We start from the raw sequence: 461,373 nt of genomic DNA on the forward strand, positions 1-461,373 counted from the left end.
ACAAGCCATTGTATCGAAGTCCCGACTAAGGCGACGACTCCCAAAAGGACAGCTAATGCAGAGCTTCTCGCAAACGCACTGGGACCAAATCCGACTACCTGCTCATAAATCAACGTACTTAATACCGTAATATTAGCCGGAATTCCCAAAAAAGCAGGAATACCAAAGTTGTCAAGACTGGCCAGAAAAGCGAGCAAACCGCCGCTTGCAATACCCGGAATCGCCAGCGGCAGCGTGATGGTGCGAAATGTCGTCCATCTGCCCGCTCCACCTGAGCGACTTGCCCATTCCAGCTCTCGCGGAATTCGCCTGAGCACACCAACCGTTAGCAAATACACAAGCGGATAATGATGAATACCCATGACGAATATAATCCCCCCGTAGCTGTACATACTCCACGGCTTCATATCCTCGGAAAACAGATGCAGAAATTCAGCTATTGGCCCTTGTACACCTGTGAAAGAAGTCCAGGCCAATGTGACAACGTAAGAAGGAATGATAAATGAAAGCATGACAATCATATGAAGCCATGCCTTATGTGACAAGTTACTGTAGGCTATTAACCATGCCATGCCTACTCCTAAAATTAAAGCAACCAGGGTCGAACCGCTAATGATGATCAAGGTTGATTCCATCGTTTTCCATGTTCTTGCTTCACTCAACAGATCGATATAAACGCCAAGCCCTGTCCCTGTTTTGTGTACAAAGCTCAGCGCCATCAGCTTCATGATAGGGAAAACAAACATCAGAATGACAGAAACGAAACCTAATCCAAGAGCGATCCGTTGCAGCCAGACACGGGAAGCCAATCGGTTCGGAGCTTTATCGGCTCCTGACCCGTTCTTTCGAAGACCTGTCTGCTCAAGATTCGTATTCATATTTGTGTACTCGCGTCCTTCGTTAGCTTTATTGTCCGAATATGTCCGTGAATGCTTTTTTATCCTGATCGCGCGCTTCTACCAATTTAGCCAGATCACCGGATAATACCTTCATCTCGGAGAACGACTTTAAGCCGTCCGGCGCTTTGATACCTTCACGCAGCGGTGTGTACCCGATTTCTGCGGATATCTTCTGACCTTCTTCAGACAGTACAAAATCAACCAGTGCCTGTGCTGCTTTTTCATTAGCCGTGTTGTTCAGAATACCAATCGGCTCCGTAATAACCGGCACTCCCTCCGTTGGATAAATAAGCTCAACAGGGGAGCCCTTCTTTTTCTCACGCGGCACTAAATAATCAACCACCATAGCATAGGACTTGGCGCCTGTCGCTACTTCCTTGAGAACAGCACCATTCCCCTTGACTACAGAGATTTCGCTTGCTTTAAGCTGCTTGAAAAAGTCCCAGCCAAATTCATTCGTCCTTGTCATCACGCCTACATTGTAAGCAGCCGCTCCGGAATACAAGGGACTTGGCATAATAGCTGCACCTTTGTTTGCCGCTTCCGTCAACGTTTTCCATGAAGTAGGTAATGTTTTTACTTTTTGTGTATTAACAGCAAGTACCGTCGCTAAAATTTTCGTACCTTGATACATCCCATCCGGATCGGCAAATCCTTTTGGGATTTTGGCCAGCTCAGGCGATTTATACGATTTTAACAGCTTCTGCTGTTTAAGTGCCTCGAAGGTTACGGAATCTGCAACCAGTAACACATCCGCCTGGACTTTACCTGCCTGATTCTCAGCCTGCAGCTTGGCGATAACCTCTTCAGTCCCGGAACGGTACGTTTCCACCTTCACCTCAGGAAATTTCTTATTGAAAGCAGTGACCAGCTTCGTCACATCTTCTTCTGGCTGGGAGGTGTAAAAATTCAGCTTGCCGGCTACAGCTGCTTTCGTCTCCGCTACTCCGGAAGACGCTGCCTGAGAGGCGGACTTGTCTATATTGGTGGGCGATGTGCCGCAGCCACTGATGGTCCAAACCATGATGCAGGCGAGACTCATTGTGATCCATTTACTTTTATGCATTATCGGTATCTCTCCTCTTTTGTGCTATATTTCACCTTATTGTACAGCTCCACTATTAACGCAAGATCATACAAGCTTGATAGTTTTGTAAATTCTTAAGAAAATCTTCAGAATTCCCCCTACTTTATCTGAAGAACTTTTAGTTATGCTATAAGTAGTTCTTTTACAGGAGGGAATTCGTATGTTAGTAGAAACCAAGTCACAGGTACATGAAAAGCTATTGTTCTTATATAAATTTGTATGCTCACCCGGACAAATCGGAAGTGTAACGCCAAGCTCCCGTTATTTGGCCAATAAAATGGTCAGCTCCGTTCCGTGGGATCAGATAAGCAGCATCGCTGAGCTTGGTGCGGGTACAGGGGCCATTACGAAGCACATTCAGGCTGTCAGACAAGCAAATACAAAGGTACTGCTATTCGAAAAAGATCCGTATCTGCAGCAAGCACTGGAACGCCATTATCCGCAATTTGCTTGTTATTCCGATGGCCGTGACTTGTCGTTTGCGATGCGTCAGGAGTCCATCGAGCAGCTGGATGCAATCATATCCGGCCTGCCTTTTTTCAACTTTCCTCAAGCTATCAGGGATCAGCTGATGAACCAGATTGTCGCGTCACTGAAGACAGGGGGACTGTTTATCGCTTTTCAATACTCCTTGCAGATGAAATCACAGCTAAGTGAGTATTTTGATATCGAAGCTGTCCATTGGGTTCCCTTGAACCTGCCTCCGGCCTTCGTTTATGTGTGCCGCAAAAAAGGAGCTCGACAGTCATGAACTATGACACACTCGTATCCATGATTGAACATTATGGTTATGCAGCCTTGTTTTTTTCTTTATGGCTCGGGATTGTCGGTATGCCGATTCCTGACGAGGTGGTTGTGATGACTGGCGGGGCGGTTACGGGAAGTGGAATTCTGCAAGTGATTCCCGCTTTTGTGCTTACGTATTTAGGCGTCATATCCGGGTTATCCTTAGGTTATATACTGGGTCGATATGTGGGCACACCGGTTCTGGATAAACTGCGGCGCAAACCAAGGATGAATAAATGGATCGGCTTTTCGGAGCGATTAATCGTCAAGTATGGAAACTTCGCACTATGTATCAGCTATTTGCTTCCCGTAGTCCGGCACATCATGCCGTATCTGGTCGGGATCAATAAAATGAGTTTTAGACGTTATGCGCTGCTGTCCTATTCGTCCGGTCTTGTATGGACATTGATTTTTTTTACCGTGGGGCGCTTTGTTGGAAATCATGTGCAGGATGTCGGGGTTCTGGTTTATAATTACGGTATCCGGCTGTTAGGACTGCTGGGGTTGTGTATCGTTATTATCATTATCATACGGTTAGTTCGAAGGAGAGATCCGGCTCGATGAGTGTCACTATATTAGTTGCTGATGATGATCGGGATATTCGCGATGTCATCCACATTTATCTGCGCAATGAGGGGTACCAGGTTCTGGAAGCGGAGAATGGGAGTCAAGCTTTGACGATGGTTCAGCAGCATAAGATCGATTTGATCATATTGGATGTCATGATGCCGCTTCTCGATGGAATTACAGCTTGTCTCAAAATCCGTGAGGTATCCCATGTTCCCATTATTATGCTTTCCGCCAAGGAGGAGTATCTGGATAAAATCACCGGTCTCTCTACCGGGGCCGATGATTATGTGACCAAACCGTTCAACTCTCTGGAATTAATCGCAAGGGTGAAAGCCCAGCTGAGAAGACAGAACTTCACCGTTCATCCACAGGCCCAGAGCAGCTCCGAAATTGTTATTGATGAATTGGTCATAAGCAAAGATCATCACAGGACAACCGTACGTGGTCAAGTTATCTCATTAACACCCATTGAATTTTCCATCCTTGAGCTGCTTGCCACTCACCAAGGCCAAGTGTTCAGTATCGATAAAATTTATCAGAGCGTGTGGAAGGAACAAAATGAATTTTATTCGGAAAATACAGTTATGGTCCATATCCGAAATATTCGCGAGAAAATAGAAATCAATGCAAGAGAACCGCAATATATTAAAACCGTTTGGGGAGTGGGATATAAAATTGACAAATAAGCTATGGTCTCTCTTAAGCGGTAAAAAAAACATTCGAGGCCATATCCTTTGGGTGGTCATCCTGAGCTGGATTCTCGCAATGTTCATGACGATAGTATCTGATAATTTAGCCCTCCTCCTGCCTCCCTGGGCTGAATCCCTATCAAAACTTTTTAACTTGATCATGCTGATAGCCTGCTTTATTGTGTTCTTTTTTGTATTTACCCACCCTATCGTGCGTTACTTCAAAGCATTGACCGATGGATTACAATCGATCGCAAGCGGAGACTTAAGTTATCGGCTCCCCTTGTCCCGGCATGATGAGCTGGGGATTGTGGCTCACAATATTAATCAGATGGCAGAACGCTTGCAGATCCAGCAGGAACGGGAACGACAACTCGAGAAGTCGAAAATGGAGCTGATAACGTATGTATCCCACGATTTACGCACTCCGCTTACCAGTATCATTGGCTATCTCGATTTGCTAAAAACGCACACCTATCAGAGTGTGGCCGAACAGGAGCGTTATATTGACAACGCATTTAATAAAACCCAGCAGCTCAAAAAACTGATTGATGATCTGTTTGAGTATACGAGACTTACCGACGGTCATATTCAATTAGCGATTCAGCAGGTTGATATGAACAGTTTACTGGATCAAATGATCACTGAATTTGAGCCCGTTGCCAAGGAGCATGGAATTACTGTACGTACAAATTTGTTGTCGGCGCCCGTGATGCTGGATCTGGATATTGAAAAGATCGTCAGAGCTATTGATAATTTACTCATGAATGCCATGAAATTCTCGGACAGACCCGGTACCATCCAGGTATCACTTGATGCGGGAGCAGCTTCTGTTACCCTGAGCATTGAGAATAATGGAATCCCTATCTCTCCCGAGCAGGAAGAACAGCTATTTGAACGATTTTACAAAATAGAGCCGTCCCGAAATGATAACCAAATGCCCTCCGGGTCCGGCCTCGGGTTGTCCATTGCCAAACATATTGTTGAGCTGCATGGGGGACGCATCGGGCTTGAGCACAGAAACGGTCACTATCGATTTTTTATGGACCTGATGATTTCTGCTGCGGATCGGATTCCTTCGCATTCCGACAGAAGCGATCTGCAATAGCAAGGAAAATGATCACAGGAACCATCAGTATGGCATCCACAACCACGAAGCTCCAGTTCTTGCTTGCGATCATTTCATACCCTTTACTGTGAGGCATGTACAGGATCACAAGCAGAAACCAAATAGCTGATAGGATGTACGCGTAAATATAGGGTTTCATCAGTCAGATGTTGTTGTATCCACAACCTCGTCCTCATTGACGAGATGAGCCGGAATCGGAATCATATCCAGTCCGTAAGCCGTACTGAACAGCTGCCCGCCGGCTGCATCCGTTAAATCACCGCCAATGTATACGCCGCTATCATCGTCTTCATCCCCTTCTTCCGCTGTAATACCTTCGTCTGCCAACAGCAATTCCCCGCCATGAGCTTGCGCAATTTCCAATGCAGAAGTCAGCTCACTGTGATCCACGAACACTTGAACGATCCATTGACCTTCTTGTACATCCTGATGAGCATGATAGCCGATTTCCAATAACGTATCATAAGACAAGGCAGCCGCCCCGTCGTCTTGGAATCGAAATACAATAGGTACAGAACTCATTGACAAGCCTCCCTCTTTTTTCTCAAAATCCCTATATACCAAAGTTAGCTTTTCCCAAAATCAGCCTGTTATTCGGGTCTGCTATTTTCATTGGGTTTGGCAGCAGAGAAGTAAGTCGTCACAATCTGGATCCGGTCCTGGAGCTGGATGATTTCATTGATGAGTGAGCATACTTATAATCAATGGAAAGGAAGGTCCGATATGGAACGCCGAGTTATGATTACCAATCATCAAATGCTGGCATTAGTTGTGATCTCAACCATTGGAGCCTCAAGCTTATACGCTCAAGCGGCACTTGCCCATTATGCGGAACGCGACTCTTGGTATTTAGTATTGGTGGGTGGCGCCATTGGATTGTTCAACATGTTTGTATTTGTATGGCTGGACCGATTATTTCCCGGCAAAAATATGATTACAATCAGTATTTCCCTGTTAGGACGTTGGATCGGCAGTTTGGTCGCTGCTCTTATCATTTTTTATTTTATAGACGTATCCACATGGATACTTCGTGAGTTTTCTCAATTTTTTATTATTGCCCTTGATCCTACAACCCCACAAGTATGGTACATGATTGCCTGTGCAATTATGTGCTCTTATGCGGTTTATCATGGTCTTGAGGTGTTTGCCCGTGTATCTGAAATTATTTTCATTGTGATTATTTTCACATTTTTAGGTGTTTACCTGTTATTGGTCAATCAGTATCATCCCGAATACCTGCTTCCCATCTTGGAGAACGGATTCATTCAGCCTTTGAAGGGTCTGATGGTTGCTGTCTCCTGGTATGGTGATTTGATGTTTATTTCCATGATTCTCAAGCATGTTCGCAAGACTGGGCAAACCTCTTATTACGCAGTAGGTGCGGTTGGACTCATTGCCTGTTTACTGCTGTTATCGGTCTTGGCCTGCACGTTGATATTTGGTTGGAAAACGACATCAACTTTTACATACCCCAGCATCAGTCTCATACAAAACATACGAATCTTTACCAATATTGAACGATTCGATGCTGTGCTTATTGCGGTATGGGTGATGAGCTGCTTCATTAAGATTACGGTTTATTTCTGGTCAACCCTGCAGGGGATCACTGATTTGCTGCGAATTCAACACCCTCGAATGTTCATCGTACCTCTGGCTATCGGATTTGTCATATGCTCCAAATACAAAGTGTGGGGCCTTATCGAGTTAGCGGCCATCTATGATAAACAGGCCTGGTATTTTGTATCCTTTCAATTATTCATTCCTACCCTGCTGTTAGCAGTAGCCCTGTTGAAACTAAAAGTCTTTAAAAGTGGGTGAGCCTCATACAAACGAACAAAACCGCATTGACGGACAATATGTTGGATAATAAGCAATTGCTGTTGAATCAGCTTCAGCATACTGATGATCTGATTATGGCTGACTTATCCATGGATGCCGGGCAAGCCATAACAGTGTGTTATCTGGAAGGAATGACGGACTCCAAAAAGCTGGAGAAGATGTTGACGCTGTTTAAAGAAAATAAGGAAATGCTGTCCGCATTTCAAAAAGAGACCAAGGTATACACCATTGAGGATACTGCCGAACAACTCGTATCGGGGTTAACAGTACTACTTATTCCAGCTGAGGCATATGGAATCGCTATAGCTACATTTGGTGTTCAGCTGCGAAATGTGGATGAACCCGATAGTGAATCAACGGTGAAAGGACCACGAAGCGGGTTTACAGAATCGTTGCATAATAATATTGCATTGGTTAGATTTCATTTTCCATCAACGAATCTGAAGGTCGAATACCGGAAAGTCGGTTATTTAAGTAAAATGACTCTGGCTATCCTCTCAGTCAGTCAAATCACAAATCCCGACATTCTGAATGAGCTGCACCTCAGAATTGGTGAAATCCCGATAGATGCTATTTTGGGCAGCAATTATGTCGAGGAGTGGATCATTGATAACCCGTATACCTTATTTCCTTTAGTGGAGTCAACAGAAAGACCGGATCGGGTCATTGGCGCTTTGCTCGATGGAAGGATCGCCGTTGTGGCTCAAGGGACGCCTTTTGTCATTCTGCTGCCGTTTGTATTCCTGCAGGCGTTTCAAGTAAGCGAAGACTATAACTGGAATTTTTATATCGGCTCCTGTGTTCGCTTGCTTCGCTTATTTTGCGGCTTTCTCGGCTTGATCCTTCCCGCTTTTTATGTGGCCACGGTTACCTATCACCACGAACTCGTGCCAACTCCCTTATTGCAAAGCATAGCAGCGGCAAAAGAACCTGTTCCTTTTCCCGCGGTGCTAGAAAGCTTCATGATGATGTTTGCTTTTGAGATTATGCGTGAAGCCGGAGTTCGGATGCCCAAGCAGGTCGGTCAGGCTGTCAGTATTGTCGGTGCCCTTATCCTGGGGCAGGCCGCTGTTCAGGCCGGTATTGTCTCTCCGATCATGGTGATAATCGCTGCATTAACAGGGATTTGCACCTTTACACTTCCGCCTACGGCTATGAACTACACGATTCGTATTCTTCAGTTTGCCATGACGCTGCTTGCTTCCCTGTTAGGTTACGTTGGGATTATGGTGGGGATTATTATGCTGTTAACCTACTTGGCTTCACTTCGTTCCTTTGGCATTCCTTATTTGGGACCTGCTGCGCCGTTTGATATGGATCAATTGACCGATGTCATTATTCGGAGACCACATCCCGTCAACTATAAACGTCCGAGTATGTTCAGGCCCCTTAGCAGAACCCGCTTCAATGGTAAAAAAAGATGAAGCAGCGGACATGGAGCTTAGTGGTCATACTGGGCATATGCCTGATCAGTTCGGGCTGCAGAGGCAATATGGAGCTGAACGATTTGCACCTTGTCCATTCGATTGCCATTGACGAAGGAAGCAAGGGATTAATTAAACTTACAGCGGAAATAGCTGAGCTAACGCCAACTGGACAACAGCCAAAAGGGATGCATAACGGTACTTTTTTTCTTTCTGTTGAAGGGAATAGCTTGTTCGAGGCGGCCCGACTGATGAGGGCCAAATCGGATCGAACGCTGCTATGGGGACATACAACGGTTATCCTGTTCAGCAAAGCAGCCGCGAAAAATGGAATTAACAAACATATAGAAGCCTTACGCCGTTTAAAGCAGTTCCGTAATTCCACGCTGCTCTATGTCACGGATGGACATGCTTTTGAAGTCCTGCGGGTGTCCAAGCCGAACGGTCCGATTTTTTCACAAGTTCTGAGAGGTTTGTCACAGGGTGAGAAGAGCACCGCGTTCACGCAGCAAACGAGTTTGATTGATGTTTATAAAGAGCTTGTCAACCGTACCCATGATTTGACTATACCTGCACTCCAGGTTGTGAAGAACCCCATTCAAAGCAAGAAACAGCAGCTGCAAGCTATGGGTCTATATGCGTTTCAGGGCGAGCGGCTCATCGGTCTCATGAGTACAACGGAAACCAAGGGCTATTTGCGTGCACTTAACAAGATGGAGAGCTCCGTAGAAACCCTTACCTGTGGACCCAATCAAACCATCACATTTGAAAACATCAACAACAAAAGCCTTATAAAGCCAATTGTCGATGCCAACCTGAAACCAAAAACTCACATTGATATTTATGCGACCTTGAATATTACCGGGTATGAGTGTAAAGGTGCCCAAATCAATCCCGAGATCATCCTTGAATTGGAAAAAAAGCTAAATAAGGCAATCGCCAGTGACGTACAGCAATATATCCGCTATTCCCAAAAGCATAAGGTCGATTTGCTCGGTATCGGGGAAAAGATTCATCGCAGCTATCCTAAATATTGGAAAAAAATGCAAGCTTCATGGGACGATATCTACGCTGCGTCCCAATTCACAGTCACGGCCCATTGCCGAATTGACCACACCAATTTTATTTTCGAGATTGAGCCAAGTGTGGGTTAAGCTCGCACATCACTGCCTGGCTTCTTTAAGCGGGCCAAGCTTGTTTTAAACGTGTAAATCAGCTCGTAAATAATTGGTACGATGACAAGGGTCAAAATTGTGGAGGTTGTAAGACCTCCAATGACCACGACTGCCAATCCTTTAGAGATCAAGGTTCCTTTGGACAGACCTAACGCCAAAGGCATCAAAGCCAGTATGGTCGCACCTGCCGTCATGATTATCGGTCTTAATCGGGTCAATCCCGCTTCCACAAGCGATTCGCGCACAGAATGTCCTTCCTTGCTCAGCTGCTGAACCCGGTCAACCAGCACGATCGCATTCGTTACGACGATACCGATAAGCATCAGGAATCCGATCATCGAGGTCACATTGAGCGATTCTCCCGTGACCAGGAGACCCAGCAAGCCCCCAATAGCCGCCAGCGGCAGGGAAAATAGTATAGCGATTGGCGCACTGAGATTGCCGAAGGCAAGCACCATGACCAGAAATACGATAAAGATCGACACGGCCATTGCTGCGTACATTTGCAGGAAGCTATTGTCGATTTCCTGGGCTACACCCTTCACCTCACGGGTAACACCCGCCGGCAGCTCCAGCTTGCTCAGCTCTGTAGAAACCAGATTGCTAACGCCGCCTTTATCCTTGCTATCGATTTTGGCTGTTAGCTTCAGCACCTGCTTTTGCCCTTCGCGACTGATAACAATCGGTGCGTCGACAAGACGTATCCTGGCGATTTCATTCAGTTGGACCTTCAGACCGGTCTGTGTTTTCATGAGCAAGGTTCCCAGCTTGTCAATCGAGTTTTTGAATTGGGGGTCCAGCATAACCTTTGTCGTAAAGATGACATTATCAAAATTCAGGTCTCCCAGCTTCTCCTCTGAAATCCACTTATGCACATGATCCAGCACCTCTGCGGCAGTCAATCCATATACTCTTGCCTTGTTTTCATCAACGGTTACTTCAATCTCGCTTTTGGATTCGCTTAGACTGTCCTTAATATCAGAAAGCTCGGGAAAGGTGGACATCCTCTCTTTGACCAGAATCGCTGCCTGCTCCAGATTTCGCTGATCGCTTCCCAGCAAGGAATAAGAGAAATCGATGGCTCCACTGCTGTTTCCACCGCTTAACAGTACACCTCTAACAGTAGCGCCTTTGGGTAGCAAATTAAGAATTTCACTTTCATACTTTTTCACGATTTCATTGGCTGCTTTCTTGTTAAACACTTCCGTAAACATTGAGGTTATATAGGCAGTTCGCTCTCTGCCGAAGCTGTAGCCGACAAGTGATTCGTTGTACATAAAGATCGGCTTGCCGTCGGTATCCACAGCCTCTCTGAGCATGGCTTCTATTTCTCTGGATTTGGCATTCATCGATTCCAGCGACGTTTCCCGCGGCAGCTTGATTTGATAAAGCATTTGTCCATCCGACTCCTCCTCCGGCATAAAGCTTATCGCCAGCTGTGGAACAATCAGCCCTATTGATAAAATAAACAAGAGTGCAGCCATGATCAGCGTCTTGATCCGATGATGGAGCGACCATAACAGCGCCCTTTTATAGCGTTCTGTTGTCCAGGTAACTCGGTTCTCATCATGCCGGGGAATGCTGCTGTTCATGACCATAAGCTTGGCCAGCATCGGAATCACGGTCAATGCGACCAATAGTGAGGACAGCAGCGCACAAGCCAATGTTAATGCAAATGGACGGAATACCTCGCCGATTTCCCCACTCACGAAAGCAATCGGAGCGAATACGCCAACTGTTGTAATGGTTGAGGACGTAATAGCTGATGACACCTGCCGGGTCGCCAGCTTGATCACCGATTCGTTGCGCCTTTGTGCTTTTTGCAATTGGCTGTAGATGTTTTCTATAACGACAATACTATCATCGACAACACGGCCAACGGCTATGGCCAAACCGCCTAGAGTCATGATGTTCAGGGAAATGCCAAGTGGGTTCATGAACAGGAGAGTGATCAAAATAGACAATGGAATGGAAACCAGTACAATGAAGGTCATACGTACATTTCTTAGAAACAATAAAATCATCATCGATGCCAATAGTGCTCCGAGTGACCCCTCCTGCACCATTCCATGAACAGATTGATTAATCGTAACCGCTGTATTCAACACAATATGAAATTTCACGCCGGGCAAGGTTCGCTCCCACTCGGCCATCATCTGCTCCGCCGTACTGGCGATTTGCACTTCATTGGCCCCTTTGGCTTTATACAGCTGCACGCCAATTGCCGGCTTATCATCCAACCTGGCTATGAACGCAGACTCGTTGATCGCTTCGATTGTGGCAAGCTGATTAAGTAGCAACGTATCGCCGCGAGGCGTAGTTATGGGAAGATGATTCAGGCTGTACAAGGAGTTGAGCTGCCCCTTGACACGAACCATATGCGTATTTCCGCTTAAATCAAGCAATCCCGCCGGACTGGAAACCAGCGAAGCCTGCAGCAGATCGCTAACCTGAGAAGGCGTAAGCCCGTAATTATTGATCGCTGCTGCATCGAGCCTGATCGTTAACACACTTTCCTGGTTACCGACGGAATCAACGTGGTCGACCCCCCGAATCGATTCAAAGCCTGGAAGAATGGTATCCTTATACACTTTGTCCAGCTCGTTTTGGTTCATACCCTCATTTCCGTATACAGCCATGTAATAAATAACGCTTGAGGTGAAGCCTTCGGTAAGCACCTGAGGTTTTTCAGCGCCTTGCGGAATGCGGACGTTAACGACTGCGCTTTCTACCTCCTTCCTTAGATCGTCCAGCTTCTTGCCCTGCTCAAATTCCAAAACGATTTGAGCGTAATTATCCTGTGAAGTGGACATCAGGCTCTTCAAGCCTGCTATGCCAGAGACGGCTTTTTCAATAGGCTTGGTGACCTTTTCCATAATATCCTGAGGTGGGGCCGTATACTGGACCGTGACGTAAACGACAGACGATGAAATATCCGGCATCAGCTCTACCCTCAAGGTTGTTGCTGAATAACTGCCTCCCAGCAGGAGCAGCAGCATAATTATGACAACAGCCGCTATATTTTTCATAGAAAAATGGGTTAACTTATACATCCTCTCGACTCCTCCGCTACCAGCAATTCGCAACTGAACCGTAATGTTCATTAGCTTAGCTTATAAATCTGCGGATAAAGTTGGGAAATTTCTTAATTTATTCTGAATTATAGCGGTCCCAATCAAAAACCGACCCTACCCAGCTTACAGGAGGATCGGCTTTTGATATGCTTCATTAGACTCGAACAGTTTTGACAGCTTCAAGGGCTTTCAGTGTTTCCCTTATAAATGCAGACTCATCCTTAGGTGTACGCGACGTTATAAAATTGCGATCAACTACAACCTCGGCATCCTTAAAGCTCGCTCCTGCGTTGGTCAGATCATCCTGTAGAGGCGGGTAGCTCGTCATCGTACGTCCTTGGGTCAGCTTGGCACTGATCAGAATTTGCGGTCCATGACATATGGCGGATATCGGCTTGCCCTGTTTATCGATCTCTCGAACGAATGACTGGATGTCGGGATCGAGCCTGAGCTGCTCTGGGGAAGAGCCTCCGGGAATCACAACAGCGTCAAAACTTGCAGGATCCGCATCCTTGGCAGCCTTCTCGCTCACATAGGTGGCCTTCTTCTGCTTGCCCTCCAATTTCTCACCCGCTTTTAATCCGATAATAACCGTGTCATGTCCAGCTTTGCGCACAGCCTCATATGGCTCCTGCATCTCACTATCCTCAAATTGGGGTCCCAACAAAAATGCTACTCTTGCCATAATCAACGTCTCCTTTCAGTGATGGGATTGTTGTTAAAGCCTATGTCATTTTACCCCATTCCTCCAGCTATTAATCAACGGTTGATTCGCCTTAGGGGTGTTATGGTATACTGTAGGCAGTTCCTGGTAAATCGTTTTGAAGATCATTACTTCGACAATTTAAAGGAGGTCAACTTATGACTATTGCATCTATTGTTATTATTGTGCTTCTCGTTATTGTCGTCGTCGTCATTAGCAATGCCACTATACGCAAATCCAATCAAGACAATTTCTCCAGTCGTAATCGTCACAAACGTCATAAGCCCACGGCGCCAAGAAGAAAGGTTCAGCCACCGCAAGCCTTGTATGCGGATACTCCGATACCTTCCCTGCTTGGTATCCAGCCAACACTGCCCATCAAGCAAGCCGTGCTTCGTCTGGAACAAGCATTAGCCGGAGAATTTACAGCCAAGCTCAAAACCCGCATGCTGAACAAGCAGCCGCAAATGTCGCCAGCAGAATTTGAATGGAAATTTCTTGAGCTGAAACGTTATTTTTTGATGACTGCGGTGTTGAAGGATGTTCCGATGTTCAGCGATGCTGTTGACGAGATCTGGCATGAAATGCTGATGTTTACACGTGAGTACGGCCAGCTGGGAGAAGCTTTTCTCGGTTCCCCCATCCATCACGCCCCACATACAGATGGAGTACCGGACCCTGATGGCCGGGCTTGGTTCGATTGGGTATACGCCCACATGTTCATCGATACGGCTTATTCCAACCGGATCTGGGGGCCCTTTTTCCGGTTTCCGTTAAATTCCGAAAGGCTTGAGGAGCTTAAGCAGGCTGATGAGACGGCAATACGGGCCCGCAGATTCAATCAACGCGCCGCGGAACGTTATTCCGAGATCAATGAAACGATCAACGAGCTCATACGTCAGGCCAAAGAACAAGTAACCAAGGCCATTCCCGGCACCACCTACTACACAGAGCGTCCCGATTCCCAATCTGCGGGCTATATGCCTTATTTGGCTGGAGCCTTATTATTCTACTCCGCCACCCAGTTCGGCAGCTTCGATTCCTTCATGGGACAGCATTACACCGAGGAGGACGCCTTGAAGCGCGAACAAGACGCTGCAGCCTCGGGCGGCGGATCATCTTGCGGCAGTGATTCAAGTTCATTATTCCACGGCAATGGAAATGAAAGCAATTGCAGCAATGATAGCGGGGGCGATAGCGGCGGTTCCTCTTCCAACTGCTCATCGTCAAGCTGCTCCTCTTCCTCAAGTTGTGGAGGTGGGGGAGGCGGCGATTAACACATCAGTTGAGAATTACCATTACTCATTCCACCAAAGCCAGGAGGATCACATTGTCACTCATCGGTGAAGAACGCAAACGCACCATTATTGAGCTTCTGGACAATAACGGCGAGGTCACCACAGCTGAGCTCGTCAGCTTATTACAGGTATCCAAGGAAACGATACGCAGATATCTGGACGATCTTGAAGCTCAAGGGAAGCTAAGAAAAATTTACGGTGGAGCTGTTAAACGGAGCTATGCTCAGGAGGAGCCCCCTTACCTGGATCGAGTCACCCTGTATCAGAAGCAAAAAACACAAATAGGCCGCCTATCGGCTGGCCTTGTGAAGGACGGAGATGTCCTTTTTTTGGACGAAGGCACGACTTCAATTTCCATCGTTCCTTATTTGAACCAACATGATCTTACGATCATAACACATTCATTTCCCATATCGACCCTATTGATCGAAAGAAGCAATCGTCATACATTTAAAGGACGCGTGCTGTTTCTTGGTGGCGAAATCAGTGTCAAGCAGGCACGCTGTTCCGGGTCCATCACGGAAACCATGCTGAGCCACTACTACGTGGATAAAGCATTCATTTCTGTTGATGGTCTTCATCCTGAAGCAGGCATTACAAGTATGGACGAAGGCAAAGCCCTCATTTCCCGAAAAGCTATCGAGCAGACGAATGACGTAATCGTTATCACCGATTCCTCCAAGCTGGGTCAACGCTTTCCTTATAAAATTAGCGATTCAGAGCATATATCACGAATAGTGTGTGATCTGGAGCCTCCCGAAGAATGGAAGACGGCATTGAAGGAGCATACTATCGAATGGCTGACGGCAGCTGAGCTTTAAACAAAGCCGTTTAATCGGCTGCCGATGGTGCTGTATGCTTTTCATTGGCAAATAATCCAATTGGCAGCTTGGCATCCCAAGCAGCAGGCGCTTGAAGCCCGAGAGCATGTGCAACGACAGCGGCCGTATCCGTGATTGTAAGTCCTGAAAGCGCTGCCTCTGTCTGGATGCCGGGACCGATACATCCCCAAAAAATCGTTGTGTCGAGTGGATGATCACTGCCATGGTCCTGTGGTTGAATCCCTCCGCCTCCGTGATCGGTTACGATGATGATCAGGCTGTCATCCCAGATTCCCGCTGCCTCAATCGCATCGAGAATGATCCCCGTGTGGGCATCCGTCATCTCAATTCCGTGAATCTGTTCCGGCGTATTGAAGCCATGTCGGTGCCCCATTGCGTCTGGCCAATCCAAATCAATATACATCAACAGCAAATCCGGATTGTCGCGAATATAGCTCGCAGCCGCAAGAGCCAGCTCACCATCCACAGCAATATTTACTTTATGTACCTCAAGTGAACGTTCAATAATGCCGTCATTAATCGGCTGCCAGGCGCTGAAGGAGGCCAGCTTTTTATGTGGATAGGCTTCCCTTGCCAATCTAAAGATCGATGGGAACTCGGAATCCTCGGGAAAGCTTGCCGTAGCTGCCAAGTCATTGGTAAGTCCATGCTTCTCCGGGACAACTCCATGCAACAGAGCCCCCCAGCATTGGGCACTGATCGAGGGTACTACCGTCTGAGCCTCCAAGGTAAAAGCTCCTGTCTGAATGAATCGATCCAAATGGGGAGTATGTGCCCCTTGCACAAAAGTTCCCGCCCCGTCCCATCCAATAATAATGACACGATTAATGTTCTTCAATACCCATCACGCTCCTGGAATATGATTATGGGCTTCCCCAAATACCAACCGAAATGACCCCTGCCGTTATCACACCCGATAAAATGATGCGGCGCAGTCCATCCGATTCTTTTAATAAAATGATGCCAAATAAGGCACCGAAAACGGTTCCAATCTCGCGCATAGGCGCTAAATACGATAAAGGCGCAAGCTGCATAGCAAATAAAAACAGCAGGTACGAGCCTGGTGAGCATACCGTTCCCAGTAGAATCGTCTTGAAGTTCAGCTTCCATTCCTGTTTGATCAAGCCGGAACGAAGCGCAATCGGACTAAGCACAAGCAGGTACGCGATATTCGCAAGCTCGATTAAAGCTACTGGCGAGAGCGTCTGTAGTACTATTTTGTCAGTCATGACATAACCGGTGATGCATAACCCTACCGCAAACACAGGTAACATATTGCGAATGGCAGGCGCTTCCTTTTCTTGTTTTCGGGTAAATCCACCGAGTGCGAACAGACCGAGAACGATACCGCACACGCCTGCCCATCCCACAGGTGTCATCGTTTCACCCATGAACAGCACACTTAAAATCGGCACAAGCAGCGCACCCGTTCCACGCATAATGGGATACGTTTGTGACATATCTCCAAGCCGATATACAATCGGAAGCAAAAAGCAGTATGCCATTTGAAATGCCATGGACAGCAGCATAAGCGCCAACACGGCCGGGGTAAGCTGCGCCTGCCACAATTCACTAACAAATTGGGGCAATAATAACACAAACGATGTAATGTGGATCGACCATAGGAATACAATTTTATTAGTGCTGGTTTTGGTAAATAAGTTCCAGACTGCGTGCATCAGCCCAGAGCCAATCACGAGTATAAAAGCGATAACGATGACCACTTCTCCTCCTTTCTCAAAGATGAATGCTTATGGCTTCATCATACTCCGCCGCTTTAAAACTGTCAATTAAAAACAATTAAAAGCAACTAATAAAAACTAAAAGCAAGTACCTGTTTTAACACTATCCCGAGACATGAACATGGCAAAGCCCGCCGGTCATTCACTAGGCCAGCGGGCTTGATATCCGATCATTGACATATCCACTTACACAATCCAATCATGATGCTGCTGAATAGAGATTTCCATACGAGCGGCAGCCTTCCTATTCATCCTCATGTGCCCACTCATTGGAGCTGACCTCGTAAAAATGATTATAAACTTCGTTAAGCAGTAGGATGAGCGTTCTGCTTTGCTCCTCTCCCAATTTCTCGATGAGACCGGAGAAAAGAAACTGGTATCTTTCTGTAGCTTTCTGAACGACAACTTCTCCTTTGCTTGTCAACCGAAGTAAAGTAATCCGTTTATCGGTAGAATCATTAAAACGCTCTACCAGACCAGCAGCTATTACATTTTTGATCATTTGTGTGACAGTTGGCGAGGTCACCGATAACCGTTTGCTGATGTCAGAAATATTGACTCCATGATCGCTTTCATTCGTAAGCTGATTTAAACATAGCAGTACCCGGATTTCGCTCGACTTAATACCGTAGACGGTTTGCTTTCGCCATGCGGCTTTACCAAACCGTTCGAACGTCTCTGACATTTCCTTCATAATAGAAGACATTGCCTCATCCACGGCAACTATCACCTCCGTTTGATATTTTCATTTATAGTACTACTCCTGCTCAAGAATCGATGCTTCACGATCACGAATGATTCGTCTGAGCTCGTTGGCAATGTCACGAGTAATCATACCACGCTCGTACAAGGCCTGTACCTCATCTCGTTCCGCTTGGATCGCTACCCAATGCAAATCTCTTTTGACTTCATCATCACCTTCTTTATTTCCTTGCAGTGAAAGATATGACTCTGACAGTTTATCTTTAATGAAATGGTAATGGTTAATAACCTCCATAACCTCTTTCTCTTTGGAACCGGAATGGAGCCTTCCCATAGTTTCGATAACGACACTGCTGGTTCGAAGCTTAATTTGTCTCATAGCCTCCCGATCCGTTCTGGATTGAGCGTCTGAAAGCCTCGATACATCCTTGAAAAAGACTCCCTTAAACCTTTTAGCTAAAGACTTCAGGATAATAAGCAAGAGATGCGTCCGACTTGATAAAATCAATTCAAGCTGTTCCAAGCTGTCAAGAAATAAAACAGCGTGCTCCTTGCTTATTTCCTTGTTTGCCAACAAACGGCGCGTTTCTTCACGTTCTATTTCAACAGCTTCGATTCGAAATTTAGGTTCATCTTTACTCATGCGCAGGCTGCCGTATCTGTTTTCATTCGGCTGAATGTGCTTCATCCAACGATTATAATCGGCTAGGACAGCCGCGGATTCAACCTCGTTGTCTTCATTCGTAGCATGATGAACTGCCTCAATCGCAGCGCTCATCATCTTGATCTGACCCAGTCGCTCTTTTTCCAGCCGCTCCTCTTCATTCTTCTTTCCATCGTTGCTGGCTAACAAGGGAAGTAGAATGCTCGCAGTAAGCAGAGACAGCAGGATGACAACCGTTGCCAGAAAAATAACCAGGGTGCGTTCTGGAAATGGGTCTCCATTCTCGATAATCAGCGGAATGGAGAAGGCGCCCGCAAGCGTCACAGCACCGCGAACACCCGATAAAGAAGTCATCGCAAGAATTTTAAACGATATTTTCTCATTGCTTTTACTACGACCAAATACAGTGCCCACCCGCGAAAAAGCGAAGGTCCATAAAAAGCGGAGCACGATCAGCATAACGAAAATGGCCAGCGCATAACCCAGGACTTCCCCATTATTGAAATCAGGACTCCCCAATACCGTACTGAAAACACTCGGAATTTGTAAGCCCAGAATAACAAATACGAGCCCGTTTAACAGGTAAAGAATCACGGACCAGGTATTATCTGAAACCTCATTCGTTCGTGGTTTTGCCTTTTGCGACTTATCTCGTTCGACAGCGTGCATAACACCACCGGCCACCGCGGCTAATATGCCGGATAAGCCTAATTCCTCTGCTGCCAAAAAAAGTGCAAACGGAGTCAGAATATGTATGAGCATATGCATGGTCTCGTCTTCGAGCCCGGATCTGCGCAGTAATATACGTAAACCGGTAATGAGCGATGCCAACACCGCACCAACGACAAGGCCGCCAATGGCAATAATCAAGAAGCTGGCACCAGCCTTCGGTAAAGAAAATACGCCCGTTACAGCAGCAGCTACCGCGAATTTGAAAGCGACAAGCCCTGAGGCATCGTTCATCAACGCCTCGCCTTCGAGCAGATGCATCAAGCTTTTGGGCAGGCGGATTCTCCCTGCTAATGCACCGACAGCGACGGCGTCTGTCGGCGACAGTATGGCAGCAAGACCGAACGCCACAGGCAGCGGGATCGATGGAATCATCCAATGAATGGCATAACCGATCAGAAAAACGGTTGCGAACACAAGTCCGACGGCTAGTACCAAAATAGGTGCGCGAAGTCGCCACAGCTCACCGCGGGGGGTGTGTTTGCCATCGTTATAGAGCAGAGGAGCGATAAATAAGAGAAAAAAAAGCTCAGGCTCCAGGTGCATATGAATGCTGAGTGGAATAAAAGTCACAACAACGCCCAGAGCAATTTGAATGAGGGGAACGGGAACGAATGGGATCTCCCGATTTATAACATTAGACACCCCAATAAGCGCAAGCAAAACCAAAATCGTAATAAACAATTCCATACCTAGCTTCTCCTCTTCAGCAGTTTTAAATTGTTCTGGACTTGCATATATTAAATCACACAATTAGATAGGTTTGCAACCTATCTAATTACAGACGACCTATTTTAAATCCGCTGAAATTAATGTCTCCCTTCGCACACAATTTGATACCTTTTATTTACAAACCGAATGTACGTTTATACAACAAAAAACCCGCTCTAGGCGGGTTTCTATCCATCCAATACGATCTAAGCCTACAGCCCAGAGCCATAACACACTATCGCTGTGCTGCTAGTAGTTTGCCAGCAGTTCTTCCCTTACCCTTTCAAGCCCGTAGTAGCGAGTCCCTGCACCAGATATTTTTGAAAAAATAAAAATACGAGCATCTGCGGAACAATCGACAACACGGACATCGCGAATAATGGACCCCATTGTGACATCGAGGACGGATCTGCAAACATCCGCAGGCCGAGCGACACGGTGAACAGCTTCGTTTGATTCAAGTAGATAAGCGGCCCGAGGAAATCATCCCACGACCAATAGAACGAAAAGATAGCGACTGTCGCCAACGCCGGAGCCATCAGCGGAAGCATCATATGCCAAAACACGCCAAAGGTAGAACAGCCGTCGATAACCGCTGACTCATCCAGCTCCTTGGGAATTCCTCTGATGAATTGAATCAGCAGGAAAATGAAAAACGGGGTTCCGCCTACGAATGCGGGAACGATCAATGGCAGAAAGGTATTCACCCAATCCAGCTTGTGAAACAAAATATATTGAGGAATCAATGTGACCTGCGCCGGCAGCATGATCGCCATTAGCAGCAAAGCAAACAATAGCTTACGCAGCTTAAACTGCAAACGTGCAAAACCAAATGCTACCAGACTGGACGAAATCAGCGTACCCATCACAATCGCTGTCGTAATGATTAAGGAATTTTGAAAAAACAGCCCAAAATGAAAATTACCGAACCCTGCCCAGCCCTTCACATAATTATCCCATCGCAGGCTTGAAGGTATTAAGGAAGACGCATTTTGAAAAATCTCCGCTTCCGGCTTCACCGAGCTCGAAATGGCCCATAGGATCGGATATACCATGAACAAGCCCAGCAGCACCACACCTGTATGAAATAAAATCGTGCGTATCGAACTGCTCATCCTATTTCCCTCCTTCGGTTTCATAATGAACCCATGAGGACGAAGATTTGAAAATCAATGCTGTGAACAGACCCACGATCAGCAGCAGCACCCAGGCCATCGCCGATGCATAGCCCATATGGAAATGCGTAAATGCCGTTTCATACAAATACACCGCATAAAATAAGGTGGAATCCATGGGGCCACCACTTGTAATCAGGAAGCTTTGCGTGAAGGTCATAAAGCCTCCTATCGTCTGCATCACCAGATTGAAAAATATGATAGGTGTCAGCATGGGCAGCGTAACACGGAAAAATCGCATGACGGCACCTGCTCCATCCATTTTGGCAGCCTCGTACAATTCAGTTGGAATTTGCTTGAGCCCCGCCAGAAAAATAAGCATTGGTGAGCCAAACTGCCAAACCACGAGCAGAATCAATGTCCATAAGGCAAAATCAGGACTTGCAATCCAGCTCATGCCTTTAATTCCAATCAAGCCCAGAAGTGAATTGACAGCTCCCTTGGAGCCGAATAATTGCTTCCACATCACAGCAACCGCGACACTTCCACCAAGAATGGACGGAATGTAATATAGGGTACGGTAAACGGTAACCCCTTTTCGATCCACATTGAAAATCATCGCAACCAGCAAGGCAAACATCAATTTAAGCGGAACCGAAACGAGCACGAACAGCAGAGTTACCTTAAGTGCAGTGAGAAAACGTTTATCGCTGGTGAACATCTCGATATAATTATCGAGTCCAATCCATTTGGGGTTGGACAGCATGTCATATTGCGTAAAGGAAAAATACAAAGAGGCCAGCATCGGGCCAATAATGAATACGACAAAACCTATAAGCCACGGTGATATAAAAGCATACGCAATGATCGTTTTTTTCCATTCCCGTAATGCAGCAAGCTTATTCACCCCGATAGATTGGCGGTCTGTTGCTACTGTCTGGCGCATCGTGAATCGCCCCCTATATGAAGATAAGCCGTCCGATGCCGAACGGCTGTTTACTTAATTTGTAGAACTCTTAGTTAACGTGTTAATAAACTTACTTTGCGCTTTTGGCTAAAATTTGCTCAGCATCCTTACGGAATTGCTTGGCACCTTCCTCCGGCGTCAGCTTGCCAAAATTGATCTGCTCCTGCAGCTTGCCGAGCAGCGTTCTGATTTCATTATCCCCTGGAGGGGATGGTGCTTCACTCTCGCGAGCATACTTTTGGGCAACTTCGACATAGGAGAACATCTGCTTGGACGTGTCTGGAAGCTTTGCCGAAACCGATTTACGGATTTCAGAGGAGATCGGAATTCCCCGCTCTGCCGCCAAGATATCATTACCTTCAGCATCATTGGTGAAGAAATCGATCAGCTTGGCTGCTGCTTCCGGATTTTTCGAGTGGCTGGTAACAGCGAATGACATCGCCGCTTTCAGGAAATGCCCTTCCTTTCCGCCGGGCAGCGTCGGGTAAACCGTCATTTTCAACGGACGTTTGGAAGCCGCTACCAAGGCGACAATCTGATTGCTTTGAACCGGCTGAATCGCTGCTTTGCCATGAACCAGCAGTGAATTTTCCAACTGTTTAAATTCAGATTGAACCTCGGGTCCTGGTGCCAAACCTTCCTTCATCAGCTTCTGCCAGTAGGTATAATAGTCAACGAACACCTTATCATCCGGATAAGCGAGCTTTTTCCCATCTGCCGAATAAAACATCGTACCGTTCTGTCTGACAAAATGCTTGAATCCGTCATAACCGTTATCCAGTGTAATCCCGTAGAAATCTTTACCCAGCTTGGCTTTCATAGTACGCAACGTATTGGCCATATCCTCATACGTATAACCCGGCTTTAATTCTTCAACGCCCGCTTTCTGGAATAGAGCCGGATCGTAGATCATCGTCATCGTGTTGGTACCCAGATTGACACCCCACAACTTGCCGTCCACTTTATCCGGTAAATAGTTGGCATCGACATTTTTAAGATTAATCGTTCCCTTATCTACATAAGGGTTCAAATCGACGAGCAATTTCCGTGAGACGTACTCATTGATGACGCCTTCATGAATTTGCATCAGATCCGGCAGGTTTCCTCCGGCAGCCTGGGTGTTCACTTTATTCCAGTAATCGTCAAACCCGATAAATTCGGATTGCACCTCAATGTTCGGATTTTTTTTCATGAACAAATCGATGGCTTTCAGCGTTTTATCATTCCGGTCCTGAGAGCCCCACCAGGCTACACGAATTTTCACCTTCGCTGCCGGATCCGTCTTGGCCGTATCTGCCTTGGGTGCCTCCTGCTTGGGAGTATCGGTTTTGGGAGCCATTGTACTGTTACCGTTATTGGCTCCCGTCGAACAGCCTGCCACTCCCCCTGCCAATATCACCATGGACATCATTGCTACCAAACTTCGCTTCATATTGAACCCTCCCTTTTCCTATGTACATAATGAAGTGAAACAACCGAGCTCAACCTTACGAGTTAAATCATGACCCTTGCGTGTGTAATTGCCGCTTGCCTAGAACAGGACATGACGCGAATGGCTTGTGCTCCGCATGGACCGTCGATCTCAAAAGGACGATCTTCACGCAGCGCATTTACGAAGGATTGATGAACATTGGGCAATGCCCCGCCACCAGATAGTGTATGCGGAAATGCAGCCTCCATCATGGTGCCGCCCTCGTAAGCCAGCTGTTCATCAATAAAGCTGTCCTTGAGTTGTATCGTCAATTCCCCACGATCCAGCACATATCTAGCCCAGCCTGACGTTCCGTTAACCTCCAGCACATACAAGGGGGTATCGGCTTGAACGAACGAGCTGTACGTTGTTTCGAGGACCGCTGTTACGCCTCTCGCCAAACCGTATATGGCCGTTGTCACATCATCGCCCTTCATCGGAGCATACAGCGTATTGGAATAGGCCTGCACCCATTCAATATCGCTATGCAGCCAGGCAAACAAATCGATCATATGAACACCAAGCAAATCCAGAGCACCCGAGGCCTCCTCCATTCGCCATTGCCCCTCCTGTATACGGAAGCCGTTGGAAGAAATCATCCTGCCCCGCAGCGAAATGATCTCACCAAAATGGTCTTGCCGGATCAACCGTCTGAGCAACTGAAGTGCCGGGTCCCCTCGAAAGCACATATAGACGCCAAGCTGACGTTCACAACGAACGGCTGCATCCACCATCCGATTAGCAGCATCGAAGGTGCCTGCCAATGGCTTTTGACATAAAGCATGCTTGCCGGATTCGAGACAGGCTATGGTTACGGACTCGTGGAAACGATTAGGCACAGCTATATCCACCCAATCGACTTCCTGATCTGACCATATCGCGTTGGAATCATTCGTCCAGTGAGGAATACCAAATTGCTCAGCGGCGGCTTTTGCCTTATTGATATCAGGATCACACAGCCATTTGAGTCTGGAGCCATTCAACGCTTGGTGTGCGGGAAGGTGAAGCGCCTGGGCAATGCCTCCGATTCCGATTAATGCGGCCGTCAATATTGTCATTCTGCTAAGCTCCTTTATTCGCCCTTAATCCAGGGACGCTGTCAATGAGTTCTCTGGCATCCTCATGTACGCGCTTGCATACTTGCCGGGAATGACTGTCTATATCTACAGCTGCTCCAGAATCCCTGCTGATCGCGTCGGCAATTATAGTGATTCTCAGCTTTGACCCCCCTTTAGCCATACCGACTCTTCCTAAAAAGCTTATCATAAAAAAACACGTTAAACTTTCATTAATAACGGTTATAATGTAGTTAAAGTACGGTGTTAGGAGGTACTGTATGGCCGTTATTGAGCATTTGGATTTGACGGATAACCATTTTGTTCTGAAGTATCAGGCAGACCAAAAAATGGTTAACCATTTTCATGCCCATAAAGGGATGGAGTTTATGTATATTTACGAGGGGAAAGGTCATTTGATGCTGGATAGCCGAATGTATGAGTTCAAAAGCGGACAATTGATTGTGTTCCAGCCCTTCCAACTGCACCGTATCCAACAGGATAACACCTTGGATTATATACGCTCCTATGTCGTATTCGAGCCGTCACTGTTTGATACTTATTTGGCACCATTTCCGGTATTGCGCAGCTTTTTCCAGCATCTATGGAAGGATCAGTTGAGCAAGCAAATATTCGAGCTAAGTGAGGAGCACCCGCTGGTCCTGCTCTACAAGGAACTCCATGAACGATGTGCCAAAGTTCCCTCCAACACGCTGGCTGAGGAATATGGTTTGTTCTTCGTCCGTTTTCTATGCCTGCTTCGCACGATATGGACGGAATATGATAGCACGGATGGCGCTTCAATCCGATCGCTCAACCACGCCGAACGGATTATGGATTGGATCGAGGCGCATTATCAGGAGCCTTTCTCCATTCACGAGTTGGCCAAGGAGGTTCATCTGTCCCACAAGCATATCTCTGCGCTATTCAAGCAAAAAACCGGGGGAACCATCACCGACTACCTGATGGCCAAACGTCTGAATCAGGCGTGTTTATTATTAAAAACCTCCTCCAAAACCATCAGCGAGATTTGTTTGGAAAGCGGTTTCGCGAATCTGTCTTACTTTTGCCAGTTTTTCAAAAAAAGGATGAGCATCACGCCCTATCAATACCGAAAGCAGTATTTGGACTTATAGCTCTCTTCTAATGTTCAACTGGTTGCGCTGATCTCTGGGTGAAATTCCTCTGTACTGCTTGAATTGCTTGTTAAAATAACTTAAGGAATGGAAGCCGCACTCAAAAGCGATATCGGTGATCGATTTGGCTGTGTGGTCCAGCAGGTAGACTGCAGATTGCAATCGTAAGCGGCTAATAAATTCATTGGGGGACAGACTCGTAGTGCCTTTGAATTTTTTGAAAAACAGTGTTTTCCGCAGATTCGACATGACGATCATTTCGTTGATATCGATATCCTCAGAGAAATGGGAAAGCATATACTGAATGACATTAATAATCCCCTGATCTGCTTTTGAATTGGAAGGATCATCCAGCTGTACAGCCTCATAGTAGCGGAATATCATCACCAGAATATCGATAAAATACAGATATTGCTTGGCCCTCCATCCGGGAAGCTGCTGTTCCCCTTCGGCTATCGCCAGCTTGGAAGCGTATTGTATCGCTTGAGCGTACGTCGTATGTGCAGGAATTAATGGCGAGAACTTGTCGGCCGCATAGAACGGCGTTAGCAGCTTATGTCCTTCCGGGATTGACCTCGCAATCGAAGGGGCAAACAACACCATCGTCCACTCTACCGGCTTATCACTTTCCTCAGCCAGATTCCAATGAGGCTCAAAAGGACGAAACACATAAACATCACCAGGCTTGCCATGATAATCACGGTCGCACAGGTGGTATTTGACATTATTTTTTAACACAATGCTAATTTCCAGCGCATCATGAACATGCATCTCATGCTCGGTTAAAGTACCTACTTTTTTCACAAAATTAAGTTCATCATCCAAACGAATATCATCGTAAAACATAGCTGCTTCCTCCGTCATTTCAGGTTGAATCTGGAATACTTGTCAGCCTTTAAGTATAGCAGACATCCTTTTATTATGAAAGCGGATCCAACCATGTGCAAGTACTAGGCAAAAAAACCGAAAGCGCTTGGCTTCCGGTTCTTGTTGCTTATCTTAATAAACCCGCTTGGCTCCCAAATATCTCGGTGTCCAGTAGCTGTTGTTGTCTAAAGTCTGTACAGCAATGCCTGCCGAGCGGGTCGCTGAAATAAACTGACCCCCGCCTACATAGATGCCGACATGGTCAACGACGCCTGGTGTATTGATACTGAAGAAAACAAGATCACCCGGTTGCAGCTTGCTTCGACTTACCGTTGTGCCCATTTGAAACAATTCGGCGGAAGACGTCCGATTCATGGAAACACCATGTGTCGAAAACATATAATAAATGAAGCCGGAGCAATCAAAGCCAATGCCCGGATTCGTGCCACCCCATACGTAGGGGGTTTTTAGGTAATTGTAGCTATCAGCGACGATTTTCTTTTTGATCAACGCATTTGTAATGGCTGTCTGGGTCTTCAGGTCGGCGATTCCAGTTGTCGGCAAACTGTATGCTTGTTGAAAGTCCACGATAGCCTGTGAAGTCATGCTTCCATAGTAACCTGTTGCGATATCGTATTTAAAATACCCAAGTACTTTCAAATTGGTTTGCAGCAAGGATACCTGGGTGCCTGTAGATCCCTGTGACAGAACTGTTGAGGAGGTCGACTCCGCAGAAGCGGAACAAGTAAGATAAGGGAGAGTGGAGGCGGATAACAATAGTGCAGAGCATAGTAGAAATTTGGATAATGTCTGTTTCATCTTGTCAATTTCCTTCCCACAATGAAGTTTCTCCCATCTTACCCTCTTCCTTGCTATTCTCTCAACACATAAATTTTGGTATAGAATATTAATTTTGTTAATAGATACATATAAAACACGAAGGATACCAGTTGCCCGGCACCCTTCGTACATCCAAAACGGATATGATTTAGCAATTATTACTTAACTTGGTCCAACAGCTTGCCAATCAGAGTCACTGCTTCTGCACGGGTTGCACTCGCATGAGGAGCGAACAAATTATTATCTCTTCCGTTAATAATTCCTTGCTTAGCCGCAGCAGCAACGTACGCACGTGCCCAAGATGGAACTTGCTCGGCATCTGCAAACGAAAGTGTTTCCTTTTCATCAGACGGAAGCTTCAACGCCCTCCCGATCATAACCGCGATTTCCGATCTGGAAATTTTGCGGTCTGCGCGGAAAGTTTGATCCTCATAGCTCGTTATAATACCTGCACCTACCGTCTGAGCCAAATGTGGTTTCACCCAAGCTGGTATGCTGGAGAGGTCAGCAAAAGTTAATTCTGTTGCTTTGCCCTCTAATTTGAGTGCTCGACTGATCATTACCGTAAATTCGGCACGATTGATTTCACCGTCAGGTCGGAATGAACCGTCCTCATACCCAGTAACGATGCCAAGTGCCAATGCACGCCCAATTGCGGCTTTACTCCAATGGTTCTGAATATCGCTTAATGCAATCTGTCCTGCTGTTGGATTAACCGTTGGTTGACCACTCTCGGTGATTGATGTCAGTGTTGCATTTTGATCAATAGCCGTCATGCTGGACTTATCATAAGCAATTTCAACATCGAAGGACTGGACATCATTGACGGCTGTCTGAGCCAATTTGACCGTGCCTTTTGATCTCGCTGATAAATCCTTTACTTCATATTCGATCTCACGAGTATTTTTCAATTCATCCTTGCTAAGGACGCTAACCTCGGACAAGCTTCCATTTTGCTCCATCTTCATTTCTGTTATTTTTTTACTTTGTTTAATAATAAAGGAAACGTATTGTTTTCCTCCAATTACTCTTACGATACCTGGGCTTTGCACATAATCCTGAATGATCGATTTCTCATCCGTTCCGCTTTTAAAAATCGTGAGGTTCATGCTGTACTTACCATCAACCAAAGTGGATGGTACCGTTCCTGATCCGCCTCCAGAGCCGCCGCCACCTGAACTCCCAGATCCGCTTGTACCAGTGCCTGGTGTTGTTGGAGTGGTTGGTGTTGTCGAATCGTCGGGTACATTAACTGCGATGACCTTGTCAAATTCTAATTTAAAGGTATGTTCCTCCCCTCCTGAACCCTTTAATTGAATTGCGTAGGTAGCTGTCAAATCCTCAGTTTCAAACTCCACCTGCCTGGAGCTTTCCTCAGCAGCCAATATTCTTACGACCCCTGATTGTTTAAGTGAATATTGCGGTAATAACTCGGACTTTGTACCGTCAGTTTTAATAAGCTGAATTTTCGAAACCGTTACTCCACTTTTCAATTTTATTGCTGCCATTTTCTTACCGTTAACTACCTTCAGAGTGCCTCCATTGTCCACATAGTTACTGATAGGAGTTCCGGAGCCATCCTCCGATGCTGCTGCTTTGAAGGTAACACTGTATTCACCGTTTTTAACAGGCTGAGTTAAATCAATAGTCTTGTCAACTACGACTACTTTGAACGCATTTAGCGCTGTTTGCAGAGATGATAGCGCTCCATCCACCTGCTGCTGGGTAGCGGATGTGTTGCCAGCCGTCGTCTTGGCTTCATTAATAGCCACTAGCAATGTGCTTTTCGCACCTGTTGGATATTGACCATGGTTTGTTCCTTCTACAGCTGCATCATGAATGGCTTGAGCTTCAGCTATAAGTGCTTGCAAGGAATTGGTATTCACGATAATGAATTTCAAACGAATCGAATGATCCATTTCATAAGGCGATCCATTGGGCAGTGAGGTAGATACATGCACCACAGCGTTCAGCAATGCCGTCATGTCGCTCACTTCAAACTCAACTACTCTTGTATTCGCTGCTGTATCTGTGCTGACTGTAGTTGCTTCCATCATTGTACCGTTCTGCTCAACCTTGAAGCTCGGTACCACCGTGCTGTTATTGATAGTGAACGATACCTTGTTCTTACCGTCTTGTATCTTCCATTTTGCTGGCTTGTTAAAGTAACTATCCATGGATGAAGCTTGATCCCTGGTAGCATGCAGCGCTGTAAAGTTTATTTCTCGTTCCGTGGTTACATTGGAAAAACCAAGCTCTACATCGTACTCATTGTCGTACAAGAAGGTAGGCGTTACCTGCCAGTAAATTTTCACCCATCCGTTCAATCGTGCATTCAAATCATTGACTTCGAATTTAATAATTCGGGTGTTGTTAGTGGCATCTTTACTTACGATAGCCGTTTCTGTCAAAATTCCAGCTTGCTCAGTCTTGAACGAAGTGATTTCTGCACTTTGCAGCAATTTGAACGAGATATACTTTTTACCGCCGGCAACCGTTAATTTACCGCTGTTCTTATCTACGTAATCGTACATCACTGAATTTTCATTCGTACCTTTTTTGTAAATGTTGAAGCTGACTGCATACTCGCCGTCCGCTAATCCTCCCGTTCCTGTCCCAGGATTAGTGACAACAACAACCGCTGCTTTGAACACAGTCAGCGCCGCTTGCAGAGCTGCTTGTGCTTCATCCACCTGCTGCTGGGTAGCGGATGTACTGTCAGATGTCGTCTTGGCTTGATTAATAGCCACAAGCAATGTGCTTTTCGCACCTGCCGGATATTGACCATTTGCGCTTCCTTCCACAGCTGCATCATGGAATGCTTGTGCGTCGGTTATCAACGTTTTCAAGGAGGTCTTATTGGAGATTTCGAATCTCAAGCGAATCGAATGATCCATTTCATAGGGCGATCCATTTGGCAGTGAGGTAGATACGTGCACCACAGCGTTCAGCAATGTCGTCATGTCGCTCACTTCAAACTCAACCACTCTTGTATTTGCTGCTGTATCTGTGCTGACTGTAGTTGCTTCCACCATTGTACCGTTCTGATCAACCTTGAAGCTCGGTACCACCGTGCTGTTATTGATTGTGAACGAAACTTTGTTCTTACCGTCTTGTACTTTCCATTTTGCTGGCTTGTTAAAGTAACTATCCATGGAGGAAGCTTGATCCTTGGTAGCATGCAACGCTGTAAAGTTTACGTTCTGCTCGGATATAACATTTGAAAAACCAAATTCAATGGAGTACTCGTTATCATAAAGGAAAGTAGGCGTCAACCACCAGTAAATTTTCACCCAGCCTTCCAATCTCTTGGACAAATCTTCTACTTCAAATTCAACCACTCTCGTGTTCGCAGCAAGATCTTTGCTTATTACTTTGGTATCAACCAAAGCACCATTCTGCGTGGTCTTTAATGACAGAATCTCGGCATTCTGCTTCAAGGTAAACGAGACATACTTTTTACCTCCTGCAACCGTTAATTTGCCGCTGTCCTTGTCTACGTAAGTATACATAACGGATTGTTGATTGGTCTTATTACTATAGATCATAAAGTCCAGCTTGTATTCGCCATCTTGCAGTGCAGGTACAGGATTATTCGTAATCAAATGAGCTTGCAGCTCTTGATAAGCTGCTTGCAGCTGTGCAACCTGCTGGTCTATCCTCTCTTGTGAATATTGGTTGCCATTGCTGATGGTTTTGGACGCATTAAGAATCGTAGTAAACGATGTCATTGAACCCACCGTGTATTGACCGTTGTAGATTCCCTCACGGGCTGAATCAACCTGGGCAATTAGAGCATTTAACTGATCTTTACTGCCGGTCGGGTTCACAGTAAAGGTGAACGAGCAATCATCGACTTTTAATTTGCTGCCATCCTTGTTGATAATGGAAATATCGGATGCTTGTATCGTTACGTTACTAATTTGCGAGGTTGCTTTAGTCTGCACGGATAAGGATAGCAATTGAAAAGAAGTCTCAGATGTAATACTGACAGGATTGCTTCTGTCCTTGATATCAAAAGTAACGAGATACTTTCCAGGAGCTACTTCCGTTTTTACCGGTGTATTAAATTGATTTTGGGCAGTAGCGCCCGATAATTCCATCTCATTCGGATTGAAGGATATCGTCGCTTCATATCCATACACTTGCTGGTACACACTATTGGTCACATTACCGACAGATTGCCAAATGCTAGAGAGCTTGTTTCCACCATACACCGAGGTTGTGGCAGATTTTAATTGTACGGTAGGATCATTGCTCGCCGCCGTTGCATCCGGAAGCGGGATGCCTGCAAGCAGGACAAACAGGATGAGTAAGCTTGACAAGACTTTCTTAAATTGCGCGTTCACAGTATCTCTCCTTTACGAATAAGCAGCCTGGATATAGCACCGATAATGATCAGTAGGGCTATCCAATCTTTCAAATAATAACGATAATCATTCTCAATGATAAAGCAAAAAAAATATTGTTACGTCTTCTTATTCACTTAGTATTTGCTAATCAATCTTCTTTCCTGCTTATACCGGGATAAATGAATTGCCGTATGCATACAATTTCGATAGTATATGAGTGAGTAAATAATTGTCAACCCCCAAATTGACATAACTTTTCTTGATATGGGTTATTAAAATTTGTTATTAAATTCATAATTGACAATGAGAATCATTTTCAATATTATTTAACTTAATGTGTAATTACTCCATATCTCTGAAAAAACATAAAGCTACCCACGTTATACAACCATGAGCAGCTTTATATAAATACATCACAACACAATTACTTCTTGTAAGGCGACAAATCTTCGCGGTCTGTCAGCAGCTTGCCCGTCTCAGCATATCGGCAGACGGCTGATGCCACTTGGAAGGCATACGCTCTTCTTGGCAGATCGGTATGGTTCGTTTTACTATGATGCAACGTTTCGCGATGGAAAATTACAGCATCCCCGGGAGCCATCGGCTTGCAAGGTGCCCCATTATCCGGATCAGCAGCACGGCGATGTGTTTCTCCAGCCTCATTCAGATCCTTTTGACGACCCATACGATGGGATCTTGGCGCCAACCACAAGCCGGCGTTCTCTTGAGTAATGTGATCCAATGCGACGAAACCATTAAGCATATGCCCAAGAATATGCGTGTACATATTATCCTGATGCCAGGCCAAGCCTTCGCCACGTGGAGGAACAACAGCATACATCCCCATCCACAGCTTGACATCGTCTCCCAAAATGCGTTCAAAGGATTCAATAATCCGCGTATTGCTCAGGAAATTGACTGTTTCCGGAAACTGTGCCTGACTTTTGGCCAAGCTTACAGTAGGATTGGACTTCCACTTGCCATCATTGGATTGCTGGGTGGCAAATTCTGTATTCTCCTTATTAATTTTATCAACGGCTTCCTGGGTCAAAAAGCCAGGTGCGTAGAAGAAGCCCTCGCGGTAAAATTCTTCAATCATATCCTCGGTCAATACAAAATTCGATGCGTTGGTCATTAGCATGGGGTGAACCCTCCTTGTTTGGTATGCTATAAATATATCGAAAAAATATGTTCTTCACTGCTTCAATTCAATCAATTAGTTGTACTTTTGTTCAGCCCTTCGCAGGAGTTCGAAGAATTGGGCATAAGTGCTCTTGATTACAGGTTAGTCTGCATTCGGATATACTCGTAAGGCTTCCAACGTGACTGCTCAGAGACAGGCGCCTGCCCTTCCCTCGGCTGTAAAGCTGCCCAATGCTCGGTACCTGATTCAGCTGAGCTTACAATCTGTGACCACAATCCCTCAACTACCCCATAGGAAAGGGGGAGCCGATTCGTCGCAGGTTCGGATTGTAGTCCAAGTTCAGTCACAATACGGCTTAAAGCAAGCTCACAAGCATCGCAAATCAGTTCACCGTACGCACGAGTCGCCTCATCGGCATCCAATGCAGCCGCCAACCGTCCGCCAGCCCCATCCAGCTCCTCCAAAGCTTTCTTGGAAGGATCTATCAGATCAGGCCGAATGTGCATCAGCATCGAAATCTCGTATTTTCCGGCATGATCACCCGTATACGTGCCCTCAACCAGATCAAAATCCGTTCCATACCAAATGTTCATTCCTGTCTGCTCCTGAAACATCCGGGAAATTTTACGCAGATCATGCACATGAGCCCCACCGTGCCCGGACAATATGACCGCCGACTGAAAGCCTGCATTATAGAAGGAACGCAGCTGATACAGGAAAAAATGGTAAAATACGTATGGAGGAACGGATGACATATAAGGATTATGTTCCCCCACATTTGCCTCCAGAAATTTGGCTGAAGGCCCTGACTCGTGCACATGATAGTTCATGCTGGGAGCGACAATACCACCCACCTGCCGGGCTACACGTGTGCATAAATATTCCGCTTTGAAGGTGTCCAGACCAAAAGCACTGATCTGACCATGCGGCTCACACAAACCAAGCGGCATATACACGATAGGACATTGCTGCTGGCGCTTAATCAATTCAGCCGGGAACAGCTCGGCCCATAGCACCTTGGATACGGTTTCAGAGTCATTGCTCATAAATGTCTCCTAGCATGATAGAAGTGTCTGATCCAACGCTCACGTATTTTAATAAGCTCAAACAACTCATCGGGCAATGCTTCCTTGTCACAAGCTGCGATATTTTCCGCTGCATATTCGAGTACCTGCATCGAAGAAATCGCAACGGTCACACCCGGGTCCTTCAGCACGAATTTGATGGCCAGCTCCGTTAATGAGCTTGCATACTGAGGCACATATTGGCGTAGGCGATCCACCTTGTCCAGATAAACACTTCGTGGCTGACAGTCAAAATAATTGTAGCGATAATCCGAATCGGGGATAACGGTATCCTCCTTCAAGAATCCAGTCAGCCCTCCTTCGTCCAGAATTACCCTTGCTATGACAGCCACTTTATTCTCCTGGCAGATTGGAACCAGACAATCGAGCGCGACCGAGTCAAAGATGTTGACGATCGTTTGCACCGAATCAATAACACCCGCTCTAACTAATGAAATCGCATGATCATGCCGGTGGTCCGGCAAAGAGACGCCCAAATATCGAACCTTGCCTTCCTCTTTCAGCCTGAGCAGCTCTTCCATCCAATAATCTACACCATCCCATTGCGGCCAATAGACATGAAGCTGGAGCAGATCCAGTGTCTCTATATCCATAGCCTGCAGCGATTGCTCCACGCTCGTCCGTATGGATCCGGGCGGGTAGGTGGATTGTACATCCAGCGGGAAATGAAAGCCTGCGCCGGGTAAGGAATGGGGCGGTGCCGAGGCGGCAGCTTTTGTTGCTATGAACGGTCTTTCCCCGTTCCACTCCTTTAAAGCCTTGCCTATAAGCTCCTCCGATCTTCCGTACACTCTTGCCGTATCAATAAAATTAACTCCGTTCTCCAGCGCATACACAATGGAACGGATCATCGCAGCATCGTCTTGTTGGCCAAAGATACCATTTAAACCCATACCACCAAAGCCAAGCCTGCTGATGGTTTCACCCGAACGAGCGAACACGGACGTTTGCATATAAGTCTCCCTTCTTAAGCGAATACAGTCCTACTTTAGTTGTATCATGGAAAACTGTTCAAAACTTCCCCAAACCTGACGTAAAAGTTGTACTTTTGTTCAGTCAACGTAAAGAAGACTGCCTCACAGGTCTCTTCGGACCTTGCGGGACAGCCCCATCTTCACTTCATACATTCTTTCTACTACCTCGTCAAGCCGTTTATTTTTTCTTCGTATACCATTCATTCATGGCATCGATCGCCGCCTTGCCGCCTTTTGCATTAAACTCCTGCACGAACTTATCGAATTCATCCAGGCTTCGTTTACCCATGATGAATTTCAAAGCATTCTCCTCTGCGTAATTTCGCAGCTCATTAAACTTCGTATCATACGCTTCCACGGAAGGAGCATACGCAGTCTCATCACGGTTGCGCTTAAAAGGAATCAAAGGCTCATAGTAAGGCAAAAATCCTTTGGCTCCCAGCCGTGCAAAGAAGCTCGGGTCCGAATCGCCTAAGAAATACAGCGTACGCCACGGAATTGCGTTGCTTTGCTCAGCTGTTTGAACGACTTTATCGCCCTCTATCTTGTAATCCTCCCCTTCAATTCCGTAGGTCAGCAGCTTATCCGCTTCCGCACCAAATATAAAATTCATATATTCAGCAGCACCCTGCTTATTCTTCGCTTGCTTCGGAATAACCCAATAAGTGCCTATCGGACGTTCCTCTGGAAAACCCGATTGACCACCCTTACCCACAACAGGAGCGATGAATTTAAGCGTACCTCCATTGTTTTTATCCTTCATAGATCGATCAATGGTTTGTGCATCAGACCACGCCGTTGTAGTGAATACAGCCGTTCCGTTAATCAATTTGTCCTTCACGTCTTTGTTGATCGAAAACTCCTGATCAATCAAGCCTTCCCCATACCATTTCTTCATCGTCGTTAAAAATTCTTTATACTCCGGCTGCAGCCAGCTGAATTCCAGCTTGTTATTTTTGGTTACCGCCGTCATTCCTACCCCAAACGCTTGTGCAAATGGCGTGAAGGAATTCGTAAATGCGCCCGGATTGGAGGCCATTGCAGTCAGTGGTGCAATATTTTTCTTTTCCTTGATCGTTTTGAGCGTCGCATAAAAGTCATCCAGAGTTTCCGGATCCTTCAGATTCAGCTCTTTCATCACATCCGAACGTTCCAGCAGACCGTTGCCGACCTTTTGCGCGACGCGGTGTGGAATACCGTACACCTTGCCTTCGAAGCGGGTAGCGTCCAATATTTCCGGTGTAATCATAGCAGACAGTGTCGGAATACTACTCTTGATCAGGTCATTCAATGGCTCAAACGCTCCCTGCTGGGCCAGCTTGAAATAATCCGATTTGTTATTGATGCGAATCAGATCGGGCACATCACCGGATGCCAAAATGATCGAAACCTTTTGCGAGGGATTATCCTTGGGCAGTGCTTCGAATTTAAGATCAAAGCCTGATTTCTCTTTGAGCTGCTTGACCAATTTATTACTGTTCATATTGTCAGACCCTTGAAACTGCTCCAACGATGGGTGATAGGACATCATGATCTTTAATTCTTTGTTTTTGGTTGCAGGTTTGCTGGAACTGCTGCCCGGAGTTGTGCTAGTGCCTGAATCGTTACCACAGCCCGCGATAAAGCTGGTTAGCAGAATCGCTGACATCCCTATACATGCCGATTTCTTGTAGTTCATTGAAACCCCTCCTGTTTGTTTAATCATATCATGAAAAGCTGTTTGTATAATGAACGGAACGGCACTTATCCTTTTACCGCACCGAGCATAATTCCTTTGACAAAATATTTTTGAATAAATGGATACACACATATGATCGGAATAACCACACATAAAATGGCTGCCGCACGAATCGTCTCGGGGGTGACCTCCTTGAATACATCGGTGATGACCGTATCTGATGTTTTCTCATCCGTCACAAGCTGGAGCAGGAACATTTGCAGCGGCATCAAGCGTCTCTCTGTAATGTACATCATCGCCTGAAAGAAGCTGTTCCAATAGCCAACCGCGTAAAACATCGAAATCGTCGCCAGCGCTGGCTTGGATAAGGGCAAGTAAATGGACCCAAGAATACGCCAGTTATTGGCACCATCCATGCGAGCTGATTCCTCCAGAGATTCCGGTACTCCCATGAAAAAATTGCGTATGAGAATCAGATTAAAAGGAGCCAGCGCAACCGGTAAAATGAGGCCCCATAACGAATTCATCAGCCCCACCTGCTTAACGACCAGATAAGTCGGAATCAGACCCCCGCTAAAAAACATCGTGATCACAAACAGCATCATCAGAAATCTGCCGTAGGGCAATGTTTTTTTGGATAAAGCATACGCTGCCAGGACCGTTAGAGCCATACTAATCAAGGTTCCTGCCACCGTAATGAATATCGAATTGCCAAACGAGTAAAAAAATTGCTTGTTGGAAAGCACATATTGATATGACATCAGATTAAAGCCTTGGGGCCACAAGGTGATGTCCTTGGCTAATACATGTGCTTCACTGCTTAACGATTTGGCAGCAATATGAATGAACGGCAATATCATCGATAAGGAAACGAGCGACAAGAGCAGCACATTCACATAGCTGAATACAGATTCACCTTTTGTTTGTATCATGGAGACCACCGTCCTTCTATCATTAAAATACGCCCTCTTCACCCATTTTTCTTGCCAAATAATTAGCCAGCAGCAGCAGCACACACCCGATAACGGATTTAAAAAGTCCGGCAGCTGTCGTCAAGCCAAACTGCATCGTACCTAATCCAACGCGAAATACATAGGTATCAATAATATCCGCGACGTCATATACGACCGGATTGTACATGACCAGAACCTGCTCGAACCCGGCATCCAGCACATGACCAAGCCTCAATAACAGCAGCACGATGATCGTCGATCGAATCCCCGGCAAGGAAACATGCCAAATCTGTCTTAATCTTCCGGCTCCATCGACCGTTGCCGCCTGAAACAGCTCCTCATTAATTCCGATCAAGGCAGCCAAATAAATAATCGCGCCCCAGCCCGCTTCCTTCCACACATCGGAATAGACGAGAATCCAACGGAACAGCCGTTCATCAGATAAGAAAAAAACAGGCTGCAGGCCAAGCACTTCCAACGCCTTGTTGACGATACCACTGTTGGGCGACAGCAAATCTACGGCAATCCCTCCAATAACGACCCACGAAATGAAGTGAGGCAGGTAGGTAACCGTTTGCACAGCACGCTTGAACCGAACCAGCCTAAGCTCATTTAAGAGCAATGCCAACAGAATTGGGGCCGGGAATCCTACGATCAGCTTCATCAGGCTGATGTATAACGTGTTGCGCACCACTCTTGGAAATTCATCAAACAAAAACAGCTCGCGAAAATATTGCAGTCCAACCCATTTGCTGTTCATGACTCCCTGAATGAGGTTGTAGTCTTTAAATGCAATCACAACGCCGTACATCGGGACATATTTGAAAATAATCAAAAAAAGTAAACCAGGTAGTACCATCAGATAAAGATCCACGTATTTGAACAGGAATCTTTTCGAAACTGCTTTCATCGCTTTCTCCCCTCGCTGTCTGATCTTGTTTATTTTTCTACTATAACGTGGATGACCTATCTTTCGTACCCCAGTTCTAAACCTTTACATGCAACTTTTTTGCGAACTAGATGACTAACGCACAAAAAAGCCGGATCGCTTTCCGACTTTCCTGTTTGAACACGTTCATTTATAAATTTCACTGGGCTTGACTCCCCAATATTTCTGAAAGCTTTTGGAAAAATAATTCACATGCTTATATCCCACCTGCTCAGCCGTGTCGTACACCTTAATACCCTTGGTCAGCAATTCCTTGGCTCTTTCCATACGCAGTCGAAGTACATAATCGGAAAAGGATTCCCCTGTCACTTCCTTGAACGTCCGGCTTAAATAGGAATAGCTGATAAACATTTTTTCGGCAACCAGATACAGATTCAATTCCTCTTCATGCAGCCTTTCCTGAATAAACCCGATTACCTGACTCATTGCAAGCTGCGTGCCGGTTTGCCGCCGTTCGGTTATCGTTTGGCTAATACGTGAAGTCATCCGGCGCAGCCATTCACCAACCTGCTCTTTCGATAATAGCTGGTTGAAGTTTTCAAAATCCGCATAATCCTGCTGCAGCGCTTCACGCAGTGTCCATCCGTGGATATGTATAATCCTTGCCAGCAGACACGTAATTCGCCACAGCATCTCCTTCGCCTCCGTTACAGGCGTATGAGCAGAGAAACCAAGCTCCATCATCTGTTGAATAAAGGCTTCGCACTTCGTACGGTCTCCTGTTTCAATAGCAACCTCATATTCCTTCTCCAAATGGCTCATCATCATCCACGAGTCCTGAATCGAAACCACATCCCTATACGGAATAGCGATTTCATTGCCCAGAATAATCCGCTCCTGCAGAGCCATTCGGCTCTGTTTATAGGCATTGGCAAGCAGCTGTTTATCGGCCACCAGAGGCCCTATACCTGCACTCGCCGTCAGCTTGAGACAGTCCTTAACCGTCCCGAGCAGCCCGCTGATGAGCGGATTCACCCGCCCGTACAACGTTTCATCCCGCTCTTCATCCGGCCATATGAAGACCACAGCCGTCATGCCGTCATCATCCTGCAATACCACACATTCCTGATCGGCCAGCACATCGCTCGCAATTGTAGCAAGCAAAAATTGTACCAGTGATCGATCCTGTACCTGAAAGCGACCGTTGTCCTCCGAGATGGGGTCCATGTCGAATATGATGGGCAAATATTTGCGGGCATCCAGGGCTAACAGAAGATCCCGGCCTCTTTTCTCGATCTCCCATATGGAATAGCGCCCATTCAACCAATTTTTATAAAACATCTTTTGCAAATCCGGCAGCTGCTCATTCCACTTGGCTTCAAGCGTGGCTATGTTGTGCTTCTCGTTAATTTCCCGCTCCCTGACTGCCTTGGCATCCAGTACTGTCCGCATAATGAGCTCGTTCTCCGCCGGCTTGACCAAATACTGGAACACGCCATATTCGATGCTTTCCCGCGCGTATTCAAAATCGTCATAACCGGTTAAAATAATGACCTTAATAAGCGGGAATTTCTGTTTAAGCCATTTGGCCAGCTCAAGTCCGCTCATCAAGGGCATCTGAATATCCGTGAGCACGATATCAATATGATCCTTTTGCAGAATGGTTAAAGCTTCCCTGCTGCTGCCGACGGCCGCTACCAGCTCCACTTGATTGTCTGCCCATTCGATCCCTTCCGCAATCCGCTCCCTGACATGATGCTCATCCTCAACGATTAACAGTTTCATGTGTGTCCTTCCTTTCCCATTGGCAAAATCAATGTTACTTTCGTACCTTTGCCTTCTTGGCTGTCGATTAACAAATCAGCGTCACCGCCATAATACAGCTTGACCCGTGATTTCACATTTTTCAATCCATAATAGAGACTTGTTGGTTTATCTGGAGAGCTCATATACGATTTGCTCGTGATTTTGTCCATTTCCATGATAATTTCCTGCAGCCTGTCTTCGGGGATTCCGACTCCTGTATCCTCCACCTCGACATATAACCTGTCTTCTACAATTCGCGAGCGAATGCATAAGTAACCCTCATTGGGGCTTTGTTCCAGCCCATGGATGATCGAGTTCTCCACAATAGGCTGTAGAAGCAATTTCAGGATCTGCAGCTCCTTCGTTGCCTCATCCAGCTCGATTTCCTCGGTGAAATGATCCTTGCGGATTTGCTGTACACGCATATAATACATCAGATGCTGAACCGTCTCCGCCAATGTGAAGGAGTCTCTGCCTTTTCCCAGACTTACACGAAAAAAACGGGCCAGATTAATGACCATTTCGCTTATTTCCGGAATACGATTGCTTGAAGCAACCGAATAGATCGAATCCAGTGTATTATACAGAAAATGCGGATTAATCTGCGACTGCAGCAAGCTGAATTCGGCCTTGGCCAGCCGCAGCTCCTTTTCATAATCATCCTCAATCATTTTACGCTGTGCAGCCGCCATTCGATTGAAGCCATTCATCACAAAGCCGAACTCATCCTTCCTCTGATGTACGACCTCGAAGGCCAGATTCCCGCTGCTGAATTGTTTAAAGGCACCCGATAGCTGCTGCAGAGGTTTGGAAATGCTGCTGTACACGAGCCATGCAATCCATATCGCCAGCATAATACTGATAGCAGTAATCAAATAAGTAAATTGCTGAAGAATATGAGATAACTTGAATACCTCCTCCCTCGGCTGCTCCAGACGCATCGACCATTCACCCTTTTTTACGGTAATCGAAAAAGGCTCTTCCTTATGCAAATTTTCCGAATTTGGATTGGTCTCGAGTACAAATCCGTCGTTGTAGAGCAGCGTAATGTTCATATTGATGGAGGTTTGCAGATTTTGGATGATTTTTTGAAAGGATCGCTTGTCGACAGCCAGCACCATCACATTCGGTTCTCGCGTACTGCTGAGCACATCCAGCAGACGCATATAATAAATCATATCCTCACTCATATACAGCGACGGATTGCGACTCTCCCTGGTCGGAACGTACACTACCAGCCCACCGCTCCCTTTAATCGTTTGCTGAAACCAATAGTCCTTCTTCACATCAGGCCATTTGATCCCCCCCTTCAGTGTGGAGACTCCGTTACCGCTTTCACCATGAATGATAAAAGCATCCTTGACCGCTCCATTCACATTCGTCAGTGCAGTCAGCTGCTGCTGAACGGTATGGATGCCATACAAATGGTCCGGGCTTAAAGGGTTCTCGATTCCTTTCCAGATATCGACGATGTTGGGATTGGACGCAATCAGCAGTGTTTGCTGATCCATATTTTGGGTTAGCTGATCGATATACTCCAATGTAGTTAGCAAAGCCCCTTTGGTTCGGTCACTAATTTGCTCATTCATAATGCTTTGCGAATAATAATTGGCAAATATGCTGACGCTCACGAGCGGCAGCAGGATCAACAGGAACGTCAGCGTCAGCTTCGTCTGCATCGAATTCAATCTCGAAAAGCTTCTCATGCCCGCTCCTCTCTCCGCTGTCCGATCGCTTGATGCCCGGTATGATTGGAGGGCGGATGTCCGGTGATTTTCTTATACATCCGGTTAAAATAGGATTGGTCGCAATAGCCGAGCTGATCAGCGACCTGCCCAATCGTCATCGGCGAATTCAGCAGCAAATCTCGCGCGGCATACACACGCACCTGGTGCAAATAATCGATTGGGGTCTGTCCTGTCACCTCGCGGAATATTCGTGTCACATAATTAGGAGTCCGGTCAACGAGCTGTGACAGCTCTTCAAGACGAATTTGTCCGCGGTAGCTGTCGAGGATATACTGCTGAATCGTCGCCACCATGGACAGCTTTTTCAACGGTAAGTCTGCATGATCCGCTTCCCTTGCTGCGATGCCGAGCAGTTCCAGCACGATGCCCGTACAGATCAGCTCGTAATGCGGTAGCTTGCCAAGCCACTGCTGCAGCAGCAGTGAGAAGCGCTGCTTCATATATTCATGATTCCGGGTATGCAGCAGCAGATACGGCTTGTGTGCAAGCAGCGGAATGGAGGTGTGATCTGCTGCACCAGAGGACTGGAACAGAAAAGCGAACTTTTGATGCATTTGGGTACCGTCCCCGATACCTGCACGAAGTGTGCCCTTGGGAATAAACAGAACATCCCCTTTTGTAAGCGGTATATCCTGGTGGTTCAGGCGATAGGTCAATTGACCACTGACCACATAGATGAAAATATGGGCTTCCGTGATCTCCTCTGCCTTTCTCCATTCAGGACCAACCTCCTCCAGAAGAACGGATTTTAATTCAATCATCGCGGCTTCACCTCATTTACATATCGTTTTGCTCATTCGTCCCCCCCATTATAGTCAGTAATCATCGAATTGTCCAAATAATAATTGTTTTGTTTATCGCAAGCAGAAGCTTATTTTTTTATACTGAACTTGAAATCAATCAACCATTGTGAAAGGAATGACGATATGAAGCTTCCAGCCCAAATCATTGATTGCGACGTTCATCATGCACTGAAGAGCCATATGGATCTCGTGCCTTACTTGAAAGAGCCTTGGAAAAGCAGAGTTATCAAATTCGGTATACAGGGCGGCGGCGGCACGTATACTTCGCCTATTGGTGTACAGCGTAAGGATGCCTATGCGGCCGACGGCCGGGACGCAGCAGCCTATCCCGAGCTCGTTATGGAGCATCTGGTCGATGCTTATCATATGGATTATGCAATACTTACCGGCAGTACCTATGCCATGTCCATTCATCCCGATGCCGATTACGCCACGGCTATTGTGGCAGCCTATAATGACTACTTGATTGATCAATGGCTCCCGAATCATCCAAAGCTTAAAGGTTCCATGACCGTAGCCACCCAAGACCCTCTGCAGGCTGCCCGGGAAATCGATCGGATTGGACCACATCCCGATATCGTACAGGTCATCCTAATAAGCGCTACACACATTCCTTATGGGAACCGTTACTATCATCCAATTTATGAAGCGGCAGAGAGGCATGGGCTGCCTGTTGCTATCCACCCGGGAGCCGAAGGAAGCGGTATTTCCAATCCGCCTACTGCGGCGGGTTATGTGAGCAACTATTTCCAATGGCACACTTGCTTATCACAAAATTTCATGGCTCAGCTCGTTAGCATTGTGCTGGAAGGTGTGTTTGAGAAATTCCCACGCTTGAAATTTGTACTCGTAGAAGGCGGAGTAGCCTGGCTTCCCCATTTGATGTGGCGAATGGATAAAAATTTTAAAGCGCTGCGCGCAACCACTCCATGGTTGAAGAAGATGCCCAGCCAATACATCCGTGATCATTGTTATTTGACCACACAGCCGATTGAAGAGCCCGATAATCCCAAGCATTTGCAGCAAATATTTGAAATGATGGACGCGGAAAATATTCTATTATTTTCCAGCGATTTCCCACATTGGGATTTTGATGACCCTTTTATGATCATGAGAGGTCTGTCCGCTGAAGCGAAGCACAAGATTTTTTACGAAAATGCCCGTCAGCTGTACCAGCTTAAATAGGAGCAGGAGGAGGAAGTTCCCACATGGCCGTTTATTATATTGCTGAAGCCGTTGACATTCCGCCAGGGAGTCACAAGGTGGTGGAGGTATCCGGTCGATCGATCGGTGTTTACAATATTAAAGGGGAGTTTTACGCCATTCACAATTATTGTCCGCATGAGGGTGCACCTTTGTGCAGGGGTGACGTTTGTGGAACAACACTGGATTCCGGCGTATATGAATTTATATATGGAAGAGATCAGGAGATCGTCCGCTGTCCGTGGCACGGCTGGGAATTTGATATCAAGACCGGAAAGTCGCTATTTAATGACAAAACGCGTACCCGAAGCTATACAACACAAGTAGACGAAGGCAAGGTCGGAGTTGTTATTGGCTAAGCTCCAGTGTATACCGGTTGCCTGTCTACGACAGACAATAGACCGCTTTGCGAATGTCCTCATATAAAAGCCGCCGGAGTTAATGCTCAGGCGGCTACTGCTCGTAGATGATAATGCTGTGAATCTCTATGCTTGCTCAGGTTTACTTCGGCCAATGCCACTCCACAAGATCATCACTCCACGCGATTCCGATACAAGAGTGGGTATCGAAGATAACCTGCTCATCCTCCGGGCCACTCCCATGAAAGAACATCAGGAATTTACCGATGCCTGCAACGTTTCGGCAATCCAGGACGAACCCCGCAGTAATTCTGCCCTTCGCCCATTCCCATTCCTGCTGTCCCAAGGTCAGTACTGGCTGTTGATGCGTCCAGCTTTTCAAATCCAATGACCGCATGATCCCGATACCATTCTCCGGAGAGTGAAACATCACATATTCATTGCGTTCATTCAAAATACAGACGTTTTCCCCCGCGCGCTCATGTCCATAATAAGTCCATTTCTCTAAATCGTAGGAGTACGAGAGACTAACGCCATTTTGCTTGTAAAAGCACCACCATTTGCCGGATTCATCCTTGTCTTCAATTAAATAAGGATCGATCATCCGGCCCATTTGCTCGATAGGAACCTCTGAGCCTTTCAAGAGCAGAAGTTCAGGAACTGTCCATTGCACGAGGTCCCGACTTTCTATTTTCCATATTCTAGATGTGTGATTGCCGTATTTCTCACCATTTGGCCTTGGATAGGTTTGCAGACACATCACCCAACGATCCTGATAGCGAATCACATTGCCAGGACTGGAATAATTCAAGCTGCGGTCTCTCGGTGTCAATTTTCTCGGCTCGCTCCAAGATAACAAATCGCGGCTTTCACTCGTCGCTGTATACATGTATATACGTCCATCCGCCTCTGTTTCCGTCAGCGTAAAAAACAACCGGAATACACCCTCATGATACAAAGCAGCCGGGTCGCGATAAGCGATCCGGCTATTGCCTTGCAGTAATACAGGTGATGGAATATCGTCCAATCTCAAGACAGTCAATTTCATCCCTCCGTAAAAACAGCTAACTACTTAATCGTTTTGATCATTGGGCAGCTAGTTCAAGCTTGTCACAGCTCCGAACGGGATTCCTTCATAGGGCGGATTTGTCCGTTCTGATCAAATTCAATTCGAAGCGCGCCCGGCCTTTCCTTGAACGGAGCACTGTCATTATTGCCAAAAAATGTGCTCCACCACTGGCCCAATTTATCCTGAAAAATCATATTATGCCCGCCATGCGGAATAGCTACATATCGGTCGCCATAAGGACCATACAGCTTATCGGAGCTTGCTGCAAAGCAGTGATAATCACCATCCACAAAATCCGCTCCAACCAGATGGTAACGTCCCTCAGCTTTGAACAGAAACGTCCCTTCGAAACCGACATGCTCGGCATTGGCAGGACTTAGAAGCCGCAGCTCCTCTGCCAATGCCGTCATATCTTCATTCATTCTCGCCATTTTACCGTTATCACATAAGAAGTATACCTGTCCGTCATCATCCTGAAAGAGTGAGGCATCAATATGCGGACTGAGCGGTGCATCCACCTTGATGTTATCCACATAAGGCCCTTCCGCCTTGCCGCTAATGCTTCGCAGCAGTCCATTGCCAAGTCTCGGAATGCTGTAGGTAAGCCAGTAGGTGTCTTTGAGAAAGTGAATCTCGGGTGCCCAGAGCGGGCGGAACGGCGCACCGTCCCGTTGCTGGATCTCCTTTTGCCAGGTGCCGTCCCGATCCACGTTCCAAACTGACGTCCGTTTACGCGGTTTGGTAATGAGCGGCTCCCAATGCTCCAAATCTGATGATTTCCACAGCTGGATGTCTCCCGTGACCGCCCACCAATCGGGTGCACCTGTCGTTCCGGTCAGGTAATACACACCGTCGCCTCCGAGACAAATGGACGTATCGCGAAGCGGGTAGTCAAACAAGGGTGTCAGATGCTGCGGCAGCTCGGAATATTGGATCATGTTTTCAGCTCCTTATTTGCCGTTTTTGTTATAATCGGCTGTGAACTCTTCCATGATCTTGTCGCCACCGCCTTTAACCCATTTGTCTACGGCATCGCTCCAGCCTTTGTCATCGAGCTCGCCTAGCGCAAACTTGGTTTGTGCATCCGTAATCGCCTTTTTCAAGTCCACGCCTTTTTCTGTGTTGGTATCGGATAATAATGCAGCGCTTAGATCATTAACCGCGATACCTTTATTGTCAGCGAACATTTTGTCAATTTTGGTTTCAATCGCATTTTTAGTAATCTTGATGCCACCGTATTGATCTCCCCATCTTAGGTTAACAAACTCTCCAGATAGCTGCGAGCCATCGACTCTTTTCGTTGCTCCATTTTCAACCTTGTAGTCAGTCCCTTCAATCCCGTTATTGAGCAGTGTCAGCATCTCTTCATCACCCAACTTGTCCAGGAACGCCAGCACCTGCTTCATCTTGGCTTCAGTCGTAACACTCGATTTTGGAATGACGATCAGAGAATCATAACCTACAGTGCCTCTTACCTTTTGTCCTTGCGGGCCATCGAAATTCTCAGCGACATCAACGACCACTTTCGGATTCGCTTTAATCATATCCAAATGACGGGTAGCACCATCATCGATAACGGAGAAATACATGCCCGCTTTGCCCTGGTTAAAGTAATCGTATTTCTTGGCAATCGGGAAATCCGGGCTGATCAGCTTTTCGCTAACCATCTTTTTGTAGAGGTCCAAAGATTTCTTGAACTCTGGATATAGGAAGTCTGGTGTAATCTTGCCGTCCTTCAGTCCCCATCCATTCGGACCTCCATTGTAAATGGTCAGCTGCTTCAGCAATTCCATCGTAGCATCTTCCTGGATACCGGTCGTATTGTTCTTCCCATCCTTATCCGGGTCATTTAACGTGAAGGCTTTCGCCACATTGTAAATATCATCAGCTGTTTTAGGAGTTTGCAATCCCAAATTATCCAACCAATCCTTGCGGAATATCATACCGTAACGAGCCAATACGCGCTCCCGCGGGATCCCATACAGCTTGCCACTGACGCTCGCATTTTTCACTGCGACCGGATTCATCTTGCTAAGGTTTTTCGTGTCTTTAATAAATGGAGTCAAATCCCAGTACATGCCCGACATTTGCGCGTTCAGCATGGCGGATTCCTTCGTTTTACGGATCAGCATCACATCAGGCAGCTTACCGGAAGCATTTGTTGCACTAACCTTGTCATCATAGGCTGTACCCGCTCCAGGTACCCAGATAATATCAAGCTTCGTATTGGTGTACTCTTCGATCTTTTTCTGAATGGGGCTGTCCTTCTTTGGCGGCTCAGCACCTTGTTGAATCATCATAATCTGAAGCTCTAACGGCTTGGCCGGTGTGCCTGCTGCCGGTTGTCCGGCCGGTGTTTCGGTTTTGCCTGTGCAGGCTGCCAGCAGTGACACCGACATGCAGGTCAAACAAACAACGCTAATCATTTTCGCAAATTTACGAGTTTCATTCGTTTTCATAGTTAAATCTCCTCTTCATCTCTAGTTTAGTTTAACCCTTTACTGACCCCAATAACGCGCCTTTGGCAAAATGCTTTTGCAGAAATGGATATACAATCAGAATTGGCAGCGTCGAAAGCACAATAACTGCCATCTTGACCGTTTCCGCTGGTGGAGCAACAAAATCCTCACCGAAATTCGTAGAATCTCCAATCCCTCCCTGCGATAGAATAACGATTTGTCTGAGCCATACCTGAATCGGCCATAGCGTGCTGTCGTTAATATATAGAACGGCATTGAAGTAAGCATTCCAATGCCCTACCGCATAAAATAAAGCGAGTGAAGCCAATACGGGTGCCGACAATGGCAGCACAATCCGGAACAAAATCCCCACATCGCTGCTGCCGTCAATCCTAGCTGCTTCCTCCAGACCATCAGGCAGGTTTTGAAAAAAGCTGCGCATAATAATCAGGTTAAAGGCGCTGATCAAGCCCGGAATGATAAGAGAGCCGACATTATCGAGCAGCCCCGTCTCCTTCACGACCAGATACGTAGGAATCATCCCGCCGCTGAACAGCATCGAGAACACGACCAGCTTCATGAACAACTTGACACCCATCAAATCTCTTTGCGCCAGCGGATACGCCATTAAGGCGGTGAACAACAGATTCGCCAGCGTTCCAACTACCGTGATAAATATCGAAACGCCAAGGCTGGATAAAATAATGTCCGTGGATAAAATATACTTGTAACCAACCAAAGAAAATTTGGTAGGGAATAAGATAAATCCTTTCCTCAGCAGTTCCTCAGGAGCTGTCAGTGACGAAGCGATGATGAAGATAAAAGGCAGGATACAAGCGGCGGCAATAAGGAGCAGAAGCAAGTAATTGATGCCCTCAAGCAATCTGCTGGATAGTTGTTTTTCTACCATATGGGTTTGATCCTCCTTCGAGTTTGACTGAACCTTGAGTGCAATGACCAAACGTCACTTATTAATAAATACCCTCTTCACCGAACTTTTTGGCTAAGCGATTCGCCCCGGTTACCAACAACAGCCCGATGATCGATTTAAACACACCCACCGCTGTACTGTAACTGAACTTCCCTTGCGAAATCCCCGTCGTGTATACATACGTATCGAACACTTCTCCAACCTCGCGGTTCAATGGATTAACCATCAGAAAAATTTGCTCGAAGCCGGAATCAAGGAACGTGCCGATCCGCAGAATAAGTAAAATAATGATCGTACTGCGAATCGCAGGAAGCGTAATATGCCACATTTGTCTCCAACGGTTAGCCCCGTCGATGCGGGCTGCTTCATACAATCCAGGATCGACACCAGCCAGCGCAGCCAAAAAAATAATCGTGCCCCATCCCGTTTCTTTCCATATCACTTGTGAAGTAATGATCGTTCGGAACCAATCCTTGCTTAGCAGAAACTTGACCGGTTCAGCTCCCATACTGTTCAGCATCGTATTGACAATTCCGCCCTCTGTCGAAAAGAACAGGAAGCTGATTCCGACCACTACTACCCACGATACAAAATGCGGTACATAGATGAGTGTTTGAATCCATCGTTTAAATATATCTCGGCGAACCTCATTAAGCATCAGCGAAATGACAATCGGTAATGGAAAGAAAAACACGATGTTATACACAGCCAGAATGAATGTATTCTTGAACAGCTGCCAGAACATCTCATTGCCAAAAAACGTTTCGAAATGCTTGAACCCAACCCATTTACTCCCAAAAAAACCCAGGAATGGCTGGTAATCCTGAAACGCAATGAGTATACCCCACATCGGCATATACTTATAAATTAGGAAGTACAGCAGTCCCGGAAGCAGCATAATAAAAAACCATTTTTGCCGTTTGAGTCTTCGTTTAAAAGCATTCATTTTGGAATCTGAAATGGATGATCTCGTTTCAGATACAGCCTGCATCTTGGTTCACTCCCCATTCACCCGTTGTATGGTTGTTTGTCTGTAGCTCATACTTTATAGGCTTTGCCAGTTACCGTCTACAATCACGGCAGCAGATCATGGGGTTGTGAGAGCCTCAGAGGCCGGTTTACGTGCCAAATTGATCATTTATAATCATTAAGGCAGATCGGATAATCTCTTAAAAAGCCAAAAAACCTCCTTGTTGGGAGGTTTCGCTGATAGCCCTATATAGTCTCATCGTAAAAAAAATTCGGTTTTACAATTGCATCCTCATATTGCCGATGGAAAATATGTGTCGTCGCGGGCGATAAGGGAGGAATCAACCAGGACCAATTCCCGGTCACCTGACGATCCTTCTTTTGCTCGTTGGCCTCGAATCTCATAAATTGCTGGGCGGCTGTATGATGGTCGACGATGGCTACACCATGCTGCCTGAAAGAATCCAATACAGCTATATTCAATTCGACCAGCGCCCGATCCTTCCATAAGGTTGAATCCCTGCTCGTATCGAGTCCCATCATATCGGCTACCTTGGGCAGCATATTATAACGCCCCGTATCCGCAAGATTCCGTGCTCCAATCTCAGTCCCCATATACCAGCCGTTGAAGGGAGCTGCTGTATAATGAATGCCTCCAATCTCCAGCCGCATGTTGGAGACCATTGGCACGGCGTACCATTGCAGCCCCAAATCGGCAAAGCCAGGGAGCTCCGGATGGCTCAAAGGCACCTCCATGATGAGCGATGACGGAATCTCAAATAGCCGCGGTACTCGATCACCTATTTTTACCAAGAGCGGTAGCACGTCAAAGGAGCCCCCGGCTCCCCTCCAGCCCAGCTCCTGGCAAAGATTCGTGATGGCAACTGAATCCGGATCTCCAACCACACCACCATCGATTTCATAACCCGCGTAACGAATGAGTTGGTGATTCATAATGCGAATCTGCTGCTCCGGCTGAATAGCAGGCTTGAAAATAGTGATTGCCGGACGAATCCGACCACCATTCGTAGCGTATTCGATATGACGGTACAGCGCCTGCACGATCTCCTCCTCCGTTTCCAAAGTGCGCGCATCGATAACATGCAGGGTCTCCCAGAACAACCTGCCGATGCATTTATTGCTGTTGCGCCATGCGAGCTTTGCTCCATATTGCAGTTCCTCCAGCGTATGCTCATAAAAGCCCTGTTCGGCTATCGCTTGCCGGATCTCTATAATTCGTTGTTCCTTTTCACCCATAGTTTTGCCTGTTTCGCTGTAGCATGTATGAATAAAATGCTCGGCTTCTCCAACCTCATGATAAACATTCATATTAAATTCGTACTCCTATCCTTATCCTGCTCTCTATTATAGTAAAAACAGGCTTCGATTCCAAATAGGAGCTCACCGTTCACGATTTAAATTGGTCCTGGAATTGGCTCGGAGTGATATTCACATACTTTTTGAAAATGCTGATAAAATATTTGTAATCCTTGAAACCAACATCGGAGGCGATGGTATACACCTTGCCTTCACCGGTCTTCAGCTGATCCATCGCCTTTTGAATCCGGTATCGATTCAGGAATTCATTGAACGTATAGGTCGTTTCTGTTTTAAACTTCTGATTTAAGTAGGTAGAGCTGATCCCGAGCTGTTTGACCAGATCTTGAATGCTGATCCGCTCTGCGTAATTCAACTGAATATAAGCAATCATCTGGGCTACATATTTGGAAGCCTTCGTTGGCGCATCGTTCATCAGGGCAGCACTAAGAACCTCGTCCAATTGCTTGGGGTTGTTCTTAATGAGCTGGTATTTCTTCTTAAGCTCAATCTGTGTTTTGGCCCGTGCTAGGGCTTCAATTAATTGATGCTGCTCCAACGGCTTCAGCAAATATTCGCTAACACCCAGATGCACGGCTTTTTGGGCCAGATGGAATTCATCGTATCCGGAAACAATAATGAAGCTGCAGGTTGCCGCATCCATACTGCGCTCTATCATCGTGATCCCGTCCATTAAGGGCATATTCACATCCGCTATGACGATATCCGGCTGCAGTTCAATAATCTTCGATAGTCCCTCAGCGCCATTAACGGCCTCATCGATGACAATACAATCCGAACCAAGCCAGTCGAATGTATAACGCAAGCCTTTACGTATCATTTCCTCATCTTCCACAAGCAGTACCTTAAACACCTTCATCACCTTTTTCGTAGGGAATTAAGATTGTGACACTCGTTCCTGAGTCAGGGGAGCTCTGAAGCTGAATGCCGTATTGCTCACCATACAAAAGCACCAGACGACGATGAAGATTATTGAGTCCGATATGCTTGCTCTGATTATCCGGGCTGCTCAGAATATCCCTGATTTCCGCGAGCCTCCGATCGTCCATGCCATCTCCATTATCCACGACTTCCAGTACCAGATCCTGACCTACCACATACCCTCGAATCGAAATGAACAAAGCCTCCTGATGCTGATACCCGTATTTAATTGAGTTCTCGATAATTGCCTGCAGGAGAAGCTTCGGAACCAAGGCGTTCTGTCCCTCGGTGGATACGTCGATCGTGTAGGTTAATCGGTCCTTAAAGCGTATTTGCTGGAGCTTCAAGTAATCGATCACATGGTTCAGATCACCCTTCATTAATACCGTTTGTCCATCATTGCTGATACTATAACGAAGCAGTCTGGAGAGGATCATGACAATCTCCTGCGCCTGTTGGCTGTCTACGACAATGGCATAGCGCAGAATTTCCAGCACATTAAAAATAAAATGCGGATGAAACTGTGATTGCAGCTGCTTAACTTCTATCAGACGTCTAAGGTTCGATAGCTCCTCGTTCTTGTGCAATAATTCATTCAGACGGTTAAGCATAATATTAAATTGATTGGCTAGTGTCTCGAATTCATCCCCGGTTTTGATTTCAACGTAAGCATCCAGATGACCCTCCTGCAGCTTGTTCACGGCATACAGCAGCTTGTCTATGGATGCGGTATTGCGCGATGACATTTTTTGTGACAAAAAATGAACCATCACCCATAACAAAATACTAGTTACGATAATAAACACCGTTAACGAGATATAAGCATATTTCTCGATCCGCAGGGAATTCAGTGTATATACCTTCATTTGAGCGGTTGGAATATTAGATTGGCTCACATAATATCTGCCATTATTTAATTGAATGTAGCCCTGGGCATCGTATATTGGATTAAATTTGTTCATTAACCCTTTGGCAATATTGTTCGTCGTGGCTATAATCGTGTTGTGCTGGTCGGTGATGACCGATATTTCATTGTTTTGCACAAATATAAGCTTCTGTACATCTTCTTCATATAATTGATACACCAAATAACCGACCACCGTATTATTGTGCAGGATCGCTTTCCCGAAGGTATATAAGGTGAAACGATCGTGAGAGTAGGCAATGTGATTCGTTTCTGTCAGAGTTGCTGTGGCTATAGGTGGAATCCGAGGTACAATATCCTTGAATACCATATCCTCGATCAAGCCGTTGGAAGGTGCGGAGGATGCAACGAATATGCCCTTCACATCGATGATATGAAATACGCTTTTCACCTTTTGATGGTTATTAAATTCATAAAATTGTTCATACACGTCCTGGCTGTTCGCACGCGTAACGGCATAATCAATAACAAGCGGCAGTGCGGCCATCCGGTTGATTTCCTTATAATATTGATTGTATATTTTGGACATCGACTGATTGATCGTTTCGTTGGCTTCCATAGTTTCATTCGCCAATATGATTTTATTATTGATAAGAGTAAAGATCAGAAACAAGATAAACAACACGATAATCGGCATAAAGGTATACAGTAAAAACAAACGACGAGTGGACTCCTTAAAGTTGTTCTTATTCGCCTCCATACCACCACATCCCGCACTATATAGTTGATTACCAGAGCTCTCATCATACCTTACTTGGTTAAGCATAAACAAGTACAACAAAGGCTGGCCCCGCTTGATGCAGGAACCAACCGTAAGACCAAGAGTTTACAAGAACAGCCCACACTTACATGGTGATGTCCTTTTTGCCCGACAATTTGAAAAACAAGAGCAGTGACAGGACCGTAATGATAGTAAGCATCGTCGATAAGGCTGCTGCTACACCGTAGTTGCCGCGAATAACCTCCGTATAAATGGCCACTGTCATCGTTTTTGTGGAGCCTGTGTACAAAATGATGGAGGTGCTTAATTCCGTAATAATGCTGATCCAGCTTAAAATCGCACCTGCTATGACCCCGGAAATCATCATGGGCAGCGTTATTTTGAAAAACGTCTTCATGGTCGAGGCACCCAGGCTGATCGCCGCTTCCTCTATACTATCGTTTACCTGATGCAGTACAGCCGCACTGGATCGAATCGTATAAGGCAGACGCCTGATGACGAAGGCTGCAATCAGTATAATCGCCGTGCCGCTCAGTACAAGCGGCTTGTGATTGAAGGTAACGAGCAGGGCAATACCGAGAATCGAGCCCGGAACAATGTAGGGGAACATCGTGAACACATCCAGGATATTGGAGGTCACACCTCTTCTTTTGACCGTTACATAAGCGATAAGTATCGCCAACAGAACAATGATAGAGATTGAAATAGCCGCCAATATAAAGGTATTCGCAATAGAATCTCCAATCTTCGTAAAAGCAGCGCGATAGCTGTTCAATGAGTACCCGGATACAAATATGCGTCCCGACGTGTTGAGAAAGGAGGTATACATGACATACACCTGCGGCAGCAAGGCGATTGCGGTATACACATAGACGACACCATGAACGATAATATTACCCAAGCCCTTCTTCTCTTTGGGCTGTATTGGATTCAGCGCGCTCATCGTGAACGATTTGCGGTTGGATATATATTTTTGCAATAGAAATATCGATGTAGCAAATATAACTACGAGCACACTAATAGCGGCTGCAAAACCATCATCCCCGCCAACCTCACTAATAAATTCGGTAAAAATAAGTACAGGGATCGTTTTATATCCTTCACCGATCAGCATCGGTGTCCCGAAATCAGCCAATGCACGCATAAACACGAGCATTCCGCCTGCAAGCAATGTTGGTGTAATGAGCGGAATCAGCACCTTCCACATTTTGCGGATTCCGGTGCAGTTCATGCTCTCGGCTGCCTCCATCAAAGAATTATCCACATTCTTTAGCGCCCCGGACACATACATGAAGACGAGCGGGGACAGCTGAAGCGTCAGCACGAGCACGATTCCGGTAAAGCCATACACGTCCGGCATCGGAATTCCCAATACACCTTTAACAAAGTTGGTGATAACTCCGTTTCTGCCAAGCAGCAGAATCCATGAGTAAGCACCAATGAACGGAGCAGACATCGAGGAAATGAGGATCAGAATTTGAATGGTGCCGCTGCCCTTGATCTTGATCGTCGACATGATATAGGCCAGTGGTGCTGCAATCACAACAGATAAAATCGTCACACAGGCCGTTACCTTCATGCTGTTAAACAAGGCATTCATATAATACTGCTTGCTAAAAAATTTCACGAAATAAGCAAGGGAAAAGGCGCCGGTCGTACCGTCAAAAAAGCTTTTGGTCAATAATGTAAACAAGGGAAAAGCTAGGAACACAAGATAGATCACAAAGATCAATATCGTAATGGGCATCCAGATATCAAGCCGCTGACTTCGTTGATTCATAGGCCAATGGCCCCCGTATAATTCATCTCACCCTGCTCATCATACACATTCACTTTGTCCATATTGGCTTTCAGATAAATCACCGAGCCCGGCTTTAATAGATTACCAGTTGTCGACTCTATGGTGATTTCAACTCGCAAGCCCGTTTCCAGGTCTGCGAAGTAATGGGTATTCTGCCCGAGAAAAATACTGCTTACTATCGTTGTCTTAATTCCAGTGCCATCCTCGGAAATGATAAATTCTTCCGGCCTAACAGATAGTTTGACGGGCTGCACTTCAGCGGACGTAGGCACCTTGATATTGTTCACCCGCTCTTCATAGCCGGGACTGAAACGAACACGGTACTCATTGTTCACTTTGGTCAAAGTCCCCTCCAAAATATTGGTATGTCCTATGAAGGTTGCAACAAATATGTTAGCAGGCCGTTGATAAATCTCCTGAGGCGTTCCTACATGTTGGATAATACCCGATTTCATGACAGCAATCCGATCGGATACCGCCATGGCTTCCTCTTGGTCATGTGTGACATACACCGTTGTAATGCCAACGCTATTCTGAATTTCTTTGATTGCATTGCGCATTTCAATACGAAGCTTCGCATCCAGATTGGACAAGGGCTCATCCATCAGCAGCACATCAGGACGTATCACGATAGCTCTCGCTAACGCTACACGCTGCTGCTGTCCGCCAGATAAATTTTGCGGCAGTCTGTCCTTGTACTGATCAATTTGCACGACCTTCAGTACCTCGGCCACTTTCTTTTCAATATCCGCCTTTGATACTTTACGATTCTCCAAACCAAAAGCAACATTGCCCTTAACGGTTAAGTGAGGAAAAATCGCATAGTTCTGGAACACCATGCCTATATTCCTTTTGCCCGGCGCTACCTGGTTAATAACACGATCATTAAAGCGAATCTCCCCGCCTTCTACGGAGTTAAAGCCGGCAACCATACGCAGGAGCGTCGTTTTTCCGCATCCCGAGGGACCAAGCAGGGTGAAGAACTCACCCTGTTTGATATTAAGCGTCAGCTCAGGAATCACTTTGGTATCGCCATATTTCTTCACAACATCCTGGAAGGATATGGTTACGCTCATCGTTTCCACCCGATTTCTTTATGTTTATTTTTGCAATTTGGTAAAGGTATCCGTATAACGGCTAACGATTTCTTTCTTATGCTCACGTACGTATTTGTCATCTTCCTTGATCACTTTAATTTCACTCATCGGTTTCATATGGCTTCCAAGCTTGGCATTCGTGCGCAATGGACGGTTAGTCAGTTGAGTTCCGAATGCATCCTGTGCAGGCTGGGATATAATGAAATCGATAAATTTCTTGGCATTGTCTTCATTTTTTGTACCTTTTACAATCCCTGCAACCGCATCAAGAAATACAGCACCTTCAGTTGGATATACGATTTTGACAGGTCCGCCGCTTTTCACGTAGCTAGCCGATGGATCTTCATAGGTCAAGGCCACAATATATTCGCCGTCCGCTACGCTCTTATGTGCAGCGCCGGAGCCACTGGAGATTTTACCGTCCAGATTCTTAATTAAGCTACCCACGAAATTCCAGCCTTTATCGGACGTGTAATCTCCGCCCTTGGCCAACAATATATTCGTTAATTGAGCAAACGCCGAACTGGAGCTTGCCGGATCCGCCGTAGCGATTTTCCCCTTTAATTTGGGATTTAACAAATCCTCATAACTCTCGATTTTGATATCTCCAACCAGGTTCTTGTTGACCAGCAGGACACTAGCATCCGAAACATAAGATGTCATGTAGCCTGTTTCATTGCGATGTCCCTCCATTAAATCCTTATCATTGGGAGAAACATAATTGGCGAACAAATCGCCATTGCCCATAAACAATGCATGAGAGCCTCCAAACATGACGTCAGCGTATGGATTCGCTTTTTCGGATTGCAATCGCTTGATCAGCTCCCCAGTACCAGCCGACACCAGTTCAACCGTTATTCCGGTTTGCTTCTCGAACATCGGGATCAACGTATTAATAATATCTTCACTGTTAGGCGTATAGACAACCAGCTTGGTCGAACCCTTGGGAGCACTCGCTGCACCCTTGTCTTTAGAACTCGCTTGCCCACATGCAGCCAACAGGCTTATCGTTAATACCAGCGCCACTATTAAACTTATACCTTTTCTCAATATGTTCGCCCCCTATTTGAATATAAGATAATTCTATCAGAAGCCCTCAACATTTAAATCCTAAAATACATAAACATCATCTAAAATTGACAACTAATCTAACATATAAATCCCATTATTCACCTAATCTTATCGTTCTAATTATGCCTTCACCCCATAGATAATAATAAACAAATTTGAAAGCGTTACATATTTAACATCGTTAAATAAATAAAAAACCAACGTCAGTTAAACTGACATTGGTCTAGTGATCCAAATATTTTTTTCGATAATCGCCTGGAGTCATATCCTCCATCTTGCGGAAATACCGAATGAAGTTTTGCGAATTCTGATATCTGAGTCTCTCCGCAATTTGGGATACCTTCATATCGGTTTCCAGCAGCCATTTTTTCGCTTGATTGAGTCGATATTGCGAAACGTAATCACTGAAGTTCACACCGGTTTCCTTACGGAACACTGTTTTTAGATAATTCGGATGATAATTAAGCCGCGTTGCACATAAATCCAGGGTCAGGTCGGACTCAAACTCTTCATGGATAATTTCGATCATATGCTCGGAAATATTTTTATTCTGGCTTTCCCACTTTTTGTTCAATAATGTGACCATCGGCTCCAGCACTGTTTTCATAAACCAGCTCTCGGTTTCTGCAATCGTTTTGAGATTAAAAAGCTGCTCAAACAGCTGCCGGTCCTCCTGGGAGGAGGCTTGAAGATTCTCGCCTGCATTCTGAATCTCGCGAATCAGATCAGCCAGCAGCCGGAACAAAATCATCTGGTATTCCTGATGCCGAATAGGGTCGCGCAGCATCACAGTAAGAAACTCGTGCAGCAGCTGCTGGGCCTTGTCCAAATCGGGAATCTTGAGCGCATCGATAAGCTGCTTTTCGATCCATTCGGGGAAAATCGTCTGAATCCGATGGTCAGGCAGCACATCCTCAACATGCAGAATAGCCTCTTCACCAAAGCGAATTCTATACTTTAATGCCTCCAGACTTTCCCTGTAAGCCTGCGCCCCTCTATTCAAATTCGTATAGAAGCCACTGATGCCTATGCTGATCTGCAGCCCCAGTATTTCTTTGACCGTTGTCTGAATCAGCTCTGAGAGGGCATACACATCGTTCTTGCCTTGCTCGGACGAAGAAGTCCTGTTCCTCAGCAGTGTCACCTGATTGCCGCCTATAACGACAGGTTCAAGACGGGATTCCGGAAGTGTCAGCTCCGAGACGATATTGTTAACCGCAAACATCAGCAGGTCATGATCATTTTCCTGAAAACGCGTTCCCGCTAAAGTGTCAATTTGTACTGTCAGCACACAATAGGAGTCACCGCCCCATTCATACTGAAATTGCTCTGACTTTTCTTTAATCTCTTGACCATTCAGCTCACCTAACAGCAATTTTCTCACAAAAAATTCCTTCAGCTGCTTCGTATGTCCCTGTATTTGATCCAGCAGTCTCGATTGTGAGGTTCGCAGCGAAACGATATGTTTGCCAATGAATTGCAGCTCATCCTCATTTCTGTTCTCGATAGCTTTATCTCCAGCCGCGGACTCGAATACAAGACGAATGGGTGTGTAGATTCGATTGGACCCGATTAGCGATAGCACCAGCAAAATGAGAAATACTCCTGTGCACACATAAAACGTGTACCAACCGATCGCCCCTGACTCCTTCGTAATCTGTTCAATTGAAACAAGCGAAACATAGACCCAGCCGTTAAAAGCAGATTTTTTGTAAGTGATACCGATGGACCCATCCTGCAGACGAATTTCATTGCTGCCTTTATCCACTGTGGATGCTTTTAAATGTTGAACCACCTGATCAATCTTTTCCTGCGAAAAATCCGGATTGGATACCCTTGTCAATAAGCGGTAATCCGCATCAAAGACAATCGTATCCGACTCGCCGTTATATTCGGGAATCAGCTTTTGCAGCCTATAGTTAGGAACGTTCGCAACAATCACACCGGATGTGCCCTTATAGATATTGATCGGCAGTTTTTTGACCAGCAAAATATGGGAGGCACCTTCGTTGGTAACCCACTTGGATGATTCTGCAAACTGCGTTCGTTCTGTCAGCGTTTTCAATTCGATGTCCGTCATAGATTGCATGAACCCGCTGTTGTCGAGTGTCCATCTATGCGCAAAGCTCGCAAGCTGTACATTGGAAATACCTAGATCATAGGATTGCAGCTTGTAAAGGCCATTCGCCAAATCGGTCACTAACATAAAATCCCTGGCCTCAAAGCCCCGGGTTATCGATTCGCTGACAAGTTTACTGTTACTGAATTGGACAATTGCGTTATCAATCGTTTGCAAAATCTGCTCAACCTTCAACTCCGTCTGCGTTAGCACTTGCATGTTACCCTCATTAACCTTTTCCTGAACAATACCCTTGGCTTTAAAAAAAGATAAAATACCTAAGGATACGACGGGGATCGTAACCAGGATCATACTAAAGAGAATGATTCTCCGTAAATATTTGGATTTATACATGGCATTCCCTCACGATTCAGGCTTATAGTCATCGCACTTGATGAAATGGTAAATATATACATTTTAATCATTTCAGCACAGCTGTTTTTCACAATGGTATCCGGTTTCTACATTATATAGAATACAAAATAGGGTTACAAATCAGCCCCTATGCTCTCTAAGTTATCTGTTGGTGTCATAATTGTATATAATCATTAGGGCAGATTGTCGGTAATCAGCACTCTGAGGCATGCCAAATAACTGCGACATCCCTAAAGATGCCGCAGTTCAATTTACTTCTATGCTCCATTTCCTATCAGGCAGCTATTCATCTTTACCTTCAATGCCGCTGATGACCAAGCTGCGGACTGAATCCCGCAAACTATCGCGCATATCGGCAGGTGTTCCTTCGTCTGTTACAAGTGTATGAATACGGTTCAGTCCCATGCCAAACAGAAAGCCGCTGCGATTGACCTTCGACGAATCCGCCATCAGAATCAGATGATTGCTCTGTTCGACCAGCATCTGGGCAATTTGCAGCGGTTCCCACTTGGAATAATAAATGCCCTCTGGCCCAAAGCCCATGCAGGAAAACAGCGCCTTATCGAATCGGTACTGACGCAGCTCACAGTGCAGCTTGTAGCCGAACGTCTTGCCGTCCTCATCGACCTCTCCGCCAACCAGATAAACCTTCAGCTTCCCCTTCTTCTGAATCAGATTCAGGGTAACCATAGCCGAATTCGTAACAATCGTAAGGTTCTTGTCATCAGGGACGTAACGGGAAAGCACCAGACCGGAGGTATTTCCGTCAATAAAAACGCTATCGCCATCCTCCAGCAGCTTCACAGCTTCACGGGCAATCGCCTCTTTGCGTTCCAGATTGAGCTGCATTCTTTCGTAATAAGGCATATCCCAGGTGGTCTGCTCCCGCTTCACCGCTCCGCCATACGTTCTGCGCAAAAATCCCTTCTCGTCCAAAATACGAAGGTCCCGGCGGATTGTTTCCACCGAGACTTGATACGTATCGACCAGCTCTTCAACTGAGACGCTGCCAACACGCCGTACTGCGATCATAATTTCATTTCTCCGTTGAACTGAGCTCAATGCTGTTACCCCCTGAGAGCCTGAGTAAATAACTTGCTTTTCTCAGGCTCCGGTTTAACTTTTTCAAATATTATTTGAATTCTTTTAAAGTCTTGGTAACGTCAGCCTGCGCTTTCTTCATCGCATCAGCTGGAGTCAGCTTACCCGCATTCATTGCCTGCAGCGCTTCGCCCAGAACCGTATCCATCTTGTTGCGCGCAGCGGATGATACATCGATACGTGCATAAGGGAACACTTCATCAAAAGCCTGTTTCTTTTGCGGATTATCCGCATAGTTTTTCTTCAGTAAATCCGTATCCTGTGCAGATTTGGTAGCCGGGAAATATCCGGTTTTCGCTGCATAGATCGCCTGTGCCTTGGATTCTGCAAAGTATTTCAGGAACAGCCATCCCGCCAGCTGCTTCTCGGGGGTCGTCTTGAACAACACCTGATTGCCACCATACAGCTCAGTCACCTTGCTGTCGCTCTTGCCCTGTGGAATCAGGGTGATTCCCCATTTGAACTTGTCCTTGATCAGATCCAGCTTTGAGCTTGTGCGGGCAGTCGTTCCGATTTCCATGGCTGCTCTGCCATTCGTGAATTCCTGCTCCGTATTTTCTGCCAGCATGATCGCTTTTTTATCCAGCAAATTTTTCATCATAGCTGCCAGCTCTACCGCCTGCGGATTATCATAATTGACGCCGCTTTGATCCAGCTTGATCGGATCAATGCCGTAGGTGCGCAGCCAGGTACGGAACGTACCTCCGTTGTTGGCGTTGCCCATCACCAATGCCGGCTCACCACTTTTTTGTGTAATATCGAGCGCCATTTTCTCAAAGTCCTGCCACGTAGCCGGCGGTTTCTCATAACCTGCTTTTTTGAGTACATCGATGTTGTAGTATACGCCCATGGAGGAATTACCGTGCGGCCAGCTCATCGTTTTGCCGTTGTACTCCGGAATACGCTGACGCGCCAGCACCCCTGGCATGATATCGTCCAACGCCTGCTTGTTCAGCCCGTTCACCGGGTCATTAATGTAATCGTCCAACGGTACAATTTTATCAGCCTTCATATATTCGAGCGTATCGCTCTCGTAGGACATCGCAACAGCCGGAAGGCCTCCGCCCTGCAGCGCAGCACGAACCTTTTTGTTCAGGTCATCATAGGAACCCTGGAATACTTCCTTGACGATGATCTTCCCTTCGTACTCCTTGTTGAAGGCAGCTACCATTTCTTTAATCGCATCGCCATAAATCGTCGCCTGAATGTGCCAGAAGTCAATGGTAATCGGTCCATTTTTACCGAGCTCAATGCCTTTGGCTGCTGTGCTTTCCGTTTTCTTATCCGTCCCACTGCCTGTTGTTGCTGCGGGAGTTGTCACCCCACAGCCTACCGTTGTGATTAATAACAAAGACGCCAGTGATGCTTTCCAATGAGCAAACGATTTACGTGAATACACGACTATCACTCCTTCGATTGTTGGGAATTGTTTATTGGGTGAATGGCAAGTCATATCGAACGTTGAATGCAGGTCCTACACGGTTGTTTTATTACCCACAAGCTCGGACACCTTGAAGCTTTCTCCTGGAGCTGGATAATATTTGCGGACGCCACCGCTGTTGAACAAGGTCGGATGGTTGCTGTGCAGTGGAATCACGAGTCCCGGCGCAATGGCAGTCGTCAATTCTGTAATTTCTTGCGGAGCTGCGTGACCTCCAGTTGCACAATAACGGTATTGAACACCAAATTCGTTCAACCACTTTAACAGCGTTTCGTCAGCCGAAGTCAGTGGATTGCCATCAGCATGAACGTATATGGACGCTGCAGCTTGCGAGCCTTTGGTCTCAAGCTCTGCAATTAATGCAGTGAGTGGATAGATCAGGTAAACCGCATACTGTGATTTATTCGCTGTAATCTCATTCACTGTAATAGGCGCATAAGGAAGCTTAACATTCTTCGCAGGGCGTGGTCCTTGTGACCAAACAGGTGTGCGAAGCAGTCTGATTACATGGCGTCCAGCCTCCAGCGCGGGATGTCCGGACAGCACCTGCAGCTTGTCTGAAGCCTCAAACCAGAGCACAGCCGTACTTTCGTCCATCACCAGCTCACGACCCGCTTCCTGCGTCTTCATAATCAGATCGGCTACTCGCTCCACATTACGGGCAAGAATGTTCACATACACTAATCCGTCCGTTTGCTCCATCGCCAGGCGGCACTCAACAGCTACCTGCACCTCAAGCCGATCCTTCGGCTTACGGAATAAAGTATCTGGGCGCATCCTTGTGCCTTCTGTAATCAGCACATCCACACCAACCGTCTGACAGCGTTCGATAAAACGGTCCAGGCGATGATGATTTCGTCCATGTCGACGCCAGTCAGCGGTAAAAGCTATCCGATGCTCCGGTCCATGAATGATGAATCCTGTCACACCGGGGCTATCATGATCGACCTCAATAAATTCGATGCGGAAGGGACCATAATCGACGATCTGCCCGTCCTCAATGATGCGAATATCAGCACGTGTGTCTTCGTACTCACCTGCTGCCACAATCGCTTCGTACACTGCATAGGCATCGCGATGCATCCATACCGGGAGATTAGGCCGAAGTGAGGGCAACAGTGCCATATGATCCTGATGAATGTGGCTGACAAAGCCATGCAGATTGGTTACCTGCTCCAGCTGCTCCCTGCCCCATACCTGCTTCAGCTCTGCTTCGCCCAGATCACCCAGCAGTTCGGGGTCGTACAGATCAAGCACGGGCGGAGCCATGCGTGTCAGTAAAAAACTGCGAATCCCATAATCTGACCGAACCCGGGTATCTCCGTTGAAAAAACCGCGTGCCATACCCAGATCGAATACGATACCCGTATCCCCGCAGCTGTACATAATATGTACACCGCCAATCGTAGTCAGTCCGCCGTAGAAGGTAAGCTTTTCCTCATACCGATCACTCATGTTTGTTTCCTCCTTTGAATGCTTCATGTGTTGACCTCAGCCTGCTGTTCCAGCTTCTGCTCCTGTGCTTGCTGCAGCATCACCAACAGGTCTGCCAGCTCATCAAGAGTGGACAGCTGCACATCCCATTGCACCATTTCCGAAGACGGATACGGAGACAGCCAAACGGTTTGGCCACCAAGCTTGCGTACTGGGTACAGATCGTTCCAGGCGTGATCGCCAATCGATAAGATTTGATCTGGACGCAGACCCTCCTGCTCGATCAGCTCAGACATATATCGTTCAAGACCACTTGGCTTTCCAGCCCCATACACGATTTCGTCGAACAGATCCGTGCAGGCAAGTGCCGAAATAAATTCGCGGCCTGTATTTTCCGGCGAGTTGGTGAGCAGTATCCGTTTACGTACTCCGGTCAGCCCTCCAATCGCCTCGTATAGATCCAGATGGCGTTCAAAGCTTGAAGCGCCCTGCAGCATTTCCTTTCGTACCTGCTGGAAGGCCAGTTGTCGTTGCCCTTCCTCAACACCGTATTTGGCTGCAAAGATGCTGACCAGACTCCATGCATCCCCTGCATATATAGAAGCCATTTCTGCCGTATCCGGTACAGCCTCTACTTGCTGACCCTGCCAATCCCGGTGCACGGTCAGATCTCCACCGCGTGTCCATGTATCCGAACCCGGATGGTACCAATCCCCAATGCTGCTCGGATGACTTCCTTCCAATAAGGAAGCCATTTCGACAAGAAACTCTTCCAACCTTGCAGCATGCTCCCCTTTGTCAAACAAGAGCTCCAGGTAACGTTTATAAAAGGTTCCATCCTGATAAAGCGTACCGTCCAGATCAAATAGTACGATCTCCACATTGTGCAGCCAATTCATCTGTAATCCTCCTCTGTCAAGTAACTGCTATGTTTGTATGCACACTTGCTTATCCTTTAAGCCCTGTTGCTGTGATACCTTGATGAAACCAGCGCTGAGCGAACACATACAGCAGCACAATCGGTGCGATTGTGAAGGTAGCCGCCGCCATCAGAAGATGGTAATTCGGACCTTCCTCGCTGACAAAATAGAGCAGTCCAACCTGCAGCGGTCTGAGTGATTCACTGGACGTGATCAGTAGTGGCCACAGCACCCCGTTCCATTTACCGATAAATGCCAGCAATGCTGTCGTTATCAACGAAGGCAGCACGAGTGGAAGCAGCACCGTCCACAGATAGCGACCATTTGACATTCCATCGACCTGAGCCGCCTCCCAGTATTCCTTCTGTACGGAAAGAAACGCCTGTCTCAGCAAAAATATCGTGAACGCCTCAGCCAGAAATGGCAGCATCATTCCCATGTAGCTATCATAAAACCCTTGACCTCCATCACCTAGCCAATCATTGCCACCAGCGAAAGGGATATGACGCATCGTTACAAAATTCGGAACCAACGTAACATCGTAAGGAATCAGCATCGTGATGACCACCAGCATAAAAATCAGGTTGCGTCCGCGAAATGAAAAATGCGTGATGGCAAAAGCTATCGGTACACAAACCAGCAGCTGCAGAGCCGTTCCAATCCCGGCGATAATGACTGTATTAATAAAATACTGTTCAAATGTCGACTCCGGCTTTAGCCAGGCTGCCGCATAGTTTTGAAACTGCCACAGCTCAGGCAGCACGGTTGGCGGCATCCGGTTGATTTCCACAGCGCTTTTTAGCGAGGTCATGATCATCCAAAAGAAAGGAAACACGACACAACAAGCCAACAACGCCACACTGATCAACACAACTGTCCATAAGATTTTGGAGGAGCGACGCGCCCCAACCATTTGGTACATGCTACATTCCTCCTCAAAGCTTTCCTCCGATTAATGCATATAATGAACCTTTTTCTCACCGTAGCGCAGCTGCAGCCAGGTCAATCCCAGCAACAGAACGAACAATACCATCGATACTGCAGAAGCATAGCCGATCTGACCATACACATAAAAACTGCGGAAAATATACAATGGCAACGACATTGTCGAGCCAAGTGGACCTCCCTCACCACCGGAAAATACATAGAAGGCATTAAACGATTCAAAAGCCCCGATGACCGATACAATGGTAAGCAGAAACCAGGTCGGAGACAGCAGCGGAAGGGTCACATGACGGATCACATTCCAGGTCCGCGCTCCATCCATACGGGCGGCCTCCGTCAGATCATGCGGAATTTGTGTCATTCCGGACAGGAACACGATAATCTGAAAGCCAAGGCTGCTCCATATGGAGAATAATATGATGACAGCCAGTGCCCAGGTCGGCCCTGCGAACACAGTCGGAATGGCAGCAGGCCACTGACCTCCAAGCGTCGTGATCAGCTTGATCAGAATGGGATCAGGATCGGTAAGCCACTGCTGCGGAGTTCCTCCCATGGAGCGTACCCCCCAATTGGCAAGACCTACACTCGGATGGAAAATCCATTTGAACACGATCGCTGCTGCTACATGAGAGGTAATATAAGGAAGAAAAAACAGAACCCGCAGCAGCGTCTTGCCTTTCGTTATATGGAACAACACATAAGCTACAAAAAACGCAAGCAGCAGCGTCAAGGGAATAGTTCCTATCGCATAAAAGATTGTCACCATGAAAGCCTGCGCGACAGCACCCAGCTGCAAGCCGGCAGCAGGATCACTTACAATTAGATCCTCAGTAAATATACGGACGTAATTATCCAAGCCAATAAAACGCTCCGGTACGTACCCCCACTTCCATAAACTGATCCACATCCCGAACACAAGTGGCCAGTACCGAAACAGCAATAATAGTGCCAATGCAGGCAGGGCGTACATAAACCCAGTCCATGCTTCTCTTGTTTTTCGTTTGGAACGCGGCTCGACTTGCTTGCGTTCACGAAGGGTTGCGGCAGGTTTAACAGTAGGTTTGCTTCCCAATGCTACAGCCTCTTTAGATATCACTCCGAATGCTCCTTCCTGATAGCTTCCTTGTTTGGCTTACATACTGATTCTACCTATGCAATGTTTTGCAAGGATTAGAGACAAGTAAAGATATTGTTGAAATGCTTACCGTTGTTTACACTTATCGGCACCCTACTGTGCTCAAACGGTCACAATCGCAACAATAACGGTCATTTCAGACGCTTCAGTCTTTCATGAAATCAACAAAAAACCTGGCCAAAGGCCAGGTCATTGTTAGATTCGTATGTGTTTTTGTGGTGGGTATGGGGTTTCAGACGATATTAAATATTGCTTAGGCCAAAGAGTTAAGTTCAAACGCTTTTTTAAGCTCTTCAAAATCCAATTCCAATAGATCGCAGCAGTTCTCCACTTTTGCAAAAAAGTTGTCTTCCTCGCTCGGTTGATCCCGTTCAACATAATACATGTTAATGAGTTCAAACAACTCTGAAAATGCTTTTACCTTTTCAACTTTATTCATAAAAATCATTCCTTCCATAAATGTGGTATCGACGAATGGATAAACCAACTGTGTCGCTTGCCATTAGTTTACCTTAAAATCATCATCAACACTATGACAATCTAGCGACTTTTGTTAAAAATTGTCGTTTATAGTCGAAAATGCTGTAAAGCCAGTTGTAAATCCTCAGAAAGTTTGGCAAGTGATTCAGCTGCACTTCTGATTTCTTCCATGCTGGAGAACTGTTCCTGACTTGAAGCTGAACTTTGCCGACTCACTACCTTGCCCTCTTTGGCAACGTGATCGACGACATCCATAACGGTCACGATTCTTCGACTGCCTAATATCAAATGGTCAACCGTTTCTTTGACACTGCTGACTCCTGCGTATACATGGTCAACCGCCTCGTCTATATGCTGAAAGACGACTTGGGCTTGCTGTGTTTTTTCAATCCCTAATTCCACTTCATATAAACCGCTCCGCATGGTACTGCCAATCCGTTTCATCTCCGATTGAATCAAACCGATCAGCCTCTCAATTTGTTGGGAGGAAACTGCGGATTCGTCAGCAAGCTTTTTGACCTCTTCAGCGACAACAGCGAAGCCTTTTCCCGCTTCTCCCGCACGTGCCGATTCAATTGCCGCATTCAAGGAAAGCAGGTTCGTCTGAGCTGAAATCTCATGGATGACGGCAACGAATTTGCCAATATCACGAATATGCGTAGTCAACAGCTCAATAGTAGCATCCAGATCTTTCACTGACGAATGGATCGATACCATTTGTTCCGATACCGATGTTACGGTCAAGGCCCCTTCTTTGGAAGAGGTAGCGGCCTGGCCAGCAGATACATACACATTTTCGCTGTTACTTTGGATCGCTGTAATCTTGTCCGCCATTTGATCAATAGCATTCGTCGCATCCTCTAAACTGATCACTTGCTTATCCAGCTCCTGCTCCAAATATTCGCTTGATGAAGCGATTTGCTCGGAGGCCAGCGCACTTTGCTCTGTACTTGCCAGCAGCTGTTGAGAGCTTGAGGAAATGATCAGAGCGTTGTCCGACACCTGAATGACCAAAGCACGTAAGCCTTCCAGCATTTTATTAAACGAGCCCGTAAGACTGCCCACCTCATCCTGATAAGGATAATCTCCATTTACCGAAAGATCACCAGCGCCAGCCCGATTCATTAACTCTTGCAGGGAGCGCAGTGGTGTTGTGATAACATGATTGATCATAACCCCTACCAGGATAGAGACCGCTACAGCGAGCAAGGTTGAAATGAAAGTAATGACCTGCGCTGTGGTCGCGTCCCGCTCCGTTTGTACATACAATTGTTCAGCGATTTGTTCATTGTAATCAGACAAGTCAATTAAGGTTTGGTTAATTTGTTTGCCTAAGATGCTGGTCTCTGTCACAAATGCATCGTATGCTTTTGCTTCATTATTAGCCATAGCAAGCTCGATTACCTTGTCGACAGCTGTACGGTAGGTAGGAAGCAGCTTCTTATATTGCTCGAGCAGCTCCATTTCGGTCGGAGTATTGGCAATCTTGCTGTATGCTTCAATCGTAGTATCGATAAATTGATCCTGCTTGCTGATCTTAATTTTTAACAGTTCATCCTTAGTTAACAGAAACTCAAGCATACTGGCTTCGTTCGTGCGTGTGCTGGTTTGAATATTATTGATCCATTTGACCGGCATCAATCGGCTCATGTACATTTCCTTGGAATTCGCAGCCATACTCGTCATATAATGATAGCCTACAAACGCAATAAGAATGATGGAGATAAGAGCTGTCACATTTAAAATGATCATTTTAGATCTGAATTTCAGATTGCGAAGTATGACTATACTCAAATTAAACCTCCCTTAATCAGCAGCATAAATACTATTTACCATAACTTTCCCTATTAAATCATTAATATTCCGGATTTGATAAAGTACCATGTAGTCCTTGATTTCCTGCAAGATATCGATCATTGCCGTTGGTTGGATAAAGCTGGCCGTTCCTACTTGTATCGCAGTAGCTCCAGCCAAAATCATTTCAATGGCATCCTCGCCACTAGAAACCCCGCCACAGCCGATAATCGGTAAAGAAGTGACCTGACGCACCTGATAAATCATACGGACAATAATCGGTTTGACCGCCGGACCGGATAATCCGCCCATATTATTGCCTATTTTGGGCTTGCGTGTATGGATATCAATAGCCATGGCAAGTATTGTATTGGCTACATTCAACCCATCCGCTCCACCTTGCTCAGCTGCGAGGGCAATTTCCTGAATGCTGGTCACGTTGGGCGAGAGCTTCGCGATAATCGGCTTGTCGGTAACTTCCTTCACCTTACGGACTAATGCGCGTGTGCTTTCCGGGTCCATACCGAAGGCAAGTCCATTTCCTTTCAGATTGGGACATGAGATATTCAGCTCCAAGGCTCCGACTCTATCGAGCTTCCCGATAATCTCCGCCATCTCCGCAAACTCATCGATCGAATCTGCCGAAATACTGGAGATGAGCGGTACATCATACCTATCATAATTAGGAATCGTTTCTTTCAAGTAATACGCAATCCCTTTGCTCTGAATGCCAATGGAATTGATCATTCCTGCTGGAACCTCGCAAACTCTTGGCGTTAAATTCCCCTTACGAGGATGCTTGGTAATACTTTTCGGAACGATAGCCCCGATTTCATTAAAATCGATCACCTGTTCCATCTCTTCGCCGAAGGCTCCCGAGGCTGGCATGATCGGATTTTGCAAAGTGAGACTTCCGATTTGGACTTGAAGATTTAAAGCGAAATCCTGCTTTCGTGTTTCTTGGTCCGCTTTCATCATGATAGCACCACCTGTTCCAGGGCAAATACCGGGCCCTCTTTACAAACCCTCACACTTCGGGTAGCTCCATCCTGGTCCTGAATATCACAGACACAAGCAAAACAGACACCCATCGCACAGCCCATATTTTCTTCCAATGCGATTTCGGCGAAAATATCCTGACCGGCGGCAATCTCCTGCAGCAGCATAGACAATCGTTTCGAACCGCAGGTGTAGGCTGCTTGGATGGAATGCTCTTGCATAATACGCTCAATCAACAGCCGCACCTGCTCGACATCGCTGCTGCCGTCTTCGTCCGTCACCTTGTATACTTCCGCACCGAACCCTTGCAAAGCATCGGCTGCAAGTAAATCATTGGCTGTTCTCGCGCTAAGGATAGCCACACTGCGGACCCCCTGCTGAGCAGCTTCTTGCGCCAGCGCTGCCAGTGTGGCGATGCCAACGCCACGAGCGAGCATCAGAATCGTCCCGCCTTCTTCTCGCAGGGTAAAGCCATTGCCAAGCGGACCAAAAATATCGACAGTATCTCCTGCCTGAATAGTTGCCAGCTGCTTGGTGCCGATCCCTTTTACCAAATAAAGAAATTCGAGCGTATTGCTGTCTTTATTGATTCTGTATATGCTAAAAGGCCGACGCAGCAGTGGATAATAGGACTCCCCGCAGAGAACATTAAAGAACTGGCCGGGCTTTGCTGTGATCTGTAGATCTGACGCATCAACAATCATATGCCAATAACGTTCGCTAACTTGTTGATTAGATAGCACTTTTCTTTTTTCCGCTTTCATCTTGTATGCTCCTGTCCATGTTATTCAATATCCCGGTTGAACCATTCCGAATCTCTTCTGCACACCGGAGAACAACTTCTTCCAACAAGGCAGCGCCTTTTGCTATTTGGGAGATGGAGCTGTATTCATCTTTATGATGGCTGATACCGTTTCTGGATGGAATGAAAATCATACCGGTTTTACAAATACTTGCCATATTCATCGCATCATGCCCGGCACCGCTCATCATATTCGTATAAGTGACACCTTGAGCCTCACATTCAGAGGACAATAAACGTATCGTTTCTTTGTCCAAGGAAACCGGCTTTTCTTCACTTAAGATTCGCGCTGCAATCTGCAGTCCCCGTTTTTTTTCCAATTCATGGAACAAGCTGTATAGCTGTTCGATAATCATTTGTCTGGAAGTCGCATCTGTGCCGCGAATATCAATCTTCAGGCTCACCCAATCCGGTACTACATTCATCGCTCCCGGAAGAACCTCGCACACACCTGCGGTAGCGACCGTATCGTGCTCAGTTTGCTCTAACGCCGCCTTCTCCAGAGCTGTGATGATCTCGGCAGCTCCGATCAGCGCATCCTTACGCATGTTCATAGGTGTCGTCCCCGAATGGGATGCTTGACCCTGGATCGTTACTTCCAAGCGGACGGGAGCAGCTATACCTGTGACAATGCCGATCTCCACTCCGCGTTTTTCAAGCAGCGGACCTTGCTCGATATGAAGCTCAAAAAAAGCTTTCAGTGCATTGTTCTTTCTCCGTGCATCTGCGATTTGTGCAAAGTCCAATCCAACTGCAGCCAGTGCTTGCGGAAAGGATATACCTTCATTATCCAGCAGATGCGCAAGCGAATCGGGGTTTAACTTTCCTGCCATCGCTTTACTTCCAATCGTCGAGACACCAAACCTCGCCGATTCTTCACAAGCGAATGAAATAAGCTCAATCGGATAACGGGTGACAACGCCTCTATCATTTAAGCTGCGTATCATTTCCAACCCGGCTATAACGCCAAGTGTTCCATCGTAACCACCACCGTGCTGCACCGTATCCAGATGAGATCCGCAAGCTACAGCGGGTAGCTGTGGGTCGCTGCCTTCCCTCCGTGCAATCACATTGCCGCAGGCATCGATGCTTACAGACATCCCTGCTTCCTCGCACTTTTGAATAAAGTAAGCATTCGCAGCCCAATGCTCGCGTGAGTAGGCAAGTCTGGTGATTCCCTGCCCTTTGACGGCACCTATCTCATTGACTTCTATTAACGCAGTCTCCAATCGAGTGATATTCACGATTCTTCACCTCTTACTCTAAAAAAAACGCCCCTTCGTTAAGGTCTGTCAGACAGATTACAAAACGTTGGGGTCGGCTGAAACGGAAAGCTTTGCTTACATAATAACTTCTTGAGATTCATGCCAACGGAGCAGCCTTTTCTCCAATACATTAGACAAAAGGTATAAAACCAGACCGATTACGCTTAATAACAATACAGCTGTTAGTATAAGGTTAATATCATAGGTTTCACTGCCCAGAATAACGAGATACCCGAGACCTGCCTTAGCACCGATCATTTCTCCAATAACGGCACCTGTAATCGCATAGGTCGTAGACACTTTGACACCTGACATGATCGAAGGCAATGAATAAGGGATCTCCACTGTCCAGAAACGCTGCCACCGATTAGCCTTGAGAATATGCAGCAAGTCCTGCATATTGCTCTCCACTGAACGAATGCCGACAATCGTATTGACCATGATAGGAAAAAAGACAACCAGCATCACCAAAGCAATCTTCGAGGTAGCGCCCAGCCCGAACCATAATAGAAACAGCGGAGCGATCGATATTTTGGGTGCAATTTGAACCAAAACGATATACGGTGTGAACATGCGCTCCAGCAGTACACTCTTGGCAAGCAAATATCCAAAGAGCAAGCCAAGCACACAACCAATCAAAAATCCGACAAAAATCTCATACAACGTTAACCCAATATGCGTGCTCATATCACCCATGGCCATAATATTCAAAAACTTGGACAAGAACAATAATGGACCCGGAAGAATTTGTACCGGTATATGAAATACAGATACGTAGGCTTGCCATAGCCCTATAAACACAATCAGCGTAGCAAGAACGAGCAAGCTTTTACGTCCGTAATACTTCATTTACGATCACCTGCGTTACTTTAGATTGGTTACAACTAAATCTTCTGCTTTAAAGCTGGTCTTGATCGTATCAAACGTTTTTTGAGTATCGATGGATGCTTGCCATCTCGCCATATCCGCAGCTCCATAGCCATCTTTCTTCGTCAGATCACTTTGCCACAGGTAAGGAATGAACACATCATTAAATATTTTTTCTGTAATTTCCTGTTTACCTTCAGACGATGTCGCATACTTCTTGATGGACATGTCGATAGCTGCTTTGACATTGCCTTTAATAATATAATCCAACGATTGGTTCAATGCTTTATTGAACGCAATAACCGTGTTCTTATTGCTGGACAAATACTTATCTGATGCGATTACAACATTACCGAATGAAGGCAAGAAATCGTCAGAACGAATTTCATCCACATCCACACCACTGTTTTTGAGCTCAACTGTTCTCAACATCGAGAAAGTGATAGCATCCACTTCATCAGACACCAGCGCATTGACAATAGCACCCGTACCTACGATTTTCGTATTAACATCCTTGATATTCATGCCGTTCTTTTCTAGCATAACTTGAAGCTGGATATAGTTCGGGCTTCCGAAGCTGGTTACAGCAACTGTCTTGCCTTTCAAATCTTTAGGACTTGTGATCCCTTTATTTTTCTTGAAAATAGTCGCTCCCAAACCGCGCTGATAAGTGGTGTGCACAACTTTTACAGGAATGCCCTGTGATTTAGCTGTAATAACTGCATCCGCATTAGGAAATCCGAATTGTACGTTATCCGCAGCAACATTCTTCACGATACTTGCAGCATCTGCATAGACAAAATCAACATCCAAACCTTGCTCCTTGAAGAAGCCTTGTTCTTTGGCCACATACATCGGTGCATAGTAAGGAACAGCAGCTCCGTCCATTTGAACGGTAACCTTTTGGAGCTCTTTAGGCTTATCGGTTGCGGCTGGCGCTGGTGCAGCAGGTGTAGCTTCATTCCCCGTCTTAGCGCCACAAGCGGCCAAAATCGAGGCAACAAACAACATACAAATTAAAAGGCTAATTGATTTTTTCTTCATCACGAAACAACACCCCTACTTATCAATTTGTCTACAGCTAGCAAAGCGGCCCTACATAGTTTCATTTGACTTTCCTCATAATCAACCAGCCATTGATTCGTGATTCGATTAGCATGCACAACAAGCAAGGTGCCTGCGTAAGCGCCCATAACCGAAGCAATCGTTAGCAGCGTCTCTGATTCCATCTCCAGATTCAGCACGCCAAGCGATTTCATCTCATTAATGATGTCAGTTGAATAATTGTAAGGGGCTACGTCTCTCCCCTGACCATGATAAAAGGAAGAGGTCGTTGCGCCAATTCCAATATGGTAGCGGTAACCTAATTCCTCACAGGCTTCAATTAACGCCTGAGTCACATAATGATTGGCTAGCGCCGGAAATTCAGGACGTGCATAGTGGCCAGTTGTACCGCCTAACCGGACACTTCCCGTATTGATGATCATATCCCCGCAATCAATGCCTTCTTGAATCGCGCCCGTCCCGCCAATGCGAAGTAAACACTTAGCCTTTAAGCGAAGCAGCTCCAGAACAGCAATTTCTGTGGAAGGACCGCCTATACCGGTTGAACACACAGAGATCGGATTCCCCTTGTACTCGCCTGTGCCGACTTTAAATTCACGATTCGAGCTGATGATGTCATAACTGTCGAACAGTTCACGGATCAGCTCGACTCGCGCCGGGTCGCCTGGCAGCAGTACGTAAGGTGCTGTTTCCCCTTCGGAGATGCGTAAATGAGGTACTTTCGTTCCTTCATATAGAGGAAAATCTGCTTGAATGAATCTGCTGTTCATCTTCTCTTTTCACCTCCCCTAACATTATTTCACTTGCTTGGAATCGTGCCAGAACAGAAAACGGTTTTCCAAAAAACTAATAAGTGCATAGAAAATAATCCCAACAACAATCGTATATATAATACTGGCAAACAGCATAGGGGAATTGTACGTCGTGCTGTTAAACACCAGTAAATAACCAAGCCCGCTCTCTCCTGATATCCATTCCGCAACGATAGCAGCAATAACCGCCTGAACCATGCCGACCTTCAAGCCCGCAAAAATTTGCGGCAAGGAATACGGAAGCTCAACTTGAATGATTTTTTGCCACCAGTTTAATCCCGTTATTTGCATCAAGCATTTGAGATTATACGTGACACTTTTCAAGCCAAATATGGCACCCAGCATAACTGGAAAAAACACCATAGATACAATTAACATCAGCTTGGAGGTGAAACCCAGACCAAACCAAATGACAAATAAAGGAGCAAGGGCAATCTTCGGCGCCGTTTGGGCAAGAAGAATATAAGGCATCAATGCTTCTTCAAGAAATTTAAAACGGCCGATCAGATAGCCGACCAAATAACCAAAAACGATCCCCAATACAAAACCTGCGAGCACTTCACCCGAGGTGACGAAAAAATGGTGCAGCAAATCCTGTGCGGAAAACATTTCGATAAGTGCTACTCCTACATCCGAAGGAAGCGGCACTATAAACGCAGGTACATCGAAAGCGACGACATACACATACCAGATGACTACAAGAATAAGGATGGCAACGAAATACTCTCCAACTTGCCTTAATCTCAGCATTAGCCCAGCACTTCCCTTAGCTTTTTAACGTAGTTCACGAACTCGATCGTTTCCTTCACTTCTACGGTCCGTGGATGTGGCAATTGAATGTCGATAATTTCATCAATTTTCCCTGGGCGGGGTGACATCACAATAACACGATCCGATAGAAATGCAGCTTCCGAAATACTGTGAGTCACGAACAGGATGGTTTTTTGGGTTTCGGTCCAGATTCGAAGCAATTCCAGCCCCATTTTGTCGCGGGTCAGTGCATCCAAAGCGCCAAACGGTTCATCCATGAGCAAAACATCCGGATTATACGATAATGCTCTGACTATCGCTACCCGCTGTCTCATCCCGCCGGATAATTCACGGGGATATGCTTTTTCAAACCCTTTCAAACCTGCAAGCTCCAATAGCTTGTCCAAATTTTCCAGATTGGCCGGGGTATCGAGCTTTTTGACCTCAAGCGGGAATTTGGCATTCTGGTATACGGTCTTCCAAGGAAGCAAGGTAGCATCCTGAAATACAAAACCGATATTGTCTGCCGAGTTCTCCCATGTAATCTTACCCGTGGAAGGCGTATCCAAATTCGCGAGTATGCGCAATAATGTTGATTTTCCACACCCGGATGGACCAATGATGGAAATAAACTCACTTTTTTTTACATCCAAATTAATATGTGTTAATGCCTGTACCTCTCGCCCATCGCTTGCCTTGTAGATTTTGTTAACATCCTCGATGTGAATTGCAGTAGTAGACACGTGTAACACCCCTTAACCTTCGCGATTTTACGGACACCATTGTATAAATAGCTGTTCCTTTTGTATAAACTTATTTTACATTTTATAAATGTAAAGTAATATATCCAAACCAACAAATTAAAGTTATCATTTTTGTCCATACAGACAATGTACATATTTACCATTCTTGTGATTAGAAATATATGGAATTAGTTCGTCTAGCAAGTTTTTCCTTGTTCTTATTCATGCCCACTGTTCTTTCTGACTATGCAGTTTTTCCCTTAGATATCAGAAAGAAAGCTTTGTCCATGTGCCGGGGGCTTGGAGCTGAAATTATCGGCAATCGTCGCTCCAACATCAGCAAAGGTCGTACGAATTCCCAGATTCAAGCCTTGATCCAGGCTCCGATGTGAAACGAGCAGCGGCACGTATTCCCTGGTGTGGTCCGTGCCCGGATGTGTCGGATCATTACCATGGTCAGCCGTAATGATGAGCAGATCATCGGGCCTTAAAGCTCCGGTTATTTCCGGTAATCGAGCATCGAATTCCCGTAACGCGGACGCATAGCCTGCCGGGTCTCGACGATGGCCATAAATAGCATCAAAATCAACAAGATTCAAAAAGCAGAGACCTGTAAAATCCTGTTTCATGACGCTCAGCAGCCAGTCCACTCCATCCCTGTTGGATTTGGTTTTCAAGCTTTCCGTAACACCCACACCTGCAAATATATCAGAAATTTTACCGATACCTATGCTAGCAAGCCCTTGCTCAACCAAGCGGTCCATGACCGTAGCCGTGGGCGGAGTCACAGCGTAATCCCGTCGATTCGGCGTTCTTACGAACAGGTCGGGTCCTCCAGTGAAAGGACGAGCGATGACCCTGCCCACGACGATACCGTTCGCATTCAAGGTCATTTCCCTTGCTTTCTGGCAAATTGCGTATAATTCTTCAAGAGGGACAATATCTTCGTGCGCCGCAATCTGCAGTACACTATCAGCCGAGGTGTATACAATCAGATGTCCACTCTGCATATGCTGAGCACCCAGCTCAACAAGAATATCGGTACCCGAAGCAACCTTATTGCCGATTATACGGCGGCCTGCTGCCTTCTCCAGAGCTTGAATGAACGCTTCAGGAAAGCCTTCAGGAAAAGTTTGGAATGGCGCCTCATTACATACGCCCATGATCTCCCAGTGGCCTGTCAGCGTGTCTTTGCCCGCTGAAATCTCAGCCATTTTCCCATAATGAGCCTTGGCATTTGCTACAGCCTGCAGCCCTTGAATGGCTTCTATACAGCCAAGCCCCATTTGCTCCAAATGCGGCAGCCGTAGTTGTCCTGTAGTCTCCGCAATATGTCCCAGTGTATGTGAACCTGAATCACCATATTGAGATGCATCTGGAAGCGCACCGATGCCTACACTATCAAGAACAATCAGAAAAACTCTTGGAAATCGAATCGTCATCTGGTTATCCCCATTTCGTCATATACGACCTTACCATTGACCATCGTTAGAACGGCTTTCCCTTTAAGTTTCATACCAATAAAAGGACTGTTTCTGGATTTAGATTGAAATGCTTCTGCATCGACCGTCCATTCTTTCTGCGGATCAAGTAATGTAATATCAGCATCACAGCCCTCAGCCAGCCTTCCTGAAGAAAGACCCATAATTCGGGAAGGGATAATCGTCAGCTTGGCAATCGCCTCTGTCAAAGTCAGCTTCTCTGGATGAACCAGGTAGGTAAACGTTAAGCCCACAGCCGTTTCCAGCCCCACCATCCCAAAGGGTGCATCCGCTAATGGGCGCCCCTTCTCGTCAAGCGTGTGCGGAGCATGATCGGTTGCAATCGCATCCAGTGTTCCGTCGACCAAACCCGCAATGACGGCTTCCACATCCTCCCGGGTGCGAAGCGGAGGATTCACCTTGGCCATGGTGCCGCTTACCAATGCCTGTTCATCCGTTAAGGAAAAATGATGCGGCGCACCTTCACCCGTAACCCGTACCCCTCTAGCCTTCGATTCGCGTATAAGCTGAACGCCTCTGGAGGTGGAGACATGCTGAATGTGAAGCCTTGCACCAGTATCTTCTGCGAACAGGATATCACGGGCAATAATCAATTCTTCACCAAGCCGATGGATTCCCGGATCTCCAAGCTGCTCGCTTACCTTACCCTGATTAAGGGAACCGCTCTGAACCAGCTGATGATCCTCACAATGCGAGCTGATCGGCACGTCCAATTCTGCAGCTTTGCGGAAAGCCTCATGCACGAGTCGTGGGTCCATAACGGATTTGCCATCGTCGGTAAACGTAACAGCTCCTGCCCGATAAAGGGCTTCCATCTCCGTCAGCACCTTGCCTTCAATACCGTAAGTCAGAGCTGCCGAGGAATAGACCTTGACGCCCGCTTGCTCCTGTCCGGTGCGAAGCACATATTCAAGCGTCTGTACCGTATCAATACTTGGCTTCGTATTGGGCATGCAGACCACCGAGGTAAATCCCCCTGCAGCAGCAGAAGCAGCACCTGATGAAATCGTTTCCTTTTGTGGGAAGCCGGGATCACGAAAATGAACATGAATATCGACAAGACCCGGAACCACTAGTAAGCCCTTTGCGTCAATCACATGATCTATAGCTTCAACTTGCTTATTTCCAATAGCAATCACCTTGCCATCTTCGATGACGACGTCAGCGATTTCGTTAAAATCGTTTTCCGGATTGATAACCGTTCCATTTTTTATAAGTATCTTCATGTCCTGTCAATCCTTTCAATTCAAGTAATAGAAAGAGATAGTAGAAATCGTACCAAGAAAATCGCGGTGCGAATATGTGGAATTGGACAAAAAAATAAACCGAGTGTCGTCGGTTTAGCCAAATCCTAAATATTGCCGGACTGTAAAAGCTGGTCTATTTTGAGTCCCATATGCAGCAGCAGTCGTTTCTCCGCATCATGAACGTTACATCCTGTAAGCTGCTCTATTTTTTGCAGCCGGTATTTCATTGTATTCACGTGAACGAACAGCTTTTCTGCCGATTCCGACAAAGAGCAATTGCTGGCAAAGTACTCCCTCAGCGTATCTGCAAGGGTGGCATTGTTACTCCAGTCGTATTCTACCAGCTTGCCGATGGTTTCCGAATACAGCTCCTCCATCTCTTTCCAATCACTTACCTGGCCCAATACGCGATAGATACCCAGATCCTCATAATGGACGCAACCTGTGGCTCCACTGATCGGTTTTCCCAATTGAATCGCTTTGACAGCCTCCTTATACCCTTCGTGAATGCCTTCCAGTCCTTGATAAAACCGCCCGATACCGAGGGTAAACTGCAATTCCTCAAATTCTTGCGAAAGCTGTCGGTACGCGGATTCGGCCAAATCCATGGTGGAGCTTTTGTGGGGCCTTTGTTGCTGGGCATATTCTGGCGCACCTGTCCCATCGCAGTGATAGAGCACAATAATATGCTCCTTACGTATCGTAAGTATGGCATTAAATCGGAAAATATCGTTCACTTTGCGCAGCATCTTTCGTTTACGCTCCTGAAACCACAGTGCTTCATTCTCGATCAGTGTCGTATGTGAAGAAGAGCTGGTAAAAGTGATAGCAAACACCTGATAATCCTTCGCTAAATCCCAGTTGAACATTCTCCCTTTATTAATAACCTCGGTTTTATCCGTAATATTCCCCAAAAGCACTTCAGTTAACAGGTCATCCTTAAAATTTTGCTCTACATCAGCCTTCGTAATCACCTTCAAAAACTCAAGAGCCATCAACAGTATGGTTCGATCCAGTACAAGAAAATCCCGTTCGACAAATTCTCTTTTGGTTTGCCAACACGTCACATCCCCATACAGCTCATCGTTCAGCAGCAAAGGTGTAACTATGCAGGGGGTTTTTAGATGATTAAGCATTCTCTCCATCCTGATCGAACGCTTTGCTATTTTCAACTCGTTTTTTTGTGATCGTGTGAGGGGAGCGACATGACTGCCCGACGAAATACCTTCGAGGTTAGGCATCTCCGATCCCACGGTAATGATATTCTCCGTCATTTGCTGGACAGCTTCCACCAAGGCCGGTATGCCCTTGCCTCCCATGGCCAGTTCCGTGATCCACTGGAACGACTTTTCCAGCTGCTCCTTCCCCAGATCCGGCTGATTTAAGCTCCGTTCCATCAGTGGGGTCATTATATCCAGATAGGAAACCTCGTCATCGATTTCAATAATTGGAAAATCAAGCCGGTTCCCCGCCTCAATGATGGCAGCAGGGATTTGTTTCACGTACCGCTCGGTTTTAATCGCCAAGGCTGAGCTCCCCACAGCATGCAATTGTTGAACCAGCTGTCCAATCGCTTCCTCATCGTCCTTGATCGGATACAGACTCGTCAACAATAGGTCATTTCCCTTCAGCCAACGGATCACATCCGGCACTTCCATAACAGTGATATAATCAATGGTCTTATGCAGCCCCTTTTCCCCGGCTACCACCTTACACTTGACCAATCCGCCGATCTGCATCGCATCCTTTACGCTGACTCCCATCCAACTCCCCCTCTTTTAGTATGAAGATAACAGAAAAACGGAGATAATACTACATTCGCGATCCTTCGTCAGTCATCAAGGGAAATTTATAGGATTGTATATTTATTCGTTTTAATGTATATTTAATCACAATTATAAAACTTTAATTTAATATCCCACCTTTTTCATATAATTATTTTTAGGAGTGAAGCAGGATGAAAGCCAGATTGTTGTTAGAGGATGGAACCCTCTTTGAGGGCCAGGCTTTTGGCAGTGAGAGAGAATCCGCAGGAGAGGTCGTCTTCCAAACCGGTATGACAGGTTATCAGGAGGTACTGTCTGATCCTTCTTATTGCGGACAGCTCGTTACGATGACGTATCCGTTGATCGGAAATTATGGTATCAACCGGGACGATTTTGAAGCTATCCGCCCGTGGATTCACGGTTTTATTGTTAGGAAACACGAGCTTGCACCGAGCAATTGGAGATCATCCATGAGTCTCGATGCCTTGCTGAAGCAGCATGAAATTCCGGGGATCAGTGGCATTGACACACGAATGCTGACACGCATTTTGCGACAGCACGGTACGATGAAGGGTCTGCTGACGACCAGCAGCCAATCGCTGGCCTCGCTGCAGGAACAGCTGCATGCCATATCTCCCCTGAGCAATCCCGCAGCACTTGTTTCCACCCCGCAGCCATACCGGAGCCCAGGAGCCAAAGAGCGTATTGTGGTTGTGGATTTCGGCTGTAAATCAGGTATTATCCGAGAGCTAATCACCCGGGGATGCGATGTTACCGTCGTTCCTCATGATACGACAGCCGATCAAATTCGCCGCTTTAACCCGGATGGCATTCTTCTCTCCAATGGTCCGGGCGATCCGAAGGATGTCGCTTATGTGTTACCCGTGATCCGGGAGCTTCTCGGCGAGATTCCGATGTTTGGTATTTGTCTGGGACATCAGCTGTTTGCACTGGCCTGTGGTGCGGATTGCAGCAAGCTGACCTTCGGGCACCGCGGCTCCAACCATCCGGTAAAGCACTTGGAAACCGGCCGCTGTCTCATTACCTCACAAAATCATAGTTATGCGGTGGTTGATGCTTCCGTTGCTGCCACCGATCTGACGATCACCCATATCAATAATAACGATGGCACCATAGAAGGACTCCAGCACAACTATTACCCTGCCTTTTCTGTACAGTTCCACCCCGAAGCATCTCCGGGACCTTATGACAGCAATGCGCTGTTCGATCAATTTTTGGACGTTATCCATCGTTTTCAGCAAACTCACACTTTAAATAATTCTCAGGACAAAGGAGTAGAACGGTTGTATGCCGAAAAATAAAGCCTATCAAAAAGTTCTCATCATCGGATCAGGCCCCATCGTGATTGGGCAGGCCGCCGAGTTTGACTATGCGGGTACACAAGCTTGCCAAGCGCTTAAGGAGGAAGGCGTAGAGGTAGTGCTTATTAACAGCAATCCGGCTACGATTATGACCGATCATACATTTGCCGACAAGGTTTATCTGGAGCCGATCACGCTGGAATTCGTCAAACAGATCATTATGCAGGAGCGCCCTGACGGATTACTTGCCACGCTTGGTGGACAAACGGGGCTCAACATGGCGCTTGAGCTTGCTCAAGACGGCATTCTGGAGCGTGAACAGGTGAAGCTTCTCGGTACACAGCTGGATGCCATCCGCAAGGCGGAGGATCGTGAGCTGTTCCGCGAGCTGATGAAAGATCTTCAGCAGCCAGTGCCACAAAGCGTCATCGTTACTGAGCCCAACGAGGCTATACGGTTTGCCGAGCAAATCGGGTATCCGGTCATCGTTCGCCCGGCTTATACGCTGGGTGGAAGCGGTGGCGGTATTGCTCACCAGGCCGATGAGCTCATGGATATCGTCCGCTCTGGTCTGTATTGCAGTCCCATCGGTCAATGTCTGGTGGAAAAAAGTATCGCTGGTATGAAGGAAATCGAGTATGAGGTTATGCGTGATGCCCACGATAATTGCATTGTCATCTGCAATATGGAAAATTTCGATCCTGTTGGCGTACATACAGGGGATAGTATTGTCGTAGCTCCAAGTCAAACGTTATCCGATCGCGAATATCAAATGCTGCGCACGGCCTCTATTCAAATCGTTAGCTCGCTAGGTATAGAAGGTGCATGCAATGTCCAGTTCGCGCTGGACCCGGACAGCTACCAGTATTACGTCATCGAAGTCAATCCGAGGGTCAGCCGTTCGTCTGCTCTGGCTTCCAAGGCCACAGGCTATCCGATAGCCAAAATTGCTGCCAAAATAGCAATGGGCTTTACCCTCGATGAGATCGTTAATCCGGTAACAGGCCAAACCTATGCCTTCTTCGAGCCTGCACTCGATTATATCGTAACGAAAATTCCACGTTGGCCGTTTGATCAATTTCCTTCAGCCAACCGTACGCTGGGAACACAAATGAAGGCCACAGGGGAAGTCATGGCGATTGGCCGAACCTTTGGCGAGTCCCTGCAGAAAGCCGTTCGTTCCCTTGAAATTGGGGCTGTAGGACTCTATCTTCCCGGCACGGCGCAGCTCCAACAAGACGATTTGCATAAACGGCTGCAAAAAGCGGATGATGAACGGCTATTTCTGATTGCCGAATCATTTCGTCGCGGATATGCCGTATCCGACGTTCATCGTCTGACACAGATCGATCCGTGGTTCTTGCACAATATCGAGCAGCTGGTTCGATTCGAATATGAGCTTCAACAAGAGGTGCTAACGGAGTCACTGCTTCTGGAAGCCAAGCAGCACGGCTTCAGCGATCAGGCTATTGCTGGCATTCGCCGCTCAGTGAATCCCTCCTATTCCTTGACAACCGCATTGGCCATTGAACAATATCGTTATGCTCTTGGCATGATTCCGGTATACAAGATGGTGGACACCTGCTCGGCGGAGTTTGAAGCGACCTCGTCCTATTATTATTCAACCTATGAAATCGAAAATGAAACCCCGGCACCAACGAAGCCGAGGATCGTGGTATTGGGCTCTGGTCCCATACGTATCGGACAAGGAATCGAATTTGATTACTCCACCGTTCATGCTGTTAAAGCCATACAGGAAATGGGTTATGAAGCAGTTATTATTAATAATAATCCAGAGACGGTTTCTACCGACTTCGACATTTCCGACCGATTATACTTTGAGCCTCTTCATCTTGAGGATGTCCTGCATGTGATTAAACATGAGCAGCCTGAAGGGGTTATCGTGCAATTCGGTGGTCAGACAGCTATTGGCTTAGCGTCGGCTTTAGTGGAGCGCGGCATTCGTATTTATGGTACCAGCTTTGCCGGAATCGATACGGCCGAGGACCGCAAAAAATTCGAGGCGCTCCTTAGCAAGCTGCATATTGCTCAACCGCAAGGAGCCACAGCACGTTCGATTGTCGAGGCTGCGGATACCGCACAACGTATCGGCTACCCTGTATTAGTACGTCCTTCCTACGTTCTTGGGGGACGCGCCATGGAAATTGTTCATTCCGAGGCTGAGTTGATGATTTATATGGTACGTGCAGCCCAGGTCAGCCCTGAGCATCCCGTCTTAATCGACCATTATATGCACGGAATCGAGGTCGAAATTGATGCCATTTATGATGGCCAAACCATCTTGATTCCTGGCATTATGGAACAAATCGAACGAACCGGTGTCCATTCTGGAGACTCCATTGCCGTATATCCACCACAAAGCTTATCGTCCGGTGTCCAAGCTCAAATTGTAGCCATCACCTTACAATTGTCTGAACACCTCGGCATAGTGGGGCTCGTTAACATTCAGTTTTTAGTCGAAAACGAGCTGGTATATGTTATCGAAGTCAATCCGCGTGCATCAAGAACCGTACCATTTATGAGTAAAGTCACGAGTGTACCCATGGCTAATATTGCTGCGAAAGTATCGTTAGGTCAAAGCCTCTCCTCTTTCGGATTCCCGGAGGGCTTACTTAAGGAAACGGACGAAGTATCCGTCAAAGTCCCCGTGTTTTCTATGCATAAATTAAGCGGAGTGGAGATCGTACTCGGTCCGGTTATGAAATCTACTGGTGAGGTGATAGGCAGAGACCTCGTGTTTGCCAAAGCGATGCACAAGGGCATGCTCGCCGCAAGCATGAAGCTTCCAGCTCAAGGTACTGTTATTGTTTCTGTTGACGACAGGCATAAGCAGGAGGCGGTGGAGCCATTAAGGATGCTTTTCCAACTGGGATACAGGGTTATCGCTACACCCGGGACTGCGCAGGTGCTGCAAGCAGCCGGTATTCCAGCTGCAAGCCTTCCCATAGAGGAAATGGTCCATTCGCTGCGAAGCCTCAAAGCGGACCTGTTCATCAACACCGTGACGACAGGAAAAATGGCTGACAGCAGCGGCTTCCAACTGCGTCGTGAAGCCATAGAAAGCGGTGTTGTTTGCCTGACCTCTATGGATACCGTACGCACTTATACAAATACGCTTGAATCCATATACTTTACACCTTTCGCTTTGGATTCATTAGTGTGACATTAACCTATTCTCCATTAGACTAAAAGGTAAAGAGTCCCTATCCATTGCGATACTTCGCATGACGGCTCCAAATAAACAGCGCCCTGACCCGAGTGAAATATCGGGTTCAGGGCGCTGTTTGCTATGCAATTATCGCAAATCCTGTTCTCTATGCTCAGGTTGGTTGTTTAACCAATCCGCCAAGGTGCATACCCGTTCAGGATACTTATGGCTTCTTGCAAGAAAACCGGCTCCATGCTGTGGCATTGGATCCTGATCTGTAGGCTGGTAACGCAGATCCACACTCCAGCGAACACTTTTCGACAAGTTTGGAGTGGACATGTGCAGGCAGCGATCGTTAAACAATATCGCACTCCCTGCTTTTACGGGCAAGATTACGGTTGGTGTAGTTCCTAATTGCTTCTCGCTTAAAGCGGTGTAGCCGGTTCCTGTAGCACTCTCCCGATGCCATTTCAACACCCGCTTTTTATGCGTTCGCGGCTTGATATGCAGACAGCCATTTTCTTCCGTTGCATCAACCAATGAGATCCATACTGTAATGACAGGATTTGCATTCGCATCCGGCCAATACGATTTGTCCTGATGCCACGGTACTGCACCTGCCGCAACAAGAGGAACCTTGGGACGAACATTATAAACCGGGTTAGAAAATATTTCACCGCCAATCAGCGATTCTACTGCATTCAATATTTTGGGATTACTCATTAGGGTAAAGTAGCCTGGAAGGCGGTCTCTCCAGCTGCGCCCGTATTTCAGAAATTCCTCTGCGGATAAGTCCTTAAACAAATCCGCCAGTCGATTCGGAAAAGGAGTATCCGCTAAAGTATCCGTAATTAACCCTGCGGCTAACAGCTCATCGGCTATCTGTGTCACCTTTTGTGACATCGCCTGCTTCACCGCTTGCAAATCTTCTTCTGTTAATAATTCGGGAAGAACCAAATAACCTTCTTCGTTATAAAAATCCAATTGCTCTTTCGTTAAACTGCCACTTACATACACGTCCATCACTCAAACACCTCCAGATAAAGTTTGGATTGATCTGCAGGATTATTATAGCAATGGACGGTTCATAAGTATTTTAATAAATCATCACTGATTTGTACGATATTCCGGTGATTTGAATTCGCCCAAATATGTTAAACTAAGGAGGTCAGCTCGTATTCCAATGGTCAGGAGATGAATCAGCTCCGTGAAAAACATTCAAGATATAGTTCCAATCCTAAGAATTGCCCACCATTACAAGTTTTATGAAAGCTCCAATGAAGGAAATCGTTATGGGTATTGTTATGCTTTTCATCTATTTGATGGTGGACAAGGCACGGTGACAGTCGGCTCCAAGCGTTATCCTGTACGTAGAGGATCTTTGTTCTATATTCCACCGACACTCATACATGGTTTTCAGAGCAGTCATGAAGATCCTTTGTCCAGCTATAATATTTATTGCGAGCTTTGGACAAATCATCCCATGGAGACAAAGCAGCATGTAGCCTACAACACCGCACAAATCGACTCTCAATACCTCACTACCATAATGCCCTGTGAAGAACTGGAGCACTTTCCTTCGGTGGTACAAATCCAACAGCATCCTCGTCTTGTCGATTTGTTTATTCATATAACTCGTGTGTACAGTGAAAACAGCCTGTTTAAGAACGAAATTTCAGCAAGTCTGCTTTATGGTTGGATTTTGGAATTTCATCAAATTTGCCGTTCAGCACAACCCTTCGATCCACGGATTCAACGCATTATCGAAAAGATGGAGAGCCATTCCTGGAGCCATGACGATGAGATTGATTGGCAAATCCAAAGCGGGCTGCAGAAGACCCACTTCTATAATTTATTTAAACAGATGACGGGACTGTCGCCTAAAGCCTATCTTTTGAAAATAAAAATGCGTAGAGCTGCAGCCACCCTGCTTGAAAGCAACCGATCCATAACCGATATTTCATTGTATCTGGGCTATGCTTCCATTCATTATTTCACCAAGCAGTTTACAGCCTATTTCGGCGTTTCACCGACTCAATTTCGGAACAGACATTAACATAAGCATTCAGATCAGCACATATACCTGATCACCCTCTGTCTCCACCTCATATCCCCGCAGTCGGACGTTAGGATCTGCCAAATGCTGGCCATTGGTCAGATCGAATTCCCAGCCATGCCAGGGACAGCGAACAATTTCCTGCTCCCTGCCATATTGATACTCGTAAACCATCGAAGGCAATCGGGTCCCGCATACAACCCCTACACACACCGGAGCCGCAGCGTGCGGGCACACATTTCGCCATGCATGCAGGTTTCCTTTTACAAGAAAGATTCCGATCTCCATGCCTTTAACCACTGCTATGACCCGCCCTTTTTCCTGCAATTCCATGAGTGACGCAGCCTCGTAACGTACTTTGACTTTATTCATTATGGTGTTCCTCCTTCGAATTTATAGAACCAACGGACCTTACCCGTTTAAGCCTTGTTGTAAGGCTCTGAGGAAGTTACGTTCGAAGGAGCCTCAGTCGATTGTGCGATGTTTGCAGCTGGTTTGTCATACAGTCCATACAGATTCATAGCATTTTCGACCAGAATCTTACGTCGTAAATCTTTGCGAATCGGCTGCAGCACCATCTGTGGATTATCAAAGTCCCAATGCGGATAATCGGATGAGAACATGACCATATGGTCGCCGCCAATCATATCAAAAACCTGGTTAAGATGATCAGGGTTTGTCGGCTCTTCAATCGGCTGTGTCGTTAGCAAAATATGCTCTCGAATATACTCGGAAGGCATCCGCTTCAACCAAGGGACTAAATCCCTCAGCGCTTTGTAATTCTTGTCCATCCGCCACATCAGATGCGGCAGCCATGCAATTCCACCTTCAATGGCAACAAACTTCAGCTTTGGAAACTTTTCAAATACCCCTTCACAGACCAGACTGTTCACATGGGCCATATAGTTCGTCGGCAAAATATTGTGCCATTCCAGATAGGATGTCGGGTAACCGGATGGTGTCGGTGCTCCCGATATGCCCCTGCCTTCCGTTCCGGGATGAACAGCCACCGGCAGTCCGTTACGCTCCGCCGCCTCGTAGATCGGATGATAATAACGCTGACCATACAGCATTCTCGAACCACTGCACATAATCACCTGTACCATATCCGGGTGCTTCGCCATCCGATCGATTTCCTTGGCCGCTGTCTGCGGGTCCGAATGATTGATAAGAATAGACCCTTTAAATACCGGGCTGGCCTTCAGCCAGGTTTCAACGAGCCAATCATTGTAAGCACTGGCGACGACATTACCATAATCGGGATTCGGATTCAGAGAAATGCCGAGCACCCCGGACCCTGTCAAAATCCCGTAGTCAATTCCGTATTTTTCAAAATGGTGCTTCAGCATGAAGGCAGGGTCGCTGCCTGGAGTTTCTCCACCTTCAGGAACGGAATCCTTACGCATCACGCCTATTGGTGAATACCAGCCTCCACCGTAGCCTGGACCGCTTGCCAGCCAGTTCTCGTGCCATACTCTCGGCAAAAATGGAAGCAGATCCTTGGGCTTGGCAATCGCATTATGCACATCAGCATCAATGATATTAGGTTTATTGTTCATCTTATTCGCTCCTTTAACCGTGGAATCTAATTGCTTATAGGTTCTACTATAAAGGCACATCGGAGGTTCGTACATGAACAAAAGTTTCGGAAAATCTGGAGAAAAGTGTGCAACAAGTGAGGTGAACGTTAGGAGCTGCGCGGTCGAAGTGTTCTTACGATCGCTGTTGTTTGCGGATTTTCCTCATTTGATCAGACATTTATCGGTGAAAATCCGCAAACAAAGGCGAGCGCTCCGCTTCTCCAGAACACCACGACCGCTTCGCTCATCGTTCACCTCACTTGGCAGGAGGTAGAGAGCAAGAGCAAGAGCAAGAGCAAGCAAGAGCAAGGGCAAGGGCAAGGGCAAGAGCAAAAAACAAGAGCAAAGGAGAAACCTAAGGGCAAGGGCAAGAGCAGACATTTTCAAAAAAATTTGGCAATACACTTAAAATTTGTATTCTACCTGCCGATATAGAAAAAGTAATTGAAAGATTGCGGATACCGCAACAAAATGAAATCGAGGTGGATTGGAAATGGAATGGTTTTTAAAAGCGTTTAAGAATTACGCTGGGTTTCAAGGGAGAGCAAGACGCAAGGAATACTGGATGTTTTTTCTGTTCAGTACCATCTTTTCTATTGTGGCGGCCATATTGGATTCAATCGTAAATCTGAATTCCGTATTAGCAGGACTGTATTCATTAGCTATTTTGTTACCGTCTTTAGCTGTTGGAGCTCGCAGACTACACGATACGGGAAGAAGCGGATGGTGGCTCTTAATTAGTTTGATTCCGCTGATTGGAAGCATTATCCTCATTGTATTTTTGTGTCAGGATAGTGAAGAGTATGATAATAAATATGGCGCGAATCCTAAAATGTAGTTATAAGAATTTACGCCTGTTGATTAACCAGATAGTGGATTTTGACGACTCACCACTTTTTCATGGAGTCACCGTCTTTCGGTTAGTTTGTAGAGGTACAACTAACCGAAAGGTGGCGACTCTTTTTCTGCCATTTTGTAGTAAATCGAAGCTTGTTCGCTATTTTCCTTCTTAACCAAATCACCAATATTCGGACGCATTTTTTCGATACATAAAAACTGTCGATTTCGTATCCAGAATCTTCCCCAAATACCGAACCTACAGGATCTCGAAGCGCAAGCCTGTCGTGGATTCAAGAAATAGACCTACCCGAGTCCTCATCTGGCCATTAGGTAGGTGCGGACTATTTTACGCTTACGTTTTCAAGTATTTGATAGATTCTTGCATTAGATATACCGGTTTGTTCTGTTATTCGGTTAATGGTGTACTTTTTTACTATTGTACTACTGTTTAAATGTAGCCATCAGCCTTTTGGCAACACCAGCGGATGTTGTGATGTTCTCATAAATTCGAAGTGTCAACGGATAATCCAATTGTTCAGATTTAATATCAGTGAAAGTAACCGTTTGTGCTCCATTGATCAATTTCCCTTTTCCTTGAAGCGTTTGATTGTTGCTTCCTAATATCCGATCTCTGCCGTCAACCAGCTCGAATTCCATTGTTGCAATAGTATTATCCACAATAACCTCCGCAACCTTTTGAATATCGAGGCTCAGCTTTAACTTATATGAATAAGCATTGGAGCTATACACGGAGGACAATTCCCAATTTTCAATATTCACTGTGTAAGGATAGAAGGAGAGCACCTTACTGATCGCATTCGGATCATCCTCACCTGTTTGGTTCATTGTCACTTTGTAATCTGCAATGGGTAGCTTCACCTGCGTAAAGTTGGACGTATCCAATATACTCAATTTAAAAGCTCCAGTTGCTGTAGGAGGCAGCATGTAGGAGTAGCTATACACATAGGCCGCATTCGGAATTAACTGCGTTAAGGAAGTCGTCTCACGTGTACCCGGGAAGGAGGTTCCCGATGCATCTGTCAAAGTTGTATCAAACGTTGGCAATGCAAGAGTTTCATTGCTTTTGTTCAAAAACTTGAACTTGGCGATGACCGATTGATAGCCATTGTCCGCGTTAGTATACCCGTTCAGTTCTACTACAGACATCTCTAGTTCAGGATCAATTAATTTACTACCTGAGTCGAAGGTGAACGCTTGGCCGAGTGTGTACGATGCAATCGAGTCTAAATTAGTAGCAGTGGTAATGCCATCTTGAAGACTGACTAAGGCGATAGGAACCGTGCTTGTAATATTTGCCGTCGACACTGATAACGAGTTGTCTTTTGTAGCTGATGTCACCGCTGCTCCAGTAGTTTTACCGCTAGCCGTGTTTGATGTTCCTGTTACAAATTTGAGCTGTTCAGCGGCGATTCCCTCAGGTAACAGCACGAAAAATTTGTAAATACCAGATTTCCCTTGAGCAATATAAGCATCCGGCGATATGATCGTATCCGTTGCTATGGAAAGCGCGGCTTGATCGGAAATCATCGTGCCTGTTAAAGTTGGCGTTTGCAAAGCGCTTTTGCTTCCATTATGCAAAACAGTCGTAATGAGTACACCTTTCTTGTTGGAAATAAGCTGTTCTTCAGCCTTTTGCAGCTCCAAATTTAACCCTTCACGACCTTGAATAAGGTATGGGATTTTCTCTCCCATTTTAGCGACTTGAGACAACGATATTAAGGATAGCTTACCGAAGGATATCGTACCAAGATTATTGTTGGCTAGCTCCAAAACCATCTTATCCACGTTAGGAATCGTATCTAACTCAACCGTAAGTAATACATGCTTGGTCTGGCCTGCATTGATTGAATTTCCATTAATCGCATTAGCAGTAAAAACCAGGATTTTATCTTGTTCGTCATGAAGTAAATATTTTAATCCTGTAGGTAATGTGATGCTCTCTGAACCTGTTGGCGTCAATAATGCATCCACCAAAAGTGTCCATTTACCATCCTGCGGGACAGTGATAGCTTTAAGGACTTGAACAGTGACATATGAGCTGGTAGTTAAGGATGTATCAACATCAGCTAGATTCAAGAGCAGTTGCCCAGGTTGTTCACCAAACGACTGCGCACTTGCTACTGAAAGCGACCCTACATCCAATAATTTTCCGCCGCTACGCTCGAACACAGTAACCTGCAGTTGGCTGGTTTCAACGGCTATCGGAATCGTTGTTACATAATTGTAGCTTGTTGTAGAATGTACAGCTACAAGCCCATCAGTCGTTTTGGTCATTCGCGCGTAATAGCTGCCACCAGCTTGGGAGGCTACTTTAATCCCGTAATGATTATAGTCAACAACCGAATCGCTATCATTGTTTAATTGGATGTTAAAACTCATTATCTGCGTATCCAAGCCTTTGGAAATGGCAACATCCTCAAGCGTAAAATAAACAGAATTGCTTATAAGTACCCCTTCCTTACCCGCATAAACAATAAGGTTAGTCCAAGCGAATAAAGCCATGCCTATTATGACAGCAGCTATAAGCGCGAGCCGGGCTATATATGTGATTTTCGTATCGCGTAACCAATCCCTATACATGAATGTTCCTCCTTTAAGTTTTCGCAGAAAGTTTGTTTCTTTAAGCAACCGTTGAGGTTCCGTAACGAAGACGCTTCGTCAGTATTATTATACTTAATCAGTGCGCAAAGCATCGATTGGGCGCAGCTTGGAAGCTTTATTGGCCGGATATAAGCCGAAAACAATCCCTACAAATACCGAGAACAAAAAGGCATACAGACTTATATCGAATGAAACAACGGTTAATTGTTTAGGGTTGAAATAAGGCCACACCTTCGCAAATGTAACGCCCAGCGCTAATCCGATTAATCCACCAAGGCCACTTATAACCACGGCCTCGAACAGAAATTGCAAACGAATATTTCCCCGCGTGGCACCAATCGATTTACGAATCCCGATCTCTCGCGTTCGTTCACTAACGGTAACTAGCATTATATTCATTATTCCGATACCACCAACCAGCAAGGAAATACAAGCAACGCTAACCAGTTGGCTTGTTAAGGTGTTCGAGGCTTCGGTACTTGCAGTTAGTAACTGATCCTGATTGGTGAACCGAAACCCCGTGGCGCTTTTAAATTTAGATGTCAAATAGGATGTCAATGTACTTTGTGCAACCGTTATATCGTCTTTGGTCGTAGCTTCAAAATAGGCAGTACGAATCGCGCCGAAATTTAATTGCCGCTGTGCAGTTGTTAATGGCACTATAACGGAAGTATCAACCGAAGGTCCTCCAATACTGGAGCCTTTGGTATTAAATAAGCCAACTACGGTAAACTGAAAACCATTAATATTAATCAACTTGTCTATTGGATCCACGGTTCCGAATAGCTCCTTGGCAACTGTCGTTCCCAATACAGCGACATTCGTGCGCAGATCCAGATCGGATTCTGTAATAAATCGCCCGTCCCTTAAAGAAACTTTCAAGATGTTCAAATATCTTTCGTTGGTACCATTAACGTCATAAGCATCTTGACTTGTATTGTATTTCACATTGATTTTGGAAGTAACAGCAGGAGCTATCGCATTAAACTCGGGAAATCCCTCGAAACTCATAAGATCCTGATAGTTAAGTTGCGTAGCACGCCTTGGACCAAGTAAATTGAGCACCAGCAGATTGGTTCCCATGTTTTCGTATTGCTTGGCAATTTGCGACGAGGTTCCTTGGCCAATAGCCACCAAAGTAACAACCGAACTAACCCCAATAATAACACCCAGCATTGTGAGAAGTGTCCGCATCCAGCTTGCACTTATTGTTTGGAGTGCCATCTGCAACAATTCCATGATTCTCATACGTTAGCCTCCACCGCCTCTACTTGCCTCCGCTGGGGCTTATTGTCTACATCACTGACAATCGATCCGTCCCTTATCGTAACTATTCTTTTGGCGTGCTCGGCAATATGTAAATCATGGGTGATTAGAACAATCGTATTGCCCATTTCATTCAAATGCAGCATCAGCTCCAGCACTTCCTGTCCTGTCCTGGAATCCAATGCACCCGTCGGCTCATCGGCCAGCAGCAATGAGGGGCCAATGGCCAAGGCGCGGGCAACAGCTACACGCTGCTGCTGGCCGCCTGACAACTCACTGGGACGGTGATGGGAACGTTGCCCCATCCCCAGAAGCTCCAGTGTTTGCTGCGCCTTTGTTCTTCGTTCTTTTTTGCCAAAGCCTGCATAAATCATCGGCAGCTCCACATTCTCAATTGCGGAAAGTCGCGGCAGCAAATTAAATTGCTGAAATATAAAACCAATTTTTCGATTTCGAAGACCCGCCAGCTCATCACCCTTCATCTTCTCCGTGGCGATCCCATTGAGACTATAAGAGCCTGATGTGGGTATATCCAGCAATCCGATCATATTCATAAGGGTAGACTTCCCTGAACCGCTTGGTCCTACAATGGCTACAAATTCGCCTGCACCTACAGCTAGTGAAACATCCTTCAAAATATGAAGATTTTCGTTACCTCGAAAATATGTTTTTTTTACTTGCTTTAACTCGATCATTTTCATAGGTTTACATACCCTTCTTATTGGAATTTTTTTAGAATCCCCCTGGAGGCGGACCTGGAGGAGGCGGCGGATTTCCACCGTCATCGCCTGTTGGAGCCTCGTTGCGAGCTCTCTGCTGGAATTGATTTCTCAAGGCATCCGTCTCCGCTTGAGTCAGTTTTTTTGTCGTAGCATAGGTTTCTGTAACTAGAATATCGCCTTCTGCCAGCCCATCGGTAATTTCTATCAGGGTCGAATTATTGGCACCTATCTTCACCTCATGCTCAGAGTCTATCGTGCCATCTTCTTTTTTTACAGTGACCACCTTCTTGCCGTTACTGGTTTTCACATGAGCCACCGGTACAACGAGCACATCTTTTTTGTCCTCAATCAGAATATCAGCAGTAGCTGTCATCGTATATTTGAGCTCGGAAGCATTGGTTAACGTTACAACAGCAGTATAAAAGGAAACGCCGTTCGTCACCGTTCCTACCGTAGAAACCTGTGTCACTTCTCCCATAAACACTTTGCCTGAAATAGCATCTACCCTTACCTCTGTTTTCTGGCCAATTTTGATTTTGGGGAGGTCAAGCTCATCCACCTTAACAGGCAACTGGAGGGTGTTCAAATTGGCTACAGCTCCTAGTTGTACGTCGCTAAGTATGGTAGTCCCGACCGGATATGAAGCCAGTACATTCTTCTTCTGATCGACAAAATCAGTAGAAAATATGCCATCAAAAGGAGCATAGACCTTCAGCTTCTCCAGTTGATCCTCCATATTCTTAATGCTTTTTAGGGCTTGGTCGATTTGATTTTGTTTACTTGTTATCTCTTTGGGCAAGGATTCACTTACTATCGTAGCGATCAGATCGCCTTTGTGGACCATTTGATTTTCTTTGAACGCCATCTGGCCTACCGTTCCCGAAGCGCCTGCCAATACGTTAGCTGTGGTTTTGTACTGTAGGGCTGCTTGCGCTTTAGATTCTATTTTCAAGCCTCCAATAGTGAGTGTGCCCTTGGTATTTTGTCCGGCATCCATGGTTCCATCATTATCTACCTGCAGCGTCACATCGAGGAGATGGTTCCCTCTGGTATCTGATTTGACATCATGCGATATAGCCGTGACCGTTCCCGATTTGGTTAACAGATATCCGTCAATAGTTAATTTAACCAGATCACCTGCTTGAATCTGCAAAGCCTCCTCCTGGAGGAAAGGCAGGGCAACCATTAAATTGTCTATACTTGCAATTGTGGCTATCTTGGAATTTATGGAGATTCCCGCGCCTTCGCTAATATTCGTTGTCAGCTTGCCGCTTGTTGGCGCTACTGCCTTGAGAGCATCTGCTTGTTTTTGCAAATCCTGCATATCCGTTAGATAACTGCTAAGCATTTGTCTTGCGGATTCGAGCTTCTCATCTAAGCTCGAATCCGATACTTCTAGGAGGAGATCGCCTTTCTTGACCGTTTGGTTCCTTGTTAGGTTCAAGGATTTGATCATGCCCTCCTTAGGTGGAACAATCGTTTGTAGATCCTGGGGCTCCAGCTGTGCCGTGCCTGAGATAGCTGTACGCACATTCCCCTTTTTTACGGTATAGGTGGTTTGTTGAACAACGGCCTGTGTCGTTCCGAACAATGTGTCTTTTTTCATGTAAACATATGTACCGCAGCCGCATACAAGCAGTGCAGTTAATGTTACAATAATTAATTTTTTCATCTTCATAGAATCGTCCTCCCCAACTGCTGCTAGTAATAGTCCGCTTTGATTTCGTTCAGGCGGTTTAGGATGCGCATTTGCCTCTAGATCATCAATCTTTTACATGTTGACTACCCTGGCTTATGGCAATCTCGGATAAGGACTGTCCCGACTCAAGCTCCTGTCGCAGCTGGCCTGGGGTCAGATTCATTACTTCCAAGAGCGCATCACGGTCAAGATCGGCCAGACCTGGGCCGAGCGCGAGCGGTATCGGAGCAAAAGTGTCATAAATAGCCATCCCAACGGAGGAAGCGGCCATAGCAACAGGCATTACTGCAGAGCCCCCACTTAACATAAAGGCAAATGTTAAGGTACCCACCAGCATCTTGATCTTTTTTATGCTGGAGACGTTTGTTTTTTTCATCATGGTTCAAGCATCCTTTCGAGGAACATGTTCGTTGTTGAGTTCCACTTTAGGCACAATGAGTGAAAAAAGAGGTAAAACATAACCATGTTGTTTTCACTCTTTTTTCGCTATTTGTTGATATCCTGTATCCTGATATACTTAATTAAAAAAGATAAGAACGGGAGCGAACAGACTGATGAAAATATTGCTGGCGGAGGATGAACAGCGGTTGGGGAAGCTGACCGCCCATATGCTCAAAATAAAGGGCGGACATACCGTGGATTGGGTCATCAGTGGGGAAACGGCTTATGATTATGCCAGCGTTTCCAGCTATGATGTACTGGTGCTCGATTGGATGCTGCCGGACCTGGACGGATGGTCTGTCTGCCAGCAATTGCGTCTGAACGGCTACACTGGTGCTATAATGATGCTGACCGCTCGGGATTCTGTGCAGGATCGAATCAAGGGACTGGACGCTGGAGCCGATGATTATCTGATCAAACCTTTTGAAATCGAAGAATTGTTGGCAAGGATCAGAGCGTTGGGACGGCGAAGCTTTACGCCTCTGCTAGAAGAGGTATATCGTTGGGGCGAATTGGAGTTGAACCGCACGAGCCATATCATAGCTAAAGGGAATAATAGGGTGCAGTTGTCGCACCGGGAGTTTCAATTGATGGATTTGCTAGTGCAGAACAAAGGCCAAGTGCTATCTCGAGAGCTTATTTTGGATCGAATCTGGAGCTTGGAAACGGAAGTTACACTTAAAACCATTGATGCAACAGTTAAGCTTCTCCGTAGAAGGCTTTTGCAAATTGACCCGGGTTCGGACTGGATTAAGAATGTGTGGGGGGTCGGCTACAAAATTGAAGCTTAAACTGCATCATTGGCGAAAGCGTTTATTCGGAGACGAGCTATTCAGCCGAACACAGTCTATGCTTACGCTGCAATACAGTGTACTGCTTAGTTTGTTTTTGCTGTTGTTTATTATAATCGTTTACTCGCTACTGTATTTTCTTATCTGGAGCAATCAGGAAGAAAAGCTCAATAAGCTATTGGACGCAGAAATCGGAGCACTTCAGGGGCCTCTGTATGTGGATATACTCAATGGGAAATTCGATAAGCCCGGCCAGCGCCCATTTGAACTGAGCACCGATCAGGCGTTTTATTATGTAATAGACATAGTTGGCGACAGGGTAATCGGTGCCGAGTTACAGAAGGAGCTGAGTACACAGGTCCTTGGTTTGATTCAGCAAGGAGCGCTTCGTAGGCCAACTCTTCAAAAAGTGGAATTGCAAGCCTACAAAGAATCATTAATTCATTTACGTCAGCCCAATGATGTCCAACAGAGCCTGCCTTATTTGGTTGGAAGCCGTCCGCTCTACCGAGACAGCAAGCTTGTCGGAACCCTGTATGTAGGCAAAGACATATCCTTCCAAAAGCAGCTGTTTTACTGGCTGCTGGCCACCCTTTTGGGTATTGCTTTCCTTTTTCTGGCGTTGGTCATTGTTTTTAGCCGGTGGATGTCACGACAGGCAATGATTCCTATTCGCAAGGCTTATGAACGTCAACAGCAATTCGTAGCTGATGCTTCTCATGAGCTGCGTACGCCGATTAGTGTGCTTCTGGCCTCTATTGAGACGCTGGACATGGAGGATGGTTCCAGTGACAGTTCCTTTAGAGATTGGGTATTCGAAGGTATTAAAGAAGAGGTTCATCGCATGAATCGGTTGGCAAGTGATCTACTGCTGCTGGCTCGCAGCGATACAGGGGAGGTGTTGATACATAACGCATGGTTCGATTTGGCAGACACAGCAGCGCAAACGGTTGGTCGGCTCAACCTTCTGGCAGAGGTCCAGCAGGTTGAGTTGAAGCTGAATGCCCCATCGGTGTTAAGGATTTGTCTGGATCAGGAGAAAATAATTCAATTAATTGTTATTTTTCTGGAAAATGCGATCAAGTACACCCTACCTGGAGGAATTGTAACCCTGACGATCACGTACAAGACCGGGTCTTTAAAAGACACACTCCTGATAGAGGTTTACGATACAGGAGTCGGGATCCCGGAAGAGGAGCTCCCACGCATCTTCGAACGCTTTTACCGACCTGACAAATCGCGCTCGCGACAGGTGGGTGGACATGGACTTGGACTTGCCATCGCGAAGCAGATTGTGGAAGCATATGCAGGAACGATAAACGTGGAAAGCAAGCCCGGAGTGGGCAGTTTGTTCAAGGCGGAACTGCCCATTGTACCACTCCCTATGTAAATTTTCGTGAACAGCCACCTTTGGGTGGCGATGGATCGTTGGTAAATGTGTAAGGATTTGTTCTCATTTTGGAGTCCCATCACTTTTGATTGGGTTACCAAGGCTAAACGTAATACGACTTCGGATTATCTATACTGTGTAAAAACCGTACAAGAAAGAGCTGACCAAAATTAAATCGACAGACGAATTGTACCATTTTGCCGCAGCAGAAGCTGAAAGCATGCTCCTTGGCAAGGCACGGAAGAGACCATAATTTTCTACACTTGTAGAGAATTATGGTCTTTATCGTGGATTCAATGGAAGCTATTCAAAGTCATATATTATTTAGCTTGTTTAGGTGGGAGCGCGGGGTGGGGCGGTTTTGGATGCTTATGCTGAATGGCATCGGCTGCCCGGACGGAAATTTCCTGCTTGCGAGTTTCATATTCGTCCTTCCATATCATCTTCTCACTCAGCTCTTGATCCAGTCGGCTGGTCAATCCCTGAGCTGCCAGATCAATCAGCTTCTGCACATCGATACCCTGCGCCGCTGCTATATCAGACAAGGATTGACCGCTTCTCAATGAGCTCGTCAGCTTGTCGGAGGAAATACTAAGGAGCGACAGCAGTGCTTCTTGATTTAACTGCTCCAAGCCAGGCCCCAGAGTTGGGCCCAATCCCAATTCGGGTGCAAGAGTACCCAGAGCAGGTGGAGCAGGCGGTTTTGGATGTGTGCGTGACAATGCGTATGCGGCACGATCAGCCACTTCATTTAAGCGAACATTAAACTGGTCTTGTATAATATGACCGTCGTTCAGCTCCCGTTCAAGTGTTGCTTTCAGGGCATCTGCCACCAGATCAGCAACCTTTTGCATGTTGGTCCCCTGGCTTGCACCAATCTCGGACAAGGACTGTCCTGATTCCAGCGCCTGCCGAAGCTGATCTGCTGTCAAATTCATGACTGTCAGGAGAGCATCAGATTGAAGCTCCCCCAGACCTGGTCCAAGCGGTAGCGGAGGCTTTCCTGCGGGTGGAGCCGGGTGGCCGAGATACGGTTGTGGCGGTACAGGAGCAGATGTGTCATATACAGCGGTCCCAACTGATTGCGAGATTAACGAGGTCACCACGGAAGAAGCGGCTACGGCGGATCCCCCGCTTAACAAGAAGGCGAAGGTTAAGGTACCTGCAAGCATCTTTGTCTTGTTTAAGCTGGAAAAGTTTGTTTTTTTCATGTTGATTCAATCATCCTTTCGCGGAATGTGTTTGTTGCTGATTACAACTATAGACTGAATGAGTGAAAAAAGAGGTAAAACAAGATCGAGCTATTTTCACTCTTTTTCCTCTATTTATTGATATCCTGGGAAACCCGACAGTGTATCCAGCTATGATGTGTTAGCAATTGATCACAAGAAACCGTTCAGGAACTCTCTCATTTGAGGTTTCTTCTATTGGCTGCAGTTAAGAGTTCCGATAGTCGCGAGGAGACATACCGGTTTCTTTGACAAACAAACGTGAGAAATAAAAAGAATCGGGAAATCCGCTCTCTTCAGCGATTTTTTTGATTGGGAGCATTGAACTTTTAAGCAGATGCTTGGCGGAATCCATACGTATTTGGGTTAAATATTGGATAGGACTCATGCCTGTATGCTTTTTAAAGGAAACGGAAAAATAACCATGTGATAAGGACACATGCTCGGCCAGCCTATCTCTCGTTAACGGCTCCTGATAGGCAGATTTCATATATTGAATGGCCTTCTGAATCGCTGCCAAGGTCGAGGAATCCTCCTGCTGCATCGTGGATAGTTGATTCATAAGCTGGAGTGTATTCAGGAATTCAAGTTTGACCAGCCATACGTAGCCGCTGTTCTTGTCCCTCCACAGTTGAAAGACTTTACGGAATGCGGCTGTCAGAGCAGGCTGCTCCTGAACATATTGTACGATTGGAAAAGGCAGCTCTTCAACCCCTTCCATGATTTTCATGTTAATACCCTCCCAACTGGTCAGACGATATTGAAAATGAAAGGAAAAGAAGCATACCGGAGAATCCGGTTGAGTCGTAATCCGCATATGTCGGTTCGGGCGAATTTGAAACAGACTGCCAGGTACGAGCAAATGTCTTTCCCCATCAAGCTCAAGCAGGCCTTTACCCGCGTACACATAACAGAGCACATGAAGTCTTGTTCTCTCACGCAGCAGGTTATAATTAAAACGTTCCCAGAACCCTGCCTCCCGCTCCACCACATCGACCATTCGCGGCGTAAAGCCTGTCAAAAACTCATAATCCATACGCTTCAGCCCTATCATTAGAAAATAACAACATCCCTGATTACCATAGAACCGGCAACCAGGGACAATCAACTCATTATTTATTTTTATTTTTGTAAGCTTCGTTGGTTTCTTGAATAATTTTTACGAACTGCGGATCAGTTTTCAGCTTAGCCACATAATCATCCCAAGCAGACATGGGCTCTTTACCGAGAATGACTTTGATTTTCATGTCCTGAATCTTTTTGTACAGATCGGGTCCTAAGGTCAACGCCGTTTGCGAGATTAACCCCGTACTGATGTCCGGCTTGCTGAAGCTCGAACGATCATCGACGATTTTTTTGTTGCGCTCGTAGAATTCTTTGGGAATACCATTGTAATAGGCCCGTTGGTATTTATCGTATCGCTGAAAAATTTGCAGCAGGTTATTCGTTACATCCGGAATATTATCAATCTTGGCTTGCTCTGTCGCAACCTTGAAGCCGTCTTTGATTGTATAATGCTTATCGGCCAAGCCAAATTGGGTCATCGTTGAAATTTCCTCACTATTCCCTTGATCCACAAAAGTCAAAATTTTCTTCAGCTTCGCTTCCGACACCGTCTTGGGAATGACGAACATCCCGAATACACCCGAATCCTTACCCGCGAACTTGCCTTCCGGTCCAGTCACGTATGTTAACGGATAGGAGTCGGCTTGCGGATCGATTTTACGAAGCGCATCCGTATACAACCATTGAGGATTAAGCGCAGAGCCAAATATTCCCGCTTTGTTCGCCATATACTGCTCCCTGGCTTGTGTAGATTTCATAACGGCAAAATCGGGAACAAGCACTTTTTCATCATAGGCTTTTTTCAACCATTCCAAGGCCTGCTTTTGTCCCGGCTCATAAATAACAGGAACCAACTGTCCATCCTTCAATTTCCATTTGCCTGACGCCCCGACAAATACATTTTCAACCCAGCCATAAGCACCCATCCCATCGGCATCCACATTTCCGGTAAGTCCAAACGTATCCGCTTTTCCATTGCCATCAGGGTCTTTTTCGGTGAATGCCTTGGCTGCTGCATAAATATCGTCCATCGTTTCAGGAACCTTCAGCCCCAGCTTATCCAGCCAATCTTTACGGACATGTACACCCCAACCACCCTCAAGCGGACGAGGCCGGGGTACGCCAAAGTTTTTGCCATCGATCTTGGCATTATCCCATATTTCCTTGGGCAGCGCGTTCAGGTTCGGATAATCCTTGATATAAGGAGTCAAATCCCAAAAAGCTCCCGAAGTCGCCATCTGGACGACCTGCGAATCGTAAACATTATCAACAAAGGTCAGGTCAGATAAGTCTCCAGATGCCAGTGCTACCTTTGTTTTTTCTTTGATCGAGTTAAAAGGCACCCAGGTAATACTCAATTTCGTATTTGTTTTTTTCTCGATTTCCTTGAGCAGCTCATTAGAAGAATCTACGGCTTGCGCCCCCTGTTGGTTGGCAAAGATCGATATTTCCGTAGGTTTCCCTGTATCCGCATTCGTCGCTCCTCCGGCTTTGGTATCTCCGCCCGTACTTCCGGCGCCACCTGAGCAAGCCGTAAGCAAAGCAGGCAGAACGAGTGCCGCAGCACATGTGAATGCGATTTTTTGGTGCATGTTGGAATGATAACGTTTCATCCTTGTAACCTCCCTGAGTATGTTATTAAGCTTACCCTAATATCAGCTTTTTCAGCTGCATTCTGCATTCATCAACCCACCACAGACAAACGGGCTATTCCAAACCTACTCACCCCTTTATCGAGCCAACCATAACCCCTTTGGCAAAATGCTTTTGCAAAAACGGGTATACCAGCAAAATCGGAACGGTCGAGATGACTACAGCAGCCATTTTTAGCGTATCAGTTGGTATCGATATTTCGCTCGACATCTGATTCGCGATTTCTCCCGAAGACGAGCTGGAGGAATCAATCAGCAGCATTTGAAGTACAACCTGCAGAGGCCTTAAATCTGCCTTATTGATATACAAAATCGCCGAGAAGAAGGTATTCCAGTAAGCCACTGCATAAAACAAACCAAAAGCAGCCAGAGAAGGAAGCGACAGCGGTAAAATGATCCGCAGGAAAATCCCAATATCAGATGCACCATCAATTTTCCCTGCCTCTTCAAGTTCCTCTGGAATACTTTCAAAAAAGCCTTTCATTAATATCACATACCAGCCGCTCGTTAGCACAGGTACGATTAATGACCAAATACTGTTGATTAAACCCAATTCCCTAACCACCAGATACGGCGGGATAATGCCCGGATTAAACAGGGTCGTCATCAGAATCAGGATCAGCAGCACCCTTCTCCCCTGCAGTCGTTTTCTGGACAACGTATAGGCTCCCGCTGCTGTAACAACCAAGCTTAGTGCTGTTCCGACTGTCGCGAGAAAGGTGCTCACCGCCGTTGCATTCACAAATACATTATTCGCCAGTAAATATTTGTACGAGGTCAGGGTCCATTCAGTTGGAAACAACACCAGACCTTTGCGCAAGTATTCAACGGGTGAGGTGAAGGAAACGACGAATACATAATAAAAAGGAAAAAACATCGTTAAAGCAATAACCAATAAAATTAATAAAACTGCCGAGCTGAACAACTTGTCCGAAATACTCCGATCTACCATCGGTTAACCTCCTTGTTAGGCTGATATCAAGCAGCTCATTGAGCTTGTTCCCAAGATCAGGCCGCATCTTTTCTGCTTCCCCTCGGTACCTGCTTTAGTAAATGCCCTCTTCTCCGAATTTTTTGGCTAATCGGTTCGTGACCACAACCAGAATGACACCCACGATCGATTTGAACAAACCTACGGCAGTGCTGTAGCTGAACTGAGCCTGCTGAATCCCGCTGCGGTACACATACGTATCGAATACATCGGCCACATCGGCCACGGCTCCATTCATCATCAGATACACCTGCTCAAAGCCGACATCCATCATATGGCCAATCCGCAGAATGAGTAAAATAATGATCACATTACGAATCGCCGGAAGGGTCACATGCCAGATTTGCCGCAAGCGTCCGGCACCATCAATTTTGGCAGCCTCATACTGTCCCGGATCAATCGAAGCAATCGCAGCGAGGAAAATTACCGTCCCCCACCCAGCTTCCTTCCACATCGACTGAAACGTGAGCAGCAGCCAGAAGAAGTTGGAATCCGTCAAGAAATCATGCTTTTGAAAGCCAAGTGCAAACAGCATCTTGTTAATGACACCATCTGACGTGGATAACATCAGAAAAGTAATCCCTGCAATCACGACCCACGATAAAAAATGCGGTAAATAAATCACCGATTGTATCGTTCTCTTGATCCATTCTCTACGGACCTCGTTAAGCATCACAGAGATCAGGATCGGCAGCGGAAAAAACAAGACCAAGTTCAGCACATTGATCGCCAGCGTGTTGCGAAGCAAGATCGCAAAGTCCGTATTGGAGAAAAACCGTTCGAAATGCTCCAACCCTACCCATGGGCTGTTCATAAACCCTACATAAGGCGTGTAGTTTTTAAAAGCAATGAGTATTCCCCACATCGGTACATATTTGAATATGAGGAAATATGCAAGCATGGGCAAGGCGAGCACATACAAATACTTGTCCCTGATTAACCCTCGCCAGACTGCTCGTCGTTTGGTCGCTTTCTTGTTATGCGTTGTCGTCTTCCATGCGGCAGCATTCATGGAATCCATCTTTGGGCCGCTCATCCCATTCACCATCCTCTTGTTGTTCTTGGACTCAATATATAATGCCGCTTTATTTCCGGCAATTGCATATTCATTCCTATTCCATTTCCTGTAAATGCACTTTCATTCCACTCGATTTCCTGCCATTGGACTTTCATTCCAAGGGCCAAAAACGCTTGGCTTACAGCCCACCTATGTATTAAGATATAACGTATAACTGGGGGGTGAGCGCATGTGGAAGCACAAACATTATAGAAATACGTTTCTCATCGCAGCCATCAGCGCCTGTTTACCCGCTGCCATAATCGGACTGTTTGTATATTTCATTGGAACTGCCAATATCGAAGCAGAAGCCAAACGAACCCATCAAAATCAGGTTTCGTTCGCGACTGAACGAATTGACAGTAATCTCGCGCATCTGGAAACCGTCATTGCGCAATGGTCATTTAATTTGAACCTCAGCAATACGTATGGCAATCTGGATGTCGAGCGTGACTTCTATAATATCCAGCAGGTGATCTATCGATCACTAACGTGGATCAAGGCATCAGATCCGCTGATCGATGAGGTCAGCCTTTATCTGGATAAGCAGGAAGTCCTGATCAAGGAAAATAAAGGCATTCAGAAGTTTACCTCCAAGGATTCCTTGCAGGACTATCGAGCCTTGGTTTCCTACCAACGGGACATATATTGGACAGATACGATTACGCGTAATCCCAATGCCGCTCCGTATATGCTGGTCGTCCGGCTTCCTGGTGGATTAGCCACTACAGAGGCTGCATTAATAATCGAAATTAACGCCAAGCAGTTAAACCGGCTGATCGGGGAGCTTGAACCCGGAGGCGAAGGCTCCACAATGCTGATGCAGCAGGATGGCAGAACCATATCCCTGGGCTTGAACCCCATTAACCAGCCTACGGAGCTGGATTTATTAGTGGCAAGGGTCATCGGAGAAAATGAGCAGGGCTCCTACGTGGAAACCTTGAAAGGTCAATCGTATTCCATTTCATATGCCACGATGAAACGGATCGGCCATATATGGAAAGTCGCCACAGCTGCGCCGCTTGCGCAGTTAACCCAGCCAGTCGAGCTGCTGTCCCGGTTGGTTATCTACTCAGGCTGCTTTGGATTGCTGTTGGCCCTGTTCCTCTCCTGGTTCGCTTCCAGGCAATCGTATCGTCCGATTCGCAAGCTTGCTCTGCTCTTTCGTTCTGGCAAGCAGAGCTCCGAAGGAACGGATGAGCTCGATTTTATAGCCAGCGAATGGAAGCATATCTCACGAGAAAGCCAGATGATGCAAGAACGTCTGGACACCCAGCTGCCTACGCTTAAGGAAAGCTTTTTGCTGCAGCTTGTACAAGGTCATTTGTATTTTCTGAATGAAAAGGAAATCGTCGATCGCATGGAGCAATACGGCTGGGATGTTCAGAATACCATCCATTCGGTAATGATGATTCAAATGCATGGCTTGTCTCATCACGAAGGTAAATTTTCGCCTGGTGACGAGCAGTTGGTAACATTTGCAGCATCCAATATAGTTGGGGAAGCTACAAACGGTAGAGCGATGGCCTGCAGTGTCATTAACTTTCAGGATTTGACGGTCGGACTGCTCATCCGATTTGCTGTGGATATGTCGGAGGCAGATATCAAGGCCACCCTGTATCATCTCGCTGACGAGCTCGCTTCCATGCTGTACAATTTGCTCAAGGTGCATATTACCATTTGTGTAGGCAAAAGCACACGTTCGCTCAGCAGTCTCGCGGATCTATTCGATGATACCCGTAAAGCGCTGAAATATAAGAAGCTCGATGAACAGCAGCAAATTTTGTATATGGATGAAATGATGCCGGAAGGGTCTCATGCCATTAATTACCCATTCGAAACCGAGAAGGAAATTATACAAGCTCTACGCATGGGTAGTGATACGGAGCTGTACCAGGGTCTGGATCATTTTCTGGCAGCTCTACAACAGCAGAGTGATAAGGAAATTCAGGTGCGTCAGGGTCTGCTTCAACTGTTCGGCAATATTCAAAACACGATCATGCTTTCCGGTTTCAACCCGTTACATTTGGATGAAGGTGAGACACTGTGGGAAAAGCTGTTTCATATGGACCCTAAGACCACGATCCAAACGATCAAGGACAAATTAATAGCACCTTATTTGCAGGAAATGCATCAAACGCAGGATATTCAGCTCAAACAGCTCGTCGAAAAGGTGCTTCATACGATTCAAGAAACTTATATGAAGGATATCTCCCTGGAATATTGCGCGGATTTGCACGGCACATACCCCAAGAAGCTGAGTGTCGGCTTTAAGCAGGTTACAGGCACAACGTTTATTGATTATTTAACCCAATTCCGTATGGACAAGGCCAAACGGCTGTTGATAGAAACGGATGAGAAAATCAACGATATTGCCTCGCAGGTAGGCTATCAGGCCGCTTATTTTAATCGAACCTTTAAGAAGCATGAGGGTATCACACCGGGGCAGTACAGAGAGCGGCAGTCGAAATAACCCTTAATCAGGGCATGTACATGAAGAAAAACCTTCCATTTGCTTCAGAGCAGCATGGAAGGTCTATTGGGAATCGTAAGGATAGTCTGAACCATTCGAAGTGATTATAACCGTTCCAGAAAGCTGACAGCCATCGACGCAATCCGTTCATAGCCTTGTTCGTTCGGATGTAACCGATCCTTACTCAAATAAGACAGCGTATACCGATTGAAGCCACTTTCTGCATACAAATTCAGTACCGGAAGTGCATAACGGTTGCCGATCTCCTGAATGACCTCGACGTAATCGATAAGCCGATGACCGGACTGATTGATAGTATCGATGTCGAAGCCGTCTTTATCACGCTGGAGAGGCGTCCATAAATTGAGCCTACACGCTGGGTTCTTGTTCAATAAATCCTCGATCAATGTGAGATAAGCACCATAAAAGGTATGGATATTCCGATCATTCTTGTGCCCTATCGGCTTGTCCAGACGATAATCATTGGTACCCGCGAAGATCGTAACGCAATCGTACATCGGCTCGATGCTGCGACCGATATGCACGGTGGCCCCATAATCCCGGTCACCGCCAGCAGTGAGTGGACAACCACTTTTCCCTTCATTACGGATCACGGAAAACCCGAGTGCAGCACCAACCAAGGGCTGGTAGCCATTGGCTTCGGTAATGCTGTCACCCAGGGTGCACCAGCTTTTCCCTTGCCATTTGCGTTCAAATCGATTATCCATGTGTATTCCCTCCGAGAACAAGATAACTCCAAGACAAACAAAGCGGCAACCTCACACCCCAACAACAGTGCGAGAATTGCCGCGAATTCAATCTACCTTATTTCTTCGCAGTCGCGTACCAATCGTTCACTTCCTTGTAGCTTGCATCTCCACCGGAGGTTTTGAACTTTTGAATAAAATTGTCTATCCCCGTCATCGGTTCTGCACCATAGATCAGCTTGTTGGTGTAATCGCCCACTAATGTATTCAACTGCTGGAAGCTTTTGGAGAACTCAGGCAAGTATGGAGCAAATCCCAGCGGATCCGCAACCCTTGTGTTGTCCGGCTGGATTTTATTCATATAATTCCATGCGTCAAACAAACGTGGATCCTTGCGAACACGAGCCTGCCAATAGGTCGGATAGTTTTTATCGTCCGTACCCGTCAAGAAGTTGTTAGCCTGATTCCGTTCATCGGTAAAGATCGGTAAAATAGGCGTATACGCACCGTCCTTGAATGTATAATGCTTATTCTCCTCACCGATCGCCATCGTTTTGAAGGTATCTTTTTCAAGCTTCGCATTCATCCATTTGATCGCATCCTCTGCATGCTTGGAGGATTTAGGAATATACGTGATACGGTCGAAACCTGCGGTAGCATTAAGTCCGATTTTTCCATCCTTTCCTTTTATCGTAGGAATAAAGGCAGCTTTGGCCGTAGGCACACTTTTGGTTAAGGCATCCGCAATTGTTGGTACATCGGACCAATTCAACATCATCATGCCCGCTCTGCCGCTGGTGAATTTTTCCTTGGCAGTCGCATCCTTGTTCGCACCGAATTCTTTATCCAGCAGGCCCTGTTTGAACAGATCTGCCATAAACGTTACATACTCCTTGTAAGCAGGATCCATGGCGCGAGGCGTCAGCTTGCCATTCACGTTGTTCCAGAAGCCAGGCATTCCGAATGCACCGACAATATTGTCAATAAAGGAAGCATCCCCTCTTATGGTCAAAGGAATATTTTTATCACCGTTGCCGCCTGGATCCTTGTCTTTAAACGCTTTCAGGACTGCCACGAGCTCATCTAACGTAGTAGGCGCTTTCATTCCGACTTTATCTAACCAATCCTCACGAATGTATAGGCTGGATGCAGCGAAGGGAATCGTTCTGGTAGGAATCGCATACAGCTTGCCATCCACTTTAGCCGCTTCCAGGGCAGCCGGATCAATCGCTGCTTTAATGTTAGGTCCAAACTTGTCGATCAGAGGGCCTAAGTCCGTTAAAGCCCCTTTTTTGGCGTAATCGGCATACAAAGCTTTGAAATCCGTACCGCCCGTAGTTGTAATCGCGTCGTAAGGCTCACCGGAGGCAATCAGAATGTTCAGCTTGTCCTGTGGTTTATCCTGCGGCAGCATATCATATTGGACCTTATAGCCTGTAGCTTGCTCCAAATATTTGGCTACCGGATACGTATTGTAGTCATCCTTTTGCCAGATTTGAAGTGATTTTAACTCCGGCTTGGGTGCTGGTGCTGCTGGCGCTGAAGCTGCCGGGGCTGGATTTGGCGCGCTGCCACCGCTGGTGTTGGTTGGGCTGGCGCAGGCCGCAAGCGACGTCACTGACAAGGTGGCTGCCACCGTAAGCAGCATGGTTTTTCTGTTTATCAACATGTGTAAACCTCCCGATTCGATTATGTTTACTATATCATTAAACCCAGGATGCAAGCACCCCGAGCATTAATGCAAATTTATCCTTTGACAGAGCCGATCAATACACCCTTGACAAAATGCTTTTGCAAATAAGGATACACGAGCAGCATCGGGATAATTGAAGCTATAACGGTTGCGGCACGCACACCTTCCGGAGATACGTTCATCATATCGTCAACGCTTTTGTTGATGGCGCTGGAGCTGTCCGCATCCATGACGATATCTCGCAAATATAATTGCAACGGCTTCAAGCTGGCGTCGTTGATATAAAGCATGGGGTGGAAATAGTCGTTCCAGAAATAAACAGCATAGAAGAGCGCAATGGTCGCAATAACAGGAACGCTTAACGGTATAATAATTCGGAATAAAATCGTGAAGTTGCGTGCACCATCCATTCTGGCCGACTCCTCCAGCGCTTCCGGTAACGATTCATAGTAGCTTTTGATCACAAGCATATTGAACACACTAATCAAGGCTGGCAGCATAAGCGACCATAGACTGTTAATCAGGTGAAGCTGCTTCATCAACAGGTAGTTCGGAATGATGCCGCCATTAAACAGCATGGTGAAAATAAACAGCAGCATGATAAAGGAAATGCCGGGCAGGTGCCTTTTGGATAAGGGATAGGCTGTTATCGCTGTCAAAAGAATCGAAAGTACGGTACCAACCACTGTGATCAGCAGGGAAACACCTATCGAATGAAGGAATTGTGCTGAAGATACAACATGCTTCATCGTGTCGAGCTGAAAGCCTACGGGGAAAATACCGACTCTCCCGGATACCACGGCGGATTCATCGCTGATCGCTTTGGAAAGCACGTTAGCCAGTGGCAGTAAGGTAGCCAAGCCCGACAGCAGCAATACCAGATAAACGGAGATGTCGAGGGACCAATCGCCAATTGTTTTTTTATGCATAATTCTCGCCTCCTACCAGATGCTGCGTTTGATCAGTTTTTTGCTAAGCTCGTTGCCTGCGACAATCAGGATGAAGCCGACTACCGAATTGAATATGCCAACCGCCGTGCTGAAGCTGTAATCCTGCTGCCCAAGCCCTTGACGGTATACGAAGGTTCCAATAACATCGCCGGATTGATAGACAACTGAATTGTACATGGTCAAAATTTGTTCGGTTCCCGCTTCCAGTAAATAGCCCAGGCGCAGTATAAAAATCAAAATGATCGTCGGCACGATACCGGGCAGTGTAATGTGCAGCATTTGTTTAATCCGCCCTGCTCCATCAATGGCAGCCGCTTCATACTGCTCCTGCTCGATACCTGCGATAGCGGCGATGAAGATGATCGCATTCCAGCCCGATTCTTTCCAGCCAGCCGTAAATACGATCACACTGCGGAAGAAGCTATTGTCCAGAAAGAAGGATATCGGTGTGCCGCCAAAGGCTTGAATGACATTATTGACCAGTCCGCCGCTTGGTGACAGGATGTTAATGAACAAGCCCGAAATAATAACCCAGGACAAGAAGTGCGGCAGGAAGATGATCGTTTGTACGGTTTTTTTGAACCAGGCCTTGCGCACCTCATTCAGAAAAAGTGCAATCAGGATTGGGATCGGGAACAGCAGCACGATTTTGTACAACGAAATCAATAACGTGTTGATGAATACCTGATAAAATTCTTCCGAGCGAACAAGCTTTTCGAATTGGGCCAGTCCGACCCATTTACTGCCGGCAAACCCATCAAAAATGTTAAAGTCCTGAAAAGCGATAATAATGCCATACATGGGCGCATACTTAAAAAGCAATAGAAACAGCAAGCCAGGGACTAACAATATATAGAGGTCGAGATTGCCTCGAAACAATCTCCAGCGGCCGCTGCTTACTCTTCTCGCTTTGTTTTGGACGATTTGGGATTCTGGTTCTACTAGGGTACGACTCATGTGGTCAGCTCACCTCCGTGTTGGTATATTTGTATTATATAGAGAGAGCTGATCAGACTGTAGATGGCAATATTTGTGTTTCTGGTACTATCTTAAGGTATTTATACAAAAAACCGCCCCTCTTCTATTTTCAAAGAGTGCGGTTTATGATTTGGACTATAGGATGATGCATTAAGTCTCATTGTGTTGATCTGACTGCAAACAGATGAAACGAACAACAACCGTCGTACCTTCGCCAAGCCTCGATTCGATGGTCAGCCCGTATTGCTCTCCAGCAAACAATTTAATACGCTCGTTCACATTATATAACCCATAGGAGCTCCCTGATCCATCGGATCGCATGGCAGGCTGTGGCTCAGTCAGCAGAGTGCCCACCAGCTCCTGCTGCATGCCGATTCCGTCATCCGTAACCGACAATACCAGCTCGTCACCTTCCATAGCTGCTCGAATCCATATCGTGCCTGCCTTACCCTTTGATTTGCGAATCCCATGCAGCAGTGCATTTTCGACAATCGGCTGGAGGGTCAGCTTAGGCATTTCATACACATCCAGGCCCGCTTCCGCTTCAATATGAAATTCAAAGCTTTTCGGAAACCGGGTTTGCTGAATGTCCAGATATACTTTGGCCAAATTCAGTTCATCGCTGACACTGACCCTATCCTTGCCTTTGTTGAGGCTAAGCCGAAAATATTTGGCTAACCCGTCAATCATTTGGCTAATATCGTGAGCTCCCCGTCCGATCGCAATCCAGTTAATCGTATCCAAGGTATTGTACAGAAAATGCGGATTAATCTGTGCCTGGAGTGCCCTCAGCTGCGCTTCCCGCTCCTGAACCCTGGAGCGATACGTCTCTTCCATCAAATCATGAACCTTGTGAATCAAATGATCGACGCTATTTTCCAAAAGATTGGAATCACCTTCAGACATACCCGAACGTTCATCCAGGCTTTCGATCCCTTCTCGTTTGATCATCATGATCACGGATTGCATCCTGCGGTTCATGCCTCGTACAATCACGGCTAATAAAATAAATACAAGAAGCAGGAACAGAATCGTGACACTCGATAACGTTGCAATTCCGGAAAACTGATTCAGTGCCGTCGCTCGCGACGTAATTTCCGCCTTCGGAATTTCCGCAACCAGCTTCCAGCCCGTTGATCGAAGCGTCGTATAAACGACATAACGAGAGCTGTCGTCCTTCATTACGGGGATAATGCCTTCCTCGCTTTGTCCGAATGCGGTCAGCACCTCAGAAAATTCCATTTTACTGCCCAGCAGCGTCTTATCTTTGTTCGATATCATGGTCCCATCCGGTGCTGCAAGGTAGATCGTGCCCTCTTGGGTCAGCTTGATTTTGGCCAAAATATCCTGGATCGTCCTCTCGGCCACATCGATCAAGAGTACGCCTGAAATCTGATCATATACTTCAGGATCTCTCAGCATACGGGCACCGGAGAACACATAGACAGGACCGGGTTCCAGATACGATTCCTGATAAGCGCCCGTCCACACAATGGTACCGCCTGCATCCATCACCTGCTGGAGCCAAGGTCTGCCCTTCAAGCTATCCAATGTGAAAAAGTTAACCCGTTCCCCGGAAAACATCCGATTGCTGTTCACAAACAAACGAACCCGCATCACATTCGGATTCGTCCCGGCGTTATCGACCAGATACCTCAGCTCCTTGAGCGAGTCGAGCTGCTGTCCAATAGAAGCCGTGCTGCTTAAATATTGGTGAAGCTTCGGATTCATAAAAATAATATTCGACGTATCACGTACCGAATCGAACTGGTAGTCGAGGTTGATGCTTGCTTGTTTAATCGTCTGCAGCATCGTACGGGTCACCTCCTCTTCAATGATCTGAGAGGACTTTTGCGTATACGAATAGAGCAGCAGCGCAGCAGGAATCAGAATGAGAATGACATAAGCCAACAGCCAGCGTCTGGCCGCCATGGCTCCTTTCAAGAGCAGCAAGCAATAATTCCAGCTTCTTTTCAAGAGTCTTCTCATGTTTCTTATCCCCCTTTAAGGCAATTGGTCGCGAAATGCGCTTGGTGTCAGACCCGTATACTTTTTGAACAGCTTGCTAAAATAGCTCGGGTCCGAATAGCCGACGGTGTAACACACCTCATAAAACTTATTGCGCGGATCGCTTAGCAGTTCTTTGGCCTTTTCGATTCTTACCTTGGTCAAATATTCATTGATCGTTTCTCCCGTTTCCTGTTTGAACAGCAGACACAAGTAGGTCGGCGACAAAAACACTTCCCGCGCGATATCGCCAACCTGAAGGTTTTCGGCAAACCGTTCATCGATCAGGGTATGTACCCGTTCAATCGCATTTTTGGGCTTGCTGCTCCGTTTTTCACGGATCCGTTCGCACACATCCAGCAGATGAGTCTCTACCCTGTGACGCAGATCGAGAATCGTTTCCTGCTTGAATACCTGCTCCCACAGTGCGGCTTCCTTGTCGGCCATCTCCGGCCCCATCATATTAAGCTCCAGCAGCAGCCGGCTTGCCATCAGAATCAACTGCAGACTGACGTTGCGGCAGTTGGTCAAGCCTTCCTTGCGACTTCGCGACAGGGGCTCAAAAATTCCATCCAGCTCGGCGATCAGCTTTTCCTGATCCGTTGCCTTTAGAACCGACATGATGCGTTCACCCTGAGCCGTGTCGAATCGGTAAAGGCTGTCCGTATTTTGCTGTAAATTATCGATCGAGATAATATGATTTTTCCCCAGATACCATCTTTGATCGGCAGCCTCGCGTGCTTGATTATACGATTCAGGCATCGATTGCAATCCCGAAATTCGCTCGCCTACACCGATGGTAACACTAATTTTCAACCAACGCCTCAGGTTGTCACGAATTTGCTCGGTTAAGCTGAACAGCCGTTCCTCCTGACTATCTTCCTCCCCCATTCTCAGAATGACGACGAATTCGCCATTGCGGGTTTCAAAGGCATACCCCTGCATCATCTGCTCCGTCAATTCCTGAACGATGTTGAGAACCGAATAGGAGAGCAGCTGCTGATCCCGCTCCGTTCGGGTCGCCACCACCTCTGCGCTATCGTCGATTTTCAATACGAGTGTCCAATAGTCGGCTTCGGCAGGCAAATCGAGTCCGAGAAAATCCAGCCGGTCTTTGATCCGTGCCGGATTCGTCACGCCATCCCAAATCAATGACATCAGAAACTTCTCCCGCAGTAAAGGCATGCTCTGCGTCAGCTTCACCTGCATGTCTACAATATAGGTGCGCTCCTGCTCCGCATCCTGCAGCTCCTTGACCACCCGCTCCACCACAGCTGCCAGCTCCTGCATATTCACTGGCTTGAATATATAATCGACAGCATTGACCTTAAGCGCAGACTTCAAATAATCCGCATCATCATGCCCGCTGACAAAAACAATTTTGATCCCGGGAAAGCGCAGCTTGATTTCACTGGACAGCTGTATGCCATCCATCTGAGGCATGCGGACATCGGTCAGCACCATATCAGGTTTGATCCGTTCAATGAGTTCGAGAGCGACATCCCCATCGTCCGCTTCACCGACTACCTCAATTCCATACCGACTCCAGTCAAAATAAGTACTCAGCCCGTGCCGCACTGTAGGCTCGTCGTCCACGATAACCAATCGATACATGTGCTGCCTACCTCCCATCTATTATGTAGTATAACTTGAATGACGCACAGACACACGCAAAAAGACAAAAGATCGCCGCTCCCGTCGCAATCATACAGGAGGCCGATCTTTGATCTGGTTCATTTACTTTGGGTCAAGCTTCATCGTCGAATTCAACCTTACCCGAAGCACCTACAGCCACAGCATCCGCATGGCCTGGTCGTTCACCCAGCCAAGCGCCTTGCTCAACAAGCTTCCGCTGGAGCTCAGGTATCGATACCTCACGAAACCCGCCACCAGTTACACTCGCCATGGCCGCTGCTGTTCCTGCCGCCTGCCCCATAGCAAAGCAGTTCGGCATCACGCGGAGCGAGCCCTGCACGGGACGATCGGAGGAAACGGAACGTCCGGCAACGATCAGATTGGACTTGCCCTGCGGCAGCATGCAGCGATAAGGCACTCCATGCGATTGTCCTTTCGGCAGATGCTTGATGACCATCGTACTGTTCGCATTGGCTAGATGAATATCGATAAAATAAGCATTACGGGCTATATCATCCTCGAATGTTCGCATCGAGATAAAATCATCGACAACCAACGTATAATCACCGGCAATTCGCCGTGTTTCCCGAATCCCGATCTGATCGCCGGAATGTACCAAATGAATGTTCTCAAATCCTGGTACATATTTACGCAAAAACTGGATTTGCACATCGATCAGCACACGCCCTTCAATCGCGGCACGGGTCAGATCCTCCGCCTTCGTTCCGTCGATACCGAAGATATGACCAAAGTTAAAGCCGACCACCGAATCTGTGATCCAGGCCATACCTGAAATGCGTTTACGACCTTCCGGAAGATCACCGTTAAGCTGGGCTTCTACGACGGTTTTTTCGAGGCTTTTGCCTTGCCCGGACTGCTCGATAAACTGCTCGAAGCGCGCTTTATCCACTCCAGATACCAAATAACACATCGTACCCGGCTGCAGCTCGCCCTGCTCTCCACCCGTTTGAAACGGAACACCGGCTAGCGCCGCTAAATCGGCGTCACCCGACGCATCGATATACAGCTTCGCTTGAACTACAGAACGTCCAGACTTGTTGCTAATGACGATTCCGCTGATCCGATCGCCATCGAGCAGCACTTGGTCTGCGACCGTATGAAACAAAAGTTGGGCGCCGCTGTCCAGCACCTCCTTGTCATATACCCGCTTTAGCGTTTCCACGTCAATCGGTACCCAATCCAGCAAATCCTTGTAGCTGTTAAGAAATTTGTCACCAGCCGCCTGCTTCATCTTCTCCAGCAGATCCAGTCCGATACCGCGAATAATCGGCTTTTCTCCATCCGTATAGGGGCAAAAAGCAGGCACCAAAGCTGCCGTACCCATACCACCGAGGTATCCGCGCTGCTCAATCAACAATGTATTCGCGCCATTCCGTGCCGCTGCTATGGCAGCAGCAATCCCTGTCGCACCGCCTCCGATAACGACAACATCCGGTGTATGGGACACCTGCAGCTCAGAAGTTATTGTAATCGTTGTTAACGCTTGCTTATTCATATTGTCAGCCTCCTTAAGTAAGATATCTTCATTATAAGCTGCCGCTCCAAGAGAACTAGTTTCATTTTAGTTTCATCTAAAATCAAAGCATGGTAGGATAGAACATAAGCACAGTGATACCGAAGCCGAAGCATAGCCAATAAAGTCCTAATCTAATTCAAAGGGAGCCCAAGTATGCCCATACGCAAGCAGGTAACGCTGAAAAGTATCGCTCAGCAGCTTGGCGTTACGATACAGACCGTTAACAAGGCCTTAAAGGGAAAGCCCGGGATGTCAGAGGCCACAAGGCAGCTTATCGTGGAAACGGCGGAAAAACTCGGGTATTTTACGAAGGAGCAAATTCGCAGCTTAAGAGCGGAACGGATTATTTCTTATCCCATAGAACGCAAAAGATTCCTGCTTGTGCAAACCGAGCAATCCGTCGGCTATAATCGTCTGCTGCTGGAGGGGCTGCATGATCGCTTTGCCTCCTTCGGCCACCATATTGAAATCTGCTTACTGCCTGCCTTAACTCGGGAAGCTGCTATGGCAGAGTGGCTGGAAGAACAAGCAGTCACATTCACTGACGGCTTGTTCATTGCGCCCAGCATCTTGCCCAAAACCTGGGAGTCTGTGCTGCTGCAAATACCGATGCCAAAGATTCTGCTCAGCTATCCCCCGCTCGGTACCAAGGCGGACAGTGTGATCTGGGATATATACGAAGCCACTTATCAGGCTGTTGCTTATTTAAGGTCCATTGGCCATCATAACATCATGTACATTGGCGACACTCATTCGCAAAGAGGATTTATTGTGCGCTGGCAGGCTTTTATCCATGCGATGAATGAATTCAATGCTGAGGTAGACGCTACAGCGCATTCGATCGGTCAGCGCAGCCTTCAACCTGAATGGCTGAAGGATTTGCGAGACAAGCTTGTTTTACACGCCCCAACTGCCGTAATTTGTGGTGTCCATGGTGAGGTCGCCCCTTTTTATCAGCTATGTCAGGAGCTTAACCTTCATATACCCGGGGATATATCTGTAATCGGCTTTTTAAATGAGCAGCCGAATTCGCTGCCGCTCTTCACCAGACCCCTGCTCTCGATCCGCGAAACCGGATATCGGGCTGCCGATCGTATGCTTTGGCGAATTGCCAATCCAACGCTTCCCTACGAGCACATTCGGATTCAGGGAGATTTATGTATCGCTGGAACTACGGCAGTACGCGTAGACAAACAAGAGAAACACTAACTACTTAACCGGCTTCAGTGGGGATTTTCGTGATTCTTTAATGAGTTTGCAGCTTGTCTGTATTGACATCGTTTTATTTTCCAAGTAAAATTCAATCTATGAATGTGGTAGCGGTACCACATATTTTTTACGGATATATGGTACCGCTACCACAAACCTGCACCAACTCTCATGAAGGAAGTGAACAGCAGTGGCTACGATCCGCGATGTTGCACAATTATCAGGTGTGTCTGTTTCCACTGTGTCTCGTGTTTTGAACAAGAGCGGTTACGTCAATCAGGAAACCGAGCACAAGGTGAATCTGGCCATCCAGACGCTGCAGTATGAACCCAGTGCAGTCGCAAGAGGGCTGGCAAGCAAGCGGAGCCGAACGATCGCTTTGATTCTTTCCAATATGATGAATCCTTTTTTTCCAGAGCTGGCAAGAGCCGTCGAGGAAGTCGCACGTACATTTGGTTATACCGTGTTTTTTGGCAGCTCCGATGATCAAGCCGATAAGGAGCAGGCTTACATCGAGATTTTCAGACAAAGATATGTAGACGGAATTATTTTCTCCTCGCACACGCTGGGTATGGAAGAGGCTCTTCGCCTGAACAGCAGCCATATCCCCTATATCGTGCTGGATCGAGCACCCTCTGATGAGGTTTGCAGCGTTGTCCGCTCGAATAATCGTGCTGGTGCAAGACTCGCTGTTCAGCATTTGCTGGATAGAGGCTGCAGCAAAATCGCTCACATTTATGGGCCACAGGGGATTCGGACCGCCCAGGAACGACTTCGAGGATACGAGGATATCGTGAAGCATTTGCCGTGGTACAGTCCGAGTCTGCTCATACCCGGAAATTTCCTTTTGGATGGCGGGATAACGGCTGCTGAACAAATGATGGAGCGCCACCCCGATGTAGACGGTGTCTTTGTTGGAAATGATCTGATGGCTGTCGGGGTATTGAAATCCTTGCTCCGTATGGGAATCCAGGTTCCTGAGCAAGTGGCGATATGCGGATTTGATGGCATACAGCTTACAGAGGCCACAGAACCTGAAATTACAACGGTAGCCCAGCCGATTTATGAGCTTGGGGCTTTAGCGACAAGACTGTTGATTCAAAAGATTAACGGAGAAGCTGTTGCAAACAGCCTGCACGAATTAGATGTTACCCTTATACCACGAGCCTCCACAAGAAAGGATTGAAAACTATGAAACCAGCTATCGTAGTTGTAGGAAGTTTGAATATGGATATTGTCATTAATGTCGATCACATGCCTAAGGAGGGTCAGACGCTCATTGGTACCGGATTAACGGAAATCCCGGGAGGAAAAGGAGCCAATCAGGCAGTAGCGATCGGCAAGCTGCAAGCACCGGTTAGCATGATCGGGAAAGTCGGAGCGGATCCGTATGGTACCTCCCTCTTGAATTCTCTAACAGCCTCCAACGTCAATACAGAGCATATCGTTACCTCTGCCGAGAAATCCGGTGTTGCTGTAGTTACCGTAGATCAGAGTGGCAGCAACCATATCATTGTTATTCCAGGTGCTAACTTTGATATCACAGAGCAGGATATTGAGCTGCAAAGGCAAGCCATTGAGCAATGTGAGATTGTGGTGCTTCAGCTTGAGGTTCCAATGGAGGTTGTCAAATACACCCTTCAATTAGCCAAGCAGCTTGGTAAAACAACGATATTGAATCCAGCTCCTGCCAAACCTCTCGATGATGAGCTCTTGTCCTACGTCGATATTTTGATCCCCAATGAGCATGAGCTGGCGGATATTTGCGGAATTGAGCTGGTCGATGACCAGAGCCTTCAAGCTGCGACTCAGGCGCTGCTGGCCAAAGGCGTCCAATCACTCATTGTAACACTTGGCGAGAAAGGCTGCTGTTATGCAGATCATCAAACGTTCAAAATGTTCCCGGCCCATAAGGTCAAAGCCCTGGATACCACCGCTGCCGGAGACAGCTTTATAGGTGGCTTTGCAGCCAGCTATGTGTCCAATCCGAATATGGATGAAGCGATCCGGCAAGCCCAGATTGTAGCCGCCATCACGGTGACCCGCGCCGGAGCCCAAAGCTCACTGCCTACTCTGGCAGAGGTGCAGCAGTTTGCCCGCGAATGAATTAGATAAGGGGAGAGATATTTTTGCAAGAGAGAATTGGAAGTTTAAGAATATGGAAAAAAAGCGCAATACTCAGCACGGCCGTATTTCTTTCAAGTATCACTTGGGCGGTTCATGCGAACGCGGAGGGCAATACGTCGCCTTTGGTTTCGGGTCATAATCCTGAAGAAATCATGTCTAAATGGGAACAATACCGTCCTAAATTCAACGGAAATCCGTTTATCGAGCAGCCGCTGCTGGTACCGCCTTACACTACGGGCAGGCTGAATGCCGAATTTATTCAAGACGGCGTCAACATGGCCAATTATGCTCGTTATTTGGCAGGCTTGCCGGACAATCTGACGGCCGATCCAGCGCTCAACGATCAGGCACAGCACGGTGCCGTCCTGCTGTCGGTGAGGGACAAGGGCTTGTCCCATACGCCGGACAAGCCCTCAACGATGGATGACAGCTTTTATAAGATTGGCTACAAATCAACCAGCAGCAGCAATCTGTACAGTGGGGCTACCCAATTGTACTCAACCGTTATCGGTTATATGAGTGATAGCGATATGAGCAATATCGACCGTCTTGGACATCGACGCTGGATTCTGAATCCACCGCTCCGATATACAGGGTTTGGCTTAGCCAGCGGCAACACAACCTTTTCACCGATGCAGGTGTTTGATAAAAGCGGTACAGCAGCATTTTCCATGCCCTACATCGCTTGGCCTAGTCCAGGAGCGTTCCCTACCAACGCTTTTAAACGTGGAGATGCCTGGTCCATCACGCTGAATCCGGCACAATATAAAACACCGTCCGCCGATCAGGTAAAAGTCGTGCTTAAGCGTAAAGGGGACGGTAAAGTATGGACCTTTGACCAAAAAGATCGGGGTATTCCCTCAGACCCCAAATCATTTGCCAACCGCAATTATTTTAATGTAGAAACATCAAACTTCGGGATTGCCAACTGTATCATTTTCCGTCCTGCATTAGTAGGCACTATCGAGAATAACGACGAGTATGAAGCCCAAATTACGGGTATTCAAGCTATTAATGGCGCACCCGCCACAATTACATATACGGTACGTTTTTTTGATATTCCAGACAAAGCGGATCAAGCCGCCTTCTTAAGCGAATGGTCCAAACCAAGTGATCAGAAGGCCAATTTAAACCCGGTCGCTTTTCAAAGCGCCGATTTTGAGAAAATGATCCGCACCATACTGGAGAAACCCCAGGAACCGGTAACGGATTGGGATTTATCGAGAATTACAGCGTTGGATATCGATTACAGCACCGGAGATATAGCCAAAGACGCAGGTTTGCTGAGAAAATTCACGAGCATGGAAAGACTTCAGATGTTCCATATGAAGGATGCCGATATTTCGTTTTTGTCCGAGTTGAGGTCGCTTCGCGATTTGACGGTACGAAACCAGAATTTGACTATCAACGGTATTGATGCTCTGAAGCAGCTGCCAAATTTAAAAATTTTGTACCTCCAGGGAGATGTAGCTACAAGCCAGCTAACCGCTCTGCTCGACCCTATGAAATCACTGCAAAAGCTCGACATTTGGAACGATTCGGTTACCGATTTGAATTTCGTTCCCCATATGGCCAACCTGCAGCGTCTGTCTGTCGGCGGCAAAGCATTACGTGATATTTCGCGTTTGGACAAAGCTCCACTGCTGCGAGAGCTCGGTCTGCACAGTAAAGCCATTACCGATTATTCGAGTGTCAACCGCCTCGGCCAATTGGAAACGCTGGAGTTAAATTCATCAGGCCTATCCGAATTAACCTGGGTGTCCACACTTACCCATCTCAAATCGATGGATATTACGGACAATGCTGTAAGCAATTTATTGCCACTGTCCTCTCTGACCAGCCTGGAGACACTGTATGCCAGTAACAATCGGATTCAGAACGTAGCACCACTTGCCAGTCTGCCGAACTTATCGACCCTTTATTTATCATCGAATGGGATCAAGGATATATCTCCGTTTATGACAGCGAACATGAAATGGAAGTACCTGAATTTGAACTACAATTTCCTAGATGTCGCACCAGGCAGTCCACCACACAAATGGCTGGAAGCCCAGTCAAAAAAAATAGTTTCTTATGACAAGCAGCAGCAGTTGAAACTAAAAAGCCTCCGTCTTGCGGATAAGCCCAATGCCTCTGTCTCCAATTCGTACATGCTTGTAAATGAAGCCATTGCAAAAAAAGTGATTGCCGTATACAACGATTATAGTGAAAAGACACTGAGCGAGGGCGTGAATTGGGAATCCTCCAGGCCGGATACGATAGACGTGGAGGGCGACACACTTGTGGCCAAAAAGAAGGGTTATGCTCAGATCAAAATCAAAGCAGACGGCTTTGACCAGTCGATCAGCGTCACGGTGCTGGACAAGCATAACATCGATAGCTATAAGGCCAATGTCCTTTCTGACGCATCCCTGATCAAGATGAACACAATGATCCTCCTCGCTGTCAACAGCTCAAGCGCATACGTTCAAGGGGAGAAAAAAACACTGCAAGCCAAGCCGCTAATCGACAATGACAGTACCCTGCTGCCCGTTCGGTTCGTCTCGGAAAATCTGGGCGTGCAGGTAACCTGGGATGCAGATACGCAAACAGCCACCTTGACCGGTTCAGGTGGCAGCAAGATAACGATTACCGTTGACTCTATGCAAATGAAGATGAATGAAGCCATTGTCGACTTGCCCGTTTCGGCAAAAATTATCAATGGCAGTACCTATTTGCCGCTGCGCGTACTTTGCGAAGCACTTGGCAAAAAAGTCTCCTTTTCGGATGGAGTCATCATCATAGGTGAACGCGATTACGAGCAGGATCATGCGCTGTATGACGAGCTTATTGCGTTATACGGTACAGAGCTCAGGTAAAACCAGATCAAACAAATCAGAGGCTATCCTTCGAGTAGATTTCTCTACTAAGGGATAGCCTCTCTGTATGAGATCCAGCTCATACAACTACCAATCGGTATAGGTATCGGGCACCTGCCTACTCCCAGTTAACGGTCTCCCATGTTCCCGACCGCGCACTCCGTACAATGGCATCATTAATTACCATGATCTCGTAGCCCTCTTTAAACGTCGCCACGGAACCAGATATCGGCACTTGATTCACGATGGCCTGATAATAGTTATGCATCATATTCTTCAAGCTATCGGTCCAGCCTTCCTCATGTCCGCTTGGATAATGCATGAAGGGGAGCGCTTCCTTCTTGAGCTGACTCGGGTCTCTCAGAACGGTTTCTCCCGGTTTGTCGCGATAGCCCATCATTAATCGAAAAGGCTCTTCCTGTTTCCATGAGCCGGAAGCCTGCGAACCGTCCAGATTAATTTCAAGGGCATTCTTTTTGCCGGCCGATACTTGAGATACGGTAAACACGCCGCGAGCACCATTATCAAACTTCACAAGTACAGAACAGTAATCCTCAGTCTTAATATCTACCAGTTGTCGATCATGAGTCGAGCTCGGTTGAAAGGATTCTCCTTGCGCAGCGTTCATATACCGTTTCGGAATCACAACCGCCAGATCGGCGAATACCTCAACGATTCTTAAATCCGTTACATACTGAATAAGGTCAAACAAATGCGACCCGATGTCACTGATGGCTCTCGTCTGTCCCCCATACTCAGGCTCCATTCGCCAATTATAATCCGTATCATACAGCAGCCAGTCCTGCAAATAGCTGCCTCTAATAATATTAATCTCCCCTAAATCCTTGTCCTTGACCATCGACTTCAGATGTTGAACCATCGGAAACTGCCGATAATTAAAATTGATACCGGTCACCAGCGACGTTTGACTGGCCAGCTCGTGTAGCTCCTTTGCTTCTTCACGGGTTAACGTCAACGGCTTTTCCGATAGTAGATGCTTGCCATGGAGAAGCACCTGCTTGTTAATTTCAAAATGAAGATGGTTAGGTGTACAGTTATGAATCACTTCAATTTCAGGATCATTCAATAAATCCATATAATTGCCATAAGCTTTAGGGATCTTGAGCGCTTCCGCATAAGCATCCGCCTTGTCCTGCCCATTCTGACCTATCGCCACAATATCCACGTATCCCAACCTTCGAACTGCCTCCAGATGGGCTTTTCCGATAAACCCCGCCCCGATGATAGCCGCTTTGATCCTGCGCATGAACATCCACTCCCTTAGTTTTGACTATAGCAGATATACTTTTAACTTTCAATATTAAAAGTATATTTTATAAAGATAAAAGATCATATACGCACAGATCATCCGCCAGCACTTTTGGCAAACAACAAAAAACTGAACAGGTTATTACCCCATTCAGCCATTTCAACTTATTTGTATGTCCCCAGGCTTGGCATCACATTCAGAAAATGCTCTGGATCATCATTCGTTGCCTGAAGGATCAATTGATCTATCGTCATATAAGCGCCACCGATCAGTCCAGCCTTGCTGCCTAATAACGATTTATTCATCATCAATTTACGGGTAGCCAGCGGCATCGATCTTTGATATACACTTTGGCGAATCGCTGCGAGGAATATATCGCCAAATTCGGACAGCTTGCCGCCAATTGAAATTAATGACGGATTCGAGAAATTTACGATAGAAGCAATCACTTTGCCAATCGCAGCTCCGCTCTCGCGGATTAACTCCACAGAGGCCGGGTCCAGCTTAAGCAAGCCTTCCCCCAAGTCATCGAGTGTCAGCCTTCCGTTACGCTCCAGCAGCTGTAACAAATACTCACTTTTACCGGATAAAGCGAGCTGCTTCGCCTTTTCGACGATTGCCTTGCCTCCTGCGTTCGCTTCTAGGCATCCACGATTCCCGCACCAGCACATCACATCATTGCCAATATCAAAATGCCCGATATCACCGGCACTTCCCGTGGAGCCGCGATACAGCTTGCCATCATAAATCACACCGGAACCGATACCCGTACCGACCTTGATGTGAATTAAATTATCGACTTCAAAATTCAAGCCCTTGGCATATTCGCCAAGCACCATATTGTTAACATCATTATCTACATAACAGGGACACGCATAATGCTGGAACCAGAATTCACGGATTGGATACTGATCCCAGCCTGGCATGATAGGGGGTGCGATAGGGGTTCCCAAGGAAAAATCGACAGGGCCCGGCACTCCGATTCCGATCCCTTTAATCAGGCTCTTATCGAGATTATATTCCTGAAGCAAATGGTCCACCAACTGCTGGACCTCAGGTAGAACGGCATCAGGACCTTGATTAATATCACTTGGCGAGTTCGTCGCCGCTATAATCTCACAGTCAAAGTCCGCAATCGCAACCTGAACGTAGGAAATACCCAACTCAATGGAAACGATGATACCGTGATTTTTATGAATCGCGTATTGCTTAGGCTTTCTACCACCGCTGGAAGCACCTACATGGGAAACCATGATCAGCTTTTCCTGCATTAATCGATCGACATGAACAGAAACTGCCGATAAAGAAATCCCAGTCTCATTGGCAATTTCCGCCTTGGACAGTGGCTGCCTTGCTCTCCTTATCAGTTGGAGAACGCGTGCTGTTAGGAGTAGCACCGTAATTTCACCACTTTCGAACTTGATCAGTTTTCACCTTGTTGACACAGGAGCTTAGCGCCTCCTATGAGCACTCAGTCATAATCCTTATGTACCCATTCATCCTCGGGAATCGGCAGAGGCTCACCTGAAAAGCGTTGCTCCTCAAAAGCATCCGCCGTATTGTGGAAGCCATTACGCTCCCAGAAGCCTTCCTTGTCTTCCTTCATAAACTCAATACCCTGAACCCACTTGGCGCTTTTCCAAAAATAAAGATGCGGTACCAGTAATCGCAGCGGCCAGCCGTGCTTTTTCGTTAGCGGTTTGCCATCGTATTTGATCGCAAGCAGGATTTGATCACCCATTAAATCCTCCAGCGGAACATTCGTTTCGTAGTCATTATCCGCATGAAGCATTACATATTTCCCTTGTGGCTCTATGTTCAGCAAGCTCAGAAAATCACGGAAGCGTACGCCCTCCCATACCGTGTCCAGCTTGGTCCAGCGGGTAACGCAATGAATATCACAGACAACCTCGGTTTGTGGCAGTGCTAACAGATCCTCGTAGCTGAACTCCCGTTCCTCTGCAACCTCACCAAATACACGTAAGGTCCACTTGGACATATCGTATTCAGGTACTTCACCCTCGTGTAAAATAGGGAAGCGCTCCGTCACCACTTGTCCAGCCGGAACTCTGCCTGCAAGCTGTGAGTCCACTTGTGGAACCTGCATCCGTTTAATACGATCAGCCTTCGTAACTTTATTCATCTATACAATCTCCTATCGGGTAATAAATTCAGCTCTTGCCTTGTATCCTTACCCATCATATCATAGATCGTCCTACAATCGGAACCCGCGCGGATCTATTCAAAGGTCTGAAATGTCCTTGCTTTTCTTGAACGACACTTCTTCTAGCTGACTTTATTTGTACGGGCACAGCAACCTTTTCAGTAAATGGACCGTCTAAGGATTAACTGCAGGAGAGTGAGTAACTATAATTAAGAAAGGTGGAACATCATGATGAAAAAGATAACAGCGATTGTTTCAACAGCCCTTTTGTTATGCACAATGTCGGCTGGCTCCGTATTTGCCTTTACGGATTTGGATACAGCAGAGAAAGAGCCTATTATGATGCTTAAAGATAAAGGGATCGTAACCGGCGTGGATAGCGAGCATTTTGCCCCACGCAGTCCGATCAGCTATGCTCAAAGTGTGAGCTTGCTCGTCAAAGGCCTGAACCTGAATCTCGATACGATACGTTTTTTTAAAAAACCGGAGGCTTCTGATTACTTCACCAAGGTACCTAATGATGCCTGGTATGCGGAAGCGTTTATTATCGCCCAGTTGAACGGACTTAACATTCCCAAGGATGTAGACCCAGGCGCTACGATTACTCGTGAACACTATGCCGATCTGCTCATTCATGCGCTGGACAAAAAAGGGACATTTCCTGTGATTCTGATGTATATCGGCTTTGCTGATGAAGACCAGATCGACAAAGCGTATACGAATAGCATGCAGCTTCTATATCTGCACAAGCTGGCCAAGACAGAGGAGAACCATATGGCCTACCCTAAACGGGAAATGACCCGTGGGGAAGCCGCTGTCTGGGTTAGCAATACGATCCGGTTTCTCGAAGCCCACTCCGTTAAACTGACGAATCCGCAGCAGGATGAAGTAACCGTAGCGGTTGAGCCAGTGAACGCAGATTTGAACCGAATTACGCTGTCACGGGGCATCACACCCAATCCAGGCTACGGCATCAAGATTGAGGGCATTCGTTTTCTTACTGATGGAACTGCACAGATCCAGTACAGCCTGACCGAGCCTCAGCCGGATATAATGAATCCGCAGGTCATTGTAGAATCTAAAGCAGACACCTACCTGTCCTCGAAGTATAAGCCCATTGCCGTCGAATTGCAGCCAGCCAAATAAAAAACAAAGAAGCCAGCTCAGATATAACAAGTTGGCTTCTTTATTGTAGACATAACCTATCTACAGCCTTACGACAATATTCTAATCGGCGAGCCCGACAAAAACGCTACTATATTTTCCACAGTATCGCTGTAAAAAGTTTGATAATTCCCTTGGGACACGTACCCGAGATGCGGTGTGGTTAATACATTGGGGAGACGACGAAACACATCATCCTTTGGCAAAGGCTCCACCTCGAATACATCCAGCCCCGCCCCTGCTATCCGCTGGTTCTGGAGAGCTTCGACAAGAGCTGCCTGATCCACAATCGGTGCGCGCGAGGTGTTGATCAGATACGCCGTCGGGCGCATTAGCTTGAGCTCCTTCTCGCCAAGCAGCCCTCTCGTCCGTTCGCTGAGAACGAGATGGATCGAGACAATATCACTGCTTTCGAGCAGTTCCTCTTTGGAGGCTGCATAACTCACCCCTACTTCTTCGGCACGCGCTTTGGTTAAATTCTGGCTCCATGCCGTCACGTCCATCCCAAAGGCTTGGCCAATCCGTGCCACCCGGCTGCCGAGCTTGCCAAGCCCCAGCAAGCCGAGCTTTTTTCCTTGAAGATCCATGCCAATCGTGCTCTGCCAAGGACCATTCGACTGAATCGCATTATGTTCCGGTACAATATGGCGGGCAAGTCCGAGAATCAATGCCCAAGTAAGCTCTGTAGTAGGATCACCGCTGCCCGAAGTGCCGCTAACGACAACACCGTGAGATGCAGCTGCTGCCAGATCTATGGAAGCATTACGCATGCCCGTCGTGATGAGCAGCTTCAAGCGCGGCAGCCGCGCAAATAATGGCGCCTTAAAAGGAGTGCGTTCACGCATAGCTACAATGATGTCATAATCCTGGATCGCGCTGACCAGCTCATCCTCCTGATCAAAGTGCTGCTGAAAAACCTGGACCTCTACCTGCTCCGAAATAGTCGACCAATCCGCACTATGCAAGGCAGCATTCTGATAATCATCGAGAATCGCACATCGTAGTTTCATTGTTACCTCCCAAGAGTTGATGAAGAAAACGGCTTACAGCTAATTATAAGCTAATCATCCGCCCTCAGCCAGCCTCAGAATATCCTTAGGCTCCAAAATGGATCGCTCATCGTCCGTATTCACGGTATGAATCATGGCCATCCCCAGTTCCCTCAGTGTTATCAAATGATTGGGGAAAAGGCGTTTAAGTGGAGGATACAACCAGGACAGCAGGGAATACAACCGATGAGCATTCTGGAGCCCCTTGGTTGGATGTATATAGCCGGGTCTGAACATAAATGCTCTCTTGAACGGAAGCTGCAGCAGATGATTTTCCGTTTTCCCCTTCACTCTGGCCCACATGCTTCTTCCCTGCTCAGAGCTGTCAGTCCCCGTTCCGGTTACATAACAAAAGGTCATATCGGGATTGAGTCGGGATAACAGTTCAGCCACATGCATCGTAAGTTGATACGTCACTCTCTCGTAATCCGCTTCTTTCATCCCGGCAGAGGAAACGCCCAGACAAAAAAAGCAGGCGTTGTAAGGCGCTAATTGAGCGGTGATAGGCGTCAGGTCATAAAAATCATGATGCAGGATTTCAATAAGCTTCGGGTGTGTTACACCACACGGCTTCCGATTAATTACTAATACCTGCTCGACATCCGGATGCATAAGGCATTCGTGGAGTACACCTTCCCCTACCATCCCGGTAACCCCCGTAATAATCGCCCGTATTTTCTGATGCGGTGTATTTGCGGTCCTTGTGTTATTAAGTGACGAGTTAACGTTGGATGACATATGGCTTTCCTGCTTTCTGCTGGCTTTGTTTTAAATCAGATCTTTGAGTGCTACATTCAATGAAGAATCGGAATAATCCGTGGAAATACTCAGCTTTTCCCACCGTTCCGTTTCGGCGAGCTTGCCTTGATCGATCAGCTTGGCCATATATACAGCGTCGCTACCGAGCAGAAGTCTAAGTGGCGGATTCTCCTCATTGACAACTGTAATGATCGCTTGTGCCCCTTTGGCCGGATCACCCGGCTCTGTACCTGTTTTCTCACGAATGTATTCCTGTAATTTGCCTACTGTACCTTGATAATCCTCTCCAGGTTCAACGTGACTCATAGAGGAGCCTGCCCAGTCTGTGCGGAAGCCGCCTGGTTCAATGATCGTGACTTTTAAACCAAGTGGAGTCACTTCCTTGGACAAAACCTCGGAAAAGCCCTCGACTGCCCACTTGGCTGTCTGATAAGCACCCAGTCCCGGTGCGCCACTGCGGCCGCCTATAGAGGAAATCTGCACGATATGACCTGATTTTTGCTTGCGCAGAACAGGCAATGCCGCTTTTGTTACGTTAATAACGCCCCACAGGTTCGTGTCGATTTGAGCATGGAAGTCCTCGAATGATGTTTCTTCGATTGAAGACATATTCCCATATCCGGCATTGTTGACTACAACATCAAGCCGTCCAAATGCTTCGACAGCGGCTTGTACAGCGGCTTCGGCTTGCTCGGGGCTTGTAACGTCCAGCGTTACAGCGCGCACCTGATCTCCATATTGTGCTACAAGATCGGCTAGTTGTTCGGTCTTACGGGCCGTTGCTATCAATTGATCTCCATGCGCCAAAACAGCTTCAGCAATACTGCGTCCAAGTCCTCGCGAGCTTCCTGTTATCAACCATACTTTAGACATATGAATAATTCCTGCTTTCATTATAGGATTTTGTTTTAAATGATTTTAAATTAAACGATCATTCGTTCTTTATTATATAAAAAAAAGAAATAACTACGCTTGGATGGCATCCCAACTCATTTGAGTTATTTCCTTGAGTTTTTCCTGATTGAACACTACAGCCCCTTTAAAATGCTCCTTGGCCATTTGTGTGACGGGGTAGTAACAATACATGAGCAGCAGATTGGCATCCACTTGTTTTAATAGTTGCTGTTGCTGTCCTTTTTGAACGAATTCATGAAGCGTTCTAAAAAACCCGATACTCTCATCCAGACACATTCTTGCAATCAGCGGCGAGTTTGTGAACTGTTCCAGAAACAGAAAATAATCCTTATTATCAAGAACGAAGTCCTTCAGATTGCTCATAATCAATTCAAAGCCTGCTTGAATCGGGGTCGTTTCGTTAATTCCATGAAGCATTTTCAAGCTCATTTTTTCTTTAACATTCAAATAGAGCTTTTTCAGCATGTCCTCCTTATTTTCAAAATATACATAAATCGTTGATGGAGATACATTTGCCCGTTTGGCAATCTTGGACATCGAAATGTCTGAAAAACCAATTTCGTTCAAAAGCTGGATCGTCGCCTGGAAGATCGCTTCGCTTTTATTATCATCTTTATGTCTCATATTTGTATAATAAACGATCATTCGGTTATTGTCAAACCTTAAAAAGCCCGATCATCGGAATGAAACCCCGAATCCCGCGGCTGATAGCTAATTACATCTGATCATTATGACTTCCCAATAATCAACGAAAGAATACCTGCTGCAATAAGTGGTCCCACAGGAACCCCCTTCAGAAAAGCTACTCCAATAATGGTGCCTATGATTAAAGCAGTCACTATCGAGGGCTGTGCCGACATCAACTGAACGCCGCGGCCTCCCAGGTAGGCAACACCAACACCTACAAGTATGGCTGCGATCGACTTCCAGTTCAGAAAAGACTTGTACAAAGACTCCAGACTCATACTTCCACTCGCTAGCGGTGCCAGGATCCCGATCATCAGAATGATGATGCCTATGGACAATCCATGCTTTTCGATCCATGGAAAGGCTTGCTGCAGATTCAGAACTCGGAGCAGCAGCAGGAAAACAGCAGCGATGGTAATGGAGCTGTTGCTGCTCATTATGCCGAGAAAAGCTAACAGGACAAGCAATATAGAAGGCATATCCACCTGTGACATCATGTGCAATCCCTCCCCTAGTACCAGCTCGTAAACACAGAAGATGATCCATAGGCTAGCGGTACAGCAGCTCCGAGCATCAGCAGGGGTCCCCACCAGGTAAACATGGAAATACCTGCACATAAGCTGATAAGCAGCAGAGCTGGCATCACCAGAATGGGAGTTACGGCTTGAAGCGCTTGATGCTTGGCTGCATCCTGAATGTCAAACAGCTTCAAAAACGAAGCGTTCATCTCTTCTTTACAGAACCGTTTTCTCCAATAGGCCAACATACACGCAGCCACGACCCAGATCACGATCTTGAGTGTTCCCGGTAAAAAAAACAAGGCCGCTCCCATCACCACCGCAAACTGTACAGTAAATCTCCATTGCGTCCCGCTGCGAAAATACGATTTGGCCAAAAAATCAGACAGTCCGCTGGCCGCGCCTGCACCACGGAACAATCGCTGCGATCTTCCAAACAGTAATGGATACTTGCGTGTCGGTCTGATCCTCCGTTTAACGACCCGAATCAGCATCAGTGATACAATCCTCATCCGGGAATCGCTCTCTCTGGCAATATCGGCAAAAAAGGCACCCTTCTGGGCCAGTCGTACTCGGCTAAGAACAACAAACAGCACTAATAGCACCAGCATCCCGCACCAGCTGAACACAGGCTGCTCAATAATGTGAGCAACGATATCCTCATATAAGAAGAAAGCGCCCGTAAATAATATAATCCGCAATAACCAAAGAACGATTCCGTACAGATGGAGAGCAAGCAGCTGACGGGCTAATCCCAAAGTTACTTTTAACAAATAGGTCAGAACAAACAAGTTCGCAACCGCAGCAGCTGTAAAGGAGAAGTTCTGGTATAACAAAGGCAGCAGCAAAGCTACCAGCAGTAAGGTTGTGACGCCCTGCAGAACCAGAGAATATCTATAGCCGAGAACCATCAAATGGCGGAACCAGCTTTGATTTTGCCTGAGAAAGAGCTGATCCCCCTCCTCAACAAAATAACGTATCGTCCCCATCCAGGTAAATACATACAATACCGCTGCAACCATCGGTAACGTAAACAAATGAAACCACGCAGGAGGCGTGTGGAGCCATGTTATATAGTGATAACCTGCCACAAGCATCAAGGGAATGACAACATACAAAGCTACAATCCAGTCCACGGCAAGCCGCAGCGCTTTATATTGATAGCTCCAATCCGAACCTACTCTTCGAACAAATAATCGCCAGCTGCTCGTCAATGTGCCCCGTCCCCCCATCATAGCAAGGAGTGAAAGCAATCGAATAAGGGAGCATCAGGTAAGCCGGACTGCTGTTGAATATCATGCAGTGTTCCGTTTGCTACCAGTCTGCCACCCGATAAAAGCACAAAAGAGGTACAAATCCGTTCAGCCGTATCCAGCACATGCGTGCTCATCAGGATACCCGCTCCCCGCTGCCGTTCATCATCAAGCATACCGAGAAAATCCTTGATCGCCTTGGGATCCAATCCAATAAAAGGCTCGTCCACAATGTAGACATCCGGCTTATTCAGGAATCCCAGGATGAGCATGATTTTTTGCTGCATGCCCTTGGAGAATTTGCCTGGCAGATGATGCTTTTCATCCAGCAGCCTGAAGCGGCGCAGCAAATCATCCGCTCTTTCCAGAAATACGTCCCGATCCAGTTCATACACAGCAGCTGCAAACTCCATATGCTCCCAAAGTGTCAGCTCGTCATAAAGAATCGGATGCTCGGGGATATACGCATAGCTTTTCTTCTCACCCATAAAGGTGATCTCTCCTTTAAAATCCTTGAGCAAGCCCAGAATACTCTTGATCGTAGTACTTTTTCCTGCTCCGTTCGGGCCCAGCAAACCGACGAGTTCACCTTGCCGTACATCAAATTGAATTTGCTTGATCACGTCGGATTGACCTTCGTAGCCCGCTTGCTCAATATGCACTTTCAACACTGCCAATCGTTCTTTGACCACTTGCTTTCACTGTCCCTTCCTGCATCTTCTCAAAGTATAATGCACAATTCCAAATAAATCATCTTTTGCGTTATGAGTTCAAATTTATATTGTGCACAATTAAATTGACAACAATTATAATTCGTTTTATAATCGGGTTATAGCATTTCCAGCCTGATGATGTGCAACTATAACCTGAGAGAGGGATGAGCGAGATGTCGATTTATGATTATACCGTGAAAACAACCAAAGGCGAGATGAAATCCATTGGAGATTATAAAGGAAAGGTTATGCTGATTGTGAACACGGCAAGCAAATGCGGCTTCACTCCACAGTACAAGGAGCTTCAAGCGTTATATCTGCAATATAAGGATAGCGGACTGGAAATTCTCGGATTCCCCTGCAACCAATTTGGCAGAGGCGAGCAAGGCTCCAATGAGGATATCCAGAGCTTTTGCGAAATTAATTTTGGTGTTACTTTTCCCTTATTTGATAAAATAGATGTGAATGGAGCTAACGCGGCCCCACTGTACAAGTATCTCAAGAAAGAAGCCACAGGTATTCTCGGCTCAGAATCGATCAAGTGGAATTTCACCAAGTTTCTCGTAGACAGTGAAGGCCATGTATTGAAAAGATACGGATCTGCTGATAAACCTTCAGCTGTAGAGAAGGATCTGGAGGGTCTACTAACGGGATTGATATAATTCCTCCCCAGCAAGCAAAGAAAGTTGAATATTTGGGACTCGTAGAGTTGAGTTAAAGGTATCTTCGAAAAATGGAAATACGAGCGTGGGAGTTAAAGGCGGATAGCATTTGTTTGGAGCACAAAGCGTTGTTTGATTCCAGAAAGTTTCGGAACGAACCGATTTACACAATTCTCATGGTCCAAGTGTCTGGAGCCCACAAGGACCTGTGGGCTCTTTGGCAAGTAATAGCTTCTACATTTTCATCCAATCGATCAATCTTCCTATCCATTCATTCGGATTGAGTTTTTGTTGAAGAAAAATACCCATCCAAACTATAAAACTAAGCAACGAAAGAGCTGCAAAAAGGCTCAATTCCTTAACCGATTTTCTCTTTCGTAACATCATGATAAAACTCCCAACAAACCCGACCATAAAACATACAATAAACCAGATCACAATAAGCCTTCCTTACTTTTGCTGCGACTTTTCCGGAACCAGGTCATCAAGAGGAGCAAAACAGGGATTCCAATTCCATAAAAACAGGAATATAGAAAAATGTATCGTTTATCCCACTCTATATTTTCCACTACGTTATCGTTAAATGAAATCGCGAGCCCGGAGACAAGCAGGATAAGGGGCACTGCGATCCATGTCCTGTCGTTGACTCGAAATAATTGACAGATGCCCAGCACAGCACAGTAGTAGGCCGTACAGAGCTTGAGGAAAATCCAGATTAGCCAGACAATCACAATTGTCGATTCCACATGGTCGATGAATTCGGCAATTTTGAGCTCCTGAACAATGATATACAGTGGGTACGTAGAATGAGATGCACGAGTCACTCCAAGAACACCTATGGTCACAAAAACAATCCCGCTTAACAGAATCGTCCCCATAGCTATACCATATAACAAACCTGACTTGACCCCATTTTTCACATAAGGAGCCAGCATCATAAGACAAACAGATTCCATGTAAGGAAATCCGATAACAGTGGTTGAATTGATTATCATCTGCCAGGCATCCGTCTGAAACATGGGCCACAAGCGATCCGTCCGCCATTCGGATAAGGTTAATAAATAGATAATCACTACAACAATTAAGACAAATGGGGTCAAGAATTCACTAACTCTTGCTATAGTCTCAATTCCTTTGATAGCGGCATAACAAACGATTAATAGTAGCATGAGATGAAATACAGAGATTGGCGTACGCGGCATAACAAGAGTCTTCATGAAATCACCAAGATTTCGAGTGACCCAGCCAGCCGTCTGCACAAAATACCAGATATAAAGCAGCGCAAAGAATCCTCCCACTGGTTTCCCGAGCACCTTTATGCAAATTTGCACGATACTTAACCCAAGATTGGCTTTTGCCAGTGTCAACCACAAACAGACGATCAATAAAGCAATGGTTCCCGCTAATAACGGAATGATCCAGCCATCTTGCTTGGTTGAGGCAATAATACCTCCTGGTCTAATAAAGAAAGAGGTGCCAATTGTATAATTCAATGTCAATAGAAAAAACTGCCACCTGCTGATGCGTGCTTCCTCCATCGTCATCACCTTTTCTTTTTAAACGGATCTATAGTATCACCGACAGTTTGTATGATGCAATTTACGGTAATTTCAAGACGTGTTTCGTCCAATATATTTTTATCTTTTGAGGTGACTTCTCCGATTTTTACTTGATTTCGTTTGATTTGTTCCTCGACATCAAGAATGTCCCAACCGTTTTGTTTAGTTTTCTCATAAAAACGGTGAGCTTCCTCTGAGACTTGTTCGTTGAACTTTTTTTTGATTTCATCCAGATTTTGAACAGTCAACTTCGTAGTTTGAGAATTTTCTAGAATATCAAGTTTCGCCTTGATATCGATCTTCAAAACCGGTTGGCCGGCTTGTATTAATATTTTCTTGCGTACCTTAATAGCCATAGCCCGGACATTGACATGCCCCCCATCTAAGCTTAATAATTGGTGAAAAGTCGTAATTTGCCCATTCAACAAATTGACCAAGGGCATCTCCGACGTTTTTAATTTCCCAATCATCTGGCCCGCTTTGAATACGGCGCCTCCGTCCAGTGCAATGTTTCCCTTATTTGCATCAATTTGTTCATAACGATTAGTGGTGGGTTTGGGCTGTGAGCTCGATAGTGTAATAAGGGGAAGTATGGTAAGTGAAGAACCTTCCATATTCTCAACCAGATCTTTGACTCGCGATTGCTTGCTTGCCCGACCTGATTGCTTGAACTGATTTTCAACGATAGTATGTATAACCCTGCCTGGCATCCTCTCCAGGGTCGTATATGTATCCATAATGTCAGAGAGTCGAGAAGTGGTTACGAACAAGTGGATAGTGGATCGGTTGTCCGAATGCTTGACCAAATAATTAATAAGCTCCTCTACTCCTTCTTTAGCAGTCCTTTCGGTCACAACCAATGACTGATAATGGTCGAAAAAAGGCCGCCTTGGAATCTTGTCGAGCATTTTATCATAAATCTCTCCAATGGTCTTTGATTCGATACGATACGAATATATAGGAGAATTGATCCCCGACGTTTTTTGTGTAGCTATCCCTGAAGGATTAATAATATGATAATAAACGGTATACAATCCGGTATCTGGATTTTTGTCCAATCCGATAAAGTTTACAATAGCAAGCTGATTCACTTCCACCATATCCCAGCAACCTGTCAAACAAAGGCAAGAAATGATCATCAAGTAACCTTTACAATACCTGAGAAAACGTTTGAAGTTCATGAGTTTCACCTTTTTTTGCGTTTTGTATGATTCATGCGAGGATAGGTTTTCATCCGTGATCTTGGCACGCGAATTAGCGTGTCCTTCCAATCCGAAAGAAACGTTGGTGCTACAGGAGCCATAAATGGAACACCGAACGATTTCAGTGAAACGAGGTGCACAATAGTAAAAAGGACACCGCATAAGATCCCGTATAATCCCATAAATCCGGCCAATATCATGTAAGCATACATGAGAAATCGCTGCGACAAGCCAAAGTTATAATATGGGGCTACAAAGCTCGTGATAGCGGTAACAGCTACAACAATAACCATCGCGGCCGATACAAAACCAGCCTGTACCGCGGCTTCCCCTAATACAAGTGCTCCCACAATCGAGATCGCTTGACCCGCAATTCGTGGCATTCGCAAACCGGCTTCACGCAGTACCTCAAATATACCCGTCATCAAAAAGGCTTCCACATATGAAGGAAACGGAACTCCTTCCCTCTGTGCAGATAGGCTTACAAGAAGCATAGGTGGAATCAATGCTTGTTGGTATAAGGTAACAGCAATATAAAGTGCTGGGACGAATATGGCCATCAAGTAAGCCAAAAACCTGATCCAGAGCATAAAAGTGGCGACATCCGCTCTTTGGAAATAATCTTCAGGCGACTTAAAATATTGAAAAAAAGTAACAGGTCCGATCAGCGCTATTGGACTCCCATCGACCAAAATAGCTACCCTGCCTTCCAATATATGTGAAACCGTGACATCGGGCCGTTCCGTTTTCATGATCAAAGGAAAGGGAATGAATGTTTTGTCAGCAATCCATTCCACAATATAGGTACTGTCCAGAATACTATCTGTTTCAATAGCCCGAATGCGGTTACGACATTCATTTACTACTTCGGTCGGTGCGAGATCCTGCATGTAACTCAGCAAAACTCTCGATTCAGTGGACGTGCCCAGCTTCATTTGTTCGACTCGAAAATTTGAGGATTGAATTCTTTTTCGCAGCAAGCCCAGATTGGTCGTCAGGTGCTCATTAAAAGCCTCATTTGGTCCCTGAACAGTCGTCTCTGTTTTAGCTTCCGCTACGGCACGATGAGGAAAATGAGCAACATCGAATAATAGCACTTCGTCTGCCCCAGGGATAGAAAACAAACATTTTCCTTCCAAAAGGCCTTGTACGCAAGAGTCCAAATCATAAGTTGTCGTCGTTGCAACAATAGGAATGGTGTTCTTTAAGTTTTCCACGAGATTCAAGCCGTTCTCCAAACCATCAAACATTTGAGCCTCCGAAAAAAACCGCAGAACATTGTTATCAATTTTATTCTTGTCCACCAAGGTTTCGATAAATAAATAGCACCCCTGAACGTCCGCGCTTAGTGCAAAAGTTTGATATATTAAGTCCGGTGGATTTCCTATGACATTAATCAGTTGATCAAAAAAAGCATCGGACTCATTTTTATCATACATAGTTGTCATATTGGAAATGGTTAACGCCAACCCTCCGAATTTTTTTGTATTCGCTTTTAATATCTCCCTCTCTTTGTGAAAATAAACGTAAACCGTCGGTTGATATATGGATAAATAGTATGTAAAGACAATAAAAAACCGGAAATTTTTTGTGAAAAACCAAAAAACTCCGGTTATATTCAAGTATCCCCTGTATTTATGTCAATCGACACGTGTGGCTTCACGGACATCGGCTAATAGCTCTTTCAACTGTCCAAGCATTTCAACATAATTAGCTTCGGTTTTGCAAATATCAGCAAATATGGTTTCCGGCGCACGCTGCAGCTGCGGTTTCAACGATTCACCCTTGGCGGTTAAGCTGACTTCGACTTTACGCTCATCCTCCAGGGAACGCTTACGAAGCACTAAATCAGCTTCCTGCATACGCTTCAGAAGCGGCGTTAATGTCCCTGAATCGAGCAGCAGCTTTTCTCCAAGCTCCGTTACGGTACAATGACCAACCTCCCACAGAACGACCAAAACCAGATACTGTGGATAAGTAAGGCCAAATTTGTCCAGAACCGGCCTATACAAGCGAGTGATTTCACGTGAGGATGCATAAATCGTAAAACAAAGTAAATTTTCCAGCTTGATCATTTCTTCATTCTCTGACATTATGAATCACTCCTTCTCGCAGATCACAGCTATTATTTATCGTTATTATACTCCATAGTATAGCTCAATTTAACAATCTTTCAAAATTTAATTGCACACAACTTAATTAAGGATTGGAAATTGCTGTTATCCGCTATTTCACCCTTGGGAAGACACAGCCATCAGGAGCTTAAATTCCTCAATCGTACGTGGAGGGGTAACATCCTTACGGATGGATTCGGGCAAAGCCTGCCACAGCTCCAGCAGCAGCGGCAGTTCGAGACTGAGTGACTGAATCCGCTCTTCATGCTGAAATAGCTCATGCGGTGTGCCTTGCATTACACATTGTCCATGATCCATAACCAGAATCCAATCCGCCCATGAATAAGCCAGATTCATATCATGTGTGGCCATCACGATCGTAATGCCGTTCTCATGAATCCGATCCAATTCCTCGACCAGCTGCTGCTCGGACAAACGATCCAGATACGCTGTAGGTTCATCCAACATCAGCAGCTCAGGCTCAAGCACAAGTACTCCGGCAAGCGCTACCCGTTTCTTCTGGCCCAAGCTCAAATGGTGAATCGGCTTGTCCGCCAGATGCTCCAGACCCATAGCCGTCAGCATACGACGGGTTCGCAGCGCGATTTCCTGTTCAGCCATCCCGGCGTTGCGCAAACCATAGGATATATCTTCAAACGGCGTGCTCAGAATCAACTGCTGCTCGGGGTCCTGAAACACAAGACCGATCTGCTGGCGAAGTTTTTTGAGAGCCTCCGGACGATACGATAGCGGAGTATCATGCCACCGCATTTCTCCGACCACAGGACGGTGTATACCAATCGCCTGAAGGAAAAAAGTTGATTTACCGGAGCCATTATGGCCGCAAATGGCAGTTTTCTTATGCTTGGGTATACTCATCTTCAGTCCCTGAAGAGCTTCCGTATCCGTACCGGGATACCTGTAATGTACATCTCTTGCTTCTAAGATCGATTTCATTACTGTTACCTCCATCGAATCCAACACTCCAGCCCTAATAAGAGGCTTACTCCGATCCAGCTTTCCAACCAGTAACGAGGCGCAACGGGCTTAGCCATATAAGGAGCCATCCGAATCTCATCCGTAAAACCCCGGGCTATCAGGCCATGGGACAGTGCTCTATACCTCTGCATAGTCTTGCCAAACAAGCGAACGATTAAAATCGCCGTGTCGTTCAGCCTGCCGCGGAACCCGGACTGACCGCCTCTCGCTTTTTGGGCTGTATACATGTGCTGCGCCGTTTCTGACAGCAGGAAAAGAAAACGGTACATAATCAGCATAATTTCCAATACCAATGTGGGCATTCTCAGCTTGTTCATCACCTGAAACAACTCGGACATCGGCGTTGTCAGCATCACAAAGGTAAGACAGGAAAGACAAGCAACGACTCTTGCAAATAAATAGCCCGCTTGATGCAAGCCTGCTTCCGTCATATAACATGTCCAATTCATAAATGTAAAAAGCACTTGATTCGTGCTTACTGCCGCTATCGAATCTCTGGACTGCGTTCCGATCTCGATCACAATGGCAGGCAGGCTGGTCACATAAAATAAACAAGGAAGCCCTATCAGCAGGATATAGGATTTAAAAGGGATTCGGGCATAAAAAACAGTCCATACGAGCATCCAGCCTGCAAGGCAGAGCTGTACAACGGGATGCGACAAATATGCGCCTACGAACAGAACGGCCGCAAAACCGCATTTCCACGCAGGAGACACGGACCGCAGCCGATTCTTATAGGATAGTGTATCAATCAGCTTGATCATTGTTTATTCGGCTTAACCGATTTACCCTTGAACCAGCCGATCGCATAGCCGATGAAGCCTGCACCAATTGCCGCCTGAAGTGCGAAGAGCATGCTTTCCGTTTCGGGAGGAGGTTCGACAAGCGATGAGAACCACGGCTTATAGCCAGGATGAAGCTCTGCGATGATCTGTTCGGCAGCATCGTCCGCTCCGCCAAATTCACCATTGACCAGAATCAGCGGAAGAACCGCCAACAGCACTACAGCTGTCAGCATAAGTATATTTTTAGTACGACTTGTCATGGCTGCTTAACTCCTTTCATTTTGCGTTGAAGAATGGACAGCTCCTCAGAGCTGTAGGCCTGCAGCCAGTTCCAAATCAATACCGTGAGCAGACCTTCACTGATAGCCAGAGGAATTTGGGTGATCGCAAACACACCGCCGAACTTGATGAACGAAGCCAGGAAGCCGCCATTTTCCGCAGGAAAAGCCAACGCCAATTGAATCGAGGTTACCACATAAGTGGACAGATCGGCACATGCAGCTGCCGAGAATATGGCCAGCTTTTGCTTGCCTGTTGTGTTCATCAGCCATTTATAAATGACATAACCTACCATTGGTCCTGCAACCGCCATGGAGAAGGCATTTGCTCCAAGTGTTGTCAAACCGCCGTGTGCCAGCAGCAGCGCTTGAAACAACAGTACGATAGATCCGAGCACGCTCATTGGCAGAGGTCCGAACATCACGGCACCCAAGCCTGTCCCCGTTGGATGCGAGCTGCTTCCCGTTACCGAAGGGATCTTAAGAGCTGACAGCACGAAAGTAAAAGCACCCGCCAGACCCAGCATAATTTTCAACTCCGGTGTTTCCTTGTTGATTTTGACCAAGGCGCGTAATCCGAGTATGAAAAAGGGAATAAACACAACCCACCAGAACACAGCCCAGCCCAGTGGCAGGAACCCCTCCATAATGTGCATCGCATAGGCAGATTGAGGCTCGTTAACAACAAAATACAAGGTAAAGGCCACAACCACTAATAAGGCTCGAAACATCTTTTTTGCTTTCATTCTCTAAATCCTCTCTTTCCCATAATAGGCGAAACAAAAAAACCAATCCTTTAGAATTGGTCATGGGTACATCACAATATAAAACAGGATCCTGCGGGATCGCCGTTTCATCGTTTGTACACCACTCCTTTCCGCGAAGGCTGTCGGGTGATTAAATTAGGTAGGTCTCCTGGCTTTCGGATCTTCGTTTTCTTCCGTCTTCCCCGATACATTACCGAGTGACCTGCATGAAAAAAAACTCCCCGAATACAGTGGCGGGACCGCTCGGGAGTTGCACCCGATTCCCTGTTACCCCTTATTGTCTAATGGGCACCTAATTCATGTATGCTTTTGATTTGCTGTTGAGTACCTTATATTCGATATCGACAACGATTTTCCTGTTCCGTAGCATAAATTTATAAAAACATGACACAATCAGACCGTACAAAAGCATCTGTAGTCGTGTCATTAAATGATTGACATCGAGTGTAACCATTTGTAAAATTAAAAATGCCAAGTCAAGAGATCGGTTTAATCCGTTTCATGAGAAAGGAAGTTAGCAATTCATGTTTTTTTTGCGTTCGCTTATCATTTGCTGCTATCTTATGACCGCTTATTGGGCATCTATCCATTTTCCTTCATTAAAGATGGTATTTTATCCAACGCTCGGCGCATTCAGCTTCTTGTTCATACACCGAATAGGCCAGCTCAAAGATGTTGTACGCATCATTATCGGAGCTATCATTGCAGTATCGCTCGGAAGCTTCTTTTATACAATTAATACCGGGGCCGTCTCATTTTTTGCAACTGCAATTGTAACGATATCGTTGATCCAAGTGTTCAAATGGAATGCCGCTCCCATATTAGCGGTTTCGTTCATTCCTTACTTCGCCCATCCTGACAGTCTATGGGCACTGCCCATAGCTGTGTTGGCTTCGCTGGCAGGTCTGCTCATCCCGCTCTGGCTGATTAGCAGATTGGAGCAGTTCACATGGCTTATCCGCTTTAATGAGGCTGCAGAGCAGCTGCGTCTTAAAGCTTTAACTGTAACCCGAATCCTTAAGGAACCACCTGCCACGGAGATCATCCAGAAATCGAGAAACTAAAGCAGTACCATTTTCCAACAAATACCTACATCCTGTCCTGCTCAGATAAGCCAGATGGGATGTTTGTGATTTCACTGCCCAACTGAGTCCTGAGCATCCCATCCAAGGCTGTGATGGAAGTACAAAAAGACCGACGGGGTTTACCCGCCGATCCCAATTCTTCTATTTTATTATTGCTCGCCCGCTGCAATTGCAGCAAGTCGCTCCTGAATCCGTTCTGTGCAAACACCACCATGATACGTAATGACGGTCTCAATATCATAATCGAGCAGCTTGGCGACCGAGCTGAGTGCCTGCTCCATATCGGGTGTAAATGCTTTGTTAGGCGGCATCAGCACACCATCCTGTGAGGTCAAGGCGTCGCCGGATATCAAGGTTTTACTTGGCTTGTGATAAAGGCTGATATGATCCGGTGTATGACCCGGGGTGAAAATCACTTGAATCCCCCCGCAATAAGGAAGCTCATCACCATCCTGAAGCGCCACATCAACCTTGGAAGGCGGCACAAGAACACCTCTTTTTATGATGGGTACTTCCCCTAATAGGTAAGGCTTGGTCAATTCATGTGCGAAAACCTCAATCTGTCCCTCTGAAGCCGAGAGCAGCTCAGGCAGACTGCCGATATGATCCAAATCCTGATGAGTAATAATGATTTTTGTAAGCTTGTCAAAGGGAACCGCTTCCTGAGCAAGTGAAGCCCGAATCACCTCCAGCTGACCGGGAATTCCTGTATCCACAAGAATGCCATCGTTCTCATCCCATAGTAATGCAGCATGAACGGCAAACGTATGTTCACCTGCTTGCATCGACCACTGTACAGCTTTAATTCCTGAGCCTGCTGCCATGTCCTGCACCTCCATCATCGTATTGATTTGAACAGCTTCTCCAATGGAGCACCATCGACTGTCTACCTTGTTCCCATGGCTTCCGCGTGAGTACTGATTATTTAATGTTAACCTAGAGCGGATGCGGAGGCAAATGTGTATCATTCTCCTGATCGCCCTACAGGGTCGGAAAAGGAAAGGCATCCTCCGTATGGGCCGCCCACTGCAGTAAACGCTGATGCAGCGGCTCCCTTATGTGATGATAACGACGAATATGCGCCAAATTAACCTGCTCATAAGGGTCATCGTTCAAGTTAAACAGCAGCCATGGCTGCTGCTCCAGCACTACATATTTCCATCTGTCACGTGTTACAATCCCCCGGAAGGGCCGATCCATGCCATCGCGCACATTGGATGGAACGACCAGACTCAAATAGGCGCTGTCAGGAGCCTCCTGCTGCTTTCTATGGACACGTCCCGTTACGATTCCCGAATAATCGTAGCCTTCCATCCCTCCAGGTGTCGGTATCCCGCACAAGCCAAGCGTCGTCGGAGCGATATCGACATGGTTGATGAGTGCATCTGTCACTGCAGAAACACCTGGCAGTCTATCTGGTCCTCCTATAATAAAAGGGATACGAATCGCTTCCTCCCAAGGACAGCTTTTGCGGAATTGTCCATGCGAACCGTGCATGTCCCCGTGATCACTGAAAAACACAATGTAGGTATGCTCCTTAATTCCCAAACGATCCAGCGCTTCGCGGATTCTACCCAGGTTCCAATCCAGTCTCTCGACAGCCGCATAGTAGCCGGACAGCTCCCGTCCCGCCTGCTCACGCACCCATCCGACGTCCGGAACATTTGGACGAAACAGGATACTGTTAGCTGGATGCCTTCGCAAGTCTTCTGCTGGAGCCTCGTAAGGAGAATGCGGGGGCTGGACGGATAATGCCGCGAAGAAAGGCTTTTCATCGTCTGTGCGTGTACGTTTCTCGATCCAGTTGATCAATAAATCCGTTAGTCCATCCGTTTCGTAGCCTGGTACCCGGAACGATTCCGTGGTACTGTCCTCACGGTCCGTATGCACCCAGCAATCAAAAGGCTTGTTGTTATTTTCATAGGCAAACCAATCCTCAAAGCCGCCTCGGCGGTGATTAGGAATGATTCTAAGTGAATCTTTGGACGGTTCCTCCACGGATTCCGCGTTCCCTTGATTTCGTCCAGCTAAATGCCATTTGCCAATCCAGCAGGTGCGATACCCGTTCGCCTTAAGCGAGTGTGCAATCGTAGGGATACTTTCCGGCAGCCCATCATGATTTCCCCTGATGCCGGATCTGTGGGGATAAATGCCGGTCAGCAGCGCACCACGAAAAGGTGTACACCAAGGTGTTCCCGCAACAGCACTGTTGAAATGAACACCCTCCTGTGCAAGCCTATCGATCTCTGGTGTACGTACATTCGGATCTTTGTTCAAGCCCAATGCCTGAGCCCTTAGCTGATCGCCAAATATCCACAATACGTTCGGTTTCTTCAAGTAAACTTCCCCACCTCTACAGCGGATTCGCTTCGTTTATTTATGACACATGTGCGTTTTTATTTGCACGCCTGCTTGAGCTTCTTTAACCATTTGGAGGCAACCCCGGGAAGCTCGGAAGCAAGATTCCGCCGTTCGCCCGGATCGGCTTCCAGATCATACAGCTCCTGCAGATCGTTATAATTTTCAATATATTTATATTTCTTGTCGCCAATCATACGACCGTTCAGCAGCTCACTGATTTGGTAGGACTTGTGTTCGTCCGTCTTCCCGTTCAGCAAAGGAAGCAGTGATTTGCCATCAAGGGCGTTCCTGCTGTAATCCAACTCGGCCCAATCGAGAAAGGTCGGATGCAGATCCGTTAATTCGACCAGAGCGTCGCTTACCTCACCCTGACGTGAGGACCGTGGGTCTGCGATAATAAGCGGTACCCGCAGCGCACCTTCATAGAACACCGTCTTGAGGAACATGCCATGATCGCCCAGCATTTCTCCGTGATCCGCGCAAAACACGACGATTGTATTGTCCGTGAATCCACGCTGGTCAATCCGCTCCAGCAGCTCCCCGACGCAATCGTCGATAAGCTGGATGGCACCTGCATAGTGCTGCTTGACCTTTTGCAGCGCGTGCTCTGTCATATTACCTGATTGGCGCTGCACGCGTTCGGCAATCCATGATGGCTTGCCCTCAGCTTGGCCTTCACTGTCAGACGAATACACATTGTCTGCGTATCGATCCACATAAGCAGCAGGCGCATCCCATGGATTGTGCGGACCGACGAAGCTGACGAACAGATGCCATGGCGCATCATCAGGCACTTGCTCCACAAATTTGCAGGCCTGACACCCGATATAGCTGTCATGGAAATGCTCTGGGGGCAGGCGGGTAGCTTCTGTATGCCATACCGGTTGACCCGCACGTGACCTGCGCTCTTCCAAAAACGTTACCAGCAGACCCTGCTGCTGCAAATACGACTGGTATGGACCGGCTATTCGAAATTCTCGCAGCTTGCCCTTATCAGCTGCATTCGGCTTGGAGGCACTGGCAGCAGCGGATCTGGAAGCATCTGCTTCGCCAGACTTGGAAGCATTTCCTTTGCCCTCCGTTTCGTGCGGGTCCGTAAAACCAAAGTGATACAGCAATGGCAGATCTCCGTCCAGGCCGTAGTAATGATCCGCCTTATGTAGATCGGTTTTACCGACTACACCTACGCGGTAGCCTTCTTTACGAAGCACCTGATAATACGTGGGAGCGCCTGCGGGGTAATTGTGCTTGTTATGCAGCACCCCGGTCCGGTGCGGATATTGCCCGGAAGCTATGGAAGCCCGACTCGGTGCACATACCGGACTGTTGCAGGCTGCACGGGTGAAGCGAATTCCCCGGGCGGCCAGAGCATCGATGTTCGGCGTGTGCACACCAGCCTGACCGGCGCAGCCAAGCCAATCTGCCCGATGCTGATCAGTCATAATGAGCAGCAAATTAGGACGCTTCGATGCGCTTGACAAGGTCATTTCTTGTTCACCTTTTCATAAGCTGACGTAAATTCTGCTGCCACTTTATCACCGCCGTTTTTACGCCATTGCTCCAGTGCTTGCTTCCAGCCTTCCTCGTCGATTTTTCCCATCACAAATTTGGTTTTGGCATCCTCAATCAGCTTATCCAGCTGTCCACCTTTTTCCGAATACGTATCGGAGATAAGTGCTTCCGCTGCGTTGGGAACAGCGTATTTCTCATTATCCTTGTTGAGCTGCTCACCCTTGACGACCAGAGCTGGATCATTGCCCTGGAGCGCTTTGCCCGCTTCTACTGCCATCAGCTTCTGATAAGGCAATACCTCTTTATTATAAATTTTCGCATCGATGTATACCGGCTTGCCATTAACCTGCTTGTAATGCTTACCCTCTAAGCCCCATTTGAACAAGGTCGCCATTTCCGGCTCCGCCAGCTTATCAAAAAACGTCAATATTCGCTTTAGCTCTGCTTCCGATTTCACGCTCGATTTAGGAAACGAGAAAATACCGTTGGAACCGTTCTCCGCCTTGGTCGGTCCTCCCTTAAGGTCCGGCAGCCTATTGAACATCCCGAGCTCGACCTGCGGATTGGATTTTTTCATTTGCTCCTCCAGCTTGAACGCTGTGTCTGTAATATTGGACAGCATCCCCCCCTTTCCTTCGGCAAAGGCAGACTCCCAGGCGGACTTCTCCATAACTGCAAAATCCCGATTTATGAGCTTCTCATCATACAGCTTTTTGACAAACTGCAGCGATTGCAAATAAGCATCGGTCGAAGGCGCATAAACGAGCTTGCCGTTCTGTACCCCCCATTCGTTAGGCGCGCCGAGCCAAATGGCTGCACGGTCTACGATACCAAGACTTTTGTATTCAATAAATCCATACGTATTATCCTTGCCATCACCATCCGGGTCCTTCGTTGCGATTGCCTTCAGAACGTCATAAAATTCATCGAGAGTTTTGGGCTCCTTAAGCCCCAGCTTCTTGAACCAATCCGCACGATAGGTTATAGCAGCCCGGCTTACCGGACGAACAGCGGGCAGACCGTAAACCTGACCATCTAACGAAGTATTTTGATAAATCAACGGATTAATTTGCGATAGGTTCGGATAGCTTTTGATATAGGTGGTTAGATTCCAGAATGTGTCACCACGCAGCGCGGACACCATGTACGGCAGCTTCATCTGACTGTTCGTTACGGAAACGACCTTAGGCAAGCTTCCCGAAGCAACCATCACCGGCAGCTTTTCTTTAATATCAGTCAGCCACTGCACTTCGATTTCACTGTTCGTATACTTCTCAATCGCTTTAACCACTTCATTGCCAGGCTGTGGAGCTTCCCCGATAAAATTAACAAGCACTGATAGCTTAAGCGGCTCTGTCGTTGCAGGTGCAGTTCCCGCTTTGGCTGCATCCGTGTTCTTATTGTCGGCCGTAGGACTGCAAGCGGTCAAAGCTCCTGCCAGGCACAAAGTGGAAAGCACCGCTGCGGTTGTTTTCTGTACGCCTGTTTTCTGTATACTCATTTTCTGGAAGCCGGTTTTCGTGATATTGCTCATTTCCTCCTTTACAGTCGCATGTTCTCTGGTTGTATGCTTCTCACTCATCTGTAATTCCTCCTTCTTCATGTTCAATGTCTCCCCCGGTTGTTCCAGCTCGTTGTCGCATGTGCCTTGTCCAGTTGCCAATCATAAGGAATGGGCAGCAATTGACCGTTCCTGGCATGTGGGTCCCCGTGCTTCTCCAGCCAGTCGGCCAGGCGGCTTCGGCTTAATTCCAGCATGGAACGATAAGCCGGGTCATCGCTAAGATCGTGGCATTCGGACGGATCACCCTGCACATCAAACAGCAATTCGAGATCTTCGTCGCTAAACCAGATATATTTGGTTTGACCGTCAGTGAGCCCGAATACCGTTCCGCAGTTACCGCACGTATACTCGCGAAGCCGCCCTGGATCACCCAGCAGTTGCGGTACGAGGCTTCGTCCCTCCACCTGCTCAGGAACAGGTATCCCGCAGGCCTCCAGAATAGTCGGCATCACATCCATCAAGGCGACTGGAGTTCCCTTATCGTTCTTTCCACGGGTGACACTCAGACCGGCTTCGTTATCCCAATGTTTGGGGGGCCGGATAATGTACGGAATGTTTGTCGAGCCGCGGAAGAAATCGCCTTTGGCAAATGCGCCATGATCGAACAAATTATCTCCGTGATCGCTCGTGAATACGATCAATGTCTTATCGAGCAGCTTATGCTCACGCAGGGTGCCGAGCAGCACTCCAATACTGCTGTCGATATGCGTGACAGACGCCGCGTAGCCCTTCAAGGTTTGCTGCACCATAAGGGGATGCTGCCGCCACTGATCGTAGTTGTGACGCAGCTGTAAATAACGTACTCGGTTCGGCAGCTTGTTATCGACCCAATCTCCCCGCACCGGCTCCGGCATGACCGCATCGCGATACAGCTCGTAATAGCTTTGCAAAGGGGAGATGGGAGGATGCGGCTTATCGAATGACACATGTAGAAAAAATGGGCGGGTCGGATCACGCCGCTCGATGAATTCCATTGCTTTCTGGGCTGTCCAATGCGTCGAGGTAAACCGTTCGGGAAGCGGCTCCATCCGGATGCCGTATTCATTATTGCCAAGCCCATGCGTGTAGCGCATATGCCCCCAACCGTTATCGTCCAGAAACTGCTCATAATCGTCCTTCCAGGTGACATGATCCCGGCGGCCCTCCTCATTCAGCTGAACATCCTCAAATCCGATCCGATTGCGCTTCGGGGACGTATGGAGCTTTCCCGCTGCAAATGTCTGATATCCGCTGCGCGTCATCAGCTCAGCCAGCTTCGGTCCCTCTGTAAAGGGCTGGGTCTCACGATTTTTGTTCATTTGGATTCCATAGGAGTTCAGACCCGTCATCATAATCCTTCGTGCAGGCACGCAGGTTGGGCACTCGCTAAAAGCAGCCTGAAAGTTGATTCCTTCATAAGCCAGCTCATCGATCTGTGGCGTCATCACGACAGGGTGCCCGTTCACACCAAGCCAATCGGCACGCAACTGGTCACAGCTGATCCAGACGACATGTGGTCTTTCGATTGCTGATAACTCGTATTTCATTGACTTCTTCTCCTTTTATAAGCATTTCTTGTTAATTGAGGCTGAACACGCACATAGGGGATTATCAGCCTTTCACCGAGCCCAGCAGCATTCCTTTGGCAAAATGCTTTTGTAAAAAAGGGTATACCAGCATGATCGGAATGGTCGACACCACAATAACAGCCATCCGGATCGACTGAGGCGGAATCAGCTCCTGGGCAAAATCAGATGAATCGCCAATACTGCTACCTGCAATAATGATCATCTTCCGCAGCAGCACCTGCACAGGCCATTTTTCCATGCTGTTGATATACAGAATCGCATCCACATACTCATTCCAATAATGAACGGCATAAAATAGGGCAAACGTCGCCAGAGACGGTGCCGAGAGCGGCAGCGCCACGCTCATAAATGAGCGAAAATCGTTACAGCCGTCGATCTTCGCTGACTCCTCCAGCCCTTCAGGCAGCTGCTGGAAAAAGTTTTTCATGACAATCAGGTGAAACGCATTAACCGCAGCAGGCAATATCAGGGCTGAATAGCTGTCGATCATCCCAAGGCCCTTCACAACAAAGTAGGTGGGAATCATCCCCCCGCTGAACAGGATTGTGAATAATGCCGCAAACAGCATGCCGCGTCTGCCATCCAGGTTTTTTTTCGACAGTGGATAAGCCGTTAAGGAGGTGAGCGCCAAGCTGAAAGCCGTGCCACAGACGGTTACACCAATGGAAACGAGCAGGCTGCGAACCAGTGTAGGCGTCGAAAATAAATAGCGGTATGCCTCCAACGAGAAGCTTGAGGGAACGAGACTGCCTTGTAGGGAAAATGAATGGACCAGGACAAACAGGAATGGAAATACCGATACACAGGCAGCAGCTATCAAAAATACGAGATTGGCGCTATCAAACAGCAGGCTCGGCCAGCTGCGTTCCTTCAACATGGTCAATACACCCCCTCTTCACCGAATTTTTTGGCCAGATAGTTGGCAGCAGCCACAAGAATAAGACCGACTCCATTCTTAAACAGATTGACTGCCGTTGTGTAGCTGAACTGGCCTCGCTGCAAACCTACCGTATACACGTAGGTATCGTAGACCTCTCCGACTTCGCGGTTCAGCGCGTTGAGCATGAGAAAAATTTGCGAGAAATGAGAGTCAAGAAAATGACCAAGCCTGAGGATAAGTAAAATAACGATGGTGCTCCGTATGGCTGGAAGCGTAATATGCCAGGCTTGCCGCAGCCGGTTCGCACCATCCATCCGTGACGCTTCATACAGCGCCGGATCAACGCCCGAGAGTGCAGCGAGAAAAATGATCGTGCCCCAACCTGTCTCTTTCCAGATGACCTGCGAAGTCACAAGTCCTCTGAACCAGCCCGGCTCCATAAGAAACTGGATTTCCTGGCCTCCCAACTTCTGAATCAGTACATGGATCAGGCCGCCTTCGGTGGTAAACAACACATAATAGATTCCGACAACCACAACCCAGGAAACAAAATGGGGCACGTAGAGCAGCGTCTGAACGAGCCGCTTGAGCGCAGCCTTACGAACCTCATTCAACAGCAGCGCGAACAGGATCGGCAGCGGAAAGAAGAACACGATATTGTATACGCCCAGCACGACCGTATTGGTAAAAAGCTGCCAAAATTCCGGTTCTCCAAAAAAACGATAAAAATGCTTGAGTCCAACCCATGGACTTCTCCAGAAGCCAAGGTGAGGCTTATAGTCCTGAAAAGCCATCAGTACGCCCCACATGGGCGCATACTTGAACACCGCAAAATAAATAAATCCCGGCAGCAGCATTGCGTACAATATTTTATTTTTACTAAATCGCCTGAGAGCTTTCATCCCTATCCTCCGCTTATCCATCTCGTTGTTTGCTTTGTCAGGTCTGATTATAGGCAGCATGCTGTTACGCCGTAAACATCCACGATATAACCACTTTTCCGAGTGGAATCAGTGGGTTAATCTAAGGTAGACAGCCGAGTATCCATTTCACACATCGTCGGAAATCTCGTCTGGCTGGAACGCAAACAAGCGGCTTCCTGCCGGAAGCCACTATATGACAGCAGTAGCCTAAGCCGGACTGCCGTCCGATGCACCACCACTATCCGCTATGAATTAATAGGGACTGACGCAGCTCCCTCATCCTTGGGCTTTACCGCTGTCCTCGCATACATTTTACGATAGTCACCCGGAGTCATCCCCTCCATATTGCGGAAGTAGCGGATGAATGATGCCGGACTGTTGTAATGCAGACGACTTGCGATATCACTGATTTTCATATCCGCTTCCTTGAGCCATTGCTTGGATAAATTTAACCGGTATTGCGCCATATAATCACTGAAGGAGAGACCGCATTCCTTCTTGAATACCCTGCTGACATAATTCGGATGAAAATGAAGCCGGGCTGAACAGGCTTCCAGCGTCAGATCGGTCCCCTCATGCTCGTGGATCATATGGATGATGGCCTTGACCAGACTCTGCTGTGTCTCCTCCATCCGTTTAGCGAGCAGCTGAATGACTGGAAGCAGTACCTCAGCGCGAAACCATCTTTCCTTTTCTTCCATGGGACCGTCCTCACTAAGCTTTTCTATTGCACGCTTATCACTGAACAGCAGCTGCAGGAATTCGGCCTCCTCTTCTACAAGCGATATCATATTGAACATAAGCCTGAGCACCATATGCCGGTATTGTCCGGAGCTGATGTTGTGATCCGCAAAGTAACGAAAGAACGATCGCAGCCAATCCACTGCCCATTCCGTTTGGGATAACCGCACCGCTTCCAGCAGCTGGCGTTCCAGATCATGTGGATATTCGGCCACACGCTGTACACGATCCACCTGCGCTTCCTCGTAATGATGAATGCCACCCGGACCGAGCGGCATTCGGTATCTCAGCACGTCCATCGTTTCCGCATAAGCTCTGCTCGTTTCATCCAACAAATTGAATCGTCTGCTGACACCCAGGCTGACGCTTACATTCAGCCTTTGAATCGTGGTCTGCTGGATGATTCTGCCCCATCTGTTCAGCTCTTCTTTCCATTCCTGCTCACCATACGAAGGATTCATCAGCAGAATACCCAGAGATTGCCCCAACGGTACCGTGCTGATGAACAACTGCTCGGGTAATAACCCTGACACCAATAGGCTGATCGAGAGTATAATCAGATCATGATCCCGAATTTCGGAGTCACGTGACTCCGCTGCGTCCAACTGCAGGACGATAACCGTCAGGCCTTCCCATTGCGAGGAAATATCAAGCAATCTTCTTTTCTCCTCGGTTTCCATCGGACGCAGCTGCCCTGTGAATAACTTTAAGGCAAAAAGCTCCTTGGCCTGCGGGAGAACTGCAGCCATATCTGTACGTATTTGGGATTCTGCGCTCAGCAGCCGCGCAATTCTGCGTTCCATAAGCAGGAATTCATCCTGTACACGCCGACCCTCCGGCTCCGCTATAGCTTGATCCGTTTGCTCCAGCGTTTCGAATAGCTTTTTGACCGGATTGTACATTTTTTTCGAACCAAACCAGACTATAAGAGCCGTTGCACTCAAAAGGATCAGGCATACCAGCAGTGTCATCCATCCGATGGTACCAGCTTCGCTCGGCTTTTCGCGGGTGAAAACCGACCATACGTAATACCAGCCTGTGTAGGGCGAACGCATATAAGTGACTTCCTGTGTGGACACGCCACTCGTGCGGAAGACTCCCTGCATCTCGCTTCGTATCGCCAGCTCGTTCCTCAGCTGCTGGGGAGCCGATATAGGCTCTATAGCCTCACCTGCTGCTGTCGACTGCAGCGTGCCCGTGCCGGATGACTTCCAAAGCTGCTTCATATTGGCATCAAAAATTTGGCTGGCGTGAAAGGCATCATTACCGCTTAGTTGTCGAATGATTCCGTTCAGGTCGATTTCCGCAACCAATAGACCGCCAGGACGCATAGACGTGAGAGGCAGCTTTCGGATGAATAGCAGTGTAGAAGTCGATTCACCCGACTTTTCCGGGACAGTCAGCCAGGTTGAGGAATTTGGAAGCGTCGCATAGTCCAGAAACCGTTCCTTATCCGCTATTTGGCTAAAGCGCTCCAGACGATTCTGGTCAATCATCCAATCATAATCCAAATTAACCAAATACAATGCACGAACAGCTGAATTCGTCGAGCCCAGCTTGCTTAACATACTGGACAAGTTCTGATAGGCTTTATAATCCTCCTCCGTTAACGGCTGCCGCATCCGCTCGGTCACATCAGGCGATTCTGCAAATTGGATCATGCCAAAATCCAGCTTGGCCAGCATATTATCCATCTCGCTTTTCGTCTGTTCCAGCCTTTGTGTATGTACCTGCTTAGCCTTGCTTTCCAGCTCATCCGCAGATAGTCGATACGATAAATAGCCTAAAATCAGCAGTGGAACCGCAGCAAGACAAAATGTAAAACCGATTAAACGGATCATATATTTAGATATACGCATACGAACACCTCCCCTCACTACCTTGTTCAAACCTGAGACAATCAACACTTTTCTTATACCAAGTATTATACTTTGAATAGTATGATTTTCAAATACTTTTCTTCAAATTGTATATTTCCATTAATCAGAGCTGTCTATCAATCACAGCCAACCTGCTATTTCATAGCATTCATAGGTTTTGCAACCATAATATATATGTCAGTAGATTGGCCGTTACATATTCTATTTAACTTTCATCTACTGTTAATAGAACTGAAGATTTCTTTCGGTTTCAATGCAGAGTAAAGGAGGTGAGAATATGGCAATTATTAAACCCGTCTATACGGCAACCTCCACGGCTCCGATATCGAGCGGTGGCGCCATCGATACAACTGTCAATCCCGTTGTCTCCCGTTTCTTTGCGGCAATTGATGCCGGAATGATAGGTGCTACAGATATTACAATTCCCGCAGCCAGCTTTGTTGACGATGCTGATGGTCCGGTTGTGGCTTTACCAGCTGTCACTGTAAATGATTACTATAATGTTTATATTAATGGTGTTCTTCAGCAGAGCGCATTGTCTACGCTGACAACAGCTAGCCTTGTACTGGCAACAATCGATATCTCAGTAGGGGTACCTATCCTATTGGAGATAGCAAACTTCGGCACCGTAACTTCTACAATTGCTACTCAACCAACCATTTCAGCTCCCACTATCACAATCATCACGTAATTGGAATTACAGCCTATAACCTGGCCGCTGGCCAGGTTTTTTTGAGTTCACACCGACTCTTCCATAATAAGGTTCATCTTAAATGTGCGATAAATTCACCCTTTCTTCGCACGATTGCCGAATATAGTGTAATATGTAAGAAGATCATCAGATCTGAAATTGGATAGTCTAGGGGATGCAGATATGGCTAAGGATGAAATATTTTTAACACCAGAGGGACTTCGTAATTTGGAGCTTGAGCTGGAGGATTTAAAAACGGTTAAGCGCAAGGAATTAGCCGAGCGTATTAAATTAGCAATCAGCTATGGCGATCTCAAGGAAAACAGTGAATATCATTCTGCGAAAAACGACCAGTCGTTCATGGAAACCAGAATAATAACCATTGAAAGAATGCTAAAAAAAGCCAAAGTAGCTACCAATGTGGACATATCAACCGTTCATGTAGGTTCCATCGTTATCCTGAATGACGTTGAGTTTTCGGAAAAAGTTGAGTATAAAATCGTAGGTCCTTCAGAGGCTGATGTAGCCGAGAATAAAATATCTTACGAAAGTCCTCTCGGTGGTTCTCTCATGGGTAAATCGGTTGGCGATATCGTTAGTGTCAATGCACCTGTAGGCGTCATTAAATACGAACTGCTTGAAATCAAAGCTAATTAATTCCCTTCTATTATCTATACAATTAAATAGCAATAACTAAAAGGGCAGCGATTCATTAGCTGTCTGTTTGGTTTTTATTCCCCATTATTGTATAGCAAAGGAGCGACCAATGAAGCTGTTTCAAATGAAATCAAACCCTCATGGAATGGATCGAATGGCACTTTTTCTTAAAGACCATTTTGTATGTATAGGCTGGCCGGGCATCGGGGATTTGGACAACATCAGCACATCCGAGCTGGAGCGACGGCTTGTCCTGGCTTATGATATGACGGATACAGATATAACCGATCCATTAGACGAAATCAACTGCTTTGTGCACATGATGCAGGATGGTGATTATGTGCTTGTGGCCCATGAACAAGTGGTGTATCTCGGGGATATAGGCGATTATTATTATGTTGAGCAGCATGATAATATCGATGAGGGATTGTGCCATAGAAGAGGCGTTACCTGGTTGAACCGGATACCCCAAAGCGAGTTGAATAAACAAGTTCAAAGCTTATTAGAGCATAGGGAAGCAATCACACCTTTTGAGCAAGATTTGAGAACAGCCGGATTGGATAGGTGGCTGCCGAATCATTTGAGAGTCGTTGAACATACAGAAGCTGAGTCAAATATCCTTGTACAAAGTGTACCCAAGGTCATCATAGACAATGACACCCTTGAGCAAGCTATGAGTGTGTTGAAGGAAGCGCTCAACAGCGACGATCCCGTACGCAGGGAAAGAGCTGCTATAGCCATTTTGCAATACGCAGCACAAACCGGGAGCGGACTGTAAACCAACTGTATCGGTCGGTTTTCCGGTATTTCTCATCTTAACGCATCCAGCCAGAGGTGCTATACTCTTACAAGAGAAGAACCTACTGTGCACTGCCTACAATATATAAACAGATAAGGCAGACGCGGAATAATTTACGGATAGGAAGAGATACACATCATGAGTTCAGCAATAAACCAAGCCCCATCGTCACACAAGAAGGGACGATTTCCTTTACCCCTTTTATGTCTGACTGCGGGTGCTTTTGCCATCGGTATGACCGAATTTATCATTATGGGTCTGCTCCCTAATGTCGCCAATGATCTGGGAGTCACGATCCCGCAGGCAGGCCAGCTCATTACGAGCTATGCTCTCGGAGTCGCTTTTGGCGCACCTTTGCTCACTATATTTACCCATAAGGTTCCCCAAAAGAAATTGCTCATTCTGCTCATGTGCATTTTTATAGTGGGTAACGCCTTGTCTGTAGTGGCCCCTTCATACTATCTGCTGATTGCCGCACGGGTGATGACGGCCTTCGCTCACGGTACATTTCTTGGTGTCGGATCCATTATCGCTGCTCGACTTGTTGCGCCAGAAAAGCGGGCCGGAGCGGTATCCATGGTGCTGGCCGGATTAACCATTGCCAATATTATTGGTGTGCCGTTCGGAACCTTCATTGGTCAGCAATTGGGCTGGAGAGCTTCATTCGGTGCCATTACCATCATGGGAATTATCTCCCTGATCGGCATTATCAAATTTATTCCTGTTATTCGCCAGGAACATGTACCGAGTCTTGCCAAGGAATTCCGCAGTCTGATTAATCCCCAGGTACTGCTGGTGCTGGTGACGGGCGCATTCGGATGCGCGAGCCTGTTCTCCGTATTCACCTATATTACACCTATGCTGGAATCGATCAGCGGCTTTGCCGAGCATAGTGTAACCTGGATTTTGGTTTTATTCGGATTTGGAGTCACCATTGGCAATATGCTTGGCGGTCGACTTGCCGACTGGAAGCTAAAGCCGGCTTTAATAATCAACTTTGCTGTGCTGGCCGTCATTCTATCGCTGTTGACCGTTACACTATCGAATCCGGTGCTGGCTGTCATTACTATCTTCCTCTGGGGAATCGCAGCTTTCGGTATTATGCCCGGTATCCAGATCCGTATTATGAATTTGGCTCATGAAGCCCCTCTGCTTGCAACAACCTCAAGCCATTCAGCATTGAATTTAGGTAATGCGAGCGGAGCCTACCTGGGCGGCGTGACTATAACCTATATGGGACTGTCCTCTGTTCCCTGGTTGGCAGCCTGCCTTGCCGTTCTCGCTCTGGGCGGCGTTATTCTAAGCTTTGGTCTGGAAAAGCGGCGTAGCCAGTTAGTCGCAGTTCAATCATAACTCTGCTCATCTCATTACGAAGACCCTACGATGCATGCATCGTAGGGTCCTTATATAACGTGGGAAGCGATTGCGTCCGATAACGTCCGTTCAATTAGTACATCAAGACATTATAAATTTTCAGTTAGCCGCAGAATATTGAAGTTTCCAGCTGCTAGGGAATTTGACCTGAAAACAATCGAAACCATCTCGATCGTTTCATCCTTTTTAGAGAGCTCATGGTAAATCAACTACCTTTCGGATTGACATAGGTTCATGCTTCTTCCGTACGACGTTTGATTCATTATTACCACTTCCCACTACTTTTCATTACCCTGTTCAGTAAGAAGTGAAACATAGCAAATCCATTTCACTTATACTTATGCCTTTTCCTCATAACCAGCTTGATTAACGATTTGAGTTACCTGTTCTGTTGTCGATTTTATGAGAGCGGTCGCTTCGTCAGAGGTGATCTTGCCACTATTTAAACTATTGTTAATTGGTGCTTCCACGAGACTTAACAGTTGACTTGTAAAGCTCGCGGATTCGTTCATTTGCTGTGTTGCCAAGTCCGCTAGCGACCGCCCATCATGAAGATCCTCTTGCAAATCACTATAGTCGACATCCAATATAGAAGATGCCAATATAAGGATTTGATTGAGCTTTAAGTCAGCCCGGGTTGCAGCGGGAATCGACATATCGATCGGTGAAGAGATGGATGAATCCTCGCTGTCATCATCTGCAAACACTTGCTGTGTGAATGAACCTCCAAATCCTCCGACCAATAATGCCGCTGCTACCGTTCCTGCCATCATACTTTGCTTCCATTTACTCATGGCTCTCTCCACCTTGTCTATATAGTGTCAACCGAGAAAGGAATTGCTTATTCCTTATGTACTAAGAATAAAATTCCAACCTGAAGCGTAAATGAAATTCAGCTGATTTCCTGCTATATTTTTCCTTAAATTAACATGAAAATTCATTCTGTAAAGGGACAACCGTCTAACTTTTATCAATTCCGCTCGATGGTTTCAATGCAAACCGCAAGGCGCGGCTGATCAATGATTTCCGGTAAATCAAAAAAATGACAGGCGGGAACATGAATCATGTTCTCAACTGTCATTATGTAAAGGTGTATAAAGGTTTCGGGACGCTCGGCTTTACTATTTGTTTAGTTCCTGCTCAACCTCAAGCGTATCTCCAGGAGCCATAACCTTCCCCTTCAGTCCGCGTGTTTCCAGCAACGATACGAACGCATCGGCATCCTGCCTGATAGCGGGGAATGAATTGTAATGAACAGGAACAACCAGCTTCGCCTTGTACCATTCTGCAGCCTGCAATGCATCCTCAGGCCCCATCGTATAATGGTCACCAATAGGAACCAAAGCGACATCAATACGATTGCGGTCGCCGATCAACTTCATATCGCCGAACAATGCGGTATCTCCGGTATGTAATATCGTTAAACCTTCCGCATAGATCAAATATCCGCCAGGTGTACCCCCATACAGAATCTGCTTGTTTTCTTCATCGACGATACCCGACGTATGAAACGCCTGGATCATTTTCGCCTTGGCAAAGCCCAGGTCGACGGTCCCGCCCATGTTCATGCCTATCGTTTTTACACCCTTCCAGGACATATAGGCTGCAAGCTCCACATTCGCCACAACCGAACAATCATTGGCTTTGGCTATCGGCTCCGCATCCAATATATGGTCTATGTGGGAGTGTGTCAGAAGAACGGCATCCACCTTGATATCCTCAGGCTTGGCAGTAGCGAGTGGATTGCCGCTGAGAAAAGGATCGATAATTAACGACTTTCCGTTGGTAATGATCTGGATGGCAGAATGACCATGGTAAATGATTTGCATCGAACTTCGACTCCTCATGATTTCGATTTGACTGGGAGAATGCTTCCAACAATCCATCTTAATTGTGACACAAAAAAGCAGCCATTTGCAAGATTGCTGCTTTTTTTGTATGTATCCGTTTGGAAATCCCTCTTATTCCTTACTGCTTACTGCTGATCTGATATTGTGCCTTGTCCAGCCATTCCTGGCTGAAGGTAACGCCCCATCCCGGTCCGTCAGGAATGGCGACCTTACCGTCCCTGGCCACCGGGAACGTTTCATAAAAGCCTTGTGCCCAGCCCGGTTCCTCAATACTGAATTCCAGATACGGTCCAGCGTTGGGCAGGGCCCCCATCAGATGCAGCGTGAAAATCGTTACCATCGACAAATTGGCGGCATGAGGCGTGCAGGGAATTCCGGCTGCCTCGGCCATTTTGGCTACCTGAAGCGTTCGGCTGATGCCCCCTGCATAGCAAATATCCGGCTGTACAATATCAACAGCTTTCATCGCGATCATCCGTCTGAATTGTGCCAGATCGGTGTCCTGTTCTCCGCCGGACACAGGGATCGTTAAAGCGTCGGCAACCTCCGCGGTCCATTCCAATTCCGGATATGGGCACGGCTCTTCGAAGTGCCCGTAGTTATATTGCTCCAGCAAACGGCCGATCTCGATTGCCCGTTTTGGCGTGAACCCGCTGTTGGCGTCGGCGTGGATGATCGTTTGGTCACCCAAAGCTTTCCGAATGGTCGGGATGATGGCTTCGGTGCGTCCTGGCCAATGGTCAACATCGTTGCCGAAGTTTTCCCCGATCCGGATTTTGAATGCTTCGTATCCATGCTTATCCTGAAGCCTCAGAAGCCGCTCCGCCTCCGCCTCAGGCGTTATATTACGCTTCATGCTGGATCCGTATACAGGCAGCAGCCGCGGCTTGCCTCCCAACAGCTCGCAGACGCTTTTCCCTTCCCGTTTGCCGCGCAGATCCCATAACGCCGTATCCAGGCCTCCGACTGCCCGGCAAATATAAGAACCCGGGAATTTGTGCTCGCCTGTCACAACGCGGTCGACGAGTCCATCGATATCGTCAGCATCGGCTCCCAGCGCATAAGGAGCGACCTGCCGATGCAGCACCATAGCCGAGATATCGGCTTGATATGGAGCAACTTGTCCGTAACCTTCCAATCCGTCCTCAGTCCGTACACGGACAATCCCGATATGCTGTGTGCAAAAGCTCTCTATACTTTTGATTTTCAAAGTGTTTACCTCCTAATTGGGGATAGCTTACGTACTTATAATTTCAATCGCTATGGGCTCGATATATTCCTGAAACCGCTCCTTCACATGACCGCTATTCACATCGCCCTCATGCACGTAAATCCGCTGCCGTATGTTCAAACTATCGCCACCCTGCAGTGTCTTTCCTCCCGAGAAATGAAAGTTCGCCGATGTAAAGGCTCCGGCATCCCGCACAAACCATTGCGACGCGTACGTTTCATTGTCCGGGTGTACAAACATCGCGATACCTGCATCGATGTGCGTCTTGTGGGGAATGCCGTTATCCCAATCCACATTAACCAGCTTGCCGCTGTAATCGACCCATTCAGTTACCGTTCCAAAAATTCCCTTTTCCTTGGTATTTCCGCTGGCAGCCGTCAGCAATCCGGTATGGAAACCGTTAATTTGCTCATTGACCCGAATGAACGGGAAACCGCCTTCTTTGGTGCTGCCAAAAACTACATCGCCATTTACCGCATGAAGCGATGTGTGAAGATCCAGGTATCTGGTCTCTCTCGGCATATTATAAATACGAACACTGCGCGTCTCCTGCAAAAGGAGGCCACCATCCTCATCCAGCCAATCCACAAGCGATGTAATTTGCCCAAAAACAGGTCCTCCAAACAGCGCCAGGAACTTGCGGTGGGTCTGCCGCCCTTCTCGACGAAATTCATGGTATGCCTTATGCCCATTGACGTCATCATGTCCCCACCACAAGCCGTGGTGATGCAAATGATCATCCGGTGCATCCTGAATCAGCGTATGCCCCTTCGGTCCAATCAATGGGTAATAATAAGGCTTGGGTACAAACGGAGAGTACATATAACGTGTAGTCAAACTGCCTTCTATGCTCACGATAACTCTTGCATTCTCTTCTTGATGATCGAGGAACACCCCATAAGTGTTCCGCCATGGATTATATTTTCGATCCTCAGGCACAGAAACTTGTTTGGCTTTCTGCATAAAGATCAAGCTTAATTCGGTAACACTGCTGTCGGCAGGCCATTCCTTGATCAACACATACAGCGCGTGCTCCGTATTCGTACCCTCCGGTGTTGCGGACATCGACTGACTATTTAATTGACATGCGAATTCCAGACCAGAGGCTTCGTCCTGCAACCAAATATCCATATCACTGGACTCTTGTACAAGCTGTTGATACGTTGATGTGTCCAGCTCCAACCGGGTTACTATGGGGAGCAGCATACTGGCACTCGGGATCAGCCTTACCTTGAAATCAATCGCCATTGTGATCATCCACCTCCGCTTACTTGTATAGGCCTTGCTGTGGACAGCCCAGCCATTCGCTGATTATGTGTCTCAGTTAACCGCCGTTACTTGATTCCCGCCAACAAATACAATATCTGCAGCGACCTGCGGACGAAACAGCTCCCAGCTGAACAAAGTTTCTCCCAAATGCATCAAAGGCTGCTTCTTATAACGGGATTTCGTCACATCGATCAGATCCTCCCAATGCTTCGCTGCGTAGGGCGCCTCCAGCCAATGCTGTGCATTTCTGCGATCATCCTCTTCACCAGTCTTCTCATACAGCGCATAGCAGACTCCGGCCCGGAGCTTGGCAGCCAAATAAAGGCTCAGATACGCCCATGCCTCAACATCTGCTGTCTCAGAGCTGAGTGCAGGCGTGGAATCGACTATGGTGGACAGTGCCTTAAGCCCCTCATGGGCATCCGCCTCCAACGTATCCGCTAATTGCAGCGGTGTAATGAAGCCGTCCATCGATTCGCCGTTTACCCAACGGTCTGCATAATCACGAAGCGATAAATACGCAGGATCAAAGGTTTTGCTTTCCAGCAGGTCCTTCAAGGAAATAAATGCCTCTCCCGAATTGTACTCAGTCCGATTGGTCGCGATAAAACCTTCGGCATATAATGTGAAATCCCACGTAAATGAGAAAAAGGAACCGAGTGCCATTGGCATTTTACAAACGGATGAAAAGGCTCGAAGCAAATGCTTACCTGCCGATTCCCCATAACGTTGACTGATTTCATTTTGAAATACCGTGTCAGGTGTCGAAGGATCGTATAATAATCGGCCCCACAGCATGTAATACAGCCAGTGCTTCTCAAATGCGTAGGTCCAGCTCATTTGCGGGCTGTCCTCTACATGGGAATAATCCTTTGCGGGTATGAAACACTCGGAACCCACGTAATAACCACCTACATAGTCATGAATATTTTCTGCCAGATGCTCTCTGATAAAGTCAGGTTGTGCCCAGCGAAGCGTGAAAAAGTCTTCATTGCGGATCATCCACGTAATTTTGTAGTTGGTCGGAGGCGGGTTCCAGTAGCCCTCCATGCCTTTGGAGCCCCCATGCGTCAGCAGCAGCTTCGAAGACGAATAGGAGTGGGACCAGTTGAATTTGACCTCAACCCAGACCGGCTCAGGCATAAAGCCGTTTTTTTCGATAGAGGTTCTTGTAATAAGCGGGTCTACGGAAAACGGCGCACGATGAATAAATTTGACAGGTCTGCCGGCGTTCTTCATGCCTTCATAATAAACCTCCTCGATCCACGTTTGCCTCGCCTCGGGAGCCATATCGTCCATTCGTTCTCCGAGAGAAATGCCAAGTCCGGCCAAATCGGGATACTCATCAATCATCTGGGTAACGCTTTCGCGAGTATACTGTTTAATCTGTTCGGTTGAATAAGCATCGCCGTAATAAAATTGCAGATCATCCACGGCCTGCGCATCATAATGCTCTTTAAACGCCTCCGATACGAAAATATTCCAGTTGATCACATACGTTTCGATACCACGATCTTTGGCCATCCGAAACAGCGAGGTCCAATATTGCTTCCACTCCGTCAATTCCTCATCGGAAAAAGGAGTTGCTTTGGGGAAATGAACCGATCTGACCATATAAGGAAAAGGGTGAAGATTCCAAAGCGTCAGCACATTGTAGCGGTTGACCGCCATCATATCGAGAAAGCTTTGCCAAAAGCTGAGATCACGAACGGTTTCATGCTGCAAATCAAAGCATGCATTCATCCGATAGCTGGACCAGGGCAGATTAAACTTGAGTGCCCGAAACGCCAATCTGGCATTAGTGATACATTCAGGGATAAAGGACAGCTCCAGGTGATCACGGAGCTGCTCGGCAAGCCCCAATACGCCATACATCGCTCCCGACTCATCACGAGCGAGAATTGCAAGAGCCTGCTGGCCTTGATGCACAAATCGGCGTATTTCGAAGCCTTCGGCAAGCACAGAGGTATCCACTGCCAAACCGAGCATAGCAGCTTCTTCCTCCGAGCTGGTGATGGCGATATGTACATGTCCCGGACGATTCAGCTCTCCGGTTTCATAGGTCTCCCCTACTGCCAGAATCGCTTCCTTTAACTTATCGACAGCAAAGCATACTTGAGGCGAGGCTGTCCGAAACGCTACGGCGATAGCCATTTGATGATAACTCCCTTCAATCCTGTTGTGGTTATACAGCTTAAGTTTCAAAGATTTCACAAGTATATTCGGTGGCATATGACTGATCAGGCTGCAGTTCGCGATAAGTACCGTGCTCCAGGGAATGATCAAAATTGGCAAATGCATCATTGCTCGGCTCAATGCCGATCGTATACATATCCTCGACATTGTTGCTCCAGTAGCGGATAAATGGAAAAGCATCCAGCTCCCAACGGAGTTGAACGCCTACTTTCTTATCCCGGTTGATCAGCTTCACCCAAGGCTCCTGGATATGCGTCAGCACCGTAAATATTTGCTCATTGGCTAACCTCGGCAGCACTTCCTGAAGATTTCTGATGGTACCGTCGGGTAACGTGATCCGGTTAATCGGTTCCTCAAAACGGCTCAAGTCTTTTGCAAATGCACTTTCATATTGCCTTGCATGAAAAGCGATACAATCTGGATATTCGATGTACACGCGTTCATTTAGGAACTGACCACCAAACGCCGCATGCTGCGTCCATGTAAATTGTACGGCTGCCGTTCCCTTATTACGAATTCGCTGCTCCACATACAGACGCGAATCCCCCTGCTTAATCTTAAATGTTTTTTCGATGAACAGCGGAACATCCGGCAATTGGACGAAGCAGCGGATGCTTGCACATTCAGCCGTATTTTGTTCAACTTCATACGCCCAAGGAACTGTTGCTGCGATGCCGCCGGTGTCCTGCGTAATATCCAAATCCAAATATCTGGCTCGATGGGGAAGGCAATCCTGCCAACCGCCCGTGAACAGCTCCGAATAATTGTTCAATCTGTGCTCAGCCAGATTTCTATGCTCAAACCGATCAAGCCCGTTGTTCGTTTTCAGAAGAATGTCCATATCTAATGGCTTGTATATGAACTCAAATATATCAGCCCCCTTACTGACTAGAATACGGACCCGCAGCAGTTCGTTTTCCAAGGTGACTGTCTTTATTGTAGATATAACCGATTCACGAATTGTGCACCGGGAGCTAATGGACATGTTCAAGCCCCTCCTCAATAACATACCACATTTTGGGTGCAATGGGTCACGTTTGTTTAAACATCGACAGCTCCCGAGACGCCGGAAAAATCTCGTCGAGCCGTTTCATCGTCGTGACGTCCAGTTCGATTTCGACAGAACGCAGCGTTTCCTCAAGCTCCTGTACGCTGCTTGGACCGATCACAGGAGCGGTTACAGCCGGGTTGGCCAACAACCACGCCAAGGAAATATTGGCTTCCTGCTCTCCGAGCTCCCTGCACAGTGCTGAGAATTGCTCCATCTGCGAACGATGATTTTCCAGCAGCATCTGGGCATCGACAGTGAGCGGTCGGATTGATGGCTTACTGACATCCACAGCCAGCAGCCCTCTGGCCAGTGGGCTCCATATCGTAATGCCAATGCCAAGCTCCCTCGCAGTTGGCAGTGTATCTGTTTCTGGAAATCGGTTCAGCAGGTTGTACCCGTGCTGCTCGGAAACAAGGCCCATATAATGCCGCTCCTGCGCGGCGGATTGGGCACGCGTCAAGTCTCTTCCGGCAAAATTGGAAGAGCCAATATAGTCCACCTTGCCTGACCGGACAAGGCCTTCGAAAGCCTCCCACAATTCTTCCCACTGCACATGCCTGTCAACATGATGCATTTGGTACAGCTCAATATGATCGGTTTGCAATCTTTTCAGCGATGCTTCGATATGACGGCGAATTTTGTACAAGGACAAGCCCTGTTCCTTATTCGGGCCGTCAAGCTCATCCTGCTCGAATACACGACCAACCTTCGTGCCAAGCACAACCCGTTCACGGCGATTGCCGCCCTGCGCGAACCAGCGGCCAATGATTTCCTCGGCTCTGCCGCGGTGGCCGATTCCGCCATATACGTTGGCAGTATCAAAAAAATTAATGCCTGCATCCAGAGCTGCATCCATAATTTTAAACGCTTCCTGCTCTGGAATGCTCCCATATTCCCCTTCTTTTGTTGGCAAGGAACCAAAGGCTGCTGTACCGAGGCACAGCCGGCTTACCCTTAACCCCGACTTTCCCAAGTAACCGTATTTCATTGCTCATACCTCCCCGCCTTTAAGTTTGTTTAAACATGGACAGCTCACTCGTGGCCGGAAAAATTTCGTCCAGCCGTTTCATCGTTGACGCATCCAGTTCGATTTCGACAGAGCGCAGTAAATCCTCGAGCTCCTCCACCGTACTTGGACCGATTACCGGGGCGGCTACAGCCGGATTGGCCAGCAGCCACGCCAGGGAAACGTTGGCTTCCTTCTCACCCAGCTCTCTGCACAGGTCAGAGAACTGCTCCATTTGCGAACGATGGGTTTCCAGCAGCATCAGCGCATCATCTGTCAGTGTCCGGGTGATCGGCTTGCTCACATCCGTGGCCAGCAGCCCCCTTGCTAGCGGACTCCATATCGTAATGCCGATACCAAGCTCCTTAGCGGTCGGCAGCGTATCCGTTTCCGGAAATCGGTTCAGCAGGTTGTACCCGTGCTGTTCGGAAATAAGGCCCATAAAATGCCGCTCCTTGGCGACCGATTGAGCACGTGCCAAATCTCTTCCGGCAAAATTGGAGGAGCCGATATAATCGACCTTTCCTGACCGTACAAGGCCTTCGAACGCCTCCCACAGCTCCTCCCATTGCACATTCCGATCCACGTGATGCATTTGATACAGCTCGATGTGATCGGTTTGCAGCCTTTTTAGTGATGCTTCAAAATGTCGGCGAATTTTGTACAACGACAAGCCCTGCGCCTTGTTCGGGCCGTCAAGCTCATCCTCCTCGAACACCCGGCCCACCTTCGTCCCGAGTACTACCCGTTCCCGACGGTTGCCTCCCTGGGCAAACCAGCGTCCGATAATCTCTTCGGTAATTCCGCGATGACCGATGGTTTCCCCACGAAGTCTTACTCCGCCATAGACGTTGGCCGTATCAAAGAAATTAATCCCCGCATCCAAAGCTGCATCCATAATTCGAAACGCTTCCTGTTCACTGATACTCCCATACTCTCCTTCTTTCCCTACCTTGCCGCCAAAGGCTGCCGTACCCAGACATAACCGGCTTACCCTTAATCCCGACTTACCCAAGTAACCGTATTTCACCGCAATCCCTCCACGAATAGAATACATTTCATTTTATGATATGTGCTACAACTGTACTTTAGCTTCAATCGTACTTTCATCCAGCTCAATGCCCAGCCCCGCTTGCTCAGGAAGAGCAAGAAATCCGTTCACCGGGATCAGCTTGTTGAGGTGAAAATGGTTTTGCTGCTGCTGGTAGAGTACCAAATATTCAAGATAAGGACACACCGAAGGGGCAAGCGATGCGATCACATGCAGATTAGGCAGCACTGTGCAGCCATGAGGGATGAATTTCACATCAAAAGCTTCAGCAAGGATCGCGATTTTACGCAGCTCTGTAATGCCTCCGGTCCAATCGGGATCAGGCTGGGCATAAGCTAACAGCCCCTCGTCAAAAAACGGTTTAAAATCTTTACGGGTATACAAATGCTCACCGGCTGCCAGCAGCAGTGATCCCCGTTCTTTTAACAGCCTGTAGCCGTCAATCTGATTGGGAAGCAGTGGTTCCTCCAGCCATAATGGCCGTAATTCGCGCAGCCGATCCATCATATCGATCGCGTAAGGAACGTCCCAGCCCATCCAGCAATCGAGCATGAAATCAGACTCGCTGCCAATGGCTTCCCGTACCTCCTGCGCCATACGAAGATTGCTTGCCCTCCCTTCCCCGCCAGCAGAGGGGCCATAGCGAAAAAACCATTTTTGCGCCTTAAAACCGGCGTCCACGAAGGCTTTTGCTTGCTCGCCTGCCTTGCCTGCATCAATCGGATAGCCCAGTGTGCTGGCATATACGGGAATTTGCGAACGCGTGGGTCCGCCAAGCAGCCGATAAACGGGTGTATGATAAAATTTACCGCGTAAATCCCATAGCGCACAATCGATTGCACTGGCAGCCATCATATAATAACCGCTGCGGCCGTGCCGGTCGAATCTCATTTGATCCCATAAACGTTCGATATCCAGCGGGTTCTGATCTAGCAGTAGCGGCCTCAGCTTCTTGATTATTATATCCGCCTGCTCTTCATACACCATCGGCCCGTATAACCCGTCAAGGCCCTCGTCGGTAACAATGCTCACATAGTAACGAACCAACGGTAAGGCCTCTGTCGTGCTATCAATGGACGGTGATGGGTCACGGAGCGCATATTCGGGATAGATGTCCAAGGGAGCAGCCGAGCGTGCACGGTGCTCCCACGCCTTGTTCATCATTCCGCTCAATTTAAAAACCTGTACATCAATAATTTTCATTATACCGCTCCGCGAACCTGAAGCTTGAGGCTGTACAAGGAAGAGCTCGCTGTTATGAACAGTGTGTTACCGAGCGCCGATTCCGGCGGTGAACCGAAGCATAGGTTGGCAGCAACCTCCGGGAATTCCAGTCTGCCCAACCGCTCCCCTGAAGGGGCAAATATCCACACACCGCCCGGTCCGGTCACATACACATTGCCATGCTCGTCTACTTTCATCCCATCTGCGGCACCAGGGCCTGCCTCCGTGTCCAGCTCCGCAAAGACCCGTCCATTGCTGATGCTTCCATCCGGGTTTACCTCGAACACTCTGACATGCTGTTCAGTCGTATCGTCAATGTATAAAAGTGATTCATCCGGAGAAAAGGCAAGTCCGTTAGGTCTGGGGAAATCTTCTACAAGCAAATCCAAAGCTCCTGATTGCGGATCATACCGGAATACCCCGTTAACGTCCAAATCCTTCGTATCTCCCAATGCTGTACTGTAAGGGTCGGAGAAATAAATCGCTCCATCCTTTTTGACAATGACATCGTTGGTGTTATTGATTCTGCTTCCTTGATAATGGGTGACGAGCGCTGTAATGGAGCCATCCAGCTCCGTTCGGGAAATTCTGCGGGTTAGCGTTTCGCACGATAACAGCCGCCCCTTCGCGTCCAAGGTAAGACCAACCGCTCTGTCGCTTTGATCACTATAAAGCTGCAAGCCGTTCGTCTCGTTCCAGGTATAAATACGATGATTCGGGAAATCCGTAAAATACAATTGGTTTGTGCGAGGGCACCAGACAGGACCTTCCGAAAAGGAGAAGCCGGAGGCCAATTTCTGCGCAGTCTGCTCGGGAGAAATAATATGATCCAGCTTTTCTGAATAACGGATGATATTCACCGGGTAAAGCCTCCTTCAGTTGTAAATGGAGAGTAATAAGCTTTTGCTGTAATCGTTCCCTTCGTGTGCCTGCCCAATATGTTGACCTGCTTGACCTCTCCCGGCAGCAGATCAAAGTAGTTATCCTCAAACAGCCAGCCGAACTCATCACCCTCATCATTGCCGGAGAGCTCAATGCATCGTGCAAACTGATCCGTTGACAGCGTGAGTTGACCACCGTTGATTTCCATCGAGATTCTGGCCTCGGGGAATCGCATATGCCTTTCGATATCTACGAAATCATGCGTTCTCGCGATTAGCTCACCCTGAGCATCCACCAAATAGGCATATAAGATATAGGTTCTGGAAAATTGCTTGAACTCGTTGAGATTCGTAATAAGGTTCGACTCACCTGAACGAACCTGCACGCTTTTCTCGAACTCTTGTACAAAAGCATTGGATAAAGGATCGAACAGCTTCACATATAAGGTGCCTTCAACATCGTTGGCACTGTCATTCACAGCCCACAAATAAATAAAGTTTTGCACATCAAACGACAGCAGCACAGGCTGGTAAGCTCGCTTGACCGCATAATAAGGCATATACGGCTCCATATAATAATCGATCATGCTCCCATAAATAACAGGCCATGAATCGTTCCATCTGCACACGAAATGCCCTTTGCATATTCGTTCGCCATCCGGGCTTTCAGACGGCTTGCCTCTGCGGTTATTTTCCAGCACCTTCCGCAAATAATGCCCATGGGCAGCACCAAATTTGTATACGGCCGATGGAAGATCGTCTGCGTCATAAAACAGCTCAATTGGCGGTATCTTCCTCCAGCCGAAGGCTGACGTCCGCTCGGTCCAGGTATCAGGCCAAGGGTATTTCGAGCTTTTGGTTATTTGACCTGAATAATCCGCTGGCCATGCCCGCTCCTCGCCCATATATCTCACAAAGCTTTTCAACGATGGCGGGGACGTTCTGATTTCCTCGGCAATCATGATCGGATAATCAGCTCCCGGAACATACCACGTATTCGTATAGCTGTGGGTATCCCCTGCCAACGGATCATTGCAATAAGCACCTCCGTATGGCGAGTTGATGTGGTAGTATCGGTCAGGGTCCAGCGTCTCACATACGTTCTTGTAATCCTCCAGAAAGATTTCGCCGCCTATGTAGGGCTCTCCGGGCAGCTCAAACTCAGCTCCCATGAAACATTCATTGCCACCACACCAAAACAGCAGCGAAGGGTGATGCTTAAGCCGCTTCACCTGATATTCTGCTTCCTTCCTGCACAATTCACGATAGGGCAGCGTATCGGGATACATCCCATAATCATGGAAAAACTCCTGCCAGATCAGAATGCCCCGTTGGTCAGCCTCATCATAAAATGCATCATCGTATCGATCGGCACCGCCCCATACCCGCTGCGAGTTCATATTCGCGTTCTCCAGCAGGTCCAGCAACTGGTTGGATTTTTCGTTATTCCAGCAGTGGGTAATTCCCTGAAGCTGCGCCGATTGAGCCCCCCATAATTTAATCTGCTTTTGATTAATGACAAAATCAAGCGGCTGCACCATCTTAACATCGCGAAAGCCGATGCGTTTCACGTTCTGGTCTTTGGCTTCGCCGTTAACAAGCACAGACACGGAAACCTCATATAACGGCTGCTCGCCGTAGCCCCGTGGCCACCACAGCAGCGGATCAGGAACTGCCAGTTCGCAGGTATAAGTCCAACTTTCTGCGTCTTCACTGGAGATTGGGGTGCTATGCTGAGCAACGACCTGCTGATCCGGGCTTTTGATAGTCAATTGTAAAGTGCTGCCTGCTGCGAACCCGGCTCCACTCACTTTCGCTGTAACTAACCCTTGCTCATACCCTTCCAGCAGTCGGAATGAAAGATCGTTGTCCACAATCTCCAGCTCATCTACAACCTCTAGAGAAACCGTGTCGTAAATGCCCATCCGGGTCAGGTAAGGCTTGGCACCTAAATAATCATTAAAATCCTGATCACTTTTTCTGATTAAACGACTCGGTCGTATTTTGCCAGTCCAATCCTTCGGATAATCGGCCTGCTGCATGTAGGCATAGGGCGAATGGATATGTACCACGAGTATATTTTCTTCCTGCAACAGCCCTGATACTTCCAGTCTGGCTGGCACATACATATTATTGTGGTAGGCCACATGCTTGCCATTGAGGTAGATATCGACCAGCGTATCCAGTCCCTTGAAATGAAGGTATGCCTTCTGATCCTGCAGCTCAGGAGCGCTAAAGGTTCGTTTATAGATCCAGTCGTGCTCGGCGACCCACAAGCATTCCTTTCCTTTGCCAAGCAGAGACGGGTCCTCGATTAGCCCTTCCCTGAGTAAAATTTCATGAACCTGAGCGGGAACGCTTGTCGGTATCCATCCATTTTCCCCTTCAGACCCTTCCGCATCCGTATTTAACGTATCCGCATGAACCTGATCAAATGGAGCGAATTTTTTGATTTCCCACGAATCGTTTAACTGAATAATGAGCTTCATGTTAACTCTCCCTTTGTATCTTAATGATGTAGGGCATGCATGTCATTCGACCTTTAGCCTTTGATGCTTCCTCCCACAAGTCCACGAATCAGATGCTTCGAGCCGAAGCCGAACAAAATCAGGATCGGAATCGTTGACAGGGCAAGCGCCAATATTCTGGCGGCATAATCCGTACGGTATTCACTGCTCAACAAGGAGACTGCAAGCGGTATCGTATACAAGCTTTCCTTATTAATCAATACCAGAGGTGTCAAATAGTTGTTCCAGGACCATAGGAAAAACAGCAGGGACAAGGTGATCAGAGCCGGGCGAATAACAGGCAGCACGATTCTCGCAAATATACCGAATTCGCTGCATCCGTCCAGCCTGCCGCTTTCTATAATTTCACCAGGGACCGCACTGCTGATATACTGCGTCATCCAGAACACACCGAATGCATTGGCTATACCACCTATAATCAACGGAACCAATGTGTTAACGAGTCCCAGATAACGCATTTCCACAACAAATCCAACCAAACCTAGCTGTGGAGGGATCATCAACGTGCCAATAATAAAGAAATAGAGCAGCTTTTTACCTTTAAACTGGTATTTGGCGAAGGCAAAGCCTGTCAGCGCACTGACCAGTACCGCTGCCGTCGTATTAATCACAGCAACCATCAGACTGTTCAAATAAAATCGGAAAAAGTTTTGCGCCAGTACCGATTTCAGATTTTCCAGCAAATAAGTGCCCGGAAGCAGCTTGAGTCCTGTATACAAATCCTCACTGACATAGGTACCCATAATAATCATCGTATAAAACGGAACTAACGCAAACAGGGATACAATCGTAACCAGGATATATACCGGTAATTTTCCTATATGTCTCAAAGCTGCGATTCCTCCTTGCGGTTCATAATTTTCATGGAGAAGATGGAGAAAATCGAAATTACAATAAACAGACTGTAAGCAATAGCAGAGCCATAGCCGAATTCAAAATTGTGAAAGGCCACGTCATAATATCTCATGACTACGGTCAAGACAGCATGGTCAGGACCACCAATCGGCTGTGATGCGGATTGAAACAGCAGCTGCGGTTCATCAAACAAGCGAAAGCCGTTAATTATGCTGGTAATCACGACGAACAGCATGATCGGTCTTAACATAGGAATCGTTATATGAACAAAGCTGTCCCACCACCGGGCGCCATCGATTTTGGCTGATTCATACAGCTCTTCGGGAATTGTGGATAACCCTGACAAAAACAGCACCATTTTATACCCGTAAGCAGTCCAGCTCATCATAATGATCACAACAAGCCGGGCTGCCCATGGAACACCCAACCAATAAACAGTGTCAATGCCCATCATGCCAAGTACTGCATTCACCGAACCATTCTTCCAGTCAAACAAAATTTGAAAGATGATTCCGATTGCAACCGGCGTTGTAATATACGGTAAAAAGTTAATCAGCTGAAGCGCATTTCTTGATTTTCGAAAGAAATCCTTCAGAAATACCGCCAGCAGAAGCCCTAATATGATTTCTACCGGTATGGTGATCACAATGATCAGAATCGTGTTGTACAGGGATTCATAGAACAGGCTGTCATTCGTAAATATTCGGATATAGTTAGCTAAACCAACAAATACCATATCGGTGATTCCATCCCATTTGGTAAAGCTGATCACCAGTGAGAACAGGATCGGAAATAAACCGAATGCGATATACATAACAAAATACGGGGCTACCATCAAATAAGGTGTTGCCTTTTTCCCAACCCTTAGCAAGCATCTCACCTTCTACCTTATCATTATGAATCAAAAGGGAGCTTGCGCCTGAACCCAAACCCCCTTTTGGCCTTCTTGCTATTTAACAAGCTTGATCTTGCTTATTGAACCTTGAGATCTGGCTGCTTGCTCTTCAAGTCATCTTCCATCTTCTTGATCAGCTGATCCACAGCCACGTTGCCATCCTTGGACGCATTGATCGTTTTCATCGCTACGTTAACGGAATCATCAATATCCTGATCATATTTGCTTGGCAGGCGTACCGATTTAATTTTGGGGAATACATCCTGGGCAATAGCCTTCTGAACGTCCTGCCCGGCAAAATGCTCTTCCTTCTTCGAGTAGAAGTCGGCTTTCTGGTAAATCGGTTTGAATGGCGAGAAATTGCCCTTATAATCGCGTGCTACCTCAGAGCCTTTTTCGGTCAGGAACAGCCATTTCACAAACTCGGCTCCCCCTACTTTGTTCTTGGCTTTTTGTGGAACTCCTTGCAGTGTTCCGCCAAGCGGGAAAGGCCCTCCCGGTGGAATCATGAAGCCCCAACGGCCTACGCCATTTTTATCGTTAGCTTTGATTGTGAACTCAACCGACCAGTTGGCACATGGGTAAAAAATGTGTAAATCATCGGTATAGGACGCATTAGCAGCAGGGGAGTTCGTATCCAATACATCGATAATGCCTGCTTTTTTCATTTGCACCAGCTTGTCAAGCAAAGGCCCAACACCCTGCTTCAAGTTCAGTGTAGTCCCTTGAATAAACGGTGTGTTCGTTTGCCCTTTGAGGAATGCATAAGCATCGCCAAGGCTTGCAAACATAAACACCTTGCCATTGGACTTCTCCTTGACCTCGATGCCCTTCTGAATAAAGGTATCCCAATCGGTAAAGATTTTTTCCAATTCCGCACGATCCTCTGTACCAAAGTACTGTTTGGCTAAAGCGCGTTTATAGGCCATACCCGCGACAGAAGGGGCTTCAGGACCGACGTAAACTCCGCTCTCGGTAGTTTCCAGAGGAACCAAATAGTCGAGCACCTGGGATTTGTCAAGATTGTAAGGGGCTTTAGACAGATCCTCCCAGATATTCAGGGATAGCAGCTTGCCACGATAGGTCTGTTCCAGCCATGCCACATCAGGTAGATCCGCCCCGGAGGCCAGCGCCGTTTGCAGCTTTTGAGCCATATCCTTACTCTCAACCGCTGTCATGACAATGTTATACTGGGGATACAGCTTGGTGAACTCCTCATACATCTTGGCCCGGGAATCCGTCTTGTCCCACAACCAAATATTAATGTCCGTCTTCGCTGTACTGCCTGCCGCTTCCGGCTTTTTGTCTGTACCAGCAGCATTTTGTTGACCCCCGCCACTGCATCCTGCCAATCCGAGCATTGCTGTGAGAAGAACCACGGGTAACGCTTTCATCCATCTCTTGCGCATACATCATCCTCCTGATTCAATATGATCTTGCTTACATCGATTAATATAACAGCAGCACCCAGAGCTGAATACATGTCAAAATTATTATATGTTACACATTTTTATGATCTGCGGCATATGGAAGCCAGTCAGGTATGGAAAAACGGATTTGCGTACCCTCGTTCTCTACACTTTCGATTTGTAAAATCGCCGTTTCACTATACAATAATTGAAGTCGGTTATTCACGTTCAGCATGCCAATGTGGTCCAGATCCTCCTGCAAAAAAGGCGAGCCCATCAACGAACGAAGACGTTCCAGCTTCTCAAGGCTCATCCCAACTCCGTTATCCTCCACACTTACCACAAGGTTGCCGCTCTCAGCCATTACACGGATTCGAATCCAGCCTTTGCGTTGAGAAGGGAGAATACCGTGAAAGATGCTGTTTTCCACTAACGGATATAAAATCATTTTGGGTATTTTTTTCTCCCTGCAAGCTTCTTCAACATCCCATAACAGTTCCATTCTATCGATATACCTGTATTGCAGAATCATTATATAATCCTCCATGTAGATCATCTCTTCTTGAATGGAGGCGAGCATCTCGGGTTTATTCTTGATCGTTCGCTGCAGGAATGAAATAAATGCCTTCGTAAGAGCCGCCACATCCGGGGCATTCGCCTTTCTCGCCAAATAAATCACGGAATTTAAAGTGTTGTAAATAAAATGCGGATTGATTTGGTACATGAACATTTTCAGCTCAAGCTCTCGCTTCTGTTTCTCCATCAGAACCGATTCTTCCACCAGATTTTTAATATCCTTGACCATTTTATTAAATACCTTGGCAACCTCTTCGATTTCATCGCCACTTGTCACCGATATGTGGGTATGCAGCTCGCCCTTGGAAACCTGGCGCATGCCTCTGATCAGCTTCATGAGCGGCTTGGTCACATTGGCAACCACCGGATAGATCGACAATGACATGATCAACAAACAGATCAGCATAATGGATACCAACACATAATTGGTATATGTCATGTTGGCGTTGATTTTATTTTCCGAAATCACCCCGATTAATTCCCACTGCGAGGAGGGTATCGATTCATGAATGTAATAATTCCCGTTTTTCAACACGGTCTCTTTCGGATAATCGGAATCGCCAAACACTTCCTGCGGAGCCGATAAAGCAGCAGCGTTCGGAGCATACACCGTTTCCTTATCCTTGTTCAAGGTCCATATGTGAATCCCGAGCGAAGGGTCGGTCAGCATCGGTTTTACCAATACCTCATAATTCATGTGAATGAGAAGCTTGCCCAAATATACATAAGGATTTTGCTTGTCATAAATATTCATCACATAGGTGACAACCTTTATCTCCGTAGGTCGGTTCAAATTATTCGTAACAATATGCGGCTTCGACGTTCCGTTATACTGATTGTTGGATCTAAAGTCATCGTACCAATCCTCCGTTATGGAGCTCGAGTATACATCTTTCATTTCCAATACCTTGTTATCGCGATCCACGATAAACATATCGACAATGATATGGTCCCTGAGCAAGCTGTACTCCTTTAATACCGTTTCCAATTGCAGATTGCTCACAAAATAGTCGTAGTCCTGCGTGGTAGACATTTTTTTTAACAGCAGCTGCAGCTGATCGTTAACGACAATCCCTTTGGCATAATTCACAATATCCTCGGAAAGATAAGAAACCTGCTGGGCTATTTTTTCAACGATCGTTTGGTTATCTCTAACGATCTGCCTGCTCAAAATCGGATTGACGTACAAATAAATCGAAAAGCTGCTCAGGCCGACTGAAAGTAAAATAGAAATAAATGCGACGGCAGTAATTTTTACCTTAATATTCATTGATTTTAGAAAATGAGGCATTCATCGACCCTCCTTCATGATGAAAATACAATCCAAATTCGAATTGGGAATCGTCCGTGAATCCTTTTACAAATCACCGGGGCTGAGTCCGGTTACTTTCTTAAATGTTTTGGAAAAATATTGTACCGTTTGATATCCGACCATCGAGCTCACCTCGTAAACTTTATAATGGCCGGAAGCCAGGAGCTCCCTTGCCTTTTCAATCCGGTATTGGGTCAGATACGTGATGAAGGAAACGCCCACCTCCTTCTTAAACAATTGGCTCGTATAAATCAAACTGAACCCCATCCGGTCCGCAATTTCATTTAACGTAATATCCTTAGCGTAATTGGCATGAATATATTGCAGCAGCTCCCTGATTTTTTTGCTGTATTTGGAATTCGATTCTTCTTCCAGCTTCATGACCCTATGTTGGAACCATTCTGCAATCTGGTACACACTGCCCAGCTGCTGTATTTCAGACAGAGCATCAAAGGGCTCGATCATTGGCGTTCCGTGCTTGGGAATTGCTTTCAGATTGATCAAACGGATCAGCTCCAGGATTCCGCTTTTAAGTGCAGCTATATCCTCCAAGGCTACAAGCAGCCGGGTAAACAGCTCATCAATACCTTCATTAGCCAATCCATACTGCTCATGCTTCAAATGCTCCTGAATTTCCTTAAGCTTGTGATCTATCGAAGATAACAGTGACTGCTTGTCGAGCTGCTTGTGAGTCTGCACTAATAGGGAGCTGCCCTTTCTAAATATTCTTAAGGCATACAACTCCCTTGTTTTTTTAAGGCTCTCTCGGATATCTCGCTGGTTTTCAAAAACAGGTCCGATGGCTACGGAAATCTTCCTGGAAAACGCTTTGTTTATAAGGGATTGCAGATGATTAGCCAAATGGCTGCTGTATTCAAAAATGCTGAGTTCACTACTGCGTTCCGGAATTCGATAAAAAATAATATATTCATTATCGTACATATCAACGACTTCCGATTCGACTTCATCCGATGAACGCGCGTACATAAAATCGATAAATGTTTTCCTATCTACTGCGGCAGGTCTGTTCTCTGTATATTCCTGATCTGGATGAAGAAAATCAAAGCCCATAATTAGAATTCCTGTTCTGCCCTTCCAACGGAACAAATCGTCGGTGACGATCATGCCAGCATCATCGATCATCGACTCCATACGCTTGAGGTACATACGAAGCTGCTCTCTGCGGGCCAAATAACCAACACTTTCTTCCTCCTGCATCTGCTGCTTTAATTTGTTCAGCTCCTGAATTAATAACGAACCATCCAGTTCATGCTTCAGCACATAGGAATGGATACCCAATTGAATAGCCTGCCGCGCAAAATCAAAGTCACCATAGGACGTTAGCAGAATGATTTTTTTGCTTTTGCGAATTTGTAGAATGGTATCAATCATTTCCAATCCACCCATGACAGGCATCTTGATATCCGTAATAATCACATCCGGATTTTGTTCCATACAAATTCGCAAGCCCTCTCCGCCATTCCTTGCTTCGGCGATGATCTCAAAACCATGCTGCTCCCAATCGATTAAATGTTTGATGTCCTCTCTCACAATATCCTCATCCTCGACAATCATGACCTTCAGCAATTTCCATCCCCCCTACTTGAATCCGCTTACACTCATTGTGAATTAAAGTGAAAATATAATCAATATTACCATATCCGAATTAAATTATGTTTATTAATGTTAGTAAGTGTGATTTCAATCGTATTCATATTGATTTATCCTGAATATTGTCAGAGTTTCTTTTGATACAATATCTTAAATAAAGCAATCCCGATCCCGATGCCCAGAAAAGCAAATAACATCGGCATCCATACAGGACCTAATAAAATGCCGAAAATGGTCAGGTGAGCTGAATACATCAACCCTACTGTACCGAGAAATGCGCCGCTAACATAAGGCAGATAAGCGTAATCTGCTGTTTCACCGCTATCTTTATAAGCGTCCCACATTCCAAACATATAGACGCAAGGATAAAACATTAGCCAATGATAATCGGTACTTTCAATCGAGTTCTTGATTTCGCCATTAAAGCTGAGAATTATGATTTGATTCAAATGTGCATTCGAGTTTATAACAAACTCCAGAACAATCAAAGTGAAACCTTTTATATATTTTTTATTTAGTATTTGTCCAAAGCCGGGAAACGCAATGCTCCACAATAGTCTTTCGATTTTATTGGAACGGTTCATCGGCATCCAGGGATAGTGAATTATTCAGAAAGAATGGAGTATCCAACTCTAAGCAGCTACCTATTTTTAATAATGGATACAATAACCTGTCACACAACACTATTGGCGCCAATTCAATTCCTCCCCGTGTTATTTCGTTCTTGTAGTATGGGAACTATTTAACAATTTTATGTGACATGCCCGCATAAAATAATCGCACTCCATCAGACCCGAGGTCTGAAGAGTGCGATTATCATAACTTGATCATTATTTAAAAAGGGCATCCAATGAATAGGCGCCAGCTCCGGTTAAAGCGATTCCGACTGCAACGGCAATAAGAACTAATGGATACTCATAGCCATTGGCTGCAGCCCAAATACCGTTCTTCGCGTGAACCTTGAAGGCTCCAAGCATTGTCGCAGCAATCAGAATAGCGGCAACAGGGGTCAGCCAGCCTATAGCGAACAGTAATCCTCCCAGCAGTTCCATCAACCCGGCGATAACTGCCATAGCAACTCCCGGCTTAATACCAACCGACTCCATCCAGCCACCTGTTCCTTTGGGGCCATAGCCACCAAACCATCCAAACAATTTTTGAGCTCCATGACCGACAAACAACAAACCAACAACCAAACGAATTAATAATAATCCCCATGCTACCATAACAACCAGCCTCCAATTAGTTTTAATTTAATATTCTTAATTTTAAGATATATGACAGAGAAATAACAAATATGCTTGCTAACTGATAACAGAAGCACCTTTTCTGTATGCTAAGAGATCGGTTTTGATCTCCTGCTTGAATGTCGCGTTCTCCGCCGTTTTCCAATGCATGATCATTGAGCTTAACCTCCTTTTATCTCACTATTAAGTATCTTTAATTAAAGATATATGATTTGTGGATGTTTGTCAACAACAATTTAAATCTTACATGGCTTGATCTATTAGGCGCAGCGCTTAGCTTGCTGAGATGCCTTCAGCTCTGCTCCTTGCAGATCAAGCCCATCTGGTTCCTACTTAAGCATACTTAAGCTTATCCATATTTATTTCTGAATCCCGTAGTTATTATCGGCGCTCCACTTGTTCTCCTCCTTCTTTTGCTTCACTCCGTCCAGCATTACCTTTTTCAGATCATTCAAATATTTGTCCAAGGGTAATGAGCCTTCGAGATACAGCTGGCCCAGCTTCTGATTGTTCTCCGTAACATTTTTGTCGACCTCGCCGCCATAAATGTTCAGCTTCATCGGATCACCTACAAAGGCAAATCCTTTCAGGTTATCCGGAAGATCCGCAGTCGAGGTGGCTGGAGTCCGGTATAGCTTCTGTGCATGCAGGCCCTGAATCTGGGCTGAGGTTACAAAAGCCATAAAATCAATGGCTGCATCGAGCTTCTCCGGCTTGATCGATTTGGGAATGGCCATATTGCCCGCGGGCACACCACCGATTTCCATTAGCTTGCCTATGGCATCAGGATGGTTTTCTTTGGTCAAATACGGCAGCGGAAAGGCAGCCATCTCAAACTTGCGCGCGCTGGATTCATACAGCACCTTGCTCTGTCCGGAGGTTCTCATAATCATCGCAACTTCCCCACGCAAAAACATGTCCGTCGACGTATTAAAATCGATGCCATTATAGCCCTTCGACCAATATTGACTCCAATTTTTAATAATAGGGAACACATCCTTGTAAGGAGAGCGGGTTATATCGACAATTCCTTGATCCACAGCTCGGGTATACTCATTCACTTCGATAAAGCCGTTATGCCTGACATCCATCTGTTCATATTGTCCTGCAATCAGCTCCTCTGTCAGGATGCGAGTGGTCCAGCTGTAGTTGTAATCCCCAGGCTTTGTGTTTGGAAAACCAAATGGTGTTACCCCTGATTTTTTCAATTTATCCTGAATGTCCAGAAACTCGTTCCAGGTTGCAGGTACGTTCTGGATACCGGCTTTGGCAAACAGCTCCTTATTGTAAAGAATACGTACAGAATCGATGCTGGCCGGCACGCTTGCATAGGTTTTATTATCTCCGATCAAACGCTGCAATACAGATTTGGGAAATACTTCATCCCAGGACTTGCCACCAAGATAATCATTCTTTTTACTGTAAAAAGGCGTCAGATCCATAAGAAGACCTTTCTTCAGATCTTCCTGATCCCATATATATCGGGTTGTGAACAAATCCGGTGCGGTACCGCCGATCAGCTGTGTTGTCACCCATGCCCGATGCTGCTCCACACCTCCAAAATTTTGCAGCTGTAAGTTGATTTTCACGTTCGGGTTTTTCTGCGCGTACATCTTCACCGTTTCTTCCCAAATTTGCTGCTCGGTCTGATCTCCGTTCGCCTCGGTCGTAAACATGACGTTAAGCTCGGTCTTGGCACCTGTACCCGTTGTAGAGCCCCCCGCTGGATTACTGGAGCCAGCATCACCCGACGGAGTCCCGGTACACCCGGCAGCCATAAACGTAAATGCTAATCCAAACGTTAGAAGCTTGTAAGACGTTCGCTCCTTGCGTAATATTGCAAACATGGTTCAACACCCTTCCTTTGTCTACATCGTAAGCCTACCTACATTCGTTTCTTCGCACCATCACTTCTTTTTAGTTCCCGTACGTACTACCCCTTCATCGCACCAGACGTGATCCCGCTGATGAAGGATCGAGTGGCGAACACAAACAAGACCAGCATAGGCACCGAGGCGATAACGTATCCTGCAAATTGCATTCCCTGCACCTGATCGAGCGGTCCTTTGATATTGCTCAGCGCCAAAATGATTGGGCGAGCCCGATCCCCCGAGGTCACGACCAGAGGCCAAATGTAGTTGTTCCAGCCGGTTAGTGCATTCATGATAGCCACCGTCGCAATGATGGGCTGAGACAGCGGCAGCACCATTTGCCAGAGTATTCTCAGATCACCTGCACCCTCCAGCTCGGCGGCTTCCAATAGGCTTCTGGATATCCCCTCAAAAAAAGTCCTCATCAGCATCGTTGCCAAAGCGGAAGCCCCAGCCATCGGTCCAAAAATTTGAGCCCAGTGCGTGTTAAGCAAGCCAAGATTTTTGAACAAAATAAATTGAGGAATCAGCAGCAAAAACCCGGGCACCATCAATAGCATGAGGATAAGCGCATACAATATTTTTTTGCCTGGGAAGCTGAATCTCGCAAATGCATAACCCGCAAGTGTCGAATTGATGAGCACGCAGACGATAATGCCCGATGTAATCAGAATCGAATTCATAATAAACGGCCATGTTTGTTTGAACGCACCACTATAATTATCAACGTGCAGCGGGAATGCCGGAGTCCAAAAGCTGTGAATAATCTGATCCTGAAACTTCACAGAGCTCATCAGCAGCATATAAAAAGGAAACAAGGTTAATGCGACCAGCAGCCATAAAATCAGCTGGTTGGCAGCAGCTCCATAAGTTAATTTACGCATGCTCATTTCCCCTTAATCCAGCTTTTCCGTTTGTTTCATTGCTTTGTTCGCGACAAAGGTAAATAGAATAAGAATGAGGAAAATCATCACGCCGATAGCAGACGCGTACCCCAGCTCGTTATACTCAAAGCCCTTTTTATATAAATACAGGGCAGGGGTCAGCGTCGTAAACCCTGGACCTCCGTTGGTCAGGACCAGCACATTTTCGAAGCTTTGATATTGATGAATGAAGGCCAGAATGACAACAAGCCTGATTTGATTACGGAGTAAAGGCAGCTCGATATACCAAAAGCGCTGCCAGCCGTTCATACCGTCCAGCTTCCCCACCTCATACAGCTCGGGAGAAATGGTAAGGAGTCCCGCCAAATAGATGAGAAAGTAAATACCACCTATCCAGGGAAAATTAACGAATACAATGGACGCCAGAGCTGTCGTACTATCACCCAACCATGCGTGGGTCCAGGAGTCCAGACCTAGCTGTCTTAGCAGTGTATTCAGAACGCCATTACTTAAATAGATCCATCGCCACAACAAAAAGATAATGATGTAAGGAACAACCATCGGAACGAGGAATAAGAAGCGATACGCATGCTGAAGCTTTTTATGGGAATGAAAGACGCCAACAGCGGCATACAACGGTAAAGTCAGCTGAATGATGACAAAGCTGATCGTTAGCAATGTGACATTTTTAAGAGAAGCATAGAAGGTCGGATCGCGAACGAGCTTGACGAAGTTATCCAAGCCAACAAACGTATTCAAATTTGCCCCGTTCCATTGATAAAGCGATTTGATTATAGCCGTAAAAAATGGATAATACTTGAACAAACCCATCGAAACAAAAATTGGCACCAGGAAGGAGTAGGCGATGATGTATCTTGTCAGCTTCCTCCTCTGTTTCAATGCCAAATCTGTCGCAGGTCGGTTGATAGCTGTACCCGAATGGGGTTCTGTCATTGTGCCTTCTCCTTTCTCAGGTACACCTGAATTGAAATGAATGACTAACCGCTCCCATACGTGAGCAGCTACAGCTTCTTATTGTCCAGCAGTTGATTCCGCATCCATTCACTCTGCACCAAGCCATCGCCTTCCGCGCATAGCCGCTCATATAAGAGGCTTCTGAAGGTCTGGATCAGCTTCTTGCAGCCAGGGTCATAAATACGATTGATCAATTCGTCAGGGTCGTGCGCCAAATCATATAATTCATCGATATCCGTTGTGTTCCAGATATATTTCCAGTTCGCAGTGCGAAGCATTCTTTGCGTATACAATCCAAACTGCTGCCCGTTGTAGGTGGAAACGATCTCCTTTCTCCAGTCGGGAACAGACTCATCATTCAATAATGGAATAAGCGATCTGCCATGGAACCATGAGGGTACAGGCAATTCCAGCCCTTCCAGCAATGTTGGTGGCAAATCGAGCATATTATAGACAAACTGGTCGCATACACGTCCCTGCGCCGCTATCCCGGGGTATTTGATAAGCAGCGGAACCTTGACCACATCGTCATAGAGCACGTAATGCTTGTCGATCATCCGGTGCGAGCCGCACATATCGCCATGATCGGAGGTAAAAATGACAAGGGTATCGTCGTAGGTATTCGTTTGCTTCAGCTCTTGAAGCACTTTGCCTATCGCATCATCCGCCTGACTGATGACACCATAATAGCGGGCCACGATAGGTGCCCATTCCTCCCATGTAAAGTCTTCAATCCGCCAGCTGTGAAGCTGCTGCTTCTGAATATATGGCTTATTGGCAAAGGTTTCGTTAAAGCTGCTCCAAATCGGAATATCCTCAGGTCGGTACATATCTGCGAAGCTGCCTGACGGTCTGCACGGGAGATGAGGCTCGGTAAAATTCAGCTGAATGTACCAGGGATGATCCCCTGATGTCAGCTCACGGATCGATTCGCATGCTCGATCCGCCAGCCAGTGCGTCTTGGAGCACTCTACAGGAACGGGATCACGTTCTCCAAAAAATCCAGCTTCATAGCGGATATCAGGGTATGCTTGCGCCAGCATTTCCTTGTACCCCTCAAATCCGATATAGGTGTCATAACCGTACTCCAAGGGAGACAGATCGGGATGAACATCCCATTTACCAAGAAATACATTGGTATAGTCGCACGTGTGGAGCTCTCTGGGCCAAGCATATTCCGTTGACTCAAGCGCCGGGATGCGGAGTCCGTTTTTGAAATTCCACAGTGCTCCGAAGGTTTCGGGCCTTCGACCATTAATCAAGGCTTGCCTGGATGGGCAGCAAATGGGTATAGGTGTAAAAGCGTTCGAGAACCAAACCCCTTCCGCGGCCAATCGGTCGATATTCGGGGTATGAACCGGATAAGCTCCGCTATAACCGATGCAATCGTAACGCAGCTGATCGAGCATAATAAACAAAATGTTTGGGGATTTCATAGCGTCTCCGCTCCTTCCTTTCCAAAGGGTCCCTTTATGGGCTGCTCGGCACCTCGATCACATGGCCGCCGGATTGTTGGGATAGGATTGCGGCTTCGATGACCTCCTGGGCTGCCAATGCTTCCAAGCCTGAGCCCTCAATCTGTTCAGGAGCAGCTTTCTGTTTAATTTGCTCGATAAATCGTTCGATCCGGTTGCGGAACGTATCGTTGAAGCCCTGCATGCCTCTCATAATCGAATTGTGCACCACAATGGTTTCACTGCTCTGACGTGGATACAGGGTAATGTTTTCGTATACATTTTCGATGACAAACCGTCCTTCTGTTCCAGCCACCTCGCACCATTCGATGGGGTGGAGCATGGACATGTCATAGCTGCCAGTCAAATGACCGATAGCCCCACTGACAAACTCCAGATTGATACTTGCGTTGGACCAGGTGGTTCGGCCCGGAGCTTTATTCATAAATGCCTGCACTCGCTTGATGTCACCGAAAAAATAACGCATAACATCTATAGAATGAGGATGAAGCGCTCGCATATGAAACCATTCCGTAAAATCGGCCTTGTTATCAATCGACAGTCTCATATTGATAAATAGCGGGGCACCCAGCAGATTTTGTTTCATCCAAGCCTTGCCCTTCTCGGCAGCCGGAGTAAAGCGGTGGTTCAAATTACAGCCAAAACGTACGCCCTTGGCTGCGGCTGCTTTCACCATGGCCCGGGCTTCTTCAATCCGGTTGGAGATCGGCTTCTCGACCAGCACATCCTTCCCGGCCTCGATAGCCAGCATCACGGGTTCATAATGATGGCTGCCCTTTTCCTCACCGCCTGTCGCTACGCAAACCATGTCAATCTCCTCGGTGTCCAGCAATCTTCTGAGGTCTGTATAAGCTTTGACTCCAAAGGCTGTAGAAGCCGCTTTGGCTCGATCCTCCATTAAGTCACAGACAGCAACAAGCTCCGTATCCGGATGCTGTGCATAGTAACGGCAGTGTATATTCCCGATGTTATTGACGCCAACCACAGCTACACGAATCATATAGATGAACCCTCCCTGAACATGCGTGAATGTGAAAATATACAGCTGTCATCTCTTTAGCCGACTGCTTACCGTACTGCTATAAATTGATCACTGCTGCTCATAAACAATAGCCGCACCGCAATATTGCGGGCGGCATGGTCCACTCGTTATTTGCTCTTATTAAGCTCTTTGGCCTGAAGAGCTCGGGCATTGCGGGAATCACCGATATATAAAGTATCATACGCCTGCTGCGAGGATGTAAAAGGAGCGTCACCCTTGCCATGCCAGCCAAGATTTGTATACATCGGATTGGTTCTCCCTGTCTGCTCCTCTCGCTTGCTGATATAGGCTTCCATTCTTGCCGTGAGCAGCTCCACAATTTCCGGTTCCTGCTCGGCCACATTGTTATTTTCTTGCGGGTCCTCAATCAGATTGTACAGCTCAACCTCCGGTTTAAAATGGAAATCGGGCTCCAGCGCACGAATCAGCTTCCAATGCGGCGTTCGCCATCCGTGCTTGCGCATCCAGGTGCACTCCGTAATATACAATTCACTAACTCTGCGTCCCGGATCATCATGTATGAAAGGTACAAGGCTTTGACCGTCCGGCTCCAGCTGCTCATCAATTCCCATCAATTCCAGAATCGTTGGCATAATATCACTGATAACCGTGACATCTGTCACTCTTTTACCTGAGGGTACTTTACCCGGATATTTGATAATTAGTGGTACAACCAGAGTGCAGTCATACAAGCCATGATGATCGAAAAAACAATCGTGCTCATACAGCGTTTCGCCATGGTCGGACGTCACCACGATCAGCGTATCCTCGGTAAGTCCCAAAGCGTCTACGGTTTGGAGCAAATTTTGAATGCAGGCATCCATATAGGCAACTGCTCCATCGTATTGGGCATTCACATACGCTTCATCGGTCACGCCTTCCGGAATCCATGATTTGAGAAAATCGGCGAATGGCTTGAAGCTGTAGACCGGCTCCATGGAAGGGTTGGATGGGTCCATCTCATCGCCCCCATAAAAAATACGCTCATAGGGCTTCGGTGGCAAATAGGGAGAATGCGGGTCCATATGGCGAAGAAACAGGAAAAATGGTTTGTCATCCTCAGCCAAGCGATTCAGCTCGGGAATGGCCACCTCGTTCAGGTTTTCAGCCTTCGGACACCTTCCTGATTCGCCTGGCAGCCAGGCTTCGTAATCCAGATAAGTATCAAAGCCTCGCGACGATGGATTCCCTGTAAAACCGACGCAGGTCGTGTTATAGCCGAGTTCGCCAAGCACCTCCGGCAGCGTCTTTGCCCCTACTGCTCCTTTGTGCCGCAGTGCGACTACATCGGTACCAAAGCAATCCTTGCCAGTCAGCATACTGGCATAAGCAGGGGTGGTGGGGATACTGGGGCTAAAATGCTGTTCAAACAGCACCCCTTCGCCAGCCAGCTTATCCAGATGCGGAGTTGTCAGCTTGCCATAGCCATAAGAGCTCATTCGATCACGACGCAGGCTGTCAATTCCGAACAGAATCAGATTAGGCTTTTTTGTAGAACCGGACATTCCGTTCACTCTCCTATATTTATGATAAATTTATTAAATATGATGATCATTCGGATCTAATTAACGTGCGCCAAGCTGTCGGAGGCAAGCGTTCAAATACCCGTAGGTTTCTGCAGCGACTATGGACACTTGGGCAAGTGAATGCTCCGGCTTGGCACCGATAACCTCAAGTACAACAGGTCCGTTATAGCTGCTGTCTGCCATCGCTTTGCAGTAAGCAAACAGATTGATGTCGCCGCGCCCGCAAGCCTGCAGCTCAATCGGTCCCGGGCCCTGCTCACGGCCTTTGCAATCACGGATATGAACATGCTTGACTCTGCTGATAACAGCAGGCAGCGCTTCCTCTGGATTTTCGTTGGCTCGGAAAATATGACTGGGGTCCATATCGATGCCAAATGCGGCAGACGATACCTCGGACATCGCCCTGAGCGTTGTCGGCGTGTCATGGATGGCATTGCCAATATGCGCCTTCACACATAAAGTCACTCCAAAGGAGGCCGCCTGTTCCGACATCCGCTGCAGCATATCGATCGAGCGCTGCACATCCTCTTCTACACCGGATTTACCACCCGGTCCGATATTAATGATCGGAATCCCAATTTCTGCTGCTGCCTCAAAAGCGCTCAACAGTCTCTGTTCATCTTTGACGCTTCCAAACTCCATCGAAAGAAAACTTAAACCGTTCTCTTGAACAATCGATCTCAGCTCAGCTGCTTGCTCCTTCCAGCGCGTAAGCTCCAAATGCTCGCACATGCCTTCGATGGCCGAAATCTCCACCCCATCGTAGCCACTAAGCGCAATGTGACGCACAGCCGTCGCAAAATCAAATTCCTTAAACAATACCGAATTGACACCAAGCTTTATCATATTCCTACACTCTCCCTTTTTCGGCTTTTACTGCCGTGTTTAATCAAGCACTGCTTTTGAAGTGAAGCCCTTAATATCTCTAATCACTCAATCATTTAAAAGTTCGGCGAACCCTGAGCGGAGCGACCGTGGTGTTCTGGAGATAGCGAAGCGGTGCCTTTGTTTCCGGATTTTCACCAATAAATGTCTTATGTAATAAGAAAAATCCGGAAACAACAGCAATCGTAAGAATACTTCGGTCGCGCAGCAGAACTGATTCACCGTACTTTTATTTCTCCACTACATCACCAATGGATCACCATGAAACGCCGGCAGCGGGTGAGGCCTAACCACGGCACCGCCCTGTTCATACGATTCAATCACGGCAAAGGTGTATTCCAGCACAGCCAGTGCGTCTCTGCCGGAAGCGCGAATGTGCTCTCTTGGCACGCCATTGCTAATATCCTCAAGAAACGCATGCAGCCTGTTGTTAAAGGTCGTATTAAATTCCGTAACACCTGATTCCGTTACCTCAGGCTCTGGATGCGCACCAATGACAGGAACACCCGGCTGAGCCCTCCAATAGGACACTTTTTCCACACAATTTTCAATGCAGAAGGTTCCCTTCGTTCCACCGACCTCCATGCTCCACCAGCCGCCCAAGCCATAGGTCGCATCACCACGTTGGCTCAATAGATAACCCGCAGCTCCGCTTGCAAATTTCACATGGATGCTGTTAATGGAGACCATAATATCGCTGGCGCTTTTGCGAAAGCCGGCCTGATTGGAAAACGTCTGGATGTGTGTAATATCACCGCAAAAATAGCGCATAACGCTGAATGGATGGGTTAGAAAAGCCTTCATATGAAAATAAGGCTGCCCTTTATCCTTTGGAGATTTGGGTGGATTGTACATTGCCTCCCCACCATTGAAGCCCATTTTGTGCAGGCAGTATACGGTTTCCCCGATATCTCCCGAATCGATGTATTGCCGCGCTTTCTCCGCCGGAGCTGTAAAATAGTGGTTCAGATTGCTTCCCAAATATACATTTTTCTCGGCTGCGAACCGAACCAGCTCTCTGCCTTCATGGATATCGTTCGCCAATGGCTTTTCAATCAATACATGCTTGCCTGCTGCAATTGCCTGCATAGCGGGCTCAAAATGCCAACTCCCATTATCGATGCCGCCCGTCGTGATATCGACAATTTGCAAATCAGGCTCCTGCTGCAGCATGTCCTGCAAACTGTAATAAGCGGTGACACCGTATTTGTCTGCTGCTTTATCAGCTCGTTCCTTAACGACGTCACAAACAGCGATTACATTCGCTAGGGGGTCACTTGAATAACATTCGGCATGACGCATGCCAATCCCGTTCATACCTACGATTCCAATTTTCAAAGCCATTTTACGCATCCCGTCACCTGCCCCAAGCTGCTCGTAATGAGGGCAAGCAGGGACTGCACCACCTTTCATAGTGAATTTCATTTTAGAATTTTAATCTTTCAGGGCATAGGCTTTCTCCAATTCGTCATAGCGCTCTTGCTGCGGGTTCGCGATCCACGACTCCCATGTTAATCCGACCGCTCCCAGGATCGTCTCGATCCGCCGCCGAAATGGAAGTTGAGCCTCTTCGATTTGCCGCATCATCGGATCGGGCTTACCCTGCAGCTTTAGGGCTACAAAATCATCAAGCTGCTGCTCCAGGGCCGCTGCCAGTTCAGGATGCTTATCAACCACATTACATTGTTCCTCTGGGTCCTCCTTAAGATCATACAGCTCTCTTGGAGGTCGCTGAAAAGGGCCTGAATCATAATAACGGATGAACTTATAACGCTCGGTTCGGACAGCCCGCGCTGCCTGCCAGGCACATTCGCTCAAATACACCTCACGCATCGTCCCCTCAGCCTCGCTGTGAATGGATGTCCATAGACTGTGCCCATCCAATCCATCAGGCGGATGCAGCACGGATAAATCAATACCCGTCGGAGCTGCCCGCGCTGCGGCTTCCAATATCGTAGGCAGCAAATCGGCATGCTGAACGAAGCCCTTCACCCGCATTGCTTCCGGAATATGTCCTGGCCATCTCAGTATCAGAGGCACATGCACCGTTTGCTCATACAATCCGCAATGATCCCAGTAGATGTCATGCTCCGTAAGACTCTCTCCATGGTCACCAAAAAGGATCAACAGTGTATCCTCACGGATGCCCAGATTCAGCAAATGTTCGTCCAGCTCACCCAGCAAATCATCCAAATAACGAATTTCTGCGTCATAGAGAGCGTTTACATATTCAGCATCCGTTACAGGGCCAAGCTTAGTGTAATGGTGATGCTTAAAAAAAGGATAAGCAGCGTGCGCATACGCCTGGTTCATACTCGTGTTGTCCTTCTGATAGGGGTCTCTTTCTTTCCCATAAAAGTCTTGAAGGTAGTCATCCGGCGGCAGGTAGGGGGTATGCGCATCCCAGTAATGCAGGAATAAGAAAAAATGCTCCTCCTTATGCTCCTCAATCCAGGGCAGCGCCAAATCATTAATCGCTCTGCCGTCAATCCACCGTTTCTTACCCGAGCTGTTGATATAGTACCGATAGCCGCGTGCGAACCATTCCTTCATGTTGTACAGATTATCAACGGCGCCAGTTACAAAACCCGAGGCTTTCAGCATCGAAGGCAGCCACTCTACTGTCTTGGGCAGGTAAGCCAGATCGGAGCCGTGGGAAATGATTCCTGACGTCAGACCGATTTTCCCTGTAAATATGGCGGAATGTGCAACCTCGGTAGGAATATCGGCCGCATAGGCACGCTCCATGAGTACGCCTTCCGAAGCGATTCGGTCGATATGCGGACTTGTCGGTTTACCATACCCGTAGCAGCCCAGCCTGTCAGCGCGAAGCGTATCCAGCGAGATCATGATGATCTTCATCCGTGATCCCCTTCCGATTTATGATGAGTTGCCTCCAAGCCTGGCTGCTCGCCTATCTCTTGACCAGTTGCAACACAGCTGAGACTCTGCATCGATTCTGTTTCCCATACGTGACCATCCAGCCATTCGATAATTTGAATCACATTGGAAGCTAACGAATGCTGCTGCGTGTCAATAATAAGGTCCGCCTGTTCCGGCTCCTCGTAGCTGTCAGAAATCCCTGTAAACATGGCGATTTCCTGACGTCTTGCTTTGGCGTATAGCCCTTTGACATCTCTTTGCTCACAGATCTCAAGGGAGCATTTTACATAAATTTCCACATATCCTGCAACATGAGCTCTAAGGTACTCCCTCATTTCACGATAGGGTGTAATGGCGGAAACGAGCACCGTAATACCATGTCGAGCCAACAGATCAGCCACATAGGCGATCCGGCGAATATTTTCCAAGCGGTCCTCCCTGCTGAATCCAAGACCTTTGCAAATCATCGAACGAATCATATCCCCATCCAGCAGCTCAACCTTTCTCCCCGCTGCAATGAGTCGCTCATAAACATGCTGTGCGGTTGTTGTCTTACCGGAACCTGACAGGCCCGTGAACCAAAGCACAGGACCGCAAGAGCTGTCCATCTACGCTCCCCCTTTTCCATTCCTTTTATTATCTCTATTGTAAAGGGGTTCCGCCGTCATATCATTGTCCATTCAGCCATTCGAGTGGTCGAATCGGTCATTATCCTTTCACCGAGCCTGCGGTCATACCCGCGACAATCTGCTTGTTAAAGAAAAGAAACATAATGAGCGGGGGAAGCGAGATCAGCACGACATCCGCAAACAGCAAGTTCCATGAGGTCAGGTACATGCTCATAAAATTGTAAAGCGTCAGCTGCACGGTTGCATTCTCTGACCCGGGCAAGAAATACAACGGATTTACAAAATCATTGAACACACTGACCGCCTGAATGATAACAATAGTTGAAGAAACAGGCTTCAGCAAAGGGAAAATAATATGCGTGAACAGCTTGAAGCCGCCACATCCATCAATGAACGCACTTTCGTCCAGATCACGCGGGATCGTTGCGGTAAAGGCTTTATACAAAATCGCACAGAACGGAAAATGCAACGCAATTTCTACTAGCGTAAGCCCTGGCAAGGTTTTGAATAAGCCAATGGAATTCAACACCCAAATCGTCGGTACCACCGCAGGTGGAATCATCAACCCCGCCAGCACCAGGAAATTGAAGGTCGAGGCCGCTTTTCCTTTCTCCCTTCGCTGCAGCACAAAGCCTGCCAATGAACTGACGCAGACCAAGCCTGTAACCGACAACAGCGTAAGCAGCGTACTGTTACCGAAAGCACGAACCAGCATATGATCGGTAGCTGTCAATACGGCTGTATAATTGTCAATAATATGAAAGCTTGTGGGCCAGGACATATTCATATCAGCCGCTGCTGTAGGAGATTTAAACGAATTGATAATGACAAAATAAAAGGGAATCCAGAATATCACCGTTGAAAGCAGCAGCATCACGATACTGATCGTCGTTTTTTGTGCTATCCTGTTCATAAATCTACCTCTCTTCTATTCAGAAACATATACAATGGGAAAGCCAAGAGCATGATAGCGATGAACAGAATGACATTCCCTGCTGTAGCAAGACCGTAAAATCCAGCCTGATACTGTTTATAAATAATAGAAGCGATTAAATCCGTGGAAAATCCGGGGCCGCCTTTGGTCATCGCCCAAATCAGGTCAAAGGTACGCAAACCCCCGATGAAGGCCAAAATAATGACAGAATTCATGGCCGGCCTGCTGAGAGGCAATGTGATATGCCAAAACCCCCTGATCGCGTTGCCCCCATCCATTTTCAAGGCTTCATAATAGTGCTGGGGAATCGACATGATGCCAGCAATATAAATAACCGTGGCGATGCCGACGCCTTTCCATACATCCACAAAAGCAACCGATAACAGGGCAAGCTTCGTATTCCCAAGCCAATCAGGACCGTTGATCCCTATCGCTGCGAGACCTGCATTGATGACACCCTGCGTAGGATGCATCATCGTACTGAAGGCGATCCCCACCGCAATCGTACTGAGCAGCGTCGGGAAAAACACCATCGAGCGAAAATAATCCTTGAACCAGATCTTCGAGGTCAGCAGTGTGGCAAGCAAGAGAGCAAGTACTACTTTTAATCCACAAGTTACAACGGCAAAGATCAGTGTATTTTTAAACCCGATTTTCAAAGAAGATTCCTCAAAGAACATCACATAGTTATCAAATCCGATAAATTGCCATTTGGTCAGTGTCCATCTCGTCAAGCTGAAAAAAAATGACATGATCGTTGGCAGCAAATAAAATACAAAATAAATAATGCCTGCAGGCAATAAAAATAAATACGAATACATCCGGTTCTGCACCACTTTCATTATGATCGCTCCCTTACACAATCGGCCCTGCAAAGTTCTTGCAGGGCCGGTCCATTTAATCAAATCATATACAATAGGGGCTTAACTGGCTTACACTTACCAGCCTGGAAGATTAAGCTGCTGGGCTTGCTTCTTGACGTCCTTGTCATAATCGGCAGCACCATCCGCAGGAGACTTTTGGCCTGTACCGACCTCAATCAGGATGCTTTCCAGATTCGGCCCTTTGACGGGGGATACAAACTCCAATGCCGGTGCGGTTTTGCCGTTATCAAAATAAGGCTGCATGTCTTTGATGCCGTCAAAGGCATCGTCAGGAACCTTGCTTCCTTTGATAACATAGGGACCATTCGCTTTGCTCTTGGTCATATAAGCCTTCTGTCCATCCGCCGACATGATGAAATCCAAAAACTTCTTGGCCGCCTCCACATTTTTGCTCTTCTTATTGATGTAGTAGGAGCTCGGCATCCAAACCGTAAAGCCGTTGATGCTGGCATTATCGCTTGGTGTTGGAAATACGCCTATATCCTTTACCTTATCTGGATAATTTTGAGCCAATGCATCGATCGCACTAGTCAGCATCGGATACTGTACGCCTGTACCCTCAGCAAGCATTTTCAGTCCATTATCGTAGGTTGTCGCGAGAAAATCCTTGTTCATGTATCCCTTACTGAACACTTCACTTGTCATTTCAAAGCCGCGAAGCGCTGTGGGTGTAGTTGCATATTTCATTTTATTGGCTGTGTAATCCGCCACAAAATTAGGTGCTTGAGCCTGAATATTATATTGATTGCCAAGCACGAAGAGCTGTGAAGTCCAGGTCGTTTTGTAAGAACCGATGACTGCCGTTTTGCCGGCAGCTTTGATTTTATCGCTATTTGCGATGAATTCCGCCCATGATTTCGGTACGGTGAGGCCAAGCTCGCTGTACACTTTTTTATTGTACAGAATACCGCCGACATTCGATGAGCCGCCTGGGACGCCAAAAACCTTGCCATTGGAGGAAACGGTTTCTTTATAGGAATCGAGTAGGTTAGCCATAAATGGCTCCTTCGTCAGGTCCACGAAGTTTTCTTCAGGATTCAACGCCTTCAGCAGGGAACCCGAATTATAGTAAAGAATATCCGCCATATCCCCTGTAGCCAGACGTGTCTTGACCAGATTGTCGCCTTCCGTACCGTCCGGCTTAATGTCAAATTTGATCTTGATGTTCAGCTTCTTCTCCGCTTCTGCTGCTACGGCCTGCGTAGCTGGGTACGGTGTTCCGGTCGATCCGATTAACAGGGTAAGGGTAACCGGTTCAGCAGGTTTGGCTGCGGCCGGAGCGGGTGCAGCCGGTTGAGTACCTGTGGCCGGGGCCGGGGCTGAACCGCCAGCCGGTTGTGCTTGGGGTTGTGTACTGCAGCCTGCAATTACGGTTGTTATCAGTGCTGCGTAAGAACAGACGGTTAAGAACCTGACTCGACTCATTTTTTTGACCTCCCTAGAGTTTTGGTACAAAACTTACTTCGTAAGCATCTACCAAGTTTTCGAAGAAAACTGACTTCGTAAGCGTTACCAGTTTCGGATGACAAACTTCGTAATCGAAGCGTCTCCCTTGGCCTTGATTTCATTGTACGTTCGATGCCTTTTGCAGCATACCTACGATTTGCACTCTTTTATGGGGGGGATTTTTCCTTTTTTTATTTCTTGCCTGCATGTCGCTTCGCATAGGTAATCGGAGTTTCACCTACTTTTTTTTTGAACAGCGCGCTAAAATGCCTAGGATCCTCGTAACCGACCAGACTGCTGATTTCCTGCAGCCGCTCGACTCCGCTTGTCAGCAACTCCTTGGCTTTGCCTATCCGATAATTCGTTATGTATTCCGAGAACGTATGCCCGGTCTGGCTTTTAAAAATTCGTGATAAATAACCCAGACTGACATGATGCTCGGCTGCAAACTGCTGTAAGGAAATGCTTCCCTGAAAATGGTTGTGGATGAGCTGAAGCAGGACAGGTACAAGCCCCTTCGGATTGAAGTCCTTGATTTCCTGTTCACAATAAATACTGACAATACTTTCATTTAACCAATTGAAGAGCTCTGTGTAGCTTGCCAATTGATTCAGCAGCCGAACGTCCTCTTGCAGATCATGAACACTCACCATCCCCACTTTGGAGGCAAGCACATTATATTTCAGAGAATACAGAAGATCATGAATAAACAATTGAAGCTGACGTCGGGTCACCTGCTTCAAGCGCAGTTCCTCCATAATAAGCTGTAAAACTGCACTTCCTTTTAACATATCGCCCTTTTTATAATGAAGCTCCATGACTCTAACCTTTTCCCATACCGTACCGAGCTCGGCATCCTGCCTTTTCAATTCCGGCGGCAGCCATGTGGACATGCCAAAGGTCATCTGCTTATCCAGCCGCTGCTGCAGCTCCAAGCATACCTGATAAAGGCTGCTTCTCTCCGATTTAACAGAAAACCCCATATGGACTGGAGATGGAAGCGTACGTAATTGTTCATATAAAAAGGATAACTTCTCTTGGATATCGCTCATTTGCCTGACATGAGGTAACGGGATTAGAACGATCCTATGTCGGCAATCCAGATCAACACAGTAATATTCACTCTCAGGGGTATATTTACCGACGAGCTGCTGTCTCAGCTCATTCCAGCTTATAGCCGTATCCTTCCAGCTTTTTACCACCGAACCCTTATCCAATACGAGCAGCACCATGCAATAGGCACGACCATTCATCGACTGCAAAATATCATACTCGGGAATTTCCTCGGCAAGCAGCATTTGCGTAATGGATCCGTTTAACCATTCCTCTCTCCGCTTGATCTCCTTCTCGATATGTACAATCGCTTGATCCACAGCCTTATACAGGATATCCCTTTTTACCGGCTTCAGGAGATAATCAATAACACCGAACCTCATCCCGACACGAGCATATTCGAATTCGTCGTGGACGCTGACTATCATACTCATGATGCTCGGGTCCAATTGATTCAGCTTCTCAATCAGCTCCAAACCGTCAATACCCGGCATATTAATATCTGTCAGCACCAAATGCGGCCGAACGGTGTCCAGAGCTGTCAGCACATCATCGCCATTTTCAAAAGCATAAATATGATGATCAGGCTCGTAGCTTTTGAACAGCTCTACCATCTCAGCCAATGCCCAATGCTCGTCCTCTACTACAAAAATATTCATTGCGCGATTTCTCCCTTCACAGGTTGGACCCGACTGAACGGAATTATCAGGGTTACTGTAGTGCCAACACCCGACTTGCTGCTTACCTGCAATCCATACGGTTTTCCGTAAAAAAGCTGAACCCGTTGGTGAATATTCAAGAGTCCGATCCCATGGTGGATATCCTGAAATTGATGGAGTGAGCTTGAGCTATCCAGGGTGTTGTCTATCTGAATCCTCTGTGCTTCGTTCATTCCAGCTCCGTTATCGGTCACCTTTATCGTCAGAACGGACTCATGGCAGACTGCCTGTATACGAATAGATCCACCCGTCTTTACCTTACGAAGACCATGATTTACAGCATTCTCGATAAGCGGTTGAATCGTCAGCTTAAGAATAGAAGCCTGGAGTACAGCTCCCGAAATATCACATTGCAGCTCCAGACGGCTGCCAAATCGATGCTGCTGAATTTTGATATAATTGTTGATGTGCTCGATTTCTTCAGCCAGTGCCACGGGTCGATGGAGATTTTTCATACTGTACTGAAATAACCCGGCTAGTGATTCCGAGATCTCCGCTACCTCCTCAATTCCCCGCAAACGGCTGATCGACTTCATAATATTGAGGGTGTTGTATAAAAAATGTGGATTAATTTGAGCGTGCAGCGCCGATAGTTGAGCATTTTTCTCTGCCAGCTTTAATTCGTACACTTCACGGATCAAGCGGGAGATACTGTCAAGCATATGATTGTACATCCGGCTTAGCTTTCCGATTTCATTGGCTCCCACATAATCCATTCTCTGACTCAAATCGCCGATTTCGACCCGGGACATTTTGCGCGCCATGTTGCTGAGCGGTAGGGTAATTTGATGGGACAAAATATAGGAGACGGTAGCGATCAGCAGCATACTGATGAGTCCGATAATGATAACGATATCCTGAATGCGCTTTTGCTTTAAGATAATAACGTCCTTGGGGATGAGAATGATGGTCGACCATCCCGTATAACTCGATTTTTCAAAAGTATACAGATAAATCTTGTCATTCCAGCGTAATTCGCCTTCAGGGAGGGGCTTACTGAATATCGTGGTGTCAAAGCGTGCCTGGGAATTTCCCATGAGACGACTTCCATTTTCAAAAACAACTTCACCTTCGTCATTGACGATCAATACGTGCATCGTGCTGTCATTTTCTTTCTCTTCGGTGTTGGTCAGCACCATCTTGAATGCGTTCAGATTGATTTTGATATCCACGAATCCCATGATCGTTTGGGTAGGGATTTTCGTGATTTTGCGAATAAAGGAAACGACGGTTTCCGGATTATCTCCACGCTTTTGCTCCTCAGGAGCCGGCACCAAAATAAACGGCTTGCTGCCCAGCACCTCCGCATAATTGTGCAATTGTTCGCTCGATAAGGTAACTACCGGTTCCGGTTTCACATACTTCGTGTAGTGATACAAATGTCCGTCCAAGGTGTAAATGGAGATGCTCTGTACGTAGGATTTGGGATAGGAGAAATTAAATAATATCGGGTTCAATCTGTAGCCTATCGTTTCCTTTTCAATAGGATTGGATGCTTTATAAAAATCAAACAGATTGCTTTGAATAGCAGGATCGATTGAAATGGAAAGGGTTAGCTCTTCAATATTTTGCATATATAAATCCAGCATTTCAGAAAATTGCTTCGCTATGATCTTGGACAAGGAAAAGGTTTGGCTCTTGATATCGCTCGTATTTTTGTAATAAAAAATACCGCAGGTAATGCCGACGATGACCAAGGCAACAATTGAAAAGGAAATAAACATCTTGGTTTTGAGCATCCGGTCATTCCATCGCCACACAGGAAACCCTCCTTTCCATTCACAGGTTTCAGGAGGATTCCCGATATTTGCCTGGGGAGCAGCCAACCCGACGATGAAACAGCCTGCTAAAAAAAGCCGGGTCCTCATAGCCGACTCTTCCCGCCACGGTAATGACCTTCTCGTCCGTTTCCTTCAGCAGATGTTTGGCTCGCTCAATACGAATTTGATGAAGCATATCCACGACGGTCATGCCCATCGATTGTTTAAAAATCCGGTTCAATTGTCTGGAGCTGATCGTAAACAGCTCGCACAAAACGGGTATCGATACTTTTTTATCATAATTCCGCTCCAAATAACCATATATTCGGCGGATCAGCATATGCTTGGATTGGTTGCGTACCGGTTCTTTGCCGCATTGCCCTTGTGCCTGCTGGTAAGAGCGTGAAAGCATAATAAGCAGCTCCACCATTTGCAGTCGAATTAAGGTTTCAGAGCCGGATTGCCGGTTGTCAAATTCGCCTATCATCGTTTCCAGCAGACTTAAGGCGCGAGCCCCATCCGGTCCCGACATGTTCAGGCAGCGGTGAAAACGTTCTCTTTTGTCCATAAAAGGATGCACATAAAAATAATCCATGGACTGCGAAATCCCGAGATCGAGCAGCCAATTGCCCTGAATCAGATCGGACAGAAACAGGCAATTGATAATTTCAAGCTCCTTGCCCGGCTGAATGCTGTACGTATGGACCTCACCCGGATTAATAATAAATACGTCGCCAGTGCGAATTTCATAATAATGGCCCTCGAACACATGCTGGCCTTCGCCGCGGATCACGTATACGAGTTCAACAAAATCGTGACCGTGCAATAACGGAACATGCTCGTGATCGTGATAAAACCTTTTGATCCAAAAGGGAAAAGATTGCTCTTTAATAAACTGGCTGCTGTGCAGCTGTCTCTCCATTCAAATAACCTCCCTGAGCAAATCATAGATAACTCCTTCTGTAAGGTGGCTTTCAATATCGGTTGCGGAGGGCTGGACGTTTGATTCATCTTATGCTTGCATTTACCTTTATAATACGGCAGGAATAAACTTCCATCATGGTCAATATAGACATTATTATAGCGTATTTGTACATTTTGCTGAACTCAAATAAGAAAAGCTTCTGATCGAAGCTCTGCTGATAACTTATACATTCTGATATTATAAATAAGCCTATGGATTCCCATAAGCTTATTCGGTATACAGTTAATTTGGGGGTCAATCGCTTGCTTGTACCGTACACGATTACTTTTTCATCTCCTGGAACGCCTTCTTCTGCTCCTCCAGCACTTCATTGCCGCCGGTTTTCATGTATTCCGCGACCATATCATCGTAGAGCTTGTCAAAATCGGCTGGCTTGGCGGTAACGGTTTTCACATAAATTTCGATCGCTTTATCGCCCAGTGTCTGATTGTATTTGATTTGCGCCTCAATAGGTCGGTTAAACCGCGCAGGCAGCTGACCATCCTGCTCGCCTACCTTGATGCTGCTCATCGTAAAATCCTTATACTTCGGATCTGCAGCATTAGCCTTTAAGGTTTTCTCGGGGTCTCCCATATCCTTGCCGTTGATCAGCATACTATAATCGAGATAATTGTAAAGCACCTTCTTGGCTTCATCCGAGTCAATTATTACTGGAATCCCATCGTCGCCCTTCTTATAGGTGACACCCTCCGTGCCATTTTGCAGATCAAAGATTACTTTATAATCGGACATCCAGTTTAAGAACTTGATAACCTCAACAGCTCTTTTGCTAGACTTGGGAATCGCGATATGGGCGGACAATGGATGATAGATCGATTTGACATGCTTGCCCTCAAAGTTGGTAAACGGATCCACCGCCATCAGGGTCGCTGTTGGCACATTCTTTTGCAGTGTGGAGTAGTAGGCAAAATAAACCGGTTCATTCGTATTCGTAATCGAAAAGCCGATAAGACCATTAACCAGATCCGCTTGGAACTTCTTTCCATCCTTATCCAGAGCAAAGTCCGGGCTGATTAATCCTTCATTGTACAGCTTGTTCAGGAATTTGTACCCGTCCTTATTACCCGGCTTAACCAGATCAGGCAGGGAACTGTACTCCTCCTCGGTCATCTTCTTCCAGAATGATCTCACCAATGGATCAATATTGTTGTTATACTTAATTCCGTAAGGAATCACCTTGCCTCCCGTGCCGCCGGGATCTTTTTCTTTAAACGCTTTCAAAACTGCATAGAACTCATCCGTTGTCTTAGGCGGCTGCATGCCAAGCTTATCAAGCCAATCCTTTCTGATATTCGGCGTCTGGGATGCCAAAATAATTCTTTTTGCCGGAATCGTATACTGCTTGCCACTAAAATTCCCGTAGCTGAGCAATTGATCTCCGAGATATTTTTTCAAAGTAGGTCCGTATTGATTCAGCAATTCCCCAAGCTCGGTTAACCCACCCTGCTTCACCCAGTTCTGAACGGCAGGGTCGCTGTAGGTAAATATCATATCGGGCGCTTCATTGGCCGACATTAACACGTTAAGCTTCGGTACTTCCTCTGTCCGTGGAACCGTTACGAACTCCAGCTTGATATTGTTGGGATCGCCAAACTTTTCCTGCATATATTTGACAAAGTAGCTTTCTGTGAGCGGTGGAGCACCTGGAGGCGTATTGCCGCGGTCGAACAGCTCAATTTTTAATGTAACAGGAGCACCCTTCTTGCCATTGTCCGTCGCTCCGCCACTTGCGCTTTCCCCGCCCGAGCAGGCAGCAAGCGTCCCACCCAGCAGCGTGATTGCGAGCGTACTACCCAGTACCCGATATGCGGATTTCTTTTTCAGTTTCATCGCAGTCCACTCTCCATTCGGATTATTTACCCTCAACCTTTTACCGCACCAATCATCATTCCGGAAATAAAATAGCGCTGCAGCCACGGATAAACCAACAAGATAGGAACGGTTGCAAACATAATACTCGCCGCCTTTAGGCTTTCGGGAATAGGAGCCGTTGCGCTCATCCCCTCTGTGGCCATCGAGTCGCTCATCTGATTGCTGATCACGAGTTGATAAAGTTTAAGCTGGATCGGATACAGATCCTGATTCGTAATATAGAACAGCGCATCCATAAATGCGTTCCATCTGCCTACGGCATAAAATAAGCTGAGCGTCGCAAGAACAGGCATCGACAGTGGAAGCACGACCCGAATCAGAGTTCCAAAATGAGAGCTTCCATCCATGCGGGCCGACTCTTCAAGCTCCTCGGGAATAGAGGAAAAAAAGGACTTCAAAATAATTAAATAAAAAGCGTTGACCATCCCAGGGAGCACCAACGCCCAGATCGTATTGGTCAGCTTTAGCGATTTAACAAGCAAATACTCGGGAATCAGCCCTCCGCTAAAAAACATCGTAAACAAAATCATCAACAGAAAAAAATCTCTGCCCTTCAGCCTTTTCTTCGTAAGTGGATATGCGGCGCAAATCGTCATTACCATACAAATCGAAGTAAACAGGACGACCAGCAGGATCGTAAACAACAGTGATTTAAACATCTTCACGTCCTTGAGCACGGTCTGATAGGCCAAAGTGCTCCATTCTACCGGAAACAACGTGACTTGATTCGATAATATAGCCGCATTGGAGCTAAGCGAAATGGAAACCAAATGCAGAATCGGCACAAGGCACAGGAAAGATGCAAAGGTTACTACGGTAATGATGCACGCATTAATAATTTTATCATTCACGCTGGTTGTCACTCAGCTTCCCCCTTTACCATATGCCTTGGTCGGTCACTTTTTTGGAAATATAGTTGGATGAGAGCAGGAAAATTAAACCGACCACAGCCTGAAACAAACCGATAGCCGTTGCGATGGAGAAGCGGGCAGATTGAACACCTACCTTGTACACATAGGTACTGATAACATCGGATACATCATTAACTAAGGGATTTGCCAGCACATATGGCCGCTCAAATCCGATACTCGCCATATGGCCAATGTTAATGATAAGCAGAATCATAATCGTTGGCTTGATGCCAGGCAGCGTAATATTCCATATTTTCCGCAGTCGTCCAGCCCCGTCCACTTCTGCCGCTTCATACAACTCCTTGTTAATACCGGTCAGTGCGGCCAAATAAATGATCGTGCCCCATCCCGCATTTTGCCAAACCCCTGAGCCTACATAAGTAATGATCCAGTATATCGGGTCTGTCAGGAACGGAATAACACCGAGTCCCGACGCTTTCAATAAATGATTGACCAATCCTGTATTGGTAGATAACAGCTGGTAAACCATCCCGCCTATAATGACCCAGGAAATGAAATGCGGCAAATACAAAATCGTTTGCGAGCCTTTTTTAAACCATTTGATTTGAATTTCATTTAACAATAACGCCAATACAATGGGAGCTGGGAATGAAACAATCAGATCCAGCAGGTTGAGCAGAAGCGTGTTGCGCAGCACCTTATAGAAATCCCTCATCAGAAAAATTTCACGAAAGGTATCCAACCCCGCCCACGGGCTGCTCCAGACGCCCTGAAACATATTAAATTCCTTAAATGCAATTGTTACGCCGTACATCGGTATATATTTGAATACCAAAAAATACAGCATTGGCACGAACAGCAAGGCATACAGCTGCCAATCCTGGCCAATGGAAAACCTTCTCTTCAGCTTTACTGATGCTTGCGGTAAAGATTCCGAGCTAACGACGGTACCTCCTGCTGCAGATTTCTTGCCCGGCATAGGCTACCTCCTTTTCTGTGTAATGTAAGGTAAACTTTAAAGCAGCAGCGGGAGAGGATCAATTTACATGAATCGCCGCTTAACGATTTGTTAGAAAACGCTTCCAATTACTCACTTAACCTTTTGTGTTCACTTAACAATTCCGAACAATATTAGCCTTCGCCCCAGACAGGAATGGAGTTTATCGCCCCTCGGCACGTTTCCGATAATCCCCCGGAGGTAATCCGAACATATTCTTGAAGGCTCTGTGAAACGAAATTACATGGACGTAACCAACCTGCTCTGCGATATCCTGTACGGGCAGTGACGTATTCAACAGGAGCTGTTGAGCTACCTCCAACCGTTTTCTAAGCATATAATCAATAAATTTTTCACCGAATTCTTCCTTGAACAGCTTACTCAAGTAACGTGGATTCATCCCGAAACGATCACTAATCTGGTTCAAGGACAAATTCGGATCGGCATAATGAAGCTCAATATACTCTTTCACCCGCCCAATGAGCACATAATTATTTTTGACCGACCGCAGAGAGCATATTTTATTTTCCAACACGGAGAGCAGCGTTCCCAACCGGTCTCGCCATTCATCCAGGGTTTCCGACCCATTGGCTATCGCTTCAAATTCCGAATCATATTCATTGTGAAGCAGATGGTTCACTTCATCCGCCATCTCCAGCAATTCTTTATGCAAATGATACATCATATAATTCGTAATGGTTTCCATGTCTGTTTGTGAAAATCGCCCTTTTTTCAACTCCTGATACAATTGGGCTAAATGGAACTGCCATTGTCCGTCACTCATCCGAAAAGACTTCGCTATGGTCCGGGCTAATTGCAAATGCGGGATAATACGGCCTTCTGCCTTGGATTGCAGGTCCCAGCTCCCTATCATCGCACCTAAGCCAAATACCGGCTTATACGATACGTGTTCCTTAGCCACCGAATAAGACTCGGTGATCTCACCCGGATACTGAATCTCAGAGCCGATCCCTACAGAAACCGTAAAGCCCAGGTTGCTTAAGGTCCACGCCTGCACTTTTTTCATCACTTCACATACCGCACCCTGATTCTGCTCCTGATCACTGTTGAGGTACAGGACAACCGCCATCTGTTGTGGTTCAAACCATTCATTCCAAACAAATAATTGATCATTGTGGGCAATTTCCTGAAGTACATTGCTAAGCACAAATTTAAGCAAATATTGGTCTCTGGTATTATAGGTCTTGGTAAACTGTGAAAACCGGTCAATCTCCACAATGACAGCTGTGAGTCGATGGAACTGGGTAGGCAGCTGGAGATTCTCCATCTCCTGCTTCCACGACTTGTCAGACCATACCTTGTGGCCCTCCAGCCAATCAAAGAGTACCTGTCTTTTGCGAATGAGCAGATCATCCTTATGCAGCTGCTCGTATTGACCAGCCCTTTCCAATAAATCGTCAATAGCGTACTCGATATATTTTAATTCATCCTTCTCTAAGCGCTTGACCAGCTCTCCGCTTTTACGTTTGGAATAGTTCTGGATGCGACCTGCAATGGCTTGAATCGGTTTATAATTGCGGTGTGTAATATAGGTTAGCCCTACAAGTCCCGATAGGATTGCTATGAACCCGACAACGATCCAAAAATCATTTAGCAAGGATAACAGTGAAAAACGTTTGTCACTTTGTGCCGATACGTACCCCCAACCCGTGTACTCCGATTTTGTAAACAGCTGGTTGGTTCCTTCATGAGCGGCATTTGGGTCCTGAAGAGTTCGTTTGAGGTTAAACGGCTCCAGCTTCGAGGTCAACAGCTCGATCGGGCCGGTATCTGATCGGACCAAATCTTTAATGAATCCGTTCAAAGCCTGTACATGGATATTAACGACAATAGCACCCTGCTTTTCACCAATATAGGGATAATATTTGATCAGTGATACGACGCGTTCTTCACCTATGGATTCATGAACAAACTCATTATACATTCGGGGATCACTCCAGGTATTGGGATTCACAGCCGAATTATAGGCCGAAAGCAGAAAATCCCGGTCACCAAACTGATCCAGGTTTGATAGCCCACTTCTTGATAAAACCTTGCCGGAATTGGCATTGTACACATAAATGGAATTGGAAAAGGGGAGGATGGACGAGAGTTCGTCCATTTTTTGTGAGATGCGAAAATAGTCATACAGCACTTTAGATTCCGAGGTTGAAAAAAAATCTTTCATCGTCTGGTTGGCGACGATTTCTTTGATCACCGTGCGTTCCGCCGATTTGAGATTCGCGTCGATAGCCTGAACAACCTTCGTTGTTATCGCTTCGTTCGTCATCACGATCTGCTTCTGGACCGAATTGTTCAATACAGCGAAGAAAGAAAAAATCAGGATCGAAATGACCACAAAGAAAATAGGCGTGTAAGACAGCAGCATACGATAATACAAATTCATCTTCATCACATTCAGCCCCCTGTACTTATTTGAACATTGAGACACATGCACGTAAATATTCCCCTATTTTACCATCTCCACTTAATTCCTACAATTAATCCTTCATGTTTGTAAGGCTATGGATCAAAAAATAACCTGCTCATCCCTGAGCAGGTTATTGGCCGTTCACCAATTATTTATCAGCAGGATAGGTTAAATTCCACTGTTTTCTGATCGTATCTATAGTAGTCATGATAGCGAGTGTCTCATCCAGAGGCATAATCTTGCTTTCGGTCCGCCCTTCGCGCAGGCAGGCCATGGCCTCCTCTGCCTCAAATACAAATCCGTGTGCCTTGCGATCATCCTCGTAGGTTACCGGTTCTTCACCCGTCACCTTCAGCGTGGCTGAGCGGGCCGCTAGAAATAATGGGACATGAATATGGCCTTTAGTCCCGAATATGTAAGCATCATTGACCATAGCCAGCTGAACGGATCCATTCAGTGATGCCGTTCGCTTTCCCTCATATTCGAATAACAGTGAAAACTGCTCGTCTACCCCGGTTTCTCCCATTCTCGCACTGCTCATGATGTTAACAGGCTGAGAACCATACACCATCGATATAAAGGAAATAGGATAAATACCGGCATCCAGCAGCGTTCCACCACCTAATGCGTGATTCAGTAAACGGCTTTCCGGCTTCCAGCCGATATTAAAACCAAAATCTGCTTTAACCAGTCTAACCTCACCGATTTTCCCTTCTTCCAACCATTGTCTTACCTTGTGAATCGCAGGCAAATGGCGTGTCCACATAGCTTCCATCAGGAAAACACGATTTTCCTTGGCATAAGTGATCATTTCCTCGGCTTCCGCCGCATTCATAGTAAAAGGCTTTTCGCACAGTACCGCTTTTCCGGCTCGTAGAAATGTAAGTGTATTGTCCTTATGTGCGGGATGCAGCGTACCCACGTAGACGATATCCACCTGCGAGTCCTCAGCCAGCTGCTCCAGACTTCCATAAGCTTGCGGGATATTGAATTCCTTGGCAAAGCTCTCTGCCTTCTCCAGACTCCTTCCCGCAACGGCAACCACCTCTGCCCCTTTAGCAAAAGCCAAATCCTTAACAAATTGTCTGGATATATTGCCCGGACCGGCAATGCCCCATTTAATCGTTGGCGTTGACATCAGTACGTTCACTCCTTACGTTCTCAAATTTATTCATTTCAATCTTCTCATAAAAAAACGTATTCATCAAATAAATAGGAAAACAAACAGCCCTGCACCCGTTAGAAAACCGGGTAGGGCTGCCGAGTACCGCTAGTATGTTCTCTCTCATAAGGGGTTGCCGACCTAAATTCAGCAGACCGTCTGCTTGCTTATGTCTTCACTCACAAGCCGCTAATAATGTACAAATTGTAACCGACAGCGTACAGCTTCTGGCAAGCTTTGTAGTAAGGATGATTATAGCGAGCTATCGCCTCTGGTGTATCCTCGGCGTTCCGGTCAGCCCAGATGCTGATCGTACCGTCAGCACTGAACGCAAGGATCTGCTCGCCCGGCATATCCAGAAATTTGGTCGCCATGGCAACTGTGCCGCCAACGCTGCCGAGGGAGACACCATGACGGTCGATGACCTCCCCGTCTCCACCCGGCATCCCACGAACAAGCTCGTGAAAGCCATCGCCATTCAAGTCCACCGGCATCGTACGGTACACACTGAACGGCAGCTCGTAGGGCTTGCCGGTCCCCGCATCATAGGTGAATTCATCCATATCTTGATGGAATCGTCCGTCCGGTCCGCACGTTTTGGCACCAATCCGAATCGCCATCGTCACATGACTGCGATCATCCTTCAATCTAGCCGCCCAGCCAATGTCCATATGCCCCTGTTCGACATCCCCCCACTTGCGATTTCCCTGATCATCAAACATGACAACTCGTGGTGTTGCTGCGGGATCGGATTCGCGAACGGTGAACAACGACCAGGTTTGGCTGCTGCTGTCCAATATAGGCTGAACGACATCTGAATGCCCCTCATAGACGTCACGATCTGCGCAGAACAGCTCCTTGCCCGTATTAAGCTCAATGCAGCGCTCTCCCCACATCAGCTCATCAATTCCATCTCCATTGAGATCAATCACAGGGGTGACATGGCTGCCGCGAGCACCTGGGTCCTCCCTCTTGATAAGGGTTTCCCAACGATTCGTCATATCAGCCTTCCAGCCCTGCAGCCGCATATCCATATACGTTCCCTGAGCCGTTACAAGAACGGGCTCCCCATGGACGTAACCGCCGACAATAAAATTACGGAATGTGCAGCTCAGCGGTTCTACCTTACCGCCTTCATGAGGCCATGGCCAATGGCCTACCGTCTCCCCGGTCGCCGCATCCAGCTGCTCCAACTGGTAAAATGGCAGTGAAAACGGATGCTGTTCATTTGTATTGTTAACAAACCAGATTTCATCCGCACCGTCTCCGTTCAAATCGAACGCATATACCGGACAAAACCAGATGCCAGGAACCAACCCTCTGCCAAATTCACGCTTCCAGAGGACTTCTCCTGATTCGGTAAACAGCGTCATCTTGAGGTTATCCGTCGGATAGAAAAACATGTTCACGGACGGGTCTACATCAAAGTCCGCTGCATAAATCGCCAGAAATGCCTTTTGTCCGCCACCCAGCTGTACAGGTATAGCGCGAAGCTGCCCCAAATTTTGCCCGAGCGATAGCTCCAGTATCTTTTCCAATTTAACCTGAACTGTAGAATTTGCCATGTTTTGTTGCCTCCTAAAAGTTTTTTGAAAAAAAACTGACTTCGTAAGCATTTACTTTAAAGTTTTTTTGAAAAAACTGACTTCGTAAGCATTCATGCTAATCAGGGTTTGACCACATTTTTACCTTCGGTGTTGTACCAGTTCGTCCAAAATTCGATAGCCTTGTCCCCGCCTGCGGATTTATAACGGCTGACATAATCATCCCACGTTTTATCCACATCAGCATTGCCGAGAATCGCTTTGGTCGTATATTCACTGCTGATTTTAGCCAGATTAAAGCCGGTCAGCTCGGGGTAAAAAGGAAGCGCAGCGCGCAGCACATCTGCTTTACCTATCTTCGTTGCCATCTCCAGATTATCTACCGCTTCCTTCGGATACACGACACCGATGTATTTCTTCACATCCTCCGTCAGCTGTCCGGTACGGACCAGCGAGAATGCCCAATGGATCGGGGCTAATTGATTGGCAGTCAGCTCGATCTTGCCGCCAGCTTCCTTGTAGTTGAAATCGGGAACACCGATGAACGAATATTTCATACCTTCCGGTGATACCGCCCAATCCATAAATTTCATCAATTGATCGATATTTTTGGTCGTTTTGGGAATCGCCACATAATGCCGGTTCAAGCTCGGATATACGAAGCTCGAGGCTTTACCGTCAAGCTGCAGCGGTGCGGGAACCGCAATATATTTGCTCATGACCTCCTTCGGAATTTCCAGACCGGACGGATAGTGCCAGAAACCAGAGATGATGCCATACTTGAGCGTTTTAAACTTTTGCTGGAAAATGGGTGTCGTGATGGTCGGAAATTCCGGGTCAAGAATTTTTTCATTGACCAGCTTGTTCATAAATCTTAAAAATTCTTTGTACTCCGGCGTGATTTCCGATGGCGTTACTTTCCCATCACGAATGGAGTAAGCCTCCGCATTAAAGGCAGCTTTGAACGCACGGGCTCCGTTATCGACAGTATTATTCGTTAATAAGCCGAACGTATCGTTCTTCCCGTTACCGTCAGGATCACCGGTTGTAAACGCCTTCATCACGTTGTAAAAATCATCAATGGTTTTGGGTATCGGAAGCTTCAGCTTATCCAGCCATTCTTTATTGATATACACAACCTGACTCAAGCCGTCGGGCCTGCTATAAGGAATGGCGAACACTTTGCCCTTTTCGGTAACCGGCAGCCATGCATCAGGGGGCATAACCTTCTTCAGATTCGGGTACTTGGCCGTATCATTAATATAAGGAGACAGATCAGCCAACAAATCGTCTTTGGCATATTTCATCACCAGATCGCGATCGCCTACAGCAAACGCATCCGGGTAGCTGCCCGATGCCATAAGTACATTCAGCTTATCTACGTAGCCGGCCGTACCTGGTGAATCCAGCACTACCTCCACCCCTGTCTTCTCCTTCAGAAACTTGATGTACTCGTTATCCGAGAGCGACATTCCTTTGGGATCGACGTTGTAGTCAAACATCACTTTAAATTTATACGGTCCCGCATCCTTTGGTGCCGCTGCCGTATTTCCCCCTGACCCTGTGCTGCTGCAGCCGACCATAGCTGCTAACGCTGCAGCCAATAATGCTGGTAAAGCTGTTCTGTTCCAGGCAACCCTTCTCATCCGGACTTCCTCCTTTTATAGATAGATATCGTCTCCGCCGACTGAAGCTGCTCCCCCTTTTAAATGGCAATCGGTGATATCGGTCGGTAATTCCATTGTTAAATCATTGAACCTCGCTTGGCAATTTACATTATTTCAACTTGTGTAAAATAGTTGCAAAACGAGATGTTTATTTTTTTATACATTCCTTTTGGATAGCGATTTATTGCGGTATTCACTTGGGGTGAGCAGATGTACCTTCTTGAAATTGCGGATAAAGGAGTGTACCGTTTCATAACCGCAAATTTCCGAAATGTGCTTGATCGTCAGATTCGGGTCCTGCAGCAGATTCTGCGCTTTATTGATTCGCAGCTGATTCATATAATCGACGAACCCTTGACCCACCTCCTGCTTGATTAGCGTGCTGATGTAGGACGAATTAATTCCGAGGGAGTCGGAAATGGTCGTCAGCGAAATCGATTGATCGTAATGATCGTGAATATAATCAAGGATGAGCTGAACCGTTTTATTATTTGAATTTTTACGCGCCTGAATGGCTGCCGATACTGTACGGGCTACATGAATCACATATTCGGTTTTATCCTGGAGAAATTCATAGCTGTATATTTTCATAAAAATATCCTCTTTCACGATGTCTGCAAAATCAAACCGCTGTTCGAGCGTCAACTTCACAATCCCATACAGGACATTGGAAAATAATGCATTCAAGCGGTCGAGCGAAAATTTCTCTTCATTCAGCATTCCATTTTGCATCCGCCGGAACAAGCTTTCGAACTCATCAAGCCGGTCTTCTTTAATCAGATTGCACATTTTGTTAATATCGGTAACGAGATACACATGCTCATCGGAATGTTTGGCTGAAATGTCCTGGTATCGTATAATGCTGTGCTTACCATAGATGGTCTTGAAGCCAACAGCCTGCAGGGCCTGATAATAACCGGTATGCGCATCCTTCAAGCTTTCCTGCAAACGGCTAATACCTGCGCAAATCGTCAGATTGCAGTTATCCCTGATCTCATTTTGCAAATAACGGATGGTGCCTTCCACCTTGTGCAGCATGCCGGCTTCATCCATATCGCTGGGAATCGAGAGCAGAATCGCGATTTTCTCCAGCTCCGCCTTCACCGCATAAGAGGCGTAAGCGGTCATGAAGGTCCACTTGATCGCATTGTATATCGTTTTATCCATAAAAAAACGGTCATCCTGCTTCATATTTAATAGATAATCATAAAAATCATCGATCTGAAACACAATGACCATGATCCGGTCGGAAGGGAACTGTACGCCCATTTCCGTCATTTTCTCGCGAATATCCGCTTCCTTGAGCTTGCCCGTCAGTACATTCAGCACCAAATTATGCTTCAAGTCATCGAGATTCCTACTATAATTATGCTCAAGCCGCTCTATCGGCTGAAAATACGACTTCTTGGCATATCTATAGATAAGAGCTGCGAGCACAATGAGAAACAGACTTAACACCACGATCATGATCTTACGATACTGCCATGCAGGCGAGGACTCGATAGGTGTAGCGATGGAAATCATCTCCCACTCCCCACTCGCATGACCGGTCTGAAATACCTTGTACCCTTCAAGTGAAAATGGCTGATCCAGTAAAGTCGGCTTTTGGGGCAATCGTTCTACAGGCAGCTCCGGGATCTTGACTTCCTTGCCATCTTGAAACGTAAGGATGTTCCGTTCCTTACCAACGAGCAGGGTCCCGTACAAATCTGCAGATTGACTCAGAAGCTTACGTTCGTCGATATTGATCGCCACGAGTCCATTGTTACCGATTGCACCTATAAAGGAAATAATGCTTTTGGCATTGCCATAACCGGCCTTTTCCAACCGTTTGCCAACCCAATGACCGTTTTTCTCATTGAATTCTGTAAAAATTTCCTTATCGGGAAATTGGTCGAGCTTGGTGAACTCATGGTTGGTCGATAAAACCGTATCCGTTGTTTTTCCATAAATATATACAGAGACGACAAGCGGATTGCTGCTGATAATCTTCAAGGAATTGTCCTGAAGAAGACCCAGTAAATACATATTGGATATGGTAGGCTCCCGCTGCTGCATCCACTCTCCCAGTGTTTGGTCGAGAGTGAGCCGATAATAAATTGAGCTGATCTGGTCTTCCAGTAAAAAGGCCAGCGATGCCTGACTTTCATGCGTGGATCGAAAGGATTCAATGGAACGCTCAGACGCCTCAACCTGTGCTTTAATCAAATAAAACTCATAAGCAAAAGTCTGAATCAATACAAGAATCATGAGCAGAAGAAGCCATTTTTTCATGTTTATTAATTTTTTCAGCATACTTCATCCCCCCGCCAAAGCTTCATCCAAATCATTGAAAGCGTCATCATTAAGTATATCACCAACCTTTTTTAGGGATAAGGTCTATTTCTTTGGAAGGAAAAATAGCAAGCCAAAAGTCAAAAATATGTACATGATCCGGCATAATAACAATATCAGCGCTGGAATAACCCCCCTATAATAAAGACCATATCGAACAGGAAGGGGAATTTACATGGCGACACCATTAGAAATGCAGGCAGTCGTTAGCCGATCATTGAAACGAAGTCGAGCTGCAGCTATCCGACTGGCCATAAGCAAATATAAATATTTGTATTTGCTCATGCTCCCGGGAGTGATCTGGTATTTTATTTATCGTTACTTACCGATGTACGGGGTGATTATTGCCTTCAAGGACTATAATTTCTCCAAAGGCATTATCGGCAGCCCTTGGGTCGGCTTGAAGCACTTTGAGTTTCTGCTGCACAATCAGGATTTCTTCATGATCGTCCGCAATACGTTATTGATCAATTTGTACGAGCTGATATTTGCTTTTCCGGTTCCGATTATATTGGCTTTGCTGTTGAACGAAATGAAAAGCGTATTGTTCAAAAGAACGATCCAAACCGTCGTTTATTTCCCGCATTTTATGTCTTGGGTCGTATTTGGCGGTATTGTGATCCAGCTATTGGCTCCCAATGAAGGGCTGGTCAACAGCATACTGCGTTATTTGGGTATGGAGCCGGTTTTTTTTATGAGTAAATCCGAATACTTCCGTCCTGTTGTCATCGCTTCCTCGATACTGAAGGAATCGGGTTGGGGCGCGATCATTTATTTGGCAGCACTCAGCTCCATTGACACCGAGCAGTATGAAGCGGCGACGATTGACGGGGCGAATCGTTGGCACAAGCTGATTTCCATTACGCTGCCAGGTATCCGCAACACGATTATTATTATGATGATTTTGAAAATCGGTTATTTGCTTGAGGTTGGCTTTGAACAAATCTATATTCTCTACAATCCTTCCGTGTACGATGTCGGAGATGTGCTCAGCACGTATATTTACAGGGTTGGGCTGCAGAGCGCCCAGTTCAGTACGACAGCGGCTATAGGCTTATTCCAGTCGGCTATCGGTTTCTTCCTGATCTGGGGCACGAACCGGCTAGCCCGCAAATTCAGCGATGTTTCGTTATGGTAAAAGAAAGGGGCGTTATGCATGTCTTATAAATGGTCTGCTTCCACAGCGATAGGTGCCGTTCTGGTGCTGTTCGCGATCATGACTTTTTTTCCTTTTTATTATGTGATTCTGGCCTCGGTCAGCAATTCGGATTTGATAACGGAGGGCGAGCTGCTGCTGATTCCAAGAGGCTTTAATCTGGAAGCCTACTCGTTAATCCTCTCCAACAATCAATTTATACAATCTTTTCTGGTGACGATCACCCGAACTGTGCTTGGACTGGCCGTCAATCTGTGCCTGCAGCTAACCATTGCGTACGCGCTTTCCAAAACGTACCTGCCGGGCAGAAAGTGGTTTATGATCTATATTATCATTACGATGATGTTTAACGGCGGCATCGTGCCCAGCTTCCTGATCGTGAAGGCGACTGGTCTGATGGATACGATATGGGCGCTTGTGATCCCGACTGCAATCAGCACGTGGAACGTGATTTTACTGCGCACCTTTTTCGAGAATGTCCCGGACAGTCTGGAGGAATCGGCCAAAATTGACGGAGCTAACGATTTCACGATTTTCCTGAAAATCTATTTGCCCTTATCGCTCCCTTCTATTATGACTATCGGACTGTTTATTGCCGTCCATCACTGGAATTCCTTTATGGATGCGGTCATTTATACAAGCTCCAGCGACTTGAAGGTCATGCAGCTGTTTTTAAGAGATATGGTTATTCAAAACGAAATGGCCGCTCTATTAGGAGATATGTCTGCAATGAGCCACGTTTCCTCCCTATCACTGCGGACAGCCGCTATCTTTTTATCCGCGCTGCCGATTCTGATTGTGTATCCGTTTATTCAGCGATTTTTTGTTAAAGGGGTCATGGTTGGGGCGGTTAAAGGCTGAGGCAGGTTATACCAATTCATCATATTATAGGAGGTTAGAAGTATGAATATGGAAGCGAAGGATCGTAAGGACATTGAATTGAAGCAGGTTTTGGAGCTGTCACTCAGCTCCCCCATCGGCATGCTGCGGGCATTTCCCGTGCGGATCAAAGAAGGCAAAAAGGCGATCGCCGTCGTGTACAGCGCGGATTTTGATATTGATCCTTATGCGGAGATGTTCTTTTTTCCAACGGACAATTTGAAATTGGTGCTATTCACACCAGAGGGTGAGATCTTATGGAAACGCGACTTTGGTTCTTCCGTTATTCCGGGAATCTGGTTTTGCCCGGTTTTCCCTTTTGATCTGGATGGGGATGGTACGGATGAAATCTGGTTCGTCAACAATCTGAATATGCAGCATCAGCTTAGTCTGCAAAGCAGCTGCCTGGAACGTATTGACGGCAGCACAGGAGAAACCATCGGGCAGTATCCGTGGGTGTACAGAGACACGCAGCAGCCTATGTCCACACAGTACCGTAATTTCATAGCCGGAGGTATGGTTAATGGCGAGCCAGTATTGGTTACGGCACAAGGTACCTATGGCAACATGTATTTGCAAGGATGGAATTCGGATATGAATCCGCGTTGGGAATTTCAGGTAGGCAAGGATGACCTGGGTGCCAGAGGCAGCCATTTATGTCCTGTCGTTGATTTCAATCAGGATGGTGTCGATGAAATTTTTTGGGGGGAGCGATGCATTGAGCTGGATACCGGAACCGAATTGTTTTGTGCCGATCGCGAAAGCTATAAGGGACATTCCGATATCGTACAACCGGTATGGGATACCCAAGCAAAAACGTGGGGCTTGTATACGATACGCGAGACCGACCCTTCAGCTTCGCCGCGCGTCATTGTATACGATACGGAGGGACGTCGTGTGTGGGGAGAAGTCGACCATGGCCATATGGATATGGGCTGGACCGCACGCCTGAAGGATGAGGGCGAGCATGTGGCGATGGCGATCCGCATCGGAACCAAAACATGCGGTCCCGATGGCCGCTTCCATCAGGACCGCGATGAATTTACCTTCGACGCGTCGAGCGGGCAGCCGTATGAGCTGCCGTTCAGCGTCTACCGGATGGTGCCCGTCGACCTGAACGGCGACGGGTACCACGAGCTCGTCCGCGGCATTCCCGGCGGGGACGGGGAAGTACTTGACCGCAGCGGGCGCTCGTACGGCAAGGTTGGCGGGTCGGTTGCGATGGCCTCGCATTTTCTCGATATGCCGGGCGAGCAGCTGCTCTGCTTTTATCCGGACGGCATGATCCGGATTTGGGCGGACGCTAACGCCAAGGACAGCGAGCAGGCGCTCGCGCGCTACAGCCATCCGTATTATATCAGCAGCCAAAGATTGACCGCTGTCGGCTATAACCTGTGTCTGATGAGCGGAATATAGCACGCGAATCGACAACTAATCGACTATGACTGATAGCAGTATCACCCTTTAACCGCACCTGCGGTAACACCCTTCGTAATTTGCTCATTAAACAACGCATAAATAATTATAGCAGGAATCGAGGTCAGTACCATCACGGCGAACTGTGAGCCGTAATCGGAGGAATACTGGCCTGCAAAATTCATCACGGAAAAAGGCAGCGTCTTTAAAGAATCCTTGCTCAGAAAGGTTGCAGCCATAATAAACTCGTTCCAGCAGGTTAAAAATGTAGTTACGGCTATCGTTACCAACGCTGGCATCGTGAGCGGCATAATGATTTGAAAAACAATCCGATAAATGCTGCAGCCATCCATAACAGCCGATTCTTCGATGGCTGAGGGGATACTACGCAGGAAACCGGATAGAATGAAGGTTCCGAGTGGAACCGAAACGGCTGTGTAAGGAATGATTAAACCAAGATACGAATTGGTCAAGCCAATAGCTTTGAAAATAGCAAAGTTCGGAAGCAGCGTGGCGTGAATCGGTATCATGATGCCTAACAATATCACGGTAAAAAAGAATGAACGCATTTTCCACTGCATCCGTGTAAAGGCATATGCAAGCGATAAGGACAAAAATACGGTTAAAAGTATCGTTACCGTTGATACCAATACACTGTTGAACAAATATTTTGGGAACTTGCCGTCCACCCATGCGTTCACATAGTTTTGCCATTCCGGCTGGCTTGGCCACTTCAAAATACTGGAGGAGAAAAAGTCGCTGCTGCTCAGCAGCGAATAATTGAACAGCCAAATTAACGGGAATAATTGCCCGAAGGCTACCAGTATAAACAGGATCCAAAGTATCGTTTTATGTTTGTTTTTCATATCTGCCACCGCCTAATATTCAGCTATGTCGCTGCGAATCATTTTGTTGCTTATATAGGTCGCGATTAAACAAACGAGAATAAACAGGATCGATATCGCGTTGGCATAGCCATACTGGCTCGCCGAGAAAGCTTTGTTATACAAGTAAACAGCCAGAAATTGTGTGGAATCACCGGGACCGCCATTCGTTGTCAGAAACACGGTTTCCATTTGCTTGAGTGCTGTAACTATCGCGAGGGTTACCTGAACGGCAATTACCGGCGAAAGCAGCGGAAGTGTAATTTTCAAATGCAGCTTCAGTCCTGAAGCCCCATCCAGATGAGCGGCTTCGTACAATTCCTCGGGAATCCCTTTAATTCCGGCATAATAAAACAGGAGCCCCCAGCCAAACCCTGCCCAAATTAAAATAAACAGCAAAGAACCAAGTGCGGTACTCGTATCGCCTAACCAGGCATGCTGCAAAAAACCAAGCCCGATCGTATCCAGAATTTTATTGAGAATCCCGAAATCAGGGTCCAGGATACTCAACCACATTCTGGAGATGACCACCACAGAAATGACACAAGGAATGAAAAAGATCGTGCGAAACACCTTCTCGGCTTTGCCGCCGATTCGATCCAGCAAAATAGCGAAGGCTATACAGATCGGATGCTGCAGGACAATACAGCCAATACCAAGCAGGAGCGCATTCATTAATGATCTCCAGAACCGCGAATCCTCAAACAGCAATTCCTGATAGTTTTGCAGTCCGACCATTTTAACGTCCGTACCTGGGCCAAGCGTGTCGGTGAACGAATAATACCCACTAAGCACAATCGGTGCCAGAAACGTAACCATAAATAACAAAATACCTGGAAATACAAACAGGAAAATAGCCATCTTGTTGCCAAGCACCTTTTGCATGGTACCTCACTCCTTCCACTTGGATATCCGTCAAGGACAGGCAGTGCAGCCCTGCCCTCGACCCATCCCTATATCTCTCATTGCCTTGCTTATTTCTTTTGTTTTTCCGCTGATGCCTGCAATTCAGCAGTCAGTTGTTCCGGTGTAAATGTGCCTGCAAAAAACTTGCCGAATGCATTTTGAACATCATCTTTAAATGCCGGTGAACCGTAATCGATAAATGAAGCTCCAGCAGTCGAAGAGGCCTTAACCAGGATATCAGTGAGCTGCTTTTGAACCTCACTTTCTTTTCCGGTTAAATTGTATTTTTGTGCAGGTACAGCGGCGCCGGTTTCCCAAGCATATTTGGCCCATTGATTCGCACTCATTAAATAATCAAAAAACTTTTTGGCTTCATCCGGATTTTTGGAGGAAGTTGTAACTGAATACCCGCCGCCGTTCCAGGCCAGCAAATCGGATTCTTTACCCTTGCCGCCTTCGACTACAGGGAACTTGGCAACCCCAAGATTACTGCGGAACGCTTCCGGCAATTTATCATTGGTAGCCATCCCTGCTTCCCATGAGCCCATAAACCACATAGCTGCTTTGCCTTGTGTAAACAGATTTTGTGAAGCGCCGTAATCAGCAGTCATGAACGAATCCTGGAACATCTTGACGTCCCGCAGCTGACTCATGAGCTGGGCTGTCTTTAGAAAGCTGGCATCCTGTGCAAAAGTTTTCTTTTGATCGACAGCGTCCAGGATCAGGCTTTGATCACCGCTCACACGCTGCAGTATATTTTGGTACAGCAAACCGAAGCTCCATAAATCTTTACCATTGATCGACATCGGAGTAATGCCTTTGGCCCTGAACGCTTTGGCCACGTCCAACAGCTCATTGTAGGTTGCTGGAACCTTAATTCCGTTATCAGCGAACATTTTTTTGTTATAATAAATCACTTCGTAATCGCTGTTTCTCGGAAGTCCGTAAATTTTCCCGTCAAATTCAAACGATTTGTAGACGCCGGGAAAAAAGTTGTATTTGTCACCTTCATACTCCTTGGCATTCAGCTCTTTCACATATTTGGCTTTAACGAGCGTACTGAGCTCAGCACCGCCATGAACCATGGTGACATCAATCGGTTCGTTGGATGCCATGTAGGCCTTCAGCTTGTTTTTGAATGGCTCCTCGGCTAGTGCTTCCACATCAATCTTGATATTGGGATTGTCTTTGATATAGCTGTCAATAGCCATCTGCTCGGCAAGTCCTTGTCCGGATTTGCGATCCGGCAGGTTGGAAAATAAACGTAGTGTGATTTCTTTTTTTGCACCGGCAGCTGCCGGGCTTGGTGTACTTGAAGCTGGACTTGGCGTTTTCGTATCAGTGCTGGCTCCGCAAGCTGCTAATGTCCCCACCATAGCCACAGCCGTTGTGAGCAAAGCAGCCTTAACCATTGGATTCGTTTTCTTCATAAGTGAGCTCCCCCTGAATAATAAATTTGAATGTTTCGCATGTAAGGTTCGTTTGTTACTTGGATCATAGCAAAGTGTTCGCTAAGAAACAGTAGAGAAAAAACGGGTAAAGTTTAATTTTATCGAATGTTGGAGTGCATACGTTGTGAAAACTGCTTCGGGGATATACAATACAACCAGAATCAGTATCATACATGGAGATGATCAATATAGGAAAGCTTTATTTAAACCTGAGCATTAAATATAAAATCTTCATTCTCTTTTACTTGCTAATTGTAGTCCTTTGTCTAACACTGGGCTATTATTCCTATCAAACCTCCAGTAAAGAAATTATTAATAAGGTCAGTACCACCAATCTCGGGATTATTAAAGAAGTGGACAACAATATTGTCATGCTGCAAAAAAACATTGCGGATTGGGTAACGGTATTCAGTCTCGCATCCGAGGTACAAAGCCAGCTTCAGAGCAATCTCGGTACGTCCAACGAGCTTGAAACCACCCTGTACTCGGGCTCGTCCGCGTCAATGATGAACCAAATGCTGCTCACTCGGAACTTTGATTATTTGGCTCTGTACGGAAAGGGCCCTACCCCTCTGTTTCAGGTATCTACCGATGATAGCAGCGGTGCCAACCAGTTTATTCACATTCAGGAAAGTCCGATATACCGTAAAACCGAGGAGCTGAACGGTGCCTCATACTGGTTTCCGCTAACGGACGATAACAACGTGTTCATTCAGAATAACCGGAATGAGAAAATCGGAATGAGCCGGATTGTCCGCAATGTTAGCGATGGCAGCACGATCGGGTTCATTTTTGTGGGGATTAACCAAAATACGATCCGTAACCTGTATTTAAAAAATTTACATGACCAAGACCATGGCATTGTCATTCTCGATCAAACCGGCTACCCGTTGTTAAAAGCGGGCAAAGATTTTTTTAGCAGCAACAACCCGGATTTGTCTTTTACAGCGACAAGACAGCAAAGTGAGTCCGGCTCCATGATCATCAACAGCAATGGGGAGAAGCTGCTACTCTCTTACAGCGGTATCAATGAAAACGGTTGGAGCATTCTGTATGCTGTCCCTCTGGCCTCACTGACCCAGGAGTTAAGCTCGATCAAGGTGTTTGTTATTGTATTAATATTGGCATGTTTGCTTCTCAGTATTCCTTTTATGTTTATCCTGACTTCGATTTTGACTGCACCCCTGCGTCAATTGCTGCTGTCGATGAAACGATTTCAGAATGGCCATTTTGACGAACGGGTAGATATTAAATATAGAGATGAGATCGGGGAATTAAGCCGCGGGTACAACAGCATGGTGGCTAACATTAAAGCCTTGATCGACGATGCCTATGTGCTTCAGCTCAAAGAAAAAGAAGCCGAGCTCAAGGCGCTTCAATCACAAATCAATCCTCACTTTTTGTATAACATGCTGGATACGATATTTTGGGAAGCTGAAGCAGCAGGTCAAAGCCGGATCAGTGAGATGATTGTTAACCTGTCCCGATTGTTCCGTTTAAGCCTGAATCGCGGCAAAAGCTTTACCAATGTCAAAAAGGAAAAAGAATTGATTGAATTGTATTTATCTCTGCAGCAAATGCGATTCAAGGATCTTTTGGAATATCGGGTTGATATCGCGGATGAAATCGAGCCTTATGTTATTTTAAAGCTCATTCTTCAGCCTTTTATCGAAAATGCGTTAATTCACGGCATTGAGCGTAAGCGCGGCGGCGGAATTGTATCGGTTAGCGGCTCTCTTCAGGGCGATACCTTGCGATTTGTCATTGAAGATAACGGACCTGGCATGGATGCGGCGACGATTCAACGGATACTGGCAGAGCCTGCCGACAGTGACGTGTACACGGGACAAGAAACCAGTGGCTATGCGATCCAGAATGTGAATGCCAGACTGAGGCATTATTACAAGGAAGGTTATCAACTGAATTATGAAAGTAAACTGGGTCAAGGAACCCGAGTAGAAATTATAGTCCCTGCCATACCCGATACCCAGGAGGAACCACACGTATGATCCATTTAATGATTGTCGATGATGAGGAAAGAGCCCGCACAGGCATACGTTCCCTGATTGATTGGACGAAGCACGATATTACGATCGTTTGTGAAGCCAGGGACGGGGCTGAAGCCCTCGAGCTGTTGAACAATGTTCATGTGGATATCCTGCTCACTGATATACGTATGCCGGAGATGGACGGGCTTTCCCTGATTGAACATGTAACGAATGATTATCCCCATATCAAATGTGTGATTATGAGCGGATACGATGAATTCGCCTATGCACAGAAAGCGCTGACGATCGGCGCCAGTGACTATTTGCTTAAGCCAAGCCGAACACAGGAAATATTGGATACGGTTCTTAAGCTTAAAGCGATCATTGAGGAGGCACGCCACCAGGAGAATACGTTGGAAAAGCTTAAAGTCGGCTTTCGCGAAAGCTTTCCGCTTTTAAAGGAGAAGACTTTAAGTCGACTGGTGATGACAGATAATCCACCGTTCGAGCGTCTGCTGGCCAATCTGCATATCAATGGAGAGGCGTTTCCCCACCTGTTTTTTGGAATCATTGTCTTACAAATTGATAATCTGCATATGCTGCAGCGAAAGTATGATCAAGAGGATATCGAACTGTTCAAATATGGTGTCAAGAATATAGCTGAGGAAACGTTCTCTGCTTTATTTCGATGTGCTGCATTTGAACATCAGGATGATATCATCGTTATTTTAAATACAGAGGATTGGACAGGCATCGATGAATTGAACCAACATGCAGCAGAGGTGCAGCAGCATATTCGTCAATATTTGAAATTCACGGTTTCAATCGGTATAGGCAGTTTTGATCCGGGTATTAACCATCTGAGAATTTCGTATCAGGAATCGATCCGGGCGTTGGATATGAAATATTTTATCGGTACCGAAAAGATTGTTGATTACAAGGAAACTGTCGATGATGATCCCGTTCACACCTCCTACCCTTTATCCCAGGAGAAAGCGATAATTCAGGCCGTAGCCACAGGTGATCAGAATGCCATTGCGGAAAGGCTGAACGCATTTAACGAAGCGCTTAAGCCAGCCAGCACCTCGAAAGAGCATATTCAAAAGTCCATGCTTGCGCTTGTGTTTGCCTTGTACCGTTATTGTATCGAAAAAAATATTAATACGAATGACGTATTCGGTGAAAGCCTTACAGAGCTTACCCATATTATCGAGCATTCCAGTATGGATTACATCGTACAGACATTAACAGACGTATTATTAAAAGCCAGTGAGCAATTACATGTGAAAAAAAACAGCAACAAAATGTTCCAATCCGTACTTGATTATATGGAGCATAACTATCACAAGGACATCAATCGGGAAACCGTAGCCCGTGAAGTTTTCATTACTCCAGGTTATTTAAGCTTTCTGTTCAAGCAAGAGCTCAAAACCAATTTTCTCGACCATCTACACAAAATTCGTATCGATCACGCCTGCAGACTGCTCCACGATCGAAGTATGAAGCTAAGTGATATTGCCCATGCCGCTGGCTATAACGATGAAAAATACTTTTTTCAAATCTTCAAAAAGTATATCGGCATGACACCTACCCAATACAGAAACAATTTGGGCGCAGACTCCTTGTAACATAGAGTCACTAAGCAGACAAATAAGGGATAACCAATGGTTACCCCTTATTCCATACGTCTATTCATCTGCAGCTGCTTATTATATACGAAACAGTATGCTATTGCAGCAGCTCAATGTCACTCCAGGTTTTTGACCGATTCTGTGTCCAATTCGTCACCGTATTGCTGTACAATTGAATGGTGTAGATATCACCTTCGCTGTCTCGGTAAAAGGAAAGTCCATCGTCAGGGGCCTTCGACAATTTCCGCAGCTCCAGTGTAGGCAATACCTCGTACAAGCCGTCTTTCTGAGGGTCAATGAGTTCACTGGTGAGAGGGTTTAACCCTGTAGAAGGGTCGATTCCCAGCTCGTTTGTGTAAGACTTGCCGTACAGCCTTACAATCAACCTTCCATCGGGTTCAACTGGATTTCTTGTAGGACTGTTAAATCCGAGCGGGCTGATATCCTGCTCATTCCAGACTTCGTTGGCAAGGCGTATATTACCATTTATGTCCATAAGCGCCAGCAAACCGGAGCCGCGGAAATAAAAATCCCTGAAAGGCATGCGATCTCGTGCTATCCAAACCGAGCCGTCGGTATTTTTGACAACATGCTGTGGCTTGTAAGGATAATTGGTGACTGGACGCAATTGTCCATCTATAATCGCGAACAACTGATAGCGGCTGCTTGGCGGTGGACCTATTACGGCTATCGGGAAATAGGTGTACACGGCAAGCAGCTTTCGCTTGCTATCGATCTCATACAACGTACCTTCAATCTGCAGCTTGGTATCGCCGAGAATCCCTTGTTCCTCTTTACGCAGCTCTCCAAGCTGGAAGCCTTCATAGGTGAGGCTGTTGCCCACACGTTCAATTGCAACCTTCTTCCCCTCATAGGCTCCAGCCTGTGCATCCTGGGCGGCCTTGTCACGAATATTTTGTGCCTGCTCCTTCTCGATCCATTCCGGTTTCGTTTGCAGCTTTTTATCGATTTTCATCATGGCGTAGGTTTTATAGTCTTTACCCAAGGCATCGACATACAAGGCTTCGGCATCATCATATACAATTTGCTGGAGCACTTGGTCCTGACCGCTCCATATCGAAAGTCCTTCTTCAAGGCTAAATTGCAAATCCATCATAAGTCGTGTATGAGCAAACGTCCATGTCAGCGGCATGTAGGTGACATCCCTGAACTCCAGGAACGGATATTCTTCCTTATCGTTAACAATTTGTGCGCCCCATAATTGAATGGGAGCAGTGGCAACCTTGGCCGAATAAGTGCGAGTCAACAAGTTTGCTGCCTTGCCACTCTGTACGTATTTTGTTTTCTCAAGAGCTGGGTACATCCAGTAAGGACTCGTGCAGCAGCTTCTGTAAATCTTCAATCCTTCGGCTGCGGTCCAATCGATATTCAGCTCAAGCTCTTGCATCAAATCCCAGTTTAACGGTATATAGGTCACGTCCTTGTACACCACGAATGGATAATCCAACTGCTTGTTGTTCATCATTTGACCGTTAACCTTCACGGGGAATTTCACTATGCTAACTTGAACAGAGCTCGATTCCGCCATAGCTATACCTGACCACAGGCACCACACTAGCAGCGCTCCGAGCCAGGTCAGCATCGTTTTCTTTAACATGTGCGCTCGCCTCATTTATACATATATTTTTCCAGCTATGCGTTAGACGCAAGATGTGTCAGAAAAGTTCTTGAGGACGAGTTAAGAAGCCTCCAGTTCACACTTGTCAGCGTGGAAACTGGAGGCTTCAGAATGGGTACATTCAATTCGCTGAGAGTAAATCTCTCATGCCTTCGCTTGCAGCGGCACGGTATAATGAGCTGAATCGATCCAGCTGCGGTCCGAAAATTCGCGCCCACGGACCACAACCTTATCCTCATAGATCTGCACATACATGCCCTGAGCAACATTATCATTCCCGGAGCTGCGTGTTTTGCCAACTGAGGCATTATTGAACCAATGAAACGAGTTGTCCTGGTTATAATGATTCTCCGTGGCAAAATTACGGTGCGTATGACCAGACAAAACAAATACGTTACGGTACGGCTTAAGAATCTCACGGAATTCCTTGGCCCGGACCAGCTGATGCGAGCCTCCATCCATACCCGGTGCCGGCAGCGGCTGATGAATGAACACAAAAGCGGGTTTCCCGTCCTCATGCTGCTTCATCTGGTTGCTCAGCCAAGCCAGCTGTGCATCCGAATACCAGGCCCCTTCGCCATATTCCGGTTTATCGCCAACATAAGCTTCCTGAGAAACCAATATGAAATGAAAGCCACCCATCCAGAAATCGGTATATGGTTGATCCTTATATCCAAAAAATTTCATAAATCGCTCTTTGGCCATAGCATCGCTTTTGCCGTTGGGCATGGTTTCCTTGGCAAACTCGCCTTTCTTATCTAACCATATATCATAGTAGTCATGATTTCCCATATTGGCATAGATCGGAGGCAGCTTGTAACCGTTTAATATTTTGCGCAGCAGCTTATAGTCCGTCTCACGCCCCATATCCGTCAGATCTCCACCTAACACAATACATTCCACCGGAGATTCAAAGCTGCTGACGTCTTTCAATGCGGCATGCAGTTTATCTGTCATTATCGAGATCCCATCGGAAATATGCAGATCACTTAACAGGAAGAAGGACAGCAGCAGCTTATTCGACGTCGGATTGGCTGTTTGCTCGGTAGGTATAGGTGTAGTTGCAGCTGTGGAATCAGATTCGGCATGCAGCGGTTTTTCATGATCGAGTACATACTTCCATATCGTACCGCCTCCCGCGAAAACCGCCAGGATGGCTAGCATTCTTTTGACAAATTGCCTTCGGGACATCATATGCATCCACCACCTGTTCTATCTATAAATCAGACGATAGCAGAATTATAGCATACAAAGATTAATCATTTCTCAATAAATCTAAGATTTCCTGAATTTAAACATTCCTTCCCTTAATGAGCTATGGGAAGACTGACCTCAACCGTTGTCCCCTCGTTTTCTATGCTGAATACCTCTATCGCTCCTTGATGATTTTCAATAATCTTTTTACTCACCATAAAGCCTAGTCCGGTGCCTTTTTCTTTGGTTGTGTAAAAAGGTTCCCCGAGTCTGGACAGAATATGTTCAGGAATACCAAACCCTTGATCAATGAACCGGAGCAGCAGGTTTTCTTTATCTTTACTTTTCAATTGAATCACGATCGTGCCGCCTTTGGGCATAGCTTCAATAGCATTTTTGATGAAGTTGATACAGACTTGCTTCAATTGATTTTCATCGCATAAAATATGAGTCGTCTCCAGCTCGAACTCGGTAACAATTTGCACATTGTTCATGATCGCTTGTGTCCCCAATAAGGTGGTCACTTGACCGATGAGCATACGAATATCCTTACGCTCATACTGGACCGATTGCGGCTTGGCCAGAATTAACAGTTCACTCAAAATCATTTCGATCCTTTCGATTTCAGACGAGATGATATCAAAATAGATTTGCTTCTGAAGCGAGCCCGATTGCATAAACTGTACAAAGCCTTTGATAGCCGTAATCGGATTACGGATCTCGTGTGCAATTCCTGCTGCCAATTGACCGGCTATTGATAATTTTTTGGAATTGATCACGAGTTCTTCCGCCTGCTTTTGCTCAGTGATGTCTCTCAGGATAACAGCCCAGCCATGAATATGATCGCGCTCATCTCGCATACCAAAGCTCGACAGCATGATAGGAATGACCGTGCCATCCTTTCTGCATCTGACGGTTTCATACCCCGTTAGCGGCTCATTCGATTTGAACACCTTCTGCCTCATATCCATCGACGGCGACAAATCAGGGAGCATAATCGGCAGCTTCTGAATGGAGAGGCCTATAATTTCTTCGGCTGACCATCCAAAAACCTTTTCAAATGCATGATTGACTCTGGACACCTTTTCTTCAAGGTTTACAATGAGAATCGGGTCAACATTATGATCAATAAAAGATTCCAGCTGGTCCTTAGCTGCATTCAGCTCCTGAACCACTCTTTTTCTTTCACTGATATCGCGGTACATCCCCATGATCCCAACAATTACGCCTTGTTCATCACGTACAGGAGATAAGGTTCCGCTTACTTCGATGAGACTTCCATCTTTACGCAGTCGGATCGTTTCGAAGCCTATAACCGAATTACCGGATTTCACTTGATTCAAGTTGAGTTTTACAGATTCCTTGAGATGATCGGGCACGATCAAGAATACCGAGTCAGCACAAATAATTTCATCCAGACTCCATTGAAACATGCTCTCAAAGGCGGCATTGGCTTCTATTACCCGATCCTCAAGGTCAACCACCCATATCGCATCGGCATTATTTTGAATCAACGATTCCAGTCTGTCCTTGGTTTTCCTCAGCTCATCCTCAGCTTGCTTGCGCTCTGAAATATCCCTTCCAACGCTAAATAATTTGGTGATTTTCCCATCACGATTTCTGATTAACTTCAAGGTGGTCTCAATCCAAATATAGTGTCCATTTTTATGGCGGGCTCTGCAGGTAAAGATATCGACCTCCGAAATGGGAAACAGTCCGTTATAGATCAAGAATGCTCGATCTTCAGGATGCCAATAATCGGTCGTAACGGTGCCAATCACTTCCTCAGGTTCATAGCCCAGTATAGTTTTGATAGCGGGTGACACATAACGGGTAATACCATCCGGCGTGCTGTATGAAATGATTTCCTGAGCATTATCTGAAATAATCTGGTACAACTCCTGACTTTCCTTCAGCTGTAACCATAATTCTTTTTGTTGGGTAATATCCTTGGCAATACCGTAAACCCCCATCACCTGATGGTTCACGATGATAGGAATATGTGTCACATCGAAGCTGATACAATTCCCGTTCTTATCTAACGCCTCAGTCTCATACCGTTGAGTAAGTCCCTTTGCTGCCAGTGCAAAATGGTATTCTACCTTCTTGTTGTCTTTAGGATGCATAAATGTGCGATAGTTGACCGAATTGTGCTGAATCTGCTGATCTGTATATCCGATAAGTCTCTCCACCGAATGGTTGATTGAAGTAAACGTACCCTCCAAATCCATCGAGAAGATCAGATCCGGATGATGCTCGAATAACGATCTGTACCGTTGTTCACTGTATAATAATTGGCGTTCTTTCTCCCGCAATCCTTCTTCAGCCAACTTATGAGTGGATACATTAATAAACTGGGATATAAAAAATAAGGGTTTGCCTTCCTCATCCCTAACTAAGGAAACTGTTAATTGAAGCCATGTAATAGAACCTTGCTTATGAAAAAATCGTTTTTCCGTCTGGTACGATTCCCGCTTGTCTTCGATTAATTGGTTCATAAGCTCATGATTAAGCACTACATCATCTGGATGTGCAATTTCTTGAAAAGCGATTCGGGTTAGTTCGTCTTCCGAATATCCTAACATGGAGCATGCGGAAGCATTCGCCTTAAGAACCGCTCCATTTGTTGCTAAGAGAACCATCCCAATCGGTGCGTGCTGAAATGCCTGAATGAATAATTCATCCGCAAAACGATAGTCGTTAATCATAGGTCCCTCCCCGTGTCACAAATCGAAATAAGCTTTTAGATAGCTTTCTAGCAGGGTTACCTTCTTTCCTGCATCGACGATATTTATTTGTGAATTTGTATTTGGAGGCAAGATGCTTGAAGTTTGCCTACACGAGCAACTACAAATAAACCCTTCATAAATGAAAGGGTTATTTGCACCTTTTAAATTCCAAATTATGTAAATCGTCGTCGTAATTTGTAATCGGTTATACTTTGCTCAACCTATTTGAGCCATCTCGGTGACCACCAGTTCCAACTGCCGAACAATTTCATTAAGGAGGGAACGACAAGCATTCTAATTATGGTCGCATCAATCAGAATAGCTGCTGCAATACCGATCCCAAGCTGTTTAACCCCGACAACGTCGGCAAATGCAAATGGTCCTGTCACCACAATCATAATTGCGGCTGCTGAGGTTATGGTTCTGCTCGTTGACGACAACCCGATGAGAACGGCGCGATCATTGTCTTGTGTATTTCGGTATACTTCAAAGATTCGCGATACCAGGAACACCCCATAATCCATACTGATACCGAAGGTCAGTCCAAATATAAATACGGGAATCATGATGGCGATACTGCCCGGTTCCATTCCCATATTCCCCTCTTCAAAGATCCATACCAGAACGCCGTATGCGGCTCCCAGACTCAGGAGATTCATCACAATGGCTTTAAGCGGAATAAGCAGGGATCGGAAAGCAAAGAATAATACCAAATAATTGGAAATCACAATAAATAAGAGCACGTAACCAAGATTCTGAAATATAGCATCAAAGACTTCCTGCTGGTACTTGGCCTCTCCACCCAGCACATACGGTAAATTTGCAGATGCTCCGGTCTGCTCCCGTTGTCTGAGCCAGTCCATTACTTGTTCCGAAGACGGGCTTCCCCTTAATGTCACATGGATCAGCATTTGGTTTTTATTCACAAATCTCTGCAGCAGCACCGATCCATATGGTTCCTGTGGCAGCGGCTGCTGCTGAAACGATGCATCCAGTTTTTCAGGAAGCATGCCCAAGGTGGAAAAAACAGAATCAACACGTACAACACCGGGATCCTTTTCCAACATTTGAACAAAGGCATAGGCCTCCATCCAATCTTGTTTGTTCAGGTTATCGGCTTTCCCTTGCATGACCATAACTATAGAAGAGGTCGAAGGAGTAACGAAATGGGCTTGATAAACCTCGGCAGCCTGACGAGAACTATAGACAGCAGGTAAAGATGACGCGTCCGGTATGGCAAGCTTCATCCTGCTTACAGGCAGCAAACAGCCGATTAGCAATAATGAAGCCAATACAAGCATACGGACCGGTTTGTCCATTACAAAAAGCGATAGGGAATACCAGATATTCTTTCTTCTGTTTGCTGATTTATTGGACAGCGGCTTGCTTTCCGCTTGAATGGCAGGCCATAAGAATGATAGCATCGCGGGCAATAAGGTAAAAGTCAAACAAACCGAAACGACTAGTACGGTCATCGCACCTACAGCAACCGAAGTGAAAATAGGAAGTGGAATGAACAGGGTTCCCATTAAACCTAATAAAACACTGAACGCCGAGAATAAGACAGCCCTTCCAGCTGTCTTCATGGCTGTGACCATCGCCGGCTCTGCTGCTTGTCTCTCTAATTCTTCTCGAAATCGGCTGACCAGAATTAAGGAGAAATCAATACTCAGAGCCAGTCCGACCATAGGGATGACATTAAGCACAAAGTTGGAAAGCTCAAGCTGGGTACCTATTCCATACATCATCCCCATAGTGCTGGCTACCCCAATCATGCCTATAACAACAGGAATCATCGCAGAAACGATTCCTCGAAAAGCAAACCACAGGATAATAAAGGCGACCGGTATGCCGATCAGCTCAGCTTTGCGCAAATCACGTTCGCTTGCCCGGTTCACATCGTCCTGAACGACAGATTTCCCTGTCATGGTTACCATCATATCCTGCTGATTCAGCAAACGGCTATGCAACTTTGCCAGTACGGGCTTCAGCTGATAAGGCTTATAGGAAAAGGAAAGAAGTGCATAAGCGTAATTACCTTCAAGCATCCCCTGCGTCTGGAGTGGTGATATCACTTCAGTTAGACCGTCAATTCCACTCAATTGATCTAAGGATTGTTCGATATAATGATGAAACCTCTCCAGCGATACGAATTCTTTTTTTTCAAAAACAAGCATGATCGGGTCCTCGGGTATATGAAAATCAGCAGACAATAGCTGCTGAACCTGGACGTAGGCTCCATTCGGGAGCAAACCGTGATCCTTGAGGACCGTAGGCAGCTTGCTTGCGTAACTACCAAAAAAGAGCAAAAACAAGGCCCAGAACGATATAACAACTTTGGGATAGCGGTAAGAGATCAGCGCAAGCCTGTGAACTCCCATGTTTACTCTGTTCCTTGTAAACGGGTTGCCCGAACCAATTCAATAGCTAGTCCTGGTGCCAAATTCGCTAATCCAGGCAAAAGTCGGGGCACAAGCGGTAAGCCAAACAACCATTGCAGAAAGCGCCCCCATCGCATAGGACGCTTGAATTCTCGATGTATAGACTGCGTATATTCATGCCGCCAGTTTCCAAGCGTTAGATCCCCGCGTAAATAGCGGTCGGCTAATGCGCCACACAATCGCGCCGAACGCAAAGCTATCGACATGCCGTCTCCACACAATGGCGGTATCATAAGCGCAGCATCCCCCACATGTGGAATCACATCCCATGCCAAGGGCCTACGCTTTAAATCAATCGGGGAAACTGCCGACTGCGTACCTGGCACCGGAGTCGCTTGAGCCAGTTTTCGATATAGCTTCGGGCTTCTACGAGCTGCAGCATCGATCATGCCAAGGATCGTTTTTTCTGTTTTTCCAAAAGCGCTCTGTGTCAAAAGCGCCGCAACGTTCACAAGTCCACCTTCAATCGGCGAAATGCCCAGATAACCACCAGGGAACACATACAGCTCAACAACAGGCTCCATCTCTATTCCGGAGTAATGGGATTTCACCCCGATGTGCATAGACTGAACGGAACCCTTAGGAGTAGAACGCGGAAGTACTGAACGACGATGAGTTCCCCAAGCAGCGATTACCGTACGTGCCTGAATCTGTTTGTTCAACCCATCCCGCTTCGTCTCAATCGTATAACCATCCTCATTGGGATACACGGATGTGACCGATGTTGCCGTCTGCAGCTGTGCACCCGACCTTAGTACCTCGTTATGGAAGGTGGAATCCAGTAAATAACGACTCACACCGAGAGCATGTCCAGGCAAAGGAATCTCCAAAGCAGCACCGTGACTGAAGATCAGCCTTATCCGGGTAATCATGCTTGGTTGCAGCGACTCCACAGCCTTCATTAAACCTAATGCTTTCAGTGTATGTTGGGATTCCGGGGAAAGGAATTCTCCGCAAACTTTGTGCCGGGGGAACAACTGACGATCGATCAGAACGGTATCCCAGCCCTGATCCGCAAGCTTTTTGGCCAGACTGCTGCCTGCAATGCCGGCACCAAGAATGGCTGCATCGTAAGTAGGATTCATCCCTGCTCAACTCCGTTGTTGGAATTAGATCTGGTCTTGTTTAAGACGACGACATAGCGGAATAACGGTCTCCATGCATAAAACATCTCCGGGGTATCCAACGTTTTCCCCAGATGCTGCCAATCCGCCGATCGAAAGCCTTTGGCTACGGACAATGGCCCGTCGTGTAAAATGTAACGATTAGTAGAAAGCATTCGCGTTACAAGCCACACCGCAGCCCAAGGAATCCAATGCCGATGAATATCATTGATCACAACGCCTAATCGCGAAGCCTTCAGCATCTTATCTACGACTCCGGGAAGCTCGTCCGCTGCAAAATGATGTACAAATTGCGTTCCCGTAATGATATCTGCACAAGCTTCCGGCAGTGAAAACAAATCATCTTTCCTCACCTGTACACGCGGTTCATTCTGAAAGTACAGCCTTGCCTCTTCACAAGCTTCTTCCGTAATATCAATCAAAACAAGTTGGAGCTCGATGCGATTCCTGTCCGCCCATCTCAGGAGATGCGCATTCACATCCCCCGATCCACACCCAATATCCAGAATAGTTAACTTTCTCGGCTTGCCGGCATCCAGCCACAATCGTTTGACTCCATAAAGTGTTGGCGCAGAGGCACCGAAAATCCGATTCAGCAGCCGGAGGTGATGCAAGGCTTCTCGGAGCGCAGCTCCCCCTATAGTAAAGTCGTCCATCAATTCGGGCTCTTCGGCCCTCCGCTGTATGCTTCTAAGCACGGACATGGCCTATGAGCTGTTCTTGACTAATGACCGCAGGAAGATATGTTATTGGGATCAATTCTGCGGTCAGACCTGGGCCGAATGCCAAGGCAATCCCAGTAGCTGGTCCGGAGCCCTTGCTTTTCAGCTCCTGTTTCATCTCGTTCAGGACAAATAACAGGGTTGCTGAGGATACATTACCATAATCACGAAGTACGGTTCGGCTGGGACGGGTCTGCTCATCTGTAAGCTTGAATAGGCTCTGTATGGAATCAACAATCCCTCGACCTCCGGGATGTATGGCCCATAGCTCTGGATTCGACTTACCGTCTAACAAATGTTCAACCTCGGCAGGTATCAAGCTTGCGATCAGCTTAGGAATACTCGGAGATAGATAAAGATCAAAGCCGTAGTTGCCAACTTCCCATACCATCTCATCGGCACAATCAGGCAGCAGAACAGAACGCCCATCGTCGAGCTGAAACACATCCTTATGGTCAGGGCCAGGTGCCCCTATGATACAAGCCGATGCCCCGTCACCAAAAAAAGAAGCTGCAAATAAGGCTTCACGCTGACTCGAAGGCTGAATATGCAGTGTGCATAGCTCAACGCATACAATTAACACCTTGGCAGACTGATTACCCAAGAGCACTTGCCGTGACAAAGAAATAGCCTTCAATCCGGCAGCGCAGCCCAAAAAGTTAAGCGGCGTTCGATTGACATCGGCGGCTAGTCCCAATTTGTTAGCCAGGACCGTATCCAAGCCAGGCAGAAATTGCCCTGTGCAGCTGACCGTGAACAGATGGGTAATATCCGAGGTCTTGATGTTCCCATCCAGTAAAGCTTTATGAGCAGCATCCAGACTTAAGGGAACCGACTCCTTTTTGTAGGTTTGCATCCTGTCTCTGGTTGAAGGGGCATCCTGTGTTGTGCTTCTTGGAAAATAACGGCAGCTTTCAGCGGATTCGAGCAGATTCGGTTCGCAGGTGTAGCGAGTTTCTACCCCACACTGCTTAAATATTCGTTTTGCCCAACGTGCGGAATCGGGACTGTCTCTTAACGCTTCAGCTAATCTGTGTGCTGTATCCGCTTGATCGATCCGAAATTCCGGAACAGCCGTACCTATGCCCAGGATCGCAATGATTGGATCTGCGTGTTCCATTGTTACATCCATCCCCTCGCGCAATCTTCAAACATTTATCTTCATGTTGGACATGTATCTGACTTTAACCACATGTATATGCCAATCGGCCCCGTAATATGACATGGCGCTCACCCTACCGATGGAGGTATCCAGATGACAGGTTGCCTTTTAATTGCAAACGTTTCCGGTAACGTTTGTATTTTAACAACGGCTTTTTTGTTCAAAAATACAGGTAATTTTAAAATTATTATTAAGATTTGATCGAAAAAACGGCTCTTTTCTTGAGATTATGTAAATTTGGGCAAAACGGATTGAAAGTGAAAACATCGTATTGTAACATAGGGAACGTTTCCGGAAACGTTTGTGAATGAGGTGTGCATGTGGCAAATATTAAAGACGTGGCTAAACATTTAGGTATTTCAGTATCTACAGTTTCAAGAGCAATGAATAATCATCCCGATGTGCGCGAAGAGACAAAGCTGCAAGTAATGGAGGCGATCCGAGCTCTAAATTACAGGCCCAATGCGATAGCGAGAGGATTAATTAACAAAAAAACGTATACGATCGGTTTAATGATCCCGGAAATATCGGATCCGTTTTTTGCTGGTCTAGCCAATGCAGTTGAGGATACTTTATCCAAAAAAGGGTATCAGGTTGTGTACGGAAATACGAACCGCGACCCTGATAAGGAAAAACAGTTTCTTTCCAATGCCATTGAGCGACAGTTTGACGGGCTTATTATTACTCCCGATTTCTTGGATGAGTCCTTCAAGGAACTCATTTCCAGTCTGGATATGCCTGTCGTATTTTTACGAAGAAGAACGCCCCCGGGATTATCGGCCCCCTATGTTGATGTTGATCATTATGAGGCAGCAACAGAGGCGGTCAATTATTTAATCGGTATGGGCCACAGGCAGATCGGATTTATCGGGATGCCGGAAAGCTCATTTACCGGGATTCAAAGATTGCTTGGCTATAAAGATACCATGTGGAAGCACGGTCTTCTCTCTGATGACAGCAACATCGTTATGAGTGGTGGAAGAAACATAGACAGCGGCCGAAAGGCCATGAGAATGCTGTATGAGAAAAATCCGAACATAACTGCTGTATTCGCCGGGAACGATTTGCTTGGTATCGGGGCTCTCGAATGGCTGGCTCAGCACAAAATTGCGGTACCGGATCAGATTTCCGTCATAGGCTTCGATAATTTGGAATACACAGAGCTGCACTGGATCCAATTAACTACAATGGAGCAGCCCCGTACGGAAATGGGTGCCAAAGCGGCCGAGCTGCTGCTGCAAATGGTTTCTGATAAAGAAATGACCCCTAAATCCGAATTGATCAAGGCCAAGTTGATCGTAAGGCAAACCTGTAAGGCGCTGCAAATATAACAATCAATCTAAGATCATGCTATCCTGCTTCTTCAACCCCATGCCCATTGGGCAACAAAACAAGGAGGAACAAACGTGTTGAAAAAATGGATTGGTGTATTAACTGCCTTTACGCTCGTCAGTGTTGTAACGTTAACCGGATGCGGAACCAACAGTGCAGGTCCAACAACGGCTTCTGCTCCGAAACCGGCTGAAACCAAAGAAGCACCCAAAGACACCCCTGCAGCATCCAAAAAACTGACCGTGTATGCCGCCCTCAATGAAGATGATATTGTGCAAATTCAAAAAAAGTTTAAAGAAGATACGGGTATAGAAATCGAATATTTGCGTTTAAGCGGAGCTGGAGAGGCAAGCACACGAATTCAGGCTGAAAAAGCTTCCCCCAAAGCAGATATATTTGTCGGCGGCTCTGTTGAATTTTACGAGCCCCTCGCATCCCAAGGATTACTTGAGAAATATTCTTCCCCTAACGCCAAGGAGCTCGATGCCCAGTTCAATGATCCTAAAGGCTTCTGGCAAGGATGGTACATGGGCGTACTTGGCATCGTGCTGAATAAGGACAGATTCAAAAAAGAGCTTGAACCCAAAGGCATTAAAGAACCGAAAACGTGGGATGATCTGCTTGATCCTGCCTACAAAGGCTTATTCATAACATCCAACCCGGCAACAGCTGGCGGAGGATACATTTTTGTAGCAGACCAGCTGTTCAGATTGGGCGAAGACAAAGGCTGGGACTATTTGAAAAAGCTCAATGACAACGTTCATCACTACACCCCTGCTGCTGGTGACGGCATTAATCTTACGGCTACAGGTGAATTTGTCGCTGGGATGTCCTGGGCCCATGATATCGTTAAATCGGCCAAGCAAGGCTATCCAATTCAGGTTATCGTTCCAGAGCAAACTGCGTTTGAAATCGGCGGCGTCGGTGTTGTGAAAGGCGGAGCCAACACGGACAATGCGAAGAAGTTCGTTGACTGGCTGTTAACCAAGCCGGTTGGAGAAATGAATACGAAATTATCGAACCGTTATTCAGTGAGAAAAGACGTGGCTCCACCGGAAGGTATGATTAAAATCGAGGATGTTAAGCTTGTGAAATATGACCGTGAGAAAGCTTCCCAGATGAAGGCTGATGTTGTGAAGAAGTTCACTGAAGTGACCGGAAAGAAATAACAATCGCAACCGCCATATAAAGCAAACCGCTGACTTGCCTGTGCGGGAAATGTTTCTCTCTTACCACATAGGCAAGTTTAGCAATCGAAAGGTGTGACCTGCCTTGACCTCACGTGCTGTTAAAGACGCATGGGCCGATTTGAAACGATTGAAGCAAGAGCCGATTCTAGCTGCGCTTATAGTCATGATCATATTGATCACTGTTTATTTTGTATGCTGGCCGATCCTAAAAGTCATTAGCTTTCCTCAATTAAGCGATTATCTACAACTGTTCAGCAATTCACGTTGGTTTCAGGCAGCGTTAAACAGCTTGTTCATGACGGTTATTTCAACGATTTCCTGCACCGTCGTCGCTTTTATTTTTGCTTATTCCATTACAAGGCTGAATATTCCCCTCAAAGGGCTTTTCCGTTTTATTACCCTTTTACCGATTGTCTCCCCTCCTTTTATCGTCGCGCTGTCGTACATTTTACTGTTTGGCAGACAGGGGATCATTTCCAAGCATGTGCTGCACCTTAACTTTGATATTTACGGCTGGCATGGGTTATGGCTGGTTCAGACGATTACATTTTTCCCATATGCCTATGCTGTTATTAACGGGGTCCTCAAGGCCGGTCCGACGAACCTGGAATATGCTGCGTATAACCTGGGAGCAACTCGCTGGCAAGTATTTAAGGATGTATTGTTCCCGCTATGCAGACCCGGGGTTGCGGGAGGCGCACTCATCGCCGCCATGAATGTGCTGGCTGATTTCGGCAATCCGATGATTATCGGAGGCAACTATACGCTTCTTCCAACTGAGGCTTATATGCAGATGGCCGGATTGTTCGACCTGCCTTCGGCAGCCATGCTGTCTACGGCTTTGCTCATTCCAGCGCTCGGATTGTTTGTACTGAACAGGAATTGGGTCGGACAACGCTCCTATGTAACCGTCACTGGCAAAGAAACCTCCTTGGCGCCGTATCCTGTCCCTTTTTATGTAAAATGGGGTTTGTTCTCCTTCTGTTTGTTCGTTACGGCAGTTATATTAGCGGTCTATGGAGTGTTGTTCTACGGAGCGTTCACGAAGACATGGGGATATGACTGGTCCTTTACTCTGAATAATATGAGCTATGTGTTTGCCAAAGGTAAAGAAATGTTCAACAGCATCAAGTTTGCACTCATTTCCTCGATTGCAGCAGCATTATTTTCACTGCCGCTTGCTTATATCGTACAAAGAAAGCAGATTGGGATCAACCGTTTTCTGGATTTTCTGGCCATTTTACCTGGAGCTGTTCCAGGGGTATTTCTCGGACTCGGGTTTGCCATTGCTTTTAACGAAGGGCCGCTTGTACTGACGGGAACCTCGGCTATTATGATTATCGCATTGATGTTCTGGAATTTACCCACCTGTTACAGCGCCAGTCTTGCAGGCCTGCAGCAGATTGGAACCTCTCTGGAGGAAGCGTCGCTCAATATGGGCGCTGGCAATTTCAGAACGTTCAAGAACATCCTGCTCCCCCTGCTCAGAGGGCCTTTTCTATCGGGACTTGTACTTTCCTTCCTACGTTCAGTGACCTGCCTAAGCGTAATCATATTTATTTATTCGGCAGGAACGTCGGTCGGTACGATTTCAATTCTGGGCCTTGTACAGAACGGTGCCTGGGGCAGCGCATCAGCATTTACGGTCGTGCTTATTTCCATCGCCTTCGCCGTACTCGGCATAGCTCGACTTTTGATGAAAGAACAGGGTAAATCCATTGGGTTATAACGGAGGCATATGATGAGTGCAGAGAACTCGATTATCAAAATTGAAAATGTGACGAAGCAGTTCGGAGCTTTCAAGGCCATCAATAATGTATCACTGGACATACAAAGAGGCAGCTTTACCACGCTTCTCGGGCCAAGCGGCTGTGGAAAAACGACGCTGATGAGGTTGATCGCCGGTTTTCATGAGCCCGACTCCGGAACTATTTATATAGAAGGAAAGAAAGTAAACGGCACGCCGGTGTACAAAAGAAACACCCCGCTCGTTTTTCAAGAATATGCGCTATTCCCCCATATGACTGTTTTTGAGAATATTGCCTACGGCTTAAAGCTGAAAAAGGTGCCCACCAATGTGCTAAAGGAAAAAGTCGAAGCGATGCTCGATATGTTCGGACTACAGGGGTTGGAGCACAGGTATCCGAAGCAGATGAGCGGAGGCCAGCAGCAGAGAGTCGCATTCGCGAGGGCATTGATCATAGGACAAAACATTTTGCTGATGGATGAGCCTTTAAGCAATCTGGATGCCAAAATGCGTGTGGAAGTGAGAAACGATATAAGAGATATGCAGCAGCGCGCCGGAATCACGGCAATCTTCGTAACCCATGACCAGGACGAAGCACTTTCATTGTCAGACCGGATTGCCGTGTTCAACAAAGGGACCATCTATCAGGTCGGTACACCCTGGGAAGTTTATTTTAAACCGAACAACAGGTTTGTAGCCGACTTTGTAGGTGTTGCCAACTTCCTGAACGGTGAAGTGGTTGGCGTGGAAGCTGAGGATTATATCGTCAAATGTGCGGATATGGCGATCAGGGTCGATAAAACCGGTTATACTGCAAAACTGGGAGACAAGGTGACACTGGTTATAAGACCGGAATGCATTTCCGTTATCCCTTATGAAACTAGCCATGGAAATTACGATAATGTGTGGAGCGGGGTCATTACAAGAAGCAGCTTTCTGGGTCGAATGATCAGATATTGGGCAGAAGCCGGTTCTATGCAGTGGATCGTTGATGATACCAGTCCAAGTGTTCGTGGATATTTGGAAGGTAACATCCGTATTGCCTTGGACAAAAAGAAGATCCATCTATTAATTGGAGATGAAGCATGAGACCCATTGTATATGCATTGAATGTGGGTCGGGGTGACGCTTTTTTTCTGGAAATCCCCACGGAAAGCGAAGTCTTTGTCGTGCTTATCGACGGAGGGGATCAATTCTTTCATGAGTCCGTTATTCCGTTTCGTTTCATACAGGAACGAGGCTGGAAACAGATCGACCTGATGATTCTAACCCATCTTCATCCGGATCATCTGACAGGCTTGCTTGAAGTAGCGGAGCATATTCCTGTCATCGAGGCGGTTCTGCCTTACCCTCGGTTCTCGCCGGCTTTAAGTGATATTCGCCACCCAAAAGCGATACAAACAGCCCGGATGTTCCATGATTACAATCAATTATGGGAGCTGCTGCTCCAGCAAAATGCAACCATATCCTTGCGTCCACCTTTCATTGAAGATGCTGCCTCTGCATCATGGAGTTTCGGACATTTTGTATTGCGGCATCTGGACCCATTAAATGTCAATGATTTTCCGGCTTACGAGAACATTGTGCAGCTGTGTTCTTCACCTCTCGAACCGGCCATACAAGAGAAGCTTCTGATTAATTTCGATTCCTTATCCAATCAGGACAGCAGCGTCTGGCTATTCGAGCAGGCGGATGGTCTTCAGCTATTACTATTCGGTGGTGATGCGCTGCTCTCGAACTGGGATCGAATTATGCAGCATGAGAAGCTGCAGCCATGCGGCTTTAAGGTTGGCCATCACGGTATGGCTGATGGATGGAACGAACAGCTGCTCAGAAAGTTGTCTCCAGACTGGATATTAATTACGAACAATGACACCGAATATGAACAATTTCAGGATGAATGGGAACGGTTAGCGCAAACGTCTGGAGCTGAGTTATATGTTACAGGCTCGCAGTCGGGAACCCTTTACCTTTCATCTATGCTACCGCTTGCTCCAGAAAGGATTGTGTACAAATAATGCCGTCAGTGCATCGCTACCGCATGATCGTCACCGATATTGATGGGACACTGGTGGATCTGCAGCAAATGATCAGTAAGCGCAACAAGGAAATGATTTCTGCTTTTCAACAGCAGGGCGGAATCGTTACACTCGCCACTGGGCGGGTCGAAGAAGCCGCGCTGCCATACGCACAGGAGTTACATATCCGTCATCCGGTTATCTTATACAACGGGGGTAAAATTGTCGATTTCAACACGGATCACTGTTATTTTGAAGCAAGGCTTACGCTGAATGTCATTGAAAGATGCCTTCAATTACTGCAAGACCAACCACTGGATATGATTTTTTATGCCGACAAGCAAATATGGGTCAAAGAAATTACGCAGCCTATCGAGGCATATATGAAAAAGGATAGGGTGCAGTGTCACAGCTGGGATACTCCGGATTTTTTGAAGCAAAGCAATGTCAACAAAATACTAATCATTAAAGAAGATCAGGATTTTTCCGGAGTATCGGAAGCACTGGAATCTATGGTGGGGGTTAACTGTGAATTGGTGCGGTCGGAGCCTACGTACCTGGAAGTGCTGCCTCGGTCGGTGTCCAAAGGGCAGGCTTTAATAACGCTTGCGAAACATCTTGGAATCAAGCTGCAGGAAGTGATAGCGATCGGTGACAATTTAAACGATTTGGAAATGATACAGACGGCCGGATTGGGAGTTGCTGTCGGGAATGCACATCCAGAGCTCAAAGCGCATGCGCAGTATGTTGCGAAATCTCATCTCGAGCATGCCGTCGCGGAAGTCATTCACAAATATGGTCTGCATCGCATATCACATTCATCATGAATCGAATTATTATTGCCAAAATAAAATGATTATTTTCATACAACGGCAGAAATGCCGTTTTTATTTGGTCATGTGCATGTCCAAAAATTAATCCGACTTCTTCTTGCGCACCGGGTACAGCATGGTGAAATCGAATGTCTTGATGGATTCATAAGGAATGGTTAAAGCATTCAACGGTTCGAGTGGTACCGTCTCCATCCCCAACACACCTTGTCGCTTATCCAGCTCATAATCTGGTGACTGCTCCAGCCAAGCAAACATGGCTTCATACACACGCCACATGTGTGCTTCATCTCCGTGCACGCGCGCGCTCGCACACAGCCCTCCGATCACTTCCAATGCTTCTATGCCATCGGGTACATTACCGAATTCGGCAACCGCCAGTCCAACCCAGAGCGTATCGACCTTCCCGCCCCACTGCTCCTGTGGAATGAACACATACGCGGACGGTCCAAGCGTCAGTCGTGTATCGTCCAACGGAACCTGCGCTGTTAGCTTGCTCCAAGCCACCCGTGTACCACTCTTGTCCGGCAGCATTGCCGTCCGTACCGCAAGTGCTTTGAAAGGCGCTACTTCTACACATTCAACCGCTATCGTCTCCTGCATCATTCAACCTCTCCTTTTTACCTAAATTTCCACATTTTTATTAAACGTTCGTAATTTTGTTCTTATTCGCTATTCCCTCTTGTAATCCTCCTAAACTTCTCTGAATTACCATAATTTATTCATATTCATGTACTTCGACAATAAAAGCTAGGGGTTGACAGTAGCTTTCGAGTACATTTTTATCGACTATTTGGTAAGCTTTGAAAAAAGATTCATAGGAGGAATACGATGATTCAAGAGATGACCGTTTATGCTATCGTGTTTTTTGTTACAATCGGTATCATGCTTATTCTATGTATAGATGTAATCTCAAGGAGTCGCCCCGTGAAGCTATCAACCAAAAAAGAGATGGAAATACAAATGGATGGGGCTCAGACTTCCACAGATCATTATGAAAAAAATCTTGCTTTCCCCTTCTATGTCGACTGTACTCAAAGCTCCGATCAAGAACGTATAGAACATTAGCCCATAATGCGGAACAGATAACAAGGATAGTCCCGCTGCTTCTCCAGCAGCAGAGCTATCCTTGTTTTCATGTGTACACATCTTATATTCAAAAGTCTTCCTGATCTTCCGTAATGTCACCTATGACTCCGTTTTCCATTAAATATTCTCGAATCGCCTTGGTGCTGTTCGGTCTGGGCCATCCATCCTCCAGCAGTCGTTTTTCCGCCCAGAATAATACAATCCCTCTGATTTCCCGTTTGAGTGCATCATCAGATACATGAATAATACTATCCTTCAATATGGTTTTCATATTTACCTTCATGTCGGTTTGCAATCTGATCTTCATGCCATCACACCCTGTTTGTATGCCTATACTACAGGATATGTCCTTGCACCCGAATAGGTTTCACATTTTTAACAGATGTAAACAGGTATCATTTGAAATACAAGTCGTTCGGATCGGTCTTCGATCTTAAATTCGTGACATACCGACAATAATGCTGGTAATGTGCTTTATACAACTGACCGTTTTTGGCAGGGGAATAAGTCAGATACAGCTGGCGGCGGCTGACGTTGGCTGTATTCGGACCGCTTTGATGCGGCGTGAACGAATGAAAAATAATAATGTCTCCAGGTTCTGTCTCTACGATTTGTCCCTTGGCCGAATCGATTTCAGCGATTTCCTCCGCATTCATATTACGCAGCTCACCCAGCGTTGAGCGGAATTTAGAGTGATAGCCCGGAAATAGCTCCAAGCCCCCGTTTATCTTCGAGGCGCCATCAATAGCGACCATGACCGAAATCAATCCTTCTATCGGAAAGCCCTGCCACCATGCGGCATCCTGATGCATCGTATACCCTGTCACACCAGGAAGCTTATAAATAAGCTTGTCTTTGAACAACGTCGGTTCATCCTGATAAATATCACGAAGCGGTGATAAAATGCGTTCATCGTTTACCAGACCGTGGAATACGGCCGAAAGATCCTGCACAGGGTCGATCTTCTCGATAATGGAACGCTCTTCGATCTTACGGTAACCAACACGCAGGTTGTTCGGATCGAGATATTCGTTCAAGCTGAGCAGTCTTTCGCTATCTTGACGCCATACGGCAGCCTCTTGTTCGGAGAATACTTTTCGCAGCACGAGATACCCATTGTCGTTGTAACTCTTCAATTGATCGTTCGTTAAATAAGCAACCTTCTTCATGCCAACACATCCTTTTCTTTTTGACTATATAGTTTTTGCTCAATTCCTGATATCATCTTACTACGTACAAACCGAGACTTACATGCAGGAACTTCTTAACATCCATATCTTTTTTTGTGCGTAACCGAGAGGAGGACAAACGATGTTGGACACAACCTTCCAAGCATCTCTGGTGCTTTGGTACAATACTTCGATTAAAAGGTCATTTAAACTGGCAGAGGATACCTACGAGAATTGGGTGCTATTGGCGGCTGATGAAGGCAGCTTTTTGTATCGGATGGGTGATGAGGAAGGACGTACCAAATTTGGTGAGCTCCTACTGTGTCCTCCCGGTGTGACACTGTACCGCCAGGCGCTGGAGCCTATCTCTTTCCTATTCATCGAATTCAGGTGGACAGATGCGGAAGGTTGTCCTATTGTGCCTGGACCCGACGTCTCTTCAGGCAAAGTTTCCTTCCATAGAATCGATCACTACTCAGCGACGTTTTCGCGCATTCGCGAGTTTGCTGATTCGAACATTCAAGGGCAGTTCGCTTATAAACAGCATTTGTTGACCGATTTATTGTACTTATGTGCCGCAGAGCAGATGGACAAGACGACTCAAATCACTGCCGCGGATCCGGTCATCCGTACCGCGGTTCGACATATCCACAATCACGCATACGAGCCGCTTTCCTTGAAGCTTTTGTCTGATCAAGCGTCCTTGAGTCAGTCGCAATTTTCCAGACGATTCCAGACCGCTATGGGCGTCTCACCTATCGTGTATTTGACAGCTATCCGAATGCGCAAGGCACAGAACCTGCTGTTGAATACCGAGCTTACTTTGGAAGCGGTTGCCCAGCAATGCGGCTATCAGAACGGATTTTATTTGAGCCGTGTATTTTCCAATACCTATAATATGAGTCCATCTGCCTTTCGCAAAGCTTACCGGATTTAAGAAAGTCAGCTAAACAAAATAATAAATAACCAAACTTATTTCTATTACAATACTTTTGTTTGTGTTTGAATTTGATATATTCAAACACAAACAAATATGATAAGATGAAAACAAAATTAAATAAACATTCATACGGAGGTATAAGCATGGTACAAAGTTTGTGGGAAGCGTCTAAAGCATCAGAGCAAGTCAGCGGTCTGGATCAACTCGTTTATCGTTCCAATCTGATAGGCACGGATCGTCGCGTATGCAATTATGGTGGAGGAAATACATCCAGCAAAACCATCGTCAAGGATTTCCGTGGTCGTGACGTAGAGGTCATGTATGTCAAAGGCAGCGGTTCTGACCTGGCTTCCATGAAAGCTTCTAATTTTACTGGCCTGCGTATGGAGGATATTCGTCCTTTATTTGAGAAATCGGAAATGCCGGATGAAGAAATGGTCGCTTATTTGGCAAATTGCATGATTGACGCCAAACATCCACGCGCATCGATCGAAACGCTGCTGCACGCTTTTCTTCCATTTAAACACGTTGACCATACCCATCCCGATTCCATCATCAGTCTCTGCTGCGCCGATAATGGCAAGGAGCTGGCAAGTGAAATTTTCGGAGACCGTTTCGTGTGGGTCCCTTATATTCGTCCCGGCTTCACGCTCTCCAAAATGATCGCAGAAGGCGTGCTGAACAACCCTAAGGCTGAGCTTGTCCTTATGGAAAAACACGGCCTGGTCACTTGGGGCGAAACGTCTGAAGCGGCTTACGCCCAAACGATCAAAATCATTACCGAAGCGGAAAACTTCATCGAAGCACGCATTAAAAAAGAGCAGGTTTTTGGTGGTGTGAAGCATGCAGCACTTGCTGCAGATCTACGCAGAACCGTGGCTGCACAAGTGATGCCGACGATTCGTGGAGCGGTGAGCGATGCCAAGAAGATGATTCTATCGTTCGACGATGCCGACGATGTTTTGCAATTTGTAGGTGGACTCAACTCCGCAGCATTGTCCCAGGTTGGCGCGGCTTGCCCGGATCATCTCGTCCATACGAAGGTTGTGCCTTTGTTCATAGACTGGACACCCAACGCAGACGATATCGAAGGTTTGAAAGCGAAGCTAAAAGAAGGCGTCGCTGCATATAAAGAAATGTACAAAGCTTACTTCGACCGCAACAAAAATGAAGGCGATGTGATGTTTGAAGCTGCGCCGCGTGTCATTCTGATTCCGGGTGTAGGTATGATCAACACGGGCAAAAGCTGGGCGATGTCACAGGTTAGCGGCGCTTTGTATCACCGTGCAATAGCTGTCATGAGAGGCGCTACCGCTCTGGGTCAATTCGTATCGCTAAGTGAAAACGAATCCTACAATGTGGAATATTGGCCATTAGAGCTTTACAAATTGTCACTCGCTCCTGCAGAAGCGGAATTTTCTCGCAAAATTGCTTTTATTACCGGCGGAGCTGGCGGGATTGGCAGTGAAACGGCTCGTCGTCTTGTATCTGAAGGTGCGCATGTTGTACTGGCCGACCTTAACCTGGAGGGTGCCGAGAAGGTTGCGGCAGAAATCAATGCCAAGTATGGAGAGAACCGCGCGATTGCCGTCAAGATGGATGTAACGAGCGAAGAAATGATTCAAGCTGCTTATGCTGAGACTTCCATCACCTATGGTGGTGTGGACATTATCGTCAACAATGCCGGTCTTGCTACCTCCAGCCCCTTTGATCAGACATCGTTGAAGGAATGGAACCTGAACATGAACGTGCTCGGAACGGGATATTTCCTTGTGGCCCGTGAAGCCTTCATCCTGATGAAGGAACAAGCTATCGGCGGTAACATGGTATTCATTGGCTCCAAAAATTCCATATATGCTGGAAAAAGCGCGTCCGCATACAGCTCTGTCAAAGCGCTGGAAGCTCATCTCGCACGTTGTATCGCTACAGAGGGCGGAGAATTTGGTATTCGCGTCAATACGATCCTGCCGGATGCGATCCTGCAAGGCTCTGCGATCTGGAACGGAAGCTGGCGCAATGAACGTGCCGCTGCCTACGGCATTGAACCCGATCAACTGGAAGAACATTATCGTAAACGTACCACCCTGCTCGTTAATATTTATCCGCGTGATATTGCCGAAGGAATTGCCTTCTTTGCATCTTCCAAATCCGATAAAACAACCGGCTGCATGCTAACAATTGACGGCGGCGTTCCTGCTGCATTCACTCGTTAATCATTGCCTGTGCAAGTATGTTCTTAAGTGTACTCCGATGTATACAAACCAATACAATGAATGCATGTTTACCCCTTTGTATACATCGGATAACTCATAGATTTACTATTAAAAGGAGGCCGTGACATGCCGTCTGCCACAGGGGAAAAGCTTTGGATTATTCCTGACGGTTACATTCCGGAGATCAGTTCAGGAACGTTAACCAGCCACGAATCGATCTGTGTATTGAACACATCTTCAGAGGATGCACACATTACCATTACGATTTTTTTCGAGGATCGTCCTCCGCTTGAGGACATTCAGGAAATGGTTGCCGGCCGCCGGACCAAGCATATCCGCACGAGCTCCTTGGCTACCAAGGAAGGAACGTCTATTCCACTTGGTGTTCCCTATGCGATTGAAGTACAAAGCCATATTCCGATTATCGTACAATACAGCCGTCTGGATACGACTCAGGCCGAGAATGCTCTGATGTCGGTCATCGCTTATCCCATCAAATCCTAAGGTAGAGGAGCTTAACAAATGGACAAAAATGTTCAAGCCAATTATGAATTAGCGAAAGAACTGTACGCGTCTCACGGCATCAACGTCGATCAAGTGCTCGAGCAGCTGGAAAAAGTCAAAATTTCAATGCATTGCTGGCAAGGCGATGACGTAAAAGGATTCCTTAATCGTGATCAGGATTTGACTGGCGGTATTTCCGTAACCGGTAATTATCCTGGAGCGGCACAATCCCCTGCACAGCTTCGAGCGGATCTGGAGAAAGCGTTCTCTTTAATTCCCGGCAAGCACAAGGTAAATCTCCATGCGATCTATGCGGATACAGATGAAAAGGTCGAGCTGAATGAGCTGGAGCCGAAGCATTTTCAAAAATGGGTTGATTGGTGCAAGGAGCAAGGCTTGGGTCTGGACTTCAATCCGACTTGTTTTTCCCATGAAAAATCCAAGGATGGATTTACATTAAGCCACTCCGACCCGGAAATTCGTCATTTCTGGATCGATCACTGCAAAGCCTCAAGAAAAATCGGCGCCTTTTTCGGCGAGCAATTGGGCCAAACGTGCGTCACCAACGTATGGGTTCCAGATGGCTACAAGGATGTTCCGGCAGACCGTATGGCACCAAGACAGCGCCTGAAATCAGCATTGGACGAAGTATTCGCTGAAGAGCTCAATCCAGCCTATAACCTGGACGCTGTTGAAAGCAAGCTGTTCGGACTCGGCTCAGAAGCGTACGTGGTCGGCTCCCATGAGTTCTATATGGGCTATGGCATCCAGAATAACAAGCTAATCTGCCTGGATGCAGGTCACTTCCACCCGACAGAGGTTATCTCCAACAAGCTGTCATCTCTTGCCCTCTTCACCGATGGTATTCTGCTGCACGTCAGCCGCCCAATGAGATGGGATAGCGATCACGTAGTAACGCTGGACGATGAGCTGATCGAAATCGGTAGAGAATTAGTGCGCGGCAATCTGCTTGAAAAAACACATATTGGACTCGATTTCTTCGACGGTAGCATTAACCGTGTAGCTGCTTGGGTAATCGGCACACGCAACACGATCAAAGCACTGATGCGTGCGATGCTTGATCCTGTGGAAGCCTTGAAGAAAGCGGAGCTTGAAGGCGACTACACTACACGTCTGGCATTGACGGAAGAGTTCAAATCCTATCCTTTCGGCGCCATCTGGGATTACTATTGCGCGTCCAAAGGCGTGCCGGTGCGTGAAGAGTGGCTGGCAGAAGTAAAAACCTATGAGCAGGAAGTATTGCTTAAACGCGGAAACTAATTAACGAATAAGGGTGATATCCTTTGGGGAACATTGTCGCTTTTGATCTGGGGGCGAGCAGCGGCAGAGCGCTGCTTGGCCGCCTGACGGATGGCAGGATCGAAATCACGGAGCTTCATCGGTTTTCCAATGATCCAGTGCAGGTGGGCGACCGCTTGCACTGGGATATTTTACGGCTGTATCATGAAATCAAGCAAGGACTGCTAATCGCCAAAAACCAGGGAATTGAAGTAAACAGCATCGGCATTGATTCCTGGGCCGTTGATTTTGGCTTTATCGGTAAAAATGGTGAGCTGGTTGGGAACCCTTATCATTACAGGGATCGACATACGGAAGATATTATGGAGACCTTGTTTGCACAGATCCCGGCGTCGGTTATTTTTGGGAGAACAGGCATTCAGTTTTTGCAGTTTAATACAATATTTCAGTTGTTTGCGCTCAAACAGGCTAACTCCCCTTGGTTGCAGGCAGATAATCGGTTTTTGATGATTCCGGATTTGCTGAGGTATTTCTTGACGGGCGAGATGCACAATGAGTTTTCGAATGCTACAACAACCCAACTGTTCAATCCCGTTAAAGGTGATTGGGATGCTGAGCTTCTCCGGCTGCTGGATTTCCCTGCATCGTGGTTTGGCGATGTGCTGCAGCCTGGAAGTCAAGCTGGTATGCTGCAAGCATCCGTCTGTGAAGAGCTGGGCATACCTTCGATTCCCGTTTATGCAGTTGCCGAACACGATACAGGATCAGCCGTCGCAGCGGTTCCGGCTACGGATCGATCCTTCGCTTACTTGAGCTGTGGCACCTGGTCGCTGATGGGAACCGAGGTACACAAGCCGGTCATTAATGAAATGGCGCAGAAGCTCAATTTTACCAATGAAGGTGGCGTCGAGGGTACTTATCGCCTGCTCAAAAATATTATGGGCCTGTGGATTTTGCAGGAAAGCCGCCGCGTGTGGGAGAAAGCAGGAAAATCGTATGCTTTTCCCGAATTAGTACAATTGGCTGGGGCTGCTCAGCCATTCAAGGCGTTCATAGATCCTGATGATGCCCTGTTTCTGGCTCCTGGAGATATGCCTTCAAGAATAACCCAATATTGCCATCAAACTGGACAGCAAGCCCCTGAAACGGTCGGTGAAATCGTTCGCTGCATTCTCGAAAGCCTTGCTCTCAAATACCGCTACGTGTTTGAAATGACGGAACGCTTGTCCGGTCAGCGGTTCAACGGTTTGCATATGGTCGGCGGAGGCATTCAAAATACGCTGCTCTGCCAATGGTCAGCTAATGCGATTGGCAAGCCGGTATGGGCGGGTCCATCAGAAGGCAGCGCTATCGGCAATATGGCCGTTCAATGGATTGCCCAAGGGGAATTCCAGGATATATGGGAAGCGCGTCAGGTGATCCGGGATTCCTTTAGTATTATCACTTATGAGCCTGAAGCACAAGATCTGTGGGCCGATGCCTACGATCAATTTCTGAAGCTGACAGGAATGACTGAATAACATTGTTTGTGAAAAGAGGGTAAGCATGCTGGTTGCGGAGCGTTATGAAAAGATTGTAGGTTTGGTCAACGAAAGAGGCGGTATCCGAGTTTCTGAGCTGAGCGAGCTATGTCAGGTTACGGAGGAGACGATTCGCCGTGATCTGGACCGCTTGGAGCAAGCTGGACGACTGCGCCGCTCGCATGGCGGAGCGGTCAGTGTCAAGGACAATCAGCAGCCGGAAATTCCATATGCTGAACGGGAAATCACCTATGCCGATGAGAAGAAACGTATAGCTCAGGAAGCGATCAAGCGGATCGACCTGAAGGATCGTATCTTGCTGGATGCCAGTTCGACGGCTTGGTATATGGCTGCCGATCTGCCTGATCTGCCTCTCACCGTATTGACCAATGCAATCAAGGTCGCAACGGAGCTGAGCAGTAAGGAAAAGATCGAAGTCATTTCAACAGGCGGCATATTAGCGCAGCGTTCCTTGTCCTTCGTAGGGCCACTGGCCGAGCGTTCTCTGGATGCTTACCATGTCAATAAAGTGTTCCTATCGTGCAAGGGCGTTCATCTTGACCGTGGCATCAGCGAATCCAACGAGCTGCAGGCCCGTATTAAGCAAAAGATGATCGGCATGGCGGACGAGGTGATTCTATTGGCCGATTCCAGTAAATTCGGTGTGCAGGCGTTCACGCATGTTGCCGATTTGTCCGAGGTCGATGTCATTATTACGGACCGCCGCATAGATAAGGAAATGCTAGAGCGGCTGCAGGAGCTCGGGATTAGCGTGATTACGGTGTGAGAATAGGGTTGTTCCAAAAAATCCATAGTATCCAGCCTGTTCCGAAATGTGAAAGAAGAAGCCTACGTTTTTCCACAGTAAATGTGTGAAAAACGTAGGCTTCTTTTTCTTGGATATAAACCTGTTGTTTTTTAGTTCATGTATTCATTCATTGGTTGTGATGTAGGTATCGAATTGGCTTACAGAATTTTGCTAAAAATCTGTACTTCCTGACGATGGAAAATATAGGGCAAAAATCGTTTGTTGACAAAGCGTTGGAACTGTTGATGATAGGCATTCACATCAAAGCAACCGTAAGGTATTCCCAACGCGACCTGACGTCTGATCATCCTTTGTATGAAAGGAATACCAACATGCTTGCGGTAAGCATCCTCTCTGATGAACATTGAGCTCCAGTACAAAAACTGCTCATTGGAACGCTTTGCCACGATCCATCCGACAATATCATCACCTTGACGAAGCCACAAGCTGGCTTGCTGATCAATATCACCAAAGCTATAGCTTTCGAATGGAGAAAGGGCGTATGGATACCAGTCTGCCTGTTTCAGTTCATCCCATTGACTATCAGTAATATCCTGCCAGTCGTGTACCGAATAGCTCTTGGGCAGTGGTATTTCCCGGCTCCATATGGAATGGCTATTAATCAGCAGGCAATCAAACTGATAGTGAGTAACACTGTCCAGCGACTTTTTCCAGTTGCAGGCAGTCAAGGAGTCAGCAAGGCTCGGGGAATGTCCCTGTTGCAGAGTAATCTGCAGGCTGCTGACACCCTGATCTATCAGCTGCATTTCAGTAAATCGGAGCAGCTCCTGCTCCCAAGCTTCATTCTGATACTGAGGCGTGATTCCAAAAGAATGCAAGATCCCCAAATCGCCGATTTTCCTGATCTCAGCTAAAACTAGAGCTGCCGGATCCCCATTAAAGCTTGCTCCTACCCTGATCCGGGTAGGTAGATCATCATTCTGTGTGAAATAATGAATATAATCCGGTAATGCCAAATGTTCGTAGGGCTGAATCTCCAGAGGCTGTAGGACGTATATGTCGGTCAATAGATTCACCACTTTCATCGGTATCTGTGTCTTAGATATTAAATTGAAAAGTGACGTTGTAGAATAAATTTCCCTTAAACAATTGCATGTTATTGATTATTGGTTCCTGTGAAGCCATTTACTGTTTTTTCTCTGCCGTTATCTTTATCACGCTGTGTTACTGTAAGGGTGATAGGGCCATTTGCTATTGTGCCTAGATTCGCAAAAAAATTGACAGTGAAATTGTCATCTGTTCCAACTATTACTTCAGCATTATTTTCTACAGAATGAGTTCCATCAGAAATTTTCACTTTAATTTTAAAATCAGGTTCTCCGGTTCCAGTTACTATTTTATTGTTACTATTAAGATTGACTGGAGTGTTAATCGTTGGTGATTTTAAAACCGTTTTAAACGTATTCGATTCCGCGGCAGGGTTCTCCCAATTGTATACGCTATATGTCACGGTTTGTTCCGTATACAGCTTTTGAACAGCTGGTACGGTATAGGTAACCGAATTATTCACAGAATCCAGCACAGAAGCTGTTGGAGTTACATTAGTAGGTGTCATTTCGTCAATCGACTGTTTGAACTTAAGATTTTGGTAAATAGCTTCACTTACTGTTTCGACTGTTGTAAATTTGACGGTCACGCTACCGTTAACCGCACTTACAATAATCTTGGCTACGTTAAAGCTCACCGTATTGTAGGCAGTTTGATTCTGATAGGACAAGCTGTACGCCACACTTTGATCTGCATCTGTAAATTGCACTTCGGCCACCTTGAAGGTAACGGTACTACCGGATGCTTGAACCAAGGAAGGTACCTCAGTTGTGCCTGTTCCACTATTTATGGACCGGCTAATCTTCATGCCATTGGTTGCTTCGACATCAGATACAGCCTTATCGAAATTTACCGTAATGGTGCCATTCACCGCACTAGCGGAAGTTATCTTTGCAGGAATCTTGGCTACGGTAAATTTCACCGTATTGATGGCAGTACCATTCAAATAGGACAAGCTGTACACTACGTTTTGATCTGCCGCTGCCGACTGTACTTCGGTCACCTTGAAGGTAACGGTATTACCGGACGCTTGAACCAGGGAAGGTTCCTCAGTTGTGCCTGCTCCACCATTTATGGACCGACTAATCTTCATGTCATAGGTAGCTTCGACAACAGATACAGCCTTATCGAAGTTTACCGTGATGGTTCCGTTCACCGCGCTAGCGGAAACTATCGTTGCAGGAATCTTAGCTACGGTAAATTTCACCGTATTGATTGCAGTTCCATTCAAATAGGACAAGCTGTACACTACGTTTTGATCTGCCGCTGCCGACTGCACTTCGGCCACCTTAAACGTAACGGTATTACCAGATACTTGAACCAGGGAAGGTACTTCAGTTGAGCCTGCTCCACCATCTATGGACCGACTAATTTTCATGCCATAGGTTGCTTCAGCGACAGATACAGGTTTATTGAAGTTCACCGTGATGGTTCCGTTCACCGTGCTTACGGTACTTATCGCTGCCTGCCCTACGGGCTCTCCCGTCGTTGGGTTAGCGGCAAGCGTGAAGCCTGCTGATACCGTACTGGAGAGCTTGTAAGCTACAGTATAGACAATGTTCTGTGCAATGTCCGTCGCAGCTATTGTGGGTACACTCAGCAATACCACGGTACCGTCTGAATTCAGCTGGAGACCCGAAGGAACGATAACCTGAGGATTACTGCCTCCATACACCGATTGTGTAACAACGAAGTCTTTAATAGTAGGTGTGACCGAAGGCGCACTACTAAAGCTTACGGTAATGAGTCCATTCTGCACACTTATTCCAGGCAGCGGTGAGTCAGGATCGCGTTGTTCGGTTCCGTCAGGACGTACGATAACGGCGTCAGCCGGAATGACTGCAGGATGCGCAGCAGCGAATGTTTTAAAAGCAGACAGATTAAGCTTACCGGGATTTGCAGCCATGAATTGGGCATAATTGAGTCGGCCCTCAGGTAAATCCGCAATAAAACTGGAAAGCCCCTTCGTATTCAAGTTATTGTTCAATTGTACGAGCAGGCTTGGGTTTGCTGCTATATCGCTAAGCAGATATTTTTGATTGCCTACATAGTAGCCCGGATTGGATGGAGCTGCGAAGATAGGTGCGGAAGTTGCTGCCATTAGAAATACAGAGGCAGATGCAGTAATAAGCAGCTTCTTGGTTGCCTTGGACATGGGTTCTCACCTTTCATTATGCAATTTAATAAATAATCGAGCTACAAGATATGGATTTACTGAACAGTCACATAAAAGGATTTGAGCAATATCGAACCATTGTAGGCATTCAACGTCAACGTATCCCCGATTTGTGCTCCAATTAAATTGACCGATATACTTCCATTGACAGGAATAGCATCGTTCAATTTCACAGTATTCTTCATAATTTCAACTTTGGTTACTTGAGTATTGACAGCAGCTTCGATCTTTGTAAGTAACAGCCCATCAAATATAGCTGATGTATTCGATATCCATAAAACATTGTTAGACGAGCTTTGGCTTGAGCTTGAACCAGATCCTGATCCGCCGCCTCCAGCAGCGATTGTAAAGGCTGGAGCTGCTGCAGCTGACAATCCTTGATAGGATACACTAAATACGACAGAGCCTTGACTCACTGTAGGGACAACCAGCTTAACGGTTTTGGCAGATGCATCTACAGACAAGCTGGTTGGAGTCACAATTGTTTCTGTCTCGCCATTTACAGATTGTGTGACTTTGAAATCGGCTAGGGTTGGTTCCGTAGTCCATGCCTGGTTAAATATGACGGTAACCAAACCGTTAGCACCATTTACATTTGAAATGTTAAACTTCCCATCCGTTGGAGCACTTACAGACAGCTGATTCAATTCCCAAGAACGTTGAAATGCAGTTGCTGCTTCAGCGCGCGAAATGGGAGCAAACGGTTTAAAAGAACCATCCTCGTAGCCATTGAATATTTGCTTGCTCAGAAGTGCTGAGACGCTAGCTTTAGCCCAGCTATCAATTACTTCTGCATCTTTGACTGTAAGGGTGCTTGAAGTGCTTGTATCCAGTTTTAGAAGCCTCGCCAAAACAGCTGCTGCCTCTTCTCTTGAAATCGATTGATTCGGTTTGAAGGTTCCGTCAGGATAACCTTGGATATAACCAGCAGATTGTGCAGCTGATACCTGTGGATAGAACCAATCTGCAGACTTTACATCATTAAAGTTAGTGTTTGCAGCTGTTCCCGATAAACCGAAGGTTTGGTTGGCCATATTGACGAACTCTGCTCGACTGACCTGACGATCCGGTTTAAAGGTCCCATCGGGATAACCGGTAATTCGTTTGGAAGCAGCCATCTGTTCGATACTGCTGTTGGCCCAATGATTCCCTGTATCCGAGAAGCTGGCGGCCAGTGCCGTACTTCCATTAGCAAGCATCATCAAAGCAAGGACATAAGTAGTAAATTGTTTTAGCTTCATGCTGTCGGTAATCCTTCTTTCTATGCAGAATATAGTTCGACATAACTCTACAAAACCTTAATAAAAATCACATCTAACTAAAGTTATAGAAAGAAGAATATCAATTCATAATAGGACAATCTGTTCACGCTTTGTTCAATTTATGAGATCTATCATGTTTTTATGGAAAATAAAGGGATTATCAATATTTAAATTTTTATTAAAACATGCTCCCAAATTATTTATCTTTTAAAAATTAGTATCTATTAAATCAAGTACCTATTAGGAAAAGTATCAACAGCAGTAAAGCCAGATCAGACAAAGGTGATTATTCAGCCTGTGAATAACTTTTCAGACAAGCTATCCACTTATGTGCATAAATTCAGACTCGATGATAATTGAGTTATAGATTCAGAGATTTGCAATTTATCCCCCTGTTAATAACTAATTCCTCTAAGAAGGCTGCATACTTATCCCCTGTCTCCCAACAATCCACAAAAGCTGTCTAATTAATTAACTATAGGTACAGCATTATTTCTAATAAACTAACCATGACGTTTACCTATTGTCTGAATTCATAACTTTAAGTTAACAACAAAGGGCAACCAGCCGCTGATACAGCGAATCCTGTTGCCCTTTGTTGTCCAAATATGTGAGAATCCTCGATGGTTCTGTGTGGATTCTGCTTTTGGGAAAGATCGTCATTTGATTTTGGGTAAGACAAACAGCCCCCTGAAATTACAGGAAGCTACGCAATCACTTTTCCATTCATAGATGATTCAAGCTCAAGCAGGAAATCCTCCAGGTAAAAAACCTCATGATGAAGAGCACTACCTCTGAACCTGTGCTCGTCCGCGGAAGAGATAGGTGTCTTCATCGGTTTGCTATACCGCTCTCCAAGTTCAGCGACTGCCCTGCTGCAGACCTTGGCAAATTCGCGAAGCGAGAACTTGTCCTTAATCGCGCGGAAGAACTGGAGCGGCCTTGCTTCCGCATACACGCCCTCATTTTCGGAGGCCTCTATATACCGATAAGCTCCGGTTTCCTTCATAACCTCCATATAGGCAGCGAAGGAACGGTCCTCTAGCTCAACAGTAAGCATACTGACCAAGTCCATTCCATGAAAACCGTAGCGCATTACGATGTCCCGAATCCGGGCTGCTGCATAACGGAGTATGGTCATACTGGCATGGTGTAATAGTTGAGCCAAACCGAGGAACACATTGCCATTGCCAAGCTGCTCTACCTCAGAAATCCGATAGAAGCTGAACAGCTGACGCAAACGAGAGACCGTTTGCGAGTAGGGGATTTTTGCCTTCGGAACCATACGGTAATGCGCACCAGGCACATGCTGAACAACGAAGGTCGGGTTGAGCACCCAATGAACAGCCCAACGGCCCAGCGAATCCTTTTCCACCGAGCATTCCAGAAATAGCCGCTGCCCATTGATCTCCAACTCAGAAAGTGAATGTAATAATTCCCGAATTTGCGCGGGGCGTGATTTATGAGTGAGAGTATACAACCACGAATGGCGTCCGAGCAGCTCTTTATCTTTATGCTTCAGCTTTTCACCATTTTTGTTCACAATATACAAATACAGCTTTTGAGCGGCAATCGGCAAATCTGTAAACGCGGCGGTGAACACCAGAGGGTGAAACAATACAAAACGGCCTGTCTCCCGTTTAAAGGACTCCAGCTTCCATTCATTAATAATCCCGCTGCGTGAAACGGACAGGATGCCAAGGGCAATAAGCTTGTGAGCCTCCGCGTAAAATTGCTCCTTCGTGCAGCTTTCCTCATACTCCTCGGCCATCAATTGATACAGACGGTGCAGCGGACAGCCTGCCAGTGTCCCCTCTGTATTAAAACGGCGCGAGATCGTCATCATGAAACGGATAGTCGTTCCTGTGACGTGAAATTTACGCAGTGGATGGCTGTTCTTACGGAACATGACCACTGAATCGCTGGCATAGGATTTCTCCAGATTGAATAGATCGGTGAGGAAGGTATGATCTACCGAGACGGGATAAGTGCTGCCCAGATTCTTATTGTCCAGCAGCAAATAGCTCGCGCTGCGGTTTACGTCTGACTTTCGCTTGGCTTCTCCCATGGGTCGATCATACCTCCTTCCGAAGACTAACTGGTTAATTTGAAAAAAAACTTTACAGGACAAGTTCAATTCATTACAATATACGGACAATCCCTTAAAAGACAAAATTTAAGCAGACCTTCAATCGCGCCGTTTTTTTGCGGATTAAGGTTGGGTGAGGTTGCTGACTGCTGGTAACAGCTGCAACCGGTATGGATTTATCGACAATATGAGTATCCAGTGCAATCTGGTGCTCGGAGAGTAAGGTTTGGCGACCTTATTTCCCAGAGAAGCCTCCGCTGACAGCGGAGGTTTTTTGTGTGATCCCCAACACTCAGGATCGTTAAACAGGATTCCGGTATTTTCGACAATACCATTTAAGATTAAGATTGGTCAATCATAGTACAGAGGTGGTTTACTTCGTAGTGCAGAGGTGTTATTTTTCGTAGTAGAGAGGTGGTTCGTAGTGCAGAGGTGGTTACTTCGTAGTACAGAGTGGTTTGTTTTCGTAGTAGAGAGGTGGTTCGTAGTACAGAGTGGTTTCATTTCGTAGTGGAGAGGTGTTTGTTTTGTAGTAGAGAGGTCTTTCGTAGTACAGAGGTGTTTACTTCGTAGTACAGAGGTGGGAAAAAGATCGAGAAAAATATACTTTTTTTCATTTTTTCGTAGTGCAGAGGTGTTTGATTTCGTAGTAGAGAGGTGTTTGACTTGGACATATTAAAAAGCCCCTTCGGATGAAGAGGCCCCTCGTATTAAATAAGCAATCGTTCCTCGATCGTGTCAGTCGCTTTTTGCAGCCATTCGCTCGGTTCAAATATAACCTTAACCGGTACCCGGCCTTTCTTGACGATTTCATAATTACGGATAACATCAAAATTTTGCAGTTCATCAAATGAGTTTTTCAGCATCACATAGGCTTTGTAATTATCATTCGTGTTCAGACCCAAATGATTAATCAAGGCTTCGACCTCAAGAACAAATTCGCGATCCTTTGTTTTGTTAACGACAATCAAATACAGATTCTTTGAGGTTGGGGTGGCAAGGTCATTAAACAACGAGATACTGATCGACACCACGTTGCCAGCCAGAAGATTTTTATATAAATCATCGCTTAGCCTCATAAAGACTGTATTCGTGTCACGATCAATATCGACATCCTGAAAAGGATTATGAATTTTCGTTCTTCTGCGTTTCTTGGCTTCGGCATCATAAAATTCTTCCATCACAATCGACGTTTTGCCGAGGTTGTCCAAGCTCGTATGCAGGGTATCGTATTCGCCGCCGTTAATATCAGCATTCACATTATGCAGCAGCTCTTTAAAAGCGAATTCAAACTCCTTGGCCTTCCCCTTTTGCTCCCACATCTTAAAAACACCGAATAAATTACGCGCATCATAAGGCAGCAGCAAAGTTCCATTGCTATTTTGATAAAAAAGGTTTCTGAACCCGGATTTGTTCAATTCGAGAATTCCCTTTTGATTACGTCTCAGCTTTAGTGTCGACTCATTGGGAGTCGTTGAAGAAATAAAAGGATGGTCAATAAAGTTCCGCTCTACGCTATGGCTAAATTGTCGGTTCTGTTCCTGTTTTCTCTGAATGGCTTTCTCCAGAATCAAAATCTGCATTTCCAAATATTCCTGCTGCTCAAAAAGCTCTTCATTGGGTGTACTGTGATTTTCAAGATTCATTAGAATTTTTTGAGAAATATCATTGCGGGTTTCGACTATTTTTCCTGAGATCCGCTTGAGTTCATATATCTTCTTATTAATAAGGGATGAGCTGTATCCGTTAATTTCTTCATCAAGCTGACCCATGATCATTTTTTCGTCAGATGATACCGACTTAAGCTGTTTTTTCAGGTCAATCAGCTTTGGAGCATATTTCTCAAGCACGTTAATTATCGCTTTACTCAATTCAAATTCACCAACCTTTTATATTGCTCATCTTATTGTAGTACGAGTTCGGTAATTTAACAATAAAAAAGCTGCTGCTCCCGACCTGACCGAAGCTTCCCGTAGCTTATGCATCCATGTCTAAAGCTTGGTTTTCCTGCAATATCGCACTATTCAGCAACATGGAAAAGTAAAAAGGTTCCAGCCAACTTATTGCGTCAGCGGAACCCGTCATTAACATTCGTATTTCTTGATAAGTCCCTTCAAGTGATAACGCATCAACAGAGTCTGTTCGACCGGATTCATGCCAGCTGCCTCTTCCTCGGGTCCATTCCAAAATTCCATCGCAATAATGCCCTGCCATCGAAGCCCTCTCAGCCTTTTAATAATGGCATCAAAATCAATTTCCCCATGCTCGAATGGACACTTCGGCCAACCGACTGCTGCTTGTCTTGCATGCATGTGCCCCGTATAATTCAAGAGCTCCATCGTTTCCTTCTGATCATAACCGTTCACCTGAAAATGCAGAAAGTCCAGTGTGTATTTTAAGCCTTCTACGGTTTGCGCCATTAGCATAGCTTGGGAGGGTACGTTCAGCAGCGAGGCTCGGCTGGGCTCGACGTGAAAGGAAATGCTATGCTCGGCTGCTATGGCCACCATTTGGCGGAGTGTATTAGCCGCGTTGTCGAATGATCGCTCATAACCCACTTCCTTGTGTAACGCTCCGGCTGACCCCATGATGCTTCGAAAACCGGCCATTTGGGCATAAGCGCAGATCCGGGCAAAGTTATCCAGCATTTTACCCCTGAGCACAGTGTCCGGTTGACTGTTATTCACACTAATTCCATCAACAGCGACAGTTCCCAGAAAATATTCGGCCAGCTTGAGATCGTATTTGGCGGTAAGCTCTTGGACAAGCTGCGCTTGTTTCTTCGGATTCTCGATAACATCGCCCTGTCTGATCGTACCGACCGAATCAACATCAATATATTCATAGCCGAGCCTCTTAATAAATGAAAAAATTTCATCCGGTGTACCGGGACCGTAATTTCGTGAGTGGCAGCTGAGCCCTATCATCCTAATTCCCTCCGAAACCGGAGTTTGCATCCAGCCTGATCTGCAGCCCGTTATTGCGCATCGACAATTGCAGTGCGTCCAATATCTCCATCACTCTTACGCTTCTCTCTCCGCTGCTGATAGGAGATTGTTTCCCTTGACGTATGCAATCCCAAAAATGCGCGTACATCGCAGCATGGGTTCTTCCGCAGGAGATCAGCGGTTTGGATTCCATAAGCTGCCCATCCTTGTGCTGGGTATAAATACGTATACAGTCATCGGATTTCTCTTTATAGCACCTGTTGACATCATAGCGGATCAAGCCTGTGTCTCCTTGAATGTTCACCTCATATTCGGCGGGAGCTACGGCCGATCTCATTGCCTTATACATAAAGCTGCTTCCATTATCAAAATGAACTAGCGCCAGGGAGCAATCATCCACTTCGCCAGCTTCTCTCAGCTCAAGAGGTATCGACAGATTATCATATTTGTAATAGCCGAGACCTGTTACGGATATCGGTTTTGGATCATTCAAGAAATAGAGCGCCCACTCCACATTGTGGGACGCACTCTCCATACTGATGCCATCGCCACCGATTGTTTTGCGTTTATGGCTGCCGCTGCTTCTAGAGGATGCACGTGTAATGCTAACATTGAAAACCTCGCCCAGTTCCTTATTGTCGATCATCTGTTTAAACATGAACATCTGATTTTGCAGCATGCCATTGGAGCCAACGATAAACACCTTACCGCTTTGCTTGGCAGCATCCAGCACCTGACGCATTTCCTGTTCATTCAAGGTTGCCGGCTTTTCGAGATACACATGTTTCCCGGCCCTTAAGGCATCAATGGCAATTGCTGCGTGAGTGAACGTAGGTGTACAGATGGAAACGGCATTGATCTCTTTCATCGCAAGCAGCTCTTTATAATCCTCAAAGCTATGCGGAATATTGAATTGGCTCGCAGCTTTGTCAGCCAGTCCCGGCATGGCGTCTGCAGCGGCATAGATCTGTACATCTGGATCATTCAAGGAGTGGATGGATGGAATATGCCTCTCTACGGAAACCTTGCCCATTCCGATCATTCCGAGACGGATGTGCTGTTCTTTATGCATGGTATACCCTCCTTGACATTATATGGGTGAAGCAATGTGGACTTCCTTCAGAATGGTTACACTGCAGACAAATGCCGTTGAAGCCAGTCATAAGCTATGGCACCCGATACCTCGTGTTTTCCCGGATGGATGTCTTCCTCCAGCTGATCTTCTGCATGGAGTACGCGATAAATCGATTTTAAATGGTGAAGCGCTTTAATTGCGCCTGCAATCGGGAATCCAAGATCGGCTTGACCGGATTCAATAAGCAAAGGCCGCGGAGCGATAAGACCCCATATATCGGGCATTTCAGCAATATTCAGCAGATCCGGTATGTAATTATCCGAGCAGTGGGGCTTGGCCAATATACTATCCCTGTAGGTATTGGTAAACCCGCTAATGACGGCAGCGCGAATTCGTTTATCAATAGCCGCTGTTAATGCCATAACGTTCCCGCCCCCGGAGAAGCCCATACACCCGATCCTCTCAGGAGCTACCTCACGAAGGGATAATAAATAATCGACACAGCACATCATCTCATGAACACGGTAACCGGCTAACGTTTTACCAGCCATAAGCAAATTCGTGGACAATCTGAAACAGGAGTTGGCATTCGGCTCCTTGTCCTGATCCTGCATCAATCTTCGATCACCCAAGCCCAATAATTCAGGCACGATGACGATAAACCCACGCTTTACCAGCTCAATGGGATAATCCTTGTAAATACCAGGCTCGTCCTCCCTCACGCTTCCGTCTGGCATCAGCCCTATAAGCTGTTTATACCCATACCCATGACCTGGGCAAGCGACGATCGCGGGAGTAGTCCCCTCCGAACCCTCTCCAGCTTGAGGTGTTACCTGTTTAGGCAGGAGTACATAACAGGGCATTTTCAAAAAATGATCCGTCGTAAGCTCGATATGCTCGCGAATATAATCGCCGCAGTCCACTCGCTCCAGGCACACTGGGTTCAGCGGAACCACGTCTCTTTGTGGCAACACCAGCGCTTGGATCAGCCTTTCTTGTAATGCTGTTCTCCATTCACTCCACTCGGCCTCGGTGTTCGCTTTAAAGGTGTGAACATACGTCTGACGGTCGTACAGCTGTTCAAGAAATTCATCGGGATTCCACATCATAATCAGCCTCCATTTTCACTTAGCGATACTTCCCGGTACTGTCCGGGTGTCATGCCAGTCGTTTTCTTGAAATAACGGATAAAATTTTGTGGATTGTTATACTGCAGCTTGCGAGCCATATCGGTGATTTTCATCTCCGTTTCGGTCAGCCATTTCTTGGCAATATCCATCCGGTAAGCAAGCAGGTAATCACTAAAATTGATATTCATGCTTTTCTTGAGTGCACGCCGAATATAGCTGGAATGGTAATTGAGCCGCGAAGCGCATTCCTCCAGCGTCAGCTCACGGTCATACTCGCTCTGGATGATTCTTACCACTTCATTGGATATTTTGTGGTAAGGTGCTTCTTTACTTTGATCCATCGTTTGAATAATCGGTTCAATAATTTGCTGCATCAGCCACTGCTCGATTTCCTGAACAGTATTCAGGCGTTTTAGCTGCAGGTATAACGGAATTGCATTCGTATCCAGGGAAGAAATAGCTGCATCCTGCTGCTCTGGAATATACAGCAGATCCATCAGCAGCTTCATGAGCCAGTTCTGCATCTGATTATGGGTAAGCTCACGGTTGGACAAAATTTGCAGAAACTCCATCAACAGCACATGTGCGCGTTTATCATCGGCGAATTTGACCGCTTCGACCAGCTGCTTCTCCAGATGCTCCGGGAAAAACACCATTTGGGTTTCCGGTTCCTCATTTTCGATAAACAGAATCGTTTCGGTATCCTTCGTAATCCGGTATTTTAATGCATCAAGACCCTCCGCATATGCTTTGGACGTCAGGTCGTAAGTGATATAAGGCCGACTGATTCCCGCACTGACTGGTAGATCGAGAAATTTCAATACATTTTCCTGGACCTGCTTAATCGTTGCATACATAAAATCCTTGAAAGCATCCGGTGAATCGTGGTTGCTGCTAATGACAGTCACCTGTGATTGATCGATGACGACAGGATTCAGACGATGCTCCGCTGCAACCGTTTCCTCCACAATATTGCTGATCGCAAATAATAGCAGATCACGGTCGTGCTCACTATAGCGCGTTGTCTCCAGTGTATCGATTTGTATGGCTACGACTGCCAACCAGCGAAATTGCTGCGAGTAGCCGAATAGCTGCAGCTGCTCCTCAATTTCTTTACCTGTTAGCTGACCTTGAACCAGCTTGTAGATCATAAATGGCTTTAGTTGATGTCTCAGCATTTGAACATGGCTGGTCATATGCATATTATTCTGTGACATGGTCTCCATTCGGCGTTCGATCACCTTGAATTCGTCCTGCGGCACCTGAGTATCCCCGGGCTCTCCAGCGACAGCCGTCTTCTGATACAGACTGCGCAGTGGGGAATACATCTTATTGGCTCCCTGCAGGGAAAGTATAATAATCAGGATCAGAATGATCAGGCAAGCCCATATCGTTGCCCATCCGATCGCTTGTGATTCCCGTGTGATACTGTCAAGCGATACAATAGATAAATAGGTCCAGCCATTATACGACGATTTGCGGAAGGTGAAGCCATACTCCTCCTTGCCGATTTGTCCGATCCGGTAGCCGTTCAGTTCGGGGGTCTGCAGTATATTTTGCAGCAGCAGCGAATCACGAAGACCTTTATCCACTTCGGGTAACAGATCGGTCGCGAGTATATTCCCCTGTTCATCGACAACCATCAATGAACCAAGCTCACTGCTTTTGGGCAGTACCTTGAACAGCTCCTGATTGGACATTTGGGTCACCAACAGGGCGGTAGGCTTGGCCGAATAGCTCGGAAAGCGTTTCACCAAATAAATATTCGTTTGCGCCTGAGCTTCGTCCTTGCTTGCTGTGGTTTCAGTCATCCATTTGAAAGGCCGATCGATACCCGTGAATAAGGCAAGCCTGCCGGTGTCCGTAAATTCATCCAGCTTGGCGTAGCCCTTATTGCTGATGATCCAGTTCTGATCGATGCTGATGAGTTGAATATCGCGGATACCGAGTTCATAGATCTGAATACGCTGCAAGGTTTCCAGAACCTTATCGACAAGCGGAAAATCTCTGGCCTGAATGGGCATCTGGAGTACATCACTGACCGGCTGTGCATTGACCAGTTGAAAGATCGAGAAGTCAATAATTTTCAACGTGTTTTCCAGCTGAATTTGGGTTTGATGCAACAATTGGTCATTGCCCTGCAGAACCTTGTTTTCAATAATGTTGGAGGATTTCATATACGAAAAAATACCTAATACCATAACGGGAATGGCACCAAGCAGCAAGCATAACATAAATAACTTTACGTGATAGCGGGATAACTTCAGCTTCATGACGATCTCACTTTCCTAAGTCAATTCAAACGTTCAATCTGCATCCATTATCGCATTATCCTTGATGAAATCCTATAATCATTAGCGCTACAATTGATGGAAAGAAGAGGAACCTGTCGGCTCCTCCCCGGAAAATCATTTATTTTTTGAGTGATTTGTCATATTCTACCTTGTATTCAGCCATAACCTGGTCGCCGCCAATTTTTTGCCAGTTGGCAATGGCTTGCTCAAAGCCCTTTTCATCGAGCTCGCCAATAATGAATTTGGTTCTTGCGTCGGACATCACCTGATCCAGCTGCTTGCCTTTTTCCATATAGGTTTTGGAAAGAAGTGGCAATGCAGGATTCGGAACCGCAAATTTCTCATTGTCGGCAATAAGCTTGTTAAACTTGGTAACGGCCGGATCGACATTGCCCGGAAGTGCCTTGCTGCCATCAAATACCATTAATTGGAACAGCGTATTATATACTTCATCCGTATACACCTTCTCGTCGATACGAATGGCTTTACCGTTATCTACCTTGTAATGCTTGCCTTCGATCCCCCAGTTCATCAAGGTTTGAACCTTCTCGTCACCTAATTTGTCAATAAACGCCAGAACCTGCTTCAGCTCTGCTTCTGTTTTTACACTTGTTTTCGGGATCATAAATACGCTGTTATAGCCGCTTCCTGCCTGCACCTTGACACCGCCCGGACCGGTTACATTAGCAACTGTATCCAGCTTGGCGTTCGGATTGGCTTTGAACAAATCGGTAAACCGGGCATTCAAATCATCATAGGCTCCGATGTAGACGCCTGCTTTTCCTTGATTCACCAGCACAGTGCGGTCCTTCACAACAGGAAAATCACTGTTCATCACTTTGTCCTTGAACATTTGCTGAATCATTTTCAGACCATCCATATACGGCTTCGTCATAAAATCAGGTGTCATCTTACCATCCTGATAGGCCCACAAATTCGGTGTTCCCATAGCTGCCAGCAGATGAAGAATTAATGAGCTGTTGGAGTCAAAAGAGATCCCGAACGTGTCATTCTTGCCATTCTTATCGGGGTCATTATACGTGAACGCTTTGAACACATTGAGCAGCTCATCGATCGTTTTGGGCTCCTGCAGTCCCAGATTGTCCAGCCAGTCCTTGCGGATAATAATCCCGTTTCGCGCAATAGCCCGCCAGCGATAAATACCGTACACTTTGCCTTCTATAGAAATATTGGATAAGCGGGCCTCATCCAGCGTTTTCAGATTGGCATAATCCTTCAGATAAGGACCCACCTCCCAGAACAGACCTGCCTTGGCCGCTTCAATAATTGCCGGATTGCGGTCGTCCTTCACAAGCAGCAGCTTCGGTAAATCACCAGCCACAGCAATGGAGGCGGTTACCTTCTCACTATAGCTGGCACTCGGGACCCAGGTCACGTTCAGCTTGGTGTTGGTATATTCCTGAAGCAGCTTCATCGGCTCGCTGTCCATTTTGGGCGGCTCTGCTGTTAAATACTGGTTCATCATCGTAATTTCAACCGGACCGGTCGCTGCCGCTCCTCCTGACTTGGACTCTCCGCCATTTGCACATGCAGAAGTAATAGCTAAGGATAAAGCTCCAGCAGCCATCAGACCTTGTTTGATGATACGTTTGGTTTGCATGAATAAATTCGCCTCCTGAAATGGTCAAGCTCATAGTAGAGTTTCATTAAATAATTAACGGAAAACGTCAAGCGTCGACTCCATAAGCTCCTCGTCCAGCTCAATGCCGAGGCCTGGTCCTTGCGGCACAAGTATATAACCATCCTGTACCTCGAAAGGCTGCTTCAAGTAGCGCTCTCGTGTGCTGTTCGTTTCTATGTTGTATTCATAATAGCTGCTGCATTCCGGTGAGCTGGCAGCCAAATGGATCGCTGCAGCAAAACCGATGCCCTTGGTTGTATTATGCGGCACATAATGAATGCCGAATGCACGGCACAAGGCGGCAGCGCGTTTTGCACTGGACAGCCCTCCGCATTTGACCGGATCGGCAGCGTACAAGTGGCAGGCTCCCTTGCTTATAAAATCACGGAACGTAAAGATGCTCCAATCCTGCTCCCCGACATGAATCGGTACGGGCAGCGTGTTAGCCAGTTTGATATAGGTGTCCACATCATAATAAGGACAAGGCTCCTCAAAATGATAAATGTTATATTGCTTAATTCTGTCAAACAGCTGAACCGCCTGAATATACGTATACGAGCTGTTGCCATCGATCATCAGCTTGCAATCCGGGCCTATCGCTTCCCGTGCGGCCTTAACCTTGCGTACATCATCGTCCAGATCGACGGGCAGTCCTGTACCGTAACGCGGCCCCACCTTGATTTTGACGGCTTTTACCTGAAGACGGTCTATCGCATCACGAATCTTGACGGCTTCTTCCTCATGCGTCAGGTCGCGGCTCATACTGGACGCATAGAGAGGGATACGTTCACGATATAGACCCCCAAGCAAATTATACACGGGTTGCTTCAAATAGCGACCTTTCAGATCCCATAACGCAATTTCCAGACCACTATAAGCGGCTGCCAGCAGCTGGCCGGATATTTTGTAATTTCTCCTAAGCACAATCTCCTCAATCAGTTCTCCCTGAAAGGGGTCCATTCCAATCACATAGGGCTTGATGACGGTGTTCATAATTTGCAGCAGCACATCAGGCCGCATCGGACTGGACTCACCGAAACCGTAGACGCCTTCATCGGTATCCACTTTAACATAGAACAATCCCATCGGTTTTGTATAGCAGGTAATATTGGTGATTTTCATGATGCCCTCCCGTTGTATTGGATGATTCCCTAGCCTTTAACAGAGCCGAGCAGGACCCCTTTGGCAAAATGCTTTTGCAGAAAAGGGTACACAATCAAAATCGGAACCGTTGAGACGACGATAACCGCCATCTTGATGACCTCACCAGGGGGTGCTACGTAATCACTGCCCATCTCTTGTGAATCCCCGATCCCGCCCTGTGACAAAATAACGATTTGGCGGAGCCATACTTGAATGGGCCATTTGGAACTGTCATTGATATACAAAATCGCACTGAAAAATGTATTCCAATGGCCAACCGCATAAAATAACGAGAAGGTAGCCATAGCGGGAAGTGAAAGTGGCAGCACGATGCGCACCAATATTTGAAAATCGTTGCAGCCATCAATCTTGGCGGCCTCTTCCAGCCCATCCGGCAGTTGCTGAAAAAAGTTTCTTAATATAATCAGGTTGAAGGCACTGATCGCCCCGGGAATTAACAAGGACCAGTAGCTGTTCAGCAGACCAAACGATTTGACGACCAGAAAGGTTGGAATCATGCCCCCGCTGAACAGCATTGTGAACAGCACGAGCAGCATAATCGGACCGCGACCCATAAATTCGTTTCTCGCCAACGGATAAGCCGTTAATGTCGTGAACAGCAAATTGATCAATGTGCCTGCGACCGTTATAAAAACCGTTACGCCAAGGCTCCACATGATGGTATTCGTTGAAAAAATATAGCGATAGCCATCCAGCGAGAACTTCGTTGGAAATAACACAATCCCGCGCTGCATCAGCTCCTCTGAAGCTGTTAATGAACCTGACAATACAAACAGGAAGGGCACGATGGCAAACAATGCGAAACCAATCAGAATCACGGAATTGACAATATCAAATACGCGTGAGCTCATTGAAGGATGAATCATGACAGCAGCCTCCTTTCCGAGTTAATATACACCTTGCTCGCCTATTTTCTTGGCTGCTTTATTAGCGGCAAGCACGAGGCACAAGCCGACAAGTGATTTAAACAGACCGACAGCGGTGCTGAAGCTGAACTGCCCTTGCTGAACACCATTGACGTACACATAAGTATCGAACACTTCGCCAACTTCACGGTTCGTCGAATTGAGCATCAGGAAAACCTGCTCGAACCCTGTATCCAGAAAGCTGCCGAGCCGCAAAATGAACAAGATCACAATGGTGCTGCGAATCGCTGGAAGCGTAATGTGCCACAGCTGTCTCATTCGGCCCGCGCCATCCATTTTGGCGGCTTCATAGAGCGTAGGATCGACCCCTGACAACGCAGCTAGAAAAATAATCGTTCCCCATCCAGATTCCTTCCAGATGACCTCCAGAATGATCATCGGTCTGAACCAGTCGTTGGACATCAAAAAATTAATTTTGCCGAAGCCCGCATTGACGAGCATATTCGTAAATATCCCGCCCTCGGATGAGAAAAAGGTGTACACCATGCCGACAACGACGACCCACGATACAAAATGGGGAATATAGACGGCGGTCTGAATGTATCGCTTGAACCATTCCACACGCAGCTCGTTCAGCATCAATGCGATTAATATTGGGATTGGAAAGAAAAAGACAATATTATAAATCGCAAGCACAAACGTATTTTTTAGCAGCAGCCAAAATACCGGATCATGGAAGAAACGATCAAAATGCTTAAAGCCGACCCAAGGACTGTTCCAAAACCCCCGATAAGGCAAATAATCCTTAAAGGAAATCATAACCCCCCACATCGGTAAATATTTAAATATGGCAAAATACAGCAGGCCCGGTGTGACCATCATGTATAAATAACGACCTTTGATAAGCCGACTCCAGAACAAGCTTGCCTTATGGCTCAAGCTGTTTGCTGTACCGTTCGCCACTTGTGTTTTCAAATCCAACGCCTCCTTTCTGATACGTACAATTTAAGTTGAGGCCAATACATCCTCGATCCGAATGGGACGATTCTCCTTAACGGATCTCCATACCGCTTCTCCCGTTCCAACCGAATAGGCGCCATCTATCGAGCCTGACAAAATATCATAGGGACGCTTCGGATCGGGACCGAGAAAGATGTCCTCCAGGAGCGTCGGGTCCCCGCCTCCATGCCCACCCTGTCTGTGAACGACATGAATGGTTTCCTTGGAGCCAAACAATGGAAAGTAATCGATTGTTTGCACAGGGACTGGGAATGGTACTCTGCCGGAGGAATGGTATTCCATCGATTCAATACGGCCTTTAGTTCCGTTAATCGCCAGCCGGTAGCCTTCATAAGGCAGTGAAAAGTTGACTGAATAGGTGAGCAGCGCTCCGCCATTATATTTGACGTTAACCGAATAGGTATCCTCGATATCAATTTGTGAATCGTAGATACAGGCATCAGAGCGGTATTCGCTGTAAGGAGCTTGAGCATCTACGGTGCCGACAGCACCGATATGATCGTCTGCTACATGAACCTCCTTGCCCCTTGACGACCAGCGCATATAATAATTGCAATCGGGCTTGACCTCACAGGTGGCGCAATGGCGTCCATCTTCTTTTTTCGGATTAAGCTCACCATCAGGGCCGTAATAATTAAGAGCGCCGAAGGCAAATACTTCTACCGGCTGCTGCCCTGTCCACCAATTGACCAAATCGAAGTGATGCGAGCTTTTGTGAATCGATAATCCTCCCGAATGCTCCCTGACCCGATTCCACCGTTTGAAATAGCTGGCTCCATGGTACGTATCGATGTACCAATTCAGATCGACGGATGTTACCCGCCCTACCTTGCCCTCCAGCACCAGTTCCTTGATCCGGCTGTGAATAGGAGCATACCGGTAATTGAAAGCAACAGTTACCTTCCCCTTGCTCTTGGACTCTGCATCCATAATACGCCTACAATCAGCCCCAGTGGTTGCCATCGGCTTCTCGGAAAGCACATCCAGATCGTGCTGCAGCGCCTTCAAAATATAAGTGACATGCGTATCGTCACGCCCCGTTACAATAATGACATCCGGCTTCGTTTGTGCGACCATTTTATCGAAAGCATCGGCTCCGTATTCCGGCACACCGGCAAGCTCCGGGTATTTGCTCTTACATACTTCAAACCTTCTGGAATCAATATCGAGCAGCCCGACGATCTCTGCTTGATTGGAAAATGTTGAAAGCATCGGTCCGATGAACATTTTCAGGCTTCGATTGCTTACGCCGCAAATTGCATACTTTTTTTTCATTCAGCACCTCATTCTTGATATTGGGTTGGATGATACCGACGCCCTGTCGGTGAAGCTAACTTCTGAATTCATTATTTCGAATAACCGGATAAATAGATACAATCCCGACAGCGACAATTGTGGTGAATCCTTGTAAACCGTATGGTTGTTGGTTATTTGAGCGCTTATAATCTTTAATGCCCACTTTTATAATCTTTATAGAACACGACAAAAAGAGCAGCCTTCAACGGCTGCTCCAGCTATATCTATGGATTCATGTACCCTATTACAACGGCTCGAATATCTGTTTTTTTCTCAGTATTTACAATAATAAGCATAGACTGCGTGTGCTGCCGAAGAGTGGAATCGAACTAACGCTGGTCGTGACGGTATATTGACGTTAAATTTCTCGTCAGGCCTTCATGTCGTTTTTAAACATTTTGTCTGCTTCAATAGGACTTTCTTTTGCTGTCATATGGTGCGGAATTACTCGGCAAACCTGAATCGGCCCGCCGAATACGGCCGACCTATACTTTTCCACATGCTGCTTGGGCAAAGGGCGGTTATAATAGCCGGGAACATATTTATTGATCATTTCCTGAAGTACATGGGTGGCCTCATCCAAATCTGTGATCGGCTCTGCTTGTCCAAATATCATTACGCTCATATAAGCCGTATCCGTTTTGGCAGGTACCGGATCCGTAATGGTTCCGTATTCCTCACATACCGTAAAGCATACCTCTGGATTTTCACCCATGACCTGATTGCGTCTTCCATCTCCAGCTCCATGAAAATAGAGCTTTCCTTCAGTCCATACATAATTAAGCGGTACCACATAGGGCAGGTTACCATCAACCAACCCAAGATATCCAATTCTCGCTTGGTGAAGGAAGCTTTCAATTTTCTCTTGATCCTGACATTCCCTGATCTTGTAACGAACCGATTCCATTTCAAAATCACTCCATTCACTCATAATTTATTCATCCACTCCAATTGTCTTAACTCCGTTACTCTTCTAGAGTGCCGCACGACCAGATTGCAAATACCAGCGTTATTACGGTAGTATATCAGTAGTTGGATTGTGTATACACATCCAAACATCGCAGTTATGAACAATCCATAATTCATATTATAGGGTTGGAGCTTCTATTTGGAGGTGTGCGCAATGATGAAAGTAAGTCGTAATCGCTCACCTGATAGGTGTCTCTCGCTCAACGATGCAGATCGTCTATGAGGAATTGCTAAGTCGAGGCTATACGGTTACATCTCGTCGAGGAGGAACGCGAGTTAGTGAATGGAATCAAGTCACAGGCTCAACGAAGGAACTACTAAAATATGGCCCCATCCCCCCCTCGCTTCCCTTGTTGAACACGGCGGTTGATCAATTACATGTCTGGTTCAGAGGCAAGGAATATCGAGAAGTGGATATTGAGCACTGGCGACAATCGTTTCTCCACGCATCCACTGCTATGGACTTATCAAGCTGGGCTTACGGTAATCCCTATGGTTTTACACCTTTACGTGAGGAGATTCAGCGTTATTTATCACTTGAACGAGGTATCCATATCCAAACAAATCAGATACTGTTGACCTCATGAGCTCAGCACAGCATTGACTTAATCGCACAATCGCTTTTGTCAGACGGGGACACTGTTTCTGTAGAAGATCCTGGTTTTGTTTCTTGCACTAGTGGAGTGTGCTCACACAAAGTTCCTTAACGCCCCCTACTGGCATTCTCGTGAAACTCATTCATAACATTCCTTTGTGCTAGAGTTGGCTCAGCTAAATACTGTAATCAATCACTTCGGCACAACAAAGGAAACGGTCGTACCTTGATCCGGATAACTATGAATTTTCAATCCATTCCCGTACATTTGTTTCAGCCGCCGATCGACATTTAACAGACCGACTCCCTGCCTGCCATCCGAACGTCTGCGTAATAATCGCTGCATCTTTGCTTCGTCCATTCCCACACCGTTATCGGAAATAACTGCTTCTATGCGGTCTTCATATTCGGTAATTTGAATAAGGATTCTTCCTCCCGACGATCGCCCCGTTATTCCGTGCCGCACGGCGTTTTCCACGAGCGGCTGAATGGAAAGCGGGGGAATCTTCAGCATTATGCTCGCCTCTACTTCCCAAACAATTTCAAGATTTCCATCGAAGCGTTCTTTCTCGATATACAAATAGGAACGGACGAGAGCCAGTTCCTGCTCAAGCGGAACAAGCCGTTCGGAATTTTTAAAATTAAAGCTCGCCCGCAAATAATTGCCGAATTCATCGAGCAAAAGGCGCATTCTGTTCAGATTGATGTCACTGAGCGCCGCGATCGCATTGAGCGTGTTGAATAAAAAGTGCGGCTGTATTTGCGCCTGCAGCCAGGCCGCTTCCATACGCAGCCGTTCGCGCATCGAACGGCGCACATCGGTTAGTGCCCGCACTCGAGCTATCAATTCCATCGTATCTGCAGGCTTTACTACGTAATCGTTGGCGCCCGCCAAAAATCCTGCGGCAATATCTTCAGACTTGTTGCGCGCGGTCAGAAGAAGAATGGGCAGCTCCGAGCTCGAGTAGCGCTTGCGGATGGCGCGCGTTAACTCGTATCCAGACATATGAGGCATCATGACGTCGGCAATGACCAGATCCCACTCTCTTGTTTTCAGTTGGGACAATGCTTCCTTGCCACTCGTAACCGCAACGATATCGAAGCTTTGCGCAGCTAAAATGTCCTCCATTACTTTCAGGTTAAGCGGATCGTCGTCCACAGCCAATACGATCGGTCTATCCGTAGAGTCGGAACTTGGCGTATTCGTATCTTCGCCGTATTGAACGTTCGAGCCGGAAGCGCCTGTTTCCATATAAGCGGGCAATAGAGCCGACTCAGCTTTCATTTCCGGTTGAACGGACAACGAATCGGACAACGCCAAAGCAAATGTGAATACCGCGCCTTCTCCGGGGGTAGAGCTGACCTCCAGCGCTTCGCCGTGCAGCTCCACGAGCTGCTTGCAAATGCTGAGCCCGAGGCCGAGGCCGCCGCTGGGATCCGCCGTCATGCCGGAGTCGCCTTGCTCGTAGGACTTAAAGATTCTTTGCAGCGTTTCCGCGTCCATGCCAACGCCCGTATCCGCAACGCTAACGTACGCTTTCCCGCCCTTAACGTCCGCCCGGATGGTGATTGTCCCTTCGCTAGTAAATTTGATCGCATTGTGAACCAGATTGAACAAAATTTGAACGAGCCGGTTTTCGTCGGCCATCACAGGAGGAAATTCATTCGGAATCTCGCTGACCAGCCGGACCGGTTTGCCGTCGGCCATGAAGCGAAGCATGTCGAATACGCCGGAAGCGACCGCTTGCACCTGAACGCTTTGCATCTGCAGGCGGACGACGCCCTCCTTGAGACGCGTCAAATCGAGCAGGTCATTTAACATAAACGACATGCGCCGGCCGACGGTGATCATCAACTCCAAATTTTTGGCGCTCTTATCGCTCAGCGCATGTTTTTCGATGTCAAGAACCGTTTGCGCCATATTCAGCATCCCGTGCAGCGGATTGCGCAATTCATGGGATGTGTTCGCCAGGAAATCGTCCTTCAGCTTGTCTGTCATTCTTAACTGCTCGTTCAGCTTGGCATTTTCTTCGGAATTGCGAAAGTACTGCTTAAACCAGTAAGCGGAAAAACTGATGATAGCCGCCAGCACGTCAAACGGGTAGTAGACGCCCGTTATTACCGAGCGAGGATTAAGCAATCCCCATGCGGAGCTGGATAACATACTCGTGGCGGCAAGCAACAGAAAGGTGGCGCCAGGCTGATTTCTGGCTATCATTTTGCCGATCAGATAGATACCCCAGGCCATTGGGAACCAATAAAGAAGTCTGAATACGTTAGCTTCGATAGTATAGTAAATGAGCGGCGGCGGCATGACCGCCACAAACCCCGAATAGAACACGAAAACGACCGCGTACGTACGAAACCAAACCGTGTTGGTTCGGAGCTTGGCAAATATTGCAACCATCAGCAGGAAAAAAAAGGGGATCGACGTGTACGAGAGCAACTTGATTTTCATCGCCCATGCATAGCTGATGAATGGCATGCATACCAGCAGGAGGCTGTCGTTATCGGACACAATCGAAAGACCGGAGACCAGAAGCAGCATGAAGAAGACAAGAAACGATTTTTGCCGATTGAACACGTATAACATCAAGGCATACAAGCCATACAACATCAGTATCATGAATGTCACTACCTGAAAGCCAATGGAGCTCCAGCGTTCGGTTTCGATGGCCGCATCCGACCCGAAGCGGATGTCCCTGACAATGCCACCGTTAAACGGATTTTCGAAATTGGCAACGCGTACAAGCAGCTCGATCTCACTCACTCCGTTTGCCTTATAGAGCGGGGTATAAGAAATCCGGCGGGGCGTATACGTTTTCGCCTGCTCAGTCGGTTGGCCGACTCCTGCTATCTGACCATTGAATTCAACAACTGAAGAGGCTTGAATTTCCTGAATCCAGAATTCTAAAGTCTGTTGCGGCAAAGGATCGACAAGAATGTGCAGTCCGTACGTCCCGTATCCGAACGACGACATTGACCCTGCCGGCAAAGCGCTTCGCCAATCCCCAGGAACCTGAATATAACGCTTGTCAAGGGATTGAGAACGCTTGTCTTCATGCGAGATGAAGGCCTCTGGATAAAATTCCCACTCCCCTTTCAACGTAATGGAACGGGAGTTTGCGAAGTCCCAGCCACGCAGATCGAGCACGCCTTGAACCGCTTTAGGATGCTCAGGCGCAGGAAAAATCCCGGACCAAAGCCACCTGATTCCGAGAAGAATAGAGAGAAACAGGATGAACGTCGCAGCATATTTCAGGGCAGTTTTGTTTTTTAACCGTATCAAATAGAGCTCACTCCCAACGTTTCACCGAGCAACTCCACCATCTGCTTGCAAATGCTGGAGTTCATAATTTTCGACAAGAACAGCGTGAATTCCTTCTGTCGCAATGGAATGTAAAGAAAGCCCACCAATATTCGAAACATTGGCGGGCTTTCTTGTTTTGTTACTGAATCAATGGCGTTTTGTTACGGTACCCAAATTTCCATACCGTTTGATTTTTCGTATTGATGGGCATTGGTTGCTTCCATGATGTCATAGTATGCCCAATAGCCATTTGAAACGTCTTTGAAAACTTTGATGCTGGTAGACGCCTCGATGGCTTTTCTGTCAGCCTGACGATTAAGCATTCTGTTTACAATCGTAGCAGACTCTGCACGAGTGATGGTTTTATCCGATCCAAAGGTGCCGTCCGGATAGCCATTTACCCATCCATATTCCGCTGAAGTTGCTATGCTGGAGTAGGCCCAATGGGTTTTCAATACATCCGTAAAGGTCTTATTGCCTACAGCTTTATTCGAAAAGCTTACTGCTATAATTGTAAACTCCGCACGAGTGATGGCCTTATTAGGTGCGAAGGAGCCATCTTCATAGCCGTTAATAATACCGAGGCTAGCTAAGGTGTTCACAGCTTTTGCATACCACGCATTTTCAGGTACATCAGCAAAGTGCACTCCTGAAGTATTTACATCCTGATTTTTTAGAAGATTATAGAACATTTGAGCTACTTCAGCACGGGTTACTGAGGCATCCGATCTAAAGGTTCCATCCTCATAACCATTTAAATATACTAAATGTTCCATCGTATTTAGCAAATTGAATACTCCCGTATCAGTAGACGACGCTGGCGTAGCCTTGAACGTAGCATTAATCTTAACTGTGCCGTTCGGTTGGATATACGTATAAGTACCGTTGCCAAGGCTTGTATAGTTGATTACATTACCTTTATCATCTGTAATTGATAACTTGTCCAGTGTATATCCGGCATCAGGTGTAACAGTAAGGGTCACGGTTGTTCCGACTGCAGCGTTAGGATTGTCTACAGTAACTTTTCCGCCTGTCACATTATCAATCGTGACAGTGGAACTAACGGTGCTACCTCCACCACCACCTCCGCCACTGTGATTACTATTGCTTGATGGCAGAAAAGGTCCTGTGCCCGGCAAGTTATCCGCAAATATCATTTGGTTTGAGTAAATCAAAGCATAAGTCGAAAACTTGTTTGAGGAGAACGTTACCGTTGTTCCATTGACAGAGGCTGGAATGAATTCCGTACGGCCATTATGAACTCTGACAATAGCGAAATACTTATAACCCAGCAGGGTTCGTGGAATGGTCAATGTAATGCTAATCGGTACCGGTACGACAGGCACAAGCTGAGAAGCACCTGCATTAATCACTGCACCGCTGCTGTCTAGTACATCTACTTTTTTGGTAATGCTAATATCATACATAAAGCCAATGTTAGCCGCACTTGGGGCAATGAGGGTATTAATTAAGCTTTTGTCCTCTGATACTGCTTGGGTTGTGCTATTAGACACATCCGTTGCATTCAGATTAAGACTGGCATTCAAAGATTGGCCATTCAATACCTGGGCAATTTCTGCAGGCGTAAGCAGCATAACCTTTTGATTATCCAATTGATTTCTTGTGGTAGAAGGATCTGCAACACCACTTACGTCACTGCTAATCCTTAACGAAGCCTGGAGCAGATTCAATATCGCATTGGATAAATTCTCTACCGTTGTCCTGCTTATTTGCAATTGTTCTTCCGGTGTGAGAGCAGTAAATTCATCATGTGCTGCTTTTAGAGCCTCTAAAGTATTCGTTTTGACAGCAGTTACCATATCACTGGATACCTTTGAAACAGCGGTCGAAGGATGCACAATAATGGTTCCCTTATCATCGCTTGTAACGCTCATTCCCGCTGGTGTTCCGGCATTTGGCGTAAAGGGTCCAAATGTGACGTTGCCTTTGTCATCTACGGTAGCAATAGCCGTAAATGTTGCGTTAAGTGCTGCATTGTCAGGGTTCGTAATCGTAATACTTGCTGGATACACCCCTACAGGCACACCTTTTACAGCGTATTTGCCGGTATATTGACTTACATTGCCTGTAACGCCAGCCACCGTGATTGTTGCTTGTGTAGGATAGGTTGTATCTTCATACATCATTCCGCCAGTAACAGCAATCTCTGGAACTAAAGCGGCTCTTGCCTTTTCCAGCGCGGACTTGGCCGCATCGACCTCGGCTTGGGTCACATCAGGTCTGGCCAGTACAGCTTGTGCCTCGGTTATCGCTTGTTGCAACGCTTGCCAGCTATTTGGCGAATAGGTTGCCGGATTCAAATTTTCCGCGACAATCTCTGCTTGTTTAGCACGCAGCTTGCTCAAGTCGACCAAAGTGCCACGCGCCAATTCCAGAGCGGATAGTGCTTGTCCGAGCTCAACTGGAGTAGCTTGCGGCGAGCGGTTAAGCAAAGCTTTCGCTTCGTCCCGCGCCTTGGTCAAATCTGCCCAGCTGCTAATCGTATAATCGCCCGGTATCAAGGTGCCAATTGTAATCTCGTTTTGGATTTTGTCCGTAGTGGCTTTCAGCTTGTCAGCATCGCTGATCAAGTTGGCCCGAGCGGCTTCCAAGGCGGCCAAGGCGGCATCGACTTGTACCTGCGTGGAACCCGGATTGTTCAACACCTCTTTGGCGTCAGCCAGCGCGATTTGCAGCGTTGCCCAACTTTCCGGCGTGTAGTTGGCCTCCGTCAAGCTTTTGATTCCGGTCACTTTGGTCTGAAGAACGGTTTTGTACACTTTCGCAAAGGTGAACAGGGAGCCGTTGCCGAGCCTGCTGCTGTCGAAAGTAGCTTGACCCGCCGCATTCAGCGTAATACCCGAATTCACCCCATCGATAATGAGATAGTACAGCACGGAAGGATTTTCGGCCGTCATATCCAGCTTCAAAGTGATGTTCCGGTCCTGCCAATTCGACTTTTCCACCTTAAACACACGGTTCAACTGCTTCAACGTATGTCCCGGAGCTTCCGGCACATTGGTTTCATAGTTGGCGGTTGCGCCGTTGTCGCTGAATGTAAGGAACGAGGAATCAGCGTTAATCGTATTCGTATTGGCAGCATTGGACGCTTGAACTGCATCACCTAATGCGATCGTCACCAGCGCGCCCTGGTCCTGCGATTTGGACTGCTTTTGCAGCAAGTCGCTGCCGTCGTCCCGACCGATGCCGGTAATCCGGTTGCCGTAGCCTTGATTGTTGGCTGCCGTCCACATCTTGCCTAAGCCATTGCTGGCTGTATAATCCGTTTTGCCGCCATTTAGCGTCAAGCCGTATTTCAAAGCCAAATAGCTGTTTACTTTTAGCTTCTCAGGGTCGCTCAGCTTGCGATTGTATACAAAAATTTCGGAAATATCACCCTGGAATATGCTGTAATGGCCAGCTCCGATGTAATAGAAATTCGGAACAGGGGGGGCGAAGTTAACGCTGTTGGACGTTGCTTGGAGCAACGGATTGCCATCGACTGAAAGTGCCCAATCCTGATTTGTTGCGGACGCTTCAAGCAAACGAGGTTTCTTCAGATCGATGCCGCCGACTCCAACAGATCGGATAACCTCGGACCCGAAGCGCGTTAAGATGTTGCCGTCCTTGTTGCCGTAAGTTGAATTCTGTAAAGCAATGTTACCTCCGAAATCCCACGGGAATCTATTGGCTGTGTCGGTTATTTTGCTGGTCTGCACGGAAAACACTTCCCGTTGCGTATCAGCAGTCCCAAACGAAGCCCCCTTATAATAACCGTTAACCCCAGTAGCTTGAATACCGGCATTAAAATTGATCGCCGCCGGAGCATACGGCATAGTCCCTGCCGCCTGATGAGACCAAGTCCTGCTGGAATCTGCCAAATCCTTCAGGCTGCCGACGGCCGTTTGGTTATCGGCGCTCTTCTCCACGTTAACCCACGAGACCAGACCGCCGCTTACGCCGCCCGGAGCTGCGATCTTAGGTGCGACAATTGTCTTCGTTGTGCTTATTTGAGTACTGGTGTCATCATTCGGCATTCCGCCGAATTCGAGGACGTAGCCTTGAACGTTGTTACTAAAGGGGTAATCGTTCCATTTGCCCGAATTACTCCCTGGTCCAAAAATATGGGCTACTTGCTCGGAGCCACTATAGTTATTTGGCTCTCCTGATACCCAGTTCGCATACTCACCTACTGTACTTCCCGGATTGTAACCGTTCCAGAACGGCCTGCCCTTCCCGCTGTTCTCCAAGCCTTCAGGGCCTGTCACCCAACGCCAGTCTCCGGCGGCCGGATTGTTGGTTGCAGATTCTCCGTTTTTCCGACCGATATCTACTGCGCCAATCCAACCAACACCCTGCGTTTTTTGCGCGATGAAATCATTTTCGCCTTGACTTGTTATGGTTGCAAGATAACCTTTCCGCCCGAGGAAGGATTGGCTACTGGCCCCTGACACTGCTTGATTCCACGTAAGTGCAGACGGCAGGGAGATATAATAGTAGAAATGACCGTTCCCGCTGTAAGACAGATAGGGCCCCATTGAGAACCCGATGGTTCTGTCACTTTTATCAGTAGATGTGGTTGAATACTTCACGGTTCTTAATAAATTTTGATATTTTGCTGCTGAAACATTGTTTTTTAGTATTAAAACCCCATTAGCAGCATTGCTTTTGTCTACCGTAATACCGTCGCTTCCAGCCACAGTTTCATCGACGGACAAGGAATCTCCGCTTTTAAAATTGTCTATGACAACCGTAGCGCCTGGCACTATACCGCCATTGTCGGTATATTTGATAGTTAAATTCCCATCAACCGTAACAGGGGTACTGCCTTGGGATGAAGTAGTTCCTGCGGATGCGAATATTCCAGACGGTATTGTATCGGCACTTAACAGTTTTTTAATTTTAGTGCCATCCGCCACATACACATTGCCGCTGTTGTCTACGGCTATGCCTTTTGGGGAGTCAAAGCTTCCCGAACCGGTGATGTCCGTCCAACTTCCGTTCGACAGTTTTTTTATTTTCTTATCGCCAATATCCGTCACATACACATTGCCGCTGCTGTCTACGGCTACGGCTTGTAAATTGTTAAAGCTTTCCGAACCGGTGATGTCCGTCCAACTATTACTTCCGTTCGGCAGTTTTTTTACCTTGTGATTTCCGGCAGACACCACATACACATTGCCGCTACTATCTACTGCCACGCCACCGGGATAGTTAAAGCCTCCCGAATAGGTAATGTCTATCCAAGTTCCGTTCGACAGTTTTTTAATTGTGTGAGCTTGATTGTCCGTCACATACACAGTGCCGCTATTGTCTACTGCTATGCCAAAGGGAAGAGTAAAGCTTCCCGAACCGGTGATGTCCGTCCAACTATTACTTCCGTTCGATAGTTTTTTTACTTTGCTATTGTCACTATCCGTCGCATATACAGTGCCGCTATTGTCTACTGCTATGCCAAAGGGACGAGTAAAGCTTTCCGAATAGGTGATGTCCGTCACATTGCCGTTCGACAGTTTTTTTATTTTCTTATCGATAACATCTGTCACATACACATTGTCACTGACTACTGCTACACCATAGGGAGAGCTAAAGCTTCCCGAACCGGTGATGTCCGTCCACGTTCCAGTTGCCGCATGGGCTGAACTCCCGCCTACAGCCATCTGAAGCACAGGAAGGAACAACAACAAGAAACACATCAGCACATAAGGTATTCTTTTCTTCATTTGCTTCTCTTTCAATTTGTACTCATCCTCTCTTTGATCGTTCAACATTTCATCGAACCCTAATACTAACAAAAAAATTCTGAAAAGCTGCTGTTCTATCTCCAGCCCCGTAAAATAACTGCCGTTCTTATTCTATTCCGCTCTCATACTCGTTCCACTCCTGTCCAATAGGGAGCCAAAGCACCTTAATCCCTATATCTCGATAAAATCTATGTTATTTCAACAAATGTGATCTTAGCATAAGGATCTATACAAATTCTCTACAAGCCCCGGATGCTTGAACGTGAAAGTAACCCGCACCGTCATATATATTTCGAAAAACTGTGCTATTTTTCTGCGGAAGCGCGGCTTATTCGGACAAGCTTTAATCATCCAATGCCAAAATGCCGATAGTATGAGATAGCGGGTCTAATCGCTCAGAAAAAATACATAGCTTTTTATGGAGAGTGAAATACATGAAGATCATGTTGATCGATGACGAAGCGCTGGCGCTAAACCAAATTCAGCGAATGCTATCGGGATACTCCAAGCTTTCGGTGGTCGGTTCGTTCCGGAATGCGCGAGAGGCTATTGCGCGAATGCCGGAGCTTCAGCCGGACGTCATATTTTTCGATATTCACATGCCGGGACTATCAGGAATCGATGCGGTTGAGCTGGCACGGGAGGCTTGTCCGGGAGTCGATATTGTATTTATAACGGCATATCAGGAATATGCTATCCAAGGTTTCGATTTAAATGCGGTCGATTATTTACTTAAACCGTTGCTTCAAGCTCGTTTGGATCAAACGATAAAGCGGCTGATGCAAAGAAGATTGTATGAACCAGAGGCTATCCAGTCAACAGCACCTTCTCGTATTCTTTGTTTTCGGTCTCTCCGTTTTCAGCGCAGCGGCGGGTCACCGGAAATTCCGAAATGGCGAACAGTAAAAACGCAGGCTCTGTTTGCTTATCTGCTGCACCATCGTGGCAATATCGTCCGCAAGGAAACGATTCTCGAGCAGCTGTGGCCGGATCTTGACGTTAAACAGGCGGCGGGTCATTTGTACACATTGATTTATCACATCAGACAGTGCTTGAAGCAAATGGGCATCAATGCCCCCATCCGCAATATGACCATTCAAGAAGGCTACATGCTCGACACAAGCTCCACTCGGATAGACGTGGATGAATGGGAAAACGGTTTGCGGCAGGCGAGCAAAGGAGATTGGGTCCACAGTCACTCCGAACTGCGTCGGTTGCTTGAACTTTATGAAGGGGACTATTTTCAGGAGCACGGTTACTGGTGGGCGGAGGACGAACGTGAAAGACTAAGGAAGCTATGGTACCAGCACGCCCGTTCGTTAGCCCGATTCTATGAGAAAGCAGGGATGCAGGAGGAGGCGATCACGATTTACAAACGGATTCAGGATGCAGATCCGTTTAACGAAGACGACGGACTTGCGCTGATGAAGCTTTATATGTCAATCGGACGGAGCGAAGAAACGGAGAGGCACTACCACAAGATGAGTCAGATGTTTTCAAATGAGCTTCAGATCGGCTTGCCTGCCAAACTGGTAAACTGGTTCGAACAAGCGACAATGAAGTTGTCCCCTAACGAATGAGGATGACGATGGAGGACATCGACAAGGTCAGGAATTTTTCCAATTGTGAAATTAACACAGAGACCAGTGGAATTAAAAAGTTTAGAACCAGTAGAAAAGTCCAACCTACGAGATAGCAGGACTCCATCTACTGACCAATACCGATAAGATATATATCCAACTATCTAACTATGCAATTGCCTACTTAACTGATCAAAGCAGCGATAATAAGGGAACAGCCCACACTGAGACGTGACCCGAGAATCGCGACGGATACGTTACCCATTTGTATTTCCTTGGCGACCTTAAAAGGGGTAATCCATCCAAACAAGTAATAAGTCACAATCTGGGCAACAATAGCGACCAATCCCCAGAGGATCAGCTCCATAAGATTAGCAGAATGATAAATAGCTGAGGCCAGCACGACGCACAGTCCGATCATTTTCCCACCGAGATCGTGAGCGGATGCTTGCGCTGCATTCACCTTTGTTATATCTGTACTGGTCCCTTCCTTGATCAGCTTCATTTCCTTGTATGGAGTAATAATTAGAAAAATACCCAGTCCTGCGCCAATAAGTCCCAAGGTCGTTACCAAATATAATAAAAAATTAGATACTTGCTCCCACGTGATAATCAAACTCAGATCCATATCCATGTTCCTTTCCTGTTTCAGCATCATAGCCGTTAATCCTTGAGGCCGACTGGCAAATAAAACGACTCATTCCCCGTTATTTTATTTCCTAATCGTAATAGTACAGCGGAAGGAGTCCCTCCGATAACAAAAGAACGCCATAGCGCACTTCCTGTGTAAGGACCGTTTAACGTTTGAACTGTGATTTGGGGAAGCTCTACCCGCTTCTGATAAACCATCGGCTGATCAGAGTATTCATCACTGTCGTTGTGTTCTGCAATGGTTCCGTCTGCGTCATAGAGCGTAACCGACCCGCCTTCCCTGCCGTAGATCGGCTTTTCTACATAAGCATGCTCACCGATAAAGCGATTCTCAAAATACGTTGGCAGCATATAGCGGGCAACCCATTCATGCTCTTCCTCGCTAAAAAACACACCGGTTTCGTGAAGACTCCAGATGAGCGCCAGGAGAGCCTTCGTCTGACACAAAAATGCGCTCGGCGGGTTAATAATACCGACCTTCCCTCGTGCAATCAAATCGAGGGTATGCGCTCCCGTCGGATAACCGTCCTCATCGGTCTCAATAGCCAGCTTTTCCAAAGCATGATGGCGCAGCATCATAGGTACAGGTGTTAAATAATCGCCATCTACAAAATACAGATTATCCTCATACACCCTGAGATCGGAGAGCGGAACGAATCGGCCGTTCAGTCCCGATTGCTGTAATAAGTAGCGGGTCGTAGCCGCATCCTCCTCATGCCAGTCGAGCGAGCAAAATACGATAGGTTCCGTGCTGTAAGCCAACTCACCGTAGCCCTCCAGCATACGTTGAAATGCTAGTGGGAAATGCTGCTCACAGCCTTCATTCGGATTTCTCACGCCGTGGTGGCGGCATACGTGCCCATTGACATAATAGGCTTCTACAATTAAAGACGGTGTGTCGGCATTAAACTCGATCAGCTTGATGCCGTCCGTTGTCCATGCCAGATCCAAAGCTCCGTAAACCGTTGCAAAAGCAGCTGGAAGCTTGATACGAACCGTCTGCAAAGCCTCAGCGGGAATTCCCATGGCCAGCAAAAAGTCATCCTCTGCCTCCTGCAGCACGGGATAACATTTGTGAAAAATACGCGCAAGGCGATCTGTCGCCTCCTGAAGCTGTTCATGTTCAACCGAGGTGATAAGATGAATGTCAGCCAGCGCGTATTCCGATTCATACATAAAGTCCCACGTAAATATACCCTCTTTACGCAGCGGATTATAAATCGAATTTCTGAGTTCTTCGTAATTCATGCAGGCTACGCCCCACCCTTCATCTAGCTCTTAGCTGCTTGACCCTTTGGATCCTGAACTGCTGGAGGAGCTGCCAATTCCACCCTTGGCGCTGGAGGATCCGCTGGATATCCCGTTGGATGAACCGGATGACGCTTTGGGTGCTGATACTGACTTGCTTCCCGATGAAGAGCTGGAAGAAGGAGCAGTAGACGCAGAAGAGGTGAACGAACCTGAACGTTGGGTTGTTGTTGGCGCTGGCTTGCTGGTCGATGCTGGTGCAGGCGTTGACTTGCTGGCTGCTGCTGGCGTCGTGCTCTTGGCATTGCTGCTGGCTGCCGGCTTATTGTTGGTGGGCGGAGCTGCCTTGTTGGATTGCAAAGCTTTCCCGGCTTTAGCGGCTCCGATTGCTGCAGCTGCGGCACCTACGGCAAGCCCCGCCAAGGCTCCGGTAATTAATCCTGAGGATACGGACGATTCCCGGCCATAATAAGTACTTCCATTGTAATTGTACACATAGTTTCTATCCACGCTCGCTCCTGAGTCATCGCATTGGTTATCGCCATTATCGTCCTGGCAATAATCCTCTGCGGTGCCGCCATATGGAATATCATCTGTGCTTGCCAGCTCCGGTATCTCTTGTATCTCTTCCTCACCGGATACCACGGCCTCCTGGGCGGTCTTGTTGGCCAATGCAGCGGTGTTGGCGTTTGGGGGAGTCTGTCCACACCCCACCAAGGCCGTAACCATGAATACGGAAACCATTAGCGCCGTTTTATTCATGGGAGGAGTCTTTTCTGTGTGTGTTATCGTTTCTTTTTTTGGCAGCATCGTTGGTCACCTCAATCGTTGGTTCTCGCATAATAAACGAACATTTTTCGATCCTCATCAAGCTCGAAGGATGTTTTATTCCACTTGCGTCCATTCAGCTTGATCGTTTCCGTTTGCAGCAGCAGTAGAACCTCAAGCAAGCTGCTGCAATGCTTTACATGCAGGAGCGGATAATCAGCAGCTTCATCTGCAAATTGTCGGATTTCTACAACGAATTCTTCTTCCTGCATGATTTCCGGTTCGGACTGCTCTACCGCTGTATCCGTTGGAATCACATAAATCAGATGAACACCGTCTTCCTCTTCCGTACGATGCCGTTCATATATCGTTCCACCGCGAATAAACCAATCGGAATCGTTGCGTACTAACAATTCATCGATTGAAATAGGATCATAATGACATATCATTTCTGCAGGATTATGTAGTAAACGATATTCCAGTCGGGCCATGCCCCGTTCCCCCTCTAATATCCTTTTCTGTAAAAAAATTAACTCGGATTTATTCTACTATAAATATCCAAAATAATCTTGAAATTATTTTAAAATGACAAGCATGAACTCACTTTTTGTCGATAGCTCATTATACGATGAAGACACCTTTCAGTTTCCAAAAAAAAGACTGTCCCAAAGTCATCATTCTGACCTTGGAAACAGCCTGTCCTTACCTAATCGATTATTTAAATACGTCGCTGACATCTACGGTATAAATATGACGATTCCCTTCATGCGTGGAGTCAAACGATAGCGCGGTTCCGGCCCTGTTCCACCTTGGATGCAAATCGCAGCGGAAATCTCCGTTAATATGAGGGTAGGAATAGAACGAACCGAGCGTCACACCCTTCCTGTTGACCAAATCATATACATACAAATGACGATAGCTGTCCTCATCGGGGTAGCTATCATACAGCATAATAGTCCTGTCCGGCGAATAGGTGCAGTGGCCATCCCTCAAAAAGTACTGCTGATCCAGCAGCGTAACCTCGTGTGTTTGATCCTTCAATTCATACAATTGAACACCTGCTGTCGAGCCTTCCAAGCCACTCGAATAAATCACGAGATGCTGTGGATCACGCCAATGATAATGGGATGCGTAGGCATAATCGGACAACAGGAATAGATCAGAGCCATCATGCTTGGCTGTCAATATCGCCGTTTTCCAACTTTTACCATTTATAGGAAAGTTCCTTACCAAACAAACGAATCGGGTTCCATCTGTATTCATATTGATGTGATTAATCATAATCTTCTGATCTTCGCCTGCAAAATAGCTCTTGGTAAAGTCCCAAATTTCCTGTAAGGACAGCACCAGCTTGCTAATGCCTGTATCCAACTCAATCCGGAATATTCCGTCCTCCTCTGGATGAGGCATATCTACGAACGGATCGGGAGTCCCCTCATAGCCATAGCCCGGGCGAAAATCATACATCCGGAAGAAATTAACGCTCAACGCATATTTCCCTGTCGGATCGACATTCACTACAGGCCGCTCCAAAAATCTTGACTCCCTGGTGTGGACATTCATCACCACGCCTTTAATGCCATCATCCGTCTGCTGATTGAAAATAATTTCATCATTTGGGGCCAGCGGATGCCACTGCAGCATCGTTCCCTGTTGAAAATTCCAGGCTGTCGTTTCCGCAAGCGGGATTTCCTGACCAGTCTCCACGTCAATCATGCCTAGTTCGGCAATATCCTCGCTTGTCTGCAGGCGATCCCAAAATTTCACTTTTGTATACAAGTGATAACGGTCATTCCCGCTCCACGACGGATTATCATAATAACCGTAAAAGTAATGCCCTTCACTATTCGTTAATCTGTGTACATCCACCGACAAATTTTTGATTTTCTCTATCTCCATTTGTAAAGCCTCCGTCTCCTCATGGTTCAGCATGAAACGCTGTCTATTCTTTCAAAGCTCCAATCAATACACCTTTTACAAAAAAGCGCTGCACGAACGGAAATACAAGCAATAACGGCGCTATAGCAGCCACCATAACGGCGAATTTCAGCGTTAGCGCCACCAGCACACGGCCGTCACTGACGTCCCCCATCATATCCGTGTTCTGATCGAGAATAAGAATTTCTCTTAAATACACCTGAAGCGGGAACAAATCACGCTGACGCAAATAAATAAGTGCGTTAAAATAGGCGTTCCAGTGCCCTGAGCCATAAAATAAAGCGATAACGGCAATAATCGGCTTCGATAGGGGCAAAGCAACCTTTTGGAAAAAAGTGAATTCGGTTGCGCCATCTACCTCGGCAGCATCGCGCAGCTCCTGGGGAATGTTCATTTCAAAAAAGGTTTTGGTAATCAGCAAATTCCAGGTCGTCACAGCACCCGTGACAATCAGCGCGAGTCGCGTATCAAGCAGTCCCAGTGACTTGACGATCAAATAAGTCGGAATCATGCCGCCGTTGAAAAATAAAGTAATCACAATAAAAAACATGATCACCTTTCTTCCCGTCAACTCCTGGCGCGATAAGGCATAAGCAGCCAGCAGGGTTACCGTTACGTTCAAAGCCGTACCGCAGACGGTATAAATGATGCTGTTGTAATAGCCCAGCCAGATCGTACCCGTGGACAGCAGCAGCTTGTAGGCACCCAGCGTAAAACCGACTGGAACGATCAGCATCGGATTCGCTATAACCTGAGCCGGATCACTGAAGGAGGCTGAAATAATATACAGAAACGGATATATGAACAAGACTGCGGTTAGTACCAGCAGCACATAAATGGCCACATCCGTCCCGTTTGTTTTTTTTGATATACGACTCATCTTACATCCACCCGCTTTCAAGAGATTCGGTTACCATAGAGAATAGCCGCTGAGTCGCCGGGCCAACCGATTGCACACAATAATAAAGACGAACGTCAGAAACGAATTGAACAAACCTACGGAGGAAGCAAAGCTGTACTGCTGCTGCTCCAGACCGGCTCTATATACATAGGTGCTCAGCACATCTGCCGTTTCATAGGTAGCAGAGCTGTAGAGCAGGTACACCTTCTCGAAGCCTACATCCATCACGCGCCCAAGATCGAGCAGCAGGATCGTAATAATCGTCGGCTTGATGCCTGGAAGCGAGATATGCCAAATTTTATCCCACCTACTTGCTCCATCCATTTCTGCGGCTTCATACAGGCTCGGACTGATCCCGGTCAACGAGGCAAAATAAATGATCGAGCTCCAGCCAACCGTCTGCCATACGCCTGAAGATACATAAATCGTCCGAAACCAGCCTGGATCACGTAAAAAGTCAATTCGCGTGCCGCCCAACAGCTCAATAATTCCGTTAACAAATCCTGTCGAAGGCGACAAAAAGTTGACAATCAAGCCCGCTACAACGACCGTCGAAATAAAATGTGGCAAATAGCTGACGGATTGGATCACATTGCGAAATTTCGAATTTTTCACCTCATGCAGCAGGATCGCAAACACAATGGGAATCGTAAACCCGAACACAATCGTGTATAGACCGATAAGCAGTGTATTTCGAACCAAACGGAAAAAGTAGATGGAATCGAAAAAGGCTTGAAAATGCTTGAAACCAACCCATGGACTGCTCGTCATTCCTTTAAAAGGATTATAGTCCTGAAAAGCAATCAGCGTGCCGTACATCGGCGCGTAATGAAATAATAAATAATAGATAGCAGCTGGAGCGATAAACAGATACAAGACCAGGTTCCGCTTCATTTTATTTCGCATCCACATACCGGATTTGCGCTGCACTGCGGTATTTCCCAAGATTGATGCACCTCCCAGGCTCACAGGACCTGCAGGAAGGAACGATCCTTCCTGCACTTGGCCTGAATTCACCCTATTTACGTTCGTATGGTTGCTGCATTACTTAAGCACAGCGATGAATCGGGCATAAGCCTTGCCATACAACTCAGCCAGCTTATCCGAGCCGATCTTTTTAAGTCCCGCCTGGAAGGCGTCATATTCACTGAATGGTTTCTTCCCGCGAATAAAAGCATTCATATTTTCATCGATATACGTGTTAATATCTCTTTGAAGCGTTTGCACCTCGTTCAGCTCCTCCTGGGTAAAGTGAAGCGCAGGAACCTTCTTCTTGCCTGCGTACTGTACGGCCAGTGCGTTGCCTTTCTTTCCTTCGTCGCTGAGCGTAGCCAAATAATGCTCAGGAATTTGTGCGGAAGGCCAGCCGCTGACATAGCCGACATACGTATTCAGATATCCGAGAATATCAAGCTTCGGATCGTTCGCCACCTTATCTGTATAGGTGGGTACACCGTCCTTCATCGTGTACGTATCACCTTCCGTACCGAAGTACAGCAGCATAGCTCCTTCCTTGGAATAGAAGTAATCCATCAGCTTCGTTAGCTCTACCGCATTTTTGGTTGTGCTGGAAATGGACACGCCACGGCCCGGATCGATTTCATTATGTCTACCGAGAATATTGCGTTCCCCTGTTGGTCCTTTGGGAGCGGCTAGTGCATTAAAGCCCGGAGTTTTGCCCGCACCCTGCAGCATTTTGTTATATTTGGTCAGGTAACCGGCATTCGAGCCGTAGATGAAGCCGGACTGCTCATTCATAATTCTGCCGTCACGCACATCACCTTTCATTTTTTCGTATTCAGGGTCCAGCAATCCCTCACTGAACAGCTTGTTCAAATATTGCAGGGCATCCTTGTAACGCGGATCGGTCGGACCGTATTTGATTTTGCTGTCCTCGATGAAGAAATCGTCGGTGCTGTTCGGACCACGGCTGCCTACGCCAAACGCCCAGATAATCGGGTTCGGATTGTCGGTGAACGGAATCTCATCCGCCTTGCCATTTCCGTTCGGATCCTTTTCTTTAAACGCTTTCAAAACCTGATACAATTCATCCGTCGTATCCGGCGCCTTCATCCCAACCTTTTGCAGCCAATCCCCGCGGATCATATATCCTGCAAACGCTTGCGTACGAGGGTCCAGCAGCAGCCTCGGGAAGAAATAAATATGCCCATCAGGTGAGGTGATTTGACCTTTTACCGCTGGGGTGCTATCCAGAATCTTTTGGAGATTAGGCGCATTTTTCTTAATTAAATCCTCCAACGGCTGTAGTGCGCCTTGACGGCCGTACTGATCAGCCAGCAGTGGATCGATATGTCCGATAATATCTGGAATTTTACCTGAAGCCATGATCAGGCCCAACTGCTGCTTAAATTCATCTGCTGCCGGGGCGGCTGTCGTTTCCCACTTCACGGAAATGTTCGTTTTCTTCGCAATTTCCTTCCACAGGATCTGATCGCTATAGCTGCTGACCCCCGTTGAGCCCGGTGCAGGTATAAAATCAGTCCAGCCTGTAACCGTTAACGGTTTATCGGTAATCATCGTACCTGTGCCTGCTTGAGGTGCAGCAGTGTCCCCAGGCTTCGCAGCAGGCGGATTGCTGCTTGTGCATCCAGCTAATACAGTTGTAGTTGAAAATAGTAGCGTCACGACTAACAGAGCAAACTTTTTAGTAGACATGTTCATCCTCCTCATAATGATTAAGCAACTCCCCATTGACCCCTGATTGTGGTTTGATCAAGATAGCGTTTACATGAAAGACTCTGTATCACTTCCCTTTGCACATTTAGACGCGTTTGAAAAAAGGTTGTATAATCACGCTGTTTCACATTGGATGTGGCGTGTCTTGATAGTTAGATTATATATGGTTTCAATCAAACCCACTATTGACAATCAGATCAATTATTTGTATATTTCGCTCATATCGTTTTTTAGCGGGAGGTTGCTTGGAGATATGGAAAATAATGAGAGCTTTATGGTGTATAACGTTGCTGAGCCTTATCAGGAGGTGAATTTTTACAACCGCGCCCAGAATTGGTTTATGCCTGAGCACCATCACACCTACTACCAGTTTATTTGGGTGATTGACGGGACTTTATTGTTTACGATAGGCGGAGAGGAATATTCCTTAACACGTGGGAAGATTTGTATTACACCTCCGCTGCAGCCGCATTCATTAAGATCGACCACCGGTTATTGTCAGTTCGGTATCAATTTGCAAACACCCAAGGATGCCAAGGGTATGATTGGCCTGCTTGATGCCTACATTCCGGAATTTATCATTATCGATTACTCGCATAATCTCGATCTTCTGCCTGTACTTGAGAAGGAATCCAGAGGGTTTACGAAGCTGTCGAAAATCAAAATTGCCAATATTTTGGACGGCATTATTGTTTCCTGCGTGGAAATGATCATGAATGGCAACGAAGTTAATTTCAAAAATCATTTGTTAACGTTTTTGAATAAAAATTTGAATCAGAAAATTACATTGAGCGATGTGTCCAAGGAGCTTGCGATTAGCCAGTCCCATTTGGAGCGGCTTGTGCGGAAGGAATTTGGCTGCGGCGTGATCGATCTCTATAATCAGCTTCGAATTAATAAGGCTTGCTCTTATCTGAGTGCTTCCTACTATACGATCGAAAATATATCCGAGCTGCTCGGCTTTTATGACACCTCCCACTTTTCCCATTTTTTCAAGCAAAAAATAAAAATGACGCCAACCGAATATCGCAAGTATAAAAACTGGACCAAATAGCTACAGGGCGTTTTTAATCGAAAAAAGAGCCGATGCCATGAACGATGCATCAGCTTGTGCAGGTATAGATTCAACTAATTTAAAATCGTTTGTGTCACATATTGATTGAACTTTCGATACTGCTCCACTTCACGCTCATGTGTAACTTTAAAATCTGAAGCTTTTTTCGTGCGAGCCTTCAAGGTAATATCAAGTCCCTCCAGCTGTAAATAATAGCGGGTTGCAATATGATAATGTCTGCCCTCAAACAAGCACGAGGCACCCAGATAGTTTTGGATCAATTCAGCCTTTTCAGGCTCCTTGTCCCAATTGTCCGTCAACCATGAATACAGATTAGGCTGGAACGTCGCCAGCATACCGCTGTATCCCGCACCACCTGCTTGCATCGTTTCAAGCACATGCGGATTATTGGCGACAAACACTTTAAGAGGCGTGCCCTCTGCGGCTTTGATCTTAGCTTTGATCTGTTCAATATTGTTGCTGCATTCCTTCATGAAGCCGAACCGGCCCGTTTCACCGCACCATTTCATTAATTCCGGAGACATCAGCCTATGGTAGGGATTAGGACATTCATATAAACCAAAATCCACATCTGGGAATTGCGCCAATATTTTCTCGGCATTCGCCTTCCATACTTCGTCGTCCTCATGCTCTTGAGCGAGGCGGTTCGTTACCAGCACAAAAGCGTCCACACCCGTTGCCGATATTTGTTTAATTTCCTCCAGCTGCTGCTGAAACGATTCGGATACGTGCCCGGATGCCACAACAGGTACTCTTCCAGCCGCCTTCTCTTTGACAAAACGTGCAACCTCTATCCGCTCTGCCAATGAAAGCTGAACCATGTCACTCGATTGGCAAACGGCAAACAATCCATGGACGCCATTTTTAATATACCAATCTATTAATTGCTCAAGTGCGTTATAATCAACCTCATTGTCTTTCGTATACGGCGTTAGCATAACCGGCCAAACGCCATTAGGTACTTCCTTCGCTTTTACACTCACTTTAACTCCGCCTCTCATATCAATTTTAATTAACCTTTAATTCCTGTTGTTGAAATACCCTCCACAAAATATTTTTGCAGCGAGAAGAAAATAATCAGGCTGGGCACAAGCGCTAGCACCGACATCGCAAACAGAGGTCCCCATGCCGATTCTCCTGATGAATCCATGAATAGTCTTAAACCGAGTGGAACCGTGAACAGCTTGGCCGAGTTCAGATACAGCAGCTGCGTGAAAAAGTCGTCCCACGTCCAGACAAAGGTGAACAGGGCGGTCGTAATCAGCGCTGGCGTGCATAGCGGCATAATAATGCGCCAATAAATCTGGAACGGCCCGCAGCCATCGATTCTTGCCGATTCATCCAGCTCCTTGGGAAGTCCGCGTATGAACTGGATCATCAAAAAGATGAAAAACGCTTCGGTTCCGAGCCACTTGGGAACAAACAACGGGAAATACGTATCGATCCAATCCAGATTGCGGAACAGCACATACTGTGGAATGATCGTCACATGGTGCGGCAGCATAATCGTCATCAACATCAGACCGAACCAAAACTTTTTCAGGATGAAGCCCATTCTGCCAAAAGCAAACGCCGTCAGGGATGTGGACACCAGATTGCCGATTACACACAAGGCACATACGATAAAAGAGTTAATAAAAAAGGTGCTGAATTTGTTTTTGGCGAATCCCGCCCAACCGGTCGTGTAATTGGTTAATGTAAACTCGGTTGGCCACAGACCCGGATCAGAGAAAATCAGATTACTGGGCTTAAATGAGCTGGCAATCAGCCAGGCGATCGGATACAGCATGATGACACCGAGCGAAACAATTGCAAAATGAAGCAGCCAAGCCCGATTTCCGAGACGATCAGTCATTGTCAATTACCTCCATCCCCGTAATTTACCCAGTATTTGGATGAGAGGAAAATCAGTGCGGTGAAGATCGAAATGATAACCAGCAGCACCCACGCCATTGCAGAAGCATATCCCATTTGAAAAGAAGTAAATCCCTTCATATACAAATACAGGGTATAAAATAACGTCGAATCGATCGGTCCGCCCGTGCCTCCGCTAATGATGAACGCCTGCGTAAATGATTGAAATGCTCCGATGATCTGGATCACAATATTAAACAGCAATACTGGTGTAAGCAGCGGGATCGTAATATTGAAGAACTGGCGAATTTTCCCTGCTCCATCCACTTTGGATGCCTCGTAATACTCATAGGGAATTTGCTTCAGCCCGGCCAGAAAAATAATCATTGAAGAACCAAACTGCCAGGCAGCCAGCATCGAAACCGAATACAGCGCATATTTGGGATTAGCTACCCAATCCGGCCCCTGATAACCGAACAGACTGAGCATAACCTGGTTGACGGCACCGTCTGCGCTGAACATTTTGCGCCACAGCACGGAAATTGCTACGCTCCCCCCAAGCAGGGTCGGGATATAATAAAGCGTACGGTATATCCCGAGTCCTCTTAGACCCATATTGAGCAGCATGGCAATCGCCAGCGCAAAAGCAAGCTTGAGTGGTACGGATGTAAATACAAAGGTGAACGTTACCTTCAAAGCATTCATATAATGGACATCATTTGTGAACATAGTCCTGTAATTGTCCATTCCGATCCATTCCGAGGGCTTCAGCATGTCATATTTGGTAAAGGATAAATACAGCGAGCTGAGCATCGGCCCGAGCGTGAGCAGGAAGATTCCAATCAACCATGGCAGGAGAAAAAGGTAAGCAGCACTATTTTCCTTCCAAAGCCTCCGCAGTTTGTGCCCTCGCCCCTTATCCGTAGCAACAATCGAATTCAACACGGTTCCTCCTCATACAGATTTGATCATCACGCTATCGCTTATTTCTTGACCGATTTTTCAAAGGCATCTACAACTTCCTGTGCAGCCTGATCAATGGTCGCTTTTTTGAAGTAAACCTTTTGCGAGGAGCTGACAACGGCATTGCCAAACTCGGTACCGTTAGGGAGATCCTGATCCTTAGGTCCAGCTTTGGAAATATAATTTTCAAAATACGCGTAGAATTTTTTCTCTGTCGGATTCAGTGTCTGCTTCATCATGTCACGTACGGCTGATGAGTTGGGAATACCACGTTCACTGCCCAGAACCTTGGTTGCTTCCTCATCATTAATGAAGAAATTAATGAACATGGCGGCTTCCTTCGGATGCTTGGATGTTTTATTAATCGTCCAGAATTGGCTGGGGTGAACCCACAATCCATTTTTGGCTCCTGGTCCGCCGGACGGCAGTGTTGTAATCTGCAGCTCATCCTTCATCCCGTTTTGAAATGCCGTTAATTGATTCAGCCAACTCATCAGAAATACGGTTTTGCCTTTTGGGAATATGGAGGTGTCTACGGACAGATCGGTAAAAGTCGCCGATTCTTCCGGCGTTGGAAGCAATCCTTCACTGCGCATCCGGTCCCACATCGTGTACCATCTGACCACATCCGCTTTATCGAAGCCTGCCTTGCCGTCCTTGTAAATGGTTTTGCCGGTTTGGCGCAGGAAATAATTCATATAAAGCGAATATCTTGATTGATCGGCAAATGCATAATAGCCGGGTCCCAGTGCTTTAACTACTTCCTTCCCATAAGCTTCATACTCTTCCCATGACAATGTATCCTTAGGAGGCTCCATGCCTGCTTTCTTAATCAGATCCGCATTGTAAAACAATCCGATTCCATTTGTACCCAAACTGATGCCATAGAACTTTCCATTGTCTTTGCCCGGCTCCAATAAAGCAGGATCAAATTTATCGAGATTGATTTCTTTGCTGGTCACATAGGGTGTAATATCCAAGGCTGCGCCACGGGCCACCAAATCGGTAATGCCCCCGACATTAATTAAATCAGGAGCGTTCCCTCCGGCAATCTGGGTATTCAGCTTGTCGGAAAACCCGTCAGTGCCTGAGTATTCCGCATTAATTTTAATGTTCGGATATTTTTTCTCGAACAGCTCAATGACTTTCAATGTGCGCTCGTGGCGTCCTGCTGTTCCTGACCACGTTGCGCGCAGCTCCACCTTTTCATTTTTATTATCCTTGACAGGGGCAGTACCTTGACCCTCCGTCTGTGGATTCGAGCAAGCGGATAACGCGACCAACACTATGGACAACAATCCAAATACAAGCTTTTTCCCATTCTTCACAGCTAATCCCCCTTGTCATATCGTTATTATCGATCTACGGACTTTTGTATTTCCTTTGTAATCGTCTCACCGCCCAGCTGGTTCCACTGCTGAACGAAGCTATCGAAGCTATCTAGTGGCGCACTGCCGATTATAATTTGGAGAAAGGTTTCCTTTTCCAGCTTTTCGAGCGCAGCCCACCTCGTTTCCATCGTTGTCGTCAAGCCGTAAAATTCGCTGTACACTTTATCCATCGGGGTGTCCACGATAACCTTGGCACCGTATGCCCTCGCATGGGCGCTGACCCAGGCATCGAGGTTTTTCTTCGGGTGCTCGCGGTCAATGATCATGTTTTTGTAGCTGCTCTGATATTGAGGCGCAAGCTTATCCAACTGATTCCTGCCCTCCATAACCTCCAGCACAGCCTTGTAGGAACGCTGCACGGAATCGGTATAATCCAGCAGCAAATCAAAGGGATAATAATGCCTGGGCTGTACATGGTTAGCTTCCTTGTAGGTTTTCAAGGCTTGCAGAGCCGGATCCATATCACTGCCATAATTGGCTATATAGCTGTCTACCCGCTCGTATTGCGTGAATTGATTCAGTAAGCGTACGACGGCTTCCGGATTCGGATACCCCTTCCTGACCACAAGATAACGGTCCGTAATCGGAGCCATATGGGTGACGAATTTTCCACTATTATCAAGCGGAGCGGCAAAAGCTTTCCATTCTGCTGCCATATCCTTTTTCACGGATTCCCGTAGAGGGCCGCTCGGCGCATACCAGGGGCCAAAGAAAATACCGGCCTTATTATCGGCAATCGGTTCGTTAGGGTCCTGACGCAGAGCAAATTCAGGATCAATAATGCCAGCCTTATACCACCCTGCCAGCATTCCCAGTGCCTGCTTCGTTTCCGGGGCGACCGAGCCGTAATAGATGTTCCCTTTACGATCCTTTAACCAGTTTTTTGGAAATGATCGGTAGGCGCCAAATACGGAATCCAGGCCATTCATATTCGGTCTTGCACCCCATACGATCACTTTATCTACCGGAATCCCTACCGTATCCGATTTGCCATTGCCATCCGGGTCTTGTTCTATAAAAGCCTTCGCGATGGCGGCAATATCGTTTAACGTTGTGGGAGCGGGCAGCTTCAGCTTATCCAGCCAATCCTGACGTACCCAGACGAGTGACGGGCTATCCGCTTCAACCGCAATGTTGGGTAGAGCCATCAGCCTTCCACCGAATGTAGCATCTCTTGTCGCACGTCCTTGGGATGAATCATACATTGCTTTTACAAGCGGTGATGCGTATTTGGGAAACACCTCCGTCATATCAGCCAACATATCGCGATCAACCAGAGCACGCAGCTGTTGACGATCCACGACCATCGCATCCGGCAGATCGTTCTCGGTAATCGATACGTCCAGCTTGTACCTGTAAGCATCGCCTTCATTCCTGACCTGCCAGCTGTGCACAACCTGTATACCAGTCTTGCTCTGGAAGTAACGGGACCAGGGATTGTCATCATAGTTATCGCCCTGAGCCAGCCTTCCAGCTTCATTAGGAATCGAAAAACCGATCCTCAGTGTGATGGGTACCTTGTATTTGCCAAAGGCCAGGTCTTCTCCTTTCATTTCACCGTCTTGGCTTACCTTGTCGCTCAGTTCCGCACGGTTTGGTGTATGATCGGGGCTGCATGCCGACAAAGCCAGCATCGTCGCTAATATTAAGGAAAACGGCTTCACTTTCATATAGGTCCCCTATCTACTGTGCTGATCCTTGCTTGCTTTATCATCATACTAGATCCAACCCTAGCAGCGGGATAGAAAGCGGTATCATAACATGGATTTCTCGTCCACACTTTGTGAACGAAATTCAACCCTCATCGAACCATTTTCCCTTTCGGGCCATTCGATACTCGGTTGGCAGCAGACCTGTTTTGTCACGAAACACCCGGCTAAAATATTTATCGTCGCTAAAGCCAACAGCTGCTGCGATTTCGTAAACGGCCTTGTCACTGGATTCCAGCAGCCTTTTGGCCTGGTCTACCCGCAGGGCTCGTAAATAGTCGCCAAACGATTCTCCTACCAGCTTCTTGAAGCATTGGCTGAAATAGCTGCGGCTCATATTCACTTCCTTGGCAACCGCCTCCTGAGTCAGATCGCTTCCCAGATTATCGCGCATCAATTGAATAGAACGGATCAGGCTTGTCATCACTTCCGCCGTTACAGACAGCTCGTAGGTTTTCAGCTGTGCATAAGCAGACAGCTCTGCCGTCCAGCTTCTCCACTCATACCAGTACTGATTTTTCTTTATCGCCGCGATGAGCTGTGGAGCGTTCTTGTGCCAGTGAAAAAGCGGTTCCCAATCGGTTAATAACCGCTGCATGGACAGACGCAGCTGATTGAAGTCAGGGTGGACAGCTTCAGTTTCCTCCAGCAGCCGCTCCCATTCGGATTTATTCAAAGCCCATCTCAGATGTACCCAGTTCGTTAAGCAGGACTCTACAGCGTGAGTCCGATTGCTTCCATACCGCCGCTCCAGATCGGCCAAGGTTGTTCGCATCAAGCCGGTTCCGGGTCTTACCGTATAGAAGACTCTGTTATGCAATGCCTGCGCGAGTAATCCGGACACGTTCTCAATCGATCGTCCTTCCAGGCCTGTTATGTACATCCCCTGCCATCGACGCAGCGCCATGCCTTCCACCGTTTTCACTAACTCATCATAGGAATACGACTGGCGAAGCGGCAGCGACCACAAATCCGGTGCAATCTCGATAATCCGGTTCTTACGGATAAAGGGCTGCTGAAGCAGCTCGGAACCAGGGGGTACCTCATCCAATGAGCAAAATACAATGGCGGCATGCTCAGTATAAATTTGAGGATGAACCTCTGCCTGCCGATCCATATGGTATTTCTCCTCGGTATGAATCCGCTCTACGATCCGGTCGATGGTTTGCTCCAAATTTTCCATGTCCAGCAACGTTTTGACCAAATAATCAATAGCTCCAAGCCGCAGCGCATCCTGAATGAAATTAAATTCGTGGTGGCACGTAAGGACGACCGTCCATATTCGGCGGGGCAGCAGATTCACCTGCTGAATCAGCTCGAAGCCCGACATCCCTGGCATCGTAATATCGGTAATCAGCAAATCGATATCCTGAGTTTTCAGCATGTCCAGAGCCGTCTTGCCGTCCGCCGCTTCCCCTATAATGTCAATCCCGCGGGATGACCAATCCAGCATCGAAATAAAGCCTTTGCGCACCAGTCTCTCATCATCTACGACTATCGCTTTAATCATCAAAATCCTCCTTAGACTTAATCGGAATGTCGATACGGATAACCGTGCCTCTATCGACTACACTGTCGATCGACATCCTGCTCGCATCGCCGTAATATCGTTTAATGAGACGGCTCACATACTGCAAACCGATCCCCAAACCTCTTTTTAAATTTTCATTGCTTTCAGCCAGCAGCTTGCTGAGCGTCGCATCGTCCATACCCTGACCGTTATCTGTTACTTTCAATATGAGCCCGTCCGTATCATTCTTATGAATCGAAACTTCAATATAATTATTTCTTTCACCATTGCCATGATAGATAGCATTTTCCACCAACGGCTGGAGCAGGAACCTTGGCATCGCTACATGGCTGACATCTGAATCCACCTGCAGCCGCAAATCAAATTCATAATCATAACGAATACGCTGCAGCTCTATATAGTTGTTCAGCGCATCGACCTCCTCCTGCACCGTGACAATCATGCTTTGCTTACCGAGATTGTAATGCAGCACCTTGACCAAGAGCGTGACCAATCGATCAATCTCTTTTTGACCGTTCATTCTGGCCAGCCATTGGACCGTGTTCAGTGTATTATGCAAAAAATGCGGGTTGATCTGGGTTAACAGCTTCTCGACCTCCAGGCGGCTTTTTTCCCTGCCACTCTCCTCAATTTCGGCGATCAGCACATTGATCTTCTGCTTCATTTCCTGAAAATTAATTAAGAGGTGGTCGAATTCCTCGACCCGTGTGAATTGAACGGGAGCATTGCGGTTCTCTGCCATATAAATAATTTCTTTATTCAGCTTTTTCATCGGCTTATACACCGTTCTCCAAATAATGAGCGCAAGCAGCAGCGCAAACAGGGTCGTCGCTACGACAAGCAGCGCAATCTTGGTCAGCCACGCATAAATCTCATTATTGAAGGCCGTTTTCTTGACGGCAATAACGAGCTGCCAGCCCTGCTCACTCATCGTATGAAACAAAATATAGCCTTTGTATTCGCTCTCGTTATCTATCGCCTGTAGAATAGGCACACTGTCCGCTTCCGTGAACCCTTTTTCATTTTCCATGTAGGTAACCTCCCCCCGCGCATTGATCAAAAGGTGGGAAACCTCGATACCATAAGTTTCATTATTTAAAATTTTGCGAAATAAATTATAATTAGTTTCCAGATACACATATAATTCGAGGTTCTCCTTCGTTTCCAGCCTGCGGAGCGAGGAAAAAACAATATTATCGCTGCTCTTGTACATTGTTTTGTGCGGACCGTAATATACGGCACCCTGATATTCGGTAAAATGCGGCAGCGTTGTGATGGATCGGCTCGAATCCACCTGTAAATTCTCAAATTTGTACGGCTGATCGGAACGAGGATCATAATAGAACATCATTCCCAGATTCAGATTCGTATAGCTGATCATATTGATCTTGTCTTTAATGCTTGCCCCCATGTTTGCTTTGTCATAAAAATCGCCTTGAGTAGAATACAGTTGTACATCATTTACTATTTTCCCATCTATTGCAAGTTGTTTGGAGGCAAAGTCCAGATTATTCAGGACATTCTCGAGACCGATTCGTTCCTGCTTGAGGGTGGAATAAATCCCATTTTTGATTTTATTTTCAAGAATCGAATAAATACTTCCATAGGTAATAACCGTCAGCAGCAGCATAGGCATCAGGCAGGCTATAAGCAAATAAATGACCAGGCTTCGCTTGAGTGATTTTGAGGTTAAACGTGCCAGTACATGTCCTGCCTTTATCATCATATCCTTCCCTCCTATCATCTTTAATCTTGTTGGACAAAAGTCCCCTTTCTATAATGGTTATCGTAGTGGTAGTTTTTTTAAATGTCAACGATAAAACCATTTCATCCTGAAACCCGTGTACATAAACAAAAAACAGCTATCATCGGATAAGAATCCGTTATGACAGCTGTCTACAATTGGTGAATCGGGTAACCGATGCGATGATCTACAATAATCCATATATCAATGGTGCCAATGCTGGCCGAGCAGCTTAACCGCACCCAGAAGCGATGCTGTATACGGATGTTGGCTGGAATTCAGCAAAGCTGATTGTATAAGCTCCACCATCCGCCCATCCTTCATGACCAACACATCCTCACACAAGCTTGGAACCAGAGAAAGATCATGGGTAATAAATAGAAGTGATAATTGCTGCTCCGCTTGCAAGGACTGCAATAATTCAATGATGGTATGCTGATGAATCACATCCAGATTGGATACGATTTCATCACACACAAGCAGCTTTGGCCTCACGATTAATGCTTTGGCGATACAAGCCCGTTGATATTGTCCACCGCTTAAATGACTCGGAACCGAGCTTAACAAAGGTTGCGGTAGCCCGACCTTGGCTGCGTATTCGTGCACAAGCACCTTTCTATCGTTTTTCCTGAGCTTGGTCAAATGGCACAAAGGCTCCTCTATGCTTTGGAAAATGGTCATCCGTGGGTCAAGTGAGGCCGCTGTGTTTTGGAATACAAACTGGATTTGCTGATACCAGCTCTTAAATTCAGCTGTCTTTCTCTCCGGTGCTGGCACCCCATTGAAAAGAATCCGGCCGGATGTCGGACGCTCCAATCCCATAATGATTCGGGCCAGTGTGGACTTTCCGCTCCCGCTCTCGCCGACAACCGCCAGAGAACGACCTGTTTGCAAGGTGAAATGAATATCTTCAAGAATCGACTTAAACGCGATCCGCTTGCTTATATGCTGGATGTCTAGCATGACTTATAAGACCTTCTCCTTTGGTTCCTCTTATACAGCCTTAGGTTATCATGAATTTCGAACGGTACTCCCACAGGATTCGGGTGTATTCTTGCCGGGGGTGCTTTATGACATCCTGTGCGTTTCCTTGTTCGATAATAGTCCCTTGAACCATCACGGCAATGGTATCTGCGATGTAGTTGGCGATTAGCAGATCATGGGTAACGAGAAGCAGGCTCATCTCACTCTCGGCAGTCAGCCCTCGCAGCAGAGTAAGAATGTCAGCTTGTGTGGTCACATCAAGAGCACTTGTCGGTTCATCAGCGATCAACAGCTCCGGTCCAAGCAGCAGGGCCATCGCAATCATCACCCGTTGATTCATGCCTCCGCTTAATTGATGAGGATAACGCTTCATCAGTATATCCGCTGGCTTTAAACCAACCTTGTCCAGCATCCGGCAGGCTTGTCGTTCGGCCTCAAGCTTCGTAATCGAAATATGGCTTCTCAGCAGATCAACCAGCTGCCTGCCGATAGGAATAGCGGGATGCAGCGCTTGTTCCGGGTGTTGAAAGATGATCCCGATTTGCTTGCCTCGAATCCGCTGCCACTCCCTGCGGGTAAAGGGAACGGTATTCGTACCGTTAAATAATAGCTCTCCCGTGAGATGAAGCTGATTCGGGAGCATGCCCAGCATCGCTTTGAGCGTTAATGTTTTCCCGCTGCCGCTTTCGCCAATCAGACAAAACGTCTTGCCTGTATGTAAAGAAAAGCTAATGTCCGACACCAGCGTTTGAAGATCCTGACTAGTAATGGACAGCTTTTTCACTTCAGCTATAACCGCCACCTGCACCCTCCTTTGACGTCTACTTCAGTTTGAACCGCCTCCGCAGCATTTCACCGCATAGTTGGAAGGCACAGGCTGTCAGAAAAATAACGAAGCCTGGGAAAAATCCCATCCACGGTGCAATTTGCAAATAATTTTTCCCATCCAGCAGCATAGCTCCCCACTCAGGTGAAGGAGGCTGAGCTCCGATACCGAGAAAGGACAGACCGGATAAGGTCAGAATGACCCGGCTTACATCCAGAATTAACATCGTCAGCACTTGCGGACCGATATTGGGCAGGACATGGCGGATGATGGTCACAAGACCAAAGGAGCCGCTTACCCGGCTGGACAGGATGTAGGCTTCTTTTTTCACATCGTGAACCAAACCACGGATCAACCGTACATATTTCGCCCACCAGGACAAAATAATAGCCAAATATACGTTCTCGATGCCAAAACCCAAAAAGCCGACAATTACAATCGTGAGCAGCAGATTCGGTAAAGCGACAAAAATGTCCGTAATACTCATCAGCAGCATATCCAGCCGGTTTCCGAAATAGCCGCTTAGCGTCCCCATCAATAAGCTGATCACGATAACGATGCCTAATATGACAAACACCGGAAACACAGATTGACTAATACCCGCAAGCAATCGGCTGTATATATCCCGTCCCAAATAATCGGTTCCAAAAAAGTGCTCAAGGCTCGGTGCTTGCAGCTTGGCGCTATAATTAGTTGCATAGGGATCATACGGGTACAGCCACGGTGCCCATGTGCCAACGGCTATTAACAGAAAGATAAATAGGATAGCTGCTGAACCTATTTTATGATGCGTGATAAATAAGCTCAGTTTTCCCACCTCTGCTTTTCTAATTGAATTCGCGGGTCAGCCCAATAATAGCAAAGGTCGGTAAAAAAATTCAAAATAAAGATGGCAGTCGCCAGCAACAGGGTACAGCCTTGAATGGCCGGGAAATCTCGACGGTATATCATATCCAGCATATAGGTGCCGATTCCCGGAAAGCTGAACATATTTTCTATGATGATCGCCGCACCAAAAAAGCTGGGAAAGCTGCTCCCGATTATTGTAATAATCGGAACCAGCATCGAGCGAAATAAATAGGATGGATACAAAATCCGCCTTTTCAAGCCACGGGAAGCAGCAGCTTCTATATAAAAAGCCCGTTTATATTCCAATGTCAGGGACCGAATCATGCGGATAAAATAGACGCTTTCGATGATGCTGATTGCTGTCACAGGAAGCACATAATGGCGTAATGACCCGCTGCCCACAATGGGAAACAGCTTCCACATGACACCAAAACCAAACATTAGCAGTATGGCCAGCCAGTATAACGGAATCGACAATCCCAGAACGGTGCCTGCATAAGTTACCCGATCCAGCAGCGAGTGTTCGCGCAGTCCGATATGAATGCCGAGTGGAACCGAAATGAACAGGGTAACAACGAAGGAGCTGAGCATTAGACGAATTGTCGGTTCCAGACGCGTAACGATCTCCTCTGTAACCGGAATACTTGATATATAGGAATTGCCAAGGTTGCCCTGTATCAGCTCATACAGCCATCTGAAATATTGAACGGCAAAGGATTGGTCCAACCCCCACTTTTGTTGTAAGGCTGCAATTAATGCCCTGTCAGGGGCAGCCCCAAGGTCCTGCAGGAACAGTGCGGCCGGATCTCCTGGAGCCATATGCATGAGTGTAAATACAAACAGGGTAAACAAAAGCAGAGTGAGAATCAGCACAACGAACCGATTCAACAGATAGCGGGTCATTTATTTTCCCTCAATTTGCAGCTTATGCCATTGGACAGGATCATCTTCAATCGTACCAAAGGAGAAACCAGTGATTTTGCTGCTATGTATAAAGGTCTGCTTCATGTAAAATATCGGGACGGTCATCGCTTCGTCGTGAATACGGGCAAAGATTTGATCAAACACAGGCTGCTGCTTCGCTTTTACATGGGTTTTGGCTATGCTGTCCAGATAACCGTTTAAGAGATCATCCTGATAAGCAACGGCTGGCACCTTGTCTGTGTTATAAAATAGCGATGACAGGAATCGATAAGGTAATTGGGCATCCGTATAAGTTCGATAAATCATCAGATCGTATTCCTTGGTCTTCCAGAGCGTGTTATAGTAAGCAGCTCTCTCCTGGTTAAGAATATCTACCTGTATGCCGATTTGTTTCATATTGTCCTGAAAAATCTCGGCCATCTCTTTCCATTCCGGGTATTCGGTCGTTTGAATGACCAGCTTAAGCTGAATCGGCTTGCCATTCTTTTCATACAGCTTCTTGCTGGCGTTCCATTGGTAGCCCGATGCTTCGAGCAGCTGCTTGGCTTTATCTGGATGGTATCCGTATGCGGGCTGATTGCTGTCCGTGACAAAGGCGACATTTTTCTGAAATAAGCCTCTGACCTCAGCGCCCTTTCCATTCATCATTTTGCTTGTATCGGTTCCATAATTGATCGCTTGGCGAATGTTTTTATCTGCGAGAAACTCATTTTTTTGATTGATGACAAGAAAATAAGACATTGTACTGCTGTTGGTTTCGATTTTGAAGTTCTTGTTGTTCTCGAACAACGGGATGTTTTCAAGCGGCAGGTTGCCCATCTCACCACCAGCCAGATCAACTTCACCATTTTGCAGCGCCAGCACCCGAGCCTGCGGGTCTGTAATGACCTTCAGAACTAGCGAGTATGACGACGGCTTATCCTTCCAGTAATGCGGGTTGGCAACCAGGACAGTTTCGGTTCCTTTTTTGTAGCTGCCTACTTGCCATGGACCTGTGCCAATGGCCTTCTTGAACTCACCCTCTACAGACCCACGTGGACTAACAGCATCCGGACTCATGATCCGGAAGGGACGGGCTTGGCTCAGCTCCAGCAAGGTTTGAGGAGCGGTCTCCTTAAAGGTAAGTATGGCCGTGTACTTGTCCGGTGTTTCGATCTTGGCCAGTTTCTGTGAAATTTCTAATGGCGCATTCGCCTCCTGCTTGACGGCACGCTCTAATGAGAATTTGACTGCTTCGGAAGTCAATTCATTACCATCCGAAAATTTCACATTTTTCCTCAAATGAAAGCTGTACGTCAAACCATCCTCAGCTATATCCCAGGATTCCGCAAGACTTGGCGATAGCTCACCCTTCCCCTGATAATCCAGTAGTGCATCATATACAGAGGCATGTGCATGTCTGGTGCCATTATAGGTGGCCGCATCCAGCTTGTCTCCCATGGAATCCTGCGTAGTGGCGATAGTGATCGTTGTGGGGCTTTCAGCTTGTACGCCTGCTGACTTGGGATCAGCTATCCGGGAATTCGAGTTATCCGAGCAGCCTGATAACGCCATAAAAACCATAATTGTGAATAGCAAGATGTTAAATCGTGTATACATGTGTACGCCTCCTATTATTTCTTGCCTTTATTATTAATCGTAAATAATACAATTAGCAAGTTATTTTTTTAGAGAGCGATTACATGCCATGATTCGTTATGAGCCAAATCGAAGGTGACTGCCATTCCTAATATTAACGTTTGACAGTAATTATTACAATTAGTATAATGATCACCATTCGCAAGCATTTATGAACAAAGCTCATTCAATCATCGCAAAGGAGGCGAATATGTATGACTACAGCCAGTGAACAGCAGTTAGCCAAAGAACACCGTGCCTATTGGGATAAGGGGGCGGATATTTATGACGGTATTATACATAACGAGTTTACGAACGGGGCGTACGAAAAGTGGGAGCTCATCATTAGCCGACTGCTTAAGGATAAAAAGGGGCTGAAGGTGCTTGATGTTGGTACCGGACCGTGCTTTTTCGGTATACTCTTATCGCGATTGGGACATAACGTAACAGCCATCGATTCTTCACCGGAAATGATTGCAAAAGCAAAGAAAAACGCGGCACACTTTGGATGTCCTATCCAGATTATTGAAACGGATATTTTTGAATTTAATCCTGTTGAGCAGTTCGATCTGATTATTTCCCGTAATGTGACATGGTTTTTGACGAATCCAGTTAGAGCTTATCGGAATTGGCATTCCTGGCTGAATGAAGGTGGAGATGTGATCATTTTTGACGGGAATTGGAATCTGTTTTTGACCGATCCCAAAGAAGCTTACCTACAAAAACTGGCTCAGCAGGAGGCTGTTGAACAAGGTTATATTCCTTATCGTACGGAGGATGAAATCGCCGAAGGTCATGATTTTGCCTTGTCTCTGCCGCTCAGCTATGTAAAAAGGCCAGTGTGGGATGTGGATATGCTGAAGCATATCGGCTTTAAGCAGGTTCAGGTTTGGCAGGGCTTCGATGCAGACATTCAGAGTCATGCCGAGCAGGTGCTGAATCAGCATAAGCCTATGTTTGCTATCACCGCAACCAAGTAATACAGATTTCCAAGATGACAAAAAGATCGCCAGCCTTCTATAAGGAGATGGCGATCTATGGAGTTAGGCCGCGGAAGGGAAATCGAGCGTGAACACGGCCCCGCCCTCTTTACGATTACGAGCCTTGATAAGACCGCCGCAGCGCTCAACGATGGCGCGGGAGATTGCCAAGCCTAGTCCATTCTCCCCTCCCTTGCCTTTCACAAAGCGATGAAACAGATACGGAAGCAGGTCCTCCGGTATTCCTGATCCATCATCGATAATGGAAATTTCAACTCTGTCCTGATAGATCCCGGCATGAATGCAGATATGTTTGCTTGCATACCTCGTCGCGTTCGCAACCACATTCAACAAAGCCTGCAGCAGCTTATCCCGATCAGCCGCAATCGCCATTGTATCCTGCTTACCTTCACCGTACACGATTTCCAAACTTAATCCCTTTTGGACCAGCAGCGGCGTGATCCGTTCAATCGTTTCCGTCAGCATGTCCTGCACGTTAACCATTGACGTCTGGAAAATATTTTCCTCGCTATCCAGCTTCGCCAGAAGCGTCATTTCGGTGATAATGTTTTTTAGCCTGCCGCTCTCACTGAGGATAATGTCCAGTCCTTTTTGAACGCTTTCCCCTTCAAATATACCGTCACGTATACCTTCCGCATATCCAGATATGGACATTAGTGGAGTTTTGAGCTCATGTGATGCATTCTGGAAAAATTGCTTTTGTACCCGGTTGTATCTATCCAGTTCTTCAGCCAGATCATATACAGTATGGGCAACGACACCGATCTCCCCACCGGCATGGATCAACTGAACCTCAGAAAATCGGCGTTCCTTCACTTTTTTTAATTCCTCTCTTAATCTCATCAACGGTTTAATCAGCTTCTTGGTAATAAATAAGCTAAGCAGGAACATCAATATGCCTCCAACCCCTAATACGATGAGCAGCCTTCCAAACAGCGCCTGTTCAATAGCTGTAATTTTACTAACCGGTGTAATGAGAGTCAATGTACCTTGGGGAATAGAGTTGACTGTGGCTATGAAACGTGTGTCTCTCCCTTCCCATATATTTTGCAGGCTTGAGACGTTCGCAGTTTCCTGCAGAGTAGTATCAACTGTAGTGGCAGCTCTCGTTAAGCTCAACGGGCTAACCGCAGTGACTGCATTAACTGCTTTGAACCCTGTAATCGAGGTAGACGAAGCAGCTGGGAGTGTGCCGGACACTATATTTCCCATATTATCTGTGATGATAGCATCAACGCCTACTATAGGGACAGCGGCTATGGCAGTAGTACTACTCGATAATAGCCTTGGAGTCACGACGTTAACTTCTGACACACCTTCAGTCAACTGGTATGCTTCTTGTTCCAGTGTCTCTTGCATTTTCCAACCCACTGCATGCATATCATCTTTTTGTGCGCCTATAAAATGGTCCAGCAGTACAAAATGAATACTGATCGCAGTGACAGTTAGCACAAGAACAAGCAATATCCCGAAAGCGAGATTAATTTGATGAACCAGCTTCATATTTCAACTCTCCTCCATCCGTTCTCAGGCGATAGCCATGTCCCCATACCGACTCGACTGGCAATTGACCGATTTTTTTGCGTAGTCGTTTGATCAAATGATCTACAGCTCGCTCGCTTCCAAAATAATCGTCTCCCCACACCATGGTCAGCAGCTCGTCTCGTGTAAAAGCGCGATTCGGATGCTCGACTAATGCTTTAAGCAGCTCAAATTCCTTCAGCGTCATTTCCACTTCTTCCCCCTGCCAAAACGCGCGTCTTTCTTCCAGCATCAGCTGCAGCTGGCCGACTATGATCTGTGGCAGCTCTGCGGCATTTTTATTTGTTTCATTCGTGTTTTTCTGTTTATGTCCTCTTTGAAGCTGCCTTTTGACGCGGGCTACCAGTTCACGTGGACTAAAGGGCTTGACCAAATAATCATCGCTTCCCAGCTCCAAACCGAGAATGATGTCGACTTCAGTGTCACGAGCGGAAATCATAATGATTGGCACCTCGGCTTCATTACGAATCTTTCTGCAAAATTCGTAGCCGTTCATCCCGGGAAGCATAATATCCAGCACCCACATATCCGGAGGGTTTGTTCTCCATAGCTCCCACGCCGCCTCCGCCGTTTCCAATCCAATGGTTTGGTAGTTTTCCTTTTGCAAATAGGCTTCCACAAGATTACGTATATGATGATCATCGTCTACAACGGCAATCAGATAGTTGTTCAATGATATAACCTCCTATCAAGTCTTCTACTATTATAACCAAGACATCGATGGATAGGGGAGAATGCCATTGTTTTTCCACAATTTAACCAATCTTCTGCCACACCTGAACACTAGAATAGAACTTGTAAGACAAAACAAACCAAGGAGTGTTGAATCTTGAATCACAAACTGATCGTTAAAAAAATTGCCCTGTCCACCCTGCTGCTGTCCGTTGCTGCCAGTTCTGCCTATGCGAGTGAATCCAGTCAGACCACGACAAGCCCATCCCAAACATTGACATCATCAACCCAATTTCAGGCTGTTGCTGCTACTACTGCCGTTAAGCGTACTGATCCTGTGGAGCTGGCTGCAACTTATGCGCCGGATACGGTGAATGATTGGAAAAACACTTTAACTCAATACCATGAAGCTATTCAGAAAAAATTCGGAGCCGTACTCATACAGGCTACCCCTCTGGATAGCACAGGGACAAACTTAAATATCAGTTCTGTTCGAGTAATTGACCTGACCGATACGAAGGAGATCGCAGATGGCCAGTTCACGAAAGTTCTGACTCAAGGCGAGCTTACGAATCCAACAGACAGCACTGATATCAAGGCCGGGGTAGCCTTAGCTGTTGCTGCTATTCCAGCTCTTCCAGCAATTCCAGCTGATGCAGAGACATCAACTTTCTCTTCTACCGAAGCCAAGAACACTGTAAGTGTCGCTGCTTTTTCTTTAGATAACCCTTTGTCTAAAGGTGAGATGGAACTGCAAAAGGCTGCTGAATCCAAGGATGCCCAAGTGATCACAAAATCCCTGGCCAAGCTATTGGTTCTTTACAAGGAACAAATTGCGGAATGGGGAGCTAAACAATAATTATTAAATAGAGGATTTGCACGTAATCAAGAAATGATACACATGTTATGAAATACAAAGAACCATCATCTCTACTTCTGAAGTAGGGATGATGGTTCTTTGACATGTAGATTAGAAAGGACTTCTCATAAAATTAATAGTATCTATTTCCCAGCTCAGTCGCCTTTTGCAAATAACGATAGAACGCTACAGCAGCTTGGGCGCGAGTAACTTCCTGTTTTGGGTTGAAGCTTCCATCCGAAAGCGTCATAATCCCGAGTCCAATCACAATAGCTGCTTCACCACGGTTCTTGAGCAAGCCCGCATCACTGAATTTGTCGCTGAAAATATTGTCATAGTCCGTCAGTTTTTTATAACCAAGCGCACCTACGATCAATTCAGCCATATCTTCCCTATTCATAATCTCCTGCGGGTTGAAGTCCTTGCCGCGCTGTATGATTCCGCGGTCAACAGCGTTCTCCACGTAGGCAAAGAGGGGTGATTCATTTTTCACATCTTTGAAGGATGCTGCGCGCTCCGCACCATAATAAATACCGGAGCGTCCCCCGTTCATTGCGATAACGAGCATTTTGACCAATTCACCGCGCGTTATGGAAGCGTTCGGACTTACTTTTCCGTCTACGACATCCAGCGCCTGGTAATCCAGCATGATTTGCAGCTCTGTTTGTGCATAATGACCTTCAATATCCGTGACATGTACCTTTTCCAAGCTCATGGCTTCACCGTTTGAGCTATTTCTCCATTGACCGGTTACGGCATCGAGAAAATAACTTTCGCCACTATATTTAGATTGCAGTACATAAACGAGCTTGGCCTCTTTATCGGTTGTATCAGAGCCTTGCGGCAGTTCTCCAGCAGCCATCATAACACGAATTTTCTCGATAGGCATAATCCCAAACCCTTGATTCGATAGCACATAATTAAGCTTGATCGTATAGGGAGACAGCAGCAGCTCCTTAGCCTTGCTCAGATCAATAACACTTGGCTTCTGCTTCGGATAAGCAACGTTAGAGAAATTGAACTGATAATTCGTGATGTCTCCCGTCACTTTATCCACAGCCAGATGCACGTTTTCATAATTCACATACACACCGTCTATCATTCTCTTGAAAGGTATGTCCCAGGCGGTCATCATTTTTCTTTGCTCAGCTGGCATATTCACCAAATTGGCCATTGCTGCTGTGTCCAGCACTAACTGGTCAGTGTGCGCGGGCAGCTGCTTTTTAACGAATTCGATAGCCTTCGCCTTCGCCTCGTCCACGGTTACCTTCGGTTCAACCGGCTTTTGATCTCCATAAGGTGTATAAGTATTACGGCTAAAGTTGGTAATTTCTCCGGTTTTGCTGTTGACTGTAGCCCAAACATTGATTCCCGCTCTAATGGTGGAGTCTGCACTCTTCTCCTCATTCCAGCGAAGGTTCCAAATGGACTGCACCTCACCCGTTACCGGATTGGTCGATTCGTTATAAGAAGCGTCCTCGAGCTTGACGCCATCCGGCAGCTTAAACGTGGAGGTGACTTTTTCCAACGCCTGTTCCTTGGTCAGGTTGAGATTGCTCGCAGGCGGCGCACTTAAAGGTGCATCCGTCAAAGGCTTTTCAGACTCTTGGCTGACGCTGGCAGCGGGTCCTTGCTTCCATACTTCTCCTGTAGCTGCATTCAGAATTGGGAGCTCCATCGTATACGCAACGACTGGCTTTCTCTCGCCCTTCGCTTCGTTCAGCATCAGATAATTCAGCTTGGGAACGAGCTTGTCTCTGAAGGCTTTGGCGGCTGCTTCTTCACTGATCGGCGTTGCCTTCTCGAAGGTCGAGCTCTCATCCCAATTAAAGCTGTATTGGGTGACGACGCCGTCCCCATTCACCTGAATATTAATACCGTTCTGCGGGAAGGGAACACCATTATGCGTGCGGTCATATCGGATTGAATATTGGTAAGAGCCATTCAGTGGCGCCTTAAGCGACTGCTCCAGGATGTCGTTATACAGCAGCTGCTCACGCTCATCCGGGTTCAGCTTGGCAATCCACTCCGCGGCAATGCCCTTCGCTTTCTGAAGGTCTACTTTAGGAGGATAACTCGGTTTATAATCGGGATCATTGCTGTACGAATAATATTCCATCAGCTTGCCGTTCAATCCGTTAATGGTAATGTTCATATTGCCGATATTTTTGTTATCAACAAGCTTGCGAAAGCTTATGTTCCAGTTAACTGTTCGATTCCCGTTGAAGCTGTTGGAATTTAGATTTACCGATTCGACCGTATAGCCTTCTGGTATCGTTACATACGATTTAGCCAACTCGATCGCCCGTTCCTTGGAGATTTTTGCATCTCCTGGACTAGCCTCGGAGCCTCCTGGTGGGACTGAAATTGGTTTGGAGCTCATGGCTGCAGGCACCGCTTCATCTGCCAGTGCCAGTGGGACATTGGAAAGTAATAACATCGATACAAGTGCTGCCGTGCTTGCGTTTTTGCGTATCCTCATCATTCATTCCTCCTCAAAGTGCATTACCAATAAATGCTTAATTTTTAAGACGGATCATGGACGTAAAAGGTTGCTGCAAAAACAAGGAATTTTTTACTACTGAAATAAAAAAAGCTCTTTCGCAAATGCTGCGAGCAGAGCCGGTTGTTTACGCGAGTTCCAAGGAAGCCCAATCGACCATCGCGGCTGGCTTCCGTCGAATACATGCTTGCAGGATTAACGCTGTCTTTTCGTGAAAATTTGAAAGGTGACACCGAACTTGTCCGTAACCATCCCGTAAGCAGGACTAAAATAGGTCTCTTGTAGTGGCATAATGACTTGACCATCCTGCAGCAAGGCATCATAGATTGGTTTGGATTGCTCCCTCTCGTTAGCCGTAATGCAAATCGTAACCTGATTACCCGACTGACAGGATTGACCTCGATCAAGATCAGCCACATACATTTCTGTTGTGCCGACTTGTAAGACGGAGTGTGCCACACGTTGCTTTTCTTCGATGGTCAGTGGGAATTCGGGGTTATCCGGACCTTCTCCGATTGTTTGTTTAAAAAGGACTTTGGCATCCAATGCTTTTACATAGAATTCAATAGCCTCGCTTGCTTGTCCATCCAACATAATATAAGGAATTAATTGCAGCGTCATCATGAAACAGCTCCTTCGTTTCTCATTTTTTTCAGCCCCGCCTGTTCAACTGGGCTTGATTTCAATGATAAACGATAATAGTGACAACCCTTGTCATAATTAAGTAAATAATGGAGCTTGCGTAACATAGAGACGGCTTGTTTCTTCCCATATTTGGCCCGGTACCAATCCATAGAGGCCGATATCATGCTCTGGCAGCTTGACGTTTGGTGCATTGACGAGGTTAATCTGCGGCTCTGGGCAAAAGAAGCCTTCCTTGGCAAAGTTATTCCACACCATCCATTGCTTGTAGGAGGTTCCGACATCATAAATCAACTTAATGCCCTGCTTGGCATCCGTCAGTTCCATCCGATTGCGTCCGTCCTGAGCTTCCGCTGTGTAATGATTATCCATGACCTCATTGAATGGGTAAACACCATCATCACGCATGTGCTCTTCTTCCTGGCTGAGTGATTGGAAACGCCCTGTCGGAAGCATACGATCGTTTAGCTCCCACCGACGGCCAATCGTAAGTTTGACACGACAATCCGTGGAGGCTCCTTCCGATGTGAAAGGCGCGTTGATCGTGGTATGAAACGCAAGCAGGCAAGGCATCGCTCTATGACCATCGTTACGTATGATAACGTGTTGGAGAAGACCGTGCATGCTTAATACATAACGAAGTGTGAAAGTGAAGGTATAAGGAAAATGAGAATAGGCGGGATGGGTCTCATCCACACGAACCGAGACGACCACGTAGCTTTCATTGGCTGTACACCCATAATCGTCAACGGTCCAAGGTGTATCATACAGAAACCCATGGAGATGATTATTTCTGGATTGCTCGTTGATCGGCAGCTGAAGTGTCGAGCCTTCCCATGGAAATCGGCCATTTTCATAGCGGTTAGGCGGAAATAACACGGGGACACCGTGATTAAGCGGACGCGCTTTAAACGCAGGCATCTCCTCCTCGGAGGGCTCACGCAAAAAACGGAAGTCCCTTTTCGTATCGCGAAAAGCAACCAGATTGCCGCCTATGTTCGGCAGCATAATCGCTGCATATATGCCGAATTTCAGCCATATGGCGGGTTCTCCATGAAAAGTGCCTTCCCAAGCAGCGCTATCAGACATGATTATCCTCCTTTTGCTGTAAGCAAGCTGTGACAAAAATGCCACTGGTTCCGTAATCATACTATTAAGAGCTCTGCTTTCTTTCAATAGACAGAGCTTTTACGGTAGTCGCGGGGTGAAACCGCAAATTTTTGCTTGAAGGCCCGCTCAAAGTAAGGCAGCGTATTAAAGCCGGAGGCAAAACAAATATCGGTAATCGGAAGAGTTGTCGTACCAAGCAGCGATTTGGCAAATTGAAGCCGTGCTTCCTTAACATAGACTTGAAAGGGCATCCCTATCATCCTGCTGAAGCACTCACTGAAATAGTTGGTCGATAGGCCGCAATAAGAAGCGACTTCCTCCAGGGAAAGGGTTGTACGAAAATGATGCTGTATATAAATTAACGATTTGCGGACTCCCTCATGCACCGCCGTATTGCCCGCCCATTGTGGCGTATCGATAGCCTGTCGGCATTTGCGTGAGAGATCGATCAGCAAGCGCTCTATACTGCCTTGCACAATGAACTCACTATCTGATCGCCAATTGTGGGCTTCTTCCCAAATTCGTTTGTAGGCCTGCTCAATAAATTCACACTCTTCAGCTTGAAATAGACAGGAATGAACAGAAATTCCCTCGAAAATGTGGGGCATCAGCTCATCTCGAATAAACCTGTTCGTAAAAATCAAATTATAAATTTGCAGCGGTTGACTTGAGTCCGGTACGATTTCGTGAAAATCCGCCGGGGTTAACAAAAAGGAATGGCCTCTTGAAATCGGAATCGGATTCCCGTTAAGTATATGTGTTCCTGCTCCGGAACGTACAAATGCCATTTCAAAAAATTCGTGCCAATGCGTCCTCACTCTATGCTCAATCAACGTTTGATAAATACGAAAGGGGGACGGCAGAATCATAAATTTTTCATTCGTCAATCGCTCTGGTCCAATGAAATCCTCATCCATCCCTATATCCCCCATTTCCCATAATTATGCTTGCTGCTTATACTGCTGCTCGAAGTAAGCACGTATCCATTCATTCACGTTCCATAACTCGATGATCGGCTGTCTTGTGTAAGGTAGTGTTGGCATGTAGCCGGGAGGGCCGAATTCGGGTGTAAATGTCATATACGAATTGCCCTCGGCCAGTCGTTGTCGGCAAATCTCCAGCCACCACCCCATGTGCGCATTAAGCTCGGCGGCATATTCGGGAGCTGCAGGGTCCGATACCTGTGGTCCTTGACGATGGCCAACCCGGCCATGAATATGGATGGCTCTGGACATCGCCAACTCCAGATTGTCCAACTGATCACCCAACAGGCTTTCACAGGTACAGCACCAATGGCTGAAATCAGCATTGATTTTTAAATCAGGGAAAGCCTGAAGCAGCTCGGCCGTCGTCCAGGGTGTAAACATCGCCCGACCTCGATGGGTTTCATGCGCGAAGGAAATGCCAGCTTGCTTCTCGATGGCAAGCGCCTGCTCGAAGAAGCGGACATTTTCTGCAAATTTCAAGCCATGTACGGAGCTGTGGCAATTTATGAGAATCGGCTTAAACTCGATCGCTCTTGCCGACAGCTCGGCAAACTCGTGATAATGGTCTCCACTATAAGTGGCAACCTGCGCAATATATTCGAAGTTGTACTGCTCCAGCAGCTCGCGGAATTCCGTTTCATGGTCACGGTCAGGCGGCGGACACTCGATGCCGGCATAGCCGGCATCAGCTGATTTTGCGAATAAACTGGCTAGAGGTTCCTTATTTCCCCAAGTCGCTTTGAACATTTTAAGCAGCATGGCAATCTCCACTTCCTTTAGGCATTCTCGTAACGGTTGCCGGCCAGGTCTATTCCGCGTGCCAGCCAAATTTTGAAATCAGGTGAGTTCTTCTCTTCAATATATTTAGCATCTGTGGCAAAATAACGCATCGTGTAACCGCAGCGACGGTAAGGACTCGTGTTGGGCTTGGCGCCGTGCATAATCCGAGAATCGTGAAGCGAGCATTCACCGGCCTCCAGCTCGAAGTATACGGTTTTCGAGTCATCGACTTTTTTGATCTCTGTAGCAAAGATGTTCTCGTCCTTATCCACAGCTTCATATTCCGAAAAACCATTGTTGTGTGTGCCCGGAATAACCCTCATGCAACCATTCTCTTCCGAGCTGCGATCAATCGCCAGCCATACGGTCACCAGTTTGTCGAATCGGCTTAACCGGCCGTTCCAATAGGCGGAATCTTCATGCCATGGCGTCTGTTTGCCGATGAAAGGCTCTTTGCAAATAAAATGGCTGGACCATAGCGCGATATTGGGCCCAAGAAGCGGCTCAACCAAATCCAGCACCTCATCGCTCAGCAAAAATTTAAGCAGCCTTTCATCCCGAAAATGAGGTGTATCCAGCTCGCTGTTCAATTTGCGGCCAACCAGCTCCCATTGCTCTTCAAAGATTTGTTTCAGTTCTTGCTGCTTTTCCTGACTGAACAATGGCTTCTTGTATAAATAATAGCCATTTTCTTCGTAAAAAGTAACCTCTTCTTTGGAAAGCAATGGATTCGTTTGTGCTGACATGGTTGTGATCCTCCCTAAATGTGTTGTAGTTAAGCATGACAGACCGTGAATTTCACTAGTCAGCAGTGCTTGTAGATACAACTTTAGTATAGGTGATTGGGGGCCACAGCTTCTATTCTTATCTACGGAAAAACTATGCTTAATTTCGGCATCTGCATCAGCCCTTACTTGACGCTGCCGCCTGTGAGGCCCTGCAGGAAATATTTTTGTACAAACATAAAGATGATCAGCAGCGGAACACTCGCCATCAGCGATAATGCCATCAATTGATTCCATTGTGTCGTAAACTCGCCGATCAGCATACCGATCCCCAATGTTAAAGGCCGGGAAGAAATATTTTGGGTCAGAACTACAGCGAATAAATACTCATTCCAGGCCAAAATAAACGTATACACACCCGTAGCGATCAAGCCCGGCAGGCAGGGCGGTAATATAATCTGAAAAAAAGTTCGGTAAGCACCGCAGCCATCCATCGTTGCAGCTTCATCCAGTTCACGCGGAATGCTGTTCACAAAGTCTCTCATCATCAACATCGAGAAAGGCAGTGCAAAGGAAGTATAAGCAAGAATCAACGCTGTATACGTATTGTATAGGCCCATCCGAGAAATAATAAGGAAATAAGGAATACATAACAAAACCATAGGGAACATCTGGGTCAACAAAACATATAAAATAATAAAACGTTTCCCTTTATATTGGTAGCGTGACAAACCGTATCCCGATAAAGCAGACAGGAATATGCACAGCAGCGTAACGGCAAACGCAACAATATAGCTGTTCAGAAACAAACGGATCATGTCCGGTTTGGCAAATATTTGCTTGTAAGCATCCAGGTCGGGTGATGGCGGCAGCAAATTGAGCGGAATCGAGAACACCTGCACATTCGTTCGCAGAGAAACCGAGAGCATCCAGAGCAGCGGTACCATCACGAGGAAAGTCAGTAATGAAATTAGTGCATACAAACCAACCCTGCGCATATTCATCTTATTTGCCCTCCTTGGTTAACGAGGCTCTCAAGTAGAGACTGGAGATAGCTATCATCGCAATAAGCATGAAGATGGCAGTTGCAGAGGCATGCCCAAAATCCAGGGAACGGAAAGCGTCGGTATATACATACGTCGATAATACTTCAGTTGCATTCACCGGACCTCCGCCCGTCATCAGGAACACAAGATCAAAGGACCGGAAATGCCAAATAATTTCGAGCGTAATGATCGTAAACAGCAGATCCTTGATTTGGGGAATGACAATAAATACAAAACGTCTGAACCGATTTGCACCGTCCACTTGTGCCGCTTCTATAATATCATCAGGAACGGTTTGAAAAGCCGCCAATATCATCAGCATGGCGAAAGGGAAGCTTTTCCATGTATTAGCCAGTATTAATCCAATCATCGCGAATCTTTCGTCGCTTAACCACGCCAGACTTTCGTTAATGAGCCCTACTTTCAATAGAAACCAGTTCAGTAAACCAAATGGTGATAAGAGCAGCATCCATACCGAACCGACGACAGCGCTGGATAACAGCCATGGGAACATCAGAACCGAGCGAAAAGCGCCCCGTATCTTGACATTAATTTTCTGATTGAGTAATGCAGCGAATATTAATCCGGATAACATAACCAATACTACGGTTCCAAAGGTATACACCAATGTATTTTTTAAAGAATGCCAGAATAGAGGGTCCATCAGCACATACTTGTAATTGGACATGCCTGCGTACACCGGCAGTGCCGGATTCCGATAATCAAACAAGCTCATGGTAACAACATCATATAAGGGGTATCCCGTAAGCAGAATTAAAAGGATCATCGCCGGAAAAATAAACGAGAGCCTTCGTACATAACGAATGACCGGTTGTTCTCTCATAAGGGAAACTCCTTTGTGAAAAGATAAGGGGCCATCAGGCCCCATTTATTTATACTTGTCAAATACTGCATTCCAACCCGTCGCTGCATCGTCCAACGCTTGCTGGGCTGTCTTTTTATCAGTCAGATAGTTTTGAATCTCATTGATCATGATTTTTCTCATTACCGTACTTTCCGGCAGTTGAAGATCGGGATTAATCGGCTTGAGACTCTCATTCTGATCCGCAAACACTTTAAGCAGCGGATTTTTTTGAATATAATCGTCCTTCAGGGCAGTTTTATTATGCGGGAAGTTGTTGGTAGCTTTCGCCCACGCGATTTGTGTAGACGGTTCCATCATGTAGGTCAGTACTTTCCAGGCGGCGTCCTTGTTCTTGCTCTTGGACATCATGCCGATGGCGCCTCCACCAGCAATCGTGGCGCCAACCGCGCCTTTAGGCATCGGTACAATGCCAAAATCCAGATTTGGATTAGCGGTTTTCTGAATCGCAATTCCCCACGGCCCATCAAACATAAAGGCTGTATTCTCGGCGCTGAAATTCGATCTCTTCTCTTTTTCTCCGGCCGACAGCTCACCTGGGGTAGCCACCTTGTCCGTCTTGATCAGCCCTTTGTAAAATTCCAGCGCTTTGACGCCTTCGGGAGAATTAAATACCGCTTTATTGTTCTCCGTCAGCTTGCCGCCAGCTTGCAGGATGTACGGCCACAGCTCGGTGTTAATCGTGGATGGCGGCTCGGATGCCATGTTGCCTGTAAAGGCAAATTTGTTTTTGCTGGCATCAGCTAGTTTGATGCTGGCACTGCGGTATTCGTCCCAGGTCGTAGGAGGCGTCAGATTGGCCTCCGCAAGCTTCTTTTTGTTGTAGAAAAGTGCCGTATTTCCTGTGATAAAACCCATACCATAATGCTTGCCCTTCCACGGACTCCAGTAAGGACCTTCATTGCTTGTCTGAAATTCCTTGGGCATCGCATTGTAGTAAGTATCGAGAGGCTCGGTAATGCCAGATGCGGCAAATTCAGCTACCCATGGGGAGGTTAGCAGAATGAGATCGGGGACATTGCCTGCGGTATGCAGCGTTACGAGTTTGTCATGCATTTGGGAGAAGGGCATGTCCTGAATATCCAATTCAATATCCGGATTCTTGGCTTCAAACCCTGCTTTTAAATCATTGAGCGGCTTTTCACCAACCTCGCTTTTCCAATACTGCAGCCAGGTAACCTTTGTTTTGGCTTTGCTGACACCAGCTGCTCCGGTGGATGGGGCTGGATTATTGTTGTTAACAACCCCGCTTGGGGCTGAACAAGCAGAAAGAATAAAAGTAGTGCAGGCAAGCATGGCAATAAGACGGCGTTGATTCTTTATAAATGTCATAGATAAAAGCTCCTCTCGTTTCTAAAGTTCCCCTTGTCATAAAACCTCATGCCATAAGTCTGAACGCGCTGCCAAACCGAGCCGCTCACCCCCCTTCAAAATTAACGTGAGCCTAACCCGCTCCACATTGACCCTCAATTCAAGCTGAATACCAGCCCCGGCTCCTCCTGATCAATCAGTGGCAGCAGGTAATCGACAAAAGCAGGTGTCGGCATATGTCTGCTAGCATCCCAGTATGACGTTGGGAACGTTTTCTCTTTGCCTGCGAAATCGTCCAGTTGTGCCCATTGAACTCGGCTTACGTAAGGGGAGCTTGATTGCCGCTCCAGGGTGACCATCCCGCCGGAATAACCGGCCAGTGCATAATCAATAGCCTTGTCGCCAAGCAGCAGCGATTCTTGGTAATCGACTCTGGAGACAAAACCCGAAGCGATTCGAAATAATGAATTCGGTACGGTGACTCTTGTCGGAATTTTCAGCTGACGATTGATGTACTGCGACAGCCTGAAGCCGATACCTGCATTATGTCCGCGAATGGGGTCCTCCGTGGCATACGGGTCTTTGGCCAGATGGTTCACCTTCATGTGATCCGGCACAATGACAATAATGCTCCGTCCTTTACTGCTGAAGGTGTTGTCCACGTCGGCTAGAAAGGCATCAGCATCAATCGGATGGTCAGGCAAATAGACCAGATCCGGGTAGTCGGTTTCCTGCTTCTTGAACAATGCACTAGCTGCAGGCAGCCATCCCCGATTCCCGCCCATGACCTCGATAATTTCTACCTTGGATACCGTCTGCAGGGACAACATATCGGCCGCAAACAGCTGCACCGTATGGGATAGGAATTTGGATGCGCTTCCATAACCGGGGCAATGATCCGTTCCGTCCAGATCATTATCGATAGTTTTTGGAACATGAACAAATCGGATATCCTTGCCCATAGCGCTCGCATACCGATGCAGCGCCAATACCGTTCTGGAGGACCCATTGCCGCCAATATAGCAGAAAATCTTGGCATTCACTCGCTCCAGCTCATCAATGATTTTGGCGTATTCTTCTTCAGCCAGCGGATGCCTTGAAGTGCCCAATATGGCCCCCGGCTGCTCCGATGCCTTACAAATCTCAGGCAATTTCTCATTTAAGCGGATCAGTTTATGATTCAGAATCCCTTGCAATCCGTTAGGCGTTCCATAAACAGAGCCCACCTGATCATGCTTTAATGCCTTCTCCACTGCTCCTCGCAGCGATGCGTTGATAACAGGTGTAGGTCCCCCTGATTGACCGATAACCACATTCATTTTATTCATCTGCAGATTCCCTTTCCCGAGCTGCAATTAATAACTGGCACTGCTTTTCCAGTTGTTCTTTCGAACTAGGCTGAATACCATCATCGACAATAATAAAGTGCTCCTTGATAAATGGTGATATATGAATCGTACTAATTGAATTGACCTTGGTAGAATCTACCAGCCAATAAATCTGCTTACCGGAATTCAACAGCTGCCTCTTGACCTCTGATTCCAGAAAATCGTTTCCGGAAAAGCCTTTGGTTAGTGAAACCGCTGTTACCCCGATGAAAACCTTGTCAGCATGAATCTGCATCAGCATCCGGTCCATAATCGGATTGACGAGCGTAGTGGTTTTAGAACGAAAAATGCCGCCCGACAAAATGGTCGTAACACCTTCCCTTCCCTCCAACTCCTCTGCAATGTTAACGGTTGTCACGATTGCCGTGACTCCTCTTTTTCCATGCAGGTGCTTGGCGAGCGACAGGGTTGTCGATCCGGCGTCAATCAATATCGTTTCGTCATCCTTAACAAGCGAAGCAGCCAGCTTGCCGATGGCTCTTTTCTCCTGCTTTTGAATGGCTGCCTGATTATAAAACCTCCGGTTCAGAAAATTCGTATCCTTCTCAACCTTCTCGTTCTCCAATAATTTGGCGCCCCCGCGAATGCGGATGATTTGGTTGTTATTGTCCAGAAGCTCCAAATCTCTTCTCACCGTTATTTCTGATACCTGAAGCTCAGCAGCAAAATCAGTAATACTGATCGTATTCTTTTGTTTTAGCAGCTCCAGAATTTCCTGATGCCTTTCGTTTGGAAGCATATCGATTTCACCCTCGCTCTTCAACTAATAAATGAAACAATATTGATCATTAATTTTCATGATAATAATGATAATTTATGATATCAATATTTCATGAACATTTGTGATACGGATGATAATTTTGTAACATTTGTCTTTAAAATCGATTATATAGCCATTTCCCTCAATTGTAAACGCTTTTTTAATAATTAATCTTCTTCATTTCCTTTTTCATATGGTTCAATTCAATGAATTAATGATATTATATGATAATTAATTTCGTATAAGTGACTATACTTATCACGATATTATCACAACAAGAGCGATTAGATTGTAAGGCTGTACAACAACAAAACCTCCAGATTTCACTTTCAAAGTGGGTCTGGAGGTTCGCGGTCAAGAGTAGATAAATATTTTTGTCGGGCACCTCTCACTATTGGACAAACCTTACATGAATCGCTGCAGTCACGCCCTTTCGGCGACGAGTATGCGACATAGCTTACCCAAATCCTCTTTCATTTGAGGTGAAATTCCCTGATCCGTTATCAGTGTATGGTTAGGCAAAATTTTGGATATATGAAAGGAGGCAATAAATCCGAGCTTGGAGGAATCTACAAGCCAATAGATTTCTCTCCCTGAGTTGACCAATATTTTTTTGACATCGGTTTCCAGAAGATCATTGTCCGTAAAGCCGTGAGACAACGAAACTCCGGCCACTCCGATAAACACTTTGTCAGCATATATACTTGTCAGACTTTGCTCAATGAAAGGGCTGATTAATGTCGTTGTGCTTGACCGGAACACCCCCCCGGTGATAACCGTCACTACACCTTCCTTCCCCTCCAGTTCCTCGGCAACGTTGATAGCCGTCACTACTGCTGTGATCCGTTTTCTTCCATCAATATGCTTGGCCAGTTGAATCGCTGATGAACCGGCATCAATAATGATCGTTTCATCCTCCTTGATCAGCGACGCGGCCAATTTGCCAATCGCTATTTTTTCCTGCTGATTTTTGGCAAATCGGTCGGAGTAGCGATCATTCAGATAGGCTGTATTCGGCTCAGGCTGTTCTTCAACCCACTGAGCGCCACCGCGGATTCTTACTAGCAGGTTCGTATTGTTATCGAGAAATTCCAGATCCCGGCGAGCCGTAATTTCCGATATTTGCAGTTTCTCGGCGATCTCGGCAATACTCAAGGTTTTGTGTATTTTCATCATTTCAAGTATTTGATTATGTCTTTTCTTAATAATCATTGCCATTCAACCTCTTCTTTGCCATTGTATTGGTATTTCTTTATTGGACATGATCACTTCACTTATCATTGTTCAATTGTAAACGATACAAACATGATATGTAAATGCTCTTATTTTGATAATTTTTGATATTTTAAACGCTATTTTTTCATTATTTTGTTGCTAAATTTGAACATTTGAATTATTATTGAGTTGAAATTGCATATTTAATCAAAATTTCGATCAGGATGTGATATTTTTTGGTAGACAAATGATCATCATATTACCATTTTATCAAAGCAACTGTTTTTCGAACATAAGTTATATCGAGCTGATATTAAATCAACGGAGGAATCATCCTATGACTAATCTTGTACCTATGACTCACTTCTTACCGAAAGCTAAAGGACAAAAGTTTGCCGTCGGGCAGTTTAACCTGATTACCTTGGAATTCGCGCATACGATAGCGGAAGTAGCCGAAGAAGAACAATCACCGGTTATATTTGGTGTGGGTGAACTGGGTATTCGCTATATGGGTCTTGAAAATGTAGTATCTATTGCGCAAAATGCAGCCCGTCAGGTAAGTGTTCCCGTGGCTCTGCATCTGGATCACGGCAGCAGCTTTGAAGTCGCGATGAAATGCATCCATGCTGGTTTTAGCTCTGTGATGTTTGATGGGTCCAAATACGATTTGGAGGAAAACATCCGCATGACCCAAAAGGTCGTAGAGGCGGCACATGCGGTTGGCGTATCTGTCGAAGCTGAATTGGGCTCTATCGGTGGTACGGAAGACGATCATACGGTATCTGAGGAGGATGCCCTGCTGGCCAAGCCCGATGAAGCGATCTATTTCTGGAAAGAAACCCGAGTCGATGCCATGGCAATGGCCGTAGGCTCTGCACATGGGATGTATAAAAAAGAGCCAAGGATTCGCTGTGATAATATTCGCACCGTTGCGGAAGCTATTGATGTATCGGTTGTGCTTCACGGGGGATCAGGTATTCCAGATCAACAGATTGTTGATGCTATTCGTTCCGGTATTGGTAAAATCAATGTTAATACGGAAAATCTGGTTGCCTACACCGCGGCAGTACGTGAATTTCTTCAATCGGACAGCGAAATCACGGATCCAAGAAAATATCAGGGGTCGGCGCGTGATGCAATGAAAAATATCATCAGAAATAAAATCAGGCTTTTTGGCAGCAACGGTAAAGCTTAGGACGCTCCAATATTTTCACAATTTATTATGAACCGATTATGACATTTGCCCATACAATAGGGACAAATGACTATATTATCATAAGCGGAGGTTAACATTATGGATGATCGTGCTTTTGGATTGGGAGGTTTCGGTGGATTGGAAAGTCTTGGTGGTTTTCGAGGAGGGTTTGTTGGGCAGCCATCCTATAACCGACCAGATCCTCGTGTTCGATTGTTCCCTTTTTTCTCTCTTTCATCTTTTTCCTTTCCCTTTTTCAGAGGAGAAGATGACCGGGACGGCAACTATTATGCTCAGCATCTTAGCCAAGAAGGAGAAAGCATGGAGCAAATTGCGCAGATGTATAATGTCCCTCAGCCCATTCTTGAAGCCATGAACCCACATATTCAAAATCCTAATGATATTGCTCCGGGAAGCACTTCCTATATCCCTCGTCTGGATAAAATGCATTGCACAACCATGTATGTGCAGGAAGTAGTGCCTGTGAATGCGGCACAACCAGCCTCATTCCGGGAACCAGAGCAGCAAACCATGCCCTATCCGGGAATTCCCCATATGTACGCACAGGGACAATATCCGAATTTGAATTATCCCCCTGCCTTCTCGCAGCAGTTCTACGGGGTACACCCTCAAGCTGGAGGCTATTATGGCCCGCATGGCGTGGGTTTTCAAGCGGGTGGTCATTTGGGCGGTCATGGCGTCGGTGTTCATGCCGGTAGTAATTTTGGCAGTCATGGCCTTGGTGTGCATGCTGGTGGGCATCTCGCTGGCTATGGTACGGGTGTTCATGCTGGCACTCATTTTGGCAGCCAAGGTGTTGGCGTTCAAGCAGGTGGTCACCTGGGTAACCTTGGTGCCGGTGTTCATGCTGGCACTCATTTGGGTCATGGTACTAACGGTCATGGAGTAGGTGTGCATGCCGGTGGTCATCTGGGCGGTCATGGTGCTGGTATCCATGCTGGCAGTCATTTTGGTGGTCATGGAGTGGGTGTCCATGCTGGCGGTCATTGGGGAAACCATGAGGCAGGCGTTCATGCAGACAGCCAATTTGGCAGTCATGGCGTAGGCGGTCATGTGGGAGGCCATATGGGTGAGCACTCCAGCGGTCATCATCATGGCCATGAAGGCGGTAATCAATAATCATATACATGAAAGGCGCAGGGCAGACCGAATAGCTATTATTCGTCTGCTCTTTCGTCGATGCCTACTAATAGTTGAAAAGTCGCAGATATCCACTACTGAATCTACTCGTTATCAAAATCACCGTTAACCATTTTTTCTTTTATTAATTCTAGCGTTCTCAAGCTGCCTAACAGGTAATGCTGCTTTTCCTTCGTTTCGAGCAGGCTAACCGGTGTATCGTTAATGCGTTGGATTTTTTCCTCAAGCCAAGCTACAAATGTTTCCTTGTTCATGCTGTGTGCCTCCAGATTTGATGGGATTTATTTTATAATAATATATCACGACTGTTTTCAAATGAATAGAAAAGTCAAAAACTGCCCTCTGCGGTTGCAGGCAGGACAGTTGGTTAAGGCTTGCATGGACGCTCTTATCCTTGAGCGATTGCGTTGGCATCCATATGAAAAACTTCCCACAGATGACCGTCGATATCCTGGAAGCTCCATCCATACATAAAGCCTTGGTCCATCGGTTCCTTGGAAGGTTGTCCTCCAGAATTTAGAGCTCTGTTGACAATTTCATCCACTTGCTCCTTACTGTCAACAGATAACGCTACAATAACCTCTGTGCTTTTTGCTGCATCGGAAATTTCTTTATTCGTAAAGGTTTTAAAAAAATCTTCAACCAACAGCATGACGAATATGTGCTCATTGACGACCATACACGTTGCATTTTCATCGGTAAATTGGGCGTCGAATTCAAATCCCACTTTAGTAAAAAAATCGACGGATTTATTCAGATCTTTAACAGGTAAATTAACAAAAATTTTATCTGCCTTAACTCCCATAATCGCTCACCCCAAAGTTAAATTTTTCTGCATGTGTAAAGCCCAAGCCCGAGCATGCAGGTTATACTCGCATTCACATTATAGCATTGTAAACGGGATCTTATTTCTTATGGATTGCTATTTTGGGGTTTGCTAGAACACTGACATACTGTCCCCCTATGGACCGTACTTCTGCTGAAGACGTCGAATTTCATCAATTAATTCCCGTCCTATTACAGCTTCATATTGTGAATAGATCGGTTCCCAGGCGCGTCTCCATTCAGCCCGTTCCGCCGGACTCAGTGTATAAATCTGGATATTCGATTCTTTCCTTATATCCTCAAGCTGCTTTTCATTGAGTTGATAAGCCATTTTATTTCCCCATACTGTCGCTTCCGACATGGCCTCGCGAAGCGCTGCTTGCAAATCGGGCGATAGCTTGTGCCAGAAGGTTTTATTCATCAAAACAGCGTAGCCAAGGTAACCATGATCACTGATCGTCATGTACTGCTGAACCTGGAAAAATCGCTTGGAATATATATTTGAGATTGAGTTTTCGCCCCCGTCTACAGTTCCATTTTCCATCGCTTTGTAGACGTCGTTAAACGGCATTTGGGTGGTTTTGACATCAAACAGACGAAATTCGGCATCAAGCAATTTGCTTCGCATCGTCCGGAAATGCAGTCCTTTAAAATCGGATGGATGCACAAGAGGCCGCTGATTGCTCGTCATCTGCTTAAAACCATTACCCCAATAGGCCATGCCAACCATATTAACCTGCTCCAGCTGGTTGAATAACACATGTCCAATTTTACCGTTAAAAGCTTCTTGCACGGCTTCATGAGTCAAAAAAGCGTAGGGCAAATCAAGCGCCATCCATCCGGGCTGAAGCACGGATAAATTCGGGAAGGACGGCGCGATCATTTGGACATGCCCCTCCTGCAAAGCCTTAATCTCATCAATTTCCGTATATAAGACGCTATTCGGGTATACTTCGATCTTGACCCGATTATGCGTCTTTTTTTTGACCAGCCGGGCAAACTCCTGTGCAGCCAGACCTTTAGGCGTATTCTCCGCTACGACATGACTGAATTTAATCACGATCTGCCGGTCAAATCCGACCTGCTCGTCATCATAGACAGAAGGCCCCGCAAATAAGGTCGGGTAAAAACCGATCAACCATGCAGCCGTCAGGCCCAATACAACAATAACTATGATTCCTGTAACCGATCTCATCCCTGTACCTGCTTTCCGGGCTGCTTGTCTTCCTCTCTATTGTATTCATTGGTATACAAAAATCAAATCATTCGTTATGTACAAGAGATCATCCAGCATTATTCTTGCTATAGCCCTTAAAAACATTTATTGTATGGGGGTAGTTGATACGAAATTGTAGGGGTGCCGGACGATGCTGCAGCGTTTGAAAATTAACTGGAAAATCGCCTTTCTATCGTTCGGCATCGTGGTCTTCTCCCTGCTGATCGGCGGGACCATTCTCGTTGGCTCGATCATCAGTCTTAAAGAAGACGAGCTCGGACGGCGTCTGCTCGTCACAGCCCGTACCGTCGCGCAAATGCCCGAGGTAGCGAGCCGTCTATCGAGTCCCCAACAGAATGATACATCGATGCAGGCAGCGGCCGAGCGGATACGGATTATTAACGATGTGACCTACATTGTGGTGATGGATATGAACCGACTGCGGCTGACGCATCCGGTTGAAAGCAATATCGGAACCTATTCCAAAGGGAGCGATGAAGGACCTGCCTTTGCCGAGCATACGTACATAGCGAGAGCCAAAGGAGAGCTGGGCACCGCGCTGAGGGCATTCGTGCCGGTTATGAATACCGATGAGCATACACAGGTCGGCGTTGTGCTCGTCGGACAGCTGCTGCCGAGTGTGGGTCAGGTGCTGCTGGAACTGAGCGGTCAGGCTTATCTGATTCTGCTCATCTCTCTGGTGTTTGGTATTTGGGGCTCCTGGCTGCTGGCGCAGCATATCAAAAAGCAAATGTTCGAGCTGGAGCCTCATGAAATCGCTCAGCTTTTAACCGAACGAACCGCAACCTTTCACGCCATGCATGAAGGGGTTATTGCTATCGATAAACATGAACGCATTACCATTTGTAATGATCCGGCCAAACAAATGCTGAACATTCAAGGCGAAGTTATCGGACGGATGATCCGCGAGGTCGTCCCCGACACAAGGCTTCCGGAAATTCTGGTACTGAACCAGCCTATATATAATAAAGAGCTTCAGATCGGTCACGCAGTCATTATGAGCAACCGTGTCCCCATTACCGTCAAAGGACAAACCGTTGGGGCAGTTGCCATATTCCGAGATCGGACCGAGGTTGCGCAGATGGCGGAGGAGTTGACAGGCGTCCGGACTTTTGTCGATGCGCTGCGTGTCCAAAATCACGAATACATGAATAAGCTGCACACCATAGGTGGTTTAATCCAGCTTGGCAGTACGGATAGAGCCTTGGATTATATTTTCGAGATTACAGAGCAGCAGGTCGAACTGACTCAATATTTGACTCAGCGGATCAAGAACGATAGTTTGACAGGCTTGCTGCTAGGCAAAATCAGCCGCGGTAAAGAGCTGGGCATTACGCTTGAAATAGATCGGCAGAGCCATCTGGAGCATTTGCCAGAACGAATCGATGATCATGATTTCGTGATCCTGATCGGCAATTTGGTAGAAAACGCCTTTGATGCGCTGGGAGGCATCCGAGCGGACAAACGGATTTTCCTCAGCATTGAGCAGGATGAAGAGGTGCTGTCGATTTTAGTTGAGGATAACGGCTGCGGCATCGATAGCGCTATTCAGGAGAAAATTTTTGAACAGGGCTTTACGACCAAAGGGTCGGGCGGCAGAGGAATCGGCCTTTATTTAATTGCAAGCATCGTTCGTAAAGGGGACGGCAGTATCGTAGTCGACTCAAAACCGGCTGAGGGCACCTCGATCTTTATCTCTTTTCCTATGCGATTGTCTCAGGAAACCAACGTGCCAGGCGTTGGCTAGGAAGTGCTTACAAGCTAAATAAGTAAAGGAGGCGTCATACGCGATGAGTCAAAGGATCATGAAGGTGCTGCTTATTGAGGACGACCTGATGGTGCAGGAGGTCAATCGGCAGTTTGTGGAACGAGTCGATGGTTTCCGGGTTACCGGTGTTGCAGGCTCAGGATTGGAAGGGATTGAACAGCTTCGTGCGCTGCAGCCGGACCTTGTGATCCTTGATATTTTCATGCCCCTGCAGGATGGCATCGAGACACTGGCGCAAATTCGCAAGGAGCAGCTGTCCGTAGACGTCATTGTCATCAGCGCGGCCAACGATCAGCGGACGATTCAACGCATGCTGCAAAATGGAGCTGTGGACTACATCATCAAACCGTTTAAATTTGATAGGGTCAAGCAAGCGTTGGAGCATTACCGCGTGATGAAGGAACAATTCGAGGCCGAAACGACCGTATCTCAGAGTGAGCTCGATCGGCTGCTGTTCGGAACCTATGGACGAGGTAGTACGGCCAGTGATCCTGTACAGCACCAAGACGCCACCTCCGCTCTGCTTCCGAAGGGACTGCAAGCTGTTACGCTGCGCCAGATTGTTCTATTTTTGAATGAACGGTCTCGGCCCTTGTCCGCTGAAGAAGTCGCTGAAGGTGTAGGAATCGCCCGGGTTACTGCTCGACGATATCTCGAATACTTGGAAAAGAGCGGCAAGGTTCATCTTGATCTTCAGTATGGACTAGGCCGCCCGGTCAACAAATACATTTTATCCGGATTGAAACGTTAAGTCCTCCGACAAACATACCAGTCAGACGCAGAGCAGCAGGATGCCCATGGGGTTGTCCGCTGCTCTTTTTGGTGACCAAAAAGACCAAAACCACCAATATGGTCAAATGATTCACAAATCTTTTTGTAAGCGATATCATAAAGCCACAACAACAACAGAGGATGTGACTGGAACTAATGTCTATACCTTCAGGGGCAACCACAAGCATTATTTTACGGCTGGAGATGAATAAGGAAACCGCGTCTTTCGGTCAGATTGCAACCGCCATCAGCGACGCCGGAGGCGACATTATCGCCATCGACGTCAATCGCTCGGATAAAACAACGACCATCCGTGATATTACAGTCAATGTGTCCGATCACAAACATACAGAGCTCATCGTGCAGGCGGTTGGCGCCGTTACAGGCGTTAAAGTTGTCCATGTGTCCGATCAAACCTTTTTGCTGCACATCGGTGGCAAGATCGAAATGACTCCCAAGACACCGATTAAAAACCGTGATGATTTGTCCCGGGTATACACGCCGGGTGTAGCCAAAATCTGTATGGCCATACACGAGAAAAAATCCCGCGCCCACTCTCTGACGATCAAGCGCAATACGATCGCGGTCGTATCTGACGGGTCTGCAGTGCTCGGCTTGGGCAACATCGGACCAGAAGCAGCGATGCCGGTTATGGAAGGTAAAGCAGTGCTGTTCAAACAATTTGCCGGCGTCGACGCTTTCCCTATCTGTCTGGATACTCAAGACACGGAAGAAATTATCCAGATCGTGAAAGCGATTGCACCATCGTTTGGTGGCATTAATCTGGAGGATATCTCATCCCCGCGCTGTTTTGAAATCGAGCGTCGACTTATTGAAGAACTCGACATTCCCGTATTTCACGACGATCAGCATGGCACCGCAGTCGTTCTGCTGGCAGGACTGCTCAATGCCGTCAAGCTGATAGGCAAACGGCTGGAGGATTGCAAGGTTGTCATCTGCGGTATCGGAGCTGCCGGAACCGCCTGCTCCAAAATGCTGCTGGCCGCCGGTGTTCGCAATCTTATCGGTGTTGATCGTGCCGGTGCTATCGTTAAGGGCGAGGTTTACGAGAATGAAGCCTGGCAGTGGTATGCCGAGCATACGAACCCCGAACGGCTTAGCGGTTCACTATCAGAAGTAATCCGCGGTGCGGATGTATTCATTGGCGTATCGGGGCCTGGGGTTCTCAAGGTCGAGGATATACAGCGCATGGCAGCTGACCCCATCATCTTCGCGATGGCGAATCCAACACCGGAAATTTTACCGGAGGAGGCAGAGCCTTACGTCAGAATTATGGCTACCGGTCGCTCCGACTATCCGAACCAAATCAATAACGTGCTGTGCTTTCCCGGTATATTCCGTGGTGTGCTGGACTGTCGGGCTTCCCGGGTTACGGAGGAAATGAAGCTTGCTGCTGCGAAAGCGATTGCCTCGGTCGTCACGGATGAGGAATTGAACGAATATTACATCATTCCAAGTGTGTTCAATCAAACCGTCGTCGAGCGCGTTCGTGATGCCGTCATTCAAGCCGCATATGAAAGCGGTGTAGCCCGCAAAACGGTCCGTCCTGATTCTTCAACAACAACGGCGAAACCTTACCAATTAACCCCTTAAGAGAAAAGAGGCGTAATTCCATGAGAATTAATTTTAAAAACCTTACGGTCCAGGTTTTATGTGCCATCGTAATTGGTATACTAATAGGGCAATTTTTCCCCGCCACAGGCGTCGAATTGAAGGTACTCGGAGATATTTTTGTCAAAATGATTAAAATGGTCATTGCCCCTATCGTATTTTTCACGATTGTCATCGGCTTCGCCAATATGGGCGATATGAAAAAAATAGGCCGGATTGGAGGCAAGGCATTACTTTACTTTGAGATTATTACAACCTTCGCAATGGCTATCGGCATCGCAGTGATGTATTTGGTCAGCCCAGGATCTGGTATGGATATTAGTAAAGTCGGAAAAAGCGCTGCAGAAGTCGCTAAGTTTACGAAACAAGCTGCAGAAACTCCGCACGGATTTATGGATTTTCTCGTTAGTGTCATTCCAGACAGTGCAGTCGGTGCATTAGCTAAAGGTGAGATGCTTCCTGTCTTGTTCTTCGCGGTTCTGTTCGGGTTGTCCATGGCCGGATTAGGCGAGAAAGCAAAGCCGGTAACTGTGTTTTTTGAAAAAATGAATGAAATCTTTTTCCGTCTAGTCAGTTTGATCATGCGCTTCTCCCCTATTGCTGCTGGTGGCGCTATGGCTTATACAATCGGTAAATTCGGTCTCGGTTCCTTGTTCTCGTTAGGCAAAATGATGGGTTCGGTTTACATCACTATGTTTCTGTTTATCGTAGTTGTTCTAGGAACGATTGCCCGAATTTATGGCTTTAGCTTATTCAATTTATTGAAATTTATTAAAGAGGAAATTTTGCTCGTACTTGGTACTTCCTCTTCCGAATCGGCACTCCCGCGTTTGATGCAGCGTCTGGAGCAATATGGCTGCTCCAAATCGGTAGTAGGTCTTGTTGTTCCTACCGGCTACTCTTTCAATTTGGATGGAACATCGATTTATCTGTCTATGGCTGCATTGTTTATCGCTCAGGCTTATGGAATCGAATTAACCTGGATTCAAATTTTAACCGTGCTTGGCGTCCTGATGCTGACCTCCAAAGGCGCAGCAGGTGTTACCGGATCAGGCTTCATTACTTTGGCCGCTACTTTGGCCGCTGTACCGGGTAATGTGATTCCAATCGAAGGTATGGCTCTGCTGCTCGGCGTTGACCGCTTCATGTCTGAGGCCCGTGCAATCACGAATCTGATCGGCAACAGTGTAGCAACGGTCGTTATTGCCAAAAGCGAGAATCAGTTTACAAGTCCGCAAGCAGCAGCCCCTTCTCTATCCACAGATCAAAGTACTTCAATGGGAATAAAAGCGGAACCTCTTTCTCATATTAATTGAGTGTTTTAAACTAAATGAGCACAAATCAATATCGGGAGGACATAAACTTGCCTAATGAAGATAAAATTGATTTGTCAACTAAAGCAGCAAGCCAACCAGCGGAAGGTGCATTGAATTCTAACGTAAATGCTTTAGAGCAGCATGGAGCAAACGCAGTATCTGAAGTGAAAACGGCTTTAACTCAAGCACTTGATTCGATCAATCAAACTGAATTGTCGACTAACTCGCAAGCTTTGGAAGAAATTAGACAACAAATGTCTCAAGCCGAAGAGTTTCTAGATCAAGCACAGACTTCAGCAAATGCGTTGAATCTTCCAGATCAAAAATAAAGCACAAAGATTATACATCTCAAGCATAACCGGTAACCGGGGGCTCAGCCTCCGGCTTTTCTTATTTCTGCATAAACCGAAAGTGTTGGGAAATGCTATTGTTGAAAAAAAATAGGAGGTGATGATTTCTCCATGCATAATCAAACACTAGCACCGCATGAATCCATGGAGCTTCACGAAGCGCTTAACTTCAAAACGCTCTGCCTCGCCAAGTCTAAACTGATGCAAGGTCTCGTGTTCGACCAAGAACTCAAAGCTTTAATGCAAAAAGATGTACAGCAATCCACCCAAGCGATTGCCGATCTTCAAGCTGTCTATGCAAGAGTTCCTTTCCAAGCGCCCATCCCACAAAGTCGACCCACTCCCATACTGAACTGAAGGTGTGAACTCAATGAATAACGATTATCAAGATCCTATTAACGCGTTAAATATGCCGGAAATGGCGGATATGACCTTTGCCACGGACTTCCTCATGCGTGCCAAGGAGGGCGTAAGGAATACAGCGATTGCCCTGACGGAAACGGTTACTCCAGATGTTAGAGTATTACTGCGCAGCCAACTAAAGCAAGGTATCGCCTTGCATCAGGAAATTACCGAACTCATGATCCGCAAGAAATGGTTTCATCCCTACGAGTTGAATGAACAGTATCAGTTAGACCAGCTTTCGGCGAATAATACTGTCATGATTGGGCAAATGAAATTATTTCAAGGTGATACGTCGCGCAAAGGGATGTTCGACCGGACGCCAGATGAACACATTGGGGGAAATCATGCATGAAAGCTGTAACTTATCAAGGTATCAAAAATGTAATTGTGAAAGAGGTTCCCGATCCTAAGATCGAGAAACCTGATGATATGATCATTAGAACGACCAGTACAGCGATTTGCGGGTCTGATCTCCACCTTATCCACGGGATGATTCCCAACCTGCAGGAGAATTATGTCATCGGGCATGAGCCTATGGGGATCGTCGAAGAGGTTGGTCCTGCTGTCACAAAGCTAAAAAAGGGCGACCGGGTTATCATACCATTCAACATCGCTTGTGGTGAATGCTTTTATTGCAAAAATCAGTTGGAAAGCCAATGTGACAATTCAAATGAGAATGGCGATATGGGTGCTTATTTTGGTTATTCTGGAACAACTGGCGGATATCCAGGCGGACAAGCCGAATATTTACGCGTACCCTTCGCTAATTTCACCCACTTTAAGATTCCAAAAAGCTGTGAGGAACCGGATGAAAAGCTTTGTTTGATCGCTGATGCGATGACAACGGCATTCTGGAGCGTCGATAACGCCGGGGTAAAACAGGGCGATACGGTGATCGTACTTGGCTGTGGTCCAGTAGGGCTTCTAGCTCAAAAGTTTTGCTGGTTGAAAGGCGCAAAGCGAGTGATTGCGGTCGATTACGTGGATTACCGCCTGCAGCATGCTAAGAAAACGAACCATGTAGAGATTGTTAATTTCGAGCAAGAGCCGAATATCGGCAGCTATCTCAAGGAAATGACCAAAGGCGGAGCCGATGTAGTCATTGACGCTGTAGGGATGGACGGAAAAATGAGCGATCTTGAGTTTCTCGCCAGTGGACTGAAGCTGCAGGGTGGAACCATGAGTGCGATCATCATTGCTTCTCAAGCTGTTCGTAAATGTGGAACGATCCAGATCACAGGCGTGTACGGTGGACGTTATAACGGATTCCCGCTCGGTGATATTATGCAGCGTAACGTCAACATACGCTCTGGACAAGCCCCGGTCGTTCACTACATGCCGTATATGTACGAATTGATTACGTCAGGTAAAGTCAATCCCGGCGATATCGTGACGCATGTTATTCCACTAAGTGAAGCCAAGCACGGATATGAAGTGTTTGACACGAAGACGGATAATTGCATTAAAGTCATTCTCAAGCCGTGAACACTCATTTGATAAGGGAGGCAGCAGCCATATGAACTCGACCTATGCTTTACACGAGACAATGGAGGTTCATGAATTGACCGCATTCAAAACGGTCTGCATGACCAAGTCCAAAACGATGCAAGCTCTGGTATCAGACCCGGAGCTGAAACAAATATTACAACAAGACGTGCAGGTATCGACTAAGCAGCTTCAGGAACTCGGCGGTCTGCTGTCTAAAGTGATAGGATAGGAGATGAAATTATGAACCCAATCATAGAATATATTACGGGAACGAACACTCTAACGGATGAAGTTATTGCAATGGATTTCCTAAATAACGCCAAGAGTGGCGTAAGAAATTACGCCATGGCCGTCACGGAATGCGTTACACCTGAAATCAAGACTGTGTTGTCTAGACAGCTGGAAGAAGCCATTGACTCCCATGAGCAGATCATGAACTACATGATGAAACGCGGTTTATACCACCCTTATCAAGTTAATGAGCAAATTCAGTTGGATTTGCAAAACATCCAGACGGCGATGAATATTCCGTCCTGATACCTGTAAGTAGAGAGCTTCCATGTGGAAGGCTCTTTTTTATTTCTCTGTGATATTTATCATACCTGCTTACATGTCATCATGTTAAAATATACAAATCAACTACATAAGGAGTGATTTCGATGATCTATTCAAAAATTGTTGTTGCCTATGACGGCTCTGAAATTTCCGAAAAAGCACTGGATTCCGCGATAAAGCTGGCCAAGCTTAATCATTTTTCCCACCTGGAAATCATACACGTCATCAATATTCCTAAATACGTTGTAGGTGAAGCGGTTTACATTCCACCCGTGGAAATCAATAGCGATTATTCTGAACAAATCGTTGCCCAAATTCAAAAATCGCTGCTTAACCCCGATAATACGCATATTGAAATTCGGCAAGGCAGCCCCGCCCAAACTATTCTTGAATATGCCGATGAGGTTCATGCTGATCTGATTGTTATCGGCAGCAGAGGCCTGAATGCAATTAGTGAGTTTATTCTGGGCAGCGTGAGTCACAATGTCGTGCAGCATGCCAAAATTCCAGTGTTGGTTGTTAAATAAGCATTTACCGAATCTGTTTCAATAAATCTTCTATTTCTTTTCGTGACATCGTCTGCGCACCAGCCATTGTAACCACCGCATCCAACAGTAATTCGGACCTGCGAGGATCAATTTCCTGATCATAATAGCCAAAATAATTGCTCGGATCCTTTTCGATAAATTGGACATAATCATAGATCGATGGCTTCATATGGCTAGGCGAAAGCGGCAGCTCTTTAAGTGTAGAGAGTTGGCCGCTGGCCTCGACGAACTTCTTCCTTTCCTCAATACTCACCATATAGGAGAGTACCTCAAAGGCAGCTTGTTGATTACTGTTTTTGGAAATCGCCCAGCCGGAGGATCCGCCATAATAAACAGTACGATCACCTTTACCGTGAACCGTCGGAAAGCGAAAATAACCGATATCAGGGTTGCTCAGCATCTCTTCGGCAGCCCAATCACCTTGCAAATACATCGCCGTTTCGCCGTTCAAAAGCATGTTCTCCGCCGTCTGCCTATCCACCCCCAGAAAACCCGGTTCAAACATTTTTTTCTTCACCAATTCTCGAAATAGCAGGGCTGCTTCAATAAAGCTGGGGTCGGTAAAATCTCCCGTACCCTTAATCGTGTGCTGATAGGAAGTAGTTCCTCCCAGCCTGTTGGACAGATAAGCGTACCAATTAAGCAGGGGCCACCTTTCCTTACCGGAGACGCTAAATGGCGAAATCCCTTTACTTAACAGATTCTCGGCAGCGAGTATCAGCTCATCCCACGTATCCGGAGGCGTGATCCCGAATTGGGCAAACAGGCGCTTGTTATACCAAAACATCACGTGACTGGTAGTGTGAGGAAGCCCGTAAAGCCTTTCATAATAACTGGAATTCTGCAGCGCTTCCGGATAAAATTGCTTCTTATACGCGGGCTTCTCCTGCATCAAGTCAGTTAAATCGGCGACAATCTGGGAGTCGACCATATACTTAAAGGATTCCCCTGTCCAATAATAAAACAAATCCGGCATTTTCCCTGAAATGGCTGCCACTCTAAGCTTGGCTTTATAGGTTTCCCCCTCGTAAAAATAAGGTACGATCTGAATATGAGGATGTGTCTGATTAAAGCTCTGAATGCTTTCCTTGACAACTTCCTGCCTGCGGTCATTGGTTTCCTGGTTCCAAAACGTAATTTTAACGGGTACTGTATGATCGGGAAGCTCAGCTTGAGGTGTCTGGGACGCAGACGAAAGACAGCCTTTGCTCATGATGGTCAGCAGCAAGGAGACCAGTAGTACGGCTAGTACCAATAACTTAGGCTTACGCGTTCTCATCACGGTCGCTCCCGCTCTTCTCTTGAAATTTTTTCCTGTCGTTGCGATATTCCTTTGGAGTCAAGGCCTCCGCTTCACGGAATACTTTCACAAAGTATTTGGACGAACTGAATCCCGTACGCTCGGCAATTTCGTATATTCTCATATCCGTCCCAAGCAGAAGCTCTTTAGCCTTCGACAGCCGCTGACGGGTGAGGAAGTCGCTGAAGGTTTGTCCGGTTTCTTCTTTGAAAAGTACGGATACATAACTCGAATTCAAATGAATATGCTCGGCAACGTCCCGGATACCGAGAGAAGGATTCGACAGCTCGGAAGAAATAAAGATTAACGCTTTGCGGATTGAATCATTGTGCACCTGCGGCATGGCAAGAGCAGAATCCGTATGCGATTGTTTCCACAGCTTTCTGGTTTCAAATGCTTCTTCCACCGCTGCAATCAGGCTTTGGTATTCAACGGGCTTCAGGATGTAGTTTACGGCTCCCAGTGCCATTGCTTTGCGGGCATACTCAAACTCCGCATAACCGGTTAGTAGTATGGACGTTGTCTCCAGTCCCTCCTTTTTGAGTCTTTCGAGCAGTTGAATACCATTAAGACCCGGCATCCGTATATCCGTAATCAGTAGATCCACGGGATGAATTCTTCGGTATTGAAAAGCCTCCAGACCGTTTTCCACTGTGTGTAAATTCACTTTTCCTTGTGACCAGGTTTGTAATGCTTTTAATACACCATTTCGGGTAGGCAGCTCGTCCTCAGCAATGAGAATGCAAGGATATTCAGACATTGCGCTCAACTCCATAGGGAAGATAAAGATCTAAGATTGTACCTCGATCGGGACTGCTTTGAAATTGAATTCCGTATTCTTGACCATAATACAGCTTGATTCGTCGTTGTACGTTTAACAAGCCCATACCTGAGGAAGAGGACGATGAGTGGGGGTCTGGCTGATGATGGACCTCCAACTTTTGGGTCAAGGCTGCAAGCGTTTCTGTGTCCATGCCAACTCCATCATCCTTTACCTGAATGCCTAACAAAGACTTACCGTCCCTTTCCACATTTCGGATTGATACCAGCAGGGAGGATGCGCCAACCTTTGGTTCAATACCATGCTGGATAGCGTTTTCAACGAGTGGTTGTATCAACAGCTTGGGCAGCTTGATATCGTAGGGAAGCGGATCGATATGGAATTGCCAATGCAGGCGGTGACCTATCCGGTATTTCATAATTTCCATGTAGCGTTGGCAATGTTCGATTTCGGCATTGAGGCTAACCCAATCATCATTGCTTCCTGCATTAATGGTATATCGGAACAGCTTGGATAAGGCAATAACGGTTTGAGCCCCTTCTTCCTCCTGCTTCTCTATCAACGTCCAGTATAACGATTCCAGCGTATTAAACAAAAAATGCGGATGAATTTGCGCCTGCAGCATTTTGATTTCTGCCTGATTGTTCAGACGTTCCTTTTCGTAAACCGTTTGCACAAGCTGATGCAGTTCTCTGACCAGATTGTTGTACGAGATGTTCAGCTCATTCATTTCAAAATTAAAATAGACCTCGTCATTTTGCTGCGGCAGAGCAAATACAGGGATACGCATTTTATTTCTGAGCCTGCGGATCGGCTTCGTTATGATGCTGGACAGAATCCACAGAAGCAGGAGACACAGTACCGCACCGATAACAAGCGCCCACAGTAAAGCCTGCTTTAAAACCAAAAGGCCTTCGGTTATCGTATCCAGGGGTACGAGCATCAGAATAGACCAGTTGGTCTCTGTGGATTGGCGAACGATTTTCAAATAGTCTGTACCTTGTATTTGAATAATCGAATGCGCTCCTTGCGCAGCCGTACTTGTCAGAATCGCCGGATCGACCGAATCCAGCAGTGAAGGGGAGCTTGAGGCCACAAGCTGTGCATGCCGATCGAACAAATGCATCGTGCTTCCCTTGACCGTAGGAAATTCCGTATTGAAAAAGTCAAGCAGCGAATCCGTAACCCGGAATACTGCGTAACCTCCCCTTCCCAAGTAATCATCCTCCAGGCGGATCTGTCTCACGGCAAAAAGATGCCCGCTTTCCTTGCGCTGCATTTCCGCCCATATCAATTGGCCTTCTTTGATATTTGCGAATGTAGCCGTTTCCAATCCGATCCGTTCCGAAATATTTTGGTTTTCCAGCGGATATAAGGGTTCATCCCCTGCATACAGCTCAATGCCTTGAATCAGCCACGATAAAGCCATCAAATTATTCAAAATCGGGCGGACCGACAACTTCTGATCGATCGTGAGCACCTCTCCTGTCTTCGCTTTATATAATAGCTGCTGGATTCGGGCATCCGTCACCAGCTGCAGGCTGAGCGAATCGACCTGAGCCAGAACGGCATCAAGCCGTGCACTCGCTTGCTTCGCCGTTTCCCCCACATAGGATTCGGCATTACGGATCAGCAGATCCGATATTGAACGATATACAAGCCCCCCTGCAACGGAAAGCACTACGACCATAACCAGCAGGAAGCCAAGTAAAATTTGCACTCGGGTCCTGTTCAATTGGAGATTTGCTATCATCCTGTACATGTCCAACACATCCTTTAAACACAAAGAACCATTTCCTATATTACACTATAGGGATGGTCCATATGCAACATATTGAATTTAACAGGTTGTTCAAAAAGCCGTCTTTTTGAACTCGCACTTTAACAGGTTTGTTTCTCGCAGGATCAGCCCTTTACAGCGCCGGCGGATAACCCTTTGACTACCTTTTCCTGAGCAACAAAATAAGCGATCAGCAGCGGCAAGGAGCCGAGTGTGAGTGCAGCCATAATTCCCGGAATATTGACCGAAAATTCACCGTAAAAGGCGCGTAGTCCAAGCGGCAGCGTCATCTTGGCCGGTGTTGTTATAAGAATCAGACCGAATACGAACTCATTCCATATATGAATAAAATTATAAATTCCTATCGTTGCCAGAGCCGGAGACAGCAACGGGAGAATGATTTTCCAAAATAATTGGGGCTGGGTCGTTCCATCCATAATGGCCGCTTCATCGAGCTCTCGGGGAATCTCCCGAATAAACTGTGCCAAGATGATAATGGAGATCGGCAGACTAAAGGAGATGTAAGGACCTGCCAGCGCCCATAACGAATCGTACAAGCCGATTTCTTTGGTAAGGATATACACCGGAATGAGCGTAGTATGCACCGGAATCATCATACCGGCAAGAAACAAATAATAAATCGGACGGTTGAGCTTGAATCTCATACGAGAGAGTGGAAAGCTGACCATCGCTGACAACAGAATAACGGCGGCTACACAAAAAATCGAAATCATCAGGCTGTTCACAAAATAACGGTCGATCCCCAGTTTAAAAACAAGTCCATAGTTTTCAAGCACAAAGTTGGTCCATAAGGACGCGGGATTCTGAAAAAAATAAGTTTGTGTTTTCAATGAGGTCGCTATCATGTATACAAACGGATATCCGGTAAAGACCAGTAATACCAGTGCAATAAGATAAAGCCCTGCACGCTTTATCATGGAAAGCATTGTGATCATCCCCTTCTTTATGCTGTATTGTCCCCGATTATCAGGCTGTCTTATCGCGGGATCTGTCGGCCGCCAGGATGATGAGTGCAACCACAAATGCGATGGCGAACATCGTAAACGAAATGGAACTGGCATAACCCATGTTAAATTTGGAAAAGGCCTGCTTGTACATATAAGTTGCCATGAGCTCCGTACTACTGGACGGGCCGCCCGCGGTCATAACAAAAATCAGGTCGAAATATTTTAACGAGCCAATTACAGATAACACCGAGGATGTGATAATAGTCGGTTTAATCAAGGGAAGCGTAATGCTCCAAAACTTTTTCCAACCGCTGCATCCATCGATTTCAGCTGCTTCGTAAATTTCATCGGGAATTCCCGAAATCGCTGCACGAAATAAGATCATATAAAACGGCGTATATTGCCAGCAGATCGTCACGATTACCGCAATAAAAGCAGTCTTCGGGTCGCCCAGCCAGCCATTTTGCCACGAGCTAAGCCCGATAACCTCAAGCAGCTTGTTGACAATACCGAACATCGGATCATAAATGAATGTCCACAGAATTCCGACTGCCACGGTAGACATGAGCAGCGGCAGGAAATATACAGTACGAAATATACGCATGCCTCGAAGTGGGGCAAATAAAATGAGTGCCATGACAAGCCCAAGTGGAATCTGCGTTACCACAGAAGCGATAACCAGTAGCATATTATTAGAAATCGTCATCCAAAATACTTTATCCGATAACAATGTACTGTAATTATTTAGAGCTATAAACGTTTTTTCAGCCTGAATGCCGTTCCACTTAAATAGACTGTAATAAAACGTAGCAAAGATAGGATAGATTACATAGACGAGGTAAATAAGCAGTGTCGGGCCGATAAACCTTAGTAAAAACAGGTTGGTTCGAAGCTTGTTCTGTCTGCGGATCTGCTCGGTCGAAGTCGTGCCGCTCCCTGTCGGAGCAGAAGTCGCTGTAGGATTACTGCTGTTCATGGGAAGCTCCTTTCTCTTCTGGTGTGTTACCGGTAAGGGGAGGCATCCCTCCCCCTGATCAGTAATCAATTACCCGATTTATTTTTTCAGGACTTCTTTGGCTTTCGCTTCCATTTCTTTGGCTGCTGCAGCCGGGGTCATCGAATTACCAAATAAATTCTGGGTTGTATCTTTATGCAGCTCGGCAAGCTCAGCAGGCAAGGTTTGGTCGTAGAAGGTCTGCATGGAGGTTGCTTTGCTCAGCATATCATTGAGTTCTTTGGCAAAAGGATCGGAATAAGTAACTCCTTTAACTGCCGAGATTGTGCTCGCCTGATCCGCCATTTGCTGTGCAAGCTCCTTGGATGTCAAAGCTTTAACCAGCTCAATCGCTTCGGCAGGATATTTGGTCTTGGCAGCTACCGAGAATACAGGAGATACGCCCCCTACCAGATCGGTAACTTTACCTTTGCCGCCAGGTATTGCAGGGAATGGGAACATGCCTACTTTTTTCTCGAAATCAGGTGATTCCGCACGAATGTTATTAATGTAGGAAGACGTTTGCATTTCCATAGCCGCTTTACCTGTGTACATCAGCTGACGGGAATTTCCGGTGTCATACTGAATACCGTTAAAGCCGGGATTAAAAGCGCCGCGTTTAACCAAATCCTGAATCATCTCTCCGGCCTTCACATAAGTTTCGTCATCAAAGGTACGTCCCTTTCTTTCAAAGGCTTCGTTGAAGATTTCCGAGCCACCCAAACGGTTTGCAAAATACATCAGGTAGAATGCCGCAGGCCATTTGGTTTGGTTCGCTAGGGCGATAGGAATGATGTTCTCTTTCTTCAGCTTATCGATGATCGTAAGCAGTTCATCATAGGTTTGTGGTGGTTGTATATTGTATTTGGCGAAAATCTCTTTATTGTAATAAAAAGGAACGACGGACATGGCAAGTGGTGCACCATACACCTTTTTATCAAAGGTAGCTACATCCAGGCCAGCAGTCAAAAACGCATCGCTGCTGATTTTGCCAGTCAGGTCCAGCACTTGGTTAGCGCTTACAAATTGCTTCAACCAGCCGCCGCCCCAGGAGTGAAATACATCCGGTGGATTTCCGCCGCCCATTGCTACGGACAGCTTCGTCTTGTAAGGGTCATTAGGAATTTGAACCGCTTCGACGTCTACGTCAGGATGATCCTTCATAAATTTTTGGACGGCCGCTTCAATAAGCTCCTTCCGTTTGCCAGTGTCAATATACCAGAACGATAGCTTCTTTTTCTCACCAGCTTTAGCTGCAGGAGCTGGCTGGGTCGGTTTGGCATCTGGTGCTGCCGGTGCCGCAGGTGTTGTCCCACTCCCACTGCAGGCCGAGATGACAAACAATACACACACGCAAAGCATCGCAATCCACTTTTTCATTTGTATACCCCTTTCAATCTTGTAATTTGTTTACGCTTTCATAATATCATCGATCCTGATCATTAAATAAGGCACTCTGATATGCTAAAATGCCAATTTGATTGGAAATGTAAGCGTTATTAATTAAAAAGCAAAAAATCCCCTTCGTCGACAACTACCTTCGTTATCAATCGTAAGGGAATCCTATTTACTTGAGTGCCATCCGCTTGCTGTACTCGAGATTGATTTCATCGGTAATCCGGGTATAGGTCGGATCTTTCCTAAGCGTATCTACAAAGGTATCCCATTCCTGCATGGAAATTTTCCCGATGATAGCTTGTACCTTCGTATCGGCAATTTTCTTGTTGTAGTCGGCTCCTACTTTAAGCTCAGTTTGGGACACCAGACCAATCGCAGGGTCACCCGTAGATAACTTTGCTTTTTGTTCAGCAATTTTCATGTTGCGCTGGTATATTTCCTTGGGCATTCCTGCCGCGAACTGCCACAAATCCAGCACGGGCGTACTGAACATTTTACCCCATGTAGCCGTTCCTATGCTGTCTGCAAATGCTCTATCGTTAGCGATTTTCAGACCGTCAACCACCGTGTAATGCACACCCTTGATCCCGTAAAGCGTTAAATCCAATCCTTCACCACCGGAGCCATAATCAATAAATTTGAGGATGGCTTTCATCTTTTCCTCAGGTACGGTCTTGGGAATAGCCAATACACCGTTAAAGCCGGTAGTCTGCGTTACGAATGCTTTACCTCCTGCTTTGGGTGCCAAGGAAAGCATCGGGGTCCACTCGACCGACGGGTCTTTCTTCCATTGCTCCATCGTATATCTGAACAACGCTTCCGGTGTTTCCGAGGTCAATCCGGCTCTACCGCTTGTAGCGAGCTCCCAGAACTGATTTTCCTTCAGCACAGGGAAATCGTATGGGATCAGACCCTCGATATACAACTTGTTCAGGTAAACGAGTGTCTCTCTCATTTCCGGCTCCAATATCATATTGATCAGCTTGCCGTCCTGTTCCTTCCATTTACCAACGGTTCCCGTAAATACTTCTTCAACAACACGCCAATCCCGCATCGTATAACCAACCGTATTTTCTTTGCCGTCCGGCGCCAGGTCTTTAAAAGCCTTGAGCACGGTGTACAGCTCATCCATATGAGTTGGCATCTTGAGACCTAATTTATCCAGCCAATCCTTACGGATCGAGGCAAAACCACCCCCATTCAAGGGACGTCCTGCCGGAACTGCAAAGGATTTTCCATCAATCTGCGTATGGTTCCAAATCTTCGGGTCTAGTGTCATCAGGTTCGGATAATTTGTGATATAAGGTGTCAAGTCCCAGAACTCACCCTGCTTCACCAATTGAAGAAACAGGGGTGTCGTGATATTCGGGATTTTGATCAAATCGGCAATATCACCGGTAGCCAAAGCCACATTGACCCGATCCGCGTAATCGCCGCCAGGCACCCAGATTACTGTAAGCTTCGTATGGGTTCTTTTCTCAAATTCCTTCAGTACCGGATTATCCGGAGATGGAGGCTGAGCTATCGTGTAGTCCGCCATGATTTTGATATCGGACGGATTGCCAGAGGCTTGGGACTCTTCACTGACATGGACTGCAGGAGCTTCTGATGACGGAATGGAGCAAGCAGCAAAGAAAGACAAGGCAACCCATGTGGATACTAGGTACAGGGGCCGTTTATGGAGTATCGTCGTTTCACTGAATTTCATTGTGAATTCCTCCCATAAGATGAACGCAGAACTTATAAACGGGTGACCTGCTGCCAAATGGAAGGCTCCACCGGGATTCCATGCTCCAAATTATACTGCCGTCTGACAAGTGTATCCTCACCGGGGTATCGAACCGTACTGTCCTCTTCAAGTGGCGCAGCTCCTTGTAAATCAAGAATCGCCTCATGAATCCGTTCGTTAATGTAGTCAAGGTTAGGAAATGCACCGATATCAAAAGCCATAAATACTTGCGATACGCTATGCTCAACGGGCAGCTTGCCAATCTCATGAGTGGATTGACCATCCGCAAGCATTGCAGCCATCAGATCGAGCACAAGCGCTAAGCCCGAGCCTTTCCAAAAGCCGATAGGCAGCGGTCTTCCCGACTTCAGGATAGCGGATGGATCTTTGGTCAGGTTACCAGCCGTATCATACCCGCCATCAACAGGAAGCTGCGATCCAAGCAGCTTCTTCGTATTCAGCTGTCCATAGGAGAATTGGGAAATCGCCATGTCCAATACGATAGCTCCTTCTGCCCGTGGCACTGCAAATACAATCGGATTGTTGCCAAGCTTTCTTTCGGTGGAGCCCCACGGGGGCAGATTGGGCATCGTGTTGGTCCAGCAAATCCCTGCACAGCCTGCTTCTACAGCCTGCCAGCCATAGCTTCCGCCACGCATCCAATGATTCGTATTCCTGAGAGCCACACAACCAATGCCATGCTGCTTGGCCAGAGCAATCGCCCTGTCCATGCACAATCTGGCATTGAGATTGCCCGGTCCGAGATGTCCATCCCACCTCTCCATAGCCCCGAAGCTATGGATGCATTCCGGTACAGCATCGATATCGATATAACCCTTGTCCATATATTCGATGAAAGATGGAAATCGATTCAGCCCATGTGAGTACACCCCATCGAGACTGGCCTCGGCAAACAGCGCTGCACACTGCTGTGCCCGTTCTTCAGTGAAGCCCTTGCCAAGCAGCACGCGTACAAATTGATCCATCATCTCGGAAAAAGGAACTCTCAGCATGATCCAAAAACCACCTTTTCATCTGTATATATGTTTCCGCTTATTTGCCTTCATTAATTTGTTTTATAAGTTCCAATGCTACCTTCGGTTTACGATCATAGGTCAGCAATCCGTTAATTTCCTGCTCGACATCGGTCAGCTGCGTATAACAAAAGCCTTGTACGACCGGCGATTGCAGCAAGGGCTCCGTAACCGATTTATAGCGTTCGATAAAATCCTCATCGCTTTGAGCTGCTGAATAGCCCCAGCCTTCCCAATCACTTTTCTTGAATGATATGCCGCCATATTCCGACACATGAATCGGAGCGCCCTCATAAGGATAGTCAGGCACATGAATCCAACGGTTGGCTGGCTTTGCCTGAACTGCATTTTCGACGGTACGGTATCTTTCTACGAGCACTTCCCGGCTGCTTTCGTAATCATGTATCGTACAAATATCGGATTTAATATGCTCCCAGCCATCGTTAGAAATAACAAGTCGGGTGTCATCCAAGGACTTGGTTAAATGATACAGACCCAGCGCGTGCTGCTGCTGGAACTTGTCCACCAAAATATTCGGTACGCCCCAGCTTTCATTCAATGGCACCCAAGCCACAATGCAGGGATGATTGTAATCACGTTCGATAGCCTCTTGCCATTCCGAGGTGATGCGACGCACATAATTTTCCGAATATGCCGCGGCATTCGCCATCTCTCCCCATACGAGCAGTCCCAAACGGTCACACCAATACAAGTAACGTGGGTCCTCGATCTTCTGATGCTTGCGTGCTCCGTTGAAGCCCATTGCTTTGGTCAATTCAACATCCTGTTTGATCGCGTCATCCGTTGGTGGCGTCATAATACCGTCCGGGAAATAACCTTGATCGAGCACAAGCTTCATATAATAAAAACGGTTATTCAGGCATACCTTGCCGTCCTCGATAGCTATTTTGCGCATTCCAAAGTAGCTGTTTACGTGATCAATAACTTGATCGCCATCAAGCAAGAGGAATTGGATATCATATAAATTCGGTTTCTCTGGCGACCACCAGCGACCTCTTCCATGATCGTTAAAATCGTGCAATCCAACACGTCGCATCAGCTCCGACTCTGTGACTTTAACGATCTCTTCGGCTACCGGAGCTCCCTTAAAGGATATAATTGTCTTCAACCAAAGATTATCGCTTAGTCGTCCTTCAATAAATGCCCTGATTTTAATCTCGTTCGAATCGATGTAAGGGGTAAGCTTTACCTTGCTCAGATACGTCTCGGCTACAGGCTCTAACCAAACAGTTTGCCAAATGCCTGTAGTCCGGGTATACCAAATACTTGCCGATTCCTCCTCCCAATATTGTTTGCCTTTGGGAAGAGTCTGATCCTGGCTGTAGTCTTGAGCCTTCACGACGATTGTGTTCTCATTACCCTGCAGATGTTCGGTAATATCTACTGAAAAAGGGGTATGCCCACCTTCATGAACCTTCACCAACTGGCCGTTTACCCAGATCCACGACATATAATCAACAGCACCAAAATGCAATACGATCCTTTTGCCGACAAAGGCGGCGGGTACAGTGAAGGCTTTACGATACCAGACCGTATCATGAAAACCCGTATCTCCGATGCCGCTCAAGCTGCTTTGAAAGCAAAAAGGAACTTGAATCCTTTGACTAAAATCGTGCGATACATTCCATTTTTCAAGGTTCCCTACCTGATGGTCATCAAATTCAAATTCCCATTCCCCATTTAAATTAAGCCACTCAGACCGCTCAAATTGTGGACGTGGATAGTCTTGTCTATACGGCTGCACCGTCATATTTATCACCCTTATTCTATATTGTTAATACACAATGTACATTGCAATACTACAATATAAGTGTGGAAATGTAAACCATTGGACAACATCCTTTTTTTCAACCTTTCCTCTTCATAGCTGAACAGGTCTCACGGCTACCCCTGCGCATGCTTTTCCCGATATTGTCTTGGTGTCAAACCTTCGCTTTTTTTGAACATACGAATGAGGTAAGAGGGCTGATAATGCAGCAGCTCTGCGATTTCATTGATTTTCATATCGGTCTTGCACAGCAGCTCCTTACACTTTTCAATACGCAAACGAATAATCGTGTCGATAAAGTTCGTGCCGTGGATTTGTCTGAAGGCTTTACTCAGCTTGGAGGAGCTCATCTGCAATTGGTCTGCATACATCTCCAGAGAGACATCCATCAGGATTTCCTCTTTAATCTGCACGAGCAGCTTATCGATCACCTCCCGCAAATTACCGTCATAGGTCATAGACAATGTTTTGATAAAAGGGTGGATCAGCTTGTACTGGAACCAGTCTACGATCTGATCCGGCTCGGATAACAGCATCAGCTGCTCATACAGATGAACCCCCTCATACAAAGCATACATATTCACATCATGCTTGATAATCGTGTCATGCAGGGTGCCCAGCAGCTTCATCATCCCTTGATGGACCATCAATTCGGTACTGTTATCCCCTTGCAGCTCCTGTATAAACAGTCGAATTAAACGTACTGCTTCCTCCTCCAGACCAAGGCTGACGGCATGTACGATTTCTCTTTCCAGCTCGGAGGGGAAATGCTTCGCACTGTTAGGCTCTATCATAAATTGATTCATATCAAGCATTTGATTGGACGTATGAAGATCCCGGAAGCGCAGCGCTTTACGCGTCTGCTCCAGTACATTCGGCATATCCACCAGCGAATCGGATATTTTACTCGTGACAATCGTCACCTTCATTCGCAGCACATTATTAACCGCCGCGATATAATCATGGGCAAGCTTGTTGAGTACAGCCTTGATTTCCTCATTCGTAATGCTGCGATTCAGAACAAAAAACACACCGACAGATAAATCCTGAAAATTAATTACATGTACCATGTTCAGCTTCTCAGAGCACAGCTCCAATATAATGTTGGAGGCGGCGAACGTAATCAGCTGCGAATCCCGTTCAGAAAATTTACCACCCAGTTCGGATATCCCATGCAGCTGCGCCACCATAACCGCAAATCTTTTATCCTCTGCATCCCAATCCAGCTGCTTCATCTTGTCAATGAGCTCCGATTCTGTATGCGTATACAAATTACCCTGCAAAAATTGCAGCAGGAAGCTCTCTCTTAAGGTTGGTATGGATTCCTTGATCTGCATCGCAAGGGTCTGCTGCTCCACCAGCTGCTGATTCCATTGATTCTCAATGTAGGTGACCTCATCCTTTTCATCCGATCTGGTAGGCTTGGACGATTCGAACAAGCTTTTCAAGCGATAAATCGGATCGTAAATTTTGTTGGAGGCGAACCACGATAGCAGCAAGCCGACCGTCAGGCCGAATAGGCTAATCCAAAGAATTAATCTCGACAGCGAAGTGACCGGAGCAATGATTTGCGACATCGGGGTTGCCGAGACAAACGTCCATTTGCCGCCAAGCTTGGATATTTCCCCGTAGGATACGGTGTAGCTTTGACCTTGCCAGTCAAATTTAAAGGTATGATCGCGAAGATCCTCCTGGGCGATCCGGCTTCTTACCGCATCCTCAAGCGTGAGTTCTTCCTTGGAAAGTTCATTAGTGTGGGGAGTAGTTAAATAATCACCGTTCTCATTAATTAGGAAAGCAACGCCTTCTCCGGAAGCCAATTTTTGCACCATCGTATTTAATTTAGCCTGATCCAAATAAAGGATGAATGCCCCGTAGGAATCATACATTTGACCACCAGGAAGCTTGACCACAATAGCCTTGTACAGGGTGTCGGAATAACCCGGTTTTCTTAACGAATAGTTCCAATAGATGGTACGCTCTTTTTCCAATAAGGATCTTAATAGCTTCCTGTCATCCTCCGACTGAACGGATTGAAATCCAAATTCATCTCCAATAAGCTTATTGGCATCGCGTAAATATAAGCTCACTCCACCAATCAAGGAATTCGATTCCCTCATCAATGTAAACGATCTCATTAATTCATTCGTCTTTTGAAATTCCATAATAAAATCCATCTGCTTAAGCGACTCATCCATACTTCGATCAAAAGCAAGTCGCACCACCGTATGCTCCAAATTGGATAAATAATCCTCCATGTGCTGAATCGACTGGCTCAGCTGATTCTGATGGGCCTTATTCACTTCCATTCCAATACGATCCGTTCCGATATAGTAAAGAATAACACTGATTAATGCAATGGGGATGCATGTGATCAGCAGGACAATACTTAAATTTTTCCAATAGATTGACCCTTTATGTTTGCCCTTTGGCCTGCTCATCGGGACATTTCACATCCTTTAGTTGATGGGGCCCAATCGCCGCGCACCGATCACTGCTTTTGCAATTAATTGCGTATGTATAATATACATTGTATATTTTGTATATGAAATAATCAACAAAAGGTTATACGAATTCAAGAGCGCTGACAACGCAAAAAAGCTGCTGCATCCGATCAGATACAGCAGCTTCCATTAAGCGTCCCCATCCATCCCAATTGCACAATGACCACTCACCGTTGCTGCTACCAACTAAGAGGCAAGGGGTCGCCCTTACCTCTGCACAAATGAACTCGTACTCAGCTTATTTTTGAGCCAACCGATTTTTGTACTCTGCATTGATTTCTTCCGTAATTTTGGTGTAGTTGGGATCTTTCTTAAGGCTGTCTACGTATTTATCCCAGTCATCCAATGAAATTTTGCCAATAATCGTTTGTGTCTTCATATCAGCAATTTTTTTCGTATAGTCTGCCCCCATTTTAAGCTCTGTGTCGGAAACTAAACCAATAGCCGGGTCAGGCGTGGAAATTTTCGCTTTTTCTTCAGCCAGCTTCATGTTGCGTTGATATACCTCTTTGGGCATTCCGGCTGCATACTGCCACAGATCAAGTACAGGTGTACTGAACATTTTACCCCATGAAGCGGTTCCCACACTGTCGGCTACAGCCTTATCATTCGCAATCTTTTGGCCGTCAACAATGGAGTAGTGAACATCCTTGATGCCATAAAGGGTCAAATCCAGGCCCTCGCCGCCCGAGCCATAATCCACGAATTTCAAAATCGCCTTCATTTTTTCTTCAGGTACGGTTTTGGGAATCGCCAACACGCCATTAAAGCCTGTTGCTTGCGGTACATAAGCTTTGCCTCCGGCTTTTGGAGCCAGTGAAAGCATCGGTGTCCATTCGACCTTCGGGTCCTTCTTCCATTGATCCATTGTGTATCTGAATAAGGCCTCCGGCGTTTCCGATGTCAGCCCCGCTCTGCCGCTTGTAGCCAGCTCCCAATACTGATTTTCCTTCAGCACAGGGAAGTCCTGCGGAATTAAACCTTCCTTGTACAATTTACTCACATAAATCAGAGCTTCCTTCATCTCCGGCTCCAGTGTCATATTGACGAGCTTGCCATCCTTTTCCTTCCATTTGCCAACAGTTCCTGTGAATACCTCTTCAAATACACCGGAGCCGCCGCGCATAGTAAATCCGGTCGTGTCCTTTTTACCGTCAGGTGCGTTGTCCTTAAAGGCCTTCAAAACGGTATACAGCTCATCCAGATTTGTCGGCATTTTCAAGCCCAATTTGTCCAGCCAATCCTTACGAATCGAGAAGAAGCCACCGCCGTTCAATGGACGTCCCGCAGGAACTGCAAACGATTTTCCATCGATCTTGGTGTTATTCCATATTTTCGGATCTATGGCCATCAGGTTTGGATAGTTTTTGATATAAGGTGTCAAATCCCAGAATGCTCCTTGTTTGACCATTTGTCGGAACAACGGGGTTGTAATGTTCGGAATTTTAATCAGATCGGCAATATCGCCAGCAGCCAGCGCCACGTTCACGCGATCCGCATAATCACCACCCGGTACCCAGGTAACCGTCAGCTTCGTATTCGTTCTTTTTTCAAATTCCTTCTGCACCTGATTGTCTGGCGATGGAGGCTGCGCTATCGTGTAATCCGCCATCACTTTGATTTCCGTAGGCTTGGCCGGAGCTTTGGGCTCCTCCTTACCGGCAGCTGCCGGCGCAGACGCAGGCGCAGTTGAAGGTGCTGGTGACGAGCAAGCTGCGGCAAATGAAGAACATACGACCATCATGGATACAAATAACAGAGTCCGTTTTTTAAGTAACTTGGTTGTTGTTAATTTCACTGCAAATCATCCCCTTAAAATAGTTTGGCTTCCTGGTTTTATCTGATGTGGATAACTCACTTGCTCCAATTCGGGAGCTTGAGTTTACACTGCCCAACCGCCGTCACGTAGCTTGCTTTCATAAAGGTCAGTATCGATGTGCAAGCCGAAGCCCGGTGTAGAAGGTACAGAGATTTTACCGTCTTGAATAGTGTAGCCAGATGTATCGATACCCGGAATTTGCGCTTCATCCCATTCCACGAACATAAAACCCTCGATGGCTGGATATACCTGTGCCGAAGCAAAGTTTCCATAGAAGCCGCCATAGTTATGCGGGGCTGCTTTCACGCCGCTTGCAGCCAGTCGCTTCGCCAGCTTCAACCAATTGATTATGCCGTAATCCTTCAAATCGTATTGGATGGCATCGATCAAGCCTTGCTCCGCCCATTCCACAATCGGTCCCGCCGCCAAACCTTCACCGTCGGTGATCATGACGTTGATCTCCTCCTTAGCCAACCATGCCTTCAAATCACGGTACAGCCGATCATCCTCGTGGAACGCTTCCTCCATCCACAGCAGGTTGGCATGCGCCGTTTCTTTCAGAACATGCTTCGTCAAATTCAGGTTATAGCCGTTATTCGCATCGATTGAAATGTTGCATGCCGGGCCGACAACCTCGCGGATGCCGTTTACAATCGCGATATCCCGCTTCGTGCCTTCCATCAAGTCCATGTGCATCGCACCACGGCCGACCTTGATTTTAAAGCCGCGAAATCCTTCGTTATAGCCCTGCATCGCTTCCTCCTGCAGCAGCTTCACCGCATCTGCCTCAGAGCTTAGATGCAGATCATCAAAATACAAGGACGTATCATAGCAAGCAACGCTCAAGGGTGTCGATTGGCCACTCAGCAGCTGATACACCGGAATGCCTCTTACGTTCGCTAACCAGTCAAACAGCGGGAATTGGATGCTTTGAAAACGGTCCTTGATCCATTGATCCTCACAAAAGATTTCGCCTATCGGTGTCCCGATAAACGCTGCTGCTGCCTCACGGGAAACACGGGACCAGCTATACCCCGCGATGCCGCCAATCGTGATACGTACCAAGGGAAAGCTGACCTCTTTACCATGTACCCCCAGTCTTGCATTGCAACCCGCCGTTCTGCGGCGTTCACCTTTCATGAGTACCTGCTCGATTGACTCAATACGCCATGTGCTGTCCAAATCGGAAAAATTTTTCATTTTCATTTGCTCCTCTGCCATTTGTATTTATATGATTTTTGGTGTGCCGGATCGAGGTGAGCCCTGCTGCCGATGCGGGATTAAGCAACGACGAGCCAGCTGCACTTAACCTTTGACAGAACCTAACATAACACCCTTCGTAAAATGCTTTTGCAAAAACGGATATACCATCAGAATCGGCAAGGTTGAGATGACGACAGCAGCCATTTTGATCGTTTGCGTAGGCAGCTGCTTGTCTGATGACATTTCCACGGCTGACGCCCCACCCATCGCGGTATCGGAATCGATCAGCATGTTGCGCAGTACAATTTGCAGCGGTACCTTCGTAAAATCATTAATGTACAACACCGCACTGAAGAAGGTGTTCCAATAAGCAACTGCGTAAAATAAACCAAATGCGGCAAGCGATGCAGCAGAAAGCGGCAAAATGATCTTGAAAAAAATGCTCAGGTCGTTACAGCCGTCAATCATGGCGGCTTCCTCCAGCTCTACTGGAATACTGTCGAAGAAGCTCTTCATCAAGATGACATACCAGCCGCTGGTCAATACCGGAATAATGAGCGCCCATACACTGTTGATCAGACCCAAATCACGCACTAGCAAATACAGTGGGATAATCCCGGGATTAAACAGGATCGTGAACATGACCATGAACATCATCAGCTTTCGGCCTCTCAGCCTCTTGCGGGAAAGGCCGAATGAAAAGGCCGAGGTCACCATCAGGCTGAGCAGCGTACCCACCGTTGCCAGAAAAGCGCTGACACCCGTTGCCCGAATAAAAGCAGATGTGGACATTAAGTATTCATAGGAGCCCAGGCTCCACTTGCTCGGAAATAACACAAAACCGTATTTATCGATATACTCCCGTGGCTCTGTGAAGGAAACCACGAAAACGTAATACAAGGGGAACAACGTAATGATGCCGATGATGACCAGCAGCACAAGGTTTGCCATACTGAACAGGCGGTCGCCTAAGCTTTCTCTCATGAGGGGTGGCTCCTTTTTAAAATAAGATGGGTCGGGATGCGGGACAAAGAACAAAGGGATAAAATGCGGTGAATCGGTTGTCGCTGCGCGTCCGAAGTGTTCCTCCGAGCGGATGCTTACGAAGCAAGTTTGCCGAGGCAAACTCTCAGCTGTTGTTCCCGGATTTTATTATTGTATAAGGGATCTATCGGTGAAAATCCGGGAACAAAGGCACCGCTCCGCTATCTCCAGAACACCACGGACGCTCCGCTGCGTATTCACCGCATTTTGCGGCCCTCTAGGCCGCAGGGCGCAAGGCGCAGCTTATTTTATAAATATCGCTGAAGTTAAAGGGCATTTATTCAATGGATTAGCATTGAATATTGATTAGAGCAACGCCATTATGCGTTATTTGCATCATATCCGCATTAAGAGAGTACTCTTCTGCTGCATTTTCTAAGCGCGCGCGCTCTTGTAACGATGAAGAACATCGTTACAAGTTCAAGAAATGCCACTTAGTCTTGCGGTACGATGAAAAACACCGTAACAGGGCAATATAAAGGTCTAAATCCGCTGAATGTCCGTTGTAGCGATGAAAAACATCGTTACAAGCGCTCCTTGCGGTTTGTACTCCTTATAACGATGTTTTTCATCGTTATGGAACCGATCTGAGGTAGCAAGGGAAGCCGAATGTGATATTGAGCGATATAGGGGGCAGAAAAGGTGTACATCATCATCATTTTTTTGCAAATGACAGCTTCACTACCAGCAAAGCTGTTAAACGCTGATTATGATTCAGCGCATTCATCCCTTAGCAAGATACATTACGCTGGGCGAATGTATCTCTCCCTCTACTCCCTCCTTGTTTGGAGCGTGTTCAAAATGAACAGCGGAGGAGAAGGGGTGTGCTGTAGGAGCGTAGCGTTCGCCTTTGAAATCGTGAATATACCGCTGAATATAATAACCATTCACGATTTCAACAGCGACCGGAGGCATACCCCTTCTCCATAGCGATCAACATTTTGAATATACTCTTTTTTGAACACACTCTTTTTGAACACGCTCCAACGCTTTAATATACTCCTTCTTCACCAAACCGCTTGGCCAGCCAGTTGGCACAAACAACAAGCGTCAAGCCAATTACCGATTTGAATAGTCCAACAGCAGTGGTATAGCTGAATTGACCTTGCTGGATACCGTTACGGTACACATAGGTTTCAAAAACATCAGCAACATTTGCTACCGCTCCATTCGCCATCAGGAACACCTGCTCAAAGCCAACATCCATAATATGACCCAAGCGGAGAATCAACAAAATTATAATGACGTTGCGAATGCCCGGCAGGGTCACATGCCACATTTGCCGAATCCGGTTGGCCCCGTCGATCTTGGCTGCTTCATACAGCTGCGAATCGATACCTGTGATCGCTGCGAGGAAAATGATCGTCCCCCAGCCGGTATCCTTCCATATATTTTGTCCGGTCAATAGTCCCCAGAACAAGTTCTCACTGGTCAAGAAAGCAATTTTCGAAAGCCCCATGTATTCCAGCATCAGATTGATAATGCCGTTCGTCTGCGATAAGAGCAGGAACGTAATCCCCGCAATGATGACCCACGAGAGAAAGTGCGGCAGGTACACCACAGACTGAATCAACCGCTTAAAATATTTGTTGCTCACTTCATTCATGCAAAGGGATAACACAATGGGCAAGGGAAAGAAGAAGACTAGACTCAGGAGACTTATCATCATCGTGTTGCGAAAGAGCAAGTAGAAGCTTGGGTTCGTGAAAAAGCGGATGAAATGCTCGACACCGACCCAAGCGCTTTTGAATATTCCCATATAAGGGGAATAATCCTGAAAGGCGATGATGATGCCCCACATGGGGTAGTATTTGAAAACAAGAAAATACAGTACGCCTGGCAAAACCAGAAGATATAAATACTTATCTCTTTTCAGTTCGGCCCATAGCGAGGCTTTGCTTTTACTTTTGGAAAGCGATTGTGAGATTGACTTTGTCGCTTGCATATCCATGAAGCCTTCCTCCTTAAAGTGTTCTTTGGTGTGAATCGATTAGCTTATGCCCTTACTTTAGGATAGAGCTTGCCGAACGTGCAATAATAACAAATTATTACTATGCCTCTGAAAAATTTCCGGCTATAGTCTTTTTTTGAAATCACGCAGAGACTGGAGTTAAAGCTGTTAAATTGGGCACTCTGAGCAATTATCTTTTTTACAAATATCAATTACAGACACAAAATATTAGTTGCAAGCATTTTGTTTTATCCCCCTGTACCTTACACTTGGAGTATAACAAAACAGATATCGCAGCCCTTTCAGGAGAGGCGATTCGGTTTTGAACTTCAAAGGAGGGCATTACTTATGACTGTTCAAGTTCAATTCGAAAGGACCACTCCCCTTACCGAAGAGCAAATTGCACAATACAAGGAGGATGGATTTATTATCATCAAAGGGGGCTGCTCTGACGATTTGATCCACACCTTCAATGCTCATATTCATGCTATCCGCTCATCGGATGAGATGCCGGACTGGGCCAAGCCCAAAAAGGGCAAAGAGTTCATCGATGATAATGACCGCTTCTCCGTTCGGTTATTTAACCCACACCTCCATGATGGATTTTCACTTCAGATGATGAAGCTGCCCATCGTTCGCGGGTCACTGGCGCAGCTGCTCGGAGACGAGGCCACAGGCGTTCAAAGTATGTATTTTTATAAGGAACCGAATTCCCCCGGGCAAGCGGCACATCAGGATTATTATTATATTCGCAATGAGCCGAATAGTTTGACAGCAACGTGGATCGCGATGGAACAGGTCAATGAAGAAAATGGATGTCTATGGGTCATACCGGGATCACATAAGCTGGGGGTTCTCTCCCATGGAGCCGTCAAAAATTTGCAGGAGCACGAGGCGTGGACTGACGAGGTTGAGGACGTTGATTTAAGTAAAGAAATTCCGGTCATCATGGACCAGGGGGATATCCTTATTTTTGACAGTTTGCTTATCCACTCCTCTACCCGCAATCGCTCGAATCGTTGGAGGCGTTCTTACGTGTGCCACTATATCCGGCATGATTCCAAGATTGAAAGAGAGGATTTAAAACGTAAAATATCTCTTGTATAATAGGAGGTAAATACGCTTTTACGAGGGCAGGGATCGGGATGATCGAACAATCAGGGACGGAAGCGACTCCGTCCTTTACTGTTATTAAAACTTATGGTGGCAGTGTAGTTTATGGTCCCGGCGGGGCGTATGGTCCACGTATTCAGCAGGATTTGCAGCTCGTACTGCTGCATTCAGGCGCCATGACCGTGGAAATCGACAAAGTCAAACATCAGGTCCCCCCTGGACATGTGGTGCTTCTTAAACCCGGACATATGGAGAACTTCGTGTTCGCGGATAAACGGGAAACCTGGCATCGCTGGATCGCTGTTTCAGTTGAGCCTCTGGACGGGATGGTGATCAACTTCCTGGATTCCCTCCCTCTCTTCATTCCTTTATCCGAAAAGATGAATCAGCTAACAGACATTATACGATCCCTGCAAAGCGATGGTGTGCAGCAAGACGAGGAAATAATCCGAACATTGGGACGAGCAGCGATATTATTATATTTGGCAGAATGCAGCCAAGGGAATATCAATGACAGAAAGCATCCTTCCGTACTGATTGCCAAGGAGGAAATTCATAAGCGATATGCTGAGGATTTGACACTAAGCAGCCTATCGAAGGTTACTAAACATACACCAGAGCATCTGATTCGTTTATTCCGACGTGATGAAGATATGACGCCCATCCAATATTTATGGAACTACCGTGTCAAGCAGGGAATTGACTTGCTGCGCAGCACAGGCCTGCAGATTGGAGCCGTTGCTGAACAGGTAGGCTTCAAAACCTCCTACCATTTTGCCCGAACGATCAAACGACACTCTGGAAAAACACCAAGTGAAATTCGAAGAGAAAGCTATAATCATGTGATCCCACCTGGTTAACCTTTTATAGCCCCGGCAGCAAGCCCACTGACAAAATATTTTCGACCAACGACACTTAACAGAATGATTGTTATTTGTGTAGAGTATTTGATTGGGAAGCTGACCGAAGAGTATCATACCCAGATGAAGCAAGCGGAGACCCATCTTAGGGATTATAGTTCAAGAAAGCAACCGGTGTACCCCCGGGTCAATACCGAAAGCTGTACCTCTAAAGATTGGACGGCCTTCCCTCCATGTAACAGAATCAAGGCCGTTCACAGTCACAATGGACTGGAGAACGGCCTTGGTTCGTTTGTTAGTTCTTATCGATTTCCTTAAACTCGATCGTTGCCCCTAATTTGGCTACGGAATCAAAGTAAGCGTAACGCTCCTTACCTTTTTCCTGCTTATGGAAGGCAGGCATTCCCTTGCTCTCCATTAGCTCAATATGCTCCTCAAAGCCATCAATATGAAATGTCATAAAATGGATGCCAGGACCGTGCTTTTCTCTAAATTCCGTCCATGGACTAAGCTCATCATAAGGCTCAATCAATTCCAGATAAATCGGTTCCAATGGAATAATAGCCGTCCGGCACCGTGCATTCCGATATTCCCCCCTGTACCATACAAAAGGGGTATTGCCGCCCTCTGGTGTAGCAGCAGTTACTGGTGCCTGAGATAACTCTGAATCGGTTGGTCTTGGCCTGGGTGCTCTCATCTTGGTCGGGTCAAGCTTGAACAATTCCACATAATACTGGAACGCTTCCTCCAGATTGTCCACGACGACACCCAGCTTGATGATTCGGTTGTTCGATATTTGTTCCAAGTCAGACACTCCCTTTATTTAGGATTTGGCTTGCGGTGATTCAGGATCAAGCTGCATAAACTCAATACGGTTTCCATCCGGGTCTCTAACCCAGCACTGCCAGTTCAAATCCGCCGCCATCTTGGGCTCCACATCCAAAGTCACTCCTTTGCTCTTCAAATGGTTGGCGATTTCTTGAATGTCGTTGACCTCCAGGCACAGATGGTTATAGCCTTTCGTAACTTTGGTGTCGTTGTCGACTCCCTGCTTGCCGTTATAAAAAAGCTCGATGAATTGTAAATTAAAGACCTTTAGATAAACGATCCACGGCTCGTTTTTATCGTTTTTTAATTCGAAGCATTTTTTAAACCCAAGCACGTCGCAATAAAATTGCAATGATTTGTCCATATCGATTACGTTGTAGGCTGTATGGCCGATTCCTTTATACATGTGAATAACCTCCGCTTTTTTGAGTTCGATTGTTTGATTACAGGTTAAAGCTATGGATGGTGCTCTGTTATTAAGTGACAAGGTATTCCTTTGGACGACTTATACGGCGCTCACCTCCAGCAATAATAAACAGATGACTCAGCCTTTTACCGAGCCGTCGGAAAGTCCTTGTACAAAGTACTTGCTGCACAACAGGAAAATGATCAGCACAGGTACAGAAACCAACACGGAGGCGCCCATCATAGCCCCCCAATCCACTACGAATTCTCCGCTAAAATGAGTAATGCCTATAGGCAGGGTTCGCACAGTATCGGAATTCGTTAAATTTAATGCGAACAGGAACTCCTCCCATATATGCAAGAAAGCATACACGCTTACAGCGATAAGTCCGGGTGATGAAACAGGCAGAATGATCCGAAATAAGGCACCAATCGTGGTTGTGCCATCGATTTTAGCTGCTTCCTCAAGCTCCCTCGGTACGGTCTTGAAAAACGAAGTGAGCATGATCACCGACATCGGGATCGTCAAGGCAACATTGGCAATGATCAGGCCGAAAAAGGAGTCAATTATTCCGATTTTCGAGAAAGTCATATAGATCGGCATAATAATGACAACACCTGGCATCATTTGACCATACAGCAATCCGGAAGAAAGTTTCTTCGATCCTCTGAACTTGAATCTGCTGAATCCGTAGCCCGCCAGAATGGCAATCACTAACGTGATTAAGGTTGCGCTGCAGGTTACCACGATGCTGTTCAGGAATGCCCTGGGAATTCCGCTTTCAAACAACACCTTGTGATAGTTCGTTAAAGTAGGCTGCTGTACCGTAATCCGTGGTGGAATCGTGAAATTTTCGTTCATCGGCTTGATCGATGTGATAAACATCCATATGGCCGGGAACAATCCGAACAGCATAAGCCCAATCAGGAACAGGTAACTTAGGATGGATCTACCCAAAGGACGGTGTTCACGCTTCATGATCAGCCATCCTCCCCCTTCATAAATAGCCTCATATACACAAAGCTTAAAACGGCTGTAATGATAAATAAAATTGTACTGGCTGCAGCAGCAACACCAAAATTGTAATTTTGAAAGCCTGCTTTATAAATAAACAGGGAAAGAATTTCTGTTTGATGAGCCGGGCCACCCTCTGTCAGCACGTATACGAAGGTAAACGCATTCATCGTCCAGATGGTGAGCAGCAGGATGACGGACATACATGTGGAGGAAATATGCGGGATAGTCACCGTTGTGAATTCCCTCCATCCGGTTGCCCCATCGACTCTGGCCGCATCCTTCAATTCCTTTGGAACCGATTGCAAAGCGGCCTCAACCATAATCATGACCAGCGGATACATCTTCCACACATTGACCAGAATTGCGGAAAACAATGCGGTATGCTCATCGGATACCCAGTTGATGCTGGTAGACAGGATACCAAGCGATTTCAATATATAATTGATAATGCCAAAATCCGCATGGTACAACCATTTCCAAACATTCACGCTAATAATGCTAGGGATCACCCATGGGACCATCAGCACGATGCGAATCAACGTTTTCCATCTGATAAAATCCTGATTAATCACAACGGCTGCAGCAAACCCAATTAAAAACTGAAAGACTACACTGCCAATCGTCCATAAAAACGTAACATAGAGCGATAGAAGAAACTCCGGATTTTTAAACAGCTCTACATACTGCGCAATACCGACGAATTTCCAGCTGTCCGAGTAGATATCACTTTTATTAAAGCTTAATACGATCGTATAAAGCAGAGGAAAGATCATGATAAGAGCAATAATCAGTATGGCAGGAAAAACGAACATCGGACCCGGACTACGAATATTTTTCAAAGCTTGCACTTGGTTTACCTCCTTACATCCATCACTCTGGATGAATCGACCGTAGCGGAACAGTTACAATTCGATAACTATTATTTTTTTGCCAGCAGATCATCGATTTCCTTGGATGCATTTTTCATCGCTTCCTCGGGTGTGATTTTACCGGAAAGGGAGCTCTGGATTTGATTAAATACACTTTGTTTAATTTGGGTCAACTCTGGAATTTGCGGCAGAGGCTGTGCAAAGGCAAGTGCGTCAACAAAAGCTTTGGTTTGCGGGTCCTGATACTTCGGATCTTTGGCAGCCGATTTTCTTGCTGAGAAGGTAATGCTGTACTTGGTAGATATTTCAGGCGTTGAAAGAAAATTAATGAATTTCCACGCAGCCTCGGGATTTTTGCTCGAATTGGTAATGGACGTACCCCAACCGCTAAGAATCGTTTTACGGGTTTGATTGGCAGGAACCATCCCGATTCCCAAGTCAATATTCGCATTGGCTTGTTTAATCGGCGCTACATCATAAGCTCCCGACATATACATCCCGATTTTGCCGCTGGAGAACAAGTTGCGGTTCGCAATATTATCGTTTTGCAAAATGCTGTTCGGTGTTACCTTATGTTTGGTGGACAGCTCCACATAAAGCTTGGCCATCTCAACGGCTGCAGGCTCATTCAGCATCGATTTGGTATTGTCAGCATTAAGAATACTGCCACCATTGGATTGGATCATGTTAAATAATTGAGTTGTTAAATTTCCGAAATTAGTCCCGACCAGGCCAATGCCGAATACGTCTCCTTTCGTTATTTTCTGTGCATCCTCAAGCACCTGCTTCCAGTTTTCCGGTGCCTTGGCAGCATCTATGCCTGCATCTGCAAATAATTTTTTGTTATACAAAAGACCATGTGTTTCGGCACGATAGGGAAGCGTATAAATTTTATCCTTCACTTTGGCCGATTGGATCGAGCCGTCAAAAAAGTCGGTTAAATCCACTTTATCGGTTTGAATATAACTATCCAACGCTTGAAGTCCGCCTATCGTTGCAAACGGAGTCACCCAATCCAGGTTGATATTAATGATATCCGGTCCGTTTTTCTGTTTGAGAGCAATCAAATATTTATCAGACATGCCGTTATCAGGGTTATACTGAGCATTGATTTTGATGTTCGGATTTTTGCTTTCAAATTCTTTGATGACGCCGGGGGTAATGGCTTCATTCCAGGCTGCATCCCAGAAAGTCAATTCTACCTTCTTGTCAGCGCTTACACCATTGGCAGCATTATTATCCCCGCATCCGGCCAGAAGCGATCCTAACATACCGATGGCAGCCCCCGTCACACTTAGCTTCTTCAGATTCAACATTGTGGTTTCCCCCTTAGTTTGGTACATAAGTTTTCAAGCAGTACCTGTGGTACTCTTCAAAAATAGACTCCTATTTGATGCCAACCCTTATGCAAATCACTCCTTCCCATGCTTGCCACCTAATTAAAGCGGCATTGGTTTGCCCAGGTGATTAATGAAAGCTATTTTACTTGTAACCGTAATCTTTTTTTCGATGATATTATAAATTCCTTCGGCTGCAGCTGCCGGCTCGCTTGGTGCCTCTTCTCCACCCATATCCGTCTTCATCCAACCCGGATGCACGGCATACACGGTTATTCCTTGATCCTGAACGTAATGCCGCAGCCTCTCCGAGAACATGTTCAATGCAGTCTTGGACATACTGTAAGGATAGTTCGTACTGAATGCATTAATAATGGTGCCTGCTTCCGAGGAAATATTCATTATTACCGGTTCGGTGCCTGCACTGATGAGTGGCAGCATATGTTTGACCACCCGCATCGGCCCAAACGTGTTGATTTCAAAGCTGTGGCGAAGGAGATCAAAATCGAGCTCTTCGATAGTTTTTTCTCTTTCCAGCATAACGGCCGCATTATTAATAATGGCATCCAGAGAGTTTGTCGTTTTGTGGATCTCGCTGCATGCCTTCCTCACCGAATCTTCATCAGCGACATCGATTTCAATCAAATGGACCCGATTCGGATATTGATCATGCAACGAACCCAGCATCGCAAAGGAATCCGCTGATCTTACACCTGCGTAAATAGCATATCCTCTCTGCAGCCCCTCCACCGCCAAGCAATACCCTAATCCCCGATTGGCTCCTGTAATAAAAATAGTTTTCATGGCTAGCTCCCATCTCTTATTTTTTTGGACGCGCGTTTATTTGTGATTAAAAAAAACGACTAATATTGGTGCTATTCCTTGTCTCTATGATGCGAAAATGTTCTTGTAAACGGATATTCTCGGGATTTATCCCTCTCATTACCCATGCCTTGTGAAAGCGCGTTTATATATGAATGTAAAAGAATGAAGCTGTTCCTTACTCTTCAACTCTTTTACAGGATTCTCTTTCGACCAATTCCAAATCCAGGGTTACTTTTATCGACTCGTTGGCAACACCATTTTCTACAGCCTCAATCACACTTGTAGTAATCCCGGATATAAACTCCTTAAAGTTAGAACGAAACGTGGTTAACGCAGGTTTGTAATAAGCGCTCAGCTTCTGATCATTGATTCCAATAATGGAAATATCGTCGGGAACCTTTAATTGATGATCATTAGCGGCACGAATCGCACCAAAGGCAATACTGTCATTTGCTGCAAATATCGCTGTCGGTAAATCGGTTGAATTTCTAATCAAATTGTCCATCGCCTCATAGCCGCCGGATTCGTATTGACCGTGCATGATCCAATGCTTCTTAACCTCCAGGCCGTGATGCTGCATGCGATTCATAAAGCCTTTGAACTTGAAGCTGGCGGAGGCTCTGCTCATTGTACTATTGATAATCCCGATTTTGGTATGATTTAAACGGACCAAATAATCCACAGCTTGCATAGCGGCCCCTTCATTATCCAGGTTATATACAATTCGGTTAGGCTCACTGCGTCCTGGTAGAACCTGATCTAATATTCCTACGATAAACCCTCCGGCGATCAGCTCCTCAACGATAGGCTCATGATTTTCCGCTCCTATAAATATTCCACCGGCAATACGCTCCTGATAAAATACTTCTTTGACATTTTTCATGTTATCTGCTGTACTCAAGTCCCGAATTATATAGGCAAGTACATTATATCCAAGAATGGAAGCGTTCTCGATTATGCCTGTAATCAACAAATTGGCGGAAGAATCTTCGCTAAAGTGAGATTGATCGATAAAGAATAAACCTAATGTTTTGGTCTTTTTGCCAGCCAGAATTTGCGCCGATATATTGGGAAAATAATTATATTGCTCGATGACCCTCATGACCTTTTCCCTTGTTTTGGCCGGGACATTAGGGTAATTATTGATAACTCTGCTTACTGTACTTCTGGACACACCTGCAATTTCAGCGATTTCCTTGCTTTTAATATCCAAGTTTCTCAAAATGCCATCAGCCATTCCTGTTTTTTGTGGACGCGCGTTTATTCTTGGATTCAACTTATCATATCGATTCATCTCTGTCAATGGGGAACCGCTTTCGTATTTGCGGATTTGGGTGCAGCCCATTTACAGCAAAAAGGGCAGACGAATAATCGTATTCGACCTGCCCTCGTATTCAATTGATGAGACGGCGTGCGCCCCAATAGTGCTCATCATAATAAGGTGTACCAAATAAAGTGCTGATTTTCACTTCACGGGTGCCCATAGTTCCCGCCTGAAGAACCTGATTATTGCCAAGATAAATTGCAACGTGGGAAACGCCGCTCGTATAGGTGCCCTGTAAAAATACAAGATCGCCTTTACGAAGATCACCTTTATCTACAGGTGTTCCCATTTGACTCTGCAATGAAGAAGAATGAAGAAGGTCAAAACCGTTTTCATTAAACGCATATTGAACAAAACCGGAGCAATCAAATGCCACATACGGGGTATCGCCGCCAAACACATAGGGGGTTCCAAGCTGCTTCATCCCTGTCGCAATGATAGCATCCGCTTGGGCTTCCCAGCCTTTTGCTTGCGATCCTGGTAGATTTATAGAAACACCGGCATGCACATTTTGTGGATCGATCTGCGGATTAGCAGCGATAAGGTCGGAAACATTAACATTTAACTTTTGTGATATGCTCCAGAACGTGTCGGAATCTGTAGCAAGGTACGGATTTGTTGATGCCGCGGAAGCTGAAGCTATACCGCCAAATAAAAGACTCCCGGCCAGTACAGTTGAAATGACAAACCTTTTCATGCAATTCCTCCTAAAATTTATTCCTGTCACATACAAAGTCTATCAAACTATAGTAATAGAAAGTATGTGTAAATTATGGAAACCAAACAACGCACAACAAAAAACCGCCAGCACACCACGACTGCTGCTCCCCTATTGTGTTTAAAAATGGTATTTATTGACGATATTATTAATTATTCTCGATGAACATACAACTCTAAGGACTGCTTGTCCGTCTATATTAAATAATGTCTACAAATCGAGTCTGAGAGCCTTTACATATGAACATAGTTTGGTATGATCGGATAAAGGGAGTGTCTATTTACTATGAAGCTTATGAATAACAAAATCGCTTTTCTGCTGGTGCTAGTAAACATGGTATGGTTGGGGGGGTGTTTCTACCATTCGTCAGAACCCTCCATCGCGTCCCTTCCTTCCATACCTTCCCTCCCAACCCAATCTTCCGAGGTGGCCGCGCCTATCACTGCTTCTGCTGTCTTGAGCACACCTGCAGTTGAAACGACTTTACCCGTACCTGAAGAAGCCCCGGCTCGACCCGAGCCTGAACCTCCAGAGTACATGCTTGAAATTAAAGGGAAGTCCAACCAGCTAACTCCCAAAGCTTTAAAAAGCATGACAGAGTGGCGTGAGAACATCATTACTTTTGCCCGGAAACATCGTGACAGCGTCTACATCAATGGGCCTGACCGGAATAGGGTCGCTCTGACCTTTGATGATGGTCCTGATAACGTCAATACGCCTGTTATTATCGATTCATTGAAGAAATATGGGGTTAAAGGAAGCTTCTTTTTTGTAGGCGAAATGGCCAAAATCTACCCGGGGGTTGTGCGCCATGCATTCGATAATGGAAACCTGGTGTTAAACCACAGCTACAAGCATGACAATTTAACCCAAAAAACCAATCATCAAATTCAAGCGGATCTCAATCAAACTGACAAAATCATTGAGGATATAATCGGCAAGAAGCCTGCTCTGATGCGCTCACCGTATGGGGATACCGATGAGAAAGTAGTCGCCGCTGCAACCGAAACAGGTCATAAGATCGTTCTATGGTCGATAGATACATTGGATTGGTCTCAGCGAGAAAGTGATAATATTGTTCATAATGTCATCGATAATATTCGAAATGGCGACATTATTCTCATGCATTCCACTTCAAGAACAAACGAAACCGCCAAGGCCGTGCCGATTATGATTGAAGAGCTGCAAAAACGAAATTACGATATCGTTGATCTCGAAACCTTGCTAAATGTGCAAGCATACCAATAATCATCTGGTTATGCATACAGATATACAATAAAAACGAGCCTGCTGAAAGACTGCGAGGCTCGTTTCGTATGCAATGGATTCAGCCGCTCCGGTTTCACCCGTATTTATAGGTAATGCCATAGCCGCCTTTTGGATATACCCAAGCGATATTATCGGATGGACAAGCAATCCGACAGGTGCCGCATTCAATACAGTTCTCAAAGGCTACTGTCGTAATCTTCAGCTTTTTCTCCCACTCATAGACGTCAGACGGACAAAAATAATTACAGTCCTTGGTCTTGCAGCTCAAACAGGTTTCCGTTTCTTTAATGACCAAATGGGACTCCGTATCGCATTTATAACGGATCGTAAATAGCTTTTCAGAAACATTACAGCTCATCCGTTCATCGCCCTCCACCCTTTATAGCCTAATTTCATCAGATTCATGGTACCGCCGGCTGCATCTTTAATTAAATTAACAGCCATTTTCTGTTTATCTGCTTTAGGGATGCCGTCAACTAAAAACATATTATACGCCGCTTCATTTAATGCCCGGGGCAGCTTATCGAATAACAGCTCGGGATTTTGTTCTTTGAGAAATTGGTGCATGCCTTTGTACTTTTTCAAATCCTTGTGTACAAAAGAGCTGCGGATTTTCTGGTCATAAGCGTTCAACGAAGCGGCCGAGAAATCACCTCTGCCTTTAGCTTCAATAATAGCCTCGCCTGCTAGGCGGCCTGAAGTCATCGCCAGATTCGTGCCTTCCCGATTCACAAAGTTGACAAGCTGAGCCGCGTCTCCACATACGCACCAGCCATTTCCAGACAGTGGAGGTATCGAATGAAAGCCTCCTTCGGGGATCAGGTGACCCGAATATTCCTTGGTTTCCCCGCCCTGAATTAATTTACGGATCATCGGATGCTGCTTCACGGCATCCAGGATCGCATAAGGCTTAACCTTTTTGTCCCGCAGATGATTCACCATGACCCCAACGCCTAACGAAATGGTTTCCTTGTTCGTGTACAAGAATCCCATCCCCGCCATGCCAAGCGAGGTTTCACCCATAAATTCAATGGTGACGCCTTCGTCTCCTTCAAGACCGAAGCGATCCTCGATCTTTTCCTTGGGCAAGGAGATGATTTCTTTAACCGCCAGAGAAACCTCATCGGGCTTCCATTCCTTGTGAATGCCCATCGCCTTACCGAGCAGCGAATTTACACCATCCGCTATGACTACGACATCCGCATACAAATTGCCATCATCCCGATCGGTCTTGACGCCCACTACCCGGTCGCCCTCGCGAATGACATCCAGTGCAACTGTTTCATAGACGGGCAGAGCCCCCGCAGCAACCGCTTTGTCCGCAAACCACTGGTCGAATTTGACTCGCAAGCCGGTAAAACAATTATAGGGCTCCGAATATTTTTCATTCCGATGTCCAAAGGTCACCATCGATTCCTTGCCCATCATCCAGATTCGCTGTTCTACAATATACCGCTCCATCGGGAAATTACGTTCCTTCCAAAACTCCGGTACGAGTTCCTCGATTTGCTTACGATATAATACACCACCAAACAGATTTTTGGCACCGGGAAATTCACCACGCTCAAGCAATACAACAGACAAGCCGGCCCGGGACATCGTTAATGCGGCGGCGGCACCGGCTGGTCCACCCCCAACAATGATAGCATCAAATTTTTCGTTCAAAGCAATCCGCTCCTCACAATAATAGTTCCACTCCTGCATGACGACGAAAAATGATGGCTTCTATACAGATTGTTCCAAATTCTGCTGACGCGAAGGCTCTTGTGATGCTGCCTCTGTATTCGGTAGTTGAATGCCGAACAGGCTTTTACGTTTTTTGACTTCTTCCGTTATCGCTGGCACGATTTTGAACAAATCCCCCACAATCCCATAATGAGCAAACTGAAAAATCGTGGCTTTCTCATCCCTGTTGATTGCGATAACGATGTCCGAATTGCCCATACCTACCGTATGCTGAACAGCGCCCGAGATCCCGATGGCAAAATACAGCTTCGGCCGGACGGTTGAGCCTGTCTGTCCGACCTGGTGCTCATGCTTGATCCACCCGGCATCTACAGCTGCACGAGAAGCGCCGACAACCCCGCCCAATGCATCGGCCAATTCCTTGAGCATCGCAAAAGGCTCAGGCCCTCCCAAACCGCGACCGCCGGATACGATGATATCGGCTTCCTCCAGATTCAGATTACCTGTATCCCGTATAAAGTCGATTACTTGCGCAGCAATTTCCTCTTCAGGCATCAAGCTCTCGATCCTGATGATCTCAGCTTCGCGTGTCTCATCCCGTGGCAATGCCTGGAATACGCCGGCACGCGCAGTCGCCATCTGCGGACGATACTGCTTGCATAGAATCGTTGCCATCATCTTCTCGGAAAAGGCCGGTCGGCTGGCCAGCAGCAGCCGCGAGGGGTGCGGCTCCACGTCCAGCTCCGTTGTATCCGCGGTAAGCCCTGTCGGCAGGTGTGTCGCGATCGCTCCAGCCAAGTCCCGTCCTGTTCCCGTCGCGCCGAACAGCACAATCTCAGGCTTCACCTCATCGATCAGCTTCAGGCAGATACGGCTGTAAGGCCGTGTCCGATATACACCAAGCTCAGGCGCTTCACACAAATAAACCTTGTCAGCACCATAATAAGCAGCCTCCTTCGCAAGAGGCTCAACTCCATTGCCGATGACCAGAGCCAGTAAGGGAACCTCCAGCTTGGCTGCAAGCTTCTTACCTTCACCCAGCAGCTGCCAGGACACCTTCTTGGCTTCCCCATCCCTTTGCTCAATGACAATTAAAACCCCACGATACGCCGACCAATCCGGCATAGCCCCCGCATCCTGTGTTTCCTTTTTTGGTTCATTGGACATGTTGTCGCCTCCTAAGTCCAGCCTAATCGGCTTGGTAAGTCCCGCTCCCACAGCTGGTCAAGCAGCTGTACGGCAGTTGCCTCCGGTGAATCGCCTGTGATCATTTTCGAGTTGACGGCTTTGACCTCGGGTACCCAGGTTTTGGACACGATCGTTGGCGAGCCTTTCAATCCAATCATCGATCGTTCCAAATCCGGAAAATCGGCCGTCGTCCATACCACCGGCTTGTACCTGGCGGCCCGAATCATCCCTGGCATAGCGGCTCTGCGTACCTTATTCAATTCCTTCAAGGCCGTAATCAGCACCGGCATGCTGGTCTGTACCACTTCAATGCCATCCTCAAGTAAGCGGTGCGCTGTCAGTCTGCGCTTTTCCGTATCGACCTCCACCACCTTACTGACATAGGTCAGCTGCTCCAAGTCAAGTCTGCAGGCTACGCCCGGCCCGACCTGTCCGGTATCCCCATCCAGTGTCTGTTTTCCACAAAATACCAAATCTATGGCACCCCATGTTTCCGCTACCTTTTGAAGTGTCTTGGCTATCACGTAAGAGGTAGCGAGTGTATCCGCACCTGCGAATCCTCGATCCGTTACCAACACGGCCTCATCCGCACCCAACGAGATGCACTGCTTCAAGCTTTTTTCCGCAGGGGGAGGCCCCATCGTGACAACAGTTACCCTTGCACCCAACTCGTCCTTAATCCGCAGTGCTTCCTCCAAGCCATGCAAATCATAAAAATTAACAATACTCGGTACCCCTTGGCGTATTAAAGTATTGTTCTTCGGGTCAATTCGAATCTCTCGGCTGTCGGGAACCTGCTTGATACAGACAACAATATGCAGCATACGGCGATCCTCCTAACATGGGTCGGCTTCTAGGCCAATGAGTCGTCAAACCTTTCTCCATTTGTGAAACATCTCACTTACTCAACCGAATGAAACCGATTGCAATAACTAGTACTCTTTTACAGTTTATGCAGACATGGCGTATGAATGATACTAAATTTAACCCCACTCTTTTAAAATTATCTGAATATTATGATAATTAATAATAACGAAAAGGCCCGCGATATACGCGGACCTGCATTTCATAAAGCTATTGTCTATTTAATAAGTCTCTTCTTACACAAACTTCGGCAGCCAATCGCCATGAGCTTCAATAAGATCATCGCACATAGCTACGATATCATCGATAGAAAGCTCGGCTGCCGTATGAGGGTCAAGCATCGCTGCGTGATAAATATGCTCTTTTTTCCCGGTGGCAGCTGCTTCCAGGGTTAATAACTGCGTATTGATATTCGTGCGATTCAATGCAGCCAGCTGCGGAGGCAGATCCCCTACATACGTTGGCGTCACACCGCTTGCATCAACCAGGCATGGCACTTCGACTATGGTTTCCTTAGGCAGATTCGTAATTAATCCGGTATTCATCACATTACCGCCGATTTTGAACGGATTGTTGGTCTCCATCGCCTCAAACATAAAGGATGCATATTCATGAGAACGGGTATGTCCGAGATTTTTGTTATTGACCAGTTCATCGCGCATGGTTGCCCATCTCTTGATTTGACGTTCACAACGGCGTGGATACTCATCCAATGGAATATTGAAACGCTCAATCAATTCAGGATAATTTTTCTTAATAAAATAAGGGTGGTACTCGGCGTTATGCTCGGAGGATTCGGTAACGTAATAGCCAAAGCGGAACATCATTTCATAACGGACCATGTCCTCGTGCTGTTCTTTTTGTTTCTCATGGGCACGACGCTTGATTTCCGGATACAAATCCACTCCGTCTTTGGTGACTTCAAGCAACCAGGCCATATGATTAATACCGGCTATCTTAGTATGAACGCCTTCGGTATCGATGTCCAAGTCCTTGAATAAGTAAGGTATGCATCTTTGAACACTGTGGCACAAGCCGACTGTCTGTACTCCACCATATGTGATCATTGCATTCGTCAGTACAGCCATCGGGTTCGTATAGTTCAGGAACAGTGCATTCGGGCACACTTCATTCATATCCTTGGCAAAATCGAGCATGACCGGAATCGTGCGGAGGTTACGAAAGATACCTCCAATTCCCAAGGTGTCACCAATCGTCTGACGCAAGCCATATTTCTTCGGTATTTCAAAATCTGTAATCGTACACGGATCATAACCGCCAACCTGTATCGCATTAACTACATATTTGGCCCCACGAAGCGCATCTTTGCGGTTGGTGTACGCTCGTACCGTGCAGGTGCTTCCAAGTGTCAGCTTTAAATTATTTAACATATTTTCAGAATCCTTGAGACGTTCTTCATTGATATCGAACAATGCTAGTTCAAAGCCTTGCAGAGCTGGGGTCATCATGCAGTCACCCAACACATTTTTGGCAAATACTGAGCTGCCAGCACCTAGAAAAGTAATCTTTGACATAAACCTTGCCTCCCAATTGTATGGTTTTATTATGGTTGGTACATCACATCCTAGAATCCTGCTAATCTTACAGCGAGCTTCATGGCCTGCTCTGTAGCGCCAGGGTCAGAGATCCCTTGCCCTGCAATATCAAATGCCGTACCGTGCGCAGGCGTGGTGATGACAACGGGAAGTCCCCCGCTGACCGTAATGCCTTTATTAAAGCCCAGCAGCTTCATACCGGTCTGTGCCTGATCATGATACATACTAACCAGACAATCGAAAGGCTTTGTTTTTAACCGTAAAAAGATAGTATCCGCCGGATAAGGGCCTTCTACGTTAATCCCCTGCTCCTGAGCGCTCACAATGGCAGGCCGAATTTCGTCGATTTCTTCAGTGCCTAACAGACCTCCATCGCCGGCATGCGGATTAAGGGCGGCTACGACAATTTTGGGATTATCGAAGCCTACGCTGGTTAAAGTATCCTGAGCAAAACGGATAATACGGGCAACGCGTTCTTTGGTTACGAGGCTGCTGACTTGTTTTAACGGCACATGAGAAGTTATTCGCGTAAACCAAAGATCACCCATCACGTTAATTTCACTAAAACCTTCCTTGCAATTCAGAAGTGATGCAAAAAAATGCAGCTCATCCTGAAAATGAAATCCACCTCGATGCAAAGCTTCTTTATTGATCGGCGCATAAACAACACCATCCAGCTTTTTTTGCTGTGCAAGCTTCAGTACGTACGTTAACGTCTCACCGGTTGCTTGGCCGGAATCTTCAGATAATTGGCCCAGAGAATAAGTATCCGGAGACAGATTGTGTAAATCAATCAAATAAACCTTGTCCTCGCTATCGATTTCTTCGATGTTAGCGATTTTTTGATAGGGGACTGATAATCCTGCTACGGATTGGCCTTGCTGAAAAACACGTTCATCACCTACTACAACCCATGTCGCCAATTGACGAATTTCTGCAGATTGGAGCGTTTTTGCTACCAACTCCGATCCGATGCCTGTTGCATCTCCCAAGGTTAAGCCCATTACCGGTTTCTTCTTCATGCTGCCATTCCTCTTCTCTATGAATGTTGTATCCTCTAATTCTATGTTTATTATCCTTTGATAGCCCCCGAGGTCATGCCTGAGATGAAATATCTCTGCAAAAACAGGTAGACTGAAATGCTGGGAATTGCAGCTAATAAGGAACCAGCAGCTACCCAACCGATGTTGGAATTGTTCTCACCGAAAAATGTCGATAAAGCCACAGTGATCGTTCTGTATTCTAATTTCTGCAGGAAAAATACAGAGAATTGATAGTCATTCCAGATCGAAACGCCATTCATGATGATAACAGTCGCCGTAATCGGCATAAGTACCGGCAATATAATCCGGAAAAACAGTCCAATCCTGGAAGCTCCATCAATCATAGCAGCTTCGTCCAACTCTCTTGGAATCGTACTAATGAAGCCTGTGAACAAAAAGATAGCCATCGATAGATGAAAGGTAACATGGAGAATCACGATCCCTATATACGTATTCATGGCCCCGATTTCAACAAACATTTTATACAAAGGAACGAGGATCGTAAGCGGTGGCACGATAAGCGCACTCACAAAAAATCCGTACATCCATTTATTGAGCTTGCTTTGATTACGGGCAAGTGGAAATGCCGCTGACGAACCGAGAATCAAGATCAGTGCAATGGATAATAACGTAATGATCGCTGTGTTGACAAATGCTCTGTCCAGACCTGCGATCTGCCACGCATGAATAAAATTATCCCAATATGCATAACCCGGCATGATCCATTTGGAGCTGGTGTCCAAGGTATCTTTAAATGAGGTAGTGATGAGCACATAAAAAGGAACGATATGCATGAGACCTATTAACGCACCTATGAGGGTATACAGAACGCCTGCACGCTTCATGAGGAAACCTCCTTTTTACGTAATAAATACAAAGAGGTCAAACCTATAACAGATATAAGCAAAAACATAAAATTACCTAATGCGGCTGCGTAGCCAGCGTCCTGATGAGCAAAATATAATTGATAAATCATCGTGGATAACGAAGCGGATGCATAGCCGGGTCCCCCATTGGTTAAAGCGGTTATTACATCAAACAGCTTCAAGCCACCGATCAAGTTAAGTACAATATTAATCGTAATGGCAGGCGCAAGAAGTGGGAGCGTAATATTGCGGAATTTAGATAACCCCGAAGCACCATCCATCTCCGCCGCCTCATAATAATCCTTGGAAATGGACTGAAGGCCGGCCAGGAAAATAATCATCGCAACACCCAGGAATTGATAGGTGTTCACCAGTGTAATGATCCATACGTTAAGCTGAGTGTCAGCGAGTAAATTGATCGGCTTATCGCGAAACAATAAAATGATATCGTTAAGTGCCCCGCCGTTAAACTGAAAGAAGAAATACCATATATAACCCATAACCAGAGGACTGACGATAACGGGAAGATAGACGATCGTACGAATAAGGGTCTTTCCACGGATATGGTAGTTGAGCAAGAGTGCATAGGCTAACCCGATGGCATTTTGTAAAACCGTACTGCCAATTCCATAAATCAGCGTATTGACAATCACCGTACCGATTCGATGATCCGAAAGCATTCTTTTATAGTTATCCAAACCGATATACTTGTACAACTGCGAGTAACCGTCCCAATTCGTGAAAGAGATCATAATCCCTTGAAAAAATGGATAATAAATGAATAATATAAATAGCAGAAGCGCAGGTAAGTACATCAGGTTTATTGAGGATGGGGAATTTATCCAACGACGTAAACGACCTTTAGTAGTTCCTCTCTCACCTGTTTTACGATACACGGTCTCCACGTTTAATCTCTCCTTCATTTAAATAAGACACGAATGTGAAATAGCTTTAACATTCTCGAACCACGCCCGTTGATCCTTCTACTGGACCGCAATCGCCCATGCAGAGGATATGGAGTCAAAAGGCGTGATACGAGCTGATCATGGTTAGTTTTTGCGTAAACGTTCGACTTCCTGCTTCATATTCGCTGTATATTCTTTCGGTGTAATTCGTCCCGCAAGCAGCTCAGTACCTGATTTGGACATAACGCTCCACATTCCATTAGGCAAGTAAACGCGGTCAAAATAAGGGAATACTCGAATATCGGCATATTTTTCATAATACTCGGTCAGGTCATGCTTCGACTCAATGCCCTTCAAGCCGGGCTGCAGCTTCGTTACATTGGCAATCTTGGTCATATTGGCTGGTTTAGCAAAAAACTGTAGCAGCTTCTTGGATTCAGCCATATTCTTGGAGTCTTTCCATATCCCCATTGTTGCCCGTTCTCCGCCAGAAAAATTCGGTTTGTCATTCGTTGACATCGACGGAATCGGCATCAATCCGACTTTCATGTCCGGCTTTATTTTATTAACCGCATCGACGAAGGATGGAGCCAGCAATACAAAGGCTACTTTCTCTGCAGCAAATGCAGCCGGAATCTCGCTCCGTTTCGCTGTCAAGAAATCTTCGTTAATCAGTCCACGATTTTTAATATCCAGCAATTTTTCCGGAAGCACGTTCCACTTGTTCCAATCGAAGGTGTTTTTCAACAAGTCTGCTGCCGAATTGCTCTCTGGACTGATCAATAAGGAGTTGGCAAAATAGTCAAAGTAGGTGCCAATGGTACTTTCATCGATACCTGATAAGAAAAACGGTGTCGTCTTTCCGCCACTCTCTTTTTTAATTTTCTCAGCTGCAGCTATTAATTCATCAAGGGTTTTAGGCGGCTCCAAATTATATTTTTTGAGCATTTCGACGTTATACATAATGCCGTCCTTGGCTTCACTAAGAGGTAGGACGTATACCTTGCCAGCTTTGTCGGTTACGACATTTTTGATCGTATCGGTCAATTGCTTGGCCCACGGCTCATCTTTCAGATCGGCCAGGTATTCTCCGTAGCGGACTTGCGCCCAGCCATGCGTATCAAATACATCTGGAAGATCATTGGCCGCCATCTTTACCTTCATGTTATTTTCATAAGCCGAGCCCGGGAACTGAATATTTACGGCGATATCCGGGTTCTCCTTGGAGAAATCATTAAGAATTTGGCGATACACCTCTTGTACCGGCTGATCAGCAACATTGCTCATCATAGATAATGTTTTTTTGGCCATACTATTGCTATTACTGCTTTCCTTTCCACTCGTAGGTGCTGGTGCTGGAGAAGCAGATTCAGGACGCTGGGAACAACCGCTTATAGCTACTGCGGATACCAGGGTTAACGCCAAAGATAATTTCCATTTTTTCAACATGTGCCCACCTCTTTAAATTTATTATTTCCTTCACACAAAAATCCTATCACAGTTGTAAGGGTTTACATATACGCTAAATCTACGATTTCAGGCGCTCATAATTAATCTTGCAACCCTATTCATTTTCAAGTATAATCGACCTCAAATTAATGCAGGGGGAGTCTCTCTTGAATAAGCCAAAAATCTCGATTCGAGTGAAACTGATTCTGCTCTACTCGTTAACGATACTGATTCCTGTTATTATAATTGCTTTTGTGATGCCTGCCTATTATGTGAAAATTATCACGAAAGAAACGGAAAAGCTTACCGACGCTACCTTGATCGGCTTGACCGAAAACATTCAAACGTATCTGGACGATTTGGAACGAGTCACAATCTCTCCTTACACGAATAATGATGTGATGAATTCTCTCAAGCAAAAAGCCCGGGGCGTCAATAGTCCTCTTGATCCGTATTCCAAGTTTAAAGCCGACTATACCTTGTACCATACACTTCCGAGCTTGCTAGTGAATTTACGTAAGGATATATTAGGCACACTGCTTGTGGCTATTGATGGTTCTGTCTACTATAATGATAGCAGCTCGCAGCTGACTGAAACTCGTAACGCTTATCCTTATACAGAGCAGAACTGGTATCGTGAAGCCGTTGCAGCTAACGGAAGAGTAGCCTTTGTGAATGTCCATCCCCAGGATTATTTAAAGCTGACTGCTGTCCCGGAGGTATTCTCGGTAGCACGATTAATTAAGGATCCTGACTCCAAACAACCGCTTGCTGTCATTATGGCTGATGCCGATACGATCATTTTGGATCGAATCGTAAGACAAATTTCCGTTAACGCAGATTCTTTTGTTACGATTACGGACAAGGATCAAAGGTTGATTTATTCGAATACGAACTTATCTCATGAGGCTTTGAACCAATTTCTGAAAAACCCGACCAATAACGATTTTAATCAGCATTCCTATGTAGCTGTATCCAGGGAAATTTCGACCAGCTCCTGGAAAATTACCGTTTGGTTATCCAAAGCAGAGCTTGCCTCTAAAACCCATTGGATGCGCTTAACGGGAGCGATATTTGCAGCAGCTGGCGTGGTGCTTACCTTCTTCTTGTTTTTGGCCTATTCCAGAACCTTACTGACACCATTCAAAGAAATGATCGGCGTCATGCGCCAGGTTCAGCTTGGCAATATGAACAAACGCTTTTCCGTTCGAGGACAGGATGAGATCGCTCAATTGGGAACCGTTTTGAACAAAATGATCAGTCAGTTGGATGAATTAATTACGAATGAGTATCTGAACAAGCTGAAGCTAAGAAATGCCGAATTTCGCGCACTGCAGTCACAAATTCACCCTCATTTTCTGTATAATACATTAAATGCATTCGTGAGTCTAAACCGAAAAGGAGAACATGCGCTGCTGGAGCGTGCTATATTATCGTTAAGCGGAATGCTCCGTTACTTCTTAACCTCTCATGATTCCTGCAGTCTGGAGGAGGAATTCTCCAGTATTCACAAATACGGCGAGCTGATGAGCATACGTTTTAGTGATCGCTTACAAATAAACATCACATTGGCACCCGAGTTGGCACCTATTTATATTCCCAAGCTGCTGATTCAGCCGTTAGTCGAAAACGCTATCATTCACGGCGTCGAGCCTTGTGAGCATCCTTGCATGGTTGAAGTAAGCGCTCAAATGGCTCCAGATAGCGATAACGGAGAAAGCTTTGTCATTCGCATTTCAGATAACGGATTAGGATTTGATACTTCCGTACACATAGATGATCAGCATATCGGTTTAAGCAATGTTAAGGAGCGATTAGCGCTCGCTTTTCCGGATAAACACGAATTTGTACTGGTTAGCAGCCCAGGACAGGGAACTACCATAACGATCACTATATCTCTTAACAAAGAGGAGCTGGCACCATGAATATTGTGATTACAGATGATGAACAATTGGCAAGGGAAGCGTTATCGATTATGCTGTTGGAAATTTGCCCGGATTTGCATATTTATGAAGCACGCAACGGTAAAGAGCTGATTCAATTAGCTGAACGTATCAAGCCTGAGGCAGCTTTTGTAGACATTAGAATGCCCGGCAAATCAGGTCTCGAAGCGATTCAAGAAGCAGCCCCGTTATCACCGGATACCCAATGGATTATAGTAACCGGTTTCGCTGATTTTGAATATGCCAAGGAGGCTCTCCGACTGAGAGCGATGGAGTATTTGCTGAAGCCGGTCGATATTCAGGATATACGTGTACTACTGGCCAAAATACAGCAAACGGCATTTCTGCAAATCAGTGAGAAGAACAAGCTCTTTGAGTCGGACATGTTATCTTTATTTCACGGTCTCATTCGCGACTGGGAAGAAATTGAACCGGCACCTAAGCCTTACAGCGGGATTCGATGTCAGATTATTTATATGGATAGCTGCTACTCGGAAACGGAAAAATCTGCAGCCATCAAGCTGTTGATCAGTGCCATTCGCTCAGCAATGTCGCGGTATTCCCACAAGGATTTGGAGTTGGCTACTTTAATTCTGCCCAGTGGGGATTGGGCTGTAGTCGGGAAGTACCAGACATCACAGGGCGCAGAGCAATTGGAGCAGCTATTCTCTGCTCACGCCGAGCTGGTACAGCAGGCTGAGGAGCCGGGTCAGGCATTTACACTGGTACAATCTGGTGAATGCGATTCTTATATATCCCTGCTAGCTGAGGTAAATATGCTTCATAAGCTTTCTTATCTCCGCTGCTCATTGGGAATCTCACACAGTTGGACTCAAGCAGATTTACTTGCAGTTGAATCACAGCCAATGATTTCTCAGCTATGCCACCTCTTAAATAAAGCAGTAGATGAATACCACAGAGCACAATATGTAGGCTATATGGATACGATTGAGCAATTTGTTAAATACTATTCAGAGCAGTGCAATTCGGTATCTCTAGAAACTTCATTGGCTTTTTCACGGTTTCTCAACTGCTCCATCCAAGCGCCCGTGCTCATTCCAACTGGGGAAGCGGAATGGCTGCAGTCACTCAAAGGTCTTGGCGTACATCTTCTGGATAAAAAGATTCGACAAGTCGATACTAAGCCTGATTTGGTAGGCAAGACCATTGCTTATATAGAAAAGCACTATGCAGGAGATTTAACATTAGGTCGTACTGCAGAAGAGTTCAGTGTGACTCCCAATCACTTAAGCAGTCAGTTCCATAAGCGAACAGGAACGACCTTTATGCAGTATGTGACCAAACTCAGGATGTTGAAAGCGCAGGAGCTGCTGTCTGATCCAATGGTACAGGTACAGCAAGCCGCCGAGCAGGTTGGCTATTTCAGTACAAGACATTTTACAAAGCTATTTAAAGAATTTGTTGGGTGTTATCCGTCTGAATACAAGAAAAATTACAAGAAGGTGGAGTCGGAGAGCTCATCGAAATTGTAATAGAGGTGAACAATAGTCGCGAGTGATTATTGTGAATATAAGCCTGATAGGCTCTCCTTATGACCTAATGGAGATAAAAAAGATGGTTCCGCTACAAGGAAACCATCTTTTTATATTGGTGACGTCTAAGCGTGCCAAATGCGCGGCATCGGCAGCGGTTCTTTTCCAAGCTCCGCCCATACATATTTCAACAGCAGCTCTGTCTTCAATGCTGCACTCTTGCTGTCATCCCACAGGTTATTCAGCTCACCCGGGTCTTCCTGCAGGTCGAAGATTTCGCCATAGGTCTGATTGTAGTAGACTGTTATTTTATATCGTTGATCTACATACGTTTTTTGGTGAATTGTAGTCGGCTCGTGGCGGAATTCACAGATGGCATGGTTCCGCGCCTGATCGGACTTTCCATACCATACCTCGCTCTGATCGACACCCGTCATGCTGTGAGGGACTGCGATTCCGGCCATACTCAAAAAGGTCGGCGCGAGATCAACGAGCGATTGAATAGCCGGAGATTGCACATCTGCTGGCACATGGTCCGGATAACGGACGATAAAAGGAATTTTGATCAGATCTTCATAGTGAAAGCCCCCCTTATATTGCAAACCATGCTGACCGAAGAAGTGACCATGGTCTGTTGTAAACACGACAATGGTGTTATCCGTTAACCCCAGTTCATCGAGCTTATCCAAAATCCGGCCGATGTACTTGTCCATACAGCTGATCATCCCGTAATAAGTCGCAACAAGCTGTTTGCGTTCACTCTCCGAGTGCCGATTATGGGAATGGTAGCCATGGATACCAAAGCCGCTTTCCAGTAAATGCGAGAAATCCGGATTCGGCTCCTGAGTCATTCCAAAATGCGGCGGATTTTGATCATGCTCACCAGGTGTCACGGTTGGAATGGTTAGCTGCTCCGGGTCGTACATCGTATCCCAAGGCTCCGGTACGAGATAATCAGGGTGTGGATCAAAAAAGCTTGCCCATAGAAAAAAACTGTCCCCATTCTGACTATAATCTTCAAGTAGATGATTGGTTCGTTCGGCTATCCAGGTGTTGTAATGAAATTGCTCAGGAATAGGCCATTTATGCAGCACGGACGGATCCATCGTTCCGGTCGGTGGGAGGAAATAATCACGCCAGTTGGTGCAGCCCTTTTGCTCCATCCAGATTGCATAATGTTGTCCCACATGGGCTTCATTCGTATGATTGCGTGCGAGCTCCACATGATCAAACCCGTAAAAGGGCCCGTTGAAGCTTTTCCAATATTCCAGATCCTGCATGATAGGGTACGACTCCACGGAAGGATATGTCTCCGTACTCTTTAGCGGTTGAAAATGCGCCTTCCCGATCAGTCCTGTTCGGTAACCAGCCTGTTTAAAATCTTCACCAACGGTATGTCGGTCCTCCAAAAGCTTCGTGCCCAAGGTCCAGGCTCCGTGTTGGCTCGGATACATGCCGGTAACAATAGAAGCTCTCGTAGGTGTACAAGTCGGATTCGGACAATAAGCCCTCGTATAGGTTGTTCCCTGCTTTACCAATCTGTCCAGATTAGGAGTGGAAATCTCACCGTTAAAAGCGCCAAGGGTATTCCAATGCTGTTGGTCACTTGTAATTAGCAATATGTTGGGCTTACTCATTATGCAATCCTCCTGTTAGGAATCGATTTCTTTATCTTTATAGTATAAATCGGTTTCCTTTCCGTGAAAATGCAAATATGTTGTACTTGTCATTATGTTGTCTATTGATTTATCCTGAAGGTAGGACAGGTTATCAGGGAGTTGACGATGGATATGCAGGAATACGCCCATGAATTTGCTGAGCATTGGTACTCACTTCCCACACCTATGCAAGCAGCAGGCGGCAGTTGGATCGTCCGGGCTGGGCATAATAAAGCGAAACCACATTATGTTGTCGGACCGAAAAGCATTCAGCAATATGGATTTCATTTGATTCAATCAGGGAAAGTTCAGGTGACAAGCGGAGGCGTAACGGTAGAGCTGGTGGAGAGCGATGCCTTCTGTCTATTTCCTGGGAAATCGTATATGTATCAAGCGATACCGGATTGTTCTGAGGAACTACACATGGTATGGCTAGCGCTTGATGGCCCACAGGTCACTTTCTTACTGTTAGAGGTGGGTTTGACGGATGCATCGTTTCATCTACGACAGGCGCTGGACCATCGCGTATGGGCGACAATCAGACAATTCATTCAATATTTTCAAAAAGGCAAACTTGATTCAATGCGCGAGCAAAGTCTGCTATTTGAGCTGCTGTGGCGAATCAAACAAAACACCGACATTCAACAAGCCATGCCACAGCGCCATTGGGTTGCCGAGGTCAAACCCTATATGGAGCTGCATTGTACCGAAAATATCAAAATAGACGATATTGCGCGGTATATGGGTGTGCACCGATCCCATCTGTATACTGCTTTTATGAAAGAGTTTGACTGCTCCCCGATGCAGTATTTACAAAGGCTTCGTTTGGAAAAGGGCAGCCAGCTGCTCAAGAAAACCGATCTTTCAGTAACTGAAATCGCGCTTTCTCTCGGGTATCCGGATTTGTTTTCTTTCACTCGTGCTTTTACGAAGCTGTACGGAATATCTCCCAAGGGATATCGGGGGTAAGCAAAGCAGAGATCGAATAATCGATACACAAAAAAACGGCTCCCTCCCGAAAAATATTCGAGTGAAGAGCCGGTTTGAATTCAATTATGACAATGCTATTCCCAAGCCTGATCTACCTTATCAAGCAATACCTTTAATGCGCGGATTGCCGTAACAACACGCTCCGAATCGCTTGCTTCAGGCAAATAATGCTTTAAATGAGGCTCTACCGATAGAAAACCGTCATACTGCCGTTCCTTTAATGTAACGAGCAATTCCTCAATGTGACCCTCACCTACACCAGCTGGTACGAATTGACGGGGCACCTGTGTAGCATCCTTGATATGGACATAGTCGATGTAGGGAGCGATCTTGGGATAAGCGTCGTGCATGGGTTGAACGTTATTCATTACATAATTTCCAGGGTCAAACGCTGCACGCATATGCTTCGAATCGCAATGGGCAAAAATGTCCAGGCAGCAGTCGTCAGTTGCACCGTACAAATTACTGTCATTTTCCAGGATCAAAATGATTCCATGGCGGCTGGCAGTCTCTGTTTGCTGCTTCAGTCTGGACAGCACCTCTGCACGATGGGCTTCAACGGGTTCACCTTCAGGCAGCCGATAAGAAAAAATGCGAATAAACGGAGTTTCAAACAAATGCGCCGCGTGTATCGCCTTATCAAGCGCCTCAAGTTGTGGTTCAAAGGGGTCCGTTATTAAGTACTTGCCGATCGGTGAAGCAATAGATGAAATACGAAAACCTCGTTGTTGTAATGCTGCTTGTATTTGATTCAGCTCTTCTTCATTCAGATCAAGCACATTTTTGCCCCATACTCCACGTAACTCCAAATATTTAATACCTTCCTGCTCAAGAACATCCAGCTGTTCATTTAAATCGGAAGCTATTTCATCGGCAAAACAAGTAAGCTTAACATGACTCACAGCGAGGTCCCCTCTCCATTCATTACTTGCCAAAAGATTTGGACATATCTTCTTGCGACAAGCTTGCTGACGCTTTCTTAACGAATTTTGAACCGGCAATCAGTTCCTTCAGCTTGGCTTCAAAAGCATCAGCATCAATCGGAACGGTTACCGTCTGTTTTTGGAACGAGGACAGCATAATACCGTTTGCCAAAGTCAGTGCGCCTACACCTTCAACGCCGTGAGCGATAAGCTCTCCGGTACCGTTCAGCAGCCGTTCAACAAATTTGGTAGTCACCACTTGATGTCCGGAAGGCTCATTAATATCGACTTCAATCTCGATCTTTTCGAATTCCATTTTGCTGAACTTTTGTTCGGTTTCATTGGAGTATTTCAGCATGGACATCGGATTTTTATAAAGAACCAGCTTGCCTTCCTCCAGCACAAGCTTGCCGTGTTCACCGATAATTTCCATTCGATTCGTTCCCGGAGACTCAGCTGTCGTCACCATCAAATGCCCGATCATGCCGTTAGCATGTTCAAAGTATGCGGTTACCTCGTCCTCGACTTCGATATTGTGATATTTGCCGATATGTGCATGTCCGGTAATGCTGGCAGGTACACCGAACAACCATTGATACATGTCAAGTGTGTGTGGACACTGATTTGTCAAAATACCGCCGCCCTCGCCTGCCCAGGTTGCACGCCAGTCTCCACTGTCATAATAAGCCTGGGAACGGAACCATGCCGTATTGATCCAGGTAGCACGCGTTAGCTTACCGAGCTGGCCGCTGTCTACAACACTTTTCACTTTACGGTAAAAAGGTAGGGTGCGCTCTTGGAACATGATGGCGAATTCCAAATTCGGGTGCTGCTTTTTAGCTTCCTCGTAAGCATCGATCATACGCTTGGCATCGTTAAGATGAACAGCAATCGGCTTTTCGCACATAACATGAATTCCACGTGCAAAGGCTTCCACAGCAACGGTAGGGTGATCATAATGCGGCACGGCAATAATAACTGCATCCAGCCCGGATTGCTCCAGCAAATCTTTGTAATTGGTATAAGCTTGCGTATTCAGGTCCTTGGCATAGGAATCCGCTTTTTCCTGAACAACATCACATACACCTGCTATGTGAACATTGCTCATTTCCTTCAATATTTTGGCATGTGTGGAACCGATGTTCCCGAGTCCTACTAGTCCTATACTTATTTTCCGTTCACTCATATCATCCATCTCCCTCAATTATTTGTGATATTAGGTTCTTCCTTATTCTAAAGGGTACCAAATGCAACTTCCTTGTAATTTTTGATGAAAAAGTAGGAATTATTGACTAATCACATGATTCATTTACGTTGTCCACAGTTAAACTTCCGATAATTTTCCTTCATAATTATAATTTCTGAATAAAGGATTGATACCATGAAGCATCATCCCCTGTCCCCAATTTACATGTTTATCATTCGTCGGCAAATCCTCGGGATCACGAACCTGTACAAGTATATTCCTACGAGTTCTGTCGCTGCGGTTAATCGGCGATCCATGAATCGTTAAATAGTTAAAAAATAATACGTCACCCGCTTCAGCTATGCAGGGAGTTCCACTTTCAATAGGATATTCTTTATGGTTCAAATAGTAGCTTCCTACGTGGGGCAATGGTCCTTGTTTATGGGAGCCAGGTATGACATGCAAACATCCGTTCTCCTCATTCGTTCGGTCTAAATGGATGCTTGCTAGCATCATACTATGCTTGGTGTGCGGAAAATACGGATAATCCTGATGCATCGGGAAGGCAGCGCCCTTTTCCGGAGGTTTGACCATCATTTTGGTATGATGCAGTTGGACATTGTCACCGATCAGCTTGGCGAATATACCGACCAGCTTCAATTGTGTGATCATTTGAGTAAATTGGGCGTCATGGTACTGTACGTCATGAAAGCCTTTCAGCACAAGCTTCTTCAATTGTTCCGGAGGTAAATAATCTCCCTGCCAAGCGTGACTCCGGTCAAATTTAGAGGCGGCTGCACGCTTCAGGAAGGTTTCCACTGATTCCTGGAACCTCCTAACTTCTTCAGTGTTATATACACCCTTTACCAGTAAGTAGCCGTTATCATGATAAAATTGTACTTGGTCCTCAGTTATCAAGGTTAACTCCCCTTTTCCATAATCAATTGTGTATCCATCCCGTGCCATAGTCCTTACCCTCATCATGGGCTGATACTTATCCCTTCACTGCTCCTATCATAACCCCTTTAGTAAAGTATTTTTGCATAAAAGGATAAACGGCAATGATCGGTAAAGTGGCTATAATGATAGTGCAATATTTAACAATCTCGCTGACTGCCTCTTTGTCATTTCCGTTGGAGCCTGTGATCATACTGTCGGTACTGCTGTTTATTAAAATCTCACGTAAAAACAGCTGCAAAGGATACGCATCTCTATTGCGCAAATAAATCATTGCACTAAACCACGAATTCCAATGCGCCACAGCATAAAACAAAATCATAACCGATATTACGGCTTGCGATAACGGCAGAACGATTTTAAACAAGATCGTGATATCGTTGGCTCCATCAATTCTCGCGGATTCCTCCAGACTATCCGGGATTGCTGCGAAAGAGGTTCTCATAATAATCAAATTATAGGTACTGATCGCTCCCGGCAGAATGAGTGCCCACATGGTGTCAAACATGCCAAGGCTTCTCACTAATAAATAGTTGGGAATCAGACCTCCGCTAAAAAATAAGGTGAACACAATGATCATCATCATCGGATCTCGAAGCATGACACCTTTTCTGGATAATACATAGGCTCCGAGAGCGGTCATAAAAACATTGATGATAGTTCCCACGACCACATAAATGATTGTATTCGTATAACCCGTTATAATATTGGGATTTTTAAAAACATTGATATAACCGTCAACATTGAATCCCAACGGCCAGAGCAGCAGACCGGAATGACTGGCCAACGAAGATGGATTACTTAATGATGCAAAAGCAACATACAGAAATGGATACAACGTGATTAATGTAAGGAACAATAAAAAGCTGATATTAAAGAATCCGAATATGATTTCTGCTTTACTTCTCTTTACATTCATTTTGTCCACTCCCTACCAAAGACTGGTCTCGTTCACTTTTTTACTGATTTTGTTGGTAACTACCAGAAGCACGAAATTGATAACTGAGTTAAATAAACCTACTGCCGCACTGAAGCTGTAGTTCGCTTCCAGAATCCCTTTTCTGTATACATAGGTTGAAATAACATCCGACGTCTCATAGGTAATCGGATTGTATAAGAGAAATATTTTATCAAACCCAACATTCATCATACTTCCCATTCTCAAAATAAAAAGAATAATAATCGTCGGCATAATTCCAGGCAGCGTAACATGGAGCATTTGCTTAAATCTTCCCGCCCCGTCAATCGTTGCTGCTTCATACAGATCCTGATCAATTCCGGCTAACGCAGCCAAATATATGATAGATCCCCATCCTACCTCCTGCCAAATATTGGAGCTCACATAAATCGTTCTAAATAATTCAGGTTTAAGCAGCATGGTTATTCTTTCCATACCCATGAAAGCCAGCAAATCATTAACGATACCGTTTCTTGCAGTAAAGTCGACAATCAGACCGCATAAAACCAGGACAGAAATAAAATGCGGCAAATACGTAACTGATTGTACAAACCTCTTAAGCACATTTTTTCTCACTTCATTCAATAGGAGCGCTAAAATGATGGGTGCCGGGAATCCAAATATAATGTTATATAAGCTGATTAAGAGAGTATTGCTTAGTATTCTTCCAAAGTATACATCCTTAAAAAAATCGTTAAAATGCTGCATGCCCACCCAAGAGCTTCCCAAGATTCCCTTCATTGGGGAGAAATCTTTAAAAGCGATGGAAGCACCGTACATAGGGACATATTGGAAAATAATATAATAAGCCATAACCGGCAATGCCATCCAATAAATCATTCGGTTTTTATATAAATCTCTTTTAAGTCTATGCACAAAACCGGTTTGTTTCTTCGTCTGATAAACATTTCCAGAAAGTGCCGCGTCACCAACCTTAATCTGATCCATAGTTCCCTCCCATTGGTAACAGTCCTTCTACAGATATACTAGCTTATTTTCTTGCCATATATCTGTCGTATGCAGCTTGCTGAATTTTGATGGCATCTTCGATTCCCATACCCTTCAATGTCTTCATATAATTATCAAAATCACTAATAGAAGACTGTCCCATAACGATCTTCAGGAATTGCTCATCCTTATAAGTGTTAACCGCAGACATAACAGATGCCATTTTGGTCGATTCCTCAATGGTTGGCGTTACTGGCGGCATGATTCTATCGTATGAGCCTGCTTTCCATAAGCCGATAATTTGCTGTTGTTCGGGTAATGACATGCGTTGGTGCCATATCTCAGGTGTCATTACATAAGCTAAGCCGCCAGATCCTCTGGAATATTTGGATAATGCCTCATCAATAGACAAACCCTTTGGATTATTGGTGATCTCAGGGAGTAATTGAGGAGAACCATTCACCATCTTGTAGCTTTCGCCTTCTATACCAAACGTATTGAGCAATGCTCCTTCTGGGCTATAGCCATAGTCCAACCACATCGCAGCCTCCTTGGCATACTTACTTTTGGCGGATATGGCTACACCAATGCCATTAGCAACCTTGATTTCATCTGCATTAAAATTGTATGATTTTGTCCCTTTAACGTATGGCGGAACCGTTCCCAATAATTTTACGGTTGGATCCTTTGCTTTCATCAATTGAACAAATCTTCCGAAGGTTCCTGATGTAGATCCCGTCCAGGCGCCTGCACGGTTACCTACTACCTTGGTATCGAATTGTTTGGCATCCGTTAATCCAAAATCAGGGTCTATCAATCCTTCTTTATACCACTTGGCTAACGTCGTAAGCGCTTCCTTATATTCAGATGTATAAGGTCCAAATTTCACGGTATCCCCATCATGATAAAAACCGTAATTGATCCCCCAAGCCCTTACCCAGTTCTGTAAATCCCCTGCTCCTTTAGGCGCCAGAGGGATCTCATCATTTTTTCCGCTGCCGCTAGGATTTTTTGTTTTAAAAGCGGTTAACACTTCATACCAATCATCAATCGTTTCAGGTGACTTTAAATTCAGTTTTTCCAGCCAATCCTGACGTATTTGCCAGCCAAATGTCTGAAAAGCGGGATTGGGATTCGGGTTTACCTTGGCGTACTGATCCGGTGATTGTGCCTCAGGGAATACATAAAGCGTACCATCATCTGTGCGGATTTGTTTATTTGCTTTTGGGTCAGAATTCATAAATTTTTTGAGATTGGGAGAATATTTATCTACCAAATCATTGAGTGGAAGGATGATACCATCCTTGATAGCCTTATTAGGTCCACCGTTAAAATCATTAATCCAGTTATAATATATCAGATCAGGTAAGTCGCCTGACGCTATCATAAGATTGAACTGTTCTTTGATTGCCGCCGCATCCATGGATGCAGGATGAATGAAATCGATATGTATACCGGTTCTTTTTTCCAATTCTTTGAATTGTGCTATTTCATTATAATTTTTCATTGTTGCCGCAACCTTGGGGTCCATGGACACAAACATTTTCAATGTAATAGGTTTACTTACGATGGGCAGTTGGATTGACGATATAGCTTCCTCGGTCTTTTGCGGTGAATTTGTTGGCTGCGTTGCATTGGAAGTACAGCCTGATAATAGGCCTGTGATTAAAGTAAAAGACATGACATAAGCTGAAGTCTTGCCGAGTTTACGATTCATTGATTAAGTCCCCCTGACATTTTTTTGTTTAGAGTTTTGATAAGTTCTTCAATCTTCTTTGCGTAAACAAACGAAAGCGCATACAAAAAAAGGTGTTATTAGATATAAAAGGATAAACAATCATACTCTGCTATTCTAAAATATTCCAAAGGATATATCATAGTTTTTTGTGATTAAAATATTGTTTTTTGTGCACTTTGAGGCCGCATTAAAAAATGCAGCAGTCTCCTTATGAGACTTACTGCATCTTGTTGGTTAGCTTCATTATGGATTCCACAGCAAGCTGCTTATCCCAAATAATTCTTTTGATAATCCCGAGGCAATATCCCTACTTTTTTCTTGAACATACGCAAAAAACTGGTGTAATCGTTAAATCCGCTGATCATACAAGCCTCAGTCACACTGCTGCCCTCTGCGAGTAATTTTTTAGCCAGAGAGATACGTTTATAGATAATGTATTCATGAATTGTATTTCCGGTATACTTTTTAAAAAGCTTGATTAGGTAATATTTATTTATAAAAAACTGTTTTTCCAATTGGTCAAGACTCAGATCCTCTCCCAAATGCATTTCAATATAGTCCAGAACGGGAGACAGTTTATGATGCAAATCAAGCCCTTGATCTGTAATCTTCTGCTCTTGGAATAGACGGTTGATATGAACCATGATTTCCATAAAACAACCCATTTTCATAACGGCGTTTCCTAAGGAAGGATGGTTTTTTAAAGCATCATATTTCATAAATAAACTAAGTAAGGCTGCTGAATCATTACTGGTTAGAGAGAGCTTGTTTCTTGTACCGATGGGTCTGTCATAGAAGCAGGATAAAGGATTGAAATCCTCAGTCTGATATTGAGCAGCAATTAGGGGGTCAAATTCAATAGTAATCCGCTCATACACAACATCTGACGAAAAGGACGGTTTATGAATTTCGTGTTGATTCGTAATAATCAAATCGCCGAATTGCAATGGATAGACCGTTTTTTCCACAAAATATTTAACATCACCTTGAAGGAGAAAGTAAATTTCACAGCCTTGATGCAGATGAAAATCGATACTATGGCTTTTCCGCTGCACATGCAAAAATTGAATATAATGATCGATTTGGTCTAAATAAGTAATAGGCAGTGCAATCCCCCCATGAAACATCAATTTAGTCCATATTTTCATCAAAAATTACAATGAAATTGCATATCTTATATAATACTCTATTCTTATCATGAATGTCACACGTACCGCAACTACAAATCAGAAAGGTGATGAGAACAGTTACAACGGAAACATTACTATCCTTACCGGTGGATATTGCCAGATGAGTTAAACCCATAATCTCGACGGCAGAATCAGCCTAGCAAAGCCAATAGTTTATTTCAGCCTGAAACATTTGTGTAGGATAAAGTGAGGTCATATGGATGAATTTAGCTTATGGAAATATCGATGATTGCATTCGTTATGAGCATAAACTCTTAAATCCTAACCTATATAACGTTAACTTTCATTTGCATGAAGAGTTTGAAATTTACTTTTTAATATCAGGTGATGTGAACTACTTTGTTGAAAAAAGTATATATCCTTTAAAGTACGGCGATTTAATGATTACCAATAATCAGGAAATTCATAAGCCGGCTTTTCGAAATGATAGGTTATACGAAAGAATAACACTACAGTTTGCACCACACATCGTCCGTCCTTTCAATTCTCCACGGCTCGATCTTCTGAACTGTTTTCTTAACAAACCGAAGGGCCAACAAAATAAGATTTCTCTTAAACCGAGTCAGACTCTTGAAATACTGCGGCTTTTTAATCAAATGGAGAATCTTAAAAACGATGCTGGCTATGAAATTTTAAAGCTGAATTATCTCGTTGAAATGTTGGTTCTGATTAATATTGTATTTATGGACGTTAATCGCTCAGAAAGTCTTTCTACAATGCCTGATTTATTAATTTCATTACTGGACTATATTGACATGAATTTGGAAAAAGATCTTTCCCTTGTATCACTCTCCAAAAAGTTTTATGTGGATCGATTTTATATGGGGAGAATTTTCAAAAAAAATATCGGCAGTAACATCCATGAATATATTTTATTTAAACGAATTTCCAAAGCAAAAGAAATTCTTTCTGAAGGCTATAACGTCACAGATACGTGCGAAAGATGTGGATTTAATGATTACTCCAATTTTTTAAAAATGTTTAAACGAACCGTTGGTATTTCTCCTGGAAAATACAAGGGTAATTAGTGTACGATACGATAATTTATAGTTGAGGAGAGAACCTGATGAAGATCGCATTTCAAACATTGGCAAGCCCGAATTGGAGCTGGGAGCAAACCCTGAATGCAGCCGCGCAGCTTGGCTACGACGGTATTGAGTTAAGAGGCGTGGAAGGCGAGATGTACTTACCCCGGGCGCGACCGTTTTTACCCGAAAATATAGAGCAAACTTTGTTGGATTTACAAAAAAAGGGTTTGGAAATCTGTTGTCTGGACACATCCTGCGCCTTTCACAATGAGGAGAAATACCGCGCATCCATTCTGGAAGGTAAGGATGCCATAGATCTTGCGGTGAAGCTTCAAGCACCTTACATCCGAGTATTTGGAGACATCATTCCTGAAGGTGCTTCGGAAGTGGAAATCGCAGGGAAAATCGCATCAGGACTGACTGAATTAGGGCGTTATGCAGAAGGAACCGGCGTTACTGTACTGCTGGAAACCCATGGAGATATTAATAATCACCGCATCATCAAGCATATATTGGATCAAACCGACAGCAGCAGTGTTGGCGTCCTATGGGATTTTGAGCATCCTTATTTGCATGGGGAAGAGCCTGAACTTACCTACAGGGAGCTTGCTCCTTACATCAAGCATACCCATGTCAAGGACGCGATTAAAGGCGAAGACGGTAAAAAGCTTTGTCTGATCGGAGATGGCGATGTGCCTGTCCCCCAGATTGTCAGTATTCTCAAGGAAAATGGCTATAACGGCTGGCTCTCGCTGGAATATGAGAAGAAGTGGGCTCCTTATCTGGAGGAACCTGAGGTTTCTCTGCCCGCTTACATGTCCTATATCAAAAAACTCGTTTTGCTATAAAACCAAAGTCCGGTTACTTCCCAGATGGGAGAACCGGACTTTTTTTGAAGCATGATTGTCGACTCTTCAACTCTAGCTATGGACCGCTTGCTGCTGCAAGGTCAACTGCCAAAAGGCGACTCGTTCCCGCTTCCAGGTATACGTTACATACAGCTCATTGTTTTTGGCAACAATGGCTGGGTATGAATATTCACCAGGCTCGGTTTCCAGCTTGATTTCATCCGTCCATGTACTGCCATTGTCCGAAGAAAAACAAATGACAATCGGTGTACGTGGACTACTTGTGGAATAACCAGTCACCGGGTTAAAAATAAGCGCCAGCAGCCCGTTGTCCATCTGCACGACATCAATTCCACTGTTGTTGTTGGGCAGCTCTATCGGATAGGCCAGGCTCCAGGTTTCTCCGTTGTCCTCCGAATCGCTGCGATAAATAAAGCCTTCGGTGCTGCGCAGCAGCATATGGACATGCGTCCCGCCTGACGTCCACAATGTTGGCTGAATAAACCCTTTGGCATGTGAATGCACCGCCCCTACCAGCTTGGAGACCTCCATGGGCACAAGGCCGCTCTGCTTCCAGATATGTCCGAAATCGTCGGATATATCGACGAAGGCTTCCCAAATTTGCTTGCCCGGCGCATCCGGGTCCTTCCTCTCGATAGAAGCAGGCGCCAATATGGTGCCATTGCTTAAGGAAATCGGCTTATTGCGTACCGGTCCTCGCCCACCGATATCGCCTTCAACAAGCTCCTTCGGCTCCGTCCATGTCTGTCCGCCATCCACAGAATGAATAACCCGCGTGAACCAATCTGTGATTTCATGACCGACCTTATAATAAAGCGTCAGCTTGCGACCATCATCAAAAAGCACCGGATTCCAGTGGGCAATGCCCTCTTCATCTGCAGCTAGATAAGGTGCTGACCAGCTCTCTCCGGTACGCCGCGACATCCAGATCGCCACATCGCTAGCCTTCTCATGCAGACCGCCGAACCATGCAGCCAGAATGTCGCCATTCGGCAATACGACCAGCGTAGAAGCATGGCAGCTTGGAAAAGGGCGGTCGTCTTCAAATATAAATTGTTTTTGGGATTGAATATTCATGGTTAAGTTCTCCTTTATTTTGTAATGAATACTATCAGCCTTTAACCGAGCCAACCATCACCCCCTGTACAAAATATTTTTGAACAAACGGGTACACGGACAGAATAGGAAGCAGCAAGCATAAGAAGTACATCAGAATTTTGAAAAACAGCTTATTTTTTCGCATCACCTTAATCCAATTATTCATACTCATGGTGCCCTCCTTGCCATCCGTAAGTGGATATTTGAAACACCGCTCTGATTGTATTGTAATCGATTTCATGCTGAAGATAATTAACCATTTCCATTAGGCCGTTTCATTTGTCTATAATTATGAGAAAGAACATGATTCATTTCTCCCACTGTGTTTCAGTTGTCTACTTTACGGTATTTCGACGATCTACTTGTTATTCAAATGTGTCCGGTAAAAAGCGCGTCGGAATTCAGTAGGCGTCATCTGCTGATGCTTGCGGAACACTTTCATAAAATATTTTTCATCCTCAAATCCCAACCGATGGGCGATTTCTTTGATCGAAAGATCGGTGCGGCCCAGCTCTTCCTTTGCGCGGTCGATTTTAACCTTTTGAATATATTCCTGCATGCTCATGCCCATTTCCTTTTTAAATAAACGGGTCAAGTAGTCGGGATTGTAATTGAATTCACGTGCAGCATCATCAACCGATATAGGTTTGACAGCATGGATGCGAATCCACTCCAGCACACTCATCATCCTTTGGTGCCTCGAAGTCATTCCCCCTTGAGGGCTTGTATAAGCAGTCATCGATTGCTGCGTCAGCTCAATTAATAAAGAAGTCAGCATGTAATCGGCCCCCTGCCGGGTGTAATAGCGTGATTCCACAATGTGCAGCAGCTGACGAAACAAAATCCCCGCTTTGTCCACCTCAGGTGGTTTAAAAAACGCCGGCAGCAGGACAAATGGCATGCCTTGATCCAAATAAGGATTATGCTTGTAACGCCCAAGCTCGGCCTCAGCCTGCTTCTCATCCATGAACTCCATACTGCTCTCAGGACATTGAAAATGCAGCCAGTAAAAAGAAACCTGCGGGTCTGAATATGCATAACCCCAATGGGTCTGCTCCGGCAAGAGCAGCAGTACACTGCCTGGAGTCACCTCAAACTGTTCATCCTCCTGCTGAATATAGGCAGTGTCGCGCAGCCCGAGGATAATCTCAAAGCTGTTTATCGAACGTTTACCGTGAATCCACGGATAACCGGCGGTAAAGTGCCCTGCAGATACGAATTCGATCGGCTTTTCGATCTGTGCTTTCCAATAATACATAGTCGGTTTTTTCCACCTATTCTAATAAATGATTCCCTGACAGCAGGATTCTTCCATGATTATCCTTAGTATAAAGCTGCTGATCATGCACGACAACCCATCAAATCCGTATCCGTAAAATTACACCTGCAGGTTTAGAGTGAGTGGAGTGTTATCCAGAATGAAAAAAAAGATCAGCTTGGATAACCAGCTGATCTTTAGGATAATATGATTCGAAGAAATCAGGGTGAGCCTGTACTTGTGATGCAGGGAATGATGCTAGCCTAGCTACGATGGCTGGCTCCGGCTTTGCCCCAGTCTTCATAACATTTAACAATCGCACTCATATCTTCATCACCATATCCATCATTGCAAGCAACCTGAAACAGCTCCTTGACGGCCGATAAAGCAGGCACCGGGAGCTCGAACGATTCTGCCAATCCGCGGGCCAGCTTCAAATCCTTCAGCATGAGCCGAGTCATAAATTGCGGCGAAAAGTCACCGCTCAGCATTTTGGGTCCTTTCATCTCCGCCATGCCGCTGCGCGCTCCGCCACCCGCTACAACCTCTAGAAATAAGGCGGGGTCAATGCCAGCTTGGCGAACGAGCGAGATACTCTCGGAAAGTCCTGCCAGCGTAATAGCAACCAAAGCGTTATTGGCAAGCTTCGTTTGCGAACCTGTACCCTGCGCTCCCATATGTACCGCTTTTTTCCCCATCGCATTAAATAAAGGCAGGCAGCTCTCGAATAATTCCCGATCTCCACCAACGATAAAAGTCAACTGCGCTTCTTTAGCTTGAGGCTCACTGCCTGTAACCGGCGCATCCAGCATCTGTACGCCAATTGCTGATAAGTGGGCAGCCAGCTCCAGACTTGTATCCGGAGAGATTGTACTGCAATCGATAAGCGTGCGGGCACCCGGCTGCTGCTGTAGCGCAGGAACAATTCCGCCTTCACCCAAATAAACTTCCTTTACTGCACGGTCATCAGAGATCATCGTAATCACGATGTCTGCTCCTTGGGCAGCTTCGCCGGGAGAGTCTACAACACGGACGGAAGGGTCGAGACCCTCTGTCTTGCGCCGATCTCTATTGTAAACGCTTAATTTATATCCAGCCTTTAATAAGTTGACTGCCATGTGCCGCCCCATAGTCCCCAAACCAACAAAAGCAATATTCACTAGATGACCTCCTGAAATGGAATGTTGATACTTCTCCTATTATAACCTAAGTAAATGAAAAAAGCCTGCAATCACGCAGGCCTCATGCTAGCTATTATTCGGAACTTCATCGAAAAGAAGCGGGTGATCTATCGGACTTGTTATTTTTTGATGACATTGAAGTTATCCTCGATGAGCAGCCAGTTCTGAGGAAAGCTTAATCCGAGCTTCCAATAGCTGATCCCCCGAAGGTTCAATTCCTTTAATAAATCAAATTTGGCTTGAATCGATCTTGCGTCCTCAAACCATACGATGTGGGTTTTACCATTATCGTCCCAGTATGTGAAATGTGGAGCCTGCGCCACGTAATCGTATTGAATCGCAGCCTGCCGCTCACGGGCCAAATTGATAGCCTCCTGAGGGCTTAAAGCTCTGGCATACGCTCCCCCGGCCACAAAGGGCAAGGTCCAGTCGTATCCGTAGAGGTTTTGTCCCATCATGATCTTGGAAGCGGGAATTTCCGTCAACGCATATTCCAATACTTGTCGAACCGGACCTATCGGGGATACGGCCATAGCAGGCCCACCGCTGTACCCCCATTCATAGGTCATAATGATAACAAAGTCGGCAATCTCACCATGGGCGCGGTAATCGTGTGCCGAGTACCATGCACCCACTTGGGTTGCGCTGGTCTTGGGTACGAGCGCCGTCGACATCAAGAATCCCTCATTATGGATAATGTCCGCTGCTTTACGTAAGAAACGGTTGTAGGCTTCTCTATCCTGTGGACGCAGATGCTCAATATCAAAGTGAATATCCTTGAAATCAAGCCGCTTGGCTGTTTGAATAATCGTATCCAATAAGGTATCCTGCAGCTGCTCGTCATTTAACAGGGCTGCTCCAAGCTCTGCGCTGAATTGTTGCTCCAGATTGGTTATAACCATCATAAGCGTCACATTGTTATTACTGGCTATGGTCTGGAGGCCACCAAGAGGAGGAGCCTGCAAAGTACCGTTGCGTTGGATGCGGAAGCTAAAAGGAGCAAGATAAGTAAGATGGGGGGCCGCTTGCCGGGCTGCCTGGAGCAATGGAGGTGAGACCGTATCACCACGAGGCTCGATATAAGCATTAACCTCGATATTCCTGCGAGGCCTTGGTGGAATATATAACCTGAGGCCCACGTTGAGTGGCTGGTTTAGTGCTAAACCGTTGACCGATGCCAGCTGCTGCGGTGATATCCTGAATTTATGGGCAATCGTATACAGGCTGTCCCCGCTCTCTACCCAATAGTATTGACCCGTGATCGGGATTACTAATGCCTGTCCCACGACCAACGATTTATCCGGTGATAGCTCATTTGCATCTGTAATGCTTTGAATACTTACACCATAAGCTTGTGAAAGCTGATAGAGCGTCTGGCCTGGCCGGACAACCTGGATCTGCATGACGTCCCCCCCCTTAAACTTCCTTATTAAACATATATTCAATTACATCGAATAATTGTTCGTTTAATAAAAAAATGTTTAGCGTTAGTGACCAAGCCACTCCTGAGATAATCGGATATCGTTCATATTGCTCATTTCCAGCACCCAAGCACCTGAATAACTATACTCGTTGGCCATGGCTAGCACCGATTTCAGAGGAACGGTTCCTGCTCCCAGCCGCAGATGATCATCATGCTGCCCCTGGTTATCACTAAGATGAATACTCGTTATAAACGGCAGCAGGCTTTGAAACGACTGTTCACATTGCCCTTCACCCATCAAATGCATATGACCCACATCATAAACAATTTTCACACGTCGGGATTGTACGAGATGGATCACTTTTTTCAAAAACACGCTATCTGTTCCCAACAATCCAGGATAAGGAGGCACATTTTCCAAAGCAAGGATAACTTGTGATCCTTCGGTTTCGTTCACAATCTCCTGCAAAAAGGCAGCTATCCTCAGCGCTGCTTCATGACTCGCGCCATCCTGATCCACCTTGTCCCTGCTCAGCTCTCCGGGGTGAAGCACCACATAAGCACATTCCAGCAGCTCCGCAATCTGCAAAGTCCGAAGCAGCAGTTCCATATTGGACTGAATCAACTCCTCCTCATCCGTTGCCAGATTAAGGTTTGCTATAGGAGCATGAATCGTCCAGATGATTCCGTTCTCGGCTCCACGTTGCTTCAGCCCATTCAGACGTTCCTGCGGCCAATCCAACAATTCTCCATGACGCCCTTCACACATAATTTCAATCGCTTTACAGCCTTTATTGATTAAATGATTAACCGCCTCATCCAAGGGAATATCTGCCAAAGCATACGTCGAGATCAAACATTCATTACCTTTCAGCATATTCATCATCCTTTCTTGGTTATTACTTCATTCCTGAATGAATGAAGCTGTTCATAAACTGTCGTTGAAATAACAGGAATCCGATCATCAGCGGTGCGATGACGAGCAGCGTAGCAGCGCTGACTTCAGTCCATTGAGCACCTATCTCGAACGACTGTGCGAATATAGCCAGACCTACCGTCAAGGGACGGTTTTCTACGGAGTTGGTAACAATCAAAGGCCATAGGAAATTGTTCCAATGATAGCTGACGGATACGAGCCCAAAGGCCACATAAGTTGGACGGGAAAGCGGGAAATAGATTTTCCACAAAATCTGCCATTTCGAGTAGCCTTCCATTACAGCAGCCTCGTCGAGCTCTGGAGGGATCGTTTTGAACATCTGCCGCAGCAGAAAGATGCCGAAAGCCGATGCAAAATACGGCAGCATCACACCGAGCTTGGTATCGAGCAGTGACAATTCCTTCAGTACGCTGTAATTCGGGAAAATCAACACATCGGCAGGCACCATAATTTGGATAAGAAACAGCAGGAACACGATATTTTTCGCGCGAAACTCCACTCTTGCAAATGCGAAGGCAGCCATCGAAGCCGTAATCATCTGTACGAGGAATACGCCCACCACGATCAGGATCGTATTCAAATAGTATTGCGCGAAGGGCGCAGCCGACCAGACCCGGGCAAAATTATCAAGTGTGAACTCCAGTGAAAATGAAGGTGACAAAGCAATTTGCCTGGGGCGGAATGCGGTTACCGTCATCCAAAGCAGCGGCACTAGCCAGAAGGCGGCACCTATATATAAGAGCCATTGGCTTATATTCAATTTTTTAAGCAGCATAGGGATCGCCTTTCTCCCCCTCACGGGAGCTTACTTGGGCCTTGAGAGGCATCAATGATAATGAATTTTTTTGTCCAGTCCGAGGAAATTTAACGCTGCAAACAATAGAAGAACCCCAATCATTACAACCGTCAAGGTTGAAGCCATTCCCTGATCCCAGAAGCTGAACGCAGATTCGTAAATATAATAGAGCAGCAAATTACTGGCGTTGTTCGGTCCACCCTTGGTCATAATCAGCAAGTGATCCACCAGCTTAAACGAATTGGTCAAGGCCACAATGGAAACGAATAGTGTTGTTGGCATGAGCAGTGGAAAGGTAATTTTACGAAATACCGTCCAGCGTCCCACACCATCCATCTGTGCAGCTTCATACAAATCCGGAGAAATATTTTGCAGACCAGCTAAGTAAAAAATCATAAAATATCCGGCTTCTTTCCAAATTACCATAATCACCATTGCCCACATTACATACTGCGGTGATCCCAGCCAGTTCACATCGGTTTGCATAAAGCCTTTCATGACTCTGCTGAGCAATCCGTACTGCGGCGTGTAAATAAACAACCAAATATTAGCTACTGCAATCATCGGAATTAACGTTGGATAAAAAAATGCGGTCCGTGCCAGACTTGTGCCCCGCATCACTTTATTGGTGAATACCGCCATGAGTATCGCTAACAGGATCGAGGTTGGGACCGTGCCAATCGCAAACCACATATTGTTGGACATGACCTGCCAAAAAACCATATCGTCCAGCAAATGCTTATAATTATCCAAACCGTTGAAAATAGGTACCGGTGTCGCCAAATCGGCTTGATAAAAGCTGAGTCGAATCGTTTTGGCAATCGGATAGAACGTAAATAGAAACAAAAAGACAAGCGATGGCGCTAGAAGCATCCAGGCAAACGCATTGGTTTTCCAGCTAAAGACTGATTTTTTGCTGCCCAATTGGGGGCCTCCTCGCATTAATATCTGAGTAAGTCCGTACATCATGAAGTTAAGTAAGGGGAAGCAGTCTGCTATGCGTCCTGTTCAGTGCCGCAGCAGTGCCTCCCCGCTTTCAACAATTACTTATTAAAGGGTGCAAGCGCCTTGTCTGCTTCCTCCTGTGCCTTTTGCAGAGCTTCAGCAGGTGCCATACTGCCTGTCAACACGGCCTGTATCGGATCGTTTAATGCTTTCATAACCTTGCCGTTGTTATGTGTGGATAACTCAGCAGCGGCATATTGCAGCTGATCACGGGCAATTAGAGCTGCGGGGAATTCTGCCGCATATTTCTTCATTCGTTCCGTATCGTAGGCCGATTTTTTAACAGCGACATAACCGGTATCGATGCTCCATTGTGCAGCAAGCTCCGTTTCGGTCATAAATTTCACGAATTTCCAGGCTGCTTCCTGCTTTTTCTTATCGATATCTTTGAAGATGTAGAAGTTTCCACCACCTGTTGGACTTCCAAAGCTTTTATTTTTAGGCAGGAAGCTCACACCAAAATTGAATTTGGCGTTTTTCTTTACGTTGGATAAGTTGCCGGTCGTATGGTACATCATCGCCGTCTTGCCTTCCAGGAAGTCAGAAGGTACAGTTCCCCATTCGGTGACGCCTTCCGGCATTACTTTGTCTTTCTTCGCCAAATCGCTCCAATATTGCAGCCCTTGCACGTTCTCAGGAGTATTAAACATGACCTTTTTGCCGTCTTCAGACATCAAATTTTTACCATTTTGCAGCGCAAAGGTTTGCATCATCCAGTAAGCATATCCCGTCACCGGAATTTCCAAGCCCCATACCCCGTTCTTGGTTAGCTTGCTCGCATAATCCTTCATCTCGTCCCAGGTTTGAGGAGCCTTCTCTGGATCAAGCCCTGCCGCTTTAAACAAATCCTTGTTGTAATAAAGCACTATGGTGCTGCGTTGAAACGGAATGCTGTATGTCTTCCCGCCTGTTTGGGAGTTTGACATAAATGCCGGATAGAAATCGGACAAATATTTATCGCCGCCTTCTTTGGCAATGAAATCATCCAACGGAACGATCGCGTTCATGTCCAGCAGACTGAACAGCTCGGTAGACTGAAGCACAGCCACATCGGGTGGATTCTTGCTCTGTACGCCTGCTTGGGTTTTGACTGCGGTATCCGCATAGCTGCCTGTGTATATCGGCTTAACGGTTATGTTCGGATTAAGCTTGGTAAACTCCTGAGCCATGCTTTCAATCGTAGCCGTCAGAGGACCGCCCACAGCAATCGGATAATAGAAGCTAAGCTCGACCTTCTCTGCTTTCGTATCGGTCGGTGCCCCTGCAGGTGCTGACGCAGATGGCTCGGTTGTCGTTTTGGCGCAGGCGGCCAGCATGGAGACGCATAAAGTAAGACCTATCATTTTTGTTGTGAGGGAACGCATAAGTAAATCTCTCCTTTTTCCTATGATCTTATTTGTGAAGAACTGCCCACTTCCGCCGCTTCCTCATTCACTGTAACAAACCATTGTGATCCCATGATTACAGCAGTGTGAAGCAGGTGTAAACTCTAATGCTCTGCGCTTTGCTGCAGTGGTTCGTCTGAGCCTGACTGCTTACACCTGTTCCTTATGCATGGTCAGGATCGATAGTAAATCATCCAATGAATCCCATACATAATCAGGTTGTATCAGAGATTGTTCGATATCTCCCTTCGCCGTGACCCCCGTCAATACAAGCGCCGTGTAAAAGCCATGATTTGACCCGAATAAAATATCCGTTTCCAGCCGGTCACCTACCATCAGACAACGTTCGGCACTCAGACCGCTCCATTCCTGCACTTTAGCTGCATAATGCTCGGATGGCTTGCCGATAACGGCATGCGGTGCTATACAGCTTGCCGCTTCTATGGCCTTCACCATCGACCACGTATCAGGGATGACGTCGCCGACGACCGGACAATTCGGATCGGGGTTCGCAGCGATCAGGGCAGCTCCATTGCGTACAGCCGTCATAGCTTGATGAAGCTTATCGTAATCAAAATGCATATCCATACCTACAAGCACATGTGTAGCGGCAAGCGGGTCCATCGTATGCTCGACCCCCTGCTCATCCAGCTCGCTGAACAGTGCTGGCTCCCCGACTGCAAATACTAGCGGCTCCTGCGTGCCTTCACGCAGATATATAGCTGCTGTGAAAGCTGCCGTCACGATTTCCTCCAGGTGCGCCTCAAGGCCAAGCTTGCGCAGCCGATTCACGCAATCCATACGGGTTCGCGTCGTAGTATTGCTCAAGAACAAAATCTTTTTTCCTGTTTGCCTTAACACGGCCAAAGTTTCCGAGACACCCGGGAGCAGCTGTTCTCCAAGTAAAATCGTTCCATCCAAATCAAAAAAGTAACCATCCAAATCCATCATATCCGGCAATCTTCGAGCATCTCCTTTCTTGGAACAACACAAAAAACCCTCTATCCATCAAACGGAATTGTCGCGCCCAAATAAAGGCGGTTCCACTTGCTGCATAAAAGGGTTTTCTCTTCGGCTCGTACCCTTGTATATTCGATTAGTTATTACATTTCTTACTTTACCAAGCTTGTGTTATCGGAGCATCAAGCGGAAGTTAAGGTTTTGTAAACCTATGGCATCATCAGGTCCAAAGCCGCTTACTGCCCATCGATACGGCGCTGGCCCCAGCCTGTAAAGCCATTGTAATCTCACTGTGATCATGGATTAATCCACCTGCAATAATAGGTATTGAAATCGTATCACATAGTTTGGTAATCACACGAGGTATCAATCCCGGCATAATTTCAACAGCATCAGGTCCACTCTGCTCGATGTTGTGGATGCCATGCTCCAAAGCCGACGTGTCGATCAAAAAAATCCGTTGGATCGCCATCAGCCCATTTTTTTTGGCATGCTTTACAAAATGGCTCTTCGTGGATATGATGCCTGTCGGCCGCAATCGCTCGGCTACAAACTTCATTACAATCGGATCGCCACCCAATCCCGTAATAAAATCAACATGGAGAAAAATCTTCTTACCGGCTTGCAGCACTTGTTTAATATAATCCTCCACGGTCAGCAGATCGCCAATCAGCAAGAAAACAACCGGACTGTCACTACGGCAGGCAGCCTGCAAATCCTCCACCTTGCGTACTGCTGGTATGATCCTTTTGGGGCCCCAATAATCATGTTCAATAATACTCATTAGCCAACATCCTTTCCATCTCTTAAGCCTACTCCAATTTAACAGACTATTGTTTGCGCAATATTAACTTGAATCAACAAAAAGTTTACTTGGACTGTTATGTCCAGCCCAAGCAAACTTTGTATGCAACCATTTTGTTTATACAGCTTCGCTCACCAAACCCGAATCAAGAAACGAAGTGCCTCAAACCTAGTTAATAAAATTGACTTTGCTTAAGAAACGTTTCAATATAACAGCGGATTGGGCACGTGTTGCATAGCTTGCCAAATCGAGCGTGTCTGGTGTCATTCCATTCATCAGACCCGCATGAACAGCGGTAGCTACCTCGGATTTAGCCCAAGCGATCTTATTGGCATCCTTGAATGGCGCCAAGGTTTCGCTTTGCTGTGCTGCCGAAATCGCCGTATCCACGCTTACGAAGGACATGGCACGGATGACCATAGCAGCCTGCTCCTCACGCGTAATTTCCCTATCAGGACGGAATGTACCATCCTCGTAGCCGCTGATCAAACCTACTTTCGCCGCAGCAGCCACCTCAGGAGCATACCAGGCATCAGAGGCTACATCGCGGAAATCACTCTTGGCAGCAGTTGGGCTTATACCCAAGGCACGAACAAGCAGTGCCGCAAATTCCGAACGAGAGATATTGCGATCACCCTCGAAACGGCTATCGCTAACCCCATCAACCACCAGCTTGTTAGCCAGCAATTCCACGTCCGCTTTTGCCCAATGGTTGGCCAGATCGGTGAAGCTTTTGTTATTCTCCATTACGGTATACATACTGTTGCCATTTCGTTTAAGTGTAGCTGTTGTCAGACCATCCTTCGTTTCGAAAACGGTCGGAACGAACCGGAGCATTTTCGTTTCCGGGATAAACTGTACACCCGTCGCTTTCTTGAAATCGACTTCCTTGCCAAGCTTTAACTCGCGAGCCACGTAGGTGGAGCCAAAGGATATAGGAAGTGATTGGCCACTCTTATTGACTGCCTGAACATCAAAATCTACAGCAGTGGCGATTTGTTGTCCGCCTGCTTTCACCACAGCTGCTGCAACTGCTGCCGCCATGCTGTCGTCAAGCTTCTTGATCGTCACCTGGATCGATAGGTCATTCACACTCACACCCAGCTGTTGTGCCAATCCCGTTAGGTTTAAAGTGGATAATGGCAAATAATAAGCAGCGTTGCTGTCGCCTGTAATGATCAGCGTGCTTCCGTTTATTTGTGACGCATCCAACAGCCCAGCCGCACTGAGCTCCAGCTTCTCGCTTGTCATATGCACCTCAACTCTGGTGCCAGCAGCAAATGCATTTCTGAGTTGACCCGCATCCAGCTTGCCCTCGACGGCTTCAAGCTTAACGGACTGTTTGCCATCACCGTTATTGCCTGTGCCAGATGTTCCAGTTCCCGTTCCGGATGTATCCGGAGTTGTGGAGGAGCCGCCCGAACTCGAATTAGACGGTTTGAGCACCACCGTAACGTCAATGGAAGCGGTCGTGTTGCGGTAAACAACATCAATCACTGTAGAACCGGTTAGGAGCGCCCGCATCTTACCGTTCTCTACAGATACAATGGTATTGTCACGAGGTGTGTAGGCTGCATAAGGAGTTACAATTTGGCTATCCTTTGCAGACAAATAGGTTACATTGTCGATGTTCTGTTCTCTGCCCACAATAATCGTATATTGCTTCGGATCCACACTGAGTGTATAGGTTACTGGCTCAGGATTCGGGTTACCACCACCCGGGTTTTCTCCTGGGTTACCACCGGGATTCTCTCCTGGATTTCCACCTGGATTTCCACCTGGGTTTTCTCCTGGGTTACCGCCCGGGTTTTCACCTGGATTACCTCCTGGGTTCTCCGGCTCCTGCCCTTTGACCTCAATAGTGATCGGTTTCGTATACAAATCATATTTCCGGCTGGCGTCCATGGCGGCTGTATATCTGAGCAGCACATGCGCGGTTCCTGACTTCTTGGCTGTTACCTTGCCTTGATCCACCCCAATGAAATCTTGACCGTCCAGCAGCACGACTTCCGGTGTTACGATCGATTTGGTGCCTTTGTAGGTTTCGACGGTTGCATGTAAGGACAAGCCTTCATCCTTCAGCAACACATAGTTGTCTTTCTCCGGTTTAACCGAAGCGGCCCAATCCGCAGCCCACAGCGCATAATCGGTCGTTAACCCGTAGGCTCCTAGCGCGAACAAGTTTTTCAGATCATCCTGGTTATTAATGGTCCACGGCGATACGATTAATCCACGGTGCTTGGTTGCCTCCAGGAAGTTCTTGCCGATCCCATAATAGCCTACGTTGAACGTGGCATTAAGACCTTGAACCGTTCTCAGCGCATCACGCAGTGATTTATTGGCGTTCGTCTCATTAGAGCTGATGTTGTTTACCAGCAAGCCCGAAGGCATCTCCGGCATCTGATCAGCCAGCAGCTTTAATTGATTCGAGCTAAAGGACATCGAGTCGACAAGACCCTCTGCCTTCATCTCTTTAAGCAGCTTGACGTAGGCAGCAACAGCAGCTGGCGTGCTCGTCTTGATTTCAGCCATGACCATTTTCCCTCTACTTGCAGCCAGTTCAATCTGCTCATCCAGTGTCGGAATTTGAACATACGGAAAGCCTGTTGGGAACGGCTTATTGGCATTCAGTTTCTTTAATTGCTCCAGTGTAAAGTCCTCAACATTTCCTGCGCCATCCGTTGTATGCGACAATTCAGCATCATGGATAATGACTAGACGATTGTCCTTGGTTACATAAATATCATTTTCAATAAAGTCTGCTCCGTTATCCAACCCAAGCTTGTCACTTTCGATCGTGTTCTCGGGAGCGCTCGTCGGCATGCCTCTATGACCGATAATATAAGGCTTACGGATCAATGTTGTATTATTCGAATACAGTTGAAAAGCAGTGAAAGCTTCATTTGGTGAATCCGTGACAATTCCGTTCACTCCAGCGGTAATCAAGCTGTGCATCGACAGGCTGTGACCAGTTGCACCAGCAGCTTCCTTTGACCACACTACGATCAGCCGCTGTTGAAGGTACGCAACATTATCCATGGAGGCTGCACTCTGTGGCAGCAGTGCGATCTTGGCAAGGCTGCGTGTGGTTTGTCTACGAATGTCCAACAAGCCCTCTTGCGTTACATCTTTAATATTACTGAAATCTACAATACCACGGATCATTGGATAGGCCGTTCTCGCCCTCTTAACCAAATCCCCCTTGTCAGAGATGACAAAAGCATCTTCCACACCCTTGTTCTTCAGAGCATCCATCAGCTTATCCACAGCCTGCTCATCCTTGACGTAGAAAGCAGGAATCATCCGGTTTCCGATCGTGTCCAGAATAGCGTCAAGACTTGCAACTTCTGTCTGGCCTGTTGGATCTGTAACCTTTAAATCACTGTTCACATGGACCATTACGGTTGCAGGCAGAACAGGTCCGGTTAATGCTGTCAAATCCTTCATCGTCTTCAACTCGGTGATCACAGACGGGGCCATGGAAATTCGGCTTTCCGGTTCTGTAACCTGGACGAATCGTTCACTCGGCATCGGCGGCAGCGCCTCTTGCTGCAAAGTGATTCGAATATTATCCACCTTCATTTTACTTCCGTTGGACTGAAGCCCAATTCTTCCTTTCGTATATGCTGTTGCAGCGTTGCTGTCTACAATTACCCGGTCATTAATCAATTCCTGTACCCGACTTCCATGGGCTTTGACCGTATAATGATATAATTTAGCTGCATCAATAGCTTCGGAATTCGAACCTGTCTCCATTACGTTCCATGCATTGGCAGCTGTTCGCTCGGCAAACTCAATCCCATTGGATGCAGTTGCATCCTTTCTAACAGCCATTTGGTAGTAGGGATAGTCATTGTTTTGTATTCTGTACATGATCGAGTGCCATCTGGCCGCGTCGTTGGCAGTCAAATGCGTAACATCAGCTTCAATCCTGTAATTGCCGAACAGTCCCAAATAATCGGGCAGCAGCACTCGGGAAGGATTATCGGGAGCAGTACTCGCATTCAGCTCAAATGCTCCGGATTTCACCACAGCTGCACCAACTGTAGTCCCCTCTTTTCTCGTCCATCCTTGAGGTAATGAGCCCTCTGCGGCATTATCAAAGTTCTCTTCGTATAACGTGTATTCACTATCACCAGCGTTTTTAACGACTAGAGCCATATTCGCTGTAGCGCCACTTGCTGCAGCATTAAGCGTATAGACGCCTTTTGTTTGCGCCGTTATTTTGCCATTCGCCACAACAACGTCAGGACTGCTGGGAGTCCAGGTTAATTCATCGCCCTTGATAGTTCCCGTTGAAAAGTCATTAAATTCCGCTTTAAATATAACCGAATTCAGCAGCACATCCTGACCAGCAGTAGCCAAAATATAACCGTCATCATGCTTGATGGATGTCGCCTTAATCCCTGTCAAAGACGGTGTAACCGTAATTTCTTTTGATACTTCCTGGTTATAATAAACAGCTTTAACCATTGCTTTACCCGGCTTGATAGGATAGATCTTGTTGTCAATAATTCTAATAATGCTTTCATCCAATGAATATAGCTTCACCCGTCCATCGGAAGGGGAGTCTGTCACACCATCCGAATAATACACACTGGCTGTGACGCTAGCCGGTCCTGTCAAGGCCTCAAGTGTGCCAGGCATCGTCATATCGAGCCGATCAGCCGTAATACGGGTCACTTTCAGATTATCGAAGGATACGATACTCTGATCGCCTTGAAAACCGATTGCCCCTCTTTCTGGCAGCACATCCGGTGTCAAGAACTTGTCCCCTTTGAGATCAAAAGCGGGCGCACTCTTATCTTTAAAATAATCCTGAACATGATTATCGAAGACCCTTACTTTCATCGTATAATCTTTGTTCAGCGCCAATGCTGATCCGGTAATCGTTATAGGGGAGACCCAATTGCCATCAGGCTTTCTGTAAGCAACCTCAATAATACCATTCGGCTTAATAGCCATTTGCGAATAGGGAGGTTTGCCAGTGGAGGGGGCCCGGAACATGATGGAACCCCATCTGCCCGTATTCAACCATGCATCGAACCGAACATCTGCTTCAACGACATAATTGTCCCATTGAACCGGCGCCATTATGCGGCTTTGTTGACCGGCGGTGTTCCCATTAAATGTCATTCGTCCATTGCCATATGTATCTTTCACTACGGAGAATGGGGTACTACCGGCATTAATATCTGAAACCCACCCGTTAGGGAGTTGTCCCGTGGCGTAGCTATCGAAATTTTCCTGAAGGATTACATTGTTCGGGCTGCCTGAAATCGGGCTGCTGTCCACAAGTGTAATGGTTCCAAAACCGGAAGTATCATTCCAGAAGGAAAACGAGTTATAGGCACTCCAAAAGCTGGTTCTATTCTTGGCAGGGTCCGTATCATATCGGTCTGTAGCTCCAATTTCTAAACCCAATTGTTTTTTTAACACCGGGTCAAAATTGATCATATCCCACGGCAATGCGACTTCAAGAGACCAAACGGTAGCGGTCTTATTGATGGCCCTCAATATTTTCTTGTCATCCTTGGCTGCCTGACCATTAGCTGCAGCACCATAATGAAACTCCGGTACCGTCGTATTCGGTTTATATACAAAACCCAGCTGCATATCATCGGCCACATAAGGTGTAGATTGATGAAGCTTGGGATCAAGGAACACATTGATATTGTCTTGTTCAAACCAATTCCCTGTTCCACCGCTCGTAAGCGTGTCGTCATCGGCCTGGATACCCATATATAAATATTTATTATCCCACAGTAAGCCGAATTTGCTGTCTTTAAAGGCACCTTCACCTACACGCGCATTCATGGGTTGGTCAATTTTCCAGACGGAATCATCCAGCTTGCCGTCAATCACCGGAGCTGTTAACGTCTTCTTCACATCCAGTGATTTTCTTCCTGCATCCGCAGCATGAACCTCTGATGGAAGCATAGGGGTTTGAAACATTCCGCTTATTAAACTTATTATCATGATTACAACTACATATTTAGCATGCTTTTTCATGGAGTACCTCTTCATAAGTGTTCAACCCTTTCATGAGTTCATTTACAAACCATCGACATTTGGACATCTGCTGTTAAGCCAGCGGTCTCCTTCCCTTTGAACAACACAAAAAACCCTTTATCCATCAAACGGAAGCGGCGCGCCAAAACAAAGGCTCTTCCATTTGTTGCATAAAGGGTATTCTCCTCGACTCGTACCCTTACCTATTCGTTTGTTTGCTACATTTCCTAGTTTATCAGCTCTTTGTTATCAGAATATCAAACGCAAGTGAAGAATTTGTAAAACCAGTGGATCCGATCGTGCCTCAACCGATACTGATGCTGATAGATCGTCGGTATCTATTATCCTTTGACAGATCCTTCAGTCAATCCGGAAATCAGCTGTTTTTGAAAAACGAGCACGATGATAAGCAGCGGTAAAACGCTAATAACCGAAGCTGCCATGATCAAGTGATAAGGTGTATAATTACTGTCCTCAAGTGCTTTGATGGCTACGGCAAGTGTTAAGTTCTCTTTGGATCTTAAAATGACAACGGGCCACAAAAAATTGTTCCACTGCTTAACGAACAAGATAATCCCCAGAGCTGCAAAAGCCGATTTCAAATTAGGCAGCACCACTTTTCGGAACAGTGTAAATTCGGAGCATCCATCAATCCGTGCCGCTTCCAGCATCTCATCTGGCAGCGACCGACAGTATTGTCTCATAAAGAAAATACCAAAGGCATTAGCAAGGTCTGGAAGGATAACCCCCCAAATATTATCAATTAAATGAAGCTGCTTATAGATGACAAACAGCGGTACCATTGTCGCTTCGTGAGGAATCATTAACGAAGCTAATACAAATACGAATAAAATTTGTTTTCCGCGGAATTCGTATTTGGCAAAGGCATAACCGCCCAAGCTGCATAGAAACAGTGTTACAACAGTAAAGGTTGTGGATAGTAAAACACTGTTCCACGTAATGATACCAAAGCTTCTTTTCAAAAACAGTTCCCCGAAATTTTCCCAATGCAAGGTTTCAGGAATCCATATGGGAGGGTTGACGAATATTTCACTTACTGCTTTTAATGAAGAGCTTAGCAGCCAAAAAAACGGAAATAACATCACTGCGGAAACAACAGCCATTACGATAAACATGAGGATAGCGTTAAATTCATTTTTGCGATTCCAGCTGTAATTCTGTTTAGCCGAGGTCTGCATGCCTTCTCCCCCCTTTATCCATTTTTATCATCAAACAAGCGTAATTGAACTAACGAAACCAGCATCATGAGAATAAAAAAACATACGGCGATCGAAGAAGCATAACCAAAGTTAAAGTTTTGAAAGCTCTCGTTATACAGCATCAAAACAGGAGTTAACGTAGAGTTCAAAGGGCCTCCCTTGGTTAAGATGAAGGGTTCGGTAAACAATGAAAATGTCCCAATCGTGGACAAAATCGTACAGAATAGTAATATCTTTTTCACCAGAGGGATCGTAATCAGAAAGAAACTTTGGGTTTTGGTGGCGCCATCGACATATGCGGCCTCATACAAATCTTTGGGGATGCTTTGCAGTCCTGTCATAAGCAGCAGCATATTGTAGCCGAGCCAGCGATACAAAACCATCATGGCCACAGTAAACCGAGCCCAGCCCGGTGATTCCAGCCACGGAATACGGTTATCCAACCATCCCAAATTCATAAGCAGAGAATTCAAAAGTCCATCCTGCGTGTTGAATATCAAAACAAATACGAATGATACGGCAACAACAGATACAAAGTTCGGGACGAACAACGCCATACGGAAAAAGCCTTTGCCGACCATCCAGTTCGCATTAAGCAGGCTGGCAAAAATAAGCGCCAGAAAAAGCATGATAGGCACATAAATCACATAGATCACAGCGCTGTTCCATAAAGACAACCAGAATTGGTTATCATGCATTAAAGTCGTATAATTTTGTAGTCCGATAAACGACTTTACTTTAGAACCGTTCCAATCCGTGAGGCTTATATAAAATGAATAAATAATAGGATATAAAGAGAACAGGATAAACAACAAAAAGTATGGCGATATATAAAAATAAGGAGCGAGTCGAAACTGCCATTTCCAGCTTGTGGTTCTCATAGCTTTCCTCCTATGAGTTTCGCTTTAGCGAAACTGACTTCGTAAGCATTTGCTAAGTTTGGCGAAGCGAAACTGACTTCGTAAGCTTAGCAAAAAAACAAAGGGGGCATCATCCCCATCGAACTCATGCTGATTCACATTCGCTCGAATGAACATGACACTCCCTCAGTTATTCCTGTCGAGATTGAATAGGTATTTTGTACTTACTTTCTTTTCGTCTTTTGCCTAAGCTCGTCAGCCATGCTTTTTAAAGCTTTGTCCGAAGGCGTATTGTTTAAAAAGATTTGCGCCCATACGTCCGTCATCATTTTATTGGCTAATGGAAAGTCGGAAGTGTAAGCAAGCGGGAAAGTTTGTTTTAACGACTCGGCATACATTTTCAGGACCGGCTGGTTGTTGAAGTATGCAGATGGCGCGTCCATGTCCGGACTGCTATATACCGTGTTCAGTGCCGGGAACAATCCTGCTTTTGTCATCATTTTCGCTTGAGAACTGTCCTTACCCAACATAAATTCAATGAATTTCCAGGCTTCCTCAGGATTCTTGGAATTTTTGTTGATAGCCATGTTGGAGCCGCCTTGATTGGCACTGACATATTTATCATCCTTGGACCATTTGGGCATCATCGCAACCGACCACTTGCCCTTGTCTCCAGGGGCATACTGCTGCTCGATAATCGCATCATGCCAGGAGCCGCCTACAACGGTAGCGAATTTACCCTCTTTGATAGCATTGCCCCAAGGATCGGTATTAGCACGGGCATCAAATACGAGTCCTTCTTTTTGCATCTTGACCAGAAAATCAGCTACTTCTTTCACCTGAGGCGAATCGACGGATACGTTACCCTGCTTATCGAAGTACCACAAGCCGCGCTGCCACATCATGGACTCGAATACACGGTTGCTCGAATTTGTTTTTGAGTCTCCATACATCAGAACGCCGGTTTTTTCTTTAATTAGTTTCGCTGCTTCATAGTAATCGTTCCAAGTCTGGATTTTTTGTGAAACTTCCTTCGGATCGGTAGGGAGACCGGCTTTTGCAAACACATCATTTCTATAAAACATCACAACTGGACCGCTGTCCCATGGCATCGCGTAGATTTTATTATCCTTTGTGGCGTCTTCCCATTTGTACGCATTCATTTTGTCTTTATAGGGCTGGACACGAGAAGTAATATCCAGTAAGGAATCAATTTGTACCATTTGGGAAAGATTGGTAGATTCCAATGAGACAATATCCGGCACCGCATCTCCGGTATTGGAAGCGATCAAATACTTTTGATACAAGTCTGTCGATTTCATCAATTGAAATTCAACCTCGATATTCGGGTATTGCTTCTTAAATTCTTCCATGTTCAAATCTACACCCGTTTTTGCCGATTCCCAAATCCAAACTACCAGCTTCGTCTTTTTACCGGCATCTGCAGGCTTGACGGCTTCTCCGGGCTTTGCCGATTCTGCAGGTTTGCTGCTTGGATTGGAACATGCACTGGCCATGATAGAGAAAAACATGCAGAGGACCAGTAATAGCGACCAACTTTTCTTTTTCATTGTTCAATACCCTCCTTATTTTGTTCTTCTTTATCTTAGTTTTTTTGAAAGTGCTTTCAAACTGACATTCGTTTGATTAAAGTGTACTATTTTTGAAAAATAAAAAAACACTCCTGACGTTCAGGAGGTTGTCGTAATCTTGTTCCATCATTTCGTTATTTTGTTTGATGTCGGTATAGACTGGGGGTTTGAGCCACACATTTTTTAAACCATTTGGAAAAATATTTGACGTCCTGAATGCCCACCTGCTCGGCTACTTCATCCGTTCGAAGGTCGGTCAGACGCAGCAAATCCTTGGCCCGTTTCAATTTACGATCAGAAATAAACGTGATCAGGCTGCAGCCAACCTCTTCTTTGAATATCGTGCTGAAATAGCTTCTGCTCACTCCTATTCGGTTAGCCAGATCGGCAGCCCGTATATCTAGATGCAAATGCTGATCGATAAAATCAATTGCCCTAAGCACATCATCCTTATGAATCCCGCTGCGCAATTCGATTTGCAGCTCGATTTGCCGAAGTCGGTGCATCTTTTCCGTGGCCTTCATCCAGCCCGAAGCATCTTGTATAGCTCCCTCGCTTCTCCAATGCAGCCAGGGCTTGTTCAATTTCATGGCGAGTAGCTCAGTTTTACATGCATGAATATGATCCGAGCCGCAACATAAAAACAAAGAGTCCTGTCCATTATTCAGAAAAAGGATTCCCTCAGCGCACACAAGTGGAAAGGTTTGACTTACTTCCTCCAGTAAATCCAAACCCTTCTCGCCCGTATCACCAGCTTTGTTCATAAACAGATGAAATAGATGACCTCCAGAAACCATCCATTTCCAATCATGATCCAAATGCTGCTTCAACTGGACAGCGGCCGATTGTTTCTTTTCCATAAGCCATGTTTGCAGAAGGTTATCTGTGCGATCTTGATCTTTTGGCGTCGTGGCGGAGGTTTTCTCTGGTTTGTGAAGAAGTAATTCCTGGCGTATTTTTGCCAAGCTGTCGTCCATTTGTGCATCATCAAAGTTGGTTTTTACAATGTAATCGGATATACCGAGCTGAATCCCTTGCTTGGCAAAGCTAAAATCGCGGTGACAGCTTAAAAATAATATCTTAGTCTCCGGATAATCCCTCAAGATTCGCTTGGCCAACTCGATTCCGTCCATTTCCGGCATCACAATATCGGTAATGACGATGTGCGGCCGATGCTTCAGGAACGATTCCCAACCGAGTAAACCGTTCGCAGAGTCCGCAACGACCTTCATTTGATGTTTTTCCCAATCAACGGTCATGCGCAGACCTTGTCTGACCAACTGTTCATCATCAACAATCATCACTTTTAAAACAGTATCTACAGTAATTTCGGCCATATGAACATCATCCTCGTTCCTTTCATTCTCTCTGATTCAATGTTCATCCTGTACTGCAAGTCAAAATGCAGCTTAAATCGTTCGTCGACATTCCGCAAACCCAGCCCGCCCTGCTTATCAGGAATTTTGTGGCCGCTTCGGATATATTCCAGATGCTGCGGCTTGATACCCAAACCATCATCGATAAGCTCCATGCAAATGTTTTGCCGTAAGGAAGTAATCGTAAGCTTCAATTGACCCCTACCATCGGTAAAAGCGTGAAAAAAGATGTTTTCTAACAAGGGTTGAAGCACCATTCGTGGTATAAGACAATTCTCCAGCTCGGGCTCCACATGCAATACAACATTGAATACATCTCCGTATCTGTACTTTTGAATTTCCAGAAAATGCTGTGCCACTTCAAGCTCCGTCTTAAGCGGTACAAGCGATTGCTTAAAATTAAAGCTGGCCTCCAGCACGGCGACTAAATGCACAAGCATATTTTGTATATCCGGCTGGTGGGCTAATCTCGCCTTCCACTGAATGCTGTTTAATGTATTGAATAGCAGATGAGGATTAATTTGATAATGGAGAGCTCTCAGCTCAGCTTCGCTTTTGAGCTTTTCTTTAAGGCTGATTTCATGTACCGACTGTTTGATTTGCTCCGTCATCCTGTTGAAGGCATCGCCCAGATAGCCCAGCTCATCCGATGTTGTAATCCGCGTCTGAACGGAAAGATCACCTTGACCGAATCTCTTGATCGATTTAGCTAATTCTTTAATGGGCCTTGTAAACCGCGAAGAAAAAATACCTGCCATAATAACCACCAAGACAAGGGCTAATAAAGAAACAAACAGTGAATATTTTAAAATGACACTGGAGGATTCATAGAATTGCTTATAAGGCAATCTGGCCTCAATAATCCACCCATTCGTATCTAACCGATCCGACCATATAATATCATTATCAGCAAAAGAATAATCAGCTGAGGTTTGCAGCAACACCCCTCTATTTTGATCAAGAATTTGCAGATGCGCTTTCAAATCATGTTCAAAGGTACGAAATAAGCCTAGTATTGAATCCGCTTTCATTTCAATTAAAATATGACTTCCTTCCGGCAATCTGAACTGTTTTTGTATAGGTACGACTAAACTTATCACATAATTAACCGATGTGGACGAGTAATAATCCGGATGATGAATCATAATTTTATTGCGTATTATAGGACGCTCTGAAACGTTCTTCCAAAAGTCGGAAAGCATAAGCTTCTGAGCATTAATCATATCGTTCCCATAGATTTTTCCCGATTTGGTAACAATATTTACGCTTATGATATCCGAATTTGTATAAGATGCGAGCAGTCTTTTCAGATCTCTTTCATCTGTATATTGGCTGTAGGTCTGAAGATCCTCATCCTCGATTACAATAGGTGTGGACGTCAAATAAGCTAATATATTCCCCGTGATATTTTCCATTTGTTTCAAGTTGGTATCCAGATGAAGCCTCAGCTGCTGCACGGCATATAGGCCGTAGTTTCCGAATTGAGAATTGACAACCTGGGATGACTTATAATAAGAAAAGTAACCCAGTGTTATTAAAGGCAAAATAGCCACGATCAATAAAAAAATGATCAGTCTTGCTTGAACACTTTTGGACAATTGAAACCGGTAGGGCAGCTTTTCAGAGGGAAATCGGTATTTCATGCTTCACCTGCTTTGAGATGATAAATAGATATAATGTAGTATAACGATTTATGTTTGCTGATTCCACCTTTAGTTTATTCCATAACATACATTTTCTAAAAAATAGGGGTGGTTTCCCCCAAGCTAATTACTTAGGGAACACCACCACGCCGTTGTTTATTCATCCTCTTTAAAAATAGGCTTGATTCTAAGCTCAAATTTGAACTCCTTTTCATCCAACCGGTAAGGTACCAAAAGCTCAGGTCCGCAGGAATTGGAGCCTACTCCACTTATCTTATAATCGAGGTGAACAATCGTTTCTTTTCGTCTGACAAGCTCATAATCATGAGCGGCCTTAGTTAGATCCTCGGGTGTATAATGCGCTGCATTCAAGGAGAAATTGTCCGAACCCGAAAATTTCAACCCCATTCCCTGCTCGTTGGATACGATCGCCCACTCGGTTCCATATCGCGAACCATTCTCCTGAGGCATAATATAGTTTTCGAACATCTCGTCAACCGTCAGTAGATACTTTCCTCTTTTCACACTATGACATTTGTCGATATAACTCTCATGCGGGCCAAGGCCAAAATATTCTACCTCCTCCGTTCCTTGAGGCATAGTAAGCTGCAGCCCGAAGCGTGGAAGAAATACAAGACCATCTCTTACAGTGATGTCTACTTGCAGTGAAATTTCACCAGTACCATCTACTTTCCAGAGGGCAACACCATGAAGAAACGGGATTTTAATATATCCACCTAAAGAAAATTGTACAGTGATCTCCACCGATGCTTCCGTTTGATTCGTGATCTCACAACCGTACACATGCATATTTGCTCTGTCATAGCCCTCTTCCATCCAGCTGTGCTTGATCTTACGATCGTTATCGGTAGGGGCACGCCATATGTTAAATTTAGTCGGCGCATCAATCATATCCATTCCATGTTTGGTTATCTGTATAAATGCACCCTCATACATGTCGAACACATGCTTGAAATCAAATCCCTCAATATTCAACTGATGTCCACTTTTATTCAACTGAATGGCCGGTATCTGTTGAACCTCATGCTCCTGCCTCCTAAAGACCGGGAGATCGAACTGATTAAAGCAGATTTCGTGACCGGCTTCAGCCCATCGGGTCTCCCGCTTGGACCTGCACGAAACTGTAAGGAAATAACGGCTGTGGGACTCAGCAGGTAATTCATAGGGTATATGCACCCGTTGGACAGCATGAGGTGAAGCTTCGAGCTGGATCGGCTCTCCTTGATCAATCAGCTGCCCGTCCTTTTCAATCCTCCAGGTCAATTCAATATGGGATAAATCGATAAAATCGAACAAATTCGTTACGATTATCGTGCCTTTTGTCAAGTCCTCCGCTTCCATACGAATCGGTGCAATAACCTGCTTCAATTCCAGCAGCCCTGTATGCGGTTTCCGGTCTGGACCCACAAGGCCATCTATGCAAAAGTTGCCATCGTTAGGCTGATCTCCGAAATCTCCCCCGTAAGCAAAATATTCCTTTCCATCGGCTGAATGGGTCTTGATCCCATGATCAGACCACTCCCACACACAGCCGCCCATCAGCTTCGGATATTTGTAAATGATATCCCAATAATCCTTCAGATCTCCGGGCCCATTGCCCATAGCATGGCTGTATTCGCATAAAAACATCGGCTTCGTGTTGTTCTCATCTTTAGCATAATTCTCAATGTATGCAGGTGAAGAGTACATTCGGCTTTCTACATCGATGACCTCTGTATGGGGGCTTCCTTGATGTCGCGGATCTACACCTTCATAGTGAATAGGTCGTGAAGCGTCTCGACCTTTGATCCATCTTGCCATCGCCATATGATTAACATCGTAACCGGACTCATTACCCAGGGACCACATAATGATTGAAGGATGGTTTTTGTCCCTTTCGACCATTCGGATGGCCCGCTCCAGAAAAGCATCCTCCCAATCCGGATTTCGAGTTAGCATATGATAATCTCCCGCATGCAGCACACCGTGGCATTCCAGGTCTGCTTCATCAATCAGGTAAAAACCGTATTCATTGCATAAATCCAGAAAACGCGGATCATTAGGATAATGGGAGGTTCGAATGGTGTTCACGTTGTGACGCTTCATAAGCACAAGGTCTTTGATCATATGGTTGATCGGAATCGTTTGCCCAAGCTCAGGGTGTGAATCATGACGGTTGACACCTTTGAGCTTCACCGCAGTTCCATTGATCATAAACACGCCGTCATTAATTTCAACTTTTCTGAAGCCTACCTGAAACAGGAGCACCTCGTTCCCGCTATAAATATACAGATTATATAAATAAGGATTTTCCGCATTCCAAAGAACAGGCTCCAGAACTTCAAATTCCAAGCATCCCTTACGATCAATCATTGCTATGCCTTCGTGTATCACTTCATCCCTGGCATTTCTTAACTGTGCCCTAATCTCCAAAGAGCTCGTAGTCTGTAATTCACACTTTACAACAGCCTTTTGGTAATCATCTGATATCTCCTGCTTGTTGAATACATCCACGATATGATTGTGATCCCGCGCAAGTAAATAAACGTCTCTGAAAATTCCGGAAAATCTCCAGAGATCCTGATCCTCTATATAAGTGCCGTCGCACCACTTTAATACCATCACAGCCATTCGGTTCTTACCGCTTTGGATATAGGGGGAAATATTAAACTCCGCTGGCACCCTGCTGCCTTGGCTGTAGCCTACAAATTCGCCATTGATCCAGAGATAGAAACAGGAGTTGACCCCCTCGAACACAACATATTTTTCTTTTTCGTTCCAATTGTCAGAAATGTTGAACTCCCTGACATACAAACCCGTCGCATTCTCATTAGGTACATACGGAGGATCACAAGGAAATGGATAATTCACGTTTGTATATTGCAGTTGATCGTACCCTTTAACTTGCCAGCAGGATGGAACCGTCAAATCGTCCCAAGCGCTTACATTTGTTGAAACGTCATAAAAACCGTCCTTAACATCTTTGATACTGGGATGATACTGGAACTTCCATCGTCCATTCAAGGTTTGATAAAAAGGGGAACGTCCACGTTTTCCACTTGAAGCCGCTTCCACATCGCCATAAGGAATGTAGTAGGCTCTCGGAGCTTCCCTGTTGATTTGCAAAACTTTAAGATCTTCCCAGTAACGGGTCACATTAATCAAATGAATCGCTCCTAATGTCAATTAAGCTGCAAACAGTAGCAAGCTTAGGTTCATGCATGATCATTTTAAATGGATGCTGGGGGGATTGGAACCGACAGATGTTTGGAATAAGTGTATTTTTTAACAAACATAGCTGCGTTCAAACACAAAGAACCCTTTTTTTGTAAAAAGGGTCCCGGTCATTTCGTTTCTGTAAATGAATTTACAGCAGCGCTTCAATCTCAGAGGTCATGTCCGCAGGAGAAACCGTTGGTTCAAAACGTTGGATCGGATTGCCATCAGCATCAATAAGAAATTTGGTGAAATTCCATTTGATATCGTTGCCCTCAATCGTACCCGCTTTAGTCAGCATATTGTGCATCATTTTACCTGTTCCGTCGTTCAGGTCAAAGCCTTCGAATGGCAGAGCTTCTGTCAAATAGCCGAATAACGGATGCTTGTTGTCACCCAGCACTTCAATTTTGTAAAAGAGCGGAAAGGTAACGCCATAATTAATTTGGCAGAAGGTGTCGATTTCTTCGTTTGAGCCAGGCTCTTGACCGCCGAATTGATCGCAGGGAAAGCCAAGAATCACAAGTCCTCGATCACTGTAGCTTTCATGCAGCTTCTGCAGCTCGGAGTATTGCGGTGTAAATCCGCATTTACTTGCTGTATTCACAACAAGCAGCACCTTGCCTTTATATTGATCCAAATGCACTTCTTGACCTCGAATGTTGGTAGCGGAAAACGAATGAACTCCCATAGTTTATTCCTCCTGTGTAAGTTGATGAACTTGCTCGATCAGCTCGGTAAGACGCTTCCTCATTGTGAAAGCTTCTTCTTGAGCTATGTCGATCTGGCAAAATACGCGTTCAGGCACCTCTTGTGCTTGTTCCTTAAGAGAATGCCCCCGATCAGTCAGCCGGATAATGACATTGCGCTCGTCCCGAGGGTCACGATTCCGTCGAAGCAATTCCATACCTTCCAATTTCTTCAGCAATGGCGTAAGGGTACCCGAATCCAGATACAATCGGCTGCCCAACTCCTTAACTGTGATGACATCCTGCTCCCAAAGCACCAATAGCACAATGTATTGGGTGTATGTAAGTCCCAGCTTGTCCAGAACCGGCCTGTATAGCCTTGTCATCTCCCTTGAGAACGCATAGACCGCAAAGCATAATTGATTATCCAGCTTCAATATTTCGTCTCTGTTCATAAGCATCTCTTTCCACTCAATTAAATTGTATACAATTTAATTTCATAAAATTAATTTACCTCATTTTTATTGAAATGTCAAGAAGACTGAAATTCAAAATTGTAGCTCCTATCCTATTTTAAGATAATTTTCTCAAAAAAATCCCCCATCTGGGGGATTCACCTTCTCAGCTATCGTTCAAAACCATAAATCTGCAGCTCATGAATGGACCAGTAATTTCCACTCGTTCCCGTTTGCACAATTTTTACATATCTGGCCTGCTGCGGGGTGAATTTTATTTCCGTTACCTTATTTCCGTTACCGAATGCGATCGGCCCCGTCCATGTTAAGCCATTGTTCGACACATAAACTTCATATTTACGTGGGTAATCGTTAGGCGATCCCTCCGTCTGAAGCTCTATTCGATTGATCGTAAAGGGATTCTTCATATCTACTTGATAATATTGTCCCGACGTTTGCGCGGCGCTAGTATCCCACCTTGTATTACTGTTATCATCAATCGCGCCTTGTGGCTTCCCGCCGGAACTGCCAGAGACTATCCAATCCTTACGTTCCAAAGGTACATAATCCGTCGCGGCTGTCTCAACAGTTTGGGAAGTCCCACTTACTCCTGGCAATCTTATTTGATACTTGTATGTCGTTCCAGCCAAAGTGCTGCTGTCGATGAAACGGGTTTTCTGTACGTTAGCAGCGATTAATTCGTAACTCACACTCGAATCTGAACTACGCCAAATATCGTAGCCCTTGGCTCCCTCCGATTCCATCCAGTAGAGTTCTATTGAATGCTGCTGTATAGGCGCTGCCTTCACCCACGTCGGAGGTTTTGGTTTAACATCTTCAGATCGTGTTAGGATATATTGAACCGCTTCACCAGGAGCGAGCGTTTCCCTTAACTCCAGATCGGGGGAAGCCTGTAATCCCGATATATACGTCCGTGCTTCCTCATAGGTGCTGCCTGGACCAAATCTTTCCCCTTCATAAATAGTCTGCTCAGGCATCGTCACCTTGACAGCTATCGTCTGTGTGCTTTTCTCAAAATTAACGAAGTTCAGCAATATTTTGTTAGAGGTTCCCTGTGATCCGGGCAAAGGCCTCAGCGAAGACGTGTCTACCCCACGGAAGTATACCAGCTTATCATACAAGACATTGGTATTCGTTATTTGGTAAACTAACGGTTTGCCATGGGTCGCATAGGCCAGATTAAGCCGTCTCATAACCCCTGCTCGGGAATCTGTTTCTGAAGTATTCCCGTATATTCGTGTTGTAGCAGGATTGTGGTTATTCAAATTAAAGCCCGTTTCAAACAAAGAGTAGTTGGGATAAAAGGCAGCATGATGGGTGAACATGTCTGCATAACCAATATGAGCGCGCATAATCCGGTCAAAAACCGCCGATTTCGGCTCTACCGCCCCGAATTGCTTAGCATCCATGTGAGTATCCGAGGTACCATATTCGGTATTTAGCATCAGCTTCGGCAAACCGTCTTCGGCTCCACCAAACGTCTTCAAATTTTCTACAAAGCTTCCGCCCACACGATCCGCAAATGAGGAGCCATAGGAATGACCATTGGTTAGATTAGTCACATTTTCCAGCTCCCTGCGCTGGGACGGATCGCTTTCCCACCCGTCAGGATCCCCACATTGGCGTTTTCCATCGGGCAATTGATTTTTGCAAGCCTTCATCTCATACGGGAGAGCATAGGCCCAGCCTGGGGCAACGGTCTTCAAATGGGGTGCCAATATAGGGATGTTGGCATTTAACCAATTCGCTATGGCCAGATTTACTGCTTTGGAACGATTAAATAATCCAGGCTCGTTATCGATCTCATAATATTGAAAAAGAGAACCATAATTTTTTACGTAATTATACAATTTATCCTTGGCATCATCGGGAAGTGTCCCATCCATTTTCAGCTTGATATTGCCTGTGTGCAAATGAAACGATACAGCTTGAGTATTATAGTCCCGTAACGTCTCATAATAAGTCCCAATAGCTGAACAAGCGTTTTTCACATCGGTAGCGCAGCCGGTACGCATCACATTACCGCTATAAGCGATGCCCATCCATTTCAAGACATAAGGGAGATGCCGAACGGCCCCTTCGTCGTAGTAAAAGGACATATTGTTGAGGCTTGTACCTGATGCGATATAGCTGCCATGAATCGGTTCCTCCACAGGTGTAGACAAAGCTTTTAACCCGATATAATCCCACTTCCACCAAAGATACTCATTCTCGGAAGCCGAGCAATATAAGCAGCCTGCAGCCTGCAGCTCCAATACGTTGTTACCAAGCTGCAATTGCTCCTTTGGGATGTAAAGCTCGTACGTTTTTTTAAATGGGTATTCGCTTGTCGTACCACCGACGCCAGCGATCTGAACAATGCCCGATAACAAGCGGTTGGTGAAGACAGCCATTTGAGGGACTGATTTATAAGCATCGAGCACTTTGAACTGTAAATGAACGCCGTATTCCGGGATTGCTTCCAACGAATAGTTAATGCTAAATGATGGATTCACCGATTTATTGAGTCCACTCGGCACACTCTTCCAATCCGTACTCTTAACGGAATCGGCAGAAAAGCTAGAGCTTTGTCTCCCGGTATCCGAATTACCGAATTCATTCAAGGAATCATCCTGTTTCCCAAGCAGCCATATCCAGCTGTCTTGGCTTAACAAAGCTGACGCTGGTTCAGCACGCGTTAATTGATCAGCTGCCTTGCATGGGTCGCAGGAAACTAAAGATAAAATGAACAAGCATAGCAGAACTGCTGGCAAGACAAACAACAAAACCAATTTTCTTTTCATGGTGTGTCTCCATTCCTTTTTTTGAACCGCGTCCTTCATTTAGGAATAAATAACGCACTCTCCGGAATGATTTCTTTGGCTTGGGAAGGGCTTGCCCACATGACTTTGGCTGCCGCTCCTGCTTTATCATTGTAAAACTCTACTTTAAAGTCGACGGGCTTTCCGGCGGTAAGTGCAATCGTACCGGATCGTTCAACCCAGCTTTGGTTGAACCAGCTGTCTATAACTAAATCCCCATTCACCCAAACTCTTATACCGTCATCGCTCAAGGTGGATATCGTATAAGTTTCCGTAAAGCTGGGCCAAAGCCTGCCCGTCCATCTCACAGAGAATGTGTCTGCCTGTACAGCGGTAGTTGGAGCCAATTGCCGCCAATTGAAGTCGATATTAGGATCTTCACGAACTTCCTTAAGGTCTGTAAAGTCCTTGTTATCATAATATTCGGCTACCAATCCATTCTTACCAGCAGCCTTGCCGGGCATTCGGAGAGTAAGTGGAACCGTCCCCCTCTTAATGGATCTTGAGCTGGTATAAAAGGAGTGGATACGCTCTGCGGTGTTATTTTCGGTCAGCATTTTGCCCCAAACCATCATATAAGCCCATTTAGGCTGATTCTCAAGGACAGTAGCGTCAGGGATCTCGCCGGTTTCTCCAATCGCCACCGGTTTGCCTCCCGCAAGCTCAACAATCTTGTCATAGTATTCCTGTCGGAAATCATTACCATAGATGTCAACAGCCAGGATATCCACCTTGTCAGCGCCAGGATAAGTCAGCGTATAAGGATCAGCCCATTCCGTAGGGGCATTCGGACTCCATACCCACAGAAGATTGTTCAACTTATGCACGTTTACGTATCGGTCATACATGATATTCCATAGAGCAGAGAAGTTATTCTTCTTGCCCCACCAAAACCATCCTCCGTTCATTTCATGATACGGACGCCATAATACAGGAACTCCAGCATCCTTAAGCTTAATCAGGGATACAGCCACCTCATCCAGGTCCGCAATCAATTTGTCATATTCCACAGTTCCCGGCGTCACATATTTATCGAACTCAGATTGACTCATTTCCTTTTGTACATTGGACCAGCAGCGGCAAGTATCGGGAATGCTTTCATGATAAGTCATCGTAACAAGACCACCCGCCTTATTCCATGCGATCGCGCTGTTCACCACCTTCTGCCTTTGCGAGGCTACCTCCGAAGGGGATTGATTCATAATGGCTCCAAGCTCATAACCGTGGATTCCCGCGTTCTTGCCAGTCTGTTTCTTTAACTTGTTGTTCAGCTCATCCGGGCTTTCCAAATAATCATGCTGTCCACTTATGATTTTCGTCCCTGATATCTCATAGAGATTTTGCAATACTGCTTTTGCTTCTGTTGATGCAATAGGATTTACCGGGGCAGATAAAGCTAACGAAATATCTGAATCAACAGGAAAATGAGGGGCAACCAACGTAAGTAACAGTAGAATAGAAATCACTTTTCTAACCACACCCACCCTTCTGCTATGCTGCAGCAAAATCATATGGTATAATTTTTGCAAAACTTATGCTTGTTAAAGGAGCTGCTAGTGAGTGAATCATAATTCTAAGCTGTCCATGCCAAGAGGCTGTATTTGGGCTATTGTCATAACCTTGCCGATCTGGTTCATTATTTTATACTTAGTGGTCAAATAAACAATCGCCTTCCATCCCCACAAAGAGAATAAAAGGCGGTTGCTCATTCCGAATATCCGCATTCATATGAACTGATGAAGCGGTATGTCCTTCCATTCCATGCAAATTCGAACGATATCCTCCTCGACCAATTCCGAACCGGTCTGTACCTCGATAAGCTCCATATCAGTTATAGCCAGAATGCTGTGTTTGGTCCCTTCCGGAATACGGACTACATCACCCGCCTTCACTTGAAACGGCTTATCGTTGATCACAATGTCAGCAATGCCGCTAATGATGGTCCATACTTCACTTCGTTTATAGTGAAGCTGGTAGCTAATATTTTTACCTGCACAGACCATGATGCGTTTGGTCAATACTTCATTACCTTCTTTATATTTGATGTAGTCAACGACGCGGTACCGTCCCCATCTCCGTTCCTCGTACATCGGCCGCTGCTCAATATGATTCATAACTTCCTTAATTCTTGGACTTTCCACCTTGGAAGTGACCAATATGCCGTCCGGGCTTGCAGCTACTACCACATCGTGCATGCCAATCACGGTAACTGGGATGTCCAGCTCATTGATCAGGTGTGTATTTACGGAGTCCTCCGTAATAATTCCCGTCCCGATCTGGGAGCAGCTCATTTCCTCTGTCAACGTATTCCAGGTGCCCAGATCCTTCCAGAATCCGCTATAGGGCAGCACGACTACATTGTCTTCCTTCTCTACGACCTCGTAATCAAAGCTGATTTTGGGCAGGTCTTTATACTGCTTGAGCATCTCCTCATACTGAATTGGAAGTCCTTTCTCAATCAGCACATTAATCAAGTAATCGAGACGGAATCCAAATACGCCGCAATTCCATAGAGCATGACGCTGGATTAAAGCTTCGGCTTGCGCACGGTCAGGTTTTTCCCTGAAATGACTGACCTGAAGTATATTAGGATCTGCAGCATGAGGCTCGGAGGGCACGATATAGCCATATTTCTCTGAAGGGACGCTTGGAACCACACCGATTAACGCCAGGTTGGCATCCGTCTGTTGAAGAACCTGCTCCAGTTGCTTGATAGCTTCGAAGAATGCTTCATCTACATAAGGATCGACTGGCATGACGGTTATGACGGTATTAAGCGGAACGTTGCCCATCGAATACATGTATGTAGCCGTGAGCGCAATAGCAGCGAAGGTATCTCTCCTTTCGGGCTCGATAATGATCGGGACCTCGTTCCCAAGTTGGCTGGTCATCATATCCATTTGAGATCGGTTTGTAGCTACATAAGCGGAATCTGTCAAACCTGCGTTATTTAGCTGCCTCCATACTCTCTGTACCATAGATTCCATCTCATGGTTCGGACTTTCGAGTATTTTCAAAAATTGCTTGGATCTTGAATCGTTGGACAATGGCCAAAGCCGCTTACCCGAGCCTCCAGATAGAAGAACAAGTTTCATGAATGTCACTCTCCCTATGGTTATGATTAGTTAAGCCTATCCGACATGGACCTGAGAACGGAAAGCTGGTATAGGTTCAGGCCTTCCTATTGAATAATAATGAAGCCCTGCTCCTTCGATCTGCTCTTTACTGTACACATTTCTTCCATCAATAAGAATCGGTTGTTCCATCACATAGATTAACTGTGACAATGAAATCTCCTTGAATTCCTGCCAATCTGTCAGCAAGCACACGGCATCCGCATTTGCTGCAGCATCCAGCGCATTAGCGCACCACGTGATGGAAGGGTGGTCGAAGCTATCCTTGAATTTGCCCATGGCGACAGGATCATAGAGCTTAAGCCGTGCACCCAAGCCGATCAAAGCTTCAATAATTTCAATCGAAGGCGCTTCGCGGATGTCATCCGTGTTCGGTTTGAAAGATAAGCCCCATATCCCTATCACGGTGTTATTCAGTTGTCCGAGCGACTGCTTCAACTTCTCAATCACTTTGTATCTTTGCGCCTTATTGACTTCCACCACCGACTTTAAAAGTTGGAATTCATAATTAACATTACCCGCAATCTGGATTAATGCCTTGGTATCTTTAGGAAAGCATGATCCTCCGTAGCCGATTCCGGCATTCAAGAACGACGGGCCAATTCTGGGATCTTTCCCCATTCCTAGAGCGACCTCCGTTACATCAGCCCCCACCTTTTCACAAATATTTGATATTTCATTGATAAATGATATTTTCGTTGCCAGAAATGCATTGGAAGCATATTTGATCATTTCCGCGCTGCGAATATCCGTGACGAAGATCTGGTCCGTGAAGCTGCTGTGCAACTCCACCATGGTTGCTTCTAACTCCCGGTTATCCAGCCCGATCACAATCCGATCAGGATGAAGCGTGTCCTGTATAGCCGAGCCTTCCCGTAGAAACTCTGGTATGGAGACAATATCAAACGGTTGCTCCGTTTGCCCCGCTATGATCTGGCGTATTTTCTCATTCGTTCCAACGGGGACGGTGCTTTTCGTAGCGACGATTTTCCGGCCGTTCATGGCTCTACCTATTTCGCCTGCTGCTTGTTCAATATACTGCAAATTGGCTTCACCGCTTGGCAGGGAGGGAGTGCCTACCGCTATAATAATAAGCTCGGATTGCCGTACCGCTTCGATCAAGTTGGATGAAAACTTCAAACGTTCGGCTTGTACATTGCGCTCCATAAATGTTTCGATTCCTGGTTCGTAGATGGGGGAAGCTAGATTTTGCAAAGCCTCAATTTTATTTATATCCTGATCGACACAAGTAACGTGATTGCCCATTTCTGCAAAGCATATTCCCGAAACAAGTCCGACATAACCGGTTCCAATTACAGCGATATCCATTCTGTCACCGTCCCTCTCTGAATTTTTCATAAGCTTTACCTATATAATTTTTGAAATTCACCATGAATGCCTTCTCATCGAACTTCCGAGCGTGGTTGACGATTTGCTGTACATCCCAAGCGTGATTTTCGACTTCATTTATAGCAGCATCCAGATCATCGATTTCTTGACGTTTGAAGAAAATCCCGTTCAGCTTCGGCATGATGGTATCAAGTGCGCCTCCAGACTGATAAGCGATAACCGGCCTTCCTGCAGCATTGGCTTCAAGCGGCGTAATGCCAAAATCCTCCTCACCAGGAAAGATCAATGCTCGGCACTCGGCCATCAGCTTCGTAACGTCCCCATCCTCCAGCCTGCCGAGAAATTTCACATTACTTTTAGCCAACTGACGCAGCCGCCCAAGATCGGGCCCTTCTCCGACGATATACAAAGGAAGTCCATTGCGGCTGAACGTCTCCACGGCCAGATCAATCCGTTTATAGGACACAAGCCGGGAAACAATCAAATAATAGTTCCCAATTGTCGCAGAGCTGTGAAACCTCGATGTATTGATCGGAGGAAAAATAACGTCCGAGTCGCGGTTATAATAATTTTGAATCCTGTTTTTCACAACAGATGAATTGGCAACGAATTGATTTACGTTCTTTGACGTCCTTTGATCCCAAGTTTTAAGCTGCTGCATGTAGATCTTCAAAAGCTGCTTCAGCACATTGGATTTGGACTGTCTTTGCATGTAAGTATCATAGTCCCATGCAAACCGCATTGGCGTATGGCAGTAACAAAGATGGAAAGTCTCCTTCGGCACTTGAATACTTTTCATGAATGCGCTGCTGGAGCTGAGCACCATATCAAATTCACGGAAGTCGAAATCCCTAATCGCAAATGGGTAAAGGGGAAGCATTCCCTTGAAGTTATTTGCCCCTCCTGGCATTTTTTGAAGCCAGGATGCACGTATATCCGCATCCTTAAGTGCGTCAAGCAGCCCATTGCTGCTAAAAACCGTGGTGAAAATAGGCGCCTGCGGATACATATGATGAAAGACCTCTACGACTCTTTCGGCACCGCCCATTTGAATCAAATAATCATGCGCTATTGCTATTTTCATTTGATCCATCCTTTTTCCCCATGGTTTAGTTAAATATTGGAAATTAATCCTTCATAGTAGTTTGTGATTTGTGTAACGGTTCGTTCAATGACAAAATGCTCCTGCACACGTTTCCTGCCATTCTCACTCATTCTGCGTCTTTCTTCCGGATTCCCCAGCAGCTCACGGATCGAGCGGGCAAGCAGAGCGGGATCTCCAGGTGTGATAAGCAGTCCTGTTTCGCCGTGTACGACAGTTTCAGTGGGTCCACCCTCATTAGAGGCAATAACCGGCAGCCCTGCTGCCATCCCTTCCACGATCACTTGCCCGAAAGGTTCAGGTGTAATTGAGGTGTGGACGAGAAGGTCAGCCTGCTGCATCAATTCCTGAATATGCTCGACATGCCCGAGCAAGGTTACATTCGTTAGCCCGTATACTTCAATCTGACGAATAAGCTCCTCCTTATAAGCATCCTCTCCAAAAAGTGCATCGCCAGCGAGCCAGAACTGGACATGCTGGTCAGGCAAGAACGACCTGGCCGCCTCCAGTAAAATATGCTGGCCTTTCCATTCCGCAAGACGCCCAACGAGCAAAACAGTGAACTTTGGCTTCAGTACAGTTACGCTCGGTATTGGGTTGATAGCCTTGGCAAAGGAAGAATAGACGACCAGTGTTTTCTTCGATTTCGGCAGCTTCAAAGCATTAAGAGTAGAATTGGAATTGGCAATGACACCGTTAGGCAGTATACGTGACAACAACCGGATGGCCTTCGCTACAACTGGCTTCAAATAGGGCTCGCCGATGTGGTCCCTGATGTGCCAGATCAATGGAATTCCAGCTAATTTCGCAGCAACCGCACCGTAAAATGCTGATTTCAAGGAATTTGTATGAACGCAGACGACCTGCTCTTCCTTCAGAATCCGGGCAAGCCCCCTTCCGTAGGACAGTAATTGAAAGGCTGCGGAGACAATCTGCATATTGACGGCATTCCGGTTGCGGTTCCTGACTTTCTCATTCATGGTGATGACACGAACCTGGATTCCCTTTTCCCTCAGTCTGTCGGCCAGAACACCTTCCTCCGCCAAAATGACCAACGGTTCCACATGGCTGCCCAGATGGGTCAAAATATTATAAAGGGCAACCTCTCCGCCACTCCATCTGGCAGTATGATCAATGTACGCTACTCTTAACATCCGCATCATGCCTCCCTTTCCGTGTGCTCGGTGTCCATAAATTGCGATCCCGGCTGTCGGTGCTTCGATACTTGTCAAGTACTGTTTCAAAAACAGCTTCCACCTGGTTCGTTACATGCTCCCACGTATAGTTGTCCAGAATGTGATTCCTGCATTGTTCAGCGGTAGGCCAATGCTGCTTATGCTTCAGTAAACGAATAATCCCTTCTGCGATATCGCTGCTCTTCTCGCTCTTGAACAGCATTTCGGGGCGGAACTTCTCTAATATTTCCCGACTACCCCCAACAGGCGTTGCTGTAACGGGAAGTCCTGAGGCCATGGCTTCCACGGTAATCAATCCGAAGCCTTCCAACGATTGGGTAGGAACTACGAACAAATCAGCGGCCTGATAATATCTGGGAAGATCGCTGTCAGGGATGTAACCAAGCAATCGAACTTTGCCTTCGAGACCATACTGCGCGATTCGGCTTTCCAATTGCTCCTTTAGTGGTCCCCTCCCTCCTATCAAAAGCACAGTATCAGGAAAGTGCTGGACAACTTCCTTCCACGCATCGAGCAATTGCAGCAAGCCCATTCGATTAACAAGCCTTCTTACTGTCAGCACCGTTGTGCCATCTTCTGCTAAGTCAAGACTTCTCCGGACCTCCCTTCGGTCCTCGGACGGCTGAAACCGCCGTATATCAGCCGCACCGGCAATTATGAATATCTTGTCAAATGGAATCCCATATTGATGGTGCAAAACGTCACGGAAGGTTTCACTCAATACGATGAAAGCATCCGCAAGCCTATAGGCCTTCATTTCCATCGACTTGGCGATCCATGCTTTGATACGGTGCGTTAGGCCCCCCCCTTCAGCACGTATTTCCTCGCTCCATGGACCGTGAAACGCCATAACTACCGGAATATTTCGCTTCCTGGCTTCTTCGGCGGCCCCCACGCCATATGGTGCAAAATGCGAATACAGGATGTCAATCTCCTGCTCATCCATCAGCTTGGCTGCATACGTGCGGAACATGCTCCGCCTCTTCCCGAGTTTCATATCAGGATCAGTTATGCTGGTAACGCGCATTCCCTCTCTAACCTTTGGGTTATCCTTGCTACATACCAGAGCATGCAGCTTACTCCGGTCTGAAAGATTTTCGCAGATATTCTTAAAGTAGGTATTCAATCCACCCGCCTGGGAAGACGGCCAGCCCATCCCGATAGACAGAATTTGCAGCTTATTGGATGGCATATTTCTTTCCCTCCTTTAGCGGTTCTTCTTCATGTCGATGTTTCACCTTGCTGTGAACAAGAGCACTTTCATAGTGCTTTAAGCAAACCAGAAACTCGTACATCGCCCAGAATATAGCAACGGCAAGACCGGGGACACCTTTTTTGTACAATCCCTGAATCACATATTTTTGTATAAAACGCGCCGGAGGACGGTACAGCAATCGAATCCATCTAAACGGCTTCCCCGCAATAACGGCCTCCTCCGCCTCTAAATCGGTATATTTGTTAAACCTGGCAACATGATCGTTAATGCTGCGGAAACCGTAGTGCCATAATGTCCCTTGTAAATTCATAACCTGTGTATTCGATACATCCGGTATTTCATGAACCAGGCTGTCTTTATATTGAACGTTGTTTCGATTATATAAACGAACCAGACGTTCTCCCTTCCCCATCCAACGACCCAAAAAATCTCCGATTCGAAAGACAGCATAAGCTATTTTCCCATCCGATAAATCTCTCTTTCTCTCCAGAATGGACTTGGCTAAAAGCTCGCTCACCACCTCATCGGTATCGATGACGAATATCCAATCATGTGATGCCCGTTCGCTCCCATAAATACGCTGCTTGGCATAACCAGGCCAAAGATTCTGATATACCTTGCAGCCTAATTGCTCGGAGACTCGAATGGTACCGTCCTTGCTCCCTCCGTCAACCACGACGATCTCATCAGCGAAAGCTTTGCAGGAAGCTATAGCGCCGGCAATCCTTGATTCATCATCCTGGGCAATAATGACCGCAGATATGAGATACTTCCCTGCAGAAGCACAATGGTCGATCATCGGATTTACACCTCCTTTATTCCCTTGATTCAGCAGACTTGTTCGCTTTATACGCAGATAACGCTGATAGTAACCAACGTACATCTTCCCTGGTAATCAGAAGCCACGGGATCTTCATCTTCAAGGTAAATCGTACGTTGATTAGAATGAACAGAAATCGGATACATACGGACGACAGCATCGCAATCCCTGCGCCGGTAAGTCCAAGCTTTGGAACGAGCAGCATCAGCATCGGAATGACGAGCAGCAGTCCAAGCCCCTGAAGAATCGTGACCACCTTCGGTTTACCAAGCGCCATGAAAGCTTGAGCCAGAACCATCGTTCCACCGGATATGGAAACCTCAAGTAGAAGCAGCCTGAACACGCCGAGCGCCTCCCTAAATTCATTACCATACAGCAGGGTCAGGACATAAGGCGCAATGACCATAATGGCTGCCGATACCATGATGGCGATACAGGTACTAATGCGAAATACACGGAAGGTCAACTGTACCACTTCATCCTTCGGTAAGCCGGATGCTTTGGGAAACAGCACCGCGATAATCGAAGTGGAGAAGACGTTGACCACCCGCGAGAGGCTGACTGCAACCGCGTAAAGCCCCAATTGCGCTGGGTTCAATAGCCCAACTATGACAATCTGATCAATATAATAAGAAAGATTACCCATTAAATCGTTACCGTAAGAGCCAATCCCATAACTAATTAACTGCTTGAAGGTTTGAAAAACATCCTTCAAGATGATTTGATAGGCTTGAATTAAACGCAGTGTCGTCCATATATAGAAAGGAACCGCCGGAGCCAAATACGCGACTGCCGATGTATAAGCATGCATAGTTCCCGACAAGATCAGAACACCCAAGCAGGCTAGCGTACTTAATGGAATCAGAAACCGCAGCCGGTTGTACAGCTTGTATTCTCCCCTCACCTGCATCATCGCATTGTTGATTTGAGAGAGAACGATCAAGGGAACAAAGAGCATCGACCATTGTGAGAACAGCACGACATTATGGGAGTAAGAATTGAGCCAATAGGGCAGAAAGATAATTCCCGCAGCCATGGCTATAGTCCCCGCAGCTAGCCCCATCCACAATGCAGTCGTATAAAGCTTGGCAGCATCCTGTATGTTCTTTTTGACGTTATAAATTAATGCTGAAGGAATACCGAAAGTAAAGCTGAAGGCGAGAAACTGTGACCATAACACCATGGCCGTCTGCTCGCCTCGTCCAGACGGTCCCAAAAAGCGTGCGGTTAAAATACCCGTAAGCATATTAATTCCTAGTATCAAAATACTGAAGAGCATCGTTCTGATTGTATTAGCCATATTACTCTTACTGGACAATAGTGCTTTAAGTAAACCGAATATCGGCCTAATCCGGACTAACTTTAAGTTGATCTGCTGCTGCATCCGGGCTTCGCCTCCTTCCCTGTGTTATGGCTTTATGCGCCACGATCCCTATACCCACCATCTTCCACAGCAGAAAGCCCCTCAAACCCGTATAGCCATTCTCAAACATCAAGCTCGCTATGCTGCCTATTATGGAGGCAACCGCCATACTTCTATATGATAAAAATCCAGCCATTCCCTCACTTCGTGTAATTAGATATTTGACCATCAGTGTCAGCCCTCGAAAGAATAGAAACCCTCCAATAATACCGAATGTAAGAAAGACAGCGACGAACCCATTATCGAATATGCCAAATTCACCAAGCGCGCCCCCATTGTCCAATTTCGTTCCGACTCCTATACTTCCGAGTCCTAATCCTTGCGGTTGGCTGAGCATCATAGGGAAAACCGTATGAAAAAAATCCAATCGTTCGTTGTAGGAATGGTCGTCCTGGATGGCCGTCATCGTTTCCAGCCTGGCGATAAGCACCTGAGCACCTGGCAGTTTCGGGATAATCCAGTACATAGCGGTCACTGCCACCCCTATTTGAGTGAGCAGCTTCCATTTATGCGTTCCCGATGAGAGCATCGTATAAACAGCAATATCGATGAATAGCAGCAGCCATGCCGAGCGAACAAGCGTGATGAGTAAGCCTACGGCTACCAGCAGGATACCTATCCAACCCAAGGCTCCGCGCCATCGTTTCTCCAGAATCATCGGTGCAAGCGCAGTTCCCATAAACATACCGGCAGGTCCCGGTGAATTAAGAGTGGAAAATACACGTATTTCCAGCGGATAGGGCCTGCCTATCGAGCTCATTTCCACATGATTCATCCAAAAAGCATCCCATGGCGGTACAGTCATATACTGGATAATTCCGTAAACCGCAACCAGAATCGCTATATTGGAGAAGGTGATAAGCAGTCGGTCCAAATCTTTTTTTTCAAATGGAGCAACGGCAAAGTACGGAATTAACAGCATCGGAATCAGGTAGTTGACCAAATCGTAAAGGGTACCCGTCCCGTTCTTGGTAAGACCGATTACACATCCGTAGAGCAAAGCCAAAGACAGGAATAAAAGCACTTTGCGAATGGGTGAGTCGATTTTGTGTACATTGGCCAGAACCGGAATAATGAGAACAGCGCTTGTAAGAAGCGGTGCCAGACTTAACATCGAAACGGAATGATAGGAGCCTTCAAGCCAATCCTCGATTCTTCTAATCTCAGGGCATATGGCCCAGACAAGCAAAATATAAGGGACAATCTTGCGTGATTCAAGCAATGCCATAACGAAGGCCGGGAACAAAATCACTGACAAGATTGCAATCTCTGTACTGATGGCATGACTCATGTTTGCGCTGGAAAAGCCAATAATGATAGAAACAAGCAATGCAGCACATACCCATAAACCAACGACAGCCGCATTATTCATGAAGGGATATGAATACAGCTCTTTTATCGTTCTCATAAGCCCTCCGTCTTGTACGTATTGACAAGTCTTCTCTTCTTCCATAATGCAAGCAAGCCGTATACCAGTATGCCGATCAACACACCTGCCGTATCAAGAACAATATCCTGCGGTCTGGGCCCGCGATCGATCGCGTACAACTGGTGAAATTCGTCCGTCACAGCAAAACAGACCGATAGTAAGACAGTAATGATCATGGCATTGGGAAGGCGAAGCTTTGTCGTATACCGGATACCTCTAAGCAAGCTTATGCTCAGCAGGAAATATTCGATGACATGGGCAAGTTTACGGATCATAAACTCAAGTACTCCACCCGGTCCGTCTTTATTGCCATCAATCGTTAGTGTGCCGTATTGGATCTTGATGTTAGATAAATAATCGCTCAAGATGGTACTATGCACCACATACGTTAGCTGCGTCTTGATCGTCTGCTGCTCGTAGGATTGGGAGGAAAGGACGAATATGACAGCCATCACGATAAGGGCAGGAACCCAAATAGTAGTCATCTTCCGGGTATTCCAGCCGAATGATTCATCATTCATTACGCTCCCCTCCGTTTCAGCTTGAATTGCTTCCTGAACTCCTTCCATACCATAACGATAAACATAGAATCATCGACCAAATAACGTTTCCACAGTCTTTTTGGTTCCTGCACGAGTCTCCAAAACCATTCAAATCCTGTTTTTTGCATAATATCGGGAGCTCTTTTGACCGAGCCAGAAATGAAGTCAAAGGTAGCCCCAACTCCAATAGAAACCGGAACCTGATAATTCAAGTAGTGCTGGTATATCCATTTCTCCTGCTTAGGAGCGCCTACGCCAACAAATACAATATCCGGCTTCGCCTCAATCAACATCTGTACGATATGCCGGTTCTCCTCTTCTTTGTTCTCAAAGCCGTATGAAGGCGAATAACAGCCGACGATATTCATACCTGGAAATAAGGATTTAAGGTTTCTCATCGCTTGTTCTGGAATTCCAGCTGCCGATCCCAGGAAAAACAAGCGGTATTGCCTATCTTCAAAAGCTTCTCCCAGTTTTTCAAACAGATCGGCACCGGATACTTTCTGCTTCAACGGCTTCTTTAGCACCTTCGAGGCCCATATAATCGGCATTCCGTCCGCGACAATCGCTCCGGCGTTTGAATATACCTTTTGAAATTCGGTATCCTTTCTAAGCTTGATCAAATGATCGACATTGCAGGTTAAAATGTAGGAATGTTTGTTTTGGCGAATTACTTCATCAATGAATCCCAGCAGATCCATAAAATCATAATTATCAAAATTGACATTAAACATATTCACTCTACTCATGGGATCACATCTTCTTTTTTGGGGATTATCCTGGATAGCAGATACAGGCAATTCAAGTACCAACAGAACGGAATAATGAATTGAACGGTCGACAATGTATTATCCGAAAAGGAATACAGGAAGAACCCGAATATAAATGCCAAATAGTAAACCTTTATGCTGGGAGCTAGAGTCCGGTAAATCAAAGCAAATACGATCAGCAGAGACAGAAATAGTAGTCCGCATCCGATGTAGCCGGAATCGTAGTAGAAGCGAATATATTCATTATGCGGAACGACAAATCCCTTATATAAGCTTCCGTCATTTGCAACCGTAACGGAGCCAAGCCCTCTGCCTGCCATCGGAGAATCCTCCACTCCTTTCAGGAAGAATGCCCAGGCCTCGGTTCTGCCAGATAAGTCAATTCCTGTACCTGTTTGACGTTCAAAGGAACGCTTCGTCATATTGTCCCACTGCACATACACAGCTGCCGCAAGCAAGGCTACGGAACAAACAAGCGGAATAATCAGCATAACCTTGCCTTTGACATATTGTCTGACGACATCAAAGAAGTAATACGCAACCATAGCCAGCATGGCTAGTATCGGACCGCGCGTTCCTGTTGCAATTAGCACTGCAAAATTAGCGGCTAACGTAAAATAAAAAAACGTCGCTTTATCCGGATTGCGTTTCGTTTCAATCAGAGCAATCGTAATTCCCAAAAAAGCCAGCATCGCCAAGTGCGGTGCAATATTCGCTCCCTGCACCCTGACAGCTCCTGTGAACTCGACATCAAGGAAAGAATACAGATGTGCGAGCTGAAGGACGAGTCCTGCTGCAACGCTTACCAGAGGAAGCAGGCAGATGATTTGAATATGCCGCTGCGCCATCTCCTTCTTCCACTGGATCAATAGAAAGACGAACGGCAGCGCGAGTCCGATAAAAGCTTTCAGCGATAAAGAAGCGCTTAGTCTCGGGTGCCATTCCGAGAAAAAAAAAGTTAGAAACAGCATGGCGGCAAACGCAAGAATGGGATACACAAATTTCAAGCGAATACCGTTTTGAAGCATACAAGGGATAAGCAGCACCAGGATCCCAAGCTTATACAACGAGATAATTTCAATACCGAACACATCAGCATCAATGATATAATTGACTGATATGGCCGTAGACAGCAGTACCGGATAGCTAATTCGTGCCGGGTTATGAACGGTAACAGCCAGCAGGAGAAGGAGAGCTACTCCAAAGATACTTAAGACGGGCTGGTAAACCGCTGCGATTCCAGTTATCCATGCAGTGGATACATAGGCAGCTGTGACATATACCGGCTTTTTCAAATGTAGATGAAGGTCCGTCATAGGCAACCCTCACCTGACCAGCGGCGTATTTCCGCGTCTCCTTAGCATATCGAGAGTACCGCGTATACTTTCCAGCCTGCATTTGATCAACAACCTGCTACCTTCATTGCGGGCGAATAGAGAAGCAGCGATAATGTAGAGCATTTTACCTGCCAGCGTACCGAGAAGGCTAACCTTACTCCCAAAGCCACTATGCATACATGCATTTGAAATCCCTTGATAATAGTACCTTTGTTGAATCCATTCCCGGGTCAACCGGCTGGCAGGGATAAAATGAACGACAGCCATCCCCGGATGATAAAGGATCGTTTTGCCTTCTTTTTTCATTTTATCGAATATCCAGGATTCCTCGCCTGACAGCAGCATGCTTCCTTTTCGGCCAAGATTCGTTGGGAATAAATGGTTTTCGAAAAAAGAACAGCGGATTGCCATATTGGCTCCATACGGATGACGTTTCGGCGGGTACTCCCTCACTGCGCTGCCCATATCCACAATCGTATACGGTAATTCAAGCGATTTAATCAACCAGTCAGGGCGGTCGCTTTCAAAGTTAGGGCGAATAATGCCTCCAACCGCATAAACGTCCTGCCTGCTTTCGAATACGGTAATAATCGTGCTGATCCATTCGGAGCAGGGGATAGCGTCATCATCCAGAAATGCGATAATAGGTCCGTTCGCCGCCTGAATCCCTTTATTTCGCGCTGCAGACAGTCCTTGACTGGGCTCGAAGTAATAACCCACCACAACATTACCCGTATTGCGCTTCATATATGACTCCGCAACGCTGCGTGTATGGTCGGTGGAATTATTGTCCACAATAATCACCTCAGCCCTATCGAGACTGGACAAGCCCTGCAGGGAGTCTAAGGTTACACGCAGCAAATCGGCCCGATTATATGTGCATATAACGATGGAGACATGCGGCTGTTGGTTATTAGGCACCATGGATTTGCTCCCCTCCCTGTCTTTTACTGATTAAAAGGCATCTTTAGAGCCCAGTAGTACAAATACGGTTTTAAATATAATTTTCATATCGAATCCTATACTGCGTTTTTTGATATAGTTCAAATCCAGCTCGACCATTTGCTTGAAGCTTACGCTGCTTCTTCCGCTTACTTGCCAGAGGCCTGTGCAGCCTGGCGTTACTGCCAGCCTTTTTTTATCGTAATTCGTGTATTCTTGCACTTCGCTCGGAAGTGCAGGACGCGGTCCGACCAAGCTCATATCGCCTATCAATACATTCCATAATTGGGGAAGCTCATCGATGCTCGTTTTGCGTAAAAACCTGCCTGCACGAGTGACTCTCGGGTCGTTTTTCATCTTGAACATCGCACCGCTGACTTCATTCTGAGCCTTCAATTGCTCCTTTAATTGTTCAGCATTGGACACCATGGATCTGAATTTATACATTGGAAACTGTACCTCGTCCTTACCGACCCGATTTTGCTTAAAGAAAATTTTTCCCTTCGGGTCCTCTATCTTGATCCATGCAGCTACAAGGACCAATAAGGGGAGCAGGAACATGATTCCGCATAAGGATAAGCTTATATCCAGCATACGTTTCATAAACAGATATGCCGCGTAGCTCTTCTCCTTGTGGGCTACATTGCCATAATATCTCTTGTGCGGTACAGCATAATCATAATCCTCCCGCAGTTCTCGCAAACCCATTGTCCCTACCTCCTTTAAGATCCAGTATGGACGGATACTGTTCTGTGATGAGCATGGAAGCCATGGCATCCAACACCGGGTGACGAAGATCCTTACTTTGCAGAGCAAAGCTTAGTGTGGTGAGAATATAACCGAGTCGTTCGCCTACATCAAAACGAATTCCGTCAAATTGATAGGCGAGCACCTGCTCGATTTGATTCAGCTTTTGAATGGCGTCCGTTAATTGAATTTCTCCGCCTGCCCCCTGCTCTTGAAGCTCCAAAAACTCAAAGATTTTGGGAGAAAATACGTAACGGCCCATAATCGCCAAATTGGAGGGAGCCGTTCCAGGCTCAGGCTTTTCCACAAAGTCATTCACCTGATACAACCGATCCTGCTGTCTACCGGGATTAATAATACCGTATCGGTGGGTCATATCTGATGGTACTTTCTGAACACCTATAACTGAATTTTCGGAGCTCTCATATTGGTCAATAAGCTGTTTCAAGCAAGGAACCTTGCTAGTGACGATATCATCACCAAGCAGTACACCGAACGGCTCATTCCCAATGAATCTCCTTGCGCACCAGACTGCATGTCCCAAACCTTTCGGCTCCTTCTGCCGGATGTAATGGATTTCCACTTTGGCGGAACGCTGTATTTCCCTCAACATTTCCAGCTTGCCGGTTTCGAGCAGCTTGCTCTCCAACTCAAAAGCGTTGTCGAAATGGTCCTCAATCGCTCGTTTCCCTTTACCAGTCACAATAATAATATCTTCGATCCCAGACTCAATTGCTTCTTCCACGATATACTGGATAGTTGGCTTGTTGATGATCGGAAGCATTTCTTTGGGCATTGCCTTCGTAGCGGGCAAGAACCGTGTTCCTAATCCTGCTGCAGGAATAATTGCTTTCTTCACTTTTTTCATCTCTCTTATCCTCCTATCGATTTGTGGAAGTTCACTCTTATTTGTTTATGATCATACCCAGCATCCTGGCTCCTGACTGTTCAAGCCTTTCCTTGGCTTGTTTGGCCCACTCACGTTTAGTCCTGTCTTGTTTGACAACCAGCATGATACCGTCGCTGTACTCTGCCAGCAGCCCGGCATCTGTAAAATCCAATACGGACGGCGAGTCCAGAAGAACCACATCGTATTGCTGTTTTAAATGTTCCAACAGCTCCGCCATTCTTGGGGAACCCAGCAGCTCCGAAGGGTTAGGTGGCTGCCCTCCTGACGTAATCAGATGCAGATTGGGAAGGGCGGCCTTGGAGGTGCAGCCTTGAACAGGAGAAGCCGACTTTAGATATTGGGCAAGTCCAGCATCATTGGGCATCCCGTATATCGCGTGTAAAGAAGGCTGGCGTAAATTACAATCGACGACAATGACCTTCTGACCGTCCTGTGCAAAGGTGACGGCAAGATTGGATAAGGTGGTCGTCTTACCTTCCTGTGCTTTAGGAGATGCAATCATGAGGACGATTCCCTCACCCGACTTTTTAAGTCTCTTGTGCCTAATTGAAGTACGTAAAGACCGATAAGATTCGGCAACGGCAGAGTTTGGATCAGTCTCAGCGACAAGTACATTACTTAACAGTGACATAAGTTTGATCACTCACCTCTTCGCTCATGTTTTTAGATCGTTTTCGTTTGTTGGTTTTCTTTATCGTTCCAATCGTTGCAAGAACCGGCAAACCTACATAATGCTCAGCTTCTTTTTCGGAACGAAGGGTGTCATTTATATTTTCCAGGAAGAATACCACACCGAGAGCCGCCATCGCAGAAAGAATGAAACTGACGGCGAGATTCATCGCGATACTGGCATTTTCCGGAGCAGGCAGTTTACCCAGATTAGCGGGAGAAAGAATCTTGACATTGTTCACATTCATTAAGCTTGGTACTTCGTCTATAAAGGTTTGTGCTATTTCGTTGGCAATCAAACCCGCCTTACCATAATTGCTGTCTTCCACTTCAATTTTGATGAGATTCGTTTTATCGACGGAGCTTACTTTCAGTTTCTTGTCCAATTGCTCTCTTGTCAGCTGCAGTTCAGGGTGGTTAGCAATTAACGTTTCAGTAATCGTGTTTGATTTAATGATCTCCTTGTAGCTTTCGATCAGATTTAGGTTCATGTTGACATCATTAAGGCTGATAGATTCAGAGTCCTTCATGACACTGTTGACCAGCAGTTGGTTAGTTGCAACATACACAGGCTGGACGAACGTCTTACTGACGTAGTAAGTCATTACACAAGAGAGCAGAACAAACAGTGCAATCAACCATAGTTTTTTTCGAACTATGATGAAGTAATCAAGTATCGTTTTCTCCATGTCATCCTCCCGAATCATAACTATCCATTATTTTTGTTCAAAATCGAGAATTCTGCTTATAGATAAATCTTATAGTAACTCTGAGACTTTGGGTATTACCCGATGTTATGATTTTTGCAAGCATTTTGTGCAGGGTCGCCCCCCTCTATTTAATATCTGAAAAGTATACTTTTGTACCAGATGAGCATCGGCAGCATGGAGGTGCTGCGAAAGCAGACCCTTCTTCCAATTGCTGTTGCAACTGGAGTATAGCAAATAAGAAAACCTCTATCGAGGCCTTTCAAAGATGAGCGACCGCGGTTCAGAGGTAGGTTTTCTTGAAACATAAGAATCCTTCAGCTCCGCTGAAAACTTATAAATTCTTATGTTATCAAAAAACCTCCCAACAGGACTTAGCCTGTAGGAGGTAGGTTAGGGTGCACCCAAATCTTATGAGAAATAGTATTACTGGAAATTTTGATGCATGGAGCCTGTAGTGTCCATAGAAAAGTTAACAAGTCCTCTGGAATGTGCGTACAAAGCAGCCTGAGTGCGGTCGTTCAAGTTCAATTTACTTAGGATTTGGCTTACGTGTTTTTTAACGGTAAATTCTGTGACTATCAGTTTATCCGCTATGCCGTTGTTAGATAACCCTTCTCCGAGGCCAATGAGAACTTCACGCTCTTTGGGAGTTAGTTTATGCAAGTCATTGTCGTCATCTTTTTTGAACAAAATCTCCATCAGACCTGGGTCATAATATTTCTTGCCTTTGAAAATAAGCTTAATAGCCAATAACAGTTCTTCAGGAAGCGCTTCTTTCAGCACATACCCTTCCGCACCAGCAGCCTCGGCCCTTCTAACGTCCACCTCCATCATCGAAGAAGTCAGAATCATGCAACGGCAGGATGAATCCTTTAACTGCTCAACAACCTCAAATCCTGATCGGTTGCCCAGCTTAATATCCACAATAGCCAAGTCAGGCTTGGTTTCCTCGATCAACTCCATCGCTTCTTCAACCATTTCAGATTCTCCCATAATTTCGATATCGTGTTCAAGAGTCAGTACCGCCGACAATCCTCTTCTTACCAACGGATGATCATCTACAATAACAATCTTCATACTCATGCACCTACTTTCGCATATTGGAAAATCTGTTGGTCTTTATACGCAGCCTCAACTTCATTCAATTTCTTTTTTCGTAATAATCGATAGGCATTATGACTAGGATTTGAGTACCCATTCCTTGGTTGCTGCTAATTTCAATAGTTCCGCCTAATGACTGCACAAGAAACTTCATGTTACTGACTCCAAGCCCGTTAAGCTTCGGATCGGATAGTCGCCCAAATACATCAAAGCCATCTCCGTTATCATTCACAACCAATTTGGCTTCACCCGTCGCTAGAATCAACTCTACTTCAATGGAACTGCTGTATCCGTGCCGAATGGCATTACCGGCCGCTTCGGAAATAATCCTGAATAAGGCCTTCTGATGATTAACAGGCAGACGATGCTCGTCCCCTGTTACCTTCATGCGGATTTCTACCGTATGCAGCTTGGACAAGCTATCCAGATGGGATGTGACCGTACTAACCCAAAAGGAACTACCGTTTTTTCTGGAGCTTAGACTGTAAATGGACGAGCGAAGTTCTTGTGAAGCGATATTGGATGATTCCAGAATGAGCTGTAGCTGCTCCTTCAATTGCTTTTCCGGGATGTTGGGCCATTGTCGAATTAAAGAATGTGTGGCATACACAATACCGAACATATGCTGTGATACGCTATCATGCATTTCAGCAGCGATCCTGTTCTGTTCCTCAATAATGATCAATTGATTCTCGATGCGCTCAAGCTGATGCCTTTCGAGAACGATGGCACATAGCTCAGATAGGAAATAAAGCTGCTGAACGAACCAGTGTTTCCCTTCCTCCTGAGAATAAGCTTCCATCTTGATACCGAGCACTCCCCAGAATCTTGTCGTAGATTTGACCGGCATAATCAGATATTCACCGTGAAAAAACAGGTTGACTAACGATGGGCTATCCTGGCTTTGAAACTCCTTCAATCTCGATTCCATTGCGAAACCTATCGACGCCTCGACTTCACTGCCTGTGGTTCCGTGGACAATTAATCTCTCATCATCTTCATTGGCGTTTGAATCCCAAAAAAAAGCCATTTTCTGGTCGGTCAACCTTAACGCAAACTCAGTAAATATCTTTCTTAAGTTGCCTGATTCGCTTTGGGCTGCTGCTTCTACGATTTGATATAGCGACTTGATATGCCATAACGTCTCGTTGGTCCGTGTATTCGCCCTCTCCAGCTTGTTCTTCACATCGGTTAATACATGAATGAAAAAGGTCATGTGCAGGAGCATCAAGTAAAAGTAGCTGTTGTCCAATAAAAAGGTCCCAATCGATTCATAGTCGCCACCAGATATGTAATAAAAGAATGATGTAGCAAGCAGCAAGTACCCCATCAGCAATAAACAGCCATAAGCAGCAGAGATATAGCTGGCCGCGATTAACGATGGATTCATGACGCACCATAGAAATGGGCTGTCGATTCCGCCTGTGAATAGCAGTTGAAGAAGCATCCCCACCATTTCCAGACATAGAATTGACTTGAACATCCATGAGGATTTCTCGATCCTTTTGTAAATATCCGTAATCCCTTTTGCAAAAATAAACAACGCCAAAATCATACTCAACTTAAACATGAATGGCGGATCTCTGTCCCCTAATAAATAAATCAGAGAGGTAAGTAAGAGTGAACAGTACCGAAAGAAATAAATTGAGCGGTCCTCTTTGACCGCAATTGCTTTCACCAGCATCACCATCCCTTGTGTCCTGTTTGCTAACATTTGCTTTGTATCAATTACACAAATACTAAGAACATTGGGCGATCTGATGAATTTGTTAAATCTCCCCTTTCTAACTATTCATTGCAACACTTATGTAGAGACTTCAATGATAGTTACCCAAAAACCAGTTTTTGAAACACATAAAATGACAAAAATGAACAACCAGATTTTAACTATAAACTCTTATACAATTCGCATTTTCGATTATTTTTTGTGTCCTTTATCACAAAAATGAGTCTTTTTTGGGTGACTAGCCCTACATTTTCAGAAAATGTGTACCTAATATTTACCATTGGTCATGTACCGTTAACTTTTTTTCAGGATCATTCAGCCTCTTTCCAAAACATGCAGTACTATTTGCTCTCCTACCAAAGTCTGACTTTTTCCTATCTGTTTTCGATAAAAATATTTATAAAAAGACAAAAAAACCTCAAAAGAGTTGTTGACTCTGCCTGGGGATGACACTTTAACTAACATTCAGTATAAGATATTATGCCAATGGGGATCGAGCCAATTCTCTCCAGATCGTAATGAGGCAAGCTTTCTTCGAGAGAGAGTTTGTCTTCTTTTTTTATCCGTGAGGACATCGAAAGTATACCCGAATTCGACTATTTGCTACTTTCGTATAATAGAATGCGCTAAAGCAAGATGGTACCCTTAATGTTAACGTAAATTGTTAATAAATTGTAAACTAAATTTGAGAGGGGTATCTTCATCTCTAATGTATACGGTGACGCTTAACATGGCTGGTCATGAACATATTCAAAAAATTGGATCGAAAGCGCTGCAGCTTGCAAAATTGACAGGACAAAACGTTAAAGTTCCATGTGGTTTCGTCATTACTTCGAATGCATTGGAACGTTTTCTGGAAGCAAACGGTCTGCGGACCCCCGAGCTCATAGTGGATTTCGAAAATAGGCTAATCGAGGCACGGCTGCCAGAGGATGTTTATGACGAAGTAGCAGCATCCTTTGAGTCCATGCGTGGCCAGTCTGGGAGTGGAATGATGGCTGTTGCGGTGCGTTCATCGTCTTCCGCGGAGGATCTTGAGGAGGCCTCGTTTGCGGGGCAGTACGAGACGATTTTGAATGTAACTGACCTGAAGCACTTGCTGAATAGCCTGAAACGTTGCTGGGCCTCTCTCTTCTCCGCAAGGGTTCGGGATTACGCACAGCAAAAAAATGTGAGTTCCGATATGGGCAGCTTTCCTATGGGCGTATTGGTTCAGCAGATGGTGCAAGCGGACGTATCGGGCGTAATTTTCAGCATGAATCCTGTGACGCACAATGAGGACGAGATTATCATTAATGCAAGCTACGGCTTGGGTGAGGCGATCGTTTCCGGTCTGGTCACACCCGATTCTTATGTCATAGGCAAAACCGACGGGCACATAGAGAAAGAGTTGGGATTGAAGGAAGTTAAAATCGTAGCTGCCGACAAAGGAACGGTAGAGCTCACAACAACGGAAGAGGAGCAAAATCGCTTCTGTCTATCCGACGAACATATCGCCGAGTTGGCGGAGCAGACACATAAAATTGAAGTTTTCTACGGGATGCCGGTTGACATTGAGTTCGCAATAAAAGACAGACATATTTACATTTTACAGGCAAGACCGGTTACTACGTAACTACAGTCTGGCAAAATCACAACTAAATTGGAGGGATAGCAACAGTATGGCTATTACAAAAACGTTTCGAAGTGATCTTATGCTACAGGAGGAAGATATAAAACAGGGGTTTTGGGTCCAGGATGACGTTCACCTGTCGCATGCGCTGACGCCGTTGTTCGCCTCATTTATGGTTCCAGCGGTGACGGAAGGTACAAAGGTGGCTTTCGAAAATCTGAAGATGCCCTTGTCCCAATTTCGTTATAAACTGGCTGATGGTCGAATTTATCAGTATACCGTTCCTTATCCGGGCGACCTGCAGAAGCGATTGGGAGAGCATAAGGAAACCATGGGATCGATCCTTCCGATGTTGAATCAGCACCTGAAAAACTATGTGGATCAAGTATTTCTGCCGTTCTACTGGAGTCTGGACGGAGACAGCAAGCGTGCACTAACAGTGGGGGAAGCGAAGGAGAAACTGCTTGGGTTGTTCGATTTTTACCGCAAGGCCTGGCAGCTGCACTTTGAGATTGTCCTTCCGCGTACCGCCTTTATGGCTTTGGAGCAAATGTACGGCCAACTAACAGGAAGTGCTGATACAGTAGTCGTATACGATATGCTGGCGGGGGTCATGAACAAATCGCTCGAAACCGACAGAGAGCTGTGGAAGCTAGCAGATTGGGCTAAGCAGTCTCCGGTACTGGTGGCCGCTTTTGCCGAGGAAGCAACGGAAGTGGGCTACAAGGTGCGGATCGAACAAACAGAGGAAGGCCTTGCGCTGCTGAAACGCCTTCAGGATGTTTTGGAGATATATGGGCAACGCTCAACCAATTCTCACGAGTTTAACGATGAAACTTGGGCCGAGAACCCGGAATACGCACTGCGCATTATCGCCAGGTATATCAAGAAGGATTATGACTTCGACCGTGAATTTGCGGAGACCGTGCGGCAGAGAGAAGCCAAGGCGGAGGAAGTGATCGCAGGCCTCCCGGAAGTGGAATTGAAGCAGACCTTCGTTAGGATGTATCAATGGGCGTTGGATAGCTGGGGCTTGGATGAGGACCATCATTTCTACATTGATGCCATGCTCCCTGCTAAATCACGGCAATTTCTGTTGAAGGTAGGCAGGTTGCTGGTGGACCAAGGAGTCTTGGAAGACAAAAGTGATATTTTCTTCCTCTATCTCGATGAACTTTTGGCTATGCTGTCCGAACCGACGCCGCTGCATGCTCAGATTGAGCAAAGAAAAATGGAGCTTGAAGTGAACAAACAGAAGCAGCCGGCACCTTTCTACGGGACACCGCCTGAAGTGCCGATGGATCCGGCCCTGGAACGGATCTTCGGTGGAAAACCACCTGAAATTCAAGAACAGACGTTTACCGGTTATGCTGCTTCCCAGGGAACTTATACAGGTATGGTTAAAGTGGTTCGCAGACCGGAGGACTTTTCCAAGATACAGCAGGGAGATGTACTGGTCTGCAAGACGACGACCCCGCCATGGACAGTGCTGTTTTCTATCGTGGGAGCAATTGTGACTGATGCCGGCGGGATTTTATCCCATGCGGGCACAGTGGCCAGGGAATACAAGCTTCCGGCCGTTGTGGGCTCAAAGGTCGCAACGTCTCTGCTAAAGGATGGCGACATCGTTACGGTGGACGGTACCAAGGGAGTGGTCCATTTTGGGCAGCAGTCCTAGTTATCGGCTCAGCCTGCTGTCCATCTTGACGGGAACGTTTCTCGTTCCCGTCAATTCCACAATGATCGCCGTGGGTCTGCCGACGATAGCCGGCATGCTGGGCGTGAGTCTGGCGCAAGCCTCGTGGGTGATTACAATTTACCTCATCGTCATGGCTGCTATTCAGCCTATTGCAGGTAAAATGGGCGATTTGTACGGCAAACGGACCATGTTTCTGCTGGGCATGATGCTCTTTCTGATCGCTTCGGCGGCGTGCATGTTTTCGTTCAGTCTGCTGTGGCTTATCATGTTTCGGGCGGTACAGGCACTAGGTGGTGCAATAGCGACCCCGAACGCAACCGCCTTGATACGCGACGTCGTTCCCAGAGAAAGGCTCGGTAAGACGTTCGGAACATTCGGCCTGCTGATGGGCCTCGGGGCTGCGATCGGTCCGCTGGCCGGTTCTATACTGATCGGTGGAGTAGGATGGACCTCGATATTTTGGATCAACATCCCGTTCGCCCTCCTTAGCCTGGCGATGGCTTGGGTTTATCTTCCGCGCACACTCCCTCGGAGCGGCGAAGCGACCCTTGATATTTTGGGGGCGCTTTATATGGCAGCTGGCTTTATCTTGCTGACCCTGGTTGTGACACATCGCGAATTTTTCAACGCATGGACCGCCGTCGCGCTGGCGCTCATCACGATGCTTTTCATTCATCGGGAAAGGCGCTGCAAGGCTCCCTTGATCCAGTTTTCACTGTTCAGGAACCGAATGTTCAGCAGCGCGAATATAGCGATCCTGTTAAGTAACGCGATCATGTACAGCACTATTCTGGTTATGCCTGTACTGCTACAGACGGTCTATCATTATTCCATGCAAACGGTGGGGATGCTGCTGTTTGTTTTCTCCCTGTCCATGTCGGCCTGTTCCTGGATCGGTGGCTCGCTGACCGATCGGCTCGGGAAAAGACGTCTCGTGCTGCTGTCCTTCGCAGTCTCGGCGGTAGCTCTGCTCGGTTACTTAGGCATTTACCTCTACCCGAATATCCCTTATATAGCGGCCGGTTTACTGGTCGGCGGGATCGGTTCGGGTATGGGGACACCGTCCATGCAGGCCGCTTCACTGCAGTCGGTATCCAAGGAGATGTCCGGCCTTGCCTCGGGCATCTTTTCCACGTCACGCTATATCGGCGGCATGGCGGCTTCCGTGATGGTCAGCGTGCTGCCGGATTTCCATGTGCTGTTTTACTGCCTGCTTATTTTGGCGGCGCTGGGTCTACCGCTGTCCGGTGGCCTGGCGGAACGGTCCGGCAGCTCGGCGAAAGCCAATTAGATGGGGCCAATTGACGAATGTTTCATCTCCCCGCTGTTTCTTTTCTTTTTAATGATCTCACGTGTGACAATGAAGGCATATGCACCTTCATGTAAACGTCTTTGTATCTAAACTCCATAAATCCCCTAATTTTATTACCTCCAGATTCGTACTTTTTAACCCTGAATCGTGCGTATATTACTATGACGATCAACGAGCATAAACGAGATTTTAAAAACCTCATGCTCGGTTATGATCGTGAGTAGCGGTTGACGCTTTTCAGAAGGCTTCTTAGGAGTAGACCATTACGGGTCATACCCGAAATGTATGTTAGTATTTACCATTAAAGTAAGGAGGTGATTATTGTGTCAAATGAACAAGATAAGCCTATTTATTATGACGGGAGTGATCTCCATAAAGTACCAAAAAGAGACCCTATTCATGATAAAATCGTATTTCTACCCGTCGCTCAATCGGACCTGATTCAGTTCCCAGTATTTCCGTATGAAATCGAAAAGTAAAGTGCAACTTTTTCTCATTCATGATATTGCAAGTTAGGAATAGTCATTCTGAGGAGGTACGTCAATGGGAGCTACACTTATTAAAATCGCATCCATTTATTTTGTTGTAGGTGTCTGTTTCGGCATGTTTATGTCGATTACTCACAAATTTGAATTCGCTTCGGTTCATGCTCATATCAATCTTGTTGGTTGGGTTTCACTTGCATTAGCTGGTTTGGTCTATAGTGTTTTTCCAAAAGCAGCGGACTCCCGATTAGGCAAATTTCATTTTTGGCTACATAATATCGGACTTCCAATCATGATGATCAGCTTATTTCTTTTAGTTAGCGGTGTTCCTAATACTGAACCTATAGTTGCCGTTGGGGGAACTGTAACAGCTATTGCTGTCGTATTATTTATGCTTAACGTTATCCTTAATGTCCATGCAGCTAAAGATCAAACGATTATTCATAATAAAACTACCACTTTGTAAACCATCACAATTTATCGGATACCTCACCTTCACCTTCATCATACTTTTATCCTACACGGGATAAAAAAGCCGGTTACTCCACCTAAGGGTATGAGTCGTCGGCTTTTTTTGCTGTGATGCTATAGAAGAACATGATTAAAGTCCTTTTACATACAGATGAGAGCCTGCCGTCAAGGCAGGCTCATTAAAGCTTACTATTTTACAACTATCATTTCACCTTATAAAACTCATGATATAGCTTCATCAATGCACGCTTTTCGATCCGTGATACATACGAACGCGAAATGCCCAGCGACTTGGCAATTTCCCGCTGTGTTGGCTCCTCCAAGATGTCCAAATTCCTATGAATTTTTGACTTATCAATCTTCAGCTGCACCAGATCATAGGGAATAACAATAAAAGTACGGTTCAATGCTTACTAATGTGTCACTTGTACAATTATCGTATCACTCGATGTGGCACCCGCATAGTTGACAAGCTCACCGCGATATTCATAGCTGCCTTTTATTTTATTGGTTATCGCTGTCACTGCTGATTGGGCAGAAGGTGTATGGTTCCTCATCGCTTTTGTATAAATAAGAACACCGTTCTCATATAAATGATAAGTTGTTCCGTTGGTTCCCCACCACAGGTTCATGCTGACCTTGAAGTTTCCATCACCATCCCATTTATCAGCCGATAATATCGGTTTGTCTGGTGCTGCTTTTGATACAGTGACAACGTGTGTACCGCTCGTCGTTGTACCGTAGGCATTGATAAGCTCTGCATAGTAGCGATAGGTCCCATTTTTCTTTTCATGAATTCGGGTAGTCACTGCCTGTGCATGGGGTGAGTTGTCTGCAACAACCTTCGTATCGATTAATGCATCATTCTCATAAAGCTTATAAAGGCTGCCATTCTCTCCATACCACATGTTCATTGTAATCTGGTAGCTGCCGTCTTGAATACCTGTATCGTACCCATTGTCATCTGAAAGGGTGATTACACCCGGTTTGGCCTTGCTATTCGATAAGATATTGTTAACAATTGCCGTTGCCGTACCCTTCATACCATGGGAATCAACAAACTCGAAAGTAAAACTGCCATTGTAGTAGAACGTATAGCTGCTTAAACCGCCGTTATTTGTGATGGTTACAGGTTTGTTCGGTGTCAGTGTTGCATACACGGCTTGAGTCGTTGTCGTGGTTGTACTGTAAGCTATGGTTGCCGTTGGGATCACTTTATCAATATTGCTGATCACATAGCTGGTTTCATTGGACAGGTTGCCAGCTGCATCGGTTCCTCTCGCATACACCGTACCATTCTCTGAAACAACAACAGGTGTAAGGTAAGCAGCCCATGTGCCATTGGCACCCACTTTGTATACTTTCTCCATGGCATCTGCCGGATAACTGATTGTTACAGTGACATCGGTGGCGGTCGGTGCTGTCTTATCCGCTGTTAAGGCTGCTTCTGCCGGCGGTGTTTTATCGATCTTAATGATTGTCATGTGCTGGGATTCAATATTACCTGCATTATCCACGCTCCAAAAGCTAAGCGTATGAACGCCTTCCGATGTCAATGTAACCGTCGTGCCGGTTTGCTGCGCACCGCCATCCACTGTGTAATATACAGCTGCAACCCCTGATTCGCTGTCGCTTGCGTTCAAGCTTACGGTTACATCATGGTTTACCCAGCCTGCCGGAGCATTATCTGTTGTCGTTGGTGCTGTCTTATCCACCTGAGTCACTTTCACTTCGGCTTCGGCATAGAGGGACGTCAACGGATTCGAGACACGGATCACCGTGCTGCCAACAGCCAAGGCACGCAGATGTCCTTGGGCGTCGATGGCTGCCACCTCGCTATTGGAGCTGCTCCAAAGCAGAGCTTGATCCGTTGAGTCGTTCGGCGTGATCCCTGCCGTAAACTGATGCGTATCTCCTATGAGCACATTAAGCGTCTGGGTATCCAGGCTGATACCTGTAGCAGGGATGAACTCGAACTTGGCCGCATCCGCGCGAAGGGGCCTGTCATGGGCTGAATTTGCATCCTCGACAATGATGTAGCTGGTAGAGCCGCGCGGCATATCATAGATGCCCAGCAGTTGCCATGAGCCCTGGAGTGTATAAGAATCAACGATCTTCGAATCTGTCTTCACACCATCGATATATATGGAGTACTCGGCTGCTTTGGTCGTATACACGGGAGCCGCGGGTGTTCCCGGTAAATAAACCGATACCCGGTAACGTCCGGGCTGGACGATAGTCGGCGTCCATTTGGCGGAAGCGCCTGTTGGATTCGTGATCGCTCGTGATATGCCGCCGCTATAGCCTTGGAGAACCGTTGAAGTCACCCACTTATTCGTAGCGGTTCCAAGCGGACCATTAACCTCCGTGTATCCCCCGTTGGTACCATAACTATTATAGATCGTAACCCGCTCAATCGGGGGTATCGTTACCTGGATCCTTGCTTCCGCGTAGAGCGAGGTTAGCGGATTTGTGACACGAATCACCGCCTCTCCGGCCCCCGCGGCATTCACTTGTCCCTCGGCATCGACAGTCGCGACTTGATTGTCAGAGCTGGTCCAAACTAGCGTCCGGTCGGTCGCCTCGGCAGGAGTAAACACTGCCGTGAAGGTATGAGTATCTCCAACCCGCAGGTTCAGTGAACCCGTATCCAGAGCAATCCCTGTTGGAGGAATCATCTCCAGCCTGATGACATCCGCCCGCAGTGGCCGATCGTGAGCAGGATTTCCGTCTTCCAGCAGGATATAGCTATTGGCTCCCCTTGGAAGCTGGTACGAACCCAATACCTGCCAGGAACCTTGCAGGGAGAATTGATCGACAGTCTTCGTTTCCTGTTTCACTCCGTTGATATAGATCGAATAGGCAGCCGTTTTGGTCGTATTCACCGGAGCGGCGGGTGTTCCGGGAAGATAAGTCGAGATTCTATACTGTCCTGTCTGGGGAACAGTTGGCGTCCATTTGGCGGATGCACCGGTCGGAATCGTAATCGCTCTCGATATGCCCCCGTTATAGCCTTTGAGCACGGAAGAAGTCACCCATTTATTCGTAGCAGTTCCCAGAGGCCCATTGACCTCTGTATATCCACCTGTGCTGTATCCGGTATACAAAGTGATCGGATCTGTACTGCTCGGTGGAATCTCTTCGATATAAGGAGCTTCCAATCCACCCTTTACGTAAATAGGGTTCTCATCCAGCCGAATTTGCACATAGCCATTCGTCGGTGTTAAAGCATGCGTATTTCCCATGATGTCCGTGACATCAAGGCTATCGTGCGTATAAAGCTTGAGGTCGGCTCCCGTAGGAGCGTACATTACCCGAATATCCTCCGTTCCTTTATGAAACCTGTGAATATATATGCCAGGGAAAACCTCCTCCGTTGCTTGGAAATCCGCCCCGGTTAATTCCCGGGTCATGGTTGCGTAAGCAGCATAGGCAGGCTTAGGAACATAGGCCCCTTTGGCATCATCAGGATTCCGAATCAAACCGAAAGTCCCCTCAAATTCACCCGGAACCGTCGATTTATTTTGCAAATTATAAATATTGATTTTTTGGATGCCATTTGCCAAAGCAGTGACAATTCTTCTGGCTACATAGTTGGCTTGAACATGCTCATCGAAATTAAAGTTGCTGAAGCCTGTCTCGGAAAGATTGATCGGAACGGTTTGATTGTTGTTATAGGTTTTCATTATATTTTTGTGCCTGTTGATATCCTTAACGAAATCCTCAGGATTTCTCGTATACGAATGAAACGAATACTCATCCAAATAATTTAGCGCACCCTTCTGATAGAGCGCTTCCAAAAATGCATCTGAACCCATTTCGCCAAATACAAACCCCGTTATTTTCACATTGGGATAGAGAGGATGAATTTGCTCGTAGGATGTTTTTAACAAATTGTAATAGAAATCCGCTTTCTCTGCCTCCGTGCTAAGTCCCTTACCAAACGAAGGAATATCCGGCTCGTTCCAAATCTCCACCTGACCAACCTCGGGGTATCTGCTCAATAATTGCTTGCCATATTCGGCAAATGCCGCCCTTGCCTCCGGACTCGTTGGCGCATTGCCCCCGTCATATAAATCATTGTATAACGCCAGGGTCATATAGGGCTTGAGATCATTCGATGCAACACGCGACATGAAATCATCATGGTAGGCTTTAAAGTTATATATCCCTTTCGTCGTATCCTCAATGTCTCCCCATCTCAAGGCATCTCTGATATATTTAACTCCCATCTTTCTTGCAATCGGAATCAGAGCTGCCGAGTCCTGAGCAATAAGGTCGGTTCGGGCGGCATGTGTCTGCACGGAAAAATGCGAATCCACCACCTGGCTCAGATCGAAATTCGAAACCACAGCGAACGATGTATCTTTCGTGGCAATAATATTCCCGTTCTGCTTGGCGGTAACAACCAGGTTGAACCATCCCTTTTTACCAGGATTAACAGTGAGCAGGACGCTCCCGCCGCTTACCGCCTGGCTGCCGGACTGTACGATATGATCCCAATAATCGGAATAAACCCAATCAATCGAGTCACCGTCCGTATTGATTTTGAAGCTTTTCGTATCATTTTCGTAGAAAATGTTTCCCACCGTAATTTGCTCGATGGTAAGTGCTGATGCATATGCCACCTGCCTTTCCGAAATAAGGGTGAACCCGCTCCCTAACAGTAGAGACAATACCAGAAATACTGAAACTAGACGAACCAGCATTTTATTCATTTGATGAAAACTCCCTTCAGATAAAAATATCATTTCTCCCGATTGTTAGCGCTTACTTATTTGAGTAACAACTATACTGGAAACGCGGTGCTCACCTTTGCAGACGGATTCTTACCCTAATAGGGCCAAGAAAATCAGAGAATCCGGCTGCAACAGTGATCGGAGGAAGGGTCTGCTTGCGCAGCGCCTCCCCTACTGACGGTTAAATGCGTCTTTACTTACACATTACATATGTTTCCTTAACAGGACCTTCTACGAACTGCCCTCGGGTCTGCAGGACATAACGTATCTCTTCCGCAGAAATGCCGCGAACATCGCTGAAGCCCGATTTGACTGTTAAAGCAGCTGCGGTTCCTGCCGCTTCACCGATGGCACTAATTCCCGACATCACACGATAAGAAGCGTGAGCCTCAAATGTGCCGCTAATGCAGCGCGAGCTTAACAACAGATTGTTTAGTCCTTTAGCGATGAGGCAGCGATACGGAATATGATAATACCCCGGACTTGGCAGCATAGTCATATACTCCTGGTGATTTTTAGCTCCATCAGGATCATGTACATCCACATCATAAGCACAAGCAGCCACCATATCGTCAAACTTGCGTACACCCAGGCAGTCCTCTCCGGTTAACATATAGTCACCGATAACTCTGCGGCCTTCACGAACTCCAAGCTTTGTAAAGATATTCTCGATCTTGGCATTCCGAAAAGCAGGATGCTCCTTAATCGCTTCAACCAATTCCACTACTTGAACTTTCCCTGTTTCAAACGCACGTTCAACTGCTCCCGGAATTGTCGGATCTACATCGCTCACAGCAGTCGAATTAAACAGGAACGCCTTTCCATCCGGGTAAGGGAAGGCCAGAACGCCTTGACGCAAATTAGTGCTGTTCGTTCTCTGTTTCATCGCAAGATAATAGGGTTTGAGCGTCTCTTCCAGCCAAAAAAAGCAGCCCCAGCTAGTAACATCCTTTACTTTAAACAGCGAGGGATCGAATCCGGTAAGCTTGAAGGTGACCGTCGCCATCTGCATCTTTCCATCTTTTGCACGACCCTTTTGAAACTCGGCTCCTGCCAATACAGATAAATTTCCGTCTGCTGTCCCATCAAGGAACACGCGGCCATATACACGAGTTTGTTTAGCTCCTGTGATCGTCAACGAACGAATATTTCCGTCCTCCACCTGTACGCCATCGACTTCGCAGTCGGTCCAAACAGTCAGATTGCGCTCTTTTTGAATTAATCGATGATAGGTTTCTTTCAATTCCTGTTCATCATAGCTGGATACCGTTTCCTCATTGAAGGTCAAGCCTGTGTTCTGATAGGCCTGTGGAAATAATTCCTTGTGAATACCTGTGTTCACACACCGTCCGTCATGATCACGAAATTTGCACACCAAGGCAACGGCTGCATGCACCCCGGTCCCGCCAATTTCACTCATTTTTTCAATAAGCAGCACCTTACAGTTTAATCTGGAGGCCGCTAAAGCTGCGCAAATACCGCCTACGCCTGCCCCGACAATCACAATATCAAAATCGTTAATGGTATCCTTCATGCATATCACTCCTTGTATATGTTCTAAAAATCCGGTGAATAAGGAACTGAGCGGCCCAATATCCTTCACCGGACTTTGTTACCCTTTCAGGCCGCTGCTGGCAATGCCTTCAACAAAGAATCTTTGGAAGACGGCAACGATGATGATGAGAGGAAGCAATGCTGACACAGATGCAGCCATGATTAATGAATAATTAGCACCGTATTCATCCACGAAGCTTGAAAGACCAATCGGCAGCGTAAACAAATCACTAGAACGCAGGAAGATCAACGGGTTCTCATATTCGTTCCAATGCCAGGTAAAGGTAAGGATGAGAAGTGTCACAATGGCAGGCTTCGTTAATGGCAAACAAATTTGCCAATAAACACGCCAGAATCCGGCTCCATCCACTTTGGCTGCTTCAAGCAGCTCGTTCGGGATCGTACTGAAAAATTGCCGCATCAGGAAGGTGCCGAAAACGGTGAAAATCCCGGGTAAAATGACGGCCATATGGGTGTTCACCAAGCCAATCCGATCGAACAGGATAAACCTGGGGACAAGCAGCACCTGGGCTGGGATGATCATCGTAGCCAAGTACATAAGGAAGATAAAGTCTCTTCCCTTGAATTTCAGCTTGGCAAATGCGAACCCGGCCAGTGAGCTGGTGATGATGGAGCCAACCACCGTAATGAATGTGATTTTGGCTGAGTTCCAATAAAACAAGGCAAATTTATATTTGCCGCCCCAAACCTCCTCGTAATTCGAAAGAATCGGTCTTTTGGGAATCCAATCGATCGGGTATTTGAATAAATCGGCTTGAATTTTGAAAGATGAAGAAATCATCCAGATAAACGGAATCATGACCAACACACCCAAAACCAACATAACAAGCGTAACGCTTACTTTTCGCAACGATAACAAGTCTTGAACACTCCTTCATTAAAAATGCTGCTGCCACTTCTTCTGGCCGCGCCATTGAATCAAAGTAATTGAAAAGATAAGGACGAACAAAACCCACGACATCGCTGCCGCATAACCCATTTTATAGTTTTGGAAGGCGGTGAGATAAATATGATACGCAATCACCATCGTTGAATTGATCGGCCCGCCCTGCGTCATCACATTCACAACGGCAAAGACCTGAAAGGTCGAAATGATCAGCGTGACTGCAATTAAAAAGGTAGTTGGCTGCAGCATAGGAATAGTGATTTTGAAAAATTGCCTTATCCCTGTTGCTCCATCAATCGAAGCGGCTTCATATAAATCTTTGGGGATTCCTTGTAGTCCTGCCATATATAGCACCATCGTATATCCGATGTAGGTCCAAGTGACCATAATGATGATCGCCGGCAGCGCCCAAGAGCTGCTTCCCAGCCACCCTGGGACATTCTCAACGCCTAATGATCTCAGGAATGCATTGATCGGACCCTCCTGAGCATTGTAGAGCACGCTCCACACTACAGACACGGCAACCAGACTGCTGACATAAGGGAGAAAAAACAAAGTTCGCAATACACCCTTGGCATACACATGCCGATTCAACAGTACAGCTACTACCAAACCGATCGCCATCGCACTGGGCACCGTTACTCCGGTTAAAATAAGATTGTTGATCAATGCACGCCACAAGTAAACGTCATCCACTAATTTCTGGAGATTGCCAAGTCCGGCAAAGCTAAGCCCGTCAAAACCCTTTAAGTAGTCCCAATCTGCAAAAATCAGTATAAAACTGAACAACAGAGGGAGAATGACGAAGAAAAAAACGCCGAGAAAGTTCGGCAAAATAAACAAATAACCCGCCACTTGTTCTTTCATGTTATGTTTGGACATTCGTCGCATGATGCACCTCATTCAGCTATATTAAATCCATACCTGAATCATAAGCAGTAATGATCCCGAGTGGAATGGCGTGATTTAGGTTGTTACACGGTTGTTTTTAAGATGTAGGGAAATCAGTACACACTTAAAAACCTGACAGAACTTCCTATAGGGAAGTGTGTCAGGTTCTCTTGATCTAACGCTAACTATTTTTTCTCAGCCTTAATCGCTTGATCCGCTCTTGTCTTCATATTCTGGATTGCTTTCTCGAGAGGCTGCACGCCCATTACATATTTCTCGGTTTCCTCGTTAATGATTTTAGTCATTTCCGGTAAAGCGGTGGAAATCGTTTGAACGGGGAACGTGTAATCGCCCTTGATCAGAGCCTTCAGCGAATCCACATTAATCAGGTTTGCTGCATCTTCAACCATGAGATCAGCCACTTTATCCACATCGATCTTCTTGGAGGAAGGCAGACGTCCACCCGGAATCATCAGCAAATTTCCTTCCGTCAGGTACCAGGAAATAAATTGAAAGGCTTCATCCTTGTTGGAAGACGTATTGTTGATGGACATAAAGTCATTAAAGCCCGCCGTATTTACTTTGCCGCCCTTCTCCAACTGTGGCACTGGTGCAAAAATCGTTTTGAAGTCATGCGGAAAGCTTTTGGCATCCTTTACATTTCTAAGCAAATGTGTACCTCCGAAGATCATCGCCGCTTTACCAGTCAAAAGCTCGTTTGGAGGAAGCAGCTTGTTGGCGATGATTTCCGGCCACTTGACGGATAAGCCTTTATCCTGAAGCGCCTTTTGATACTCCAAGCCCTTCTTGACGGCAGGACTGTCGAAGGTGGATAATCCGTCAGCTGTATAGTAGGAATCGGTCGGCTTGTTCTCAAGAATGGCGAAACGTACCATACTATCGTCTGGAACCTTGATAAAGCTGCCCTTCTGGTTCGATGTATTCAGCTTCTCAGCCAGTGCCATATAGTCGTCCCATGTCCATCCCTGAGCGGGAATCTTCTCTCCTGCTTTTTCCAAGGCCGTTTGATTAATCATAACGGAAGATAGCAGCTTCATCGCAGGTAAATAATGCGTTTTCCCTTTGAATGGAACGACATTATCTTTGCCGATAATATCATCCACATTCAGCTTGTACTTGCTAATCAGATCATCTAACGGAAAGGTGACTCCCGCGTTCGCACGGCGATTGTAATTCGTCTCGCCATAGCTGAAGAAGATGTCCGGGGCATCGGAGTTGCTGATAAGAGCCGTATCAAGCTTCGTGTTGCCGCTATCGTCGTTCACATAACGTGTATATTCCACTTGAATATCAGGATGCGCGCTGTTCCATTTTGTAACCACATCCTTGGGCCCGCTCTCTTCAGGAATACCGCCCCAAAGCTTCAATTTAACGGCCTTCTTCGGAGCCGCACTGCTTGTCGTGGTCGCTGCGGCGGGAGATGAGCTTGTTGTGGTGTCGCCTTTTGAACAGCCAGCAAGAACCAAACTGAATGCCATGGTGAGTGATAGTGCGGAAGAAATCGATTTCTTCATATTGGTAAAACCCCTCTCTTACTTGTTTTCATCCGGTTGGAACATCATTAGAATAACAAAGTGATCATTCCTGCGTAATGAAATCATTTAAGATCTTACCAGTCTTATTTTATCGACTTTTTGAATTACCTCTTTAATGAATGTAG

Annotated in this window: 375 protein-coding genes, 2 pseudogenes and 1 riboswitch (2 of these 378 only partly in view); of the genes and pseudogenes, 79 read left to right on the forward strand and 298 right to left on the reverse strand. The window is 46.3% G+C overall.

The window, feature by feature from the left end; all coding sequences use genetic code 11:
- Together OB236_RS02280 and OB236_RS02285 are read right to left on the reverse strand one after the other, a co-directional pair.
- A protein-coding gene (locus tag OB236_RS02280; protein ID WP_262682504.1) for an ABC transporter permease crosses the window boundary here: on the reverse strand, nucleotides 1–878 show its 5' portion. 877 nt of this gene lie to the left of the window's left edge; only the first 878 of its 1,755 coding nucleotides appear in the window; its start codon is at nucleotides 876–878; its stop codon lies beyond the left edge, outside the window.
- 28 nt (nucleotides 879–906) lie between these two features.
- Nucleotides 907–1,965 (reverse strand): ABC transporter substrate-binding protein, encoded by a 1,059-nt coding sequence (locus OB236_RS02285; RefSeq protein WP_076228176.1) that lies wholly within the window; start codon nucleotides 1,963–1,965, stop codon nucleotides 907–909.
- Nucleotides 1,966–2,146: 181 nt separating this feature from the next.
- Here OB236_RS02285 and OB236_RS02290 point away from each other — a divergent pair, with 181 nt between their 5' ends.
- The 4 genes from OB236_RS02290 to OB236_RS02305 are packed head-to-tail and all read left to right on the forward strand — an operon-like array spanning nucleotide 2,147 to nucleotide 5,139.
- Nucleotides 2,147–2,737, forward strand: coding sequence for a class I SAM-dependent methyltransferase (locus tag OB236_RS02290; protein ID WP_262682506.1), 591 nt, complete (start codon nucleotides 2,147–2,149; stop codon nucleotides 2,735–2,737).
- Nucleotides 2,734–3,336: a DedA family protein gene (locus OB236_RS02295; RefSeq protein ID WP_076228181.1), complete on the forward strand. Its 603-nt coding sequence runs from the start codon at nucleotides 2,734–2,736 to the stop codon at nucleotides 3,334–3,336. The genes OB236_RS02290 and OB236_RS02295 overlap by 4 nt, the downstream gene beginning before the upstream one ends.
- Nucleotides 3,333–4,028: a response regulator transcription factor gene (locus OB236_RS02300; protein ID WP_076228183.1), complete on the forward strand. Its 696-nt coding sequence runs from the start codon at nucleotides 3,333–3,335 to the stop codon at nucleotides 4,026–4,028. The genes OB236_RS02295 and OB236_RS02300 overlap by 4 nt, the downstream gene beginning before the upstream one ends.
- Nucleotides 4,018–5,139, forward strand: a complete 1,122-nt coding sequence (locus OB236_RS02305; RefSeq protein WP_262682509.1) for a sensor histidine kinase — start codon at nucleotides 4,018–4,020, stop codon at nucleotides 5,137–5,139. Before OB236_RS02300 ends, OB236_RS02305 begins: the two co-directional genes overlap by 11 nt.
- 159 nt (nucleotides 5,140–5,298) lie before the next feature.
- Here the strand turns inward: OB236_RS02305 and OB236_RS02310 are convergent, their stop codons facing one another.
- A complete protein-coding gene (locus tag OB236_RS02310; RefSeq protein ID WP_262682511.1) occupies nucleotides 5,299–5,682 on the reverse strand; it encodes a DNA/RNA helicase in 384 nt (127 codons plus the stop codon).
- A gap of 201 nt (nucleotides 5,683–5,883) precedes the next feature.
- Between OB236_RS02310 and OB236_RS02315 the strand changes: the two genes are divergently transcribed.
- The 3 genes from OB236_RS02315 to OB236_RS02325 are packed head-to-tail and all read left to right on the forward strand — an operon-like array spanning nucleotide 5,884 to nucleotide 9,577.
- Nucleotides 5,884–6,978: a GerAB/ArcD/ProY family transporter gene (locus OB236_RS02315; protein WP_262682512.1), complete on the forward strand. Its 1,095-nt coding sequence runs from the start codon at nucleotides 5,884–5,886 to the stop codon at nucleotides 6,976–6,978.
- Nucleotides 6,975–8,423, forward strand: coding sequence for a spore germination protein (locus OB236_RS02320; RefSeq protein WP_262682513.1), 1,449 nt, complete (start codon nucleotides 6,975–6,977; stop codon nucleotides 8,421–8,423). Before OB236_RS02315 ends, OB236_RS02320 begins: the two co-directional genes overlap by 4 nt.
- On the forward strand, nucleotides 8,420–9,577 hold the full coding sequence (locus OB236_RS02325) for a Ger(x)C family spore germination protein (protein WP_262682515.1): 1,158 nt from the start codon (nucleotides 8,420–8,422) through the stop codon (nucleotides 9,575–9,577). Before OB236_RS02320 ends, OB236_RS02325 begins: the two co-directional genes overlap by 4 nt.
- Here OB236_RS02325 and OB236_RS02330 read toward each other — a convergent pair.
- Nucleotides 9,574–12,651: an efflux RND transporter permease subunit gene (locus OB236_RS02330; protein WP_262682517.1), complete on the reverse strand. Its 3,078-nt coding sequence runs from the start codon at nucleotides 12,649–12,651 to the stop codon at nucleotides 9,574–9,576. The genes OB236_RS02325 and OB236_RS02330 overlap by 4 nt on opposite strands.
- Nucleotides 12,652–12,826: 175 nt before the next feature.
- Nucleotides 12,827–13,357 carry a type 1 glutamine amidotransferase domain-containing protein gene (locus OB236_RS02335; RefSeq protein ID WP_262682518.1) on the reverse strand — a complete coding sequence of 177 codons (531 nt, stop codon included), beginning with the start codon at nucleotides 13,355–13,357 and terminating at the stop codon, nucleotides 12,827–12,829.
- 176 nt (nucleotides 13,358–13,533) lie between these two features.
- On the opposite strand from OB236_RS02335, the gene OB236_RS02340 reads away from it, so the two are divergent.
- Complete coding sequence (locus tag OB236_RS02340) at nucleotides 13,534–14,652, forward strand: glycine-rich domain-containing protein (RefSeq protein WP_076228204.1); 1,119 nt, start codon at nucleotides 13,534–13,536, stop codon at nucleotides 14,650–14,652.
- Nucleotides 14,653–14,705: 53 nt separating this feature from the next.
- Nucleotides 14,706–15,494, forward strand: coding sequence for a DeoR/GlpR family DNA-binding transcription regulator (locus tag OB236_RS02345; protein WP_262682519.1), 789 nt, complete (start codon nucleotides 14,706–14,708; stop codon nucleotides 15,492–15,494).
- Between the two features lie 10 nt (nucleotides 15,495–15,504).
- On the opposite strand, the gene OB236_RS02350 is transcribed toward OB236_RS02345, so the two are convergent.
- From OB236_RS02350 to OB236_RS02390, 9 genes are all read right to left on the reverse strand, one after another.
- Nucleotides 15,505–16,353 carry an alkaline phosphatase family protein gene (locus tag OB236_RS02350; RefSeq protein WP_262682521.1) on the reverse strand — a complete coding sequence of 283 codons (849 nt, stop codon included), beginning with the start codon at nucleotides 16,351–16,353 and terminating at the stop codon, nucleotides 15,505–15,507.
- A gap of 25 nt (nucleotides 16,354–16,378) precedes the next feature.
- Entirely contained in the window at nucleotides 16,379–17,239 is an 861-nt protein-coding gene (locus OB236_RS02355) for an EamA family transporter (RefSeq protein WP_262682522.1), read from the reverse strand.
- 262 nt (nucleotides 17,240–17,501) lie between these two features.
- Nucleotides 17,502–17,975 (reverse strand): MarR family winged helix-turn-helix transcriptional regulator, encoded by a 474-nt coding sequence (locus OB236_RS02360; RefSeq protein ID WP_218638989.1) that lies wholly within the window; start codon nucleotides 17,973–17,975, stop codon nucleotides 17,502–17,504.
- Nucleotides 17,976–18,014: 39 nt separating this feature from the next.
- Nucleotides 18,015–20,042, reverse strand: coding sequence for a Na+/H+ antiporter (locus OB236_RS02365; RefSeq protein WP_262682524.1), 2,028 nt, complete (start codon nucleotides 20,040–20,042; stop codon nucleotides 18,015–18,017).
- Between the two features lie 296 nt (nucleotides 20,043–20,338).
- Nucleotides 20,339–21,178: a carbohydrate ABC transporter permease gene (locus OB236_RS02370; RefSeq protein WP_262682525.1), complete on the reverse strand. Its 840-nt coding sequence runs from the start codon at nucleotides 21,176–21,178 to the stop codon at nucleotides 20,339–20,341.
- Between the two features lies 1 nt (nucleotide 21,179).
- Nucleotides 21,180–22,124: a carbohydrate ABC transporter permease gene (locus tag OB236_RS02375; protein WP_076228214.1), complete on the reverse strand. Its 945-nt coding sequence runs from the start codon at nucleotides 22,122–22,124 to the stop codon at nucleotides 21,180–21,182.
- Between the two features lie 91 nt (nucleotides 22,125–22,215).
- Nucleotides 22,216–23,577, reverse strand: a complete 1,362-nt coding sequence (locus OB236_RS02380; RefSeq protein WP_262682526.1) for an ABC transporter substrate-binding protein — start codon at nucleotides 23,575–23,577, stop codon at nucleotides 22,216–22,218.
- 62 nt (nucleotides 23,578–23,639) lie between these two features.
- Complete coding sequence (locus OB236_RS02385) at nucleotides 23,640–24,674, reverse strand: Gfo/Idh/MocA family protein (protein WP_262682527.1); 1,035 nt, start codon at nucleotides 24,672–24,674, stop codon at nucleotides 23,640–23,642.
- Between the two features lie 4 nt (nucleotides 24,675–24,678).
- Nucleotides 24,679–24,855, reverse strand: coding sequence for a hypothetical protein (locus OB236_RS02390; protein WP_262682528.1), 177 nt, complete (start codon nucleotides 24,853–24,855; stop codon nucleotides 24,679–24,681).
- Between the two features lie 97 nt (nucleotides 24,856–24,952).
- On the opposite strand from OB236_RS02390, the gene OB236_RS02395 reads away from it, so the two are divergent.
- Nucleotides 24,953–25,807 carry an AraC family transcriptional regulator gene (locus OB236_RS02395; protein ID WP_262682529.1) on the forward strand — a complete coding sequence of 285 codons (855 nt, stop codon included), beginning with the start codon at nucleotides 24,953–24,955 and terminating at the stop codon, nucleotides 25,805–25,807.
- Here the strand turns inward: OB236_RS02395 and OB236_RS02400 are convergent.
- The 12 genes from OB236_RS02400 to OB236_RS02455 all read right to left on the reverse strand — a co-directional run bounded on the left by OB236_RS02400 (nucleotide 25,802) and on the right by OB236_RS02455 (nucleotide 42,904).
- Nucleotides 25,802–26,653 (reverse strand): AraC family transcriptional regulator, encoded by an 852-nt coding sequence (locus OB236_RS02400; protein ID WP_076228223.1) that lies wholly within the window; start codon nucleotides 26,651–26,653, stop codon nucleotides 25,802–25,804. The genes OB236_RS02395 and OB236_RS02400 overlap by 6 nt on opposite strands.
- 153 nt (nucleotides 26,654–26,806) lie before the next feature.
- Entirely contained in the window at nucleotides 26,807–27,493 is a 687-nt protein-coding gene (locus tag OB236_RS02405) for a C40 family peptidase (RefSeq protein WP_262682532.1), read from the reverse strand.
- Nucleotides 27,494–27,672: 179 nt separating this feature from the next.
- On the reverse strand, nucleotides 27,673–31,863 hold the full coding sequence (locus tag OB236_RS02410) for an NEAT domain-containing protein (protein ID WP_262682534.1): 4,191 nt from the start codon (nucleotides 31,861–31,863) through the stop codon (nucleotides 27,673–27,675).
- A 427-nt stretch (nucleotides 31,864–32,290) separates the two neighbouring features.
- A complete protein-coding gene (locus tag OB236_RS02415; RefSeq protein ID WP_076228230.1) occupies nucleotides 32,291–33,007 on the reverse strand; it encodes a phytanoyl-CoA dioxygenase family protein in 717 nt (238 codons plus the stop codon).
- Between the two features lie 137 nt (nucleotides 33,008–33,144).
- Entirely contained in the window at nucleotides 33,145–34,056 is a 912-nt protein-coding gene (locus OB236_RS02420; RefSeq protein ID WP_262682536.1) for a creatininase family protein, read from the reverse strand.
- Nucleotides 34,053–35,048 (reverse strand): aldo/keto reductase, encoded by a 996-nt coding sequence (locus OB236_RS02425; protein ID WP_262682537.1) that lies wholly within the window; start codon nucleotides 35,046–35,048, stop codon nucleotides 34,053–34,055. Before OB236_RS02425 ends, OB236_RS02420 begins: the two co-directional genes overlap by 4 nt.
- Before the next feature lie 199 nt (nucleotides 35,049–35,247).
- Nucleotides 35,248–36,747: an extracellular solute-binding protein gene (locus OB236_RS02430; RefSeq protein WP_262682539.1), complete on the reverse strand. Its 1,500-nt coding sequence runs from the start codon at nucleotides 36,745–36,747 to the stop codon at nucleotides 35,248–35,250.
- A 65-nt stretch (nucleotides 36,748–36,812) separates the two neighbouring features.
- Complete coding sequence (locus OB236_RS02435; RefSeq protein WP_262682541.1) at nucleotides 36,813–37,679, reverse strand: carbohydrate ABC transporter permease; 867 nt, start codon at nucleotides 37,677–37,679, stop codon at nucleotides 36,813–36,815.
- 22 nt (nucleotides 37,680–37,701) lie between these two features.
- A complete protein-coding gene (locus OB236_RS02440) occupies nucleotides 37,702–38,610 on the reverse strand; it encodes an ABC transporter permease (RefSeq protein ID WP_076228240.1) in 909 nt (302 codons plus the stop codon).
- A 165-nt stretch (nucleotides 38,611–38,775) separates the two neighbouring features.
- On the reverse strand, nucleotides 38,776–40,374 hold the full coding sequence (locus OB236_RS02445) for a response regulator (RefSeq protein WP_262682542.1): 1,599 nt from the start codon (nucleotides 40,372–40,374) through the stop codon (nucleotides 38,776–38,778).
- Nucleotides 40,371–42,101, reverse strand: coding sequence for a cache domain-containing sensor histidine kinase (locus OB236_RS02450; protein ID WP_262682543.1), 1,731 nt, complete (start codon nucleotides 42,099–42,101; stop codon nucleotides 40,371–40,373). The genes OB236_RS02445 and OB236_RS02450 overlap by 4 nt, the downstream gene beginning before the upstream one ends.
- Complete coding sequence (locus OB236_RS02455; RefSeq protein WP_262682544.1) at nucleotides 42,098–42,904, reverse strand: helix-turn-helix domain-containing protein; 807 nt, start codon at nucleotides 42,902–42,904, stop codon at nucleotides 42,098–42,100. Before OB236_RS02455 ends, OB236_RS02450 begins: the two co-directional genes overlap by 4 nt.
- A 165-nt stretch (nucleotides 42,905–43,069) precedes the next feature.
- On the opposite strand from OB236_RS02455, the gene OB236_RS02460 reads away from it, so the two are divergent.
- Both OB236_RS02460 and OB236_RS02465 read left to right on the forward strand, forming a co-directional pair.
- Nucleotides 43,070–44,131: an amidohydrolase family protein gene (locus tag OB236_RS02460; RefSeq protein WP_262682546.1), complete on the forward strand. Its 1,062-nt coding sequence runs from the start codon at nucleotides 43,070–43,072 to the stop codon at nucleotides 44,129–44,131.
- Between the two features lie 23 nt (nucleotides 44,132–44,154).
- Nucleotides 44,155–44,508, forward strand: coding sequence for a Rieske (2Fe-2S) protein (locus OB236_RS02465; protein ID WP_076228251.1), 354 nt, complete (start codon nucleotides 44,155–44,157; stop codon nucleotides 44,506–44,508).
- Between the two features lie 142 nt (nucleotides 44,509–44,650).
- Here the strand turns inward: OB236_RS02465 and OB236_RS02470 are convergent, their stop codons facing one another.
- From OB236_RS02470 to OB236_RS02620, 31 genes are all read right to left on the reverse strand, one after another.
- Nucleotides 44,651–45,550, reverse strand: coding sequence for a glycoside hydrolase family protein (locus OB236_RS02470; RefSeq protein WP_262682548.1), 900 nt, complete (start codon nucleotides 45,548–45,550; stop codon nucleotides 44,651–44,653).
- A 68-nt stretch (nucleotides 45,551–45,618) separates the two neighbouring features.
- A complete protein-coding gene (locus OB236_RS02475; RefSeq protein WP_262682550.1) occupies nucleotides 45,619–46,515 on the reverse strand; it encodes a family 43 glycosylhydrolase in 897 nt (298 codons plus the stop codon).
- Between the two features lie 12 nt (nucleotides 46,516–46,527).
- Complete coding sequence (locus OB236_RS02480) at nucleotides 46,528–48,036, reverse strand: type 2 periplasmic-binding domain-containing protein (protein ID WP_262682552.1); 1,509 nt, start codon at nucleotides 48,034–48,036, stop codon at nucleotides 46,528–46,530.
- Nucleotides 48,037–48,067: 31 nt separating this feature from the next.
- Nucleotides 48,068–48,946 carry a carbohydrate ABC transporter permease gene (locus OB236_RS02485; RefSeq protein WP_262682554.1) on the reverse strand — a complete coding sequence of 293 codons (879 nt, stop codon included), beginning with the start codon at nucleotides 48,944–48,946 and terminating at the stop codon, nucleotides 48,068–48,070.
- Between the two features lie 61 nt (nucleotides 48,947–49,007).
- Nucleotides 49,008–49,913: an ABC transporter permease gene (locus OB236_RS02490; protein ID WP_262683065.1), complete on the reverse strand. Its 906-nt coding sequence runs from the start codon at nucleotides 49,911–49,913 to the stop codon at nucleotides 49,008–49,010.
- A gap of 269 nt (nucleotides 49,914–50,182) precedes the next feature.
- Nucleotides 50,183–51,265, reverse strand: coding sequence for a nitric oxide synthase oxygenase (locus tag OB236_RS02495; protein WP_262682555.1), 1,083 nt, complete (start codon nucleotides 51,263–51,265; stop codon nucleotides 50,183–50,185).
- Between the two features lie 79 nt (nucleotides 51,266–51,344).
- Nucleotides 51,345–52,127, reverse strand: a complete 783-nt coding sequence (locus OB236_RS02500) for a response regulator transcription factor (RefSeq protein WP_262682557.1) — start codon at nucleotides 52,125–52,127, stop codon at nucleotides 51,345–51,347.
- Nucleotides 52,120–53,820 carry a sensor histidine kinase gene (locus OB236_RS02505; protein ID WP_262682559.1) on the reverse strand — a complete coding sequence of 567 codons (1,701 nt, stop codon included), beginning with the start codon at nucleotides 53,818–53,820 and terminating at the stop codon, nucleotides 52,120–52,122. Before OB236_RS02505 ends, OB236_RS02500 begins: the two co-directional genes overlap by 8 nt.
- A 145-nt stretch (nucleotides 53,821–53,965) precedes the next feature.
- A complete protein-coding gene (locus tag OB236_RS02510; protein WP_262682560.1) occupies nucleotides 53,966–55,621 on the reverse strand; it encodes an ABC transporter permease in 1,656 nt (551 codons plus the stop codon).
- Complete coding sequence (locus tag OB236_RS02515) at nucleotides 55,618–56,718, reverse strand: ABC transporter ATP-binding protein (protein ID WP_262682561.1); 1,101 nt, start codon at nucleotides 56,716–56,718, stop codon at nucleotides 55,618–55,620. Before OB236_RS02515 ends, OB236_RS02510 begins: the two co-directional genes overlap by 4 nt.
- A gap of 24 nt (nucleotides 56,719–56,742) precedes the next feature.
- The gene (locus OB236_RS02520) at nucleotides 56,743–57,789 is read right to left on the reverse strand and encodes an ABC transporter substrate-binding protein (RefSeq protein ID WP_262682562.1); all 1,047 of its coding nucleotides are present in this window, start codon (nucleotides 57,787–57,789) and stop codon (nucleotides 56,743–56,745) included.
- Nucleotides 57,790–58,033: 244 nt separating this feature from the next.
- Entirely contained in the window at nucleotides 58,034–60,283 is a 2,250-nt protein-coding gene (locus OB236_RS02525) for a helix-turn-helix domain-containing protein (RefSeq protein WP_262682564.1), read from the reverse strand.
- Between the two features lie 303 nt (nucleotides 60,284–60,586).
- Nucleotides 60,587–61,366 carry a DeoR/GlpR family DNA-binding transcription regulator gene (locus OB236_RS02530; protein ID WP_076228282.1) on the reverse strand — a complete coding sequence of 260 codons (780 nt, stop codon included), beginning with the start codon at nucleotides 61,364–61,366 and terminating at the stop codon, nucleotides 60,587–60,589.
- Between the two features lie 70 nt (nucleotides 61,367–61,436).
- Nucleotides 61,437–62,804 (reverse strand): ABC transporter substrate-binding protein, encoded by a 1,368-nt coding sequence (locus tag OB236_RS02535; RefSeq protein ID WP_262682565.1) that lies wholly within the window; start codon nucleotides 62,802–62,804, stop codon nucleotides 61,437–61,439.
- 75 nt (nucleotides 62,805–62,879) lie between these two features.
- Nucleotides 62,880–64,301, reverse strand: coding sequence for an MBL fold metallo-hydrolase (locus tag OB236_RS02540; RefSeq protein ID WP_262682566.1), 1,422 nt, complete (start codon nucleotides 64,299–64,301; stop codon nucleotides 62,880–62,882).
- 23 nt (nucleotides 64,302–64,324) lie between these two features.
- Nucleotides 64,325–65,179, reverse strand: coding sequence for an HAD family hydrolase (locus OB236_RS02545; RefSeq protein ID WP_262682567.1), 855 nt, complete (start codon nucleotides 65,177–65,179; stop codon nucleotides 64,325–64,327).
- A gap of 49 nt (nucleotides 65,180–65,228) precedes the next feature.
- On the reverse strand, nucleotides 65,229–66,122 hold the full coding sequence (locus OB236_RS02550; RefSeq protein ID WP_262682568.1) for a carbohydrate ABC transporter permease: 894 nt from the start codon (nucleotides 66,120–66,122) through the stop codon (nucleotides 65,229–65,231).
- A gap of 30 nt (nucleotides 66,123–66,152) precedes the next feature.
- Nucleotides 66,153–67,241, reverse strand: a complete 1,089-nt coding sequence (locus OB236_RS02555) for a carbohydrate ABC transporter permease (RefSeq protein WP_076228290.1) — start codon at nucleotides 67,239–67,241, stop codon at nucleotides 66,153–66,155.
- Nucleotides 67,242–67,533: 292 nt separating this feature from the next.
- Complete coding sequence (locus OB236_RS02560; protein ID WP_076228292.1) at nucleotides 67,534–67,719, reverse strand: hypothetical protein; 186 nt, start codon at nucleotides 67,717–67,719, stop codon at nucleotides 67,534–67,536.
- 128 nt (nucleotides 67,720–67,847) lie between these two features.
- Nucleotides 67,848–69,554, reverse strand: a complete 1,707-nt coding sequence (locus OB236_RS02565) for a methyl-accepting chemotaxis protein (RefSeq protein WP_262682570.1) — start codon at nucleotides 69,552–69,554, stop codon at nucleotides 67,848–67,850.
- Nucleotides 69,555–69,566: 12 nt separating this feature from the next.
- Complete coding sequence (locus tag OB236_RS02570; RefSeq protein WP_262682572.1) at nucleotides 69,567–70,532, reverse strand: dihydroorotate dehydrogenase; 966 nt, start codon at nucleotides 70,530–70,532, stop codon at nucleotides 69,567–69,569.
- Nucleotides 70,529–71,317, reverse strand: coding sequence for a dihydroorotate dehydrogenase electron transfer subunit (locus tag OB236_RS02575; RefSeq protein WP_262682573.1), 789 nt, complete (start codon nucleotides 71,315–71,317; stop codon nucleotides 70,529–70,531). The genes OB236_RS02570 and OB236_RS02575 overlap by 4 nt, the downstream gene beginning before the upstream one ends.
- Nucleotides 71,286–72,599 carry a Zn-dependent hydrolase gene (locus OB236_RS02580; RefSeq protein ID WP_262682575.1) on the reverse strand — a complete coding sequence of 438 codons (1,314 nt, stop codon included), beginning with the start codon at nucleotides 72,597–72,599 and terminating at the stop codon, nucleotides 71,286–71,288. The genes OB236_RS02575 and OB236_RS02580 overlap by 32 nt, the downstream gene beginning before the upstream one ends.
- A 96-nt stretch (nucleotides 72,600–72,695) precedes the next feature.
- Complete coding sequence (locus OB236_RS02585) at nucleotides 72,696–73,469, reverse strand: ABC transporter permease (protein ID WP_076228299.1); 774 nt, start codon at nucleotides 73,467–73,469, stop codon at nucleotides 72,696–72,698.
- A 15-nt stretch (nucleotides 73,470–73,484) separates the two neighbouring features.
- A complete protein-coding gene (locus OB236_RS02590) occupies nucleotides 73,485–74,531 on the reverse strand; it encodes an ABC transporter substrate-binding protein (RefSeq protein WP_262682576.1) in 1,047 nt (348 codons plus the stop codon).
- Nucleotides 74,531–75,322 carry a nucleoside phosphorylase gene (locus tag OB236_RS02595; protein ID WP_076228303.1) on the reverse strand — a complete coding sequence of 264 codons (792 nt, stop codon included), beginning with the start codon at nucleotides 75,320–75,322 and terminating at the stop codon, nucleotides 74,531–74,533. Before OB236_RS02595 ends, OB236_RS02590 begins: the two co-directional genes overlap by 1 nt.
- Before the next feature lie 24 nt (nucleotides 75,323–75,346).
- A complete protein-coding gene (locus tag OB236_RS02600; protein ID WP_076228305.1) occupies nucleotides 75,347–76,114 on the reverse strand; it encodes an ABC transporter permease in 768 nt (255 codons plus the stop codon).
- The gene (locus tag OB236_RS02605; protein ID WP_076228307.1) at nucleotides 76,114–76,857 is read right to left on the reverse strand and encodes an ABC transporter ATP-binding protein; all 744 of its coding nucleotides are present in this window, start codon (nucleotides 76,855–76,857) and stop codon (nucleotides 76,114–76,116) included. The genes OB236_RS02600 and OB236_RS02605 overlap by 1 nt, the downstream gene beginning before the upstream one ends.
- Before the next feature lie 260 nt (nucleotides 76,858–77,117).
- Entirely contained in the window at nucleotides 77,118–78,299 is a 1,182-nt protein-coding gene (gene deoB, locus OB236_RS02610) for a phosphopentomutase (RefSeq protein WP_262682577.1), read from the reverse strand.
- Nucleotides 78,296–79,585: a dihydroorotase gene (locus tag OB236_RS02615; RefSeq protein ID WP_262682578.1), complete on the reverse strand. Its 1,290-nt coding sequence runs from the start codon at nucleotides 79,583–79,585 to the stop codon at nucleotides 78,296–78,298. The genes deoB and OB236_RS02615 overlap by 4 nt, the downstream gene beginning before the upstream one ends.
- A 125-nt stretch (nucleotides 79,586–79,710) precedes the next feature.
- Entirely contained in the window at nucleotides 79,711–81,369 is a 1,659-nt protein-coding gene (locus tag OB236_RS02620; protein ID WP_262682579.1) for a PucR family transcriptional regulator, read from the reverse strand.
- Nucleotides 81,370–81,563: 194 nt separating this feature from the next.
- Here OB236_RS02620 and OB236_RS02625 point away from each other — a divergent pair, with 194 nt between their 5' ends.
- Together OB236_RS02625 and carB are read left to right on the forward strand one after the other, a co-directional pair.
- Complete coding sequence (locus OB236_RS02625; protein WP_262682580.1) at nucleotides 81,564–82,694, forward strand: carbamoyl phosphate synthase small subunit; 1,131 nt, start codon at nucleotides 81,564–81,566, stop codon at nucleotides 82,692–82,694.
- Complete coding sequence (carB, locus tag OB236_RS02630; RefSeq protein ID WP_262682581.1) at nucleotides 82,681–85,878, forward strand: carbamoyl-phosphate synthase large subunit; 3,198 nt, start codon at nucleotides 82,681–82,683, stop codon at nucleotides 85,876–85,878. Before OB236_RS02625 ends, carB begins: the two co-directional genes overlap by 14 nt.
- Before the next feature lie 132 nt (nucleotides 85,879–86,010).
- Here carB and OB236_RS02635 read toward each other — a convergent pair whose 3' ends face one another.
- A complete protein-coding gene (locus tag OB236_RS02635; protein WP_262682582.1) occupies nucleotides 86,011–86,886 on the reverse strand; it encodes a phytanoyl-CoA dioxygenase family protein in 876 nt (291 codons plus the stop codon).
- Nucleotides 86,887–87,070: 184 nt separating this feature from the next.
- On the opposite strand from OB236_RS02635, the gene OB236_RS02640 reads away from it, so the two are divergent.
- Nucleotides 87,071–87,919 carry an AraC family transcriptional regulator gene (locus tag OB236_RS02640; RefSeq protein ID WP_262682584.1) on the forward strand — a complete coding sequence of 283 codons (849 nt, stop codon included), beginning with the start codon at nucleotides 87,071–87,073 and terminating at the stop codon, nucleotides 87,917–87,919.
- 9 nt (nucleotides 87,920–87,928) lie between these two features.
- On the opposite strand, the gene OB236_RS02645 is transcribed toward OB236_RS02640, so the two are convergent.
- A complete protein-coding gene (locus tag OB236_RS02645; protein WP_076229611.1) occupies nucleotides 87,929–88,291 on the reverse strand; it encodes a Rieske (2Fe-2S) protein in 363 nt (120 codons plus the stop codon).
- Nucleotides 88,292–88,338: 47 nt separating this feature from the next.
- Nucleotides 88,339–89,478 carry an amidohydrolase family protein gene (locus OB236_RS02650; protein WP_262682585.1) on the reverse strand — a complete coding sequence of 380 codons (1,140 nt, stop codon included), beginning with the start codon at nucleotides 89,476–89,478 and terminating at the stop codon, nucleotides 88,339–88,341.
- A gap of 514 nt (nucleotides 89,479–89,992) precedes the next feature.
- Here OB236_RS02650 and OB236_RS02655 point away from each other — a divergent pair.
- On the forward strand, nucleotides 89,993–90,337 hold the full coding sequence (locus OB236_RS02655) for a DUF805 domain-containing protein (protein WP_076229610.1): 345 nt from the start codon (nucleotides 89,993–89,995) through the stop codon (nucleotides 90,335–90,337).
- A 443-nt stretch (nucleotides 90,338–90,780) separates the two neighbouring features.
- Here the strand turns inward: OB236_RS02655 and OB236_RS02660 are convergent, their stop codons facing one another.
- The 5 genes from OB236_RS02660 to OB236_RS02680 all read right to left on the reverse strand — a co-directional run bounded on the left by OB236_RS02660 (nucleotide 90,781) and on the right by OB236_RS02680 (nucleotide 97,027).
- Nucleotides 90,781–92,940 (reverse strand): hypothetical protein, encoded by a 2,160-nt coding sequence (locus tag OB236_RS02660; protein ID WP_262682587.1) that lies wholly within the window; start codon nucleotides 92,938–92,940, stop codon nucleotides 90,781–90,783.
- 93 nt (nucleotides 92,941–93,033) lie between these two features.
- Entirely contained in the window at nucleotides 93,034–94,209 is a 1,176-nt protein-coding gene (locus tag OB236_RS02665) for an ABC transporter permease (RefSeq protein WP_262682588.1), read from the reverse strand.
- Nucleotides 94,206–94,928, reverse strand: coding sequence for an ABC transporter ATP-binding protein (locus tag OB236_RS02670; RefSeq protein WP_317259309.1), 723 nt, complete (start codon nucleotides 94,926–94,928; stop codon nucleotides 94,206–94,208). The genes OB236_RS02665 and OB236_RS02670 overlap by 4 nt, the downstream gene beginning before the upstream one ends.
- A 31-nt stretch (nucleotides 94,929–94,959) precedes the next feature.
- Nucleotides 94,960–96,627: an efflux RND transporter periplasmic adaptor subunit gene (locus OB236_RS02675; RefSeq protein ID WP_262682589.1), complete on the reverse strand. Its 1,668-nt coding sequence runs from the start codon at nucleotides 96,625–96,627 to the stop codon at nucleotides 94,960–94,962.
- Nucleotides 96,628–96,712: 85 nt separating this feature from the next.
- Nucleotides 96,713–97,027, reverse strand: a complete 315-nt coding sequence (locus OB236_RS02680) for a hypothetical protein (protein WP_262682590.1) — start codon at nucleotides 97,025–97,027, stop codon at nucleotides 96,713–96,715.
- Nucleotides 97,028–97,202: 175 nt separating this feature from the next.
- On the opposite strand from OB236_RS02680, the gene OB236_RS02685 reads away from it, so the two are divergent.
- A complete protein-coding gene (locus tag OB236_RS02685; protein ID WP_262682591.1) occupies nucleotides 97,203–97,880 on the forward strand; it encodes a response regulator transcription factor in 678 nt (225 codons plus the stop codon).
- Nucleotides 97,870–99,270, forward strand: coding sequence for a sensor histidine kinase (locus OB236_RS02690; protein WP_262682592.1), 1,401 nt, complete (start codon nucleotides 97,870–97,872; stop codon nucleotides 99,268–99,270). The genes OB236_RS02685 and OB236_RS02690 overlap by 11 nt, the downstream gene beginning before the upstream one ends.
- 320 nt (nucleotides 99,271–99,590) lie before the next feature.
- On the opposite strand, the gene OB236_RS02695 is transcribed toward OB236_RS02690, so the two are convergent.
- From OB236_RS02695 to OB236_RS02715, 5 genes are all read right to left on the reverse strand, one after another.
- Nucleotides 99,591–100,481, reverse strand: coding sequence for a LysM peptidoglycan-binding domain-containing protein (locus tag OB236_RS02695; RefSeq protein WP_262682593.1), 891 nt, complete (start codon nucleotides 100,479–100,481; stop codon nucleotides 99,591–99,593).
- A 226-nt stretch (nucleotides 100,482–100,707) separates the two neighbouring features.
- Entirely contained in the window at nucleotides 100,708–101,553 is an 846-nt protein-coding gene (locus OB236_RS02700; RefSeq protein ID WP_262682595.1) for a helix-turn-helix domain-containing protein, read from the reverse strand.
- Nucleotides 101,554–101,611: 58 nt separating this feature from the next.
- A complete protein-coding gene (locus OB236_RS02705) occupies nucleotides 101,612–103,177 on the reverse strand; it encodes an extracellular solute-binding protein (protein WP_262682597.1) in 1,566 nt (521 codons plus the stop codon).
- 109 nt (nucleotides 103,178–103,286) lie between these two features.
- On the reverse strand, nucleotides 103,287–104,168 hold the full coding sequence (locus OB236_RS02710; protein ID WP_076229609.1) for a carbohydrate ABC transporter permease: 882 nt from the start codon (nucleotides 104,166–104,168) through the stop codon (nucleotides 103,287–103,289).
- Between the two features lie 94 nt (nucleotides 104,169–104,262).
- Nucleotides 104,263–105,108, reverse strand: coding sequence for an ABC transporter permease (locus OB236_RS02715; RefSeq protein WP_408638411.1), 846 nt, complete (start codon nucleotides 105,106–105,108; stop codon nucleotides 104,263–104,265).
- A 346-nt stretch (nucleotides 105,109–105,454) separates the two neighbouring features.
- On the opposite strand from OB236_RS02715, the gene OB236_RS02720 reads away from it, so the two are divergent.
- Nucleotides 105,455–107,737, forward strand: coding sequence for an AraC family transcriptional regulator (locus OB236_RS02720; RefSeq protein WP_262682598.1), 2,283 nt, complete (start codon nucleotides 105,455–105,457; stop codon nucleotides 107,735–107,737).
- 104 nt (nucleotides 107,738–107,841) lie between these two features.
- Here the strand turns inward: OB236_RS02720 and OB236_RS02725 are convergent, their stop codons facing one another.
- From OB236_RS02725 to OB236_RS02755, 7 genes are all read right to left on the reverse strand, one after another.
- Complete coding sequence (locus tag OB236_RS02725) at nucleotides 107,842–108,465, reverse strand: SGNH/GDSL hydrolase family protein (RefSeq protein WP_262682599.1); 624 nt, start codon at nucleotides 108,463–108,465, stop codon at nucleotides 107,842–107,844.
- A 97-nt stretch (nucleotides 108,466–108,562) separates the two neighbouring features.
- Complete coding sequence (locus tag OB236_RS02730) at nucleotides 108,563–110,113, reverse strand: extracellular solute-binding protein (RefSeq protein ID WP_262682600.1); 1,551 nt, start codon at nucleotides 110,111–110,113, stop codon at nucleotides 108,563–108,565.
- 77 nt (nucleotides 110,114–110,190) lie between these two features.
- Nucleotides 110,191–111,066, reverse strand: a complete 876-nt coding sequence (locus OB236_RS02735; protein WP_076229606.1) for a carbohydrate ABC transporter permease — start codon at nucleotides 111,064–111,066, stop codon at nucleotides 110,191–110,193.
- Nucleotides 111,067–111,078: 12 nt separating this feature from the next.
- Nucleotides 111,079–112,044 carry an ABC transporter permease gene (locus OB236_RS02740; protein ID WP_262682601.1) on the reverse strand — a complete coding sequence of 322 codons (966 nt, stop codon included), beginning with the start codon at nucleotides 112,042–112,044 and terminating at the stop codon, nucleotides 111,079–111,081.
- 171 nt (nucleotides 112,045–112,215) lie between these two features.
- Nucleotides 112,216–114,054, reverse strand: coding sequence for a cache domain-containing sensor histidine kinase (locus tag OB236_RS02745; protein WP_262682603.1), 1,839 nt, complete (start codon nucleotides 114,052–114,054; stop codon nucleotides 112,216–112,218).
- Between the two features lie 15 nt (nucleotides 114,055–114,069).
- A complete protein-coding gene (locus tag OB236_RS02750) occupies nucleotides 114,070–115,686 on the reverse strand; it encodes a response regulator (RefSeq protein WP_262682605.1) in 1,617 nt (538 codons plus the stop codon).
- A 133-nt stretch (nucleotides 115,687–115,819) separates the two neighbouring features.
- Entirely contained in the window at nucleotides 115,820–117,223 is a 1,404-nt protein-coding gene (locus OB236_RS02755) for an FAD-dependent oxidoreductase (RefSeq protein WP_262682606.1), read from the reverse strand.
- A 174-nt stretch (nucleotides 117,224–117,397) separates the two neighbouring features.
- On the opposite strand from OB236_RS02755, the gene OB236_RS02760 reads away from it, so the two are divergent.
- From OB236_RS02760 to OB236_RS02775, 4 genes are all read left to right on the forward strand, one after another.
- On the forward strand, nucleotides 117,398–118,453 hold the full coding sequence (locus OB236_RS02760; RefSeq protein WP_262682607.1) for a LacI family DNA-binding transcriptional regulator: 1,056 nt from the start codon (nucleotides 117,398–117,400) through the stop codon (nucleotides 118,451–118,453).
- Nucleotides 118,454–118,643: 190 nt separating this feature from the next.
- On the forward strand, nucleotides 118,644–119,639 hold the full coding sequence (locus OB236_RS02765; RefSeq protein ID WP_262682608.1) for a LacI family DNA-binding transcriptional regulator: 996 nt from the start codon (nucleotides 118,644–118,646) through the stop codon (nucleotides 119,637–119,639).
- Between the two features lie 5 nt (nucleotides 119,640–119,644).
- Entirely contained in the window at nucleotides 119,645–120,559 is a 915-nt protein-coding gene (gene rbsK, locus OB236_RS02770; RefSeq protein WP_262682609.1) for a ribokinase, read from the forward strand.
- A 23-nt stretch (nucleotides 120,560–120,582) separates the two neighbouring features.
- Nucleotides 120,583–123,438, forward strand: coding sequence for a stalk domain-containing protein (locus OB236_RS02775; RefSeq protein ID WP_262682611.1), 2,856 nt, complete (start codon nucleotides 120,583–120,585; stop codon nucleotides 123,436–123,438).
- A 118-nt stretch (nucleotides 123,439–123,556) separates the two neighbouring features.
- Here the strand turns inward: OB236_RS02775 and OB236_RS02780 are convergent, their stop codons facing one another.
- The 3 genes from OB236_RS02780 to OB236_RS02790 form a co-directional block, all read right to left on the reverse strand.
- On the reverse strand, nucleotides 123,557–124,705 hold the full coding sequence (locus OB236_RS02780; protein WP_262682613.1) for a Gfo/Idh/MocA family protein: 1,149 nt from the start codon (nucleotides 124,703–124,705) through the stop codon (nucleotides 123,557–123,559).
- 167 nt (nucleotides 124,706–124,872) lie between these two features.
- Nucleotides 124,873–126,105, reverse strand: coding sequence for an ROK family transcriptional regulator (locus OB236_RS02785; protein ID WP_262682614.1), 1,233 nt, complete (start codon nucleotides 126,103–126,105; stop codon nucleotides 124,873–124,875).
- A gap of 74 nt (nucleotides 126,106–126,179) precedes the next feature.
- Nucleotides 126,180–126,851, reverse strand: a complete 672-nt coding sequence (locus OB236_RS02790) for a sulfite oxidase-like oxidoreductase (protein WP_262682615.1) — start codon at nucleotides 126,849–126,851, stop codon at nucleotides 126,180–126,182.
- Nucleotides 126,852–127,100: 249 nt separating this feature from the next.
- Between OB236_RS02790 and OB236_RS02795 the strand changes: the two genes are divergently transcribed.
- Nucleotides 127,101–128,018: an S-layer homology domain-containing protein gene (locus OB236_RS02795; protein ID WP_262682616.1), complete on the forward strand. Its 918-nt coding sequence runs from the start codon at nucleotides 127,101–127,103 to the stop codon at nucleotides 128,016–128,018.
- Nucleotides 128,019–128,086: 68 nt separating this feature from the next.
- On the opposite strand, the gene OB236_RS02800 is transcribed toward OB236_RS02795, so the two are convergent.
- From OB236_RS02800 to OB236_RS02830, 7 genes are all read right to left on the reverse strand, one after another.
- Nucleotides 128,087–129,046 carry a D-2-hydroxyacid dehydrogenase family protein gene (locus OB236_RS02800; protein ID WP_262682617.1) on the reverse strand — a complete coding sequence of 320 codons (960 nt, stop codon included), beginning with the start codon at nucleotides 129,044–129,046 and terminating at the stop codon, nucleotides 128,087–128,089.
- Nucleotides 129,047–129,100: 54 nt separating this feature from the next.
- The gene (locus tag OB236_RS02805) at nucleotides 129,101–129,823 is read right to left on the reverse strand and encodes a Rossmann-fold NAD(P)-binding domain-containing protein (protein WP_262682618.1); all 723 of its coding nucleotides are present in this window, start codon (nucleotides 129,821–129,823) and stop codon (nucleotides 129,101–129,103) included.
- Between the two features lie 30 nt (nucleotides 129,824–129,853).
- Nucleotides 129,854–130,717 (reverse strand): oxidoreductase, encoded by an 864-nt coding sequence (locus tag OB236_RS02810; RefSeq protein ID WP_262682619.1) that lies wholly within the window; start codon nucleotides 130,715–130,717, stop codon nucleotides 129,854–129,856.
- A gap of 93 nt (nucleotides 130,718–130,810) precedes the next feature.
- Nucleotides 130,811–131,404, reverse strand: a complete 594-nt coding sequence (locus tag OB236_RS02815) for a TetR/AcrR family transcriptional regulator (RefSeq protein WP_262682620.1) — start codon at nucleotides 131,402–131,404, stop codon at nucleotides 130,811–130,813.
- A gap of 83 nt (nucleotides 131,405–131,487) precedes the next feature.
- Nucleotides 131,488–131,940, reverse strand: a complete 453-nt coding sequence (locus OB236_RS02820; protein ID WP_076229649.1) for a DUF441 domain-containing protein — start codon at nucleotides 131,938–131,940, stop codon at nucleotides 131,488–131,490.
- Nucleotides 131,941–131,957: 17 nt separating this feature from the next.
- Nucleotides 131,958–133,178, reverse strand: coding sequence for an ABC transporter permease (locus OB236_RS02825; RefSeq protein WP_262682621.1), 1,221 nt, complete (start codon nucleotides 133,176–133,178; stop codon nucleotides 131,958–131,960).
- A gap of 17 nt (nucleotides 133,179–133,195) precedes the next feature.
- Nucleotides 133,196–133,894 (reverse strand): ABC transporter ATP-binding protein, encoded by a 699-nt coding sequence (locus tag OB236_RS02830; protein WP_240415110.1) that lies wholly within the window; start codon nucleotides 133,892–133,894, stop codon nucleotides 133,196–133,198.
- Nucleotides 133,895–134,103: 209 nt separating this feature from the next.
- Between OB236_RS02830 and OB236_RS02835 the strand changes: the two genes are divergently transcribed.
- Nucleotides 134,104–134,592: a glutathione peroxidase gene (locus OB236_RS02835; RefSeq protein ID WP_076229588.1), complete on the forward strand. Its 489-nt coding sequence runs from the start codon at nucleotides 134,104–134,106 to the stop codon at nucleotides 134,590–134,592.
- Nucleotides 134,593–135,026: 434 nt separating this feature from the next.
- Here the strand turns inward: OB236_RS02835 and OB236_RS02840 are convergent, their stop codons facing one another.
- From OB236_RS02840 to OB236_RS02875, 8 genes are all read right to left on the reverse strand, one after another.
- The gene (locus OB236_RS02840) at nucleotides 135,027–136,130 is read right to left on the reverse strand and encodes a GerAB/ArcD/ProY family transporter (RefSeq protein WP_262682624.1); all 1,104 of its coding nucleotides are present in this window, start codon (nucleotides 136,128–136,130) and stop codon (nucleotides 135,027–135,029) included.
- 5 nt (nucleotides 136,131–136,135) lie between these two features.
- Entirely contained in the window at nucleotides 136,136–137,332 is a 1,197-nt protein-coding gene (locus tag OB236_RS02845; RefSeq protein WP_262682625.1) for a Ger(x)C family spore germination protein, read from the reverse strand.
- A 5-nt stretch (nucleotides 137,333–137,337) separates the two neighbouring features.
- Nucleotides 137,338–138,822: a spore germination protein gene (locus OB236_RS02850; protein ID WP_262682626.1), complete on the reverse strand. Its 1,485-nt coding sequence runs from the start codon at nucleotides 138,820–138,822 to the stop codon at nucleotides 137,338–137,340.
- Between the two features lie 171 nt (nucleotides 138,823–138,993).
- Nucleotides 138,994–139,446, reverse strand: coding sequence for a MarR family winged helix-turn-helix transcriptional regulator (locus tag OB236_RS02855; protein WP_076229583.1), 453 nt, complete (start codon nucleotides 139,444–139,446; stop codon nucleotides 138,994–138,996).
- 138 nt (nucleotides 139,447–139,584) lie between these two features.
- Complete coding sequence (locus OB236_RS02860; protein WP_262682627.1) at nucleotides 139,585–140,424, reverse strand: energy-coupling factor ABC transporter ATP-binding protein; 840 nt, start codon at nucleotides 140,422–140,424, stop codon at nucleotides 139,585–139,587.
- Between the two features lie 5 nt (nucleotides 140,425–140,429).
- Entirely contained in the window at nucleotides 140,430–141,230 is an 801-nt protein-coding gene (cbiQ, locus tag OB236_RS02865) for a cobalt ECF transporter T component CbiQ (protein WP_262682628.1), read from the reverse strand.
- Entirely contained in the window at nucleotides 141,227–141,511 is a 285-nt protein-coding gene (locus tag OB236_RS02870; protein WP_076229580.1) for an energy-coupling factor ABC transporter substrate-binding protein, read from the reverse strand. Before OB236_RS02870 ends, cbiQ begins: the two co-directional genes overlap by 4 nt.
- On the reverse strand, nucleotides 141,508–142,275 hold the full coding sequence (locus tag OB236_RS02875; RefSeq protein ID WP_262682629.1) for an energy-coupling factor ABC transporter permease: 768 nt from the start codon (nucleotides 142,273–142,275) through the stop codon (nucleotides 141,508–141,510). Before OB236_RS02875 ends, OB236_RS02870 begins: the two co-directional genes overlap by 4 nt.
- 142 nt (nucleotides 142,276–142,417) lie before the next feature.
- A riboswitch (cobalamin riboswitch) is annotated at nucleotides 142,418–142,607 on the reverse strand.
- A gap of 213 nt (nucleotides 142,608–142,820) precedes the next feature.
- On the opposite strand from OB236_RS02875, the gene OB236_RS02880 reads away from it, so the two are divergent.
- A complete protein-coding gene (locus OB236_RS02880; RefSeq protein WP_076229578.1) occupies nucleotides 142,821–143,360 on the forward strand; it encodes a hypothetical protein in 540 nt (179 codons plus the stop codon).
- Nucleotides 143,361–143,530: 170 nt separating this feature from the next.
- On the opposite strand, the gene OB236_RS02885 is transcribed toward OB236_RS02880, so the two are convergent.
- The 8 genes from OB236_RS02885 to OB236_RS02920 form a co-directional block, all read right to left on the reverse strand.
- Nucleotides 143,531–144,205 (reverse strand): MBL fold metallo-hydrolase, encoded by a 675-nt coding sequence (locus OB236_RS02885; RefSeq protein ID WP_262682631.1) that lies wholly within the window; start codon nucleotides 144,203–144,205, stop codon nucleotides 143,531–143,533.
- 157 nt (nucleotides 144,206–144,362) lie between these two features.
- Complete coding sequence (locus tag OB236_RS02890) at nucleotides 144,363–145,718, reverse strand: sulfatase family protein (RefSeq protein ID WP_262682632.1); 1,356 nt, start codon at nucleotides 145,716–145,718, stop codon at nucleotides 144,363–144,365.
- A 59-nt stretch (nucleotides 145,719–145,777) separates the two neighbouring features.
- Nucleotides 145,778–147,229: a sulfatase family protein gene (locus OB236_RS02895; RefSeq protein ID WP_262682633.1), complete on the reverse strand. Its 1,452-nt coding sequence runs from the start codon at nucleotides 147,227–147,229 to the stop codon at nucleotides 145,778–145,780.
- Nucleotides 147,226–148,836, reverse strand: a complete 1,611-nt coding sequence (locus tag OB236_RS02900) for a type 2 periplasmic-binding domain-containing protein (protein ID WP_262682634.1) — start codon at nucleotides 148,834–148,836, stop codon at nucleotides 147,226–147,228. The genes OB236_RS02895 and OB236_RS02900 overlap by 4 nt, the downstream gene beginning before the upstream one ends.
- Before the next feature lie 23 nt (nucleotides 148,837–148,859).
- Entirely contained in the window at nucleotides 148,860–150,344 is a 1,485-nt protein-coding gene (locus tag OB236_RS02905; RefSeq protein ID WP_262682635.1) for a sulfatase-like hydrolase/transferase, read from the reverse strand.
- 64 nt (nucleotides 150,345–150,408) lie between these two features.
- A complete protein-coding gene (locus tag OB236_RS02910; protein ID WP_262682637.1) occupies nucleotides 150,409–151,263 on the reverse strand; it encodes a carbohydrate ABC transporter permease in 855 nt (284 codons plus the stop codon).
- A gap of 2 nt (nucleotides 151,264–151,265) precedes the next feature.
- Nucleotides 151,266–152,168 carry an ABC transporter permease gene (locus tag OB236_RS02915; RefSeq protein WP_262682638.1) on the reverse strand — a complete coding sequence of 301 codons (903 nt, stop codon included), beginning with the start codon at nucleotides 152,166–152,168 and terminating at the stop codon, nucleotides 151,266–151,268.
- 266 nt (nucleotides 152,169–152,434) lie between these two features.
- The gene (locus tag OB236_RS02920) at nucleotides 152,435–154,789 is read right to left on the reverse strand and encodes an AraC family transcriptional regulator (RefSeq protein ID WP_262682639.1); all 2,355 of its coding nucleotides are present in this window, start codon (nucleotides 154,787–154,789) and stop codon (nucleotides 152,435–152,437) included.
- A gap of 298 nt (nucleotides 154,790–155,087) precedes the next feature.
- Between OB236_RS02920 and OB236_RS02925 the strand changes: the two genes are divergently transcribed.
- The 4 genes from OB236_RS02925 (at nucleotide 155,088) to OB236_RS02940 (ending at nucleotide 158,310) form a co-directional block, all read left to right on the forward strand.
- Nucleotides 155,088–155,501, forward strand: a complete 414-nt coding sequence (locus OB236_RS02925) for a DUF4183 domain-containing protein (RefSeq protein ID WP_076229576.1) — start codon at nucleotides 155,088–155,090, stop codon at nucleotides 155,499–155,501.
- A 183-nt stretch (nucleotides 155,502–155,684) separates the two neighbouring features.
- The gene (gene greA / locus OB236_RS02930; protein WP_076229575.1) at nucleotides 155,685–156,158 is read left to right on the forward strand and encodes a transcription elongation factor GreA; all 474 of its coding nucleotides are present in this window, start codon (nucleotides 155,685–155,687) and stop codon (nucleotides 156,156–156,158) included.
- Between the two features lie 109 nt (nucleotides 156,159–156,267).
- Nucleotides 156,268–156,936 carry a hypothetical protein gene (locus OB236_RS02935; RefSeq protein ID WP_262682642.1) on the forward strand — a complete coding sequence of 223 codons (669 nt, stop codon included), beginning with the start codon at nucleotides 156,268–156,270 and terminating at the stop codon, nucleotides 156,934–156,936.
- 159 nt (nucleotides 156,937–157,095) lie between these two features.
- Nucleotides 157,096–158,310: an MFS transporter gene (locus OB236_RS02940; protein ID WP_262682643.1), complete on the forward strand. Its 1,215-nt coding sequence runs from the start codon at nucleotides 157,096–157,098 to the stop codon at nucleotides 158,308–158,310.
- Nucleotides 158,311–158,669: 359 nt separating this feature from the next.
- On the opposite strand, the gene OB236_RS02945 is transcribed toward OB236_RS02940, so the two are convergent.
- From OB236_RS02945 to OB236_RS03150, 42 genes are all read right to left on the reverse strand, one after another.
- Entirely contained in the window at nucleotides 158,670–159,125 is a 456-nt protein-coding gene (locus OB236_RS02945; protein WP_076229572.1) for a hypothetical protein, read from the reverse strand.
- 327 nt (nucleotides 159,126–159,452) lie between these two features.
- On the reverse strand, nucleotides 159,453–160,160 hold the full coding sequence (locus tag OB236_RS02950) for a metal-dependent hydrolase (RefSeq protein ID WP_076229571.1): 708 nt from the start codon (nucleotides 160,158–160,160) through the stop codon (nucleotides 159,453–159,455).
- A gap of 139 nt (nucleotides 160,161–160,299) precedes the next feature.
- A complete protein-coding gene (locus OB236_RS02955; RefSeq protein ID WP_262682644.1) occupies nucleotides 160,300–161,391 on the reverse strand; it encodes a mandelate racemase/muconate lactonizing enzyme family protein in 1,092 nt (363 codons plus the stop codon).
- A 27-nt stretch (nucleotides 161,392–161,418) separates the two neighbouring features.
- Nucleotides 161,419–162,660: a DUF6807 domain-containing protein gene (locus OB236_RS02960; protein ID WP_262682646.1), complete on the reverse strand. Its 1,242-nt coding sequence runs from the start codon at nucleotides 162,658–162,660 to the stop codon at nucleotides 161,419–161,421.
- Nucleotides 162,661–162,732: 72 nt separating this feature from the next.
- Entirely contained in the window at nucleotides 162,733–164,835 is a 2,103-nt protein-coding gene (locus tag OB236_RS02965) for a hypothetical protein (RefSeq protein ID WP_262682647.1), read from the reverse strand.
- Nucleotides 164,836–164,875: 40 nt separating this feature from the next.
- Nucleotides 164,876–165,862, reverse strand: coding sequence for a DUF4432 family protein (locus tag OB236_RS02970; RefSeq protein WP_262682648.1), 987 nt, complete (start codon nucleotides 165,860–165,862; stop codon nucleotides 164,876–164,878).
- Nucleotides 165,863–165,908: 46 nt separating this feature from the next.
- The gene (locus OB236_RS02975; RefSeq protein ID WP_262682649.1) at nucleotides 165,909–166,916 is read right to left on the reverse strand and encodes an aldo/keto reductase; all 1,008 of its coding nucleotides are present in this window, start codon (nucleotides 166,914–166,916) and stop codon (nucleotides 165,909–165,911) included.
- Between the two features lie 19 nt (nucleotides 166,917–166,935).
- Nucleotides 166,936–167,964 (reverse strand): aldo/keto reductase, encoded by a 1,029-nt coding sequence (locus tag OB236_RS02980; RefSeq protein ID WP_262682650.1) that lies wholly within the window; start codon nucleotides 167,962–167,964, stop codon nucleotides 166,936–166,938.
- 45 nt (nucleotides 167,965–168,009) lie between these two features.
- Nucleotides 168,010–169,188 carry an enolase C-terminal domain-like protein gene (locus tag OB236_RS02985; protein ID WP_262682652.1) on the reverse strand — a complete coding sequence of 393 codons (1,179 nt, stop codon included), beginning with the start codon at nucleotides 169,186–169,188 and terminating at the stop codon, nucleotides 168,010–168,012.
- Nucleotides 169,188–170,069: an SMP-30/gluconolactonase/LRE family protein gene (locus OB236_RS02990; RefSeq protein ID WP_262682653.1), complete on the reverse strand. Its 882-nt coding sequence runs from the start codon at nucleotides 170,067–170,069 to the stop codon at nucleotides 169,188–169,190. Before OB236_RS02990 ends, OB236_RS02985 begins: the two co-directional genes overlap by 1 nt.
- Entirely contained in the window at nucleotides 170,066–172,579 is a 2,514-nt protein-coding gene (locus tag OB236_RS02995) for a beta-mannosidase (RefSeq protein WP_262682654.1), read from the reverse strand. Before OB236_RS02995 ends, OB236_RS02990 begins: the two co-directional genes overlap by 4 nt.
- Before the next feature lie 53 nt (nucleotides 172,580–172,632).
- Nucleotides 172,633–173,448: a carbohydrate ABC transporter permease gene (locus OB236_RS03000; RefSeq protein WP_262682655.1), complete on the reverse strand. Its 816-nt coding sequence runs from the start codon at nucleotides 173,446–173,448 to the stop codon at nucleotides 172,633–172,635.
- Nucleotides 173,445–174,344 (reverse strand): carbohydrate ABC transporter permease, encoded by a 900-nt coding sequence (locus OB236_RS03005; protein WP_262682657.1) that lies wholly within the window; start codon nucleotides 174,342–174,344, stop codon nucleotides 173,445–173,447. The genes OB236_RS03000 and OB236_RS03005 overlap by 4 nt, the downstream gene beginning before the upstream one ends.
- Nucleotides 174,345–174,445: 101 nt before the next feature.
- Nucleotides 174,446–175,777, reverse strand: coding sequence for an ABC transporter substrate-binding protein (locus tag OB236_RS03010; RefSeq protein WP_262682658.1), 1,332 nt, complete (start codon nucleotides 175,775–175,777; stop codon nucleotides 174,446–174,448).
- 91 nt (nucleotides 175,778–175,868) lie between these two features.
- Entirely contained in the window at nucleotides 175,869–177,644 is a 1,776-nt protein-coding gene (locus OB236_RS03015; RefSeq protein ID WP_262682659.1) for a sensor histidine kinase, read from the reverse strand.
- A 66-nt stretch (nucleotides 177,645–177,710) separates the two neighbouring features.
- Nucleotides 177,711–179,252, reverse strand: a complete 1,542-nt coding sequence (locus tag OB236_RS03020) for a response regulator (RefSeq protein WP_262682660.1) — start codon at nucleotides 179,250–179,252, stop codon at nucleotides 177,711–177,713.
- Between the two features lie 149 nt (nucleotides 179,253–179,401).
- A complete protein-coding gene (locus OB236_RS03025) occupies nucleotides 179,402–179,725 on the reverse strand; it encodes a hypothetical protein (protein WP_317259310.1) in 324 nt (107 codons plus the stop codon).
- Between the two features lie 381 nt (nucleotides 179,726–180,106).
- The gene (locus OB236_RS03030; RefSeq protein ID WP_262682663.1) at nucleotides 180,107–180,502 is read right to left on the reverse strand and encodes a DoxX family protein; all 396 of its coding nucleotides are present in this window, start codon (nucleotides 180,500–180,502) and stop codon (nucleotides 180,107–180,109) included.
- A gap of 380 nt (nucleotides 180,503–180,882) precedes the next feature.
- Nucleotides 180,883–182,370, reverse strand: a complete 1,488-nt coding sequence (locus OB236_RS03035) for an ABC transporter substrate-binding protein (protein ID WP_262682664.1) — start codon at nucleotides 182,368–182,370, stop codon at nucleotides 180,883–180,885.
- Between the two features lie 86 nt (nucleotides 182,371–182,456).
- A complete protein-coding gene (locus tag OB236_RS03040) occupies nucleotides 182,457–183,278 on the reverse strand; it encodes a carbohydrate ABC transporter permease (RefSeq protein WP_262682665.1) in 822 nt (273 codons plus the stop codon).
- A gap of 12 nt (nucleotides 183,279–183,290) precedes the next feature.
- Nucleotides 183,291–184,232 (reverse strand): carbohydrate ABC transporter permease, encoded by a 942-nt coding sequence (locus OB236_RS03045; RefSeq protein ID WP_262682667.1) that lies wholly within the window; start codon nucleotides 184,230–184,232, stop codon nucleotides 183,291–183,293.
- Nucleotides 184,233–184,300: 68 nt separating this feature from the next.
- Entirely contained in the window at nucleotides 184,301–185,689 is a 1,389-nt protein-coding gene (locus OB236_RS03050; protein WP_262682668.1) for a sulfatase-like hydrolase/transferase, read from the reverse strand.
- A 34-nt stretch (nucleotides 185,690–185,723) separates the two neighbouring features.
- Nucleotides 185,724–186,728: a Gfo/Idh/MocA family protein gene (locus OB236_RS03055; protein WP_262682669.1), complete on the reverse strand. Its 1,005-nt coding sequence runs from the start codon at nucleotides 186,726–186,728 to the stop codon at nucleotides 185,724–185,726.
- A gap of 149 nt (nucleotides 186,729–186,877) precedes the next feature.
- Nucleotides 186,878–188,275: a sulfatase family protein gene (locus OB236_RS03060; RefSeq protein WP_262682670.1), complete on the reverse strand. Its 1,398-nt coding sequence runs from the start codon at nucleotides 188,273–188,275 to the stop codon at nucleotides 186,878–186,880.
- A gap of 60 nt (nucleotides 188,276–188,335) precedes the next feature.
- The gene (locus OB236_RS03065) at nucleotides 188,336–189,142 is read right to left on the reverse strand and encodes a sugar phosphate isomerase/epimerase family protein (RefSeq protein WP_076229548.1); all 807 of its coding nucleotides are present in this window, start codon (nucleotides 189,140–189,142) and stop codon (nucleotides 188,336–188,338) included.
- Between the two features lie 279 nt (nucleotides 189,143–189,421).
- A complete protein-coding gene (locus OB236_RS03070) occupies nucleotides 189,422–190,606 on the reverse strand; it encodes a Gfo/Idh/MocA family protein (RefSeq protein ID WP_262682672.1) in 1,185 nt (394 codons plus the stop codon).
- 9 nt (nucleotides 190,607–190,615) lie between these two features.
- A complete protein-coding gene (locus OB236_RS03075) occupies nucleotides 190,616–192,043 on the reverse strand; it encodes a sulfatase family protein (protein ID WP_262682673.1) in 1,428 nt (475 codons plus the stop codon).
- Nucleotides 192,040–192,672, reverse strand: a complete 633-nt coding sequence (gene cysC, locus OB236_RS03080) for an adenylyl-sulfate kinase (RefSeq protein WP_262682675.1) — start codon at nucleotides 192,670–192,672, stop codon at nucleotides 192,040–192,042. The genes OB236_RS03075 and cysC overlap by 4 nt, the downstream gene beginning before the upstream one ends.
- 100 nt (nucleotides 192,673–192,772) lie before the next feature.
- Nucleotides 192,773–193,606: a carbohydrate ABC transporter permease gene (locus OB236_RS03085; protein ID WP_240415140.1), complete on the reverse strand. Its 834-nt coding sequence runs from the start codon at nucleotides 193,604–193,606 to the stop codon at nucleotides 192,773–192,775.
- Nucleotides 193,603–194,469: a carbohydrate ABC transporter permease gene (locus OB236_RS03090; RefSeq protein WP_262682677.1), complete on the reverse strand. Its 867-nt coding sequence runs from the start codon at nucleotides 194,467–194,469 to the stop codon at nucleotides 193,603–193,605. Before OB236_RS03090 ends, OB236_RS03085 begins: the two co-directional genes overlap by 4 nt.
- A gap of 96 nt (nucleotides 194,470–194,565) precedes the next feature.
- Nucleotides 194,566–195,936: an ABC transporter substrate-binding protein gene (locus tag OB236_RS03095; protein ID WP_262682678.1), complete on the reverse strand. Its 1,371-nt coding sequence runs from the start codon at nucleotides 195,934–195,936 to the stop codon at nucleotides 194,566–194,568.
- Between the two features lie 212 nt (nucleotides 195,937–196,148).
- Nucleotides 196,149–197,669 (reverse strand): response regulator transcription factor, encoded by a 1,521-nt coding sequence (locus tag OB236_RS03100; protein ID WP_262682679.1) that lies wholly within the window; start codon nucleotides 197,667–197,669, stop codon nucleotides 196,149–196,151.
- Nucleotides 197,666–199,489 carry a cache domain-containing sensor histidine kinase gene (locus OB236_RS03105; protein WP_262682680.1) on the reverse strand — a complete coding sequence of 608 codons (1,824 nt, stop codon included), beginning with the start codon at nucleotides 199,487–199,489 and terminating at the stop codon, nucleotides 197,666–197,668. Before OB236_RS03105 ends, OB236_RS03100 begins: the two co-directional genes overlap by 4 nt.
- A 28-nt stretch (nucleotides 199,490–199,517) precedes the next feature.
- A complete protein-coding gene (locus OB236_RS03110) occupies nucleotides 199,518–200,411 on the reverse strand; it encodes an AraC family transcriptional regulator (RefSeq protein WP_076229540.1) in 894 nt (297 codons plus the stop codon).
- A 324-nt stretch (nucleotides 200,412–200,735) separates the two neighbouring features.
- Nucleotides 200,736–202,304: an extracellular solute-binding protein gene (locus OB236_RS03115; RefSeq protein ID WP_262682682.1), complete on the reverse strand. Its 1,569-nt coding sequence runs from the start codon at nucleotides 202,302–202,304 to the stop codon at nucleotides 200,736–200,738.
- Between the two features lie 32 nt (nucleotides 202,305–202,336).
- A complete protein-coding gene (locus tag OB236_RS03120) occupies nucleotides 202,337–203,209 on the reverse strand; it encodes a carbohydrate ABC transporter permease (protein WP_262682684.1) in 873 nt (290 codons plus the stop codon).
- Between the two features lie 13 nt (nucleotides 203,210–203,222).
- Nucleotides 203,223–204,197, reverse strand: coding sequence for an ABC transporter permease (locus tag OB236_RS03125; protein ID WP_262682685.1), 975 nt, complete (start codon nucleotides 204,195–204,197; stop codon nucleotides 203,223–203,225).
- A 181-nt stretch (nucleotides 204,198–204,378) separates the two neighbouring features.
- Entirely contained in the window at nucleotides 204,379–206,628 is a 2,250-nt protein-coding gene (locus tag OB236_RS03130; protein ID WP_262682686.1) for an AraC family transcriptional regulator, read from the reverse strand.
- A 166-nt stretch (nucleotides 206,629–206,794) separates the two neighbouring features.
- On the reverse strand, nucleotides 206,795–207,784 hold the full coding sequence (locus tag OB236_RS03135; RefSeq protein ID WP_262682687.1) for a Gfo/Idh/MocA family protein: 990 nt from the start codon (nucleotides 207,782–207,784) through the stop codon (nucleotides 206,795–206,797).
- A 203-nt stretch (nucleotides 207,785–207,987) separates the two neighbouring features.
- A complete protein-coding gene (locus OB236_RS03140) occupies nucleotides 207,988–209,373 on the reverse strand; it encodes a hypothetical protein (protein WP_262682688.1) in 1,386 nt (461 codons plus the stop codon).
- A gap of 101 nt (nucleotides 209,374–209,474) precedes the next feature.
- Complete coding sequence (locus tag OB236_RS03145) at nucleotides 209,475–210,998, reverse strand: extracellular solute-binding protein (RefSeq protein ID WP_262682689.1); 1,524 nt, start codon at nucleotides 210,996–210,998, stop codon at nucleotides 209,475–209,477.
- 177 nt (nucleotides 210,999–211,175) lie between these two features.
- Entirely contained in the window at nucleotides 211,176–213,314 is a 2,139-nt protein-coding gene (locus OB236_RS03150) for a helix-turn-helix domain-containing protein (protein WP_262682690.1), read from the reverse strand.
- A gap of 214 nt (nucleotides 213,315–213,528) precedes the next feature.
- Between OB236_RS03150 and OB236_RS03155 the strand changes: the two genes are divergently transcribed.
- From OB236_RS03155 to OB236_RS03165, 3 genes are read left to right on the forward strand one after another with little or no spacing between them, the layout of a single operon-like run.
- Nucleotides 213,529–214,491 (forward strand): ABC transporter permease, encoded by a 963-nt coding sequence (locus tag OB236_RS03155; RefSeq protein ID WP_262682691.1) that lies wholly within the window; start codon nucleotides 213,529–213,531, stop codon nucleotides 214,489–214,491.
- Nucleotides 214,492–214,509: 18 nt separating this feature from the next.
- The gene (locus OB236_RS03160) at nucleotides 214,510–215,370 is read left to right on the forward strand and encodes a carbohydrate ABC transporter permease (protein ID WP_262682692.1); all 861 of its coding nucleotides are present in this window, start codon (nucleotides 214,510–214,512) and stop codon (nucleotides 215,368–215,370) included.
- A gap of 42 nt (nucleotides 215,371–215,412) precedes the next feature.
- Nucleotides 215,413–216,804, forward strand: a complete 1,392-nt coding sequence (locus tag OB236_RS03165; RefSeq protein ID WP_262682693.1) for a hypothetical protein — start codon at nucleotides 215,413–215,415, stop codon at nucleotides 216,802–216,804.
- Between the two features lie 41 nt (nucleotides 216,805–216,845).
- Here OB236_RS03165 and OB236_RS03170 read toward each other — a convergent pair whose 3' ends face one another.
- The 3 genes from OB236_RS03170 to OB236_RS03180 form a co-directional block, all read right to left on the reverse strand.
- A complete protein-coding gene (locus tag OB236_RS03170) occupies nucleotides 216,846–217,670 on the reverse strand; it encodes a carbohydrate ABC transporter permease (RefSeq protein ID WP_262682694.1) in 825 nt (274 codons plus the stop codon).
- Nucleotides 217,671–217,682: 12 nt separating this feature from the next.
- Nucleotides 217,683–218,573: a carbohydrate ABC transporter permease gene (locus tag OB236_RS03175; protein WP_262682695.1), complete on the reverse strand. Its 891-nt coding sequence runs from the start codon at nucleotides 218,571–218,573 to the stop codon at nucleotides 217,683–217,685.
- 89 nt (nucleotides 218,574–218,662) lie between these two features.
- Nucleotides 218,663–220,024 carry an ABC transporter substrate-binding protein gene (locus OB236_RS03180; protein ID WP_262682696.1) on the reverse strand — a complete coding sequence of 454 codons (1,362 nt, stop codon included), beginning with the start codon at nucleotides 220,022–220,024 and terminating at the stop codon, nucleotides 218,663–218,665.
- Between the two features lie 194 nt (nucleotides 220,025–220,218).
- Here OB236_RS03180 and OB236_RS03185 point away from each other — a divergent pair, with 194 nt between their 5' ends.
- Nucleotides 220,219–222,054: a sensor histidine kinase gene (locus OB236_RS03185; RefSeq protein WP_262682697.1), complete on the forward strand. Its 1,836-nt coding sequence runs from the start codon at nucleotides 220,219–220,221 to the stop codon at nucleotides 222,052–222,054.
- Complete coding sequence (locus OB236_RS03190) at nucleotides 222,051–223,661, forward strand: response regulator (protein ID WP_262682698.1); 1,611 nt, start codon at nucleotides 222,051–222,053, stop codon at nucleotides 223,659–223,661. The genes OB236_RS03185 and OB236_RS03190 overlap by 4 nt, the downstream gene beginning before the upstream one ends.
- A 100-nt stretch (nucleotides 223,662–223,761) precedes the next feature.
- Here OB236_RS03190 and OB236_RS03195 read toward each other — a convergent pair whose 3' ends face one another.
- The 7 genes from OB236_RS03195 to OB236_RS03225 form a co-directional block, all read right to left on the reverse strand.
- Nucleotides 223,762–225,282 carry a hypothetical protein gene (locus OB236_RS03195; RefSeq protein ID WP_262682699.1) on the reverse strand — a complete coding sequence of 507 codons (1,521 nt, stop codon included), beginning with the start codon at nucleotides 225,280–225,282 and terminating at the stop codon, nucleotides 223,762–223,764.
- A 165-nt stretch (nucleotides 225,283–225,447) separates the two neighbouring features.
- Nucleotides 225,448–226,497 (reverse strand): metallophosphoesterase family protein, encoded by a 1,050-nt coding sequence (locus tag OB236_RS03200; RefSeq protein ID WP_262682700.1) that lies wholly within the window; start codon nucleotides 226,495–226,497, stop codon nucleotides 225,448–225,450.
- A gap of 113 nt (nucleotides 226,498–226,610) precedes the next feature.
- Nucleotides 226,611–229,205: a PAS domain S-box protein gene (locus OB236_RS03205; RefSeq protein ID WP_262682701.1), complete on the reverse strand. Its 2,595-nt coding sequence runs from the start codon at nucleotides 229,203–229,205 to the stop codon at nucleotides 226,611–226,613.
- Between the two features lie 242 nt (nucleotides 229,206–229,447).
- The gene (locus OB236_RS03210) at nucleotides 229,448–231,607 is read right to left on the reverse strand and encodes an MMPL family transporter (RefSeq protein ID WP_262682703.1); all 2,160 of its coding nucleotides are present in this window, start codon (nucleotides 231,605–231,607) and stop codon (nucleotides 229,448–229,450) included.
- A 2-nt stretch (nucleotides 231,608–231,609) separates the two neighbouring features.
- Nucleotides 231,610–232,752 (reverse strand): NAD(P)/FAD-dependent oxidoreductase, encoded by a 1,143-nt coding sequence (locus tag OB236_RS03215; RefSeq protein ID WP_262682704.1) that lies wholly within the window; start codon nucleotides 232,750–232,752, stop codon nucleotides 231,610–231,612.
- Entirely contained in the window at nucleotides 232,749–233,495 is a 747-nt protein-coding gene (locus OB236_RS03220) for a methyltransferase domain-containing protein (RefSeq protein ID WP_262682705.1), read from the reverse strand. Before OB236_RS03220 ends, OB236_RS03215 begins: the two co-directional genes overlap by 4 nt.
- Nucleotides 233,482–234,633, reverse strand: coding sequence for a type III polyketide synthase (locus OB236_RS03225; RefSeq protein ID WP_262682706.1), 1,152 nt, complete (start codon nucleotides 234,631–234,633; stop codon nucleotides 233,482–233,484). The genes OB236_RS03220 and OB236_RS03225 overlap by 14 nt, the downstream gene beginning before the upstream one ends.
- Before the next feature lie 362 nt (nucleotides 234,634–234,995).
- Between OB236_RS03225 and OB236_RS03230 the strand changes: the two genes are divergently transcribed.
- The 6 genes from OB236_RS03230 to OB236_RS03255 all read left to right on the forward strand — a co-directional run bounded on the left by OB236_RS03230 (nucleotide 234,996) and on the right by OB236_RS03255 (nucleotide 241,789).
- Complete coding sequence (locus tag OB236_RS03230; RefSeq protein WP_262682708.1) at nucleotides 234,996–236,006, forward strand: LacI family DNA-binding transcriptional regulator; 1,011 nt, start codon at nucleotides 234,996–234,998, stop codon at nucleotides 236,004–236,006.
- A 75-nt stretch (nucleotides 236,007–236,081) separates the two neighbouring features.
- Entirely contained in the window at nucleotides 236,082–237,176 is a 1,095-nt protein-coding gene (locus OB236_RS03235) for an ABC transporter substrate-binding protein (protein ID WP_262682709.1), read from the forward strand.
- Between the two features lie 103 nt (nucleotides 237,177–237,279).
- Complete coding sequence (locus tag OB236_RS03240) at nucleotides 237,280–238,926, forward strand: ABC transporter permease (RefSeq protein WP_262682710.1); 1,647 nt, start codon at nucleotides 237,280–237,282, stop codon at nucleotides 238,924–238,926.
- A gap of 12 nt (nucleotides 238,927–238,938) precedes the next feature.
- Nucleotides 238,939–240,033 carry an ABC transporter ATP-binding protein gene (locus OB236_RS03245; protein ID WP_262682711.1) on the forward strand — a complete coding sequence of 365 codons (1,095 nt, stop codon included), beginning with the start codon at nucleotides 238,939–238,941 and terminating at the stop codon, nucleotides 240,031–240,033.
- Entirely contained in the window at nucleotides 240,030–240,962 is a 933-nt protein-coding gene (locus OB236_RS03250) for a ComEC/Rec2 family competence protein (protein ID WP_262682712.1), read from the forward strand. Before OB236_RS03245 ends, OB236_RS03250 begins: the two co-directional genes overlap by 4 nt.
- Nucleotides 240,962–241,789: a Cof-type HAD-IIB family hydrolase gene (locus OB236_RS03255; protein ID WP_262682713.1), complete on the forward strand. Its 828-nt coding sequence runs from the start codon at nucleotides 240,962–240,964 to the stop codon at nucleotides 241,787–241,789. The genes OB236_RS03250 and OB236_RS03255 overlap by 1 nt, the downstream gene beginning before the upstream one ends.
- An 87-nt stretch (nucleotides 241,790–241,876) precedes the next feature.
- Here the strand turns inward: OB236_RS03255 and OB236_RS03260 are convergent, their stop codons facing one another.
- Nucleotides 241,877–242,398 carry a GyrI-like domain-containing protein gene (locus tag OB236_RS03260; RefSeq protein WP_262682714.1) on the reverse strand — a complete coding sequence of 174 codons (522 nt, stop codon included), beginning with the start codon at nucleotides 242,396–242,398 and terminating at the stop codon, nucleotides 241,877–241,879.
- Between the two features lie 225 nt (nucleotides 242,399–242,623).
- Between OB236_RS03260 and OB236_RS03265 the strand changes: the two genes are divergently transcribed.
- Nucleotides 242,624–242,860: a hypothetical protein gene (locus OB236_RS03265; RefSeq protein WP_076229511.1), complete on the forward strand. Its 237-nt coding sequence runs from the start codon at nucleotides 242,624–242,626 to the stop codon at nucleotides 242,858–242,860.
- 88 nt (nucleotides 242,861–242,948) lie between these two features.
- Here the strand turns inward: OB236_RS03265 and OB236_RS03270 are convergent, their stop codons facing one another.
- Nucleotides 242,949–243,188: a hypothetical protein gene (locus tag OB236_RS03270; protein WP_076229510.1), complete on the reverse strand. Its 240-nt coding sequence runs from the start codon at nucleotides 243,186–243,188 to the stop codon at nucleotides 242,949–242,951.
- Between the two features lie 88 nt (nucleotides 243,189–243,276).
- The gene (locus OB236_RS03275) at nucleotides 243,277–244,050 is read right to left on the reverse strand and encodes a phytanoyl-CoA dioxygenase family protein (protein ID WP_076229509.1); all 774 of its coding nucleotides are present in this window, start codon (nucleotides 244,048–244,050) and stop codon (nucleotides 243,277–243,279) included.
- Between the two features lie 142 nt (nucleotides 244,051–244,192).
- Between OB236_RS03275 and OB236_RS03280 the strand changes: the two genes are divergently transcribed.
- The 6 genes from OB236_RS03280 to OB236_RS03305 all read left to right on the forward strand — a co-directional run bounded on the left by OB236_RS03280 (nucleotide 244,193) and on the right by OB236_RS03305 (nucleotide 251,274).
- Nucleotides 244,193–244,987 (forward strand): AraC family transcriptional regulator, encoded by a 795-nt coding sequence (locus OB236_RS03280; protein ID WP_262682716.1) that lies wholly within the window; start codon nucleotides 244,193–244,195, stop codon nucleotides 244,985–244,987.
- Between the two features lie 146 nt (nucleotides 244,988–245,133).
- Nucleotides 245,134–247,203 carry a bifunctional aldolase/short-chain dehydrogenase gene (locus OB236_RS03285; protein ID WP_262682717.1) on the forward strand — a complete coding sequence of 690 codons (2,070 nt, stop codon included), beginning with the start codon at nucleotides 245,134–245,136 and terminating at the stop codon, nucleotides 247,201–247,203.
- 126 nt (nucleotides 247,204–247,329) lie between these two features.
- On the forward strand, nucleotides 247,330–247,707 hold the full coding sequence (locus OB236_RS03290; protein ID WP_262682718.1) for a sensory rhodopsin transducer: 378 nt from the start codon (nucleotides 247,330–247,332) through the stop codon (nucleotides 247,705–247,707).
- An 18-nt stretch (nucleotides 247,708–247,725) separates the two neighbouring features.
- Nucleotides 247,726–248,988, forward strand: a complete 1,263-nt coding sequence (gene rhaA / locus OB236_RS03295) for an L-rhamnose isomerase (RefSeq protein WP_262682719.1) — start codon at nucleotides 247,726–247,728, stop codon at nucleotides 248,986–248,988.
- A 23-nt stretch (nucleotides 248,989–249,011) separates the two neighbouring features.
- Nucleotides 249,012–250,487 (forward strand): rhamnulokinase, encoded by a 1,476-nt coding sequence (locus tag OB236_RS03300; protein WP_262682721.1) that lies wholly within the window; start codon nucleotides 249,012–249,014, stop codon nucleotides 250,485–250,487.
- A gap of 25 nt (nucleotides 250,488–250,512) precedes the next feature.
- Nucleotides 250,513–251,274: a DeoR/GlpR family DNA-binding transcription regulator gene (locus OB236_RS03305; RefSeq protein WP_262682722.1), complete on the forward strand. Its 762-nt coding sequence runs from the start codon at nucleotides 250,513–250,515 to the stop codon at nucleotides 251,272–251,274.
- A gap of 179 nt (nucleotides 251,275–251,453) precedes the next feature.
- On the opposite strand, the gene OB236_RS03310 is transcribed toward OB236_RS03305, so the two are convergent.
- From OB236_RS03310 to OB236_RS03380, 15 genes are all read right to left on the reverse strand, one after another.
- The gene (locus OB236_RS03310; protein WP_262682724.1) at nucleotides 251,454–252,323 is read right to left on the reverse strand and encodes a hypothetical protein; all 870 of its coding nucleotides are present in this window, start codon (nucleotides 252,321–252,323) and stop codon (nucleotides 251,454–251,456) included.
- A gap of 89 nt (nucleotides 252,324–252,412) precedes the next feature.
- Nucleotides 252,413–254,518, reverse strand: a complete 2,106-nt coding sequence (locus OB236_RS03315) for a hypothetical protein (RefSeq protein ID WP_262682726.1) — start codon at nucleotides 254,516–254,518, stop codon at nucleotides 252,413–252,415.
- A 56-nt stretch (nucleotides 254,519–254,574) separates the two neighbouring features.
- Nucleotides 254,575–255,780: an S-layer homology domain-containing protein gene (locus tag OB236_RS03320; RefSeq protein ID WP_262682727.1), complete on the reverse strand. Its 1,206-nt coding sequence runs from the start codon at nucleotides 255,778–255,780 to the stop codon at nucleotides 254,575–254,577.
- A gap of 727 nt (nucleotides 255,781–256,507) precedes the next feature.
- Nucleotides 256,508–257,869, reverse strand: coding sequence for a hypothetical protein (locus tag OB236_RS03325; protein ID WP_262682728.1), 1,362 nt, complete (start codon nucleotides 257,867–257,869; stop codon nucleotides 256,508–256,510).
- A 731-nt stretch (nucleotides 257,870–258,600) separates the two neighbouring features.
- On the reverse strand, nucleotides 258,601–259,761 hold the full coding sequence (locus OB236_RS03330; protein WP_262682729.1) for a replication initiation protein: 1,161 nt from the start codon (nucleotides 259,759–259,761) through the stop codon (nucleotides 258,601–258,603).
- 213 nt (nucleotides 259,762–259,974) lie between these two features.
- Nucleotides 259,975–260,817: a sugar phosphate isomerase/epimerase family protein gene (locus OB236_RS03335; RefSeq protein ID WP_262682732.1), complete on the reverse strand. Its 843-nt coding sequence runs from the start codon at nucleotides 260,815–260,817 to the stop codon at nucleotides 259,975–259,977.
- Between the two features lies 1 nt (nucleotide 260,818).
- Nucleotides 260,819–261,910 carry a Gfo/Idh/MocA family protein gene (locus tag OB236_RS03340; protein ID WP_262682733.1) on the reverse strand — a complete coding sequence of 364 codons (1,092 nt, stop codon included), beginning with the start codon at nucleotides 261,908–261,910 and terminating at the stop codon, nucleotides 260,819–260,821.
- Between the two features lie 56 nt (nucleotides 261,911–261,966).
- Nucleotides 261,967–263,022 (reverse strand): alpha/beta hydrolase family protein, encoded by a 1,056-nt coding sequence (locus tag OB236_RS03345; protein ID WP_262682735.1) that lies wholly within the window; start codon nucleotides 263,020–263,022, stop codon nucleotides 261,967–261,969.
- Between the two features lie 2 nt (nucleotides 263,023–263,024).
- The gene (locus tag OB236_RS03350) at nucleotides 263,025–265,316 is read right to left on the reverse strand and encodes a helix-turn-helix domain-containing protein (protein WP_262682736.1); all 2,292 of its coding nucleotides are present in this window, start codon (nucleotides 265,314–265,316) and stop codon (nucleotides 263,025–263,027) included.
- A 139-nt stretch (nucleotides 265,317–265,455) separates the two neighbouring features.
- Nucleotides 265,456–266,958: an extracellular solute-binding protein gene (locus OB236_RS03355; RefSeq protein ID WP_262682738.1), complete on the reverse strand. Its 1,503-nt coding sequence runs from the start codon at nucleotides 266,956–266,958 to the stop codon at nucleotides 265,456–265,458.
- A gap of 54 nt (nucleotides 266,959–267,012) precedes the next feature.
- Entirely contained in the window at nucleotides 267,013–268,101 is a 1,089-nt protein-coding gene (locus OB236_RS03360) for a mandelate racemase/muconate lactonizing enzyme family protein (RefSeq protein ID WP_076229492.1), read from the reverse strand.
- A 29-nt stretch (nucleotides 268,102–268,130) separates the two neighbouring features.
- Entirely contained in the window at nucleotides 268,131–269,009 is an 879-nt protein-coding gene (locus tag OB236_RS03365; protein WP_076229491.1) for a carbohydrate ABC transporter permease, read from the reverse strand.
- 21 nt (nucleotides 269,010–269,030) lie between these two features.
- Nucleotides 269,031–269,948 carry an ABC transporter permease gene (locus OB236_RS03370; RefSeq protein WP_372237348.1) on the reverse strand — a complete coding sequence of 306 codons (918 nt, stop codon included), beginning with the start codon at nucleotides 269,946–269,948 and terminating at the stop codon, nucleotides 269,031–269,033.
- Nucleotides 269,949–270,014: 66 nt separating this feature from the next.
- Entirely contained in the window at nucleotides 270,015–271,304 is a 1,290-nt protein-coding gene (locus OB236_RS03375) for a Gfo/Idh/MocA family protein (RefSeq protein WP_262682740.1), read from the reverse strand.
- A 391-nt stretch (nucleotides 271,305–271,695) separates the two neighbouring features.
- On the reverse strand, nucleotides 271,696–272,232 hold the full coding sequence (locus OB236_RS03380; protein ID WP_262683068.1) for a pyridoxamine 5'-phosphate oxidase family protein: 537 nt from the start codon (nucleotides 272,230–272,232) through the stop codon (nucleotides 271,696–271,698).
- Between the two features lie 235 nt (nucleotides 272,233–272,467).
- Here OB236_RS03380 and OB236_RS03385 point away from each other — a divergent pair.
- Nucleotides 272,468–272,959: pseudogene (locus OB236_RS03385) on the forward strand (PLP-dependent aminotransferase family protein); the annotation flags it as partial.
- Nucleotides 272,960–273,082: 123 nt separating this feature from the next.
- On the opposite strand, the gene OB236_RS03390 reads toward OB236_RS03385, so the two are convergent.
- A complete protein-coding gene (locus OB236_RS03390; RefSeq protein ID WP_262682741.1) occupies nucleotides 273,083–276,178 on the reverse strand; it encodes an ATP-binding protein in 3,096 nt (1,031 codons plus the stop codon).
- Nucleotides 276,179–276,360: 182 nt separating this feature from the next.
- Entirely contained in the window at nucleotides 276,361–281,970 is a 5,610-nt protein-coding gene (locus OB236_RS03395) for an S-layer homology domain-containing protein (protein WP_262682742.1), read from the reverse strand.
- 407 nt (nucleotides 281,971–282,377) lie between these two features.
- On the opposite strand from OB236_RS03395, the gene OB236_RS03400 reads away from it, so the two are divergent.
- Nucleotides 282,378–283,523, forward strand: a complete 1,146-nt coding sequence (locus tag OB236_RS03400) for a response regulator (RefSeq protein WP_262682743.1) — start codon at nucleotides 282,378–282,380, stop codon at nucleotides 283,521–283,523.
- A 184-nt stretch (nucleotides 283,524–283,707) separates the two neighbouring features.
- Here OB236_RS03400 and OB236_RS03405 read toward each other — a convergent pair whose 3' ends face one another.
- The 8 genes from OB236_RS03405 to OB236_RS03440 form a co-directional block, all read right to left on the reverse strand.
- Entirely contained in the window at nucleotides 283,708–284,181 is a 474-nt protein-coding gene (locus OB236_RS03405) for a DUF350 domain-containing protein (RefSeq protein WP_262682744.1), read from the reverse strand.
- Nucleotides 284,182–284,186: 5 nt separating this feature from the next.
- A complete protein-coding gene (locus OB236_RS03410) occupies nucleotides 284,187–285,422 on the reverse strand; it encodes a glutathionylspermidine synthase family protein (protein ID WP_262682746.1) in 1,236 nt (411 codons plus the stop codon).
- Nucleotides 285,423–285,452: 30 nt separating this feature from the next.
- Nucleotides 285,453–286,232, reverse strand: a complete 780-nt coding sequence (locus OB236_RS03415) for a hypothetical protein (protein WP_262682747.1) — start codon at nucleotides 286,230–286,232, stop codon at nucleotides 285,453–285,455.
- Nucleotides 286,233–286,243: 11 nt separating this feature from the next.
- Nucleotides 286,244–286,681 carry a hypothetical protein gene (locus OB236_RS03420; protein WP_262682748.1) on the reverse strand — a complete coding sequence of 146 codons (438 nt, stop codon included), beginning with the start codon at nucleotides 286,679–286,681 and terminating at the stop codon, nucleotides 286,244–286,246.
- Nucleotides 286,682–286,904: 223 nt separating this feature from the next.
- Nucleotides 286,905–288,089, reverse strand: a complete 1,185-nt coding sequence (locus OB236_RS03425; RefSeq protein WP_262682749.1) for a TolB-like translocation protein — start codon at nucleotides 288,087–288,089, stop codon at nucleotides 286,905–286,907.
- Between the two features lie 43 nt (nucleotides 288,090–288,132).
- Nucleotides 288,133–289,008, reverse strand: a complete 876-nt coding sequence (locus tag OB236_RS03430) for a carbohydrate ABC transporter permease (protein WP_262682750.1) — start codon at nucleotides 289,006–289,008, stop codon at nucleotides 288,133–288,135.
- A 30-nt stretch (nucleotides 289,009–289,038) separates the two neighbouring features.
- Nucleotides 289,039–289,974, reverse strand: a complete 936-nt coding sequence (locus OB236_RS03435) for an ABC transporter permease (RefSeq protein ID WP_262682751.1) — start codon at nucleotides 289,972–289,974, stop codon at nucleotides 289,039–289,041.
- 99 nt (nucleotides 289,975–290,073) lie between these two features.
- Nucleotides 290,074–291,705 carry an extracellular solute-binding protein gene (locus tag OB236_RS03440; protein WP_262682752.1) on the reverse strand — a complete coding sequence of 544 codons (1,632 nt, stop codon included), beginning with the start codon at nucleotides 291,703–291,705 and terminating at the stop codon, nucleotides 290,074–290,076.
- Nucleotides 291,706–291,979: 274 nt separating this feature from the next.
- Between OB236_RS03440 and OB236_RS03445 the strand changes: the two genes are divergently transcribed.
- The gene (locus OB236_RS03445; protein WP_262682753.1) at nucleotides 291,980–292,780 is read left to right on the forward strand and encodes a helix-turn-helix domain-containing protein; all 801 of its coding nucleotides are present in this window, start codon (nucleotides 291,980–291,982) and stop codon (nucleotides 292,778–292,780) included.
- Between the two features lie 74 nt (nucleotides 292,781–292,854).
- On the opposite strand, the gene OB236_RS03450 is transcribed toward OB236_RS03445, so the two are convergent.
- The 12 genes from OB236_RS03450 to OB236_RS03505 all read right to left on the reverse strand — a co-directional run bounded on the left by OB236_RS03450 (nucleotide 292,855) and on the right by OB236_RS03505 (nucleotide 307,175).
- On the reverse strand, nucleotides 292,855–293,784 hold the full coding sequence (locus OB236_RS03450; RefSeq protein ID WP_262682755.1) for a dihydrodipicolinate synthase family protein: 930 nt from the start codon (nucleotides 293,782–293,784) through the stop codon (nucleotides 292,855–292,857).
- 29 nt (nucleotides 293,785–293,813) lie between these two features.
- Nucleotides 293,814–294,656 carry a carbohydrate ABC transporter permease gene (locus OB236_RS03455; RefSeq protein WP_076229480.1) on the reverse strand — a complete coding sequence of 281 codons (843 nt, stop codon included), beginning with the start codon at nucleotides 294,654–294,656 and terminating at the stop codon, nucleotides 293,814–293,816.
- Nucleotides 294,657–294,658: 2 nt separating this feature from the next.
- The gene (locus OB236_RS03460) at nucleotides 294,659–295,597 is read right to left on the reverse strand and encodes a carbohydrate ABC transporter permease (protein WP_262682757.1); all 939 of its coding nucleotides are present in this window, start codon (nucleotides 295,595–295,597) and stop codon (nucleotides 294,659–294,661) included.
- A 41-nt stretch (nucleotides 295,598–295,638) separates the two neighbouring features.
- Nucleotides 295,639–296,946, reverse strand: a complete 1,308-nt coding sequence (locus OB236_RS03465; RefSeq protein ID WP_262682758.1) for an ABC transporter substrate-binding protein — start codon at nucleotides 296,944–296,946, stop codon at nucleotides 295,639–295,641.
- Between the two features lie 26 nt (nucleotides 296,947–296,972).
- On the reverse strand, nucleotides 296,973–298,679 hold the full coding sequence (locus tag OB236_RS03470) for a type 2 periplasmic-binding domain-containing protein (RefSeq protein WP_262682760.1): 1,707 nt from the start codon (nucleotides 298,677–298,679) through the stop codon (nucleotides 296,973–296,975).
- 124 nt (nucleotides 298,680–298,803) lie between these two features.
- Nucleotides 298,804–300,228, reverse strand: coding sequence for a helix-turn-helix domain-containing protein (locus OB236_RS03475; protein ID WP_262682761.1), 1,425 nt, complete (start codon nucleotides 300,226–300,228; stop codon nucleotides 298,804–298,806).
- The gene (locus tag OB236_RS03480; protein ID WP_262682762.1) at nucleotides 300,221–301,975 is read right to left on the reverse strand and encodes a sensor histidine kinase; all 1,755 of its coding nucleotides are present in this window, start codon (nucleotides 301,973–301,975) and stop codon (nucleotides 300,221–300,223) included. Before OB236_RS03480 ends, OB236_RS03475 begins: the two co-directional genes overlap by 8 nt.
- A gap of 222 nt (nucleotides 301,976–302,197) precedes the next feature.
- Complete coding sequence (locus OB236_RS03485) at nucleotides 302,198–302,956, reverse strand: ABC transporter ATP-binding protein (protein WP_262682763.1); 759 nt, start codon at nucleotides 302,954–302,956, stop codon at nucleotides 302,198–302,200.
- Nucleotides 302,957–302,996: 40 nt separating this feature from the next.
- The gene (locus OB236_RS03490) at nucleotides 302,997–303,779 is read right to left on the reverse strand and encodes an ABC transporter ATP-binding protein (protein ID WP_262682764.1); all 783 of its coding nucleotides are present in this window, start codon (nucleotides 303,777–303,779) and stop codon (nucleotides 302,997–302,999) included.
- 19 nt (nucleotides 303,780–303,798) lie between these two features.
- Nucleotides 303,799–304,620: an ABC transporter permease gene (locus OB236_RS03495; protein ID WP_262682765.1), complete on the reverse strand. Its 822-nt coding sequence runs from the start codon at nucleotides 304,618–304,620 to the stop codon at nucleotides 303,799–303,801.
- Nucleotides 304,608–305,555 (reverse strand): ABC transporter permease, encoded by a 948-nt coding sequence (locus OB236_RS03500; protein ID WP_262682766.1) that lies wholly within the window; start codon nucleotides 305,553–305,555, stop codon nucleotides 304,608–304,610. The genes OB236_RS03495 and OB236_RS03500 overlap by 13 nt, the downstream gene beginning before the upstream one ends.
- Entirely contained in the window at nucleotides 305,556–307,175 is a 1,620-nt protein-coding gene (locus OB236_RS03505; RefSeq protein ID WP_262682767.1) for an ABC transporter substrate-binding protein, read from the reverse strand.
- 233 nt (nucleotides 307,176–307,408) lie between these two features.
- On the opposite strand from OB236_RS03505, the gene OB236_RS03510 reads away from it, so the two are divergent.
- Nucleotides 307,409–308,173 carry a class I SAM-dependent methyltransferase gene (locus OB236_RS03510; RefSeq protein WP_262682768.1) on the forward strand — a complete coding sequence of 255 codons (765 nt, stop codon included), beginning with the start codon at nucleotides 307,409–307,411 and terminating at the stop codon, nucleotides 308,171–308,173.
- Between the two features lie 63 nt (nucleotides 308,174–308,236).
- On the opposite strand, the gene OB236_RS03515 is transcribed toward OB236_RS03510, so the two are convergent.
- Both OB236_RS03515 and OB236_RS03520 read right to left on the reverse strand, forming a co-directional pair.
- Nucleotides 308,237–309,697, reverse strand: coding sequence for a sensor histidine kinase (locus tag OB236_RS03515; protein WP_262682770.1), 1,461 nt, complete (start codon nucleotides 309,695–309,697; stop codon nucleotides 308,237–308,239).
- Nucleotides 309,675–310,409: a response regulator transcription factor gene (locus OB236_RS03520; RefSeq protein ID WP_262682771.1), complete on the reverse strand. Its 735-nt coding sequence runs from the start codon at nucleotides 310,407–310,409 to the stop codon at nucleotides 309,675–309,677. The genes OB236_RS03515 and OB236_RS03520 overlap by 23 nt, the downstream gene beginning before the upstream one ends.
- Before the next feature lie 156 nt (nucleotides 310,410–310,565).
- Here OB236_RS03520 and OB236_RS03525 point away from each other — a divergent pair, with 156 nt between their 5' ends.
- Entirely contained in the window at nucleotides 310,566–311,267 is a 702-nt protein-coding gene (locus OB236_RS03525; RefSeq protein ID WP_262682773.1) for a hypothetical protein, read from the forward strand.
- A 133-nt stretch (nucleotides 311,268–311,400) separates the two neighbouring features.
- Here the strand turns inward: OB236_RS03525 and OB236_RS03530 are convergent, their stop codons facing one another.
- The 12 genes from OB236_RS03530 to OB236_RS03585 all read right to left on the reverse strand — a co-directional run bounded on the left by OB236_RS03530 (nucleotide 311,401) and on the right by OB236_RS03585 (nucleotide 324,613).
- Complete coding sequence (locus OB236_RS03530) at nucleotides 311,401–313,749, reverse strand: S-layer homology domain-containing protein (protein ID WP_262682775.1); 2,349 nt, start codon at nucleotides 313,747–313,749, stop codon at nucleotides 311,401–311,403.
- A 216-nt stretch (nucleotides 313,750–313,965) separates the two neighbouring features.
- On the reverse strand, nucleotides 313,966–314,391 hold the full coding sequence (locus OB236_RS03535; protein WP_262683069.1) for a VOC family protein: 426 nt from the start codon (nucleotides 314,389–314,391) through the stop codon (nucleotides 313,966–313,968).
- A gap of 99 nt (nucleotides 314,392–314,490) precedes the next feature.
- Nucleotides 314,491–315,501, reverse strand: coding sequence for an aldose 1-epimerase (locus tag OB236_RS03540; protein ID WP_262682777.1), 1,011 nt, complete (start codon nucleotides 315,499–315,501; stop codon nucleotides 314,491–314,493).
- 83 nt (nucleotides 315,502–315,584) lie between these two features.
- Nucleotides 315,585–316,439 (reverse strand): helix-turn-helix domain-containing protein, encoded by an 855-nt coding sequence (locus OB236_RS03545; RefSeq protein ID WP_076229465.1) that lies wholly within the window; start codon nucleotides 316,437–316,439, stop codon nucleotides 315,585–315,587.
- 24 nt (nucleotides 316,440–316,463) lie between these two features.
- Complete coding sequence (locus OB236_RS03550; RefSeq protein ID WP_262682779.1) at nucleotides 316,464–317,267, reverse strand: sugar phosphate isomerase/epimerase family protein; 804 nt, start codon at nucleotides 317,265–317,267, stop codon at nucleotides 316,464–316,466.
- 17 nt (nucleotides 317,268–317,284) lie between these two features.
- The gene (locus OB236_RS03555) at nucleotides 317,285–318,034 is read right to left on the reverse strand and encodes a phytanoyl-CoA dioxygenase family protein (RefSeq protein WP_262682781.1); all 750 of its coding nucleotides are present in this window, start codon (nucleotides 318,032–318,034) and stop codon (nucleotides 317,285–317,287) included.
- Between the two features lie 164 nt (nucleotides 318,035–318,198).
- Nucleotides 318,199–319,017, reverse strand: coding sequence for a carbohydrate ABC transporter permease (locus OB236_RS03560; protein WP_262682783.1), 819 nt, complete (start codon nucleotides 319,015–319,017; stop codon nucleotides 318,199–318,201).
- A 1-nt stretch (nucleotide 319,018) separates the two neighbouring features.
- Entirely contained in the window at nucleotides 319,019–319,903 is an 885-nt protein-coding gene (locus OB236_RS03565) for a carbohydrate ABC transporter permease (RefSeq protein ID WP_240415234.1), read from the reverse strand.
- Between the two features lie 45 nt (nucleotides 319,904–319,948).
- On the reverse strand, nucleotides 319,949–321,274 hold the full coding sequence (locus tag OB236_RS03570; protein WP_262682786.1) for an ABC transporter substrate-binding protein: 1,326 nt from the start codon (nucleotides 321,272–321,274) through the stop codon (nucleotides 319,949–319,951).
- A 134-nt stretch (nucleotides 321,275–321,408) separates the two neighbouring features.
- The gene (locus tag OB236_RS03575; RefSeq protein WP_262682788.1) at nucleotides 321,409–322,581 is read right to left on the reverse strand and encodes a diphosphate--fructose-6-phosphate 1-phosphotransferase; all 1,173 of its coding nucleotides are present in this window, start codon (nucleotides 322,579–322,581) and stop codon (nucleotides 321,409–321,411) included.
- The gene (locus OB236_RS03580; protein ID WP_076229459.1) at nucleotides 322,574–323,380 is read right to left on the reverse strand and encodes a DeoR/GlpR family DNA-binding transcription regulator; all 807 of its coding nucleotides are present in this window, start codon (nucleotides 323,378–323,380) and stop codon (nucleotides 322,574–322,576) included. The genes OB236_RS03575 and OB236_RS03580 overlap by 8 nt, the downstream gene beginning before the upstream one ends.
- Before the next feature lie 444 nt (nucleotides 323,381–323,824).
- Nucleotides 323,825–324,613 (reverse strand): DeoR/GlpR family DNA-binding transcription regulator, encoded by a 789-nt coding sequence (locus tag OB236_RS03585; protein ID WP_076229458.1) that lies wholly within the window; start codon nucleotides 324,611–324,613, stop codon nucleotides 323,825–323,827.
- 340 nt (nucleotides 324,614–324,953) lie between these two features.
- Here OB236_RS03585 and OB236_RS03590 point away from each other — a divergent pair, with 340 nt between their 5' ends.
- Entirely contained in the window at nucleotides 324,954–325,811 is an 858-nt protein-coding gene (locus OB236_RS03590; RefSeq protein ID WP_262682792.1) for a class II fructose-bisphosphate aldolase, read from the forward strand.
- 99 nt (nucleotides 325,812–325,910) lie between these two features.
- Entirely contained in the window at nucleotides 325,911–326,951 is a 1,041-nt protein-coding gene (locus OB236_RS03595; protein ID WP_262682794.1) for a LysM peptidoglycan-binding domain-containing protein, read from the forward strand.
- Nucleotides 326,952–327,055: 104 nt separating this feature from the next.
- On the opposite strand, the gene OB236_RS03600 is transcribed toward OB236_RS03595, so the two are convergent.
- The 3 genes from OB236_RS03600 to OB236_RS03610 all read right to left on the reverse strand — a co-directional run bounded on the left by OB236_RS03600 (nucleotide 327,056) and on the right by OB236_RS03610 (nucleotide 328,992).
- Nucleotides 327,056–327,226 (reverse strand): hypothetical protein, encoded by a 171-nt coding sequence (locus OB236_RS03600; RefSeq protein WP_179097418.1) that lies wholly within the window; start codon nucleotides 327,224–327,226, stop codon nucleotides 327,056–327,058.
- Nucleotides 327,227–327,360: 134 nt separating this feature from the next.
- Entirely contained in the window at nucleotides 327,361–327,777 is a 417-nt protein-coding gene (locus OB236_RS03605; RefSeq protein WP_262682796.1) for a VOC family protein, read from the reverse strand.
- Between the two features lie 156 nt (nucleotides 327,778–327,933).
- The gene (locus OB236_RS03610) at nucleotides 327,934–328,992 is read right to left on the reverse strand and encodes a DctP family TRAP transporter solute-binding subunit (RefSeq protein WP_262682797.1); all 1,059 of its coding nucleotides are present in this window, start codon (nucleotides 328,990–328,992) and stop codon (nucleotides 327,934–327,936) included.
- 172 nt (nucleotides 328,993–329,164) lie between these two features.
- On the opposite strand from OB236_RS03610, the gene OB236_RS03615 reads away from it, so the two are divergent.
- The 11 genes from OB236_RS03615 to OB236_RS03665 all read left to right on the forward strand — a co-directional run bounded on the left by OB236_RS03615 (nucleotide 329,165) and on the right by OB236_RS03665 (nucleotide 337,846).
- Nucleotides 329,165–330,781: an ATP-binding protein gene (locus OB236_RS03615; protein ID WP_262682799.1), complete on the forward strand. Its 1,617-nt coding sequence runs from the start codon at nucleotides 329,165–329,167 to the stop codon at nucleotides 330,779–330,781.
- A 43-nt stretch (nucleotides 330,782–330,824) separates the two neighbouring features.
- Nucleotides 330,825–331,553 carry a response regulator gene (locus tag OB236_RS03620; protein WP_262682800.1) on the forward strand — a complete coding sequence of 243 codons (729 nt, stop codon included), beginning with the start codon at nucleotides 330,825–330,827 and terminating at the stop codon, nucleotides 331,551–331,553.
- A 176-nt stretch (nucleotides 331,554–331,729) separates the two neighbouring features.
- The gene (locus OB236_RS03625) at nucleotides 331,730–333,187 is read left to right on the forward strand and encodes an NAD-dependent malic enzyme (protein ID WP_262682802.1); all 1,458 of its coding nucleotides are present in this window, start codon (nucleotides 331,730–331,732) and stop codon (nucleotides 333,185–333,187) included.
- A gap of 20 nt (nucleotides 333,188–333,207) precedes the next feature.
- On the forward strand, nucleotides 333,208–334,521 hold the full coding sequence (locus OB236_RS03630) for a dicarboxylate/amino acid:cation symporter (RefSeq protein WP_262682804.1): 1,314 nt from the start codon (nucleotides 333,208–333,210) through the stop codon (nucleotides 334,519–334,521).
- Nucleotides 334,522–334,568: 47 nt separating this feature from the next.
- Nucleotides 334,569–334,850: a hypothetical protein gene (locus OB236_RS03635; protein ID WP_240415247.1), complete on the forward strand. Its 282-nt coding sequence runs from the start codon at nucleotides 334,569–334,571 to the stop codon at nucleotides 334,848–334,850.
- 132 nt (nucleotides 334,851–334,982) lie between these two features.
- Nucleotides 334,983–335,228 carry a spore gernimation protein GerQ gene (locus OB236_RS03640; RefSeq protein ID WP_262682808.1) on the forward strand — a complete coding sequence of 82 codons (246 nt, stop codon included), beginning with the start codon at nucleotides 334,983–334,985 and terminating at the stop codon, nucleotides 335,226–335,228.
- A gap of 13 nt (nucleotides 335,229–335,241) precedes the next feature.
- Nucleotides 335,242–335,628: a spore coat protein gene (locus OB236_RS03645; RefSeq protein ID WP_262682809.1), complete on the forward strand. Its 387-nt coding sequence runs from the start codon at nucleotides 335,242–335,244 to the stop codon at nucleotides 335,626–335,628.
- On the forward strand, nucleotides 335,625–336,761 hold the full coding sequence (locus OB236_RS03650; protein WP_262682810.1) for a zinc-dependent alcohol dehydrogenase: 1,137 nt from the start codon (nucleotides 335,625–335,627) through the stop codon (nucleotides 336,759–336,761). The genes OB236_RS03645 and OB236_RS03650 overlap by 4 nt, the downstream gene beginning before the upstream one ends.
- 31 nt (nucleotides 336,762–336,792) lie before the next feature.
- The gene (locus OB236_RS03655; RefSeq protein WP_262682811.1) at nucleotides 336,793–336,993 is read left to right on the forward strand and encodes a hypothetical protein; all 201 of its coding nucleotides are present in this window, start codon (nucleotides 336,793–336,795) and stop codon (nucleotides 336,991–336,993) included.
- Nucleotides 336,994–337,004: 11 nt separating this feature from the next.
- Nucleotides 337,005–337,301: a spore coat protein gene (locus tag OB236_RS03660; protein ID WP_262682812.1), complete on the forward strand. Its 297-nt coding sequence runs from the start codon at nucleotides 337,005–337,007 to the stop codon at nucleotides 337,299–337,301.
- A 122-nt stretch (nucleotides 337,302–337,423) separates the two neighbouring features.
- Nucleotides 337,424–337,846 carry a universal stress protein gene (locus tag OB236_RS03665; protein WP_262682814.1) on the forward strand — a complete coding sequence of 141 codons (423 nt, stop codon included), beginning with the start codon at nucleotides 337,424–337,426 and terminating at the stop codon, nucleotides 337,844–337,846.
- Between the two features lie 4 nt (nucleotides 337,847–337,850).
- Here OB236_RS03665 and OB236_RS03670 read toward each other — a convergent pair whose 3' ends face one another.
- The 14 genes from OB236_RS03670 to OB236_RS03735 all read right to left on the reverse strand — a co-directional run bounded on the left by OB236_RS03670 (nucleotide 337,851) and on the right by OB236_RS03735 (nucleotide 358,155).
- Nucleotides 337,851–339,146 (reverse strand): ABC transporter substrate-binding protein, encoded by a 1,296-nt coding sequence (locus OB236_RS03670; protein WP_262682815.1) that lies wholly within the window; start codon nucleotides 339,144–339,146, stop codon nucleotides 337,851–337,853.
- Nucleotides 339,133–339,927 (reverse strand): response regulator transcription factor, encoded by a 795-nt coding sequence (locus OB236_RS03675; RefSeq protein ID WP_262682816.1) that lies wholly within the window; start codon nucleotides 339,925–339,927, stop codon nucleotides 339,133–339,135. The genes OB236_RS03670 and OB236_RS03675 overlap by 14 nt, the downstream gene beginning before the upstream one ends.
- Nucleotides 339,920–341,710: a cache domain-containing sensor histidine kinase gene (locus OB236_RS03680; RefSeq protein WP_262682817.1), complete on the reverse strand. Its 1,791-nt coding sequence runs from the start codon at nucleotides 341,708–341,710 to the stop codon at nucleotides 339,920–339,922. The genes OB236_RS03675 and OB236_RS03680 overlap by 8 nt, the downstream gene beginning before the upstream one ends.
- 143 nt (nucleotides 341,711–341,853) lie before the next feature.
- Nucleotides 341,854–342,675 (reverse strand): carbohydrate ABC transporter permease, encoded by an 822-nt coding sequence (locus OB236_RS03685; protein ID WP_076229446.1) that lies wholly within the window; start codon nucleotides 342,673–342,675, stop codon nucleotides 341,854–341,856.
- Nucleotides 342,676–342,715: 40 nt separating this feature from the next.
- Entirely contained in the window at nucleotides 342,716–343,672 is a 957-nt protein-coding gene (locus OB236_RS03690) for a carbohydrate ABC transporter permease (protein WP_262682818.1), read from the reverse strand.
- A gap of 78 nt (nucleotides 343,673–343,750) precedes the next feature.
- Complete coding sequence (locus tag OB236_RS03695; RefSeq protein ID WP_262682819.1) at nucleotides 343,751–345,070, reverse strand: extracellular solute-binding protein; 1,320 nt, start codon at nucleotides 345,068–345,070, stop codon at nucleotides 343,751–343,753.
- Nucleotides 345,071–345,257: 187 nt separating this feature from the next.
- On the reverse strand, nucleotides 345,258–346,796 hold the full coding sequence (locus OB236_RS03700; protein ID WP_262682821.1) for an extracellular solute-binding protein: 1,539 nt from the start codon (nucleotides 346,794–346,796) through the stop codon (nucleotides 345,258–345,260).
- Between the two features lie 32 nt (nucleotides 346,797–346,828).
- Nucleotides 346,829–347,830 carry a 3-dehydro-L-gulonate 2-dehydrogenase gene (yiaK, locus tag OB236_RS03705; RefSeq protein ID WP_262682823.1) on the reverse strand — a complete coding sequence of 334 codons (1,002 nt, stop codon included), beginning with the start codon at nucleotides 347,828–347,830 and terminating at the stop codon, nucleotides 346,829–346,831.
- A gap of 40 nt (nucleotides 347,831–347,870) precedes the next feature.
- On the reverse strand, nucleotides 347,871–349,622 hold the full coding sequence (locus OB236_RS03710) for a glycoside hydrolase family 2 protein (protein ID WP_262682825.1): 1,752 nt from the start codon (nucleotides 349,620–349,622) through the stop codon (nucleotides 347,871–347,873).
- A gap of 134 nt (nucleotides 349,623–349,756) precedes the next feature.
- A complete protein-coding gene (locus OB236_RS03715; RefSeq protein WP_262682827.1) occupies nucleotides 349,757–352,081 on the reverse strand; it encodes an AraC family transcriptional regulator in 2,325 nt (774 codons plus the stop codon).
- Between the two features lie 301 nt (nucleotides 352,082–352,382).
- Complete coding sequence (locus OB236_RS03720) at nucleotides 352,383–353,942, reverse strand: extracellular solute-binding protein (protein WP_262682829.1); 1,560 nt, start codon at nucleotides 353,940–353,942, stop codon at nucleotides 352,383–352,385.
- 84 nt (nucleotides 353,943–354,026) lie between these two features.
- A complete protein-coding gene (locus OB236_RS03725) occupies nucleotides 354,027–355,163 on the reverse strand; it encodes an enolase C-terminal domain-like protein (protein WP_262682830.1) in 1,137 nt (378 codons plus the stop codon).
- 105 nt (nucleotides 355,164–355,268) lie between these two features.
- The gene (locus tag OB236_RS03730; protein ID WP_076229440.1) at nucleotides 355,269–356,150 is read right to left on the reverse strand and encodes a carbohydrate ABC transporter permease; all 882 of its coding nucleotides are present in this window, start codon (nucleotides 356,148–356,150) and stop codon (nucleotides 355,269–355,271) included.
- A 1,051-nt stretch (nucleotides 356,151–357,201) separates the two neighbouring features.
- Nucleotides 357,202–358,155, reverse strand: coding sequence for an ABC transporter permease (locus tag OB236_RS03735; RefSeq protein ID WP_262683070.1), 954 nt, complete (start codon nucleotides 358,153–358,155; stop codon nucleotides 357,202–357,204).
- 354 nt (nucleotides 358,156–358,509) lie between these two features.
- On the opposite strand from OB236_RS03735, the gene OB236_RS03740 reads away from it, so the two are divergent.
- Together OB236_RS03740 and OB236_RS03745 are read left to right on the forward strand one after the other, a co-directional pair.
- Nucleotides 358,510–359,268: a phytanoyl-CoA dioxygenase family protein gene (locus OB236_RS03740; protein WP_262682832.1), complete on the forward strand. Its 759-nt coding sequence runs from the start codon at nucleotides 358,510–358,512 to the stop codon at nucleotides 359,266–359,268.
- Nucleotides 359,269–359,306: 38 nt separating this feature from the next.
- Nucleotides 359,307–360,134, forward strand: coding sequence for a helix-turn-helix transcriptional regulator (locus tag OB236_RS03745; RefSeq protein WP_262682834.1), 828 nt, complete (start codon nucleotides 359,307–359,309; stop codon nucleotides 360,132–360,134).
- Between the two features lie 295 nt (nucleotides 360,135–360,429).
- Here the strand turns inward: OB236_RS03745 and OB236_RS03750 are convergent, their stop codons facing one another.
- The 8 genes from OB236_RS03750 to OB236_RS03785 form a co-directional block, all read right to left on the reverse strand.
- The gene (locus tag OB236_RS03750) at nucleotides 360,430–360,939 is read right to left on the reverse strand and encodes a VOC family protein (protein WP_262682836.1); all 510 of its coding nucleotides are present in this window, start codon (nucleotides 360,937–360,939) and stop codon (nucleotides 360,430–360,432) included.
- A gap of 18 nt (nucleotides 360,940–360,957) precedes the next feature.
- A complete protein-coding gene (locus OB236_RS03755; RefSeq protein ID WP_262682838.1) occupies nucleotides 360,958–361,368 on the reverse strand; it encodes a VOC family protein in 411 nt (136 codons plus the stop codon).
- Nucleotides 361,369–361,506: 138 nt separating this feature from the next.
- Nucleotides 361,507–362,346 (reverse strand): carbohydrate ABC transporter permease, encoded by an 840-nt coding sequence (locus OB236_RS03760; RefSeq protein WP_262682840.1) that lies wholly within the window; start codon nucleotides 362,344–362,346, stop codon nucleotides 361,507–361,509.
- A 2-nt stretch (nucleotides 362,347–362,348) separates the two neighbouring features.
- Nucleotides 362,349–363,233, reverse strand: a complete 885-nt coding sequence (locus OB236_RS03765; protein ID WP_262682842.1) for a carbohydrate ABC transporter permease — start codon at nucleotides 363,231–363,233, stop codon at nucleotides 362,349–362,351.
- Nucleotides 363,234–363,304: 71 nt separating this feature from the next.
- Nucleotides 363,305–364,570: an ABC transporter substrate-binding protein gene (locus tag OB236_RS03770; RefSeq protein ID WP_262682844.1), complete on the reverse strand. Its 1,266-nt coding sequence runs from the start codon at nucleotides 364,568–364,570 to the stop codon at nucleotides 363,305–363,307.
- Between the two features lie 123 nt (nucleotides 364,571–364,693).
- The gene (locus tag OB236_RS03775; RefSeq protein WP_262682845.1) at nucleotides 364,694–365,395 is read right to left on the reverse strand and encodes an SDR family NAD(P)-dependent oxidoreductase; all 702 of its coding nucleotides are present in this window, start codon (nucleotides 365,393–365,395) and stop codon (nucleotides 364,694–364,696) included.
- Nucleotides 365,396–365,591: 196 nt separating this feature from the next.
- Nucleotides 365,592–366,710: a LacI family DNA-binding transcriptional regulator gene (locus OB236_RS03780; RefSeq protein WP_262683071.1), complete on the reverse strand. Its 1,119-nt coding sequence runs from the start codon at nucleotides 366,708–366,710 to the stop codon at nucleotides 365,592–365,594.
- Between the two features lie 100 nt (nucleotides 366,711–366,810).
- Complete coding sequence (locus OB236_RS03785; RefSeq protein ID WP_262682846.1) at nucleotides 366,811–367,437, reverse strand: C40 family peptidase; 627 nt, start codon at nucleotides 367,435–367,437, stop codon at nucleotides 366,811–366,813.
- Between the two features lie 306 nt (nucleotides 367,438–367,743).
- Between OB236_RS03785 and OB236_RS03790 the strand changes: the two genes are divergently transcribed.
- Nucleotides 367,744–368,706 carry a polysaccharide deacetylase family protein gene (locus OB236_RS03790; protein WP_262682847.1) on the forward strand — a complete coding sequence of 321 codons (963 nt, stop codon included), beginning with the start codon at nucleotides 367,744–367,746 and terminating at the stop codon, nucleotides 368,704–368,706.
- Nucleotides 368,707–368,800: 94 nt separating this feature from the next.
- Here the strand turns inward: OB236_RS03790 and OB236_RS03795 are convergent, their stop codons facing one another.
- From OB236_RS03795 to OB236_RS03835, 9 genes are all read right to left on the reverse strand, one after another.
- Nucleotides 368,801–369,085, reverse strand: coding sequence for a ferredoxin family protein (locus OB236_RS03795; protein WP_076229426.1), 285 nt, complete (start codon nucleotides 369,083–369,085; stop codon nucleotides 368,801–368,803).
- The gene (locus OB236_RS03800) at nucleotides 369,082–370,392 is read right to left on the reverse strand and encodes an FAD-dependent oxidoreductase (RefSeq protein WP_076229425.1); all 1,311 of its coding nucleotides are present in this window, start codon (nucleotides 370,390–370,392) and stop codon (nucleotides 369,082–369,084) included. The genes OB236_RS03795 and OB236_RS03800 overlap by 4 nt, the downstream gene beginning before the upstream one ends.
- Before the next feature lie 60 nt (nucleotides 370,393–370,452).
- Nucleotides 370,453–371,580 carry an electron transfer flavoprotein subunit alpha/FixB family protein gene (locus tag OB236_RS03805; protein ID WP_262682848.1) on the reverse strand — a complete coding sequence of 376 codons (1,128 nt, stop codon included), beginning with the start codon at nucleotides 371,578–371,580 and terminating at the stop codon, nucleotides 370,453–370,455.
- Between the two features lie 11 nt (nucleotides 371,581–371,591).
- Nucleotides 371,592–372,425, reverse strand: coding sequence for an electron transfer flavoprotein subunit beta/FixA family protein (locus OB236_RS03810; RefSeq protein WP_262682849.1), 834 nt, complete (start codon nucleotides 372,423–372,425; stop codon nucleotides 371,592–371,594).
- Between the two features lie 276 nt (nucleotides 372,426–372,701).
- On the reverse strand, nucleotides 372,702–374,000 hold the full coding sequence (gene melA, locus OB236_RS03815; RefSeq protein WP_262682850.1) for an alpha-glucosidase/alpha-galactosidase: 1,299 nt from the start codon (nucleotides 373,998–374,000) through the stop codon (nucleotides 372,702–372,704).
- Between the two features lie 50 nt (nucleotides 374,001–374,050).
- Entirely contained in the window at nucleotides 374,051–375,043 is a 993-nt protein-coding gene (locus OB236_RS03820) for a 4-hydroxythreonine-4-phosphate dehydrogenase PdxA (protein WP_262682851.1), read from the reverse strand.
- A 50-nt stretch (nucleotides 375,044–375,093) separates the two neighbouring features.
- A complete protein-coding gene (locus OB236_RS03825) occupies nucleotides 375,094–375,909 on the reverse strand; it encodes a carbohydrate ABC transporter permease (RefSeq protein ID WP_262682852.1) in 816 nt (271 codons plus the stop codon).
- Nucleotides 375,906–376,745 carry a carbohydrate ABC transporter permease gene (locus OB236_RS03830; RefSeq protein ID WP_262683072.1) on the reverse strand — a complete coding sequence of 280 codons (840 nt, stop codon included), beginning with the start codon at nucleotides 376,743–376,745 and terminating at the stop codon, nucleotides 375,906–375,908. The genes OB236_RS03825 and OB236_RS03830 overlap by 4 nt, the downstream gene beginning before the upstream one ends.
- Nucleotides 376,746–376,979: 234 nt before the next feature.
- Nucleotides 376,980–378,284 carry an ABC transporter substrate-binding protein gene (locus OB236_RS03835; RefSeq protein ID WP_262682853.1) on the reverse strand — a complete coding sequence of 435 codons (1,305 nt, stop codon included), beginning with the start codon at nucleotides 378,282–378,284 and terminating at the stop codon, nucleotides 376,980–376,982.
- Nucleotides 378,285–378,451: 167 nt separating this feature from the next.
- Here OB236_RS03835 and OB236_RS03840 point away from each other — a divergent pair, with 167 nt between their 5' ends.
- Together OB236_RS03840 and OB236_RS03845 are read left to right on the forward strand one after the other, a co-directional pair.
- Nucleotides 378,452–380,209 carry a cache domain-containing sensor histidine kinase gene (locus OB236_RS03840; RefSeq protein ID WP_262682854.1) on the forward strand — a complete coding sequence of 586 codons (1,758 nt, stop codon included), beginning with the start codon at nucleotides 378,452–378,454 and terminating at the stop codon, nucleotides 380,207–380,209.
- Nucleotides 380,206–381,720, forward strand: coding sequence for a response regulator transcription factor (locus OB236_RS03845; RefSeq protein ID WP_262682855.1), 1,515 nt, complete (start codon nucleotides 380,206–380,208; stop codon nucleotides 381,718–381,720). Before OB236_RS03840 ends, OB236_RS03845 begins: the two co-directional genes overlap by 4 nt.
- A 125-nt stretch (nucleotides 381,721–381,845) precedes the next feature.
- On the opposite strand, the gene OB236_RS03850 is transcribed toward OB236_RS03845, so the two are convergent.
- On the reverse strand, nucleotides 381,846–383,357 hold the full coding sequence (locus tag OB236_RS03850; protein WP_262682856.1) for a sulfatase family protein: 1,512 nt from the start codon (nucleotides 383,355–383,357) through the stop codon (nucleotides 381,846–381,848).
- A gap of 147 nt (nucleotides 383,358–383,504) precedes the next feature.
- Here OB236_RS03850 and OB236_RS03855 point away from each other — a divergent pair, with 147 nt between their 5' ends.
- The gene (locus OB236_RS03855; protein WP_262682857.1) at nucleotides 383,505–384,347 is read left to right on the forward strand and encodes an AraC family transcriptional regulator; all 843 of its coding nucleotides are present in this window, start codon (nucleotides 383,505–383,507) and stop codon (nucleotides 384,345–384,347) included.
- Between the two features lie 95 nt (nucleotides 384,348–384,442).
- Here OB236_RS03855 and OB236_RS03860 read toward each other — a convergent pair whose 3' ends face one another.
- From OB236_RS03860 to OB236_RS03890, 7 genes are all read right to left on the reverse strand, one after another.
- Nucleotides 384,443–385,270 carry a sugar phosphate isomerase/epimerase family protein gene (locus tag OB236_RS03860; protein WP_262682858.1) on the reverse strand — a complete coding sequence of 276 codons (828 nt, stop codon included), beginning with the start codon at nucleotides 385,268–385,270 and terminating at the stop codon, nucleotides 384,443–384,445.
- Nucleotides 385,271–385,292: 22 nt separating this feature from the next.
- Entirely contained in the window at nucleotides 385,293–386,477 is a 1,185-nt protein-coding gene (locus OB236_RS03865; RefSeq protein WP_262682859.1) for a Gfo/Idh/MocA family protein, read from the reverse strand.
- A gap of 138 nt (nucleotides 386,478–386,615) precedes the next feature.
- Nucleotides 386,616–387,395, reverse strand: a complete 780-nt coding sequence (locus OB236_RS03870) for a phytanoyl-CoA dioxygenase family protein (RefSeq protein ID WP_262683073.1) — start codon at nucleotides 387,393–387,395, stop codon at nucleotides 386,616–386,618.
- A gap of 76 nt (nucleotides 387,396–387,471) precedes the next feature.
- Nucleotides 387,472–388,353 (reverse strand): carbohydrate ABC transporter permease, encoded by an 882-nt coding sequence (locus tag OB236_RS03875; RefSeq protein ID WP_076229413.1) that lies wholly within the window; start codon nucleotides 388,351–388,353, stop codon nucleotides 387,472–387,474.
- A gap of 12 nt (nucleotides 388,354–388,365) precedes the next feature.
- A complete protein-coding gene (locus OB236_RS03880) occupies nucleotides 388,366–389,340 on the reverse strand; it encodes an ABC transporter permease (protein WP_408638402.1) in 975 nt (324 codons plus the stop codon).
- Nucleotides 389,341–389,383: 43 nt separating this feature from the next.
- Nucleotides 389,384–391,057 (reverse strand): type 2 periplasmic-binding domain-containing protein, encoded by a 1,674-nt coding sequence (locus tag OB236_RS03885; protein WP_262682860.1) that lies wholly within the window; start codon nucleotides 391,055–391,057, stop codon nucleotides 389,384–389,386.
- A 287-nt stretch (nucleotides 391,058–391,344) separates the two neighbouring features.
- Nucleotides 391,345–392,226 (reverse strand): AraC family transcriptional regulator, encoded by an 882-nt coding sequence (locus OB236_RS03890; protein WP_262683075.1) that lies wholly within the window; start codon nucleotides 392,224–392,226, stop codon nucleotides 391,345–391,347.
- A gap of 242 nt (nucleotides 392,227–392,468) precedes the next feature.
- On the opposite strand from OB236_RS03890, the gene OB236_RS03895 reads away from it, so the two are divergent.
- Nucleotides 392,469–393,296, forward strand: a complete 828-nt coding sequence (locus OB236_RS03895; protein ID WP_262682861.1) for an AraC family transcriptional regulator — start codon at nucleotides 392,469–392,471, stop codon at nucleotides 393,294–393,296.
- Nucleotides 393,297–393,334: 38 nt separating this feature from the next.
- Entirely contained in the window at nucleotides 393,335–394,144 is an 810-nt protein-coding gene (locus tag OB236_RS03900) for a sugar phosphate isomerase/epimerase family protein (RefSeq protein ID WP_262682862.1), read from the forward strand.
- A 72-nt stretch (nucleotides 394,145–394,216) separates the two neighbouring features.
- Here OB236_RS03900 and OB236_RS03905 read toward each other — a convergent pair whose 3' ends face one another.
- The 40 genes from OB236_RS03905 to OB236_RS04100 form a co-directional block, all read right to left on the reverse strand.
- Nucleotides 394,217–395,242 (reverse strand): sialidase family protein, encoded by a 1,026-nt coding sequence (locus tag OB236_RS03905; protein ID WP_262682863.1) that lies wholly within the window; start codon nucleotides 395,240–395,242, stop codon nucleotides 394,217–394,219.
- Between the two features lie 34 nt (nucleotides 395,243–395,276).
- A complete protein-coding gene (locus OB236_RS03910) occupies nucleotides 395,277–395,429 on the reverse strand; it encodes a hypothetical protein (RefSeq protein WP_262683082.1) in 153 nt (50 codons plus the stop codon).
- A 192-nt stretch (nucleotides 395,430–395,621) separates the two neighbouring features.
- Nucleotides 395,622–396,521 (reverse strand): helix-turn-helix domain-containing protein, encoded by a 900-nt coding sequence (locus OB236_RS03915; RefSeq protein WP_076229406.1) that lies wholly within the window; start codon nucleotides 396,519–396,521, stop codon nucleotides 395,622–395,624.
- Nucleotides 396,522–396,784: 263 nt separating this feature from the next.
- Complete coding sequence (locus OB236_RS03920; protein ID WP_262682864.1) at nucleotides 396,785–397,681, reverse strand: NAD(P)-dependent oxidoreductase; 897 nt, start codon at nucleotides 397,679–397,681, stop codon at nucleotides 396,785–396,787.
- 140 nt (nucleotides 397,682–397,821) lie between these two features.
- A complete protein-coding gene (locus OB236_RS03925; protein ID WP_262682865.1) occupies nucleotides 397,822–399,105 on the reverse strand; it encodes a glycoside hydrolase family 18 protein in 1,284 nt (427 codons plus the stop codon).
- Between the two features lie 84 nt (nucleotides 399,106–399,189).
- Nucleotides 399,190–400,002, reverse strand: a complete 813-nt coding sequence (locus tag OB236_RS03930) for a sugar phosphate isomerase/epimerase family protein (RefSeq protein ID WP_262682866.1) — start codon at nucleotides 400,000–400,002, stop codon at nucleotides 399,190–399,192.
- Between the two features lie 22 nt (nucleotides 400,003–400,024).
- Nucleotides 400,025–400,837: a carbohydrate ABC transporter permease gene (locus OB236_RS03935; RefSeq protein ID WP_076229402.1), complete on the reverse strand. Its 813-nt coding sequence runs from the start codon at nucleotides 400,835–400,837 to the stop codon at nucleotides 400,025–400,027.
- Between the two features lie 51 nt (nucleotides 400,838–400,888).
- The gene (locus OB236_RS03940; RefSeq protein ID WP_372237347.1) at nucleotides 400,889–401,731 is read right to left on the reverse strand and encodes a carbohydrate ABC transporter permease; all 843 of its coding nucleotides are present in this window, start codon (nucleotides 401,729–401,731) and stop codon (nucleotides 400,889–400,891) included.
- Nucleotides 401,732–401,901: 170 nt separating this feature from the next.
- Entirely contained in the window at nucleotides 401,902–403,227 is a 1,326-nt protein-coding gene (locus OB236_RS03945; RefSeq protein ID WP_262682867.1) for an ABC transporter substrate-binding protein, read from the reverse strand.
- Between the two features lie 171 nt (nucleotides 403,228–403,398).
- Entirely contained in the window at nucleotides 403,399–404,199 is an 801-nt protein-coding gene (locus OB236_RS03950; protein WP_262683076.1) for an HAD-IIA family hydrolase, read from the reverse strand.
- Between the two features lie 229 nt (nucleotides 404,200–404,428).
- Complete coding sequence (locus OB236_RS03955) at nucleotides 404,429–404,992, reverse strand: glycerol-3-phosphate responsive antiterminator (protein ID WP_262682868.1); 564 nt, start codon at nucleotides 404,990–404,992, stop codon at nucleotides 404,429–404,431.
- A 189-nt stretch (nucleotides 404,993–405,181) separates the two neighbouring features.
- Nucleotides 405,182–411,025, reverse strand: a complete 5,844-nt coding sequence (locus OB236_RS03960) for a glycerophosphodiester phosphodiesterase family protein (protein ID WP_262682869.1) — start codon at nucleotides 411,023–411,025, stop codon at nucleotides 405,182–405,184.
- Nucleotides 411,026–411,366: 341 nt separating this feature from the next.
- Nucleotides 411,367–412,224 carry a carbohydrate ABC transporter permease gene (locus tag OB236_RS03965; RefSeq protein WP_262682870.1) on the reverse strand — a complete coding sequence of 286 codons (858 nt, stop codon included), beginning with the start codon at nucleotides 412,222–412,224 and terminating at the stop codon, nucleotides 411,367–411,369.
- 14 nt (nucleotides 412,225–412,238) lie between these two features.
- Nucleotides 412,239–413,126 carry a carbohydrate ABC transporter permease gene (locus OB236_RS03970; RefSeq protein ID WP_076229396.1) on the reverse strand — a complete coding sequence of 296 codons (888 nt, stop codon included), beginning with the start codon at nucleotides 413,124–413,126 and terminating at the stop codon, nucleotides 412,239–412,241.
- A gap of 203 nt (nucleotides 413,127–413,329) precedes the next feature.
- Nucleotides 413,330–414,676 (reverse strand): ABC transporter substrate-binding protein, encoded by a 1,347-nt coding sequence (locus tag OB236_RS03975; protein WP_262682871.1) that lies wholly within the window; start codon nucleotides 414,674–414,676, stop codon nucleotides 413,330–413,332.
- A 155-nt stretch (nucleotides 414,677–414,831) separates the two neighbouring features.
- The gene (locus tag OB236_RS03980; protein WP_262682872.1) at nucleotides 414,832–416,034 is read right to left on the reverse strand and encodes a response regulator transcription factor; all 1,203 of its coding nucleotides are present in this window, start codon (nucleotides 416,032–416,034) and stop codon (nucleotides 414,832–414,834) included.
- Complete coding sequence (locus OB236_RS03985) at nucleotides 416,016–417,716, reverse strand: sensor histidine kinase (protein ID WP_262682873.1); 1,701 nt, start codon at nucleotides 417,714–417,716, stop codon at nucleotides 416,016–416,018. The genes OB236_RS03980 and OB236_RS03985 overlap by 19 nt, the downstream gene beginning before the upstream one ends.
- A gap of 156 nt (nucleotides 417,717–417,872) precedes the next feature.
- Nucleotides 417,873–420,872 carry a glycoside hydrolase family 2 TIM barrel-domain containing protein gene (locus tag OB236_RS03990; RefSeq protein ID WP_317259315.1) on the reverse strand — a complete coding sequence of 1,000 codons (3,000 nt, stop codon included), beginning with the start codon at nucleotides 420,870–420,872 and terminating at the stop codon, nucleotides 417,873–417,875.
- Between the two features lie 211 nt (nucleotides 420,873–421,083).
- A complete protein-coding gene (locus OB236_RS03995) occupies nucleotides 421,084–421,623 on the reverse strand; it encodes a glutathione peroxidase (RefSeq protein WP_262682875.1) in 540 nt (179 codons plus the stop codon).
- 3 nt (nucleotides 421,624–421,626) lie between these two features.
- On the reverse strand, nucleotides 421,627–422,076 hold the full coding sequence (locus OB236_RS04000) for a MarR family winged helix-turn-helix transcriptional regulator (protein ID WP_262682876.1): 450 nt from the start codon (nucleotides 422,074–422,076) through the stop codon (nucleotides 421,627–421,629).
- 170 nt (nucleotides 422,077–422,246) lie between these two features.
- On the reverse strand, nucleotides 422,247–424,880 hold the full coding sequence (locus tag OB236_RS04005; RefSeq protein ID WP_262682877.1) for a discoidin domain-containing protein: 2,634 nt from the start codon (nucleotides 424,878–424,880) through the stop codon (nucleotides 422,247–422,249).
- A gap of 35 nt (nucleotides 424,881–424,915) precedes the next feature.
- Entirely contained in the window at nucleotides 424,916–426,376 is a 1,461-nt protein-coding gene (locus tag OB236_RS04010) for a glycosyl hydrolase (RefSeq protein WP_262682878.1), read from the reverse strand.
- 246 nt (nucleotides 426,377–426,622) lie between these two features.
- Complete coding sequence (locus OB236_RS04015) at nucleotides 426,623–427,993, reverse strand: sugar phosphate nucleotidyltransferase (RefSeq protein WP_262682879.1); 1,371 nt, start codon at nucleotides 427,991–427,993, stop codon at nucleotides 426,623–426,625.
- Between the two features lie 36 nt (nucleotides 427,994–428,029).
- A complete protein-coding gene (locus OB236_RS04020; protein WP_262682880.1) occupies nucleotides 428,030–429,361 on the reverse strand; it encodes a UDP-glucose dehydrogenase family protein in 1,332 nt (443 codons plus the stop codon).
- 4 nt (nucleotides 429,362–429,365) lie between these two features.
- A complete protein-coding gene (locus OB236_RS04025) occupies nucleotides 429,366–430,466 on the reverse strand; it encodes a glycosyltransferase (protein ID WP_076229628.1) in 1,101 nt (366 codons plus the stop codon).
- A gap of 29 nt (nucleotides 430,467–430,495) precedes the next feature.
- The gene (locus tag OB236_RS04030; RefSeq protein WP_262682881.1) at nucleotides 430,496–431,638 is read right to left on the reverse strand and encodes a glycosyltransferase family 4 protein; all 1,143 of its coding nucleotides are present in this window, start codon (nucleotides 431,636–431,638) and stop codon (nucleotides 430,496–430,498) included.
- A complete protein-coding gene (locus OB236_RS04035; RefSeq protein WP_262682882.1) occupies nucleotides 431,616–432,872 on the reverse strand; it encodes a glycosyltransferase family 4 protein in 1,257 nt (418 codons plus the stop codon). Before OB236_RS04035 ends, OB236_RS04030 begins: the two co-directional genes overlap by 23 nt.
- Entirely contained in the window at nucleotides 432,859–433,695 is an 837-nt protein-coding gene (locus OB236_RS04040) for a glycosyltransferase family 2 protein (protein ID WP_144026399.1), read from the reverse strand. The genes OB236_RS04035 and OB236_RS04040 overlap by 14 nt, the downstream gene beginning before the upstream one ends.
- A 16-nt stretch (nucleotides 433,696–433,711) precedes the next feature.
- Entirely contained in the window at nucleotides 433,712–435,100 is a 1,389-nt protein-coding gene (locus tag OB236_RS04045; RefSeq protein ID WP_262682883.1) for a lipopolysaccharide biosynthesis protein, read from the reverse strand.
- Nucleotides 435,063–436,547 (reverse strand): O-antigen ligase family protein, encoded by a 1,485-nt coding sequence (locus tag OB236_RS04050; protein ID WP_262682884.1) that lies wholly within the window; start codon nucleotides 436,545–436,547, stop codon nucleotides 435,063–435,065. The genes OB236_RS04045 and OB236_RS04050 overlap by 38 nt, the downstream gene beginning before the upstream one ends.
- Nucleotides 436,544–437,089, reverse strand: coding sequence for a VanZ family protein (locus OB236_RS04055; RefSeq protein WP_262682885.1), 546 nt, complete (start codon nucleotides 437,087–437,089; stop codon nucleotides 436,544–436,546). Before OB236_RS04055 ends, OB236_RS04050 begins: the two co-directional genes overlap by 4 nt.
- A complete protein-coding gene (locus OB236_RS04060) occupies nucleotides 437,089–437,859 on the reverse strand; it encodes a WecB/TagA/CpsF family glycosyltransferase (RefSeq protein WP_076229381.1) in 771 nt (256 codons plus the stop codon). Before OB236_RS04060 ends, OB236_RS04055 begins: the two co-directional genes overlap by 1 nt.
- Complete coding sequence (locus tag OB236_RS04065; protein ID WP_262682886.1) at nucleotides 437,856–439,196, reverse strand: O-antigen ligase family protein; 1,341 nt, start codon at nucleotides 439,194–439,196, stop codon at nucleotides 437,856–437,858. The genes OB236_RS04060 and OB236_RS04065 overlap by 4 nt, the downstream gene beginning before the upstream one ends.
- Before the next feature lie 9 nt (nucleotides 439,197–439,205).
- Complete coding sequence (locus tag OB236_RS04070) at nucleotides 439,206–440,141, reverse strand: glycosyltransferase (RefSeq protein ID WP_262682887.1); 936 nt, start codon at nucleotides 440,139–440,141, stop codon at nucleotides 439,206–439,208.
- A gap of 30 nt (nucleotides 440,142–440,171) precedes the next feature.
- Nucleotides 440,172–440,867, reverse strand: coding sequence for a sugar transferase (locus OB236_RS04075; RefSeq protein WP_262682888.1), 696 nt, complete (start codon nucleotides 440,865–440,867; stop codon nucleotides 440,172–440,174).
- Entirely contained in the window at nucleotides 440,836–441,774 is a 939-nt protein-coding gene (gene galU, locus OB236_RS04080; protein WP_076229377.1) for a UTP--glucose-1-phosphate uridylyltransferase GalU, read from the reverse strand. Before galU ends, OB236_RS04075 begins: the two co-directional genes overlap by 32 nt.
- 37 nt (nucleotides 441,775–441,811) lie before the next feature.
- Nucleotides 441,812–442,447 (reverse strand): CpsD/CapB family tyrosine-protein kinase, encoded by a 636-nt coding sequence (locus tag OB236_RS04085; protein ID WP_262682889.1) that lies wholly within the window; start codon nucleotides 442,445–442,447, stop codon nucleotides 441,812–441,814.
- Nucleotides 442,431–443,174, reverse strand: coding sequence for a YveK family protein (locus OB236_RS04090; RefSeq protein WP_262682890.1), 744 nt, complete (start codon nucleotides 443,172–443,174; stop codon nucleotides 442,431–442,433). The genes OB236_RS04085 and OB236_RS04090 overlap by 17 nt, the downstream gene beginning before the upstream one ends.
- Before the next feature lie 444 nt (nucleotides 443,175–443,618).
- Nucleotides 443,619–444,272 carry a response regulator gene (locus OB236_RS04095; RefSeq protein WP_262682891.1) on the reverse strand — a complete coding sequence of 218 codons (654 nt, stop codon included), beginning with the start codon at nucleotides 444,270–444,272 and terminating at the stop codon, nucleotides 443,619–443,621.
- Between the two features lie 64 nt (nucleotides 444,273–444,336).
- The gene (locus OB236_RS04100) at nucleotides 444,337–445,866 is read right to left on the reverse strand and encodes a sensor histidine kinase (RefSeq protein WP_262682892.1); all 1,530 of its coding nucleotides are present in this window, start codon (nucleotides 445,864–445,866) and stop codon (nucleotides 444,337–444,339) included.
- Between the two features lie 886 nt (nucleotides 445,867–446,752).
- Here OB236_RS04100 and OB236_RS04105 point away from each other — a divergent pair.
- From OB236_RS04105 to OB236_RS04125, 5 genes are all read left to right on the forward strand, one after another.
- Nucleotides 446,753–447,637: a PEP/pyruvate-binding domain-containing protein gene (locus OB236_RS04105; RefSeq protein ID WP_262682893.1), complete on the forward strand. Its 885-nt coding sequence runs from the start codon at nucleotides 446,753–446,755 to the stop codon at nucleotides 447,635–447,637.
- Nucleotides 447,638–447,683: 46 nt separating this feature from the next.
- Nucleotides 447,684–449,312: a PEP-utilizing enzyme gene (locus OB236_RS04110; RefSeq protein WP_262682894.1), complete on the forward strand. Its 1,629-nt coding sequence runs from the start codon at nucleotides 447,684–447,686 to the stop codon at nucleotides 449,310–449,312.
- Nucleotides 449,296–450,624 carry an MFS transporter gene (locus tag OB236_RS04115; RefSeq protein ID WP_262682895.1) on the forward strand — a complete coding sequence of 443 codons (1,329 nt, stop codon included), beginning with the start codon at nucleotides 449,296–449,298 and terminating at the stop codon, nucleotides 450,622–450,624. Before OB236_RS04110 ends, OB236_RS04115 begins: the two co-directional genes overlap by 17 nt.
- A 344-nt stretch (nucleotides 450,625–450,968) precedes the next feature.
- On the forward strand, nucleotides 450,969–451,124 hold the full coding sequence (locus OB236_RS04120) for a hypothetical protein (RefSeq protein WP_179097412.1): 156 nt from the start codon (nucleotides 450,969–450,971) through the stop codon (nucleotides 451,122–451,124).
- Between the two features lie 64 nt (nucleotides 451,125–451,188).
- Nucleotides 451,189–451,596 (forward strand): cbb3-type cytochrome c oxidase subunit I, encoded by a 408-nt coding sequence (locus tag OB236_RS04125; protein WP_262682896.1) that lies wholly within the window; start codon nucleotides 451,189–451,191, stop codon nucleotides 451,594–451,596.
- A 208-nt stretch (nucleotides 451,597–451,804) separates the two neighbouring features.
- Here the strand turns inward: OB236_RS04125 and OB236_RS39970 are convergent.
- From OB236_RS39970 to OB236_RS04160, 7 genes and pseudogenes are all read right to left on the reverse strand, one after another.
- A pseudogene (locus OB236_RS39970) lies at nucleotides 451,805–451,978 on the reverse strand (sigma factor-like helix-turn-helix DNA-binding protein); the annotation flags it as partial.
- Nucleotides 451,979–452,014: 36 nt separating this feature from the next.
- Nucleotides 452,015–456,319: a golvesin C-terminal-like domain-containing protein gene (locus OB236_RS04135; protein WP_262682897.1), complete on the reverse strand. Its 4,305-nt coding sequence runs from the start codon at nucleotides 456,317–456,319 to the stop codon at nucleotides 452,015–452,017.
- 214 nt (nucleotides 456,320–456,533) lie between these two features.
- A complete protein-coding gene (locus OB236_RS04140; protein WP_262682898.1) occupies nucleotides 456,534–457,874 on the reverse strand; it encodes an FAD-dependent oxidoreductase in 1,341 nt (446 codons plus the stop codon).
- 78 nt (nucleotides 457,875–457,952) lie between these two features.
- On the reverse strand, nucleotides 457,953–458,774 hold the full coding sequence (locus tag OB236_RS04145; protein WP_262682899.1) for a carbohydrate ABC transporter permease: 822 nt from the start codon (nucleotides 458,772–458,774) through the stop codon (nucleotides 457,953–457,955).
- A gap of 18 nt (nucleotides 458,775–458,792) precedes the next feature.
- Nucleotides 458,793–459,683, reverse strand: coding sequence for a carbohydrate ABC transporter permease (locus OB236_RS04150; protein WP_262682900.1), 891 nt, complete (start codon nucleotides 459,681–459,683; stop codon nucleotides 458,793–458,795).
- Nucleotides 459,684–459,877: 194 nt separating this feature from the next.
- Nucleotides 459,878–461,227 carry an ABC transporter substrate-binding protein gene (locus OB236_RS04155; protein WP_262682901.1) on the reverse strand — a complete coding sequence of 450 codons (1,350 nt, stop codon included), beginning with the start codon at nucleotides 461,225–461,227 and terminating at the stop codon, nucleotides 459,878–459,880.
- Nucleotides 461,228–461,360: 133 nt separating this feature from the next.
- Nucleotides 461,361–461,373 carry the final stretch of a response regulator transcription factor gene (locus OB236_RS04160; protein ID WP_262682902.1) on the reverse strand. It continues 1,583 nt past the right edge of the window, so 13 of the gene's 1,596 nt are visible here — the last part of the coding sequence; its start codon lies beyond the right edge, outside the window — the gene reads right to left on this strand; its stop codon occupies nucleotides 461,361–461,363.

The sequence above is a fragment of the Paenibacillus baimaensis genome (genome assembly GCF_025567575.1).

What these genes read in the sequence shown, in the direction of transcription:
- OB236_RS02430 (WP_262682539.1), bottom strand. Translation starts at nt 36,747, where the DNA reads ATGAACTACAAGAAATCGGCATGTATAGGGATGTCAGCGATTCTGCTA.
- OB236_RS02810 (WP_262682619.1), bottom strand. Translation starts at nt 130,717, where the DNA reads ATGTCTAAAGTATGGTTGATAACAGGAAGCTCGCGAGGACTTGGACGC.
- OB236_RS03125 (WP_262682685.1), bottom strand. Translation starts at nt 204,197, where the DNA reads ATGCCGGGCAAGAAATCTGCAGCAGGAGGTACCGTCGTTAGCTCGGAA.
- OB236_RS03820 (WP_262682851.1), bottom strand. Translation starts at nt 375,043, where the DNA reads ATGAAGAAGAAACCGGTAATGGGCTTAACCTTGGGAGATGCAACAGGC.
- OB236_RS04050 (WP_262682884.1), bottom strand. Translation starts at nt 436,547, where the DNA reads ATGAGAACGATAAAAGAGCTGTATTCATATCCCTTCATGAATAATGCG.
- OB236_RS02295 (WP_076228181.1), top strand. Translation starts at nt 2,734, where the DNA reads ATGAACTATGACACACTCGTATCCATGATTGAACATTATGGTTATGCA.
- OB236_RS03420 (WP_262682748.1), bottom strand. Translation starts at nt 286,681, where the DNA reads ATGGCCCGACTGGAATATCGTTTACTACATAATCCTGCAGAAATGATA.
- OB236_RS04100 (WP_262682892.1), bottom strand. Translation starts at nt 445,866, where the DNA reads ATGTTTAAGTTGAGTATGATTTTGGCGTTGTTTATTTTTGCAAAAGGG.
- OB236_RS03795 (WP_076229426.1), bottom strand. Translation starts at nt 369,085, where the DNA reads ATGAGCTGTAATGTTTCTGAAAAGCTATTTACGATCCGTTATAAATGC.
- OB236_RS02960 (WP_262682646.1), bottom strand. Translation starts at nt 162,660, where the DNA reads ATGGCGATTGATTTCAAGGTAAGGCTGATCCCGAGTGCCAGTATGCTG.
- OB236_RS03360 (WP_076229492.1), bottom strand. Translation starts at nt 268,101, where the DNA reads ATGAAAATCACCAATATTACCTGCTATACAAAACCGATGGGATTGTTC.
- OB236_RS03640 (WP_262682808.1), top strand. Translation starts at nt 334,983, where the DNA reads ATGCATAATCAAACACTAGCACCGCATGAATCCATGGAGCTTCACGAA.
- OB236_RS04135 (WP_262682897.1), bottom strand. Translation starts at nt 456,319, where the DNA reads ATGAATAAAATGCTGGTTCGTCTAGTTTCAGTATTTCTGGTATTGTCT.
- OB236_RS03580 (WP_076229459.1), bottom strand. Translation starts at nt 323,380, where the DNA reads ATGCTTCCAAACGAAAGGCATCAGGAAATTCTGGAGCTGCTAAAACAA.
- OB236_RS03965 (WP_262682870.1), bottom strand. Translation starts at nt 412,224, where the DNA reads ATGCAGACCTCGGCTAAACAGAATTACAGCTGGAATCGCAAAAATGAA.
- OB236_RS03190 (WP_262682698.1), top strand. Translation starts at nt 222,051, where the DNA reads ATGATCCATTTAATGATTGTCGATGATGAGGAAAGAGCCCGCACAGGC.
- OB236_RS02450 (WP_262682543.1), bottom strand. Translation starts at nt 42,101, where the DNA reads ATGAGAAGCTTTTCGAGATTGAATTCGATGCAGACGAAGCTGACGCTG.
- OB236_RS02880 (WP_076229578.1), top strand. Translation starts at nt 142,821, where the DNA reads ATGTTTTTTTTGCGTTCGCTTATCATTTGCTGCTATCTTATGACCGCT.
- OB236_RS04030 (WP_262682881.1), bottom strand. Translation starts at nt 431,638, where the DNA reads ATGTTAAGAGTAGCGTACATTGATCATACTGCCAGATGGAGTGGCGGA.
- OB236_RS03715 (WP_262682827.1), bottom strand. Translation starts at nt 352,081, where the DNA reads ATGAGCAGGCCAAAGGGCAAACATAAAGGGTCAATCTATTGGAAAAAT.
- OB236_RS03555 (WP_262682781.1), bottom strand. Translation starts at nt 318,034, where the DNA reads ATGTCAGCACAAACGAATCCATTGCTTTCCAAAGAAGAGGTTACTTTT.
- rbsK (WP_262682609.1), top strand. Translation starts at nt 119,645, where the DNA reads ATGAAACCAGCTATCGTAGTTGTAGGAAGTTTGAATATGGATATTGTC.
- OB236_RS03545 (WP_076229465.1), bottom strand. Translation starts at nt 316,439, where the DNA reads ATGGATGAGGATTTCATTGGACCAGAGCGATTGACGAATGAAAAATTT.
- OB236_RS03225 (WP_262682706.1), bottom strand. Translation starts at nt 234,633, where the DNA reads ATGGAACACGCAGATCCAATCATTGCGATCCTGGGCATAGGTACGGCT.
- OB236_RS03215 (WP_262682704.1), bottom strand. Translation starts at nt 232,752, where the DNA reads ATGAATCCTACTTACGATGCAGCCATTCTTGGTGCCGGCATTGCAGGC.
- OB236_RS03935 (WP_076229402.1), bottom strand. Translation starts at nt 400,837, where the DNA reads ATGCTGCTTAAAAAATTGAATATAAGCCAATGGCTCTTATATATAGGT.
- OB236_RS03805 (WP_262682848.1), bottom strand. Translation starts at nt 371,580, where the DNA reads ATGTCCAATGAACCAAAAAAGGAAACACAGGATGCGGGGGCTATGCCG.
- galU (WP_076229377.1), bottom strand. Translation starts at nt 441,774, where the DNA reads ATGAAAAAAGTGAAGAAAGCAATTATTCCTGCAGCAGGATTAGGAACA.
- OB236_RS02875 (WP_262682629.1), bottom strand. Translation starts at nt 142,275, where the DNA reads ATGAAAGCAAAAAAGATGTTTCGAGCCTTATTAGTGGTTGTGGCCTTT.
- OB236_RS02900 (WP_262682634.1), bottom strand. Translation starts at nt 148,836, where the DNA reads ATGAGTGAGAAGCATACAACCAGAGAACATGCGACTGTAAAGGAGGAA.
- OB236_RS03070 (WP_262682672.1), bottom strand. Translation starts at nt 190,606, where the DNA reads ATGAAATTCACTATGAAAGGTGGTGCAGTCCCTGCTTGCCCTCATTAC.
- OB236_RS02445 (WP_262682542.1), bottom strand. Translation starts at nt 40,374, where the DNA reads ATGAAACTGTTAATCGTTGAGGATGAGCATCATGTCAGGGAGCGGATT.
- OB236_RS03200 (WP_262682700.1), bottom strand. Translation starts at nt 226,497, where the DNA reads ATGATGTCCCGAAGGCAATTTGTCAAAAGAATGCTAGCCATCCTGGCG.
- OB236_RS03290 (WP_262682718.1), top strand. Translation starts at nt 247,330, where the DNA reads ATGCCGTCTGCCACAGGGGAAAAGCTTTGGATTATTCCTGACGGTTAC.
- OB236_RS03905 (WP_262682863.1), bottom strand. Translation starts at nt 395,242, where the DNA reads ATGAATATTCAATCCCAAAAACAATTTATATTTGAAGACGACCGCCCT.
- OB236_RS03830 (WP_262683072.1), bottom strand. Translation starts at nt 376,745, where the DNA reads ATGTACTTACCTGCGCTTCTGCTATTTATATTATTCATTTATTATCCA.
- OB236_RS02685 (WP_262682591.1), top strand. Translation starts at nt 97,203, where the DNA reads ATGAAAATATTGCTGGCGGAGGATGAACAGCGGTTGGGGAAGCTGACC.
- OB236_RS03690 (WP_262682818.1), bottom strand. Translation starts at nt 343,672, where the DNA reads ATGAACAGCAGTAATCCTACAGCGACTTCTGCTCCGACAGGGAGCGGC.
- OB236_RS03790 (WP_262682847.1), top strand. Translation starts at nt 367,744, where the DNA reads ATGAAGCTTATGAATAACAAAATCGCTTTTCTGCTGGTGCTAGTAAAC.
- OB236_RS02970 (WP_262682648.1), bottom strand. Translation starts at nt 165,862, where the DNA reads ATGTCCATTAGCTCCCGGTGCACAATTCGTGAATCGGTTATATCTACA.
- OB236_RS02790 (WP_262682615.1), bottom strand. Translation starts at nt 126,851, where the DNA reads ATGAATAAAGTTACGAAGGCTGATCGTATTAAACGGATGCAGGTTCCA.
- OB236_RS03600 (WP_179097418.1), bottom strand. Translation starts at nt 327,226, where the DNA reads ATGAACAAGGAAACATTTGTAGCTTGGCTTGAGGAAAAAATCCAACGC.
- OB236_RS03140 (WP_262682688.1), bottom strand. Translation starts at nt 209,373, where the DNA reads ATGGCAAATTCTACAGTTCAGGTTAAATTGGAAAAGATACTGGAGCTA.
- OB236_RS03085 (WP_240415140.1), bottom strand. Translation starts at nt 193,606, where the DNA reads ATGAACAGGATAGCACAAAAAACGACGATCAGTATCGTGATGCTGCTG.
- OB236_RS03480 (WP_262682762.1), bottom strand. Translation starts at nt 301,975, where the DNA reads ATGATGATAAAGGCAGGACATGTACTGGCACGTTTAACCTCAAAATCA.
- OB236_RS03575 (WP_262682788.1), bottom strand. Translation starts at nt 322,581, where the DNA reads ATGAATAAAATGAATGTGGTTATCGGTCAATCAGGGGGACCTACACCT.
- OB236_RS03980 (WP_262682872.1), bottom strand. Translation starts at nt 416,034, where the DNA reads ATGGCCGAAATTACTGTAGATACTGTTTTAAAAGTGATGATTGTTGAT.
- OB236_RS03730 (WP_076229440.1), bottom strand. Translation starts at nt 356,150, where the DNA reads ATGAGAGAAAGCTTAGGCGACCGCCTGTTCAGTATGGCAAACCTTGTG.
- OB236_RS02545 (WP_262682567.1), bottom strand. Translation starts at nt 65,179, where the DNA reads ATGAATTGGCTGCACAATGTGGAGATCGTACTATTTGATCTGGACGGT.
- OB236_RS03515 (WP_262682770.1), bottom strand. Translation starts at nt 309,697, where the DNA reads ATGAAGCTGGTTCATCAAATTAATCTCGCTTTCGGGATATTGCTTGTT.
- OB236_RS03220 (WP_262682705.1), bottom strand. Translation starts at nt 233,495, where the DNA reads ATGTCCGTGCTTAGAAGCATACAGCGGAGGGCCGAAGAGCCCGAATTG.
- OB236_RS02975 (WP_262682649.1), bottom strand. Translation starts at nt 166,916, where the DNA reads ATGAAATACGGTTACTTGGGAAAGTCGGGGTTAAGGGTAAGCCGGCTG.
- OB236_RS03335 (WP_262682732.1), bottom strand. Translation starts at nt 260,817, where the DNA reads ATGATAGGGCTCAGCTGCCACTCACGAAATTACGGTCCCGGTACACCG.
- OB236_RS02635 (WP_262682582.1), bottom strand. Translation starts at nt 86,886, where the DNA reads ATGGACGTGTATGTAAGTGGCAGTTTAACGAAAGAGCAATTGGATTTT.
- OB236_RS03170 (WP_262682694.1), bottom strand. Translation starts at nt 217,670, where the DNA reads ATGAAAAACAAACATAAAACGATACTTTGGATCCTGTTTATACTGGTA.
- OB236_RS02815 (WP_262682620.1), bottom strand. Translation starts at nt 131,404, where the DNA reads ATGATCGTTTATTATACAAATATGAGACATAAAGATGATAATAAAAGC.
- OB236_RS04150 (WP_262682900.1), bottom strand. Translation starts at nt 459,683, where the DNA reads ATGTCCAAACATAACATGAAAGAACAAGTGGCGGGTTATTTGTTTATT.
- OB236_RS03135 (WP_262682687.1), bottom strand. Translation starts at nt 207,784, where the DNA reads ATGTCAACGCCAACGATTAAATGGGGCATTGCCGGTCCGGGCAATATA.
- OB236_RS03665 (WP_262682814.1), top strand. Translation starts at nt 337,424, where the DNA reads ATGATCTATTCAAAAATTGTTGTTGCCTATGACGGCTCTGAAATTTCC.
- OB236_RS02740 (WP_262682601.1), bottom strand. Translation starts at nt 112,044, where the DNA reads ATGAGTCGTACCCTAGTAGAACCAGAATCCCAAATCGTCCAAAACAAA.
- OB236_RS03115 (WP_262682682.1), bottom strand. Translation starts at nt 202,304, where the DNA reads ATGAAACTGAAAAAGAAATCCGCATATCGGGTACTGGGTAGTACGCTC.
- OB236_RS03880 (WP_408638402.1), bottom strand. Translation starts at nt 389,340, where the DNA reads ATGGATCAGATTAAGGTTGGTGACGCGGCACTTTCTGGAAATGTTTAT.
- OB236_RS02490 (WP_262683065.1), bottom strand. Translation starts at nt 49,913, where the DNA reads ATGAATGCTTTTAAACGAAGACTCAAACGGCAAAAATGGTTTTTTATT.
- OB236_RS02615 (WP_262682578.1), bottom strand. Translation starts at nt 79,585, where the DNA reads ATGAAGATACTTATAAAAAATGGAACGGTTATCAATCCGGAAAACGAT.
- OB236_RS02935 (WP_262682642.1), top strand. Translation starts at nt 156,268, where the DNA reads ATGAAGCTGTTTCAAATGAAATCAAACCCTCATGGAATGGATCGAATG.
- OB236_RS02310 (WP_262682511.1), bottom strand. Translation starts at nt 5,682, where the DNA reads ATGAGTTCTGTACCTATTGTATTTCGATTCCAAGACGACGGGGCGGCT.
- OB236_RS02315 (WP_262682512.1), top strand. Translation starts at nt 5,884, where the DNA reads ATGGAACGCCGAGTTATGATTACCAATCATCAAATGCTGGCATTAGTT.
- OB236_RS03195 (WP_262682699.1), bottom strand. Translation starts at nt 225,282, where the DNA reads ATGTTAAAGAAAACGATGCTGACCTGGCTCGGAGCGCTGCTAGTGTGG.
- OB236_RS03615 (WP_262682799.1), top strand. Translation starts at nt 329,165, where the DNA reads ATGCTGCAGCGTTTGAAAATTAACTGGAAAATCGCCTTTCTATCGTTC.
- OB236_RS03695 (WP_262682819.1), bottom strand. Translation starts at nt 345,070, where the DNA reads ATGAAAAAGTGGATTGCGATGCTTTGCGTGTGTGTATTGTTTGTCATC.
- OB236_RS02705 (WP_262682597.1), bottom strand. Translation starts at nt 103,177, where the DNA reads ATGAAACGTTATCATTCCAACATGCACCAAAAAATCGCATTCACATGT.
- OB236_RS03265 (WP_076229511.1), top strand. Translation starts at nt 242,624, where the DNA reads ATGATTCAAGAGATGACCGTTTATGCTATCGTGTTTTTTGTTACAATC.
- OB236_RS02375 (WP_076228214.1), bottom strand. Translation starts at nt 22,124, where the DNA reads ATGCGCCAGACAGTAGCAACAGACCGCCAATCTATCGGGGTGAATAAG.
- OB236_RS03485 (WP_262682763.1), bottom strand. Translation starts at nt 302,956, where the DNA reads ATGCTAGACATCCAGCATATAAGCAAGCGGATCGCGTTTAAGTCGATT.
- OB236_RS02575 (WP_262682573.1), bottom strand. Translation starts at nt 71,317, where the DNA reads ATGAAAGCGGAAAAAAGAAAAGTGCTATCTAATCAACAAGTTAGCGAA.
- OB236_RS02660 (WP_262682587.1), bottom strand. Translation starts at nt 92,940, where the DNA reads ATGTATAGGGATTGGTTACGCGATACGAAAATCACATATATAGCCCGG.
- OB236_RS02800 (WP_262682617.1), bottom strand. Translation starts at nt 129,046, where the DNA reads ATGAAACTACGATGTGCGATTCTCGATGATTATCAGAATGCTGCCTTG.
- OB236_RS02805 (WP_262682618.1), bottom strand. Translation starts at nt 129,823, where the DNA reads ATGTCATCCAACGTTAACTCGTCACTTAATAACACAAGGACCGCAAAT.
- OB236_RS02285 (WP_076228176.1), bottom strand. Translation starts at nt 1,965, where the DNA reads ATGCATAAAAGTAAATGGATCACAATGAGTCTCGCCTGCATCATGGTT.
- OB236_RS02655 (WP_076229610.1), top strand. Translation starts at nt 89,993, where the DNA reads ATGGAATGGTTTTTAAAAGCGTTTAAGAATTACGCTGGGTTTCAAGGG.
- OB236_RS02370 (WP_262682525.1), bottom strand. Translation starts at nt 21,178, where the DNA reads ATGAGCAGTTCGATACGCACGATTTTATTTCATACAGGTGTGGTGCTG.
- OB236_RS02455 (WP_262682544.1), bottom strand. Translation starts at nt 42,904, where the DNA reads ATGATTGAATTAAAATCCGTTCTTCTGGAGGAGGTTGGTCCTGAATGG.
- OB236_RS03625 (WP_262682802.1), top strand. Translation starts at nt 331,730, where the DNA reads ATGTCTATACCTTCAGGGGCAACCACAAGCATTATTTTACGGCTGGAG.
- OB236_RS03885 (WP_262682860.1), bottom strand. Translation starts at nt 391,057, where the DNA reads ATGAATCGTAAACTCGGCAAGACTTCAGCTTATGTCATGTCTTTTACT.
- OB236_RS02905 (WP_262682635.1), bottom strand. Translation starts at nt 150,344, where the DNA reads ATGAAATACGAGTTATCAGCAATCGAAAGACCACATGTCGTCTGGATC.
- OB236_RS03375 (WP_262682740.1), bottom strand. Translation starts at nt 271,304, where the DNA reads ATGAAAAAAAAGTATGCAATTTGCGGCGTAAGCAATCGAAGCCTGAAA.
- OB236_RS03160 (WP_262682692.1), top strand. Translation starts at nt 214,510, where the DNA reads ATGTCTTATAAATGGTCTGCTTCCACAGCGATAGGTGCCGTTCTGGTG.
- OB236_RS03620 (WP_262682800.1), top strand. Translation starts at nt 330,825, where the DNA reads ATGAGTCAAAGGATCATGAAGGTGCTGCTTATTGAGGACGACCTGATG.
- OB236_RS02435 (WP_262682541.1), bottom strand. Translation starts at nt 37,679, where the DNA reads ATGATACAAACAAAAGGTGAATCTGTATTCAGCTATGTGAATGTGCTG.
- greA (WP_076229575.1), top strand. Translation starts at nt 155,685, where the DNA reads ATGGCTAAGGATGAAATATTTTTAACACCAGAGGGACTTCGTAATTTG.
- OB236_RS02620 (WP_262682579.1), bottom strand. Translation starts at nt 81,369, where the DNA reads ATGGGAGTCAGCGTAAAGGATGCGATGCAGATCGGCGGATTGGTCAAG.
- OB236_RS03550 (WP_262682779.1), bottom strand. Translation starts at nt 317,267, where the DNA reads ATGCTGCTTAAAATGTTCAAAGCGACTTGGGGAAATAAGGAACCTCTA.
- OB236_RS02840 (WP_262682624.1), bottom strand. Translation starts at nt 136,130, where the DNA reads ATGGAGGAAGCACGCATCAGCAGGTGGCAGTTTTTTCTATTGACATTG.
- OB236_RS03410 (WP_262682746.1), bottom strand. Translation starts at nt 285,422, where the DNA reads ATGAATTACGAAGAACTCAGAAATTCGATTTATAATCCGCTGCGTAAA.
- OB236_RS02920 (WP_262682639.1), bottom strand. Translation starts at nt 154,789, where the DNA reads ATGCGTATATCTAAATATATGATCCGTTTAATCGGTTTTACATTTTGT.
- OB236_RS02675 (WP_262682589.1), bottom strand. Translation starts at nt 96,627, where the DNA reads ATGAAGATGAAAAAATTAATTATTGTAACATTAACTGCACTGCTTGTA.
- OB236_RS03745 (WP_262682834.1), top strand. Translation starts at nt 359,307, where the DNA reads ATGATCGAACAATCAGGGACGGAAGCGACTCCGTCCTTTACTGTTATT.
- OB236_RS02395 (WP_262682529.1), top strand. Translation starts at nt 24,953, where the DNA reads ATGGCCGTTATTGAGCATTTGGATTTGACGGATAACCATTTTGTTCTG.
- OB236_RS03735 (WP_262683070.1), bottom strand. Translation starts at nt 358,155, where the DNA reads ATGCAAGCGACAAAGTCAATCTCACAATCGCTTTCCAAAAGTAAAAGC.
- OB236_RS03035 (WP_262682664.1), bottom strand. Translation starts at nt 182,370, where the DNA reads ATGTTTGCAATATTACGCAAGGAGCGAACGTCTTACAAGCTTCTAACG.
- OB236_RS03700 (WP_262682821.1), bottom strand. Translation starts at nt 346,796, where the DNA reads ATGAAATTCAGTGAAACGACGATACTCCATAAACGGCCCCTGTACCTA.
- OB236_RS02680 (WP_262682590.1), bottom strand. Translation starts at nt 97,027, where the DNA reads ATGATGAAAAAAACAAACGTCTCCAGCATAAAAAAGATCAAGATGCTG.
- OB236_RS03535 (WP_262683069.1), bottom strand. Translation starts at nt 314,391, where the DNA reads ATGACGCTGCAATTAATTCCTTATATTATGTTGGATGGACAAGCAAGC.
- OB236_RS02600 (WP_076228305.1), bottom strand. Translation starts at nt 76,114, where the DNA reads ATGCTGAGATTAAGGCAAGTTGGAGAGTATTTCGTTGCCATCCTTATT.
- OB236_RS03505 (WP_262682767.1), bottom strand. Translation starts at nt 307,175, where the DNA reads ATGTATACACGATTTAACATCTTGCTATTCACAATTATGGTTTTTATG.
- OB236_RS02475 (WP_262682550.1), bottom strand. Translation starts at nt 46,515, where the DNA reads ATGATCCAATATTCCGAGCTGCCGCAGCATCTGACACCCTTGTTTGAC.
- OB236_RS02335 (WP_262682518.1), bottom strand. Translation starts at nt 13,357, where the DNA reads ATGGCAAGAGTAGCATTTTTGTTGGGACCCCAATTTGAGGATAGTGAG.
- OB236_RS02940 (WP_262682643.1), top strand. Translation starts at nt 157,096, where the DNA reads ATGAGTTCAGCAATAAACCAAGCCCCATCGTCACACAAGAAGGGACGA.
- OB236_RS04075 (WP_262682888.1), bottom strand. Translation starts at nt 440,867, where the DNA reads ATGGGTTTGCGAGAACTGCGGGAGGATTATGATTATGCTGTACCGCAC.
- OB236_RS02645 (WP_076229611.1), bottom strand. Translation starts at nt 88,291, where the DNA reads ATGAATAAAGTCAAAGTACGTTACGAGGCTGCGTCACTCATGGAATTG.
- yiaK (WP_262682823.1), bottom strand. Translation starts at nt 347,830, where the DNA reads ATGCTGAGAGTTCCTTTTTCCGAGATGATGGATCAATTTGTACGCGTG.
- OB236_RS03850 (WP_262682856.1), bottom strand. Translation starts at nt 383,357, where the DNA reads ATGAGTAAGCCCAACATATTGCTAATTACAAGTGACCAACAGCATTGG.
- OB236_RS02590 (WP_262682576.1), bottom strand. Translation starts at nt 74,531, where the DNA reads ATGAAGAAAAAATCAATTAGCCTTTTAATTTGTATGTTGTTTGTTGCC.
- OB236_RS03770 (WP_262682844.1), bottom strand. Translation starts at nt 364,570, where the DNA reads ATGTTGAATCTGAAGAAGCTAAGTGTGACGGGGGCTGCCATCGGTATG.
- OB236_RS02510 (WP_262682560.1), bottom strand. Translation starts at nt 55,621, where the DNA reads ATGAATCAACGAAGTCAGCGGCTTGATATCTGGATGCCCATTACGATA.
- OB236_RS03010 (WP_262682658.1), bottom strand. Translation starts at nt 175,777, where the DNA reads ATGCGCAAGAGATGGATGAAAGCGTTACCCGTGGTTCTTCTCACAGCA.
- OB236_RS03475 (WP_262682761.1), bottom strand. Translation starts at nt 300,228, where the DNA reads ATGATTAAAGCGATAGTCGTAGATGATGAGAGACTGGTGCGCAAAGGC.
- OB236_RS02400 (WP_076228223.1), bottom strand. Translation starts at nt 26,653, where the DNA reads ATGTTTTACGATGATATTCGTTTGGATGATGAACTTAATTTTGTGAAA.
- OB236_RS02460 (WP_262682546.1), top strand. Translation starts at nt 43,070, where the DNA reads ATGAAGCTTCCAGCCCAAATCATTGATTGCGACGTTCATCATGCACTG.
- OB236_RS02385 (WP_262682527.1), bottom strand. Translation starts at nt 24,674, where the DNA reads ATGACAATATTGACGGCCGCATTAATCGGAATCGGAGGCATTGCCCAG.
- OB236_RS04035 (WP_262682882.1), bottom strand. Translation starts at nt 432,872, where the DNA reads ATGCCATCCAATAAGCTGCAAATTCTGTCTATCGGGATGGGCTGGCCG.
- OB236_RS03915 (WP_076229406.1), bottom strand. Translation starts at nt 396,521, where the DNA reads ATGTATTATTGGAAAGCACAGATCGAAAAGCCGATCGAATTCGTATCT.
- OB236_RS03090 (WP_262682677.1), bottom strand. Translation starts at nt 194,469, where the DNA reads ATGAAAGTGGTGCAGAACCGGATGTATTCGTATTTATTTTTATTGCCT.
- OB236_RS02885 (WP_262682631.1), bottom strand. Translation starts at nt 144,205, where the DNA reads ATGGCAGCAGGCTCAGGAATTAAAGCTGTACAGTGGTCGATGCAAGCA.
- OB236_RS03285 (WP_262682717.1), top strand. Translation starts at nt 245,134, where the DNA reads ATGGTACAAAGTTTGTGGGAAGCGTCTAAAGCATCAGAGCAAGTCAGC.
- OB236_RS04060 (WP_076229381.1), bottom strand. Translation starts at nt 437,859, where the DNA reads ATGAGTAGAGTGAATATGTTTAATGTCAATTTTGATAATTATGATTTT.
- OB236_RS03210 (WP_262682703.1), bottom strand. Translation starts at nt 231,607, where the DNA reads ATGGGAGTTCACAGGCTTGCGCTGATCTCTTACCGCTATCCCAAAGTT.
- OB236_RS04025 (WP_076229628.1), bottom strand. Translation starts at nt 430,466, where the DNA reads ATGAAAATAGCAATAGCGCATGATTATTTGATTCAAATGGGCGGTGCC.
- OB236_RS02365 (WP_262682524.1), bottom strand. Translation starts at nt 20,042, where the DNA reads ATGGAATTGTTTATTACGATTTTGGTTTTGCTTGCGCTTATTGGGGTG.
- OB236_RS03595 (WP_262682794.1), top strand. Translation starts at nt 325,911, where the DNA reads ATGGATGATCGTGCTTTTGGATTGGGAGGTTTCGGTGGATTGGAAAGT.
- OB236_RS03760 (WP_262682840.1), bottom strand. Translation starts at nt 362,346, where the DNA reads ATGAAGCGTGAACACCGTCCTTTGGGTAGATCCATCCTAAGTTACCTG.
- OB236_RS03075 (WP_262682673.1), bottom strand. Translation starts at nt 192,043, where the DNA reads ATGAAGATCATCATGATCTCGCTGGATACGCTTCGCGCTGACAGGCTG.
- cysC (WP_262682675.1), bottom strand. Translation starts at nt 192,672, where the DNA reads ATGGACAGCTCTTGCGGTCCTGTGCTTTGGTTCACGGGCCTGTCAGGT.
- OB236_RS04020 (WP_262682880.1), bottom strand. Translation starts at nt 429,361, where the DNA reads ATGGATATCGCTGTAATTGGAACCGGTTATGTCGGACTTGTTTCGGGA.
- OB236_RS02915 (WP_262682638.1), bottom strand. Translation starts at nt 152,168, where the DNA reads ATGAAAGCTCTCAGGCGATTTAGTAAAAATAAAATATTGTACGCAATG.
- OB236_RS04110 (WP_262682894.1), top strand. Translation starts at nt 447,684, where the DNA reads ATGGCTATTACAAAAACGTTTCGAAGTGATCTTATGCTACAGGAGGAA.
- OB236_RS03955 (WP_262682868.1), bottom strand. Translation starts at nt 404,992, where the DNA reads ATGAGTATTATTGAACATGATTATTGGGGCCCCAAAAGGATCATACCA.
- OB236_RS02945 (WP_076229572.1), bottom strand. Translation starts at nt 159,125, where the DNA reads ATGAGTAAATGGAAGCAAAGTATGATGGCAGGAACGGTAGCAGCGGCA.
- OB236_RS03945 (WP_262682867.1), bottom strand. Translation starts at nt 403,227, where the DNA reads ATGCGTTCCCTCACAACAAAAATGATAGGTCTTACTTTATGCGTCTCC.
- OB236_RS03205 (WP_262682701.1), bottom strand. Translation starts at nt 229,205, where the DNA reads ATGATTAACGACTATCGTTTTGCGGATGAATTATTCATTCAGGCATTT.
- OB236_RS03340 (WP_262682733.1), bottom strand. Translation starts at nt 261,910, where the DNA reads ATGCATAAAGAACAGCACATCCGTCTCGGAATGATCGGAATGGGCAAG.
- OB236_RS02870 (WP_076229580.1), bottom strand. Translation starts at nt 141,511, where the DNA reads ATGACAAGTCGTACTAAAAATATACTTATGCTGACAGCTGTAGTGCTG.
- OB236_RS02780 (WP_262682613.1), bottom strand. Translation starts at nt 124,705, where the DNA reads ATGCGCAGGATCAAAGCGGCTATCATCGGGGCGGGGTTTATCGGAAAA.
- OB236_RS04140 (WP_262682898.1), bottom strand. Translation starts at nt 457,874, where the DNA reads ATGAAGGATACCATTAACGATTTTGATATTGTGATTGTCGGGGCAGGC.
- cbiQ (WP_262682628.1), bottom strand. Translation starts at nt 141,230, where the DNA reads ATGATCAAGCTGATTGATACACTATCCTATAAGAATCGGCTGCGGTCC.
- OB236_RS02425 (WP_262682537.1), bottom strand. Translation starts at nt 35,048, where the DNA reads ATGCAAACGTCCGTGTTCGCTCGTTCGGGTGAAACCATCAGCAGGCTT.
- OB236_RS03175 (WP_262682695.1), bottom strand. Translation starts at nt 218,573, where the DNA reads ATGCAAAAGGTGCTTGGCAACAAGATGGCTATTTTCCTGTTTGTATTT.
- OB236_RS03055 (WP_262682669.1), bottom strand. Translation starts at nt 186,728, where the DNA reads ATGATTCGTGTAGCTGTGGTTGGCGTCAATAACATCGGGAATATACAC.
- OB236_RS02845 (WP_262682625.1), bottom strand. Translation starts at nt 137,332, where the DNA reads ATGAACTTCAAACGTTTTCTCAGGTATTGTAAAGGTTACTTGATGATC.
- OB236_RS04045 (WP_262682883.1), bottom strand. Translation starts at nt 435,100, where the DNA reads ATGCAGCAGCAGATCAACTTAAAGTTAGTCCGGATTAGGCCGATATTC.
- OB236_RS02715 (WP_408638411.1), bottom strand. Translation starts at nt 105,108, where the DNA reads ATGCTTGCATATTTCCTCATATTCAAATATGTACCGATGTGGGGAATA.
- OB236_RS04085 (WP_262682889.1), bottom strand. Translation starts at nt 442,447, where the DNA reads ATGTCACTGTTAAGTAATGTACTTGTCGCTGAGACTGATCCAAACTCT.
- OB236_RS02325 (WP_262682515.1), top strand. Translation starts at nt 8,420, where the DNA reads ATGAAGCAGCGGACATGGAGCTTAGTGGTCATACTGGGCATATGCCTG.
- OB236_RS03245 (WP_262682711.1), top strand. Translation starts at nt 238,939, where the DNA reads ATGAGTGCAGAGAACTCGATTATCAAAATTGAAAATGTGACGAAGCAG.
- OB236_RS02550 (WP_262682568.1), bottom strand. Translation starts at nt 66,122, where the DNA reads ATGTACCAAATGGTTGGGGCGCGTCGCTCCTCCAAAATCTTATGGACA.
- OB236_RS03950 (WP_262683076.1), bottom strand. Translation starts at nt 404,199, where the DNA reads ATGATGGATTTGGATGGTTACTTTTTTGATTTGGATGGAACGATTTTA.
- OB236_RS03960 (WP_262682869.1), bottom strand. Translation starts at nt 411,025, where the DNA reads ATGAAAAAGCATGCTAAATATGTAGTTGTAATCATGATAATAAGTTTA.
- OB236_RS03810 (WP_262682849.1), bottom strand. Translation starts at nt 372,425, where the DNA reads ATGCTGCATATTGTTGTCTGTATCAAGCAGGTTCCCGACAGCCGAGAG.
- OB236_RS02415 (WP_076228230.1), bottom strand. Translation starts at nt 33,007, where the DNA reads ATGCTAATGACCAACGCATCGAATTTTGTATTGACCGAGGATATGATT.
- OB236_RS03455 (WP_076229480.1), bottom strand. Translation starts at nt 294,656, where the DNA reads ATGACTGATCGTCTCGGAAATCGGGCTTGGCTGCTTCATTTTGCAATT.
- OB236_RS03630 (WP_262682804.1), top strand. Translation starts at nt 333,208, where the DNA reads ATGAGAATTAATTTTAAAAACCTTACGGTCCAGGTTTTATGTGCCATC.
- OB236_RS02405 (WP_262682532.1), bottom strand. Translation starts at nt 27,493, where the DNA reads ATGAAACAGACATTATCCAAATTTCTACTATGCTCTGCACTATTGTTA.
- OB236_RS02330 (WP_262682517.1), bottom strand. Translation starts at nt 12,651, where the DNA reads ATGTATAAGTTAACCCATTTTTCTATGAAAAATATAGCGGCTGTTGTC.
- OB236_RS02895 (WP_262682633.1), bottom strand. Translation starts at nt 147,229, where the DNA reads ATGACCTTGTCAAGCGCATCGAAGCGTCCTAATTTGCTGCTCATTATG.
- OB236_RS03040 (WP_262682665.1), bottom strand. Translation starts at nt 183,278, where the DNA reads ATGCGTAAATTAACTTATGGAGCTGCTGCCAACCAGCTGATTTTATGG.
- OB236_RS04055 (WP_262682885.1), bottom strand. Translation starts at nt 437,089, where the DNA reads ATGAATGATGAATCATTCGGCTGGAATACCCGGAAGATGACTACTATT.
- OB236_RS04000 (WP_262682876.1), bottom strand. Translation starts at nt 422,076, where the DNA reads ATGAACAGAGACGAAATATTGAAGCTGGATAATCAATTATGCTTTGCG.
- OB236_RS04095 (WP_262682891.1), bottom strand. Translation starts at nt 444,272, where the DNA reads ATGAAGATTGTTATTGTAGATGATCATCCGTTGGTAAGAAGAGGATTG.
- OB236_RS03260 (WP_262682714.1), bottom strand. Translation starts at nt 242,398, where the DNA reads ATGATGCAGGAGACGATAGCGGTTGAATGTGTAGAAGTAGCGCCTTTC.
- OB236_RS02695 (WP_262682593.1), bottom strand. Translation starts at nt 100,481, where the DNA reads ATGAAAAAAACAAACTTTTCCAGCTTAAACAAGACAAAGATGCTTGCA.
- OB236_RS04065 (WP_262682886.1), bottom strand. Translation starts at nt 439,196, where the DNA reads ATGACGGACCTTCATCTACATTTGAAAAAGCCGGTATATGTCACAGCT.
- OB236_RS04070 (WP_262682887.1), bottom strand. Translation starts at nt 440,141, where the DNA reads ATGGTGCCTAATAACCAACAGCCGCATGTCTCCATCGTTATATGCACA.
- OB236_RS04125 (WP_262682896.1), top strand. Translation starts at nt 451,189, where the DNA reads ATGGGAGCTACACTTATTAAAATCGCATCCATTTATTTTGTTGTAGGT.
- OB236_RS02720 (WP_262682598.1), top strand. Translation starts at nt 105,455, where the DNA reads ATGTGGAAGCACAAACATTATAGAAATACGTTTCTCATCGCAGCCATC.
- OB236_RS03670 (WP_262682815.1), bottom strand. Translation starts at nt 339,146, where the DNA reads ATGAGAACGCGTAAGCCTAAGTTATTGGTACTAGCCGTACTACTGGTC.
- OB236_RS02420 (WP_262682536.1), bottom strand. Translation starts at nt 34,056, where the DNA reads ATGAGCAATGACTCTGAAACCGTATCCAAGGTGCTATGGGCCGAGCTG.
- OB236_RS03660 (WP_262682812.1), top strand. Translation starts at nt 337,005, where the DNA reads ATGAACCCAATCATAGAATATATTACGGGAACGAACACTCTAACGGAT.
- OB236_RS03590 (WP_262682792.1), top strand. Translation starts at nt 324,954, where the DNA reads ATGACTAATCTTGTACCTATGACTCACTTCTTACCGAAAGCTAAAGGA.
- OB236_RS02985 (WP_262682652.1), bottom strand. Translation starts at nt 169,188, where the DNA reads ATGAAAATTATTGATGTACAGGTTTTTAAATTGAGCGGAATGATGAAC.
- OB236_RS03255 (WP_262682713.1), top strand. Translation starts at nt 240,962, where the DNA reads ATGCCGTCAGTGCATCGCTACCGCATGATCGTCACCGATATTGATGGG.
- OB236_RS02300 (WP_076228183.1), top strand. Translation starts at nt 3,333, where the DNA reads ATGAGTGTCACTATATTAGTTGCTGATGATGATCGGGATATTCGCGAT.
- OB236_RS03710 (WP_262682825.1), bottom strand. Translation starts at nt 349,622, where the DNA reads ATGACGGTGCAGCCGTATAGACAAGACTATCCACGTCCACAATTTGAG.
- OB236_RS03835 (WP_262682853.1), bottom strand. Translation starts at nt 378,284, where the DNA reads ATGTTGAAAAAATGGAAATTATCTTTGGCGTTAACCCTGGTATCCGCA.
- OB236_RS03030 (WP_262682663.1), bottom strand. Translation starts at nt 180,502, where the DNA reads ATGGTAGCATGGGGATTATTATTAATTCGTTTGGTTGTTGGTTTGTTG.
- OB236_RS02820 (WP_076229649.1), bottom strand. Translation starts at nt 131,940, where the DNA reads ATGTCACAGGTGGATATGCCTTCTATATTGCTTGTCCTGTTAGCTTTT.
- OB236_RS04155 (WP_262682901.1), bottom strand. Translation starts at nt 461,227, where the DNA reads ATGAAGAAATCGATTTCTTCCGCACTATCACTCACCATGGCATTCAGT.
- OB236_RS03165 (WP_262682693.1), top strand. Translation starts at nt 215,413, where the DNA reads ATGAATATGGAAGCGAAGGATCGTAAGGACATTGAATTGAAGCAGGTT.
- OB236_RS03910 (WP_262683082.1), bottom strand. Translation starts at nt 395,429, where the DNA reads ATGAATAATTGGATTAAGGTGATGCGAAAAAATAAGCTGTTTTTCAAA.
- OB236_RS03890 (WP_262683075.1), bottom strand. Translation starts at nt 392,226, where the DNA reads ATGAAAATATGGACTAAATTGATGTTTCATGGGGGGATTGCACTGCCT.
- OB236_RS04090 (WP_262682890.1), bottom strand. Translation starts at nt 443,174, where the DNA reads ATGGAGAAAACGATACTTGATTACTTCATCATAGTTCGAAAAAAACTA.
- OB236_RS03785 (WP_262682846.1), bottom strand. Translation starts at nt 367,437, where the DNA reads ATGAAAAGGTTTGTCATTTCAACTGTACTGGCCGGGAGTCTTTTATTT.
- OB236_RS02710 (WP_076229609.1), bottom strand. Translation starts at nt 104,168, where the DNA reads ATGGTAGATCGGAGTATTTCGGACAAGTTGTTCAGCTCGGCAGTTTTA.
- OB236_RS03280 (WP_262682716.1), top strand. Translation starts at nt 244,193, where the DNA reads ATGTTGGACACAACCTTCCAAGCATCTCTGGTGCTTTGGTACAATACT.
- OB236_RS03970 (WP_076229396.1), bottom strand. Translation starts at nt 413,126, where the DNA reads ATGAGAACCACAAGCTGGAAATGGCAGTTTCGACTCGCTCCTTATTTT.
- OB236_RS02750 (WP_262682605.1), bottom strand. Translation starts at nt 115,686, where the DNA reads ATGTATCGATTGGTTATCGTGGACGACGAGCCTACAGTGCGGCACGGG.
- OB236_RS02855 (WP_076229583.1), bottom strand. Translation starts at nt 139,446, where the DNA reads ATGTCAGAGAATGAAGAAATGATCAAGCTGGAAAATTTACTTTGTTTT.
- OB236_RS03995 (WP_262682875.1), bottom strand. Translation starts at nt 421,623, where the DNA reads ATGGGAGTTCATTCGTTTTCCGCTACCAACATTCGAGGTCAAGAAGTG.
- OB236_RS02390 (WP_262682528.1), bottom strand. Translation starts at nt 24,855, where the DNA reads ATGGCTAAAGGGGGGTCAAAGCTGAGAATCACTATAATTGCCGACGCG.
- OB236_RS03895 (WP_262682861.1), top strand. Translation starts at nt 392,469, where the DNA reads ATGAATTTAGCTTATGGAAATATCGATGATTGCATTCGTTATGAGCAT.
- OB236_RS03065 (WP_076229548.1), bottom strand. Translation starts at nt 189,142, where the DNA reads ATGATAAAGCTTGGTGTCAATTCGGTATTGTTTAAGGAATTTGATTTT.
- OB236_RS02670 (WP_317259309.1), bottom strand. Translation starts at nt 94,928, where the DNA reads ATGAAAATGATCGAGTTAAAGCAAGTAAAAAAAACATATTTTCGAGGT.
- OB236_RS03900 (WP_262682862.1), top strand. Translation starts at nt 393,335, where the DNA reads ATGAAGATCGCATTTCAAACATTGGCAAGCCCGAATTGGAGCTGGGAG.
- OB236_RS03540 (WP_262682777.1), bottom strand. Translation starts at nt 315,501, where the DNA reads ATGTCTGATAGCGCTGCTTGGGAAGGCACTTTTCATGGAGAACCCGCC.
- OB236_RS03510 (WP_262682768.1), top strand. Translation starts at nt 307,409, where the DNA reads ATGACTACAGCCAGTGAACAGCAGTTAGCCAAAGAACACCGTGCCTAT.
- OB236_RS03855 (WP_262682857.1), top strand. Translation starts at nt 383,505, where the DNA reads ATGGATATGCAGGAATACGCCCATGAATTTGCTGAGCATTGGTACTCA.
- OB236_RS02570 (WP_262682572.1), bottom strand. Translation starts at nt 70,532, where the DNA reads ATGATGAAAGCGGACCAAGAAACACGAAAGCAGGATTTCGCTTTAAAT.
- deoB (WP_262682577.1), bottom strand. Translation starts at nt 78,299, where the DNA reads ATGACGATTCGATTTCCAAGAGTTTTTCTGATTGTTCTTGATAGTGTA.
- OB236_RS03570 (WP_262682786.1), bottom strand. Translation starts at nt 321,274, where the DNA reads ATGACATTTATAAAGAATCAACGCCGTCTTATTGCCATGCTTGCCTGC.
- OB236_RS02585 (WP_076228299.1), bottom strand. Translation starts at nt 73,469, where the DNA reads ATGAAGTATTACGGACGTAAAAGCTTGCTCGTTCTTGCTACGCTGATT.
- OB236_RS02505 (WP_262682559.1), bottom strand. Translation starts at nt 53,820, where the DNA reads ATGGAGGCGAATAAGAACAACTTTAAGGAGTCCACTCGTCGTTTGTTT.
- OB236_RS03380 (WP_262683068.1), bottom strand. Translation starts at nt 272,232, where the DNA reads ATGGAATCGGTTCGTTACAAGATCAGGGAATGTCAGGATCAAGAGAAA.
- OB236_RS02465 (WP_076228251.1), top strand. Translation starts at nt 44,155, where the DNA reads ATGGCCGTTTATTATATTGCTGAAGCCGTTGACATTCCGCCAGGGAGT.
- OB236_RS03755 (WP_262682838.1), bottom strand. Translation starts at nt 361,368, where the DNA reads ATGTATAAAGGAATCGGCCATACAGCCTACAACGTAATCGATATGGAC.
- OB236_RS02925 (WP_076229576.1), top strand. Translation starts at nt 155,088, where the DNA reads ATGGCAATTATTAAACCCGTCTATACGGCAACCTCCACGGCTCCGATA.
- OB236_RS03655 (WP_262682811.1), top strand. Translation starts at nt 336,793, where the DNA reads ATGAACTCGACCTATGCTTTACACGAGACAATGGAGGTTCATGAATTG.
- carB (WP_262682581.1), top strand. Translation starts at nt 82,681, where the DNA reads ATGCCGAAAAATAAAGCCTATCAAAAAGTTCTCATCATCGGATCAGGC.
- OB236_RS04005 (WP_262682877.1), bottom strand. Translation starts at nt 424,880, where the DNA reads ATGAAAAGAAAATTGGTTTTGTTGTTTGTCTTGCCAGCAGTTCTGCTA.
- OB236_RS03365 (WP_076229491.1), bottom strand. Translation starts at nt 269,009, where the DNA reads ATGATTCATCCTTCAATGAGCTCACGCGTATTTGATATTGTCAATTCC.
- OB236_RS03500 (WP_262682766.1), bottom strand. Translation starts at nt 305,555, where the DNA reads ATGACCCGCTATCTGTTGAATCGGTTCGTTGTGCTGATTCTCACTCTG.
- OB236_RS03775 (WP_262682845.1), bottom strand. Translation starts at nt 365,395, where the DNA reads ATGAAAACTATTTTTATTACAGGAGCCAATCGGGGATTAGGGTATTGC.
- OB236_RS03585 (WP_076229458.1), bottom strand. Translation starts at nt 324,613, where the DNA reads ATGATTATTAAGAAAAGACATAATCAAATACTTGAAATGATGAAAATA.
- OB236_RS02380 (WP_262682526.1), bottom strand. Translation starts at nt 23,577, where the DNA reads ATGAAGCGAAGTTTGGTAGCAATGATGTCCATGGTGATATTGGCAGGG.
- OB236_RS03315 (WP_262682726.1), bottom strand. Translation starts at nt 254,518, where the DNA reads ATGTCCAAGGCAACCAAGAAGCTGCTTATTACTGCATCTGCCTCTGTA.
- OB236_RS03130 (WP_262682686.1), bottom strand. Translation starts at nt 206,628, where the DNA reads ATGAAGATGAATTTGTATTATCGTATGCTGCTGTCTTACACGCCTATT.
- OB236_RS02440 (WP_076228240.1), bottom strand. Translation starts at nt 38,610, where the DNA reads ATGAAAGCAGTTTCGAAAAGATTCCTGTTCAAATACGTGGATCTTTAT.
- OB236_RS03680 (WP_262682817.1), bottom strand. Translation starts at nt 341,710, where the DNA reads ATGTACAGGATGATAGCAAATCTCCAATTGAACAGGACCCGAGTGCAA.
- OB236_RS03675 (WP_262682816.1), bottom strand. Translation starts at nt 339,927, where the DNA reads ATGTCTGAATATCCTTGCATTCTCATTGCTGAGGACGAGCTGCCTACC.
- OB236_RS03400 (WP_262682743.1), top strand. Translation starts at nt 282,378, where the DNA reads ATGAAGATCATGTTGATCGATGACGAAGCGCTGGCGCTAAACCAAATT.
- OB236_RS02480 (WP_262682552.1), bottom strand. Translation starts at nt 48,036, where the DNA reads ATGAAAACGAATGAAACTCGTAAATTTGCGAAAATGATTAGCGTTGTT.
- OB236_RS03145 (WP_262682689.1), bottom strand. Translation starts at nt 210,998, where the DNA reads ATGAGAAGGGTTGCCTGGAACAGAACAGCTTTACCAGCATTATTGGCT.
- OB236_RS03405 (WP_262682744.1), bottom strand. Translation starts at nt 284,181, where the DNA reads ATGATGCTGAAACAGGAAAGGAACATGGATATGGATCTGAGTTTGATT.
- OB236_RS02625 (WP_262682580.1), top strand. Translation starts at nt 81,564, where the DNA reads ATGAAAGCCAGATTGTTGTTAGAGGATGGAACCCTCTTTGAGGGCCAG.
- OB236_RS02760 (WP_262682607.1), top strand. Translation starts at nt 117,398, where the DNA reads ATGCCCATACGCAAGCAGGTAACGCTGAAAAGTATCGCTCAGCAGCTT.
- OB236_RS02650 (WP_262682585.1), bottom strand. Translation starts at nt 89,478, where the DNA reads ATGAACAATAAACCTAATATCATTGATGCTGATGTGCATAATGCGATT.
- OB236_RS02735 (WP_076229606.1), bottom strand. Translation starts at nt 111,066, where the DNA reads ATGCATAAAAAAACAATTGGCGATTGGTCCCTCGACATCTCCGTTTAT.
- OB236_RS03685 (WP_076229446.1), bottom strand. Translation starts at nt 342,675, where the DNA reads ATGCTTTCCATGATAAAGCGTGCAGGGCTTTATCTTATTGCACTGGTA.
- OB236_RS03940 (WP_372237347.1), bottom strand. Translation starts at nt 401,731, where the DNA reads ATGCTTCTAGCGCCATCGCTTGTCTTTTTGTTTCTATTTACGTTCTAT.
- OB236_RS03050 (WP_262682668.1), bottom strand. Translation starts at nt 185,689, where the DNA reads ATGAAATCCCCAAACATTTTGTTTATTATGCTCGATCAGCTGCGTTAC.
- OB236_RS02525 (WP_262682564.1), bottom strand. Translation starts at nt 60,283, where the DNA reads ATGTATAAATCCAAATATTTACGGAGAATCATTCTCTTTAGTATGATC.
- OB236_RS02540 (WP_262682566.1), bottom strand. Translation starts at nt 64,301, where the DNA reads ATGAGTGATCGGTATGAGGAAAAGCTTACCTTCTACGGCGGACTGACT.
- OB236_RS03925 (WP_262682865.1), bottom strand. Translation starts at nt 399,105, where the DNA reads ATGCAGATCCAGGTTGTCCGGCCAGGCCAGACGCTCTATCAGCTTTCA.
- OB236_RS02795 (WP_262682616.1), top strand. Translation starts at nt 127,101, where the DNA reads ATGATGAAAAAGATAACAGCGATTGTTTCAACAGCCCTTTTGTTATGC.
- OB236_RS03780 (WP_262683071.1), bottom strand. Translation starts at nt 366,710, where the DNA reads ATGAATCGATATGATAAGTTGAATCCAAGAATAAACGCGCGTCCACAA.
- OB236_RS03355 (WP_262682738.1), bottom strand. Translation starts at nt 266,958, where the DNA reads ATGCAAACCAAACGTATCATCAAACAAGGTCTGATGGCTGCTGGAGCT.
- OB236_RS03060 (WP_262682670.1), bottom strand. Translation starts at nt 188,275, where the DNA reads ATGTCCGGTTCTACAAAAAAGCCTAATCTGATTCTGTTCGGAATTGAC.
- OB236_RS03985 (WP_262682873.1), bottom strand. Translation starts at nt 417,716, where the DNA reads ATGAAATACCGATTTCCCTCTGAAAAGCTGCCCTACCGGTTTCAATTG.
- OB236_RS02950 (WP_076229571.1), bottom strand. Translation starts at nt 160,160, where the DNA reads ATGCAAATCATTTACCATGGTCATTCTGCCATCCAGATCATTACCAAC.
- OB236_RS03155 (WP_262682691.1), top strand. Translation starts at nt 213,529, where the DNA reads ATGGCGACACCATTAGAAATGCAGGCAGTCGTTAGCCGATCATTGAAA.
- melA (WP_262682850.1), bottom strand. Translation starts at nt 374,000, where the DNA reads ATGTCAAAGATTACTTTTCTAGGTGCTGGCAGCTCAGTATTTGCCAAA.
- OB236_RS03875 (WP_076229413.1), bottom strand. Translation starts at nt 388,353, where the DNA reads ATGAATGTAAAGAGAAGTAAAGCAGAAATCATATTCGGATTCTTTAAT.
- OB236_RS02595 (WP_076228303.1), bottom strand. Translation starts at nt 75,322, where the DNA reads ATGAACAGCAGATTCATTCAAGCAGATTTTCCTCTATATGAAGGAACG.
- OB236_RS03865 (WP_262682859.1), bottom strand. Translation starts at nt 386,477, where the DNA reads ATGAGTGAACGGAAAATAAGTATAGGACTAGTAGGACTCGGGAACATC.
- OB236_RS03180 (WP_262682696.1), bottom strand. Translation starts at nt 220,024, where the DNA reads ATGAAGAAAACGAATCCAATGGTTAAGGCTGCTTTGCTCACAACGGCT.
- OB236_RS03110 (WP_076229540.1), bottom strand. Translation starts at nt 200,411, where the DNA reads ATGGAGAGACAGCTGCACAGCAGCCAGTTTATTAAAGAGCAATCTTTT.
- OB236_RS03345 (WP_262682735.1), bottom strand. Translation starts at nt 263,022, where the DNA reads ATGATGTGGAATCCCGATGAATTTCTTGAACAGCTGTACGACCGTCAG.
- OB236_RS03305 (WP_262682722.1), top strand. Translation starts at nt 250,513, where the DNA reads ATGCTGGTTGCGGAGCGTTATGAAAAGATTGTAGGTTTGGTCAACGAA.
- OB236_RS03350 (WP_262682736.1), bottom strand. Translation starts at nt 265,316, where the DNA reads ATGAAGCTGAAGTTATCCCGCTATCACGTAAAGTTATTTATGTTATGC.
- OB236_RS03150 (WP_262682690.1), bottom strand. Translation starts at nt 213,314, where the DNA reads ATGCTGAAAAAATTAATAAACATGAAAAAATGGCTTCTTCTGCTCATG.
- OB236_RS03325 (WP_262682728.1), bottom strand. Translation starts at nt 257,869, where the DNA reads ATGGGAGAAGCCAAGCGAAAGTCAGACGTAAACCGCAGCGCGAGCTAT.
- OB236_RS03415 (WP_262682747.1), bottom strand. Translation starts at nt 286,232, where the DNA reads ATGCTGCCAAAAAAAGAAACGATAACACACACAGAAAAGACTCCTCCC.
- OB236_RS03645 (WP_262682809.1), top strand. Translation starts at nt 335,242, where the DNA reads ATGAATAACGATTATCAAGATCCTATTAACGCGTTAAATATGCCGGAA.
- OB236_RS02860 (WP_262682627.1), bottom strand. Translation starts at nt 140,424, where the DNA reads ATGAAATCGATCTTAGAAGCAAGAGATGTACATTACAGGTATCCCGGT.
- OB236_RS02665 (WP_262682588.1), bottom strand. Translation starts at nt 94,209, where the DNA reads ATGAGAATCATGGAATTGTTGCAGATGGCACTCCAAACAATAAGTGCA.
- rhaA (WP_262682719.1), top strand. Translation starts at nt 247,726, where the DNA reads ATGGACAAAAATGTTCAAGCCAATTATGAATTAGCGAAAGAACTGTAC.
- OB236_RS03845 (WP_262682855.1), top strand. Translation starts at nt 380,206, where the DNA reads ATGAATATTGTGATTACAGATGATGAACAATTGGCAAGGGAAGCGTTA.
- OB236_RS02485 (WP_262682554.1), bottom strand. Translation starts at nt 48,946, where the DNA reads ATGGTAGAAAAACAACTATCCAGCAGATTGCTTGAGGGCATCAATTAC.
- OB236_RS03430 (WP_262682750.1), bottom strand. Translation starts at nt 289,008, where the DNA reads ATGAGTCGTATATCAAAAAAAACAAACGGGACGGATGTGGCCATTTAT.
- OB236_RS03825 (WP_262682852.1), bottom strand. Translation starts at nt 375,909, where the DNA reads ATGAAGCGTGCAGGCGTTCTGTATACCCTCATAGGTGCGTTAATAGGT.
- OB236_RS03605 (WP_262682796.1), bottom strand. Translation starts at nt 327,777, where the DNA reads ATGGGAGTTAAGGCAGATAAAATTTTTGTTAATTTACCTGTTAAAGAT.
- OB236_RS03650 (WP_262682810.1), top strand. Translation starts at nt 335,625, where the DNA reads ATGAAAGCTGTAACTTATCAAGGTATCAAAAATGTAATTGTGAAAGAG.
- OB236_RS03015 (WP_262682659.1), bottom strand. Translation starts at nt 177,644, where the DNA reads ATGCCTCATTTTCTAAAATCAATGAATATTAAGGTAAAAATTACTGCC.
- OB236_RS03100 (WP_262682679.1), bottom strand. Translation starts at nt 197,669, where the DNA reads ATGAATATTTTTGTAGTAGAGGACGAGCATTGGGCATTGGCTGAGATG.
- OB236_RS02995 (WP_262682654.1), bottom strand. Translation starts at nt 172,579, where the DNA reads ATGAAGCTCATTATTCAGTTAAACGATTCGTGGGAAATCAAAAAATTC.
- OB236_RS03930 (WP_262682866.1), bottom strand. Translation starts at nt 400,002, where the DNA reads ATGCTGAAAGGTAATGAATGTTTGATCTCGACGTATGCTTTGGCAGAT.
- OB236_RS02515 (WP_262682561.1), bottom strand. Translation starts at nt 56,718, where the DNA reads ATGAGCGTAACCATATCCTTCCAGGATGTTGTGAAGAAATATGGCGAT.
- OB236_RS02290 (WP_262682506.1), top strand. Translation starts at nt 2,147, where the DNA reads ATGTTAGTAGAAACCAAGTCACAGGTACATGAAAAGCTATTGTTCTTA.
- OB236_RS03395 (WP_262682742.1), bottom strand. Translation starts at nt 281,970, where the DNA reads ATGTTGAACGATCAAAGAGAGGATGAGTACAAATTGAAAGAGAAGCAA.
- OB236_RS02725 (WP_262682599.1), bottom strand. Translation starts at nt 108,465, where the DNA reads ATGGATAATCGATTTGAACGCAAATGGCAAGGGAAAAGCTGGTGCACC.
- OB236_RS02560 (WP_076228292.1), bottom strand. Translation starts at nt 67,719, where the DNA reads ATGAATAAAGTTGAAAAGGTAAAAGCATTTTCAGAGTTGTTTGAACTC.
- OB236_RS02700 (WP_262682595.1), bottom strand. Translation starts at nt 101,553, where the DNA reads ATGATAGGGCTGAAGCGTATGGATTATGAGTTTTTGACAGGCTTTACG.
- OB236_RS03045 (WP_262682667.1), bottom strand. Translation starts at nt 184,232, where the DNA reads ATGACAGAACCCCATTCGGGTACAGCTATCAACCGACCTGCGACAGAT.
- OB236_RS03470 (WP_262682760.1), bottom strand. Translation starts at nt 298,679, where the DNA reads ATGAAAGTGAAGCCGTTTTCCTTAATATTAGCGACGATGCTGGCTTTG.
- OB236_RS02745 (WP_262682603.1), bottom strand. Translation starts at nt 114,054, where the DNA reads ATGAGAAGACTCTTGAAAAGAAGCTGGAATTATTGCTTGCTGCTCTTG.
- OB236_RS03270 (WP_076229510.1), bottom strand. Translation starts at nt 243,188, where the DNA reads ATGAAGATCAGATTGCAAACCGACATGAAGGTAAATATGAAAACCATA.
- OB236_RS03610 (WP_262682797.1), bottom strand. Translation starts at nt 328,992, where the DNA reads ATGAGATCGGTTACAGGAATCATAGTTATTGTTGTATTGGGCCTGACG.
- OB236_RS03425 (WP_262682749.1), bottom strand. Translation starts at nt 288,089, where the DNA reads ATGGAGATAGAGAAAATCAAAAATTTGTCGGTGGATGTACACAGATTA.
- OB236_RS03565 (WP_240415234.1), bottom strand. Translation starts at nt 319,903, where the DNA reads ATGAGAGAACAACCGGTCATTCGTTATGTACGAAGGCTCTCGTTTATT.
- OB236_RS03975 (WP_262682871.1), bottom strand. Translation starts at nt 414,676, where the DNA reads ATGAAAAAGAAAAGTTGGTCGCTATTACTGGTCCTCTGCATGTTTTTC.
- OB236_RS02495 (WP_262682555.1), bottom strand. Translation starts at nt 51,265, where the DNA reads ATGAATGTTTATCATGAGGTTGGAGAAGCCGAGCATTTTATTCATACA.
- OB236_RS02755 (WP_262682606.1), bottom strand. Translation starts at nt 117,223, where the DNA reads ATGAATAAGCAAGCGTTAACAACGATTACAATAACTTCTGAGCTGCAG.
- OB236_RS02835 (WP_076229588.1), top strand. Translation starts at nt 134,104, where the DNA reads ATGTCGATTTATGATTATACCGTGAAAACAACCAAAGGCGAGATGAAA.
- OB236_RS02340 (WP_076228204.1), top strand. Translation starts at nt 13,534, where the DNA reads ATGACTATTGCATCTATTGTTATTATTGTGCTTCTCGTTATTGTCGTC.
- OB236_RS03560 (WP_262682783.1), bottom strand. Translation starts at nt 319,017, where the DNA reads ATGAATATGCGCAGGGTTGGTTTGTATGCACTAATTTCATTACTGACT.
- OB236_RS02910 (WP_262682637.1), bottom strand. Translation starts at nt 151,263, where the DNA reads ATGTTGAAGGAACGCAGCTGGCCGAGCCTGCTGTTTGATAGCGCCAAT.
- OB236_RS03275 (WP_076229509.1), bottom strand. Translation starts at nt 244,050, where the DNA reads ATGAAGAAGGTTGCTTATTTAACGAACGATCAATTGAAGAGTTACAAC.
- OB236_RS03445 (WP_262682753.1), top strand. Translation starts at nt 291,980, where the DNA reads ATGGAAAATAATGAGAGCTTTATGGTGTATAACGTTGCTGAGCCTTAT.
- OB236_RS03250 (WP_262682712.1), top strand. Translation starts at nt 240,030, where the DNA reads ATGAGACCCATTGTATATGCATTGAATGTGGGTCGGGGTGACGCTTTT.
- OB236_RS04105 (WP_262682893.1), top strand. Translation starts at nt 446,753, where the DNA reads ATGGCTGGTCATGAACATATTCAAAAAATTGGATCGAAAGCGCTGCAG.
- OB236_RS03740 (WP_262682832.1), top strand. Translation starts at nt 358,510, where the DNA reads ATGACTGTTCAAGTTCAATTCGAAAGGACCACTCCCCTTACCGAAGAG.
- OB236_RS03185 (WP_262682697.1), top strand. Translation starts at nt 220,219, where the DNA reads ATGGAGATGATCAATATAGGAAAGCTTTATTTAAACCTGAGCATTAAA.
- OB236_RS02965 (WP_262682647.1), bottom strand. Translation starts at nt 164,835, where the DNA reads ATGGCTATCGCCGTAGCGTTTCGGACAGCCTCGCCTCAAGTATGCTTT.
- OB236_RS03095 (WP_262682678.1), bottom strand. Translation starts at nt 195,936, where the DNA reads ATGAGTCGAGTCAGGTTCTTAACCGTCTGTTCTTACGCAGCACTGATA.
- OB236_RS03530 (WP_262682775.1), bottom strand. Translation starts at nt 313,749, where the DNA reads ATGAGGATACGCAAAAACGCAAGCACGGCAGCACTTGTATCGATGTTA.
- OB236_RS03440 (WP_262682752.1), bottom strand. Translation starts at nt 291,705, where the DNA reads ATGTCTACTAAAAAGTTTGCTCTGTTAGTCGTGACGCTACTATTTTCA.
- OB236_RS02730 (WP_262682600.1), bottom strand. Translation starts at nt 110,113, where the DNA reads ATGTTGATAAACAGAAAAACCATGCTGCTTACGGTGGCAGCCACCTTG.
- OB236_RS04040 (WP_144026399.1), bottom strand. Translation starts at nt 433,695, where the DNA reads ATGATCGACCATTGTGCTTCTGCAGGGAAGTATCTCATATCTGCGGTC.
- OB236_RS03725 (WP_262682830.1), bottom strand. Translation starts at nt 355,163, where the DNA reads ATGAAAAATTTTTCCGATTTGGACAGCACATGGCGTATTGAGTCAATC.
- OB236_RS03320 (WP_262682727.1), bottom strand. Translation starts at nt 255,780, where the DNA reads ATGAAGCTAAAACAATTTACTACTTATGTCCTTGCTTTGATGATGCTT.
- OB236_RS04015 (WP_262682879.1), bottom strand. Translation starts at nt 427,993, where the DNA reads ATGAAACTTGTTCTTCTATCTGGAGGCTCGGGTAAGCGGCTTTGGCCA.